406 protein-coding genes, 3 tRNA genes, 2 other RNA genes and 6 pseudogenes (1 of these 417 only partly in view) are annotated in these 461,373 nt (G+C 54.1%); 160 read left to right on the plus strand and 257 right to left on the minus strand.

What is annotated here, in order from left to right:
- The first annotated feature begins 73 nt into the window (after nt 1-73).
- The 9 genes from AC4EYZ_RS00005 to AC4EYZ_RS00045 all read left to right on the plus strand — a co-directional run bounded on the left by AC4EYZ_RS00005 (nt 74) and on the right by AC4EYZ_RS00045 (nt 9,428).
- A complete protein-coding gene (locus AC4EYZ_RS00005) occupies nt 74-640 on the plus strand; it encodes a YIP1 family protein (RefSeq protein ID WP_022523549.1) in 567 nt (188 codons plus the stop codon).
- A gap of 69 nt (nt 641-709) precedes the next feature.
- Nucleotides 710-1,060 (plus strand): DUF488 domain-containing protein, encoded by a 351-nt coding sequence (locus AC4EYZ_RS00010; protein ID WP_022523550.1) that lies wholly within the window; start codon nt 710-712, stop codon nt 1,058-1,060.
- A 325-nt stretch (nt 1,061-1,385) separates the two neighbouring features.
- Nucleotides 1,386-1,688 (plus strand): c-type cytochrome, encoded by a 303-nt coding sequence (locus AC4EYZ_RS00015; RefSeq protein ID WP_022523551.1) that lies wholly within the window; start codon nt 1,386-1,388, stop codon nt 1,686-1,688.
- 26 nt (nt 1,689-1,714) lie between these two features.
- On the plus strand, nt 1,715-3,862 hold the full coding sequence (nosR, locus tag AC4EYZ_RS00020; protein ID WP_022523552.1) for a transcriptional regulator NosR: 2,148 nt from the start codon (nt 1,715-1,717) through the stop codon (nt 3,860-3,862).
- 17 nt (nt 3,863-3,879) lie between these two features.
- Complete coding sequence (gene nosZ / locus AC4EYZ_RS00025; protein ID WP_022523553.1) at nt 3,880-5,757, plus strand: TAT-dependent nitrous-oxide reductase; 1,878 nt, start codon at nt 3,880-3,882, stop codon at nt 5,755-5,757.
- Between the two features lie 46 nt (nt 5,758-5,803).
- Nucleotides 5,804-7,102 (plus strand): nitrous oxide reductase family maturation protein NosD, encoded by a 1,299-nt coding sequence (locus AC4EYZ_RS00030; RefSeq protein WP_022523554.1) that lies wholly within the window; start codon nt 5,804-5,806, stop codon nt 7,100-7,102.
- Entirely contained in the window at nt 7,099-8,031 is a 933-nt protein-coding gene (locus AC4EYZ_RS00035; protein WP_022523555.1) for an ABC transporter ATP-binding protein, read from the plus strand. The genes AC4EYZ_RS00030 and AC4EYZ_RS00035 overlap by 4 nt, the downstream gene beginning before the upstream one ends.
- Complete coding sequence (locus AC4EYZ_RS00040; protein ID WP_022523556.1) at nt 8,028-8,852, plus strand: ABC transporter permease; 825 nt, start codon at nt 8,028-8,030, stop codon at nt 8,850-8,852. Before AC4EYZ_RS00035 ends, AC4EYZ_RS00040 begins: the two co-directional genes overlap by 4 nt.
- A 39-nt stretch (nt 8,853-8,891) precedes the next feature.
- Nucleotides 8,892-9,428, plus strand: coding sequence for a nitrous oxide reductase accessory protein NosL (locus AC4EYZ_RS00045; RefSeq protein ID WP_022523557.1), 537 nt, complete (start codon nt 8,892-8,894; stop codon nt 9,426-9,428).
- A 60-nt stretch (nt 9,429-9,488) separates the two neighbouring features.
- Here AC4EYZ_RS00045 and AC4EYZ_RS00050 read toward each other — a convergent pair whose 3' ends face one another.
- From AC4EYZ_RS00050 to AC4EYZ_RS00060, 3 genes are all read right to left on the minus strand, one after another.
- Nucleotides 9,489-9,875, minus strand: coding sequence for a SirB2 family protein (locus AC4EYZ_RS00050; protein ID WP_022523558.1), 387 nt, complete (start codon nt 9,873-9,875; stop codon nt 9,489-9,491).
- An 11-nt stretch (nt 9,876-9,886) separates the two neighbouring features.
- Nucleotides 9,887-10,294, minus strand: coding sequence for a hypothetical protein (locus tag AC4EYZ_RS00055; protein WP_022523559.1), 408 nt, complete (start codon nt 10,292-10,294; stop codon nt 9,887-9,889).
- 82 nt (nt 10,295-10,376) lie between these two features.
- Nucleotides 10,377-10,946 carry a hypothetical protein gene (locus AC4EYZ_RS00060; RefSeq protein ID WP_223827952.1) on the minus strand — a complete coding sequence of 190 codons (570 nt, stop codon included), beginning with the start codon at nt 10,944-10,946 and terminating at the stop codon, nt 10,377-10,379.
- 176 nt (nt 10,947-11,122) lie between these two features.
- Here AC4EYZ_RS00060 and AC4EYZ_RS00065 point away from each other — a divergent pair, with 176 nt between their 5' ends.
- The 5 genes from AC4EYZ_RS00065 (at nt 11,123) to AC4EYZ_RS00085 (ending at nt 17,602) form a co-directional block, all read left to right on the plus strand.
- Nucleotides 11,123-13,021 (plus strand): type IV pili methyl-accepting chemotaxis transducer N-terminal domain-containing protein, encoded by a 1,899-nt coding sequence (locus AC4EYZ_RS00065; protein WP_022523561.1) that lies wholly within the window; start codon nt 11,123-11,125, stop codon nt 13,019-13,021.
- The gene (gene narL / locus AC4EYZ_RS00070; protein WP_022523562.1) at nt 13,021-13,689 is read left to right on the plus strand and encodes a two-component system response regulator NarL; all 669 of its coding nucleotides are present in this window, start codon (nt 13,021-13,023) and stop codon (nt 13,687-13,689) included. Before AC4EYZ_RS00065 ends, narL begins: the two co-directional genes overlap by 1 nt.
- Nucleotides 13,690-13,927: 238 nt before the next feature.
- The gene (locus tag AC4EYZ_RS00075; protein ID WP_022523563.1) at nt 13,928-15,520 is read left to right on the plus strand and encodes an MFS transporter; all 1,593 of its coding nucleotides are present in this window, start codon (nt 13,928-13,930) and stop codon (nt 15,518-15,520) included.
- Nucleotides 15,521-15,592: 72 nt separating this feature from the next.
- The gene (locus tag AC4EYZ_RS00080) at nt 15,593-16,051 is read left to right on the plus strand and encodes a universal stress protein (protein WP_022523564.1); all 459 of its coding nucleotides are present in this window, start codon (nt 15,593-15,595) and stop codon (nt 16,049-16,051) included.
- A gap of 57 nt (nt 16,052-16,108) precedes the next feature.
- Nucleotides 16,109-17,602 carry an MFS transporter gene (locus AC4EYZ_RS00085; RefSeq protein WP_022523565.1) on the plus strand — a complete coding sequence of 498 codons (1,494 nt, stop codon included), beginning with the start codon at nt 16,109-16,111 and terminating at the stop codon, nt 17,600-17,602.
- A gap of 138 nt (nt 17,603-17,740) precedes the next feature.
- Here the strand turns inward: AC4EYZ_RS00085 and AC4EYZ_RS00090 are convergent, their stop codons facing one another.
- On the minus strand, nt 17,741-18,157 hold the full coding sequence (locus AC4EYZ_RS00090; RefSeq protein ID WP_022523566.1) for a MarR family winged helix-turn-helix transcriptional regulator: 417 nt from the start codon (nt 18,155-18,157) through the stop codon (nt 17,741-17,743).
- Between the two features lie 126 nt (nt 18,158-18,283).
- Between AC4EYZ_RS00090 and AC4EYZ_RS00095 the strand changes: the two genes are divergently transcribed.
- Nucleotides 18,284-18,850, plus strand: a complete 567-nt coding sequence (locus AC4EYZ_RS00095; protein ID WP_022523567.1) for a Yip1 family protein — start codon at nt 18,284-18,286, stop codon at nt 18,848-18,850.
- 82 nt (nt 18,851-18,932) lie between these two features.
- Here the strand turns inward: AC4EYZ_RS00095 and AC4EYZ_RS00100 are convergent, their stop codons facing one another.
- The gene (locus AC4EYZ_RS00100; protein WP_238326126.1) at nt 18,933-19,349 is read right to left on the minus strand and encodes a DUF488 domain-containing protein; all 417 of its coding nucleotides are present in this window, start codon (nt 19,347-19,349) and stop codon (nt 18,933-18,935) included.
- Between the two features lie 441 nt (nt 19,350-19,790).
- On the opposite strand from AC4EYZ_RS00100, the gene AC4EYZ_RS00105 reads away from it, so the two are divergent.
- Complete coding sequence (locus tag AC4EYZ_RS00105; RefSeq protein WP_081742520.1) at nt 19,791-20,150, plus strand: Atu4866 domain-containing protein; 360 nt, start codon at nt 19,791-19,793, stop codon at nt 20,148-20,150.
- Nucleotides 20,151-20,198: 48 nt separating this feature from the next.
- Here the strand turns inward: AC4EYZ_RS00105 and AC4EYZ_RS00110 are convergent, their stop codons facing one another.
- The 9 genes from AC4EYZ_RS00110 to AC4EYZ_RS00150 all read right to left on the minus strand — a co-directional run bounded on the left by AC4EYZ_RS00110 (nt 20,199) and on the right by AC4EYZ_RS00150 (nt 29,097).
- Nucleotides 20,199-20,486: an AraC family transcriptional regulator gene (locus tag AC4EYZ_RS00110; protein WP_337589066.1), complete on the minus strand. Its 288-nt coding sequence runs from the start codon at nt 20,484-20,486 to the stop codon at nt 20,199-20,201.
- A gap of 66 nt (nt 20,487-20,552) precedes the next feature.
- The gene (locus tag AC4EYZ_RS00115; protein ID WP_022523570.1) at nt 20,553-21,863 is read right to left on the minus strand and encodes a TRAP transporter large permease; all 1,311 of its coding nucleotides are present in this window, start codon (nt 21,861-21,863) and stop codon (nt 20,553-20,555) included.
- Nucleotides 21,856-22,404 carry a TRAP transporter small permease subunit gene (locus tag AC4EYZ_RS00120; RefSeq protein WP_022523571.1) on the minus strand — a complete coding sequence of 183 codons (549 nt, stop codon included), beginning with the start codon at nt 22,402-22,404 and terminating at the stop codon, nt 21,856-21,858. The genes AC4EYZ_RS00115 and AC4EYZ_RS00120 overlap by 8 nt, the downstream gene beginning before the upstream one ends.
- A gap of 89 nt (nt 22,405-22,493) precedes the next feature.
- Entirely contained in the window at nt 22,494-23,591 is a 1,098-nt protein-coding gene (locus tag AC4EYZ_RS00125) for a C4-dicarboxylate TRAP transporter substrate-binding protein (RefSeq protein ID WP_022523572.1), read from the minus strand.
- Nucleotides 23,592-23,815: 224 nt separating this feature from the next.
- Nucleotides 23,816-24,382 carry a LuxR C-terminal-related transcriptional regulator gene (locus AC4EYZ_RS00130; protein WP_022523573.1) on the minus strand — a complete coding sequence of 189 codons (567 nt, stop codon included), beginning with the start codon at nt 24,380-24,382 and terminating at the stop codon, nt 23,816-23,818.
- A gap of 51 nt (nt 24,383-24,433) precedes the next feature.
- Nucleotides 24,434-25,273, minus strand: coding sequence for a 3-hydroxybutyrate dehydrogenase (locus tag AC4EYZ_RS00135; RefSeq protein WP_022523574.1), 840 nt, complete (start codon nt 25,271-25,273; stop codon nt 24,434-24,436).
- Nucleotides 25,274-25,288: 15 nt separating this feature from the next.
- Nucleotides 25,289-26,455 (minus strand): acetyl-CoA acetyltransferase, encoded by a 1,167-nt coding sequence (locus tag AC4EYZ_RS00140; protein ID WP_022523575.1) that lies wholly within the window; start codon nt 26,453-26,455, stop codon nt 25,289-25,291.
- A gap of 12 nt (nt 26,456-26,467) precedes the next feature.
- The gene (locus tag AC4EYZ_RS00145) at nt 26,468-27,985 is read right to left on the minus strand and encodes a class I adenylate-forming enzyme family protein (protein ID WP_223828143.1); all 1,518 of its coding nucleotides are present in this window, start codon (nt 27,983-27,985) and stop codon (nt 26,468-26,470) included.
- A gap of 653 nt (nt 27,986-28,638) precedes the next feature.
- Entirely contained in the window at nt 28,639-29,097 is a 459-nt protein-coding gene (locus AC4EYZ_RS00150) for a hypothetical protein (RefSeq protein ID WP_051430439.1), read from the minus strand.
- A 32-nt stretch (nt 29,098-29,129) separates the two neighbouring features.
- Here AC4EYZ_RS00150 and AC4EYZ_RS00155 point away from each other — a divergent pair.
- Nucleotides 29,130-29,234, plus strand: a pseudogene (locus AC4EYZ_RS00155) (IS30 family transposase); the annotation flags it as partial.
- Between the two features lie 73 nt (nt 29,235-29,307).
- On the opposite strand, the gene AC4EYZ_RS00160 reads toward AC4EYZ_RS00155, so the two are convergent.
- Together AC4EYZ_RS00160 and AC4EYZ_RS00165 are read right to left on the minus strand one after the other, a co-directional pair.
- The gene (locus tag AC4EYZ_RS00160) at nt 29,308-30,009 is read right to left on the minus strand and encodes a GntR family transcriptional regulator (protein ID WP_022523580.1); all 702 of its coding nucleotides are present in this window, start codon (nt 30,007-30,009) and stop codon (nt 29,308-29,310) included.
- A gap of 59 nt (nt 30,010-30,068) precedes the next feature.
- Nucleotides 30,069-31,856, minus strand: coding sequence for an IlvD/Edd family dehydratase (locus AC4EYZ_RS00165; protein ID WP_022523581.1), 1,788 nt, complete (start codon nt 31,854-31,856; stop codon nt 30,069-30,071).
- Nucleotides 31,857-32,064: 208 nt separating this feature from the next.
- Here AC4EYZ_RS00165 and AC4EYZ_RS00170 point away from each other — a divergent pair, with 208 nt between their 5' ends.
- The 7 genes from AC4EYZ_RS00170 to AC4EYZ_RS00200 all read left to right on the plus strand — a co-directional run bounded on the left by AC4EYZ_RS00170 (nt 32,065) and on the right by AC4EYZ_RS00200 (nt 38,555).
- Nucleotides 32,065-33,036, plus strand: coding sequence for a tripartite tricarboxylate transporter substrate binding protein (locus AC4EYZ_RS00170; protein ID WP_022523582.1), 972 nt, complete (start codon nt 32,065-32,067; stop codon nt 33,034-33,036).
- Nucleotides 33,037-33,084: 48 nt separating this feature from the next.
- Nucleotides 33,085-33,579 (plus strand): tripartite tricarboxylate transporter TctB family protein, encoded by a 495-nt coding sequence (locus AC4EYZ_RS00175; RefSeq protein WP_022523583.1) that lies wholly within the window; start codon nt 33,085-33,087, stop codon nt 33,577-33,579.
- 101 nt (nt 33,580-33,680) lie between these two features.
- Nucleotides 33,681-35,186: a tripartite tricarboxylate transporter permease gene (locus tag AC4EYZ_RS00180; RefSeq protein WP_022523584.1), complete on the plus strand. Its 1,506-nt coding sequence runs from the start codon at nt 33,681-33,683 to the stop codon at nt 35,184-35,186.
- A gap of 26 nt (nt 35,187-35,212) precedes the next feature.
- Nucleotides 35,213-36,334 (plus strand): mandelate racemase/muconate lactonizing enzyme family protein, encoded by a 1,122-nt coding sequence (locus AC4EYZ_RS00185; protein WP_022523585.1) that lies wholly within the window; start codon nt 35,213-35,215, stop codon nt 36,332-36,334.
- A 27-nt stretch (nt 36,335-36,361) separates the two neighbouring features.
- Entirely contained in the window at nt 36,362-37,291 is a 930-nt protein-coding gene (locus AC4EYZ_RS00190; RefSeq protein ID WP_022523586.1) for a dihydrodipicolinate synthase family protein, read from the plus strand.
- On the plus strand, nt 37,284-38,297 hold the full coding sequence (locus AC4EYZ_RS00195) for a 2-hydroxyacid dehydrogenase (protein ID WP_022523587.1): 1,014 nt from the start codon (nt 37,284-37,286) through the stop codon (nt 38,295-38,297). The genes AC4EYZ_RS00190 and AC4EYZ_RS00195 overlap by 8 nt, the downstream gene beginning before the upstream one ends.
- Before the next feature lie 180 nt (nt 38,298-38,477).
- Nucleotides 38,478-38,555 carry a hypothetical protein gene (locus AC4EYZ_RS00200; protein WP_231500690.1) on the plus strand — a complete coding sequence of 26 codons (78 nt, stop codon included), beginning with the start codon at nt 38,478-38,480 and terminating at the stop codon, nt 38,553-38,555.
- Between the two features lie 143 nt (nt 38,556-38,698).
- Here the strand turns inward: AC4EYZ_RS00200 and AC4EYZ_RS00205 are convergent.
- The 4 genes from AC4EYZ_RS00205 to AC4EYZ_RS00220 form a co-directional block, all read right to left on the minus strand.
- A tRNA-Pro gene (locus AC4EYZ_RS00205) sits at nt 38,699-38,775 on the minus strand.
- 132 nt (nt 38,776-38,907) lie between these two features.
- Complete coding sequence (locus AC4EYZ_RS00210; RefSeq protein ID WP_022523588.1) at nt 38,908-39,729, minus strand: inositol monophosphatase family protein; 822 nt, start codon at nt 39,727-39,729, stop codon at nt 38,908-38,910.
- 94 nt (nt 39,730-39,823) lie between these two features.
- Nucleotides 39,824-40,258: an anti-virulence regulator CigR family protein gene (locus AC4EYZ_RS00215; RefSeq protein ID WP_022523589.1), complete on the minus strand. Its 435-nt coding sequence runs from the start codon at nt 40,256-40,258 to the stop codon at nt 39,824-39,826.
- 108 nt (nt 40,259-40,366) lie between these two features.
- A complete protein-coding gene (locus AC4EYZ_RS00220) occupies nt 40,367-40,882 on the minus strand; it encodes a pilin (RefSeq protein WP_022523590.1) in 516 nt (171 codons plus the stop codon).
- A 241-nt stretch (nt 40,883-41,123) separates the two neighbouring features.
- Between AC4EYZ_RS00220 and pilB the strand changes: the two genes are divergently transcribed.
- The 6 genes from pilB (at nt 41,124) to AC4EYZ_RS00250 (ending at nt 47,013) form a co-directional block, all read left to right on the plus strand.
- A complete protein-coding gene (gene pilB, locus AC4EYZ_RS00225) occupies nt 41,124-42,872 on the plus strand; it encodes a type IV-A pilus assembly ATPase PilB (protein ID WP_089690942.1) in 1,749 nt (582 codons plus the stop codon).
- A 3-nt stretch (nt 42,873-42,875) separates the two neighbouring features.
- On the plus strand, nt 42,876-44,108 hold the full coding sequence (locus AC4EYZ_RS00230) for a type II secretion system F family protein (RefSeq protein ID WP_022523592.1): 1,233 nt from the start codon (nt 42,876-42,878) through the stop codon (nt 44,106-44,108).
- Nucleotides 44,109-44,300: 192 nt separating this feature from the next.
- Nucleotides 44,301-45,146: a prepilin peptidase gene (locus AC4EYZ_RS00235; RefSeq protein ID WP_022523593.1), complete on the plus strand. Its 846-nt coding sequence runs from the start codon at nt 44,301-44,303 to the stop codon at nt 45,144-45,146.
- A gap of 68 nt (nt 45,147-45,214) precedes the next feature.
- Nucleotides 45,215-45,817, plus strand: a complete 603-nt coding sequence (gene coaE, locus AC4EYZ_RS00240) for a dephospho-CoA kinase (protein ID WP_022523594.1) — start codon at nt 45,215-45,217, stop codon at nt 45,815-45,817.
- 35 nt (nt 45,818-45,852) lie between these two features.
- On the plus strand, nt 45,853-46,086 hold the full coding sequence (gene yacG / locus AC4EYZ_RS00245; protein ID WP_022523595.1) for a DNA gyrase inhibitor YacG: 234 nt from the start codon (nt 45,853-45,855) through the stop codon (nt 46,084-46,086).
- 39 nt (nt 46,087-46,125) lie between these two features.
- Nucleotides 46,126-47,013, plus strand: coding sequence for a hypothetical protein (locus tag AC4EYZ_RS00250; protein ID WP_022523596.1), 888 nt, complete (start codon nt 46,126-46,128; stop codon nt 47,011-47,013).
- Nucleotides 47,014-47,036: 23 nt separating this feature from the next.
- Here the strand turns inward: AC4EYZ_RS00250 and AC4EYZ_RS00255 are convergent, their stop codons facing one another.
- Nucleotides 47,037-47,396 carry a hypothetical protein gene (locus AC4EYZ_RS00255; RefSeq protein ID WP_035537408.1) on the minus strand — a complete coding sequence of 120 codons (360 nt, stop codon included), beginning with the start codon at nt 47,394-47,396 and terminating at the stop codon, nt 47,037-47,039.
- Between the two features lie 386 nt (nt 47,397-47,782).
- Between AC4EYZ_RS00255 and AC4EYZ_RS00260 the strand changes: the two genes are divergently transcribed.
- The gene (locus tag AC4EYZ_RS00260) at nt 47,783-48,601 is read left to right on the plus strand and encodes a helix-turn-helix transcriptional regulator (RefSeq protein WP_258955958.1); all 819 of its coding nucleotides are present in this window, start codon (nt 47,783-47,785) and stop codon (nt 48,599-48,601) included.
- Nucleotides 48,602-48,689: 88 nt separating this feature from the next.
- On the opposite strand, the gene AC4EYZ_RS00265 is transcribed toward AC4EYZ_RS00260, so the two are convergent.
- The 8 genes from AC4EYZ_RS00265 to AC4EYZ_RS00300 form a co-directional block, all read right to left on the minus strand.
- Complete coding sequence (locus AC4EYZ_RS00265) at nt 48,690-49,064, minus strand: histone-like nucleoid-structuring protein, MvaT/MvaU family (RefSeq protein WP_022523599.1); 375 nt, start codon at nt 49,062-49,064, stop codon at nt 48,690-48,692.
- Nucleotides 49,065-49,390: 326 nt separating this feature from the next.
- Entirely contained in the window at nt 49,391-51,070 is a 1,680-nt protein-coding gene (gene rpsA, locus AC4EYZ_RS00270) for a 30S ribosomal protein S1 (RefSeq protein ID WP_008957327.1), read from the minus strand.
- Nucleotides 51,071-51,253: 183 nt separating this feature from the next.
- Nucleotides 51,254-51,952 carry a (d)CMP kinase gene (gene cmk / locus AC4EYZ_RS00275; protein WP_022523601.1) on the minus strand — a complete coding sequence of 233 codons (699 nt, stop codon included), beginning with the start codon at nt 51,950-51,952 and terminating at the stop codon, nt 51,254-51,256.
- Nucleotides 51,945-54,224, minus strand: coding sequence for a bifunctional prephenate dehydrogenase/3-phosphoshikimate 1-carboxyvinyltransferase (locus AC4EYZ_RS00280; RefSeq protein WP_022523602.1), 2,280 nt, complete (start codon nt 54,222-54,224; stop codon nt 51,945-51,947). Before AC4EYZ_RS00280 ends, cmk begins: the two co-directional genes overlap by 8 nt.
- 5 nt (nt 54,225-54,229) lie before the next feature.
- On the minus strand, nt 54,230-55,321 hold the full coding sequence (gene pheA, locus AC4EYZ_RS00285) for a prephenate dehydratase (RefSeq protein ID WP_022523603.1): 1,092 nt from the start codon (nt 55,319-55,321) through the stop codon (nt 54,230-54,232).
- Between the two features lie 6 nt (nt 55,322-55,327).
- Nucleotides 55,328-56,431, minus strand: a complete 1,104-nt coding sequence (gene serC, locus AC4EYZ_RS00290) for a 3-phosphoserine/phosphohydroxythreonine transaminase (RefSeq protein WP_022523604.1) — start codon at nt 56,429-56,431, stop codon at nt 55,328-55,330.
- Nucleotides 56,415-59,159, minus strand: a complete 2,745-nt coding sequence (gene gyrA / locus AC4EYZ_RS00295) for a DNA gyrase subunit A (protein ID WP_089690940.1) — start codon at nt 59,157-59,159, stop codon at nt 56,415-56,417. The genes serC and gyrA overlap by 17 nt, the downstream gene beginning before the upstream one ends.
- A gap of 152 nt (nt 59,160-59,311) precedes the next feature.
- Nucleotides 59,312-59,761, minus strand: a complete 450-nt coding sequence (locus tag AC4EYZ_RS00300; protein ID WP_022523637.1) for an acyl-CoA thioesterase — start codon at nt 59,759-59,761, stop codon at nt 59,312-59,314.
- Between the two features lie 141 nt (nt 59,762-59,902).
- Here AC4EYZ_RS00300 and AC4EYZ_RS00305 point away from each other — a divergent pair, with 141 nt between their 5' ends.
- The 11 genes from AC4EYZ_RS00305 to nth all read left to right on the plus strand — a co-directional run bounded on the left by AC4EYZ_RS00305 (nt 59,903) and on the right by nth (nt 70,782).
- The gene (locus AC4EYZ_RS00305) at nt 59,903-60,832 is read left to right on the plus strand and encodes a recombination-associated protein RdgC (RefSeq protein ID WP_022523638.1); all 930 of its coding nucleotides are present in this window, start codon (nt 59,903-59,905) and stop codon (nt 60,830-60,832) included.
- A gap of 93 nt (nt 60,833-60,925) precedes the next feature.
- On the plus strand, nt 60,926-62,107 hold the full coding sequence (locus AC4EYZ_RS00310; RefSeq protein ID WP_009286584.1) for a 1-acyl-sn-glycerol-3-phosphate acyltransferase: 1,182 nt from the start codon (nt 60,926-60,928) through the stop codon (nt 62,105-62,107).
- A gap of 127 nt (nt 62,108-62,234) precedes the next feature.
- Nucleotides 62,235-62,516 (plus strand): hypothetical protein, encoded by a 282-nt coding sequence (locus AC4EYZ_RS00315; protein ID WP_022523639.1) that lies wholly within the window; start codon nt 62,235-62,237, stop codon nt 62,514-62,516.
- Nucleotides 62,517-62,620: 104 nt separating this feature from the next.
- On the plus strand, nt 62,621-64,657 hold the full coding sequence (metG, locus tag AC4EYZ_RS00320; protein ID WP_022523640.1) for a methionine--tRNA ligase: 2,037 nt from the start codon (nt 62,621-62,623) through the stop codon (nt 64,655-64,657).
- Between the two features lie 176 nt (nt 64,658-64,833).
- Entirely contained in the window at nt 64,834-65,415 is a 582-nt protein-coding gene (gene rsxA, locus AC4EYZ_RS00325) for an electron transport complex subunit RsxA (RefSeq protein ID WP_022523641.1), read from the plus strand.
- Between the two features lie 12 nt (nt 65,416-65,427).
- A complete protein-coding gene (gene rsxB / locus AC4EYZ_RS00330; protein ID WP_022523642.1) occupies nt 65,428-66,015 on the plus strand; it encodes an electron transport complex subunit RsxB in 588 nt (195 codons plus the stop codon).
- Complete coding sequence (rsxC, locus tag AC4EYZ_RS00335; RefSeq protein ID WP_053857062.1) at nt 66,015-67,670, plus strand: electron transport complex subunit RsxC; 1,656 nt, start codon at nt 66,015-66,017, stop codon at nt 67,668-67,670. The genes rsxB and rsxC overlap by 1 nt, the downstream gene beginning before the upstream one ends.
- Nucleotides 67,667-68,716: an RnfABCDGE type electron transport complex subunit D gene (locus tag AC4EYZ_RS00340; RefSeq protein WP_009286581.1), complete on the plus strand. Its 1,050-nt coding sequence runs from the start codon at nt 67,667-67,669 to the stop codon at nt 68,714-68,716. Before rsxC ends, AC4EYZ_RS00340 begins: the two co-directional genes overlap by 4 nt.
- Nucleotides 68,713-69,372 (plus strand): electron transport complex subunit RsxG, encoded by a 660-nt coding sequence (gene rsxG, locus AC4EYZ_RS00345; RefSeq protein ID WP_009286580.1) that lies wholly within the window; start codon nt 68,713-68,715, stop codon nt 69,370-69,372. The genes AC4EYZ_RS00340 and rsxG overlap by 4 nt, the downstream gene beginning before the upstream one ends.
- Nucleotides 69,369-70,070 carry an electron transport complex subunit E gene (locus AC4EYZ_RS00350; protein ID WP_009286579.1) on the plus strand — a complete coding sequence of 234 codons (702 nt, stop codon included), beginning with the start codon at nt 69,369-69,371 and terminating at the stop codon, nt 70,068-70,070. Before rsxG ends, AC4EYZ_RS00350 begins: the two co-directional genes overlap by 4 nt.
- A gap of 73 nt (nt 70,071-70,143) precedes the next feature.
- Entirely contained in the window at nt 70,144-70,782 is a 639-nt protein-coding gene (gene nth, locus AC4EYZ_RS00355) for an endonuclease III (protein ID WP_009286578.1), read from the plus strand.
- 175 nt (nt 70,783-70,957) lie between these two features.
- Here nth and AC4EYZ_RS00360 read toward each other — a convergent pair whose 3' ends face one another.
- Nucleotides 70,958-72,106 (minus strand): tRNA-queuosine alpha-mannosyltransferase domain-containing protein, encoded by a 1,149-nt coding sequence (locus tag AC4EYZ_RS00360; RefSeq protein WP_022523644.1) that lies wholly within the window; start codon nt 72,104-72,106, stop codon nt 70,958-70,960.
- A gap of 384 nt (nt 72,107-72,490) precedes the next feature.
- On the opposite strand from AC4EYZ_RS00360, the gene AC4EYZ_RS00365 reads away from it, so the two are divergent.
- From AC4EYZ_RS00365 to AC4EYZ_RS00385, 5 genes are all read left to right on the plus strand, one after another.
- The gene (locus AC4EYZ_RS00365) at nt 72,491-72,865 is read left to right on the plus strand and encodes a response regulator transcription factor (protein WP_022523646.1); all 375 of its coding nucleotides are present in this window, start codon (nt 72,491-72,493) and stop codon (nt 72,863-72,865) included.
- Complete coding sequence (locus AC4EYZ_RS00370) at nt 72,862-74,922, plus strand: 3'-5' exonuclease (RefSeq protein ID WP_022523647.1); 2,061 nt, start codon at nt 72,862-72,864, stop codon at nt 74,920-74,922. The genes AC4EYZ_RS00365 and AC4EYZ_RS00370 overlap by 4 nt, the downstream gene beginning before the upstream one ends.
- A complete protein-coding gene (locus tag AC4EYZ_RS00375) occupies nt 74,922-75,131 on the plus strand; it encodes a hypothetical protein (protein WP_022523648.1) in 210 nt (69 codons plus the stop codon). The genes AC4EYZ_RS00370 and AC4EYZ_RS00375 overlap by 1 nt, the downstream gene beginning before the upstream one ends.
- A 2-nt stretch (nt 75,132-75,133) precedes the next feature.
- On the plus strand, nt 75,134-77,878 hold the full coding sequence (locus tag AC4EYZ_RS00380; protein ID WP_022523649.1) for an ATP-binding protein: 2,745 nt from the start codon (nt 75,134-75,136) through the stop codon (nt 77,876-77,878).
- Nucleotides 77,879-77,975: 97 nt separating this feature from the next.
- Nucleotides 77,976-79,202 (plus strand): EAL and HDOD domain-containing protein, encoded by a 1,227-nt coding sequence (locus AC4EYZ_RS00385; RefSeq protein ID WP_238326100.1) that lies wholly within the window; start codon nt 77,976-77,978, stop codon nt 79,200-79,202.
- 6 nt (nt 79,203-79,208) lie between these two features.
- Here the strand turns inward: AC4EYZ_RS00385 and AC4EYZ_RS00390 are convergent, their stop codons facing one another.
- The 3 genes from AC4EYZ_RS00390 to AC4EYZ_RS00400 all read right to left on the minus strand — a co-directional run bounded on the left by AC4EYZ_RS00390 (nt 79,209) and on the right by AC4EYZ_RS00400 (nt 82,016).
- Nucleotides 79,209-80,351: a DUF294 nucleotidyltransferase-like domain-containing protein gene (locus tag AC4EYZ_RS00390; protein ID WP_022523651.1), complete on the minus strand. Its 1,143-nt coding sequence runs from the start codon at nt 80,349-80,351 to the stop codon at nt 79,209-79,211.
- Nucleotides 80,352-80,390: 39 nt separating this feature from the next.
- A complete protein-coding gene (locus AC4EYZ_RS00395; RefSeq protein WP_022523652.1) occupies nt 80,391-80,720 on the minus strand; it encodes an HlyU family transcriptional regulator in 330 nt (109 codons plus the stop codon).
- Nucleotides 80,721-80,795: 75 nt separating this feature from the next.
- Nucleotides 80,796-82,016: an argininosuccinate synthase gene (locus AC4EYZ_RS00400; RefSeq protein WP_022523653.1), complete on the minus strand. Its 1,221-nt coding sequence runs from the start codon at nt 82,014-82,016 to the stop codon at nt 80,796-80,798.
- A 271-nt stretch (nt 82,017-82,287) separates the two neighbouring features.
- Here AC4EYZ_RS00400 and rnt point away from each other — a divergent pair, with 271 nt between their 5' ends.
- Nucleotides 82,288-82,956 carry a ribonuclease T gene (gene rnt / locus AC4EYZ_RS00405; protein WP_009286574.1) on the plus strand — a complete coding sequence of 223 codons (669 nt, stop codon included), beginning with the start codon at nt 82,288-82,290 and terminating at the stop codon, nt 82,954-82,956.
- A gap of 184 nt (nt 82,957-83,140) precedes the next feature.
- Entirely contained in the window at nt 83,141-84,400 is a 1,260-nt protein-coding gene (locus tag AC4EYZ_RS00410; protein ID WP_022523654.1) for a 6-phosphofructokinase, read from the plus strand.
- A 186-nt stretch (nt 84,401-84,586) separates the two neighbouring features.
- Here AC4EYZ_RS00410 and AC4EYZ_RS00415 read toward each other — a convergent pair whose 3' ends face one another.
- Nucleotides 84,587-86,302 (minus strand): bifunctional protein-serine/threonine kinase/phosphatase, encoded by a 1,716-nt coding sequence (locus AC4EYZ_RS00415; protein WP_009286572.1) that lies wholly within the window; start codon nt 86,300-86,302, stop codon nt 84,587-84,589.
- A gap of 283 nt (nt 86,303-86,585) precedes the next feature.
- On the opposite strand from AC4EYZ_RS00415, the gene ppa reads away from it, so the two are divergent.
- The 8 genes from ppa to purH all read left to right on the plus strand — a co-directional run bounded on the left by ppa (nt 86,586) and on the right by purH (nt 95,589).
- A complete protein-coding gene (gene ppa, locus AC4EYZ_RS00420) occupies nt 86,586-87,116 on the plus strand; it encodes an inorganic diphosphatase (RefSeq protein ID WP_022523655.1) in 531 nt (176 codons plus the stop codon).
- Between the two features lie 189 nt (nt 87,117-87,305).
- Nucleotides 87,306-89,180 (plus strand): protein-disulfide reductase DsbD, encoded by a 1,875-nt coding sequence (dsbD, locus tag AC4EYZ_RS00425; protein WP_022523656.1) that lies wholly within the window; start codon nt 87,306-87,308, stop codon nt 89,178-89,180.
- Nucleotides 89,181-89,514: 334 nt separating this feature from the next.
- Nucleotides 89,515-89,991, plus strand: coding sequence for an acetyl-CoA carboxylase biotin carboxyl carrier protein (accB, locus tag AC4EYZ_RS00430; RefSeq protein WP_022523657.1), 477 nt, complete (start codon nt 89,515-89,517; stop codon nt 89,989-89,991).
- A 31-nt stretch (nt 89,992-90,022) separates the two neighbouring features.
- The gene (gene accC / locus AC4EYZ_RS00435) at nt 90,023-91,363 is read left to right on the plus strand and encodes an acetyl-CoA carboxylase biotin carboxylase subunit (protein WP_022523658.1); all 1,341 of its coding nucleotides are present in this window, start codon (nt 90,023-90,025) and stop codon (nt 91,361-91,363) included.
- A 128-nt stretch (nt 91,364-91,491) separates the two neighbouring features.
- Nucleotides 91,492-92,406: a 50S ribosomal protein L11 methyltransferase gene (gene prmA / locus AC4EYZ_RS00440; RefSeq protein WP_022523659.1), complete on the plus strand. Its 915-nt coding sequence runs from the start codon at nt 91,492-91,494 to the stop codon at nt 92,404-92,406.
- 113 nt (nt 92,407-92,519) lie between these two features.
- The gene (dusB, locus tag AC4EYZ_RS00445) at nt 92,520-93,557 is read left to right on the plus strand and encodes a tRNA dihydrouridine synthase DusB (RefSeq protein ID WP_022523660.1); all 1,038 of its coding nucleotides are present in this window, start codon (nt 92,520-92,522) and stop codon (nt 93,555-93,557) included.
- Nucleotides 93,554-93,922, plus strand: coding sequence for a DNA-binding transcriptional regulator Fis (gene fis / locus AC4EYZ_RS00450; RefSeq protein ID WP_022523661.1), 369 nt, complete (start codon nt 93,554-93,556; stop codon nt 93,920-93,922). Before dusB ends, fis begins: the two co-directional genes overlap by 4 nt.
- 50 nt (nt 93,923-93,972) lie before the next feature.
- Nucleotides 93,973-95,589, plus strand: coding sequence for a bifunctional phosphoribosylaminoimidazolecarboxamide formyltransferase/IMP cyclohydrolase (purH, locus tag AC4EYZ_RS00455; protein WP_022523662.1), 1,617 nt, complete (start codon nt 93,973-93,975; stop codon nt 95,587-95,589).
- Nucleotides 95,590-95,741: 152 nt separating this feature from the next.
- On the opposite strand, the gene AC4EYZ_RS00460 is transcribed toward purH, so the two are convergent.
- Nucleotides 95,742-97,199 (minus strand): NAD-dependent succinate-semialdehyde dehydrogenase, encoded by a 1,458-nt coding sequence (locus AC4EYZ_RS00460; RefSeq protein WP_022523663.1) that lies wholly within the window; start codon nt 97,197-97,199, stop codon nt 95,742-95,744.
- Nucleotides 97,200-97,319: 120 nt separating this feature from the next.
- The gene (folE, locus tag AC4EYZ_RS00465) at nt 97,320-97,871 is read right to left on the minus strand and encodes a GTP cyclohydrolase I FolE (protein ID WP_022523664.1); all 552 of its coding nucleotides are present in this window, start codon (nt 97,869-97,871) and stop codon (nt 97,320-97,322) included.
- A 392-nt stretch (nt 97,872-98,263) separates the two neighbouring features.
- Between folE and AC4EYZ_RS00470 the strand changes: the two genes are divergently transcribed.
- Nucleotides 98,264-98,824 carry a hypothetical protein gene (locus tag AC4EYZ_RS00470; RefSeq protein ID WP_009286567.1) on the plus strand — a complete coding sequence of 187 codons (561 nt, stop codon included), beginning with the start codon at nt 98,264-98,266 and terminating at the stop codon, nt 98,822-98,824.
- Between the two features lie 49 nt (nt 98,825-98,873).
- Here the strand turns inward: AC4EYZ_RS00470 and AC4EYZ_RS00475 are convergent, their stop codons facing one another.
- Together AC4EYZ_RS00475 and AC4EYZ_RS00480 are read right to left on the minus strand one after the other, a co-directional pair.
- On the minus strand, nt 98,874-99,848 hold the full coding sequence (locus tag AC4EYZ_RS00475) for a serine/threonine protein kinase (RefSeq protein WP_009286566.1): 975 nt from the start codon (nt 99,846-99,848) through the stop codon (nt 98,874-98,876).
- 54 nt (nt 99,849-99,902) lie between these two features.
- Entirely contained in the window at nt 99,903-100,607 is a 705-nt protein-coding gene (locus AC4EYZ_RS00480; protein ID WP_022523665.1) for a ComFC family protein, read from the minus strand.
- A gap of 83 nt (nt 100,608-100,690) precedes the next feature.
- Between AC4EYZ_RS00480 and AC4EYZ_RS00485 the strand changes: the two genes are divergently transcribed.
- The 3 genes from AC4EYZ_RS00485 (at nt 100,691) to AC4EYZ_RS00495 (ending at nt 102,781) form a co-directional block, all read left to right on the plus strand.
- Nucleotides 100,691-100,775, plus strand: a tRNA-Leu gene (locus AC4EYZ_RS00485).
- Between the two features lie 310 nt (nt 100,776-101,085).
- A complete protein-coding gene (locus AC4EYZ_RS00490) occupies nt 101,086-101,745 on the plus strand; it encodes a hypothetical protein (RefSeq protein WP_022523667.1) in 660 nt (219 codons plus the stop codon).
- Nucleotides 101,746-101,794: 49 nt separating this feature from the next.
- Nucleotides 101,795-102,781 carry a hypothetical protein gene (locus AC4EYZ_RS00495; protein ID WP_022523668.1) on the plus strand — a complete coding sequence of 329 codons (987 nt, stop codon included), beginning with the start codon at nt 101,795-101,797 and terminating at the stop codon, nt 102,779-102,781.
- A gap of 112 nt (nt 102,782-102,893) precedes the next feature.
- Here AC4EYZ_RS00495 and ltrA (AC4EYZ_RS00500) read toward each other — a convergent pair whose 3' ends face one another.
- Both ltrA (AC4EYZ_RS00500) and AC4EYZ_RS00505 read right to left on the minus strand, forming a co-directional pair.
- Nucleotides 102,894-104,282, minus strand: a complete 1,389-nt coding sequence (gene ltrA / locus AC4EYZ_RS00500) for a group II intron reverse transcriptase/maturase (RefSeq protein ID WP_022521957.1) — start codon at nt 104,280-104,282, stop codon at nt 102,894-102,896.
- Between the two features lie 535 nt (nt 104,283-104,817).
- On the minus strand, nt 104,818-105,579 hold the full coding sequence (locus AC4EYZ_RS00505) for an SDR family oxidoreductase (protein WP_022523669.1): 762 nt from the start codon (nt 105,577-105,579) through the stop codon (nt 104,818-104,820).
- 182 nt (nt 105,580-105,761) lie between these two features.
- Here AC4EYZ_RS00505 and AC4EYZ_RS00510 point away from each other — a divergent pair, with 182 nt between their 5' ends.
- From AC4EYZ_RS00510 to AC4EYZ_RS00525, 4 genes are all read left to right on the plus strand, one after another.
- On the plus strand, nt 105,762-106,247 hold the full coding sequence (locus AC4EYZ_RS00510) for an FxsA family protein (RefSeq protein ID WP_022523670.1): 486 nt from the start codon (nt 105,762-105,764) through the stop codon (nt 106,245-106,247).
- Between the two features lie 235 nt (nt 106,248-106,482).
- On the plus strand, nt 106,483-106,776 hold the full coding sequence (locus tag AC4EYZ_RS00515; protein WP_022523671.1) for a co-chaperone GroES: 294 nt from the start codon (nt 106,483-106,485) through the stop codon (nt 106,774-106,776).
- 85 nt (nt 106,777-106,861) lie between these two features.
- The gene (groL, locus tag AC4EYZ_RS00520) at nt 106,862-108,505 is read left to right on the plus strand and encodes a chaperonin GroEL (RefSeq protein ID WP_022523672.1); all 1,644 of its coding nucleotides are present in this window, start codon (nt 106,862-106,864) and stop codon (nt 108,503-108,505) included.
- Between the two features lie 200 nt (nt 108,506-108,705).
- Nucleotides 108,706-109,437, plus strand: a complete 732-nt coding sequence (locus tag AC4EYZ_RS00525; RefSeq protein ID WP_022523673.1) for an RNA methyltransferase — start codon at nt 108,706-108,708, stop codon at nt 109,435-109,437.
- Between the two features lie 66 nt (nt 109,438-109,503).
- Here AC4EYZ_RS00525 and AC4EYZ_RS00530 read toward each other — a convergent pair whose 3' ends face one another.
- The gene (locus AC4EYZ_RS00530) at nt 109,504-110,853 is read right to left on the minus strand and encodes a Na+/H+ antiporter family protein (RefSeq protein WP_022523674.1); all 1,350 of its coding nucleotides are present in this window, start codon (nt 110,851-110,853) and stop codon (nt 109,504-109,506) included.
- Between the two features lie 166 nt (nt 110,854-111,019).
- Here AC4EYZ_RS00530 and AC4EYZ_RS00535 point away from each other — a divergent pair, with 166 nt between their 5' ends.
- From AC4EYZ_RS00535 to AC4EYZ_RS00555, 5 genes and pseudogenes are all read left to right on the plus strand, one after another.
- Nucleotides 111,020-112,228: an MFS transporter gene (locus AC4EYZ_RS00535; RefSeq protein WP_022523675.1), complete on the plus strand. Its 1,209-nt coding sequence runs from the start codon at nt 111,020-111,022 to the stop codon at nt 112,226-112,228.
- Nucleotides 112,225-112,350, plus strand: a complete 126-nt coding sequence (locus tag AC4EYZ_RS00540) for a hypothetical protein (protein WP_258955957.1) — start codon at nt 112,225-112,227, stop codon at nt 112,348-112,350. Before AC4EYZ_RS00535 ends, AC4EYZ_RS00540 begins: the two co-directional genes overlap by 4 nt.
- Nucleotides 112,351-112,376: 26 nt before the next feature.
- A complete protein-coding gene (locus AC4EYZ_RS00545; protein ID WP_022523676.1) occupies nt 112,377-112,826 on the plus strand; it encodes a potassium channel family protein in 450 nt (149 codons plus the stop codon).
- Nucleotides 112,827-112,857: 31 nt separating this feature from the next.
- Nucleotides 112,858-113,865, plus strand: a pseudogene (locus AC4EYZ_RS00550) (cation:proton antiporter domain-containing protein); the annotation flags it as partial.
- A gap of 138 nt (nt 113,866-114,003) precedes the next feature.
- A complete protein-coding gene (locus AC4EYZ_RS00555) occupies nt 114,004-114,399 on the plus strand; it encodes an NAD-binding protein (RefSeq protein WP_370657682.1) in 396 nt (131 codons plus the stop codon).
- 174 nt (nt 114,400-114,573) lie between these two features.
- Here the strand turns inward: AC4EYZ_RS00555 and AC4EYZ_RS00560 are convergent, their stop codons facing one another.
- Nucleotides 114,574-114,780 (minus strand): metal ABC transporter permease, encoded by a 207-nt coding sequence (locus tag AC4EYZ_RS00560; protein ID WP_022523678.1) that lies wholly within the window; start codon nt 114,778-114,780, stop codon nt 114,574-114,576.
- A gap of 201 nt (nt 114,781-114,981) precedes the next feature.
- On the opposite strand from AC4EYZ_RS00560, the gene mntR reads away from it, so the two are divergent.
- Nucleotides 114,982-115,461: a manganese-binding transcriptional regulator MntR gene (mntR, locus tag AC4EYZ_RS00565; protein ID WP_022523680.1), complete on the plus strand. Its 480-nt coding sequence runs from the start codon at nt 114,982-114,984 to the stop codon at nt 115,459-115,461.
- Between the two features lie 180 nt (nt 115,462-115,641).
- Here mntR and AC4EYZ_RS00570 read toward each other — a convergent pair whose 3' ends face one another.
- The 25 genes from AC4EYZ_RS00570 to AC4EYZ_RS00690 form a co-directional block, all read right to left on the minus strand.
- Entirely contained in the window at nt 115,642-116,400 is a 759-nt protein-coding gene (locus AC4EYZ_RS00570; RefSeq protein WP_022523682.1) for a DUF3750 domain-containing protein, read from the minus strand.
- A gap of 227 nt (nt 116,401-116,627) precedes the next feature.
- The gene (gene ltrA, locus AC4EYZ_RS00575; protein WP_490204069.1) at nt 116,628-117,872 is read right to left on the minus strand and encodes a group II intron reverse transcriptase/maturase; all 1,245 of its coding nucleotides are present in this window, start codon (nt 117,870-117,872) and stop codon (nt 116,628-116,630) included.
- A gap of 10 nt (nt 117,873-117,882) precedes the next feature.
- Nucleotides 117,883-119,453, minus strand: a protein-coding gene (locus AC4EYZ_RS00580) for an IS3 family transposase (RefSeq protein WP_238326102.1) whose coding sequence is annotated in 2 segments (ribosomal slippage) — nt 117,883-119,000 and nt 119,000-119,453 — 1,572 coding nt in all. Because the reading frame shifts where the segments join, the coding sequence is not laid out codon by codon here.
- 42 nt (nt 119,454-119,495) lie between these two features.
- The gene (locus AC4EYZ_RS00585) at nt 119,496-119,702 is read right to left on the minus strand and encodes a hypothetical protein (protein ID WP_490204070.1); all 207 of its coding nucleotides are present in this window, start codon (nt 119,700-119,702) and stop codon (nt 119,496-119,498) included.
- Nucleotides 119,703-120,247: 545 nt separating this feature from the next.
- Nucleotides 120,248-121,195 carry a glycosyltransferase family 2 protein gene (locus AC4EYZ_RS00590; protein ID WP_022523683.1) on the minus strand — a complete coding sequence of 316 codons (948 nt, stop codon included), beginning with the start codon at nt 121,193-121,195 and terminating at the stop codon, nt 120,248-120,250.
- A 22-nt stretch (nt 121,196-121,217) separates the two neighbouring features.
- Complete coding sequence (locus AC4EYZ_RS00595) at nt 121,218-123,245, minus strand: acyltransferase family protein (protein WP_022523684.1); 2,028 nt, start codon at nt 123,243-123,245, stop codon at nt 121,218-121,220.
- 636 nt (nt 123,246-123,881) lie between these two features.
- Nucleotides 123,882-124,196, minus strand: coding sequence for a hypothetical protein (locus AC4EYZ_RS00600; protein ID WP_022523686.1), 315 nt, complete (start codon nt 124,194-124,196; stop codon nt 123,882-123,884).
- A 192-nt stretch (nt 124,197-124,388) separates the two neighbouring features.
- Nucleotides 124,389-125,315 carry a glycosyltransferase family A protein gene (locus AC4EYZ_RS00605; RefSeq protein ID WP_022523687.1) on the minus strand — a complete coding sequence of 309 codons (927 nt, stop codon included), beginning with the start codon at nt 125,313-125,315 and terminating at the stop codon, nt 124,389-124,391.
- 44 nt (nt 125,316-125,359) lie between these two features.
- A complete protein-coding gene (locus AC4EYZ_RS00610) occupies nt 125,360-126,319 on the minus strand; it encodes a glycosyltransferase family 2 protein (RefSeq protein ID WP_022523688.1) in 960 nt (319 codons plus the stop codon).
- A 262-nt stretch (nt 126,320-126,581) separates the two neighbouring features.
- Complete coding sequence (locus AC4EYZ_RS00615) at nt 126,582-127,400, minus strand: glycosyltransferase family 2 protein (RefSeq protein ID WP_022523689.1); 819 nt, start codon at nt 127,398-127,400, stop codon at nt 126,582-126,584.
- 147 nt (nt 127,401-127,547) lie between these two features.
- A complete protein-coding gene (locus tag AC4EYZ_RS00620) occupies nt 127,548-128,450 on the minus strand; it encodes a phosphoribosyltransferase (protein ID WP_009286553.1) in 903 nt (300 codons plus the stop codon).
- Nucleotides 128,451-128,667: 217 nt separating this feature from the next.
- Nucleotides 128,668-129,876: a glycosyltransferase family 4 protein gene (locus AC4EYZ_RS00625; RefSeq protein WP_490204071.1), complete on the minus strand. Its 1,209-nt coding sequence runs from the start codon at nt 129,874-129,876 to the stop codon at nt 128,668-128,670.
- Between the two features lie 157 nt (nt 129,877-130,033).
- On the minus strand, nt 130,034-131,392 hold the full coding sequence (locus AC4EYZ_RS00630) for a UDP-glucose dehydrogenase family protein (RefSeq protein ID WP_022523690.1): 1,359 nt from the start codon (nt 131,390-131,392) through the stop codon (nt 130,034-130,036).
- A gap of 50 nt (nt 131,393-131,442) precedes the next feature.
- A complete protein-coding gene (locus AC4EYZ_RS00635; protein WP_022523691.1) occupies nt 131,443-132,510 on the minus strand; it encodes an NAD-dependent epimerase in 1,068 nt (355 codons plus the stop codon).
- A 68-nt stretch (nt 132,511-132,578) separates the two neighbouring features.
- Nucleotides 132,579-133,763, minus strand: coding sequence for a hypothetical protein (locus AC4EYZ_RS00640; protein ID WP_022523692.1), 1,185 nt, complete (start codon nt 133,761-133,763; stop codon nt 132,579-132,581).
- A gap of 216 nt (nt 133,764-133,979) precedes the next feature.
- Nucleotides 133,980-135,980 (minus strand): polysaccharide biosynthesis protein, encoded by a 2,001-nt coding sequence (locus AC4EYZ_RS00645; protein WP_022523693.1) that lies wholly within the window; start codon nt 135,978-135,980, stop codon nt 133,980-133,982.
- Between the two features lie 53 nt (nt 135,981-136,033).
- Nucleotides 136,034-137,179, minus strand: a complete 1,146-nt coding sequence (locus AC4EYZ_RS00650; protein ID WP_022523694.1) for a hypothetical protein — start codon at nt 137,177-137,179, stop codon at nt 136,034-136,036.
- A gap of 24 nt (nt 137,180-137,203) precedes the next feature.
- Entirely contained in the window at nt 137,204-139,018 is a 1,815-nt protein-coding gene (locus AC4EYZ_RS00655) for an ABC transporter ATP-binding protein (protein WP_009286549.1), read from the minus strand.
- 6 nt (nt 139,019-139,024) lie between these two features.
- Entirely contained in the window at nt 139,025-141,280 is a 2,256-nt protein-coding gene (locus AC4EYZ_RS00660; protein WP_022523695.1) for a polysaccharide biosynthesis tyrosine autokinase, read from the minus strand.
- A 28-nt stretch (nt 141,281-141,308) separates the two neighbouring features.
- A complete protein-coding gene (locus tag AC4EYZ_RS00665) occupies nt 141,309-142,463 on the minus strand; it encodes a polysaccharide export protein (protein WP_009286547.1) in 1,155 nt (384 codons plus the stop codon).
- A gap of 474 nt (nt 142,464-142,937) precedes the next feature.
- On the minus strand, nt 142,938-143,930 hold the full coding sequence (locus tag AC4EYZ_RS00670; protein ID WP_009286546.1) for a phosphoribosyltransferase: 993 nt from the start codon (nt 143,928-143,930) through the stop codon (nt 142,938-142,940).
- A gap of 661 nt (nt 143,931-144,591) precedes the next feature.
- Nucleotides 144,592-145,029, minus strand: coding sequence for a low molecular weight protein-tyrosine-phosphatase (locus AC4EYZ_RS00675; RefSeq protein ID WP_009286545.1), 438 nt, complete (start codon nt 145,027-145,029; stop codon nt 144,592-144,594).
- Nucleotides 145,030-145,080: 51 nt separating this feature from the next.
- On the minus strand, nt 145,081-145,707 hold the full coding sequence (locus AC4EYZ_RS00680) for an ElyC/SanA/YdcF family protein (protein WP_230805089.1): 627 nt from the start codon (nt 145,705-145,707) through the stop codon (nt 145,081-145,083).
- 43 nt (nt 145,708-145,750) lie between these two features.
- Nucleotides 145,751-147,058, minus strand: a complete 1,308-nt coding sequence (locus tag AC4EYZ_RS00685; RefSeq protein ID WP_022523700.1) for an O-antigen ligase family protein — start codon at nt 147,056-147,058, stop codon at nt 145,751-145,753.
- 38 nt (nt 147,059-147,096) lie between these two features.
- Nucleotides 147,097-147,657 carry a sugar transferase gene (locus tag AC4EYZ_RS00690; RefSeq protein WP_022523701.1) on the minus strand — a complete coding sequence of 187 codons (561 nt, stop codon included), beginning with the start codon at nt 147,655-147,657 and terminating at the stop codon, nt 147,097-147,099.
- A 1,025-nt stretch (nt 147,658-148,682) separates the two neighbouring features.
- Between AC4EYZ_RS00690 and AC4EYZ_RS00695 the strand changes: the two genes are divergently transcribed.
- Nucleotides 148,683-149,153: an Xre family toxin-antitoxin system antitoxin gene (locus AC4EYZ_RS00695; protein ID WP_041158412.1), complete on the plus strand. Its 471-nt coding sequence runs from the start codon at nt 148,683-148,685 to the stop codon at nt 149,151-149,153.
- Nucleotides 149,154-149,594: 441 nt separating this feature from the next.
- On the opposite strand, the gene cas6f is transcribed toward AC4EYZ_RS00695, so the two are convergent.
- From cas6f to AC4EYZ_RS00730, 7 genes and pseudogenes are all read right to left on the minus strand, one after another.
- Nucleotides 149,595-150,203 (minus strand): type I-F CRISPR-associated endoribonuclease Cas6/Csy4, encoded by a 609-nt coding sequence (gene cas6f, locus AC4EYZ_RS00700; RefSeq protein ID WP_041158411.1) that lies wholly within the window; start codon nt 150,201-150,203, stop codon nt 149,595-149,597.
- Nucleotides 150,200-151,249 (minus strand): type I-F CRISPR-associated protein Csy3, encoded by a 1,050-nt coding sequence (gene csy3 / locus AC4EYZ_RS00705; RefSeq protein ID WP_041158410.1) that lies wholly within the window; start codon nt 151,247-151,249, stop codon nt 150,200-150,202. Before csy3 ends, cas6f begins: the two co-directional genes overlap by 4 nt.
- Nucleotides 151,250-151,259: 10 nt before the next feature.
- Entirely contained in the window at nt 151,260-153,317 is a 2,058-nt protein-coding gene (locus tag AC4EYZ_RS00710; protein WP_041158409.1) for a hypothetical protein, read from the minus strand.
- A gap of 4 nt (nt 153,318-153,321) precedes the next feature.
- The gene (locus AC4EYZ_RS00715; RefSeq protein WP_052475616.1) at nt 153,322-154,560 is read right to left on the minus strand and encodes a TniQ family protein; all 1,239 of its coding nucleotides are present in this window, start codon (nt 154,558-154,560) and stop codon (nt 153,322-153,324) included.
- Nucleotides 154,561-154,781: 221 nt separating this feature from the next.
- Nucleotides 154,782-155,996 (minus strand): DUF4236 domain-containing protein, encoded by a 1,215-nt coding sequence (locus AC4EYZ_RS00720; protein WP_041158408.1) that lies wholly within the window; start codon nt 155,994-155,996, stop codon nt 154,782-154,784.
- A gap of 28 nt (nt 155,997-156,024) precedes the next feature.
- Nucleotides 156,025-156,483, minus strand: a complete 459-nt coding sequence (locus tag AC4EYZ_RS00725; RefSeq protein ID WP_235270500.1) for a hypothetical protein — start codon at nt 156,481-156,483, stop codon at nt 156,025-156,027.
- A 226-nt stretch (nt 156,484-156,709) separates the two neighbouring features.
- Nucleotides 156,710-157,593, minus strand: a pseudogene (locus AC4EYZ_RS00730) (DMT family transporter).
- A gap of 217 nt (nt 157,594-157,810) precedes the next feature.
- Between AC4EYZ_RS00730 and dsbD (AC4EYZ_RS00735) the strand changes: the two are divergent.
- Genes dsbD (AC4EYZ_RS00735) through dsbG form a run of 3 tightly spaced genes read left to right on the plus strand, consistent with a single transcriptional unit; the run spans nt 157,811 to nt 161,348 of the window.
- Nucleotides 157,811-159,718 (plus strand): protein-disulfide reductase DsbD, encoded by a 1,908-nt coding sequence (gene dsbD / locus AC4EYZ_RS00735; RefSeq protein WP_235270499.1) that lies wholly within the window; start codon nt 157,811-157,813, stop codon nt 159,716-159,718.
- Nucleotides 159,715-160,539 (plus strand): TlpA disulfide reductase family protein, encoded by an 825-nt coding sequence (locus AC4EYZ_RS00740; protein WP_041158406.1) that lies wholly within the window; start codon nt 159,715-159,717, stop codon nt 160,537-160,539. The genes dsbD (AC4EYZ_RS00735) and AC4EYZ_RS00740 overlap by 4 nt, the downstream gene beginning before the upstream one ends.
- 26 nt (nt 160,540-160,565) lie before the next feature.
- Complete coding sequence (gene dsbG, locus AC4EYZ_RS00745; RefSeq protein ID WP_052475614.1) at nt 160,566-161,348, plus strand: thiol:disulfide interchange protein DsbG; 783 nt, start codon at nt 160,566-160,568, stop codon at nt 161,346-161,348.
- Nucleotides 161,349-161,359: 11 nt separating this feature from the next.
- Here the strand turns inward: dsbG and AC4EYZ_RS00750 are convergent, their stop codons facing one another.
- Together AC4EYZ_RS00750 and AC4EYZ_RS00755 are read right to left on the minus strand one after the other, a co-directional pair.
- Entirely contained in the window at nt 161,360-162,667 is a 1,308-nt protein-coding gene (locus tag AC4EYZ_RS00750; RefSeq protein ID WP_041158405.1) for an ATP-binding protein, read from the minus strand.
- The gene (locus tag AC4EYZ_RS00755) at nt 162,664-163,341 is read right to left on the minus strand and encodes a response regulator (RefSeq protein ID WP_041158404.1); all 678 of its coding nucleotides are present in this window, start codon (nt 163,339-163,341) and stop codon (nt 162,664-162,666) included. Before AC4EYZ_RS00755 ends, AC4EYZ_RS00750 begins: the two co-directional genes overlap by 4 nt.
- Before the next feature lie 289 nt (nt 163,342-163,630).
- Here AC4EYZ_RS00755 and AC4EYZ_RS00760 point away from each other — a divergent pair, with 289 nt between their 5' ends.
- Nucleotides 163,631-164,536: a L,D-transpeptidase family protein gene (locus tag AC4EYZ_RS00760; protein ID WP_041158489.1), complete on the plus strand. Its 906-nt coding sequence runs from the start codon at nt 163,631-163,633 to the stop codon at nt 164,534-164,536.
- An 883-nt stretch (nt 164,537-165,419) separates the two neighbouring features.
- On the opposite strand, the gene AC4EYZ_RS00765 is transcribed toward AC4EYZ_RS00760, so the two are convergent.
- The 5 genes and pseudogenes from AC4EYZ_RS00765 to AC4EYZ_RS00785 form a co-directional block, all read right to left on the minus strand.
- A complete protein-coding gene (locus tag AC4EYZ_RS00765; protein WP_039857575.1) occupies nt 165,420-168,515 on the minus strand; it encodes a molybdopterin dinucleotide binding domain-containing protein in 3,096 nt (1,031 codons plus the stop codon).
- Nucleotides 168,508-169,737 (minus strand): NrfD/PsrC family molybdoenzyme membrane anchor subunit, encoded by a 1,230-nt coding sequence (nrfD, locus tag AC4EYZ_RS00770; RefSeq protein WP_041158403.1) that lies wholly within the window; start codon nt 169,735-169,737, stop codon nt 168,508-168,510. The genes AC4EYZ_RS00765 and nrfD overlap by 8 nt, the downstream gene beginning before the upstream one ends.
- Nucleotides 169,721-170,497 carry a sulfate reduction electron transfer complex DsrMKJOP subunit DsrO gene (dsrO, locus tag AC4EYZ_RS00775; RefSeq protein WP_039857572.1) on the minus strand — a complete coding sequence of 259 codons (777 nt, stop codon included), beginning with the start codon at nt 170,495-170,497 and terminating at the stop codon, nt 169,721-169,723. Before dsrO ends, nrfD begins: the two co-directional genes overlap by 17 nt.
- 292 nt (nt 170,498-170,789) lie before the next feature.
- Nucleotides 170,790-171,541, minus strand: a pseudogene (locus AC4EYZ_RS00780) (IS5 family transposase).
- 101 nt (nt 171,542-171,642) lie between these two features.
- Entirely contained in the window at nt 171,643-171,717 is a 75-nt protein-coding gene (locus AC4EYZ_RS00785; RefSeq protein ID WP_083868688.1) for a YgaP family membrane protein, read from the minus strand.
- A gap of 208 nt (nt 171,718-171,925) precedes the next feature.
- Between AC4EYZ_RS00785 and AC4EYZ_RS00790 the strand changes: the two genes are divergently transcribed.
- The 6 genes from AC4EYZ_RS00790 to AC4EYZ_RS00815 all read left to right on the plus strand — a co-directional run bounded on the left by AC4EYZ_RS00790 (nt 171,926) and on the right by AC4EYZ_RS00815 (nt 176,557).
- On the plus strand, nt 171,926-172,840 hold the full coding sequence (locus AC4EYZ_RS00790; RefSeq protein ID WP_039857571.1) for an MBL fold metallo-hydrolase: 915 nt from the start codon (nt 171,926-171,928) through the stop codon (nt 172,838-172,840).
- Between the two features lie 20 nt (nt 172,841-172,860).
- Nucleotides 172,861-173,307: a protein tyrosine phosphatase family protein gene (locus AC4EYZ_RS00795; RefSeq protein WP_041158402.1), complete on the plus strand. Its 447-nt coding sequence runs from the start codon at nt 172,861-172,863 to the stop codon at nt 173,305-173,307.
- Between the two features lie 7 nt (nt 173,308-173,314).
- Entirely contained in the window at nt 173,315-175,081 is a 1,767-nt protein-coding gene (locus AC4EYZ_RS00800; RefSeq protein WP_041158401.1) for a SulP family inorganic anion transporter, read from the plus strand.
- 5 nt (nt 175,082-175,086) lie between these two features.
- Nucleotides 175,087-175,548, plus strand: coding sequence for a YeeE/YedE family protein (locus AC4EYZ_RS00805; RefSeq protein ID WP_041158400.1), 462 nt, complete (start codon nt 175,087-175,089; stop codon nt 175,546-175,548).
- On the plus strand, nt 175,545-175,958 hold the full coding sequence (locus AC4EYZ_RS00810; protein WP_041158399.1) for a DUF6691 family protein: 414 nt from the start codon (nt 175,545-175,547) through the stop codon (nt 175,956-175,958). The genes AC4EYZ_RS00805 and AC4EYZ_RS00810 overlap by 4 nt, the downstream gene beginning before the upstream one ends.
- A gap of 137 nt (nt 175,959-176,095) precedes the next feature.
- Nucleotides 176,096-176,557, plus strand: a complete 462-nt coding sequence (locus AC4EYZ_RS00815) for a DUF2892 domain-containing protein (protein WP_041158398.1) — start codon at nt 176,096-176,098, stop codon at nt 176,555-176,557.
- A gap of 840 nt (nt 176,558-177,397) precedes the next feature.
- On the opposite strand, the gene AC4EYZ_RS00820 is transcribed toward AC4EYZ_RS00815, so the two are convergent.
- The 22 genes from AC4EYZ_RS00820 to AC4EYZ_RS00925 all read right to left on the minus strand — a co-directional run bounded on the left by AC4EYZ_RS00820 (nt 177,398) and on the right by AC4EYZ_RS00925 (nt 207,155).
- Nucleotides 177,398-177,721, minus strand: coding sequence for a hypothetical protein (locus tag AC4EYZ_RS00820; protein ID WP_041158397.1), 324 nt, complete (start codon nt 177,719-177,721; stop codon nt 177,398-177,400).
- A 58-nt stretch (nt 177,722-177,779) separates the two neighbouring features.
- Nucleotides 177,780-177,962 (minus strand): hypothetical protein, encoded by a 183-nt coding sequence (locus AC4EYZ_RS00825; protein ID WP_041158396.1) that lies wholly within the window; start codon nt 177,960-177,962, stop codon nt 177,780-177,782.
- 62 nt (nt 177,963-178,024) lie between these two features.
- Entirely contained in the window at nt 178,025-180,097 is a 2,073-nt protein-coding gene (gene brxL / locus AC4EYZ_RS00830; RefSeq protein WP_052475612.1) for a protease Lon-related BREX system protein BrxL, read from the minus strand.
- A gap of 72 nt (nt 180,098-180,169) precedes the next feature.
- Nucleotides 180,170-182,800, minus strand: a complete 2,631-nt coding sequence (gene pglZ / locus AC4EYZ_RS00835; RefSeq protein ID WP_041158395.1) for a BREX-1 system phosphatase PglZ type A — start codon at nt 182,798-182,800, stop codon at nt 180,170-180,172.
- Nucleotides 182,801-183,049: 249 nt separating this feature from the next.
- Nucleotides 183,050-183,754, minus strand: coding sequence for a hypothetical protein (locus tag AC4EYZ_RS00840; protein WP_141224402.1), 705 nt, complete (start codon nt 183,752-183,754; stop codon nt 183,050-183,052).
- A 17-nt stretch (nt 183,755-183,771) separates the two neighbouring features.
- A complete protein-coding gene (locus AC4EYZ_RS00845) occupies nt 183,772-184,890 on the minus strand; it encodes an AAA family ATPase (protein WP_041158394.1) in 1,119 nt (372 codons plus the stop codon).
- A gap of 107 nt (nt 184,891-184,997) precedes the next feature.
- Nucleotides 184,998-186,788, minus strand: a complete 1,791-nt coding sequence (locus AC4EYZ_RS00850; protein WP_041158393.1) for a GmrSD restriction endonuclease domain-containing protein — start codon at nt 186,786-186,788, stop codon at nt 184,998-185,000.
- Between the two features lie 119 nt (nt 186,789-186,907).
- On the minus strand, nt 186,908-188,311 hold the full coding sequence (locus AC4EYZ_RS00855) for a tetratricopeptide repeat protein (protein WP_041158392.1): 1,404 nt from the start codon (nt 188,309-188,311) through the stop codon (nt 186,908-186,910).
- Nucleotides 188,308-191,070: an NERD domain-containing protein gene (locus AC4EYZ_RS00860; protein ID WP_235270496.1), complete on the minus strand. Its 2,763-nt coding sequence runs from the start codon at nt 191,068-191,070 to the stop codon at nt 188,308-188,310. Before AC4EYZ_RS00860 ends, AC4EYZ_RS00855 begins: the two co-directional genes overlap by 4 nt.
- Before the next feature lie 34 nt (nt 191,071-191,104).
- Nucleotides 191,105-192,859 (minus strand): BREX-1 system adenine-specific DNA-methyltransferase PglX, encoded by a 1,755-nt coding sequence (pglX, locus tag AC4EYZ_RS00865; RefSeq protein ID WP_141224404.1) that lies wholly within the window; start codon nt 192,857-192,859, stop codon nt 191,105-191,107.
- Nucleotides 192,860-192,921: 62 nt separating this feature from the next.
- Nucleotides 192,922-194,859 (minus strand): BREX-1 system adenine-specific DNA-methyltransferase PglX, encoded by a 1,938-nt coding sequence (gene pglX / locus AC4EYZ_RS00870; protein WP_052475610.1) that lies wholly within the window; start codon nt 194,857-194,859, stop codon nt 192,922-192,924.
- Nucleotides 194,856-196,337: an AlbA family DNA-binding domain-containing protein gene (locus tag AC4EYZ_RS00875; RefSeq protein ID WP_041158391.1), complete on the minus strand. Its 1,482-nt coding sequence runs from the start codon at nt 196,335-196,337 to the stop codon at nt 194,856-194,858. Before AC4EYZ_RS00875 ends, pglX (AC4EYZ_RS00870) begins: the two co-directional genes overlap by 4 nt.
- Before the next feature lie 111 nt (nt 196,338-196,448).
- Entirely contained in the window at nt 196,449-200,132 is a 3,684-nt protein-coding gene (gene brxC / locus AC4EYZ_RS00880) for a BREX system P-loop protein BrxC (protein WP_041158482.1), read from the minus strand.
- Nucleotides 200,133-200,324: 192 nt separating this feature from the next.
- Nucleotides 200,325-200,948: a DUF1788 domain-containing protein gene (locus AC4EYZ_RS00885; protein WP_197915459.1), complete on the minus strand. Its 624-nt coding sequence runs from the start codon at nt 200,946-200,948 to the stop codon at nt 200,325-200,327.
- Between the two features lie 171 nt (nt 200,949-201,119).
- Entirely contained in the window at nt 201,120-201,719 is a 600-nt protein-coding gene (locus AC4EYZ_RS00890; RefSeq protein WP_041158390.1) for a DUF1819 family protein, read from the minus strand.
- A 57-nt stretch (nt 201,720-201,776) separates the two neighbouring features.
- Nucleotides 201,777-202,094 (minus strand): helix-turn-helix domain-containing protein, encoded by a 318-nt coding sequence (locus AC4EYZ_RS00895; protein WP_009095642.1) that lies wholly within the window; start codon nt 202,092-202,094, stop codon nt 201,777-201,779.
- Between the two features lie 146 nt (nt 202,095-202,240).
- Nucleotides 202,241-203,260 carry a TniB family NTP-binding protein gene (locus AC4EYZ_RS00900; RefSeq protein ID WP_041158389.1) on the minus strand — a complete coding sequence of 340 codons (1,020 nt, stop codon included), beginning with the start codon at nt 203,258-203,260 and terminating at the stop codon, nt 202,241-202,243.
- Nucleotides 203,257-205,140, minus strand: a complete 1,884-nt coding sequence (locus tag AC4EYZ_RS00905) for a TnsB C-terminal domain-containing protein (RefSeq protein ID WP_052475609.1) — start codon at nt 205,138-205,140, stop codon at nt 203,257-203,259. Before AC4EYZ_RS00905 ends, AC4EYZ_RS00900 begins: the two co-directional genes overlap by 4 nt.
- Nucleotides 205,137-205,766: a TnsA endonuclease N-terminal domain-containing protein gene (locus AC4EYZ_RS00910; protein WP_041158388.1), complete on the minus strand. Its 630-nt coding sequence runs from the start codon at nt 205,764-205,766 to the stop codon at nt 205,137-205,139. Before AC4EYZ_RS00910 ends, AC4EYZ_RS00905 begins: the two co-directional genes overlap by 4 nt.
- A 124-nt stretch (nt 205,767-205,890) precedes the next feature.
- Nucleotides 205,891-205,987: signal recognition particle sRNA small type (ffs, locus tag AC4EYZ_RS00915), an RNA gene on the minus strand.
- A 52-nt stretch (nt 205,988-206,039) separates the two neighbouring features.
- Nucleotides 206,040-206,116: transfer RNA gene (locus AC4EYZ_RS00920), tRNA-Met, on the minus strand.
- Between the two features lie 100 nt (nt 206,117-206,216).
- On the minus strand, nt 206,217-207,155 hold the full coding sequence (locus tag AC4EYZ_RS00925) for a choline ABC transporter substrate-binding protein (protein WP_022523702.1): 939 nt from the start codon (nt 207,153-207,155) through the stop codon (nt 206,217-206,219).
- 229 nt (nt 207,156-207,384) lie between these two features.
- Between AC4EYZ_RS00925 and betI the strand changes: the two genes are divergently transcribed.
- The 11 genes from betI (at nt 207,385) to AC4EYZ_RS00980 (ending at nt 222,149) form a co-directional block, all read left to right on the plus strand.
- On the plus strand, nt 207,385-208,005 hold the full coding sequence (gene betI / locus AC4EYZ_RS00930) for a transcriptional regulator BetI (protein WP_009286516.1): 621 nt from the start codon (nt 207,385-207,387) through the stop codon (nt 208,003-208,005).
- 23 nt (nt 208,006-208,028) lie between these two features.
- A complete protein-coding gene (gene betB / locus AC4EYZ_RS00935; protein ID WP_022523703.1) occupies nt 208,029-209,498 on the plus strand; it encodes a betaine-aldehyde dehydrogenase in 1,470 nt (489 codons plus the stop codon).
- A gap of 170 nt (nt 209,499-209,668) precedes the next feature.
- Nucleotides 209,669-211,342 (plus strand): choline dehydrogenase, encoded by a 1,674-nt coding sequence (gene betA / locus AC4EYZ_RS00940; RefSeq protein ID WP_022523704.1) that lies wholly within the window; start codon nt 209,669-209,671, stop codon nt 211,340-211,342.
- A gap of 230 nt (nt 211,343-211,572) precedes the next feature.
- Nucleotides 211,573-214,059, plus strand: a complete 2,487-nt coding sequence (locus tag AC4EYZ_RS00945) for an acyl-CoA dehydrogenase (RefSeq protein WP_022523705.1) — start codon at nt 211,573-211,575, stop codon at nt 214,057-214,059.
- 202 nt (nt 214,060-214,261) lie between these two features.
- Entirely contained in the window at nt 214,262-215,359 is a 1,098-nt protein-coding gene (locus AC4EYZ_RS00950) for an ABC transporter ATP-binding protein (RefSeq protein WP_022523706.1), read from the plus strand.
- Nucleotides 215,352-216,476: an ABC transporter ATP-binding protein gene (locus AC4EYZ_RS00955; RefSeq protein WP_022523707.1), complete on the plus strand. Its 1,125-nt coding sequence runs from the start codon at nt 215,352-215,354 to the stop codon at nt 216,474-216,476. Before AC4EYZ_RS00950 ends, AC4EYZ_RS00955 begins: the two co-directional genes overlap by 8 nt.
- Nucleotides 216,469-217,356, plus strand: coding sequence for a carbohydrate ABC transporter permease (locus AC4EYZ_RS00960; protein WP_022523708.1), 888 nt, complete (start codon nt 216,469-216,471; stop codon nt 217,354-217,356). Before AC4EYZ_RS00955 ends, AC4EYZ_RS00960 begins: the two co-directional genes overlap by 8 nt.
- A 1-nt stretch (nt 217,357) precedes the next feature.
- Nucleotides 217,358-218,254: a carbohydrate ABC transporter permease gene (locus tag AC4EYZ_RS00965; protein WP_008956663.1), complete on the plus strand. Its 897-nt coding sequence runs from the start codon at nt 217,358-217,360 to the stop codon at nt 218,252-218,254.
- 12 nt (nt 218,255-218,266) lie between these two features.
- On the plus strand, nt 218,267-218,539 hold the full coding sequence (locus AC4EYZ_RS00970; RefSeq protein ID WP_022523709.1) for a DUF2160 domain-containing protein: 273 nt from the start codon (nt 218,267-218,269) through the stop codon (nt 218,537-218,539).
- Between the two features lie 83 nt (nt 218,540-218,622).
- Nucleotides 218,623-220,389 (plus strand): ABC transporter substrate-binding protein, encoded by a 1,767-nt coding sequence (locus tag AC4EYZ_RS00975; protein ID WP_022523710.1) that lies wholly within the window; start codon nt 218,623-218,625, stop codon nt 220,387-220,389.
- A 119-nt stretch (nt 220,390-220,508) separates the two neighbouring features.
- Nucleotides 220,509-222,149: a glycerol-3-phosphate dehydrogenase/oxidase gene (locus AC4EYZ_RS00980; RefSeq protein ID WP_022523711.1), complete on the plus strand. Its 1,641-nt coding sequence runs from the start codon at nt 220,509-220,511 to the stop codon at nt 222,147-222,149.
- A 60-nt stretch (nt 222,150-222,209) separates the two neighbouring features.
- Here AC4EYZ_RS00980 and AC4EYZ_RS00985 read toward each other — a convergent pair whose 3' ends face one another.
- The 5 genes from AC4EYZ_RS00985 to AC4EYZ_RS01005 form a co-directional block, all read right to left on the minus strand.
- Nucleotides 222,210-222,434 carry a hypothetical protein gene (locus tag AC4EYZ_RS00985; RefSeq protein ID WP_022523712.1) on the minus strand — a complete coding sequence of 75 codons (225 nt, stop codon included), beginning with the start codon at nt 222,432-222,434 and terminating at the stop codon, nt 222,210-222,212.
- A gap of 482 nt (nt 222,435-222,916) precedes the next feature.
- A complete protein-coding gene (gene glpK, locus AC4EYZ_RS00990; protein WP_022523713.1) occupies nt 222,917-224,404 on the minus strand; it encodes a glycerol kinase GlpK in 1,488 nt (495 codons plus the stop codon).
- A gap of 254 nt (nt 224,405-224,658) precedes the next feature.
- Nucleotides 224,659-225,417, minus strand: coding sequence for a DeoR/GlpR family transcriptional regulator (locus tag AC4EYZ_RS00995; protein ID WP_022523714.1), 759 nt, complete (start codon nt 225,415-225,417; stop codon nt 224,659-224,661).
- Between the two features lie 125 nt (nt 225,418-225,542).
- Nucleotides 225,543-227,483 (minus strand): SLC13 family permease, encoded by a 1,941-nt coding sequence (locus tag AC4EYZ_RS01000; protein WP_022523715.1) that lies wholly within the window; start codon nt 227,481-227,483, stop codon nt 225,543-225,545.
- Nucleotides 227,484-227,863: 380 nt separating this feature from the next.
- Nucleotides 227,864-228,841, minus strand: a complete 978-nt coding sequence (locus tag AC4EYZ_RS01005; protein WP_022523716.1) for an NADPH:quinone reductase — start codon at nt 228,839-228,841, stop codon at nt 227,864-227,866.
- A 227-nt stretch (nt 228,842-229,068) separates the two neighbouring features.
- Here AC4EYZ_RS01005 and AC4EYZ_RS01010 point away from each other — a divergent pair, with 227 nt between their 5' ends.
- The 4 genes from AC4EYZ_RS01010 to AC4EYZ_RS01025 all read left to right on the plus strand — a co-directional run bounded on the left by AC4EYZ_RS01010 (nt 229,069) and on the right by AC4EYZ_RS01025 (nt 232,238).
- Nucleotides 229,069-229,824 (plus strand): glycerophosphodiester phosphodiesterase family protein, encoded by a 756-nt coding sequence (locus AC4EYZ_RS01010; RefSeq protein WP_022523717.1) that lies wholly within the window; start codon nt 229,069-229,071, stop codon nt 229,822-229,824.
- Nucleotides 229,825-229,870: 46 nt separating this feature from the next.
- Nucleotides 229,871-230,713, plus strand: coding sequence for a deoxyribonuclease IV (gene nfo, locus AC4EYZ_RS01015; protein WP_009286506.1), 843 nt, complete (start codon nt 229,871-229,873; stop codon nt 230,711-230,713).
- Between the two features lie 109 nt (nt 230,714-230,822).
- Entirely contained in the window at nt 230,823-231,671 is an 849-nt protein-coding gene (locus tag AC4EYZ_RS01020) for an amidase family protein (RefSeq protein WP_022523718.1), read from the plus strand.
- 24 nt (nt 231,672-231,695) lie between these two features.
- Nucleotides 231,696-232,238, plus strand: a complete 543-nt coding sequence (locus AC4EYZ_RS01025) for an amidase family protein (RefSeq protein ID WP_022523719.1) — start codon at nt 231,696-231,698, stop codon at nt 232,236-232,238.
- Nucleotides 232,239-232,322: 84 nt separating this feature from the next.
- On the opposite strand, the gene AC4EYZ_RS01030 is transcribed toward AC4EYZ_RS01025, so the two are convergent.
- Nucleotides 232,323-232,757, minus strand: a complete 435-nt coding sequence (locus AC4EYZ_RS01030; protein ID WP_022523720.1) for a hypothetical protein — start codon at nt 232,755-232,757, stop codon at nt 232,323-232,325.
- 255 nt (nt 232,758-233,012) lie between these two features.
- On the opposite strand from AC4EYZ_RS01030, the gene AC4EYZ_RS01035 reads away from it, so the two are divergent.
- The 5 genes from AC4EYZ_RS01035 to AC4EYZ_RS01055 all read left to right on the plus strand — a co-directional run bounded on the left by AC4EYZ_RS01035 (nt 233,013) and on the right by AC4EYZ_RS01055 (nt 239,484).
- Nucleotides 233,013-234,734 carry a proline--tRNA ligase gene (locus AC4EYZ_RS01035; RefSeq protein ID WP_022523721.1) on the plus strand — a complete coding sequence of 574 codons (1,722 nt, stop codon included), beginning with the start codon at nt 233,013-233,015 and terminating at the stop codon, nt 234,732-234,734.
- Nucleotides 234,735-235,021: 287 nt separating this feature from the next.
- Complete coding sequence (locus AC4EYZ_RS01040; protein WP_022523722.1) at nt 235,022-235,711, plus strand: cupredoxin domain-containing protein; 690 nt, start codon at nt 235,022-235,024, stop codon at nt 235,709-235,711.
- A 50-nt stretch (nt 235,712-235,761) separates the two neighbouring features.
- Nucleotides 235,762-238,131 carry a bifunctional diguanylate cyclase/phosphodiesterase gene (locus AC4EYZ_RS01045; RefSeq protein ID WP_022523723.1) on the plus strand — a complete coding sequence of 790 codons (2,370 nt, stop codon included), beginning with the start codon at nt 235,762-235,764 and terminating at the stop codon, nt 238,129-238,131.
- A 131-nt stretch (nt 238,132-238,262) separates the two neighbouring features.
- Entirely contained in the window at nt 238,263-239,006 is a 744-nt protein-coding gene (locus AC4EYZ_RS01050; protein WP_238326103.1) for a DUF3034 family protein, read from the plus strand.
- A gap of 10 nt (nt 239,007-239,016) precedes the next feature.
- Nucleotides 239,017-239,484 (plus strand): group I truncated hemoglobin, encoded by a 468-nt coding sequence (locus tag AC4EYZ_RS01055; RefSeq protein ID WP_022523725.1) that lies wholly within the window; start codon nt 239,017-239,019, stop codon nt 239,482-239,484.
- Here the strand turns inward: AC4EYZ_RS01055 and AC4EYZ_RS01060 are convergent.
- From AC4EYZ_RS01060 to AC4EYZ_RS01075, 4 genes are all read right to left on the minus strand, one after another.
- The gene (locus AC4EYZ_RS01060) at nt 239,468-240,520 is read right to left on the minus strand and encodes a GGDEF domain-containing protein (RefSeq protein WP_053857069.1); all 1,053 of its coding nucleotides are present in this window, start codon (nt 240,518-240,520) and stop codon (nt 239,468-239,470) included. The genes AC4EYZ_RS01055 and AC4EYZ_RS01060 overlap by 17 nt on opposite strands.
- 92 nt (nt 240,521-240,612) lie before the next feature.
- Nucleotides 240,613-241,128, minus strand: coding sequence for a hypothetical protein (locus tag AC4EYZ_RS01065; RefSeq protein ID WP_022523727.1), 516 nt, complete (start codon nt 241,126-241,128; stop codon nt 240,613-240,615).
- A 202-nt stretch (nt 241,129-241,330) separates the two neighbouring features.
- On the minus strand, nt 241,331-241,486 hold the full coding sequence (gene ccoM, locus AC4EYZ_RS01070) for a cytochrome c oxidase subunit CcoM (RefSeq protein WP_022523728.1): 156 nt from the start codon (nt 241,484-241,486) through the stop codon (nt 241,331-241,333).
- Between the two features lie 109 nt (nt 241,487-241,595).
- On the minus strand, nt 241,596-242,114 hold the full coding sequence (locus tag AC4EYZ_RS01075; RefSeq protein ID WP_022523729.1) for an FKBP-type peptidyl-prolyl cis-trans isomerase: 519 nt from the start codon (nt 242,112-242,114) through the stop codon (nt 241,596-241,598).
- Between the two features lie 140 nt (nt 242,115-242,254).
- Between AC4EYZ_RS01075 and AC4EYZ_RS01080 the strand changes: the two genes are divergently transcribed.
- A complete protein-coding gene (locus tag AC4EYZ_RS01080; protein ID WP_022523730.1) occupies nt 242,255-243,616 on the plus strand; it encodes an AmpG family muropeptide MFS transporter in 1,362 nt (453 codons plus the stop codon).
- A gap of 19 nt (nt 243,617-243,635) precedes the next feature.
- On the opposite strand, the gene AC4EYZ_RS01085 is transcribed toward AC4EYZ_RS01080, so the two are convergent.
- Nucleotides 243,636-245,453 (minus strand): SEC-C domain-containing protein, encoded by a 1,818-nt coding sequence (locus AC4EYZ_RS01085; protein WP_022523731.1) that lies wholly within the window; start codon nt 245,451-245,453, stop codon nt 243,636-243,638.
- Nucleotides 245,454-245,590: 137 nt separating this feature from the next.
- Entirely contained in the window at nt 245,591-246,832 is a 1,242-nt protein-coding gene (locus AC4EYZ_RS01090) for an ABC1 kinase family protein (protein ID WP_022523732.1), read from the minus strand.
- A gap of 213 nt (nt 246,833-247,045) precedes the next feature.
- Here AC4EYZ_RS01090 and AC4EYZ_RS01095 point away from each other — a divergent pair, with 213 nt between their 5' ends.
- Nucleotides 247,046-248,968, plus strand: coding sequence for a DNA topoisomerase III (locus AC4EYZ_RS01095; RefSeq protein ID WP_022523733.1), 1,923 nt, complete (start codon nt 247,046-247,048; stop codon nt 248,966-248,968).
- Nucleotides 248,969-249,076: 108 nt separating this feature from the next.
- Here AC4EYZ_RS01095 and AC4EYZ_RS01100 read toward each other — a convergent pair whose 3' ends face one another.
- Nucleotides 249,077-249,592, minus strand: a complete 516-nt coding sequence (locus AC4EYZ_RS01100) for an MgtC/SapB family protein (protein ID WP_022523734.1) — start codon at nt 249,590-249,592, stop codon at nt 249,077-249,079.
- A 232-nt stretch (nt 249,593-249,824) separates the two neighbouring features.
- Entirely contained in the window at nt 249,825-250,730 is a 906-nt protein-coding gene (locus AC4EYZ_RS01105; protein WP_022523735.1) for a LysR substrate-binding domain-containing protein, read from the minus strand.
- A 119-nt stretch (nt 250,731-250,849) separates the two neighbouring features.
- Here AC4EYZ_RS01105 and AC4EYZ_RS01110 point away from each other — a divergent pair, with 119 nt between their 5' ends.
- A complete protein-coding gene (locus AC4EYZ_RS01110; protein ID WP_022523736.1) occupies nt 250,850-251,551 on the plus strand; it encodes an FMN-dependent NADH-azoreductase in 702 nt (233 codons plus the stop codon).
- Between the two features lie 56 nt (nt 251,552-251,607).
- Here the strand turns inward: AC4EYZ_RS01110 and AC4EYZ_RS01115 are convergent, their stop codons facing one another.
- From AC4EYZ_RS01115 to AC4EYZ_RS01140, 6 genes are all read right to left on the minus strand, one after another.
- Nucleotides 251,608-251,928 carry a DUF1330 domain-containing protein gene (locus AC4EYZ_RS01115; RefSeq protein ID WP_022523737.1) on the minus strand — a complete coding sequence of 107 codons (321 nt, stop codon included), beginning with the start codon at nt 251,926-251,928 and terminating at the stop codon, nt 251,608-251,610.
- A gap of 74 nt (nt 251,929-252,002) precedes the next feature.
- Nucleotides 252,003-252,638: a LysE family translocator gene (locus AC4EYZ_RS01120; protein ID WP_089690935.1), complete on the minus strand. Its 636-nt coding sequence runs from the start codon at nt 252,636-252,638 to the stop codon at nt 252,003-252,005.
- Nucleotides 252,639-252,688: 50 nt separating this feature from the next.
- Complete coding sequence (locus tag AC4EYZ_RS01125) at nt 252,689-253,096, minus strand: VOC family protein (protein WP_022523739.1); 408 nt, start codon at nt 253,094-253,096, stop codon at nt 252,689-252,691.
- Between the two features lie 80 nt (nt 253,097-253,176).
- The gene (locus tag AC4EYZ_RS01130) at nt 253,177-253,716 is read right to left on the minus strand and encodes a GrpB family protein (RefSeq protein ID WP_022523740.1); all 540 of its coding nucleotides are present in this window, start codon (nt 253,714-253,716) and stop codon (nt 253,177-253,179) included.
- Nucleotides 253,717-253,748: 32 nt separating this feature from the next.
- Nucleotides 253,749-255,710, minus strand: coding sequence for a M48 family metallopeptidase (locus AC4EYZ_RS01135; RefSeq protein ID WP_022523741.1), 1,962 nt, complete (start codon nt 255,708-255,710; stop codon nt 253,749-253,751).
- A gap of 18 nt (nt 255,711-255,728) precedes the next feature.
- Entirely contained in the window at nt 255,729-256,325 is a 597-nt protein-coding gene (locus AC4EYZ_RS01140; protein WP_170834116.1) for a LemA family protein, read from the minus strand.
- A 337-nt stretch (nt 256,326-256,662) separates the two neighbouring features.
- On the opposite strand from AC4EYZ_RS01140, the gene kynA reads away from it, so the two are divergent.
- The 3 genes from kynA to AC4EYZ_RS01155 all read left to right on the plus strand — a co-directional run bounded on the left by kynA (nt 256,663) and on the right by AC4EYZ_RS01155 (nt 259,589).
- Entirely contained in the window at nt 256,663-257,499 is an 837-nt protein-coding gene (kynA, locus tag AC4EYZ_RS01145) for a tryptophan 2,3-dioxygenase (RefSeq protein WP_022523743.1), read from the plus strand.
- A gap of 83 nt (nt 257,500-257,582) precedes the next feature.
- Nucleotides 257,583-258,812 (plus strand): kynureninase, encoded by a 1,230-nt coding sequence (kynU, locus tag AC4EYZ_RS01150; RefSeq protein ID WP_022523744.1) that lies wholly within the window; start codon nt 257,583-257,585, stop codon nt 258,810-258,812.
- A 12-nt stretch (nt 258,813-258,824) separates the two neighbouring features.
- Nucleotides 258,825-259,589, plus strand: a complete 765-nt coding sequence (locus AC4EYZ_RS01155) for an alpha/beta hydrolase (RefSeq protein WP_022523745.1) — start codon at nt 258,825-258,827, stop codon at nt 259,587-259,589.
- Between the two features lie 88 nt (nt 259,590-259,677).
- Here the strand turns inward: AC4EYZ_RS01155 and AC4EYZ_RS01160 are convergent, their stop codons facing one another.
- From AC4EYZ_RS01160 to AC4EYZ_RS01240, 17 genes are all read right to left on the minus strand, one after another.
- Nucleotides 259,678-260,163, minus strand: a complete 486-nt coding sequence (locus AC4EYZ_RS01160; RefSeq protein ID WP_022523746.1) for a VOC family protein — start codon at nt 260,161-260,163, stop codon at nt 259,678-259,680.
- Between the two features lie 56 nt (nt 260,164-260,219).
- Entirely contained in the window at nt 260,220-260,459 is a 240-nt protein-coding gene (locus tag AC4EYZ_RS01165; RefSeq protein ID WP_022523747.1) for a hypothetical protein, read from the minus strand.
- A 69-nt stretch (nt 260,460-260,528) separates the two neighbouring features.
- Entirely contained in the window at nt 260,529-261,842 is a 1,314-nt protein-coding gene (locus AC4EYZ_RS01170; protein WP_022523748.1) for a S8 family serine peptidase, read from the minus strand.
- A gap of 197 nt (nt 261,843-262,039) precedes the next feature.
- Nucleotides 262,040-262,831, minus strand: a complete 792-nt coding sequence (gene map, locus AC4EYZ_RS01175) for a type I methionyl aminopeptidase (protein ID WP_022523749.1) — start codon at nt 262,829-262,831, stop codon at nt 262,040-262,042.
- Nucleotides 262,824-263,030, minus strand: coding sequence for a ParD-like family protein (locus AC4EYZ_RS01180; RefSeq protein WP_022523750.1), 207 nt, complete (start codon nt 263,028-263,030; stop codon nt 262,824-262,826). Before AC4EYZ_RS01180 ends, map begins: the two co-directional genes overlap by 8 nt.
- Nucleotides 263,031-263,118: 88 nt before the next feature.
- Nucleotides 263,119-264,507 (minus strand): CHAD domain-containing protein, encoded by a 1,389-nt coding sequence (locus AC4EYZ_RS01185; RefSeq protein WP_022523751.1) that lies wholly within the window; start codon nt 264,505-264,507, stop codon nt 263,119-263,121.
- Nucleotides 264,508-264,560: 53 nt separating this feature from the next.
- Nucleotides 264,561-264,962, minus strand: a complete 402-nt coding sequence (locus tag AC4EYZ_RS01190; RefSeq protein ID WP_022523752.1) for a DUF2784 domain-containing protein — start codon at nt 264,960-264,962, stop codon at nt 264,561-264,563.
- Between the two features lie 9 nt (nt 264,963-264,971).
- A complete protein-coding gene (locus AC4EYZ_RS01195) occupies nt 264,972-266,198 on the minus strand; it encodes a GGDEF domain-containing protein (protein WP_022523753.1) in 1,227 nt (408 codons plus the stop codon).
- Nucleotides 266,199-266,264: 66 nt separating this feature from the next.
- Nucleotides 266,265-267,062: a M48 family metallopeptidase gene (locus tag AC4EYZ_RS01200; RefSeq protein ID WP_022523754.1), complete on the minus strand. Its 798-nt coding sequence runs from the start codon at nt 267,060-267,062 to the stop codon at nt 266,265-266,267.
- 18 nt (nt 267,063-267,080) lie between these two features.
- Nucleotides 267,081-267,233 (minus strand): hypothetical protein, encoded by a 153-nt coding sequence (locus tag AC4EYZ_RS01205; RefSeq protein WP_022523755.1) that lies wholly within the window; start codon nt 267,231-267,233, stop codon nt 267,081-267,083.
- A gap of 104 nt (nt 267,234-267,337) precedes the next feature.
- Nucleotides 267,338-268,138, minus strand: coding sequence for a coiled-coil domain-containing protein (locus AC4EYZ_RS01210; protein ID WP_022523756.1), 801 nt, complete (start codon nt 268,136-268,138; stop codon nt 267,338-267,340).
- 217 nt (nt 268,139-268,355) lie between these two features.
- Nucleotides 268,356-269,576: a winged helix-turn-helix domain-containing protein gene (locus tag AC4EYZ_RS01215; protein ID WP_238326104.1), complete on the minus strand. Its 1,221-nt coding sequence runs from the start codon at nt 269,574-269,576 to the stop codon at nt 268,356-268,358.
- 52 nt (nt 269,577-269,628) lie between these two features.
- Nucleotides 269,629-270,033, minus strand: coding sequence for a DUF1801 domain-containing protein (locus AC4EYZ_RS01220; RefSeq protein WP_022523758.1), 405 nt, complete (start codon nt 270,031-270,033; stop codon nt 269,629-269,631).
- 167 nt (nt 270,034-270,200) lie between these two features.
- Nucleotides 270,201-270,704: an arsinothricin resistance N-acetyltransferase ArsN1 family B gene (locus AC4EYZ_RS01225; RefSeq protein ID WP_238326105.1), complete on the minus strand. Its 504-nt coding sequence runs from the start codon at nt 270,702-270,704 to the stop codon at nt 270,201-270,203.
- 107 nt (nt 270,705-270,811) lie between these two features.
- The gene (locus AC4EYZ_RS01230) at nt 270,812-271,402 is read right to left on the minus strand and encodes an O-methyltransferase (protein ID WP_022523760.1); all 591 of its coding nucleotides are present in this window, start codon (nt 271,400-271,402) and stop codon (nt 270,812-270,814) included.
- 43 nt (nt 271,403-271,445) lie between these two features.
- Nucleotides 271,446-272,072 (minus strand): LysE family translocator, encoded by a 627-nt coding sequence (locus AC4EYZ_RS01235; RefSeq protein ID WP_022523761.1) that lies wholly within the window; start codon nt 272,070-272,072, stop codon nt 271,446-271,448.
- Nucleotides 272,073-272,181: 109 nt separating this feature from the next.
- A complete protein-coding gene (locus tag AC4EYZ_RS01240) occupies nt 272,182-272,388 on the minus strand; it encodes a DUF2306 domain-containing protein (protein ID WP_081742528.1) in 207 nt (68 codons plus the stop codon).
- 44 nt (nt 272,389-272,432) lie between these two features.
- Between AC4EYZ_RS01240 and AC4EYZ_RS01245 the strand changes: the two genes are divergently transcribed.
- The 6 genes from AC4EYZ_RS01245 (at nt 272,433) to AC4EYZ_RS01270 (ending at nt 278,479) form a co-directional block, all read left to right on the plus strand.
- A complete protein-coding gene (locus tag AC4EYZ_RS01245; protein WP_231500688.1) occupies nt 272,433-272,567 on the plus strand; it encodes a hypothetical protein in 135 nt (44 codons plus the stop codon).
- Nucleotides 272,568-272,973: 406 nt separating this feature from the next.
- Nucleotides 272,974-274,359, plus strand: coding sequence for an FAD-binding oxidoreductase (locus AC4EYZ_RS01250; protein ID WP_022523763.1), 1,386 nt, complete (start codon nt 272,974-272,976; stop codon nt 274,357-274,359).
- Nucleotides 274,360-275,165: 806 nt separating this feature from the next.
- A complete protein-coding gene (locus AC4EYZ_RS01255) occupies nt 275,166-275,360 on the plus strand; it encodes a hypothetical protein (RefSeq protein ID WP_199105108.1) in 195 nt (64 codons plus the stop codon).
- 133 nt (nt 275,361-275,493) lie between these two features.
- Nucleotides 275,494-275,961 (plus strand): helix-turn-helix domain-containing protein, encoded by a 468-nt coding sequence (locus AC4EYZ_RS01260; RefSeq protein ID WP_278371347.1) that lies wholly within the window; start codon nt 275,494-275,496, stop codon nt 275,959-275,961.
- A 76-nt stretch (nt 275,962-276,037) separates the two neighbouring features.
- Complete coding sequence (locus AC4EYZ_RS01265; protein WP_490204072.1) at nt 276,038-276,793, plus strand: phosphatase PAP2 family protein; 756 nt, start codon at nt 276,038-276,040, stop codon at nt 276,791-276,793.
- A 1,146-nt stretch (nt 276,794-277,939) separates the two neighbouring features.
- Nucleotides 277,940-278,479, plus strand: coding sequence for an invasion associated locus B family protein (locus tag AC4EYZ_RS01270; RefSeq protein ID WP_053857070.1), 540 nt, complete (start codon nt 277,940-277,942; stop codon nt 278,477-278,479).
- A gap of 49 nt (nt 278,480-278,528) precedes the next feature.
- On the opposite strand, the gene AC4EYZ_RS01275 is transcribed toward AC4EYZ_RS01270, so the two are convergent.
- The 9 genes from AC4EYZ_RS01275 to AC4EYZ_RS01315 all read right to left on the minus strand — a co-directional run bounded on the left by AC4EYZ_RS01275 (nt 278,529) and on the right by AC4EYZ_RS01315 (nt 286,805).
- Complete coding sequence (locus tag AC4EYZ_RS01275) at nt 278,529-279,602, minus strand: glycerate kinase (protein WP_022523770.1); 1,074 nt, start codon at nt 279,600-279,602, stop codon at nt 278,529-278,531.
- Nucleotides 279,577-280,641: a LacI family DNA-binding transcriptional regulator gene (locus tag AC4EYZ_RS01280; protein ID WP_008957891.1), complete on the minus strand. Its 1,065-nt coding sequence runs from the start codon at nt 280,639-280,641 to the stop codon at nt 279,577-279,579. Before AC4EYZ_RS01280 ends, AC4EYZ_RS01275 begins: the two co-directional genes overlap by 26 nt.
- Before the next feature lie 82 nt (nt 280,642-280,723).
- Nucleotides 280,724-281,242, minus strand: coding sequence for a gamma carbonic anhydrase family protein (locus tag AC4EYZ_RS01285; RefSeq protein ID WP_022523771.1), 519 nt, complete (start codon nt 281,240-281,242; stop codon nt 280,724-280,726).
- Between the two features lie 12 nt (nt 281,243-281,254).
- Nucleotides 281,255-282,187, minus strand: coding sequence for a 3,5-dioxohexanoate:acetyl-CoA acetone transferase (gene kce / locus AC4EYZ_RS01290; protein WP_022523772.1), 933 nt, complete (start codon nt 282,185-282,187; stop codon nt 281,255-281,257).
- A gap of 30 nt (nt 282,188-282,217) precedes the next feature.
- The gene (locus AC4EYZ_RS01295) at nt 282,218-283,153 is read right to left on the minus strand and encodes a 3-hydroxyacyl-CoA dehydrogenase (RefSeq protein WP_022523773.1); all 936 of its coding nucleotides are present in this window, start codon (nt 283,151-283,153) and stop codon (nt 282,218-282,220) included.
- Nucleotides 283,154-283,172: 19 nt separating this feature from the next.
- Entirely contained in the window at nt 283,173-283,946 is a 774-nt protein-coding gene (locus AC4EYZ_RS01300) for an SDR family oxidoreductase (protein WP_022523774.1), read from the minus strand.
- Nucleotides 283,947-283,969: 23 nt separating this feature from the next.
- A complete protein-coding gene (locus tag AC4EYZ_RS01305) occupies nt 283,970-285,241 on the minus strand; it encodes a TRAP transporter large permease (protein ID WP_008957886.1) in 1,272 nt (423 codons plus the stop codon).
- A gap of 2 nt (nt 285,242-285,243) precedes the next feature.
- The gene (locus AC4EYZ_RS01310) at nt 285,244-285,756 is read right to left on the minus strand and encodes a TRAP transporter small permease (RefSeq protein WP_022523775.1); all 513 of its coding nucleotides are present in this window, start codon (nt 285,754-285,756) and stop codon (nt 285,244-285,246) included.
- A gap of 62 nt (nt 285,757-285,818) precedes the next feature.
- Nucleotides 285,819-286,805 (minus strand): TRAP transporter substrate-binding protein, encoded by a 987-nt coding sequence (locus tag AC4EYZ_RS01315; RefSeq protein ID WP_022523776.1) that lies wholly within the window; start codon nt 286,803-286,805, stop codon nt 285,819-285,821.
- A gap of 673 nt (nt 286,806-287,478) precedes the next feature.
- On the opposite strand from AC4EYZ_RS01315, the pseudogene AC4EYZ_RS01320 reads away from it, so the two are divergent.
- The 3 genes and pseudogenes from AC4EYZ_RS01320 to AC4EYZ_RS01330 all read left to right on the plus strand — a co-directional run.
- Nucleotides 287,479-287,718 (plus strand): annotated as a pseudogene (locus AC4EYZ_RS01320) (IS1380 family transposase); the annotation flags it as partial.
- Nucleotides 287,719-287,839: 121 nt separating this feature from the next.
- Nucleotides 287,840-288,040, plus strand: a complete 201-nt coding sequence (locus AC4EYZ_RS01325) for a hypothetical protein (RefSeq protein WP_053857072.1) — start codon at nt 287,840-287,842, stop codon at nt 288,038-288,040.
- 45 nt (nt 288,041-288,085) lie between these two features.
- On the plus strand, nt 288,086-289,966 hold the full coding sequence (locus AC4EYZ_RS01330; protein ID WP_022523779.1) for a monovalent cation:proton antiporter-2 (CPA2) family protein: 1,881 nt from the start codon (nt 288,086-288,088) through the stop codon (nt 289,964-289,966).
- A gap of 68 nt (nt 289,967-290,034) precedes the next feature.
- Here the strand turns inward: AC4EYZ_RS01330 and AC4EYZ_RS01335 are convergent, their stop codons facing one another.
- From AC4EYZ_RS01335 to AC4EYZ_RS01365, 7 genes are all read right to left on the minus strand, one after another.
- Nucleotides 290,035-291,252: a hypothetical protein gene (locus AC4EYZ_RS01335; RefSeq protein ID WP_022523780.1), complete on the minus strand. Its 1,218-nt coding sequence runs from the start codon at nt 291,250-291,252 to the stop codon at nt 290,035-290,037.
- Nucleotides 291,253-291,525: 273 nt separating this feature from the next.
- Nucleotides 291,526-292,842, minus strand: coding sequence for a DUF3422 family protein (locus tag AC4EYZ_RS01340; protein ID WP_022523782.1), 1,317 nt, complete (start codon nt 292,840-292,842; stop codon nt 291,526-291,528).
- Nucleotides 292,843-292,943: 101 nt separating this feature from the next.
- Nucleotides 292,944-293,912: an LLM class oxidoreductase gene (locus AC4EYZ_RS01345; protein WP_022523783.1), complete on the minus strand. Its 969-nt coding sequence runs from the start codon at nt 293,910-293,912 to the stop codon at nt 292,944-292,946.
- A gap of 124 nt (nt 293,913-294,036) precedes the next feature.
- A complete protein-coding gene (locus tag AC4EYZ_RS01350) occupies nt 294,037-296,775 on the minus strand; it encodes an ATP-dependent Clp protease ATP-binding subunit (protein ID WP_022523784.1) in 2,739 nt (912 codons plus the stop codon).
- Between the two features lie 269 nt (nt 296,776-297,044).
- On the minus strand, nt 297,045-297,428 hold the full coding sequence (locus AC4EYZ_RS01355) for an EAL domain-containing protein (RefSeq protein ID WP_272946855.1): 384 nt from the start codon (nt 297,426-297,428) through the stop codon (nt 297,045-297,047).
- Nucleotides 297,429-297,442: 14 nt separating this feature from the next.
- The gene (locus AC4EYZ_RS01360) at nt 297,443-297,784 is read right to left on the minus strand and encodes a hypothetical protein (protein WP_022523786.1); all 342 of its coding nucleotides are present in this window, start codon (nt 297,782-297,784) and stop codon (nt 297,443-297,445) included.
- Nucleotides 297,785-298,539: 755 nt separating this feature from the next.
- Entirely contained in the window at nt 298,540-298,962 is a 423-nt protein-coding gene (locus AC4EYZ_RS01365) for a hotdog fold thioesterase (protein ID WP_022523788.1), read from the minus strand.
- A gap of 604 nt (nt 298,963-299,566) precedes the next feature.
- On the opposite strand from AC4EYZ_RS01365, the gene AC4EYZ_RS01370 reads away from it, so the two are divergent.
- Together AC4EYZ_RS01370 and AC4EYZ_RS01375 are read left to right on the plus strand one after the other, a co-directional pair.
- Nucleotides 299,567-299,800 carry an MbcA/ParS/Xre antitoxin family protein gene (locus AC4EYZ_RS01370; RefSeq protein ID WP_053857075.1) on the plus strand — a complete coding sequence of 78 codons (234 nt, stop codon included), beginning with the start codon at nt 299,567-299,569 and terminating at the stop codon, nt 299,798-299,800.
- A gap of 90 nt (nt 299,801-299,890) precedes the next feature.
- Nucleotides 299,891-300,094 (plus strand): RES domain-containing protein, encoded by a 204-nt coding sequence (locus AC4EYZ_RS01375; protein ID WP_141224406.1) that lies wholly within the window; start codon nt 299,891-299,893, stop codon nt 300,092-300,094.
- A 191-nt stretch (nt 300,095-300,285) separates the two neighbouring features.
- On the opposite strand, the gene AC4EYZ_RS01380 is transcribed toward AC4EYZ_RS01375, so the two are convergent.
- Entirely contained in the window at nt 300,286-300,432 is a 147-nt protein-coding gene (locus AC4EYZ_RS01380; RefSeq protein ID WP_490204278.1) for a hypothetical protein, read from the minus strand.
- A gap of 217 nt (nt 300,433-300,649) precedes the next feature.
- On the opposite strand from AC4EYZ_RS01380, the gene AC4EYZ_RS01385 reads away from it, so the two are divergent.
- From AC4EYZ_RS01385 to AC4EYZ_RS01420, 8 genes are all read left to right on the plus strand, one after another.
- Complete coding sequence (locus AC4EYZ_RS01385; protein ID WP_022523791.1) at nt 300,650-303,625, plus strand: xanthine dehydrogenase family protein molybdopterin-binding subunit; 2,976 nt, start codon at nt 300,650-300,652, stop codon at nt 303,623-303,625.
- The gene (locus AC4EYZ_RS01390) at nt 303,622-304,449 is read left to right on the plus strand and encodes an FAD binding domain-containing protein (protein ID WP_022523792.1); all 828 of its coding nucleotides are present in this window, start codon (nt 303,622-303,624) and stop codon (nt 304,447-304,449) included. The genes AC4EYZ_RS01385 and AC4EYZ_RS01390 overlap by 4 nt, the downstream gene beginning before the upstream one ends.
- Nucleotides 304,433-304,948, plus strand: a complete 516-nt coding sequence (locus AC4EYZ_RS01395) for a (2Fe-2S)-binding protein (RefSeq protein ID WP_022523793.1) — start codon at nt 304,433-304,435, stop codon at nt 304,946-304,948. Before AC4EYZ_RS01390 ends, AC4EYZ_RS01395 begins: the two co-directional genes overlap by 17 nt.
- On the plus strand, nt 304,941-306,470 hold the full coding sequence (locus AC4EYZ_RS01400) for an AMP-binding protein (RefSeq protein WP_022523794.1): 1,530 nt from the start codon (nt 304,941-304,943) through the stop codon (nt 306,468-306,470). The genes AC4EYZ_RS01395 and AC4EYZ_RS01400 overlap by 8 nt, the downstream gene beginning before the upstream one ends.
- A gap of 31 nt (nt 306,471-306,501) precedes the next feature.
- A complete protein-coding gene (locus AC4EYZ_RS01405; protein WP_022523795.1) occupies nt 306,502-307,305 on the plus strand; it encodes an enoyl-CoA hydratase/isomerase family protein in 804 nt (267 codons plus the stop codon).
- 145 nt (nt 307,306-307,450) lie between these two features.
- On the plus strand, nt 307,451-308,680 hold the full coding sequence (locus AC4EYZ_RS01410; protein ID WP_089690937.1) for a benzoate/H(+) symporter BenE family transporter: 1,230 nt from the start codon (nt 307,451-307,453) through the stop codon (nt 308,678-308,680).
- Between the two features lie 698 nt (nt 308,681-309,378).
- Nucleotides 309,379-310,347 (plus strand): XdhC family protein, encoded by a 969-nt coding sequence (locus AC4EYZ_RS01415; protein WP_022523797.1) that lies wholly within the window; start codon nt 309,379-309,381, stop codon nt 310,345-310,347.
- Between the two features lie 114 nt (nt 310,348-310,461).
- Nucleotides 310,462-311,322 carry a helix-turn-helix transcriptional regulator gene (locus tag AC4EYZ_RS01420; RefSeq protein ID WP_022523798.1) on the plus strand — a complete coding sequence of 287 codons (861 nt, stop codon included), beginning with the start codon at nt 310,462-310,464 and terminating at the stop codon, nt 311,320-311,322.
- A 635-nt stretch (nt 311,323-311,957) separates the two neighbouring features.
- On the opposite strand, the gene AC4EYZ_RS01425 is transcribed toward AC4EYZ_RS01420, so the two are convergent.
- The gene (locus AC4EYZ_RS01425; protein WP_022519788.1) at nt 311,958-313,394 is read right to left on the minus strand and encodes an IS1182 family transposase; all 1,437 of its coding nucleotides are present in this window, start codon (nt 313,392-313,394) and stop codon (nt 311,958-311,960) included.
- A gap of 285 nt (nt 313,395-313,679) precedes the next feature.
- Between AC4EYZ_RS01425 and AC4EYZ_RS01430 the strand changes: the two genes are divergently transcribed.
- Nucleotides 313,680-314,600 carry a ketopantoate reductase family protein gene (locus AC4EYZ_RS01430; RefSeq protein ID WP_022523799.1) on the plus strand — a complete coding sequence of 307 codons (921 nt, stop codon included), beginning with the start codon at nt 313,680-313,682 and terminating at the stop codon, nt 314,598-314,600.
- Nucleotides 314,601-314,639: 39 nt separating this feature from the next.
- On the opposite strand, the gene AC4EYZ_RS01435 is transcribed toward AC4EYZ_RS01430, so the two are convergent.
- Entirely contained in the window at nt 314,640-315,233 is a 594-nt protein-coding gene (locus tag AC4EYZ_RS01435) for a LysE family translocator (RefSeq protein ID WP_022523800.1), read from the minus strand.
- Nucleotides 315,234-315,339: 106 nt separating this feature from the next.
- Here AC4EYZ_RS01435 and AC4EYZ_RS01440 point away from each other — a divergent pair, with 106 nt between their 5' ends.
- Nucleotides 315,340-315,789: an Lrp/AsnC family transcriptional regulator gene (locus AC4EYZ_RS01440; protein WP_053857078.1), complete on the plus strand. Its 450-nt coding sequence runs from the start codon at nt 315,340-315,342 to the stop codon at nt 315,787-315,789.
- Between the two features lie 28 nt (nt 315,790-315,817).
- Here AC4EYZ_RS01440 and AC4EYZ_RS01445 read toward each other — a convergent pair whose 3' ends face one another.
- The 10 genes from AC4EYZ_RS01445 to AC4EYZ_RS01490 form a co-directional block, all read right to left on the minus strand.
- The gene (locus AC4EYZ_RS01445) at nt 315,818-316,444 is read right to left on the minus strand and encodes a glutathione S-transferase family protein (RefSeq protein ID WP_022523802.1); all 627 of its coding nucleotides are present in this window, start codon (nt 316,442-316,444) and stop codon (nt 315,818-315,820) included.
- A 197-nt stretch (nt 316,445-316,641) separates the two neighbouring features.
- Nucleotides 316,642-317,535, minus strand: a complete 894-nt coding sequence (gene mmsB / locus AC4EYZ_RS01450; RefSeq protein ID WP_009286467.1) for a 3-hydroxyisobutyrate dehydrogenase — start codon at nt 317,533-317,535, stop codon at nt 316,642-316,644.
- Nucleotides 317,536-317,572: 37 nt separating this feature from the next.
- A complete protein-coding gene (locus AC4EYZ_RS01455; protein ID WP_022523803.1) occupies nt 317,573-318,688 on the minus strand; it encodes an enoyl-CoA hydratase/isomerase family protein in 1,116 nt (371 codons plus the stop codon).
- Nucleotides 318,689-318,741: 53 nt separating this feature from the next.
- Nucleotides 318,742-319,896, minus strand: coding sequence for an acyl-CoA dehydrogenase family protein (locus AC4EYZ_RS01460; RefSeq protein WP_022523804.1), 1,155 nt, complete (start codon nt 319,894-319,896; stop codon nt 318,742-318,744).
- A 224-nt stretch (nt 319,897-320,120) separates the two neighbouring features.
- Nucleotides 320,121-321,482: a group II intron reverse transcriptase/maturase gene (gene ltrA / locus AC4EYZ_RS01465; RefSeq protein ID WP_085942804.1), complete on the minus strand. Its 1,362-nt coding sequence runs from the start codon at nt 321,480-321,482 to the stop codon at nt 320,121-320,123.
- 456 nt (nt 321,483-321,938) lie between these two features.
- Nucleotides 321,939-322,931, minus strand: a complete 993-nt coding sequence (locus AC4EYZ_RS01470; RefSeq protein ID WP_035578664.1) for a branched-chain amino acid ABC transporter permease — start codon at nt 322,929-322,931, stop codon at nt 321,939-321,941.
- 2 nt (nt 322,932-322,933) lie between these two features.
- Entirely contained in the window at nt 322,934-323,821 is an 888-nt protein-coding gene (locus AC4EYZ_RS01475; protein WP_022523807.1) for a branched-chain amino acid ABC transporter permease, read from the minus strand.
- 101 nt (nt 323,822-323,922) lie between these two features.
- On the minus strand, nt 323,923-325,146 hold the full coding sequence (locus AC4EYZ_RS01480; protein ID WP_022523808.1) for an ABC transporter substrate-binding protein: 1,224 nt from the start codon (nt 325,144-325,146) through the stop codon (nt 323,923-323,925).
- A 145-nt stretch (nt 325,147-325,291) separates the two neighbouring features.
- Nucleotides 325,292-326,035: an ABC transporter ATP-binding protein gene (locus tag AC4EYZ_RS01485; protein ID WP_022523810.1), complete on the minus strand. Its 744-nt coding sequence runs from the start codon at nt 326,033-326,035 to the stop codon at nt 325,292-325,294.
- Nucleotides 326,032-326,838 (minus strand): ABC transporter ATP-binding protein, encoded by an 807-nt coding sequence (locus AC4EYZ_RS01490; RefSeq protein ID WP_022523811.1) that lies wholly within the window; start codon nt 326,836-326,838, stop codon nt 326,032-326,034. Before AC4EYZ_RS01490 ends, AC4EYZ_RS01485 begins: the two co-directional genes overlap by 4 nt.
- Before the next feature lie 326 nt (nt 326,839-327,164).
- On the opposite strand from AC4EYZ_RS01490, the gene AC4EYZ_RS01495 reads away from it, so the two are divergent.
- The 13 genes and pseudogenes from AC4EYZ_RS01495 (at nt 327,165) to AC4EYZ_RS01555 (ending at nt 344,617) form a co-directional block, all read left to right on the plus strand.
- Nucleotides 327,165-327,632, plus strand: a complete 468-nt coding sequence (locus AC4EYZ_RS01495) for a MerR family transcriptional regulator (RefSeq protein WP_022523812.1) — start codon at nt 327,165-327,167, stop codon at nt 327,630-327,632.
- Between the two features lie 94 nt (nt 327,633-327,726).
- Nucleotides 327,727-328,896 (plus strand): isovaleryl-CoA dehydrogenase, encoded by a 1,170-nt coding sequence (locus AC4EYZ_RS01500; protein ID WP_022523813.1) that lies wholly within the window; start codon nt 327,727-327,729, stop codon nt 328,894-328,896.
- Between the two features lie 10 nt (nt 328,897-328,906).
- Complete coding sequence (locus AC4EYZ_RS01505) at nt 328,907-330,514, plus strand: carboxyl transferase domain-containing protein (protein ID WP_022523814.1); 1,608 nt, start codon at nt 328,907-328,909, stop codon at nt 330,512-330,514.
- 12 nt (nt 330,515-330,526) lie between these two features.
- Nucleotides 330,527-331,351: an enoyl-CoA hydratase/isomerase family protein gene (locus AC4EYZ_RS01510; RefSeq protein ID WP_022523815.1), complete on the plus strand. Its 825-nt coding sequence runs from the start codon at nt 330,527-330,529 to the stop codon at nt 331,349-331,351.
- The gene (locus tag AC4EYZ_RS01515; RefSeq protein WP_022523816.1) at nt 331,348-333,429 is read left to right on the plus strand and encodes an acetyl/propionyl/methylcrotonyl-CoA carboxylase subunit alpha; all 2,082 of its coding nucleotides are present in this window, start codon (nt 331,348-331,350) and stop codon (nt 333,427-333,429) included. The genes AC4EYZ_RS01510 and AC4EYZ_RS01515 overlap by 4 nt, the downstream gene beginning before the upstream one ends.
- A 9-nt stretch (nt 333,430-333,438) precedes the next feature.
- The gene (locus AC4EYZ_RS01520) at nt 333,439-334,344 is read left to right on the plus strand and encodes a hydroxymethylglutaryl-CoA lyase (RefSeq protein WP_022523817.1); all 906 of its coding nucleotides are present in this window, start codon (nt 333,439-333,441) and stop codon (nt 334,342-334,344) included.
- Between the two features lie 87 nt (nt 334,345-334,431).
- On the plus strand, nt 334,432-336,135 hold the full coding sequence (locus AC4EYZ_RS01525; protein ID WP_022523818.1) for an AMP-binding protein: 1,704 nt from the start codon (nt 334,432-334,434) through the stop codon (nt 336,133-336,135).
- Between the two features lie 3 nt (nt 336,136-336,138).
- A complete protein-coding gene (locus tag AC4EYZ_RS01530) occupies nt 336,139-336,963 on the plus strand; it encodes a class I SAM-dependent methyltransferase (RefSeq protein WP_022523819.1) in 825 nt (274 codons plus the stop codon).
- Between the two features lie 78 nt (nt 336,964-337,041).
- On the plus strand, nt 337,042-337,605 hold the full coding sequence (locus tag AC4EYZ_RS01535; RefSeq protein WP_009286455.1) for a porin family protein: 564 nt from the start codon (nt 337,042-337,044) through the stop codon (nt 337,603-337,605).
- Between the two features lie 198 nt (nt 337,606-337,803).
- Nucleotides 337,804-339,798 (plus strand): annotated as a pseudogene (locus AC4EYZ_RS01540) (type VI secretion system Vgr family protein); the annotation flags it as partial.
- Between the two features lie 135 nt (nt 339,799-339,933).
- Nucleotides 339,934-343,650: an RHS repeat-associated core domain-containing protein gene (locus AC4EYZ_RS01545; RefSeq protein WP_342211991.1), complete on the plus strand. Its 3,717-nt coding sequence runs from the start codon at nt 339,934-339,936 to the stop codon at nt 343,648-343,650.
- 4 nt (nt 343,651-343,654) lie between these two features.
- Nucleotides 343,655-344,047: a DUF5412 family protein gene (locus AC4EYZ_RS01550; protein ID WP_022523821.1), complete on the plus strand. Its 393-nt coding sequence runs from the start codon at nt 343,655-343,657 to the stop codon at nt 344,045-344,047.
- Nucleotides 344,048-344,374: 327 nt separating this feature from the next.
- Nucleotides 344,375-344,617: a hypothetical protein gene (locus AC4EYZ_RS01555; protein WP_022523822.1), complete on the plus strand. Its 243-nt coding sequence runs from the start codon at nt 344,375-344,377 to the stop codon at nt 344,615-344,617.
- Nucleotides 344,618-345,741: 1,124 nt separating this feature from the next.
- Here the strand turns inward: AC4EYZ_RS01555 and AC4EYZ_RS01560 are convergent.
- Nucleotides 345,742-347,637: a monovalent cation:proton antiporter-2 (CPA2) family protein gene (locus tag AC4EYZ_RS01560; RefSeq protein ID WP_022523825.1), complete on the minus strand. Its 1,896-nt coding sequence runs from the start codon at nt 347,635-347,637 to the stop codon at nt 345,742-345,744.
- 96 nt (nt 347,638-347,733) lie between these two features.
- Between AC4EYZ_RS01560 and AC4EYZ_RS01565 the strand changes: the two genes are divergently transcribed.
- From AC4EYZ_RS01565 to AC4EYZ_RS01575, 3 genes are read left to right on the plus strand one after another with little or no spacing between them, the layout of a single operon-like run.
- Nucleotides 347,734-348,012: a Trp family transcriptional regulator gene (locus tag AC4EYZ_RS01565; RefSeq protein WP_022523826.1), complete on the plus strand. Its 279-nt coding sequence runs from the start codon at nt 347,734-347,736 to the stop codon at nt 348,010-348,012.
- Complete coding sequence (locus AC4EYZ_RS01570) at nt 348,009-349,430, plus strand: anthranilate synthase component I family protein (RefSeq protein WP_490204073.1); 1,422 nt, start codon at nt 348,009-348,011, stop codon at nt 349,428-349,430. Before AC4EYZ_RS01565 ends, AC4EYZ_RS01570 begins: the two co-directional genes overlap by 4 nt.
- Nucleotides 349,427-350,107 (plus strand): anthranilate synthase component II, encoded by a 681-nt coding sequence (locus tag AC4EYZ_RS01575; protein ID WP_009286448.1) that lies wholly within the window; start codon nt 349,427-349,429, stop codon nt 350,105-350,107. Before AC4EYZ_RS01570 ends, AC4EYZ_RS01575 begins: the two co-directional genes overlap by 4 nt.
- Nucleotides 350,108-350,137: 30 nt before the next feature.
- Here AC4EYZ_RS01575 and AC4EYZ_RS01580 read toward each other — a convergent pair whose 3' ends face one another.
- From AC4EYZ_RS01580 to cysM, 8 genes are all read right to left on the minus strand, one after another.
- Nucleotides 350,138-350,413, minus strand: coding sequence for a DUF1294 domain-containing protein (locus AC4EYZ_RS01580; RefSeq protein WP_022523829.1), 276 nt, complete (start codon nt 350,411-350,413; stop codon nt 350,138-350,140).
- 26 nt (nt 350,414-350,439) lie between these two features.
- Nucleotides 350,440-351,519: a 23S rRNA pseudouridine(2604) synthase RluF gene (gene rluF / locus AC4EYZ_RS01585; RefSeq protein WP_490204074.1), complete on the minus strand. Its 1,080-nt coding sequence runs from the start codon at nt 351,517-351,519 to the stop codon at nt 350,440-350,442.
- Nucleotides 351,520-351,555: 36 nt separating this feature from the next.
- Nucleotides 351,556-352,101, minus strand: a complete 546-nt coding sequence (locus AC4EYZ_RS01590; protein WP_022523831.1) for a DUF924 family protein — start codon at nt 352,099-352,101, stop codon at nt 351,556-351,558.
- A 67-nt stretch (nt 352,102-352,168) separates the two neighbouring features.
- Nucleotides 352,169-354,817, minus strand: a complete 2,649-nt coding sequence (ppc, locus tag AC4EYZ_RS01595) for a phosphoenolpyruvate carboxylase (RefSeq protein ID WP_089690692.1) — start codon at nt 354,815-354,817, stop codon at nt 352,169-352,171.
- Between the two features lie 38 nt (nt 354,818-354,855).
- Nucleotides 354,856-355,695, minus strand: coding sequence for a nucleoside triphosphate pyrophosphohydrolase (mazG, locus tag AC4EYZ_RS01600; protein ID WP_022523833.1), 840 nt, complete (start codon nt 355,693-355,695; stop codon nt 354,856-354,858).
- Nucleotides 355,695-357,971, minus strand: coding sequence for a GTP diphosphokinase (gene relA / locus AC4EYZ_RS01605; RefSeq protein WP_022523834.1), 2,277 nt, complete (start codon nt 357,969-357,971; stop codon nt 355,695-355,697). Before relA ends, mazG begins: the two co-directional genes overlap by 1 nt.
- Before the next feature lie 73 nt (nt 357,972-358,044).
- Nucleotides 358,045-359,442: a 23S rRNA (uracil(1939)-C(5))-methyltransferase gene (locus AC4EYZ_RS01610; RefSeq protein WP_022523835.1), complete on the minus strand. Its 1,398-nt coding sequence runs from the start codon at nt 359,440-359,442 to the stop codon at nt 358,045-358,047.
- Nucleotides 359,443-359,444: 2 nt separating this feature from the next.
- The gene (gene cysM, locus AC4EYZ_RS01615; protein ID WP_009286444.1) at nt 359,445-360,353 is read right to left on the minus strand and encodes a cysteine synthase CysM; all 909 of its coding nucleotides are present in this window, start codon (nt 360,351-360,353) and stop codon (nt 359,445-359,447) included.
- 91 nt (nt 360,354-360,444) lie between these two features.
- On the opposite strand from cysM, the gene AC4EYZ_RS01620 reads away from it, so the two are divergent.
- On the plus strand, nt 360,445-363,177 hold the full coding sequence (locus AC4EYZ_RS01620; protein ID WP_022523836.1) for a response regulator: 2,733 nt from the start codon (nt 360,445-360,447) through the stop codon (nt 363,175-363,177).
- Between the two features lie 83 nt (nt 363,178-363,260).
- Here AC4EYZ_RS01620 and acpS read toward each other — a convergent pair whose 3' ends face one another.
- The 12 genes from acpS to rpoE all read right to left on the minus strand — a co-directional run bounded on the left by acpS (nt 363,261) and on the right by rpoE (nt 374,434).
- On the minus strand, nt 363,261-363,638 hold the full coding sequence (gene acpS / locus AC4EYZ_RS01625; RefSeq protein ID WP_022523837.1) for a holo-ACP synthase: 378 nt from the start codon (nt 363,636-363,638) through the stop codon (nt 363,261-363,263).
- Nucleotides 363,639-363,671: 33 nt separating this feature from the next.
- A complete protein-coding gene (gene pdxJ / locus AC4EYZ_RS01630) occupies nt 363,672-364,496 on the minus strand; it encodes a pyridoxine 5'-phosphate synthase (protein WP_022523838.1) in 825 nt (274 codons plus the stop codon).
- Nucleotides 364,497-364,552: 56 nt separating this feature from the next.
- On the minus strand, nt 364,553-365,248 hold the full coding sequence (gene recO, locus AC4EYZ_RS01635; protein ID WP_022523839.1) for a DNA repair protein RecO: 696 nt from the start codon (nt 365,246-365,248) through the stop codon (nt 364,553-364,555).
- Nucleotides 365,249-365,256: 8 nt separating this feature from the next.
- Nucleotides 365,257-366,156: a GTPase Era gene (era, locus tag AC4EYZ_RS01640; protein WP_009286442.1), complete on the minus strand. Its 900-nt coding sequence runs from the start codon at nt 366,154-366,156 to the stop codon at nt 365,257-365,259.
- Nucleotides 366,153-366,845 carry a ribonuclease III gene (gene rnc, locus AC4EYZ_RS01645; RefSeq protein ID WP_009286441.1) on the minus strand — a complete coding sequence of 231 codons (693 nt, stop codon included), beginning with the start codon at nt 366,843-366,845 and terminating at the stop codon, nt 366,153-366,155. Before rnc ends, era begins: the two co-directional genes overlap by 4 nt.
- A gap of 67 nt (nt 366,846-366,912) precedes the next feature.
- Nucleotides 366,913-367,716, minus strand: coding sequence for a signal peptidase I (gene lepB, locus AC4EYZ_RS01650; protein ID WP_009286440.1), 804 nt, complete (start codon nt 367,714-367,716; stop codon nt 366,913-366,915).
- A 15-nt stretch (nt 367,717-367,731) separates the two neighbouring features.
- Nucleotides 367,732-369,549 (minus strand): translation elongation factor 4, encoded by a 1,818-nt coding sequence (gene lepA / locus AC4EYZ_RS01655; RefSeq protein WP_022523840.1) that lies wholly within the window; start codon nt 369,547-369,549, stop codon nt 367,732-367,734.
- Between the two features lie 195 nt (nt 369,550-369,744).
- Nucleotides 369,745-371,157, minus strand: a complete 1,413-nt coding sequence (locus AC4EYZ_RS01660; RefSeq protein ID WP_022523841.1) for a DegQ family serine endoprotease — start codon at nt 371,155-371,157, stop codon at nt 369,745-369,747.
- 81 nt (nt 371,158-371,238) lie between these two features.
- Entirely contained in the window at nt 371,239-371,706 is a 468-nt protein-coding gene (locus AC4EYZ_RS01665) for a SoxR reducing system RseC family protein (protein WP_022523842.1), read from the minus strand.
- Between the two features lies 1 nt (nt 371,707).
- Nucleotides 371,708-372,751, minus strand: coding sequence for a MucB/RseB C-terminal domain-containing protein (locus AC4EYZ_RS01670; RefSeq protein WP_022523843.1), 1,044 nt, complete (start codon nt 372,749-372,751; stop codon nt 371,708-371,710).
- A 54-nt stretch (nt 372,752-372,805) separates the two neighbouring features.
- Entirely contained in the window at nt 372,806-373,525 is a 720-nt protein-coding gene (locus AC4EYZ_RS01675; RefSeq protein ID WP_022523844.1) for a sigma-E factor negative regulatory protein, read from the minus strand.
- A 309-nt stretch (nt 373,526-373,834) separates the two neighbouring features.
- Nucleotides 373,835-374,434: an RNA polymerase sigma factor RpoE gene (rpoE, locus tag AC4EYZ_RS01680; protein ID WP_009286436.1), complete on the minus strand. Its 600-nt coding sequence runs from the start codon at nt 374,432-374,434 to the stop codon at nt 373,835-373,837.
- A gap of 379 nt (nt 374,435-374,813) precedes the next feature.
- Between rpoE and AC4EYZ_RS01685 the strand changes: the two genes are divergently transcribed.
- The gene (locus AC4EYZ_RS01685; RefSeq protein ID WP_022523845.1) at nt 374,814-375,890 is read left to right on the plus strand and encodes a 3-deoxy-7-phosphoheptulonate synthase; all 1,077 of its coding nucleotides are present in this window, start codon (nt 374,814-374,816) and stop codon (nt 375,888-375,890) included.
- Nucleotides 375,891-375,928: 38 nt separating this feature from the next.
- Here AC4EYZ_RS01685 and dinG read toward each other — a convergent pair whose 3' ends face one another.
- Together dinG and rhlB are read right to left on the minus strand one after the other, a co-directional pair.
- Nucleotides 375,929-378,058: an ATP-dependent DNA helicase DinG gene (gene dinG, locus AC4EYZ_RS01690; protein ID WP_022523846.1), complete on the minus strand. Its 2,130-nt coding sequence runs from the start codon at nt 378,056-378,058 to the stop codon at nt 375,929-375,931.
- 5 nt (nt 378,059-378,063) lie between these two features.
- The gene (gene rhlB / locus AC4EYZ_RS01695; RefSeq protein WP_022523847.1) at nt 378,064-379,338 is read right to left on the minus strand and encodes an ATP-dependent RNA helicase RhlB; all 1,275 of its coding nucleotides are present in this window, start codon (nt 379,336-379,338) and stop codon (nt 378,064-378,066) included.
- Nucleotides 379,339-379,482: 144 nt separating this feature from the next.
- Here rhlB and AC4EYZ_RS01700 point away from each other — a divergent pair, with 144 nt between their 5' ends.
- Both AC4EYZ_RS01700 and xthA read left to right on the plus strand, forming a co-directional pair.
- Nucleotides 379,483-379,740 carry a hypothetical protein gene (locus tag AC4EYZ_RS01700; RefSeq protein WP_022523848.1) on the plus strand — a complete coding sequence of 86 codons (258 nt, stop codon included), beginning with the start codon at nt 379,483-379,485 and terminating at the stop codon, nt 379,738-379,740.
- Nucleotides 379,740-380,567: an exodeoxyribonuclease III gene (gene xthA, locus AC4EYZ_RS01705; RefSeq protein ID WP_022523849.1), complete on the plus strand. Its 828-nt coding sequence runs from the start codon at nt 379,740-379,742 to the stop codon at nt 380,565-380,567. The genes AC4EYZ_RS01700 and xthA overlap by 1 nt, the downstream gene beginning before the upstream one ends.
- An 18-nt stretch (nt 380,568-380,585) precedes the next feature.
- Here the strand turns inward: xthA and AC4EYZ_RS01710 are convergent, their stop codons facing one another.
- The 14 genes from AC4EYZ_RS01710 to AC4EYZ_RS01775 form a co-directional block, all read right to left on the minus strand.
- The gene (locus AC4EYZ_RS01710) at nt 380,586-381,650 is read right to left on the minus strand and encodes a tetratricopeptide repeat protein (protein ID WP_022523850.1); all 1,065 of its coding nucleotides are present in this window, start codon (nt 381,648-381,650) and stop codon (nt 380,586-380,588) included.
- 4 nt (nt 381,651-381,654) lie between these two features.
- On the minus strand, nt 381,655-382,425 hold the full coding sequence (locus tag AC4EYZ_RS01715) for an energy transducer TonB (RefSeq protein WP_022523851.1): 771 nt from the start codon (nt 382,423-382,425) through the stop codon (nt 381,655-381,657).
- Nucleotides 382,422-382,829 carry an ExbD/TolR family protein gene (locus tag AC4EYZ_RS01720; protein WP_022523852.1) on the minus strand — a complete coding sequence of 136 codons (408 nt, stop codon included), beginning with the start codon at nt 382,827-382,829 and terminating at the stop codon, nt 382,422-382,424. The genes AC4EYZ_RS01715 and AC4EYZ_RS01720 overlap by 4 nt, the downstream gene beginning before the upstream one ends.
- Nucleotides 382,822-383,364 (minus strand): MotA/TolQ/ExbB proton channel family protein, encoded by a 543-nt coding sequence (locus AC4EYZ_RS01725; protein WP_022523853.1) that lies wholly within the window; start codon nt 383,362-383,364, stop codon nt 382,822-382,824. Before AC4EYZ_RS01725 ends, AC4EYZ_RS01720 begins: the two co-directional genes overlap by 8 nt.
- Before the next feature lies 1 nt (nt 383,365).
- The gene (locus tag AC4EYZ_RS01730; protein WP_022523854.1) at nt 383,366-384,712 is read right to left on the minus strand and encodes a MotA/TolQ/ExbB proton channel family protein; all 1,347 of its coding nucleotides are present in this window, start codon (nt 384,710-384,712) and stop codon (nt 383,366-383,368) included.
- A complete protein-coding gene (locus tag AC4EYZ_RS01735) occupies nt 384,709-385,491 on the minus strand; it encodes a DUF3450 domain-containing protein (protein ID WP_022523855.1) in 783 nt (260 codons plus the stop codon). Before AC4EYZ_RS01735 ends, AC4EYZ_RS01730 begins: the two co-directional genes overlap by 4 nt.
- Nucleotides 385,492-385,703: 212 nt before the next feature.
- On the minus strand, nt 385,704-386,105 hold the full coding sequence (locus tag AC4EYZ_RS01740; RefSeq protein WP_022523857.1) for an NUDIX hydrolase: 402 nt from the start codon (nt 386,103-386,105) through the stop codon (nt 385,704-385,706).
- A 62-nt stretch (nt 386,106-386,167) separates the two neighbouring features.
- Nucleotides 386,168-387,139, minus strand: coding sequence for a class 1b ribonucleoside-diphosphate reductase subunit beta (gene nrdF / locus AC4EYZ_RS01745; RefSeq protein ID WP_009286429.1), 972 nt, complete (start codon nt 387,137-387,139; stop codon nt 386,168-386,170).
- Between the two features lie 132 nt (nt 387,140-387,271).
- Complete coding sequence (nrdE, locus tag AC4EYZ_RS01750; protein WP_022523858.1) at nt 387,272-389,494, minus strand: class 1b ribonucleoside-diphosphate reductase subunit alpha; 2,223 nt, start codon at nt 389,492-389,494, stop codon at nt 387,272-387,274.
- On the minus strand, nt 389,476-389,910 hold the full coding sequence (nrdI, locus tag AC4EYZ_RS01755) for a class Ib ribonucleoside-diphosphate reductase assembly flavoprotein NrdI (RefSeq protein WP_009286427.1): 435 nt from the start codon (nt 389,908-389,910) through the stop codon (nt 389,476-389,478). Before nrdI ends, nrdE begins: the two co-directional genes overlap by 19 nt.
- Nucleotides 389,911-389,919: 9 nt before the next feature.
- Nucleotides 389,920-390,141 (minus strand): glutaredoxin-like protein NrdH, encoded by a 222-nt coding sequence (gene nrdH / locus AC4EYZ_RS01760; protein ID WP_008956787.1) that lies wholly within the window; start codon nt 390,139-390,141, stop codon nt 389,920-389,922.
- Nucleotides 390,142-390,404: 263 nt separating this feature from the next.
- Nucleotides 390,405-391,016: a superoxide dismutase gene (locus tag AC4EYZ_RS01765; protein WP_022523859.1), complete on the minus strand. Its 612-nt coding sequence runs from the start codon at nt 391,014-391,016 to the stop codon at nt 390,405-390,407.
- 202 nt (nt 391,017-391,218) lie between these two features.
- Complete coding sequence (locus tag AC4EYZ_RS01770; RefSeq protein WP_089690688.1) at nt 391,219-392,145, minus strand: electron transfer flavoprotein subunit alpha/FixB family protein; 927 nt, start codon at nt 392,143-392,145, stop codon at nt 391,219-391,221.
- 70 nt (nt 392,146-392,215) lie between these two features.
- A complete protein-coding gene (locus tag AC4EYZ_RS01775) occupies nt 392,216-392,965 on the minus strand; it encodes an electron transfer flavoprotein subunit beta/FixA family protein (RefSeq protein WP_089690685.1) in 750 nt (249 codons plus the stop codon).
- 509 nt (nt 392,966-393,474) lie between these two features.
- Here AC4EYZ_RS01775 and AC4EYZ_RS01780 point away from each other — a divergent pair.
- Nucleotides 393,475-395,139, plus strand: a complete 1,665-nt coding sequence (locus tag AC4EYZ_RS01780; RefSeq protein WP_022523863.1) for an electron transfer flavoprotein-ubiquinone oxidoreductase — start codon at nt 393,475-393,477, stop codon at nt 395,137-395,139.
- 71 nt (nt 395,140-395,210) lie between these two features.
- On the opposite strand, the gene AC4EYZ_RS01785 is transcribed toward AC4EYZ_RS01780, so the two are convergent.
- The 18 genes from AC4EYZ_RS01785 to AC4EYZ_RS01870 all read right to left on the minus strand — a co-directional run bounded on the left by AC4EYZ_RS01785 (nt 395,211) and on the right by AC4EYZ_RS01870 (nt 412,489).
- A complete protein-coding gene (locus tag AC4EYZ_RS01785; protein ID WP_022523864.1) occupies nt 395,211-397,397 on the minus strand; it encodes a putative bifunctional diguanylate cyclase/phosphodiesterase in 2,187 nt (728 codons plus the stop codon).
- Nucleotides 397,398-397,506: 109 nt separating this feature from the next.
- Nucleotides 397,507-397,944 carry a hypothetical protein gene (locus tag AC4EYZ_RS01790; RefSeq protein WP_022523865.1) on the minus strand — a complete coding sequence of 146 codons (438 nt, stop codon included), beginning with the start codon at nt 397,942-397,944 and terminating at the stop codon, nt 397,507-397,509.
- 11 nt (nt 397,945-397,955) lie between these two features.
- Nucleotides 397,956-399,185, minus strand: coding sequence for a hypothetical protein (locus tag AC4EYZ_RS01795; protein ID WP_022523866.1), 1,230 nt, complete (start codon nt 399,183-399,185; stop codon nt 397,956-397,958).
- Nucleotides 399,186-399,345: 160 nt separating this feature from the next.
- Entirely contained in the window at nt 399,346-401,556 is a 2,211-nt protein-coding gene (locus AC4EYZ_RS01800; protein ID WP_022523867.1) for an ATP-dependent helicase, read from the minus strand.
- A complete protein-coding gene (locus AC4EYZ_RS01805) occupies nt 401,553-402,125 on the minus strand; it encodes a DUF1285 domain-containing protein (protein ID WP_022523868.1) in 573 nt (190 codons plus the stop codon). The genes AC4EYZ_RS01800 and AC4EYZ_RS01805 overlap by 4 nt, the downstream gene beginning before the upstream one ends.
- A gap of 39 nt (nt 402,126-402,164) precedes the next feature.
- Entirely contained in the window at nt 402,165-402,995 is an 831-nt protein-coding gene (locus tag AC4EYZ_RS01810; RefSeq protein WP_009286419.1) for a TatD family hydrolase, read from the minus strand.
- Between the two features lie 62 nt (nt 402,996-403,057).
- Entirely contained in the window at nt 403,058-403,393 is a 336-nt protein-coding gene (locus AC4EYZ_RS01815) for a PilZ domain-containing protein (protein WP_022523869.1), read from the minus strand.
- A gap of 52 nt (nt 403,394-403,445) precedes the next feature.
- The gene (locus AC4EYZ_RS01820; RefSeq protein ID WP_022523870.1) at nt 403,446-404,432 is read right to left on the minus strand and encodes a DNA polymerase III subunit delta'; all 987 of its coding nucleotides are present in this window, start codon (nt 404,430-404,432) and stop codon (nt 403,446-403,448) included.
- Nucleotides 404,423-405,076: a dTMP kinase gene (gene tmk / locus AC4EYZ_RS01825; protein ID WP_022523871.1), complete on the minus strand. Its 654-nt coding sequence runs from the start codon at nt 405,074-405,076 to the stop codon at nt 404,423-404,425. The genes AC4EYZ_RS01820 and tmk overlap by 10 nt, the downstream gene beginning before the upstream one ends.
- Before the next feature lie 48 nt (nt 405,077-405,124).
- Nucleotides 405,125-406,132 carry an endolytic transglycosylase MltG gene (mltG, locus tag AC4EYZ_RS01830; protein WP_022523872.1) on the minus strand — a complete coding sequence of 336 codons (1,008 nt, stop codon included), beginning with the start codon at nt 406,130-406,132 and terminating at the stop codon, nt 405,125-405,127.
- A 43-nt stretch (nt 406,133-406,175) separates the two neighbouring features.
- A complete protein-coding gene (gene pabC, locus AC4EYZ_RS01835) occupies nt 406,176-406,988 on the minus strand; it encodes an aminodeoxychorismate lyase (RefSeq protein WP_022523873.1) in 813 nt (270 codons plus the stop codon).
- Between the two features lie 6 nt (nt 406,989-406,994).
- Complete coding sequence (gene fabF / locus AC4EYZ_RS01840; protein WP_022523874.1) at nt 406,995-408,233, minus strand: beta-ketoacyl-ACP synthase II; 1,239 nt, start codon at nt 408,231-408,233, stop codon at nt 406,995-406,997.
- 192 nt (nt 408,234-408,425) lie between these two features.
- The gene (gene acpP, locus AC4EYZ_RS01845) at nt 408,426-408,659 is read right to left on the minus strand and encodes an acyl carrier protein (RefSeq protein WP_008956801.1); all 234 of its coding nucleotides are present in this window, start codon (nt 408,657-408,659) and stop codon (nt 408,426-408,428) included.
- Nucleotides 408,660-408,783: 124 nt separating this feature from the next.
- Nucleotides 408,784-409,527 carry a 3-oxoacyl-ACP reductase FabG gene (gene fabG / locus AC4EYZ_RS01850; RefSeq protein ID WP_022523875.1) on the minus strand — a complete coding sequence of 248 codons (744 nt, stop codon included), beginning with the start codon at nt 409,525-409,527 and terminating at the stop codon, nt 408,784-408,786.
- 58 nt (nt 409,528-409,585) lie between these two features.
- Nucleotides 409,586-410,545 (minus strand): ACP S-malonyltransferase, encoded by a 960-nt coding sequence (gene fabD, locus AC4EYZ_RS01855; protein WP_022523876.1) that lies wholly within the window; start codon nt 410,543-410,545, stop codon nt 409,586-409,588.
- Between the two features lie 113 nt (nt 410,546-410,658).
- Nucleotides 410,659-411,708 carry a phosphate acyltransferase PlsX gene (plsX, locus tag AC4EYZ_RS01860; RefSeq protein WP_022523877.1) on the minus strand — a complete coding sequence of 350 codons (1,050 nt, stop codon included), beginning with the start codon at nt 411,706-411,708 and terminating at the stop codon, nt 410,659-410,661.
- 43 nt (nt 411,709-411,751) lie between these two features.
- Nucleotides 411,752-411,922: a 50S ribosomal protein L32 gene (gene rpmF, locus AC4EYZ_RS01865; protein ID WP_007114757.1), complete on the minus strand. Its 171-nt coding sequence runs from the start codon at nt 411,920-411,922 to the stop codon at nt 411,752-411,754.
- A gap of 36 nt (nt 411,923-411,958) precedes the next feature.
- The gene (locus tag AC4EYZ_RS01870; RefSeq protein WP_041158158.1) at nt 411,959-412,489 is read right to left on the minus strand and encodes a YceD family protein; all 531 of its coding nucleotides are present in this window, start codon (nt 412,487-412,489) and stop codon (nt 411,959-411,961) included.
- A gap of 201 nt (nt 412,490-412,690) precedes the next feature.
- Between AC4EYZ_RS01870 and AC4EYZ_RS01875 the strand changes: the two genes are divergently transcribed.
- Nucleotides 412,691-413,323, plus strand: coding sequence for a Maf family protein (locus AC4EYZ_RS01875; protein WP_053857254.1), 633 nt, complete (start codon nt 412,691-412,693; stop codon nt 413,321-413,323).
- A gap of 22 nt (nt 413,324-413,345) precedes the next feature.
- Here AC4EYZ_RS01875 and sppA read toward each other — a convergent pair whose 3' ends face one another.
- The 3 genes from sppA to AC4EYZ_RS01890 are packed head-to-tail and all read right to left on the minus strand — an operon-like array spanning nt 413,346 to nt 416,102.
- Nucleotides 413,346-414,467 (minus strand): signal peptide peptidase SppA, encoded by a 1,122-nt coding sequence (gene sppA / locus AC4EYZ_RS01880; protein WP_022523880.1) that lies wholly within the window; start codon nt 414,465-414,467, stop codon nt 413,346-413,348.
- A 9-nt stretch (nt 414,468-414,476) separates the two neighbouring features.
- A complete protein-coding gene (locus AC4EYZ_RS01885; protein ID WP_022523881.1) occupies nt 414,477-415,121 on the minus strand; it encodes an HAD family hydrolase in 645 nt (214 codons plus the stop codon).
- Between the two features lie 39 nt (nt 415,122-415,160).
- Nucleotides 415,161-416,102, minus strand: a complete 942-nt coding sequence (locus AC4EYZ_RS01890) for an RluA family pseudouridine synthase (protein WP_009286408.1) — start codon at nt 416,100-416,102, stop codon at nt 415,161-415,163.
- A 708-nt stretch (nt 416,103-416,810) separates the two neighbouring features.
- Between AC4EYZ_RS01890 and rne the strand changes: the two genes are divergently transcribed.
- Nucleotides 416,811-420,251: a ribonuclease E gene (gene rne, locus AC4EYZ_RS01895; protein WP_490204075.1), complete on the plus strand. Its 3,441-nt coding sequence runs from the start codon at nt 416,811-416,813 to the stop codon at nt 420,249-420,251.
- A 118-nt stretch (nt 420,252-420,369) separates the two neighbouring features.
- Here rne and murB read toward each other — a convergent pair whose 3' ends face one another.
- From murB to AC4EYZ_RS01930, 7 genes are all read right to left on the minus strand, one after another.
- Nucleotides 420,370-421,380, minus strand: a complete 1,011-nt coding sequence (gene murB / locus AC4EYZ_RS01900; RefSeq protein WP_022523883.1) for a UDP-N-acetylmuramate dehydrogenase — start codon at nt 421,378-421,380, stop codon at nt 420,370-420,372.
- A 25-nt stretch (nt 421,381-421,405) separates the two neighbouring features.
- Complete coding sequence (locus AC4EYZ_RS01905; protein ID WP_022523884.1) at nt 421,406-421,870, minus strand: low molecular weight protein-tyrosine-phosphatase; 465 nt, start codon at nt 421,868-421,870, stop codon at nt 421,406-421,408.
- Nucleotides 421,871-421,944: 74 nt separating this feature from the next.
- Entirely contained in the window at nt 421,945-422,733 is a 789-nt protein-coding gene (kdsB, locus tag AC4EYZ_RS01910) for a 3-deoxy-manno-octulosonate cytidylyltransferase (protein ID WP_022523885.1), read from the minus strand.
- The gene (locus AC4EYZ_RS01915; protein ID WP_022523886.1) at nt 422,733-422,966 is read right to left on the minus strand and encodes a Trm112 family protein; all 234 of its coding nucleotides are present in this window, start codon (nt 422,964-422,966) and stop codon (nt 422,733-422,735) included. Before AC4EYZ_RS01915 ends, kdsB begins: the two co-directional genes overlap by 1 nt.
- 13 nt (nt 422,967-422,979) lie before the next feature.
- Nucleotides 422,980-424,008 carry a tetraacyldisaccharide 4'-kinase gene (gene lpxK, locus AC4EYZ_RS01920; protein ID WP_022523887.1) on the minus strand — a complete coding sequence of 343 codons (1,029 nt, stop codon included), beginning with the start codon at nt 424,006-424,008 and terminating at the stop codon, nt 422,980-422,982.
- 38 nt (nt 424,009-424,046) lie between these two features.
- Nucleotides 424,047-425,783, minus strand: a complete 1,737-nt coding sequence (gene msbA, locus AC4EYZ_RS01925; RefSeq protein ID WP_022523888.1) for a lipid A export permease/ATP-binding protein MsbA — start codon at nt 425,781-425,783, stop codon at nt 424,047-424,049.
- Between the two features lie 55 nt (nt 425,784-425,838).
- Entirely contained in the window at nt 425,839-428,118 is a 2,280-nt protein-coding gene (locus tag AC4EYZ_RS01930) for a DNA internalization-related competence protein ComEC/Rec2 (RefSeq protein WP_022523889.1), read from the minus strand.
- A 95-nt stretch (nt 428,119-428,213) separates the two neighbouring features.
- Between AC4EYZ_RS01930 and AC4EYZ_RS01935 the strand changes: the two genes are divergently transcribed.
- Nucleotides 428,214-428,771, plus strand: a complete 558-nt coding sequence (locus AC4EYZ_RS01935; protein ID WP_009286403.1) for a DUF2062 domain-containing protein — start codon at nt 428,214-428,216, stop codon at nt 428,769-428,771.
- Between the two features lie 16 nt (nt 428,772-428,787).
- Here AC4EYZ_RS01935 and AC4EYZ_RS01940 read toward each other — a convergent pair whose 3' ends face one another.
- Entirely contained in the window at nt 428,788-429,501 is a 714-nt protein-coding gene (locus AC4EYZ_RS01940) for an ABC transporter ATP-binding protein (RefSeq protein ID WP_022523890.1), read from the minus strand.
- Nucleotides 429,502-429,526: 25 nt separating this feature from the next.
- Nucleotides 429,527-430,768, minus strand: coding sequence for a lipoprotein-releasing ABC transporter permease subunit (locus AC4EYZ_RS01945; RefSeq protein ID WP_022523891.1), 1,242 nt, complete (start codon nt 430,766-430,768; stop codon nt 429,527-429,529).
- 179 nt (nt 430,769-430,947) lie between these two features.
- Here AC4EYZ_RS01945 and AC4EYZ_RS01950 point away from each other — a divergent pair, with 179 nt between their 5' ends.
- Nucleotides 430,948-432,015 carry an agmatine deiminase family protein gene (locus AC4EYZ_RS01950; protein ID WP_022523892.1) on the plus strand — a complete coding sequence of 356 codons (1,068 nt, stop codon included), beginning with the start codon at nt 430,948-430,950 and terminating at the stop codon, nt 432,013-432,015.
- Nucleotides 432,016-432,025: 10 nt separating this feature from the next.
- Nucleotides 432,026-432,928 carry a carbon-nitrogen hydrolase gene (locus AC4EYZ_RS01955; RefSeq protein WP_022523893.1) on the plus strand — a complete coding sequence of 301 codons (903 nt, stop codon included), beginning with the start codon at nt 432,026-432,028 and terminating at the stop codon, nt 432,926-432,928.
- 114 nt (nt 432,929-433,042) lie between these two features.
- On the opposite strand, the gene AC4EYZ_RS01960 is transcribed toward AC4EYZ_RS01955, so the two are convergent.
- From AC4EYZ_RS01960 to AC4EYZ_RS01975, 4 genes are all read right to left on the minus strand, one after another.
- Nucleotides 433,043-433,999: a Nudix family hydrolase gene (locus AC4EYZ_RS01960; RefSeq protein ID WP_022523894.1), complete on the minus strand. Its 957-nt coding sequence runs from the start codon at nt 433,997-433,999 to the stop codon at nt 433,043-433,045.
- Nucleotides 434,000-434,120: 121 nt separating this feature from the next.
- A complete protein-coding gene (gene argJ, locus AC4EYZ_RS01965; protein ID WP_022523895.1) occupies nt 434,121-435,350 on the minus strand; it encodes a bifunctional glutamate N-acetyltransferase/amino-acid acetyltransferase ArgJ in 1,230 nt (409 codons plus the stop codon).
- A gap of 67 nt (nt 435,351-435,417) precedes the next feature.
- The gene (gene secA / locus AC4EYZ_RS01970) at nt 435,418-438,150 is read right to left on the minus strand and encodes a preprotein translocase subunit SecA (protein WP_022523896.1); all 2,733 of its coding nucleotides are present in this window, start codon (nt 438,148-438,150) and stop codon (nt 435,418-435,420) included.
- Nucleotides 438,151-438,251: 101 nt separating this feature from the next.
- Nucleotides 438,252-438,602: a hypothetical protein gene (locus AC4EYZ_RS01975; protein ID WP_022523897.1), complete on the minus strand. Its 351-nt coding sequence runs from the start codon at nt 438,600-438,602 to the stop codon at nt 438,252-438,254.
- Nucleotides 438,603-438,712: 110 nt separating this feature from the next.
- On the opposite strand from AC4EYZ_RS01975, the gene AC4EYZ_RS01980 reads away from it, so the two are divergent.
- Nucleotides 438,713-439,174: a DUF721 domain-containing protein gene (locus AC4EYZ_RS01980; protein ID WP_009286397.1), complete on the plus strand. Its 462-nt coding sequence runs from the start codon at nt 438,713-438,715 to the stop codon at nt 439,172-439,174.
- Between the two features lie 137 nt (nt 439,175-439,311).
- Here AC4EYZ_RS01980 and lpxC read toward each other — a convergent pair whose 3' ends face one another.
- The 17 genes from lpxC to rsmI all read right to left on the minus strand — a co-directional run bounded on the left by lpxC (nt 439,312) and on the right by rsmI (nt 458,375).
- The gene (gene lpxC, locus AC4EYZ_RS01985; protein WP_009286396.1) at nt 439,312-440,223 is read right to left on the minus strand and encodes a UDP-3-O-acyl-N-acetylglucosamine deacetylase; all 912 of its coding nucleotides are present in this window, start codon (nt 440,221-440,223) and stop codon (nt 439,312-439,314) included.
- A 134-nt stretch (nt 440,224-440,357) separates the two neighbouring features.
- Nucleotides 440,358-441,533, minus strand: a complete 1,176-nt coding sequence (gene ftsZ / locus AC4EYZ_RS01990; RefSeq protein WP_022523898.1) for a cell division protein FtsZ — start codon at nt 441,531-441,533, stop codon at nt 440,358-440,360.
- Nucleotides 441,534-441,567: 34 nt separating this feature from the next.
- A complete protein-coding gene (ftsA, locus tag AC4EYZ_RS01995; protein ID WP_022523899.1) occupies nt 441,568-442,857 on the minus strand; it encodes a cell division protein FtsA in 1,290 nt (429 codons plus the stop codon).
- 313 nt (nt 442,858-443,170) lie between these two features.
- Complete coding sequence (locus AC4EYZ_RS02000; RefSeq protein WP_009286395.1) at nt 443,171-443,884, minus strand: cell division protein FtsQ/DivIB; 714 nt, start codon at nt 443,882-443,884, stop codon at nt 443,171-443,173.
- A gap of 40 nt (nt 443,885-443,924) precedes the next feature.
- Nucleotides 443,925-444,866, minus strand: a complete 942-nt coding sequence (locus AC4EYZ_RS02005; protein WP_022523900.1) for a D-alanine--D-alanine ligase — start codon at nt 444,864-444,866, stop codon at nt 443,925-443,927.
- Nucleotides 444,863-446,308 (minus strand): UDP-N-acetylmuramate--L-alanine ligase, encoded by a 1,446-nt coding sequence (murC, locus tag AC4EYZ_RS02010; protein ID WP_027959097.1) that lies wholly within the window; start codon nt 446,306-446,308, stop codon nt 444,863-444,865. The genes AC4EYZ_RS02005 and murC overlap by 4 nt, the downstream gene beginning before the upstream one ends.
- 17 nt (nt 446,309-446,325) lie before the next feature.
- Entirely contained in the window at nt 446,326-447,423 is a 1,098-nt protein-coding gene (gene murG, locus AC4EYZ_RS02015) for an undecaprenyldiphospho-muramoylpentapeptide beta-N-acetylglucosaminyltransferase (protein WP_022523902.1), read from the minus strand.
- Between the two features lie 33 nt (nt 447,424-447,456).
- Complete coding sequence (gene ftsW, locus AC4EYZ_RS02020) at nt 447,457-448,638, minus strand: putative lipid II flippase FtsW (RefSeq protein ID WP_022523903.1); 1,182 nt, start codon at nt 448,636-448,638, stop codon at nt 447,457-447,459.
- Nucleotides 448,635-450,023, minus strand: coding sequence for a UDP-N-acetylmuramoyl-L-alanine--D-glutamate ligase (gene murD, locus AC4EYZ_RS02025; RefSeq protein ID WP_022523904.1), 1,389 nt, complete (start codon nt 450,021-450,023; stop codon nt 448,635-448,637). Before murD ends, ftsW begins: the two co-directional genes overlap by 4 nt.
- A gap of 72 nt (nt 450,024-450,095) precedes the next feature.
- Nucleotides 450,096-451,178: a phospho-N-acetylmuramoyl-pentapeptide-transferase gene (mraY, locus tag AC4EYZ_RS02030; protein WP_022523905.1), complete on the minus strand. Its 1,083-nt coding sequence runs from the start codon at nt 451,176-451,178 to the stop codon at nt 450,096-450,098.
- Between the two features lie 14 nt (nt 451,179-451,192).
- A complete protein-coding gene (locus tag AC4EYZ_RS02035) occupies nt 451,193-452,545 on the minus strand; it encodes a UDP-N-acetylmuramoyl-tripeptide--D-alanyl-D-alanine ligase (RefSeq protein WP_022523906.1) in 1,353 nt (450 codons plus the stop codon).
- Nucleotides 452,545-454,038 carry a UDP-N-acetylmuramoyl-L-alanyl-D-glutamate--2,6-diaminopimelate ligase gene (locus AC4EYZ_RS02040; protein ID WP_009286389.1) on the minus strand — a complete coding sequence of 498 codons (1,494 nt, stop codon included), beginning with the start codon at nt 454,036-454,038 and terminating at the stop codon, nt 452,545-452,547. The genes AC4EYZ_RS02035 and AC4EYZ_RS02040 overlap by 1 nt, the downstream gene beginning before the upstream one ends.
- Nucleotides 454,039-454,055: 17 nt before the next feature.
- On the minus strand, nt 454,056-455,762 hold the full coding sequence (locus tag AC4EYZ_RS02045) for a peptidoglycan D,D-transpeptidase FtsI family protein (protein WP_027959095.1): 1,707 nt from the start codon (nt 455,760-455,762) through the stop codon (nt 454,056-454,058).
- Nucleotides 455,759-456,094: a cell division protein FtsL gene (ftsL, locus tag AC4EYZ_RS02050; protein ID WP_022523909.1), complete on the minus strand. Its 336-nt coding sequence runs from the start codon at nt 456,092-456,094 to the stop codon at nt 455,759-455,761. The genes AC4EYZ_RS02045 and ftsL overlap by 4 nt, the downstream gene beginning before the upstream one ends.
- 8 nt (nt 456,095-456,102) lie before the next feature.
- A complete protein-coding gene (gene rsmH, locus AC4EYZ_RS02055) occupies nt 456,103-457,059 on the minus strand; it encodes a 16S rRNA (cytosine(1402)-N(4))-methyltransferase RsmH (RefSeq protein ID WP_141441277.1) in 957 nt (318 codons plus the stop codon).
- Nucleotides 457,060-457,126: 67 nt separating this feature from the next.
- Nucleotides 457,127-457,485, minus strand: an RNA gene (gene rnpB, locus AC4EYZ_RS02060) — RNase P RNA component class A.
- Nucleotides 457,486-457,517: 32 nt separating this feature from the next.
- Nucleotides 457,518-458,375 carry a 16S rRNA (cytidine(1402)-2'-O)-methyltransferase gene (rsmI, locus tag AC4EYZ_RS02065; protein ID WP_041158054.1) on the minus strand — a complete coding sequence of 286 codons (858 nt, stop codon included), beginning with the start codon at nt 458,373-458,375 and terminating at the stop codon, nt 457,518-457,520.
- A 114-nt stretch (nt 458,376-458,489) separates the two neighbouring features.
- Between rsmI and AC4EYZ_RS02070 the strand changes: the two genes are divergently transcribed.
- The 4 genes from AC4EYZ_RS02070 to AC4EYZ_RS02085 form a co-directional block, all read left to right on the plus strand.
- Nucleotides 458,490-459,998: a penicillin-binding protein activator gene (locus tag AC4EYZ_RS02070; protein ID WP_141441279.1), complete on the plus strand. Its 1,509-nt coding sequence runs from the start codon at nt 458,490-458,492 to the stop codon at nt 459,996-459,998.
- Entirely contained in the window at nt 459,988-460,359 is a 372-nt protein-coding gene (locus AC4EYZ_RS02075; protein ID WP_022523915.1) for a YraN family protein, read from the plus strand. The genes AC4EYZ_RS02070 and AC4EYZ_RS02075 overlap by 11 nt, the downstream gene beginning before the upstream one ends.
- 86 nt (nt 460,360-460,445) lie before the next feature.
- Nucleotides 460,446-461,036 (plus strand): phosphoheptose isomerase, encoded by a 591-nt coding sequence (locus AC4EYZ_RS02080; protein ID WP_007114714.1) that lies wholly within the window; start codon nt 460,446-460,448, stop codon nt 461,034-461,036.
- 64 nt (nt 461,037-461,100) lie between these two features.
- Nucleotides 461,101-461,373, plus strand: the 5' end (the start) of a protein-coding gene (locus AC4EYZ_RS02085; RefSeq protein WP_022523916.1) for a BON domain-containing protein. Its footprint extends 300 nt past the window's final position; only the first 273 of its 573 coding nucleotides appear in the window; the start codon lies at nt 461,101-461,103; its stop codon lies off the right edge, out of view.

A 461,373-nucleotide genomic window follows, 5' to 3' on the forward strand; every position in this document is an offset into this window, starting at 1 on the left:
TTAATTCTGAATATAATATCACGACATGATATTTTAAGCTCACAACGATCACAACTGACTGCGAGGCTAGACAATGAACCCTCTAACCATTATTCAACTGCCCTTTACCCATTTAGCGGGATGGAAAGACCTCCAGCAACGCCATCCTTCAATCGCCACTCTGGCTTGGTGCATCGTGCTGCCCATGTCATTGTTGCCACCCGTGATGCTCTATTATGCCGGTACACACTACGGAGATATCTTCGCTCCAGGCTTCGCCGATCGGCAGTGGCGCTTCATCACGACCATTCTATTCCTGGCCGAGCTGCTCACCTTCTTTGTAATGGGCTGGCTAATTCACGCGGTGGTCAATAGCGATCGTGATCTCTCAATTAGCTACCACGACGCTTATCTGTTGGCAGCCCTGGCACCTTTGCCACTTTGGTCCGCAGCGATCGCTTTGCTGATCCCCAGCCTGTTGTTCAATGCGCTGGTAGTACTGGTGGCACTGGGCATCTCTTGCAGTTTGGTCTACCACGGGCTGCAGGCTCTGTGTAAACGCTCAGCGAATGACGTAACAACGATGTCTGCTACTTACACCGTTATGGCCGCCGGGGTGCTGACATGGGGTTTACTGATGGCTATTGTCTGGGCTTACTAGGATTCAAGTAGAGTGGAACCGACTCACTAGCTAGGCTTAAAAGGAAACTCATTTACTTGCGAGATAGCGATGGATATTGAATTAAAGCGAGCCTATGACTCACCTCAAAGCAAAGATGGTTATCGTGTCCTCGTCGACGGTATCTGGCCGCGCGGGGTGTCCAAGGAGGAAGCCAAAATCGATGAATGGCGCAAGGAGGTCGCCCCAAGCAGCGAACTTCGCAAAGCGTTTCATAATGGCTCACTCGACTGGAGCGGCTTCCGCCGTCGCTATCTCAAAGAGTTAACCTCTTATCGCGAGTCTCTTCGTGATCTTGCACAACGTGCCAGGAAAGAGCGAGTTACTCTGGTATTTGCCTCTAAGGAAGAGCGCCGTAACAATGCCGAAGTGCTGCGCCAGTACTTGAACATGTTGAAATAATCCGCGCTGTAAAAAACATTTCTACATCGCCACGCCCCTAGCGCCGTGGTGCATAGCCAAGCGTCTGAATTTCGAGTTGAAATCACAATAACGACTGACGTCATCGCCTACCCACTAAGGGGTAATAAGCTAATGCTCTGTAGGGGTACGCGAGACTAAAAATGATCCAGATCAACATTAGTCCCCCTTATTTCTTTAAAGTGAACTTCATACCTTTTCTCGTACTGAGAAATCAGTACCCAGCAACTCGTATACCTCTATAAACCACCTTGCCACGTTGCCGAATTGGTACTTTCAACTCAAAAGATGCATAAGGAATACTTCAATGAAAACCCTCGCGTCCATATTGCTGCTAGGCGTTGTTGCTTCTATTTCGGTTACCGCTCATGCAGATGGCGAAGCCACCTATAACCAAGCCTGCATGGCTTGCCACATGACGGGCGCCGCAGGTGCTCCCATTCGCGGCAATGCCGAACACTGGGAGCCACGCTTAGAAAAAGACATGGACACCCTGTACGACCACGCGATTAACGGTTTTCAGGCAATGCCGCCGAAAGGAGGCCAATTGGGCTTGAGCGATGACGAAGTGAAAGCTGCCGTCGACCACTTGCTAGAACCGGTTCTATAACGCTCTTGACCCAAAAGGAAACCACGATGTCCCCTGTGGCTTGCCCGCGCCGTCTAACCGGCATCTGGATTAGCTTACTGTTACTCCTAGCGATAACACTGCCCGCCCAAGCTATCGAACTGGAGCAGGTACGCGAGGGGTTTCCCACGGCAGAGCGTCTTGAAGCCGCGGATTCACAGTGGCCGGTAAGCCGTGTACTCGCCAGCGACGATAAGTTGCTCGGCTACGCTTTTGAGAGTGTGGATGTCGCTCCGATCCCCGCCTACTCAGGCAAACCGGTCAATGTACTGGTGGGCATCGGTCTGGATGGGCAAATTGTACAGGCCGACATCCTCAGTCATTCCGAACCGATCATGCTGGTGGGCATTCCCGAGTCGAAGCTAAATAGCTTCGCCGACGAGCATGAATCGGCCCACGTCAATGACAGGCTCAGGGTCGGCGACAATCTTGACGCGATCTCTGGTGCGACGGTGACCGTCATTGTCGTCAGCGACACCATCATGCGCAGCGCCAGGCAAGTGGCCGCTGAACAGCAGCTTATTGCCGCCCCCTCCCAGACACCACCGGCACGCGTTCGAGAAGACGTTTTCGCCCCTGCCAACTGGGATGAACTTACCGGCGACGGCACCATTCGCCGTTTGCAACTGACCCATGGCGAGGTCGATGAGAGCTTTGTAGGTACGCCCGCCGAAGATTACCTGCGCTCGCCACAGCCCGCCGATAAAACCTTTATCGAGCTGTTTTACACCTACCTCAACCCACCAACCGCTGGCCGCAACCTGCTCGGCGATACTGGCTATGACCAACTAATGGTCGAGCTGAAGGATGGCGAGCACGCTATTGCCGTCATGGGGCTTGGTGACTACTCATTCAAGGGCTCAGGGTATGTGCGCGGCGGCATCTTCGATCGCATAGAGCTTTCACAGGGCAGCACCCGGGTCAGCTTTCATGATCGCGATCACATCCGCCTGGGTGATCTGGCCCTCGAAGGCGCGCCCTCACTGGCCGAGCGAGACATCTTCATCGTCCGCGAAGAGGCGGGCTTCGATCCCGGACAACCGTGGCAGCTGGAATTACTGGTTCGCCGCGCTTCTGGCCCCTTGGATACCGAGTTCAGCCGCTTTAGCGCCGACTACAGTGTTCCCGAGACCTATATAGAGCGGCCTGAGGCACTGGTGGAAGAGCCTATCTGGGTACAGGTTTGGCGCGACAAGGCTTTCCAGATCGCTGTGCTATCCGCCGGATTATTGGTGCTCACTGGCATCATGCTGTTCCAGGATGTGCTGGCGCGCCACCCGCGTGTACTGAACCCACTGCGTCTGGGTTTCAAGATATACACCTTAGTATTTATCGGCTGGTACTCGCTGGCCCAGCTATCAGTCGTCAATATCCTTACCTTCACCAACTCGCTGATAAGCGGTTTTAGCTGGTCCTCATTCTTGATCGACCCAATGCTATTTATTCTCTGGTCGTTCGTGGCGGTGAGCCTGCTGCTGTGGGGCCGCGGAGTTTTCTGCGGCTGGCTGTGCCCCTTCGGCGCTTTACAAGACCTGGTCAACCAGGTCGCTCGCAAACTAAACGTTAAGCAGATCGAGGTGCCCTTCGGGCTCCACGAGCGCCTATGGGCGATTAAATACATCATTCTGCTGGCCTTGTTCGCAGTCTCGCTACATTCGCTTGGCACCGCGGAACGCTACGCCGAAGTGGAGCCGTTCAAGACCGCAATCACCCTGCGTTTCCAACGTGACTGGGCCTTCGTTATTTATGCTCTTGGACTGGTGGCGATTTCTGCCTTCAACCACAAGTTCTACTGCCGCTATCTGTGCCCTTTAGGTGCCGGGTTGGCTATTCCTTCGCGTTTACGCCTGTTCGACTGGCTCAAGCGCCACCGCGGTAGCTGCGGTACCCCGTGCCAAATCTGTGCCAATGAATGCGAAGTGGCCGCTATACACCCGGACGGCCGCATCAATGCCAATGAGTGCCACTACTGTCTCGACTGCCAAGTGACCTACCACGACGACCAGCGTTGCCCGCCCATGGTCAAGCGCCGCAAGCGCTATGAAAAGGCGGCCAATATGTCATCGCGCGGTAATAGCGTTGAGACCCAACGGGATACCGACGCCAGCGGCAAACAGGCCGCATGGCAACGCATCCCTCTTCACCAGCAAGACTGATCTCAGGGGAATCAAGCATGAGCGATAAAAAAGACCATATTCAGGATATCGGCCGTCGCCATTTCTTGCGCAATACCGCCGTCACCGGCGTTGCCGGGGCGGGCCTGGCCAGTGGTTTTGGCGCAGGTGCGTTACTCAATAGCCGTCAAGTTCAGGCCGCCGGCGCCAACGGTATCGACGTTGCGCCCGGCGAGCTCGACGATTACTACGGCTTCTGGAGCGGTGGCCACTCGGGCGAGGTTCGGGTGCTCGGTGTACCTTCAATGCGCGAACTGATGCGGATTCCAGTGTTCAACGTGGATAGCGCCTCTGGCTGGGGGATCAGCAACGAGTCGAAGCGGATACTCGGCGAGTCAAGCCGCTTCCTTAACGGCGACTGCCACCATCCCCATATTTCCATGACCGACGGCAGCTACGACGGCAAGTACTTATTTATCAACGACAAGGCCAACACCCGCGTTGCGCGTATCCGCCTTGACGTCATGAAGACGGACAAGATCACCACCATCCCCAATGTCCAGGCGATTCACGGTTTGCGTTTGCAGAAGGTGCCTTATACCAAGTATGTCTTCGCCAATGCCGAACTGCCGATCCCTCAGATTAACGACGGCCGCGACCTTGAGAACCCCGATAACTACTTCACTATGTTCAACGCTATCGATGCCGAAAGCATGGACGTGGCCTGGCAGGTGATCGTCGATGGCAACCTCGATAACACCGATGCCGACTACACCGGTCGTTTCGTCGCCTCTACCTGCTACAACTCAGAAAAAGGCATGACCCTGACCGAGACCATGCGAAACGAACGCGACTGGGTCGTGGTATTCGACGTTGAAGCGATTGAAGCCGCCGTGGCGGCCGGGAACTACAAGACACTGGGTGAATCAAGCGTGCCGGTACTGGATGGGCGCAAGGGCTCGCAACTGACACGTTACATCCCGATCCCCAAGAACCCCCACGGTGTGAATACCTCACCGGATGGCAAATATTTCATCGCCAACGGCAAGCTATCCCCCACTTGCTCAATCATCGCCATCGACAAGTTGCCTGAGCTGTTCGACGACAGTATCGAACCGCGCGATACCATCGTGGGTGAACCTGAACTGGGCCTGGGCCCGCTTCACACCACCTACGATGGCCGGGGCAATGCCTATACCACGCTGTTCATCGATAGCCAGGTAGCCAAGTGGAATATTGAGGATGCCATTCGCCACTACAATGGCGAAGACGTCAACTACCTGCGTCAGAAGCTCGATGTCCACTACCAGCCTGGGCATAACCACGCCAGTCTCACCGAATCCCGCGATGCCGACGGCAAGTGGCTGGTAGTGCTGTCGAAGTTTTCCAAAGACCGTTTCCTGCCGGTAGGCCCTCTGCATCCCGAAAACGATCAGTTGATCGACATCTCCGGGGAAGAAATGAAACTGGTGCATGACGGCCCCACTTATGCCGAGCCCCACGACTGTATTCTGGTACGCGCCGACCAGATCAACCCAAGCCGAGTATGGACACGAGACGACCCCTTCTTCGCCGAGACCGTGGCCATGGCCGAGGCAGACGGCGTCAACCTGGAGGGCGAAAGCAAGGTAATCCGCGAGGGCAATAAAGTACGCGTGTACATGACCTCCATCGCACCGCAATTTGGCCTGACCGAATTCAAGGTCAAACAGGGTGATGAGGTGACCGTGGTCATCACCAACCTTGACCAGGTCGAGGATCTGACCCACGGCTTCTGCATGGTCAACCACGGCGTGCAGATGGAGATCAGCCCCCAGCAGACCGCTAGTGTCACCTTCACCGCCGACAAAGCCGGGGTGCACTGGTACTACTGCAACTGGTTCTGCCACGCGATGCATATGGAAATGACTGGTCGCATGCTAGTCGAACCCGCCTGACGACAACACGCGGGCCGATTCCTTCGGCCCGCTGCGGGAGAACACCATGAAACGACACCCTGGCTATTTAGGTTGCCTACTGGCGCTGCTATGGCTTTTTTGGCTGCCTAGCGGGGTTTATGCCGCCGACTGGCTCGCCACGCCTGGTGAGCCGTTACAGCCGTTGATCGAACAGGCGACCGACGGCGATCAATTGCTGCTGCCTGCAGGACGCTACCCCGGGCGTGTGGTTATTGACCGCACGCTGCATATTAGGGGCGAGTTGCAAGCCATCCTCGATGCAGGAGGCCACGGCCATGCGGTGGTGCTGGCAGCTCCCGACATTATATTTGAAGGTGTCCGCATTGAAGACTGGGGAGATAACCTGACAGCACTGGAGGCCGCTATTTTTGTCGAGCCCGCCGCTCACGGCAGCAGCATCCGCAATAACCAGCTAAGCGGGCCTGGCTTCGGCATCTGGCTCGATGCTGTCAATAACGTCAGTGTGATAGGCAATACCATTCGTGGCGATACCCGACTGCGCTCTCAGGATCGCGGCAACGGCATTCACCTCTATAACGTTAGTGACTCAATTATTGAATCCAACGATGTTGCGCAGACTCGCGACGGCATCTATCTCGACAGCAGCCGCCACAACGTGCTGCGCGACAACACCCTGCATGACCTGCGCTATGGCGTGCACTACATGTACTCCTTCGACAATCGTCTTGAAGGCAACCTGACCCAACGAACCCGAACCGGCTACGCCCTGATGCAATCCAAACGCCTGGAAGTCGTTGATAACCGTTCGGAAGCAGACGACAACTACGGCATTTTGATGAACAACATCACCGACTCCCTATTGAGCGGCAACCGTGTCGAAGGCGTCACCCAGCCCCTGGGGGCAGATGGCGAGGGGCGTCTAGCGGGCGGCGACGGCAAGGCACTGTTCGTTTACAACTCGCAGTTCAATCGTATCGAGAATAATCGTTTCGCAGCCAGCGACATTGGCATCCATCTCACCGCCGGTTCAGAGGATAACCAAATGGCGGGCAACGCCTTCATCGCTAATAAGCAGCAAGTCATGTATGTCGCCACCCGTGAGCAGGATTGGTCGGGCAATTACTGGAGCGACTACCTGGGTTGGGATCTTGACGATAACGGTGTCGGCGACACCGCTCATGAGCCCAATGACGCCATGGATCATCTTCTCTGGCGCCACCCCTCCGCGCGCCTGTTGATGCAAAGCCCTGCGGTGTTGGCACTGCGCTGGGTGCAACGTCAGTTCCCGGTGTTTCGTCCCCCGGGGGTCAGAGACAGCGCGCCCTTGATGAGCGAGCCCGGCCGAGAAGGAAATGCTCCATGAACCCAGTAATAGAACTACAGCGAGTTACCAAGCGTCACGGGGCGCTGGTGCGACTAGCTGAAATGGATCTCACCATCAAAGAAGGCGAGATGCTCGCCCTGCTGGGACATAATGGCGCGGGCAAGACGACCATCATGAAACTCATACTGGGCTTAATTGCGCCCAGCTCGGGCCACGTTGACGTCCTCGGTGGCGCTCCTGACGGGCCACATGCCGAACGCCTACGGCGTCAGTTGGGCTATCTACCTGAAAACGTCACCTTCTACGAACAGCTCACCGGGCGTGAAGTGCTCACCTATTTCGCTCGTTTAAAGCGCGCTGACCGCCATCAGGTAACGGTTCTGCTTGAGCGTGTGGGCCTGGTCGAAGCCGCCGACCGTCGCGTTAAAACTTACTCCAAGGGCATGCGCCAGCGCCTTGGCCTGGCCCAGGCTTTACTAGGGTCTCCCCGGCTATTGTTGCTGGATGAACCCACCACCGGCCTTGACCCCGCGGCCACCCGCGATTTTTATCAGGCCGTAAAAGCCCTACGCGACAACGGCTGTACCGTGCTGCTCTCTTCCCATGTACTGCCGGGCATCGAACCCTATATCGACCGCGCCTTGATCCTGGGCAAAGGGCGACGCCTGGCCCTGGGCAGCCTTGAACAACTGCGCGAAGAAGCACAGCTACCGCTGACGTTTCGTATCCACGGCACATTGCTGGCCATGCAGTCTCAGCTCTGGAAAGCCATGTCCCTTGAGCCTATCCCAATCAATGAGCGCTGTGTGGAGGTCAACGTGCCCGCGGAAAATAAAATGCAGGTACTACGTCAATTAACCACCATGCCGAATATCGACGACATCGAGTTATCACCACCCACCCTTGAGCATCTCTACACGCATTTTTCTACTCGCCCCGCCTCACTGACGCTAGGAGCCAGCGCATGAAGGCCATGTTCATCGTCGCCGCCAAAGAGTTCCAGGATGGCCTGCGTAATCGCTGGGTACTGGCGATCACCGTGATCCTTGCCGTTCTGGCAATGGGTATTGCCTACTTTGGTGCCGCTGCGAGCGGCGGTCTTGGTTTTACTTCACTGGCCACCACCCTGGTCAGTTTATCAACTCTGGCCGTTTTTCTGATCCCCTTAATCGCGCTGATGCTAGCCTACGACGCCGTTGTCGGTGAGCAGGAGGCCGGCACGCTACTACTGCTACTCACCTACCCTATAAGTCGTTCGGCGTTGCTGTTTGGTAAGTTCTTCGGCCATGGGATGATTCTGGCTGTCGCCACGCTACTCGGTTTTGGTATCGCGGGTATGGTTATTGCGTTGGGCGCTGAAGGCGTACCGCTTATCCAACTAACCGTCGGCCTAGCACGATTGATCGCCAGCAGTGTGCTTTTGGGCTGGGTGTTTTTGGCCTTTGCCTACCTGATCAGCGTAACGGTCACCGAAAAGGCACGGGCCGCCGGGTTGGCACTGGGAGTGTGGTTTCTGTTCGTGCTGGTATTCGATCTAGTACTGCTGGCCCTACTGGTTGGCGTCAAGCAGGGGGGCGACTGGCTCCCCTACCTGATGCTGCTCAATCCCACCGACAGTTTTCGCTTGATCAACCTATCGGGGTTCGACAGCACACAGCTAGAAAGCGGTATCGCGGCTATCGCGCAGCAAGGCGCGTTCCATTCTGCCTGGCCGCCCTTGGCAATGCTGGTTTGGGTCGTGGTGCCCCTGCTATTGGCCGCCCGTCGCTTCCACCGTCATACCGCTTAACATCATCTCTTAACATCATTTTATTAACGAGGATTGACCATGCCCGCCCTGCTGCCCATTCTGGCCCTTATTATTTTGCTCATGGCCGGTTGCAACAATGCCACTGACAGCGCCGAAAGGATGCCGCCTCAGCCTATTAGCGGCGATGACATCTGCCATGTATGCGGTATGTTTATCACCGAATTCGAAGGCCCCAAAGGTCAGGCATTTATGCAAAGCCACAGTGACGCGCGTAAGTTCTGCTCCACGCTGGAGATGTTCGTTTTCCTCCAGCAGCCCGAAAATCAGACCCAGCTGCGCCACGCCTATGTACATGATGTCGGCGTGACACCCTGGGAAGCACCTAAAGACGATGCCTTTATCCCTGCAGCAGACGCTTGGTATGTGGTCGGCCATAATCGGCGCGGCAGCATGGGCCACACCCTTGCGCCGTTCTCCAGCCATGAGCGTGCCGAGCAGTTCGCAGCGGTTCATGGTGGCGAGATAATCACCTATGACGATATCGACCTGGAATTGCTCGCCCGGCTCGGGCGCCACGAAGGGAGCGGCCATGCCGCCCACTCAATGGCGCAATAAAAGTGAGGAGTGAGGAGTGAGGAGTGAGGAGTGAGGAGTGAGGCAGAAAGTAGCTGCAATTCAGGCTAGCCAGGAAAGCGGGCTGTGATGAACAGCGGCCCCCACCATATAGGCGAAGATAGCCACCGCCACTACCGCGGCTAGGGCTCGCACCGTTGGCGTGGCCCCGCGCTTAATCGCAATGGTGCCAATACCGATATAGGCCAGCAGCGCCAGTAACTTGGCGCCAAGCCAAGGAAGCTGCCAGGGCCATACGGAAAGCAATACCATCAAAGTCACCCCCAGCCCCAACAGAGCCGTATCAATAAGATGAGGCAATACCTTGACCCAACGGGCGTTGAGTCGCGGGCTTTCCTGCACCGACCACCAGGCGCGCACTACGAAGAGCGTGATGCTCAGCGCAGCGGCCGTCATGTGCAGGTGCTTGATGAGGAAATAGTGCTCCATGGTAACCGTCCCTAGCCGACGTTAACCGCATTGCCGTGATGGTCGAAGGCAAGATAGGCGGTGATATTACCCATTTGCAGCGACTCCATCATACGCTGGAGCTGCCGTTCAACCTCAGCGTCATCTTTTGGGTCGTCCATGGCAGCTGTGAAAACTAGATCCCATTCGATCTCGGTACGGCGTGACTCCTCGACCAACGCCGCCATGCTGGTCAATTCCTCCGTCGACTTATCTACGCATACCACAGGCACCAACACTCCCCCTTCACCCTGTTCGAAGCGACGACGCTGGTCAGCATCAGGGAAATCGGGCAGCTCTGCGCGAACGAACACAAACAGCAGGCGCTGGGGCTTAGGTTGTTTACGCGCTTCCAGCAGTAAATCGGCAAACGTGGCTATGGTCATAAAAACTGTGGTCATAAAATGGGCCTTATCGCTAGTGGTTTAGAATCAGAAGGAGAGAGAGTAGGTAAGAATGAACAGGTGAGACTCATAGGCGGCGTTACTCGGGTGACTCTACGAAAAGCCACAGCAGCAGCATTACCATAAACAGAGGGATCAACAGGCTAAGTGGCGCCGCACGCCAACCATAGGCTTGGACTACCAGAGGCGCCATCCGCAAGGAAAACCCTACCCCCGCCGCTAAAGCCAGAAAAAGGGCGACACAAAGACTCACCCAACGACCAGGCATCCAGCCTTTGGCGTGGGCGATGCCCGTCGTAATCACCGCACCTCCCAGTCCAAGCCCAGCCCCCACTAACAAAAACTCCCACGGTCGGCTAGCCATCCCAAACCCGCCCAGCGCCAACGCTAGCCCCAGTAATAGCCATTGCATCAAGCGGCAGGTGTCTCCCCGCCTGGCGATATACCAAGCCGGCCAAGCCAACAGCACACCACTACTCAACGGTACCAGCACATAGAGGGGTTGTTTTGCGAGCAGGGCATAAAGTGTCCAGCCAGCCACCGCTAAAGCGCTTGCCAGCGGCATCAGCAGCATGGCTACCAGCAACTGATAACCATTTACTGGCTGTTTTGATGTCTCCAACGTGGGAGGCGGCACAGATGATGGCATGGCGTTTCCCAGCGAGGGTATAAAGACATCGGAAGACATGTAAGAATTGTCTGTAAATACTGGGCGTAGGTCAAAAGGCATCGGAGGTAGACCGGCTAACCCCAAAGGAATAGCCCTCGTATCGAAATGCAGACAGTGCCACACTCCCTTACCTCTTCCGCGCTATCGGAAATGCCATGAAATTACTTCAGCGCTCCCTGGTTGCTCGCATCATTGCGTCCTTACTTGCCATTAGCGGGATGGCACTCATCAGCATCACCCTGACCATGGCAATGTCTAACAGCAGCCGTGGCGATGCTGCCGCGATTAATGTCGCTGGCTCACTACGCATGAATGCCTATCAAATCATGGGGGCACTGCAACGCCTGGAGTATGCTCCAGAGGAGACTAGCGCAGAACAGCTCGAAGGACTGATTTCGAGCTTCGATCAACGTTTGTATGGCACAACGCTTCAACAAACGATCCCCATCGATGATCGTCACGAGCGCCGCCGTCAACTGGAAAAACTTCAGATCTACTGGCAGCACACGCTTCGTCCGGCACTAGAGGCACCGTCCCCAGCCACTGCGCTTGACCTCGATACGCTAGAAATGATGATCGTGGCGATGGTCAATGACATTGAAGTGCTGGTGACCTATTTGGAAGAGAGCACCGAGGCCAAGGTGCGGCTGCTGGGGATGATGCAAGTGCTCTTTCTTGTACTGATCGCTATAGTGGTCTCGATTGCCCTCTACGATGTTCGCTTCAATCTGGTAGTACCTTTGCGTCAACTGATGGTTCTGGCCCGCGAGGCGGCACAGCGTAACTTCAAGCCACGCTCCCAGCTCCGCGGCAGCGACGAGTTGGCTTTGTTGGGCCATACCTTTAACAAGATGTCTGCCGAACTGGCAACAAGCTACGCCGCATTGGAAGACAAGGTGTCGCGCAAGCAGCAGGAGCTTGAGCGCAGCAATCAGGCGCTGCAGGTAATGCACGATGCCAGCCGCTCGCTGTATGGAGGCGGTAACGACCTCTGTTCTAGCGCAGCGCCCATGTTACGCGAACTGGAAAAGCTGCTGGATATCGGGCCAATACGGCTTTCCCTAAACGATCCTTTCGACCAACGGGAAATGCCGGTTTTAGAAACCCACTCGCGTACCCGACCAGAGTATTGCCGTGACCAGGATTGCCACGCCTGCCTGATCGATCCTCGCCCCTTGGAGATGGTGGCCAATAACCAGTCACAGTGCTTGCTACTGCCTATTAGCGTAGGCGATACGCTGCTAGGCACCCTGGAGGTGTGGTATCCCCAGGAGCGGCTCAACGATAGCACCCGTCGGCTGCTCACCATGTTAGCCGACCAGCTCGCCACGGCGGTGTATCTGCAGCGGCGTATCGAGGAGCAGCAACACGTTACGCTGATCAACGAGCGAACCATCATTGCGCGGGAACTTCACGACTCTCTAGCCCAATCGCTCTCTTATCTCAAGATGCAGGTCGCCCGACTCGAACGCATGCAGCAGAAAGAAGCTACCCGAGAAGTACAGTCTGCGGTATTCGACGAGCTGCGTACCGGCTTAAACAGCGCCTATCGTCAACTGCGTGAGCTACTCACCACCTTCCGACTCAAACTAGAGGGGCCAGGGCTGCAATTTGCCTTACGCCAGACCGTCGATGAGTTTAGCCAGCGCATGGGGGTAACGGTCGAGCTTGACTACGATGTGCCGCCTTACCTACTTAACCCCAATGAAGAAATTCACGTGCTGCAGATCATTCGCGAGGCATTGGCCAATACCCACAAGCATGCCCAAGCCCACTGGGCTGGGGTCACTGTGCGTTTCGCCGATGCTCGCCTGCTAGTGCGTATTGAGGATGACGGCATAGGCCTGGAAGACGATAGCTCGCCACCTATGCACTACGGTTTGGTGATCATTCGCGACCGTGCCACTACCCTGAACGGGGAGCTAAGCATCGCCAATCGCCCCGCAGGAGGTACTGGTATTGAGATACTCTTCACTCCGTTGACCGCTCGCTTAATTCAGCAGCAACCTGTTACGGCTACCCCCGACTCTCATTTAGGTACAGGGACTTCTTAATGACGCTGACCACTGCCAACGATACACCCGCCAGCCTGATGATTATTGACGACCACCCGCTACTACGGCGTGGCGTGATACAGCTGCTTGAATTAGAAGACGACCTTGAATTGGTTGGCGAGACGGGCAACCCGGAAGAAGGTATTGCACTGGCCCTCAAACTTGAGCCTGACCTGGTTTTACTTGATTTAAACATGCCGGGCGTCAATGGCTTAGAAGCCTTGCGCCGCCTACGGGAAGCCAACTATAGCGGCCGTGTGGTGATGTTCACTGTTTCCGACCATGAGGATGATGTTGTCGCCGCACTGCGCAACGGTGCTGACGGTTACCTGTTAAAGGATATGGAGCCTGAAGACATGGTTCGCCAACTGCGTCAGGCTGCTTTGGGGCGCATGGTCATCAGCGAAAGCCTGACCGCCCTACTCGCTGAAGCCCTGCGTAATCAGCGCAATGCCCCCACCACCCCGGATATTCATAGCCTAACGCAGCGTGAACGCGAAATTCTGCAACAGCTTGCTGGCGGACTCTCCAACAAGCTTATCGCACGCAAGCTGGATATTACCGAAGGCACGGTCAAGGTTCACGTCAAGCATCTGCTCAAAAAGCTCAACTTACGCTCACGTGTCGAAGCTGCCGTCTGGGCAGTCCAGGAAGGTATCGATCACTAATCGATTCTGTGTGGTTACCTCTAAAGACTCCCAGAATACTTTTGCTCTGATCCGCCTTTACCTCCTCTCGATTTTTTCTGTTAAAAATCAATGAATCCAGGCTTTTCAGCGACTACCTCTCAAGAGGTATGTCGCTGTTTTTCATGCTATTTCCACCTATTCCCCAATTTCTTCCTCCAGCGTATCTTGCTTTCTAACTGCTAGATGCAGATAGGTTTGATGCCAAGGGGAAATCGCCATGAGCAAGAGAAATGCCGACATTGAGAAATGGAATGTCGAAGACGCCCAATTCTGGGAACAGGAAGGCAAGCACATTGCCAACCGCAATCTATGGATATCCATTCCCAGTCTGCTGATGGGATTCGCTGTCTGGATGATGTGGGGAATGATTACCACCCAGATGCAGAACCTGGGTTTTTCGTTCACGGTTAACCAGCTATTTTCACTGACGGCGCTTGCCGGTCTAGCAGGTGCCACCCTGCGCATCCCAGCATCGTTCATGATCCGCATCGCTGGCGGGAGGAACACCATCTTCCTGACCACCGCGCTATTGATGATCCCCGCAGCCGGCACTGGTATCGCCTTGATGAACCCAGGCACGCCGTTCTGGGTATTCCAGGCTTTGGCGCTACTTTCCGGTATCGGAGGGGGTAACTTCGCTTGTTCAATGAGCAACATTTCCACTTTTTATCCCAGCAAGCAGCAAGGTTACGCCCTGGGAATGAATGCAGGCCTTGGTAATTTCGGCGTCACGACCATGCAAATTGTCATCCCGCTGGTAATGACCGTCGGCATTTTCGGCGCTATAGCCGGTTCGCCGATGGAATTGCAAAGCGCTAGCGGTACGTTGATCGGCAGGATCGAAGCAGGTACCGATACCTGGATCCAGAATGCTGGCTTTATCTGGCTTGTATTCCTGGTTCCATTAGCGTTCGCCGGTTGGTTCGGTATGAACAATCTTCGCACTATTACGCCCAACCCTGGTTCGCCGCTGGCGGCTTTCAGCAAAATATTGGGCCTCTACGGCGTCGGCATGGTAACTGCCATCGTCGGCATGCTGGCTCTCAGCTGGCTTAATATGTGGGTTGCCCTACCGCTAACCATTGTTCTGACTCTGTTGTTGTTGCGCCTGATTCCTGGCGACATCAAGCCCAATATCCAGAAGCAGTTCGCAATATTTTCCAATAAGCACACTTGGTCAATGACCATCCTCTACATTCTGACCTTCGGTTCTTTTATCGGCTTCTCTGCAGCCCTGCCGCTCTCCATCAACGTCATCTTCGGCAACATGATGGAAGCCACTGCCGATGGCACGCTGATTCGCGTGGCCAACCCAGAGGCGCCCAGCGCTCTAACCTGGGCCTGGATAGGCCCCTTCGTGGGCGCCCTGATCCGTCCGCTGGGCGGATGGATCTCCGACAAAGTGGGTGGCTCCATCGTCACCCAAATAATCTCTGCAATCATGGTGGTCGCCTCTATCGCCACCGGCTACGTGATGATGCAGGCCTATAACGCCACCGACCCTAATCAATTCTTCTGGCTATTCCTGCTGCTATTCATTGTGTTATTCGCCGCCAGTGGTATCGGCAACGGCTCTACCTTCCGCAGCATCGGGGTTATTTTCGACCAGCAGCAGAAAGGCCCGGTACTTGGCTGGACCTCAGCCGTCGCTGCCTATGGCGCCTTCATCGCCCCGCGGGTAATGGGCGAGCAAATCCAGGCCGGCACACCGGAACTTGCCATGTACGGCTTTGCGGTCTTCTACGCCATCTGCCTGGTCATCAACTGGTGGTTCTACCTACGCAAAGGTGCCTACGTTAAGAACCCCTAAACAGGGCTTGCTTGTTTACGCCCGGAGCCAAGCTCCGGGTCTTCACCCCCTACCCCAATGCGGGAGGACACCATGAAAATCATGATCGCCTATGACGGTTCGCGAAACGCCAAGTTGGCTCTCGCTCAGGTCGTCAACATGTTCCGCTGCAACCAACCTCTGCTGGTACTGGTCGGCGTGGTGGAGAATCCACTCGACGCTACCGATAACAACGAGGCGCTTTTTCAGCAGGAGCACGATGAGGTTAAACGGCACCTTCAAGAGGGTGTGGCATTCGCCATCGGCGAGGGCTTCCAAGCCGAGCAGCTTCTAGCCGAAGGGGATGCGCGCAAGATGTTGCTGCAGGCCACTCGCAAACTCTCGCCAGACCTACTGGTCATTGCCCGCCATAGCCATCAGCCGGACGGCGGCATCATCGCCAAATCGTTGACTTATTTTGTTGATGAACTCGACTACATGACTTTCGGCAGCGTCAGCTCGTTCCTGGCCCGGCGCGCCGAGTGTCCCTTGTTGATCCTACCCAGCCCTTGAGCAGCCTCTACACCTCCTTTGGTACAGCCCACCTTTGGGACACAGGACGATACGACCATGAAAGTTTCCGCTGTATTCAAGTTTCGCAGCCCCGAAATTCGGGCCTTGCACCTGACCTGGATTGCCTTCTTTATTACCTTTTACGTGTGGTTCAACATGGCGCCGCTCGCGTCGAGCATGCTCAAGAGCGTCGACTGGCTGACCACGGATGATCTCAAGCTGTTCGCCATCTGCAACGTCGCCTTGACCATTCCCGCCCGCATCATCGTCGGCATGGCGCTGGATCGATTCGGCCCGCGACGGGTGTTCTCGGTGCTCATGGTCACTATGGCGCTACCGGCGTTGGCGTTTGCTTTCGGTAACAGCATGACGCAGCTGCTGGTAGCGCGCCTGGTGCTGAGTTCGATTGGTGCCAGCTTCGTGGTGGGTATCCACATGACAGCGCTGTGGTTCAAGCCGAAAGACATCGGCTTCGCTGAAGGCTTCTACGCCGGCTGGGGTAACTTCGGCTCCGCCGTAGCGGCCATGTCGCTGCCTACCATCGCCTTGAGCATGTACGGCGGCCCCGATGGCTGGCGCTGGGCTATCGCCCAGAGCGCTATTGTTATGGCCGCTTACGGTGTTTACTACTGGTTCGCGATTACCGATGGCCCGGATGCCCAGGCTCACCGTAAGCCACGCAAATCCGCTGCCATGGAAGTGAGCTCCTGGGGCGATATGATCAAGCTGATCATCTGGACCATCCCACTGGTCGGCGTACTCGCCATTCTGGTCTGGCGTATCCAGTATATGGGCTATTTATCAGTTACTGGTGCGACCATCGCTTATCTAGCCATTATCACGATCGTCATCTATCAAATTGTCCAGATCCTGCGAGTCAATCTACCGATCCTGCGTAAGGGTGTACCGGAGGATGATAAGTACTCGTTCAACAGCGTGGCGGCGCTTAACAGCACCTATTTTGCCAACTTCGGCGCTGAACTAGCAGTGGTATCGATGCTGCCCATGTTCTTTGAGGAGACCTGGGGCCTGAATGCCGCTACGGCCGGCCTGATCGCTGCATCATTCGCGTTCGTCAATCTGGTGGCCCGCCCCATGGGCGGCATGGTTTCCGACCGCATGGGTAACCGGCGCTTTGTGATGCTGTGCTACATGTTTGGCATTAGCGTTGGGTTCTTGCTGATGGCCATGCTCAATTCGAGTTGGCCACTGATCCTGGCCATTGCGGTGACCATCGGCACCTCGATTTTCGTACAAGGGGCCGAGGGGGCAACCTTCGGTATCATTCCCTCCATCAAGCGCCGCATCACTGGGCAAATCTCGGGCATGGCCGGCGCCTACGGTAATGTTGGCGCGGTGGTTTACCTAACCATCTTTACGTTTGTCACACCGTCGCAGTTCTTCTACATCATCGCGACCGGCGCCTTCATCAGTTGGGTTATCTGCCTAGTGTGGCTCAAAGAGCCAGAAGGCGCTTTTGATGACGAGTACTACGTCTCTTCAGTCGATAGAGACATCGAAGAACAGGCACTGCAGAGTGCTAAGCGCTAATCGTTAGAGTTCTCGGAAGTTCTAGGCACTGTCCAAGATCCAGACAGTGCCTTTAAAAGCCAAAATAGTGACCTTCAGAGCGCACTTAATTAGGAGTCGTGATGTATATTGGTTATATCCAACTTCTTAAGCTCAGCATTAAGTGGGCTTATTCCAACCAGGAAATGGCGTCTCTTCCTGCAAATGACGCAACTCAGGTTGATGAGCTTCAGCGATTTGCGTTACCCGATTCACGCCCTCTTCCAATAAATGCACTTCTATTTGACGGCGATCCTCACGCCCTTGCCGCCGCTCAACCAACGATAGCTGCTCACAGCGGTCAACTAGCGCCACCACCCCATGATGTTTTGATTGAAGCCGTTCCGCTAGCTCCCCCACCGTCGCCCAGTCTCTTCCATGGAAACCACGAAGATGTAGCAATAGTTGATACTGCAAGGGCGTTAGCCCATAGCGGCGACAGATATCTTCACTATGGCGAAGAAAGCAACGCAACCGGTAACGAAATTGCGACAGCCGCTCAAAGTCGCTTTTATCAAGTGTCTGAGGGTTATTCATTTTTCCGTTTCTCTTAGCTACATACTTAACTATCACTTATTGGCCAATTTATAGCGCCTTTAAAAATACAATATCATACCATGATACAAGCAGCCATTGAGATTATTCCCCCAGGAGGGATCTGCAATGAGAGCACTCACTTTTCTCAAATTACCATTCAACCATCGTGAAGGCTGGAAAGAGCTACAGGCTTCCTCCCCCTCCATTCCTTTACTAGCGTGGCTGGTGGTGTTACCCATGTCCCTCTTGCCGCCAGTAATGCTCTATTATGCGGGCACCCATTACGGCGATGCATTTATGGCGGGCTTTGCTGACCGAGAGTGGCGTTTTATCACGACAATTATTTTCCTAGCAGAGATATTGAGTTTTTTCGTTATTGGCTGGGTAATCTACGCTGTAGTCAATGGAACTGAAGAGCTATCTATCAGCTATCAAGATGCCTATTTACTTGCCACACTTGCACCAATACCGTTATTCGTCGCTTCATTGGCACTATTGGTACCCAGCTTACTTTTCAACGTAGTGGTTATACTTAGCGGGCTGGGCGTCTCTTGCAGCTTGATTTACCACGGCTTACAAGCACTCTGTACCCATCAAGAATTTGATGTTGCTACGATCTCAGCCACTTACACAATCATGGCTGCCAGTGCTCTGGGTTGGGGTATTTTGTTTGCTGTTATCTGGGCTTATTAAGCCATGAATATTAGGCGCACTGGCCTACCGGGGCACCAATCCAGTCATCGTCAGCCAAATGATGACGCGTTAAGCAAACGGTCTAACGTTGAGAAGTGGGTAATGTGTGCGCCAGGCAGGGAGATGAGCAAAATTCACGATCACTGGCGTCTTCCCCTTCTAGCGCTGATAGCGCCAGCTCTTTGATTACTGGAAGGTGGGAATCTTCAATTTCACGAGCGGCGGTTAGTAGGGTAACTCGCCCCGCTCGTGCGAATCTCATTAAAGGCAGTAGCTTATCAGGACATGCCTTCAGCTCACGCCTGTATCGCTCAAGAAAGAGTGATTGACTGATTTTTTGCTGTCGATACTGACGGCATAATTGAGACGCAGGCGCTATCTCCGGGTACCACTCATTCAGTGCCAGGAAACTGGGAGACAGCCCGCTAGGACATAATCGATCAACCAACACCCGAGTGCCGTCGTGATCCTCTATCGGCGCATATATACGCTTTAGCATGACTTCATACGACATCGTTTTATGTACCTCCGCCAGCGCGCGCATGGCTTCAGCGAGTAAAGCTATATAGGTATTAACATAGTAGCAAACTTAGACAGGTTAATAGCCATAGGGATTTGCACCATTCATAACCGGGCGTTGGTCATCACCACGGTGGAACGCCCTCGCTCACCCTTATTTTAATAATAGGATTAGGCAAGGATGCAGTAGAATTGTCTCTATGAGCGATTGCTCCCGCTAGTTAAACTTCTCCAGGTATTTTTCATTGTGCGGATTAACACATGACAATTTCAACTAACCTCGTATCAAAAGTTGTTTTATTAACCGGACGACGTTGATACCAGCGACATAGTGGTACGACCTACGGCGAGCCTGTAACTCCGTATGAATATGTGTCCGAGCTATTCAAGCAAATGTGGCATTTAAAGCGAGTGACCTTACATGCAAGACACCAAGCTTCCTATCTACTGGCAACGTGCGATAGTCGTTGCTGGCATTATCACTATTTTCCCCGCCACCACTACGGCTCAAACAGCCCCGAACATAGGAGATAACGCTATGGCAGAACACCCGTATGTTGGCATGTGGGTAACTAAAGATGGCCAAATACGCCACGAACTTTTACCCAACAATCGTTACGATGAAGCCCGTGGTGAGCGTGAAAGCGCCTATCAGGGCCGCTATCAGGTGACAGGTAACTATATCGAATACTGGGACGACACCGGTTTTACCGCTGATGGCGAGTTTATTGATGGCGTGCTCTATCACGGTGGTATGGTGCTATACCGTAACAAAGAGTAGCGCTAAAAAACGAATCACCCGAGCCGGACTTCGCCGCTCAGATGCAGCTCACCTTCGACAACCTGCAGAGTATTCTGGAAGCAGTGGGCGCATATGAGCGGCGAGCTCAAGCAAAATCACCATATCCAGTTTGACCGCGATCGTTAGATAGGGCTCGCTGGATCTCGCCTGCACAATCCGGCCAACCACTGGCATATCAACACTCACGATCGCCGACTGCCCGACGGACAAAACCTTCTGCTGATTTCCCACGATAATGTATTTAGCGCCCTGCAGAACCAGACACACCAGTGACTTATAGACCGAATGCAACTCGCCTGCTGGCGCCTTCAACACGCATCATGCGTAGACCCGGCACGGACGCCAAGCCATCGCTATTGGTGTGGCGTCTAGCATAAAGCCCTACATTGTATTGGGCAGATAAGTGGCAATAAACGGGAAACAGAAAATAAATACAATGGTCACGACTTCCATCAGGATGAACCAGGAAGCGCCGGAAAAGACATCCGTGAGCGAGGTATCCTTATCCAGTCCGGCAATGACGTACACGTTCAACCCTATCGGCGGAGTGATCAACCCGATTTCACACATCTTGATCGCCAATATACCGAACCAGATGGGATCGAAGCCCAGGCTCGTCACGACAGGAAAGAGAATCGGCAAGGTGATGACCAACATGGAAAAGGCATCCAGGAACATGCCCATGGGGACATATAGCAGCAGAATCAGCGCGATAATCACGATAGCGGGAAGTGGTAAGTCGATCACCCAGCCCGAGATCAACTGCGGAATCTGGATCAAACTCAAGAAGAAACTGTAGACCCCTGCGCCCAGCATGGTCATCATGATCATGACCGTCGTGTTGACCGCATCACGCGAAGAGGTACCAATCGACTGTAACTTGGCCGATCTATCCTGCCGAGAAGCCAGCAGAAACAGGATGGAAGCGACCGCCCCAAGCGAGGCTGCCTCGGTAGGCGTCGCCCAACCCGTATAGATGCTACCCAGCACCACAATGATTAATACCAGTAACTGCCAAGAGCGGCGCAACGAGGTAAAGCGCTTTTTCCAACCAACCCGTTCTCCCTTCGGGCACATATCGGGTTTCAGAACAGAGATGATGAAAACCCCGGCCACGAACACGGCGACTGACAGTATGCCTGGCAGAATACCGGCCACCAGCATCTTGCCAGCAGACACTTCCGTCAATGCCGCGTAGAAGACCAACAATACACTCGGGGGGATCAACACGCCCAGCACACCACCGGCCGCGACACAGCCCGCCGAAAGGCGCTTATCGTAGCCGGCCGCCTTCATTTCGGGTAACGAAATGGAGCCTACCGTTGCAGCAGTGGCCACGCTGGAGCCGGATGTCGCGGAGAAACCAGCGCACGTTAGAATCGTAGAAATCGCCAAACCACCGGGTAAATGCCCGCACCACCGCTTCGCCACGTGAAAGAGCGACTTTCCAACCCCCGCATGAAGGGCAAAGTTACCCATGATGATAAATAACGGGATGACGGTTAACAGGTACGCAGCCGTTTCATCAAAGGCAAAATTCTGCAGGACATTATAGACATAGCTCAGATCCTGAACCATGACGATACCGACAATACCCGCCAGACCCAAGGCTGCGAACACAGGGACACCCAACCCCATGAGCACAAAAATAAGCCCCACGGAAATCAAGCCAAGCAAGCCAGGATTATTCATCAGCAGCCCCAAAGGAAGAATAGATAGCAAGAATGAAATGTAACGTCATTTGTATGAAGGCCAGCAGAAGACCACAAGCAACGATAATTTTTACCCACCAGATAGGCATCTGAACGATTCCCCAGCGGAACTCCTTATCTAGAAACGAGCTATAAGCCCCCTCTATGGTGGGCACGGTAATAGCTAACAGGAAAATAGCCGCAAACAACCAACCAATCCCTTCCCACACCTGCTTGACCGGAAAAGATCTGTTTTCACTTATCAACGACACACGGATATGTTTTTTGTCGTGCTGAGCCCATAACAGGCCCAGGTAAACAATGATTGCCATTGAAACTTCGGAAAACTCGTAAACACCCGGTAGTGGAAAATTGAACAAGCTGCGAGACGTTGCATCGAGTGCAGTAGACAACATCATGAACAGCAGCGCTGCCGCAGCAATGACGCCTGTTACACTCGCCAAGCGCGACTCTATCTTCCGTAATGCAGCTAATTTTTTCACTTCAGCCTGTTTTGGGTCTGTTTTTTCTAATACACCCATCGTGCGTTACTCCAACGGCATGACAAAGCAGTGGGCTGCTATTCAGCAGCCCTGGTGGAATGCAGCTATTTGTGAAGTAGCGCCAGGAATCAGGATATATCCTGATAAATCTCGTAGGGTGTCTTCAGCTCCCCGGTACCATCATGGCGTTCAATGGCTTCATTGATGATTCCCTGCATTTCCTCGCCATCGATACCGGCACCACTTGCCACGTTATTCACCCAGTTATTGACCTGCTCGGGTTGTACCAGGTGACGCGCCCTATCGATTTGCTCATCGTCCCACTTCGAGAATTGAGCGCCCTCAGCCATTGCCTTGCGTACACGGTCTTCCGCGATGCCCGAATAGATTTCCCGGTACTTGCCCTGGTAAATTTCATCGGCCAATTCCTGCATGACTTGCTTTACGTCATCAGGCAATTGATTCCAGACATCGATACCGATCACCGTGGCCGAAGGGCCGTGAGGACCGGCGCCGATTTCGGTGATATACGGCGCGGCTTCATGCAGGGCGTAACTGATTGCGGTAATGAAATCAAAGCCGTAGGCGCCATCCAGCACGCCGCGCTCCAGGGCTGAATAGACCTCCGGTGCCGCCATGGGAATGGCACGCCCTCCCAGGCTTTCCACCACATCCGTGCCCACCCCATAACCTCGAATCCGCTTACCCTTCAGGTCTTCGATCGAGTGGATGGGATCGCGTGTTATCAGCGGGCAGTAATACCAGTTCGTCCAATACAGCACCTTGGATTTATGGCGTGTTTCCCACTCCTCCCGCAACGGCTCATAGCGCTGGTACACATCGCGGCACACCTTCAGTAGGGCATCCGCACGATCCATCTTGTAGTACCACTCGAGGCCACGGGTAACCGGCAAGTCGCTCTGGTAATAACCGGGGGAGATCAACGAAATTTCCGAAATACCATGCTTGATGGCATCAAGGTGGGCACCCGCCTTGTTGAGCGATTGCGCCCAGTAATAATCGATTTCAACGGCACCGTTGGTTCGCTTTTCCAGCTCCTCCAGGAACCACCGATCCAACACCGAAGGAGAAGCGTGTTCGGTCACATAAGAATCATACTTAAGCCGCGTGCTTGTTTGAGCAAACAACGTACTAGGCATCGTTGTCAGCGTCAGCGTGCCACCAATGGAAACAGCACTGATCTTCAAGAAGTCTCTTCTTTTCATGATTAACTCCTGACATCTTTTTGCTTTATTAGCATTATTATAAAACCCGAGTTTTTCTCGGCAGGAATAGATACTTAGTGTTATTGATTCATTATTGGCAAAGCATCATATAACTCATCCTAGCCGCTCCAGGTACGCTACGGTATACGTAGTACTACGTATCCAAGTAGGGAGTTTTACAGCCCCCTCTGAACTGGGTTGAAACACGCCAGGCCACCCCATGCTCAATCTTCCAACTGTATGATTTTTGATACTAATTCTGCGGTATTGCGACACCCCAGCTTCTTCATTATCTTGGCTCGGTGCGCTTCTACCGTCCGATGCGATATATGCAGCATCCTACCGATTTCCTTGCAAGTATGACCATTCGCTATATAGCTGGACACTTCGAGTTCGCGCATGGTCAAGTCATTAGATTTATCCCGGCCCACATTGATTTTCATGAATGACCAAACAGCTAGTTCAAAGGGAGCGTCGGGGGTTAACGTATTACCTATCGTTTTAGTCCAGAAAACTTCTCCGCGGCTATTACGCATGAAACGTTCATCAATACACTTCTTGTTCTGCAAAAGATCCTTATAACGAAGATCACCGATTGACTTGAAATCCGCATAAGAAGGATAAAGTTTCAACATCAACTGGCCGATCAACTTCTGTTTTTCATAACCAAAGAGATCACAAAAAGCATGGTTGCACTCCAGCACACGACGGTTCCTGGTGACGACAATGGCACAAGGCGCATGTTCAAACGCCACCTGAAGAAGATCTCTGCCTAGCACCGTTGCATTCATCGCTGATCACCGCCGCTGTTATCTGGGCATGCCATTATTGGCATACCACGCTCATTGACAGGTCCACCCCCCATCGATAGGCAGCGTGGTGCCGGTCATATGCGCCGCCTGGTCACCCGCCAGGTAATAGACTAACGCCGCCACATGCTCGGGAGGAACCAACTGGCCTGTAGGCTGTTTCTCCGTCACCAGATTGTGTACTGCCTCATCCCGTGAGCTTCCCAACAGGGCCATTCGCTGCTGGATCTGGGGCCACAGAATAGGCGTATCCGTCCAGCCGGGAGAAATGGCATTGACCGTAATATTCTGGGTCGCCGTCTCCAGTGCCAGTACCTTGGTAAGCCCCACCACACCATGTTTGGCAGCCACATAAGCAGCTTTATTGGCGGAACCCACCAACCCATGTACCGAAGAAAGGTTGATGATACGCCCCCATCCTGAATGGCGCATGTCCTCAACCGCGTGCTGAATGCACCGGTAAACCGCCGTTAGATTGATCGCTAGAATGTCCAACCAAGTGGCCGCATCAAACTCCTGTATGGGAGCCGTTTTCTGAATACCGGCGTTATTGACCAGAATATCGACCCGCAGCCCTTCTTCACGGAGATCCGCAAATAGCGCGTCAATGGCCGAAATTTGCTTCAAGTCCGCTTGAAAGTAATGGACAACAGGCGCACCGGCTTGGCGCAGTTCCTCGACGAACCGGGTAACAACCGTATCGCTTTCAGCGCGGATGTCATGAACGATCACCGAGTCCCCCTGGCCTGCGAATTGGTGGCATATCGCACGCCCGATACCGCCCAATGCCCCGGTGACCAGCAGGGTTCTAGACGCGTGAGGCGTTGTTACCGTTGAGCTTGTTGCTGTATTTGTCATCGCCGACATTGTCATTGTCCGCTCCCGGCCTTAATCGACACGTTGCAAGAGGCTGGCGTAATTGGCCACCGCCAGACCGCCCATATTGAAGACAGCCCCCGTATGCGCATCCGCAATCTGGCACCCGCCCGCTTCACCCAGCAATTGGCGTGCCGCCATGACATGCATGGAAACCCCGGTGGCACCGACCGGATGCCCTTTGGCCTTCAAGCCACCGGAAGGGTTGACCGGCAATCGGCCATCTTTCATCACCCACCCTTCCTTGATGGCGCGTGCGCCTTCGCCATAAGGCGTCAAGCCCATGCTTTCATAAATCATCAGCTCCGCGATGGTGAAGCAATCATGCACCTCCGCAAACGAGAGCGAATCGAGCGTCATGTCGGCCTCGCGCAGCACGTTCTGCCACGCTCTGGTCACACCATCGAAGACTAACGGATTACGCTGCTGCATGGGCATGAAATCCGTGACCTGGGTGCGCGCAAGGAAACGCACCTTTTGTGCGGCGGCATCCGCCACATCCTTGGACGAGACCACCACCGCCGCCGCCCCATCGGAAACGGGAGAACAATCGGTACGCTTCAGCGGTGCCGCCACCACCGGGTTCTTTTCCGATACAGCCTCACAGAACGCCACGCCCACGTCTTTCTGTAGCTGCGCATAAGGGTTATGCACCCCGTTGGCATGGTTTTTCGCGGCAATACGTGCCAGTGCTTCCGTCTGGTCGCCGTAGGCCTCGAAATAGCGGGCCGCCACATCGGCAAACACCCCCGCAAACCCCGAACGTTGATGCCGGGTTTCCGGCTGGTAACTCGCCCCCAATAGCCCTTTACCGATCCGGGAAGCATCGGCATCGGTCATTTTTTCGGCACCGATCACCAGCACATTGCGGGCCAGGCCCCCCTCGATCAGATTGATCGCCTGATGCAACGCCGCCGAGCCACTGGCGCAAGCATTCTCTACCCGGGTAGTCGGCTTGAAACGCATGTCCGGCAGCGCGTTCAGCACCAGCGATGCCGGAAACTCCTGATCACACATGCCGCTATTAAAATTCCCGATGTAGACAGCATCGATATCCTTTGCCTCCATCTGTGCCGATGCCAATGCCTCGACCGCGGCCTCGCCTATCAGCTGTTCGAGCGACTGCTCGAGTTTACCGAAGCGTGTGTGCCCACCGGTGCCAATGATATAAGTACGCATGGAACGAACTCCCTAGCTGGTGACGCCATCGAGCCGCTTGCGCAGCTCGGTTTTAAGGATCTTGCCGTAGGCATTCTTGGGCAAGTCAGTGAGGAAATGGTACGACTTGGGGCGTTTGAAACGCGCCATCCTGTTAAGGCAGAACTGATCGAGCGCCGTGGTATCGAGCGAGACCGAGCAGGCGATGAACGCCATCACCACCTCGCCCCACTCGGCATCACGCTGCCCCACCACGGACACTTCTTTGACCCCGGGAAATTGCAACAACACCTCTTCCACTTCACGTGGATAGATGTTCGTGCCACCGCTGATAATCACGTCCTTCAGGCGATCCGTCAGGTAGAGAAAACCCTGCGGGTCGAGATGGCCTATATCCCCTGTCCGCAGCCACCCATCACGCAGCGTTTCTTGTGTCGCGGCAGGGTTATTCCAGTAGCCCGCCATCACCATATCGCCACGCACACAGACTTCCCCCTCTTGGCCGCAGGGCAGGCAGCTACCCTCCTGATCCTGGATAGTGACTTCGAGCTGAGGATGCGACTGGCCCACTGGCAACAAGGGCGAGCCCTCGGCATCCCCGCTCAAGCACTGCGGCGTCAGTTGATGGTGCTGCCCCTTGCCCAGGAAGGTAATGGTCATGGGGCTTTCCCCCTGTCCATAGATCTGCACCAGCCGGTGCCCGAATACCCTTAACGCCTCCTCGAGATCCTTGGCGTACATGGGGCCGCCGCCATAGGTGATGGTAGCGATATGTGCGGCACTATACTCAGGCTGGTGCGCCGCCAGGTAGTCCAGCACGCGACGGATCATCGTGGGGGCCAGGAACATGGAAACGTGGTCATGGCCCGCCAGGGTAGACACGAAACTCTCACCCGAGAACTTCAAGGAACCGGGAATGACATTGGCGCCGCCTGCCATCAGGTAAGGCACGATATACAGCCCTGAACCGTGGGACATGGGGGCAAAATGCACCAGCCTGCTTTGCGCCGTCACCGGTTCGATGTTGGCCGCATAGCACGCCGACATGGCCGCCAGATTGAGATGGGTCAGCGTCGCGCCCTTCGGCTTGCCCGTGGTACCGCTGGTATAGAATATCCATGCCGGTGCGTCAGGGGCACGGAAAACCGGTCGATCGAAGCTCTCTTCATGAACAAGACCTTCCGGCAGCATGGGGGGCAAAACGAGTGTGTCGGTGAGGGCCTGGGCTACATCATCACGTTCGCAGAACACGATGCAGCTGCCGCTATCATCCGCAATGTAACCGACTTCCGCCACGCTCAGCTTGGCATTGACCGGCACCACCACCAGGCCCGCGTACCAGGCGCCGCATAGCAGTTCGATATAGACAGGGCTGTTGGGCAGAAAGAGGGCGACTCGCTCCCCCGGCGCTAAGCCTTGCCGGGCAAAAAACGTTGCCCAGCGCCGGGCTTGGCAAGCCAGCTCAGCGTAACTGAGCGCCGGCACATCCCCCTGGTAAGTCGCGATACGATGAGGAAACCTAACGGCATTGACGGCTAGGTAATTGGCCACATTCAAGGAGCATTCTCCTGCTTTAGTTATTATTGCTCCTTTAGGCTAGGGGTTGTGGCTACCTAGTGATATACGTAGTAATACGAAGCCCGCTAGACTAATAGTCTAGTGTCGGTGCTGGCATCACCCCTGATCTCATGATGGGAAGGCCGACCCACTCACTACAATCTCAAGCGCTGAAGCGCCGTCCACCTTAAACCAAACCCGGAAGTCAAATGTTTAGCCGTCCTGAGCGGTAATCACCAACACATCGCCTTTTAGCATCATGGGGGCAATAACAGCGCCACCTTTACTATCAGGGCTCATGCCAACACGGACCGCCTGGCGCGTCAGGGTGTCGATAAAGCAGACGCGGGCTTTGGGGGCGTATTTTTTGATGTTGGCGGTGTTTTCAGGCCGCTTGTGTGGCTTTGAGATGTTCTGGTTTATCTATATACAGCTGTTCTAGGCTTAGGAAAAAGCCGCTGGACTGACTCTGGCCGCACTCTAGCCGTGACTGAGTCAGTAACCGTGAGCTTTCAATGGAAACCGGTGCTGCCAGCAGGATAAAAACGAATAAGATGTGGCAGTCATTCTTGTGCGCGTAGCCCACCCTGCCCCGAGTGCCTGGGCGACTTGGCGAAGCATCGCGCGCTGATCCTCAAACAGGATCATTATTGGCTCCTTGCACCAGTCATCAGATGTTGCGAGAGCTGTTCAGCGGCCACTTTGCTTTCACGGGGATGGCCCAAACGTATGGCATCTACCAACGCTAACATCGCATAAAGTTCTTTATCACGCCGTACAGCGTAAGTTGCCGTTTTGAACAACGGCTCTACCGCCGGACCTTTACTATTGCCTCGCGGGTCAGGCCAAACCAATAGCAACTCACCCGCACTGTAAATTTGGCCTTTTAACACCGGTGCTGCAAAAGTGGTGGCAATTCCACGCGTAATTTCACCAGGCCTAGCTGGGAATACGTAGCGCAGACCATGCACAATAAAATCAAATAGGGCTCTGACATTCGCACGCGGCACGCCGGTTTTGCGATCTTTTCGCACGAGGCCAACCTCGATGCAGCGTTTCAGCGATAGGCTGATTTGGCTTTTGCTTATCCCTGTTTCAGCTGCCAAGGCCCTTACGCTGTAACACTCTTTAAGTCGCAAACGATGAGCCAAGAAAGCGGCTGGGATACCGAGCCCCAGCCCAGGTGTTCTTAGGTGAATACTCAGGAGCACTAGAAACCACAGGTGCTGCACTTATTAGCTGAATTCAGAACCGAACCCACTCACAACCTATTCAAGTGACACAAAAGCTTCTACGGTTTGGAAAATCTGTGAAACTTAATCTTTAATGCCAGCATAAAGCGCCAAGTAGCGGTTTTTGGAAGGTAGTAGATGCTGGCGACACAGGTCAGACAAGCGTTCGCGGTCTTCGTCGCGAATGGCGTCAATCATCAATTGGTGTTCATTTCTGGCTTGAGCCAGAGCATCGCGATCCGTAATCGCGATAAAGCGGATGCCATGAGCCTTCTGGGCGAACTCATTAATAGTAGCGTACAAATATTCATTCCCGCAGGCTCTGAATAAGGTGCGGTGAAAAGCGATGTTCATATGGAATACTTGCCTTAGGTCGTGAGCATTCACGGCTGAGCTGTGCTGCTGATGAACATCTTCAAGCTCTGAAAGCCATTCCTGCGGAGCTGGCAGGGGCAGTCTACTCACTGCAGCTAATTCGAGAATCTCGCGCATAGCGTAGATGTCCTCGACCTCTTCCGGCGGATAACTCCGGACGAAAGCACCTCTGTTTTTGATGCGCTCAGTTAAACCGATGTTATCGAGTTGGAAGAGAGCCTGGCGAACAACGTGTCGCTTGCAGTCGAAGCGCTCCATCATGGCCTCTTCGACCAGCCGCTCACGCGGGTGCAGTCGGCCGAGCACAATGTCCTCTTCTACAGCGGCCACGATGTCATCGACACCGTTTGCAGGTGTAGAGGGTTGAGTCTCGGCGCCACTTACAGTGGGCGGCTGGGCAGTTCGGTTCATGATCGCTTTCTCAGCATTCTTTGCGGTGCATAAGGAAAATAAGTGTATCAAACTCGCTTTCAGGCTTCATTCTGTCTTGGTATCCGGCACGTAGGTTCAGGCCGACAGGCACGGAAATCGCACCCTTGTTCGGCTTGAAGGATTTGCTCCATAAACAGACGCCGATAGCCCAGCAGTGGCGCTCCGCCCTCCTCCCCCTTGAGGGATTGGCGTCTAGCATCGAGCACCTTGTTATCCACTTCTAGGTTCAACTGATTGTTAGCAACATCAAGCGATATGAAATCGCCATCGCGTACCAACCCAAGCGGGCCACCCTCAGCGGATTCTGGAGAGACGTGGAGCACAATAGTACCTGCTGCGGTGCCACTCATGCGCCCGTCAGATATGCGAACCATATCTTTAACGCCTTGAGCGGCGAGTTTCTTGGGAATCGGAATGTAACCCGCTTCTGGCATACCCGGTGCCCCTTTGGGCCCTATGTTCTGTAGTACTAGCACGTCGTCAGCTTGCACATCCAGACCCAGGTCATCAATACGGTTAGCCAAGTCTTCTAGACCTGTGAACACGACAGCACGACCGCGGTGAGTCATAAGATCGGCCGAGGCAGCTGACTGCTTAATAATGGCGCCAGACGGTGCCAAGTTACCACGCAAGACTGCTATACCACCCTGGGCGTAGACCGGGCTTTGCATTGACCGCACGACCTTTTGATCGATGAGATGGACGGCGGCATCGATGTTCTCGCCCAAGGTATGGCCATTGATGGTCATGGCGCTCAAGTGTAACAACGGTTTTAACTCACGTAGCAAGGTGGGCAGGCCGCCTGCCCGATGCAAATCTTCCATGTACCCTTCTCCTGATGGTTTGAGATCCATCAGTACAGGGGTTTCCTGGCTCATTCGGTCAAATGCCTCAAGATCGATATCGATGCCCAAGCGCCCTGCGATAGCGGTCAGATGAATCAAGGCATTAGTGGAGCCGCCTAAGGAGAGCAGTACGCGCAAAGCATTTTCGAAAGCTTCAGGAGTAAGAATTTGATCTGGCGTAACGCCTGCGTGTGCAAGTGCAACGGCCTGCGCACCTGACTGTTCGGCAATGCGTTGCCGATCAGCGTAGACAGCCGGCGCAGTGGCGCTATTGGGTAGCATTATTCCCAGTGTCTCGGCTAGGCAGGCCATGGTGCTTGCGGTGCCCATTACCGAGCAAGTACCCACGGTAGGGACCAGCTTGTCGTTGACTTCGTTAATTTCTGCTTCGTCGATGTCATTACCACGGTAGGAGGCCCAGTAACGGCGACAGTCGGTGCAGGCTCCGACGCGAGTACCACGGTGTGAGCCTGCAAGCATGGGTCCGGTGACGACTTGGACTGTTGGAACACCAGCGCTAGCGGCGGCCATCAACTGTGCGGGTACGGTCTTATCGCAACCGCCGATCAGCACCACGGCATCCATCGGCTGGGCACGAATCATCTCCTCCGTATCCAATGCCATAAGGTTACGCAGGTACATGCTGGTGGGGTTAGCGAAAGATTCATGAAGAGTAATGGTGGGAAAGTCTACTGGTAAGCCGCCAGCGAGCATGACGCCACGTTTAACGCTCTCGACCAATCCAGGCACATTGCCATGACAGGCATTGTAGCCACTGTAGGTATTGGCAATCCCAATGACCGGACGCGAGAGCGCATCATCCGTATAACCCATGCCCTTAATGAAGGCCTTGCGCAGAAAGAGCGAAAAGTCTGCATCGCCATAGTTGGTTAGTCGGTTGGACATGCCCAAGGTGGGGGCTTCAGATGTCGATTCATGACGCTCATTGCCGTTGCTATTGTTTTTAAAGTTCTGGCTCATTGCGGTTTCCTCTACTTTATTCGCGGCTTCTCGGAGGTGTCTGTAAATACGGCTCTCGATCCTCAGGCTAGGCGGTATAAATCTAGCTGGCAAGATTATTAATAATATTATTGACAATATTATTGATGTGCAACTACGTTGGATAGTGCAAGCACGCCTTGCTCAACCATGTGCATCACAACGACAAACAGCACTTGAGGTAATAACAATGAAAATCCGTAGCATTTACACAGCGTCCCTACTATCCGCCCTGATACTTTCAGGCGCCGCTCAGGCGGAGTATTCAGCAGCCGATGAGATTAAGGTGCTTCAAGGATTTAAGGCAGGTGGAGGCAGCGATACCTTGGCCCAGTTGACCCAACCATTTTTGCGAGAATCCCTGGGCGTGGAATTTATTAATGAATACATTCCCGGCGCCACAGGCGCGATTGCATGGACGCGGCTAACCCAACAGTCGGCAAATGATGGCAGCGTCATCAGCATCACCAATACCCCGATGCTGATGACGAACTACATCATGAATGACGCTATTAATTACTCAATCGACGAGCTAACGCCCATCGCCAACGTGGTAACCGACCCAGGCGTTATCGTGGTGCCGGAAGACAGCCCCTATCAAACAGTGGAAGATTTTCTCGCTGCTGCCGAGGAACGCCCCGGTCAGATTACAGTGGCAAATTCAGGCGTCGGCGGTGATGACTTCTTTTCAACCATCATGATTGAGAAGGCAACGGGGCTTTCCTTCCAAAAAGTCCCTTTCCAGGGCGATGGCCCCTCTGCGACAGCAGCCCTGGGAAGCAAGGTCGACGCCAGTTTCAATAACCTTGGTAATGTCTATGGCCACATCCAGTCGGGCAGCCTTCGCCCCCTCGCCGTCTTCACTAAAGAGCGTCTGGACATTCTGCCTGATGTGCCCACCATGATTGAGAAAGATATAGATGTCGTGGCCGGCTCTTCACGCGGTTACAGCGCACCAGCAGGCATTCCAGATGAAGCACGCGATGAGCTTATTGCTGCCTTTGAAGCCCTAAAAGATAACGAGGAATTCCAGCAGACGGCTCAGGAACGTGCCATGAATCTCGACATCCAGACCGGTGACGACTACGGCCAGATGATGCAAGACATGGAAGGCCAATTCGAGGAAATCTGGGCAGATGTCAAAGATGAGGTCAACCAGTAAGTCGCTTAACCGGCAGAGGGAAATGGCGAATCGACAAAGGGGTATGAAATGAACATAAGTCGTCTAGTCTTAGGATTTTTTGCCATTGGCATAGCAGCGACCTTTTATATCACTGCGATGGGCTATCCGGCTAAGGCGGCGAACATGCCCCTTATCTATTCGGTTGCCGTCGCATTGTTGGGAGCGGCGATGGTGGGCCAGGAAGTATTCAGTATCCTGCGTCAGCTCTCGGCCGAGGGAGCAGCAACCTCCAATACTGCCGCACCAGAGGAGGAGAGCGTCAGCGGCCAAGCTAGGCACCGCAAGCCATGGAAGGCAATGCTGATTTTCTTATTGGCCGCCTTCTACCTCTACACCATTTCGATAACAGGATACCTGATTGCCACTGTTGGTTTCATGGTAGTGGCGTTAGCGATGATCGGGCATGTTTCATGGCGCTTCGCCGCCATAGGCATTGTGGTGTTGGTCGCGGTGGTGTGTGCGGTTTTCATCGGCTTTCTAGGCCTGCCTGTCCCGCTACTGCCGCCTCTGTTTTCCTCATAACGACAATTAGAGCACCCCTTATTCCCGGCTCGCATGGCTTAGAAAGACATTGCAGCGCGCTGGGAGGGGGTGCCTGACGCAGGCTTCTGGAGTCTAGTCATATGGATAATCTTGTTTTGGTGGGCCTGACCAACGTCATCACGTTCACCAATATCTCCCTAATACTTGGCGGCACCCTGCTGGGGCTGTTTGTAGGCGCCATGCCGGGACTCTCGGCGACCATGGCGTTGGCGCTGCTGTTACCTCTAACCTTTGGCATGAATCCGGCCTCGGGTCTCAGCATGCTGGCTTCGCTCTATGTGGGGGCCTCCTACGGTGGCTCTATCGCCGCCATTCTATTGAAGACGCCAGGCACCCCTTCGGCCGCGGCGACAGTACTTGATGGATTTCCGCTATCGCAACAAGGCCAGGCCGGAAGGGCATTAGGAGTGTCGCTCTTCGCTTCTTTTATCGGGGGGCTGCTGAGCGGCATCGCCCTACTCACTGCAGCGCCGTTGCTTGGCGTACTGGTACTCAAGTTCGGCCCTATCGAGCTGTTCGCGATTGCTGTATTGGGTATCACCATCATTGGCTCTTTATCACAAGGCTCAGTCGTCAGTGGCCTGCTTTCTGGCACCCTGGGATTACTGTTGAGCACAGTAGGTATGGATCTCATCACCGGCACGCCACGAATGACCTACGGGGTCATTAACCTGTTTTCGGGTATCGAATTCACCGTCGCACTGATCGGTCTGTTCTCGATCCCGCAAGCGCTGATATTGATCGAGAATGCCCATGGTGCTCAGAAGGTGGCAAGCAAAATCACCGATAGGTTGATTCCGCCTCTCGCTGAGATTCGCCGCTTGTTACCCAATATCTTCCGTTCCAGTGGCATCGGCATCATCACTGGCCTAATTCCCGGTACCGGCGGCGATACTGCCAGTTGGTTCGCTTACAACGAAGCCAAGCGCTTTGCCAAAGATAAGAGTCGCTTTGGCAAGGGAGACATTGCGGGTGTCGCTGCACCTGAAGCGGCCAACAATGCGGTGGTGGGTGGTGCCTTGATACCCACCATTGCTCTGGGTATTCCTGGCAGTTCCTCTACTGCCATTCTGCTAGGTGCGCTAATGGTTCAGGGCATCCTGCCCGGCCCTAACCTGCTGACTGACTATGGCGATGTCACTTACACCCTCATCTGGGCGGTGATTTTCGCCAACATAGGCCTACTGCTGGTGGGGCTACTGTTCACTCGGCTCTGTGTAAGCGTAACGCGGGTACCTGACAGCTTCGTGGCCTGCTCCATCATCACGCTGTGTGTGATTGGTGCCTTTGCTATCAACAATAGCTTGTTTGAAGTTGGGCTGATGCTGGGCTTTGGGCTGTTTGGTTACTGGATGAACAAAGCCGGTGTCTCACCAGCGCCAATGGTGATCGGGCTGATTCTGGGGCCGGTCATGGAGACCAGTTACCAACAGTCAATGCTGATCGGGCAAGGCAACCTGAGCATCTTTTTGACCAGCCCCATTGCCGTGGTGCTGTTATGCATCGCCGCTTTCTCGATCCTGCAACCGACCCCCCTCTTTCGCTGGCTGCGGGTTGCACTGCGCCAGCGTACTCAGCCTGAGTGACCTTACTCTCAATTCGAGGATTCATCATGACAACGATAACCGAAGTACGTACTCGAACGGTCAATGTACCGCTAGACAACCCCACCAGCTTTTCTAATCGACAGGTACTTAAGCGAGATTATGTACTAGTGGAAGTGGTGGGTGATGATGGCCATATAGGCATTGGGTTTTGCTATGGCGGCAATAATGCTGGCTCACTAGTGGCAAATGCGGTACGGGAACTGCTGAAGCCGGTGCTGTTGGGAGCGGACGCTCATTCGACCGAAGCACTGTGGCAAGCGATGTATCAGGAATCGCTTCTTCATGGCCGCAGCGGTTCGGTGATGCGTGCCATCAGTATTTTGGATACCGCGCTGTGGGACCGTAACGCTCGGGCAGCGAAACTCCCGCTCTATAAATTTCTGGGCGCCAGCGACACCCTCAGCGTGCCGGCTTATGCCAGCGGAGGCTACTACCTAGACGGCAAAACGCCCGCGATGCTTGGCGAAGAGATGGCAGGCTACGTGTCAAAAGGTTTCACCGCGGTAAAGATGAAAGTGGGACGAGAAGACCTAGCGGGAGAGGAAGCTCGCTTGGCGGCGGTTCGCGAGGCGGTGGGCCCAGATGTACAAGTAATGATGGATGCCAACAATGCCTGGCGGGATCTGCCGTCGGCGTTAGCCTTCATGCGCATGGCAGAACCTTATAATCCGTTCTGGATCGAGGAGCCCTTTAGTCCCGATGACATTGACAATCATCGCCGCTTAGCGGAGCGCACGCCAGTTCCGGTAGCCACCGGTGAAATCGAAGCGGGACGCTGGCGCTTCAAGGAGCTGCTGGACAAAGAAGCAGCCATGATTTTGCAGACTGATGCGGCGGTTTGTGGAGGCATCACCGAGTTTCGGCGTATCGCCGCCACGGCTGCCAGCTATGGGGTGGATATTTATCCGCACTGGTTCCACGACTTGCATATCCATCTGGTGGCATCGGCGCCAAACGTGAAGATGGTTGAGTTCTTTGCCGACGATCAGGTGCTTAACTTCAGGCGCCTTGTGGATACCCAGTTGGAGTTTGCCGACGGACAATTGCTACTGCCCACCGCACCCGGACTTGGTTTTGGCTTTGATCAGGCTGCGCTTGAGCGCTATGCCATCGAGCCCTGGCAATAACGACCTTACAACAACAAGGAGAATATCATGTCCCAAGCGAGTGGAGACGTCTGGTCACCGGTGATTACCCCCTTCGGCGCCGACTTGGCGCCGGATACGCAACGTTTTGTGGCGCACTGCCAATGGCTGGCCTCAAATGGTGTCGGCTTGGCCGTGTTCGGCACAAATTCTGAAGCCAACTCAATGACGGTGGGCGAGAAACAGGAGCTTTTAAAAGCGCTAGTGCATGGCGGTGTCGATCCCTCCAGGATTATGCCCGGCACCGGGAGCTGTACAATTGATGATTGCGTGGCGCTGACACGCGAGGCAGTGGACAGTGGCTGTGCCGGTGTGCTGATGCTACCGCCCTTCTACTATAAGGGTGTTAGCGATGAAGGCTTGTTCCGCTATTACAGTGAGGTGATCAATCGCATCGCAAATTCGCGCCTACGGATCTACCTCTACCATATCCCGCCGGTCACTCATGTCCCGCTCTCGTTTGAACTGATCGAGCGTTTACGTGACGCCTTCCCGGGCATTATTGCTGGCATCAAGGACAGCGGCGGAGACTGGGAGCACACCAAAGGGTTAACCGAGCGCTTTGCTGGGCAAGACTTTGCTGTGTATGCCGGCAGCGAGCGGTTCTTGCTGGATACCCTACGAGCAGGCGGTGCTGGCTGCATTAGCGCCACTGCCAACGTCAATCCGGCCGCCATCGTTGAGTTGGCCCGGCATTGGCAGGCGGACGATGCCGACGTTCATCAGCAGAACCTCAATGTTATACGCGACCTATTTGAAAAGTACCCACTGATCCCTGCCATGAAGGCGGCAACAGCTTACTTCTCAGGAAAAGACGCTTGGCGGCGTGTGCGCCCGCCTTTAGTAGAGCTGGAGGAGCAGCGTGTATCTGAACTCGTGTCTTCGCTTAAAGCGATAGGATTCCAGATGGAAGGCATAGGTGAGGCGAGCCATGGATGAGCAAACGAAATCGTGGCGTATTGTCGCTGTACGACGGCTCAGTGAAGCCCAGCTTGAGGCACTTTCCGAAGTTGCCGAGGTCGACTATTTCGAGGACGTGGACGAATCAAACCGTGCTGATTTCATGGCAGCGCTTTCCAGAGCTCATGGCCTAATCGGCGGTAAGCTAGAACTCAATGAGGCAATGCTAGCCGAGGCGCCTGCGCTTCAAGTGGTATCCACCATTTCAGTGGGCTATGACCACCTGCCCCTTAAGGCACTGAATCAACGCCGCATTCTACTCTGCAATACGCCAGATGTGCTTACCGAAACCACTGCCGACACAGCATTTATGCTAATCATGGCGACCCAGCGGCGGCTAGTCGAACTGTCCAACCTTGTCCGCGATGGCGGCTGGCGAACACATATCGGTCCCGAATACTTCGGTATTGATGTACACGGCAAAACCCTAGGCATCGTGGGTGCTGGTCGCATTGGTGCGGCGATTGCACGACGGGGAGCGTTGGGTTTTGGTATGCCCATTCTCTATACCGCCGCCTCATCCAAGCCTGCGCTTGAGCAGCAGTTAGGGGCGAAAAGGCGTGAGCTGAATGACCTGTTAGCTGAAGCAGATATCGTCTGCCTCAGCGTGCCCTATAACAGCGATACACATCACTTAATTGACGCAGATGCTCTAGCACGGATGAAAACGACGGCTGCCCTAATCAATATAGCGAGAGGTAAAGTGGTCGACGAGCCAGCACTGATCGAGGCACTCCACTCCGGCGGAATCCGTGCAGCTGGGCTTGACGTGTTCGTAGAGGAACCGCTTCCACCCGATTCGCCACTGGCGGCCATGGACAATGTAGTGACGACTCCACACATTGGCTCGGCGACCCATGAAACACGTGAGGCCATGGCACAGTTGGCAGTCGATAATCTGCTGGGCACGCTGATCGGCAGCGGCCCGCTTACCGCGGTTAATGAGCATGTCTGGCGACGGGCTGATGCTATTGAGGAAACATAATGCCTCGCCGCCTACAACACATCTTGTGTCTTGATGATTTCGAGCGGGCCACTCAGCGGCATTTAGTCCCGGCCGGTTTGTCGCGGTGGGGAGCGTCCATGAACTGCCCGAGAACGCCCACCATTGTGACGATGACAGCACACCGCGCTGAAGGTCATCGGTGAAGCGGTCAGCGAGGAGCTGCATGTGGTGCCCGCCCGGATCGAGGTGATCCGTCATGTGCGGCGTCAAGATCGCCCCAGCGCCCGCCAAGCATGAGGTTGCTGTGACATCTCCAAATACGATGATGGCGTGACATCACAGAAACTCCGGACAAGTGTCACCTATATGCCACTTATAAAACGCTAACAAACAAAAACGGCCACTGTAGCAATTAGCTAAGTGACCGTTTTATATGTTCTTGGTCGGAGCGACAGGATTCGAACCTGCGACCTTTGCAACCCCATTGCAACGCGCTACCAAGCTGCGCCACGCTCCGCTGTCTTTATTGGCCGCTACATCTTTGCCTCAAGACGGTGCGTATACTAGCGGTTTCTTGCATAAATGAAAAGCCCTTATAGCGCTTTCTTTTCAAGTATTTGTCACACACCGCTATAAATCTCATCACCCTTTATGGCTTACGTTGATCGGCTTCAAGCAGCAGATAAGCCATTGCGTCATATACACCGGGGGCCGTTACGATTAAATGATCCGGGTAGATATCTTCCGGCACCGCTGAAGGTACTGGGTATAGATGCCCTACTCGCGCGCCGGCTTCCCGTGCAATAACCCAGCCTGCAACGAAATCCCAGGGCGAGACACTCTCGTAATATGCATCCAGACGACCACAGGCTACATCGCATAAATCGAGCGCTGCTGCGCCATTACGACGTACGTCTTGGCACTCAAACAGCACAGCTTCCAAGCGCTTCAAAAGTTGCTTACGCTCCTCTTTACGGTAGGGAAATCCTGTCCCTACCAGGGTGTGCGCCAGTGATTCCGCACTGCTTGGCTGTATGGTTTGACCGTTGCAAAAAGCCCCAGAGCCTTCTGCAGCACTAAAGGTCTCACCTAAAAACGGTGCATGAACAACGCCCACCTTGGCAACGCCCTCTTCCATCCAGCCAATGGAAACCGCTACGTGGCGAAGCCCTTGAGCAAAATTAACCGTGCCATCAATAGGATCCACCACCCACAGCTTAGGTGCTGTTTCATGCAAAGCGCTTTCTGGAGCAAGCTCTTCACTCAGCCGCGCTTCCCCCGGAAAGTGCTCCTCCAGGCGTTGACTAATGAGCTCATCCACGGCCACATCCACGTCGGTGACCAACTCATTATCCTTTTTTAAGCGCTGGGCAAAGCCTTGCTGCTCCCGCGCCTTGATAATCATCTGCCCAGCTTCTTCGGCAATAGCGATAGTAATTTCAAGACGTGCGGCTAGTGTGTGGTCGCTCATTGAATCTCCCTTTAGGACGCGATGATACTGTGAGCTTCTACCATAAGCCGCCGGGATGTAATTTTCGAGTCATACCGACTTGCGCTTGCAATGGTTAACGCAATACGTCTACCAATACATCCACCACGATGCGCGTGGCAGCTTCAATTAGCACCACATCGGCACCAACACGCTCCCACTCATAGCCTGGGTAGCGCGGCAATTGAGATGCTAACTGGCCGTCAAAACGCTTGGCGATACCTGGGGGCAAAGGTTTGCCACGCTCAAGGTTGCGCTGAATACCTGGCGGCAACGATTCGGCTCGCGGTGCGTCATGCCGGCGCAGCAGCTGGCGCAGCTCACGTTCGTTAATGCGTGGTAAATCAACTCGCTCATCGCGGAAGTGACCAGGTCGGTTAGATGCATGTTGCTGGTGCTGGCCCTTATCGCGGGCACCGTGGGCCGGGGCATGGTCAGGCTGAGCAAAGGCTGCGCTATTAACTAGCAATGCGCCAAGTGCGCTTATGGCAATCAGTTTGATGGGCTTCACTGTAAGCTCCTCGCTTAAGGTCAGAGTTTATAGTGTAAAGAACAAATGAGTAGGAAGTATGGAAGTAATAAAGGGCACGTGGGCCCTTTGGAATTAATAAGTAAAGAGCTAGGGACGACAAGCTGAGGGAAGAAAGGTATCGTCGATAGTAGTGCTGCTACAACGCCAACCAGTAATTTGCCCACCGCTAGTGCTAGCAGTTGCTACAGCATCATTCGTTGTTTCATTGCTGATAAGTGGTTGAATCACCATTGAAGAGCCGCTATGAACGCCATTATCAAATGCGACGGTGAACCCACCGCTCGCTTGTCCATTGAGTGTCACACCACTGATGTACTGACCACCTATTTGATTTGCGGTATTGGAGATGTAAGAAGGGGTGCTGTTTATTGTTTTATAGCCTACAAAGTTTCCATTCTCAGAAAAGTATAAACCGATGTCAGTTCTCAAACCTGCTGTAGCAGTAAAAGCCTCTGCAGCTTGCGCGCGACCCACGTAATTTTGATACTGCGGCACAGCAATAGATGCCAATACACCAATAATCGCAACGACGATCATCAGCTCAATCAGCGTGAAACCGCCTTGGATGGTGTTACGAGAAATTGGCTGTGCAGCATTCTGCATGAAGGCATCTCCTGTGAGGTGAAGGAAAAGCCTTTTTAAGGATCGTGAACCCTTAAAAAGAATTAGAAATCGTTGAAATTAAACTAACTTAAATGGTCTACTTTTACAACGAACCTTATTAATATGATCAGCTTAGCCGACTACCGCTTTAACTACATGAAAGGATTAGTAATTTCATCCCTGTAAACGCTAGTTTATGGTACAAGTAACACGCTTATATCGATGTAAAACAGGTTTTTTGATGAGCCAGCCTTCCTTAGAGTCGACTTTAAGCCACGCCTCCGCACATGGCGACCTGCGCGGCATTGCCCAGCGCTTGGTCAAGCACGGCTTGCTGACCAACGCCCAGGCCGCAACAGCGGAAACAACCGCGTCGGACTTGGAAATATCGTTACTTCAGCATGTGATCGAAAGCGGCCTGGTCGACCCTAACAAAGCCACACTGGCGGCTGGCTGGGAGTATGGGCTTCCAGTCATTAACCTGGAGGCGGTGCGGCTTACCTCACTGCCCCCCGCTGCAGACTATCCTGTCAAAGTACTGCAGAGCCTTAACGTTTTGCCATTAGCGCGCCACGGTCATCGCCTCACGGTGGCGGTGCCCTACCCCGCTACATTGACGCGACTGGATGAATTGCAGTTTGCAACAGGCCTGAGCATTGAAGGTATCCTCGCGCCCGTTGATCAAATCACTGTCGTTCTCAATAGCTACCTTGCTCACAACGAGCGCGGCATGCTGGATGAGTTGGACGATGTGGTCAGCTCGCTGAGCATTATGCAGAACAACGGCGGTAACGATGTACCGCTGGAAGAGGCTTCCCAAAATAGCGAAGATGCACCCATCGTTAAATTTGTGAACAAAATTCTGCTAGATGCTATCCGCCGAGGCGCCTCCGATATCCATTTCGAACCTTACGAAGCGCTTTACCGAGTACGCTTTCGGGTTGATGGAATGCTCATAGAAGTGGCACGGCCACCATTCGCCATGCGCAATCGTATCGCGGCCCGGCTAAAAATCATGGCCCGCCTTGATATTTCCGAGCGCCGCCTGCCTCAGGATGGCTCGATAAAACTCAAGCTTTCGCGCACCCGCTCCCTCGATTTCCGGGTTAATTCGCTACCTACTGTCTATGGTGAAAAGTTGGTGCTGCGAATATTAGACCCTACCGCAATGCAGCTGGGTATTGAGCAACTTGGATTTACCGACGAACAACGGCGCCATTATGAATACGCCTTAAAACAACCCCAAGGCATGATTCTAGTAACCGGCCCTACCGGTAGTGGTAAAACCGTTTCGCTGTATACCGGCATTAATATTCTTAATAAAGTGGAACGCAATATTTGCACCGCCGAAGACCCGGTTGAAATCAAAGTCGCGGGTATCAATCAGGTGAACGTATTGCCTAAGATCGGCCTCGATTTTGCCAGTGCGTTAAGGGCGTTTCTGCGCCAAGACCCTGATGTGGTCATGGTGGGCGAGATTCGTGACCTGGAAACCGCCGAAATTGCCGTTAAAGCTGCACAGACAGGCCACTTGGTACTCTCCACGGTGCATACCAACTCGGCAGCTGAGACACTGACTCGACTGGCTAATATGGGAGTCTCTTCGTTTAATATCGCCAGCGCCGTTAGCTTGATTGTTGCCCAACGGCTGGCTCGTAAACTATGCACACACTGCAAAGAGCCCATTGACATTCCCCACGAGGCGCTGCGCAAAGAAGGCTTTAGTAGCGAAGAAATCCATCAGGCAACGATCTACAAACCGTTAGGTTGCAAGCACTGTACTCACGGTTATAAAGGTCGAATTGGCATTTATGAGGTAGTGCCGATCACCGAAGCGATGCGTCAACTAATTATGCGTGATGCCAACGCCTTAGATATTGATCAACAAGTGCGCAAGGAGGGCTATCCAAGCCTTCACCGCAGTGGGTTACTGAAAGTCATGCAGGGTATTACCAGCCTGGAAGAGGTTAACCGAGTGAGCAAGGAGTAAGGCATGGCTAAAACGGCACGTCGACGCCAAACGCCCGCCATCAAGCTAGCGCGCTGGAAATGGATCGGTAAAGGCCCCCAGGATAGAGCGCTAAGCGGTGAGATGATTGGCCGCAGTAAAGCCGAAGTAGCCGCTAAACTCACCAAGCAAAATATCGTTATCCGCCGGATTAGTAAAAAAGGCAACCTAGGTGGCAACGGCCGAGTTAACCCCAACGACGTTATGGTCTTTGCGCGCCAGATGGCCACAATGGTTCGCGCCGGTATCCCCTTGCTACAGGCGCTTCAAGTGGTGGCAGAGAGCCTCAAAAAACCTGCTATGGTTGCCCTAATGCAACAGATGATAAGCGATGTATCATCGGGCTCCAGCTTCTCTGATGCATTGAACCGCCACCCCAAACACTTTGATCGCCTGTTTGTTAACCTAGTCAGCGCCGGCGAGCAGTCAGGTGCGCTGGATCAAATGCTTGATCGTCTTGCGACCTATAAGGAGAAGGTTGAGTCGCTGAAAGCGCGAGTAAAAAAAGCGCTTTGGTACCCCACCACCGTTATGACGATTGGCATTGCTGTGACCATGTTGCTGTTGATTAAAGTGGTGCCTGAATTTGAAAGCATGTTCCAGAGCTTTGGTGCAGAGCTTCCCGCACTGACCCAGTTGACCGTGAATTTATCCGGGCTTGCCCAGCGTTATTGGCTAGCGGCGCTCGGCGCGGTGATTGCTGCCGTCCTACTACTCAGAATAAGCATTCAGCGCTCGCCTAATGTCGCTTACCGCATGCACGCTTTGCTGCTTCGGTTACCGGTCATTGGCGATATCATGCATAAATCCGCCATCGCCCGCTTTTCGCGTACCTTAGCGACTACCTTTGCCTCCGGTGTACCGCTCGTAGAAGGCTTAGATACCGCCGCCGGTGCCACCGGCAATAAAGTGTACGAACGCGCGGTGGCACAAACGCGCCAGGACGTAGCCACCGGACAACAGCTACACTTCGCCATGCGGATGACCAACCGCTTTCCCCCCTTGGCAATCCAAATGGTCAGTATCGGTGAAGAAGCGGGGTCGCTGGATGTCATGCTTAATCGTGTTGCCGATTACTACGAAGAAGAAGTCGACAATAAGGTCGATGCTCTTACCTCGCTCATGGAGCCGGTTATTATTGTAGTACTGGGCGTGCTCGTTGGCGGTGTGGTTGTCTCTATGTACTTACCCATTTTCGACTTGGGCGCAGCCCTCTAAGCACCAAATGCTTAGGCTCTGTCAGAAAACTGGCTGCGCTCGACCATACGGCGTTAAAAATCGGCTCAAAGTACTCATTTACACCATGTAAACTCCGTCTTTTCGCCGATTTTTGCCTTGTCTGGCCTTCGCTCGCCGACTTTTCAGACAGAGCCTAAAAAAACGCTAATTTCTAGAAACCTAAGGAGCTCCATGCATCACCCTCCGTTTATCCTGTGGTTAATCGTTTTATTGATTGGGCTATGCCTGGGCAGTTTTCTAAATGTGGTGATTACGCGCCTGCCGGTGATGCTGATGCGTGGCTGGCGTAACGAAGCCCGCGAAGCACTTGAGCTTAGCGCGGAACACTCACCACGCTTTAATTTGGCCACACCAGGCTCTATGTGTCCACGCTGTGAAGCCCCCATTGCATGGCACGACAACCTGCCACTGATTGGCTGGATAAAGCGCCGCGGCCGCTGCGCTGAGTGCCAAACGCCGATTAGCGTTCAATATCCTCTGGTAGAAGTAGCCGGTGGCTTACTGGCCATGGCGGTGCTAGCGCTCCACGGGCTTACGGCAGAATCAGTCTTCGTTTACGGGGCCTGTCTGATGCTGTTAGTGCTCGCCGTGATCGACTTTCGCACCCAGCTTCTCCCTGACATCATCACCCTCCCCTTGCTTTGGGCAGGGTTACTGTTTCAGCTCCTCTTCCAGCCACTGATGCTGCCAAGTGCCGTTATCGGCGCAATGGTAGGCTATCTTTCACTGTGGAGCTTTTATTGGCTATTCAAACTGGCCACCGGCAAAGAGGGTATGGGCTATGGCGACTTTAAGCTGCTGGCAGCACTAGGCGCCTGGTTGGGTTGGAGTTTTTTACCGCTAATATTGATACTTTCCGCAGGGCTTGGGGCCATTGTTGGGCTAGTTGCCCAGGCCTACTCACCTAACCTACGCGGCACACCGCTTCCCTTCGGCCCTTTTCTCGCCCTCGCCGGCTGGGTGGCGTTGTTAGTCGGTGATGAAATAATGGCAATGTATCTCAACCTGCTTATGTAAAATTGAGCCATGTGAACTTTGGCCATGTGAAACGTGGCCCTATAAACTTTAGCTATATGAGGCAGCAGATGATTATCGGATTAACGGGTGGCATCGGGTCAGGTAAATCGACCGTCGCTCGCGCTTTTGAAGCACTCGGCGCTGCCTGGGTCGATGCCGATGATGTCGCCAGGGAAATAGTCTTACCTGAAGAACCGGCGCTGCTAGCTATTAAAAACCGCTTCGGTGATCAGGTCATGCACCAGGATGGCACGCTTAATCGCGCCGCCCTGCGCGAGATTATTTTTAACGATCCAAAACAACGCCAGTGGCTAGAATCCATCACACATCCCAAAATAAGGGAGCGGCTATTGCAGCATTTAAAGCGGCTCAAAGTCCAGGGAGCGCCTTACGCGCTGCTTGTATCACCGTTACTGTTTGAGTCGGGTCAAAACACACTAGTAAACCGCGCGGTGGTTGTCGATGTGCCCCAAGCGCTACAATTATCGAGAACCCAACAGCGTGATGGGGTGAGTGAAAGCCAGGTGCGTGCTATTCTCGCCGCCCAACTTTCCCGCGAACAACGGCTAGCAAAAGCAGATGACGTGATCGATAACAGCGGTGACCACGCCAGCATGATGGAACAAGTGGCACGGCTTGATGAACGCTACCGTCGACAGCTTAACTACTGAGATATCGCACTTGTTAACGCAATTGGAGTTTTTTTATGGCTCGCCCTGCAAACGATTCCCCGCTAGAAGTTAATTGTCCGCAGTGCGCTAAGCGCGTGCCCTGGTTACCGGAAAGCACTTACCGCCCTTTCTGCAGTAAGCGTTGCCAACTATTGGATTTAGGTGCCTGGGCCGATGAGTCACACCGCATATCGGGCGAATCCGCCATGGATGAAGCCGATATAGAAACCTTACTGGCGCAAGCCGACAAGGATGCACCACTGACCTAGTTTTTACGAAAACTGACTTAACGAGCACTGACACTGACTATGGCCGAGATAAACGCTAACCCATCATCGCCTTCGGCCTATCATCTGCTGCTTCAACTGGAGCAGCAGTTTGATCATCTACTTGCAACCATTGAAGCCGCTGTTTCACTATACGAACAGCAACTACCAGCAACATGGCTCTTTCATCAAACGACGCCGTCTAGCGATTGGTTGCGTAAAGCCCTGTTCGATATGTGGCATGAGCAGGATCAAGATGGCCGTGAGACGCGCAACTATATTGCCGTAGTAGCCGCTAATGACGAGCTACTAATGACAATAGACGCTGTAAATCAAGCCAAGGTCAGTTTTAGTGACCAATTACAACATATCAAACAGGCATTTCCCCAAACACTTAGCGATGCAAAAAGTCGCCTACCGCAACGCCACCCTCACGTTGATGAAGTGTTACGCCGCAATGGACTTGCCCGTTTACATCTTAAACAGAGCTGGCGGCAGCTACCTATCGCACAAGCGCCTGTCTCACGCATTCGCTTTGCTTGGTACAGTAGTGGTCGCTCTATTAAACGCCTGTCAGTTCAAGAAGCTGAACATAAGCTATTGCAGCTTGATACTGATGCACCGCATATTCGTATTCAGCTACGCAAGCTAGCCGGTATTCCAAGCGGCGAAGTGCTTGCCCAGGTGCAAACTCAGGCCCCGCTGATGCGGGCAAACCTGTTTTTTACCGAACCACTCGACGATGGGCATACACGACGGGCACTGAATGCCGCTATGCCTATTTTTGTGCCTGACAATAACCAGCGGCTGCCCCACATTAACCTGCCTACGCCAGAACCTCCCACTGCCCGCACACGGGCAAGACGACGCGATGAGAAACTAGAGCAGGATGTATTTCTACCGAGCTTGAGGATTTATCGCTACCGTTAGCATAAAGGCACCTGCAAAGACTTCTACGGTGTTTTGGATGTGCTAGCTGCAGGCACTACATCCTGCTGCCATACCCCATAGCCAAGCAGCGCTTCGATCAGCTCGGCCAGGTCGTAATGATCCACACCATACTCGCTCAACAAAGCTTCAAAGCGCTGTTTAAAAATACGCTCCCGCTCTTGTTGCTGTTCCTCCTGCTGGCTTTCTAAATCTTCTTGCTCCAATGCCGCAAGCGAGCGTACCGGCGGGCCTGTCGGTATATCGAAACCGCTCTCTGGGTCATCTAATTGGCGTAAAGCCTGCGCAAAAGCATCGTCTAACTCACGAAACTTACGCAGCTTCTCGCGCTCATCTATCGGCTTTTGAACCTTTTGATATTTCATCGATGTTTCATTTACACCTTGCTTGAAATGGTCGATATGACTGCCAATGTCGCTTTTTTTGGCAAAAACTGTGCACAAACGCGTAAAGCTAACGAGCAAACTTGCCTTTGCCACCCAATTACCAGCATAAAGGCATCATTATTAGGTATATGAGGGTAACCCACACATTTATCAAACACGTCACAGTCAGCGACAACGCATTAATTGATGCCTCGCATCAACATTACCCACAAGTAGCCTGAATAGAGATTCCACTCTCATCAGTAAGCTGAACTTTTTCCTTTCAGCCAGGTTACCAACACTAACGCACTGGGAGAGTGCATTACAGGCAAGATAAGCACGACCTGTATGATTCACGTATTAGAGGCCAGATAATGTTCAACGCGATGACACGAGCTGAGATCTGGCTGCAGGACACACTTGATAAGCCACTCGGTATTGAAGACCTTGCGAATCACATAGGGTATTCATCTTCCCAAGTTCGGCGCCAATTTCGCCAAAGCTTTGACATCTCACCTAGCGCCTACCGTGAAATAAGGCGATTGGAGCGCGCAGCGGTGTTGCTAGGGCTTACTCCTCTCAATATAGCGCAAATTGCGATACGTTGCGGGTACCATAACCACTCGTCGTTTTCCCGGGCATTTCAACGTCGCTATCAGCTGAGTCCGCGCCATTTTCGACAAACCCTGAAAACCACGCTCATTCAGCCAAAACCGCATCCTGTTTTTAACACGCGCATCGAAAAAAGCAATGACCGCCAAATGATCCTAATGCGCCTCTACAAAGCTCCCACGCATATTAAGGGGCTAGGGGATGCCAGCTATCAGAATAAGCAGCTAGCGTGCTTACAGGCGCGCCTTAGACTATCAACGACCGTCATTGCACTGCCCGACATACTCGCAGATAAGGTTAATGCACTTAATAGTGAATTTTTTCATTCATTCCGTACCGACTTTGGTCTTTACCTATCGGATACGGACAATGCACAAGACATTGCGTTACCAGTGCACTACCGGCGGGTCGACATTCCCACCCACCACTACGCGAGCACGTGCTTTGACGACTTAGCTGATCTAAATAGCGCGTTGATGCATACCATCATGTATCTACTTCACAAGAAAAATGTCTGTCACGTTAGCGGCCACCCTCCGCAGGTATTATGGAAAGCGAACCATTTAGAACTTCGTATTCCCTTAATAGCCTAGCAGTGATGGCCACGTCTTAGCGATATAGCTGAACACAGGGCAATAAAAAACCGGCATTCCTGTACAGAAATGCCGGTTGTTAACTAACTTAGTCTTCCATGCGCTCCAGCCAAGACTCGACGGTTTCATCGCCATACTGATCTTTCCAGCTACGCAGGCCCTTATGGTTGCCGCCACGAGTCTCAATGACTTCCCCCGTTTTGGGGTTTTTGTAAATTTTAAGACGACGCTTACGACGTGCATTGCCACTGGCTGTGGTTTTAGCCGTACGCTGGTCAGCAGCCGGATCCAATAAGGCAATGACATCGCCTGGGCGCTTGCCAAACTCAGTCATTAGCGCTTCAAGTTTGGCCTTAAATTCCAACTCACTTTTTAGACGCTGGTCGCCTTCTAAGCGCTGCAAATCTTCCTGAAGCTGCTTTAGCTGCTGCTCTTTTTGGATATATTCGTTAAGTAATGACATCGAGGTTCCTTTAATAGCTTATCCAACTGAATGGGGCTCAGCTGAATGGGATCTAACTGAGGTGCAGATTGACAACCTTGACACCCACTAGTTCAGAATGCAGGGACATTATTCCTGTAAAAAGAGTAACTGACAACAGTCTAGTTGATTTTCACTCAATTACTAATCGTTTTTTTAAAACTCAATTGCTGCTTAAAGAGTTTAACCCTAATAGAACATGGCGACTATACACACCTACCGTAGAGCTATTACAAGCACTCAACCACTACAAACAAAAGCGCCGCCCATAAGGGCGGCGCTTTTACAAACCAATAACTAATCGATAATTAGTCTTGGCCCATCTGCTGCTTGATCAAATCACCGATGGTGGTCGGGCCACCTGCAGTTTCCGGCTCTTGCTCACGCATCTTCTTCAGGTTCTGACGCGTATCGTCTTGGTCTTTCGCTTTTACCGACAGATTGATCTGACGACTCTTACGATCAACACTTACGATACGGGCTTCTACGCTGTCGCCTTCATTCAGCACATTGCGCGCGTCTTCTACGCGGTCAGCACTGATTTCAGAGGCTTTCAGCACAGCAATAACGTCAGTCGCCAATTCAACTTGAGCTTCTTTAGCATCAACTTCAATGACGCGACCCGTTACGATGCTGCCCTTGTCGTTGACTGACAGGTACTCAGCAACGGGATCAGAATCCATCTGCTTGATACCCAGCGAGATGCGCTCACGCTCTGGATCAATAGACAGGATAACGGCTTCAGCTTCATCGCCTTTCTTAAAGCTGCGTACGGCTTCTTCGCCAGTATCAGTCCAAGAAATATCAGACAAGTGAACCAGACCGTCAATACCGCCTTCTAGGCCGATAAAGATACCGAAGTCAGTAATTGACTTGATGGTACCGGAAACACGGTCACCCTTGTTGTAGTCAGTGTTGAAGGTTTCCCACGGGTTAGCAGTGCACTGCTTGATACCCAGAGAAATACGACGACGCTCTTCGTCGATATCCAACACCATAACGTCAACATCATCGCCCACTTGAACGACTTTAGACGGATGGATGTTTTTGTTAGTCCAGTCCATTTCAGAAACGTGAACCAGACCTTCAACACCCTCTTCCAGCTCGGCAAAGCAGCCGTAGTCAGTCAGGTTAGTGACGACCGCGTGTACTTTCATGCCTTCCGGATAACGCTCTTTAATGTTGACCCACGGATCTTCGCCCAACTGCTTCAGACCCAGTGAAACGCGATTACGCTCACGGTCAAACTTCAGAACTTTGACGTTGATCTCATCGCCAACGGCAACGATTTCGGACGGATGCTTAATACGCTTCCACGCCATGTCTGTAATGTGCAGCAGGCCGTCAACACCACCCAGGTCTACGAAAGCGCCGTAGTCTGTCAGGTTCTTAACGATACCCTTGATCTGCTGACCTTCTTGCAGAGTTGCCAGCAGCGCTTCGCGCTCGGCACTGTTCTCTGCTTCCAGAACCGCACGACGTGATACCACAACGTTGTTGCGCTTCGGATCGAGCTTGATGACTTTAAAGTCCAGCTCTTTGTTTTCCAGGTGCGCAGTGTCGCGAACTGGACGAACGTCAACCAACGAGCCCGGCAAGAAGGCACGGATAGAGTCAACTTCAACAGTGAAGCCGCCTTTAACCTTACCGTTAATAACGCCCTTAATGATTTCGTCTTTCTCGAAGGCTGCTTCAAGAATCTTCCAAGCTTCTGCACGCTTGGCTTTTTCACGAGACAGACGCGTTTCACCGAAACCATCTTCTACGGCTTCAAGTGCAACGTGCACGTCGTCACCGATAGCGATGTTCAGATTACCGTGCTCATCGCGGAATTGTGACGCAGGGATCTGACCTTCAGATTTCAGACCAGCGTTGACAGTAACCCAGTCACCGTCAATGTCGACAACCTGAGCCGCGACAATAGCGCCTGGCTCCATGTTGATGTCGTTAAGAGACTGTTCAAACAGCTCAGCAAAGCTTTCGCTCATGGTGTTCCTACGTAATTACGTTGTTGAGGCATAAATGCCTTCTCCGCACCACCAGCAAGTGCGGGCCTAATGTCACTCAGCCTTTGGGGGTGTTAACGCTGGTTAGACCTGACCGGGCTCACCGATGTGAGTTTAGTGCCCTGCCACGTCGTGACACCTATCCAAAAGCGCCGCAAGGGAGAATCAGACGCCGCTTACCAGCCCTTTTTGGGCGAGCAGTTCGGTCAGTCGATCAACCACTTCCGGTATGCTCAGGCGCGTGGTATCAAGCGTAATGGCATCATCTGCCGGCTTGAGAGGAGCCACACTGCGCTGCGTGTCGCGTGCATCGCGTGCCTGAATCTCCTTTAAAAGACTCGAAAGACTAGCATCCACCCCGGCTTCCTGCAACTGCAGATAGCGTCGACGCGCCCGTTCATCGGCGCTGGCGGTTAAAAAAATCTTCAGCGCCGCGTCAGGAAACACCACGGTACCCATGTCACGACCATCCGCCACCAAGCCCGGCGCTTGGCAAAAATCGCGCTGGCGCTGTAGCAGGGCTTGGCGCACCGCGGGCAGTGCCGCCACTTGAGAAGCTCGCTCGCCGGCCTGTTCGGTGCGAATGACCTGGCCAACATCTTCACCCTCAAGCAGTGTACGTGGCTGTCCCTCTTCAACAGGAAACGCCACATCTAACTGCTCTGCCAAGCGTGCCAGGCCCAACTCGTCGTCAACGGCTACGTTGTGCTTAACTGCTGCTTGAGCCGTCAGTCGATAAAGTGCGCCACTATCGAGAAGATGCCAGCCTAGGCGCTCTGCCACCAAGCCACTGATCGTACCTTTACCTGCGCCGCCAGGCCCATCAATGGTGACAACGGGAGCAGCAGCAACACGATCATTCATGCGCGCCCTCCACGCTAACGCCCATGCCAATACGCGTGGCTAATTCGACAAAGTCAGGGAATGAGGTCGCCACATTGGCGCAGTCTTCAATCACAATTTCTGCACTTGCACGTAGTGATGAAATCGCAAACGCCATGGCAATACGGTGATCGCCCAGACTATCAACACGCCCACCGCCGTAGCTCGCTTTTTGCGCATCGCCATTGCCGACAATATCGATGCCGTCGTCTACAACGGTGTGCTGCACACCTAACACAGCCAAGCCATCGGCCATGGCCTGAATGCGATCAGACTCTTTGACCCGTAGCTCTTCAGCACCTCTAAGACGGGTCACACCCTCGGCATTAGCGGCGGCAATAAACAGCGCGGGGAATTCATCAATGGCTAACGGCACTTGCTCTTCGGGAATATCAATGCCTTTCAGCGGCGCATAGCGAATACGAATATCGGCCACCGGCTCCCCCCCCACTTCGCGCTCATTCTCTAACGCCAAATTCGCCCCCATCAGGGTAAGAATATTGATTACGCCAATCCGGGTGGGATTAATGCCGACGTGTTCAAGGGTGATATCTGAGCCTGGGGTAATGGCAGCTGCCACTAAGAAGAAGGTTGCAGATGAAATATCCGAAGGCACATCAATGGGGCCTGCGGTGAGCTTACCGCCCCCTTTGAGCCAGCAGGTATCGCCTTCACGGGAAACCGCATAGCCAAAACCATTGAGCATACGCTCGGTGTGATCGCGGGTCGGTGCAGGTTCGCGTACCCGAGTTTCGCCTTCGGCGTACAGCCCCGCCAGCAACAGGCAAGATTTTACCTGGGCACTGGCCATGGGCATATCGTAATCGATGCCTTTAAGCTTGGCGCCACCATGAATCTTCAACGGCGGACGCCCGCCCTCAGCGGTATCAATGGTTGCGCCCATCAAGCGCAGCGGGTCAGCCACGCGCCCCATAGGCCGTTTGGTTAGTGACTCATCGCCGGTCAGCTCGCTATCAAACGCTTGGCCTGCCAGCAGTCCTGAAAAAAGCCGCATGGCGGTGCCCGAGTTACCTACATAGAGCGGGCCTGCGGGGGCTTTTAAGCCATGCATACCCACACCGTGAATCGTCACGCGGCCCTGGTGCGGCCCTTCGATCGCCACACCCATTTCCCGAAACGCCTGCAGGGTCGCCAGGCTATCCTCACCTTCCAGAAAGCCTTTTACTTCAGTGACACCCTCAGCCAACGCGCCCAACATAATAGAGCGGTGCGACATGGATTTATCGCCAGGTACGCGCAAACGCCCCTGGGCTTGACCGCCCGGCTGCACACGGTAGGTGACCTTACCTTGTGGTTGCATATGATATTCCGCCTGATAACTGGTTTTGTTCAATAAAGAGTCGAAATAGTGCCGGGCGTGGCTAGCCCGATCAAAGGTGGCAATCAGCGCATCGCTGTCACCGGCTTCTACCGCATGACGCAATCGAGAAAGCCCCGCTTCAAAATCATCCAGCGATGCTAAAACCGCCTGCTTGTTGGCAATAAAAATATCTCGCCACATCACCGGGTCGCTTCCCGCGATACGGGTAAAGTCGCGAAAGCCGCCCGCTGCGTAACGAAAAATATCTAGCCGCTCATCCTGACGGGCCAGCGTATCCACCAGCGAAAATGCCAGCAAGTGCGGCAAATGGCTGGTACGCGCCAACACTTGGTCATGGCGCTCTACGTCCATTTCCAGCACATCGGCACCACAGGCTTCCCATAAGCAGCGCACGCGCTGCAAAGCCTCACGGTCGACGTTCAGTTCAGGTGTCAAAATAACCTTGTGGTCTACATACAAACGCGGATTCGCCGCTGCCACACCGCTTTTTTCTGAACCGGCAATAGGGTGCCCCAGCACCATATTAGTGGGTACCTGGCCAAATACACGCTGAGCGCAGGCGCGGATAGTCGCCTTGGTACTACCAACATCGGTAATCACAACGTCAGCCGACGCGTTAGGTAGCGCTTCGGCCAAGCTTGCCATCACGCTCTCCATGGCGAGCACCGGCACTGCCAGCACTACCATGGTGGCGTCATTGACTTGCTCATCAAGGTGGGTACTGCCTGAGTCGATCAGCCCCATCTCAATACCGCGTGCAATCTCAGCTTCGTCAGGGTCACAGACAACAATTTGACCCTGAAACCCTACCGCGCGCAGCGCTGCCGCTAGCGAACCACCAATCAATCCCAGACCAACAATCAATAGACGCGACTCATGACAGCCTGATGTTTTTACACCGTCTTCGACCATTAACGTCACAGCACGCCTATGGGGTAAGAGCCCAGCACGCGTAGTTCTGCCGCTCGTAGCTGCACCTCTTCAAGCACTGCCGCGACCTCAGGCTCATCACGATGGCCTTTAAAGTCGATAAAAAAGACGTAGTTCCACACACCGGTACGCGAAGGACGCGTTTCAAGGCGCGTTAAATCAATTTGGTGGCGATGAAAAGGCTCCAGCAGCGCATGCAGCGTCCCCGGCTGGTTGCGCATGGCAACCACAATAGAGGTTTTATCCTCTCCTGCCATGGGCACATCCTGGTTGCCAATAATCAAAAACCGCGTGGAGTTATCCGGGCTGTCTTCAATTTTTTCGGCAATGTGCTCAAGCCCATAAAGCTTGGCCGCCATATCACCTGCAATCGCCGCACTATGCCACTCGGTTTTGACTAACTTGGCCGCTTCCGCATTAGAGGAAACCGGCACGCGCTCCGCATGGGGATAGTGAGCATCCAGCCATTTACGGCACTGGGCAAACGACTGCGGGTGCGAGTAAATACGCGAGACCTTATCGCGGCGCGTCGTTTCACTGACCAGCAAATGGTGGTGAATACGCAGTACTACTTCGCCACAAATTTTAATCGAGGAATCCATAAAGGTGTCCAGGGTGTGATTAACCACCCCTTCGGTGGAGTTTTCCACCGGCACGACGCCGTAGTGTGCGGCCCCCGCCTCTACTTCACGAAATACCTCGTCGATGGCTGCCATGGGCAGGCTAACAGCGCTTTCACCAAAGTGCTTGAGCGCCGCCTGTTGCGTAAAGGTACCTTCAGGGCCTAAGTAAGCAACTTTTACCGGCTGCTCAAGTGCCAAACACGCCGACATGATTTCGCGAAACAGCCGCGCCATCTCTTCTGAATCGAGTGGCCCCTTATTCAACGCCATAATGCGCCGAAGCACCTGCGCCTCTCGCTCAGGGCGATAAAACACCGCATCTTTATCTTCAGCTAGCTTGACATGGGCCACCTGCTGGGCACAGCTGGCGCGTTCACTGATCAGGTTCAGAATATCGCTATCGAGCTGATCGATACGCTGGCGCAACTCATCCAGATTGATCGACGTGTCGGACATGGTGATTTAGCCCCTTGTTTTTTCAAAATCGGCCATAAATGCAATTAGGGCATCTACCGCAGACTCAGGCACCGCGTTGTAAAGGCTGGCACGCATACCGCCCACGCTGCGATGACCTTTCAAATTAAGCAGTCCCGCCGCATCGGCCTGCTGTAAAAACGCTTTATCCAGTGCCGAATCGGCCAGTACAAAGGGCACGTTCATGCGCGAACGGTTGGCTTTAGCAATTGGATTGCTATAAAGCTCGCTGGCATCAATCGCTGCGTAAAGTTTATCTGCCTTACGCTGATTGATAGCGTCCATCGCCGCCAATCCGCCAATATCGTCCTTCAGCCACTGAAACACCAGCCCGGCTAAATACCAAGCGTAAGTGGGGGGCGTATTGACCATCGAACCAGCGTCCGCCAGCATTTGATAATCAAATAGCGAAGGTATATTGGCCCTAGCTTTACCTAGCAGGTCGTCACGCACCACCACCAGCGTTAACCCGGCGGGGCCAATATTTTTCTGTGCCCCAGCGTAGATAACGCCAAATTCGCTAACGTCGATGGGCCCAGACAGAATGTTCGACGACATATCGCAGACCAGCGGCACGTGAGCACCATCGGCACGCTGAATATGCGGCGTATAATCAAATTCCAAGCCACCAATTGTCTCGTTAGAGGTGTAGTGCAAATAGGCAGCATCTGCGCTCACCCGCAGTTCGTCTTGTGCGGGTACCGCCGTATGACCGTTGGACTCACTGCTGGCAACCACATGGCAATCAAAACCAAGGTGCTTGGCCTCATTGAGCGCCTTCTTGCCCCAGATGCCGGTCTGAATAAAATTGCCTCTACCGCCTTGACCCAACAGGTTCATCGGCAGCATGGCAAACTGCAAGCTGGCCCCGCCCTGTAGAAACAGCACGCGGTAGTTATCCGGCACGCCCAACAGATGACGAAAGTCGGCTTCGGCACGCTCGGCAATGGCAATAAATTCATCGCTGCGGTGGCTCATTTCCATTACTGAAAGGCCGCGCCCCTGGTAGTCCAGCAACTCTTCCCGGGCGCGCTCCAGCACGGCCACTGGCAGGGCCGCTGGCCCTGCGCAGAAATTATAGTGACGTGTCATCAGTCCCCGTTTCCTGTGCATCATCGGATGTTTTATTCGCCTGTGCGTCTTCAAGGCTGCTTTCTTCAGGGTCACCCGCTCCTTCAAGAGCGCTTAGCTCGTCGCTCTCTTCCGGTTCATCAACGCGCACCGTCTTGACCAGCTTCTCCTCTTTGCCAAGACGAATCAGCATCACGCCCTGGGTATTCCGTGATGTGGTCGAGACCTCTTCCACACGGGTACGCACTAGCGTGCCGCGGTCGGTGATCAGCATCATTTCATCGCTGTCATAGACCTGCATCGCCGCCACGAGCGAACCGTTACGCTCGCTGATTTGCATGGCGATGACACCCTGGCCACCACGACCACGCAGCGGGAATTCTTCCAGGCGCGTGCGCTTGCCGTAACCATTCTCACTGGCGGTCATAATGTAGATCTGACCAACGGCGGTCTCGGCTACAGTGCTCTCTTGGGCACCGTCTTGCGTTTCCCCTTCGGCATCCGCCTCGGCGTCGATCTGCTGGCTTTTAGGAATAATCAGGCTAATGACTTCCGCGTCGCCGGCTAGGCGCATACCACGCACCCCGCGGGCAGTACGCCCCATGGCGCGGGCTTTGCCCTCTTCAAAGCGAATCGCCTTGCCGTTAGACGACAGCAGCATGGCATGGTCATTACCCGTGGTAATCGCCGCACCAACTAAGCGGTCACCCTCTTCCAGGTCAATGGCAATCAGGCCAACGCTGCGTGGGCGCGAGAACTGCTCAAGGCTAGTCCGCTTAACGGTGCCTTTGGCTGTAGCAAAGAAGATGTAGTTATCAGGGTTGTAGTCGCGCACCGGCAAGATGGCGTTGACCGCTTCACCTTCTTCAAGCGGCAGCATATTCACCAGCGGTTTACCCCGCGATCCACGGCTGGCGTTGGGCATTTCGTACACCTTCAGCCAGTACACTTTGCCGCGATTTGAGAACAGCAGCACGGTGTCATGAGTAGAGGCCACCAGCAGATGTTCAATCACGTCTTCGTCTTTCATGGCCGTTGCGGACTTACCGCGGCCACCACGGCGCTGAGCCTGATAATCCGACAGCGGCTGCGTCTTGGCATAGCCTGAACGCGACACGGTTACCACCATGTCCTCTTCGGCGATTAAGTCCTCCATCGACAAATCGAGGTGACTAGCCTGAATTTCAGTACGACGGTCATCGCCAAACTGATCACGCACCGCCCGCAGCTCTTCGCGAATCACTTCCATCAAGCGGTCAGCAGAGGCCAGGATCTCGGTTAGCTCGGCAATTTTCTCAAGAATGCTGAGGTATTCATCAAGCAGCTTCTCAGTCTCAAGTCCCGTCAAGCGATGCAGGCGTAGCTCAAGAATCGCCTGCGCCTGGGCAGGAGAAAGCCGATAAGAGGTGGCCGCGGTATTTAAACCAAAACCCTCTTCCAGCTCTTCTGGCTTGCAAGAAGTAGCCCCGGCCCGCTCTAACATGGCGGTCACCTGACCGGGCTGCCAAGTCTTGGCGAGCAGCTTTTCACGCGCTTCAGCCGCGTTGGGTGAGGCTTTGATCAGCTCAATCACTTCATCGATATTCGAGATAGCGACGGCCAAGCCTTCCAACAGATGCCCACGCTCACGGGCTTTTTTCAGCTCATACAGTGTGCGCCGGGTAACCACTTCGCGCCGGTGACGAATAAAGGCTTCCAGCATCTCTTTAAGATTGAGCGTGCGTGGCTGGCCATTTTCCAGCGCCACCATGTTAATCCCGAACACGTTTTGCAGCTGCGTTTGAGCAAACAGGTTATTGACCACTACTTCGCCGGACTCACCACGCTTGATTTCAATCACCACGCGCAGACCATCTTTATCCGACTCATCGCGCAGTTCGGCGATGCCTTCAATCTTCTTCTCTTTCACCAGCTCGGCGATCTTCTCGATCAACCGCGCCTTATTCACCTGATAAGGCAGTTCGGTGATGATGATGTGATCGCGACCGGTTTTGTCGTGGTGCTCAATGGTGTGGCAAGCGCGCACATAAATACGTCCACGGCCTGTACGATACGCCGACAAAATGCCCGCGCGGCCATTGATAATGGCACCGGTGGGGAAGTCAGGCCCGGGGATATACTCCATCAAGTCATCTACCGACAGCGTGTAGTCGTCGATGAGGGCCAAACAGCCGTCAATCACTTCACGCATATTGTGCGGTGGAATATTGGTCGCCATACCTACCGCGATACCCGACGAGCCGTTAATGAGCAGGTTGGGTACCTTGGTGGGTAATACGGCGGGGATACGCTCGGTACCGTCGTAGTTATCCACCCAATCGACGGTATCTTTCTCAAGGTCAGCAAGCAGTTCGTGGGCAAGGCGCGACATACGCACCTCGGTATAACGCATGGCGGCCGCGTTATCCCCATCAATAGAACCGAAGTTGCCCTGACCGTCGACCAGGACATGGCGCATCGAGAAGTGCTGCGCCATACGTACGATAGTGTCGTATACCGCGCTATCACCGTGCGGATGGTATTTACCGATGACATCGCCGACGACACGCGCCGACTTCTTGTACGGTTTATTCCAATCATTACCCAGTTCATGCATGGCAAACAGCACACGCCGGTGAACCGGTTTAAGGCCATCCCGCACATCTGGAAGCGCGCGGCCGATAATGACGCTCATCGCATAGTCGAGATACGACTGTTTAAGCTCGTCTTCAATATTGACGGGCAAGATTTCTCTGGCGATGTCACCCATGAAAGTCAGATCCTTTGCACTGCATTGGCACTGCGAGAGTTGAAAGCGCTGGTAAACACCGCTCTGAAATTACCATAGAGCGGCGCGCAAATACTGCGACATCATACCACCGCAAAAGCAGCAAGGGCAGCCAGGGAGCTCACCAAAGCCGTTTAGACGCTAAATGCCTCTTTCCCCAAGGTTAATGCAGCCAACGCTTCACGCACCTCGCCCTCGATTGCAGCGGCCTTATTGGCGCGCATATCGAGTAGCACGAAGGTTAAATCCGCACGGGCGATGACGGTGCCATCCTTACGCCCACCGTTTTTACGAACAATACGATGGTGGCAAAGCCCGCTGCGCTCACCAACGTCGATGATCCCGGTCATCACTTCCAAATCATCCCCTTGGCGGGCAGCGGCCAGATAATCAATGTTCAAATTGACGACGACGAATGCCCGCCCGGCCTGATGGAGCTCTTTGATCATCTCTGGGTGTTGATCAAAGAAGTCCCAGCGCCCTTCTTCCATAAACTCAAGATAGCGAGCGTTATTGACATGCCCATAGCCATCCAGATGATAGCCTCTAACGCGTAAATGAACTCGCGACAGCGATGCACTCATATCGACTCCTCTATAGTGATTGGCAACGATTCAATCAAACACAAGTTTGAAACACGTGCAACAGAGACGATTGGTGACAGCCGCTGGTAGGAATGCCCCGCTTTCGCCATAATGTGCCACCTTTTAAACAGGATTGGCTCCATGTGGTTTAAGCACTTGCATTTATACCGCCTGCACGACGCGCCCGAATTATCCAGCGATGAGCTCGCTAGCGCTTTACAAGAGCATGCCGCCAAACCACTCGGCAACGCCGACGCACGCCGCCTGGGCTGGACTGCACCTGCTGGACGTTTGGGCGCAGGGCAGCTTGTTCACGAAATTCAATCACATCGGCTGCTTTCAGCGCTGCGTCAAGAGCGCCTACTGCCCGCCTCTGTTGTAAAAGAGGAAGTCGATGAGCAGGTGGCGGATATTGAGGCCAGCGAAGGCCGCAAAGTGACCCGCAAAGAGAAGACCGCGTTAAAAGAGCAGGTAACCGAGAATTTATTGCCCCGCGCTTTTGTGCGTAGTCAGAAAATTGATCTTTGGTGGGACATTCGCGGCCAGATGATAGGCATCAATGCCAGTTCACGCACCCGCGCCGAAGATATTCTGGATTTGCTTCGCGAAACCCTGGGCAGCCTAAAAGTCACCCCACTGAGTTCACAGACGCTGCCTATTCGCGCCATGACCACTTGGCTAGGTGACGCGGCCAGTCGCCCGGCCGATCTTCAGCTTGGTGACCAGGTTGAACTCAAAGCTAAAGGTGATGACGGTGTACTGCGCGCTCGTCAGGTCGATTTAGACAGCGATGAAATTCAGCAACTGCTTGAGACCGGCCGCCAAGCCAGTAAACTCGCGATTAGCCTGGAAGGACGGCTAAGTTGTGTGTTACACGATGATTTGGCGCTGAAATCGTTGCGCTTTGGCGATGCCTTGATTGAAGAAGCCGATCACGCTGACGACGGAGACGACGCGCTTGCCCGTCTGGAAACAGACTTTATTCTAATGGCGCAGGCGCTATCTACCGATATTCCACGCTTGATAGAGTGGCTTGGCGGCGAGACACAGCGGGAACCCGCGACGCAGTAAGGGCTCTATAGTCATTCAAGACTGTTATCCGAAGTCGTCTTTTCGCCTCGATGTTATTAATCGATATTTACTATTTATCATCCAACGGTTCGCATGACTCATCACAACAACGCTACCAACGCCTCTACCGAGACAGACCCGTGGGCCGATATTCGGCCCTTTATGGATCATGAAGTGGCCGATGTGCTGGCCAGACTCTCACGGGACAACGAGCTGCTGGATGCACTGACCCGCTTTCGGCTGCCGCGCATGGCGCGCTGGGCACCATCCCTGGCGCGTGTTTTTGCCAGCCGTGCCGTACGTCGTGAAGTCAAAGACGTAACGACGGTTTATGAGTTTCAAATGCGTATTGCCCATTACATGGAGCGCATGATTCGCACCACCACGGATGCCTTTGAAGTTACCGGCCTCGACAAACTCGACGCCAACGGCGCTTACCTGTTCATAGGTAACCACCGCGATATCTCGCTGGATCCCGCGTTCGTCAACTATGCGCTGTATCAAGCAAACCGCGACACCGTGCGTATCGCGATCGGTGACAATCTGCTTAAAAAGCCCTATGTCACAGATCTAATGCGGCTTAATAAAAGCTTTATCGTGCCACGCAGCGCCCGAGGTAAGCGGGCTATGCTGGCAGCATACCAGCAACTTTCCGCTTATATTCGCCATACCATTACCGAAGACCAGCACTCAATCTGGATGGCACAGCGGGAAGGGCGGGCCAAGAACGGCATCGATCACACTGAGCCCGCCATTATCAAAATGTTGATCATGGCCAGGCGAGCCGCAGAACGAGACATGGTATTTGGCGAGGCAATTGCTGAGTTAAAGCTGGTGCCGGTATCGATTAGCTATGAATACGACCCCTGCGATGTCCAAAAAGCCCAGGAGCTGCACGATATCGACACACTGGGTAGCTACGCTAAAAGTGAGTTTGAAGATATTCGCTCCATTGTAGCCGGCATTACCGGCTCCAAAGGGCGTGTACGGCTGCACTTTGGCACACCGGTAGGTTCTGATATGGCCACGCCCGACGAAGTCGCTGCTGAGATTGACCGCCAGGTGATTGGTGGCTATCGACTGTTCCCCAGTCACTATTTGGCTTTAGAGGCGCTGGGCGAAGCACCGGAGCTGGTGGCACGCAAAGCCATCACTCGACAAGACCGTGAACGCTTTAATGCCCGGCTTGCCGAAGTGCCGGAGCCTCTGCGCCCCTACTGGCTTGCCCAGTACGCGAACCCTGTTAAACACAAGGCAGGGCGACTGACGCTCTAAATCAGCGTTTTAAGCTGCCATTTTAATAACGGGCAATTCATGCCCGTTGGCGGAAAAAATGCTATGGTCGATGCATTGATTGGTTTCGCATGGCGCTGTCGTCAATTGCGATCCTAAGGAGACCCCCATGTCCGGTTCAGAAATTCAGAAAACACGTATCATCAACGAGCTACGTGGCTTTATTCGTAAGCTGCTGCAAGACCCAAAGATCCTTGAGCAATCACTGGCGATTGCCAGAGAACAACTGACCGAAGGCAATAGCCCTGCGGTGATGGCGCGGATTGCCAACGAAATTTCCGATACCACCAGCGTGCATATACCGGAAGATCCGGCTGAACACTCTGAGGCTGATAAGCTCTTTTTAGAACTGCTGCGTGAAGTCGTTCAAGAAGAGCAAGCGCTTTATTAATCGTTGCTAGGACGTAACGGTATCGGCGAAGCGTTTAGCGACTTCGCCGTCTTTTTTACCATCGCCTGACCGGCACCCTTATTCACTCGGAATTAACCTTCACCATGTCTACTACCGCCACGCGCAACATTTTGGTGACTAGCGCGCTCCCTTACGCCAACGGAGCCATTCACCTCGGTCACTTACTTGAGTATATCCAGACTGATATCTGGGTACGTTTCCAGAAAAGCCGTGGCCAGCAGTGCTACTACGTATGTGCCGATGACGCCCATGGCACCGCCATTATGCTGCGTGCCGAGCAGGAAGGTATTACCTCTGAAGCCCTGATTGAGCGGGTTTCCAACGATCACCAAACAGACTTTGCCCGTTTTGGCGTTGGGTTCGACAATTACCACTCGACCCACTCCGCTGAAAACCGCCACTTCAGCGAAATGATTTATAAGCGCTTACGGGATAAAGGCCATATTGCCACCCGTGATATCGAGCAGATGTTTGACCCCCAGAAAGGCCTGTTTCTGGCTGACCGTTTTATTAAAGGCACCTGCCCTAAATGTGGCGCTGAAGACCAGTATGGCGATAACTGCGAAAAGTGCGGCGCTACCTATACTCCCGCCGACTTGATCAACCCCGTTTCAGCCATTTCAGGCGCAACGCCCGAAGTACGTACATCGACCCACTACTTCTTTAAACTGCCTGACTTTGCCGACTTCCTGCAGGGCTGGATTGACGACGGCCATGTGCAGCCGCAAATCCGCAATAAGCTGATGGAGTGGTTTGAGTCTGGCTTTAACGAGTGGGATATTTCCCGGGATGCGCCCTACTTCGGCTTCGAAATTCCCGATGCCCCGGGCAAATACTTTTATGTCTGGCTGGATGCGCCAATTGGCTATTTGGCCAGCTTCAAGAACTTGTGTGACCGCGAAGGTATCGACTTCGACAGCTACTGGAACAAAGGCTCTGATGCCGAGGTATATCACTTTATCGGCAAAGATATCGTCTACTTCCACGCGCTCTTCTGGCCCGCCATGCTGCATGGCGCGGATCTGCGCACCCCCACCGCCGTCAACTGCCACGGTTTCCTGACGGTAGACGGCGCCAAGATGTCGAAATCCCGCGGCACCTTTATTAAAGCCGCCACCTACGCCGACCATCTCAACCCGGAATACCTGCGCTACTACTTTGCCGCCAAGCTTACTTCCAAAGTTGATGACCTGGATCTGAATTTGGACGATTTTGCCGCGCGGGTAAATTCAGATTTAGTCGGCAAGGTGGTCAACATTGCCAGCCGCTGCGCCGGTTTTGTTAAAAAGCTCGGCAGTGGCAGCCTCTCAAGCCACTGCGCTGAGCCACAGATGGTCGCCCGCTTTATTGCCGCCGGTGATGATATTGCCGAAGACTTTGAAGCCCGGGAATTTAGCCGGGCAATGCGCAAAATTATGGAACTGGCGGATGAAGCCAACACCTATATTGCTGATAAAGAACCCTGGGCGCTGGCCAAGCAGGATGGCCGTGACACAGAGGTGCTTGAGATATGCTCGGTAGGCATTAATCTGTTCCGCCAGTTGATGGTTTATTTGGCTCCTGTGGTACCCGCCATGGCTGAAGAGGCCCGTGTTTTTCTTAACGTTGAGTCGCTGGACTGGCACACTCGTCAAAGCGTACTCACTGATCACCCAATCAATAAATTCAAACCGCTGATGACACGCGTTGAACGCGATAAAATCGATGCCATGATTGAAGCGTCGAAGGAAGATCTCGTGGAAGAGCAAAAATTGAAAGAAGCGCCCAAAGGCCCGCTGGCGGAAGAGCCTATCGCCGAGGAAATCGACTTTGCCGCCTTTGCTAAAGTCGACCTGCGCATTGCGCGTATTGCCAAAGCCGAATACGTAGAAGGCGCCGACAAACTGCTGCAATTGACCCTCGACCTGGGTGGCGAAACCCGCAACGTCTTCTCCGGCATTCGCTCCGCCTACGCCCCGGAAGCCCTGGAAGGCCGCTTAACGGTCATGGTCGCCAACCTGGCTCCGCGCAAAATGCGCTTCGGCGTATCGGAAGGCATGGTGCTGGCCTCTGCTAACGAAGATGGCATCTACCTGCTCTCTCCCGATGCAGGTGCCGAGCCGGGTCAGCGGGTAACCTAACCCGTCGCATAAGCGGTAAGCAGGTTAAAGGGCAGAGACTCAAAAGCGCTCTGCCCTTTGCATTTTTATTATAGCGGCAATTTTATTCAAACTTCCTCCTGCATAGGTTTTTCACACATCAAACTTCCTTGCCTCCCACTAGCCAGCGCCGCCTTTTCTTCGCACAATACGCTGTCATGAGTGAGTTATTTATCATTTTGATCAGCACTGCCCTGGTCAACAACTTCGTACTGGTTCAGTTCTTGGGCCTATGCCCGTTTATGGGCGTCTCCAATAAACTGGAGTCGGCCATGGGCATGTCCCTGGCCACTACCTTTGTGCTGACTCTGGCATCGGCCGCTAGCTTCGTGGTTTATCACGGCCTGCTTGTGCCGCTGGATGTAACCTACCTGCGTACCATTAGTTTTATCGTGGTGATCGCCGCCGTGGTGCAGTTTACCGAAATCATGGTGCGCCAACTGAGTCCGCTGCTGCACCAGGTGCTGGGCATTTTCCTGCCGCTGATCACCACCAACTGCGCGGTATTGGGTGTAGCCCTGCTGTCGTTAAACCGTGAATTAAGCTTTTTCCACACCATCCTTTATGGATTGGGCGCAGCACTGGGCTTCTCGCTTATTTTGGTGCTGTTTGCCGCGATGCGCGAACGTTTAGCGGGGGCGGATATTCCCAAACCCTTCCAAGGCGCCGCGATTGCTATGGTCACCGCCAGCCTTATGTCGTTAGCATTTTTAGGGTTTTCAGGGTTGGTGCAGGGATGAAGGCAGCGCGCAATGAATAGCATCATTGGAATCCTCAGCGCCGTCGCGGTATTAACCGGCTTGGGTATCGGTTTTGGCGCCCTGCTGGGCTTGGTGAGCGAGCGCTTTAAGCGCGAAGATAACCCGCTAGTTGAGCAAATTGATGCGCTACTGCCGCAAACCCAGTGCGGCCAGTGCGGCTACCCAGGCTGCCGCCCTTACGCTGAAGCCATTAACCAGGGTGATGCGCTGAATAAATGCCCTCCGGGTGGCGAAGCGACGATTCACGCCCTTGCCGATCTTCTCGGGCGCGACCCCGAGCCCCTGGATGGCGAAGCGCAAAGCGAAGCCAAGGTGGCATTTATTCGCGAAGCGGAGTGCATTGGCTGCACCAAGTGCATCCAGGCCTGCCCGGTCGATGCGATTATCGGCGCGGCTAAATTAATGCATACCGTGATTGAAGACGAGTGCACCGGCTGCGATCTCTGCCTTGACCCCTGCCCCGTGGACTGTATCGATATGCTGCCACGCTCAGCCCCGCTCACCCAGTGGCAGCCGGTAGTGGCGCACTCATCAAACATGATTGCCAGCGACCGCCAACCCGCTTCAGGGGTGTCTTGATGTCGAACGCCTTTGACTTCCCGGGAGGGATTTACCCCCCCGAACGCAAACAGCGTTCAAACCAATCCGCGCTGATTGAAGCGCCACTGCCCCGCCGGGTCACTCTCCCCCTTCAGCAGCACAGCGGTCAGCCAGCGAAGCCCTGTGTGGCGCAAGGAAATGCGGTAAAAGTGGGCAGCGTGATTGCCAAACGTGAAGGTATGGTCTCTAGTGCCCTGCACGCCAGTATTAGCGGTACGGTGAGCGAGGTTAGCACTACCCAAATCAGCATTGAGGGTGACGGGCAAGATGAGTGGCTTAGACTGCCACCATTGGTGTGGCAAAATGTCGAACCCCACGCGCTGCTTGAGCGTTTAAACGAGAGCGGCATCGTCGGCTTAGGTGGCGCCGGGTTTCCCACCCATATTAAAGCGCGGGTGGTCGAACAACATACGATTCACACCCTGGTGATTAACGCCGCCGAGTGCGAGCCCTATATCACCGCCGATGATCTTACCCTGCGCCACTACGCTAACGAGGTGCTTGAAGGCGCACAGATAATCGCCAAACTGTGTGGCGCGCAGCATATCGTTATTGGCATCGAGGATAACAAACCCGAGGCCATTGACGCGCTGAAGCAAGCCCTAACCAATAGTCAGCCAGTCCCCGTCGAGCTGGCCGTGATCGCCACCCGCTACCCCAGCGGCGGCGAACGACAACTGATTAAAAAACTGCTAGACCTCAACGTACCCAGTGGCGGGCTGCCTGCTGATGTTGGCGTGCTGTGCCACAACCCAGGCACGCTACTGGCGATACTACACGCAGTGCGCGATGGTCAGCCGCTGGTTTCCAGGGTGGTCACGCTGACTGGAGAGGCCATCACCCAGCCCGGCAATCGCTGGGTGCGTCTGGGCACATCGGTTAGAGAGCTGCTGGAGCAGGCAGGGTTAAATACCCCAGAGTTACACCAAGTGATTCAAGGTGGCCCCATGATGGGCGCGCCACTGCTAACGCTCGATACGCCGGTCACTAAGCTTACCAACTGCTTAATCGCGGCCACGCTTGAAGAGTTACCGCCGCCCCCAGCAGAATCGCCCTGCATTCGCTGCGGTGAGTGTGAAAGCGTTTGCCCGGTAGCACTGCTGCCCCAACAGCTGCACTGGTACGCCCGCGCTCAGGATGATGCCAAGCTTGAGCGCTACCACCTATTTGATTGCATTGAGTGCGGTGCCTGCAGCTACGTCTGCCCCAGCCATATTCCGCTCGTGGTGGATTACCGGGAAGCTAAAAGCCGGTTACGCCTGCAGCGAATTGAGACAGCAAAAGCGGAGCACGCCAAGCACCGTTTTGAGTTTCGCCAAGCGCGGCTTGCTCGGGAGGAGGCTGAGAAACAGGCACGCAAGCAAGCCCGCCAGGCGCAGCAGCGGCGCCCTTCTAACACTGCCGCAACCAACAGCGAAAAGGTCGACTTACGCGGTCTGCGCATCGCCCATGCCGCCGCCAAAGCATCGGTCAAAAAGGCTGAAAAAACCCTGGCGCGCGTCGCTCAGGAAGATCCTAAACAATCCCTGGATGACTTAGAAATGCAGCTTGCCACCGCCCAGGAGAACTTGAAAGCAGCCGAGTTGCAGCTTGCCCAGGCGCGCGAACAGCAGTCTAGCGAGGAGTCGCCATGAGCATGATGCACGCCTCAGGCGTTAAAGATGCCATGACGGCAACCGCGGTGCCACCAACGGCAAGCTTAATGCGCTGGGTAATTGCAGCAACCCTGCCAGGCATCGCCACCATGAGCTACTTCTTTGGCCTTGGAGTTATCAGCAATGTACTGTTAGCCGCCGCTTTTGGTATTGCGCTTGAAGCCGCCGTGCTACGGCTACGCAAGCGCCCCATTCGTGTGACGCTGAATGACTCAAGTGCCCTGCTTACCGGCGTTTTGCTGGGCACGTCACTGCCACCCGCTAGCCCCTGGTGGCTTGTCGGCGTGGGTATGATCGCGGCAATTGTAGTCGCCAAGCAGCTATACGGCGGCTTGGGGCATAACCCGTTTAACCCCGCCATGGTGGGCTATGCGCTGCTATTGGTGTCGTTTCCTACCTACATGACGCTATGGGCACCGCCCCAGGAAATGCTACCTAATGATTTATGGGCGCAAATCACCGGAACTCTACCGACCGCCCAACTAGATAGTTTGAGCGGCGCAACACCGCTAGATGCTTTTAAGCACAAAGGGGACGCCGTGCTTGCCAGCGAGTTTTGGGCGGCTAACCCACTGCCGAATGGAACCCTAACTGCCTGGCGATGGGTAGCACTTGCTTGGCTAGTAGGTGGTGTGGTGTTGTTAGCGAAGCGGATTATTAGTTGGCATATTCCGATCGCGATGCTTGGCAGCCTAGTACTACTGGACACGCTGTTTTATCTCAGCGACCCCAGCCACTTTGCTTCACCGCTGTTTCACCTGCTCACCGGGGCAACGCTATTCGGGGCGTTCTTTATTGCCACCGACCCGGTCTCCGCTGCCACCAGCCAACGCGGCAAACTTATTTATGGCGCGGGGATCGGTGCGCTGGTTATCATTATTCGCACCTTTGGCGGCTACCCCGATGCTGTGGCGTTTGCGGTCTTACTGATGAACCTGTGCGTACCATTACTGGATATATATAGCGTGCCGCGGCCCACTGGCCAGCAAAAAGCTTCACCGGGTAAGCCAGGAGAACAGCCATGACGCTGCTCCAGGCCATGCGGCGTGGCGCCTTCGCGCTGGGCACCTTTGCACTGATTACCGCCGGCAGTGTCGCGCTTACCCGCGCGCTAACCGCCGAACGTATAGAGACACATCAGTTGGCTTACCAACACCGCCAGTTGCAGGAAGTACTGCCCCAAGCGCTGGCGAATACCCCCGTCACCCAGGTACTGGAGAGCACCTTTACCCTTCCCAACCCACAAGCGCTAGGGCTGGCGAGTGATAGCCAAGGCTGGTGGGTAAGTGGCAGCGAGAACAATAACCCGAGCCGAAACGGAAGCAGCGCAGTGATCTTGCCGGTGGTAACCCGCCAGGGATATAACGGCAAAATCCACCTACTGATTGGCATTGATGAGCACCAGCGTATCAGCGGCGTGCGCGTTACCCAGCACCAGGAAACGCCTGGGCTAGGCGATGACATTGAGCGCAGCCGCAGCGACTGGATCACCCGGTTTAATGGTTTAAGGTTAGATAGCTTGCCACCAGAAGGCTGGGCGGTAGCTAAAGATGGCGGTCACTTTGATGCGTTCACCGGTGCAACGATTACGCCCCGAGCCGTGGTCAACGCTGTCCATAAAGCGCTTCAGTACGCCGCCGATACACCGCTACCGATGTCATTTGAGGAGCCCACCTTATGAGCCAGTGGCGCGAACTAGCCCAAAGCGGCCTTTGGTCGAATAACCCCGCGCTGGTGCAACTGCTGGGACTTTGCCCGCTGCTAGCCGTGAGTGGAAATGTCGTCAATGCGCTGGGGCTGGCGCTGGCTACGCTACTGGTAATGGTAGGCGCCAGCACGGCGATTTCGCTGATTCGTCACCAGGTGCCCAGCGCGGTGCGCTTGCCCGCTTTCGTAATGGTAATTGCAGCTTTTGTTACCTGCGCTGAACTGCTCATGGCCGCCTACGCCTACCCGCTCTATCAGGTATTGGGGATTTTTATTCCGCTGATCGTGACCAACTGCGCCATTCTTGGCCGAGCCGATGCATTTGCTTCCCGCCAGCCGGTGCTTCCAGCGGCCATTGATGGCTTTATGATGGGGTTGGGTTTTGCTGCGGTACTGGTGTTACTTGGCGCTCTGCGCGAGTTGCTGGGCCAAGGCACGCTGTTTAGCGATATGGCGCTACTGTTTGGGCCGCAAGCGGCCAGTTGGCAGCTGACGATTGCCGACGACTACCAGTTCCTGTTTTTCGTGCTGCCGCCCGGCGCGTTCTTTGTGGCGGGCCTGTTAATCGCGCTGAAAAACGTTATCGATCAACGCAATGCTGCCCGTGCCAAGCCAGTCGCGGCAGCACCCCGAACTGAGCGCCGCGTACGGGTTACCGGCACGATTAAATAGTTGGCAAGATGCCGAAAGTACACATGTAAGCAACTGCTTGTATTTATAACGCGTATTTATTAAGAGACCCGCCATGAATGCCCAAAAGCGTCATGAAATCTTTGCTCGCCTTCAGGCAGAGAACCCGCACCCCACCACCGAGCTTAATTGGAACACGCCCTTTGAGCTGCTGGCTGCCGTACTGCTTTCTGCTCAAGCCACCGATGTAGGCGTCAACAAAGCCACGGCGCGGCTCTACCCGGTCGCTAACACACCCCAAGCGATCATTGATTTAGGTATCGATGAGCTTAAAGCGCATATCAAAACCATCGGCCTGTACAACACCAAAGCCGAAAACCTGATGAAAACCTGCCATATCCTCGTTAATCAGCACGGTGGCGAAGTGCCCGACACCCGCCAAGCGTTGGAAGCCTTACCCGGCGTAGGCCGTAAAACTGCCAATGTGATTCTCAACACGGCATTTGGTCAGCCCACCATGGCGGTGGATACGCATATTTTCCGGGTATCCAATCGCACCGGCATCGCTAAAGGCAAAGATGTCGTTGAGGTGGAGCAAAAACTGCTGCGCCATGTGCCAAAAGGGTTTCTGCACGATGCTCACCACTGGCTAATTCTGCACGGCCGCTACACCTGTATCGCGCGCAAACCCCGCTGTGGTAGCTGCATTATCGAGGATCTGTGCGACTATAAAGACAAAACCGAACTTGCTTAACGGCTAGCAGCCTGTCGGGCTTGACCGATCGTCGCGAGAAGCACGGATTTTGAGCCAAATTTATCGATCGATTGAGGCGAATAGCGCGCTATTTAACGAAATCGATCGAATAAAGTTGGCCAAAATACCGGGATTCGCAGTAGATCAGTGTTAAGTCCGACAGGCTGCTAGGCCATCAAGTCGAACTCATCAGCAACTGGCGGTAAGCCTCACGCCAAGCGGGCCACTCCCAAGCGGTAGTATCAAGTAGTTCAGGGCGAGTCGCTGGATCGTTAAGCCAAGCACTGAGCCGGTCGTAAAGCCCTTCCCGGGTACCGTCATAGCGATAGGCAGGCGGATAAAGCGCCGGGAAGCAGAGCCGATCAGGCACCAGCGGCAACGCCCCGCGCTGGGCCGCCTCCATGATCGCCAACCCCTGAAATTCATGCCAAGTGGTCGAAACCACAATATCCGCGCTATCCAACAACTCACGGTAGGCCTCCTCCGGCTGTGGCTCCCAAGCCACAATATGCTTGGCTAAGCGCTGCTCGGCCTCGGCAAAAATAGCGGGGACTTGGCGGAAACGCTGACCAAGCACCGCCAGTTCAAACGCTACACCGGCTTCGCTTAACGCAAACAACACGGTGAAGAAGTCGTCGGGATTTTTGTCATACTCCCAGCGGTGATTCCAGATAATTCGCTGTGGCACCATTTTTTGAAAAGCCGTTTGCTGGCAAGGTGCTAAGTTTTTAGATGCTAAGTTTTCAAGCTCTACGTTTTCAGGTGCTAAGTTTTCAGGGGCTAAGTTTTCAGGGGCTGTGCTATCAGGAATGGGCACCGGCAATACCATAGCCCGCTCGCGTATCGCTTCTAATGGCTTAGCTGCCGGAAGGTTTTCCGGCATTTTTTTCAAAAAAGCTCGCGCGCCATCAATAAAGGAGTCACGGTTATAGGCGCTGTTAAACACCACGCTATCCGCCGCCAGCGCCGTATAGAGATTGACCATTTTGGCCTCTACTTGTGGCATTTGATCGCTCGACTCAGGATAGGCGAACTGGTTTTCATGAAAGTAGACAACCTTTTTTGCTCGACCCAGATGCGGGAACAGCCCTACCAGCGTTGCCAGATCAACCATCGAAGTGGCTAGCACTACATCAAACGACTGGCTGAGAGTATCGTGCTCTTTGAGCATCCAGCTCAGCGGATTGCCACGAATACGCCAAGCAAAATGTCGTGGCGGCAGGCTCAACTGCGTCCACGACACCTCCTCAAGCTGCGCCATTAAACTTTGTGCCCAGTAGCGATGGCTCACCGCCTCGTAGGCAGATAACAGGAGAACGCGCATTTACAGCCCTAACAGCCAGATCAGTGGAACGCCATAACATGTTAAGCAATGGCACAGAGGTGTGCAGTGTAACAAAGCGCGCTTACTAGGCTTTGTACGAAAACTGCCTGCGCTCGACAATACTGCGTTAAAAATCGCCTCGTGCGCGAGTCCGATCGAAATGCTCATTTACACCCCGTAAACTCCGCTTTCTCGTTGATTTTTGCCTTGTCTAGTCTTCGCTCGCCGACTTTTCGTGCAAACCCTAGCTCTTTTGCAATAGCACCCTGAACTTGCATGCATTCGGCCAAGGTCGTCTTGGCTGACCGGCTAGATATATCTAGACTGCAGCCATACCGCTTTAAAACAGATAAACGTTAAAACAAATAAAAGCAGGAGAGCTCAATGGCCAAAGTGCTCGTCGTCGATGACGAACCCAACATTGTTTTATCGCTAGAGTTCTTGATGGAGCAAGCAGGGTTTGAGGTCGTCACTGCCGAAGATGGTGAACAGGCCCTGGCAAGAGTGAATGATAGCCAGCCTGATCTACTGCTACTTGATATTAGCCTGCCGGGGATTAGCGGTTTTGACGTTTTAGAGCGACTGCGGAGCGAAGCGGCTACCGCCCAGCTCCCCATTATTATGTTGACCGCTCACGGGCGTGACGTTGAGCGGGAAAAAGGCATGGCGCTGGGCGCCGATGATTACATCACCAAGCCCTTCTCTACTCAGTCGCTGGTCGAAAAAGTCAAAGCGCTACTGATTGAGGAGCAGCCATGACCCGAGGCGGGCTGCCCAAGCGTCAGCGCCTGATTGGCCTCTGGTTGCTACTTAGCGGCATCAGCCTGCTGGGTGGAGCCATTTTCGCCGCTTGGCTGGATGCCAAGCTTGCTCCCACAGGCGTAACGCGCATCGCTCTCTGGCTAGGCAGTTTCTCCGGTGGCGCGACGATTTTTTTAGTCGGTTTACTGCTTGAGCGCATGCTGTTTACCCCGCTGCGCCATTTACAGGTGCAGCTGGCACGCCTGGTCGCCAACCCGGACGCCCGAGACGAGCACCCACCCGAAGGTTGGCTAAAAGGGCTGGGGCCCGACCTACGTCGAGTACGCGAAAGTTGGCGATCAGATCGCAGTCGCCTTGCCACCGCTCACGCTGACGGCGCCCGCAGCGCTGCACGTATTCGTCAGGAGCTGGAAACGCTGCTGCAAGTGCTCGAAACACCGCTGCTACTGTGTGATCACCACCGCCGGCTCATGCTGTTCAATCAGGCAGCCGAGGACTTCTTTGAGGGTAATACCGGGTTAGGGCTGGGTAAACGCCTGGAGGCGCTGCTGCCAGTAGCAAGCTTACAACAAATGCTCGGTCAACTGCCTAATGACGGCTCCCCGCGCGAGTTACTCGCTCCCTGTGATGACCGCTGGCTCAAAGTCATTTTACGCCGCGTACCGGGTAGCGATGGCGAAACACTGCTGACTTTTAGTGACGCCACCGCCTCTTGGTCGAGCGAAATGGGCGTTAGAGCGGAACTGGCGGCCATGCTGACCCCGCTTCGCCAGCATACCGCCAGCCTGACCAGCGCTGCTGATGCGCTGATACAGCTGCGCGATCAAAATGACGCCAGTACATCCTCTTTACGCCAGCGTTTTGAGCGGGTAATCCACGAGGAAGGCGTTACGCTTGGCGACAACGTGGCTAAAATCGGCCAGCTACTCGACGACATGCAACACCAGGGCGAGCGCTTGACGCCCATGTGGTCAAACGATTTCTGGCAAGCGTTGGATGAGCGTCTTGATCCGGAGCACCGCCTAATCACCCCGGTGGGCATGCCAGCCTGGTTTAAAGGCGACGCTCCGGCACTCATTGCGCTGTTCGACTCTTTAGTCAAATACCTCAATACCCATCTGCCTGACAGTGGCTTTGAGGGTGAGATGTGCCTGGGCAATAAGCGCGTCTATCTCGACCTTATTTGGCGCGGCAAAGCAATCCCTGAACACGAACTGGCGGAGTGGCGCCAGCAGCCGCTAAACTCCCTGCCATTGACGCCAAGCGTCGCGGATGTGCTGCGCCAACACGCCAGCGACATCTGGAGCCTTGCCGACGATGACGGCGTTCATTCACGTCTGCGACTCCCCCTGCCCGCCATGGAGCGCGTCGGCGCCCCACGAGAAACCGCCCCGCCGCGCCCTGAATTCCATGACTTTGGCATTGCCGACCTGCCTCCACCAGATGAAGCGCTGGCCAGCCGAACACTGCGCAGCCTGGAAATAGTCGCCTTTGATACGGAAACCACCGGGCTTGAGCTACGCCGAGGCGACACCGTCATCAGTCTTGGCGCCTGCCGCGTGGTCAACGCCCGTTTATTGGCAAGCGAGGTCTTCGATCAAAAAGTTGATCCGCAGCGGCCGATCCCGCCGGCTAGCACCGCGATTCACGGCCTTACCGATGCCGATGTGATCGGTGCGCCACCGCTGGATATTGTGCTTACCCGCTTTCGTGATTATGTCGGCGAAGCCGTCTTGCTGGCCCATAATGCCGCCTTTGATCTGCTTGCCATTAGCCACAAAGGGGTCGTTTTTGATATCCCTGTGATCGATACCCTACTGATTTCACGGGCACTGGACGAAGCACTCGATGGGCATGATCTGGATAGCCTTGCCCAGCGCTATGATCTGGCTTTTCCGCCGGGCACCCGCCACACTGCATTAGGCGATGCTCGTGTTACCGCCGAGCTATGGCTAGCTTTGCTGCCACGCCTAGAAGCCCGCGGCGTCGATACCCTTGAGCAGTTGTTAGCGCTGCAAGCCAACGCCTTCGACCGACAGGATGCCAGTGCCTAATGAAACCGTTCGGTGTTAAATCACGCCAAACAGAGCGCCTAATGGCTCTGGTGGCGATTGCCCTGCTACTGTTCTGCCCGCCGCTGATTATCGTGGTGGATCGCCTTCCCGCGTTTAGCGTGGGCTGGCTACCGCTCTATCTATTTATCGCCTGGGCTGGGGTGATCGGCTTAACCGCCTGGCTGATGGAACAGCGTGCAGGCCGCTAACCATGCGTAGTGAGGCGATTATCCTCGGCACCGCTTTTGGCTACTTGGCGCTGCTGTTTGTGGTCGCCGCCTGGGGCGACCGGCGGGCAGAGCAGGGTCGTTCCATCATTGGCTCGCCAACGGTATATGCCCTTTCTATTGCTGTTTACTGCACGGCCTGGACGTTCTACGGCAGCGTAGGGCGCGCCACTGAGTATGGCCCCAGTTTTATGCTCATCTATCTGGGGCCGACGCTGGCGATGCTGTTGGCCCCTTTTGTTATACGCAAGATGGTGCGCATTGCAGCGCGGCAACGGATCACCTCAATTGCCGACTTTATCAGTGCCCGCTACGGCAAAAGCACCAGTTTAGGCGCACTGGTTGCCCTAATGGCGCTGATTAGCATCACCCCCTATATTGCCCTGCAGTTAAAAGCCATCACTGTTAGCCATGCGGTACTGATCAATTATCCCCGCGCGGCCGACACTACGTTGGTGGATGAACACTTCTGGATGGATAAGTCCCTCTGGGTCGCCCTGGTGTTGGCGGTGTTTATTATTCTGTTTGGCACACGCCACCTGGATGCCAGCGAGCGCCATGAAGGCATGGTGGCAGCGATCGCCGTGGAATCTATCGTTAAGCTGGTAGCCTTTATGGCCGTTGGCGTGTTCGTGGTGTTTGTGATGTTTGAAGGCCCCGCCGCGCTGTTTGCCCAGGTAGCGGCCACGCCGGCCCTTGTCGATAGCATGCGGTTGAATAGTGTTCCTGGTGGGGTCACCGGCTGGGTGGGCATGCTGGTGCTGGCCTTTTTGGCCTTCTTAACCTTGCCTCGCCAATTCCAGGTATTGGTGGTGGAGAATGTCGATGAGCAGCACTTAGCCAGAGCAAGCTGGCTATTCCCCCTCTACATGCTGCTGATTAATCTGTTCGTTATTCCCATTGCGCTGGCTGGCCTGCTGTTAGGCGTAAGCGCAGGTGATCCAGACAGCTTCGTACTCACGCTGCCGCTCTCAGCTGGTTTAGAAGGGCTGCCGCTACTGGTCTTTATTGGTGGCCTCTCTGCGGCGACAGGCATGGTGATTGTGGAGACAATCGCGCTTTCCACTATGGTTAGCAATCAGTTGGTGATGCCACTGCTGCTTCGCTCACGGCGCCTGCACCTGAGTACCAAAGGGGAGCTTGCCGGCTGGCTGTTGGGTATTCGGCGCATCGCTATCGTGCTGATTCTACTGCTTGGCTATCTCTATCATGCTCTGATTGGTGACTCCTATAGCCTTGTCACTATTGGCTTGGTCTCCTTCGCTGGGGCCGCGCAGTTTGCTCCAGCGCTTTTGATTGGACTCTATTGGCGTGGCGCTACTCGCCAAGGCGCCACCGTTGGTTTAATCGCCGGGTTCTTAATCTGGTGCTATACCCTGCTGCTACCCGGGTTTGCTCAATCCGGTTGGTTGGATACAGCACTGCTCACCAAGGGGCCATGGGGTATCGGTTGGCTAGTGCCCTACAGCTTATTCGGGCTCGAAAATTGGGATATTTATACCCATTCGCTGCTCTGGAGCATGTTGGCCAACGTGGGGCTATTGGTGGGGGTATCGCTGTTTACCCGCCCTACACCCCTTGAGCAAACTCAGGCGGCACTGTTCACCGAAGCGATGCACCCCAATTTGCAAACCACCTCACTGTCTACATCACTATGGCGCGGGCAAACTACCCAGGGTGCACTCAAAGAACTACTCGTTCGCTATCTTGGCACCCCGACCACCCGCCGCGTATTCAGCCATAGCGGAACCAAAAGCGCTTATGCAGCGGACGAGCCAGCCACCGCGGAGCTGATTACTCGCGCCGAACAGGCACTGGCGGGGGCGTTGGGTAGCTCCTCAGCGCGAGTATTGATCAACTCGGTGGTACGCGGCGAAGCACTGGATATTGAGTCGATTCTGAGCATTCTGGACACGACCTCACAAACTCTGGAGTACAACCGCCGTTTGGAGCAGAAGTCTCAGGAGCTGGTGCAAATTGGCGAAGAACTGCGTAGTGCCAATGAGCGCCTGCGTGAGCTGGATCGCTTGAAAGATGAGTTTGTCGCCATGGTCAGCCACGAGCTACGCACGCCGCTCACCTCGATTCGCGCCTTTGCCGAAATATTGCGCGATAGCAGCCAACTGCCTGATGAAAAACGTCAGCATTTTCTTGGCGTGATCGTCCACGAGAGCCAGCGCCTGTCACGTTTAATTGAAGAAATTCTGGATCTTGCCCGTCTGGAGAGCGGCCGTTTAACGCTTAACCCCGTTCCTCTTGATCTTGCCGCCCTGACTCGGCATAGCATTGATGCTATTGCGCATCTGCATGAGGAGCGCGGCATAGTGCTAGACGTTAGCTTAGAAGCTGACCCTGCGATGGTGGTTGGCGATCATGACCGTTTAGAACAGGTGATTATTAACCTGCTTGATAACGCGGGTAAGTTTGCCGATCGGGAGCAGCCAAAAGTGCGCCTCACGCTTTATCGTCATCGCCGTCATTTCCGTCTGAGCGTAGAGGATAACGGTGCGGGTATTAGCGAAGATGAGCGTGAGCGGGTATTTGAAAAATTCCATCAAATTCAGCAAGGCGATGATATTCCCCGTGGTCGGCCAAGGGGCAGCGGCTTAGGACTACCGATTAGCCGGGGCATTATCGCCCACCTGGGGGGACGGCTTTGGGTCGAGGATGCTAAAACCTTAGGCGGTGCCTGCTTAACGCTAGAACTCCCCGCTGCGCCTCCAACATAAAGCGTTGATTCCTTATTGGTGACAACGGCTAGCCTTGCTCACTAAAACTAAGTTATTCTTTACTCCAGAGTTCTACTTTCGCCTGAAGAAGCATGTCGTGGATGAGCCGATGAAAAATGAGTGTCACCTTCCTCAAAAAGCGAATACAAATGAGTACACTATTGCGATCCAGCCAATAGTGGATGCTCAGCTACGTCATGTCGCCGATGAACTTCTTTATCGGGCTAATGAAACGAATCAGACTGCTAACGTTTTTGATAATGTCCAAGCCACCGCCAGAGCATGTGCTATTGCTGTCTATGAAATTGGCCTGGATAAACTTTGCGGCACACGCCAGCTGTTTATTAATGCTTCTGCAGACTGGCTCACCAATCCAGACCTGACTGGGCTACCTAGTCAACAAATAGTCATTGAGGTTCTCGAGGATACTTCACCTACTAAAGAAGTTATTGATGCCTTGCACTACATTAAAAGCCAAGGGTATAAATTAGCGTTAGATGATTTTATCCTAGATGAACATAACCATGCATTTCTGCCCTTCTGCGACATCGTCAAATTTGACATATCCAACGACTTACCTAAAAAACTAATAAAAAAGCTACACAAAGAAGGGATTACACTTCTGGCTGAACGAGTTGAGACACAGGAAGAGTTCAAGCAGTGTAAAGCGCTAGGTTTTACTCTTTTCCAGGGCTATTTTTATGAGCGCCCCAAAACCCAACTAACTCAAACAGCTCGTCTCTCAACGTCACGCGCCAATCAAATGCAGCTACTCTCCGCACTGTATAGTGACAATGTGCGTCTCTCTGAAATCAGTACGTTAGTGGCTAGGGATCCTTACTTACTGAGCGCAATATTCAAGCGCGCAAACTCCGCGGAGAAGGGCTCACGTCGTCCCACGACGAAACTGATTGATTGTTTACATATTATAGGGCTGAGGGAGCTACGTACCCTAGTTACTATTGTTATGCTCGCTGACAACAGCCCTGTGAGCAAACTTAACCTTATCAAAGGGTTAACCCGGGCATTTGCATGTAAAATGATGGCCGACCAACGTAGACTCGATGAACAGGAAAGCTTTATCGCGGGTTTATTCTCGCTAATGCCTACCATCCTGGGGATTAGTGCCGAACTCATGAAGAATGAAATCAGGCTTGGGCGCTTTATTGAAGATGCTATCAATCAGCGTATAGGCTCATTAGGTAAGTTACTTAATGATGTGGAGGCCGCAGAGAGTCAATTTTCTCCTCTAGATTTTCCATCCGACGTCATGCTCCAAGCGGCTTCTAAAGCGCGCTCGCTTGTTTATACCGACGCTAGCTGATTTATTTTATACGCTGCTTTGAGCGCTAGCACTCAAACGTTTAATCTGCTGTAGATCAAACTTCAGCAGTAATCGCTCGTCTTCGCGCAGGCGCCGCAGGTCAACCCAGCCATCTGCAGCCTGACCGCGAGCTTTGTTATACCGCTGCTGATCCAATAGGCGCTGCTGCAGTCGCTCAAAAGCGGCTACAAGCAACGCCGATTCAGCCGACGTTAGCGCATCCGTTGCATGGCTTAGCGCGATCAATCGCTCGCGGGTGGGTATATCGCGCAGCCCGTACCGCAAGCAGAGTAAGCGTGCAGCGCTAATCAACGGCAACAAGCCTTGATGCTTAAGATTAAGGGCTTGTTCGTGAGGGGCATCCAGGCCCGGGCTTGAGGCAAACCGCCCAAAGCGATCCAGCGCCACCGGCAGCTCATCCAGTAGCGCCGCCATTTCATCCATAAACAGTGGCGCTTTGGGAAGTGTCGAAGCGATGCTCTCACCCAACTGCTTAGCAAGCGCCGGATTACCAGCGACCGGGGCAAAATCGAGTAAGATATTAGTCTGTTGTACGCGCTTTACCCGGCGGTCAGCGCTCCAAATGTCTAGCTGCGCGTGCCACTCACTCAGCCGTTTGCGCCACATCGGCCATCGCGCCATGACATGGCCATTGCAGAGCGGAATACCGGCCTCATCCAGGCGCTGGGTAAACCGCTCGCCCAGCGCTTGAAAGTAGCCGTCGATCTCTACGTGGCGATGGTCAGGATAATCGTCAATAATCAGCGCATTATCCTGGTCGGGGCCTAGCAGGCTCTCAAAACGCGCCGCGGAACCTAGTAGCAGTATGCAGTAGTCGACTGGCGGAGCGCCCCACCCCTGCGCCTGCATTTCGTCCAGGGATTGCGCAATAGCCTGACGATAAAGTAAAGCATTGTGGTCGCTGATGATTTGGCTAATACGCCAGGCGGGTAAATCATAATGCACCAACGTTTCGACCAGCGGCAGTTGCCACGCATAGACGTCAGCTAATGAGGTTTGCGGCGAGGGGAATGTAGAGAAGAGTTTCGAGAAGAGATGATCTAACGGCGCATTAAGCGCCGAGGTATTAAGCGTTCCATCCTCATGGAACAGAGAGCGCCAGGGTGAGGCTTGGTGTACTAAACGCATACGCCTCTCCTTTACTAGAATGATATGATGGCGTTGTTGCTACTCGCCCTCGCCTGCCCTGCGCGGGTCTGGCTCGAACATCGCTTCACCTACTTCATCAATATAGCGCTGCGCTTTGGTGATCATCATGGCATCACAGGCCTCTCGCCCTGGGAGCATATCGGAACGCTCAAAGCGGTGCTCAAGAGTTTCACCACTGGCGTCGGCCTTGCGAATCCAGCCACTGACGCGGTACTGACCGCTCTGATTGTCTGGCTGAGAGACAATCTCGTAACCTTTGTATTCCACCGGCTCAGCAGCTTTGGTGGTAGCACCTGGCTCAGCCTGACGATCACTACCGAAGAGACCGGAAAATAATTTCTTAAGCATAATGGCTCCTTTGCTTGCAGGGCGGCAAGGAGATGGCCACCCTGCAAGATATAAGCTGCTTTTATCAGCGCTTCATTAGCTCTGCTTACGACCCTTGCCTGCGGCAATGCGCAAACGCAGCGCGTTTAACTTAATAAAGCCTTCGGCATCTTTCTGATTGTAAGCGCCAGCATCATCTTCAAAGGTAGCGATTGATTCATCAAACAGCGACTCATCGGATTTGCGTCCCACTACGGTAGCGCTGCCTTTGTAGAGCTTCATACGCACGACACCCGCTACATTCTTTTGGGTCTCGTCAATGGCCGCCTGCAGCATGCGACGCTCAGGGCTCCACCAGTAACCGTTGTAGATCACTTCTGCGTACTTCGGCATCAACTGATCTTTTAGGTGGGCTTCTTCGCGGTCTAGGGTGAGCGACTCAATGGCACGGTGAGCACGCAACATAATGGTGCCCCCTGGCGTTTCATAGCAGCCACGAGATTTCATGCCCACGTAGCGGTTTTCAACAATATCCAAACGACCGATACCGTTGTCGCCACCCAGCTTGTTGAGTTTTTCGAGCACTTCATGGGCTTTCAACAGCTCGCCGTCGATGGCCACGATATCGCCCTTTTCAAACGTCAGTTCAACATAGGTGGGCTGGTCGGGCGCGGCTTCAGGAGAGACACTCCAGCGCCACATATCGTCTTCAGCTTCGGCCCAGGGATCTTCCAAAATGCCGCCCTCATAGGAGATGTGCAGCAGGTTGGCATCCATTGAGTAGGGCGATTTTTTCTTTTTATTAGAAAAATCGACCGGAATTTTATGCTCTTCGCAATACGCCATTAGCTTTTCGCGGGAAGTTAAATCCCACTCCCGCCAAGGGGCGATCACTTTTACGCCGGGCTTCAGGGCATAGCCGCCAAGTTCGAAACGCACCTGGTCGTTGCCTTTACCCGTAGCACCATGGGAAATAGCGTCAGCACCCGTTTCATTGGCAATTTCGATCAACCGCTTGGCAATCAGCGGACGAGCGATAGAGGTACCCAGCAGGTACTCGCCCTCATAGATAGTATTGGCGCGGAACATCGGGTAGACGTAGTCACGCACGAACTCTTCACGCAAGTCTTCGATGTAAATCTCTTTCACGCCAAGCGCTTGCGCTTTAGTTCGCGCCGGTTCGACTTCTTCACCCTGACCGATGTCGGCAGTAAAGGTCACTACCTCGCAGTTGTAGGTTTCTTGCAACCACTTAACGATAACGGATGTGTCCAGGCCGCCTGAATATGCCAGCACAACCTTTTTGACATCGGACATTCTTTGCTCCTCGTTGACCATAAGATGTTCATTCGTAAAAACTACACTTGCCACTAGTGCCTGGCGAATGTGATAGCTCGTATTTGATAGCTCGTTGGAGTAAACCGTTGAGACTAACGTTGAGTATAGCGTTCTCAATGCCCAGCGAATACCGTCAACGACGCCTGGGGGCTAAAGCTGCTAGAATCTCCCCATTCAAAGCGGTGGTTTGCCGCTGATGTTGACTGATGACTCGCTTTACTATTACTCGCTTTAAACCAAGGAGAGCTGCATGAGCGAGGCTATTGCCCGCGAATTAATGGCCCAACGTTTTCGCAGTTACCTGCCTGTGGTCGTTGATTTAGAAACCGGGGGATTTAATGCCCAAGGCGACGCTGTACTCGAGATAGCCGCCGTCACGCTGACCATGGATCCGGAGGGCAACCTGCTTCCTGATGCTACCTATGCCTACCACATTCAGCCCTTTGAAGGGGCGAATGTAGAGCAGTCTGCGCTCGATTTTACCGGTATCAACCTGGACGACCCCCTGCGTCGCCAGGTGGCGCTGAGCGAGTCTGAAGCGCTGGGCGAAATTTTCCGTCCGATTCGTAAATCGATCAAAGCCCACGACTGCACGCGCGCTATTTTAGTCGGCCATAATGCGGCGTTCGACCAGGGCTTCTTGAACGCGGCGGTCAATCGCTGCGGCATTAAGCGCAATCCTTTTCACCCGTTCTCAAGCTTTGATACCGCCACCCTTGCAGGCCTGGTCTATGGTCAAACGGTACTTGCCCGGGCCTGTCGTGCCGCAGGCATTGAGTTTGACAACAAAGCCGCTCACTCCGCTCGTTATGACACCGAGCGCACTGCCGAACTGTTTTGCGCGATGGTTAATCGCTATAAAGACCTGGGTGGCTGGCAACTTGCCCAGCGCGAGCAAGAGATGGATGGTGCGGATTAACACCTCGCCGTCAACAACGTAGCCGCTGATGCAGAGAGCCATTGATGCAGAGAACTGGGCTTTACGCTAAACTTCGCCCCATTACAGCAATCTGGTTTAGCACCGACAATGCCGGGTAGCGGGTATTTGGCGGTGATAAATATATCGATTAAAACTATCCGTTTTTAGGAGATGAGACGTTTCCATGGCCCAGCATAATGCCTTTTACGCCCAATCAGGTGGCGTCACCGCCGTGATCAACGCCAGCGCCTGCGGCGTTATCGAAGCCTGCCGTCAAGCCCCCGATCAAATTGGCAAGGTTTACGCCGGTCATAACGGCATTATCGGTGCCTTAACGGAAGACCTTATCGACGTTACCCAGGAGAGCGATGAGGCAATTGCAGCGCTGCGCCATACGCCGGGCGGCGCTTTTGGCTCCTGCCGCTATAAGCTCAAAGATATTGACACCCACCGTGCCCAGTACGAGCGCTTGATCGAAGTCTTCAAAGCCCACGATATTCGCTATTTTTTCTATAACGGCGGCGGCGATAGCGCCGACACCTGCTTAAAGGTCTCTCAACTTTCCGAGAAGCTGGGCTATCCGCTGACCGCTATCCACGTGCCTAAAACCGTCGATAACGACCTGCCGATTACCGATAACAGCCCGGGCTTTGGCAGCGTGGCCAAGTATATTGCCACCTCAACGCTGGAAGCATCGCTGGATATCGCCTCCATGTGCGCTACCTCCACCAAGGTATTTGTGCTCGAAGTGATGGGCCGCCACGCGGGCTGGATTGCCGCTGCAGGTGGTTTAGCCGGCGAAGCCGAAGGCGAGCCGCCGCATATGATTATCTTCCCGGAAATCCCCTTTAACCGTAAAGCGGCCATGGCACGGGTTGAAGAAAGCGTTAAACAGTATGGCTACTGCGTTATTGTGGTTTCTGAAGGCGCTCGCTACGAAGATGGCACTTTCCTGGCCGATGCAGGTAACACCGATGCGTTCGGCCACCGCCAGCTTGGCGGCGTGGCACCAACACTTGCCGGTATGATCAAGCAGGATTTGGGCTACAAGTATCACTGGGCAGTGGCCGACTATCTGCAGCGCGCGGCGCGTCATCTGGCATCTAAAACCGACGTTGAACAAGCCTATGCGGTGGGTCGCGAAGCAGTAACCTTGGCGCTGGCGGGTAAAAACGCCATGATGCCCGCCATTCGTCGCATCTCTCAGGCGCCCTACCAGTGGGATGTGATCTCTGCCCCGCTCTCCCAGGTGGCCAACCAAGAGAAGTTTATGCCCCGTGACTTTATTAGCGAAAACGGTTTTGCCATTACCCAGGCCTGCCGGGACTACCTCTCACCGCTGATTCAGGGCGAAGACTTCCCACCGTTCGAGAATGGCCTACCCAAAGTCGCCAAACTGAAACTGGCCAAAGCAGAACGCAAGTTGCCCATTTTTACGCTGTAAACGGATCACCGGTCATTGCGAACTGAGATTGCTTCGTCGCTTCACTCCTCGCAATGACCTACCCTTATGTCATTGCGAACGCAGTGAAGCAATCTCGGGGTTGGCTGCCACAATACACTTAGATTCCCGCGTCGCTTCGCTCCTCGCAATGACATAATCTTATTTATCCACCTTTACTACTTGGAGTTAGCGTAGCAACCAGGAAAGCACTAGCAGCAATAACAGAATTCCCGCTACACCCTGCCAGAAACGCCGCGGCTCCTGGCGGCTCTCTTCCCGATTGGGCAGCCGCCCGAGCGGCACCCTAAGCGCATGCAAAAACTCGGACATACGCCTAAACCGCAACGCCCTTTGTGGATCCAAGGCGCGGCGTAGTGCATCGTCTAATTCCTGAGAGATTTCAGGATTGGTGGTTCGCGCGCTGCGATAGGTCAACTCTTCGAGGTCGGTATGGCTGCGCAGCCTGTTGGGAGTCAGTGTATAAGGTAACGCACCGGTCAATAGCCAGTAAGTAGTGGAGGCTAGCGAGTACTGATCACTACGCCGACCGATGCTGTCGCCCAAGGCATACTCAGGTGCGCTGTGTTCGTTAAAGCCAATCTGCCTGAGCAACTCACCTGAGTGGCGATGCCCTTCCCCATCACGCATATGGCAGGCACTAAAATCGGTGAGCACGAGCTTGCCGTGAGGGTCGATCAAAATATTATCGGGATTGATCTGCTGATGAATAATGTCCCGATGATGCAGCGCTTGCACCGCTTTACCCAACTGATTGGCAATGTCCAGGCGCTGGGTCAGGCTGGCTTGAGGATGGCGCTCTGCCCACTGCCGCAGCGTCTCGCCTTCAATATGCTGCATCAGATAATAGAGGTAGCGTCGTGGCCGAGATGGTTCCATCACCTTAACCACAAAGGGGGAGTTAACCCGCTCCACTACCCACTGCTGGAGCAGAAAGTGCTCAAGATAGGCATTGCGCAACGAGAGCTCGGGGCTGGGCGCTTTCATGACCATTTCCCGTTCGCTATGCACATCACGGACACGGTACACCCGCGACTGCGCCGTTCGCGATAGCACGGCGAGAACCTCCAGGCCATCTAAACGCTCACCCGGCGCCAGCTCAGGGGGAATGGGTAGATCACCGTAGAGCTGCCCCGGGTGCTCGGCGACCTCATCGGGTAATTCATCGATACGTACCAGCTGAAAGCAGAACTGATCACCGCCATAGCCACGCTCCTGGGCGCGCTGCTTCGCCTCATCAGCTAGCCGCTCGCAGGCGGCATCCAGATCACTGGCATCCTGGCGAATCAAGCGCACATAGTCGGAAGGTAGCAGCGTGCCGCGCACGCCCTGGGTAGTGAACAGAAACAGATCGCCCTGCTTAAGCGCAATGTGGGTGTAATCGATATCGACGCTGCCATCCAGACCCAGTGCCCGTGAAGGATAACGATAGCCACCTAAATCAGTCACATGGTCGCGGCTTAGCTGTTCAAACTCGGCACCCCGTAAGCGAAAGACCAGCGTATCGCCCATATGGAACAGGTGGGCTTCACGGCCACGAAACACCATCGCCGACATGGATGAAACAAAACTACCCTCTTTCACATGCTGGCTTTGGCTGTAGCACCAGCTATTAAGCGCGCGCAGTACGCGGGTGGCAGAGGTTTTTACGTCCCAGTGATCGGGGGTGGAGAAGTAGTCGGCCAGGAAGCCGCGTACGCTGATATCACCGGCCTGTTTGGCCATGGTATTGCGTGAAATGGAGTCGCTGATCACCGCACAGCCGCCTTTGGCGCGAAGCAGCGGTGCTTCAGGAAAGCGAACTGACATTGAACTGCGATGCAGGCGCCGATCGGGCGCGACAAACGCTTGACCATAACTAATGAGCAACTGGGCGTGCGACAAGTCATCCTCCTAGGCTGCCGACTCGATCGAGGGACATCACTGCCAACCAACACTATTGATAAACTCTGGCTATGATACACGCAGCGGAACAGAAACGATGCCCACCAAACGTCTCTATCGTATTCGTCCAAATGGCAGGACATATGAATGATCACCCACGAGCAACCTATGTCGCATTGGTAATCGTGCAGTCATGTTCGTATAATTCTCCGCCATAAACGACTCTGACACGTTTGCCTAACCACGGCACGACTCTAGCCACAGCACTACCAAGGAATCAACGATGAACTTCGATAATATCCCTGCTGGAAAGGATCTCCCCAACGACGTTTACGTGGTGATCGAAATTCCAGCCAACCACGACCCGATCAAATATGAAATTGATAAGGACATGGGCGCGCTACTCGTTGACCGCTTTATGGCCACTCCCATGTTCTACCCCGCCAATTACGGCTTTATCCCGCATACCCTCGCCGACGATGGCGATGCGCTGGACGCCTTGGTGGTTACCCCGCACCCGGTTCAACCTGGCAGCATTATTCGCGCGCGCCCGGTAGGCATTCTGAACATGACCGACGAAGCCGGTGAAGATGCGAAGTTGATCTGCGTACCCCATGCCAAGCTAAGCTCGCTCTACGACGATGTCCACGAAGTTACCGACCTGCCTGAGCTACTGCGCCAGCAAATTGCTCACTTCTTTGAGAACTACAAAGATCTCGAGAAAGGCAAATGGGTAAAGGTTGAGTCATGGGAAGGTGCTGACGCTGCGCGTAAGGCGATTGAAAAGTCCGTAACCGCCTATCAAAAAGCGTAACAATCTCCTTGCGGTGTATTTTTCTGCCGCCAATGGGATAAAAGGCCGCCTTCAGGCGGTCTTTTTATATGCGTAGGATTAAGGCACTGTTAGGGGCCGCGTCACGTCACCGCAGCGTATACGCCAGGGACTTAAGGTTGCGGTATGCTGTTCGCCTTTCATTGCGATGCCATTGATTAAGGACGCACCGTGTTATCTCTTAAACGCCTGAGCCTGTTTACATTATTGATTTTCTTTCTTGGCTTGCTACCGCTAAGTGCAAACGCCCAATGGTTTTCATCGTCTAGCAACCAAGATGAATTTTTGCCGGTTATGGAAGCCTTTCAGCCGACTGCTTGGCATGATGGCGATACGCTCTATATCGGCATGGATATCGCAGATGAGTACTACCTATATCGCCACCAGTTCGCGGTAGTCAGCCAAACGGAGGATGTCAGTCTCGGCGACCCCATTATCCCCCAAGGCATCTTTACCAACGATGAGTTTATGGGCGATGTGTATGTGTTCCGCGATCAGGTAGTGTTTGAAGTACCGCTGAAAGCACCCTACTCAGGCCCGCTCAATATTGCCCTGACCTTTCAAGGCTGCGCAGATGCCGGGCTCTGCTACCCTCCAGAGCAAACAACCCTAGAGGCCAGCGAAACCCAACCCCCCAGCCAGTTTTCCGATTGGCAAGCCGATAGTACGGCATCCAGTCCAGCAGCCAACACTTCAGCCGCTAACACCTCTGAACAGAATGGTTTCGCCGCCCCCAAAAGCGAAGATAGCCGCTTTAGCGCTTTGATTAGCGATGCTAGCCTACCACTGGCGCTGGGGCTGTTTTTTATTGCTGGCCTGGGGCTTACCTTTACCCCCTGCGTGTTGCCGATGATTCCAATTTTGTCATCGATCGTGGTTGGCCAGAATCCCACACGCCCCCGCGCCTTTGCCCTTTCGTTAAGCTATGTGCTCGGCATGGCGCTGACCTACGCCCTGGTCGGGGTGTTAATGGGACTGTTTGGCGCCGGGCTTAATCTTCAGGCGCGACTGCAGTCAGCACCGGTATTGATCATCTTTGCAGTGCTCTTCACGCTATTTGCCCTGGCCATGTTTGGGGCATTTAACCTCAATCTATCGCCTCGTTTAGCCAACCGTGTTGACGCTTGGCAGGCACGCGCTCAGCGCAGTGGCCCGGGCGGCCTAGCGCTGGCTGGTGCCCTCTCGGTCTTGGTGGTATCGCCCTGTGTAACGGCGCCTTTGGCCGGTACGCTGGTGTTTATCTCTTCAACAGGGGATGCCGCGATGGGCGGCGCGGTGCTGTTTGCGCTGGGCATGGGCATGGGCGTGCCACTGCTTTTGGTCGGTACCTTTGGCGCCACGCTGCTGCCCCGTTCCGGCGCCTGGATGAACGGCGTAAAAATTGCCTTTGGCCTTTTGCTGCTGGGCGTAGCGATTTGGATGATCGAGCGTTTAGTGTCCGCGCCTATTGCGCTGCTGCTATGGGCAGCCCTTGCTATCGGCACGGCACTGGCACTTGGGGCGCTGAATTTCAATCAGCCGCAGGGGTGGCCGCGGGCACGCCAAACGCTGGGGCTTATGCTGCTAGCTTGGGGGATAGTGTTGGTGATTGGCGCCGCTCAGGGGGGCAGTAACCCCTTGCGCCCCCTGGCGGCAACCTCCAGCATTTCCGGCGAACCTCAGGCAGAAGCACTCGACTTCATCGAGGTCAACAGCTTAACTGAGCTTGAAGCGGCTATTGCACAAGCTGAAGACGCCAACCAGCCCGTCTTTGTCCACTTTACCGCCGACTGGTGTATTTCATGCAAGCTGCTGGAGCGGGATGTTTACCCCGACCCGCAGGTCGTCGCAGCGCTTAATGATTACACCTTGATCGCCGCCGACGTCACCCGCACGGACTCTCAAAGCCGTGAGTTGCTCAACCAATATAATCTTTTCGGCCCACCCAGCCTGCTCTTTTTCAGCCAGGGTGAGGAGATTCGCGACGCACGCATTCAAGGCGAAGTGACCGCCGATCAGTTGCGCGAACATCTGGAGTCAGTAAGCCAGTGGCTAGCAAATAGCTAAGCTCAAACCCTATGCTGGCTACTCATTGAGGCACTAAAGCCGCTTTCTGACGCGAACATCGTCAAACAGTTGTTTAATTCTTAACTACATGATGGCTTGGACGTTGGCGTAGGCAGTTGCTGGACATCCTGGCACTTTTTCGGCAAACTCCGCTCCCATATTAGCTAAAAACTTGCTTTTTTAACGGTGAGAACGGGGTAACGTTCGCTAACATGCAGCGTTCTCTTCATTTTTAAATTTGGTTTACTGCGCAACGTACGCGCCATAAAGAGCTTCCTGCACTTATGCTCGCGCGCTTTGTGACTACCTTTTATGACATTGATGGGGCTATGCCATGGATATCCGCAAAGTTAAGAAACTGATTGAGCTACTCGAAGAATCCAATATTAGCGAGATTGAAATTCAGGAAGGCGAAGAGTCAGTCCGCATCAGTCGTCACCCTAATGGCGCTTCGTGGCAGCCACAGCCGATGCCGCAGTATGCGCAGCAACCTGGCTATGCGCCGGCTCCCCCCGCAGCGGGCGCTCCAGCATCAGCACCGGCTGCTGAAGCAGAGCCTCAGGGCGCAAGCTACCGTGGCGAGGCAGTCAACTCTCCCATGGTAGGCACCTTCTACCGCAGCCCAGCGCCGGGCGCCAAATCGTTTGTGGAAGTCGGCGATAGCGTCAAACAAGGTGACACTGTATGCATCATTGAAGCCATGAAAATGATGAACCAGATTGAAGCTGACCGTGACGGTGTAGTGGAAGCCATCCTGGTGGAAGATGGCGAGCCTGTAGAATTCGATCAACCCATGATCGTTATCGCTTAATCTTTCATTTTCAACACGGGTGGACTCTCCCATGCTGGACAAGGTACTTATCGCCAACCGCGGCGAGATTGCCCTCCGTATCCTACGGGCCTGTAAAGAACTCGGCATCAAAACCGTAGCGGTACACTCCAAAGCTGATCGTGAACTGATGCACGTTCGCCTGGCGGATGAAGCCGTGTGTATTGGCCCGGCATCGTCAGCGCAGTCTTACTTAAACATTCCGGCCCTAATCAGTGCAGCCGAAGTCACCGACTCGACCGCCATTCACCCCGGCTATGGCTTTTTGTCTGAAAACGCCAACTTTGCTGAACAGGTTGAGCGCTCAGGCTTTACCTTTATTGGCCCCCGCGCCGAGACGATTCGTCTGATGGGCGACAAAGTCAGCGCCATCCAGTCGATGAAGGAAGCGGGCGTTCCCACGGTGCCAGGCTCAGACGGTCCCTTGGGTGATGATGACGCAACGAATCTCGCCACGGCACGTCGCATTGGCTACCCGGTGATCATTAAGGCTGCCTCTGGCGGTGGCGGTCGTGGTATGCGCGTGGTGCACACTGAAGGCCATCTGCTTTCAGCGATTACCGTTACTCGCACTGAAGCCCACGCCGCCTTCGGTGACGGCACGGTCTACATGGAAAAATTCCTTGAGAAGCCGCGCCACGTGGAAGTACAAGTATTAGCCGACGGCCAGGGTAACGCGATCCATCTTTATGACCGCGACTGCTCGCTGCAACGTCGTCACCAGAAAGTGCTTGAAGAAGCCCCGGCACCAGGCCTTGACCCAGACGCCCGTGCTCAGGTGCTTGAAGCGTGCCGCCAGGCATGTATCAAGATCAACTACCGTGGTGCGGGCACCTTTGAATTCTTGTATGAAGATGGCGAATACTTCTTCATCGAGATGAATACCCGCGTTCAGGTCGAGCACCCGGTCACCGAAATGGTCACTGGCGTGGATATCGTCAAAGAGCAGTTGCGTATTGCCTCAGGCCTGCCGCTGTCGATTCGCCAGGAAGATGTGCAACTCAACGGCCACTCCTTCGAGTGCCGTATTAACGCCGAAGACTCGCGTACCTTTATGCCGTCTCCCGGCAAGGTAACGCTGTTTCACGCACCGGGTGGCCTCGGCGTGCGGATGGATTCCCATCTCTATACCGGCTACACCGTGCCGCCGCACTATGACTCTCTGATCGGCAAACTGATCACCTGGGGCGCGGATCGTGAAATAGCCCTGACACGGATGCGTAACGCCCTCGACGAGCTACTGGTGGAAGGCATTAAAACCAATATCGACTTGCAAAAGGATTTGGTTCGCGACAGCTACTTCCGTCAAGGCGGTGTCAACATTCACTACCTGGAAAAGAAACTCGGCAGCTAATGCAGCAGCCAAGCGCTTTCCAGCGCACTGTGTGATACCCAGCGGGGTGGCCATGTCCACCCCGTCCTTGTCTTTACTCCATGTGTCTGTACTGTATTTATCTTTAATTCGCCTTGCGGAGAACCTCCATGCCCTGGCTTCAACTCAAAGCCCACGTCGCCCCCGAACAGGCAGAGTTCCTAGAAGAACTACTGCTTGACGAAGGCGCAACGGCTATTGGTCTTCAGGATGCCCACGATGATCCGGTATTTGAGCCAGAGCGTGGCACCACACCGCTGTGGGAAGATACCATCCTTACCGGCTTATACGATGACCTGGAGGGGGTCGAGAGCATGCTGGAGCGTATCGAGGCCGCCTGGTCAGAGCAGATGCCTGGTGAGCCCTGCCCGACCATCGAGTATGAGCTGCTAGCTGATCGAGATTGGGAGCGCGAGTGGATGGATGACTTCACGCCGCTGCGCATGGGTCAACGCCTGTGGATTGTACCCAGCTGGCACGAACCACCCGAGGCCGACGCCGTTAACCTGATACTCGACCCGGGCCTCGCCTTTGGTACCGGTACGCACCCCACCACAGCGCTGTGCCTGGAGTGGCTGGACGAGCTCGCCGTGGCTGGCCACTTGGCCCAGCAAACCGTACTGGATGTGGGTTGCGGTTCTGGCATTCTCGCTATCGCCGCGCTCAAACTGGGCGCTAGCCACGCCGACGCCACCGACATTGATCCCCAGGCGCTGCAGGCCAGCCGAGACAACGCCGAACGGAATGGTATTGCCGAGCCGGACCTAAACCTCTACTACCCTGAGCAGTTAAGCGACGGCGGTGACTATCCTATCGTAACCGCCAATATTTTAGCGGGGCCGCTGGTCGAACTAGCGCCAATGATTGCCGGGCACGTGGCGCCAGGTGGGCGCATTGCGCTATCGGGGGTGTTGGCAAACCAGGCCAATGAGGTTTACGAGGCCTATGCAGCGCAAGGCATTGCTATGGATGAACCGGTGATTCGCGAAGGCTGGGTGCGGCTTAGTGGCTTGCGTCCACGTTAAAGCGGCAATTGGCCTTCACCCCACCACCGAGTAGGCGTATCATACGCCTCCTTGAAACGCCTACTCGCCGTTAGCACTGCACCCATAGCTTAAAACCAACAAAGTCTGACGCCATGACGTTAACCACACTACCTGCCAGCATTGGCCCGTTTGCATTACCTAATCGAGTAATGCTTGCGCCCATGGCTGGCGTCACTGACCGACCTTTTCGCCAGCTATGCCGGCGGCTTGGGGCTGGCTGGGTAGTGGGCGAAATGGTCACTTCAGACCCTAGTTTGTGGCATACTCGTAAATCGCAGCTGCGCATGGATCACCGCGGTGAACCTGACCCGCGAGTGGTGCAAATTGCCGGAGGCGACGCTGAAATGCTCGCCCAGGCGGCGCGCTTGAATGCCGAGCTGGGCGCCCAGATTATCGATATCAATATGGGCTGCCCGGCTAAAAAAGTATGTAACAAGGCGGCAGGGTCGGCGCTCCTTCGAGATGAAGCCTTGGTGGCCGAAATTCTCGATGAAGTAGTGGCAGCAGTTGATATACCCGTGACGCTAAAAATACGCACGGGCTGGTGTGCCGAATCCAACAACGCCCTGCGCATTGCCCGGCTCGCCGAGTCAGCCGGCATTCAATCGTTAGCGATACATGGCCGTCATCGCCAGCAGCGCTATACTGGAAAAGCAGAGTACGACACAATTGCCGAGATTAAGTCTCACCTATCGATCCCGGTGATTGCCAACGGCGACATAACAAGTCCGGAAAAAGCCGCCGAGGTACTCGCTTATACCGGCGCTGATGCCGTGATGGTAGGCCGCGCTGCGCAGGGCAACCCATGGATATTTCAACAGATCAGCCACTACCTCCAGCATGGAGAGCGGATGGCACTGCCAAGTCTTTCGGAGCGTCACCAAGTGCTCCACGGGCACGTTGAAGCGCTGCATGAGTTTTATGGCACCACCATGGGTGTACGTATCGCGCGCAAGCATGTCGGCTGGTACCTCAGCGATGACCAACGCTTTACGCCGCCCCAACAGCGCGCGCTTAAGCAGCAGTTCAATGCGTTAGCGTCACCTGAAACGCAATTTGATTGGATCAACGACGCGATGGCCCCCGGCGCCGCCTCGCGTTTGCTAGCCAAAGGAAACCATGCTGCATGACCGAACGCGATCTTCTCTCTAGCGACACCTATTCAAGCGATAGCTATTCCAATGATGTCGGCTCCAGCGATAGTTACTCCCATTTAGCAGGCACGCTAGCGGATCCTGCAGCCAACTCACCGCCGCAGCCGCTTCGGGAGGCAGTGGAAACGGCCATGCGACGCTACTTTGAACATTTAGATGGCAGCCAGGCGACCGATCTATACGCCATGGTGATGGCCGAAGTTGAGGCGCCTTTACTTGCCTGCGTCTTGGAGCACACCGACGGCAATCAGACCCGTGCCGCCGATGCGCTAGGGCTAAACCGTGGCACCCTGCGCAAAAAACTCAAGCTATACGGACTTATCGAAGGTGACGCCCCATAACCAGGGGCGTTGTTGTTTTTAATTCTCGACTCTGCACACGAGCACTCTAAATGGCTGATACCCCTCTCATGGCTGATAATCCTTCCCTGACTGACAGCAACGCCACTCCCGTCCGCCGCGCCCTGCTGAGCGTTTCTGATAAAACCGGCATTGTGGAATTTGCTCGGGGCCTCACTGAGCACGGTGTTGAACTCCTCTCCACTGGTGGCACCTTCCGTCTACTGCAAGAAAATGCTATTGCCGTGAAAGAAGTGTCTGAGCACACAGGCTTCCCCGAAATCATGGATGGCCGCGTTAAAACGCTGCACCCGAAAATTCACGGCGGCATCTTGGCTCGTCGCGGCCAGGATGATGCGGTCATGGCTGAGAACGATATTACGCCGATCGACATGGTGGTGGTCAATCTCTACCCCTTTGCCGCCACGGTAGCCAAGCCCGACTGCACACTTGAAGATGCTATCGAGAATATCGATATCGGCGGCCCCACCATGGTTCGCGCCTGCGCCAAAAATCACGCCTACACCACTATCGTCGTCAATAGCAGTGACTACGCGCGAGTGCTGGGCGAGCTGGCCGCCCAAGATGGTCAGGTCAGTAGCGCTACGCGCTTTGACTTAGCGGTTAAAGCCTTTGAGCACACCGCCGGTTATGACGGCGCGATTGCTGACTACCTAGGCCGTAAGGTCAATGCCGCTGATGAAGCGTTCCCACGCACCTTTAACCTGCAGCTCGAGAAAAAGCAGGATATGCGGTACGGCGAAAACCCGCACCAAAAGGCAGCTTTCTACGTTGACCCCCAGGCAAGCGAACCCAGCGTTGCCACAGCAAAAATGCTTCAGGGCAAACCCCTCTCGTATAACAACGTCGCCGATACCGACGCTGCATTTGAATGCGTAAAAGCGTTTAGCGAGACGGCCTGCGTGATTGTTAAGCATGCCAACCCTTGCGGCGTCGCCATTGGTGCAACCGCCTTAACAGCTTACGACAAAGCCTTTGCCACCGACCCTACCAGCGCGTTTGGCGGCATTATCGCCTTCAATACGCCGCTGGAAGCCGAAACCGCCCAGGCGATTATTGACCGCCAGTTTGTTGAGGTGATTATTGCCCCGGGCGTCAGCGATGAAGCTGCCGCAATCGTGGCTAATAAGCAAAACGTACGCTTACTGGACGTCAGCGCTCACTGGCCCGGCGAGCAACAGCCTGCACTAGACTTTAAGCGCGTCAACGGCGGCTTGCTGGTGCAAGAACGTGACGACGGAATGGTCACCCGCGACGAATTGACCGTGGTCAGTCAGCGCGCTCCCAGCGAGCAGGAACTGCGTGACCTTGCTTTTGCTTGGCGGGTAGCTAAATTCGTTAAGTCCAACGCCATTGTGTATGCCAAAGAGGGCCAAACGGTGGGCGTTGGCGCGGGTCAAATGAGCCGTGTTTATTCGGCTAAAATTGCAGGCATCAAGGCCGCAGACGAAGGCCTTTCGGTTCCCGGCTCGGTGATGGCGTCTGATGCTTTCTTCCCTTTCCGTGACGGCATCGATGCTGCCGCAGCGGCAGGTATTACCGCGGTTATTCAGCCCGGTGGTTCCATGCGTGATCAGGAAGTGATCGACGCCGCCAACGAAGCAGGCATTGCCATGGTATTTACCGGTATGCGCCACTTCCGCCACTAAGTCCGCTAAATAACCCAGATTAGAAACACAAAGCCCCTTAGGCGCTCTTTTGATAGGAGCATGCCTAAGGGGCTTTCTTACTATCATCAATAAACGCTAATCAATCACTGCCTATCGACTCAATATCGAGTTTCTAGCCAATATTGAGCCTTTCAGCCCAGATCAATACACAGATACTTGGTTTCCAGATACTCTTCCAAGCCCTGATGACCACCTTCGCGGCCTAGGCCCGAGGCTTTTACCCCCCCAAAGGGCGCAGCAGCGTTAGAAATGGCGCCAGTATTAATACCCACCATACCGTACTCCAGCGCCTCGGCGACACGCCATACGCGCGCAAGATCACGGGAGTAGAAATAAGACGCCAGGCCATACTGGGTATCGTTGGCCATCTCAATAGCGGTCTCTTCATCATCAAACGGGAAGACAGCAGCTAGCGGGCCAAAGGTCTCTTCGTGGGCCACCTTCATCTTGTCAGTGGCAAAACTGATCAGCGTAGGCGTGAAGAAATTACCGCCCAGCGGGTGCGGATGCCCACCTAACAGCAGCTCAGCGCCATTATCAATGGCGTCCTGCACATGCTCACTGACTTTCTTAACAGCATTTTCATCGATAAGCGGCCCAATATTAATATTGGGCTTGGTGCCATCACCCACATGCAGCTCGCTGTTCATGGCAACAGCCAGCTTTTCACAAAAGGCGTTAATTACACTGGACTGAACCAGGAAGCGATTAGTGCAGACACAGGTTTGCCCGGCGTTACGGAATTTAGCGGCCATGGCGCCTTCCACAGCGGCGTCTAAATCGGCATCCTCAAACACGATAAAGGGCGCATTGCCGCCTAGCTCTAGCGATATTTTTTGGATATGTTCCGCCGCTTGAGCCATCAGCTTGCGCCCCACTTCAGTCGAACCCGTAAAGGTGATCTTGCGCACTTTGGGAGATTGGGTCATCGCTTGGGCAATATCGCTAGCGCTACCTGGCACCACATTAAAGACGCCGCGTGGGATGCCTGCCCGCTCAGCCAACAGCGCCAAGGCTGTTGCGGAAAACGGCGTTTGGCTAGCGGGCTTCACCACTATCGTGCAGCCAGCAGCCAATGCAGCCCCGGCTTTACGGGTAATCATCGCCGCAGGGAAATTCCAGGGCGTGATCGCACCAACAACACCGACTGGCTGCTTGGCAACCACAATGCGTTGATTGGCGTTAGCCGCGGGAATCGTTTCGCCATAAACGCGCCGCGCCTCCTCGGCAAACCAGCGTAAGAAGCTGGCTGCATAGGCAATTTCGCCCGCGGCTTCTTTAAGTGGCTTGCCCTGCTCAAATGTCATCAGCATGGCTAAATCCTGCTGATGCTCCAACATCAGGTCGTGCCACTTCATCAGCAAGTCAGCGCGTTCTTGAGCAGTCAACGCCCGCCAAGCCGGTAGCGCAGCGTCCGCCGCATCAATGGCCCGCTCGGTTTCGGCTTTACCCAAGCGAGGTATATCGCCAATCGCTTCACCGGTGGCCGGATTCAATACCGTGATCTGCTCACCGCTATCTGCCGCGACCCAACTGCCGTCAATATAGGCAAAGGGGCAATATAGCTGTGTTTCTTTAAGCGCTTCCATGACAGGCTCCTGACCAAAAATGATGGCCTTGTAGGCTCATTAACGTCTTCATGCTAAGACGAAACACCCCTTTAAACCAAATTTACGGCGTGCATAATCGGTCAATGACAACCGTACACGTTAGCTAATGAGCATTAAAAATTCTTGCCGGGTTGCTTGGTTTTGACGAAATCCACCCAGCATGACAGACGATGTCATGCTGGAGTTTTGCTTCTCCACGCCACGCATCATCATGCAGAGGTGCCGCGCTTCAATAACCACAGCAACACCCTTTGCCTCGGTCACTTCCTGCACCGCCTCTGCAATCTCGCGGGTTAGGTTCTCCTGAATCTGCATACGGCGAGCATACATATCGACGATTCTGGCAAATTTAGATAGCCCCAACACTTTGCCGTTAGGCAAATAGGCGATATGGCATTTGCCTATGAACGGTAACAGGTGGTGCTCGCACATTGAGTAGAGCTCAATGTCTTTTACCAACACCATCTCATCCGTTTGCGACTCAAACACCGCCCCATTGATAATGTCGTCCAATGACTGAGTGTAGCCCGCATTGAGAAACTGCATGGCCTTGGCCGCACGTTTAGGCGTATCTCGCAGACCTTCCCGGGCGGGGTCTTCGCCAAGTGCTGAGATTATCTGGCGGTAGTGCTCGGCGATATCATCGGACATATTTAGCCTCATCAATAGCTATCTCAAAAACGATGCGCAATCGCTTCCAGGTGGTCACCAAGGTCATCCCCTTTTGCGCATGAAAAAGTAACATCATTATTAGGAGGACATTAATCAGCGTCATCCACCACCTTCATTGTACAAAAGGTATACTTTAAAAAAGCACTGCACAACGAGTATTAAGCAAAGAGTGTATTTTACCGCATCTAGGCTGCCTGTGGCTCCCCAGGCTTTGTACGAAAACTGCTGGCCCTCACTCAGGGGCTTTTTTGCGCAGCCTTGAACTGCGTCAGAGCGCCGCGCCACGCAATTTGTCCCCCCAATGCCTGTGATATAATAAAGCGTTTTTATTTAACTGCCTTTATTGCAGGCGCCAACATTGAGAGCTCGCCATGTCATTCAAGCCAACGCCTTTGTGGTTAACCGCCCTTGCAGCCCCCTTTCTTGCTACACCGCTCTTGGCTACCGCTGCAGACGCTACGCTTTCGCTGCCCAATGAAGCAACCGTCGGCGTAGAGGTTGTGGAAGAGCTTGCGTTTGAATCAAACCAAACGCGCCTTAACGATATTTTGCTACACCCTACTCAGGCTGCTAGCGCCTCACACTCTTTACCGGAATACTGCGTTATCGTAGGCAGGGCGCAACGGGTTGATGAGCGCATTCGCGTTACCACCCAAGAGGCGACCTGTATTGAAACACACGACGCTGACAGCGATATTTTCACTGGCGAATTTAGCGCCAGCGCTTATGGCGAAGATGGCCAATATGGTATCGCCTGCGAAGGTTCACAGTGCGCACTCTCCCCTGGTCAGACATTCCTTCTCACACTGGATCAACCCGTAGAGATTGAAGAACTGGACAATCCGTCTGCAGAGCTTAACGAACAGCGTCGCCAAGCAGACGGAGAAGGTATCGCCAACCCTGTGCCGCGCGACGAAGCCGTGCCTGATTGACCTTGTTCTAATATCGCCATAACAAAGTCAGTGGTGAGCTGAAAGCTCATTACGCCAGCCAGCGTGGGTTCTCTAACTGCAGGCACTGCTGCTCTAATTGGCGGATATGCTGATCCCAGTAGCCACTATCCGCCAGCCAGGGGAACGCCCGAGGAAAAGCGGGATCCTCCCAACGTGATACCAGCCACGCTGAGTGCCTGATCAGCCGATAACTCCTAAGCGGCTCGATAAGCGCCATCTGCTCGCTAGGAAACGGGCACGTCTCTTCATACCCTTCGGTAATTTCACTTAACTGCGATCGCCATCCCTGCGGGTCATCGGTGGGCAGTAGCATCCAAATATCCTGCATGGCGGGCGCCATGGTGCAGTCGTCAAAATCGACCAGGGTAAACTGCTCGTCACGCCCCAGCACATTCCCCAAATGGCAGTCGCCATGGCAGCGAATCATGCTGCTGGCGGGCACATTATGTTTTAGGAGCTGCTGGTGAACCTTTTCGATCACACGGTCATAGGCCCGGCGCTGATGACGGCTCATCCAATTGCTGGCCAGCACGCGCTGCTGAGCATCAAGAATACCGCTCGCCATTTCTAAACGCGGGCGATGCTGAAAGGTTTTTTTAGCTGACACTTGGTGCAACCGCCCCAGCAACTCCCCCATGGCAAATAGGTGCGATGGATTATCAAGCTCTGGCGCCTGGCCGGGGCAATGGGGGAACAGCGTAAACCGAAAGCCCTTAAAATAGTGTAAAGACGCCCCCGCCTTATCACGCCAAGGGGCAACGACCGACACCTGTTGATCTACCAGCTCCTGCAGAAAATCATGCTCTTCCTGAATCGCACTGTCTGACCAACGATCAGGCCGATAAAACTTAACAATCCAGTTCTTGCCATCGTCATCGCGAAATAGCAGTACACGGTTTTCATAGCTATTTAGCGCAAAAGGCTCGCCTGCAGGCCAAATATCCAGCGACTCCACTGCAGACATCACTAAATCAGGCGAAAGAGAGCTAAACGGGTGTGACATAGGCCACTCCTGGGTTGGCGAAAGAGCTAATGAATAAGCGAAAAGACTATTCTATCAATCCTTACCTAACGGTGTCCGTGCGGCCGCCCAAATATCAACACGTTTGGCACCTGCCTCCAGCGCAGCGCGCCCTAATGCGTTGCCTGTGGATCCGGTGGTGACCACATCATCGATTATTAACAAATGCGCCGGGGGCGGTGATTCAAAGACAAAGGCACCCGCCAGGTTGGCAGCCCGTTGGCGGCGGTTCAACGTGCGCTGGGAGGGGGAATCCTTTATCCGTTTGGCCGACACCATGGGAATTCCAAGCTGGCGGCTGAGATGTTCGGCCAACCAGTGCGACTGGTTAAATCCTCGGGTGCACGCATGCGTGGTAGTCATAGGCACTGATAGAAGTGCGTTTCCCAGGTCTATCGGCGGGGTTAAGAGCATCAATTCAGCCAATAGTGTGCCCGCCCGCGGAGAAGCATGAAATTTAAAATCATGCACCAACTGTTTGATCAACCCTTGATACAACAGCCCCGCTTGGGTGGTCGAAAATGCCGGTGGGTCAACTAAGCAGTGCCCACACAAGCTCGTACCATGAGCAACGGGGTCACCGCATTGGCGGCAGGCATGTAGGTTCCACGGCAGCTCGTACAAACAGGTCGCGCACCACCCTTGCCCTGCGGATGCCGGCGCCAAACAAAATGCGCAGTAGCCGGGCATGGCCTGCTTTACCCAATTACTACCCCACTGTAGCCACCTCTTTAATGCCATGCCCTCTCCTGACTGCCATATGCATTAATATCAAATCATTGATTGACTTCCATCACAAAGTTGATAATATACGCCTCGTCTTAGCGGATGTGGTGGAATTGGTAGACACGCTAGATTTAGGTTCTAGTGCCGTAAGGTGTGGGAGTTCGAGTCTCCCCATCCGCACCAATTACTTGTTAGTTTTCAAGAAGTTAGCACAACCCCCTTGTATTTTGAATAGCTTCCAAACAGCTTTTTGGTCAGTATTCTTCGCAAAATACCTTCTCTTCGTTTGAAAAATACCAATGGCTTAATGCCATTTTTTTGGTGTCTGTTATTTGCTCAATACTACCTCTATCAAAGGCCGGTTTGGCTGACTTACCCCCACTTTTCCGCTAGTCTCTATTCCTAAATAATGCTACCCAACCTCCCTCAATGGCTATCATCAAAAGCCCGCGTCAGGGATTAACACCAATAACAATGAGAAGGATCTCATATAATGGAATGGCTCAACGATAATGCTCAGGCAATCTCGGCTGTAGCGAGCATTTGCACACTCTTTGTATGGGTATTTTACGCCCAGCTACTTTATAACGGCTATGTGCGACAGCGTCGCCCCCGCGTGATCATTAATCGCGGCAAGGGTATCGGCGCGGACTCCATCTGCTTAATCAGCAATATGAGCAGCGAAGCGATCTATGTTCAACACCTGGTAGCGGTACTGCATACCCAAAAGGGCAGTTACTCCCTTGACGTAGTGGAGTACCAGCAGCACGGTGGTGAACAGCAAACGGGTAGCCAACAGAAAGGTGAGCAACAAGAACCCAGCTACCGCACTCATCAAGGCCCGCTAGCTTCCGGGGATTATCTGAACATTCAATCGTTTGGTGATATTGTGAATCAGGTTAAAGATTATTGGGAAATCGATGATAATCTACTGCAAGAGCAGAATATTCAGCTTGAAATTCGCGTTATCGCTATTTATGGCTCCGAGGATATGCCGACAGGCGCGTCACGAACCTTTAACCTCGACCTTAACGCGCCACCCAATCACCAGCTTATCCCGGCGAGCGTCGATACGGATCGACTCAATAGCCGCGGCCAACGCAAGCGTGTGCTGGAGTGGGCAAAAGAGATTGAGACCCATAAAGCACGCTAAATAAACGCTATTGTTAAGCGGCGACGCCCCATTACCGAGACTATCGACGATGCATAAACTGTTAACCCTCTGCTGGCTTGGCCTACTCACTACGGTCTCGACGAATGTGTATGCCGAAGAGGAAGATAGTGACTTACCCGAGTGGGCGGAAGAGCGCATTGAGCCGTTTCGTGAAAGCGTAGGCAACTGGGTTGATAACACGTCGCGCCGCATCGATGGATTCTTTGGCACTGACGACCATATGCAGGTCAACAACGAGTCCTATCTGCGTTTCGGCCAAGAGATTGATTGGATGGAGGGAGATGGCACCCGCGGCGACACCACCCTTCGTTACCGTATTGACCTACCTACCTCAGAAGATCGCCTGCGACTGGTCATCGAGAGTGACCCGGAAGAGTCGCAAGGCACCCTAGAAGAGCAGGGCTCTGGACGCCTTGCCAATGACCAGCGTGACCGTCGCAGCTCTACGCTCGGCCTGGATTGGCTAGAAAGCCGCGATAAACGCGAAAACTGGAGCAATCGAGTAGGTGCCGGTGTTCGCCTACGCCTCCCTCTTGACCCCTACGTGCGTTTTACCAGCGAGCGCCTGTGGCAACTGGGTGAAGGGCCGTGGCAGCTTGAGTCAAATAACCGCGTTTCATGGTTCAACAATGAAGGCTACTCAGCACGCACACGCTGGGATGTCGGCCGACCGTTGAGCAAACGCCGCCATTTACGTTTTATCTCTACCGTCCAGTGGCGTGAGGAAGAAGACAAACTCGAGTACAGTGAGGTTGCCGAAATCAATCACCGCATCAACCGCCGCAGTGCACTGCGCTACTCGGCTATCGCCATCGGTGAAAGTGTGTCCAATCCTCGCATGACCAATTACTATCTTCAGACGCGCTACCGCCGCGATCTTCATAAAGGTATTTTATTCGCCGATGTGATTCCGGAGCTACACTTCCAGCGCGATGCCAGCTACGACCCACGCTGGGCGATGACCCTGCGCCTTGAGATGTACTTTCAGCGCAAAATTAACCGCGACTACTTTTAAGCGTTATGTACAGATGAGTGAGTTCACGCGCTCATCTACAATCGAGTAGGAAGGGGAGTCGCCTCCCCTGTCCTCTCACACCACCGGGCATACGGTTCCGTACCACGGCGGTTCATGCAGAACGTTTAAGCCATCTTACCGTATCCAGTACCGAGATCAGTCCCTGGTCATAAAACCATTTCCTCGGCAGGGCCTGATTCATGTGCGAAGCCCCGGCATTCCACCAGGGGCCTCGACCGTTCCCCGCCGATTTCCAGGCGCGGTGCCCGTCTAGGCCTAGCCCTCGCAGCTTCCGACGCCGAGTCGATGGGCGTTTCCATTGTCGCCAGATCAGGCCGCGTAAGCGCCGCCGTATCCATTGATCCAGTGCTTCCAAGGGGCGTTTCACATCAACAAGATTGAAGTAGTTAGCCCATCCTCGTAGGACTGGCCTCAACCCTTCGATTACCCGTTGGATGTTACGCCCCCTGCCACGTTTCAGGATCTCACGGACACGCTGCATCATGCGTGTCAGGCTTGTCTTGGCGAGCGTCAGTTTCGACTGCTTGTGCCGAGTGAGGCTGTAGCCCAGATATCCGCGTAGCCATGGCCGATCCACCGCACTTTTACGGCGATTGACCGTCAGCCGAAGTGAGCTCTCGAGATACTCACTCAAGCTGCCCATGACCCGCTCGCCTGCTCGTCGGCTCCGTACATAGATTTGTACATCGTCGGCGTAGCGGCAGAAGCGGTGGCCTCGGCGTTCCAACGCCTTGTCCATGTCGTCCAGCAGGATGTTCGCCAGTAGCGGGCTGAGGGGCCCGCCTTGGGGTGTCCCCCGCCGCCTCGGCGTGGGCAAGCCATGCTGGAACATACCCGCCTCCAGATAGCGACGGATCAGACGCAGTACACGCTTGTCGTCAACGCGCCGCGCGACCCGTGCCATCAGCAGGTCGTGATTCACTCGGTCGAAGAAGGCTTCCAGGTCAAGATCGACCACCCAGCGGTGACCGGCGGTGACGTGGGCCTTCATGGCCGAGACGGCCTGCTTGGCGCTCCGCTTGGGGCGGTAGCCGTAACTCGACTCGGAGAAGCCCGGGTCGAAGATCGGCATCAGTACCTGGGACAGCGCTTGCTGGATTAGGCGGTCGGTAACCGTGGGAATACCGAGCTGCCGCGTCCCACCCTTGGGCTTAGGGATCGTGGTTGCTCGGATCGGGCTGGGGTGGTACTGATCGGCCAACAGCCGCTCGCGCAGCGTTGGCCAGTACTGCTTCAGGTGGTCAGCCAGTTGATGCACCGTCATGCCATCGACACCCGGTGCGCCTTTGTTGGCCACCACCCGACGGTAAGCTCGCTCCATGTTTTCCGGGTCAACGACCCGTTCCATGAGCGAGGTTGGCTCCGCTTTCGTCCACGATAACGACGCCGGGCTGGTCTCGACGCTCACCGGCTGGGACTCGGGGTACTGCCCCTGCCCCTCTGGGTGAGTGACGGTATTAGCGTCATGGTCTGTCTTCATGATCGATCCTCGAGACGTTATCGCCTACTCGCGGTTCTTCATGTTCGGCCCTTGGTGCCGTGGTGAACCGGCACTTACTATGGCCTCGGCTGACGTCTGGTGATCCCTCCCGTCGCCTCTCGACGACGGTAGCACCGTGGCAGACCACCAGACCTCCCAGGGTAAGACGCGCGACCTTCCCGCTTATGCCTGTCGGATTTACATCATGGCGTTCCGTGCAAGTATCGGGCTTTGGTGAGTGTAGCCACCTTACCCCGCCATGACGCCTCGTATCCGCTTCCTGTTCGTCAGGCCAGCGTTTTGCCTCGGGCTGCCTTCAGATTCCCCCTCGCGAGGGACACCCTTGCCGTCGGCTAGCACTTCCCCTTGCAGGGCGTGCAGGGGACTTTCACCCCCAAGTCATCCTGAAGCACCACCCCCAGGAACAGCGCCGGTCAAGGCGCTGCGCGCCATGCCTGGCGCACCACACAACGCGGGCGGCCTTTTAGAGCCGCCCATCTATGCAACACGCCTTTGTCTTACCACGGCCAAGAAACTACAGCCGTAAACCGCCGTCACACTCAATGATGCGCCCAGTGAAGTAGTCGTTCTCCATAATAAAGGCAACGCTTTGGGCAATATTATCGGGCTCACCCAAACGCTTTAACGGCACGCTTGACGAGATACGCTCCAACATATCAGGACGCATCGCAGCGGTCATTTCGGTAGCCACAAACCCAGGCGCTACGGTGCCGGTACGAATACCATAGCGTGCCAACTCCTGGCTCCAAGTGACGGTCAACGCATGTACGCCCGCTTTTGCGGCAGCGTAATTGCTTTGCCCCATATTGCCTGCCCGGGAAATACTGGAGATATTGACGATCACGCCTTCATGTCCGGCTTCAATCATCTGAGTGGCGGCTTCGCGACCACATAGGAAAACGCCAGTTAAATTGACATTAATAACGTTTTGCCAAGCCTCTAAGGACATGCGCTTTTCCACTTGCCCCTCTTTGGCTTTTACCAGCAGCGCATCCTGGGTAATGCCCGCATTATTGACACAACCGCTGACAGGCTCCATGCGTTGCGCAATATCGGCAAACGTCTGAGTCACGGAGGCTTCTTCGGCGACATTCACCACAAACGCCTGGGCATCGATACCTTCCGCGGCAAGTTGCGATACTGCCTGATCAAGCGCTTCAGCGCTCATATCCAATAGCGCCATGCGTGCACCTTGCCTGCCCAAGCGCAGCGCCATGGCATAACCCAACCCTCGCGCCCCACCCGTGACTGCAATGACTTTATCGGTAAGTACCATTCGAGACTCCTTACAAAAGATTAAACCAGCTTCATTGTGCATCGCAGCATAGAAGAATTATGGACATAAATCGAGCTACATCATCGCTGGAATACGCCATGTCAGCTGCTTGCTATTTATATTTATGTCACCATATTACGCAATTACGACGGTTTTCGAGTCGCTTTTGCTAGGAGTTAGCCATGCCAATCCTTATTTTCATATCACTCTTCACTCTACTTGATTTTGTGGTTCTGTTTTCGATTGGCAGCCAGATTGGCCTGCTCACGACGCTACTTTTGGTGCTCGGCACCGGCTTTGTCGGGCTACACCTGATTCGTAAAGAGGGTGTATCCACCTTTGCGCGGGCACGCCAGCGCATGGAGGCTGGTGAGCTCCCCTCCAGCGAGCTATTAACTGGCGCTGCACTTATCTTCGGCGGTGCCTTATTAATGGCCCCAGGCTTTTTGTCTGATGCAGTAGGCTTGGCATGCTTAATTCCCAGCGCACGCCAGTTGATGTTCAAGGCCCTAACTTGGCTGGGGCTTAAAAAAGTTGCTGGGCAACAGCAAGGCCCAAGTGATTCATCGGCCCAGACTAATCAAAATCAAAATCGCCAATCGTCACAACAGGATGGCCCCATTGAGGGAGATTTTATCAGTCGCGATGAGCCCCGACGCCGTCGTTAAGGTTTCCCTCGGTAGAAAATCAACGAAAAAGCAATTTTTTTATTACCCGCCCCCTTGAAAGGTCATCCGCAGCCCCCATTTTTCATTCAGCACACAAATTCGGCGGCGATCTATACGGTAGCTGCCATTAACAAAGAAGACCGTGAGGTCTTCACTTCTCGCGGGTTACTCCCTCGAGAACACTTTTAGGCTAACCGCCCTCACCAGGGCTTCAACCATACTCAGGAGAACGTGAATGAATATCCGTCCTTTGCACGATCGTGTCATCGTCCGTCGCGTTGAAGAAGAGCAGAAAACTGCAGGCGGCATCGTGCTTCCGGGCAATGCACAAGAAAAACCGACACGCGGTGAAATCCTCGCCGTCGGTAACGGTCGCATTCTGGAAAATGGTGATGTCCGCCCGTTAGACGTCAAGGTTGGCGATAACGTGATCTTTAAAGATGGCTACGGCGTCGAGAAGCAAAAAATCGACGGCGAAGAAGTCTTGATCATGAGCGAAGCCGATATTCTTGCCGTTGTTGAAGGCTAAGCATCGTTGCAGCTGGTACTTATTTAACCAGTGCTTCGACTATTTACTTTCACGTTTTTGCATTCAATATTAGGAAGTAGCAGATATGTCAGCTAAACAAGTTAAGTTCTCCGATGATGCTCGTAAACGCATGGCCCGTGGTGTCGACGTTCTCGCCAACGCGGTAAAAGTTACCCTCGGCCCGAAAGGCCGTAACGTAGTACTGGAAAAATCTTTCGGCTCCCCCACCGTTACTAAAGACGGTGTTTCTGTTGCCAAAGAGATCGAACTGAAAGACAAGTTCGAAAACATGGGCGCGCAAATGGTGAAAGAAGTCGCTTCACAGACTTCTGACGCTGCAGGCGATGGCACGACTACCGCTACTGTTCTGGCCCAGGCCATTATCGCTGAAGGCCTGAAAGGCGTGACGGCGGGCATGAACCCGATGGATCTTAAGCGCGGCATCGACCAAGCGGTCAACGCAGCGGTGAAAGAAATCAAAGCAATGTCTGTCCCCTGCACCGACACCAAGTCAATTGCCCAGGTTGGCACCATCTCTGCAAACGGCGACAAGCGCATCGGTGAAATCATCGCCGAAGCGATGGAAAAAGTCGGCAAAGAAGGCGTCATCACTGTTGATGAAGGCCGTGGCTTTGAAGACGAGCTGGAAGTCGTTGAAGGTATGCAGTTTGACCGCGGCTACCTCTCGCCCTACTTCGTTACCAACCAGGACACCATGACGGTTGAACTGGAAGATCCCTACATCCTGCTAGTGGATAAAAAGATCTCCAACATCCGTGAGCTGCTGCCAGTGCTAGAAGCCGTTGCCAAGCAAGGCAAGCCACTGGCCATCATCGCTGAAGATATCGAAGGCGAAGCCCTGGCAACGTTGGTTGTGAACAACATGCGCGGTATCGTTAAAGTAGCCGCTGCTAAAGCACCGGGCTTCGGCGACCGTCGTAAGTCCATGCTGCAGGATATCGCTATTCTGACTAACGGCACGGTCATTTCTGAAGAAGTCGGCCTGACGCTTGAGCAAGCCAACCTGGATCACCTGGGTACTGCTAAGCGCATGACGATGTCTAAAGAAAACACCACTATCATTGATGGTGCTGGTGCAGAAGGCGATATCGAAGCACGCGTTAGCCAGATCCGCGCGCAAATCGAAGACACCTCTTCTGACTACGACAAAGAGAAACTGCAAGAGCGCGTTGCCAAACTGGCAGGCGGTGTTGCCGTTATCCGCGTCGGTGCTGCCACCGAAGTGGAAATGAAAGAGAAGAAAGCCCGTGTTGAAGACGCTCTGCACTCTACTCGTGCAGCAGTTGAAGAAGGCGTGGTGCCTGGTGGTGGTACAGCACTGGTTCGCGTAATGGCCAAAGTACAGGGCCTTACTGGCGATAACGAAGACCAGAATCACGGTATCAACATGGCGCTACGCGCTATGCAGTCACCGCTGCGTCAAATCGTTTCCAACGCTGGTGAAGAGCCTGCCGTTGTGATTAACCGTGTGAAAGATGGCGAAGGAAACTTCGGCTACAACGCACAAACCGGCGAGTACGGCGATCTGTTCGAAATGGGCGTCCTGGATCCAGCGAAAGTAACCCGTACTGCACTGCAGTCCGCTGGTTCTGTTGCTGGCCTGATGATCACCACTGAGTGCATGATCGCAGAAGATCCGGAAGAGAAAGACTCTGCACCTGATATGGGTGGCATGGGCGGAATGGGTGGCATGGGCGGCATGATGTAATGCAACCCTGAGCCCTTCGCTCTATCGACGGCTAGCATTTAGCTGTCAACAAGAACCCCGCCTTGTGCGGGGTTCTTGCGTTTTGAGGCGCCTACAGGCGTGAGGTTGTCGATAGCGTTTTGTCAGCCATTTCCAGGGCCGAACGTGCTACTATCTGGGCGATTTTTTTAAGCTACATTTTCACTACTGGGCACCAGCGCATGTTGCAGCATATCCGTATCGTACTCGTTCAGACCTTCCACCCCGGCAATATCGGCGCGGCGGCACGGGCCATGAAAACCATGGGTTTAACCGAGCTGGTGCTGGTTAATCCACGTCTGTTTCCCGATGAAGAAGCAACTCGACTAGCGGCAGGTGCCACTGATGTCCTGGAGAGTGCGCGGGTGGTTAGCTCGCTGGAAGAAGCCGTTAACGACTGCGTGCAGGTCGTGGGTGCCAGTGCACGCTTGCGCAGCCTGCCCCTTCCCCACTTTGACGAACCGGATGAGATGGCAACAGACGTCATCCAGAACGCTCAAACGGCGCCGGTGGCACTCGTATTTGGGCGTGAACGTTCGGGGCTGACTAACGATGAGATTCGCTGCTGCACGCATCAGGTCAGCATTCCTGCCAACCCTGATTACGGTATTCTGAATCTATCCCAGGCAGTACAGATACTCGCTTATGAAGTACATCGCGCCTGGCGTAAAGGTGATGGGAGCGGTTTTACTTATCAGCGCCCGCTGGAGGCAACGCCACCCAGCCGCGAACAGTTCTTACACTTTCAAGCGCATCTGGGCCGCTTAATGCAGGAAAGTGGCTTTTTAACCCAGCCCCACGCCCGCACTGAAGAGCAACTTCAGGCGCTCTTCGCCCGTGCTCAACCCAGCCGCAAAGAGCTTTCGCTTCTGCGGGGGCTATTAAGCGCGTTTGAAAGCCATCTGCCTAAATAGTGATAGAGTTAAAGCGACTAAAAAGGGACAACCAAGTTGTCCCTTTTTAGTTTGAAGATAAGGCTTTTAGAACATCATTGCCGCTAGCCAGCCAAAGCCGACTAACGGAATGTTGTAGTGCAGAAACGTTGGCACCACGCTGTCCCACATATGATCGTGCTGACGGTCAACGTTAAGGCCTGAAGTGGGGCCCAGGGTAGAGTCAGAGGCAGGCGAGCCTGCATCACCCAACGCCGCTGCCGTACCCACCAGCACCACCGTGGCCATGGGAGAGAAGCCAAACTGTACCGCCAAGGGCACAAAGATGGCAGCAATAATGGGAATGGTTGAGAACGACGAGCCGATACCCAGGGTAATGAATAGCCCTACCAGCAGCATCACCAGTGCCGCTAAGCCGCGGTTATCGCCAAAGAGTGAAAAAGCACCCGACACCAGCGCATCAATCTCTCCCGTGGTTTTCATGACCTCGGCAAAGCCCGCTGCGGAGATCATGATAAAACCGATCAGCGCCATCATGCGCATACCACTGGTAAATAGATCGTCTGCTTCGCGCCACTTAAAGATGCCCCCCATTGAAAGCAGGCCAATCCCTACCAAGCCACCCAGTATCATTGAGCCACTGTAAAGCTGGAGGCCGAGCGCTGCGACGATTGCCACCCCCGACATCACAAGCCCCAACCTATGAGGTTTGGCGGGCGTATGGCCTTCGGCAACGTTGGCGTTAGCGATATCTTCGGCCTGATATTCACGCGGGCGGCGGTAACTCCAAAATAGCGCAACGATTAGCCCCAGCGCCATCCCCCCTACCGGTACTGCCATGGCCAGCGGCACCATGCCACGGGTGATCTCTAAACCCAGCGGTTCCCCAGCGCTATTTAAGTTGGCCAAAAGAATATCGTTTAGAAAGATCGCCCCAAACCCTACCGGCAGCAGCATATAAGGGGCCGTTAAACCAAAGGTAAGCGCACAGGCCACCGCGCGTCGATCCAACTTTAAGCGGTTCATCACGGTTAATAGCGGCGGAATCAGCACCGGTATAAAGGCAATATGTACCGGGATAGCGTTCTGAGAAGAAATAGCCACCAACAACACAGCCGTTAGCAACAGCATTTTGACCCGCGTCTGCTGCGCAACGGTTGCCTCTTTTTTACCCAGCAGCGTAATCAAACGATTAGCCAGCATATCCGGTAGCCCAGAGCGAGAGATCGCCACAGCGAAGGCCCCCAAAGTGGCGTAGGCCAGCGCCACCTGGGCCCCGCCGCCCACGCCTGTATTAAAGGCTTCCAGAGTTTGTTCTAGTGACAACCCGCCCACTAACCCGCCGACTAAAGCGCCCACCACTAACGCAAATACCACTGAGACACGCGCCAGCGATAGCGCCACCATCACCAGCACCGCAAGAATTACTGCATTCATGAAAATCCTTAGAGCTATTGAGAGGTCATTAACGGCGAAGGGGGCGGATTTTAGCAGATTAATAGCATAAAACTAATACTGCCTTACTTACCTATTCCTAGCTTCTAAAAGCGCACAACGCATGCGATAGTGAGCTAACTGTTAGCCTGCCAACAAAGAGAACATCATGGCCTTCGTTCTTCGCCACTCGCTGCTGCTGATTATATTGGGAAGCTTGGTTATTTCCACGGCCATGGGCTTACGCCATGGTTTCGGACTCTTTATGGAGCCCCTCAGCAGCGAGCTCGGCTGGGGGCGTGGCGTATTTGCTTTTGCATTAGCCTTACAAAACCTGGTTTGGGGCTTATCACAACCCTTTACCGGGGCGCTCGCGGACCGCTTCGGTGCGGCCAGGATTATCGTTGTTGGCGGCTTGCTGTATGCCTTGGGGCTGCTGTTTATGAGCCTCTCTACGTCAGAACTAGGCATGACGGTCAGCGCTGGGCTGTTGATTGGCCTTGGCCTCTCCGGTACCACATTCTCGGTTATTTTAGGTGCTGTGGGGCGCGCAGTGGCGCCTGAAAAACGCAGTATGGCCATGGGGATCGTTAGCGCAGCGGGCTCGTTTGGGCAATTTGCCATGCTGCCTGGCACTCTGGGTTTGCTCGAGTGGCTCGGCTGGGCCGCAGCGCTGATGGCGATGGCAGCTATCGCGACCATCATTATTCCCCTGGGGGCAATGCTGCGCGACAAGCCCTCCGCCAAAACGGCATCCGATTTAAGCCTCAAAGATGCGCTCAACGAAGCAGCAGGCCAAAAAGGCTTCTGGCTACTCTGTTTAGGCTTTTTTGTCTGTGGCTTTCAGGTGGTGTTCATTGCCGTGCACCTCCCCGGCTACTTATTCGATAACGGCCTGGCGGTAAAGGTGGGCACGACGGTACTGGCCTTAGTGGGACTGTTTAATATTGTTGGCACTTATACCGCGGGTTGGATGGGCGGCATCTGGTCAAAACCCAAGCTGCTAACCTGGCTCTATTTGATTCGCGGCGTGGTGATTACGGCGTTTGTTTATTTGCCGTTAAGCCCAGTTAGCGCCTATCTATTTGGTATCGTCATGGGGCTTCTATGGCTCTCTACCGTGCCGTTAACCAACGGCATTGTGGCTTCCGTGTTTGGTGTTCACCACCTCTCCATGCTGGGCGGCATCGTATTTCTGTTTCACCAGTTAGGCTCTTTTATGGGCGTATGGCTGGGTGGCTATTTTTATGACCTTACTGGCAACTATAATACGGTCTGGCAAATTGCTATTGTGCTCTCGGTCGTCGCTGCTGCACTGCATTGGTTTATCAATGAAAAGCCGCTCGAGCGCTCGCAGTCAACAACGGTGATCCCATGACACGCAATAATTTACTCAAGGCCATGGTGGCAACTCTGCTGTTTAGCTGTTTAATGCTTGCATGGTGGGGCTGGCAGCATATGGATGCTGCCTTGCTACTGATGGGAACCCGGTTATGCTAACGAGCAAAGGTTGACTACTTGCTAAGATGACTATTCCTTACCCTGAGCATGTCACCGTGGTGGTAACCACTTTTATTACCGTGGTCATTGCGGTGCTGCTTCACTATGAAGCCCTGTGGCTTATCTCGCACCAAATAGAAAAATCTCGAAGACCACATCGGCAACGCATCCTGGCGATGGCGTTTGGGGTATTGATGACCCACGTTGTCGAAATTTGGCTATTTGGCATCACTGGCTGGTGGCTTACCGAGCAATTAAGCATTGGTGCTTTACATGGGTATGACAACTTCAACATCCTTGATTATATCTTCTTCACTGCGGTGACCTATACCACCGTGGGCTATGGCGATATATATGCCATTGGGCCGGTACGTTTTCTGTACGGCACGCTGGCTTTAACAGGCTTTGTATTGATCACTTGGTCAGCATCATTCACTTTTATAGAAATGCAAAAGCACTGGCGAGTTGGAAGATAATCAGCTTCGTTACGCGCTCTAGGGATCCGGCATGTTTGAAGTGGTTATTCTATCGGTAGCGTTTATCTTTGGTATCGCAGCACGACAGCTAAGTTTACCGCCACTCGTGGGGTTCTTATCAGCAGGGTTTGCACTCAATGCCTTTGGGCCCAGTATTGGCCTCCCAAGTGATGCGGGCCCAATGCTTGAACACCTTGCCCATCTAGGGGTTCTGCTACTGCTGTTCACCATTGGTCTTAAACTCAATATCCGCAGCCTGGCAGAACCCGTTGTGCTAGGAAGTTCCTTTATACACTTGGCAATTACCTGCCTGTTGTTTACATCTGGTTTTGTCATTTTTCTATCGCTGCCCCTGGACAAAGCAATTCTGCTGGCCACTGCGCTGTCTTTTTCAAGCACGGTATTAGCGGCCAAAGTCCTTGAAAGCAAACGCGAATTACGCGCCCTACATGGCCGAATTGCGATTGGCATTCTGATTATTCAAGACCTTGTGGCTTTAGCCGTTCTCAGCATCTACAGCGGCAACTCCCCTAGCCCCTGGGCCGTGCTGGTTTTTTTGGTGCCGCTATTAAGGCCAGTACTTTATTGGCTTATGAACGCGGCGCAGCACGATGAATTACTGGTGCTACTAGGCGCCGTATTAGCCATTGCCGTTGGCGGCATGGGCTTTGAAGCAGTGGGTTTAAGCTCAGAAGTAGGAGCCCTGGTCATGGGCCTACTGCTGGCCAAACACCCCCGTGCGCAAGAATTATCCAAGGCGCTCTGGGGGCTGAAAGAAGTGTTGTTAATCAGCTTCTTTCTGCAAATAGGCATGGCTGGCTTACCTGATCAAGACGCACTGCTATTTGCGGTTATCCTAGCAGTTCTGCTTCCGCTTAAAGGGATCCTGTTTTTTGCACTACTCATTGCCTTCCGAATCAGGGCACGCAACGCCTTTTTGGGAGGCTTAAGCTTGACGGCTTACAGTGAGTTTGGCCTGATCGTCGCTGCGAGCATTTTGCAAGAGTGGCTTGTTCCTTTGGCAATTACCGTTGCCTTGTCGTTTGTCATCGCCGCACCGCTGAATCGCATTGCCCATCAGCTTTTTGATCGCTGGGAGAAACACCTGCTCTGTTTTGAGCGGTACGCCCGACATCCTGACGAACAGCCTGTGGATTTAGGCAACGCCACCATCTTAGTGCTAGGCATGGGGCGAACCGGTAACGCCGCCTACGACTTTTTTACCGATAAAGGTTTGTCTGCCGTGGGCATCGATTCAGATCCCAATAAAATAAATACCCAACGGCATGTTTTTTATGGTGATATTGAAGATGTGGGATTTTGGCATCACCTGCATATTACGCAAATAACCGCAGTAACGCTGGCCACCCCAGAACTTGAGAGCAAGCTTATTGCCACCCGCGAACTGCGTAAAGCGGGCTTCACTGGCCACATTATTGCGGGCATCCACTTCCAAGATGAAGCCGAACCGCTGCATACCGCTGGAGTAGATCAAACGTATTTGCTGATGACCGGTGCTGGCATCGGTATTGCCGAGAAAACCTGGGAATGCCTGCAGTCGCCGCCGTTGTAAACGCTTAAGTAAATGGTGCTAACCAATTTGACGATGGCGCCAAAAACGCATCAGCCCCCCTGCTTGGGTGAGAAAAGCAGCGCCATAAAGAACCAGCAGGTAGCAACGAGCACGATCGCAACGCACGAGGCAATGCCCAACACCACCGAAAGCCATAGCCCGATGATCGTCGAGCTACCCTACACCCACGGAAATCAGCATCATGGTTTTAAAACGGTCGGTGAGCAGGTGTGCCGTTGCTCCTGGGGTGATCAGCATCGCCATCACTAAAATGATCCCCACCGTTTCCAAACTCGCCACGATGGTAGGGAAGGAGAAGTCGCATTCTCTTGCGCTTTGGCACTGGGCGCTTCGGTACAGGCTAGTGCAGCACTCAGCCATAGCGGTAGGCTCAAGGCCATACCCAGATTGCGCTTACTCATTGTCTCTCCTTTTTTGTACATGACCGATAAGTAGACTGCAGCTCAACAAGAAAGCATTGTGCAAATAGTTTAGCCTTGGCTAACAATATTGCACAAAAATACGTTACTATCCCAGCGACTATCCAATGATTGTTCCCACTGCTTCCGATATAATTTACCAATGACTGATTCTAATCCGAACGCCTCATTGACTGCCCCAAGCATCCCTGGAGATGCCCTGCCCCCTGTGGAGCAGCATGCCCAGCAGTATGCAACGGTGCGAAATGCCCACGAAACCGAACTGATTGAAGACTATGTTGAGCTAATTGGCGACCTGCTGGCACACCGCGGCGAAGCGCGCGCGGCGGACATTGCCAGCCGTATGGCGGTCAGCCAGGCGACGGTTTCAAAAATGATTCGGCGTTTAAATGAGCTGGAGTTGGTTACTAGCAAGCCTTATCGCTCGCTGTTTCTAACCGAAGCGGGTCAAAAAATGGCGGAAACGTCACGCGCCCGCCACGATATCGTGCTGCACTTTTTACGCGCCCTTGGGGTGAGAGATGCGACTGCGCGTATTGACGCTGAAGGCATGGAGCACCATGTGAGCGACGAAACCCTCGCTATCATGCAGCGCTTTACCGAACAGCAGCAAAACAGCTAACCCCACTACTCCTCATCAGTGGGAAAACGCAATTGATTCGCCTGGGTAATGGCGCCGTTCCAAATCATTTCCAAATAAGTGGTTTGGATAATGTCAGCAACGCAGCTTGGTGTCATCAGCGCCCAGTAGTTACTAGTTTAATAAAAAGTATCTGCAAACACAGTTTTTTACTCTTATTGATCAACCTTCTGTTACCTTGACGGGCATCCCCAACCGCCCGATGCCCGGCAATTTCAAAGCGGGTCGCATGACATCGATACCAAAGCTCAAGCCCAGGAGGTTAAGTTCAATGCCCTCCTCAAGCGCCAACATAATGCCAACCACCCCACCCAAAGACAGCTGGTAACCGCTGCCGCTGGGCGCAGCAGCAAAAACGCCATTGAAAATATAATCCTTACCAATAGCAGTTACCGGGAGCGTCACCTCAAAGCCTGGCACTTCGCGTATAACCCAGGCAATAAAGCTATTGCTGTTCGGGCCAGGCCATACTCGATAAAGCTCAGCTTGTGGGTAGTCAGCGGCGGCGGCCTCTATCTGCGGTATTATCTGTGCAGCCACCTCGCCGCGATAGTCAGCCAACAGTGTAGGAGGACTGCCAAACCAGGCTCGATCAGGCGTGTCGATTGAAGACACCACCGTGGGACGCCGCCAGCTCAACACCTGATGCAGTCGGTAACTATCGGCGTTTTCAGTCTTGGTCGCAATCCAGATATGCTCGCCAAACGCTCCGCGCCAGTTATAAGCCCGGGCTGAATATACCTGAACGACGGCTTCAGCGTTCACCGCTGGATCAGGCGCTATGCCAGCAGATGACCGATCCAGCGACGACCAATGCCCATCGGTCGCCACCTGATTACTCGCCAATAGCCAAACAGGCCCCGCTAACAGCAACGCTAACAGCGCCACTAGACTATGAAGCCAACGCAGTAGCATTTTCATCGCATTATCCGTAATTGGAGATTATCTGTTTATTACCGCGATAGCTCAATGGGTGCAAGTATAGATTCCAACGACGCCATGCGCTCTATAGAGTATGATCAATAGTACAGTAAGCTACTTTTCAAGCACCACTTGAAAAATTAAAGAAAAATTTAATCGAGTAGGAAGGGGAGTCGCCTCCCCTGTCCTCTCACACCACCGGGCATACGGTTCCGTACCACGGCGGTTCATGCAGAACGTTTAAGCCATCTTACCGTATCCAGTACCGAGATCAGTCCCTGGTCATAAAACCATTTCCTCGGCAGGGCCTGATTCATGTGCGAAGCCCCGGCATTCCACCAGGGGCCTCGACCGTTCCCCGCCGATTTCCAGGCGCGGTGCCCGTCTAGGCCTAGCCCTCGCAGCTTCCGACGCCGAGTCGATGGGCGTTTCCATTGTCGCCAGATCAGGCCGCGTAAGCGCCGCCGTATCCATTGATCCAGTGCTTCCAAGGGGCGTTTCACATCAACAAGATTGAAGTAGTTAGCCCATCCTCGTAGGACTGGCCTCAACCCTTCGATTACCCGTTGGATGTTACGCCCCCTGCCACGTTTCAGGATCTCACGGACACGCTGCATCATGCGTGTCAGGCTTGTCTTGGCGAGCGTCAGTTTCGACTGCTTGTGCCGAGTGAGGCTGTAGCCCAGATATCCGCGTAGCCATGGCCGATCCACCGCACTTTTACGGCGATTGACCGTCAGCCGAAGTGAGCTCTCGAGATACTCACTCAAGCTGCCCATGACCCGCTCGCCTGCTCGTCGGCTCCGTACATAGATTTGTACATCGTCGGCGTAGCGGCAGAAGCGGTGGCCTCGGCGTTCCAACGCCTTGTCCATGTCGTCCAGCAGGATGTTCGCCAGTAGCGGGCTGAGGGGCCCGCCTTGGGGTGTCCCCCGCCGCCTCGGCGTGGGCAAGCCATGCTGGAACATACCCGCCTCCAGATAGCGACGGATCAGACGCAGTACACGCTTGTCGTCAACGCGCCGCGCGACCCGTGCCATCAGCAGGTCGTGATTCACTCGGTCGAAGAAGGCTTCCAGGTCAAGATCGACCACCCAGCGGTGACCGGCGGTGACGTGGGCCTTCATGGCCGAGACGGCCTGCTTGGCGCTCCGCTTGGGGCGGTAGCCGTAACTCGACTCGGAGAAGCCCGGGTCGAAGATCGGCATCAGTACCTGGGACAGCGCTTGCTGGATTAGGCGGTCGGTAACCGTGGGAATACCGAGCTGCCGCGTCCCACCCTTGGGCTTAGGGATCGTGGTTGCTCGGATCGGGCTGGGGTGGTACTGATCGGCCAACAGCCGCTCGCGCAGCGTTGGCCAGTACTGCTTCAGGTGGTCAGCCAGTTGATGCACCGTCATGCCATCGACACCCGGTGCGCCTTTGTTGGCCACCACCCGACGGTAACGGTGATTTTCAACCCAGTTGTCCAAATGGCTGCACTTAAGCAGCCTGTTTATTACGCTCGATTTCCTGCACTTTCCCTGGGTTAAGCGACACTGAACCAGTGACCTCCCAGTTTCGGGTGCTGCCCGACCAGCGTTTCGGATATCGGCGCTTAGCGCTTTCATAAACCGCTTTACGGCGTTCAAGCCGTTTTCGATCAACACCACGATGCCGGTCAGCTGGCGTGACATATTGGATGCCACTGTGAAGGTGCTGTTCGTTGTAAGCCCGCTCGAACACCAACATCCATTCTCGTACCGCGCTCAGCGATGTAAAGCCCTTGGTGGGCCACGCTGGGCAATATTTGACGGTACGGAACAGTGATTCCGAGTAAGGGTTGTCGTTGCTTACTCTCGGTCGACTGTAAGACATCAACATCCCTAGCTCGGTTAACCTCGCTTTGAGTGTATAGGACGTCATTGGCGCCCCATTATCCGAGTGCAACACCGGTGGCTGATGCCAGCATTTCTCACGCAATAAGGCACGCTCCATCAGCTGTTTAGCCAAATCGCCCGCTTCCGTCTCATGAACTTCCCAGGCAATGATTTTGCGGCTGTAGATATCCATGATCAGGTAGAGATACCAGTGCTGGCCTCGTACAACGGAGGCGCAATAGCTAATATCCCAGCTCCAAATCTGGTTCGGCCCTGTCGCCGTAAAACTGGTCGGCGCGGGGACTGTGCGGCGTGCTTTCGTACGGCCACGATGGTGCTGCTGGTGATGCTTTTTCAAGACCCGATAAAACGACGATTCGGAGGCCAGATAGACGCCGTTGTCTGCCAGTAAGGGCACGATTTGAGACGGCGGCAAGCTCTGATACTCGGGACGATGACAAGTGTTCAAAATGGTCTGCTCTTCCTCATGCGTCAGCTGATGCGGCTGCCTGCCTTGTGCCGCCTGTGGACGCTGATCCTCAACAACAGTGCCACACTCAGATCGCCAACGCTTTAGTGTGCGCTCGCTTACATCGATAATACCGGCTGCTTGATAGCGGGAAGCACCACCCACAACCGCTTCGTCAAATAGCGCGATGAGCCTTGCACGTTCGTCGAGCGGCGTTAGTCGTCCTCGCCGCTGTCGGGATCTTCGCTGTACAAGGCGTCGAGCTTTTTTGAGAGCACCAGTAACGACGTCGTCTCTGCCACTACCTTGTCTTTGCGACGTACTTCCGCTTTGAGCTGCTTGATGGTCTTACGGTCTTCTTTACGCTGCTTGTGCGCCGCTTTTTCCTGATCTTCTTGCCGACCAGCGCCTTCGAGGCAAGCCGCTTTCCACTGTTGAATTTGCTCGGGATAAAGGCCTTTTTCGCGGCAGTAAGTGCCAAGCTCCGCCTCTGACAGGGTGGCGGTTTCGATGACCACGGCTAGCTTGGCGTCGGGCGACCATTCGCTGTCGCCTTGGGTGTAACCCGGCACAGGCACTCCTTTTACTCGACACTGTTTTAACCAACTATACAGCGTCGCGTCAGAGATGCCTTCCTCTGTCGCTACCGATGCCACACTGTGATTATGGGGTGGTAACAACTTCTTCAGGACGGCTGCTTTACGCTCTGCAGAATAACGTGGCACAAGGACTCCATGCCGCTCCCTCTGGATTAGATTCAGGCGATATCACCAACCGGACAACAAGGCTGACAGAGGGGGGTAAGCTCGCTCCATGTTTTCCGGGTCAACGACCCGTTCCATGAGCGAGGTTGGCTCCGCTTTCGTCCACGATAACGACGCCGGGCTGGTCTCGACGCTCACCGGCTGGGACTCGGGGTACTGCCCCTGCCCCTCTGGGTGAGTGACGGTATTAGCGTCATGGTCTGTCTTCATGATCGATCCTCGAGACGTTATCGCCTACTCGCGGTTCTTCATGTTCGGCCCTTGGTGCCGTGGTGAACCGGCACTTACTATGGCCTCGGCTGACGTCTGGTGATCCCTCCCGTCGCCTCTCGACGACGGTAGCACCGTGGCAGACCACCAGACCTCCCAGGGTAAGACGCGCGACCTTCCCGCTTATGCCTGTCGGATTTACATCATGGCGTTCCGTGCAAGTATCGGGCTTTGGTGAGTGTAGCCACCTTACCCCGCCATGACGCCTCGTATCCGCTTCCTGTTCGTCAGGCCAGCGTTTTGCCTCGGGCTGCCTTCAGATTCCCCCTCGCGAGGGACACCCTTGCCGTCGGCTAGCACTTCCCCTTGCAGGGCGTGCAGGGGACTTTCACCCCCAAGTCATCCTGAAGCACCACCCCCAGGAACAGCGCCGGTCAAGGCGCTGCGCGCCATGCCTGGCGCACTACCAAAAAACCCTCCAAGATTTATGGAGGGTTTATATTTTATTAACCTTATACAGAGTTAACAACATTTCATTTTATTGATCAAGATCTCTCGGGCTTTGCAATACCTATTAGCAAGGCTAACTTATAAGTAGTTGAGTAAATCTTAAAGTAATAACACAACAAATATGCCAAAAACTTTCTAGAAAATGAGAGTCCTTTTCTACCAAAAATATTTAACTGTCTTCGTGGAGGAAAATAGCCTTTAAGAAGAATTAAGAAAAAGGTATTTTTAGAAGCATTATTTTTATTGCATACTTCCCCACCGATCACCCTTTTGCGTTTTTTAAGCATAGCTTTCATATCGGCACGAGCAGGATGATTTACAATAACGTCTGGAGCATACTCAATAGATATACCTTTATCTTTTGCTCGCCAGCCCCACTCATTATCGCCTCCTGACATTAATGTATCGTTAAAAAGCCCAACCGTATCAAAGTGTTTCGCCAATGTAATCATATTGGCAGTTGCTGCTCCTCCAGTCTGAGCATATTTTTCCTGATCAAAGGCAAAAGCCTTCTCATAAATTTCGACTAGGGTAAGCTTATCAGACTTAAAAAAAAGCTCTATTTTTCCTGCTATTCGCTCTACGCCTTTATCAAAATGGTTAATAGCAGCTTCCAACCAGTAAGGATCCGGAATACAATCCGAATCAGTAAAAGCAATAATTTCACCTTTCGCCAATTTTAAAGCTGCATTTCTTGCAGCATATGATCCCGGCTTTCCCTCTTTAATGATACAGAAATTGTGAGGCAAAGAGAAATCAACAGGTGGTGTATCCTCTGGTGCATTATTTACAATAATAACTTCAAAATCATCCTGGGGAAATGTTTGGTTTTTCAAAGCATTAACACACAGCTTCAATCGAGCCCAATCATGATAAGTAGGCACAATTACTGAAGCTCTTGGGCTGCTAACCTTCGTAACCCCACCTGCATCCTCTATCGCACTTTTACATTTCACCGCTTTTTCAAATTCATAAAAAGACATTTAGTTGCTCTCCCCGTAATTATTAAAAACCTGAAATAATTGACGTCTGATGCTCAAGCGAAGTTTTCAGGCTTGGGGTGATATATTCCAGATAATTTCGTGTCAGGTGGTGGGTATCAGACCACATCAATCTTTCATCAAAATATGCCGGACATAATCCCTCAACACAAATTAATTCGGTAAAGTCTATGGAGATAAACAGAGGTATTTCACCTACATACGCATCTGCAGGATTAACAGATAGCAACACTTCTTCAATGGGTCGAGCGCATAGGCTTGCCTCATGACGGTTCTTCCAAACGCAATAGCTTGGATCACTTTCAAACCAAGGATTATCTCTTATACCCATTACTGGAATACCTAAAGCAGATATTTCCTTCCATTTTTCCACATGTCCAGCAGGAACAAACTCAACAGGATTCCCTACTACTAATCTATTATCACGGGGACGATTCGACCTCGTCGAATTTGTTATAACAAGATCAGGGGACAGGTCACTTAAATAATCAACAATATTTTCATTCCATAACTTACAAGTATCATTACCTTCCACAATTTCATAGCCAAGGGAACAAGAATTCTTTATGATACTTATCACTTTAAATCCATATTCATTCCCTAGAATTGAGAAAAAAGGCTCCCACTGACCTATATGTGACCCGCCTACGAGTGCGACTACATTTTCTGAAGAGGTATCTCCAAAATAACAAGATGAAATTTTGGACTCTGTAATGACCGTAGCACAACCATTATCTCTGTCCATGGTCTCGCCTAAGTCATTAGAAATGGCAGTAACATACCCATAGTTCAAATTGGAAGCATCGTCTTGTATAGAAATCTTACCGCCCTCGAATGCAGATTTTTTAAAATCAACTTTTACATCATGCAGATTTTCAATATAGTATTTAGCACCCAATCCAAGTGTAACCGAAGGAATGAAAAATGAAAAACCTGCAATATAGGAGATACAAACCCTAGACTTAGGTATTTTCCTAAAAGGCTTTTCAATCAACCAGGTCGTAATACTAGCCAGCAAAACTCCTAATACAACAATGGTCATACCTTTTACAACGCCTAAATTTGTTGTTTCATAATAGTGCTGAAAAAAAACCAATATCGGCCAGTGCCAAAGGTAAATGGTAAAAGACATGGCACCCAGCATGACAAGATATCTATTTGACAACAACCTATTCACCAGTGTACGTTTTTCAGGTTCGTTTCCTGAAATAATGATAAAAGCAGCTGAAACAACAGGAAATAGCGCGACATATCCAGGGAAATTCCAGTCGCTAGGAAATGCTATACCGATGCTAAAGAGAATAAAAACACCTAGAAAAGAGATGATTGATGCCGTTTTTTTATTCAACTTAATATAAGGAATAAATATAGCAACCAAGACACCGACTAGAAACTCCCAGACTCTTCCCAAAGGATTAAAATAGGCTGTGTTAGGAGTAAAATGCGTAGAGACCAACGAGTAAACAAAAGAAATAAAAAAAACTATAGAAACTCCCAACATTAAAGGTATCAATGATTTCATTTTGTTTGAAATATACAATAGTGGCCCAATAAGCAAAGGGAGAAAGGCATAGAATTGCACTTGAATTGATAGCGCCCAATACTGTTGAAAAGGGCTTGCTGGGTCTCCAATTTGTAAGTAATCAACCTCTCTTCTTATTAGCAATAAGTTTTCTAAATGCCCTGCGCTAAAAATAAATTCATGTATTGTAGCCACCCAGTAAACAGGTGGTACAAAAAAATAACTGAGAATGAAAGTCGTTAAGAGTACAACATAAGCGGATGGAGCCACCCGTTTAATAATTCCTCCCCAAAAATGAAAGGGCTTTATATTACCATCCCTTGCATACTGACGAAGCAACATTCCGGTCATTAGAAAACCAGATACAACGAAAAATACATCGACACCTCCAGATACCTTCTGAAACCAGATATGGAAAACAAGCACCAGCATCGCGCCGATGGCACGAACTCCTTGTATATCCTTACGATACTTGTTATCTAGAGTATAAACATCAAACGTTTTGTTCACTTCTATCCTCCTTAATAAATAGCAAAAACATTCAACACATCTACCCACAGATGCCCTTGAGGGCCTCCAGAGGAGAGTTTAAAGTCTGCGTAAAGGAGTTTTCGGCAAAAATAGATAATTTTCTTACTCATCAACGGGTATTTTCTAGAAAAACCAACCTCGAGTTAAATCAATTAGCTCCTAAGTAATCATTCATTAGTATTTTGATAAAATCATCTATGTATTTCGTATTCACTTGCTCACCATCTTCAGCATTAACCGTTAACACTGGTAGTCCTCTTTTCTCAAATTCCCCCGATCACTTTTTTTCTTTTTTTTGAGCTTTTCTACAATATTCAGCAATTTCATATTCATGTTTATTTTTATAATATGGCAACAGGTTAGGTTACCAGTCTTCCTATAACACATAAGAATGCGCTCCGCTATAATTTCTGGCCGAGCGGTCATATACACAATAAACCTTTTTTCCATCAGCTTACTAAATAAAGCCTTATCCTTTCCCCAATTATCACTAATTTCATATCTGAAGTGGTGAAAAAGACCTTCGTCTATTACCAACACAGTCGGAATTTTTTTATCTTCAACATATTTATCTCTTGCTCTTGGAGTAATAACGTACTGGGAATACTTAAACCTTTATTTTTCATTCTCCAAACTTATTAACTTGTAATCTAAAATTCTTTTATAAGCACTATCGATGTTCGTATTACGTTGTAGTCTGGCAATCCACAGTTTTGCAAGAATCAAACCTTTAATTAACCTCTTTTCTTCCATATAATCTATCAGAGTACTCTTTCCCACCCCTGGACACCCTACAACTTCTATAAAAAGTGATTTATTTGCGTTCTCTATCTGATAATCAAAGACACCTTTCACAAAAAAATGCGCCTTATACTTAAAAGTACGCAGTTGACCTAACCAGTTTTTTGCGATGAATTCTAATTGTGTCATGGCCAATCACCTAATAAGGAAAATGTTGCATAGATTTATTATTATTCGCTGAGATATGCTGACGTCAGACAGGATAGTTAGTGTTAGCGATACAACAGTTACCGCGAATCCTCTGAGAATTGCGCCGTTATTTAGACAGTTTACTTCACCACTTTAATTTCGAAAAAACCTCTGCAATAAAAAAGAAAATTTTTAACCACTTAGCACACGCTCCCGTAATCTACAGTAATATGACTGAGGTATTACTAGAGTCGCCAAGGTCATCCACTGGCGGGGCCGCATGCTAAATAGTATTAATGAGCATATATCTTTCTTAACCGACTTTCCAACTATCTTTTTTTCAACCGCCCATGACAATATTTTACGATTAATGGCGGCATTTAGATAATGTTTTTCAAGCCACGTCAGGCCAACTTCACATTCACTCTTTAAGTCTAAGCAAGGATGAATTTGAATCATATTATTTTTGTCGCTTACCACGCCACTATTATGAAGCAACCACATGCTCGTAACGGTGGGATCATAGTGAACCATTTTAAGACTGCATATAACTTTTAACCAAAAATAAACATCCCCAGCACGTCGGTATCGATCAACAGGAAAACCACCAAGGGCCATGAATGTATTTTTATGTATGCAAGCGCCGTTCATGTGAATGAAATCAGAACGTGAGAACGCTGCTAAAGCTTCCTGTCGACTCATGACTCCATTTTTTAGAGGTTCACTTCTCGGAATTACTATATTTCCTTCCATCTTCCGAAATGCATTTACAAAAAGATTAACAGATGGGTTTTCGGAAATAGCATTAGCAAACCTTGAAAGGTGGTCATACACAAGCAGGTCGTCTGCATCAAAAAAAACCAACCATTCAGCTGTTGCCTGCTGTGCTCCATAATTGCGTGCTGCGTAGCCACCTGGGCCTGGCTTATCTCGCTGGAACAATCGCAGCTTACCCTTGCGTTCCTCTTGCAATAAAATCTGGAGAGACCCATCTGTAGAGGCATCATCAACGACAATAATTTCAAAATTCTTAAAGGTCTGATTATAAAGACACGAGAGAGAGTCCAACAAAGTTGAAGCCTTGTTATGAACAGGCACTATGACAGAAAACTTATACATAAACTCACCTCGTCTTAAGCTATTAGCCAACTTTAGCCAAAAAACTATAAACTTTCACATTTATAAATTCTCAATGGAAGACATTGACTTTTAACCGGTGAGTCAATGTATTCAATTTCAGGTGAAAACAAAAAACCTTCAACCAACCCAGCTGTTACAATACCAGCTTTTTTTAACTGTCTTCTTCGTAATAATTTTAATATCATATATAAATCTAAACACATAATTTTTACTACGACATGAGCTGGACGATATTTTTTTGTGACAAATATTCTATTTCTTATTAAGTACTTATAATACTGAAGGCGTACCTCACTATTTTCAGAAATAATATTTAGCACTCCTTTCTCTTGCCGTAAATGCATCACTTTGCTGGCACCCACAACAAACCCGGGAACATCTTCCGTTATTCTTAATGTATATTCAGTATCCTCGCCCCATATGAACATATCGGAAATAGGCAAACCATACCTGTCAATGGTACCGCGGGGAACAAGAATAGATACAAAAGTTGCTCGATCAATGGAGACAACACCATATTGAGCAAATTTTGGCCAATCTTTATATCCAATATGATTAATTTTTTTGTTGATAGAAGGTGAATTAGTTACATAACCATTTTCAGTAAAAGCAGTAGAGATCAGGTAGGCTCTGTCAATACCATTTTCATCCAAGGTATTATCTGCTTCAATCAATCTTTGCAAGGCAAACGGCTCCGGAATGACATCATCGTCCATCATCCAGATATAATCAGCTCCTTCCTTATATGCGAGACGAAACCCAGCATTGAATCCACCTGCAGCACCTACATTCTGCGACAGCAAATACACTTTTAGATTCGGATAGTCCAATTCACTTAGCATTTCTTGTGTATTATCATCGCTAGCATTATCGACCACAATCACCTGGTCACAAATGCATGTTTGTGAATAAATGGCAGCTAAACATAGCTGTAGCAAATCCTGCCGATTGTAGGTGAGTATCACCGCGATCACCTTGCTCATAGTGTCCCCTGCATAATCATGCCCTTGAAAACTCAATACAGCGTTTAATTATTGACTAACATATACATGCGATTAATACGGCAGCACCTGACCTTAGTTACCATTTTAATATAATAAACATTTTTGTTTGATATAAAGAGAAGCCTGGAATTTCGTGCATTCGTAAAATGCAAATGGAGAACATACACACTTTATGTCGCTAATTATTTAGGATTATGCTATTCCAGGTGCGATCCCTAAAGCATATCAAAGATGAGCATCATTATAATTTCCAAAGGCTCACCCTTTTCAAGCGACGCCGGATGCTTCTTGGAATGTTATTATAAAAAAATTTAACAAAAGCAATTGGAAAATAGTAAAAAGGAGCTTTAAGCTGTCGTAATTTTTTTATACTAATTTTCAATGAATTAAATGTATAACTCAATCGATTTCCGACTTCAAAGCTCTGTCCTTCATGAAGTCGTTTAACTGTTAGCGGTAAATCCACTTGGTAAAATATAAAACCTTTTCTCAGAGCGCGTACCCACAGGTCTATATCGACCTGTCTAAACAATGCTTCATCGTACCCTCCAACCTCATCAAAAAATCGTCGAGAGAACAATATAGAGCTATGATTTATTGGATTGTTAACATAAAAACTATCACACCCCATTGGTGTGACGGAGAATCCTCTACTAATAACTAACTCCCCTTCCCCTTCTCCATAAACGATCTGGCTAGCTGTTACGACAAGCTCCACATTTGGAAATAGGCTTATAGTAGCGACCTGCTGCGCCAATTTTTCGGGTAGCCATTGGTCGTCTGCGTCGATATTGGCCAGCCACGGATAACGAGTATGATTGACAGCAAGGTTAAGCGCCCGCGCACGACCAACACCTTGCGTATCCACTAACTGAACCTGGACAGGGGCCATGTGACGTAACTTCTTGAGCACTTCCCAGGTATCATCGTCTGACCCATCGTTGACCACAACAACTTCTTTAGGTAGATAGGTTTGAGAAAAAACGGAAGAAAGACTTGATTCCAGGTATTTGGATCCATTTTTCACAGTCATAATGACAGAAATATCAATCTGATTCATTAGGCCACCTCCATGGCATCAGACAAGCTGATGATGAGAACCTTTTCTATTAATAATAATTATCATTAACAGACAGTAAAAACTCACTAGCATATTAACTACAGAACTAACAATTTATTTAGCCAGAAAATAATTTATATCTCTTTTCTATCGGCGAAATTTCATATTGACTACTTTCCATATCAATAATTTTATTTTATTCTTGGCAAAACGAGCCCCAAGCTGATCTTCAGGATTATATATACGGCTATCACTAAAACAGAAAACAGGCTTACCTGCTTCTCGACAAATTAGTTTTGCTTGATAAGAATTAAACTCGACAAACAAGTCCGCCGTGGATGCAACAAAAGTCTCAACCTTGAATTTCACCTGCGAATCAATAGTCATGACATTCTTATTATTTTTCTTCATAACGAGATTACGATACGAAACCCCGTTATCCATCAGTAAAGCTTCTACCTTATGTCGGTTTGACTCACTCTGAGACGTAACGATTGTATCGATATCTCTTGAAGGAAGGTAACGAAAGCGTGTAGTACCTGTATCATCGCAAAGTTCGTTTTCTGACATCATCCCCTCAAGACAAATACAAGACCTACTCATTACATTATGATGAAATATATTCCATTCAAAAGCTCTTGGATGGGGAAGAAATTCAAGAATAATATCTACATCACTTCTGATTGGCTTGCCTGAGTAAATAGCCAGTGTCGATGCACGTGCTGCTAACCAATCGGGGAGCGCGTTAATTTCGTTTCTTATTGAACCTCCGGTCATTATACTGTCGTCTACAATAAGAACTTTTTGTGCCTCCCAGGGAGAGTTCAAATCTTTTCTCACGCATCGCGTAAGCCCTTTTTTCAATGGATAATTATTAACCCAGGATGAAATATCCGTACAATTTATATTTAGTGCAAGTGCAATCATGTAGGCGGGAACCATACCACTTCTTGGTACCCCGACGACTAAGTCCCAGTCACCAGAAAATTTTTCAAAATTCTTTGTAATATCCCTGCCGAGATCACCATATGACTTGAACTGAATCTGCATTAAGTTTTCTCCGACAACTCGCTCAATATTTTCAGCAACAGCTATCTACCACCCATTTAGCTGATACAGATAGATATATGGTGACCACCAATCGAAATACCTATTGCATCAGTGATGCCGCAGCTATTAAATTAGATAAAATCAGGAAATTAGTATCGAGGCTGTTAGTACTTTTGCAGGGTATAATGTAGATAACACGCAGCACTACGCTACAATTTTATTTAGCAGTAATAGTATCAAATGGTTTTTGCACCCTATTACGAAGCTCTGGTTTTCCTATACCCATTGCTTCAAGCATAACGGCATTGACTTTATGCACATCGTATTTATCTTTAGCAATCTCGTGGGAGCGCTGTCCCATGGTTTTAACTAAAGCTGGTCTGTCAATAAAGTGTTGCATGGCTTTAACAAGCGCATCGACATTTTTTACAGGTATCAAGTAGCCGTTATCGCCATTAGTGACGGTTTCTCGACATCCAGGTGCATCGGTAGTGATGACCGCTCGCCCCATAGACATGGCTTCCAGAATTGAGCGCGGCGTGCCTTCTCGGTAATAACTAGGCAGTACAAAAACGCTACTCTCGGCAAGTGCCAGGCGCACATCATTCAGCCAACCCAAGTGTTCAAGCGATCCCTCTCCCACCCAAGTATCCAGCTCTTGTTGCGAAATCGTATCGGGGTTGCTGTCGATATCACCAGCCAGTTGAAATACTACCTCAGGGTGCTGCTGCTTGATTCGCCTAGCTGCCTCAGCGTACTGGCGGACACCTTTGTCTGCCAACAAGCGAGCAACCAATAAAAAACGTGGCGGCCCATCAGGTAAAGGGGCTGTAGCAAAATGCGCCATATCGACCCCTGACCCATTGAGCACTTGGGAAGGTACGCGATCGCGTAGTATTCCCAAATCACGAAATAAGCTTTCATCATCGGGGTTCTGGAAAAACACCTTATCCACCTTATTCAAAGCTGCCGAATAAAGTCTACGCACCAGATGGAAAACCAGAGCGCGCTTACCGCGTGCCTCTCCGGCAAAGGCATATCCCAGGCCAGTGATCAATGCATAACGTTGAGGAACCTTCGCCAGCCAAGCCGCCAACATCCCATACACCACCGGCTTGATGGTATATGCCAGAACGACATCGGGTCGTATATTACGCATCAACAAGTAAAGTGCTTTTAGCGTCAAAAAATCATACCACGGGTTAAGGCCTGTTCGTTGCATGGGGATATCGTGAACAAATACTCCCCAAGCCTCTAACTGGCGGCATGTCCTTGGATCATCATGTAACCCTGGTGATGCCGCATGTACTTCTAATCCTGCACTAATCAGGCTTTGTAAGAGCGGCCCCCGAAAATTGACTAAGGAATAGCTTGAGCCCGACACTAGCAGAAAGCGACGTTTTGGTTTATTAAGCTTAGAGTTCATGCTGCCTCCTCAACGAACACCAGATAGTAAAAAATTACCAGCTAAAAACATATAAATTCGAAAATATAAACGCCTACTTATAATAAAGACCCATGCATAACATAAATGCATCCTTAAAGTAGTGAATATAAACAAAACCATGTGATACATGGAATATTTAATTAGAAGCTAGATATGAAGATTCTAATGGGCTGGGCCTACCTACTGAATAATAAGTAAATCCTTTCGCCCTCATTCGGCGCGGCTCATAAATATTACGCCCATCAAAGATAGTGGGTTCAGTTAATTTCTCTTTAATAAGATCAAAATCAGGTGCACGGAAGTTCTGCCACTCCGTGACGATAATCAAGGCGTCAGTATTCTTTAAAGCTGCTTCTTTGGTTCCACAAAGGATTAAGTGATCATGACTCCCGTAGAGACGCTGAGCTTCTTCCATGGCTTCCGGATCATAAGCCTGCACCTTGGCACCAGCTGCCCAAAGTGCCTCCATTAGTACCCTGCTGGGGGCATCGCGCATATCATCAGTGTTGGGCTTGAATGAAAGCCCCCAAATGGCGAAGGTCTTACCCTTTAATTCAGCATGGAAGTGCTGGCTTATCTTATTGAATAGCGTGTTTTTTTGCTCTTTATTACGCGACTCCACTGCTTTGAGTAATTTGGCGTCAAAATCAATGGTATTCGAGACGTGGATAAGAGCCTGCAGATCTTTAGGAAAGCACGAACCGCCATAGCCCACACCGGGATAAATGAAGTCGTAACCAATGCGTGGATCCGAGCCTATTCCTTTACGCACCGCCTCAATATCGGCACCCAGACGCTCAGCCAGGTTTGCCATTTCGTTCATAAAACTGATTTTGGTAGCCAACATACAATTAGCTGCATACTTGGTCAGTTCGGCACTTTTTACATCCATCACGATGATCTTGTCGTGATTACGATTGAAGGGGGCGTATAGCTCGCGCATGACTTCAATCGTGGCATCGCACTCTGTGCCGATAATAATACGATCAGGCTTTTGGCAGTCTACGACCGCACTACCTTCTTTTAAAAACTCAGGATTAGACACCACGTCAAACGCGATATCATTGCGTCCGCGCCTTTCCAGCACTTTTTCCACCTCGTCACGCACTTTGTCAGCACTACCTACAGGTACGGTGGATTTGTTAATGATAATTTGGTTCTGCTCCATATGTTCGGCAATGGTGGCAGCCACAGTGAGAACGTACTTGAGATCAGCACTACCGTCTTCGTCCGGTGGAGTTCCCACAGCAATAAACTGCACTTGGCCATGGTTGACTCCCGCGGCCGCATCGGTAGAAAACTCAAGGCGCCCAGCGGCGTAGTTCTCTTTTACTAAAGATTCTAGACCAGGTTCATAAATAGGGATGTTGCCCTGCCTAAGTTGTTCGACCTTATGATCATCTAGATCGATGCAAACAACATGATGGCCAACTTCAGCCAGAATAGTTCCTTGAACCAGGCCTACGTAACCCGTGCCGAAAACTGTAACGTTCATTGGATTTCCTAACTGGAGAGTAAAGTGGTGAGAAAAATTAGAGAGAAGTTTTATTTAGGCAAGCTATGAATTTCACTTATGGTGCTGCTCGCCTTATTTGGCGAATAGTAACTTCGATACCATTCGACAAACTTGGCAACGCCATGAAAAACTGATGTGGCGGGCCTATAACCAACCTTTTTTTCTAATTCACTTGAATCCGCATAAGTGTCTGGAACATCGCCAGGCTGCAAAGGCAGTAGATCCTTGATGGCCTTTCTACCTAATGCTTTTTCAATGGCTTCGATATAGATGTTGACCGTCACAGGATCATTATTGCCAATGTTGAAGATACGAAATGGCGCATTGCTGGTAGCAGGGTCAGGGTTATCGCTATTCCACTCAAAAGCAGGAGTGGCTATATCATCACTGGCGCGAATAACGCCCTCAACAATATCATCCACATAGGTGAAGTCGCGGGTATGGCAGCCATAATTGAAAACCTGGATGGGCTCATTGGCCAAAATATTTTTGGTGAATTTAAAAAGCGCCATATCTGGGCGCCCCCAGGGGCCATAGACGGTGAAAAACCTTAGCCCGGTGGTCGGTAATCCAAACAAATGACTATAACTGTGGGCCATCATTTCATTGGCTTTTTTGGTGGCAGCATAAAATTGCAGTGGATGGTTGGCTCCTTCATGCTCGGAAAACGGCATTAAAGTATTAGCGCCATAAACACTACTGGTACTGGCGTACGTCAGGTGCGCAATGCTGGAGTAACGACACGCCTCCAAAACATTAGTAAACCCAATCAAGTTACTTTCCACATAACTAAGTGGGTTTTCCAGCGAATAACGAACCCCTGCTTGGGCAGCTAGATGAATAACTCGGTCAAAGTGGTGTTCATTAAAACACTCGGCCACCGCCTGTTGATCAGCTAGATTAGCGCGAATAGAAAGGTAGTCGTTTCTTGTCTCTTTCGCCGTCTGCTCAAGAATTTTTAGGCGCGCCTCCTTAATGGCAGGGTCATAATAGTCATTGACGCTATCAAAGCCGACGACACTATCACCGCGCTCCAGTAGCCGCTTGGCAGTGTGAAAGCCGATGAATCCGGCATGGCCGGTAACAAGAATCTTCATTTAATAACTCCATGACGTGGGAGGAATAGAGGGCATTGGCAGGAGTAGGGCAAATAACAGCGCTAATCTCAGCTGCGTACAAAGCGCTGAATATGGCGCCAGCTCACTCGCCTCAAGCCATCCAACGTCAAGGGCACCAGAGCCACTGAACGCACCATGGCAAGTAACGGACGCGGAAGCTCACTCAGACATAAGGTTCGCGGCAGGCCGGTATAGGGAAACCAACATTGTCGATAGGAGCTCTGCCGGGCTGAAGGAGGTAAATCGCCGGTAAAAATCGAAGGTACGGCGTACCAGGCATAGTTGCCTTTCAGCGTCTTTATTTCGTCAGAACCGGGCTGTAGAAACTCGAAATCGATAATCTTTAGCCCTTGGCAAGGGTCATAGATAAGGTCATGCGGATTAAGATCGATGCATTCATAGCCAAGACTGCGATAGTGCAAAATAACGGCTCTCACGCGCTCGATGGCCCAGATAGGCAGCAAACCATGATTAGAAAAAGGCGCACGAGGCGATAAAATGCGTTCCATGCAATTGGCATAGCGCTCAAACACTAGATAATGAGTACCGACTTCTAGCAGACGGGATACTTCTGGCAGAGAGGCACCGAGTTCACGCGCCTTTACTTCACGCTCTAGGTAGCGCTCACGCCCAGGCCGAAATGTCTTGCAAATCGCCTCAGTGCCATGAAAATCCACCAGCTCTACTTTGGCTCGGCAAACCTCTTTACTTAGGTCAGCTAATACCGGGTAAGGTGTGCGAAATGCTGCATCGTTGCTTAGGGCTGCTTCACGTATCTTACCGATCTGCTCGGGCACCAAGGTTTTGAGATACTTAAACGCCTGATCCGCATCGCGGGAGCAATGTATCGGACTCTGTTGTTCTGCTTTGCTCTCCTCTGGAGAGAGCGTGGCACTGAAGGTTGCCCTGATGGTAGGTAGTCTTAAATTGGGAGAGTCACTCGACATCCGCTTCACCGGTACTGGATGGACATCCTGTACCACAAGCAGAAAAACTGGCGGCGACCCACTGCTGGCAAAATTTCCTTGCTCTTGTCCATCATCAAGAACCCACTGAGCGAGCGCCTGTTGCTGCCCACTTTCGATTGGCACGCTACACAACACATTAAATCCATAGTGATCAAGCAACTTAAGAAGGGTGTCCAAATACGCCAACTCACACTCTCTAATCAGAAAAACAGTAATCCCGGATAGCCACTCTTGTTGCTCGTCATCAGATTGTTTGTTCGTCATGACTTGCCTCCTTGTGCTAAAGAGAGCACTTATTTTTAAATAAGCATTGATGACATGCTCAATAATGCTTTTCGCATCACTCAAGCATGAAAAGTGGTGATCAGAGCGAGGGGGAAACGGCTCAGTCGCTATGGCGTAGGCGCCGGAAGTAAACGGGTTGCAGCAAAGTTGGTAAGATTCCGTCGTCTTGTGATAGCCAGCGATTCAATAAGATTCTCAACCTTCTTTGGGTACGGAGCGTAATACAGGGCCTAGTCTGGCGACCGACCTTAAGGCTGTGTTCGTTGCATCAACATGTTGGCGTTGCGTATCTGAGGTCATGGTCTGACGCGCTTTCCATACCAGGTCGGCTATTTCGTCCAAAGGGTTGTAGTCCAGTGGAGCCGACTGCAACAACTGGCGGATACGCAGGTGATCAGTAGCGATAAATGCCTGCTCCAGCTGCTTTAAAAAGGCTTCGAGCCTCGGCCATTCCCAGAAGCGCTCTTTTGAAGTCATGATACGATCATGGCGCGTCTTGCTGACGTCATGACCTATCAACAATTCCTCGTAAAGCTTTTCACCAGGCCGCAAGCCGGAATAGATGATTTCGATATCCCCTTCAGGATGCGCAGCGTCTCTTACCTCCAATCCCGAAAGGCGAATCATATTCATGGCCAGATCATGAATGCGTACCGGTTCGCCCATATCGAGCACGAAAACCTCCCCACCTTCCCCCATGGCGCCAGCCTGGATAACCAGCTGAGCAGCTTCGGGAATTGTCATGAAATAGCGGGTGATATCCGGGTGAGTCACCTTCACGGGGCCGCCCTGCTCAATCTGCTGACGAAACACTGGGACAACGGAGCCACTTGAACCCAGAACATTGCCAAAGCGCACCATGCAGAATCGAGTGTTGGACTGAGAATGTGCGAAGGCCTGACAGATAAGCTCAGTCAAACGCTTGGATGCACCCATGGCATTGGAGGGGCGAACCGCTTTATCGGTGGATACCACCACAAAGGTTTCAACATTGGCCGACATTGCCGCCTTGGCCAGATTCAATGTGCCAAAGACGTTATTACTCACTCCTTGCACGAGATTAAATTCCACCATCGGCACATGCTTGTAAGCAGCAGCGTGGTAGACAGTATGCACCTCGAAACATTCGAACACTGCCTTAAGACTGCCCGAATGCTGCACTGAGATAAGCAATGGTTTTAGCTCGCACCGTGACGCGGTGCTTTCGATATGTTGCTTCAACTCTTGCTCAATGGCGTATAGCGCAAATTCGCAGTTATCGATCAAAAGCAGGCGGACAGGATTCTGATCAAGAATCTGACGACACAGTTCACTGCCTATCGAGCCTCCTGCCCCCGTCACCATGACCGATTTATCGCGGATATTGGCCTCCATCAGTTCGGGGAAGGCAGGCACAGACTCCCTACCCAATAAGTCCTCCAGCGCCACATCGCGAAGTTCACTGATTTTGGCTCTACCGGCAATTACATCGGCGCTACCAGGAATTGTCTTAAGAGGCACGGAAAGGCCCGAAAGCCAGTGCAGTATCTCGCGGCGACGCCAACGTGGGGCGCTGGGGATAGCTAACAAGACCATTGTGGCGCGGTGTTCTTGAACCAGAGCAGCTAATGCTACCGGCTGATGTACCCGCAGCCCTTCTACCATGGCGCCTTCCAATCCCCGCCAGTCATCAACGAAGGCCACCGGCTGGTATTCCTCTCCATTGCGCAGAGCAGCCACCAGCTCGCAACCCGCGGCCCCTGCCCCATAAATCACCACTGGCTTGCGCTGTCGAAGCTGACTGTGGCGATACAACTCTCGCAATAGAAAACGCAGGCTACCGATACCCAACAATAAGAGCAGCGCATAAATGATGATAATAGATAGTCCAATGGGCGAGTTAACCATGTAACTGGCCGGCGCTACTAACAAAGTCGATGCCAGCACAACAACAGCGATAGTGGATACAGTGGCATGGCTCATGTAGCGAATGACGGCGCGATAAAGCCCTAACCAGCGGAAAAGCAAAAGGCTTATCGGAACTAACACGCTGATGGTCATCCACAAGGAAATGCTGCTGAGTGGTTGTAGGCTTTCCAGGTGAATCATTGTGGCAAGTTGCAGGCTACCCACCACAATCAAACCATCAAATACAACAAGTACCCGGCGCTTTATGGAGCGCGGCGCCATTGATAACGACTTTATTAAACTAGCCATAGTTATCTCTATCCGTCCTTGCGGGTTGCCAAGTTACGGCGCTGGCAGCCGCATTATTGAAGTGGGCGATCAAAAACGAGATTTTGACGGGAAGCCGCTATCGAGCCTTCTCGATAGAGATGCCAACAGATCACTAGTAGTACCCAGAATAACGTCGCGCGCAGCCCGTTATGAGTAGTGGAATAAATCAATGGCCCTGCTACTCCAGCCCAGATGTAAAGGGGAGCTCGGCGCAATACGGTGGCTATTATCGATAGGAAAAGCACTAGGCCTGGCAAGCCATAAGCAAACAACATGTTAATAAAGGAGGAGTGGATTTCGGCCCCATCATATGGTGCAAAACGCTGCCGTTCGGCTTCTCCTGCCCCCAATATTGCGTAGGCGGGAAAGTTAGTCAGTCGGTCAAACTTGCGTTCTTCATACACACTATCAATTTTGCTTGGTGCTCGATCCATACGCGCTTCCAGGTTGCGCAACACCTGCCCCTCAGTACTAATATTGGCGAGCACAACACCTCCCAATAATAGTGGCACCAGCAGCAACAGGCGCGCAAAGTACTTGACCTGCTTAGCATTTGCTATGGCCCAGCCGATCCCCACCATAGCCCCACCTCCCATAGCGGCCAACGACGACGCCGATAAGATCCCCAACACGCCGCTAGCTAGCCCGGCCAATGCCAAAGGCCTCATTTTAGGGTGAAAATCATCGAGCATTAACAACACCACTACGCCACATAGCGAAAAGTAGGCCAGCTGATTGGGATTATTAAAGCTGCCAGTGGTGCGGTTGATCCCCAAGGCTAATTGCACTAACACATGGCCACCGGCGATCACTAGCGCAATAGAGATGCTATTTCGAATAAGCCCTATGGCACGTTCACCGTAAACGCTTAGGAAACGCAGCAGCCCCATACCGATTAAAAAATTGAACAGGAAAAACTGGGCTGGTCTAAAAAATTCAGTGGTTTCCATCACTAACGTCCAGCTAAGGCATACCATTACTACCCACAACACCATTAATCCCCAGCACATAGCGAAGGGTGAAACTTTCAGGTGTTTGTCTCCTAATGACATCAAAAGCATCACGCCGGCAAAACCGATCAGCACAAAATCAGCCAGCTGTGGCCCACCGCTGGGAAACAAATAAAGGCTGCTTAGCGAAAGCCCCACAAACAGCAATAGCGCACCGATCAGATTCATGGCGATACCTTTTTTCTACTGTGGCTAGAGGTTAGCCATCATCTGGAAGGTATGATTGCGACTGGCCAGGTCATCATAAGTACCTGCATCACTTACTTGCCCGTCCTCAAGCATATAAATTATGTCGCACTCTTTGACCGTGGCCAGGCGGTGGGCAATAAGCACCACCGTCATTTGGCCTGCGAAGCGCTGGATATCTTCCATCACACGACGTTCGGTGATCCCATCCAGAGCACTGGTGGCTTCATCAAAAACTAATACACTGGCTTGCTGATAAAGAGCACGGGCGATACCCAAACGCTGACGCTGTCCCCCTGATATCTGCACTCCGCGCTCCCCGATTCTAGTTTCGAGCCCTTCGGGAAATCGCATGATCAGTTCATCGAGTTGCGCCATGTGTAGGGCTTCTTTGACTCTCTCAACATCAATATTTTCGCGTTCAATGGCAAAGGCGACGTTTTCGAGGATCGTGGCATCGGACAGAAATATCTGTTGCGGCACAAACCCCACACTGGCATGCCAATTCCGCAAGTTCTCCTGCGTTAAAGCCACACCATCAATGAGTATTTGCCCTTGCTGAGGCTCGATCAGACCCAGCAATAGATCCACAGCAGTACTTTTACCACTGCCAGAAGCACCGACTAAGCCGACCATCTTGTTGACCGGAATTGTCAGAGTCAGGCCATTCAGCGCCCGTGCTCGCGCTCCTGGGTAGTCGAAGGCGACCTCATGAATTTTGATTTCTCGCTGAGGAACCCACGGCATTGACTGAGCAGCAGGCTTAGATTCACTGCCTGTTTTCAGTTTTATGGTTTCCTCACTGCTGGCGATCAAATCTTCACGGATTGCATCATAAGCCGCCAGGTTGCCGCGTATTTTAGTAATGGAGGTATAGATTTTCTGAAAGCCAGGCAGCATCTTGAAACCGGCTAGGGCATAAATTGAAAGCGCCGGCAAAATGGCGCCCAGATTGCCTTGGTAGAGGTTAAGCAGGTAAAGAACCAGCAGGATTACCGAACCAAAGGCCACTAGCTCGATAGCATAACGGGGTGCCTCACTCAGTCCTTGTGTTACACCTTGGCCTCGCGCTATGCGGTTGCTGGCCTTTTCAAACCGCGTGGTAAAACTCGCCTGACGATGCAATAAAAGAAGATCTTTGATGCCTCCAAACCCTTCAGTCATCAGCTTGAAGCGTTTCGATTGAGCCTCAGATATACGCCTTCCATTAATGCTGAGAAAGCGCCGCACCGTCTGATAAAGCAGTAGATAAGTGGCGAGGAATATCACTAAGCCGGATATTGCTACAACAGGGTTATAGATAAAGATAGCCAAGCTCATCAAGGTCACCATGACCGCCTTGGCGTTGAGCTCCATCGCTGGATTTATCACCTTTGTCGTAACGCGCTGGACTTCAACGGAGACCTTGCTGATCAGGACACTGGTATTCTGGCTCGAATGAAATAACCAAGGTTGATACAGATAATAACGATAGAGGCGGCTAGAGAGTTCCGCTCCCACTTGCTCACTGTAGAGCGACAGCCGCCAGGTGGTATACATGGAAATTAGCGCTGCCATTAACAACACTCCAAGTACCATACCGCCCAATAGACTCAAGAAGGACTTGTGGCTTTGCATTCCGCTATAGGTATAAGCCCAGGCTAACCAACCATTGCCCTGGAGTTTGCTCATATCTCCGACCACCGCCATAAAAGGCCCAATGGCGATGACACTGGCAATTTGAGCTAGCGCCATCACAATGATCAGTGCCTGAAGCCCTAACAATCGGCGGCGCTGTTGTTGCGTTAGTAAAGAATAAAATTCGCGCAATTGATTAAGCATATTGGCTCACCGGTAAGCATAGAGGTAGCTGCCATAGTATCCGTGACGGCTGCTGGTCGGCTTCTTAACACCATTTAGAATTCCACCTTTGAGCCTCACACCAGCACTCTCAAGACGACGCTTAGCGGCTTTGATTTCGCCAGGAGGGTTCGTGTCGAACCGCACCACCATTAGACTGGTACCAACCAACTTGCCGACTACCGAGGCATCGGTTACCGCCAGAATCGGGGGCGTATCCACGATTACCAGGTCATAGTGCTGGCTTATCGTGTCTAGAAAGTCGTGAAAACTCTGCTGCATCAAAAGCTCTGATGGATTAGGCGGTACGCTTCCTCTTGCCACATAATCAAGTCCATCAAGCTCACTATGGCGAATGGCCTCCTCCACACTGATACGCCGTGCCAACAACTCTGAAAGTCCCTTTATTCCCTTACCGTGAAAGGCATGGTGCAAATGGCCGCGGCGCATATCAGCATCGATTAACAACACTTTTTGGCCAGCCTGGGCACATACCGCCGCTAAGTTCGCGGCTATGAAGCTCTTACCTACCCCCGGACTAGCACCAGTAATCATCAACCGATTGTTATCGGATTCGAGCATGGCGAAGTAGAGGCTGGTACGAAGCCCACGCAATGCCTCAACGGCAATTTCAGCGGGTTTCTTGACGGCCAGCAAGCCACGAAAAACTTCTTGGGCTTTCTTGGCACGACGCGGACGAATACGCTCGGTAAGCCCTGCCTGTTCACCGGAATTCGGTAAGGTGGCATAGACAGGCAGACCCAATTCTTCAAGCTGCTCGGGGGTTTTGATAGACCGACTAAGCAACATACGAACGATCACTAATAACATTGCCAACAAGGCGCCAAACAGGCCGCTAACAGCGGTTATTAAAGGGATACGTGGAGCAATGGTACCGGGGGACAGCATGGCCGCATCCAAGATACGCACATTGCCTACTGTGCCAGCCTTCACCAAACGCATCTCTTGAAGCTGGTTGAGTAGCTGGACATACACTTGCTGATTGACCTGAGTATCCCGAGTAAGACGCAGCACTTCCTGTTGGGTTTCGGGTAATTCACTCACCAGAGCGTTAAGTCGGTCACGCTCGGCTTCTAGCTGGCCGCGTTGTCTCAGTAACGTTTGGTAGTTAGGGTGTGAAGGACGGTACCTCTCAGCCAGATCCGCTTCCCGCATAGCCAACTCACCAAGCTGGTTTTCCACATCGACTACCCGAGTAAGCAGGTTCTGTGTCTCGAACGTCAGGTCGACAGAGTCACGCTGAGCTCGGTAATCGTTGAGCATGCCTTCGGCATCTGACAATTGGTTGCTAACCTGAGGAATTTGCTCGTTGAGAAAGGCGATCTGTTTTTCTGCTTCTTCTGAATGACGCTGCACGTTTTGAGTCAAAAAAACGCTGGTCAGCGTATCTAGTGTTGGCTGAATCTGGTTTTGATCCGCCCCGTTCAACGTCAGTTCATAGACGCCCGACTCTAACCCACGCGGAATGATTTCAAAGCGATTCTTCAGCTCACTTATTGCACTAAGAGCAGACGTTCTTACTAATGTGAATTCTGCGCCGGGGTGGGCCTCTGCCTGGCTGACAAAAAGACGATACCCCAATTCATCATTCTGTACCGTTTCCCCAACGCTACCAGTAAGCAGCGTTTCTTCTTCCAGCAGCAGCTCGAATTCACCGCCGTCGAGAAGCCGCAACACATGCTCCCCCCCCACGTTCTCCTCGGGAACATCGAAACGAGCGACTCGCAGTGATTCCCCAGCCCACACATAGGGGTTACTCCAAGCATCATCCACAGAGTCTGCTAACCACTGGCGAATGAATTCAGGCGTGAGGCTCTCGAACCACTGCTGATTAACTCCATGATGAACCAGAAAGTCCCCCACCACCGGCAACCTACGCGGCTCAACCTGAATGGCAAGGTCAAGACGGTCAGCGGTTTCACCCAACACCATACGTGACTGCAGAATTTCGAGCTCAGCAGAGGTAGGGTTGCCTTGTTGCGGCTCTCCCAATGACTCCATAAACGCCAAGTTCGATCCTCGGGTCTCTATCTGAACTAAGGCATCGGCCTGATAAATTCTCGGCTGAGAGCTGGCATTAAAGTAGCCCGCCAGCAGAAAAAATCCCGTCACCGACACAATAAACCAGCGATGATCGGACAGCGTGTCTACCAACTTACGCAGATTAAGCTCATCGCTCTCTCGAGGTGCTGGCGACGGCGCTGGTGAAGGGAAATTAGTCATGGAGATGCCTCATCACTCAGAAAATATATTAAAGCTCACCGGCATCAATAGCAGACGTTGCAAAGTCGCCTGGCAAACTAACTGATGGCAACAGCAGGGAGATCACAGAGTTCCAGCGAGCCAGCGGTGCTGACGTCACGTACACCACATCCTGCGGCTCAAGAGGAAAGCGTGTTCCTAGCAATAAGCGAGTGGCATCCTGAATATCCAACTGATAGACGGTGGCAATTTTCTCGCTACCCGGCGGGTTTCCCCTTACTACGAAAATACCCGACGGCTGGGCGCGATTTTCATTCACACCACCTGCCCTTCCCAATGCATCCGTCAACGTGATGCGTTCATTGCCCAGGGCAATGGCACCTGGACGGCTAACCTGTCCCAGAACGACCACGTTTTGATTTTCCATGGTGGGCACGTGAAGTAGATCGCCATCACGCAGTAACCGGTTTTGTGTCATATCCCCTTGACGCATCATGGCGTAAAGCGATATCACCTCTTCACCACCATTGCGGCTTAGGGTGACATTACGCCAATCCGCATTATCACGTGCCCCGCCTACTTCACTAATGGCATCAAGTACCGTCATCGGCACAATACTCAGAGGCAGAGTGCCGGGGTTTTCCACTGCACCACTGATGTACACTTTTTGGGAGTTAAACGCCGCAATGCCTACCTCTACCTGCGGCTCATTGATTACTGCGGACAATCGCCGTGCGATTAACTCGCGCACCTCGTCAAGCGTCATGCCCTCGACTCTCACACGCCCTACGTAGGGATAGAACATCGTGCCATTGGGCCGTATACGGTTCCCGGTTTCCGCAGCGGAGCGCTCGGCACCGGCAGGAATCGTTAATTCTGGATGGTCATAGACGATCACGCTTAAAATGTCCCCAGGCCCTACCCGATATTCGTAGTCTTGCACTTCTTGATTCAATGCTTGAGACGTGGCTTGCGTGGTAGGCTCTTCTGGGACATACAACCTATCTACAAACTCTGGTGTAATGGGTTGTACGTCCACTCGGCCATCAAGCGATTGGTCGAGCTCGCTTTCATCAATATGCCCGCCTGGGGCCATGGCACAGCCACTTAATATCCCCAGCAGCATGATGAACATTAGATAGCGAACCAGCCGCAATGGGTTTTTTCTGGTTTCTACACCTTCTATTTCTTTGAAATTATTCATTTTTTGTTCCCTTTGCTTTGTGTCTTACCACGCTACCGCCCGGGGATTTTAAATGGCATTTCCCAGAGCCTATTTGGAAACTCGCCTTGGCAGTGCAACCTTCGAGCCGCCATAAGACATGAATGCCATTACGGCAGACAAATATAATGTTACATAAAAAAACAAAAAACATACTTTGATTTACTTCATTGCTGAGGATGAGATAGCTAACGCTATTTAGGCGTTTAGAAATGAGGTTTGGCGTCATGGGTGAGAGGAGAGGAGATCATGCCTAGCGGTATTAAACATTTAATGATAATAAAAAATTTATATTTAAAATTAATAAGTTGTAAAAAGTTACAAAAGAAGAAATTTCAAGTTACAATCGCGGAACAATTGTAATATCGCCTTAATTGAGGGGTTTCTTAGTGACAGTGGTCACATAGAAAAAAGCCACCCTTGGAGGGGCGGCCATAAGTTGGTCTTTGAATCCGCTCACGCCTTTTTGGGTTTCCACCGCTCCCTCAGTGCCGTCTTGAGGGGGCTTGGAAAGCTAGATAAAATCTTTCTTTTGCTGGCGCTGAGAAGGCGTTTCGTATAGCTATGCGATCCCTTTTTGGCGGAGATTTTATCAGACGCTGTATAGACTCTATTATCTTCACAGCAATAAACGGCTTTCCCCGATATTTTTGCAATACTTGCAGCCTGCCTGGTAGCACTCTCAATGAAGAAAGTGTAATCCGAGTTCTTATAGAACAGGCCCTTGTGCGTAGAGTGAATCCCCTGGCGTTGGCGCTCCTCTTTCGAAGGCAGATCCAGCATGACCAAGCGCTCATAGTCAATTCCCTGTTGCTTCAGCCACTGCTCTGTCTGGCTACGGTACTTCTCAAGACGGTTGGTTACCAAGCAGCCGATTCGGCCAGCAGGTAGGAAAAGAAGCTCCGCGTTATTCAAAAACGCAATGTACTGCTCTCCATCATCGTTCTGAAGGTCGGTAGGATCGACGCACAGTACACCATCGATATCGACACATGACTGGGAAAGTATGGCAGGAGTGAAAAGGTTCCACTGGAAAGCACAAGGCGATTCTAGCGTGTAAAAATGAAAATCAACATGTTGCTTACCGTCGGGATCAGCATAGATCGCCAAGGTATCTATTATACAAGGACAGTTTTCGGGGATAGCACTCCGTGCTTCCTGCACAGTCTTCCCTGTAATGACGCTATCATCGACGAAAAGAACTTTTTTCGCGTCCCAGGCGGCTCCCGGCGGCTTTTCTTCCTTTCTACGCAAGCGAGTTTTCAGCGGTTGGTTGTCAATAAAGTCTGGGAGCCCCATCATATCGAGATGCAAACCCAACGCAACCATGCTGGCAGGGATGATGCCGCTACGGGGAATACCGACCACCAGGTCGTAATCCTTCCCGTGAACTTTGAACAAGGACGCAGCGATGTCCTCACTTAAATCACCATAGGATTTGTAATTCATTGTCTATCCCTCCTTATTTATCAGGCTTGACCGCCAAATTAATGGATGGTTAGGTAGAATCGCCTTTCTTGTAAAACCCAGCGGTGATGGCCCTAAACACAAAGACATACTCTCGGTACGTCACGCCTCTACCCAAGATGGAGCATCACGCCAGAGAGTTAAAAAGGCTTTTCCGATAGTTTCTGCAATGAACAAAATCGCTTAGTTACGACTTATAGTGGAACGGTAACTTTATCGAATGACAAAATCGTGTCACTTAAATGATAGGTTATATGATATCTCCAGAAAAAATTATTAAAACTACAATAAAAAAAATACAAGCATTTGTTTCTGTTAAATTTATTCACCTTCATAGTCTAAAGACAGAAACCTCAATCTTCTACTTTATTGGCATTTAAATCAGGCATTTTTAACAATTTTACTCCTTCAAAATAAATGAGAAAAACAATACATAAATCCCATCATAAATACAAAGATCAACATCTTAAAAACAAGAAATACATAATTAAAAAATAGCAAAAAAACAGCAAAAAAATCATTACTTAATGATTAGTCAACTAAAAATTTTAAAACGAAAAATGGATCTAATACTGACATGCACATTGGCCATACCGCAGACAGATCAAGCAGTAAAAAAGAAAAAGAAGCGATGGCGATGCCTCTAGAGCCTCTCTGCCCACGTAAAGGCAGCGTCCTTTAGCAACATATGGATATGCTCGAAAACTTCCCTGGATTTTCGGTAAGGATCGGGGATATTGCGCCCTTTGCCACTATCTAGCCAACGACCTAGCAATAGCGTCTTACCTAAGGCTTGGGGTACGTGTTGTCCTACGGCACGGCGCTGGCCCTCAGACATCACCAGAATGAGATCGGCTTCCTGTATCATTATCACCGTTAATTGCCGTGCCTGGTGGCTGGTCACATCCAAACCATCGGCCTCGGCCAATTGACGTGCAAACGGGGATACAGGCTCGCCTTCCAAGGCGCCCAAGCCTGCAGAACTGATATGACGCTCGGGTAGCCGCTGTTTAAGAAATGCCTCAGCGACAGGACTACGACAAATATTACCTGTACACACCACTAAAATACGCTCGAACATGTCTTACTTATCTCCTGGGTGAGCAGAGGTAGACGTTTTCAAATGACACCTTCAATGCTCCCACTGAATAGCAAGCAACCCAAGGGTTTCGTAGATTGCCCTCTCAGTCTTGCGTAGCTCACGGGCAGAGGGCAGCCAATAAGCTAGCGCTAATCCCTCCGTTCGATCGGCCAAATAATGGGTAGGTGCAGCAACTGGAGCTAGGCCTGCCGCCTCGAAATGACGCATAGCGCGCGGCATATGCGACGCTGATGTCACAATCAATACTTGCGCACCTTCACCGAGCAGCGCCCGAACTGACTTGGCCTCTTCAGCAGTATCGTTGGGCGACACCAGCGTCACGATACTCTCTGGCGGAACCCCCAATGCTTCGGCAGCTTCGGCGTAACCATGAGCCATGGTCATTTTTGGATCTTGCCCTCCCCCTGACACTACCAGTAGCAAGTCTGGACGCTCATGCCATAGCCGCAGGCCTTCCATCAGACGCAAACCCGAACTTTCGCTGAGCCTGCCGGTTATCGACCAAGGGCGATCCGGCTGCCAACCACCCCCGAGGACTACCACTGCTTCGATGTTCTGCTCTTCAGGCCATTTCTCCCAAGCGACATATTGAGACTCCAACGGCCCTAGCAAATTATCTGCCACTGGTGCCCAGGCCGCCAGCAATAGCAAGAGCATTGCTAACGTCATTATGCTGTGACCCAGGCGGTACCACCCAAGCTTACGAATCAACCATCCGATAGTAAAAGTGAGGGCCATCAGAGACATTGGCATCAGCAATATCGCCGTCAGGCTTTTCATTAGTGTATACATGGCAACCATCTTGCAGAACTTGCTCGGAAACGAGAACCCAAAGGAAAATCAGCCAGCTAGCATACACCGCTACCCCTGCTGGATAAGCAAAAAAAGAATAGCTTAAGCCAAAGCCCATAAAAGTGATTGGCAGCAATATACCAGCCACGGCATAGGAGCGCTGAGTGGCGCTTTCAGCGCGTAAACCTGGGAAAAAAAGCCACAGGGGAATGAGATAGAGGCTCACGACTATAACAAGACCTGGCAGCCCTTTTCGTACCCAGGCATCCAGAAGGTCGTTATGCGCATGCCAGTAATTGCCTAACTCGGGGCTTAGCACGCCTTGAGTCTCTAGTCTTTGCATGGCGGGTAGATAGCCCTGATGCCCGTAGCCCACGAGGGGACGTTCATAAATCAGCCAGAATGCGCCGCGATACATTTCCAAGCGAGCCCCTACGGAGCCATAGTCAGCGCCTTCCATGTAGCGATGCACCTCGGCCACCGCCTTATCCACCCTTTTTTCTACGCCGCTATGGGGCGTCGTATACACCCCTATCATCACAGCTATTGCAGCAGTCAGTGCCAACCATCGCCACAGCGCTCGCCAGCGACGCGCATAACCGTAATAAAATACCCATATCACTAGCGGCAGTGCCAACCACCCGCCCCGGGTGCCAGAAAGAGCCGAGGCTAGTCCGCCCCCCATTGCGCCGCTCAGCAAAAGCGCTACCCAAAAAAAACGTGTTGATCGCTGTTGCCAGGCCCACCCCAATCCGGCCAAACATAACAGCGACATCAATAGCGCAAGATTGCCGAAAAAGATTGAATGTAACGGTGGGTGGCCTGTAGCACGGGTTAAACCGACTATCCATTTTTGCCACGCCGCCCAACCCCCTGCACCCAATCCACTTAGCGCTAAACCCACCCACCATGCTGAAGGACGTGGTGGAACGGCGCGCACTAACATAAACGCCAATGCCGCGAGCCAAGCTGCACCAGCTAATGGCAAGGCCCGCTCCAAGCTAGAATGCCAAGCGCCAGCCACTACTTCGACAATACCGACTCCTAGTAGCAACGCCAAAAGAAGGCCATCACCACGCCCCATTGGTTTTCTAAAAAAGCTACGCCTTTGTCGCTCATGCCTAGCAAGAAACGACCATATAATAGTGATCGCCAATCCTAGCCAATAGCCCAAGGGGGCCAATAGCGGTAACACGGTGATTGCTAAAGCCTGCATGCAGTATTTACCTTGTAGGCTACAGGAGTGCGCATGCTTTATTGTCTCACCCGGTCTCCGCTTCCTCTACCCATCACAGTGAGGAACAGGTAGCGAAAATACGTCGGCATCGCCATTGTCGCCAACATTTTTTGATCCGTTTCTGCCAGTAATTGAGGCGTAGACATATCAATATCGTTAAGTTGCGCCAGCCCGGTAATTCCTGGGCGAGCATTGTATACACCACGCTCAGTACGCTCTTTGATCAACTCATCTTGCGTGTATAAGCAAGGACGAGGCCCCACAAGGCTCATATCCCCTTTCAATACATTCCATAGCTGCGGTAACTCATCCAATTTGGTACGCCGTAAGAAATGACCGAATTTGGTAATTGAAGAAGAATCCGCAAGATGCGAAGCAACCCAAGCGGTATCAGGCCTCATAGTACGAAATTTAATCAATACAAACGGCTGGCCACGGTATCCCACACGCTTTTGCAAAAATAGAGGAGACCCCGTGTCCCAGTAACCGATTAAGGTTAATATAAGCAATAATGGCAGACCAATGAGTAGGCCCGTGGCAGCAAACAGGATATCAAAAAATCGTAATATTTTAGTCATGATGTCAATACCCGCATGGTTAAGTCACTATTATTACCATATAAAAATTAGATCTTGGCAACTTCCACTTCAACAAGAATACGCTTTATCACCCAAACAAAGGCAACCAAAGAGTAACGATCTCGAAGAGAAGTATATAAACAAGCTGTTTATATAGCTATAACTATTAACCTCACAATTTAGGCATATTTTCTCATTCTATTTTACTAGACTCACCAATTAGAAATTAAGCAAAAAAAGGCTAAAACAATTCCTGTTAACGCATATTATTTAATAAGAAATATAACGAATGCAGTTTTGTTAACAGAGGTCAGCCGTAATTTTCATGACATCACAACGATTAACTCTGCAGAAAAAGCCAGTCCAGATAATGATCTAAAACTGAGCGACATTTCTTTGGCGCGCAATGTCTCTGAGGTGCTGATTAAAAACCAGTGACAATGCCTCGAAAGGTAATTTTTTCAGTAGGTCTGAGGGTTACTCTAGGTTTAGGGCACTACAGGTTTAGGAGGGGAGTACAAGCTAAAGCGGGCAGGATATCAGAAATGTCGTTTCCACTTCAATCTGACATAACCAGAACCAGAAAACAGCCACTTACATCAGGAATTCCACCGCAAAATGACATAACTTTTCCACTTTTAAATGACATAAAGTAAAACGATCGTTTGCTCCGGTAGCAAAATAACGTCATAAAAAAACATCCTGATAAACAGCTCTTGGCCGCAGCACATGATCAAAACTGCTGAGCATCCCACTAAAATGGACACCTTACGGCTTACGTTGAATTCAGCTATAAACGCTCAAAAGAAGAACTGGTTATATGGCTGATCTGGCCACGATGCCATGTCTATATTCTCTGCAAATTTCGACATAGCCCCATCCAGTGCCGATGCCAAAAAACATAGTTCACGTGCATAACCAACCATGAGATACAGACTACACTTCAAACAGAAACAGTCGCTCCGTGCTGTTATCCATCTCCGCTTCATGTGAAGTTTCATAACCATCACTTGACGAGGCGACTTATGCCAGAACTACCAATCTCGCCTCATAAAGCTAGGAATAATAAGCGTGAAATACGGACAGCAGAGTTCTGGCGGTTCATCACAGCCCAAGCGATGCGTAAAGAGTCTGAGCGTTTACAAAGTATCCAGGAAGGCCTCTCACCAACGTTATTGCTAACAGTGCAAGAGACCTTTCAGCTACAGGATAAGCAGGTTAAGGCATTGTTCAATGTGTCCCTCTCGGCGGTTCACCGCCGCAGACGTGAAGGAAAAAATCTGAGCTCAGTGACATCAGAACGTCTTGATAGGGTTGCGACCTTAAATCACCTCGCGATGGTAGTATTCGAGGACAAACTGGCCACGATCAACTGGATGTCTAGTTCGAACGAAGCGCTGGGAGGACAGGCACCTGTCATGCTATGCGGCACTGATATCGAAGCAAAACGGGTTCGGCGTCTACTCCTCGCTATGGAGTGTGGCGGTGTGGCGTGAAGGTGGGTATTCATTATTACCCAGGCTGGTGCTCTAAGAGCAAACCAACTCATCTTCAGAAATAGCCTTCACCTAGCACCACAAAAAACCCTCCAAGAAATCTTGGAGGGTTGAAAACCAATACTGCCTTGCGGCGGTGTGTATCATTACCGTTGCTGGCTTCCAGTCCTAATATCAGCTGCCTATTCGGCGGTTCACAGCGGCTCACCGGCTAGATCACAGCAGTACATTTTTTCAGCTGCCTATTCGGCGGTTCATTTGCTGTTGCTTCCCTGCACGGTTTTCTTGTTTTTTTCAGCTGCCTATTCGGCGGTTCACTAGACCTAGCTAGCAGTTTAAATATAGACATCAACGAGATAAGTACAAAATGCTAAAAATACCCTTTTTGGCGTAATTCAGGCAGGCCATTGATAAGTATCATAATATATTTTCTAACAATATTTAGGTAATCTGCTTAAGGCTTGGCACAGAACCAGGGTATGTATGTTGTGTAGCAAGCCCGTAACTATTGTAGCTATCAAACTTGCTTTCTTCGCCAAGTGCTTCAAGCTGCACATACAGCGGGAAGCGTTGGCCTGACGATCGGCTATCAATAGGAATTACGTGGCAGTGATCAACGAAGCGATCTGATACGGCACTACTAGGCATGAACGTCTCGCCACGTTTTTCCGCCCGCTTTTTGCTGCGGATCAGCCTTCTCTTAATTTCGCCTGGGAAAGATTTAGCAACATGCTGGTTTCTAATAAACCTAACTTCTTCTGATATGGCAGGAACCATTTTGATATCACTAACTTCAATAAACTCTTCGTCCACCATATTCTTAAAATACCGCACTGATGATAAGTAAGACAAAGCATTAATATCTTTACTCACAAAAGCGATTGAGTCCCCTACTGAGTCCGTAGCCCATGATGGAAACGAAACACCAATGCCCGAACTTGTTATCTTAGAGCCGCTCATAAGACCATGTAAGCAAGCAATACATCTACCTGCTAAAAATGCGTGATTAGCTGACGGCATTAGATATTTTATGTAAAAAAAGTATCTCATTTTTCACCTTTCTTTATTCCTTTTTGAAACATACCGCCCTTCACTAGCACTGACATCAAGTAGTGTGCATTAGGGCTGGCCTGCCTGGTTTCAATCATTTTCTCTGTGATACTTATAATTTCGTTTAACAGCGAGTAAAAATCTTTTTTCGTAACCGGCTCACGCATAGCTAAAACCCGACTACGATCTGCACCGTATTCACTCACCCTTAAAGGGTATTCAGCACCTTCATCTAGCCACCAGTCATCAATTTTTTGAATTGCTGCTCCAACTTTATAAGCACCAAAGCTAACTGCTTGACGACCATCACTCATTGTACTTTTCATAAACTGCCTCGCTGCACTTCCGTTGCCTCTATCATCTTTCTCAACAAATAATTGACTGGGGAATATTTCTTGGCAAAATTCTGTTTTAATTTTGGCAGTTACATCAGCAAAAAGAAATTTTTGTGGGCAAGAAAGTGCTTCTTCAAGCTCGGCTGCTAGTCCTTCTAATGATTTAAGGTCACCTCCTTCCCAAGAAGAACCCCATTCTTTGTACTGTACGTCTTTAACACAGTAGTTTTTTAAACTTGAGGTAGAAACTTCAACAGCTATTCCTCTTGCAAATTTATTTCTCCAAAGCCACTCAGCTGAAAGAATATTTTTAGCATATCGGGTTGCTAACTCATGATATCCACCCAAGCTTCTATAAGTATCAGAAAATTCTCTCAATGCTTTTGTTGCTTCTGCATTATCACAGATATTTGGTTCTAAACTGTTTGAAATGATGCGTAAAGAAAAACGACAATACACCGTATCGACTAAAGGTGGTACATAACACGTTTCGAGCATAATAGGATTAGAAAAGCCTAAATCACTTGTTTCTTTTGCGCGTGCAGTTCCAGATGCCATATAACCATCGCTAAACGTTGACTTGGGGCCACGAAACCGTGTCACTTCAGCTTGCAACGGCTCAAATTCGCTCGAATCTGTCCGGTAATAAAAAACCGCCTTACCTGGGTTGAGAGAGCGCTCATAGCTAAGATGCCTGAAAGAGTTCATCATACTGACCTGCCTATGCTTTTTTCATCAGCATAGTCAGGTTCTGGCTTTTCAACCTCCAGAATGCGTTTTTAAGAAAGTCAGCTTTACCATTGAGCCTCACGCTTGCCGGTGACAGCGTCTCTGTTAGACCTACCACAGACTCAGCATAAGCATGGCACTCCCTGTGTGAACCAGACCGATAGCAAGGTTCTTCAAGCAACTGATAGCCACTCGTAGCAGGTAAATGATTGGGGTACTTGGACAACCATGCCACCAAGCTTTCAATGCGTTGCACCTGTTTTTCTGAGTCGACAACCCAGCGACCTTCATCCGGCAGAAGCGATATGGCTGCCAATAAACTGTGCGCATCTGCGTATGCTTGGCACCACTGCAACTCTTCATGAAGTGGCGGGGGCTGCATAGTCCCCCCAGCGAACCTTCCGGGGAAAGCAGACTGCAACATAGGTAATTCGTCATTTCCCAGCGGAGTATCATCTCCATCCTCTACACGATAGCGAATAACTAAATCCATGCGTAAATCGCAAAAGCGCATATCAATCAGGCCTGCGCGTTTAGGAGCCTCGCCTGGCTTCGTTGGTGGTAGGTAAGGGGCAGATATCTTGGCACCCGAAGAAAGCTCATACTGCCGCAAAAACCAGGCAACTCCTTCAAAGACAATGTTCCGTTTAAGGAGTTTTCGTAAACGTAGCTGGTAGTTATAGACGGTTCCCCATACTGCTAGCAGTGAAGGCAAGCCCACTAGATAGGGACAAGATAGCGCCTGTGCATCGAATACATGTAGGTTTTTAAAGTGAAGGTAATGATATGGCTCTTCAGCCATGGGTTCATCTTCTTTGATTTTCATCCCAATCAACAAGGACTTAAGCTGAGCCTTGAAAGGAATTAATAGCTCTGGATGATAAGCAAAACTTTGTGTCTGGGGATACCTTACCAAAATACTATGCAATTCTTTATTAACCTCAGGTAAGACTTCAAGTAAATCCTCGTCAAGAGCAGAAATCAAAAGAAATGCAGTGCTGTTTTCCCGGTCTGAAGGTACCTCCCCTCCTACATTTCGCCAATAGCTAACTGGGGATAGCCATTCAGATAAAGACTGCCTCAGCAACTTAATAGCAGAACGCCTATGATCTCGCCTTTCCTTAGCTACCAACAAGCTTTTACTTTCAACAATTTCATTACATGCCAGGATAAACGATTGACTTCTTAAAGAACTGTGATGAAAGTCTACACACACGCTTTCAGAAAATTTCCCATTTTTATAGCAACTATTAGATAGCAAGCGAGGTGAATAATTAAGAGCGGAGATATTGCCTCCAAGTGATGATGCTAAATCTCCAACACTTGAGGGGTGCCAATGTTTTATTGTTGAAAAACTCCCAGCTTTATTGCGGCGAGAAATTTGAATATCGGCCAACAATGAATGTGAAGTGACCGGTGTAATGCTTACATCTTTTCCTTGGTAGATAAATGTCACTTGTACAGAATATCTATCCACATAAGAGGGTAATAGATTTTCAGTAAAATATTTCACGAAAAGCGACTGAAGGTAAATCCACTGACCATCAGATATACCAAGCTTCTTGAATTCTTCCTTCCACCTTTCTTCATTATCTATAATGACTGTAGCTAAACAGTGTGTCACACCATTAAATATAAATTGAGCTCCAAAAAGCTTTGCTTTATTAACAGCTGCTGAGTTGTGTGACCAGCCCAAACGACTCACGCTATTAAATGAAGAAATGACACTACTAGGGGGCTTCTCAGACTTTACTAAAATTCTTTGATGTGCGACACGTGTATCAGGATACTTTAGGTTATGTGAGTGCAGCCACTGTACTTCCTGCGCACAGCTTTCTATATGCTGCCAATCTTTGAGTGTTTCAATTGCTCTTTTTTTATTCAACAAATCGGGAGCGTACTGACGCTTATGCGATAAGTTAAGCAGCACCAGAATAGCAGCGTTAACATCTTCAGAAACCTCTAGCAGCGGCGTGTAGGGAGCAAAGGCTTTACGAATTGCTTCTGAGCGGCTTGGCTCATCAAGTTCCAACAGTGTATTTAAAGACATGACGTTACCACGCGGGTAAATAGTTATTGTAAGCGCCTGTCTCAATCGGCATTCGTGATTGACGCAGCTCCATTACTTCTCTTAAATAAAACACTCCAATACCATTCACTAGCTTTTCATGTGATTTCAATCTAACCGCGCATTTAAGATACCCTTCTTCATAAAGCCGGTACGCTTGCTCATATGACGTACCAAGCAAGATCGCGGCTTCCGGCATACTAATAAGTAGGTCCGCGACGTTTGGCACACGTGTTTGCGGATTCTGATCAACCAATCGTGCTAAAAAATTCTCTAATGGCGTCAAGACAAAATCGTTTTCTGGATAAGCCTTCAAGAGAAGACGCGAGATACCGACAATATTGCCAAAAACATCGCGAAATGAGGTTTTATTATAATCACATATCAACTTATCGCCTGAGAGTGAAACTTGCTCCTCTAGTTCCTTTGTAAACACTTCAGGCCAATGCGTGAAATACTCTATAGCTTGTTCAATCGTACGAGTGGAAACCTGATCGCAGGCATCTAGCGTTTTATGTACATATAGCTGGTACCACAGCAGACACGCTAGGCGCAAACTGACTGAGCGGATGTCTAGCAGAGGATGCCTTGAAGGCGAATGCTCACCCACTACTAGGCGGCTGGCGATAAGCTGCCATTCGTCTGCTGGCTCAGAGTCAGCGTTACGAAGATCGAATCCACAGCGACAAGTATGCAAGCATTCAGAGTCGGTATAATTTAATTTCTCTTCGCATTTTGGGCACTCATGCAGCATCTGTTTGCCATGATTAATACAGGCTTCATAGGGCATCCAATGCCATTCTTGCCGAATGTAGTTAGCTTCACTGAGGCAATCAGGGCAAACAGGTATACTCTTTTGCCGAACTAACGCCCTGGGCACGTGTGTACCACCATAAAATACACTCGTGTAGCGCGAACAAAATTTCTCGCTGGAATGTATTACTGCCAAGTGTAGTAGCGGAAGTTTTTCATTATCTGTTAGCGACTCCACTAGCTTGAGCGCTCTGATGCGTCGACTACTACTCTGAGCCGCGTGATAGACATTTAAACGGCTCAACTCCTCTGGAAACGCCCCTGCTGCTTCATGGTCATGCAGCTGCAGCCAGTCTTTTATCGCTCGACTAAGCTGCTGATAGTATTCGAAGAAATTCTCTTGCGATAGACGGAGCATGTAGCTCTCAAGTGACTCGTTAATGAACGGACTTGGGCGGACAAGCAATTTCATGGCAATCACCTGCTAAGATATCCTTATCAAACATATAGCAGTTATCCACCATAAAGCATAAATTTTACTAGAAAATATTGACTTGTGGAGCTCATCCCCCCTCCCACGATTAACGGTTGAGCTGTCATGTCAGCGCCGCTCACGCCTGCCCGTTGTCACTACCACTGAATAGGAATCTCTGGTCAAACACAAAAGCCTTGGAATTATGCCTCAGCCAGGGTTTAGACGAGCTTAAACGGATCAATGTCCCGAAAAATGCCTGTTTTGGTCATGTCACGGCGGAGTGTAAACGCTTCTACCGCCGCCACCGGGTCGACCTTTTCAAGCTGATCAAAGTGGATACGGTTCCACTGTGCCCGGGTGACCTTGATACTGTAAAGGTACTGATCGCGGGTACCGCCCGTGGTGGGATCAACCACTTGGCGATATCCGGATACCCGCGCTTCTTGAACAGAGGGCAAACGCACAAACACGGCGCCAAGCACACGAAAGGCAATGCCGTGGACATGGTCACGGTACAGTTTCCGCTGTCGTGTGGCACTCAGGGATTTTGGGGTGAGCTTGAGCGCTTTGGCGGGCATCGTCCATTCTCGATCCGGCATGTCATCGTCAGAGGGCAGGTCAATATCCAGCGCCATCGTGGTGTCATGGCTTCCCAAATCAAAATCGATCACGGTCTCGCGAGGCCAGTCGATCTCTTCTAGGCGTTCTTGAAGCGTGAGCGTCATGTCATCACGTTGTCTTGGCACGCCCTGCTCTTCTCGCTGTTGTCGGGCAAACTCGGCGGCATCAAAATCGGCTTTGCGGTGCTCCCAGGTACGATAGTCATCATTAAACCGCTTCTGGCGACGTGTGTTATCGACCTCATATTGACGGCGTGCCGGTGGCCATAGCACTTTCCACCATGGAAGAGGCACCGGCGTGGGCGGAGTGGGTGCCGGCTCAGCAAAATGGCGTGGGGTGTAGCCACTGCATTGAGGAGATGGGGTATCGTGGTGCAGCTGCCCTAAGCGCACGATGTCCGCGTTTAATTCATCGCAGAGTGTCTTGAGCTGTGCACGAATAGCATCACGTGCATGACGGCGCAGCCAACGTACGTCCTGGTCGCTGAGTGGAGTGCCATCTTCAAATAGGTAGCGCACGTTGCCGTCTTTTTTAACCGACAGCTGAAGCCCCAGCGACTCCCCTTGCCCAATGCGCGTTTCTAGGGCTGAGGGGGCACTTGCTTGCTCCTTTGAAGAAGCGCGCCGAGATGACGACAGCTGGGTGCGATAGGCCAGTCCTGTTCCAGGAAGTCCGGCATGCGCATGGATACCTCGTGGCCCCATGCTGACACTGGCACCTCGCGGGCCGACAGAAAGGCCCACACCACGCTTGCTGATATTCAGGCGCACGCCGGGCGCAAGCGAAATACGACGTTGAAAACGAAAAGCCATCGGCACTCCTTGAAGCGGGAACCTTACGTCATTGGTTCACGCGCCGTTGATCGCGCTTACCCACGACACAGTACCAGCGCGCCTCTTCCTCTTGCCGCCGCTTAATCGCTGCCTGCATGGCTTCTTCTGAGGTCGCATAGCGGGTGCGTGACGTACCGAAACTGAACTGCGCGCTGCGTTTTTTGCGTGAACCACCGGGCATCAACGCATACCAAGCCGCTACCCAGAGTGTTGTCCCAGTGGGACGCTCGTAATGGTAAACGCCCGTTATCGGGCCAGCAGGCCGTTCACGATGACGCGCGACGGAGCGTGCCTCTACTCTCAACAACTCCTTCCAGCGGCGTGTTCCCCAGATCTCTCTGCCACGTTGGTCTCGATGCGCAAGGCATCGCTCAAAAGTATCGTATTCATTAGCTAAGCGCGGGATCGACTTGGTTTCGGGTTTTCCTGATGGGCGTGGCACGCGCACCATGGGGTGTTCGTGCATTCCGATTTCGGCCAATAGCGGAAATTTAGTAAGTTTTGATATAATGGGTAGTTTGAGCGGTTTGGCTACTCCGCGCCTTCTGTAATATTTAGTTAGGCAAATATCAAATAAGCCAAGAAAAAACTCGTTACCTTTCTCTGTTCACCCTTCGCAAGTCGTCAATACCTACAGATAGCTGTAATCACAGCGTTGGATCCTAGATCAGAACGATAACCAGCTAGTGATTCTATCCGGAGGGTGGCCGTCCAGAGCTTGAAAAGACGCTCAGCGCGGTCACTGTGACTAATATCAGTCCCATACCCAGAATTTGCGGCCCTACCAGGGTTTCGCTTAACACCACGACGCCGAACAGCGTCGCGGTGACCGGTTCGACCATTGCGACAACGGAGGCCACGGCCGGGGCAGTATGTTTCAAACCAATGATATAAAGAACAAAAGACAAACCTGCGCCGAGTACACCGAGTACTGCGAATAGCGGCCAATCCGGCGTGCTCAGGACAGCAACCGTCTGGCCAACATCACTCGGCCAGATAAGAATACTGGCAAGTACCATAAGCGCGATAGAGAGAATAGCCTGCGGGCTACCGTGTGGCGCCGCATACTTGAAGCCGAAAATGAATATTGCGTAGGACAGTCCGGCAAGCAGACCAGCACCTACACCCATCGCCGTAACGCCACTCGCACCGACGTCATAAATCAGTGTAAGCAATACGACACCAAGAATCACTACTGCGATCGCGGCCCACTTCAGCGGCGTGGGACTTTCGAGCCTTAGAGCGAAGGATACGAGATATACGAAGACTGGGGCGCTGTACATCAATGTAGCCGCAACAGCAACGCTACCGTGCGCAATGCTTAAGAAATAGAACGAGAAGTTACCCCCTACGCCGACACCGGCGATGACTGACCAGAACCATAACCGGCGTTTTGTCAGGCCACTACTGTGTGGACGCAGTATTAGCCAGATGAGGACGCACAGTAGTCCGATCGCACCCGGTAGAAGGAAACCACGAACGCGTCCCAACCGTCGGCTATAAGGATTCCGCCGATCCCGCCAGATAACCCCCAGAAAAGCGCCGCCAGCACCACAAAAATTGTACTCGCACCCATCCTGTAACCTCGCTTCTCGTGTTGAACTAACATCGTTGACGGCGGGGAAGGGCGTCATGGGACCCTGCTCCGGGCCGCTGAAAGCAGTGCGTCGGTCACTGCCCGAGTATCAGGTAGGGCCGTCTGTACGCCAGCCAAGCCACTAGGCAGGAAAACCTTCATTTTCAGTTAATCCCCATAAGCCATCCTATCCAGCATCGAATCAGGAGTGCTGGAAATGCGAGCTATGAACAGGCCGATACAAGAGGCCATGTGCTTTAGGCTGGTGCAGTGGGTACTATTACTGGGGTTGCTAAGCGTTACCACAGTAGCCACTGCACAATCTTTTTTTGGCCAGCAGGAGAGCGTTCTTCCTCCAGAGCAAGTCTTCAAGCCAACACTTAGCCATGATGGCGAATCTCTGGAGATTGATTGGCAAATCGAGCCCGACTACTACCTTTACCGCCACCGTTTTTCTGCTGAAGCCGATGGGCGTGAGCTATCGCTGAATATCCCTGACGGGGAAACCATTGAGGACGAGTATTTTGGACGCTCTGAGGTTTATCGTCATTCGTTGAGTATGATCACCCAGCCTGGCAATGCTGAAACAATTACTCTTCGCTGGCAGGGCTGCGCCGATGCGGGCCTTTGCTATCCACCTCAGGAACAGACCTTTGACTTAGCGTCTGCTGGCCAGGACATATCCAAAACCGATGAACCATCGGATGCCACGAACGAATCCTCATTTGAAGAAAACCCTACTTCTGACCCAGAAATTACGATGGCAGAAGACCAGCAACTGGCGGCGCAACTGGCCGGAGGTAATTGGTTCTGGACGCTGGCGGCATTCTTCGGCATGGGGCTGTTACTGACGTTCACGCCTTGTGTGTTGCCGATGATACCGATCCTTTCGAGCTTGATCGCGGGGCGACGAGAGGTGGGCGAGAGCCACCGAGCGGCAGGCTTAGTGATGTCTACTGCCTTCGTCCTTCCCATGGCGGCCACCTATGCGTTACTCGGCGTGGCCGCTGCCATGGCAGGCGCCAATCTACAGATGCTGTTTCAGAACGTCTGGTTTATCGGCCTGTTCTCGCTACTGTTTATCGTTCTCGCCTTGGCCATGTTCGGCTTATTCGAATTAGAGCTGCCGAGAGCGCTTCGCCAGCGGCTTGATTCAGGCATGTCGCGTCAACGTGGTGGTCGCTTGAAAGGGGTTGCCATCATGGGCGTACTCTCTGCACTGCTGGTGGGTCCCTGCATGACCGCGCCGTTAGCGGGAGCGCTACTGTTCATTGCTGATAGTGGCAACCCCTGGTTGGGCGGCGCAGCCCTGTTATCGCTTGGACTCGGAATGGGCCTACCACTCATCCTGATCGGCACCGTGGGTAGCCAGCTTCTACCTAAGCCGGGTGCCTGGATGATTCGCATCAGAGCGCTTTTCGGCTTTGTATTACTGGGGATGGCGATTTGGTTTGTGGCTCGCGTAATACCTGATGCCATCGTTCTCGGCCTTTGGGGCGCTCTAACACTTAGCTTTGCGATAGCCCTCATGTCGCTTGCTCGGAACGAAGGCCTTAGTGGCATCACGTCTCAAGTCTTGACGGCCAGTGCAGCAAGCATAGCCATATGGAGCGCGCTAATGTTAATCGGCGCTGCCGGCGGTGCCTCTGATCCTTGGCGTCCGCTAGCGATTTTTACATCAACTAATGGAGGCTCAAACACAGCAGATTCGATGTCAAACAATGAGCAACCGCTTACCTTTGATGAGGTTGAAGATCTAGCCACGCTTGATGCCCGTATTGACCAAACCGGGGTTAGCGGCCAGATGACGCTCGTCGAATTTACGGCCGACTGGTGCATCTCTTGTAAGGTGATCGAACAGGAAGTTTTCGCTGACCCCACTGTTCAAGCCGAACTGGAGAATGTGCAACGGTTGAGCATCGACGTAACTAACTACGACGCATCTGACAAGGAGATCATGGAGCACTTCGGCATCGTTGGGCCGCCAACGCTAATGTGGTTCGGCTCTGACGGGCACGAGCGGCGCAGTGCGCGCATTATCGGCGAACTAGACGCTGACACATTTCTGAAGCGCTTCGATCAGGCCAAACAAACCGGCAGCAGTACCACTGGAGGTGGTTCATGAGTCCCCTGGATCGCAGCCTCGTTATCGGCCCGTTAGCTCTGAGCGTAGGGCAGCTTTTGCTGATGCTTTCGATAGTTATCGCACTGATCATCGGAGGCTGGCTAGGCCGCCGTCGAAAGGTCAACGTTGGCGATAGCATCTTCAATGCCATGCTCTTGGGTGTGATCGGGGCGCGACTTGTTTTCATCGTTCAATATGGCGAAAGCTACGATACGTTCTGGTCGTGGTTTGACATACGCGATCGCGGCTTCGAGCCGCTAGCGGGCCTTGTCGTCGCCTTGGTTTACCTTGCTTGGCGGCTATGGCGCCAACCTCACGAGCGCGGCCCTCTCGGGACAGCCGTAATATCAGGGGCTCTGACCTGGTCGCTGACGGCGGGGGCACTGACACTGATGGTATCTCAAGGTGCTAGCATTCCTTCGACGGCGTTAACCACGCTTAAGCATGACGAAGTGACTCTTCCCACTATGCTAAGCGAAGCTGATCGCCCCATGGTGGTCAATCTTTGGGCCAGTTGGTGCCCGCCGTGTCGACGCGAAATGCCTGTATTTGAGCAGGCTCAACAAGAGCGAGACGACGTGACGTTCGTGTTCGTCAATCAGGGCGAGAGCCTCAGCACCGTTAGTGCCTTTTTACAGCAAGAGTCACTCACCCTCGATAATGTCTACCTCGACCGGAACAATGCGCTCGGCCATGACGTGGGTGCCATGGCCATGCCCACCACGCTTTATTACAACGCCGATGGCACGCTTATCGACACCCACTTTGGAGAGCTGTCTCGCGCCACGCTCGATCGCAGTCTAGCGCGTTTCAACCTCTAACTCACCTCACTTTGGAGACAACACACATGGCCGCTTTCAACGCCTGTATGACACCACTACGCCTCACACTAACGCTTGGGACTAGCATTGCGCTGGCAACAAGTCTGCCTGCAACTGCCGCTGAGTGGCCCGCCCCTATTCAAGAGCTCGAACAGCAAGGTCTCACGATTCATGGAGAATTCGATGCGCCGGACGGGCTGACTGGATATGCAGGTAGTGCTCGTGGCCAGACGATTGCGGCATACCTTACCTCGGGAGGCGAGCATGCGCTAGTTGGTACACTGATCAATGCCGAGGGCCAGGACGTTTCAGCTGAGCGGCTAGAGCAACTCGTCAACGGTCAAAGAAACGCCGAGTTATGGCAAGAAATGGATAGCCAACACTGGGTGCGCGATGGCGATAAAGAGGCACCCCGTATCGTATATACCTTTAGTGACCCCAACTGTCCTTACTGCCGCCAACTGTGGGAAGACGCCCAACCCTGGGTTGAAAGTGGCGACGTTCAGGTTCGTCATTTGATAGTAGGTATTCTCAAAGCAGACAGCCCTGAAAAGGCAGCCGCGATACTCGATGCGGATAATCCTGGCGAAGCGCTGGCTGAGCATTACCGCAACGATGCCATGCCCGAAAATCAAGGGGATGACCAAAGCGAGCAGTGGGTTAGCGAAAACACCCAGCTAATGCGCGATGGCCAACTCTTTGCAACGCCAGCGACCTTTTATCAGGATGACAACGGTGACGTGCACAGTGTGATGGGTGCTCCCTCGCCCGATAAGCTTCGAGCCATTATGGGGAGTGATTCACCTTAATCTAAACGGGTTCAACCCGAAGGCAATTGAAGCGTCACTCGTAGCCCAACACCATTGCCAGATGCGAACATCACTCGGCCTCCTGCCCGGGTGACAATCGCCTCGACGATCGAAAGACCCAAGCCACTACCTTTAGGATGATCTCCCCGATGAAAGCGCTTCGTCAGTCGGGAGAGGTGTTCGGCAGCAATGGTTTCACCTTGACTAGTGATATCGATGACTGTCATTCCCTTTGATTCCTGTACGGAAATCTCTATCGGCGCACCGAGTGCGCCGTGACGCATCGCATTTTCGAGCAGGTTGCGTAGAACCGTCACGAGAAGCGGCTCAGATAGGGCGACATGTACTTGGTTAACGCCCTGGGGATAATGACAATGATCACGGCTACCGGTTTCTGTCATCGCAGCCACCAGTGCCCCCCCAAGAGGAGTAGGATCAGAACGACGGGCACGTGTGATGTCCTCACTTTCCATTCGCGCCAATAGCAAAAGCTGACCAAGCGTTTTCGTTAGTCGATCTACTCCAGCTTCAGCTTGCTGCATCGCTTCGTACTGCTGGTGACCGTCAACACGCCTCGCGATTTGCAGATGTGTGCGAACGGCAGTTAACGGTGTACGAAGTTCGTGGGCAGCATCGTCGGTAAAGCGCTGCTCCAATTCAAGCATACGTCGCGTTCGTGCCAGTAGCGTATTGAAACTATCGATCAGCGGGCGAATTTCACCAGGCAATCCATGAAGAGGTAGTGCCGAAAGGTCATTGTGTTCGCGCAGAATAAGTCGTTGTTGTAACTTGGCAAGCGGCGCAAGTCCTCGTGTTACCCCCCACCATAGCGCAACAAGACTGCCCACCAGCGCCAGTAGAAATGGGTAAAGCGCGGCCCGGCGAACCTGCAGCAGCAGTGCTTCTCTCTCTTTCAGACGATCAGCCACCGTAATACGCTTGTCGTTATCAACTAACGTGTAAACTCGCCAGCGCTGCCCGTTGTGCTCGCGATACCGATACCCCTCAGCCTCAACGGCAAGCACGTCGTTCATTTCCGGATGCGTACCCGCCACCACTTGACCACGAAGCGATGATACTCGACAAGCGATACCATCCAGCGAAGGAATCGTTGGCGTTTCATCTTCTGTACCGTTCCAAGACGTTGCTGGCACGCGATCCAACAAACCAGCCACCATTCGCGCCGATTGAGCCAGACGCTGATCCAGAGACTCTTCCAACTGCGCCGACAGGTCACGCATTGACCATATGGCAGTGATACTCCATAGCAGCACGAGAGTAATTCCAAGTGTAGCAACCAGACGTAAGCGCAGATTCATGAGGTCGCATCACTGTTGTATTTGCCAAGTCGATAACCCAAACCTCTCACGGTTTCGATCACGTTGCGTCCCAGCTTGCGACGCAGTTGGTAGATGTGCACATTAAGCGCATTACTTTCGATCTCATCATCAATACCGTAAAGGCAGTCCTTCAATTGATCGGCGCTCAGAATTCGCCCGCGAGCTCGAATTAATGCTTCCAGCAGCATTAACTCGCGTCGCAACAGGACGACGGGTTCTCCATCCAACGTGACGCTACGTGTGACGGGGTCTAATGCCAGGCTGCCGTGACGAATGGCGTGATCCACTTGCCCTGCCGTACGGCGTAATAACGATTGGAGCCGGGCTGTTAACTCGTCAAGATCAAACGGCTTGATCAAATAGTCGTCTGCGCCTCCCTGAAGGCCCTCGACGCGGCTCGCTACCGCATCTCGAGCCGTTAGCATCAGCACTGGCGTCGCCACGCTCGCATGACGCCAATGCTTCAATAACGTCAAACCATCTCCATCGGGCAATCGACGGTCGAGAATAACAGCATCGTAGTTAATGGTGGCTAGCGCGCCTTTCGCAGTATCCAAGGTGGTGACGGTATCAACCACAAAGCCGCTCAGTGCCAATCCTGCTTCGACGCCAGCCGCTACCGGGGCATCATCCTCGACCAGTAATACCCGCATACTTACTCCTCAAGGTCATAGAAAATGGTTTCTATCAGCAGTATGCCATTAGGGGATGAAGTTAATATGAGGCAGCCCCATTTTGCAGCCGATAGATCGAAACCATCCAAACCAACAACTAAACAGCATTATGTAATGCCAAAAGCCGCCATTATCCACATCCACGCTTCATTTACAGTTAATGTTCATCATGCCTAATGAGCTTTTGGTCGTATAGTGAGTAACGTTTCTTATGAACTCTTGCTTTGTAAAACCTGCAGTCAGTGGTCGACTGCTTCGCTGCGTATTCATGGTGGCATTGTGGCTTGTTTCATTTTCGGCTTTTGGCGAGACCTCACGGCCACTAGGACATTATCTATTGCCTGAAACCGGCAATATCGTGGGTGAGGCCTATACCGTTCAAGTAGAGAACGAAGAGGATACCTTGCTCGATATTGCTCACGCACACGGTGTCGGATATGAGGAAATTCGACGGGCCAATCCCGACACTAGTCTTTGGGTTCCTGGGAAAGGAACGCAGGTTCAGATTCCGGGGCAACACATACTGCCGGATGTAGAGCGTAAAGGAGTGGTTATCAATATCGCGGAGCTGCGGCTTTACTACTATCCCGAGGTGCAAGATGGAGAAACACCTCGCGTCGAAACCTACCCCATTGGCATCGGCCGCGATGGATTCGATACACCATTGGGGATTACCAAAACCACCATGCGCCTTGAGGACCCCGCTTGGTATCCTCCCGAATCCGTTCGTCAGGAAGCGGCTGAACGCGGCGACCCACCGCCTGACGTTGTTCCGCCAGGGCCCGACAATCCCCTCGGTCAGCACGCCATCTTATTGGATATTCCTGGTTATTTAATTCATGGCACGAACCAACCAGATGGCATTGGCATGCGCGCCAGTCGAGGTTGTATCCGTATGCACCCCGACGATATTAAAGCCGTATTTGAGCAAATACCCAACGGTACCCAGGTCAATATTATCGATGAGCCGATCAAGCTTGGCTGGGACGCCGACCACTTGCTGTACTTGCAGGCATTTACTTCGCGTAATGAACAAGAAACGAGCATAAGCGACTTGCTGAATATCGTTAACAAAGCTGACGAACTGCCGGAACAAAAGCGCTCAAACATTGATTATGAAGTGATGCAGAAAGCGCTTAAAAGAGGTAGTGGACGTATAGAGCCGCTAATTTAACCCACTTTTTAGTAAATTTTAGCGGTTGTTATGGGTTCAATGTGGCCAAGTGCTTTCATAAGTGATGCCGTCACGTCCGTCGCAGGGTTTACTGTATCCTGGGATTCCCCTGCCATCCATACAAGGCATCATTTACAGCGTTCTTCAGGAATAAATGGGGCATTCAAAGGGAATAAAGTATGGTGGTAAGCAGCGAGAAACTCTTTGCAGAGTGTTAGTTAAAATTAGGCTTTAAGACAGATCATCGCGTGTAATTTCAACTTTGCTAAATGCATTAAGCACGGAGGCCTCACAAGGTACACTCTCATTGTTTGATTTAGGATGTTTGAAAGGATCGGCAAGCTCTAGGCTATGGCTAGTCAATTTTTGAACGACACCTTGGACGAGCCGAACGCTCCAAAGTCCTAGAGAAGTCACAGTACCAGCCCAGCACTGTAACCAGCTCGCTGACTATTCGTGCTGGCTGCTTATGGGAGTCTGGGCTGGATGAGCCGTGTACTTAAAGATGGTTCCCTATCTAGGGCATTTAGGCTCCACCACTTTTGGACCTTTGAACCTCGTCATCTGATGACACAAGATCATGCCTGTGGCTACGGCCTAATAGGCCAACAATTCCTCCGAGCACCCACTCATGAATGAATATAACGACCATATCGCCAGCAATTAGCAGATAAGTGACAGTTAAAATGTTGCGTTTCTAGTCAAGTTGATAAGTGTCCGAACCAGGCAGAGAAAAAATACTGAGTTAACTATAAACCGTTGGCCAGTTTTAATTGACCACTACAGCCTTAGCGGACACCCTTAGAAGCTCATGAGGGCGTCCTTGTTTTTTTCATTCCAAATTTGCAAAGCTAGCTGTATATATTCTATTGCTCTGCATTGGTTAGACTCGTCTAACTTTTACTGGTAAGCCTTGGCGCACGCTGGCCCCACTGATTGGCTCTAGCCAAGTGCCATCTACTTTCCGTGTGGGGTCTTGAAAGCCTAGGTCATTAATATTGATACCTGCACGCATCCAGGGCATATCCGGCTGGGATACCCCGTCGATGACATGTGGCGTGGCACCTAAATCCTTGTGGCCATAGCCGTGCTCAATGCCCAGGGCGCCAGGTATTACGCTTTCACTGACTAGTGCCAATCCCACAACGCTTCCGCCAGGGCTTTCTATGCGAATGGTATCACCGTGCTGGATACCAAAGCGCTCGGCGTCTTGGCGGTGCATTTGTATCGGGTTATAAGGCTTGATCATACGTAGCCGCTCACTCCCAATGGCGTAAGAGTTCATCAGATTGGATTTGAACGAGAAGGCTAGCAGCGGCCACTCCTGCTCAGAAAATATCTCGCGCATAGGTTGCTTGTTCGCCATCTGAGGCAGCTTATGGCAGGGGACGCCGCTATTGGGCAGGCCATTAGTGGTATCAATACTGGTGCCTACCGATTCGTTGTAAACACACAGCGTTTGCTTCCACTGGTATTTCAATTTTTCACCGATGAAGTGCTCGCTGGCATCTTCAAAGCGTCCACCCCGGGCATAGAGATAGGCAACTCTAGCGCGTTCATCAGATTTTAGCGTTCTTGCGATTTTAGGCAGCAGTGGGGCAATGCCTCCATGAGCAATATCAGCGTCATCTGCTTCTGGCAGTGGCTCTTCTTGAAAAGCGATATTGGCCGCGGCTCGCAGGTAGTAATCCTCAGCGCGATTGAGCGGGTGCAGATTTCCTTGGGCATCGGGAATTGCGTTGTCGCCAAAGCCGGGCAGACCCAGGCGCTTGGCCACGGCAATAAAGAAGCTGTCCATTGACACCGGTTCTCCCTCGGCGGTTTTTTGCTGGCGTGGCTCAACTACGGGCCAGCAGGCGGTGGTTAGTTTGCCGAGGGTGCCTTTCCACGCGCCAGTAAACCCCCACACCTCGTACATCACGGAATCAGGCACGATGTAGTCGGCGTAGCGGTTGGTTTCATTGATAAAGCCATCCACGGCGACAAAGAGCCCTAGACGCTTAGGGTCCTTCAGCTTGTCGACAATGACGCTTTTCAGACCGGCCTGACCATAAATCGGGTTGGCCATACAGCCAATCACCGCTTTGATGGGGTAAGGATAGCTATCTAGTGCAGAGGGTAGGTGCTCTGTGAGTGTCGGCGGTGCCAACGAGCGCCACGGCGCTCTAGCCGGGTAAGGATTTTCGCCTGCGGCGACTTTGCGCTGATACTCGGAAGACTTTTCGTAGGGGAAGCGCGAGCGGGATAGAAACACCCCCTGAGGTGCGCGCTTACCAGGAAAGTTGGCTAAGTCGTAGCGTGGGCCCTCGCCGGTACCGCTGTAAGTGCCGCCGCCCACGGCGCTGCCACCCTTCATGTTGTAGTTGCCCGCCAGTAAGTTCAGCATTTGCACGCTGAACGCGGCGTAGAAACCGTTACCCGACATCATGCCGCCGTGACAGTTAACAGCGGCTTTTCTGCCATGGCTGGCATAGCGGCTGGCCAATTCAATAATCGTCGCCTTGGGAATGCCACAATGCTCGGCATAGGTGTCTAGGTCGTACTCGTGGGCAGATTCGCTTAGCAACGTCAGGCTGCTTTTGACGGTCACGGTGGTGCCATCGGCAAGCTCAACCGGACGTTCGGCAAAGAGCTCGGCGGTCATCACCTCTTCGCTTAGCGCGAGTTCGCCATTGGCGACTACCATCGGCGAGTCAGCATCGTTATCCGCTTCCGCTAGGCCCAGGTCGCTGGCGCGAAGAAAATAACCTCTGCGGGGGTGTTCATAGGTGTCAATCACCAAATGAGTGGCGTTGGAGTGGGTGGTTTCGCCCGCTGCATTGGCGGCGGCTTGGCCGGGCAGAGCTAGGAAGTCACTAGCATAGCCTTGGTTGTCGAGTAGCCACTGGATGATTGCCATGGCAAAAGCGCTGTCTGTCCCAGGACGAATAGGCACCCAGCGGTTGTTGTCGGCTGCGTGGGAGGTGGCGGCATTGAGCGCTGGGTCGACCACCACGTACTCCAACGTACCGGCTGCACGGGCTTGGGCAATCAAGCGGCCTTGGCGTTTAAACGGGTTGCCCGCTTGGCTGGGCGCACAGCCGATATACATGATGAAGCGTGCGTTTTGGATATCTGGCTTAACGTGGGCGTTGGTGACAATATTGTTCATCACCGCGCCAGATCCCATGCGGAAAGCCAAACCACAGTAAGCGCCATGGTGACCATAATTGCGGGTAGCAAAGGCATTGAGGGTAAAGCGCTTGAGTAGGTCTGAACGCCCGTAGTCAGTGGCTTCCATCACCATTAATTGGTTGGCCTTGGGGCCATATTCAGGGTTGTCAGGGTCAATCAGGGTGTCGTGATCGCGAATATCGCGCAGTCCATCAACGTGGCCTTCGTTAAACAGGTCGCCGCCTTCGCAGATTTCTTCAATTAGCTGCTCAAAGGAGATTTTCTGCCATTGACGGCTACCACGTTCACCTACTCGTTTCAGGCAGTTGTCGACTCGGAAAGGGTTGGTAATTTGGCTCATCATGGCGTTGCCACGGGCGCAGGCGGTGGAGCGGTTTATCTGACCCTGTTCACCATAGGCGCTAACACTACGCAGTGCATCCGCCACCGGTGTACGCATAGGTAAATGGTCGTCGGCGGACAGCGGGTGGTAGGGATTGCCTGATACCCGCAGTACTTCGCCAAGGGTGTCATCGACCCTCACTCTCACGCCGCATCGGGTAGTACAGCCGTAACAAATAGTGAAGGCGACTCGCTGGCCGGGGGTTAAGGTGAGTTCGCCAGTGTCTAAATCGACGCGGTATTCTGGGGTCAGCGAGTTGCCATGAATATTGTGCCTGGGTTTTTCACCCGCGCTACCGGTAATGCCCTTGGCCATTTTTGCCAGTGGGTCGGCATAGCCCACGGCAAAGGTGGCTGCACCACCAGCGGCGGCAGCGCCTTTTAGAAAACGGCGGCGTGACGGGTCTTGAGCAGACTTAGACATGACTAGACGCTCCTTTTTTAGCGGTGAGAGGATGAGTAGAAGCATCTTGGGCAGCGTGGGTTGGCATTGCTATAAGGCCGCCTTGTTGGGCCTGTCGCCAGGGAATAAACAGTTCAATCAGGAGAATAACGGCGAGCCAGAGACCGAAGGTGCCAACAATGCCTAAAATGCCGGAAGAGCCGGCGGGAATACCATAGTGGTGAAATCCGGCACTATTGCGCGCCACATGCTGAACATCCATCAGTACCACCCAGCGAAACATCCAGCCCATGTGTATGGCGACGAGGCCTAGCAACCATGCCCAGGCAAACAGTGCTGGCTGGCTAGAGGTTGGAGCGCCGCTCGGCCCGGGCTGGCGCAGGGTAGGGCGAGTCAATAAAAACAACACGGCGGCAAACAGCGCGATGCCGGTAATGCCTCCCCAGAGGGCAGTGTTGCGCCACGAGGCGCTATGGCGCACGGATTCCAGCGCGGTGGCGACTGAGCCTACGTGGGCATTTACGCCATCTAAAAACCAGCTAAGCGCGATCAATCCTGCTAGCGCACAGGCCACTAGCAGCACATACAGCATCTGTCGTATAGCGGTTTGCGAACAAAGCCCACTAACCCTGTTCAGCACTAACACCAGACCGGAGGCGGCGATAAATCCGGTGGTCGCCAGCATGGGCGGTAGCCACACGGTGTTCCAAAGCGGACGGGCCTTTACGATTGCTAGTTCCGCACCGGTGTAAAGCATAATGCCGCTGGAAAGTCCCAGCGCAGCCAGACCTACCACCGCGACCATTGCTCGTGGCGTTGTGCCTCTGCCCAGTGAAAGCCAGGTGGCTAGCATGCCACCGAGTCCTGGAGTGCCGCACTGTGCCTGCAGCGCGGGCCGCCATGCCAACCAAGCAAGGCCAAGCACGCTAACCAAATAAAGCGGCAGAACAACGCTGCCAATCGACATCCACGAGTGGCTATTGGCGTAAGCGTAGAAGTGCCAGAACCGCAGTGGCTGGTGCAAATCCGCGAGTAACGCAACGGGCGCCACTAGCGTAGTGCTAACGCAAGCGATTAGCGCCAGACGTGCGGTAGGCAGCCAGGTTTTTTTACCGAATACCAGTGCTGGGGCGGCTAGCCATAGGCTGGCGTAGGAAACCGCAATCATAAAAAAGTACTGAACCGCCCACGGGTACCAGGCGATGTCATAGCGCGGTGCCAGTAGCTCAATGGTGGAATTCATAGCCCATCTCCTGACCGTGGGGGTCGAGTACTTCGAGCGCAACGGGCTCGGCCTTAGGACGCGTGGTGAAGCGCTCATCCATGCCTAGGTAGAACACCTGAGGAAGGGTGTTTTTTTCTGGTTGTAGCACCATCAATGCATCGCGATGTTCATGAATCATGCGGCTGATTTGGCTTTGAGGATCGCGCATATCTCCAATCACGCGGGCACCGCCTACGCAGCTCTCAACGCAAGCGGGCAATAGTCCGGCTTCTAGACGATGGGCACAGAAGGTGCACTTGTCGGCGGTTTGAGTGCGTTGGTTAATAAAGCGAGCATCGTAGGGGCAAGCATTGACGCAATAGGCACACCCTACGCAGCGGTCGCTATCGACCACCACAATGCCATCCTGCTGCTGGTAAGTGGCTTCTACAGGGCAGACCGGGACGCAGGGTGGGTTTTCACAGTGGTTACACAGCCGGGGCAGCATAAAGGTGGCTAATTCGCCGCTTTCCTGATGCTGTACTTCATACTGGGAGACCGTGGTGCGAAACTGTCCCAGCGGTGCAGCGTTTTCGATATGACACGACACCGTACAGGCTTGGCAGCCGATGCACTGGCGTAAGTCGATAAGCATACCGTAGCGTTTAGTTGGGTCGCCTTCGCGGCGGGCAGGTTGCTGATTAATGCCAGCTTGGGCAAGGCTTGAAAACGGCATCAGCGCAGCGCCTGCACTTAAGCGTGCCATTTGACCCAAGAGCGAGCGACGTATTGCGTCCATAGCGCCTCCTTGGCGAATTAAACGGCATTCGCAGGGCGAATGTCGGAATACCCTTAGATTACGCCTTTGCTCAAGGTAGAAAGTTGATACGTGTCAATGTGTTATGATATATCGCTTAATGCTCTCTTAATGTTAAATGACTAAGTAGCTGTTCTGTATATGGAATTTCATCTAGCATTAAGTAATTAGCTTGTTACATGGGAATTTTTTAGCGCGCATATGTAAAAAAGCGCTTGCCCCAATAAACATGGCAAGCGCTTTTTCTATGGTTTTGTTTGCTTAGGGCGTGTCCTCATTTCATTTTCAACCAAATGAAGGTGCACGCCAGGTAAACCATGGATTTGAAATTTCGTGCCAGTTTCTCAAAGCGAGTGGCAATGCTGCGAAAGTGTTTCAGCCGAGCAAAGAGGTTTTCTACCAAATGGCGATGCCTGTAGAGAAAGGCGTCAAACTCCGGATTTGGCGTCTTGTTGTTTGATCTTTTGGGGATGATCGGGTTGATGCCCCCTGCCCTGGCATGGTCACGGATGCCCTCTGAATCATAGCCCTTGTCAGCAATGAAGTGGTCGGCTTGATCGACCTTCTTTATGAGGTGCTCTGCAACCGTGGCGTCGTGGACGTTACCCCCAGTGACTTCAAAATCGACCGGATTTCCATGCGCATCGGCGAGCATATGAAGTTTGGTGGTAGCTCCTCCTCGTGATTTTCCAATGGCCCGCTCTTCTCCATGCCGAGCTCCACTCGCATGCTGGTGAGCGCGGAGGTAACTTCCGTCGGCGAATACCCACTCCGCATCAATTTCGCCTCGTAGCTCAAAAAAAATTGCTCCCACAGTCCTTTGGTGGCCCAGCGGTTGAAGCGATTATAGGCCGTTTTCCAGGGGCAAAACTCACTTGGAACATCGCGCTAGGGAGCGCCGGTTCGGAGTTTCCAGAGTATTGCTTCCATCACATTTCGATCATTGGGCCAGCGGTGGCAACCCTTTGCTTTCATGGTGACTTGAAGCTGTTCCCAAATGTCATCGGTCAAAACATATCGTGTCATGGCTGTACTCCCCTTCTGTTAAGAAGAGTCGCATAACCCCACAGAAAATCAATGAGGGACAGCCTTTCTTTCAAAATGAGGACACGCCCTAATAGGCACTATTAAATTTTACATGTATTAATGCCTATTAATTTATAAGCTGGGCAGAAGTTAAATAGCCCGGTGGCTAGCGGCAATCATCTCCAGTAGCGACTCAGTGAAAAGCTTCTTTAATCTTGTCTTCGCGACTTCGAGTTCGTTGAGTCGCTTGGAATCTGGCTAGCTCAACCCAATCAGAGGGGGAGATGTCACTTTTACTTGATGTTTGTATAAACATGTTTCATTGTTTTCTTGTTATTCCAATATGGTCTAGGCTTGTAACTAAAATGGAGAATGAGGAAGAATATGCGTAATTTCCGACACTCACCAGGCAGGCCGGACGTGGCCGGCTTTTACGATCAAAGAACCTCAAGCGTTCAATATATTATCAGTGACCCTGCGACACGGCGCTGTGCCATCCTTGACCCTGTCCTGGACTTTGATGAGAAGTCAGGGACCACTGCAACCCACCATGCTGATGAGTTACTAGATTACGTCGCACGGGAGGGGCTCATCGTTGACTGGATACTCGATACGCATCCACACGCCGACCATTTTTCGGCAGCACAGTATCTTAAGGAAAAGACAGGGGCACCAACGGCTATAGGAGCTTACGTTACGCAAGTGCAAGCGCTATGGAAGGATATATACAACTGGCCCGACTTTCCGGATGACGGCCGACAGTGGGACCACCTTTTTGTAGAGGGCGATACTTTCCACGTGGGCGAGATAGAAGGCCGGATTATGTTCTCGCCCGGCCATACCAAGGCGTCGATCACCTACGTCATCGGCGATGCGGCGTTCGTGCACGACACGCTGTTTCAGCCGGATGGTGGTACGGCCCGTGCCGATTTCCCTGGGGGCAATGCTCACAAACTGTGGGATTCCATTCAGGCCATCCTGGCACTGCCGGACGACACTCGGCTCTTTACCGGTCACGACTACATGCCCGGCGATCGCGAGCCAGAGTGGGAAAGCACGGTGAGTGTCCAGCGCGAAACCAATATTCATCTCCAAGACAGCCCGACAGCGGAAAGCTTCATCGCTTTGCGTAACGAACGTGACGCCAAGCTGCCCATGCCGAAACTGATCCTGCACGCTTTGCAAGTCAATATCCGGGGCGGCGACCTGCCAGAGCCAGAGGATAATGGTCGTCGTTACCTGAAGATTCCCCTCGATGCTCTACCGGGGGCCGCCTGGGATGATGAGGCGCGTTCCTAAAGCGACCAAGGAGGTAACCTATGGATATCAAACCACTCGATGATCGCCTTTACGTGGCAGCACAACCTCGCCTCGACGAACTTGAACAGCTTGCCGAACAAGGGTTCCGCACCATTATCTCCAATCGCCCGCGCGGGGAAAGTGATGACCAGCCGGATCCCGATGCCCTCAAGGCTAAGGCCAAATCACTGGGCATGGCCTGGCATGAAGTTCCCGTAAAGCCTGGGGAATACGCAAAGGCGGACATCGATGCCTATTCAGATGTGCTGCATTCTGCAAAGGCCCCCGTGCTCGGCTTCTGCCGAACGGGAAAACGCGTGGCCCATTTGTGGGCATTATCACTCGCCCCGCAGCGTCCGGTATCCGAGCTGATCGAATCAGCCAATGCGGCTGGCTATGACTTGGAGCCCTTGCGCGACAGGCTTGAACAACAAGCCCATCAGGCAAAGGGTGATTCTGGGTCGTGAGCGTGCTATGGCCAGCCTGAAGCATTATCTACCTATACTCCAGTGGCTGCCCGGCTATGGACGCGATACGTTGGCCAGCGACCTGTTGGCAGCGGTAATCGTGACCGTCATGCTGATCCCGCAGTCGCTGGCATACGCCATGCTGGCGGGCCTTCCCCCCGAGGTGGGGCTTTATGCAAGCATCGCTCCGCTGTTCGTTTATGCGATTTTCGGGACCAGCCGCACCCTTGCGGTAGGGCCAGTGGCAGTGGTCTCGCTGATGACAGCGGTGGCCATCGGTCGCGTCGCCCCGCAAGGGTCGCCGGAATACTTGGGCGCTGCACTGGTACTGGCACTGATGTCTGGTTTGCTTCTCATCCTCATGGGGGTGGCGCGACTGGGCTTCTTGGCCAATTTCCTCAGTCATCCCGTGATCTCCGGATTCATCACCGCCTCGGGGCTGCTCATCGCGATCGGTCAGGCCCGACACCTGCTGGGGGTGGAAGCCTCGGGTCACAACATGATCGAATTACTGGGCGACCTGTGGGTAAACGTGGGCAGCCTCCATGGGATTACTCTTGCCATCGGTTTAGGTGTGCTGGTCTTTCTTTATGCTGCCCGGCGTTGGTTGAAGCCAGGGCTCCTGTCGCTAGGCCTGCCGTCACGCTCAGCGGATATGCTGTCCAAGGCAGCACCGATTCTTGCCGTGGCGCTGACCACCCTAGCGAGCTGGGCCTGGCAGCTCGACCAGCACGGCGTAGCCGTCGTGGGAGAAGTACCGGCCGGCCTACCTCCGCTTACCTTACCAGGTTTGGACCTTGGGCTATGGCGTGAACTGTTAGTAGCTGCCTTGCTGATAAGCGTGGTCGGTTTCGTAGAGTCAGTATCGGTAGGTCAGTCCTTGGCCGCCAAGCGTCGGCAACGCATCGAGCCAAACCAGGAACTGATCGGTCTTGGCACTTCGAATATCGCGGCTTCCTTCTCTGGCGGCATGCCGGTGACGGGTGGCTTTGCCCGTTCGGTGGTCAATTTCGATGCCGGCGCTCAGACTCCGGCGGCAGGTGCGTTCACGGCCATAGGCATCACACTGGCCGCGTTGCTGCTGACACCGTTGATCGCCTATCTCCCCATCGTCACGCTCGCCGCAACCATTATCGTCGCCGTCCTGTCATTGGTGGATTTGGGCGCGGTGCAAAAAAACTGGGTCTACTCCCGCAGTGATGGCGTAGCCATGTTGGTAACCATCATCGCCACCCTGGGCCATGGGGTGGAAAGCGGCATCCTGGCCGGCGTAGGGCTATCGCTCGCCTTGCATCTCTACCGTACCAGCCGTCCCCATAGCGCCGTGGTCGGCCGAGTGCCGGGCAGCGAGCATTTCCGAAATGTCCTGCGTCACGACGTTGAGACCGATAAGCGTCTGGTCATACTCCGCATCGACGAAAGCCTTTATTTCGCCAATGCCCGTTACCTTGAGGATACCGTGATGGCCTTGATTTCCCGTGACTTCGAATTGCAGCATATCGTGCTGGCGTGTCAGGCAGTTAATACCATCGACGCCTCGGCCTTGGAGAGCCTAGAGGAGATCAACGCTCGGTTGAAGGATGCCGACATGGCGCTGCATCTGGCCGAGGTCAAGGGGCCGGTTATGGACAAGCTTCGTGGCTCCGATTTCATGAAAGCGCTCGGCGGCGAGGTCTTCCTCAGTACCTACGATGCTTGGCGCAGCCTGCATCAAGAGAAAACGTCGTTGGCTCAGGCAACCAACACCCAACAGGTTCACCAAACTAAGGAGTAAACGAAGTGGATTGGACTTCAAATCTGCAAGGATTGGCCGGCGGTATACTCATCGGCATTTCCGCTACCTGGTTGATGGCCACGCTAGGACGTATCACCGGTATCAGCGGCATCGCCGGCACGCTGGTGACGACGCCTCCAAAGGGCCACAGCGCTTGGCGGGCCGCGTTCTTGGTTGGCCTGGTCACCGGGCCTGTTGTGCTCGTTCTGGCGGGAGGTGGTCTGGGAAACGTGGTGGGACAGCCCAATGAGGTTATTGGTGATCCCGCCGGTGGCGTGATGCTGATGTTGATTGCGGGGCTGTTGGTGGGTGTCGGGACAGGGCTCGGCAGCGGCTGTACCAGTGGTCATGGGGTATGTGGCCTGTCACGTCTATCGCCGCGTTCGATGGCGGCTACCGTCACGTTTTTGCTGAGTGCCATGGCAACCGTCTATATCACCCGACATGTGATAGGAGGTGGGGCATGAGAACCTTAATGGCTTACGCCGCAGGGCTCTTGTTCGGACTCGGCCTCGCCATTTCAGGCATGACCGATCCGGCGCGTGTTCTCAGCTTTCTGGATATCGCCGACGAATGGGATCCTACCTTGGCCTTTGTACTGGGCGGGGCCGTCATCACTACCTTCATCGGCTACCGGTTGGTGTTGCGTCGGAGCAGCCCTTTTTTTGGTGATAAATTTCAACTACCAACCAAGCGTGAACTCGATAGCCGTTTGCTCGGTGGGGCGGCGCTCTTTGGCATTGGTTGGGGGCTTTCGGGCTACTGTCCAGGTCCTGCCATCGCCTCGGTCGTCGGACTGAGCACGCCTCTCGTCGCGATGCTTGTGGCAATGATTGGCGGGTGGTGGTTAGCAAAGCGGTTCTCAGGCAGCCGCTGACCAGCGCTTGAGCTTAAACCACCGCTTGCTAAGAGTGAATTATAGAACTAAAAGTGTAGATCTAGATTAGCGTTAAGATTGCTAGCTCTTGGTTAAAGATATCTTTGGACATATTAACTTAAGGATAAGGAGGTCACATGCTGCCTTCAACGACTTCACGCGTTGAGCAGAATACTGCCGAAAGCATCAACCAGCATATCCGGCGGCGCACCGAAGACAACATTGCGTACTTCGCCCAATATCCTCATGAAATTGAGCACCGTCTGCATGAGCTCGACCATGAGTGGGATATTGAACGCACTCTGGAAGCGAACGCGGCTACCCTGAGCTTGGCTGGAGTGGCCCTTGGGGCGTTAGTCGATAAGCGATGGTTCCTGTTGCCTGCGGCGGTAACCGGCTTTCTGCTGCAACACGCATTGCAAGGATGGTGTCCACCCATTGTTATCTTCCGTAAACGTGACGTACGCACTTCAAAAGAAATTGACCAAGAACGCTATGCGCTTAAAGCCTTACGTGGAGATTTTTCCCAATTAGAAAGCGTTTCGCCGGCAAGCCCGCATGACCGCATGCATGAAGTGCTGGACAGAGTAGAACGTTAAGAGCGCTCCCGCTTATCCAAGCGAATGCTCGTCAGGCCAAGCAAGTCCGACCCTTAGCGGCAGGACCAAAATGTACATGCCAAATCACCGCTCTGCTCTCCTTTATTAAGAGAGCAGAGCTTATTTCTGCACGCTACACCTCCCCCCAGTGTCTTTCAGTCCGCTGAGTAATGTACTTACCCTGCTCAAGGTTTATGTTTACGTGCTAAAACAGCTGTTCCTGGCACAACTAGAAAGTGGAATACTGCGCAATCATGCCAAACAACGTAGCGCTGTTTGGGCAGAGTTGTATGAGTGGTAATATCCACGAACAATTATTCCACAGTGTTTGAGACTGTCTCGAAACGTTGCTTGGTTGCTTGGATTGCTTCGTTTGAAATACCTAGAACACTAAAATTCTGATAGCCAAGTTTGAGAAGATCATCGGCTAACGCAAATTAACCGCCGCCCACGTCGATAAATAGCCGCACTGTGATCTGGTGCAGCTTGTTGAACGAAATGCAATGACTGTGCAAGGTGTGAACAATGCCAGCTGACTTTTCAACGCCCTCTCAAGATTCATAGTGTCGTATGCTTAACAGGTATAAGACTGCCAACTCATTTATTGAGTTGACCCGCTGGCACGTTCATTTGGGTTATACCGCATTTCATTCACGATCTATACCCTTGAAATCACGTGAAACTAAATACAGCTCGGCAGCAAAGCATCAATATCGTACCGGCTGCATAACACTGTCGAACCAACATGCCTAATTGGCCGCAACTTCCGCTTTGGGTCGAAATCTGCCTTAAGCAGCTCTCTATACCAGTCCAAAAGCGTGGCGAAACTGCATAGCACGCTTAGGCGTCTCTATCACCAAAATAATCATCCGTCGCCACGAGCCCCAGGCGGTCATCTGTATTGAAGGCTTGATCTCTGTCACTATCTTCGCTGAACAAATTTTGTACGCGGCGTTCTTGTTTGAAGTAAGCCAACGTGCTGAAAAAACAGCTTTCGCAAAGGTGAACTTCATAGCGCTCGCCGTCGTGTTGAGAGCCATAGCCCCAATGTGCCTTGAGGGTGGCGTACTCAAGATTTTCCTCTACTACACGTGTTGTGGTTAGGCAGACATCGCACACCACATCAGTGACGGCCTCGACTTCTACTTTTTCAGTCACTTTCATTGCTATGCTCCTCCCCTACCGACCATGTACTCACTAACATGGCATGTGCAATGCGTGCCTATCTCGGCGGATGCTCATCACCTGATTGGGTGGCTGGAACAGGCTCTTCCACCTGCATGGCTTCCCAGTCGTCAGCGCCTACAGGCTCAAACGGCAGCTCATATTTGCCGACCGAGCCCTTAAGCCGCTGCAGAGGGCCACCGTCTGCTTTTATATCACTGGACTCATTAGATTTTTGCATCTAAGTGCCTTCTGCAGTGCGTGCGAAACCATGAATGCAGTATCACGGTAGACTCATTAACCTTAATCCACCCCAAGCGCTTTGACCACTGCATCAATCGGTTCGGCATAGAAGCTGGTTTGGAACTTGGTGAACAGCTCTCCGGGGATGGTAGGAATATCCATGGCGCTGCTCATGGGCAGAGTGACGCGCTTGCCACCGGCATCAAAGGCAACCTGCAGGCATTCCGCTAGACTTTCGACGGGTTTCAAGCTGCCCCCTAGACTCATGTCGCCCAGCACGACCATTTGGCTCTGAGTAGGTTTACCTACCAGGCCAGAGGAAAAAGCGACTAAGCTTGCTAGCGAGAGATCACGCAGCACGCCGCTATTTTGCAGATCGACCACATGAAGGTGGAAATCATGCTCCAACACCTTGCGGGCTCCACTGATACGGCTGGCGTTGGCCTTGAAGTAATCGAACGCCATTTTGACCTGCTCTTTGGCGGCCGTTGAGTTCCAAAGCCCTGACATCGCCAGCTTGCCGCTGCCTGCGGTTACCTGCATTTCGATGCGATAAACCCCCGGCATGCCTTTATCGCTGAGGCCAATGGTATGCACCACCCCTGGCTTGCCCTGGCCTTCTGGAATTAGGCCGCCACCGCCCTGCTCTTTCACCGACACAAAGTGCTCTTCCAAGGTCTCTTTGTCGATGTAGCTGAAATGGACATCGTAGAACTCCATGCCGCCAATCTTTTTCAGCTGCTCCTTGACGCGGCGGCGTACCTGCATGGCGTATTCCAGGCAGTCCCGTACATCGTCTTTCATGTATTCCCCATGGGGAAACATCAGCTTCAGCAAGCCCGATACCGTTTTACGTACCGCGATCACGTCACGCTGGTTGAGGTTGTCGCCCAGAGAGAAGTAGCGATCAATCGCATCAGCGAAGCTGCGCTTGCGCATCTCACGGAAAAATTCGGCTAGGTAATCGACGATAAACCCATAGCGCTGAGTGAAGAATGAGGGCCGCATCTTGGGGATTTCCCAGCCGGGAATATAGGCATGGAAGCGGTCAAAGAAGGCAGCATCAATCATGGCATCGGGGAATGGCGTCAATAGGTGACTGGTTTTCACCAGCGACTCCACGCTTTGATTGATGTTGCCGACGAACACCATCGAGGCTGAGGCTTCCATCTGTTCGCGCCCACGGGCAAAGGAGCCAGAGGCCATGTAATCCTTCATGATCTGCACCCCGTCCTTATCCTTGAACGAGATACCGGCCACTTCATCGAACGCCACCAAATCCCACATACCCACCAGGCCAATGCGCCGCGAGCTCATGTTGTAGAACAGGTTAGCCACCGTGGTTTGCCCGCCGGAGACCAAAATGCTGTTGGGTGAGCACTCTTTGTAGATATGGCTTTTGCCGGTGCCCCGTGGCCCTAGCTCGCAGACGTTATAGTTGTTCTCGACAAATGGAATCATCCTGGCCAGCAGGTGCCATTGCACGTTCTCATCCAGCTCGGCAGGTTCCATACCAATCGAGCGAATCAGCACTTCACGCCATTGAACATTGGTAAACCCACGCCGCCCTTCAAACAGCTCGTCCATATTCATGTGGGGCATCTGAATAGGCTTGAGCAGGCTAACGCCAAACGGCGAGCTTGTTTGCCCCTCTTCGTGAAAGTAGCTGAGCGTGGCGATCACCCAAATACCGCCTACCAGCAGCTTCTCGTGCTCTTTAACAATACCTGCAGAGATTTCGGCATCCTTGATGCCCAGGTTACTGAACGCCGCTTCATAGCGATCTTTCTTCTCATTCAGACGCACCGTGACACGATCAATCACCTTGAAGCTGCCGCGCTCACGCACAATGGATTTTACTTTCTCCGCTTCATCCGGCCGAACGTAGTTATCGGTCAGAATCGCTTTGACGTTTTCCAACCCCTTGGCAATCACCTCGGTATCGTCAGAGGCGCAGTACATACCTAACAGGTACTCCAGTACGTAAACAGGCACGTTTGCGCCCTCTTTCACGCGCTGGGTGAGATCCTTACGTACCACGCGGCCCGCAAAGTGCGTGTTGAGCATCGTATCCAGATCGGCGTCTTGGAGGGCGCCGGTCACGTGCGTGGCGGAAGATGAGTCAAAATCCATGTGGGCGGTCACTCCTAAACGACGAAAAAAGCACAATGCACAAACATAAAAGCTTCCCAGCTGATGACGGGCCTAGAAAAAATCATCCGTAAACGCGAGATCAATCACCACCCGGTAGCGCTCCCGCTCGGTGCCCAGGTCTTTATCGCGCAGCACTAGGAAGTAGTCATTCTTGCGGTCGAATGACGTGCCTGATAGCGAGAGGCGCACCGACTTCATGCGCTCGTTCATATTGTCGCTTGCGCTATCGAAGGTCACGATCTCTTCACTGGAGACCACCTCGCTGCCCGCGTAAATCGACACCGACAGCGTGACCGGGCGGAGGCGCTCGCTCACCGCTTCGGTTTGCAGCAGGTCGAAGCGCTGAATGTTATTGACCATCTTCAGCGATGCCTTGGGTGAGATCACTTCCACCTTGCGGCTAGTGCGCTTTTCTACCTTCTCGCCCCGTAGCTGCTGAACGGTGAGCACGGGCACCACAATTTCCTGGGGCATAATGCCCCCGTGTACAAAGCGCGCCCCGCCGACAAAGTGAAAACGGTGTGCGCCTTTGGGTATCCAGAACTGGGTGTCGCAGGCGGTGCCTGCCGTATCGCGGGTATGGCCGTGCCACACGCTGGGGTTGTCGGGCAGCGACTCGCCCAGCACATAGCGCTTTTTGCTTTTGAAGGCCGACGTTGGCTTTTCTGACAGCGCCGTGCGGTCGGTAGCATCCAACGCGCTGCGCTGGAACAGGAAACCATGGTCGGCGGTGACCAACACGGTGCTGGTGTTCAAGTGCATGAGAATTTTACGGGTCAGCTGATCCAGTTCATCAATGGCATCCTCCACCGCTGCGAACGTCTCGCTTTCGGTGTTAGCGGCATCCCCACGGGCATCTACCACGTTGTGGTACACGTACATCAACTGCACGCCTTTGATCTTTTCGCGCCCCTCTTCACGGCTCCAACCCTTTACCTCATCGGCGGTGACGGCTAACGCCTCCCCGCCTAGCGCGGCTTTAAGTAACTTGCTGCGGTTCGCCGTGCCTTGGGTGGATTGGCCATTCACCAGCACCGTATCGCTGCCCGGCTGATAGCTGAGCTCTCGGTGCGGTAACAGCGAGGCCATCCCCAGCGTGGTGTAGCTAGGCACCACACCTAACTGGCTTTTTAACGTCGCTTCACTGTAGCGCTTAGCATTAATGCGCTCACGCAGCTCTTCCGCCGCCTCATAGCGGAAAGCATCACTAATCACCACCACCACACGCTTTTGGCGGCTAGCGGCTAGCTGGGGCTGCACCCAGTCACGGTAGAAATGCTGCTGGCTGGGGATATTGGGTAGCTTCCAGTGGGTGAGCCGCTGCTCGGCTTCTACCCGCTCGCTCCAGTTACGGGTGAGCTGGCCCAGGAACCACTCGTCATAACAGCGCTCAACGGCGGCATCCAGGTTTTTTAGCAGCTCAACGCCAGTGGCATCAGACGCCACGGCATAATGGCGATAGGCGGTATCAAAACGGTAGAGGTCTGTTTGGTACGCGTGATAAAGCGCTTCAACGCTCTCGTAATGAAAGCCTTTGGCATGCTGATGACGCAGGCTAAACAGCGCAATCGCCGCCGTCAGTGCGGCGTACAGCTGACGATAGCGCTCGCGGCGGGCATCGTTTTTATGCCGAGATGCCCAGTAGCCGTCCAGGCGCGCCACAATGATGCTGTCGAACAGCTTCAGGTCGCGGGCATCCGCCGAGGGAATCGCCTGGCAGAGATCGACAATGATCTGCTTCTCCACGACCTCAAACGTCGCCACATGGCTTAGCTGCTCTAGCGGCACACCCTGCAGCTTGTCATCAATGCGCTGGGCATCCGCCACCCAACCGGAGATCACATCGAACGCGGGGTAAAAGCGCGAGCTATCCCGCCAGCGAGTGAGCAGCGCCCGCGAAGATGCACGCGCATTAACAGAGGGAATGGCCACCTGACGCGCCCAGTCAGGAATATCAGAAATGCTCTCGCAGTAGCCGGTAATCAATAACCGCAGCATTAGCTGGCCGAAGTTAAGCGGCGCTTCGCCGCTAAGCTCTGCTTGACTGGCGGGGTAACCCACTTCGGCTTGCAGGGCGTGCACCAGCGCAGGCACCAAGGCGTACTTTTCCGCTTCAATCAACGCCGCTGGGTTCGTCTCTAACCCCAGCTCATTGGCCACCGCTTCTTCAGCCAGATGAAACAGCAGCGTGGCAACATCGAGGGACGTTGCCCCGACCACCACGGCCAGCATCGCCAGATCCAGCTCATCTTCACTGAGGGAAGGCGTAACCAAACGCTTCAGGGCCTCAATACGTTTGCGGCTGGCTAAAAACGCCTGCCGCTGCGCCAAGTGCTCGCGCAGCACATGGCGTGTTAGGCCCAGCTCGTTGAAAATCATCGAAACGCGGTCGGCGTAGAAGCGGCCAGAGTACAGCTTGATATCCAACAGCCAGTCATCTTCTGGGGCTGGCTCGGCGTAGGGAAAGTAGAGCAACGTGGGCATTTCCGGCTCCTCCAGCTCCAGGCGTAGCTTCACGCCAAGGGTAGACTCCCCCGCCATATTGATCACCTGAACGCCTTCCAGCCCAAGCTCGCTAAGCGAATCCGCAAAGTGGCCAGGGGCGTCGTACCAGAACACAATCCGGTGGCGGTCGGTGAAGAAGGCGTGTTGTAAGCCCTGCTGGAGTTGGTCGAGCTGCATCTAGCCTCCTTGCCGGTTCATGATCAAACATGACGGCTCGCCTGAACCGGCAAGCACAATATAAAATGAAGGAAATACTAACATGCCCTGTCTAATACAGCCGGACTCTCCCGCTAAATCCCGGCTTCATCATTTTCTCTCCTTCACAAAGCCTGATAATACTCGCGTATCCTCTACGCCATCAGCTTGCAGCAGGCGGCGATCTTGTACGGATCAGTTCTTCGCTAAAGCGACAAAAAGTCGCAGATTTTAAAGCTCGTAAACCTTTTGACCAAAATAATCCGCCAAGAAGATTGGGAAGGCACTCAACACAGCCACTTCCCCATTTGGCAAGTAATTATTTATCTGAGTACTAGCAATAGAAGGTTGACTGACTCGGGTGGTAATACCGTATTTACCGCTAACTATACCATTGGCTTTCCTCATATTAACGTCTACCAAACCTTGCCAGAGAAGCTTATCTATTTTCTTTGCATCTCGATACTTTGGATTTCCGCGCTGAGACGACAGTCCTTTATAAATCTTCCCTTTACAGCGCGAAACATCAACTGTAAGAGCTAGATAATCTTCATGTTTATCTATATCTCTCAACGCTTCAACCATAGGGTAACTGATAAAAAGCTTGCCGTTCTCTGTTTCGTTATCAAATAACTCAAGCATCTTACATAGCTTCTCATCGCTATAAAGATTGTCACAGGGCTCCATATCAAAGAAAAGGTAGATTTGAGATATCTGATCACGCCTTAAGCCAGCTAAACTCTCTTGTTTTTTTGCAACAGAGTTTAACTCTTTAATAATCTCAAAAGGATCTAAATCCTCATCTTTTACTATCGCCTTGTAAAGCTCGTAAATATCATTCTGAAAGCAGACCAAAATATTACTTTCTTCACCACTGAAGAAAACTTTTGCAAGGCTATTAAAATAATTCGGCTCAACCTTTTCTCCTTCAAACACAAACAACGTCCGTTCCATTAGCTAGACATGCCTTTGTAAATTTTTTCTAGATTATGTGCCTTTCGTAGCTCTTTATTCGTAAGTGCGGTAATGGGCTTAATATCTTTATCCAATACGAAATAGCAATCTGGCCTGAGCAGGTCGTTACTCATGACACCTGTATTATGAGTGGTCATAATAGTTTGACAATCCGAATCAGCAACTTTTCCGACAATAACGGATGCCAATGCGTGATGATAGAAGGCATCAAACTCATCCATATAGGCAAAGGTGACTTCTTGACTTTGAAAGCGCAACCACCAGAAATAAAAAATACCCAGAGCTAAGGTGCCTGTAGAAGCCACGGAGGCAAACTCTAGCTTTCTTCCTCCAAAATTAAAATATATGCTTTTATCGCCATCATCCTTAACATCAACATCAAGTGAACATTCAATGCCAGAATCATTCAAAAAATGTTCAAAGTCCTCAAGAGAGCCTGAGCTAATAATCCTTTCCGAAAGCCGCGCCTCGCTTAGCTTCTTACCAATATATTCACCCGTGCGCGCCGAACTAAGTGACCGGAAAAATACCATCCCCTCAATAAAATCAAACAACGCATCAAACGCCTTATCCGTGGCGGATTCTTCAGAAAGCGTATTGCTATGAACATACTTTAATAAAGATATCTGAGAGTCGCCAACGTCCTTTTTTAGATTGCTTGCTCGTTGAAGGCAGATGCTAGCGTGCTTTGATACACGCCGATCAATGGCAATAACTTCTTCGCCGTCAATGAGTAAATTTTCATAAACCAACTCTCTTAGTGACTTTTTACCATAACGATACTCAACATTAACTCCTTCAAAACGAAACTCAAAAACAAATTCAGCTAGCTCAACGCCTATTCCACCATTTAAGTAGTTATTTTCAAGGTTGAGATTTTGGTGGTTGTGGGAAGAGTCGATCAAGTGAAGCACCGGATCAACCATGGCCAAGCCAAGATTGGATTTACCACCTCCATTAGGCCCATAAATCATGCCATGCTCGACAATACCATCCTTCACTGCATTGTCGTTAAACGCATACTGCTGGCTGGTCATGTCAAACGTAAGCCAATCCGCAAAGTTTCGGAAATTTTTCACAGCAAATTTATGCAGCATGGTGCCCCCTCAAGATAGTAATCTGATCATCATAGCAAGCTCTGATGCATCCGTAAAAAAACTACGGCTACTGGCACCAGTTCTGCCCTTGACGTTCAGCCCATACCTCATAAAGCCTGGTAATACTCGCGGATCATTTCGGCCATCAGTTTGCGACGCGCCGCGAGAAAATCTCGGTAGTTGTCAGAAGTGACGGTGTCCAGAAAGTCCGGAATAGCGTTCTCTCTCAGGTTAGCTTGAAGGTCTACCAGATGAGTGATTTCACCTAACGTTAGCTCACCGGTGTCACATTGTGACTTTACCTTGGCCATATAGGTTTGCGGGGGATAGTCTTTAATAGCGATATTGATGGGTGTTTCCGTCAGCGCAAAGTTGGCTACTTGGTTGTAGTCACCCTGTTTTGGGAAGCCATTCTTAATCAAATAATTTTTAGGAACAATATGATGCATATCACCATGCCCTTCGATCATCTGAGCAACATTTATCGACTTCGACAAAAACCCACGGACACCCTTGCTAACTAGCGCTGCTAAGTAAATTTGGAACGCTGGACTACGCTTGCTAGGTGATACCAGTTCCTGCAACAAGGCCACTTTCCAGAAGCCATCGCCAAGCTCTGATTCTTCCAGAATGCGCAGGTAGCTATCAGCGCCGTGTTCGCTAATCCGACGCAGGTCGGTTTCCCAGGTTGATTCAAAACTACCCACTGCACGGCCGGTGAGTAGTGTCATCACGAACCAACGTTTGACGATACGCGCCCGCTCGCCCTCGCTCATCTGGTCGTCGTTGCGCAGCCGCAAATACAGCGCATAGGCGAAGTTCAGCGCGTTCTTCGAGCCAATCATGCTAGCGTCGATAAAGCCCGCCGACTTGATCATCATCACAAAGCGTTCAAGGTGAGTTTTGCGCACCAATTGATCCAGCGCGTCCGAAAACCGCGCATAAGCAGCGGGGATGCGGCTTTCATCAATCTTGCGGGTTTCTGGATCGAGACCGGAAAGCTCGCTGACAATCGCTCCGGCCTTGCCACGGCTGAAGCCCACCAGCCCCGCAATGCGGATCACATCGGTGTATTCTGGTTGAAACAACTCATCTGACTGGCTTTTGAGCCACTGGATCTTGTCCAAGTGTGGCGAGGCGGCAAATTCTTCATCGTTAGCGCGGATGTCGTCGAAGGCGTGACCGGACACAGTGAGATGGCAAAAATAATCGATCAGCTTGCGCAGGTTACGCCCTTCATCGCCATAGGTGGCGATCTTGCTCATGACGAAGTCGGCGCTGGAAAGTGGAACGCCCTTGGCGTTGATACGCACAAATATCTCAGCGACCGTTTCCACATCCAAATCATCGTTCAGAGATATCACACCGACCTGGGCGTGTTCAATACCTGCGAGCTTCGCTACCGCAGCCTCGACCTGCCCCTCATCGACACCGGGGTTCTTGTCAAAATAGTGGCGTAGAAAGGTCAGCTGGCTAGTGCCCGAGAAAAACTCGCTAATATCGTGAATCCACTGGCTGCTATTACTGATTGCCGGGGTGCGTGTAGCAAACTCCTCGGTCAACGGGTTGAACGCGATGGCAATGCGCTTTTTCTGGTAGCGCTTGCCCACCACCGGCTGCCCAGCCACCGCTGCACGCAGTGCTGTTACCCGCTGCTGGCCGTCAATCAAAATCTGTTGATGAGCCGCCACGTCTCCGCCTTTCAGCTTGGCGCCTACTGACTGCCAAGTGATCAGGTAGCCCACCGGATAGCCGTTGTATAAAGAATCCATCAGGTCACGCACCTGGGATGTTTTCCACACAAATGGCCGTTGCAGCTCCGGGATGGCAATCTTGTCGCTGCGCACATCCGCCAGCACTTGGCTTACTGCGGTCTGTTTTACTTCATATTTGGCCATGCCTGATCCTTGTTGCGCTTGTATTGTTACCGGATAGCTTTATTCATGTCACCTAGCGCGAATAAAGCTTTCAAAAACGATTTGATCTTAGATGCGTGTGATTTTTCCGGCTCGTGACGCTAGCCATCTTTAGAGTGGAGACTGATAGCTCTCCAGCCATACTTATTTTTCGCTTTATCAAAAGCGGCTACTGCAACGCCCTTCGTTTGGCAGTTATCTGGTTGTGTAGATGCCAGCGATGCATAAACAAATATATCGCCATTTACAAAGCCAAACCCTCTATCGGTAACGCTTAGTGTGCCGTCAAATAAACGAATATCAGGGGATTCAAAATGGTCGCTAACCTTCACTGACACTACCTCGGGTTTATCTGAGGATAAATCGCAGAGCACCTCAAGGGGAGTGCCTGGCTCAGGAAAATTACGCTTGGGAAAAACGCCTTTTCTCGCAGAAAGTGTTAGATCACGGGATACGTAAATATTAGCGCCTTTTAAAGAGGCATGGACATTTTGCAGAATGCCGGCATAACGCTGTGGCTTGGCAATGGTGTATTGCTCCGCACCTGCCGATAAGCTCCGAGTGATTGCATCTAAGTCACTGTAATCAACTGAGGCATCGAACCAGGGGGATGAGGTCAACGCCAAGATATTATCCCGGGGCGTCCATCCATTCTGGCTGTATATCTCCAACAGCTTACTCAGTGCCTTAGATGCGTTCTCGTTCTCTCCGATCTCATGGAATCGTTCGGCGATCTGAAACAGGCCTTGGGTGCTGAACTTTGGGTCATGGGCAGAAGATAATCCATTTGCCAGAAGCTTGATTGCAACGTAAGGCTCATCTTCATAAGTCTTCGCTAGGCCAAACCAGGCCCATGACTCATTGCGCTTACGTTGAAGAACTGTCAGATATGCGTCTCTCGCCTTTTGCAGTTCATCAGCCTGCAAATAGATTTTGGCCTTGTCGTATGCCAACCAGACCTTTCCTGCAGGTGAATCTTCCGCTACTTCTTCAGCATATTTGAGAAACGCTACGATCCGAGGCGCTGACAATGTGCTTCCTTCGCCTTTAAGCAGGTAGCATGCAGCAACCATTCTGGCCAGCTTCTGAACGGTGCTGGGTGATTCGCCTTTGTCAGTAACAAAGGGCTTATGGTCGTCAGCATGAAATAGCTTGCTCCCAGACATCAATATAAAGGAGCAAATAGGTTCACAAAATTTTCCGATCTTGTTAAAAAGGTTCCATAACCTGAAATCAAAGTTATCGCTCGGCAGGGTCAGCTCCAAATCAAATATGCGTGAAGCCCACAGATCGATCGCCTGTTGTTCAGATGGTCGCGGAGTATTATCTTTACGTGATTTGATAGGTTCCGCTATCAATTTCAGTGCTGCATAGATCACCCAGAATAGCGAGCTTTTCAAGAATTCATTGTGCTTATCTTGCTGTAACACCTGATAGCCGGCCTGCCAGGCTCCCTCTAAATTATTGTTTGATTTGAGCTCCCTGATATCGTCAATGATACTCATGCTAGGGCCTCCATAGCATTAGTAAAGCGAGTGATCGCTTTTTCTGAAGTTGCTCGGCAAATTCGGATGGAACTAACCATACCGCGTTTATCTGCATTGATATGTACATCTACAGCGTCTTCGCCTCCTACAAATACCAGTTGAAGGAGATAAGCACTTTCGCTGGCATGAGCAAGGCTGAAACCATGAGGCGTCAGTTTTTCTAAAACTGCATCAAAGGCGTCTTGCAGAGCAGGACTTTGGGCTTTAAATGGCTCAACAATTAGCTTATCAATGATTGCTTGATCTTCTGGATTACCACTGATGAAGACCTTTGTGGTGATGATTTTCTTCTTGTTGTAGTGAAGGCGTACGGCGACATCAGTTTGCTGATCTCGCTCAATGAATTTTACTACCACCTGAAATGGATACTCGTTCCACTCTCCAATGCCCCATGCTGATTTCTCAAGACGCTCGCGCAAAGCCAGCAGCAGTGGCAATAACTCGGGATCGCTAAACCCTGGGGGTGGAACTATAGACGCTTCTTGCTCTTTCGGCTGCCGATCAGAGTCGTAGAATAGTCCTGCATTGACGGCAAACGGCCCTACTCGGAGATCATGGGCTCGGCTAACTGTGGCGTAAATCAAGGGTGTGAGGGCAGGCATCTGTCGAACGACCAGCTGTTCTTCAGCGATCGTAGAGGCAGTGTATAGCCAACGAAAATAGTCGGCATTGTCAGGTTTCCCACCCGAAGAGCTGCGGGATGCGTTCACCCACACGCAGCGCCAATGTCGCCCCTGAGCTCTATGTAGCGTCATTACATGCGCAGGACGAATCAGAGCAGCAGTAGCATAACCCTGGGCTTGTAGAATCTTGTATTCGTAACGGTCATAGCTTGCACGGGCTTCCGCGTAGGCCTGATCCTTCTTATCTGGCAGCCTTGCCTTCTGTTCAGCTAGCGATGGTTTGGCAAGCTGACGGGCCAATACCTGTAATGCAAGCACTTGGTCTGTGGTCAGCTCAGGACGCTCTGCTTCGTAGAAATCTATAAGATAACGGAACGTTACCTCACCGACACCGGGTAAACGACAGTGAGCAAGCTGGAAGTGCAGGTAGGTAGGCTTGCTTCTTCCGCGTAACTCCACACTATGTGTTTCAATACCCTCGTCGACACCGTCAATAAGCGCTATTTCGCCAGCACTTATCCAGCGCAGTTCAGAGCTCGCCCAAGTTTCAGAATCAGCAGTAATGATCGGTGTACGGTTGTAGAAATCGACCCTATCCCTGATACCCAGTCGTAATGGACTTGTGTGGCCCAGAATTCTGGTTTTAACAGCAGCGTTGATTTTGCGGTTTTGTTCATGAGTAGCACAAAGCAGAGTAGATTCCGCGCACACATTACTGACATCTGGCTCCCAGTTAGTCTTGTTTCCCTCATGCTGTATCTGCAATCGTTTTCCGACAACACGGGGCAAAGAGTTGAACCGAGTGTTGATCACCCGGCTGACTAGGTGGGATTGAAACTGACTTAACGCATCTTGCGGATCAGGCACAACCTGCTCGGACAATAGCTCCCCCACTACAGACAGCTGCCGATGTTCCAACAAGCTATCGGTCATCAGGCTACGCTGCTGCGAGCCACGCGGAGTCTGGTATGGGTCGCCGATAACCACAAATGGGGCTTTATACGACTCTATTACTGACAGAAAATCCTGAATCAAGTGACCAGAACCATAGCGCCTGTCGGTTGTGTTGAATTCTTCGTCACTCAGCAGGTGTGCATCAACAAGAACAGGAATCTGTCGTGGCGACAACAAGCCTTGTTTTATTTTGTGAACACCGATTTTGCGGTCATTTATGACCTCAAAATTGTCTGGTTCACGGCTATATAACCAAGTGTATATTGATGTGGGCTGTGCCTGCGAATGATGATAAGTGCCGGATAACCGCGCACTCGGATTAAGAAGCAGCACTTCGTATCCAGCAGCGCCAATTTCCTCTACTACGTGGGGAAATAGAAAGCGCTTCCCCGTTGAAGCCATACCAGCTAAACGGAATAAGCCGGTCGCATTCTGTAACCAGTGACGTAACTGCTGTAGGAGCACGCTTTGATGATGTGTGAAGGCAACGTTTATGCTCGTATCTTCCAGCCTTTCACCCAGTAGTCTCACGTCGGGTACGCCAGCTGGTTCATAGTGCTCAATACCCAGCTGCTTGATCATTCGCTCGATACCTGTCGGGGGTAGCGAAATCTCCTTGCTCACTATGGCGTCCAGATCCCTAACAAGCTGACGTTCATCAGTGATATGAAACCAAGGCTTGATGCCACCGGGCAGGTGGCCTGCATCAAACTCTACCGCTCCCTCAAAAACGACCAATGCTGCAGTATGCCGCCAGTTACAAGCGGTATTGAGATCAGTCATATTGCGACTAAGAAAGTCGATCAGGGCATGTTTATTGATCGTAAGCTGGCGTAGTGGGTTAACGCTGGCACCGCCTTTAACTTCCACACTATGGCCGGACTCATCAGTCATCACCCATGGTCCACTTTCAGAAAACGCCAGGGTTCCACTGTACGCCTTGAAATCAATAATGATCAGCGCGTTGGGCTTTATGAGCAGCGCATCCAGTTCCCGGCCACCAACGTAAAAATTGGCTAACAAGTGCCAGTCTTGATCGGTAGACAGACAATGCATGCAGAGAGCATCGTACAGTCGATCGAACGCCTTGTTTTCATGCGTGTGATCAAACTGCCTGCCGCGATATGCCTTCAATGCCATCCTTGCAATTCCTTAATTTGAGGCAAAGGTATGATTAGCCTGCCTTTTCGCCCGTCACAGCCTTCACTTCCGCCAATAAATCCCCGAACTTCCCGTAGTTCACCTTCACCCCGTCATCCAGATCCAGCGAGATACGCTGGTCGGCGTAGTGGCGGAGTTTTTCGTCGAATTCGGCCAGTTCAACCTGCTGCTTGTGCAGAGTGGCGATTTCTTTTTCCAGGCGCTTGGTTTCAGCGGCTGAGGTGCTGGCTTCTTTGTCTTGTTCCAGCTTTTCAGCGTAGGCGTTGAGCTTGGCGCTGAGCGGGATGACGTACTCCGTGCGCATCCGTGCCAGTGTGCCTTCGTTGTAACGGTGCAGGTAGACCAAACATTCAAAGGCTTTGTATTTACCGGAACTGAACAGCCAGTAGATGGGGCGTTTTTTGTACGTCCGCAGGTGGTCCTCGAAAAACTGGGTGCTCAGGTAGCGGCGGATGGTATCGAGGTCAGATTCACCACGCTTGTATTTGATGGCGTGCAGACAGAGGCCTTCTGCTACGAAGTTCAGGTTTTCCTGTAAATGCTCGTCACCCCAGACCACGCGGACAAACTCGCGGAAGCGGTTGGTGGCGTCATCGGCGAACCATTCCTGATCGGTGAGTGGCAAGATAGCATCTTCGTCCGGGACAAAACTCGGTGAAGGGATCTGATGGAGATAGTCCTGAAGATTGTCGCCTTGGCTGGCGAGGATTATACCAGGCTTGTCCAGTGAGTAACGGCCCATCATGCAACCAATTGTGTAGGAAACAAGCTCCCGTAAAGTATCGCACCGCATCAGAGCTTCAAGCTCTTCTTTGCTGCGTTTACCTCCGTAACGGTAGTGTGCATTAGAAGTGAGAGTGATATCCTCAAGCATCACTGCAGGTTCAAGCTCACACTGTAAGCCATATGCATTTATGCATAGTTGGTTGTTCTCTTGCTCTAAGGTTTTAAGATCCAATGAGACTGATCGCCAGTGTTCTGATTGAGTCAACCAAGCCGCCTCAATTGTGTCAAATGACTGACTTTTATGAACTAGCGGGTTAACAAGAAACCCCCACGACGTCTCGTATGAATCCCAATCCAGCTTTGCTATATCAACCATTTTTTTTATGATTTCTGTGCTTTCCACCCGAATATAGGGTATGCCTTCAACATCTTGTTTCTGAAAATTAAAGGTGGGGTTAATTACTTGAAGGAACTTTTCTCCGAGTTTGGAGTTAAGGATCGACATTACGTTTAAGCAACAATCTTCTGCAAATATTCCGGGGCCCGCGTCGGAGAATAGAACACCTTTATCAAAGTATCGGAAAGATAGTTCGCCACCGCCTACTCGCGACCAAGAAACAAATGATTTGAAATACCATTTCTTTTCCCTGAGACGAAAATCGGGGCTCCTATTTTTAATATTCTCGCCATCGTTTAGAAAATCGATAACGTGCTCTGCATTACCATACCATTTTCGAAAGCTTCCCCCTTTATGAAGTGGCAGCCACTTTATTGAGGGGTTAACTTCTTCGGAGTTTTTCAAACCAAACTGGATACAGGTCTTTGACACTTCAAACCACAGACGAAGAAAAAGCTCATCTCGTCCTGTCCGTATTCCAGGACAAACCGGAAAATAATCAGATATAGGCTTATTTTCACTAAAAGTCCTACTCATATTAGGACTATTCCAATATGCAATGACTTTCCCGGGAAGTGGAATGAAGTCCGAGGTAGACGCTCGATAAAAATTCTTCGTCCTCTTTTCTCTTACTTGCTGGCCCATGCCTCGCCCTCATAACAAATTCGGTGATGACCACACTGTGTGGATAGGGGTATATATGAGCGTCACTCAATAGCCTCAAGCAACAGCTTTCGCTTCTCCGCCTCAGACTTGGCATCCACCAAACGAATGAATGCGCCCGAGTAATTGGGAGAGGCTGCGTTTTCGATCACGAAAGCCGTTGTGGAGACCACTTCGCCGCTGATGCTATCGAATGCCCGGCTCCCCATGTGCGCCATGGTGATGATGGTGGCATTGTGAAGTAGCCATTCCCGGAGCTTTTCGTAGCTGGATAGAAACATCCACGACTGCATGTTGATCTGCGCGTTGTATCCGTTGGGTCTGAGCAGTGAAAAAGCTCGCTCCATAAAGATCGCGAAGAGATCTGACTTGCTGTTTGGGTAGGCGTTTTTGGCGTAGTCCTTCAGCGCCTTATTCATGCCTTTACTGCCCATATACGGCGGATTCGCCACCACAGCGTCATAGCGCTGCGCCAGTAACCAGGCTTGCTGCACTAACGGTACTAACCGCTGGGCGGCGCCCTTTTGCATCATATCGCCGCTGTTGGTGAGTTCGCTCAGTTCCTCTAGCAGTGCTTTCAGCGGCACTTCCCATTCGTTGGGCACTTCAATCAGCGAGCCGAAGGTTTTGGCATCTTGGAAGCGCTCAATCAAGTCGGCCATCAGCTTGTAAGTGGCGTCGTTGCTGGAAAGGTCTTGCTGTTCACTATCAAACAGGCTCTGGGACTGCCCCTGGTGCCAGTCACCGGTGAGGTTCAGGTCACGCCATAGGGTATTGGCATCCAGGTATTGGCTGCTTTGCATGGCCAACACGTTTAGGCGCACGTTGCGGGTTAAAATGCGGCGATCGTCTTCACGGGCTTTCATCAACAGGGCAAAGCCCGCCAGCTGGGCGGCGCGGTCGTCGATATCCAGGCCGAACAGGTTGTTTTCCAGAATCAGCTTAGGGATATCGCGGGTGCGGTAGCCACGCTCTTCGTAGATCGCCTTCAACACGTTGTAGGCTTCCACCAGAATGTGGCCGGAGCCGCAGGCGGGGTCGAGTACCTTGATGGTTTCAGGGTCGAGGCTGGCCGGGGTGATGGCGTCCAGCTGGGCCTGTACCTCGGGCTCCTGCTCGGCGGGCTCGATGTAGTACGGCATCTCGGCCTTGAGCGTTGATGTGGGGTAGGTTTGCAGCCACTGGCGGCCTACCGAGTTCTGCACCAGGTATTGAACGATCCAGTTGGGGGTAAACAGCTGGGTGGCGGCGGGGATGTCTTCGCTTTTCACCACCTTGCCGATTACTTCGTCCTTCTTCTCGCTGATGTAGAACTGGTAGAGCCAGCCAATCACCTCAACGTCCTGCCAATCCTCTTCGGGAATGGCTTCTACCAGCTCGCGGATCAGCGAATCTGTTTTGGTCAGGTTGTTGGGCAGCAGTAGCTCGCTGGCGTCGTCCAGCGGCTCGAACAGAAACGGCATGGCCTCATGCAGGGCGTGGCATTGGGCCAGCAGCAGCTCGCGGTAGAGGGTTTCATCCTGGGTGCCGTCGAGCTTGAGTTCGCGCACGCGGGCGATATCCAACCCTGGCAGGTCTACTTCTAAACACTCATCCAGAATCTGGAACTGCCCGGCTTCGCCCCCTGCCCCACTTAGCACGCGGCGGCCGTGGTCTAGGTAGCCGTGAATTTCCATATAGCGAATGGCGCACAGGCGGTTGAACCAGCTATAGGCGGCCTGCTCTATCGCTTGGCTAAAGCCATCGCTCTGCACCCACGCAGCCAGCGCTTCCCGTGCGCCTTTCAGGTGGGCGGGCACGGTATGGGTTTGGCCATCCTGGGCAGTCATCACCAACACATCGCCCTTTTGCTCTAGGGGGGCAATCACCACACCGCCTTTGCCATCCGGGCTAATGCCCATCCGGGCCGCTTGACGCGTCATGGTGTCGATAAAGCGGGCGCGGGCTTGGGGGGCGTATTTTTTGATGTTGGCGGTGTTCATGTTAAATCCTTGAAAGTGTCTTGCAAAAAGCGCTGGCCTTTAGGCGTTAAGCGGTATTGTTGAAGGCGGCTATTGGGCTTTTCGGGCAGCGTCATTTCAATAAGCTGCTGCTGGCGTAAATTGCCTACTTGTTTATTGAGTTCACCGGAAACGCCCTTATGGCCCAGTTCACGCGCCATGGCTGCTTTCCCCAGCGGCTCCTGCCGCAGTATCAGCAGCACTCTGGCTGCCAGCGCTGACTCTAGCCGTGACTCTAGCCGTGACTCTAGCCGTGACTCTGGCTGAACTGACTCAGTCTGGGACCCTGGGGCTGGCTGCTGGATCGAAACCGGCGCGGCCAGCCGAATACTCAAACGCACGCGATTGGCAATTTCTTCAATATGCGGTTCTGGTAGCCCTTGGGCGTGAGCTTCCGCGAAAATACGCTTTACACCGCTGCCCCACTGCTCTATCAGCCCTAACTCTCGAAATACGCGGGCAATCACTGGGTTACGGATCATGGAAACGCCGCGTTTCATGTCTTCAATGGTCATGCCGGGCATCAGTAGCCCTGGGCTTTCAATCTCGATACGGTCGTCAAAAAACGCAATGCGTATGGGGCTGCCGCGTTGTGAGTAGTCACTGTGTACCAAGGCGTTAATAATCGCTTCACGCAGGATGGTCAGCGGGATACTCCACACATCGCGGCGACGCATGGCGCCAAACTCTGCCTGCTTGAAGGCATGTTTTTTGAGAAACAGCTCGATGTCATCAACTGCTTGGGGTAGCGACGCGTGAATGTCGGCTTGATCAAAAATCTCGACCTTGTCGGTGCCGCGAAAACGCCCGCACTGAATCCAGGCATCTTCAAAGTGCCACTGGCGCTCGCGGCCAAACAGCAAAATGCCTCCCACGCTGGGTACCAGGCGGCCTTGGTACGGCACCAGTAGCCGTAACGTGCATAGCTTATTGTCATCAAGTGGTTGTTCGCTGCGAAAGGCTTGCTGTATGGCGTTATGATCAAGATCATCACGGCTCAGCTCGGGCATGGGCTGAACATCAAACGTAGTGCCGCTCGCTTGGCGCTGCATTTCTTGGATGAGCGCCAACCCCGCCTGCCGATTGCTGGAACCGAGCCGCACCAGCACACCGTTTTCTTCGCCAAGCGCTTTGAAAAAGTGTGGGCGTGCGCTACTCAAAAACACCTCAATACACACCAAGGTATGTTCGCCTACGCTCACCAGTTCAATATTAGGCAGTAGCCGGGGGTGAATGGCATCCGCGATCATGCTGGTAAGGCGCTCTTCCATATCCAGCGGATCATCCACGCCTAGCACGGTGCCATCATCGTCAACGCCAATGATCAACTGGCCACCAGCCGTATTGGCAAAGGCAACCAGGGTTTTCATTAGCGGCTTGGGCGATGATAGGTCGCGCTTGAACTCAAGCTGCTTGCCTTCTGGCTCGCTTAGGCGCTGTTCAATGGTCGCGGTGGTCATAGGTGTCTCGTTGACTTTTCATGTTTCTTTCCGCTTCGCTGTCCCGCGTCCTAGGACACGGGACGGCAGTAAACAGGCACATTGCCCGTGTCAACAAAAATCGTTCGAACACTAACGCACCTGTACCCGTTTGCCCGCTGAAAGTGACCCTTCCAGCTCTTTTCTCAGCTCGTCCATAAACGCATCGACTTCCGCTTGGCTTTCCAGGTACACGCCACTATGCACGCGGCTGAGTACGTCGCTTACACGCACTCTTGCCACGGGTTTGGGGGCATTCACCGCCGCCGGTGCTGTTTCGGTATGCGGGTCGTACTTTTTATCACCTGGTGCCGTTTGTGGGGCTGGCTTGGGGTTTTCTGATGTGGGAGCCGGTGTTGTGGTGTTTCCCGCAGGCGCGGGCGGCTGCCGCTTAGCAGCGTCGGCCTGGGCGTTGTGAAGCGCATCCAAACTTTCTTCTTCTAATTCAACGGCAGTTTCGGTTTGCAGCTGGTAGATCTGCGCGACGCTGACCGATTGATTGACCGAGGCTTTGAGCTGCTGTAGCGGGTGCAGCAAGCGGTTGCTAAGCTCGGCGGTGCCAATGCCGCTTTTGGCTATTTCTGCGCTTACTTTGGCGATGCGCGTATCGATACGGGCAATGGCGTGCTGGCGTTTTTCCTCTACCAGGCGGTTGTTCACCTCATCCAGCGTGCGTACCAGGCCATCCACCTGGTTCAGCATGGCGTAAGGCGCTTCGGCGCGGTAAATACGCTCACACTCGGCCAGCGCTTGCTGGGCCTGGGTGTTTTTCTCAAGCTCTAGGCGGTTCACCGCAAACCGGTTGAGCGCTTGCTCCAGCTGCTGCCAGGTGGTGAGCTGCTTGGTAAAGAAATCGTTGAGATCACGGTAGTCCTCTTCAACATCGAGCAGCGTGTCCTGCTGGCTAGCGACGGTTTTGAAGAAATCAAAGCTATCGTCAAGGCGCAGTAGGCGCTCCACTTCCCGCAGGGAGTTTTCAATGGCATTGCGACCGGGGAAGTTGCCCACGTCGGTTTTGCTTTTGTACGCCTCAAGCTCACGTCGCCAGTGAGATAAGCGGTCTACGTAATAGGTAAACAGCTCTTTTTCACTGGTGGGGCCTAGCTGGCCAAACAGCTCTTTGGTGAGGTTACGGGCTTTGTTGAGCACCGCATCTTCGGTTTGGCGCTTCTTCTGGAGGCGCACTTCACTGCGGCGGCGGGCGTTGTTGAGTAGCTCAAAGGCTTCTTTACCGCTGAGCGCGGGGCCAGCGGTGTGGAAGGTTAAGCGCCCAGCGGCATGCAGGCGGCCCAGAATCAGCAGCGTTTCGCCTTCCGGCCAGCCGAAAGGTCGGTTGCTAAAACGCTCAATCAGCGGGTTCAAGGGCACCGGCTCGCCGCCATGTAGCGAGATATACTGCTCTACCTCTTTCACCGCTTGGGCGTTGCCCTCTTCACCGTCTAGATTGAGGTTCTGGGTGCCCAGGTCATCGGCGGTTAATACGGCCTGCAGCTCGCGCATCGGCTCGGGGCTAAGTACCGTGAGCTGGCTCAGCTTGTTGTAGGTATTTTCTAGCAGGTAGCGACAGGCTTCATCCAAACGGGTGTTGAGCTGGCCTCGACTGAGATCGAGCTTCTGGCCAAGCGCGTAAACGTCCGCATCCAGCAGCATCTCTTCCAAACGCACCCGCAGGCGCTTTTTGCGCTCCTGGTTTTCCCGGCCACGGTCGGCCAGAATGCGCTCTACGCTGTGGTCGTTGGCCGATAGGTTCAGGCGAATAAACTTATCGGTTTTCAGCAGGGTACGCAGTTCATCGGTAAAGCGCTTATCGTCGGGCAGCTTAATCAGCACCTGCCCACCGTTATCGCCGCTTTTGTGAATGCAGCCTGCTTCGCTTAGCTGTACGTACTCCACGTCCAGCGGTGAGACCACCTCCACCCTTAGCTGGCTCTGGTAGCGGCCATCCAGGGTGTGGCCATCCAGGTAGCGGCCAATGCTGTAGTCGGTTTTGTTGACCGGGTAGCGGTATTTGGTTCGATCGCGCAGCAGGTCTTTGAAGATCAGGCTGGAGAGCTCTTTGTTTTCGTCGCTGCTGGTAACTTCGGTTTGTTTGATCTTGCGGGTAATGTCGCGCTCTTCATTGGTGAGAAACTGGTATTCATCGCCGTTACGGGTAATCAGGCTCTCTTTTTCCAGCCGTGCCAGGGTCGCTTCCAGCTGCTCACGAATGGCTATGCGGTCATCGTCGATTTGAGTCAGTGAGAGCGTTACCAGGTTATTGACCGTGCCCTTCACCAAGTCCACATAGCGGATCATAAACAGCGTGCGTAGGGTTTCGACATCAAACGCTTCTAATACGGGGTTCTCGCTGGCCTGATCGATGGTGCGCTTCACCGCCGTATCGAGGAACCCTTCTATCGCCGTGTAGAAGCAGTGCATCGGTACCAGCGCGCCAATCGTCTTCTCTTGCACGGCTTTGGCAGCCATGTGAAACGCATCGAGCATGGAGCGCTCGCCATAGGCCAGGTGGGCACCCGTGGCTCCTACCTTGCGGATCTCTTCAAAGACTTTTTGCACCAACTGGAAGTGGTACGGCACAAAGGGGTAGTTGGCGATAAAGCTCTCGACGCCTTCGATATTTTTCAGCGTGGGGCCGGAGCGGTCAAAGGTCAGCTGGTTACGCAGAATGGAGCCTTTGGCCTCAAACACACCTTCCAGCTCCGCACATGCCGGGTCGGTTTTCACCAGCAGGCGCTTGCGGATCACTTCGTCAGAGTTGGAGCTTGAGAGCGATAAGCGGGTTTTGAAGCGTCCGGCGATTTTGGAAAAATCGTTGGCTTTTGAGGCGGTCATTTCGCCTAGCACGGCGTCCATATCCGCTTGTGAAGTGACCACGATCCAGGCACGCCCACCGCAAATCGTGCCAAGGTTTTCGGTGAGCGTTTGCAGAGTCAGCATCAAACGCGTGTCGCTGCCAATGAACTGACCCACTTCATCGACCATGAACACCATGCGCTGGGTAGCTGATTGCGACTCCAAAAACTCTTTTACCCAGTGGCAGAAGTTCTCTACCGAGACGCTGAAGCTGGTTTCAGATTCCTCAAACCATTTATGCGCCGCTTCAGGAGAGAGATCGAGCGCCGACCCAATCGCTTGCTCGATATCGTCCTGGTAGAACTGATAGCCGTCTCGCTCGTCTTCCCACACCACGCCACTGGCCTCGTTAAAGGCCTGCTTAAAGCGCTCATACACACCGCGTTTTTCTAGGTGGCGCTCCATATGAGCAATGTGCGGGTAATCAGAGCTAAAGCCTTGGTACTCGTTAAACACGCGCAGGAAGACGTTCAGGATGGGGTTGCCATCGTCATTGGAGCTGGCCTTGCTATCGATGTTGAACAGCACCACATGGGCCGGTTCACGGACAGCCTTGGCGATGTCAGCCCGGATAGAGCTGTCCACCAGCTTTTGCTCATCAAAAAAATCAGCGGCCTTCTTAGACTGGCCGTTGGCATCAAACGCTTCCGTGTTGGCGAGTAGGTAAGAAAGCGTTTTCAAAAAGTGCGATTTACCCGACCCAAAGAAGCCACTCACCCAAACACCCACGCGATTGGCGATGGAGGGGTCATCTAAAGGGGTGGTGTAAGATTCAAAAAAAGCGCGAAAGTGCTTTTCTAACTCGTTGGTGACGACATACTCATCCAGCTCTTGGTAGATGGTTTCCTGGTCACGCTGGTCGGCTTTGACCACGCCGTTGATTGACCGGCTAAGCGGTTTGAGGAAGAGCTCTCGAATGTGCATATCTGTCCTGTAAATGTTTAAACCCTGATTTTTGAAAGCACTGCTTAACAACAACCGACTTTTGACAGCGGCCCACACTGTCATCCGGCCTCATCTATGGGGCTTCATCACTGTAGAAGGCACTGCGATAACGTTAACAGTCACGGCTCACAACCGGGGCGAACGTAACACACCATAAAGCAATACGCCGCGCTAAGGCACGAGCGCAAACGCACGGTAGTAGTTGTTGCTTTTGATCTGCTTAAACAGCGACATCGTTTGCCCGTCGTAACGGCCTGGGTAGAAGAGTACCAATGGTTTATGGCCAAGCGGCCCGTGTAGGGCATTTAGCAAGCTGTGCGCACGCACCATGGGCCACAGGCTGCCAACACCGGTGAGCAATACGATATCAGGCTCGTGCGACAGTGAGTGTCGGATGAGGTACGGGGCGAACTTGTCCATGTGCAGCGGCCCACGCAGCGCCTTCAGCAGGGCTGCATCGCCTTTGCTTTTTTGCATGGCAATGGCTTTATCAAGGAAGCCGCGCTCAGTCAGGTAATCCTTTAGCACTTCAAGCAGATTGACCTGCGCCATTTTGATGTCAGGGTGCTGGCGTGCCATTAATGAGGGGAGGAAATTCAGGTAGGCACGCACCTGTAGTTCATGTTCAGGAGCGTAATCGAAAATCCAGAAGCCCAGCTCATTACCCAACCCTTGCCCCGCTAGGAAATCAGGCCGAGTGATTTTCTCAGCGACTTGGTTCAAACGCGCCCGAAGCTGGTCATCCTCGTGGTGGCTAAAACCGCTGGGGGGTGGGTACTGATCACTCTGTGACATGCGGATGCGTCCCTGTGTCTAGCATGTTTGATGCAAAGCTTTTTCTAATACAGAAAGCTGATTGGGTAAGACTATGCCGCTAGACACCTGCGTTGCAAGGTCTACTTAGTCGTGTTTTGACGTGAGCACGGTTTTAAAGAAAAGAACGAGGTTAAGAAGGCAACATGAATATTACCGCAGCCGGCGACAACATGTTTGTAGTCGTTCGTGCTGGTAGGTTTCAAGCAAGCTTTTTACTTCTGGCCGCAGCAGCAAGGGCTGTAACTTGCGCGAGCGACTGGACGCCAATATGCTGACTTCCGCCAACATACGATACACCACCTGCCCCATTTTACGCTTCGAGCTATCAGCCCACCCTGCTATTGCTTCATCGCGGTGTGCACGCTCGGCTAAAAACTCATCCCACTGGTAGGCCTGAAGCGACTCTGCGTGGGTTAAGAACGCATCGGCAACGACACTTTCAAGAAACTCCACCAATAGCAGATTACGCGCCATGGCCGCGCAAAAAGACACCTGCGTGGCGAGCTGGTCGTCGCCATCACGCAGCGCTTGCCAAAACGGTGGCTCCAGCTTCTCTAAGCGCTTACGAATAGCTTGCCCAGCACGTTTAGCAGTAGCGGGACGGTTCTTCTGGAGGCGGTTATCAATGATGATTGCCTGGTGCCACTGCCCTTCATCTGCATTAGAGAGCAGCAACTCAGCTACGGCACGGCTCTCGCGCACCATCAGTCCACCGCCGATCAGATCAGAGTTGTAGCTGAAAGAAGTCAAAAGGCGCTCATAAAGATCAATTACGTTGAAGTTGCAGGCGGCTGATCAGTAACGAGATCAGCTTTCGCTAGGCGCACTGCCCTTTTTAAGCTGTTCCAACAAGCGTTGGCGTTCTGCAGGGTCGAGTTTATCTAACTCAAGGATCAATTCTGCCACGGTATCGTCTTCGCAGAAAAAATAGGGAATGGGCACCTCTAGTGCCTCTGAAAGCCTCTTCAGCAACTGGAAATTGGGCGCATGCTGCCCCTTTTCATACTGCGTCATACGCGCACTCGCCAGATTCGGCTCCATGCCGAGGTATTCACCCAACTGCCTTTGTGTCATACCCGCTGCTTGCCTGGCGGCTCTCAAGCGATCTGGAAGCGGACTGTCCATGAAAACACCATCGCTACTTGGAAAGCCGCTAGGCTAGCGCAAGATGACACAAAAATATGCTAAGAGATTCTTAGCAAGAATGCAATAATATTGTTCTAGAAGTGCCCATATTGTTATTTACCGAAATGAGACATCTGAATAATTGCTTAATTTTTTGAAAATAATTCACGCGTTGAAATTTTACGAGTGAACTGTGTCGCAACAAATGTTTCAGATTCCACAGTTGAATAACGGTTATATGAAGAGTATTTCGAAACTTCACTAATCGGAACATCTTCTAACTCAAGCTCAAAAGGGTTATCCGCGCCTAAAAAAAACTTATCGCATGCCTCTAAAAAGTGTTGCCTACGAACAGTGCTATCATTTTTTGACAATGCCACACAAAGCGCGGCCTCTAACACTCTTTTCACTTGCCTTGTTTCGCCTCGTGTAACAGAAAACAAAGGGAACAAAATTTCATCAACATGAATACTAGGGGCTTTTTTAAAACCCATTTTAGACGCTAAGCCTTTAATAAAACGTGTAAACTCAATTCTGTCTTCTAAATTGAAAAACTTAAAATAAGGCAATTCTATTGTGCACATCAAGCGTGAAGCCCACTGAGGCTCATTTAATATTTCAGCAGCCCAAGGCATACCGACAAGGACTATAGGAATACCTGCTTTTTCATTTACCAACTTTAATATATTAGCTATTCTTTGTTTTTCTTCAACGGACTTGAACTCTATTAACTCCTGAAATTCGTTGATTATTATCATCTCAGATTTGCATTTTTTCAACATCTTAACTAACGCTTCAGCAAGACCCGCCTCACGCCTCCTCTCTCGCCTAGTATCAGCCCCGAATTGCCCTAAATCCATCATGAGCTGTATCAACATGCTTTCAACATCTGGTTTACTTGGAATTCTTGAAACAAGCACAGGCTTAATAACGGTGTCATTTTCAACATACTCTGGATATTGAGATTGGAACTCTTGAACCAGCCTACTCTTTCCTGAACCAGGGTCCCCTATTATTAACATACACTGTTGCTCACCCCCTAAAGCATGATTAGCTTTCAGAATTTCTAAAGAACTTATGGCTCTTGCAACAGACGAATGCTTGACATAGCAATTCTTGAAATAAATTTGCTGCTCTAATTTTTCGTTACTCATTAACATATTCATGAGTAGGGCTCCAAATCATCAGAAATTCTTTTCCATTCTTCGTCATTTGGATTTACACCACTGTGTGATTTATTTTCTTTCTCGATATCACTTATTTCCCTACTAGTAAAGCCATCTACGATAGAGCTAGGGTTTTCACTTGATATTCCAAAATAAGCCGCCGCCTTTTTAGTTCCTTTAATTTTTTTCTTTGAAGCGGACACTTCCTCTGCAATTTCACTAACTCTATCGTCAATCAATTTTTCAGCTTCCGCAATACCTACATAATCAGTTTTCGAGTTTATAAAATTACGACGTAATTTACGTCTTACTTTTAGCTGAAAAACACTCAGCCCATCATATAAGCGATCTGGGTCAACAGCAGGAACCCTGATATATTCTTTTCTTTCTACCAAATAAACATATATGTAAGAGACATCCTCTGGATCTCTCTTAACAACAACCTTCACTACTTTGCTACCAGGTGGTGGTGGGGTAATCTTACGATACTCCACCAATTCCTCATTAGTATAATCGATCCTATCAATGCTTATTCCTCCTCTTCGCAGAGTACACAACTCAGTAGGGAAGGCTTCAATTTTAAAAATTTTTTCTTCAAAACCACTATACAAAGGAGGAGGATACTTTTTACAACCAATTTCCCAAGATAATGCAGGTATTCTTGTCATCCTGCTATCTGGCGACTGGTTATAAATATCAATTATCCAAATATGCATTAGCTCAATAAAATAGGAAAAAGGAAGGATTGCATCTTTCTCAGGTTTATAACCAGCTAACTGTTGGGCATTAGAAAAAGTAGTGCCAGGTATTTCTTTCACAAACCTAGAATTATAAATTGAAAACAACCTTTCAACTAAAGGTTTTTTCCAAGGTTTACCCACAGGATTAAACTCAATGTTTATACCGACTGAAGCGCAGAAGAATTCTAAATTTTTTGACCAGAACTCAGCTCCATTATCGACAACTAGCGTTTCAATTTTACCTTGACACGGCCAATTTTTTTTAATCATTGGATATTTTTTAGCAACATCTTCTTTACTTAAACACGCGTTCATTATTGCGCTTCTTACTGAGTTATAACTTGGCTCCTGAAAGCTAAGATAAAAACCAATTATACACCTACTATGGCAATCTATTAAAATTGTTAAATACGGCCTTCCAATAGGAATTAGCAATGTATCGTCTAATAAAATCAAGTCGAGGGGTGTATGATCAATCTCAACGCGCTCCATAACACGTTCTGCCGCAGAAAACTTATTCACAACACGGTAATCTTTATCGGCCTCAGCTTTACCAAAACGTCCCACCTCTACTTCGTAGGGAGAAATTTTCTTTACGCGTTTGTAAAATGCAGATTTTGTTATAGGCTCAATGGCATTATCAGGGTGCGCCCTGTTATATAATAGTATATTGTTAAAATAGTGATAATAAGCGGTAGATACATGCGGCCTCTCTCTTTTGAGAAACTTTTCTTCCACAGCTCTTTTATAAAAATCTGCATCATCTCTTTTGGAATTTCCAGGGTTTTTCACTAACCCTTTCGCAGAAACCAATGATTTTGGCCCAATGACTTGATCGTAGTTTTTATGCCATCTTGCAACACTTCTCCATGATGGCTTTTTTTCAATATGGCCTTGCTCAAATAACGAGTCTAAAATTGGATCAATATTCTTTTTCGTCCATCCACCCTGGAGATGCTCCTTAACTAGAACGATAACTTTATACTTATAATATGCTTCCTCTTGTACGCTTTTGCTTAAGGAATCAAATGAAATATAAGAAAGGCGCTCAGGCACATTTATATATTGCCCATCTACAACTGCGGATGCCTCCCCACTTTGAAAGCCTGGGAATTCATCACTAAAAAATTCGATGCTCATTGCCCACCTCCAACCCAAATTAGAGATTCACATCCAAACGTTTCGTCAATATTTATGAGAACTTTTCCCGAAGCAACTAACCACATAACATCAACTAAGACTTCAGCTGAGTCAGCACCACACAGTTCAGAAATATCAGCAATACTTAAACCATGAGATTTTTTTATCAATTCGTAAATTTTTTTACGAGATACCACCTCAGTATAAAGCCCTGCATATCGGTTAATCAGTTTCAGATTTTTCAGTTTTGGCATTGAACTGATTTGATGATCAGTGACTAGAATTAGCTCTTTGCCAAGCATTTCAACCGCCTTTTTTTTAGCGGTAAAACGCTGGATAAAATCATGTTTCAAAGCTTCTGGAGGTGGCTTTATTTCAACAAACACCTTCTTGCCTGAGTGACAGAAAAGCTCAAAGTCGGGTGTGTAAGAGCAAGTCCTGTCTTCAAATTGATAATAAAAGCCTTCTGGCTGCGCAACGAAGGACCTTACCTCGTTGGCATATTCAAAATGAAAGCAGGCATTAAATTCGAGGGAGGACTCAACAGTCTGGACGTTGCCATTCTTGTGACTGGCAAATTTATAGATGTGCTTGACGGGAGAAGGACGCAAGGTACGGGTATACATGGCAGTACACCTATTTTTGTTTTATTACTACAAAAGTAGGTTATGCCACGAGAAAAGGCAAAAAATGACAGCAGCGGGACAATTTGTGCCACTTTGAAGGAGAAACGACAAGAAATGGAGGCGGCCCCAAAAGCCACATCCCGGCACACGCAGCCACCACTACCGTTGCTCCCTTCCGGGCCTGGCGGGGTTCGCAGTTTAGCGTTGCGGGAGGACCTAAGGGACCACCATAACGGCACACTCTGTTATAGAATAAGTGTGCTGAGGCTGATGTGGTGGCTACGCCCTGATTTGAACAGGGGACCCCATCATTATGAGTGATGTGCTCTAACCAGCTGAGCTACGTAGCCTTTCCCTCATCAACGGGTGCAGATTATGCCTACCTTAATGACGAAAGGCAAGCCGGATTCCGGCTTGCCCTGCTAGTCAACAAAGCGTATCGAAATCGACTTACTGAATAGCGGCGCGCACGGCCTCTGCACCTGGCTCGCCGTCTCGTGTTGTAACGCCGTCTAACCACTCGTCCAGTAGGCTATCATTGGCCTTCAAATAGTCACGCGCCGCATCACGGGGATCTTCGCCATCATCCATGATCGCGCTCATGAGCTGATTTTCCATTTCCAGCGTGAAGGTCATATTGCGCAGCAAGGTACCCACATTCGGGCACTCATCCACGAATCCCGCTCGGGTATTCGTGTGCACAGTCGCGCCGCCTAAATTTGGGCCAAAATAGTCATCAGCATCAGCAAGATAAGCCATATCGAAGTTGGAGTTCATGGGGTGCGGTTCCCAACCTAAAAACACCATCCACTGCTCATTAGGCACCCGAGCGCGCAGTTCTGCCAGCATGCCGGCTTCACTGGAATCGATCACCTGCCAATCGCCTAACCCATACGCATCGTCATCGATCATCTGCTCAATGAGCTCGTTGCCGTCGTTACCCGCTTCGATGCCATGCACACTACGCTCAAACTGCTCCGCATGTTCCGCTAAATCGTTAACCGAGGTTACCCCCGCATCGTAAACGTATTGGGGTACTGCCAGAGTGTACTTTGCCCCTTCCAGGTTGGTTGCCAAGCGCTCAACTTCACCGCGCTCGATATAGGGATCACTAATAGAGGCCATCGAGGGCATCCAGTTACCCAGGAAGACATCGAAATCATTGTTGCGCATACCGGCGTAGGCAATCGGAACGGAAACGGTGTCGACGCTTGGCTCATAGCCAAGCCCTTCGAGGACTTCACTAGCGAGCGCCGTGGTGGCGGTAATATCCGTCCAGCCCACTTCGGCAAAGCGTACACTGCTGCACTCATTTGCATAGGCTGCCATGGGCAGACCCGCTGCCAGCAATAAAGCACCTGCATAGCGTGAAGAAGTTCTGCTCATCATCGTAGTCCCCTTTTATAAGCTTATTGCCAATACGTATTGCCAAAACATATTGGCAAAACATGGATACGAACACTCAGTTGCTGCCGTGGTCGCAGTGCGTAGAAATCATCGGCGCCTTTTTATTGATTGAACGTTCAATAAAAAAATGCCATCATTGTTAGGTAATCATGTCTACGCCTGGGTTTCAAGCAACGACCCTGTTAGGCATTCAACGAATTAGGAGAACGTCGTGCCAAAGGTGGGAATGGAACCGATACGCCGCCAGCAGTTAATCAACGCGACTATGGCAGCCATTGATGAAGTCGGCTTAGCCGAAACTACCGTGATGCGAATTGCCCGCCATGCGGGCGTGTCAGCGGGCATTATCAGCCACTACTTTGGCGGTAAAGATGGCTTGCTGGAAGCGACGATGCGGCAAATCCTGACCGACCTGTCCGGAGCCGTTGCGGTGCGTCGCCATGCGCTGGAAGACGACTCTCCCCGCGCCCATATCGGTGCCATTATTGAGGGTAACTTTGACCGCACTCAGGTCACCGGCCCCGCCGCCAAGACATGGTTAGCATTCTGGGCCAGCAGCATGCATAAGCCTATGCTGCAGCGTCTGCAAAACGTCAATGATCGCCGTCTTTACAGCAATTTATGTCACCAGTTCCGACGTGTTATGCCCCGCGTAGAAGCCCGCAACGCAGCACGCGGCTTAGCCGCCATGATTGATGGGCTATGGCTGCGTGGCGCGCTAACGCCAGAAGGCCTTGACGCCGAAGAGGCCCGCTACCTTGCCCACACCTATCTCGACCAGCTTTTTGCTCATCATGGATGCACCAACAAAGCATCCAATATTTACCTTTAATTTTCTGATTCTTGGAGATCGACATGGCCGCTCAAGACGTACAGCCACTTTATATTGATGGTCGCCAGGTAAACGCCACTTCAGGCGATACTTTTACCGTTACCAACCCTTTCGATGGCAGCCTGCTGGCCACTATCGGCCAAGCCAGCCAAGCGGATGTTGACACCGCGGTCACCGCAGCCCAGCGCGGCCAGCGCGAGTGGGCCGCGATGAGCGGCATGGAGCGCTCACGCATCCTGCTGCGCGCCGTCGCGCTGCTGAGGGAGCGCAATGACGAGCTAGCTGAGCTTGAAACCCGCAATACCGGCAAGCCGATCAGCGAAACGGCCAGTGTCGATATCGTTACCGGCGCAGATGCGCTGGAGTACTACGCGGGCCTGGCGCCGGCTATTGAAGGCAGCCAGATCCCCCTTCGCGACAGCTCTTTTGTGTACACTCGCCGCGAGCCCTTGGGTGTCATTGGTGCCATTGGCGCCTGGAACTACCCGATCCAAATCGCCTGCTGGAAAGCCGCCCCGGCGCTGGCGGCAGGCAACGCAGTGGTATTCAAGCCCAGCGAAGTGACCCCGCTGACCGTGATGAAACTAGCGGAAATCTTTACCGAGGCAGGCCTGCCCAATGGCGTCTTTAACGTGGTTCAGGGCGACGGCCGCGTGGGCGCCATGCTCACCGAGCACCCAGGCATCGCCAAAGTCTCGTTCACCGGCGAAGCAGGCACCGGCAAGAAAGTGATGGCCGCCGCTGCTAGCTCAACGCTGAAAGACGTCACCATGGAACTGGGCGGCAAATCGCCGCTGCTGGTGTTTGCAGATGCCGATCTTGATCGCGCTGCAGACGCCGCCATGATGGCCAACTTCTACTCCAGCGGCCAAATCTGTACCAACGGCACGCGGGTATTTGTTGAACGTAGCGTTAAAGACGCCTTTGAAGCCAAGCTGGTGGAGCGCGTTAAGCGCATCAAAGCAGGCGATCCCATGGATCCCAGCGTCAACTTTGGCCCCCTGGTCAGCTTCGAGCATCAGGAGAAAGTGCTCTCCTATATTGCCCTGGGCAAAGAGCAAGGCGCTCGCCTGCTCGTGGGTGGCGACGACTGGAACACTGGTAGCTTTGCCAATGGCGCCTGGGCTGCACCCACCGTGTTTACCGACTGCACTGATGAGATGCGTATCGTGCGCGAAGAGATCTTTGGCCCGGTGATGTCGGTACTCGCCTTTGATGATGAGGCGGAAGTCATTCGCCGCGCCAATGACACCACCTACGGCCTGGCCGCCGGTGTCTTCAGCGAAAGCTTGAACCGCGCCCACCGCGTGATCCACCAGTTTGAAGCGGGTATTTGCTGGATTAACACCTGGGGTGAGTCACCCTCGGAGATGCCAGTAGGCGGCTATAAAGAGTCGGGTATTGGTCGCGAAAATGGTGTTGAGACGCTCAATCACTACACCCAGACCAAGTCGGTACAAATCGAGATGGGGCCGTTTGAGTCAGTGTTTTAAATCAAAGCACCACTTTTGGCGCACTAACCGACCAGGGCGCTGGGGGTGGCTTGTAGCGAGGGTCTTTTCCCATGGATGGGAAAAGTAGCGCCCAGGGATGGGTTCACAGCGCCCTCGCGTAAAGCTACCGCCAGGAAGCCCCGCCCCATCTTCAGACTCGGTAATTCACTATGTCTCAACCACGCGAATTTGATTACATCATTATCGGTGCAGGCTCGGCGGGCAATGTGCTCGCTACCCGCCTCACCGAAGACAGCAACGTCAGCGTACTGCTTTTAGAAGCGGGCGGGCCCGACTACCGCTTCGATTTCCGCACCCAAATGCCTGCCGCTTTGGCTTACCCACTACAGGGCAAGCGCTACAACTGGGCGTTTGAAACCGACCCCGAGCCGCATATGGATGGTCGCCGTATGGAGTGTGGTCGTGGCAAAGGGTTGGGCGGCTCCTCACTGATTAACGGCATGTGCTATATCCGCGGTAATGCACTCGATTACGACAACTGGGCCAAACAGCCCGGCCTCGAAGATTGGGACTACCTAAGCTGCCTGCCCTACTTCAAAAAGTGCGAAGCCCGCGACATTGGACCCAACAGCTACCACGGTGGCGACGGCCCGGTCAGCGTGACCACGCCCAAAGCGGATAACAACCCGCTTTATCGCACCTTTATTGAAGCCGGCAAGCAGGCTGGCTACCCGGAAACCGAAGACGTTAACGGCTACCAGCAAGAAGGCTTCGGCCCTATGGATCGCTTCGTCACGCCCAAAGGCCGCCGCGCATCAACGGCCCGATGCTACCTGGATACCGCCAAACAGCGCCACAACCTCACCATCGAAACCCATGCCGTTACCGATATTATTGAATTCGAAGGTAAACGTGCGGTGGGGGTACGTTATGAGCAGAAAGGCGAAAAACAGCAGGCCTACGCCCGCCGTGAAGTACTCCTGTGCGGTGGCGCCATCGCTTCCCCGCAGATTCTGCAGCGCTCAGGCATCGGCAACCCTGAACTGCTGAAGGAACTGGGTATCGAGACGGTTCACGCCCTGCCCGGCGTAGGTGAAAACCTCCAGGATCACCTGGAGATGTACATCCAGTACGAGTGCAAAGAACCCATCTCGCTCTACCCCGCGCTAAAGTGGTACAACCAGCCCAAAATTGGTGCTGAATGGCTGTTCAATGGCACCGGCGTGGGCGCCAGCAACCAGTTTGAATCCTGTGGTTTTATCCGCAGCCGCGATGAAGAGGAGTGGCCCAATCTGCAATACCACTTCCTGCCCATTGCCATTAGCTATAACGGCAAGAGCGCGGTGCAGGCCCATGGCTTCCAGGCCCACGTTGGCTCAATGCGCTCAGAAAGCCGTGGTCGTATTCGACTTACCTCGAAAGATCCACACGCCGCGCCCAGCATCCTGCTCAACTACATGGCCAAAGAGAAAGATTGGGAAGAGTTCCGCGATGCTATTCGCCTGACTCGCGATATCATCGCTCAGCCAGCCTTTGATAAATACCGTGGTCGCGAGATAGCACCAGGGCCCGACGTGCAGTCGGATGCCGAGCTCGATGCCTTCGTCAAACAGCACGCCGAAACCGCCTACCACCCCTGCGGTAGCTGCCGTATGGGCGAGGGTGAAATGGCCGTCACCGACGGCCAGGGTCGTGTCCATGGTATTGAAGGCCTTCGCGTCGTAGATGCCTCACTGTTCCCGGTGATTCCCACCGGCAACCTGAATGCGCCCACCATTATGTTGGCCGAGAAAATCGCCGACCGTATCAAAGGCCATGAGCCGCTTCCCCGTGCCAGCGTTGACTATTACGTCGCCAACGGAGCACCGGCCAAACGCGCCTGAACATTTAGTCTGTTTTTTACTCCAAACGCCATGGCTTGTCGCCATGGCGTTTTTTTTGGCTACGTTAAAGGAACAAGCTACGCCAAACGTGCCTAAAAACTTGCGTGTGATAGCCCCCATCTGCCAATATTCAAACAAGTGTTCGACTCAATATCTCAACAACGATGTTACTCGCGTTTTATTAACAACAGTCGGCCTGCAACAGTGGCCAGCAAAAAGAGAGATAACCTATGCTCACCCTACTTCTGATCGTGCTCGCCATTGTCGGCTTGCTCGTGGTCATGCGTCGCGAAGCAGGCGCTCCCGCGGCGCTAGCTGTGTTTGGCGTATTAGGCCTTGTTGGCCTACTGTTTGACGCGGAAATCATTGGTGGTCTGCTGCTTCTTGGCGCTGCGGCAGTAGCCGTGGCAGGCCTGCCTGCACTGCGTCGCAAGTGGCTCACACCGCGCTTATTCGCCACCTTTAAAAAAGTCGCCCCCAAAGTTTCCGCCACCGAGCGCACAGCTCTGGAAGCGGGCAGCGTTTCCTGGGACGGAGAGCTATTTTCAGGCAAACCCCAGTGGGAAAAACTGCTCGCCTTTAAAGACGATGGCCTACGCGACGATGAGAAAGCCTTCCTAGCCAATCAGTGTGCGAAAGCCGCTGGCATGTGCAACGCCTGGGACATCGCCCAGGAGCGCGCCGACCTGCCCCAGCAGCTTTGGGACTACCTGAAAAAAGAGGGTTTCTTCGGCATGATTATTCCGAAGGAGTACGGTGGTCTTGGCTTTTCGGCTAAGGCTCAGTCCATGGTACTGCAGAAGCTCTCCGTCAATGAAACCCTGATGGTGACCGTGGGCGTACCCAACTCCCTCGGCCCTGGCGAGCTGCTGCTTAAATACGGTACCCAAGAGCAGAAAGATCATTACCTGCCGCGCTTATCCGATGGCCGCGAGATCCCCTGTTTTGGCCTCACCGGCCCCCGCGCAGGTTCTGACGCTACCTCGCTGCCAGACACTGGCGTTGTATGTAAGCAAACCATTAACGGCGAAGAAGTGATCGGCCTGCGCCTTAACTTCGAAAAACGCTGGATCACTCTGGCGCCCATCGCCACAGTCGTTGGTCTTGCCTTCCGTCTGTTTGACCCGGAAAAATTGCTGGGTGACGAAGAAGATCGCGGTATTACCCTGGCGTTGATTCCCCGCGATACCGACGGCATGGAAATCGGCCGCCGTCACCACCCTATCGGCAGCCCGTTTATGAACGGCCCGATTATCGGCAAAGATGTCTTTGTTCCGCTGGACACCATCATTGGCGGCCCAGACATGATCGGCCAGGGGTGGCGGATGCTGGTGGAGTGTCTGTCTATCGGCCGCTGCATCACGCTGCCGTCAGGCGCCACCGGCACCGCGCGTTACGCCCTGGGCTGGAGCGGCGGTTTCACCCGTGTTCGTCGTCAGTTCAACGTGCCGGTTGCCGAAATGGAAGGTGTGCAAGAGCCCCTCGCCCGCATGACGGCGCTGGCCTATATCTCCCAGGCCACCGTGTATCAAACCGCCAATATGATCGACCACGGCGAAAAACCCGCCGTGCCCTCAGCCATCCTGAAGAGCCAGTTGACCGAGTTCCAGCGCGTATTGCTTAGCGATGCGATGGACGTTCACGGCGGCAAGGCAGTCACTCTTGGCCCGCGCAACTACCTCGGTATCGGTTACAGCGCCAACCCGGTGGCGATCACCGTGGAAGGCGCCAACATCATGACCCGCAACCTGATGATCTTTGGTCAGGGTGCTATTCGCTGCCACCCCTACGTACTAGAAGAACTGGCTGCCAAAGACGCCAACGATATGCAGGCGTTCGATAAAGCCTTCTTCGGTCACGCGGGCTTGATCTTTGGTAACGCTGCGCGCGCCTTTACCCTCGGCTTTGGCATTGGTAAAGCCAGCGTACCCTTCGACGGCCCCGCCGCCGCCTATGCCCAGGATATTGCCCGCCTCTCCGCTGGCTTTGGCCTGTGTGCCGATGCTGCCATGGCAAGCCTGGGTTCAGCGCTGAAGAAACGTGAAATGATCTCTGCACGGCTGGGGGATGTGCTGTCTAACCTCTATCTCACCTCAATGGTACTCAAGCAGTGGCAGGCAGGCAGTAAAGTAGAAGGCGAAGAGGCGCTGTTGCACTACAGCTGCCGCTTCCTGCTCCAGCGTGCCGAGCAGGCGTTTGTGGAGATTTTCGATAATCTACCCAACCGTGCGCTAGGTAAAACGCTCAACGCCGTAGTAATGCCCACCGGTCGCCGCTGGAATAAACCCCACGATGACCTGGCCCGGGATATCGCTAAGCGTGTGTCTACACACAGTGCCCTGCGCACCAAGCTGCTGGAAAACACCTGGGATGCAGACGACGGTGAACAGCGCAACCCGCTGGCGCGCTACAACGCTTTGCTGGTCGATTATGACCGCGCCGAGGCGATCTACCGCACGGTGAACAAGGCGTATGCTAAAGGCGAACTCCCGCAAACGGCGCTGCATCCTGAGGCTCGTGTAGAAGCCGGTCTGGAAAAAGGCCTGATCAATGAAGAGGATGCCGACTTTATGCGTACCTTCGAGGCCGAAGTACTGGAAATGCTCACCGTGGACGATTTTGCCTACGATGCCTTTGCCAAGAATAAGTCCACGCTGATCGAGCACAACGGAAAACCTGCGGTAGCGCCTAAGCCGGAGGAAGAAAACGTTAAGTAATACCTCTCTTGTTCAAAGCGTTACCTGTAAAAAAAGCCGACTTCTGCATGCCAGGAGTCGGCTTTTTTGTGTTCACTTTCTACACCTAAATGCGTAGACCGAGGAACCAAAAACGCGTTGCAAGTTCGCAAACGATCAACTAGCCTTTCGTAAACGAAAACGATCTACCTTATCCAACAACAATGACGCTAGCGAGATCGGCATGTCCTTACATTTGCAAAATATCGATCACATCGTTAACGGTGTGCCCCATATCAGTGGGATAGACTTAGCCCTAGAGCCAGGATCCTTTAATGTGCTGCTTGGGCGAACACTTGCTGGCAAAACCACTTTAATGCGCCTAATGGCGGGGCTTGAACCACCCACCCGCGGCAAAATTATTATGGATGGCAAAGACGTCACGAACGTCTCAGTGCGTAAACGCAATGTCTCCATGGTGTACCAGCAGTTTATCAACTACCCCAGCCTCACCGTTTATGACAACATTGCGTCGCCGCTTAAACTGGCCAAACACCCAAAAAGCGAAATTGATAAGCGGGTTGGCGAAATTGCTGAAATGCTGCATATCGAGCACCTGCTTAACCGCTACCCGCAGGAACTCTCTGGTGGCCAACAGCAGCGTACCGCCATGGGGCGGGCCTTGATCAAAGATGCCGACTTAATTCTGTTTGATGAACCGCTGGTCAATCTGGATTATAAGCTCCGCGAAGAGCTACGCGATGAGTTGCGTGATCTGTTTAAAGCGCGTAACTGCATTGCGGTATATGCCACCACCGAGCCCAATGAAGCGTTAGCGCTGGGCGGTAACACGGCGGTACTGCACGAAGGCAGGCTTCTCCAATACGGCCCTACCGAGCAGGTCTATCGCGAGCCCAATGGCCGCTTTAGCGCAGAAATGTTCTCCGAACCCCCAATCAATATCGTTCCCGGTCAGCTGACCGACAGCGAGATCACCTTCGACCAAACGCTTCACTTTCCCTGCGATGACGAGCTAAAGCGTCTTGAACCGGGTGATTACGACTTTGGCGTGCGAGCTTCGCATCTCACTCTACAACCCCAACAGGCCGATGACCTGGCCCTGGATGTCCATGTGGATGTAGCGGAAATTAGTGGCTCTGAAACCTTCCTGCATGTTCGCCACGAACGCTTCCCCTTAGTGCTGCACTTAGCGGGTATTCACCAGTTTAGTGTTAATGAACCTCTGAAAGTTTACTTCCCCACCCATCAACTTTACGCCTTCGACAAGCAGGGTCACACGGTACATATTCCTGCACGTCAGGGAGGAGCTGCCCATGGCTGAGATCACACTAAAAGGCTTAGCGCACTCCTACGAAAAAACACCCAAGGGTGCGGCAGATTACGCCATCCGACAGATGGATCATGTATGGCATCAGGGCGGTGCCTATGCCCTATTGGGCCCTTCAGGGTGCGGTAAATCGACCCTTCTGAACATTATTTCGGGCCTGCTTGAACCCTCGGAGGGTGACGTACTTTTCGACGGTCAGCGGGTCAATGAGTTGCCCCCAGAAGAGCGCAATATTGCCCAGGTGTTCCAGTTTCCGGTGATCTACGACACCATGACGGTGTTCGATAATCTTGCCTTTCCCCTGCGCAATATGAATACCCCCGAGTACCGGGTGAAACCCAAGGTACTCGAAGTCGCCGATATTCTTGAGCTGACCCCTTTGCTGGATCGTAAGGCCAAAAACCTGACCGCCGACGAGAAGCAGAAGGTCTCCATGGGCCGTGGGCTGGTACGTGACGACGTAACGGCGATTCTGTTTGATGAGCCGCTCACCGTTATCGACCCGCAGCTAAAGTGGAAGCTGCGTCGCAAGCTCAAAGAGATTCACGAGCGCTTCAATATCACCATGATCTACGTGACCCACGATCAGCTCGAGGCCTCTACTTTCGCGGATAAAATTGCCGTGATGTATGAGGGCCAGGTGGTGCAATTCGGCACCCCACGTGAGCTGTTCGAGCGCCCTGCGCATACCTTTGTGGGTTACTTTATTGGCAGCCCGGGCATGAATTTTATGGCCGTGGAATATCGCGACGATCAGGTAATGTTCGGCACACAGCCACTGCCGGTTAGCGAGCAGATGAAGCACGCTGTCGCCAGCGCTGCCAATGCCAGCGCTAACAATATTAGCCATAACAATATAAAACTAGGCATCCGCCCCGAGTTTATCGCCATTTCCTCAAGTGAAGTGGCCAATAGCGTGCCGATTCAGGTGACCAGCGTGCAAGACCTGGGCACCTACTCCCTGCTGACCTTCAAACTCAACGAGCAAACGTTTAAGGCACGCCTGCCCGAAGGCCATCCGCCGGTCAGTGAAGCGGCGTTTGCGCACTTCGATGCTGCTCACGTAGCGCTGTATATCGATGAATACCTAGTGGAGGCTGGTCATGAATAACAAGGTACCCAATAACAGAGCCTGGCTACTGGTGCTTCCCATGCTGGTTTTGGTGGCCTTTTCCGCCATCATTCCGCTCATGACCGTGGTCAACTACTCGGTGCAGGACGTGCTCGGGCCGAACGCACGCTTTTTTACCGGCACTGAGTGGTTTCAAAGCATGCTCAACGACGACGCGCTGCAGGCAGCGTTTCTGCGCCAAATTTCGTTCTCGCTGATTATTCTGGCTATTCAGATTCCGCTAGGGATTGGCATCGCGCTCATTATGCCCAAACGCGGTTGGCAAGCCTCGGCGGTGCTGATCCTGATTACCCTGCCGTTGCTGATTCCCTGGAACGTAGTGGGCAGTATCTGGCAAATCTTTACCCGTGGCGATATCGGCTTAATGGGCTGGGGCCTGCGCGAACTGGGCATTGAATACAACATTACCCGTAATGCCGGCGACGCCTGGGTAACCATCATTTTAATGGACGTGTGGCACTGGACGCCGCTGGTGGCCATGCTGTGCTATAGCGGTCTCCGCTCGATTCCCGAAGCCTACTATCAAGCAGCACGTATCGACCGTGCCTCAAAATGGGCGGTGTTCCGCTACATTCAGCTCCCCAAGCTAACCAACGTGCTGGTCATTGCCGTGCTGCTGCGCTTTATGCACTCTTTTATGATCTACGCCGAACCCTTTGTACTGACGGGCGGCGGGCCGGGCAGTGCCACCACTTTCTTAAGTCAATCACTAACCACTATGGCTGTCGGCCAACAGGATTTAGGCCCTTCTGCAGCTTTCTCGCTGATCTACTTCCTGGTCATTCTGCTGGTGAGCTGGGTGTTCTACACCACCATTATGAATATGCAGAAAGACAAACCGCCGCACGGAGGTGCCTAACATGAGCTATCAACTCGAAAACACCCAGCGCGGTGAAAAGTACAACACCATTTTTAGCAAAGTTTCACCGGCCAAGCGGCGTAACCGTACTGCCCGTGCACACTGGCGCTCACGTATCCTGCTTGGCCTTTATCTGGCGCTGATGATTCTGCCCATTTACTGGCTGATCAATATGTCGCTCCAGACCAATAGCGAAATTCTGGGCTCCATGACGCTGTGGCCCCAGAACCTTACTTTTGATAACTACATCGGCATCTTCACCAACTCAAGCTGGTACATGGGCTACGTCAACTCGATGCTCTATGTAGCGATGAATATGCTGATTACCATCTGCGTCGCGCTACCCGCCGCTTACGCCTTCAGCCGCTACACCTTTATTGGCGACAAGCATCTGTTTTTCTGGCTGCTGACCAACCTAATGGCGCCACCTGCAGTATTTCTGCTGCCCTACTTCCAGCTCTACTACTCGGTAGGCCTGTTCGATACTCACATCGCCGTCGCGCTGGCTCACTGCCTGTTCAATATCCCCCTCGCTATCTGGATTTTAGAAGGCTTTATGAGCAGCGTGCCCAAGGAGATCGACGAAACCGCCTATATCGACGGCTATAGCTTTCCGCGCTTTTTCGTCAAGATTTTTATCCCCATGATCCGCTCAGGCATTGGCGTCACGCTGTTCTTCCTGTTCATGTTCTCCTGGGTGGAGCTGTTGCTGGCCCGCACGTTGACAGCCACTGACGCCCAGCCCATTGGCATGATCATGACGCGCACATCGACTGCTTCTGGGATTGACTGGGGCACTTTGGCCGCCGCCGGTGTACTCACCATCATTCCCGGCATTCTGGTGGTCTACTTCGTTCGTAACCATATCGCCAAGGGCTTTGCCCTGGGCCGTACCTGAGGAGATCTCACTATGTCTTGGATGGTATGGACAGTGCCCACCGCCATATTCTTTTCATCCATTGCGGCCATGCTGGCAGGCATGACGGTATGGGAGATCATGTCGCCCACTGTTGAACGCAAAGGTTTTTTACCCATTGCCACCACTCGCGGGGATCGGCTGTTTATCGGCCTGCTCTCCGCAGCCTTTATCCATTTGGGCGTGATCGGCTTTACGTCACTCTCCATTTGGATAGCACTAGCGGTATCAGCCGTATGGCTGCTGGTTTTAATGCGCTGGGGATAGCCCTTGGGGAAATGCCATCAGCGTTTAATCGGTATCAAGGACGGCCAAGCCATCAAGGAAGAACACAACAAAACGAGGTCAACATGCAAAAGCACGACAATAAATCCAAACTGACTAAATTCAAACTGACAACCCTCGCCGCCAGCTTGTTGCTGGCGTCGGGAACGCTGTCAGCGCAAGAGCAGGATACCCGTGCCATCGCTGAACGCTTGGTCGACGAGCACTTCCAGAACTCAACCCTGAGCCGCGAAGAGCAGATCGAAGAGCTGATGTGGTTTGCCAACGCTGCCGAGCCTTTCCGCGGCATGGATATTCAAACCGTGGCTGAAGGCCTCACGACTCACGTTTATGAAAGTGAAGTGCTTGCAGAAGCCTTTAGTGAGCTGACCGGCATTAACCTGACCCACAACATCATCGGTGAAGGTGATGTGGTGGACACCATGCAGAATCAGATGCAGTCGGGTAACAGCATCTACGATGGCTTCGTCAATGACACCGACTCCATCGGCACGCATATTCGTTATGGCACCACCATCAACCTGTCTGAAGCGATGGAGAACGAGTGGGCCGACTATACGTTGCCCACCCTGGATTTAGACGACTTTATTGGACTGCAGTACGGCACCGGGCCAGATGGCAGCCTCTTTCAACTGCCCACCCAACAGTTCGCTAACCTCTACTGGTTCCGCTATGACTGGTTTACCGACCCTGAGCTGATGGCACAGTTCGAAGAGGTCTACGGCTACCCTCTTGGCGTTCCCACTAACTGGACGGCCTATCAAGATATCGCCGAGTTCTTTACCGAGCATGTCGGCGAAATAGATGGCACCAAGGTGTATGGCCATATGGATTACGGCCGCCGCGATCCGTCACTGGGCTGGCGCTTCCACGACTCCTGGCTCTCCATGGCAGGTATGGGCAGCCCCGGCGTCCCTTCCGGCAACCCGGTGGATGACTGGGGTATCCGCGTCAACGAAGATAGCCAGCCAGTAGGCGCAAGCGTAAGCCGCGGCGGCGCTACTAACTCACCGGCCTCGGTATTTGCCATGCAAAAAGCCGTCGATTGGCTGCGTGACTATGCCCCTCCTGAAGCACAGGGCATGACCTTTGGTGAGGCTGGCCCGGTACCTGCGCAGGGACACATTGCCCAGCAGATTTTCTGGTACACCGCCTTTACTGCCGACATGACCGACCCTGCAGTCGCAGTGACCGATGACGAAGGCAACCCGCTATGGCGCATGGCTCCATCCCCCACCGGCCCTTACTGGGAAGAGGGTATGAAGGTCGGCTACCAAGATGTAGGCGCCTGGACGTTCTTCGATTCAACGCCGGAAGATCGTCGCACCGCGGCGTGGCTGTTCGGCCAGTTCACCGTGTCTAAAACGGTGTCTTTGGAAAAACTGATGCACGGTCTAACGCCGATTCGTGAATCTGACATCTTCTCTGAGCAGATGACCGAGATGGCCCCCAAATTAGGCGGCCTGGTGGAGTTCTACCGCAGCCCCAACGAGTCGAACTGGACGCCTACCGGCACCAATGTGCCTGACTACCCACGCATGGCCCCACTGTGGTGGCAAAACCTGGCGCCTGTCATGAGTGGTGAAGTCACGCCTCAGGAAGGCTTGGACAAACTGGCGTCGGATATGGACAGCACCATGCATCGCCTAGCCAGGGCCAACGTCTTCGACAGCTATGCGCCCGTGCTCAATGAAGAGCAGGATCCGCAATACTGGCTGGATCAGGAAGGCGCACCCAAAGCCAAGCTGGACAATGAAATGCCCCAAGGCACCACCGTTCCTTATGACGAAATGATGGAAGCCTGGATGGCAGCCGGTACGCGCCAAGAGTAATCACGCGTAACGCTTGCAGGGTGGGCAACCGCCCTGCAAGGGTTTCATTGGCGGCAGGCCATAGCACAAGAGAAAACACCCAGGGCACCAGGGCTATTTATTTGTTAATTGGATCCGCTATGAAACTGCGAAATCGAAATATAGAAAAATTACCTACCGAGACCTTTGATGCCCTGATTATAGGGGGCGGTATCAATGGCGCGGCCACTGCGGCGGCGCTGGCTGGAAAAGGCGCTAAAGTCGCACTGATTGATCGCGGCGACTTCGCTGGCAGCACCAGCATGCACTCCTCCAACTTAGTTTGGGGAGGCATTAAATACATGGAAAGCAAGGATTTTGCACTGGTTCGAAAATTGTGCAAAAGCCGCAATCACTTGATAAAGAGTTACCCCTCTACCGTGCAGGAGATTCGTTTCCTGACCACTATTTCGAAAGGTTTCCGCCACTCACCACGCTACCTATGGGCGGGCACCTGGCTTTACTGGCTGATGGGCAACGGCTTCACTAAACTGCCACGCCTGCTTTCGCCTAACAAGATTAAGCAGCAAGAACCCATTATCGATATTGAGGACGCCGTTGGCGGCTTCGAGTACTCCGACGCCTACCTCCACGATAATGACGCACGCTTTGTGTTCAACTTTGTGCGCCACGCGCTTAACTATGGAGCAATTGCCGCCAACTACGTCGAGTCACTCGGCGCCGAACGGGTCGGCGACCTATGGGTGACCAAAGCGCACAACGTGATGGATGGCAGCACCTTCGATATTCATGCCAAGGTATTAATCAACGCTGCTGGCCCCTGGGTAGATCAGCATAACGAGCTGACCGGCCAAAAGACTACCCATCATCACCTCTACTCCAAGGGCATTCACCTCATCGTTCCACAGCTAACCGATTCACAGCGGGTGTTGGCATTTTTTGCCGACGATGGAAGGCTGTTCTTCGTCATTCCCATGGGCAATCGCACCTGTATCGGCACTACCGATACCCATATGGAGCATCCAGAGGTAGACGTTACTGCTGACGATATCGCCTTTGTGCTGGAAAATATCAATAAACGCCTAACGCTAGATCAACCGCTCACACAAGACGACATTATCTCGACACGCTGTGGCGTAAGGCCTTTAGCCATCAAAGATGATCAGGGCAGTGACCGAGACTTTTTACAGCTTTCTCGCAAGCATGTGGTCGATACCAACATTGAGAGTGCGCATATCAGCATCTTTGGTGGAAAACTTACCGACTGTTTGAACGTAGGGGATGAGATTGCCGAAGATATAAGCCGCCTGGGCGTTTCACTTTCAGACCCCAACTTTCGGTGGTACGGGGAACCTGCCAAGCCCGTGAAACAGCAGTTTATGGATCAAGCCAAGCGTATGAACCTAGATGCCATGACCGCCTCTACGTCATCGGAGCTGCTCTCCTCTCGGCTGTGGCGGCGCTATGCCGATCAAGCCATACCGATGCTGGAGAAAATTCGTCAGGATCCCGCTCAGGGCGAAATCCTCATTGAAGGCACTGAGTACATCCGTTGTGAAATTGAGCATGCCCGCGACCACGAGATGATCACCCAGCTTGAGGACTTCCTGCGCCGCCGCGCCAAAGTTTCTCTGGTGGTACCTCATGAGCAGTTACGCCATTCCACAGGTTTAAAGGAAGCGTGTCGGGTACTGTTTGGTGACGACGCTGAAAATCGATTTAGCCAGTACTTCGAACAAAATCGCGATACTGCACTTCCGCCGACATCGACAGCGGTTTAGCATAAAAAAGCCCCCTCACCGAAGTGAGGGGGCTCAAACAATCAATAAGCGCGTCTTGCCCTACTCTTCGTCTTCAATTCGCATTTGAGAGTCCCCTGAGAGCACTTCATCCCAAGCTTCTTCCAGTGTGCAGCCTGAGCGGCTATCCACTGTGTCGATGACCTCAACGGCATGCTGCAGTGATTCACGGTTGCCCTTCAGTGCCACAACAAGTCTAGCGAGATCTTGTTTGCTGAAAGTGCTGGCGATGCTGTCGGCTTGTTGGCTCAGTTCGATGCAGTTCATTAGTAATACCTCATGGTATGGTCATCCGCTGCTTAACCGACTATCGGTTAAAAAAAGCAGCCATCTTAGTTAACGACGTATGGTGACGTTGCTACTCATGCTGGGCCGGATAAGTGCCCAGTTCGGCAACTGCGAAACGGTCACAAGCTTTGCAAGACCTTCGCCTTTAGCGCTCGGGTAATACTGAAGCGCTATGGTTCTGTAGCAGAGATCAGGGCAGTGACTCGGGATAACGAAGCACCCTCCTGATCCATGGCTTCACTATGGTTCACTGCAACAAAACCCACAATGCATCATTGGCAGCAGGGGGGGTTGTAACTCGACTACATAAACACTCATTAAGTGTTAAGTGTGTTAAAGACTTTCATGAGGGGCGCTAAAAGCGAAGAAAGGCGGCCAATGGTTTAATTGGCCGCCGCATTATAAAGAATCGAAAGAGTTAATAGATAGTGTGCTTAAGTAGGGGGCTAAATCGTTATTACCTAAGGCGTAGAGCGCACGCGCGAAACCGCATCCAACCAGCCTTGATAGAGCTGCTCGCGAGTGGTCTCCTCCATAGCAGGCATAAAGCTCTTCTCACAGCGCCACAGCTGCTCAATCTCTTCGAGGGTTTGATACCAACCTAAACGCAACCCGGCTAAGTAAGCAGCCCCCAGCGCGGTGGTTTCCAAAATCGTAGGGCGATCCACCTGGACACCCAGCATATCGGCAAGAAACTGCATCACCCAGCTGTTCTTCACCATGCCACCGTCGACGCGCAAAGTGCCTGGTGCGGCCTCCATGTCGTCGTTCATACAGTGCTGGAGGTCTCGGGTTTGATAGCACACCGCTTGCAGGCCAGCGGCGACTATTTCAGCGATACCGGTATCGCGAGTTAACCCAAAAATAGCGCCGCGGGCTTTGGGATCCCAGTGTGGAGCGCCCAAGCCGGTAAAGGCGGGCACCAGATAAACGCTGTGGCCACTGCGGGTCTCCTGGGCCAAGGCCTCCGTCTCTGACGCATCGGCAAACAGGTTCAAGCCGTCACGTAACCACTGCACCGTCGCCCCCGCCACGAAAATACTGCCCTCCATGGCATAGGTCGGCTTTCCATTAAGCCGGTAGCCAATGGTGGTCAACAGGCGATTGCGCGACAGCGAGGGCGTTTCGCCGGTATTCACAATCATAAAACAGCCTGTGCCATAGGTGCTTTTACCCATCCCCGGTTGAAAGCACGCCTGCCCCACTAAAGCAGCCTGCTGATCCCCCGCTACCCCAGCAATGGGGAGCGCGGCACCCAGCCAGTACGCTTCGGTGGTGCCAAAATCATCGCTGGAGTCTTTCACTTCGGGCAATAAATTGGCGGGAATATTAAACAGCGCCAGCAGCTCTTCATCCCACTCCTGAGTATGGATATTAAACAACGCTGTACGCGAAGCATTGGTGGCATCGGTCACGTGCTGCTGACCGCCTGTCAGCCGCCAGATTAAAAAGCTATCTACCGTTCCAAATGCCAACTCGCCCTGCTCGGCGCGCTCCCGAGCACCCTCAACGTTGTCCAGTACCCAACCAAGCTTGGTGGCTGAAAAGTAGGGATCAATCAATAGGCCCGTTTTAGCTTGAACGGTATCGGTATAGCCTTGATCGCGCAGTGACTGGCATAAATCTGAGGTGCGGCGATCCTGCCAAACGATGGCGTTATAGAGTGGCTTACCCGTTTTCCGATCCCACAGAATAGTGGTTTCCCGCTGGTTGGTAATGCCGATCCCGGCTATTTGGTCGGCGGAAACTTCAGCGTTACGCATCACATCTCGGCAAGTCGCCACCACGGTTTCCCAAATGTCTTCGGGGTTGTGCTCAATCCATCCGTCGTGGGGGAAGTGCTGAGTGAATTCTTGCTGGGCAACAGCGGCCACCTGGCCTTGGCGGTCAAACAGAATGGCGCGAGAACTGGTGGTACCTTGATCAATGGCGAGTATAAAAGAGGACATATCGAGTTCGCTTTGTTGTATTATCTTTCGATTTTGTATGATTGAAAACCTCTGATTAACGCGATGAGCGCAGGCCAGACAAGGCAAAAATCAACGAAAAAGCGGAGTTTACGGGGTGTAAATGAGCATTTTGAGGCGATTTTTAACGCTGTATGGCCAAGCGCAATAGTTAATCAGAGGTTTCCACGTTTTCGCTTTATTATCATCCAAGGCTACTCTAGCCGCCCAAAATGCTCAAGGCTGAAACTACCTCATTAAGCAATGTAGAGCGCCACATCGTGTTGCGTCAGCAAGCGCTGAATCGCGTCTGGGGGTTTGCGGTCGGTAAATAGCGCATCCAGCTGTTCCAGGTTACCTTGCCGAACAACCGGGTTACGGTGAAATTTAGAGTAGTCCGCCGCCAGATAGATGCGCCTGGAATTGGCGATAATCGCCTGAGCAACGCGCACTTCCTGGTAATCAAACTCCAGCAGTGAGCCATCCTCATCGATACCGCTGATGCCGATAATGCCGTAGTCCACTTTGAACTGATTGATAAAGTCGATCGTTGCTTCACCGATAATGCCGCCGTCCCGGGAGCGCACCTGACCGCCGGCGATAATCACGGTGAAATCCTCTTTATGTTGCAGGATAGCGGCAACATTTAAATTATTGGTAATGATCTCAAGGCCCTGGTGCTCTAACAGCGCTTGAGCAATCACTTCATTGCTGGTGCCGATATTAATAAACAGAGAGGAGTGATTCGGGATGTGCTGTGCTAAACAGCGGGCAATGCGCTCCTTTTCTTCCAGATGCAGTGTCTTGCGCGTGCTGTAGGCGGTATTGACTGTACTCGACTCGATTCCTACTCCGCCATGCACCCGCCTCACCCGGCCCTCATTGGCCAGGGTATTTAAGTCGCGACGGATGGTTTGTGGTGTCACGGCAAAATGATCGGTGAGCTGCTCAATACTCATATAGCCGTGCTGACGAACCAGCTCGACAATGGCATCCTGACGAAATTGTTGATTCATAAGCCCGGCCTGTTCGATTTTTATTGATATCTGAACATAATCTAGCAAAATTTTCGAAACCTAATAGCACTATTCATACAATTCCGCAGGTGCCAAACCGACAGACCAAGCGGCGACCTCGCCTATTAAAGCGGCCACACCCATAGGATCATTGGGATAGCAACCACCAGCACCACCAGTGATAGCGGCAAGCCCAGTTTCCAATAATCACCAAAGCGGTAGCCGCCAGGCCCAAGCACCAGCGTATTGGATTGGTGCCCAATAGGGGTTAAAAACGCACAGGAAGCGCTAACAGCTACGACCATCAAAAACGGATCCAGTGAGACGTCAAAGCCATTGGCTAAGCTCACCGCAATCGGTGCCATCAGTAGCGCAGCCGCCGCATTGTTAACCACATTGGAGAGCAGCATAGAGAGTAAAAACAGCCCTATCATGGTCACCACCACCGGCCAATCGCTGCCAAAACTGAGCAGCGCGTTAGCAATCAAATCTGCACCTCCACTGGTTTCTAATGCTTCGCCCACGGGAATCATCGCCGCGAGCAGCACTATGACGGGGCCATCAATGGCCTGATACCCTTCCCGGAGTGGTAACACGCCAATCAGGAGCGAAATCAGTGCCGCACTACTCATGGCCACCGCTGCGGGGAGTAGATCAAACAGCATGGCGACGATTGCCAAGGCAAAAATAGCAATCGACATAGCAAGTTTGCGTGGCTGCCCCAGATGCAGTTCACGGCTAGCCAGGGGTAGACACCCAAGCGAGGCCAGGCTATCTGACATCTCGTTTTCACTGCCCTGGAGGAGCAAAACATCACCGTTTTTAAAACGAATATCCCGCAACCGCTGCTTCAAGCGCCCGCCATCCCGTGCGACAGCCACCAAGTGCAGGCCAAACTGATGGTTTAAGCGTAGCTGGCGTACGCTGCGGTTAATCATCATTGAGTCGTTACGCACCACGGCCTCGATCAGTTGCAGGCCCTCGGTATCCACGGGCTGTCGATCCTGCGCAGAATCTTTCTTATTCACAGGATCCTTATCACTCTCCGTAGGCTCAGCATCCTCCGCCTCAGGGTCTTCCTCCAACTCTGCAATCGCGCTTAGCCCTACTTTGTCTTCCAGCATTTGAAGCTCATCAGGCCCTGCTTCTAATAGCAGAATATCGCCCTCTTCCAGTGCGCCGTGGAAGTTATAGCCTGCACGGCGGTTGTCATCACGCACCACCGCTAACACGGGAATGGTTTCGTCCAGTTCGTCGCGCAACTGTTGTAGCGTTAAGCCTTTGGCTTTCGACTCTTCACCCACTTTCAATTCGACTAAATAGTTGGCGGTATCGAACATTTCATCCGTAGAGGCCTGGCCGCTACGCTTGGGCGTCAAGCGCCAGCCCACCAGAACAATAAAGGCCAGCCCCGCCAGCGCAACTACGATGCCAACAGGCGAGAAGCTAAACATACTAAATGCTTCATCTGTCACATCACGGCGATAACTGGAAATAATGATATTGGGTGGGGTACCAATCATCGTGGTCAGGCCGCCGAGCAGAGAGCCAAACGCCAGGGGCATAAGCAGTAAGGAAGGCGAGGTGTTGTGTTCGCGGGCAAGCCGCATAGCTACCGGTAGCAGCAGTGCCAGGGCGCCCACATTATTCATAATACCTGACAGCACAACAATGGTACCCACCAGCACCAGGAGTTGGAGCAGCAGGTTTTCCCCCACTTTAAGCACTTGGTTGGCAATAATATCGACCACGCCCGAGCGCTCAAACCCTCGGCTAAGCACCAGTACAGCGGCCACGGTAATCACCGCCGGATGGCCGAAACCGGCGAAAGCGCTTTCGGCCGGCACAAGCCCCAGCATGACCGAACCCAACAACGCTGCCAGCGCCACTAAGTCATAACGAAAGCGTCCCCATATAAACGCGGCGAGCGTTAGCCCAAGTACGATAAACACCAGTGTGCTAGGTGTAAGCGTTAACCCGCCAAGATCCAATGCTTCAATACTTACGTTTTCAATACCGGAGCCCTCAGCGCTTGAGCCCTCAACACTTATGTCCTCAGCCGACATCCTTTTCCCACTCCCTTGCTGGCGTTTGAAAGTTCACCATGCGATTGATGCAAAACACGCTTTAACATGACTATTTCTTCTGCACATTAGACGTTTACTATACAGAGGTATAGACCCTGCATACGCAAAGCCTATAAACACATAGCCAAAAGGGACAAAAGCTCGGCAAAGCCGAGCTTCATATCGGTAGTGTAATGAAGGGTAAAGCGGGCTAATAAAAGCGCTTACTTTTGGCGCTCAACAATAATGTGAGCATCAACAATCTTATAGCGATGCGTGCAGCCTTTGAGATATAGGAAACTTCACGGGGCCCTGGCCAACCGCTTCAGGCTGCCCCTGCTGCTGCTCTCAAAGCTCTATCGTCGGATAAAACGAATTCGCTACGGCAAAAGAATAGTTGAGCCCGTGGTCTTGCGGCTTTGCAGGGCGTCTTGGGCTTTGCCAGCTTCTGCAAGTGGGTAGCGGTTGGCGATATCAATGTTGACCTTACCGCTTTCAATCATGGCGAAAAACTCTTCGCACATCATCTCCAAACGCTCGCGGGTGTCGGCGTAGCCATTCAGGCTGGGGCGGGTCACGTAAAGTGCGCCCTTCTGATTCAGAATGCCGATATTAACGCCCTCCACCGGGCCAGACGCGTTGCCAAAGCTGACCATCAGACCACGGGGCTTCAGGCAGTCCAGTGACATTTCCCAGGTGTCTTTACCCACCGAGTCATACACCACATCGCACATATCGCCGTTGGTAAGCTCGCGTACGCGCTCTACCACGTTCTCTTCGCTGTAATTAATTGTCGCCCAGGCACCGTTGGCCATGGCTAGATTCGCTTTTTCCTGTGAACTGACTGTGCCGATCAGCTTAACGCCTAACGACTTCGCCCACTGGCAGGCAATCGAACCTACCCCGCCCGCTGCGGCGTGAAATAGAATGGTTTCGCCACCTTTTAGTTCATAGGTTTGGCGAAGCAGATACTGCACGGTAAGGCCCTTGAGCATACTCGCCGCTGCGGTGTCGAAATCAACGAAGTCGGGTAGCTTGACCACTTTAGCCGCTGGCAGCGTATGCAGTTCAGCATAGGCGCCCAACGGGCCTTGGGCATAGGCCACGCGATCGCCAACCTGAAGGTGTGTGACTCCTTCGCCAACCGCATCGACCACGCCTGCACCTTCGGTGCCTAGACCAGAAGGCATGGAAGGGGTTGGATAGAGCCCGGTACGAAAATAGATGTCGATAAAATTAAGGCCAACGGCTTTATTAGCAATACGTACTTCACCCTGGCCAGGTTCAGCAGGGGTAACGTCGACCAGTTCAAGTACCTCAGAACCGCCGGTGCGGGCAAATTGAATACGCTGAGACATTAGGACTCCTTATTGTGTAATTCGGCTATTATTCGAGTTGATACGCCATCTCTGAATAATGCTAAGCATGGCAACAGGTGCTGCTATACAAGCGCGTCATGGCATTTAAATCAAGCTAGCACGCTAGCGTATTTTTACCCACTAGAACGCGAGGCAATGCAATCCTGCTGTCATGCGCCCATGCTAGTATTAGCGCTTCTTTATCGTCTAAGGCTTAGAGATTTGTCATGACGCATCCCGCTATTCAACTCCCCGCGCTGATTGCCCACCGCGGCTACTCCGCCGCTGCCCCTGAAAACACCCTCGCCGCGGTGCGCGCCGCCTATGAAGCGGGAGCCACATGGGTAGAGCTGGATGTGCAGCTACTGGGTGATGGCACCCCGGTGATTTGGCACGACGGCGATGTAGCACGCTGCTCAAACGGACGGGGCGGACTCGCCTCCATGAGCTGGGCGAAGGCGCAAACCCTGGATGCCGGGGCTTGGTTTGACGATCGTTTTGCGGGTGAGAAGATGCCTAGTCTCAGCGAGATGTTGGCACTGCTTAACGAGCTGGAAATGGGCGCCAATATGGAAATCAAGGTCAACAAAGGCCGCGACCCCATCGCGCTGGTGGAACGCGCGCTGCCGGAAATGCTCGACACTCTCCCCCCCGAGCGCTTGATTATCTCCTCCTTCAATGCCGCGGCTCTTGGCCACTGCCGTCAATTTGCCAGCAAAGAACGGCTGGCCCTGGGTGTGCTGTTCGGTAGCGTGCCCAAAAGTTGGCATGAGCAGTGCGAGGCCATTGAGGCTTTTAGCGTGCACCCCCACTGGCCGCGTTTGAAGCGCGCCCAAGCCGACGCTATGCAGCGCGATGGCTATCAAATATTGTGCTATACCGCCAATGACCCCAGTGCCTTTCATAGCCGCTGGGAGTGGGGCATCGGCAGTGTCATCACCGATGAACCCGCCGCGTTCAAGCGCTTTTTAGACAGCCATTGATAAACTCTAACAACTTATAAGTTCACACACTGACAAGGAGTCCACCGTGAAGTACCTAGGAGCCCATGTGAGCGCCGCTGGCGGCGCAGACCAAGCCGTGCAGCGAGCAGTGGAAATCGGTGCGGATGCGTTTGCGCTATTCACCAAAAATCAGCGTCAATGGAAAGGTAAACCGCTCACCGATGAGGCGATTCAAGCCTTTCGCGATGCCTGTGCCGAGCACAACTTTTCTGCAGAGCAGATTTTGCCCCACGACAGCTATCTGATTAATCTGGGTCACCCCGAGCAGGAAGGGCTGCGCAAATCCCGCGATGCGTTTCTGGATGAGATGCAGCGCTGCGAGCAGTTGGGGCTGACGCTGCTTAATTTTCACCCTGGCAGCCATTTGAACAAAATCAGCGAAAGCGACTGCTTAAAGCGTATTGCAGAATCCGTTAACGAAGCGCTAACGCATACCCAAGGCGTTACCGCAGTCATTGAAAATACCGCTGGCCAAGGCACTAACCTGGGTTGGCGCTTCGAGCATTTGGCCGAGATCATTGCCCACGTGGACGATAAAACTCGCGTGGGGGTGTGTATTGACACCTGCCACGCCTTTGCGGCGGGCTATGATCTACGCACGACAGAGGCCACCCAAGCAACGCTTGATGAGCTAGACAGCGTGGTCGGCTTTGAGTATCTGCGCGGCATGCATTTAAACGATGCCAAAAGCAACCTTGCCAGCCGCGTGGATCGCCACCATAGCCTGGGTAAAGGCAATATTGGCCTACCTGCCTTTACCACCATCATGCAGGAACCACGGATTAACGGCATTCCAATGATACTGGAGACCATCGAACCCGAGATATGGGCCGATGAAATAGCTTGGCTACGCGCTCAAGCCTCCTGAAGTGGATACAAAGAGTCAGCCTACGATTCAGCGGTTTTTGCACGCCCGGTAATGCTTGCCTACGCTTAAACTCCTTTACCCAAGCCCCAGCCTACGTAAGGAGTGTGTAATGAGCGATACCGATCTTGGCAGTTTAGATGCCCAGACCCTAGCTCACTTGTTTGCAAGCCGAGAGGCCTCCCCGCTAGAAGCGACTCGTGCCGCTCTTGATCGAACCGAGCGCTTCAACCCAGACGTTAACGCCTATGTGTATGTAGATGCTGAAGGTGCGGAATCGGCGGCCAAAGCCTCGGCGCGGCGCTGGGGGCAAGGCAAGCCGCTAAGCCCCATCGACGGGGTGCCGGTATCGCTTAAAGACCTGACCCAAGTGGCAGGCATGCCCTGCCGAGAAGGCTCGTTAACCTCTTCTGAAGCGCTATGTGACACCGATGCGCCACCCGCACGCATGCTGCGTGAAGCAGGCGCCGTCATTTTAGGTAAAACCAACACGCCCGAATTTGGCTGGAAAGCCGTGACCGATAACCGTGTCTTCGGTGCCACGGCTAACCCCTGGGATACTCGGTTAACCCCCGGCGGTTCTTCCGGCGGGGCCGCCGCTGCTGCGGCACTCAATATGGGGGTACTGCACCAGGGCGGCGACTCCGGCGGATCCATACGTATCCCCGCGGCGTTCACCGGTGTTTTTGGCTTCAAACCCACATTTGGCTGGACGCCCCAATGGCCTCCAGCTAAAGAACCCAGCCTATCGCACCTGGGGCCGTTAACGCACACCGTGCGGGATGCGGTTAGCATGCTCAATGTGATGGGCCGTTACGACTACCGTGACCCTTACGCCACCCGCGGGCAGCCCGAGTGCTGGGGGATGGATTTGGATAAAGGTTTAACCGGACTACGGATTGGCTACTCGGCTGATCTTGGCTACGCCAAGGTAGATCCACAGGTTGCCGAACGCGTGTGAGAAGCAGCCGGCAGACTGGAGGCGTTGGGCGCTGAAATCGTCGAAGTGCATCCCGGCTTTTCGTCACCGCTGGATACCTTCCGTAAGCTGTGGTTTACCGCCTCTTTAGAGCAGTGGTCACAAATGGATGATCACCAGCGTACGCTGCTGGATCCCGGCATGGTGGCCAATGCCCGTGAGGCCGAACCCTGGAAAGCCGTTGAACTGTTTCGTGCCTTGGCAGATCGTGCGGAGTTAACCCAGCTCCTGGAGCACTTTAACCAAGAGTATCATCTACTGATGACCCCCTCGGTGGCGATACCGCCGTTTGAAATTAACCAGGAAGTTCCCCTCAGCAGCGATATGCGGGACTGGGAAGAGTGGGCGCCCTTTAGCTATCCTTTTAACCTTAGCCAGCAGCCCGCCGCGTCAGTGCCCTGTGGTTTTACCGATAACGGTTTACCGGTGGGTTTTCAGCTTGCGGGTGGCAAGTATGATGATGTGCGGGTACTGCGTGCCTGCCACGCCTACATGGAAGCGCACCCGCCGCGCTTTCCCAGCGTACCCAACCCCGCCCAGTATGCTTGACAGCTGGGCTGCATAAACTGAGCCGCATGAAAAAGCTCAGCCAAGCATAACGCTCGGCTGGGCTTTAGCGGTCAATTAGGAGCATTACATCGCCGAGAGTTTCTCTTGGTCTAACACGCCAGACATACGCACCATAGCCAGCGCTTCGTCCAAGCTGCCCATCTCTTCGATCATCACTAACTCGCTCTCCAAACTCACCGGCTGACCGGCTGTTTCAGAGAGCAGTTTTTCAAGAGAGGCTATATCCATAGCGTCGTCTAATTGGTGAACATCTACTGAGGCGCTGTTGCGGCCCGGCAAATAGATGGTGCCATTAGAGAAATCCACGGCGTAGGCAATTACTCCGGGTACAATAAAAAACAGCAAGCCGACACCATTGGCGACAGCAATAACCGGATCAATATCACCGCTCAATTGCCCTTTACGCTCAGGGTGAAAAAGCGTACCACAACCACTCAATGACACGATGGAAACGCCAACCACGGCGCCGGTCAACCAGCGACGAACTGCTTGATGCATGAAGGTTCCCTCAAACAAAATAGTAACGATAGTCGAAATAGCATATTGAGCTTTCGTTTTTTGCCGACTATCGCGCCATAAAACTTGCTCAGTCTAGCACAACCATCCAAAAGCATAGATCAATTGAACATAAGCACTATTTTGCCGCTTTAACCGCTAGGCCGTACAATGGCCCCATTCAACGCCTCCAAGCACTTTTTCAAGAATTCAGTTTCAAAAACCAGTCTTAAAAAAACTTAAGGAATGCTCACGCCCATGCGCGCCAGCCAATTACTGATTGCCACACTCAAAGAAACTCCGGCTGACGCCGAAGTCATTAGCCACCAGCTAATGCTCCGTGCCGGGATGATTCGCCGTTTAACCTCAGGGCTATACACTTGGCTGCCCCTTGGCCTGCGCACACTGCGCAAGGTGGAAGCCATTGTGCGCGAAGAGATGAACCGTGCCGGTGCTCAAGAGGTACTGATGCCCGCCGTGCAGCCCGCTGAGCTTTGGCAGGAGTCTGGCCGTTGGGAGCAGTATGGCCCCGAGCTGTTACGCCTGAAAGATCGCCACGACCGCGACTACTGCGTCGGCCCGACCCACGAAGAAGTGATCACCGACCTGGTGCGCAAAGAGATTGCCAGCTATAAACAGCTGCCGGTCAATTTCTATCAGATTCAGACCAAGTTCCGTGACGAGATTCGCCCACGCTTTGGGGTAATGCGCTCCCGCGAGTTCATCATGAAGGATGCTTACTCCTTCCACCTGGATGAAGCCTCGCTGAAGCAGACCTACCAGGATATGTACGACGCCTACACACGCATTTTCACGCGGCTGGGCCTCGACTTTCGCCCGGTAATTGCCGACAACGGCTCTATCGGCGGCACCGGCTCCCATGAATTCCACGTACTGGCCGACTCGGGCGAAGACGATATCGTATTCTCCAACGCCTCCGAGTACGCCGCAAACATGGAAAAGGCCGAAGCCTTGCCTGCCCCAGTGGGCAGCGATATACAGCGCGAAGCACCTACCCAAGAGATGCATCTGGTAGATACACCTAATGCCAAGACCATTGCCGCCCTGGTTGAGCAGTTTGATCTGCCGATCGAGAAAACGGTCAAGACCCTCATCGTACGTGCCGCTGAAGGTGGCCTGATTGCCCTATTGGTGCGCGGTGATCATGAGCTGAACGAGGTAAAAGCAGAGAACCTTCCCCAAGTGGCGGCCCCGCTGACCATGGGCAGCGAAGAAGAAATTCGCGCAGCAGTTGGTGCAGGCTTTGGCTCGCTTGGCCCGGTGAACCTTGATATGCCCATTATTGCCGACCGCAGCGTTGCCCTGATGAGCGACTTTGGCGCGGGTGCCAATATTGAAGGCAAACACTATTTCGGCATTAACTGGGAGCGTGATGTTGCCCTTCCCGAGGTGGCCGACCTACGCAATGTGGTGGAAGGCGACCCTTCTCCCGACGGTCAAGGCACGCTCTCTATCAAGCGCGGCATCGAGGTTGGCCACGTCTTCCAGCTTGGCCAAAAGTACTCCCAGGCCATGAACGCCAACGTACTGGGCGACAACGGCAAAACCAGCCATCCTTGGATGGGTTGCTACGGCATCGGCGTGACCCGTGTGGTCGCCGCGGCCATTGAGCAGAACCACGATGAATCCGGCATTATCTGGCCTAACGCTATTGCGCCCTTCCAGGTGGCACTGGTGCCGATGAATGCACACAAATCCCAGCGTGTTCGCGAAGAGTCTGAACGTCTTTACCAAGCACTCACCGCCGCTGGCTTAGACGTCTTGCTGGATGACCGAGACACCCGGCCCGGCGTTAAATTTGCCGACTTGGAGCTGATGGGCGTTCCTCACCGCCTGGTAATCGGCGACCGCGGCCTGGACAACAGCGAACTGGAATATAAAGGACGTCGGGATAGCGAAGCCACCATGGTGCCTGCAGATCACATCATCGATTTTTTGCGTGAGAAAGCGAGTAGCTAAGACCGCAACGCTTTGCGGAGTCTTGCCGAGCGGCGCTGGACTTGTCACCACAAGCCCAGTGGCCGCTCAGCCGTTGCCGCAACGACTGCGATGGCAGTTTGGGCGAAACGTGGTACCCGGAGCGGGTATTGCAAGCATAGCGGAGTACCTGGCGTCAGGCAGCATTGCGTTAAGTGTTGGCCTACCGTTAAGCCAAACACATGACTTTCTTGCATAATCCATCCACTATTAAGTTTAATACTGCACGGGCTAACTAAGAGCCAGCTTAATACGGGATGCCGACCTCAATGCCAAAGCCAACACGACTGCGTCACCCTTTTATGGGTTTTGTCAGTGTATACCCACTCCCGCTATTGGCACTGGCGGTTATCAGCCTACTTATCCCCACCGCTAATGCCGCTCAGATAACCGTCAGCAGTAGTGATGGCCAACCCCTTGCGGATGCAGTTGTTGAGGTTTACTACGATTCGGCGGCGGCCAATCCTCCTCAGGAAGAGAGCATCTATCAGCGGGGTGCTGCCTTTCACCCCAAGGTACTCGCCGTACCGACCGGCAGCTATGTGGCATTTCCCAACCAAGACACCACCCGCCACCACGTCTACTCTTTTTCACCGGCCAAAACCTTTGATTTAAACCTCTACTTGCAAGAAACACCGCCACCGGTTCACTTCGACCAAGCAGGGGTTGTCGTCTTAGGGTGTAATATTCACGACCATATGCAGGCGTTTATTGTAGTCAGCGATGCCCCCTACTCGGCGATAACGGGCGCCGAAGGCATGCTTTCCCTGCCCATGCTGCCAGCTGGTGAGCATCGTGTGCGCGTGTGGCACCCGCAACTTGATGACAGCCAGCAAGTTTGGTGGGAAGGTATCATTACCGACAGCGACCAGTTGGAAGTCAATTTAGAACTCAACGCACTGCCACCTCCAGCGCCAACCCTCTCTCCCCTTCAGCAGCGATTTAAAGATGCTACTTAAGACCCTAGCAGGGTTCAGAAGGTGGAACTCAACCACTTAGTGAGGTTGCTATGCGCTTTAGAACGCGCCTAATGCTCGTACTATTGACAGTGGTTATTGTCTCGCAACTCGCTACCGGGGTGGCGTTTCTTCGTGCGACCCAAAACGACGTCATTGCAAAAGGCTCCCAACGTTTAGAAGTGGGTGCCAATGTATTGGAACAACTGCTGGACGCACGCGGTGAGCAGTTAGCTAATAACGTCGCCATTCTTGCCGATGACTTCGGTTTTAAAAGCGCCGTTTCCACCCAGGACACCGATACGCTCTACTCCGTATTGGCCAACCATGGTGATCGAGCCAAGGCGGATATCGTGTTACTCAGCGGCCTGGATGGGCGTATTTTGGCAAGCAGCCATCACGCGCAAAATAGCCCAATGCCTTTCCCGCAGTTGTTCGATCGAGCCAGCCAAGAAGGCGAAGCTGTTAGCGTCGTCATCGCCGAAGGGCAGCCGTACGAGTTTGCCCTGCTGCCAGTGCGTGCCCCCAACCTGATTGGCTGGGTGGGTATGGGCTTTTTAATCAATGAAGCGGTCACGGAAGAGATTAATGTATTAACCGGGTTGGACATCAGCGTAGTCAACTATCGCGACAACGGCGAGATCAGCTACCTTGCCAGTTCTCATCCCGAGCAGCTGGCCCTGGAATTAATGAGCGGGCGTGACGATGAGCTAATCGAAGGTGAATATGCCTTACACAGCCAGATGACGCCGGATGCCGAGTACCTGACCTACGCGTCTCAGCTCTATTCCGATGACGTCAACCAGACCTATGCGTTGTTACAACTCTCACGCAACGAGCTGCTTGGCGCTTACCGCTCGCTGCAGTGGCAACTGCTGGGAATCATTGCTTTGATCCTGCTGTTTACCGTGCTGATTGCTATGTGGAGCGCCCGGAGTATGAGCAAACCGTTAATGGAGTTGGCGAAGGCGGCACAGCGCATTGGGCGCGGAGAGCGTTTCACTGAGTTACCGATCGGTACTGAGCGCAGCGAAACCGGGCTTTTAGCGTCGACGCTACTGGCCATGCAGGAGGGTATCGCTCAGCGTGAGTCCACTCTTCATCATCAGTCCCGTCACGACTTACTTACCGACCTGCCCAATCGCATCAGCGCCCAGGAAGATATCAGCCTTTTGATCAAACGCGGCGAGCCGTTTACCCTTCTGCGCCTGGCGATTAACAACTTTCGCGACATTAATGACACCTTCGGCTACGCGCTGGGGGATCACGTGCTGGTCACCCTGGCCAAACGCTTGCAGCACTTTGATGGCTCGGAGAGCACAGCCTACCGGATTGATGGTGATGAGCTGCTACTACTCGTCAAGCAGTCAAGAAGCGACTTTGCCTGGCGTACCCGACTGTTCACTACGCTGCATCACCCTATCGATCTTGATAAATCACCCATCACACCCTCACTTTCAGCAGGGGAAACCAACTACCCCGACCATGGCGACAGCCCACAATTGTTGCTGCGGCGATCCGATATAGCGCTGGATATGGCACGCCGTCACCGGCACCACCACCAACGCTACCTGGAGGGTCAGGATGAGCACCATTTGCGCCAGCTCACCCTGATTCGCGATCTACAGGATGCGGTGGGCAACGGTGAACTGTGGATGGCCTACCAGCCCAAAGTAGACACCCGTAACGGCCGTGTCGATCAGTGCGAAGCGTTGATGCGCTGGCGTCACCCGTCGTTAGGTTTTGTGCCACCCGATGAGTTTATTAGCTTGGCCGAGCGTTCGGGAAGCATCAGCATGCTTAGCCACTGGATGTTAGCCAATGTCTGCGCTCAACTGCATGCTTGGCAGCAGCATGGTTACCACTTATCGGTAGCAGTTAATCTCTCCGCCAGTGATGTGGTGGATCGCCAATTAGCTGCTTATTTGGCTAGCCTGCTTGAGCGCTATCGTCTTGCCCCTGCCCGCCTGAGTATCGAAGTCACTGAAAGTGCCGTTATGCAGGACGTTGATGCCGCCATGGCCACGTTGATGGAGCTCAACCAACTAGGGCTGCGTATCGCGATTGACGATTACGGCACCGGCTACTCTTCCCTAGCGCAAATCAAACGCTTGCCCGTGGATGAACTCAAGATCGATAAATCGTTCGTGTTGGCCATTGATTCCCAAAAAGATGACTTGACGATTGTCAGCTCGACCATCGAAATGGGCCACAGCTTAGGACTGCGCTTAGTGGCCGAAGGCGTCGAGAATCGCGCCAGCGCCGAGCTGTTAAGCAAGCTTGGCTGTGACTTTTTACAGGGCTATTGGATTGCTAAACCAATGCCAGCTGATGAACTCCCCGCCTGGTTGGATAATTTTACGCCGCTCTCCTTGCCCCACCCGATGTCTTCCTTACTAAAGGCGTTCCAGAGAAAGCCATGATGTTATTTCAATCTATATTTTCACCATCCAGTTCACCCTTTCGGCACTTTTTTTTCAGCTGCCTTGCGGTCTGTTTAGCGCTTGCGGCCATGCCCTCCTATGCCGGTAGCCGTATTGTAAGTACGGGCGGAGTGAGTGCTATTGAAGGGGCCGCGGGGGGTGGCTTATCGCCTTGGGCAGTGCTGGCCAGCACCGCCAGCGAACAGGAAATCGGCGTCACTGCCGCCGCTACCCGTGCCTGGGTGGACGATTATCGGCTAACAGTGACCGGCGCAAGCCTGAATGTTTATGACCGTATTGAAGTCTCAGTGGCGCGTCAAACGCTTGATCTAGACACCCTGGGTGGCGAGCTAGGCCAGGATATTTACGGTGCTAAGGTGCGCTTGCTCGGTGATGTGCTCTATCACCCTTGGGGCATTTGGAGTGTTGGGATGCAACATAAACGACTGGTTGATGGCACCATTCCCACCGCCCTCGGTGCCGATAAAACAAGCGGTACCGATATGTATCTTAGCGCCAGCAAGTTGCTGTTTAGCGCTGTTGCCGGGCGCAATATGCTATTCAACGCCACCCTGCGCAATACCAATGCCAACCAGGGCGGTCTGCTTGGCTTTGGCGGCGATCAGAGTAGCCGCTCGTGGATGGCCGAGGGGAGCGTGGGCGTTTTTATTACCCCGCAATGGGTTGTCGGTGCAGAGTATCGCCAGAAACCCGATAACCTAAGCGTAGTTAAAGAGGATGATTGGCAAAGTCTCTACAGTGCCTACTTCTTCAATAAGCACTTATCACTCACGGGCGCGTGGTTGAACTTAGGCGACATTGCCGGCCTACCTTCCCAACGCGGCGGCTATCTTTCACTTCAGGCAGCTTTCTAAGCGGGGCGCTATGAGCTTTCCACACAAATACAAGCGGACACACCGTGGTTTAATAACGGTTATTTTTGCAACAATCGCAATTACGCTCGCAGGCTGCACTCATCAGTCAGCCACTCAATCAACAACGCTTTACGAACGGCTTGGCGGTCAGGGCACTATCGACACGGTGGTCGAGAATCTCTTATACCGAATTGCGGATGATCCCGAAGTAGTGGTGTTTTTTGCTAACACCAATATCGATTTATTTGCTGAATCCCTGGCCAGCCAGCTATGCGATGTAAGCGATGGCCCCTGCCACTATGAAGGCCCGCCGATGGATCGTGCTCATCAACATATGGGGCTAACAGATGCACATTTTAATCGCTTGGTGGAACATCTCGATGCGGCTATGCAGGCGGAGGGTATTGCCCTTGGCGCACGTAATGAACTGCTGGGCAGACTCGCCCCTATGTACACAGACGTTATGCGTCTTCAGTAACCTGCCAACCGTCACGGCCCATCGCTTTTACCCGGTAGAGTGCTTTGTCGGCGGCTTCGTAAGCGTAGGGAAACGTTGCTTCATCGGCTACAAAACAGCTCCCGCCAACGCTTAACGTCACGCCTTTTTTATCCGGATGGGCAGAGTGGGCAAAACCAGCTTCCCGCAGCCCTTCAATTAGCTGACGGCAGTAACGCTTCAGCGTGTCGGTGTTCGGGCAGTGAAGTAGTGCCGCGAACTCATCGCCTCCCAAGCGGTAGAGCTGCGCTTCATCATTCAGCGTTTCACCAATCAATGTGGCCAATTGGCGCAAAAGGGTATCGCCTTGCGGATGCCCGTAGGCATCGTTGTACTGTTTAAAAAAGTCTATATCGACCAGAATCAGCCCCAGCGACTGGTGCTGCTGCACCAACACATCCTGATGCAAAGCGCTGCGATTACCGATCCCGGTGAGCGGGTCGCGCATGGCGCGTTTCATCCACTCGAAGGTCTCTTGAGTGGCACGATCAGTGCGTCTTAGCTGGCGCTCATGGAGCCACCAAAACGCCAATCCCATCACAAAGATCAATAAACTGGAGTAGGTCAGCACCTGACTATGCTGACGGGTGCTTTCGGAAAAATCGTTAATCGCTGCGCCCCGACGATCAAGCTGATCCATCTCAATATGGGTTAAGCATTGAATCGGTGCGAACAACGCCATCGCCGCAGCGATACGGTCAATGCCCCGCGCCGCGAGCAGCGCCACCAGCCGATCCAACTCCTTCAAACTAGGCTCAACGCAGGTATATTCACGCCGATAAATGTGCACATCGGCTAAGCCGTAGGCCAGGTCAATATCCAAGGCTGCGGCATCCCGCGCATCTTGCTCTGCCTGGTCACTCAATAGCTCGGATTGGGCATTTTGTAGGTAGACCCGTGCCCGAGTAGAAAGCTGCTGACCTGTAAGGCTCCCCGTCTGGCTGAAATAAGCCTGTATTTCGGGGTATACCCAGCGCGATTCATAAACAATCAACACCATAAGTGCCAAAAAGCTCATCAAGCTCAATGATAACCACGTAAAATAGCGGTGCTGGCGAGCTAAAGGCCGGGGACGAACTGTGGGCTGCGCGACGGGCCTAGTTTTGGATGTCACCACTTCGCCTCTATGCTACGAATCATCCAGATCCAGTCATTGAACTCACGCAGGTTTTCTACGTCGCGATCACCCTTGCCCTGATTATTGTAGTCACGCTCTACCAGCCGCACAGGGCCTCGCGTACGGATGGTGAGCGGATCGCCATCCTCAGAGCTAATCAGGTACCAGTTAGGGTCGTCCCACCCTTCTAAGGTAACCTCGTAGTCGTCCCAAGCGGTAAAGTGAAGCGCCGGGGGCACTTCGCCAAACTGTTCAATCAGAAAGGTGCGAAACTCGACGCCCTGCATCTCCACATCGCGCCCTTGATAGGGGTCATAGAGTGTAAACGTCGTATCAGACATGTCGTGCAAGTCACTTAAAGCGACCTTTTGAGTGACATCGCCGTTGATCATATTTACTGCCTGGGCAAAGGCAGTCGCGGGAAGTATTATGCCCACGACAATTAACGCGCACGCTAACCGATCACGTACACGACCCCACGGGCTGTGGTGTAAGGCAACTGCGTTCATGACAAAGCATCCTAGTGTAGTCATTGCTTCAATGGACTTTACCAGAGCACGCCTTGCATTGCTCATTAACGCACGCTATGCGATTGCAACTTTTCAGCACATTTCAGGCAAAAAAAAAGCCAGCCCATGGTGGGCTGGCAACAGGAGGTTTACTGCGATAGCAAACCCCCTCCCCTGACAAGGTTTACATGAGGTGGGAAAGCTACTTTTTACGCTCATCTTTACGTAGATGATCACGAATCACGAAGCCCACCCACCCCAGCATAAAAACGATCACTAACGCGACGGTCACTAAGCCGAAAATAACTGTGTCATCCCAATACATGGTGAATCCCCCCGCCGTGATGTATGCGTTCATACTAGCCACTCAACGGCAGAAGAATGCTGACCTAGATCAAGTTACGGACGGCGGGCGTAAGCGGTTAAACAGGAAATTGATACTGATCAATTTTTGGGCGTGATTAGCACTACAGCACCTTGCGGTCTTCGACTTTACTGTGTTCGGTACCTGGTGGTAACGGATGGCCTTTGGCTAATTCTGCACGGGTAGCTTCGCGTACGTCTAAAATGGTGACTTTATAGTTCAGCGTGCGCCCGGCCAGGGGGTGATTGGTATCGACGGTGACGCGGTCGCCATCGACTTTGAGTACCGTAACAATTTGCGGCCCGGCTTCGCCCTCAGTTTGAAAGCGGCTGCCCGGTTCCAACTCAGCGTTACCAAAAGAGCCACGGCTGACTTCTTGCACCAAATCTTCGTTACGCACACCGTAGGCATCCGCGGGCATTAGTTGAACGCTGAGCTCGGCACCAACGGTTTGACCTGCTAGTGCACTCTCCAACCCTGGCACGATATTGTCGTGGCCATGCAAATACTCTAGCGGCTTATTGCGCGCCTGGGAGTCATCCAATACCTGCTTGCTGCCATCGTTGAGCACGTCGCTGAGGACATAGTGCAAGGTAACTACCTGATGCGCCGTAATCGACATGGAAAACTCCTCTCCGGTAAGCTGTCGGTTTTGTGATAGAACTTCGCGATAGAACTTTGTGATAGCACTTTGCGATAAATACACTGCCTCAGTTTATCACTTGGCCGTTGCCAGCGTCTTTCCACCAGGAGTAGCGTTTAATGTTAAACCCCACCCCCCAGCGCACTTGGCTTGCTGCGCTGGCTATTTATTGTCGTGCCCCCGTTATTACCATGCTGTTTTTGGGTTTTTCTGCAGGCCTACCCTTTTTATTAGTGTTTTCAACACTCTCCGCCTGGCTGCGTAGCGACGGCGTGGAGGTAGCGGCAATTGGCTTTTTTGCCTGGATTGGCATGCTCTACTCGATCAAGTTTTTCTGGGCGCCGGTAGTAGACCGGTTAGCGCTCCCGATTTTGACCCGCGCCTTCGGCCAGCGCCGCGGTTGGATGCTGTTAGCCCAGGGGTTGATCGTTGCAGGGTTAGTGGGGCTGGCCGGTTTGAGCCCAGTGGGTAATCTCGGCTGGGTGGCCCTCTTTGCCCTGCTGGTGGCGTTTGGTTCAGCGACGCAAGATATCGCTATCGATGCCTATCGCATTGAGTCCGCCGATGACGATGTTCAGGCCGCCATGGCCTCGACCTATATTATTGGCTATCGCGGTGGCTTACTTGCCGCCGGTGCCGGCGCGCTGTATATCGCGGCCTCTGCCTCTTGGGATGCGGCCTACCTGAGCATGGCGGCGCTAATGGGCATTGGCGTTCTCACCGTGCTGCTGCGCCCTGAACCGAAGCGCGCTTCGCTTTCTATTCAACTTATCCATGAGCCTAAGGTACGGGCGTTTATTCGCGCCAGCCGCGGTAAGCCCAAACTGTTACGCCGCCTGGGTGCCTGGAGCATTGGTGCGCTGGTCTGTCCGTTTACCGACTTTTTTCGCCGCTATGGAGTGAAAGCGCTGTGGATTTTGGTGTTTATTGCCGTATTTAGAATCAGCGATTTGGCCATGGCCTCCATGGCCAACCCGCTGTATATCGACCTGGGCTTTTCGCTGGCAGAGATTGCTAACGTGACCAATATATTCGGCATTGCGATGAGCATTACCGGTGGAATTCTAGGCGGGCTATGCGTGGCGCGCTACGGCATTGGCCCGCTGCTGATCTTCGGCGCGGGGTTGGTGATGGTAACTAACCTGCTGTTTGCCGTGCTTGCCGTGGTGGGTAATCAGTTGCCCATGCTGGTGGTGACGATTATCGGCGATAACCTTGCCAATGGCTTAGCCAGTGCGGTGTTTATCGCCTTTCTTTCCAGTCTCACATCACGCGCCTATACTGCAACGCAGTACGCGCTGTTCTCATCACTAATGACGCTGCCAGGAAAGTTTTTGAGCGGTTTTGGTGGGCTGGTCGTAACCTCTCAGGGCTACCCAAGCTTCTTTGTCATCGCAACGTTATTGGGCCTTCCCGCCATTATCTTGGCAATTTGGATCAGCCGAGACAAGCAGTTAGTACCTACCCCCAAGCCTGCTTAAGCAGGCTTGAAGGTTTAGGCTAGCGGTGTGCTTCGAGCCAGTCCAAGGCCCCTGGCGTAGTCCGCCACTGATCGCGCATCAAGGTGCGGTACTGCCACGCTTCCGCCCGGGAGCCGGGGTCAACTTGACCATCGGGGTGAGGCATGGAAGGCCGCGGGCTCTCTGCACAAATTAGCTCTAACGCGTAACGGTTATGGCCAAGCACATCGCCTAGCGCCGCTTCTGCCGCCTCACGCTGCTCTAACCGATAGAGTGCCAGGGCTTTACCCATCAAAAGCCCCAGTACCAGCGAGCCGTCGTCGTCACTCTCTTCCGCAAGTGCCAACGCTTCCTCGTTGCGATCATCGCGCAGCAGCTGGTCAAGTACCAGCTCGCGCAGGCCCAAGCTATCCTCCTGGTCGATCAGCAGTAGCTCCTCGGCGAGCTCCCTGGAGTGCTGTCGCGCCCCGCGCTCCATGCCAACCACCAACGCTAACCCCGTGCGTAGCAGCATGGCGTTGTTGGCATCGTCCCAGCAAAGGTTGCCGTCGCCTTCGGCGCGGGCTTGTTCCAACCACCTTGAGAGGCGCAGCGCCAATGGTTCCAGCAGGCTTGGGGCCATCCACGGCAGGCTGCCAAAGCGGCTGGTGAGCGCCAACGTTAAGTCTTGCACTACCTGTGGGGCGTCCAGCCACTCGGGATGTGCACAGAGTGCCGACATCCACTCAATGGCGTTGCCCCAGGGGTCATCTCGGAAGCCCAACGCTACGTCTTCATCCACCAACACCTGAAACTGCTCATGCCAAGCGGCAAACAGAGTCTCTTCACGAGCACTGGTGTTATATAGCAATCGCCCACTTTCAGGGTCGGCGCTTACATCGATTTTGGGGGCAGTGGGCAGCGCGGCCAGCAATGCCTGAAGCGCTACCAGCGGCGTTGCCAGATCCTCTTCCGCACTCAGCAACTGATCGGCAAGCGTCGCGCCGGGGTTATCCGCCAACGCGGCTAAAAAATCCAACTGATCTTCATCCAGATCACCCTGGCGAACCAGGCGACGATACCAGAAATTGGCGCGCTCTTTGGCTTCCTGTTCGTGCCCTTCATGCAGCAACAGCATGGCTTCGATGTAGGCCAAGGTAGGCGAATCGGGCAGCGCCTGCTGAGCCTTCACAAAGGCACCGCGGGCACTATCCAGGTCATCGTTATCCAAGTGCATCAGGCATAAACGCTCAAGAGCCACGCCGCGCAAAAACAGCGGCCCCCGCTCCATCACATCATCAAGTAGGTCAGCACGTTTACGGCTAAAACCGCGCTCTTGATAAATATCCAGCAGGATTTCAAAGGCAGGCTCGGCCTGCTCAGGCAGCCGTGACCAGTCACTACCATCGAAGAGTGATTCAAGGATTTGCATAGCGCGGCCCGTCTGACCGCTTTCAGCAGCAATCAACCCGGCTTCCAGTAGCGCTTGAGCCGGAGCCTGTCGGCTATCCAACGCGGCTTTCAGGGTCGCGCCCTTCCATTCGCGCAGCGAGAGCATCCACATCATCTGATCGGGGATCTCAGTGGGAAACTCGATCTGATAGCAACACTGCTTGAATTTGCGCCCTGAGTCACACCAGCACGGTTCATTACGCCCCGGCGTGGCGAGGGGCTCACAGGCAAAGTCGAGCCGCTCTAGCGGTGTTTGCGACCACAGCACTGGTGCCAGCGCTTGGGCCATGGACACATCGCCTTCAAATGAATCCGCGCCTTTGGCACGCACCCAGGTCATAAAATCCGGATAGTGTTCTTGTTGCCTGATTGCCGAGAGTGCCCCGGAGGCGAATCCCAGCAGCTGATCGACCCATACCGCCAGCATTGCCGTCTCCATGTTGTGACAGGATAGCTTGTTAAACGATGTCGTGTTCAACGATATCGAATTAAACAATGACCTGTTTAAAAGCGGCATAGTTTAGCATGAAGGCCGACATGGTCGCAGTGGCAATCGGTTGATCATTAATAGGCTCGATGTAATAGCGGAAGCGTGCGCTCGTGCATATTCAGTCGCGCGCCCAAACGCACTAAATTCCAATAGTGACCGTTCAGCGCCCGGGAAAGCAGCAGCGTTTCTGCGGGAGGCTGTAGGCGATCCATCGCCGCCCACACTTTAGGAGTTAGCTCGCGCAGGCGACGGTGCACCCGCACATCGCTGAAATCCTGCTCGCCCGGCTCAAACAGTGGCGCGATACATTCAGCGGATTCACGATAGAGCGCCAGCGGCGCGCCCTGCCCCTGGCGGCCACCCATTTGCATCAAGGCTTCGTCCATCCCCATGGGGTCATGCTTCAAGGTGGCATCCAACAGTTGCATCATCGCCTTTATGCGCGCATCGGGGACCGCAATTACCGCGCCCAAATCGTAAATCACCAGCCGCCCTTGGGCATCGGCTGCGAAATTACCCGCATGGGGGTCGGCATGTAGTTCGCCGTAGGTAAACAGCTCTTGGGTAATCCAGTCTGCTAATGTCTCGGCAATGCCCTGGCGCGTCTCGCCATCTGCCTCGGCTAATTCGCGCAATGGCGCTCCTTCCACGTAGCGCATCGCCAGCACATGAGGGCCGGAGAGCGCTGGCAAAGGCTCGGGAATCACTAGCCGTGGATCATCCTTATAGCGCTCACGGTAACGGGCCAACGCAGCAGCTTCGGCGTGATAATCCAGTTCCCCACGCAGGCTTTCAGCAAGCTCTTCAAATAGGGCATCCAAACGCGCCTGGGGTACTTTGAACCAGCGGCCTAAACGCATAATGCGTCGCACCTGGATTAAATCGCTCTCCAAAACATCAGCAAGGCCGGGGTACTGCACCTTAAGCACGACCGTTTCGCCCTCATGAGTGGTCGCGCGGTGAACCTGCCCCATGGAGGCGCTGGCAAAGGGGCGCTCCTCGACTTCGCTGAAATAGTGGTCAATGTCGCCGTACTGCTGAACCAGCGCTTCATGAATACGTGGCCAGGGCATCGGTTCGGCCTGGCGCTGCAGGCGGGCAAGCTCCTCGGCAAGATCGGGCGGTAGCAGATCGTCCCACTGGGACATAATTTGGGCAAGCTTCATGGCCGGGCCTTTAAGCTCTGAAAGCCCCTCAAACAGCGCTTCGCCCAGGGCTCGCCAATCCGCTTGGCCACCTAAACGGGTTTTCAGCAGCGCTCCACCAGTGCGTGCACCCAACCCCATTAAACGTCGTGTTCTACCTCGATCACGCATTGATGATGCCCCTTAAATACCAGCCCTGACCATCAAATAGATTGCTATCAAACAGATTGCTAGCCAACAAAACTATTTGTACATAATTTATACAACTTAACAGTATCAGCAATTTATCGCATCACTACATTGACCTGCCCCCTCTGGCGCCAATGCTGGCCAGCGTCTGCTACCATAGGCGCCATCAAAGGATACGATGAAGGCTTCGCTGCTATGCGCCTGATAATTGCCGAAAAACCCAGCCTCGCCCAAGCCATTGCCGAGGCGTTACCGGGCACTAGCAAACGCCAGGAGGGCGCGGTGCTATGTGGCGACACCACGGTCACTTGGTGCCTAGGGCACTTATTAGAGCAAGCGCCACCGGAAGCCTATGACCCCGCTGACAAGCAGTGGCGGCTGGATCGGCTCCCTATCGTGCCGCAGCAGTGGAAGCTGATGCCACGCCCCAAGGCGCGTGGGCAGCTCGCGGTGATTCGCAAGCTGATCAAACAAGCCACCGATGTGGTTCACGCGGGTGACCCTGACCGCGAAGGTCAGCTGCTGGTGCAGGAAGTGATCGAGTACATGAAGTACCGTGGCCCGGTACAACGGCTGCTGATCAGCGACCTTAATAAACCTGCAGTGAGCCGGGCGCTTGCCAAGCTACGCTCCAACGCCGATTACCAGCCGCTGTTTCAGGCAGCCCAGGCCCGCTCTCGCGCCGACTGGCTGTATGGCATTAACCTAACCCGTGCCTGGACACTCACCGGCCGACAAGCGGGGCACGACGGTGTGCTTTCTGTCGGCCGTGTGCAAACCCCGGTACTGGGATTAATCGTGCGCCGCGATAACGCCATCCGTGATTTTGTGCCTCATCCGTTTTATCCACTATGGGTGGATCTCAAGGTTGCCCAAGGTCAACTGCGCGCCTGGTGGGCGCCCAAAGAGCACCAACCCCTTGACGATCAAGGCCGTTTGATTGACCGCAGGCCCGCCGATGCCCTGGCGGCTCAGTTACCCGGCGCATCAGGGCAACTCACCAAGCTCGACCAGCAGGAGAAACGCCAGGCACCGCCACTGCCCTACTCGCTCTCTGCTCTTCAGGTAGACGCCGCCCGCCGCCACGGGCTCTCTGCGCAGATGGTGCTGGATATTTGCCAGCGGCTCTACGAGCGCCACAAGTTGATCACCTACCCCCGTTCAGACTGCCGCTACCTACCCGAGGAGCATCTTCAGCTTGCTCAGCGCAGCCTCACCAGTGCCTGCCAGAACGATGAAGCGCTTCAGCAGTGGCTGAATGGAGCAGACTTTACCCTGCGCTCCAAGGCGTGGAACGATAAGCAGGTCGGTGCCCACCACGCAATCGCACCGACCGGAAAACCCGCTGATTTCAGCCAGCTCTCCGCTACCGAAGGCCATGTGTTTCGGTTGATCGTGCGCAACGTGATGGCGCAGTTCTACCGTCCTCTGCGCACCTTCGAAGTCAAAGCCGAATTTACGCTGCTTAATGAAGCCTTCCGCGCCCGCGGGCAAAGCATTCTCGACCCCGGCTGGAAACCGCTATTCACTACTCGGGATGAAACACCACCGCTGCCGCCGCTGACCCAAGGCGAGCCCTGCCAGGCGCTGGGAGCAGGCGTAGAGGAGAAGGAAACCCGCCCACCGGAACCATTCACTGATGCCAGCCTGATCAAGGCCATGATGAACATTGGCCGCTACGTGGACGACCCGGAAGTGCGCCGTACGCTTCGCGACACCGATGGCCTGGGCACCGAAGCCACCCGGGCGGGCATTATCGAAACCCTGGTACAGCGCGGCTACCTGGTACGCCAGCAAAAAGCCCTGCGTGCCACCAAACTGGGTAGCGCCCTAATCGCCGCCCTGCCCAGCGCGGTAAGCACGCCGGAGCGCACCGCATTATGGGAGCAGCGCCTGCGCGCAATTTCCGAACAGCAGGACGACCCTGGCGCGTTTCAGCAAGCGCTGTTGGATGATTTACGCGGCCTGCTCACCCACAGTGACGCTGCCAAGCTCAGGCAGAGCCTGCAAACCGCCCAGGGTGAGGCCGGTGGCCCGCCGAAACGCACGGGTAAGCCGAGAAAGAGCTATGCAAGAAGGAAAAGCCCCAGTGGGAGAAAGAAGGCTTCCAACAAATAACAATTATACCGTCTGGATGTAGTTCCCTGATTATAAAAAGGCGAGGCCTTACCAGAGGATTTAACTCTCTGTTCATTCACGCCCTCTAGTTTTTGCATTCGGCTCCCATCAAATATCGGTATTGTCTTCGTCATCGCCCAAGGACGAAGACTTTTTGTTGCTGATTGAACCGGAAAAGAAAGGCACTACGTAGAGGACTACCCAGGCCAGCAGCGTACACAGAACCGCCGTCTGCTCGCGTCCCAGGCCGACGGCTATGCCAATTGCCGCCGTTAACCAAACCCCTGCCGCCGTGGTAAGCCCGGACGTACCTTTTTCATCTTTACGGGTGATAATGGTGCCGGCACACAGAAAACCGATGCCTGCAATCACGCCTTGGATGACCCGGCTCATTTCCGCATCAGAGATACCCGTTTGCTGAGGTATAAATATAAACAAAGCCGCCCCCATACAGACCAGCATATGGGTGCGTATTCCAGCGGCCTTGCCTCTCTGCTCTCGCTCGAGCCCCAATAGACCGCCTAGTACAGCCGCCAATAGCAAGCGAATCACAACAATGATGAATTCACTCAGGTCATTAAAATCTGAAAACTCGGATATTATAGTATTAATAATTACTTCCATCGTTTCGTTCCTTGATTGCCAGAGCGACGGCTCTTAAATACTATGAGTTGAATTCAGGGGAACAGCATTTCTCACCTGCAGTAGGACGAGCATCAGCTCGGAGATACACTTTAGAAGCTCCTTGAACAACAGCGAAGCTTCGAAGGTCATCCAGCAGCGTGGCCTGTTAACCAAGTCAGTAAGGTGGATGGGTAGCTTGCCTATAAGATAACGGTATAAAAGTCCTCCACTATCAATTCATCAACGTACACAACCCACCCGGCACCGCCAAAACCCAATCACTGATCGCTTGAATGGTTGGGTCATGCCGTCGGCTTTCTGGGTAGACCAGAAAGAACGGCTTACCTTCAAATTCGGGGCCGAAAGGTTGCACCAAACGCCCCTCTTCCAACTCATCCTGAATCAACTGGCGGCTCATCAGCGCTACACCCTGCTCCCCAACGGCAGCCGAGATAGCGTGGGTCTCATCAGAAAAGACCAGCCCGGCACTCACGTCCAGCCCAGGTACCCTTGCTTCTTTCTGCCACGTCGCCCAATCCAGTGGTGATGATATGGCCCCCTGACTGCTGAAGTGAATCAATGGGTGCAAAGGTAGCTGTTCTACCTCGTGTAGACCAAGGCGTGGGCTACAGGTCGGGATAAAGGTGTTATCAAACAGCTTCTCGGCGACCAACCCTGGCCAACGGCCATCGCCATAGCGAATGGCAATGTCTGCCGTTACCCCATCCAGAGGAACCGACTCATGCGAAGCATGAATACGCAGATCTATATCTGGATGGGAGTCACGCAGCATACACACCCAGGGCAGCAACCAGCGCACCGCAACCGCTGGCGTTGTAGAGAGCGTAACGGTTTGGCGAACAGGTACAGCACTCAACCGCTCGACAACATGACTAATGCTATCAAACGCAGTCTCCAGAACCTGCAGTAGCTCACGGCCCTGAGGTGTCAGCGCCAACTGTCGGGGTTTACGTAAAAATAGGGTAACGCCTAGCGCCTCTTCAAGACCCCGAACCTGATGGCTAATGGCAGTGGCAGTAACGGATAATTCCTGCGCCGCCTGCTTGGCACTTTCATGGCGGGCAGCGGCTTCGAAAGCTCGTAGTGCTGAAAGCGAGGGTAATCGGCGATGGTTCATGAATGAGTTTCACTCATCTATAGCTGCAAGAAAAGATCGTTTGTTCAGGCTGAAAGGCAAAGCCTAAGCTAAGCCTGTTGTTAATCATAGATGAGTTCAACTCAGATTAGGAGGCCACCATGACACACATCCTGCATATAGACGCTAGCGCCCGCCCCGGTATTGCTGGCACAGATAACCACGGCTCGCATAGTCGCCATTTAACCTATCAGTTTGTCAGCCAGTGGCAATCAAGCCGACCGCAAGACACGGTTACCTATCGCGATATTGGTCAAAACCCACCGTCGATTATCAGCCACGACTGGATTGCGTCTGCCTTCGCCCCCGAAGAGCACCGAGAAAGCTGGATGAAGGACGCACTGACAGAGAGCGACCATCTGATTGATGAGTTAATTGCTGCTGATATTGTGGTAATCGGAACGCCGCTATACAACTTCGGTATGCCTGCCGCCCTCAAGGCGTGGGTCGACCAAGTAGTACGGCCCGGTCGAACGGTAGAGTTCGATGACACCAACCCGATAGACCCTTACATACCCAAGCTCACAGACCGAAAAAGGCATGCCGTTGTGCTCACCGCTAGAGGCGGCGTAAATATGGCGCCAGGTGAAGAAATGGCCCATATGAACCACCTTGAGCCACACTTGGCCACAGCACTGGCATTTATCGGCATCACTCGCGTTCACTACATCGCGATCGAAGGACAGGAAGTGGGCGGCGAGGTATTGGCCAAATCGGTTGCTGCCGCGATACAGAAAGTTGAAACGCTTGTTGAAGAGTTGCAGGTAGCGTTGGAAAGCACGCCATCACCTCAACCGGCCTAAATTATAGTTAATGGTCTTTCATCGTAAATACGCTGAAGTATAAGGAGCGGCTATCGCTACCCAAGGATGTCCGCTCCTTTATGCCCTTCTGGTACACCTTGAACTAATAGCACATCGCCCTCTGTATTCCGGGTACGCAATGGGCGGATCGCTTTATAAGCAGCCGAGTCATACCAACCTTGCGCATGCTCCATGGAAGGAAATTCAATCACCACCATATCCCCTGTCCACCCTCCCTCAAGCGGAATGTATGGCCCACCATGCACGAGGTATTTGCCCGAGAACGGCGCGAGGGTTGCATCAATGCCTTCTAAATATTGTTTAATTTCAGGATCGAATCGGGTTTCGCGGATAAGAGCAACGGCGTAAGCAGACATTATCACCATCCTTCATTTAAACGAAAAGAGACCTCCTCCCCAGCACTTCAAAAACAAAAATAGCATTACGTAGCCTACCTTGCACTCGCAGCCAACCGTGCACCCAACGCGACGAAAAGTGCTCCAAGGGATCTATCCATCCATAAACCAACGTGTGGTTTTCTCTTTAAGTAAGCACCCAACTTAGCACCAGCCAAAACCAAAGGGGGCTCTATTACGGCAGCAACTGCAATAATAAGGCTGCCATGCAATAAAAGCTGTGCCTCGGCTGGGCCAGCGCCTTCCCCGATAAATTGCGGCAGGAAAGCCAGAAAGAAGATAGCGACTTTGGGGTTTAGCGCAGATACCAGCATGCCCTGCCAATAAACAGTGGAGAGGTTCTTGTTACCCGGCTTTTCTGCAGCGACAAACTGATCCCCTTGAGACAGCAACATTTTAATACCGAGCCATATCAGGTAGGCGGCCCCTACCCATTTAACAATCGAAAACGCCAATGCAGAGGTGGCTAAAATAGCCGAAAGACCAACTGCAGCCATTACTACATGGAGCGCCGCTCCTGTCCAAATCCCAAACATAGCGGCAAACCCTTGTCGTCGCCCGCTACGTAATGTTTGCCCCAGTATGTAGGCAATATCTGGCCCCGGCGATAGGTTCAAAAGCACGGCCGCTGATAAAAAAGTCATCCAGTGCAGCAATGTATACTCAAACATAAGCGCTCTCTTGTATTTTTCCTTTGCCAAGCTAAAAGAATGTTAACGTGCTAGTTGGAAAGGTTCAGCTGCCAGGAAACGCCGTATTTATCATTCAACCATCCGAATTTTTCACTAAAGCCGTAATTATCTAGAGGCATCAAAACCTTACCTCCATCGCTCAATGCTTTAAATACGTCTTCTATTTCTTTCTCTGAGCCGCACTCAACGTGTAATGACATTGTTGGCGTAAAACTGAACTGATGGTCGTAATAGCTATCCATTGCCAGGAAGAGAGTGCCGTTTATCGAGAAGCGGGCGAGCTTAACTGCCCCTTCGGGATCATGCCCCCCAGCTTCGACACGCTCGATATCGATGATTTTCGAGTTCTCAAATAGCGAAGTGTAAAACTTGATAGCTTCTTCGGCTTTACCGGCCTGATCCCCCACAAACATTAAAGATGTTTTGATAGTCTTCACTTTAACCTCCCATTTCATTTGACGCGCTAAGCGTTACTGTAGAAAGGTCTGCAAAACAGACGCGACATTGACTGCTGTGGTTAAGAGGCATTCTTGAGCTCCTGTTTAATGAAATCCCCTTTCGCCGCCGTATAGGCTTCTCGGTCTGACGTAAATTCCGCCGCCCACAGACGCTTCTTTTTCTCATAACGTTGCGCCAGTTCAGTATCAGCGCGCAGTCTATTGCGAAAAGCCAATCGCCGATGCCACTCTTCACCGCCATACACCATAAGATGCAGATGATGCGTCCTACGCCCCTCGGCCCATCGCATTAACCAACGCCGCCCGACCAAGGAAGCGTTGTACGCTAATGATGTCGCATATTTGGCACGGCACAACGGCTCCAGCAAGTCATCAGCCTGGTGCATTGACTCTACGCCTGCCAGGATATCGATGATTGGCTTGGCCGAGAGACCATGAACAGCGGTACTTCCGATGTGCTCAATGGCTAGAAATTCATCTGGAAATAAATCCAGCAGCCTGTCTCGCTCCTTCTCGAATAGAGCTGGCCAAGCCATATCATATGGAAATAGCGCGACCTCCTCATGGATGGCTCGATTTAAAGATTCCGTTTCATCCATGGCTGAGGCTCCCCTGTATCGAAAATTGTTGCCTATGCTTCATCTGATAACAGTGGCGGCATGGGGCAATCGAGAATATCGGCCATGGCACGGAACAGTTCGGCTTCGGCAGGCAGAATACGTCCACTGTGCTCAATACAGCGCGCCATCGCTTGCAACAGCGCAGGCTTATGCAGAGGCTTTAAGCGCCGCAAACGCTCAACGGCCAGGCTAAGCGCATGCATATCACTTATATCGTCAGTGGCCCTCAATGAGAACGGCAGCTCACTCTCAGCGGCATCGAGCGCGGCGCTTATCTCAGCCGGGTCATCTTGACCGGCGGTGGCAAGCACCGTCAGTAGCATCTGACACTCCCGCTGCAGGTCGTTTATCTTGAGGTTTGCAAGCCCACTGCCTTGCTTGCTGATGTTATTCAACACCAACTGATATAGCGTCCACTCCAACAGACTGACCTGACCATCCGCCTCAATCAACCGTTCCATACAGAGGCGAAAGTGCTGGGCCTGCTCCATCGAGAGCGACCGTAACGCTGGCAGCGTCAGTTCTATTAGAGGCAAGCGTAACTGTACATCCAGCCTCAACATTTCCGGGCCATAATCCATCAGCGCTCGGTAAACATCTGGCAGTGCAACTTGATGCAACGCCTTAAGCTGATGCCTACGCATTGTCTTATCCTGGCTAAGCAGCAGTGAATGGATCAGAGCACGAGCGGTATGGGGCTCATGGGCGGCGATTTTAATCCGCTCAGGTAGCGCATCTAGTGTCGCTCTAGCCTGGTTAAGATGGCGCTGGTCAGGCTGGCCCATGGTGTTAATGGCGGTTTGAGCAGAGGCACCGGTTAACACAGCGGCCATTGCCCCCGTTCCCGTGGCTGTTCCCGAGCCGAATCTGGGCTCCGCTTCAGACCGCTCACCGTTGCCTTCTGGTTCTGTTGCGTCATTCTCGGCTTGCTGGATGGGCCAAGTGACTTCGAAGCGGCCATTCCAGTCTGGCATGACCCGCTTGATACGATCTTTAATCGGCGGATGGGTGGCCATCATTTGGCTAAAGCCCTGCCGTACGCCTTGACCGAAGAACAGGTGGCTGAATTCCGCCGCCTGTGTCGCTTGCAGGTGAGAACCCTGGCTGTGCGAGCCGATTTTAACCAGCGCATTACCAATCCCCTTAGGGTTACGGGTAAACTGCACCGCAGAGGCATCCGCCAGATATTCACGCTGCCGACTAACCGCCGACTTGATCAAGTTACCAAAGAAGGTACCTGCATAACCGATCAGCATTAGCGCCGCCCCGAGCGCTAAAACGACTGCTCCTGAGTTGTCGCGTTTTCCACCGCCGACCCGCCGAAAGCGCATACTACGCAGCACTGTTCCGCCCAATAAGCCAATGATTAGGATGCCATGCAGTATGCTGATCAGGCGCATATTCAACCGCATGTCACCATGCAGAATATGGCTAAACTCATGAGCTACGACGCCCTGCAGCTCATCCCGCGTCAGGTTACGGATCGTGCCACGAGTAATCCCGATCACTGCATCATTGGTTTGATAACCGGCGGCGAAGGCATTGATGCTCTCCTCCTCCAGCACATACACGGAGGGCACTGGCGTACCAGAGGCAATCGCCATCTCTTCGACCACATTGAGAATACGCCGCTCATCAGCATCACGGGTATTAAGATTGATCTCGCGTCCACCAAGGGCTTCTGCCACTACCCGGCCACCACGCCTTAGCTGACTGCGTTTGAATAGCCCGCCCAGCACCACGACGGCCAACACTGCAATAGCAACGCCAGTGACCAGTTCAATCGAGAGTGCCGACCACATTCCCTGAGCAGAAAGATTGGTTTGTGTAGCGGATTGCTCCCCCATTAAATGCAGCGCGATGGTAATTGCCAGCGTGGTAACAGCAATCAGGGCAAGTACTGCCAGTACCATCAAAACGACCAGACGCCCGGTTTTACGACGAGCGTTATCCTGCGCGGTAAAAAAATCCATGTCGCGTTTTCCCTGAGCTTAGAACGACACCGTCGGCGCCGCTTGAATCTGGGCGCTGTCTTCAAACTCTAACAACGAGGCATCCTGCCCATGGCCGAACATGCCCGCCACTGCTACCGGCGGGAAGCTCTGCCGATAGGTGTTGTAGTGCATCACCGCATCATTAAATGACTGCCGCGCAAAGGCCACTTTGTTTTCAGTGCTGGTTAGCTCTTCTGACAATTGCTGCATATTTTCTGAGGCTTTTAGATCCGGGTAGGCTTCCATGACCACATTGAGCCGCCCCATCGCCTGTGTCAGCACGCCCTCTGCACCGCCCAGGTCTGCCATGGCTTTGGCACTGCCTGGGTTTGCCGCGGCCGCTTTTAGCCCAGCGGCGGCTGTATTACGAGCCTCGATGACCGACTGCAGCGTCTCCCGTTCATGGCTGAGGTAACCTTTTGCGGTCTCTACCAGATTAGGAATCAGGTCATGCCGACGCTTAAGTTGCACTTCAATTTGCGCAAAGGCGTTCTCAAAGCGATTTTTCAAAGACACAAGTCGGTTGTAGATACCGATGACGTAAAACGCGATAACGGCGATGATCGCCACAGTGATGATGATAGTGAGCACTATGGTTCTTCCTTATAGTAGGCATTCGTCAGTAAAAGCCGGTCTATGAAAAGCTAGACAATGAATGCCTAGCTAGTGAAAAAAGTAGCCACCAAGTTCAATATCCGACGTTCACACATCACTTTGCAAGCTTAGGGAGAAAGGGAATGTCGACATAGCATTGCTCAAGATCACCTTTCTCATAAAACACTGTGATCGTATCGGTACCTGCTCGAAACGATTATCGAGCAGGGCCTGAAGCTCGCCGCCGGTATACTCTGGGACTTAGGTGAACCTAAAGAACAGGCTTGCAAACAAACGACAACAACCACACATTGCACAGCAACCAAGGCAGAATAAAATGACGACTCCTGAAGAAAACAGCGTCGATAATGAAGCCATTCATTGGGATCAGGATATTAGCTACGGCCAGTACCTGGATCTGGAACCCTTGCTTGCTTGCCAAAATCCCGCTTCTGATGAACACGATGAATTACTCTTTATCGTTATCCATCAAGTATCGGAGCTATGGATCAAACTGTGCCTTCACGAAGCTCATGGTGCCGCAGCGCATATTCAAGAAGATAACCTGCGCCCTGCTTTCAAGATGCTAGCGCGGGTTTCCAGAATTCAAGAACAGCTTATCAAGGCCTGGGAAGTGTTGGTCACCATGACCCCCGCCGACTATGCCAGCTTCCGAGACAGCCTTGGCCAAAGCTCTGGGTTTCAGTCCTATCAATATCGGGAAATGGAATTCCTGTTGGGTAACAAGAACGCCAAGCTAATCGAAGCCCACCGATCAAAACCCAAACACTACCAAAAACTTCAGGAATCCCTCCACTCACCCAGTCTGTACGATATCGTGCTGCAGCTGCTTGCCAAACGCGGCTTCAGCATTCCGGAAAGCAAAACCCAACGCGATTGGAGTATTCCCTACACCGCCAGTAGCGAGGTGGAAGCGGTCTGGACGGAAATCTACCGCAACAGCGAACAACACTGGGATCTATACGAGCTTGCTGAAAAACTGGTGGATGTCGAATTCAACTTTCAGCGCTGGCGATTCAGCCACATGAAAACAGTCGAACGTATCATTGGTTATAGACGCGGCACAGGGGGAACGGCTGGGGTGAACTATCTGGTCAAAGCGCTGGATCTTCAATTCTTCCCGGAACTGTGGAGTGTTCGGACGACGATATAAGCACTTGGCGCACTACTGCGCACCCAGTTTAACTACCGTCATGATATTCAAAACAGCGACATACAATTTTTCGGAGCAGCCATATGCCTGTAAGCCTGGATAGTGTTCGTGAGCGTGACCGCCAAGACCCATTGGCAGACTTTAAAAGCCATTTCGCTCTGCCCGAAGGCGTGCTTTATCTTGATGGGAACTCACTGGGCGCTCAACCTAAGGCCGCCAAACAGGCGGTCGATGAGACTCTGGATCAGTGGCGCGACCAACTGATCAAAGGCTGGAACCAGGGCTGGTTCGATGCCCCGGAACGCCTGGGCAATCTACTAGCCCCGGTGATTGGTGCGCAACGCGGTGAGGTGAGCGTTACTGACAATATCACGCTAAATATCTTCAAGCTGCTGGGGTATATCCTCGGCCAAGGCAAGGAGGGTCGCCAGGCGGTTCTTAGCGAAGGCGGCAACTTCCCGACTGATGGCTACATCGCCCAAGGCTATTGCCGCGTGAGTGGCGCCGAGCACCGCTTCCTGCCCGAAGGAGGCAACTTGGCCGAACACCTCGACGGTGTAGCCGTGGTGGTACTGAGCCAAGTTAATTACCGTACTGGCAAATTACGCGATATAGCCACCACCACGAAACTGGTGCACGACCACGGCGCGGAAGTCATCTGGGATTTGGCCCATTCCGCAGGCGCACTGCCCATTGATCTAAACGGTTGCGGTGCTCGCTACGCCGTAGGCTGTACGTACAAGTACCTTAACGGCGGCCCTGGCGCGCCAGCTTTTTTATACGTGCATAGCGATCACCAAGACAAAGGTTGGCAGCCGCTTTCCGGCTGGCACGGCCATGCATCGCCCTTCGCTTTTGAAGCGGATTACACCCCAGCGGGGGATATTTCCCGCTTTCGCACTGGCACCCATTCGGCACTGGCCTACGCCGCTCTGGAAGCCTCACTCGCCCTATGGAGCGAGGTGGACATGCAGGCGCTGAGAGAAAAAAGTCTGGCCATGAGCGACCTGTTTCGAGAGTGTTTAAGCGATATTTTTACCACTCATAATATTGACGATATAACCCCGTCAGCCAGTGAGCGCGGCAGCCAGGTATCACTGATGGATAGTCAAAACGGTTACGCTATCGTTCAAGCCTTGATTGCCCGCGGTGTGATCGGCGACTACCGGGAACCCGGCTTAATGCGTTTTGGTTTTACTCCGCTCTATCTCAGTTTTAAAGATGTTTGGCAGGCCGCCCAGCACTTCCGCGAGGTAATGGAAAGCGGTGAGTACCAGGATCCGCAGTTTCATGTACGTGGTGCCGTTACCTAATAGAGGTACGTGATGACTGAGATACCCCTGAACCTCGCCTACTCGCCGAGCCATTTCGCTCGGGATTTCGAAGCCACTTTAACGCGTCAGGCAGCTTTAGGTAGTGACCTAGTGGCACGCCACCAGCCGATTACCCTGCGCTACGGTGAAGATCCGGCGGCCCGCCTCAACCTGTTTGTTCCGGAAAGTACCGCGGGCCCCTGGCCGCTGATGCTATTTATTCACGGCGGCTACTGGCAGGCGCTGGATAACACCGCGACGGACTTTCTGGCTGAACGCTACCTGGCCCGTGGCATGGCTTTCGCCTCCCTGGGTTACGGCTTAGCACCGGAAACCTCCATTAACACCATGGTGAACCAGTGCCTTGAAGGGATTCCGGCGGCATACAACGCCCTCGCGGATAACGGTGGCGTGTGGTCGATTGTATTAGGCGGTCATAGTGCCGGTGCTCAGTTGGCTTACTGGGTAGCCGCCAGTGGTGATATACCCATTGATAAGTTGATGCTGGTTAGCGGCGTTTATGACCTAACGCCATTGGTGGATACCTACGTTAACGAAGCGATGGAGCTCAGCCCAACCCAAGCGCTTGCGTTAAGCCCTATATTTGCCGATTCGAGCAAACTACCCTCATGCCAAGTGGTGATCGCCGAAAATGATCCGCCCTCTTTCCGCCAACAAGCACACGATTTTGTAGCAGCGTTAAAGACTAGCCATATCCAAGTCGAGCTCGTGGATATAGCTAATTGCGATCACTTTGATGTGTTAGATGCTCTATGAGTTTGAACATACAATCGGCAGGAGCAAGTACAACAATGGCCAAAATAAGCGGCCGAATAACGTTTAAAGCAGTATTACCCACCCTATCTCAACCGTGAAGCGCCGCCTCAATGTCCGCGATGTTGATTTTTCTCATCTGCATCATCGCGTCGAATGCGCGCTTAGCGACGGCAGGATCGGGATTGGTAACGGCCTTAATCAGCACAGCAGGCGTTATCTGCCACGATAGTCCCCATTTATCCTTGCACCAGCCACAGGCGCTTTCCTTGCCACCATTGCTAACAATGGCATTCCAATAGCGATCCGTTTCGGCTTGGTCATGCGTTGAGACCTGAAAAGAGAACGACTCATTGTGCGTAACCCCAGGCCCGCCGTTGAGCCCAAGGCACGGAATGCCCATCACGGTAAACTCGACGGTCAATACATCCCCCTGCTTACCCGATGGAAAGTCTCCCGGTGCGTGATGAACCGCCCTGACAAACGAATCAGGAAAGGTATCAGCGTAAAAGCGCGCTGCCTCTTCTGCGCCACCATCGTACCAAAGGCAAACAGTGTTCTTTGCGGGGGTTGCCATATCACATCTCCACTAAAACCATCGCGTCATCAAGCTCAGTGAAATATTTACCGCGCTTACCAAGTCTCCTCAGAGCCCGGTGGCCCCATATCGATCTGCATATCAGGCGCTATATCCACTACGCCTTTGATCTTTTTCAGCCGTTCCGCCGTGGCATCGTCAGCCGAGCCGGTAATGCAACCGATCTCCTCCAGCACCTCCTGGATATTTAATCCTTCAGCGCTGAGACGTGTGGCCATTTCATTTATCGGTTGATCGCTGGAAATAGTGATCAACCATAGCGCTACCGCTGACATCTGGCGTACCTCCCTAGTAAGTGCACTGGCCGGCCTGAAAGGAGCGCCTGCCCAGTGCGTCGCCCAACATCAAGGCGCTTGTACCAACCCAGCTCCCACGCGGGATTCAGGCGATGGCAGCTCTTGCACCGAAGCCACTAGCTGTTGCCACAGTTTCCTTCCCCGTAATGAGGCATCAGACTGTGCCCACAGTGCCGCGCAGCCTGCCACGTGTGGTGCCGCCATGCTGGTGCCACTGATCGTCTTATGGCGAGTGGGCCGGGGCCATGAGGAGAAGATATCGCGCCCAGGCGCGGCAATTTCGATCTTGCCATGATTGGAAAAGCTGGAAGGCTTCAGGTTCGGATCGAGAGACGCCACCGACATCACGGTAGGCGAGTTGGCAGGCGCCCCTGTATTGGTTGCAGAATTTCCCGCTGCAGCGATAACGAGGCACCCATTACGCAGCGCCGCTTCACCAGCATGGGTGTAGGCGGCCTGCACCGGGCTCTGGCTGCCAAGCGACATCGAGATCACTTCACACCGGTTGGCTATGGCCCAGTTTAGGCCAGCGAGAACGCCCGCCCCGGTACTGCTGCCCGAGTTGGTCAGCACCTTGCCGACGAAGACCTGCGCCTCATACGCGATCCCGTAACGCTGAGTGTTTTCACCGGGCGCCTGGGGGCCACAGGCCGTGCCGATACAGTGAGTACCGTGCCCGTTAATATCCTGCACCGGCTCCCCGACGAATGAGCGGGTAACGAACTCCCTACCCTCGAAATCCGGGTGGCCAAGATCCATCCCGGTATCCAGAACGGCGACTTTTATACCCGCGCCACTCCAGCTACTTTGCGGCACCTTACAGCGTTTTAGCCCCCAAGTTGGCCGAAGGGCGTCCTCTTCAAGGTTCTCTTCGCCTTCTTCCAAATCCAGCTCGACGCCAAGATCACGAGCGATGGTGCTGGCTGCCCGCAAAAAACCCCGTAGATATTCAGAATTTTCAGAAAAGGCGAAATACTCTGGCTCAATAATTTCGATGGGACTATCCGCGGCTACTTTACCCAGCGCACTCATGCCATGCTGCTGTAGGGCATCGCCGCCTACCAGCGCTACTCCAATCTCTGGAAATACCATTGCCTCAGCATCTCCGGCATCTTCCAGGCTAATGGCTTGATCGGTGAAATCCCGCGCATCAGCGATGCGAAATTTCTGGGCTTTTAGCGACTTAATGCCCTCTTCTACCCGCCCCTCACGATAGCTAATAAGAAAGCGCCCGGTTTCAAGGCAACTGCCGCCCCGCTCTAAGGCTGCCAATAGCAATTTTTCGGTGCCGCATGAAACAGTGGCGAGTAACTCACCCGCTGGCGTACTGCCTTTTCCGTTACCTGTCGGTTTTTTCGCCATCGTAGACATCCTTTTCATTTAGCTGGTAAGCGATATGGAATAGGTGAATCATAGACACCATGCAAGGGAAAGCATGCCTAGCTATGCCACATCCACCATTTCAGCTTAACGCACCTGATATGCTTCGCCAGATCGATTTCAGGCTACGGCCCTTAAACATACAGGGCGCTTAAACGAAGGAGGATAGATCATGGCCGTTATGGGTTAATCTCAGTAGGGAGGCACTCGTCATCGCGGAGTGTTAGCACTTCGAAACCAGAGGATGTGACCGCTACCGTATGCTCCCACTGAGCAGACAATTTCTTGTCACTGGTCACCACCGTCCAGCCATCCCGCTTGGTTTTTATCTTGGCCCTGCCCTGATTAATCATGGGCTCGATGGTAAACACCATCCCTTCTTTCAACGCCAGGCCTCTGCCTCTCTTCCCGTAATGCAGCACTTGCGGCTCTTCATGCATTTCGCGACCTATTCCATGGCCGCAATACTCACGAACGACAGAGTATCCGTGTTTTTCGGCATATTGCTGAATTGCGTAGCCTACATCACCCAATGTGGCACCTGGCTTGACCGCGTGTATTCCTTGCCACATGGCCTCGTAGGTTTTATCGACCAGTCGCTTGGCATAGGGAGTCACATCGCCAATCAGATACATCTTGCTGGAGTCAGCAATAAAGCCGTCTTTCTCCAGGGTAATGTCGACATTGACGATATCGCCTGTTTTGAGCATTTGCTTCTCGGATGGAATGCCATGGCACACCACGTGGTTGACTGAGGCATTCAATACGTACTGGTAATCGTATTGCCCCTTACTGGCCGGGCGAGCCTGCAATTGATCGACGATATAGCGCTCGGCCCAATCGTTAATAGCCATGGTGGATACGCCGGGCGCTATCCGTTGGTCGAGATGGCTGAACACCAATCCGAGTAGCCGTCCGGCTTCCCGCATCAAACGCAACTCCTCCTCGCTTTTCAGCGTCAGCTCACTCACCGACCACCTTCCTTACTTCAACGTCGGCTTGTTTCATTTGCTCACGCATGATGTCAGAGAAGGTCATTCCCGGATTGGCCTCAGCCAGCATGCCCACCTTTATCCAGTACTCTGCCTGGGCATTGATTGAGCGCACCATGACAGTGCTTGCCTTGCGAATATCCTCATGCAACTGGTCATTGATCTTAACGATACCCATCACACCACCCAATATATGAAACGAATATGGAATATATACGAATCATATATTGCGTAACGATTGGCGGCAAGGCTACCTGATTACGTTGTTACGGGGACACGTTGGCCAGAGGTTCCAACGCCAATACTTCTTTGCGCAGCACAAGCTTCGGCTTCTCTAACGAATCGCGCCACTGAACACACTCCTGCTGTTGCTGCGAGTCGTTATCGGGGTTTGCGACGAAGGCATCCAGCCAGGCCTGGCGGGAACACAGGTCTTGATACTCCCCGAGCAGGCGCTGGCGGTACTTCAGTTGGGACAGAAACGGCTCAGGGGTCTCTGGATTCAGATCAGCCAGGTAGCGAATCCGCTTCACGCCCTTACGCAGTTCATGGAACCCGGTGTCATGGGTATCCAACGAGAGTGCCGCCAGGTCTTCATCGTGGCGTGCGATACGCTCATTCAGTACCGTACGGATACGCTTTGGCGTCAGTTTCGAAAGTGCCTTACCAACGTCATCGGAAGCGATAAAGTGCTGCCATGCCTCCATCTCCTCAGCATACGCCGGTGCACTTAACTGCTGGCACAGCGCCTGGTGGCGTTCCCGCTGGCAATCCTGCAGCCACTGCATCAATCCCTGGCGACTACCAGAAGTGAGCGGCGGGGGCGTCTTGGCCATATCCTCCAGAAACACATCAATATCACGCAGGTCACTGGTAGCCTGGGCACGTTGCTTGAGCCGCTTAAGCATCTTTTTCAGGCCAGGCACTCGGGTAATGGCGCGCACGGATTCACCCACTGCCCGGCTACGACGCAGATTAACCCGGTACTGGTGCAGGAACTCAGGATCAATGCCTGCGATGACACCGGCTTCCAAGGCACGGATCATCTGATACTGGTGCTCCATCATGTCACGCATGCGGCTGGCGGTGTCGTTATTGCGTTTAGGTGGTTGGGGGGCAAGGCGCTGAAAAAGAGGATAGCTGGCCGCTTCCGGGGTCAGGAACCCTGCCAGTTTGGCTCCGTTATGCCCCGCGCTTTTCCAAGAAGAGCCGGACAGCGTGAAATGCAGCACGCTCCCGGTGGGCAGTGAATGCGGCGCAGCCTTGTCGAGCCAACGAGCCAGATCATGCAGCGCAGGGTTATGCCCAATCACCAGGACTCTTTCGGCTTCGTTTGGCAACGATTCGAGCCAAGCCTGCAGCCCGCCACCATCGAACGTATAAAGGTCTTCATCGAAGTGAACCTGGTTGACCAGGGTATAATCAGGCAGTTGGCCTGCGATCTCATCGAAGGTTTCCCGCGTGCGAGCCGCTGTACTGACGTAAATCCCCCCTTCTAACGCTTGCCAGTGCTGAAGCACATGCGCCATCGCCGCTGCCTGACGTTTACCACGCTTTCGCAACGGCCGTTGGTGGTCGGTCATGTCGCCACTGGGCTGTTTAGCTTTGGCGTGCCGCATTAGGTATAGGTGCCGCATTAGGTATAGGTGCCGCATGGGTTCGCTCCCAAGCACAGTATGATACGCAAAGTTTAGTACACGCCCATCTTCTAGGGAGAGTGCTGTCGAGGCTTCACCACAAACCAACTGGCCAACACCAGGCTACCGAATAGCGTGTACACCACCACAAACACCCACTCCGGCAAAGTGAAATAGAGCAGGCTGTGCAGCCAGTACTGAATAAACGAGCCCGAATAGGTGACGGCGCCTGCCTCTGCCCTCAGCGCCATTTCCCAGGTGGTTAACGGGCAAACCACGCCAAGCCAAGCCTGAACCACCACATAACCTATGGCGCATAGATGCATGATACGAAAGGTTCTATTGCGAACCCACCGCCAGCTGAAGAAGTAGCCTGCGTAAATGGCGACCAGGCCTAACACCACGAAGGCCACAAACAGCACGTGGAGAATTAAAAGGGTGTCGGCGAGCATTAGCAGCAGTGATGGGGGCATAGGAAAGCGCTACTTGCTGCCAACGGGTGAATCTGGTGCTTCGACGACATCGCTGCAGACGACGACTTGGTTCCTCCCAGCGCGTTTGCCAACATAAAGCATCTCATCCGCTCGTTTAATTAAAGACTCCAGATCGGCTTCCTCTGAATCGGTAGCCGCCACGCCAACGGTGACGCTTGGGCGCAGTTTGCCCATCTCTTCTGTTAACGAAAGTTCAGCCACCTTCTTTTTCAAACGCTCTGCTACCATTTGCGCATCGCTCGAGCTGGTGTCTGGGAGTGCGACAACAAACTCTTCACCACCAAAACGTCCTATCACATCCGTTGGGCGCAGCGATTCTGCACAGACTTCGGCAATTTTGGTTAGCACCCAATCCCCATGGCTATGCCCCCAGGTGTCGTTAATGTGTTTGAAGTGATCCACATCGATCATAAACAGGCTGAATGGCACCTTGTGGGTTTGCGAGTGCTGCAACAGATCTTTAGCCAGTTTTATAAAATGGCCGCGATTATTCAGGCTGGTCAGCGCGTCCTGCTCAGCGACTACCCTCAGCTGTTCTTCCAGTGATTTTCGGTGCGCGATCTCTTTGTGTAACTGGTGGTTATTCTCTCGCTCTTCTTGAAGCAGTGTATATTGCTTACGCTGCAGGCATTCCAAGCGCAGCAGGGCGAAAAACCCTACAACGCTGCCCATAATCAGCAACAGTGCGACCAGTAGCGTCGCTATCGGGGCAAGACTTGCGAACAGCACCGCAGCCACTAAAAAGCCAATATTTAAATAGAGGCTGGCCGCTGTCACGACTGTTAGCGGATTGGGAATCAGAAGATAAAACGCCATGGTAGCCACCACCACCGCGGTGATTTGAGTGGGGAGGCTTTCGGGTCGTAGGGGGACAATCAATATAATGCCCGTGGCAAATACCCACAGCGGTAAGGCGTGCAACCAAGCACGGTAATCATTGCCACCCCAGCGCCGCACAACGAGTGCCACCAACAGGCAAATGCTCACCACCACTATTCGCATGGTAAGCAGCAGATAGAACTCCCTGGTAAGGCCCAGCAGGTAGTAATCCGCAATCGCGAACATGCCAAAGACACATGCCGCAACGCTCACAGCAAAGCTAAACTCAAGCCGCACGCTTTCCTGGATAGAGCGGCGATACATCAACTCACGGCTGGCATCGCAAAACTGCCCGGTTAACCCATGCACCTGATACTGTTGTTTCTGTAATGGCACAGCCCCACACTCCCGACGTCACGTGGCAATTTTTCTTATTTTATCAATAACGCGATGCCACTCACCTCAACATTCAGCAGGCGTAACCGTACGATAGCTGGCCGTGGCCTTTTCCAGCCCTTGCTGTAATGCCCGAATGCGCGATTCATGGGCAGGATGCGTAGAAAGAAATTCAGGGGGCTGACCACCACCGCTAGCAGCCATGTTGCGCCACAGGGTCACGCTCTGCTGCGGGTCAAACCCCGCACGGGCCATAATTTCCAAGCCCATCAAATCGGCCTCCTCCTCATGGGTGCGGCTGAAAGGCAGGCTAATGCCCAACTGGGCACCGATACCCAAGGCCTGCATCAATTGCTGGTTGCCAAATTCCTCTTCCCCTAATAACCCCACCACCAATAACATGGCTTTAATGCCAAGCTGCTGGGTAAGCCGCTCATTGCCATGATCCGCCAACACATGCCCCACCTCGTGCCCAATCACCGCCGCTAGCTGGGCTGGCGTCTCGGCCACTCGCAGTAGCCCGCTATGCACCCCGATGCGTCCACCCGGCAGAGCAAACGCATTGGGGGAAGCATCCTCAAATACCACCACTTCCCAGCGTTCAGGGAAAGCGAGCCCTGGGTAGCTCGCCTTAGCGCCAGCCACCACTTTTTCGGCCACGCACTGCACTAATTGATTAGCCTGCGTATCGCGATTGATCGGCTGGCTATTGCGCAGCTGATTAAAGGCATCTTCTCCCATGTCAGCCATTAACGCGTTCGGTACTAACGCCAATTGGGAGCGCCCGGTGGGCGTTTCCCCACAGCCAGCCAAAGAGGCCAGCAACCCCAAAAGAAAAAGAGGTAACAGAAATCGCCGATGCATCGGATAGTATCGCCTGGATTAAGAAATGTGCAGTAGAGTGTAAGGCGCTTCGCAGGCGTGGCGCTCGTCGCGTTCATCAACGCTACCCAGCCCAAGGTGCCGGTCGTTATCGTAGGCCACAAACAGGCGGACATAATCCAACTCAGTATGAAGCTCTAGCGAACCTACCACTCCTTGTCGGAGCAGTAGATATCTTCGAGAACCTCCCCGTTAAAGTAACGGGGAGACACGCCTAGAGTTCTTCGCTGCGAGGTATTATTCGTTAAGGCTGTAAATCACTCAGGCGTTTGCGCTTCGTCGCGCATCACTTCGAGCGAAGTGATTTCAACGGTGAGCGCATCACGCGTTGTTTCTAACTCACTTACCCGATCACCGACCGCTGAAAGTTGGTTATTGGCCTCTTCTATCTGAGTATTTAGCGCTTCAAGGTCAGCTTCAACCTGACTGCGGGCATCTTCTGCCTCTTGACGAGCCTGTTGCGCGGTATCGCTGGCGGCTTCGGCCTCTTCAATCTCTGTGTTGAGCGCTTCAAGGTCTGCTTCAGCCTCGCTGCGAGCGTCTTCTGCGTCTTGACGAGACTGTTGAGCGGCATCGCGGGCGGCTTCGGCCTCTTCTTTCTCTTTTTCTACCTCGGCGTAGTTCTCATTCAGCTCTTCAAGGCTGCTCTGCCGTTCGTCGACCTGCTCATTGAGGGTCTCCACTTCTTCTTCGCGGGTTTCACGCTCGCCCCGTAAAGCCTTCAAATCTTCTTCAGCGTGGGAAATATCTGCTCGCGTCGAAGCTAGCTCGGCTTCAGCATCAGCTTGCTCAACCTCAAGGGCGCTCATTCTCTGCTGCAGTGTTGCTAAATCAAGCTCCGCGGCTTCAACCTCAGACATCTCCGCCTGAATCTGTTGATGCTCCCGCTCAGTTTCAGCCAGACGCGCTTCGAGCGCATCCATACTGTCTCCCCGCGACCCAGCAATGGTGTGCGCCACCACGGCCCAGACCACCGCAATAATCGCGATGACCAAGAGCACCTTTACCCGGTTATCGCTCAACAATGCTATCGTTGATGGTTTATTTGTCCCTGTCATTGGTGCAATCCTCTCGCTTAAGCGTTATCGCTAATATAGCAGCTAACGTATCTACGTCAGCAGGCCGTCATCTGCCCCGTTGTTAATATGGAGGAAAGTTTTTGATTCGGCTAGAAACGATCATTCAACACATTCATGTACCTGAAGCCATGGCTCCGAGGAAAATTTTTCCAATAGCAACGCCTAGCTTAGATACCCCACCCCTGCCTAGATCCTTTCACCCCAGGGGTTTTAACGCGCTGCGCAACCGCTGAGTCAGGTGTTCAGGTTGGACTGCATTCAAAGAGACGGAGTCAGATTTTTGAAAATGACAAAACTGAACGATGGCTTCCACAAAAGCAGTAACGACTCTATGTTCATCAAAAGGGTGTGGCTCGAAATATAAGTTCTTGATCTCTAAGTGACTGGTTTTGCGATGGACTTTACAATCCATCCGGCCAACAAATGCATCGCGATAAAGTAGCGGCAGGCAAAAGTAACCATACTGACGCTTGGCTTCGGGCACATAACATTCCAGCTGATAGTCGTATTGAAACAGCGCCCTGAGCCGCTCCCGCTGAATGACACTGTTGTCGAAGGGGGAAAGAATCAACATTCGCTCTTTCAAACGAGGAAGAGGGCGTTCGAGCGCTCCCCTTTCCAATATAAATACATCGCCACTGCTCACTTTCACTCTCTCTAAATCACCCTGCGCTAACCTTTCATTTACCAGGGCATTCACAGCTTTGCGTAACTCTGTATTTCGGCGCAGATAGGTCAGCCCTTTGAGTGAAGCAAACCCATGACAGCTCAATTGTTGGTCTACAAGGTGCGCCGCATACTCCTCCATGGAGGGCATCTGTAAATTTACGTGAGATGGCAATACCCGCTCGGTTAGATCATATGTCTTTTGAAAACCGTCGCGGTCGCTGACCATCAGATCGCCTTGCATATACAGCTGTTCAAGTGCCTTTTTGGCGGGCTTCCAGTCCCACCAGCCTGCACGTTTGATGCTGCTAGCCCCTACATCTCGAGACCGCAGCGGGCCATCTGAACGTATGCGAGCCAACAACTCTCCCATGAGCTTTTTATCAGGTGATCTAAACCAATGCGTTTGCCCACTTTTGATAGCGTTTTTGTAGGGCAAGGAAAAGCGAAAATCGGTAATGGGTAAAAATGCAGCCGCGTGCGACCAATACTCAAAAATGTCTTTATTGATCAACAGCTGGTTCAGCATGTGTGGCTCAAACCCTGGTACTCGGGAGTGAATAACATGATGATGGGCTCGTTCCACCACAGATATGGTGTCTATCTGAACATAACCCAGGTGGTTAATCGCTTTACGGGCACCGGCTAAGCCACGTCCATAAGGCTTATTCTGCAGCAAACCTTGCGCAGCCAGAGCAAGGCGACGTAAGCGCGACAGCTCTTGTGGGCGTTTAATTTCAGTGATTGTCATACTTGCCTCGAAGCTCGTCATTAACAGTACAAGTTTGCACTTTACCCAATGGCTACACGCCTAGAAGCGGCAAGCGCTTAAGCTTGTGGTACTTCAGAGCCAACTCGATGCAATGCCTTAACGGAACCTGTTCGATATTCACACTCAGAGGGAGCACAATAGCTCTCTTACCCTCATACTCAAATTCATCAGGATATATTTCTTTGAACGTTTCAATCAAACATGTTTGGCAGTGAAAAAATACCTTAATGACGTCTGGATCTTTAGGTTTCCAGTCGATTCGAATGGTAGTGCCCCCTTTGACAAGATAACTAGCTTCTCCCCATTTAAGCGCTTCTTCGACATCGCCAAGCTCATCTTCAGCAGCTACTGCCAGAATGAGTTGTCGCACGCTCTCAAGCTGCAACCGTGCGCCTTTCGGGTAGCTTTCAAACTTAGCCTGAACATCTGGATTCACGTTAAACTTACTCCAGGGTTAGCAGCGAGAGGCATAAAATTCATCTATCACACCAAACCGAAAGGCCATCGTTCCACGATAGTCTCAACATGCCGGCTCCCACCATTCTGAGTTACGTCCATAGTGTCTAATTACATCAACCTTGCTTTCAGCATGTTGAGTTACTATCAGTTAGTCAGATTTAGCTGCCAATAGCCAACGTCGTGCCATTGATCGAACTTAAACCCTACCTTTTCAAAATGGGCCACTTTTTTCATGCCCATTTTTTCGTGCAGTGCAACGCTGGCCGGGTTGGGAAGCGTGATACCGCCCATCACCGCATGAATACCGCACTCTGTGAGCGTGGAAAAGAGCGTTTCGTACAGCTTTGCGCCCAAGCCCCTACCGTGCGCCTGATTGGAAAGGTAGACGCTGACTTCAACTGAAAATCGATAGGCGCTTCTCTCTTTCCATTTGGTAGCGTAGGCATAGCCCACCACATCACCCTCTTCTACTGCCACCAACCAAGGCAAACCTGCCCCCTGAACGTTTTCAATCCGGCCTTGGATGTCTGAACCCAATACTGGCTTTTCTTCAAATGAAATAGCGGTATTTTCGATGTAGTGGTTATAAATGTGCGCTATGGTTTCCGAATCACCCTTTACGGCATCTCTGATCATGTTTTTTTCCATTTATATTCTGACGGTTTACGTTCACTGATTAACATAATTCAACTTCCGCTTTCGTGATCAGCTAGAGTGCCGTTTAAGCCAAGCTAAGCCGCAATAAGAGCCGCCCTCTAACCACCGCACCGCGTTGCCAGAAACTCGCCATTGCCAACAGGTACAGTGCACGTGGTGAAATCAGGATCTGCCGATACCAGCGCCATAAAATCAGCCATTTCATCTGCATGGGAAGTGGCGTTATCCACCACAAGCAGTCCGCCCTTGCGTAAAACTCGCTGGATATTCGGCCACCAATTCACATAATCAGAGCGCTTTGAGTCTAAAAAGAGCAGATCGAAACAGGCATCGTCCAGGCTTTCAAGAAGCCCACCCACCTCCCCTCGCTGCTGAGTGATGACATCAGAGAGGCCTGAGCGCTCAAAATTTCTCGCGGCCATCTCAAGCTTGTATTCGGAAAGCTCAACAGTGGTAACGTGCCCACCAACCCTCTGCACTGCCTGAGCCAGCCATAAGGTGGAGTACCCATTCGAGGTGCCAATTTCCAGCACTCGTTGAGCATTGGTTGCTTGAACTAGTACCGATAGGAACTCCCCCGTATCACGGGTGATATTGAGCATTCGTCTTGGGCGCTCAGAAATAGCAGCATCGTTTTGTTGGCCAAATTGCTCAAGTTCCGTTAGCAGTTCTTGAAGGGTTTCACTCATAGTTGTCTCCCGATACGAACACATCCAATTTACCGTCTTTTGCTTATACAGGTCGCTTAGCAAGCAGTGCCCAGACACCCGCCGAAGAGAGTAACGTTCCGCCAACCAAGTTGAAGCGACGCTGGGCGCGACGCGATGCCAGCATCTTGCGCACCGATGCTGCGAATACGGCGTAGAGAGTGGCATTAAGCGTTGCCAACGCCACAAACGTGATCGCAAGTATCCACAGTTGTTGCCCAGCATCGGCGTTCGGGCTGACGAATTGCGGCAAAAAGGCGACGAAGAAGATAATGCCCTTCGGGTTGAGCGCAGTAACGAGATAGGTATTGGTGAAAAGCTTCCAGCGCGAACCTGATACCGCCGGTGTTACCGGCTGCACAGAGGATATACCGGCACGCAATAGTTTGATGCCCATATAGAGAAGGTATAAACCGCCGATCCACTTGATCACAGTGAACCAGAATGCCGAGGTGGCTAACACCGCTCCCAAGCCAAGCAGTGAAAAGAGCAGCGCCGTTGAATCACCCAATGCCACCGCAGCAACAAGCGGAATATTGGCGCGCCTACCTTGGGCGATAGAGTAGCTGACCACGGTCAGAATCGTTGGCCCAGGGATGGCGAGCAATGCCACCGACGCCAGGGCAAAGGCGAACCAGATTTCAATAGACATGGAAAGCTACCTCACAGGTTGTTAATGCTAAGTTAGCATAAGCTCAACAATGATTGGAGTGCTCTGCTAGAAGCTAAGCGGCTCTAGCTATCATTCTTGCTTTTAACCATCAGCACATACCCAGCTGAGCGGCGATCCAGCGTCCCAGCGCCAGGGAACCAACAAAAGCACCGACTAGCCCCAGATAGGCGCCAACCATCCAACTGCGATGCTGCTCTATCCTGCCCTTGAGGATAGCCACCACTGCAACGGCAAGAGCTACTAACACCCACAACGAAAGCAGATGAATCGGTCTAAAGTGACCTATCAGCGGCAGAACGCCACCACCAGCTCAAGGAACGCCTAACGACCTACGCTGCCATAGAACGAGAGTGGTTTAGCAACCCAGAGACGTTCACGCCCGTCCAGCGCGCTCCCTGGCACACGCTGAGGCTTGGCCAACGCCTTACCGAGACGTGGGTGGAATGGGTCGAGGAAGTGATGGAAGAGGATTAGCTATTGGTGAAACCAGCTTCTCGTGGAAGCTTGGGGCTTTGGAGGGAGGGATTGTTATCGGCCAGGAGCTAACTTCAAGAAAGCCTTGACGTTTCAATAACAAGAGCAAGTTGGTGGGTCGAAATTAACCAAAATTTTGCAGGCAAGGTCTGCATCTATCAAAAAACACCATAACCACTTATCAATAATCAACCGTGGTCAGGCCATGATGATTAATGGATCGTTCGAAGAAAAAAGAGAAACTCTTGACAGACCTCCCTATACTGTATCTATCCACTGACGAAATACCAATCAAAGGGTCGCTGTGAAGATTGGGGATAATCGCCAGCTTGGTAGTTTTCCTCACTTACCCGCCCGGCGGCCCCTCGTATGAACCTTGCCCTGGGCATACCTCAAGGTGTTCGTCATGAACCAACTTTCACAAACCGCAATAGAGGAGTTCAAAACCAATTTTTCAGGAAGCGTGATTCTTCCAGAAGATAAACAATACGAGGAAGCGCGTCAGATATGGAATGCCATGATTGATCGCAGACCCTCCATGATTGCCTGTTGCACTTCACCTGACGATGTTGTTCAGTCCTTAAACTTCGTACGCCGGCACGATCTCCCTTTCTCCGTGCGCGGCGGTGGTCACAACATTGCAGGCACCTCTGCCTGCGACGATGGCGTTATGATCGACCTCTCGCAAATGAAGAGAGTAGACATTGATCCAGAACTTCACCTTGGATACGTCGAGCCAGGTTGCAACCTGGCGGACTTCGATGCCTCTGCCCAAGCGTATGGTCTTGCTACCCCACTGGGCATCAACTCCACCACGGGTGTGGCCGGTCTGACCTTGGGAGGAGGATTCGGTTGGCTAAGCCGAAAGTACGGCATGACCATCGACAACCTGCTTGGCATGGACGTCATTACCGCCGATGGCCAACAGTTGCATGCCAGTGAATCGGAAAACGACGACCTTTTCTGGGGGCTTCGCGGTGGAGGCGGTAACTTCGGTATCGTTACCCGTTTCGAGTACCAATTGCATCCGGTAGGCCCGAATGTTCTATGCGGTCTTATCGTCTTTCCCTTCGACGAAGCAAAATCGATCATCACACAGTTCGCCCGCTTCACGCAGACGATGCCAGACGAACTCAACGTGTGGATGGTGACGCGCAAGGCGCCCCCCTTGCCTTTCCTGGCCGGGGCAGTACACGGGAAAGAGATTGTCGCTCTTGCCATTTGCTACGCAGGCGACCCCTTAGAAGGCGAGAAACACATCGAACCGCTTAGAAGGTTTGGTAACGCATACGGCGAGCATATCGGTGTGCAGCCATATATCGACTGGCAAAAAGCGTTCGACCCACTGTTAACGCCAGGGGCACGCAACTACTGGAAGTCTCATAATTTCTCGACGCTGGCAGAAGAGCCGATCGATGCTATCATCGAATACGCTGGTGCCCTACCGTCTTCACAGTGCGAGATTTTTATTGCCACGATAGGCGGTCAAACAGGCCGAGTGCAACCCGAAGCGATGGCGTACTCGAACCGTGATGCTAATTATGTGATGAACGTGCATGCTCGTTGGGAGACGGCCGTAGAGGATGAACGCTGCATTGCCTGGGCGCGTGAATTCTTCAACCGGTCACAGCCTTATGCCAGTGGAGGTGCCTACGTCAACTTTCTGACCGGAGATGAAGCTGACCGCACTGCCTTCGCCTATGGAGCGAGCTATGAGCGGCTGGTGGCGCTCAAGAAGAAGTTCGATCCGACAAACCTCTTCCGTATCAACCAGAATATCCTCCCGACCTGAATGCATTTCGCGTCATAGCGCTATAAGCTTTAGAGTTCAAACTGTGCAACCCCCTGAAAGCGTCGCGGTTGTTCACCTGCGCTGGCACTCTGCTCCTTCGAAGTCGTCCAGCGCTTGCCAATGATGAGAAAGCTTCTCTGAGACAAGAACATGGCCCTTGATTCTCCAGGCTTTCCACGTTTCACCGATCTTCTTCATGACGTTTTCATTAGGACGTCCTGAACCGAGGATCCCAGAAATGAAAAGGCGCTCCATGGTATGGCCCCAAGCGGATGGTGGTAAGGGGTGGGAAAGTTTAGTGACACAGATTAGTCAGGACAAGTCCAACACGAGACTCCTAAGATGATTAGTCCAGCCTGGCTGTCGATGATGAAGAGTCATGTCCCCACCATTCCAATGCATAGAAAAGTTTACGGAAATTCTTTACGCATAACCTTCTTCATAGGGCGTTAGGGAGGGCAAGGCGCCGCATATAAAGAAACGACCGAATTGTATTCCTTCAGATATCGTCCAGAAGCAGTCTTTGAGTTAACTCCGTTCACAAGTGAGTTTTTAGAATACCACCTTAGCGTCAGCTCTGGCGCTAAGATCAAAAACTGCGAGAGCACCCATTCTGCTCAGTTCCTGCACGTCGATTCGAGCGGGAATCCTACATGGATGACCCGGCTCCCAAACACCGCCCTCCATCCGTGGTGCATTGAAGGCGGCAATGAGGTGGCCACATCTCGCAGGGCTATTCCAAGCACCCTTTGTTCGACCTCTCCATCGTAGCAATGCCGGGAGAGCCGCCAGAAAGCGAGCAAGTAGTGACGGTAAGACCCGACGGCGGTCTGGAGCTGCTCGATAGTGTGGATATTGCGGTGGTGCCTGGCTGGCATGACCTGAACGAAGCCCCGCCACCCGAGTTGGTTGCGGCGCTCGTCCGCTGTCATGACCGGGGCGCCCATGTGGTGGGGCTCTGTTACGGCACCTATGCCCTAAGCCTATGCCGGGCGGCTTGATGGCAGGCGGGCATCAACGCACTGGATTGCTGAGCAGGACTTCAGAGCCCGATTCCCAAAGGTCAAGCTGGTCACCAATGCACTCTACGTGGAGGAGGATCAACTGGTGACCTCGGCGGGCACGGCCGCTGGCATGGATTGCTGCTTGTGCCTGGTGCGCGAGTATTACGGCGCGCAGATCGCCAACAAGATTGCCCGCGTCATGGTGGTTCCGCCGCATCGGGAAGGTGGGCAGGCACAGTTCATTGAACAACCGGTTGCCGTCTCCACCCAGGATGCCCATATCAATCGCCTGCTCGACTACCTGCGCGAACATCTGGCCTCCTCGCACACTATCGACGAACTCGCCGCCCGAACGGCCATGAGTCGGCGAACCTTTACGCGCCATTTTCATAAAGCCACCGGAATGACGGTCGTAGAGTGGCTGGTCAACGAGCGTTTACGGCGCGGGCGCGAGCTGTTGGAAACCACCTCCTTGTCGGTAGAAGCCATTGCGGAAAAAAGCGGCTTTCACACGGCAACTTCGTTTTGGCAACATTTCAGGCAGCGCCATCAGGTTAGCCCCCGGGACTGGCGCAAGACCTTCGGCGACAATGCCTGACTATCCTGCCAAACTCCTCCAGACAAAACGTCAGAATTGGCGCTGCGTACCCCTTCTCAAAGCAAAGGAGTTGCAAATGAAGCACCATGAAAAACTGGGACAAGTTGGGCGCAAAAGCTTTTCCCTACTGGCTCGGCTCGGCCGCTACGAACTGGCGATGCTGCTATGCGTCGCGGTACTTTCCGGTGGGATTTGGGGGTTCGTCGCGCTGGCCGAAGAAGTTATCGAGGGGGACACCCATAGCATTGATGAGAGCCTGCTGCTCGCCCTTCGCAACCCCGCAGATCTTAGCGACCCAATCGGGCCGGGCTGGGTTGAGGAAATGGGCCGGGACTTCACCGCACTGGGCGGTGTCGGCGTGCTGGTACTCATCACATTGGGCGCCCTGGGCTACCTCTTACTTGCCAGACACTATCGCGCGGCTCTATTTGCCTCAATCGCGGTGCCCGGTGGCATACTTCTCAGCACCGTGATGAAGCTGGGCTTTGACCGCCCTCGCCCCGATCTCGTGCCTCATGAAGCAATGGTCTACACCGCGAGCTTTCCCAGCGGTCACTCGATGATGTCAGCCGTGACCTACCTCACCCTGGCAGCGCTACTCATTCGCGTACAGCCCGCGCTGAGGCTAAAGGCTTACCTCCTGATACTGGCGATATTGTTGACCCTGCTGGTGGGCATAAGCCGCGTTTACCTTGGGGTTCATTGGCCGACCGATGTGCTTGCCGGCTGGACGGCCGGGGCGAGCTGGGCAGCACTGTGTTGGATTGTGATGCGATGGATGCAACGGCATGGGCAGTTAGAACCGGAAGAGAGCAGTTCCAGCATCGAATAACGTGGCTCAAACAGCGCTGGGTAACACAGAGGGTGTTGCCCAGCCACCTGGAAGAACGAATATTTAGCTTGAAGCCGATTAAAAGGGGCTGATGACATCCAGACCAGCCAGCCACGCCAGTGCACTACTTGCAAAATCAGCGCTTTTTGGGCGTTCTGGGAGGAAAATAGCCGCTTAAAAGCCAGCGTAGAATATTGCTCGGTTCAATTATCGGACAAAAAAATAACTTTAGTCACAGCTAACAAATAAGCTTAACCCTATAGAAACAAAGAATTAGCTTGTAGTGGAGCAAGGTACAGTCTGTCTACTTCCTGAAGATTTCATATGGCCAGGGTGAGGCCAGCTTTTACGTTTTAGCAGAGTATTAACTATATACAATGCGCGTCGACACTTTATGCGCTAACATCAGCTCACGGAAGCTGGTTTCATACAGCTTAACGGGTCAACTAATGGATTAATAGAGGCAAATAGCATGAGCAAAGGAAAAGACAGTAAAAAAGACACTAAAAAGAAACCCCTTCTAACAGCCAAAGAAAAGAAAGCTGCTAAATCATCAAAGAAAAGCGAAACCAACGTACTAGGTAACTAAGCGAGCCTAACTCAGCACTACCGCTCACTGCTAAGACTAATAGCAAAATGCAGTAGTGTTAGGAGTTACTTTTGATAGAACGAAACTTTGTTACCTTACATAATTTCAAACAGCCCCTTCACGCTCTTGCCTTTCACTTTTAATTGACCACTGCATAAACCACGCCAATAAAAACTGCAAAGGTAAGCGGGCATATAAATACAGCCTAGGTATATAAAAATATTGCTCAGAGTATAATGCCAGATTTATATCGGCAGATATCTGACGGTGCTTTTCAGCTTAGGGAGACCCATGAGCAGTTGCACCGCTACACGCAGCAACACGCCTGCCTAGCGTCCTGTGTAAGCCTTAATCGCCACTCCGGAACTCGCCTATATAGCGAATGGTTTCACAAATAAAGTCTATATTTACCTTAAATAAAAAAACGCTCAGGAAAACGAGGTGGAGAGGAAGGTAAACCGCCCAACCACGCTCTCGTAAATCAAGGGCTCGACCTCAAGCGAACAAGCAGGCATGGTGAGTATTATTATCCACCATCAGCGAACCAACAGGAGGTTATGCCAATGCCGAACTCTCTTACTCAAAACCTATGCAGGATGGGGCTATTATCGCTCTTGGTGCTGTCTCCCAATGCCTTCAGCCAACAACAACCGGGGGCAGCCTCCGGTAATGATGTCACTACCGAGTCGTTCCAGGATTGGGAAGTCCGTTGCCAGCGTAGTGCCGAGGGCCCGAGCCCTTGTGCGATGTCGCAATTGATCACTCAACCTGACAGCGACCAACCCTTGATGCAGGTAATTCTTGACTACCCGCCTCAGATCGATGACCCGGTGATGAGCTTCTTCGTGCCGCTAGGGGTACGTCTGGCCCCGGGCTTGCAATTCAGTGTGGATAACGCTGAGCCAGTCCAATTCCCCTATCAGGTATGCCAAGAGCAAGGGTGCCGTGCTGACGTGCCCATTGAGTCGTCGATGTTGCAGCAACTCCGCAGTGGCAATACAGCAACCCTCAGCATGATTAGTCCACGCGGTGAACGCATGGACATAGATATTTCGCTGATCGGCTTTACCGATGCTAGTACCCGCATCGCTCCCTGATCTTAGGGGCCTTGCCCGACAAAGCCGGCTAAAAGGGCCGGCAAGCCTACTAAGCCGTTGCCAGCAGGCGTATGTTTACGCCTGCTGCCGTGGTGGCAATTACAGAGGTTACGCCTTCATCATAAGCCAACTGCCATCCCTCACCGAGGCTACCCGCTAACACAACTACTGGAACACCCATTTCCCGTGCGCAGCGGGCAATGCCAATTGGGGTCTTCCCTGCCATACTTTGACCGTCTAGCCTTCCCTCGCCGGTAATGACCAAATCGACAAGCTCAAGTCGTTGTCGAAACCCGACCTGGGTCATCACCAATTCAATACCTGGACACAGCTCCGCCCCGAGAAAGGTGCGTGCCGCGAACCCCATCCCTCCAGCAGCCCCTGAACCGGGTAATTCACGGAAGTCATTTCCCAGAGTCTCAGCCACCTTGCTGGCGAAATGTGCTAGTGCAGCATCCAATATGACGACATCTTTTTCGCTAGCGCCTTTTTGAGGGCCGAATACAACACTGGCACCGCGCTCACCGACCAGCGGATTATCTACATCCACGGCGGTCTCAACGATCACCTCAGACAGACGCGAATCAAGTCCATCAAGCTCCACTTGAGCAAGATTGATCAGAGCCGCCCCACCGGGCGACAGAGGTCGTCCTTGGTCATCAAGCAATCTTGCCTCTAAAGCCTGCAGCATGCCTGCACCCGCGTCGTTGGTCGCACTCCCCCCTAGCATGAGTATTATGCGCTTAGCACCCGCGTTCAGAGCGGCGATAATCAGCTCACCTACCCCATGGGTGGAGCTATGCAGTGCCGTGCGCTCCAGAAGAGTCAGGTGCTGCAGACCACACGCTTCAGCCAGTTCAATATATGCTGTGAAATTAATGGGATGCCAGCCCCACGCTGCCTGACGAAGTTCTCCCAAAGGTCCCTGCACCGTCTGGTAATGCCGCTCCGCTCCTGTAGCGTCAATCAAAGCATCCAAAGTACCTTCCCCACCATCGCCCATCGGGCAAGCATCATACTGTGCAGATGGTAAAGCTCTACAAATACCGTCAGTGATCGCGCTGACGGCCTCGCTAGCCGAGAGAGCATCTTTAAAGCTATCTGGCGCTAGGATGATGTGCATCGCTCACCTCCTCTAGGTTCTCCTTAGGATGGCGTGCCGAGCGGCGGGTGCTGTTTCGCAGCATTGGCGTTACCGGGAGCATGATGTGCTCCGTATTAATGTCGATCTGATTGATTTGTGCCATCAGTAGCTCAGTAGCCTTCAAGACCATTAATTCCACCGGCTGTTTCAGGGTTGTCAGGGAATGACTCGGCCAATCCGCCATCGGTATATCGTCGAAACCAATGACCGATACGTCATCAGGCACTGCAAGCCCGAATTCATGCCGCAAGGTATCAATAGCAGCGATTGCCATCAGATCGTTAGCACAAAACAGCGCATCCGGTGGTGTTGAATTAGCAAACAGGCGCCTCGTTGCATGGCAGGCATCTGCGTACCGGTAGTTACCGACCTCCATCGCATAGCAATCCACACCCACATCGGCAAGTCCTTTCAGAAAGCCGGCTTGCCGCTGGAGGTCGGTGGAAGAGTCTGGCAACCCTGCCAGATAGGCAATACGGCGATGACCAAGGGAGGAAAGGTAGTGACCTGCCCAATACCCCCCGCTGTAGTTATCACTGCCGACTTGGCTTATACCATCAAAATTGACAGTACGATTGATGACAACGAAAGGAATACCAAAATTCGCCACCTCCTCTGCCTGGGCGCTATCCATGGTTATCGCCAGCATCAGCACCCCCTCGACTTGGCTTCTAATTATGTCGTCAATTACCGTAGCGAAACCGTTATCTGACGGAGCAAAGAAAAGCTGAAGATGGTAGCCCTGTTGCTGAAAGTAGCGTGACGCCTTTTCCAGCATGACACTGTAGAAAGGATTTTCGAGGCTGTAAGCCACTACAGCAATGGTACGACTCGATCTGGTAATCAGCGAGCGCGCAATGGAGTTGGGGCGATATCCTAGCTCCCGGGCTGCCTCCAGCACCCTTTTGCGCGTTTTCTCCGCCACCTTGGCATCAGCTGAAAAGCTGCGACTCACTGCTGACTGAGACACACCAGCTAACTTCGCCACATCGCGGGAGGTTACGGATTTTCTTTTCATGCATCACGCTCCCAGAGGGCCGTTTAGATCATATACAGCCCGATTCATCAGAACCAAAGGCAGTGACTTACCGTACTCACTCTCAAACCTTTTCAAGAGACCGATACTGGTCGATCTTTTTCACGTAAACTTTGCTGTTATCTAATGCTCCTTGCACTTCATCATCGGTTAGCTCTCTGACCACCTTAGCGGGCACACCCATAATTAACGAGCGTGGAGGGAATCGTTTGCCCGAGGTGACCAAAGCGCCGGCACCTATGATGCAATGATCACCAATTTCTGCGCCATTGAGTAAAGTTGCGTTCATGCCCACCAGTACGCCATCGCCGATTTTACAACCATGTAACATGGCTAGGTGCCCTACGGTCACCTGACAGCCGATGTCGACCGGGTAACCAGGGTCGGTATGTATCACACAGCCATCTTGCAGATTGCTGCCTTCCCCGACGGTGATAGGTTCATTATCCCCTCGTAGCACTGCGCCAGGCCAGACAGAGACTTCGTGAGCAAGATGAATACGCCCGATAAGCGTAGCTTCTTCCATCACCATGGCATCTGGCGCTATCTCGGGAACGTTACCTTCGAGTCGATATACTGGCATTAAGTACTCTCCCTAGAAGCCGACTTGGTCGCCACCTTTAAGTTGAAGTATCTCGCGTGCTTCGTCGGGCGTTGCTATTTCAAAGGAAAGGCCTTCGAGAATTTCGCGTACTTTGGCTACTTGTGCTGCGTTGCTTTCGGCTAACTTGCCCGGAGAAAGCCATAGTGAGTCTTCAAGGCCGACGCGAACATGGCCTCCAATGGCTGCCGCCTGAGCAGCAATCCGCATCTGGTTGCCTCCGGCACCCAGCACTGACCACTCGTAGTCATCACCGAATAAGCGGTTGGCGGTTCGGCGCATATGCATAACATCCTCGGGGTGGGGGCCGATACCGCCCAGGATGCCGAACACACTCTGCACGAAGACTTTTCCACTAATAATGCCGCGATCCATCAAATTGCGTAAATTGTAAAGATGGCCAATATCGTAGCATTCACATTCAAAGCGAGTGCCGTTCTCTGCACCAAGTGTCATGGCCTTTTCGATATCAGCGAAAGTGTTCTTGAACACTAAGTCGCGACTATTCTCAAGATGGGCGCGCTCCCAATCGTGCTTGAGATCCTCATATCGGTTAAGCATGGGAAAAAGCCCAAAGTTCATCGACCCCATGTTCATAGAGGCAAGCTCAGGCTTAAACTCCATGGCTGGCCGCATACGTTCCTCAACGGTCATGTGAGGGCTGCCACCAGTGGTAAGGTTGATGACCGCGTCGGTAGCTTTCTTGATACGCGGTAGAAACCGCTCGAAGACAGCTGGATCTTGTGTGGGCTTACCGTTATCGAGATCGCGGGCATGAAGGTGAAGTATGGAAGCGCCTGCATCAGCGGCAGCGATACCAGCCTCGGCAATCTCTTCAGGTGTTACCGGTAGGTGTGGCGACATGGAGGGCGTATGGATGGCACCGGTTACTGCACAGGTGATTATGACTTTACGTTTATTAGCCATCAGAAGTTTCTCCTAGTTAAAGTGAAAAAGTTATTTGGTATCGATATGGCGCTGATGAGCCATCAGCGCCATTAGGCGTCGGTCGCGCCAAGCTTGTCGCTCAGCTAGACCTTCGGAAGGTAGCTGTGACCGGCGTTCTTGGCCCAAGGCAGCCAGGGTTGCGGTATCCCAGGGGTCATCATCGCTGCGCTGACGGTCGACATCGCGGTAAAGTGGCCCATAGCGCTGGCCGTAATCGACGACTCCATTAGGCGCATTGAGGTCGATGGTCTCGAAAGGCCCCATAAACGACCAACGCAGGCCAAGTCCGTGTTTAACTGTCTTATCCAGATCCTCAGCGGAAACATAGCCATCGCGAAACAGGCGTAGCGCTTCGTTCAACAATGCGCCTTGCAAACGATTGAGAATGAAGCCTTGGACTTCCTTCCGAACCAGTATCGGGGTTTGCTGAGCCTGTTCCATCAGTTGCATGGTGCGGTTCACCGCTGCTTCCGAAGTGTCTGGTGATGGGGCTACTTCGACGAGTGGAATCAAGTAAGGCGGATTGACGGGATGTGCTACTAAGCAGCGCTCAGGGTGTTTCAGATGGTTTGTGAACCGAGACGCGGCGATGCCGGAGGTAGAGCTAGCCAACACGGTATCTATGGCCACCACCGACTCAAGTTCTGAATAGATACGTCGTTTGGCATCAATGTCTTCTGGCCCACATTCCTGAACGTACTCAACATCCCTCATAGCATGCGCCAGATTGTTTTCTGTCTGGATGAGAGATAGCGGAACCTCAATATCTTCAATTAGGCCAGCCTGAAATAAGTCTTGAAGAGACTGCCGAATGCCGTCTCGGACTTGGCTGAGAGCGCTAGCATCAACATCATAGAGACATACAGACATCCCGCTTCGTGCAAAGACAATGGCCCAAGCCCGGCCAATCAAGCCTGCGCCGATAATTCCTATACGTGCTGTCATGAGGCTGCTCCTATATCAGTCACAAAGACTCAACGTTGGCGCAGACACTCAGCGCCTGGCCTGAAACATTGGAACCACCAGGTGCCGACAGGAACAGGGCCATAGACGCTATGTCGGAGGGTTCAACCATGCGTCGCATAGATATCTTAGAAAGATTTTCCTGCTCCATTTCGGCATAGCTAAGCCCACGCTTGACCGCACGATCTTCAATGACCTTTTCGATACGCGGTCCACGCACGATGCCAGGTAGAATTGCGTTGACTCTCACCCCTTCTGGGCCGAGCTCAATTGCCAAGCTCTTAGTCAGTCCGACGACAGCCCATTTGCTGGCGGCATAAGGAGTGCGGTATGCAAAGCCCAGGCGACCTGCGACTGATGCCAAGTTGATCAACAGCCCCTGGCTTTCCTTCAGTAACGGCGTCGCGCGGTGAGCAACCCGGTACTGACCATTGAGATTGATGTCGATAGTACGGGTCCAGGCGTCATTATCGATCTCATCGATCCCCGCAGTGGGCCCTGCGATGCCAGCATTATTAACGACGACGTCAAGCCCACCCAGAGAGACGACATCTTGGAACAGCCGGTCGACGTCTTCCTCTTTGCTGACATCCGCCACAGTGTGTGAGATGCCCTCCGGCAGCGAGGCCAAGGCCTGGGTGTCGATATCACAAACGTGCACTCGTGCGCCCGCCTCCTGGAAGGCCTTAGCGATTGCTAAGCCGATACCATTGGCACCAGCGGTAATCAGCACTCTGAGGCCATGGCGTGGCGTTAAACTTTCTACAACGGTCATAAGGTTTCTCTCCTTGGAGGGGTTTACAGCGAAGGCAGCCAAGTAGACAGGAAAGGCAGCAGGCTGATAATCAGAAGATTGATGAGTACGATTCCTACGAAGGGCAGTACGGACCAGGTGAGTCGAGCGATACTAATATTAGCTATCTGTGATGCCACGAAGAGGTTGAGGCCGACCGGTGGGGTGAACATTCCCATGGCCAGGTTGACCACCATTATGATCCCGAAGTGGACAGGGTCGAATCCGAAGCTGATCGCAATGGGTAACAGGATAGGCACGAAGATCAGGATCGCCGCTGCTGCCTCAATAAACATTCCTGCAAACAACAGCAGGAGATTGGCCAGGATAATGAACAGTAGTGGGCTGTCGATGGCCGATATTGCGAATTGGGACACCATATCAGGCACCCTTAGCCGCTGAAGCATACGACCATAGAGTCCTGCAGCGCCGATGATGCTTAGCACAATAGCGCTGGTAACAGCCGATTGTTTGAGGATATCAACCAGGCTGCTCAGTTTGATTTCCTTATAGATGACAAACCCGATCAGGAAAGAGTAAGCCACCGCGATGACTGCGGCTTCAGTCGGCGTGAATATGCCACTGTAGATACCGCCCAAGATGATGACTGGCATAAGGATTGCCAGGATCGCCTTGCGCCCCGCCCGCAGGACGTCCATCCAAGAACTCTTTTCGATACTCCCAGCCAAACCATTCGCCTTGGCGAAGAAGTAGGCAAAGATCAGCAGAGTCAGCGTTACTAGGATGCCGGGCAGAATGCCTGCGATGAACATGTCCCCCACGGACACATTGGCAGCTATCCCGTAAAGAATCAGCGGGATGCTGGGCGGGATAATGACGCCGAGGGCGCCGGAGGCAGCTTGGTTGGCGGCGGTATAGCCTCCAGGGTAACCCTTGGCCAGCATGGCCGGTATCAAGATGGAGCCGATGGCAGCGGTTGTGGCTGCGCCAGATCCTGAGATGGCCGCGAAGAAAAGTGAAGTGACGATGGCCACCATCGCCAAGCCGCCCGTCATACTGCCGACCAGGGTGTTGGAGAAGTCGACCAGACGCCGGGATATTCCACCGCTCTGCATCAAGGAACCCGCGAGGATGAAGAAGGGTATCGCCATCAACGGGAAGGAGTTCACCGAAGCGATGAGCTGTTGGGGAACGATCAACATGGGTGATAAATCCCCATGCCAAATAGTTATCGCAGAAGCTAGCCCGAGAGAGAGAGCAATGGGTACGCCGATGATGAACAGCGAAATCAGCAGTAGGAACAAGAGCAGTGCCATGGTCAGTTCACCTCCTGCTTGGGCTGATTGTGAATATTGAGTGCCTCATCAAGCAACAGCCCCAGGCTATTGATCATGATAACCACGCCTCCAACGGGAATGGCCATGTAAGGCCACATCATAGAAATTCTAGTACTGGGTGCTGTCTGGCTGGCGACCCGATCCATCAGGTCGTAACCGTGTTTCATCAAGATAAAGGCGAAGAGAGCGGAACACAGGATGATGGCAATTCGCAGCAGGCGCGCCAGTGTTCTTCCAGCGTGTTCCAGTAAGATGTCCACGGAGATTAGTGTGCCCTTACGATAGGCATATCCAGCTCCGAGAAAGGTCAACCAGAGCATGGAGAAGCGGGCTATTTCATCTGAGAAGAACAGCGGGCTGCCTACGACAAAACGGGCAAATACCTGCCAGAAGATAAGTACCGTCATCACTAACAACAATCCGGCCAATATCCAGCCGATCAGACGGTTAAACTCATCAATGGCTCTGTGGGCCAGTAGTAGATAAGACTTCATGGCTGCCTCATGCGTCGGAAAAGCGCCCGCAGGACGTCGTGTTACCTGCGGACGTTGTGGGCTCAGTATTCGTAATTGACGGCAGCGTCGACCAGATCCTCACCGATGGTGGGGGCCCACTCTTCAAGGACAGGTTTGACCGCTTCGCGAAACGGGGCAAGGTCGGGATGGGTTACGGTCATGCCCAATTCTTCGAGTTGCCCGAGGTAACGCTGTTCTAACTCCTGACTGGCCTCACGCTGTACCGGCAAGGCAATCTGGGCCGCCTCCATGATGATCGCCTGGTCTTCTTCGCTGAAAGAATTGAACAGATCCAGGCCCATCATCAGTGGCGCTGGCGAATAGACGTGTTGTGTCATGTTCAGGTAGTCCTGAACTTCGTAGAAGTTAACGTCATAGATGGTGGCCAAGGGGTTTTCCTGGCTATCCATAACACCTTGCTGGAGGGCGGTGTAAACCTCGGTCCATGCCATGGGTGTCGCGTTAGCACCCAGTGCTTCCCAGGTATCGACCTGGACGCGACTTTCCTGTGTGCGGTGGTTAATGCCTTCCAGATCGCTGGGTTTCTCGATTGGACGTACCGAGTTGGTGTTGTGGCGGAAGCCGTTCTCCATCCACGCCAGAAACTTCACGTTCATGCCTTCCTCGGCCAGCCGTGCGAGCTCCTCGCCATGCTCGCTGTCTAGAAAGGCATAGGCATGCTCGTGGTTCTCGAAGACGTAGGGTAAGTCAAAGAGCATGAATTCATCGACGAAGCCTCCCATCGGACCGGTGGAGGAAATGCCCGCATCGATGATGCCAAAGCCCATGCCTTCAACGACTTCGCGTTCAGCACCCAATGCGTTGTCGTAGTGGGGCTCAATGGTCAGTCGGCCTTCTGAGAGGCGCTCAAGCTCGTCACCAAACTTAAGAACCCCAATACCCTGCTGTGAGTCAGGGCCGAGCGGTAGACTCACATTGATAACACGTTCTGCTTGTGCAACAGCTTGGGTTGAAGCGACCAAAGCGATGGCAGCGGCCAAAGATGTGAGCGGAAGAAAAAGCTTCATACAGCACTCCTAGTTGTAATCCAGCAATAACGCTGTGCGTATTGTCGTTGTAGTCTGTCAGTTGCTTCATACGGGCCTCAGCCATGATTCTGCAATGCTGCTCAAGCCCAATTGAAGTTATAGAAGAGAATGCATACGTATGCAAAAATATTGGAGATATGCCTTTAAAATCTAGTTGTATCTAACTGATTAAAAAGGAATATACTTTAGTATTATCCATGAATACGTAGTCATATATGTTTAACAAATACGGGGGTCATTATTAATATAAGCTGAGTGAAGTAATACGCAAGCTTCCCTGGATTATTTTTTTAAAGGTAATCAAGAGCTTATAAGCAAAACGTTGAATGAAGGCAGAGACTCTGCCCCCAATACAATACAATACACCCCACTGTCCGAGACAAAATCTGTCAGGTCTGACTAATGAACAGAAACTCATTTCACTGGGATGCATAGTGCGGTGCTCTTAGATTGCTCTGAGTTGTTGCGTCAGCAGTTTATGGGGTTTCGGTAACAACGAGTTAGAATGTCAGCTTTGAACGGTAGCACCCATACAGGAATTTCCTGTTTCGGCCAGAAGCCGCCATTGAGACTTTCCTGATGTAACGCCAACATTCAGCAGCGGCCTTTACGTAGCGAAGCGGAGAAAAGGCCATCCGGTGGAGGGCCGAAGGCCCAGAACGAACTAGAACTAATGGTTAGATTAAAACAATATCCGCACGGCCTGAGCTGCCTGATGGGGAATCAAAACCGTAAGAGGTGGAGCCTAATGAGGTTTCGCGAGCAGGTGCTGAAAGTCGCCGCCACGCTCACCATGCATGCATTGCGGGTGACCTTGCACCTGGGAGCCGCCGCCGACAATTGGTGGCCAACCCTAATGCGAGGAGGGCCAAGATTGGCCGCATTGTCCTAACCGCCACCACGACCGCCTTTCTTAAGGCATCGTCCAGTGGTCGAGGGGGCCGTGAGCAAGCGCCCCGCCCTCTTTACTTGATATTATAAGCGACAAGTATTTAGAGAATAAATGAGCATATGTGGCGGTGCTGCCATGTCGTTGGCAGAAGAATAAGAACCGGAAGCGTGCGATCAGCCACTTTAACAAGACCGTGATGAATCACACGGGTTACCAGTTGACGGTTATGACCACGCTGATCATTGGGGTGAAGAAAACAGGTCTGTCCCCATTTTTGTCCCCCATTTTCGATACCGGAAGCGAAATGCAGCCGTTGGTCTAATGTTAGAAGAATGGGTATGTGATTTTCGACCTACGGACATGACTGATGACTGACTACTTTGTTCAGGCGTTTATCTACCTGGTGGCAGCGGTAATCGCGGTGCCACTGGCCAGACAGTTCGGGCTGGGGTCGGTACTCGGTTATCTGGTGGCCGGTGTGGTCATAGGACCGGTGACAGGACTGGTGGGTCAGGAGGCCCTTACTCTTCAGCATTTTGCCGAGTTCGGCGTGGTAATGATGCTGTTCCTGGTGGGGATGGAGCTTGACCCAAAATCCCTCTGGGCCATGCGGGTCAGGCTGCTCGGTCTTGGCGGCCTGCAGGTCACACTGACTGCAGCCGCCGCCACCTATTTTGCTTGGTCCCAGGGGATGGCCTGGCAAACAGCCGTGGCAGTAGGGTTTCTCTTCTCCCTCTCTTCAACAGCGATTGTCTTGCAAACACTTACCGAAAGGGGGCTAGTCAAAACCGAAGGTGGCCAGAGTGCCTTCTCAGTGCTGCTTTTCCAGGACATTGCAGTGATTCCCATGCTGGCCGTTATCCCGCTGCTGGCCGTGTCCGAAATGTCCGGTAGTGGCAGCGAGGGCGGGCATAGCAGCCTCAGCCTGGTTGAGAACCTGCCGGGCTGGGCGCATGGGCTGGCCGTTGTCGGCGCGATCGTGATCGTGATTATCTGTGGCCATTACCTGAGTAGGCCGCTGTTCCGCTACGTGGTGCAATCCGGCATGCGGGAAGTATTCACCGCCGCGTCCCTGATGCTGATTATCGGCATCGCGGCGCTCATGAGCCTAGTGAACCTCTCACCTGCGCTCGGCGCATTCCTGGCCGGTGTGGTCCTCGCCAACAGCGAATTCCGGCACGAGTTGGAAGCCAATATCGAACCTTTCAAGGGGCTACTGCTGGGGCTTTTCTTCATGACCGTAGGCGCGGGAATCAATTTCGGCGTTCTGGCGGCTTCATGGGATACGATCTTTCTTCTCGCCCTGGCGGTTATCATTGGCAAGACGCTGATTCTGTTTGGCTTGGCTTTCGCATTCGGCATCCGCGGCAGTGAAGGCTGGTTGTTCAGCCTCGGGCTGGCCCAGGCCGGTGAGTTCGGGTTTGTGCTGCTGACCTACAGTACCCAGAACCAAGTTATCCCTGCAGACACCGCTCAGGTGCTGTCACTGGTGGTGGCCCTGTCCATGTTCCTGACACCGCTGTTGTTCATTGTCTATGACCGGGTGGTGCTGCCACGCTATCAGAAGGCTTCCAATGAAGAAGCAGAGCCGGACGAGATAGAAGAGCAGGCCCCGGTGATCGTGGCAGGGGTCGGCCGCTTCGGACAGATCGTGTGTCGTTTGCTTCGCGCCAACAACATTCCCAGCGTAGCCCTGGACCATGCTCTGGATCAGATCGAAAATCTGCGCCTGATCCAACTGAAAAGTTACTTTGGCGACGCCACCCGCATCCAGCTACTGGAAACCGCCGGCATTGCCGAGGCACGCCTGCTCGTCGTCGCCATCGATGACCGCGACCGGGCCGTGAGCCTGGTGCGTCACGTCAAACAGCTTTACCCAGAGGTCTGGATACTCGCCCGCGCCTTCGACCGCGGCCATGGTTACGAGCTGCGTGAAGCCGGCGCCGACGACGTGGTGAGCGAGACCTACTACTCCGCCCTGGAACTCGGCGGCGAGGCCCTCACGGCCATGGGCGTCCACCCACAACGCGCGCGCCGGATGACCCGCTCCTTTATCGCCAGCGAAAAAGCCCACGAAGATCAACTGTTCGACACATGGCGCAATATAGAAGAAGGCATCCACTTCAGCCCGCGCTACGGGGAGTTGTTCATGAAGCTCGAAGAGGCATTGGATCATGCCATGCGGGAGGACGTACGGCTAACCGAGGACGAAACACTGGCATGGACACCACCAAAGAACAATGGTTGATCGCGAAAACAAAGAGATACTAGAAGGCCGTCCCACGTTTGGTTGCGTCTTTTAATTGTCGACGCGCATCAGCGCTTATCCGCTTCTTGGTTGCGGCGTCGCTGCCGGTAGCCATAAGTAGCGTTTCTGACGGTTTCTTCATCTTCTAATCCGGCCCCCAGGGCACCAGCGATGGTGGCAACCGAAGTCGCGAGCCAAGCAAGGGCAGTATAATCTAGAAGGCTGGCCGCTTGGCCGAGTTGCTCTTCCAGCATGTTGGCCGGAATGAAAACGAGGACCGTGAAACAGAACAGACCCAGTAGGATCGTATAATAGAATATAACCCCAGTACTTAGCGTCAGTACAGTGACCGTATTGTAGAGGCGAACCAAGTGTGGCAGTGGGGAGTTTCTTATCGACTCCCAAAGAGAATGCGCAAGTATGATCCAGGCGATCATCGCCACCATGGAGACTCCCATCAGAAGAACAAGGCGAGGCCAACCATAATTGGCGCTGAGATTCCAAAGGGTGGGAAACACTAGGCCATAGGCACCGGTCGCGAACGCTACGGCGATGACGCCTTTGAAAGCAGGAAAGATGGTCCAGGGGCGGTTGGCGCGAACCATGCCGGCCAGGATGCGAAGATTGCCGTTAATCCATGAATCAGCAATGAAGCGTACGTCGAAGGACTCTCCCTCGCCCGATCGCGTGACCCGCCGTATCGGGAACAACTTCTCGTAGAGGCGTCTGCCCAGTAGTTGCCAGGCACCTTTGCCACGCAGGCTCTCGTGAACTTTATAGGATTGCTCAGTACGCTGCTCTTGGCGAGCACGGTCCTCTTCCGAGCTGCCATGATGCAATTCGTTGACCAGTTGCAGAATCGCTTCGCTAAGGCGACGGCGTACCGCGGTAATGCCGAAAGCGGGTAATGAGATTATTGCAACGCCATGCACCATGCTGGTTTCAGCTATCACGAAGCGTCCAGACTTGTGGATCGGCAAATCGGTAATGCAAATCGCGTAGTCCCACTGCTGATGCCGCTTGTATTCGAGAATACTCCCGATGATATAGGTGGAAACCTCTGCAGCGCCGATCAACGGATCAACGATGAGTTGAACCTCCCAGCTCAACCGGTCATCTACGTAGTTGGCCAGAAGTTCGGGTAACTGGTCGATTACCTTTTCGGCCATCTCAGCGGACATCTCCGGAGCAGGTACTAGGCCCACCACTTTTCGGCATGGGTTAACCGTCTGGATCCCTTCTGCTGCGGGCTGCTTGGTGTAGACCTCGTTTTGAGCTTTGGTCATAAGCGCTCCTTGACGACGTAGCTAGCGGACTTAGGAGTGGGACCCTGTAAAGCCCGCCTAGTATATCCAAGCTTAGATGAAGATCAGCATAGCGCGACTCTCGCTATAGTCATTGGAGAAATTGAAACCGGGCCCCATCAGCCGGCCATGCTCGCTGCCCTATCTCTACCCCAAGAGATTAGATGACTGGGTCCATTAAATGCTGGCATCCCTACCGGACGCTCCACGATTACCCCATTCCGCGTTTCAAGCCGGTAGATAGTATTAAGACTTTTACAACGCCGTGGAATCGTCGTGGGCATGTCTGATCCGACGAACCCTCCACCAGATCAACAGCATCACGACGGGTACCAGTACCGACATCACCGGTGTGACAACATCGTAAATGAATGGAATTCCCTTCAGGAAATAGCCTGAAAGACTCACGACGTAATATGAAATTGCTGCCACAGACAAGCCTTCAACCGTTTGCTGAAGACGCAATTGCAGCTTGACTCGGTTATTCATCGACGCCAGCAAGTCCCGATTCTGGCGTTCCAGTTCGACATCGACCCAGGAGCGCAGTAGTGAGATGTTTCGGGTCAGTTCGTCGGAGAGCTTGGCCTGGCGCTCTTTAACCGAAAGGCAGGTTCGCATCGCAGGCGCAATACGGCGCTGAAGGAAATCCCGCCAGGTGAAGTATCCGGATACGCCCTCCTCCACTAGCGCTGCCAACCTCTCTTCAACAATCTCGTAGTAAGCCCGGCTGGCGCCAAATCGATAGAGATTTGCAGCAACGCAGGCCTCCAGTTTTGCCGCCAGACTGGTCAATTCTGACAGAAGGAGGTGGTTGTCACGCCGCGCTTCCGAGTTCGTCGACATCTCATCAGTCATCATGGCCAGTTGTGACTCCATGCTTCGCAGCTCCTTCGTCATTGACCTGGTCAATGGCAACGACAATAAGGCCAAAGTCCGATAGGTCTCAATCTCCAGAAGACGTTGCGCCAGCGCCCCCGCTCGCGCGGGTTTCAAATCACGCGCAAGGATCAGGATGTGCGTCAGGCCGTCTTCATCCTGTCGGAAATCGGTCAGGATGGCAGCGTTCCCACTTTCTACCAGCGAGTAACAAAGGCTGGAAGGATCGAAGCGATCTACCTCCTTCTCAGTATCTGAATTCCATGGAAGAAAGGTCAGGCGCACGCCCGATACCACCGGGCCGGGAGGGATGAATCCATGCTTGAACGGATTCTCGCCGCATGGTTCTCCGGTTTCGGGATCAAGCTCGGCACACCACAGATACGTCGAATACTCCGAGTGCTTTTCACAATGCAGGTCTCCGTCTTCCCAGGCCAAGCCATGAAATGACGTAGATTGGTCAGGCTCAGCCACGCGGAGACGACCAGACAACTCATTCATTGCCAACTTATCCTTGGTCAGATCTCCTCCCCTCATGAAAGCGAACTGCAACATCTCCCTCGGGGCCTGAATCATGAGGAGTGGGCGTGCATGCACTTCGTTCACGGCCGCAGCCCTGTCGGCATAAGCCGGCATTCCATACACCGTATCGCTTGAGGCCGGCTGATCGTTCGGATTGTGGATCGACTCGGCCATAATGACCTCGGTTGACGGGTAAAGGAAATACAGAGCGGGACTCTAGTAACACTATAGCTCACTACGCGAAGCCCTATGTGCATACCGAAGCCCTGACCGGCTTATACCGACATGGCGAAGTCAGGTAAAACGAATTGACCGATTTCCTCAACGACCTCGCCGGCAGGTCGTTGGCCGTATTTCAAATTGATAATCACATGGTTTACGCCGATCTCCTGCAAACTGTGGAGCAGCGCAATAAGGTGATGCCGTCCCAGTTGATACCCCAAGTGGATCGGCCGTGGGGGTGTCTGCGGGTTATCTGTCAGGTCGAGGTAAAGTGACTGGCTGAAGGGTTTGAACAGCTCGCCACATTCATCACGAACCGCCGTGCGCCAGCTCTCGACAACCACTTGCTGGGACTTCGGGGGGCGCGGATAACTGATCCACCCATGACTGTAGCGGGCGATCCACTCCAGCGTCTGGCGGCTATGGCCGGTCACGAAGAATGGAATTTCCGCTGTGGTTGGCTTGGGAATCAGATCGGCTCCCTGAAGCGTCCCGCCCGACCAGGTCAAAGGCACGAAACTGCTGAGCTGAACCTCGCGAAATACCTTGAGGTATTCGCGGAACAGGCTGCCGCGTTGCTCCGGGTCGACACCGAACGCCGGGAACTCTACCGGACGGTCACCGGAAGCTACGCCGAGTAACAGACGGCCACCACTGAGTTGATCGACACTCGTTGCGGCCTTGGCAGTGTGCAGGGGATTACGGATTGGCAGGATGACCGACGCGGTACCCAGCGCAATCGAGCGAGTATGTGCGGCCATAAAACCCAGGTAGACCCAGGGATCGAACACCTGGCCCGAATCCCCGAAGCTGGGGTCGCGTAACGGCACGTCCCGAAACCAGAGAGCAGAGAAACCCAGTTGCTCGGCACGTTGGGCCAAGCTCACCTGGTTGGCCATAGTCGGCATATCGCCGGTAAAGGCTTCGAGAGGGAAGAAAAGGCCCAGGCTCAGGCGGCCCTGGCGGTAGGTGCGCTGAAAGCCAGGTTGTTGCTGATAGGGAATGGAATTCGGAGTAAACATGCTCTTTCCTCCACTTATTCCCGCTGCAAGGCGGCGAGACACTGCGAGACGGTCGAGTACACCGGGTCTATCCCATTAGTCCCCATTAGTCGCTTCTCCCCTGGCCGCAGCTTCCGTGGCTTCGTTACTCCGGTTCGGAGGCAGGCACCCTTGTTTCCTTCTCCCAGCGGACCTCACTTCGCCCCTTGTCGTAGACGAAGCGCAGGCTATCGCCTTCCTCTATTTCGCCGCGCAATACGGCACTCGCAAGGCGCGTCTCGATCAGGGAACGGATCTGGCGACGAAGTTCGCGCGCACCGAACTCTGGCCGGTAGCCGATATCCGCCAAATGGTCGATGAGCGAGTCGTCAAACTCCACGGTCAAGCCCTGCCCGTGCGCGATACGCTTCACGCGTTCGAGCTGCAGACCTACGATGTCACGGATCTGTTTGCGGTCGAGCGCGTGGAACACGATGATCTCATCGATGCGGTTGATGAACTCTGGGCGGAGATAGCGACGAAGCACGTTCAACAGTTCCGACTTCAATTCCGCGGCGTCCTTGCGCTCGTCCTCCGGGGCCTCGAGGTTTTCCCGGATAACATCGGAACCGATGTTGCTCGTGGCGATTATGATGGTATTGGTGAAGTCTACGACACGCCCTTTCCCATCAGTGAGCCGCCCATCATCGAAGACCTGCAGCAGCACGTTCTGGACATCCATGTGTGCTTTCTCGAACTCGTCCAGTAGAACGACACTGTACGGTTTTCTGCGCACCTTTTCGGTAAGCTGCCCCCCTTCCTCGAACCCGACGTATCCGGGAGGCGCCCCGATGAGGCGCGCAACCGTATGCCGCTCCATGTACTCGCTCATGTCAATGCGGATCATCGCCTCTTCATCACCAAAGACCGTTTCCGCAAGGGCTTTGGTCAATTCCGTCTTTCCCACTCCCGTGGGTCCGAGGAAGAAGAAGGTTGCGATGGGACGGCGGCGGTCGCCCAGCCCGGCGCGAGACAAGCGCACGGCATCGGATACGGCTCTTACCGCCTCGCCCTGACCGACGACCCGCTGATGTAGACGCTGTTCCATCTCCATCAGCCTGGTGCGCTCCTCCGTGGTGAGCTCTGCCACCGGAACGCCGGTCAGGCGCGACACGATCTGTGCCACATCCTCGACGCCCACCTGGTTAGCGCTAGTACTCCGGGTCGTGTTCCATTCCTCCAGGCCTTGGTCATAGTCGCCCTGGTGTTCTTCAATACGAGCTTCCAGCGCGCTCGCGCGCTCGAAATTCTTGCGGTTGGATGCGTAGTCACGCTCACGCCGCAGCTGGTCGATCTGTGCACCGAGCTCGTGAAGCTCCGGCGGCCGCGAAGTGCCACCGATTCGTACCCGGGCAGCCGCCTGATCTATCAGATCAATGGCCTTATCCGGCAGGAACCGGTTGGTGACGTAGCGGTCGGCCATCTCCACTGCGGCGACAATCGCCTCATCGGTGATCGTCACCTTGTGGTGAGCCTCCAGTCGATCCCTGAGCCCTCTTAGTATATTGATGGTCTGCTCAATCGTTGGTTCGGCGACGAACACCGGTTGCAGCCGCCGCTCCAGCGCAGCGTCTTTTTCGATGTGCTTCTGGTATTCGCCCAGCGTGGTCGCCCCGACCAAATGCAATTCACCACGCGCCAGTTGGGGCTTGAGGGTATTCGCGACGTCCAGCCCGCTTTCGCCCCCGGTCGATCCGGCGCCGACAATGGTGTGCAGCTCGTCGATGAACAGCACAATCTCGTTTTGGTGGGAAGTAATCTCGTCGAGGACCTGTTTGATCCGCTCCTCGAATTGACCACGATACTGGGAGCCCGCCACCAGCGAGTTGATGTTTAGCTCAACCACCCGTTTGTTCTGCAACAGGTCCGGCACTTCGTTGTGAACAATTCGCTGCGCCAGCCCTTCGACGATGGCGGTCTTGCCGACCCCCGGCTCACCGATAAGAACGGGGTTGTTCTTGCGGCGCCGGGAAAGAACCTCGATCAGGGTCTCGACCTCGGCCGCTCGCCCGATCACCGGGTCGAGCTTGTCCTCGTTAGCCAATGCCGTAAGATCCCGACTGTACTTGTCCAGGGTTGGCGTGTCGCTTTGCTCCGGCAGTCGCCCCTCCTGTGCCCCCTTTCCAACCACCTGCACAGCCTTCTGCCGAAGACCGTGTGCAGAGAGGCCATAACGGTTCAGCAAGTCGCTGGCCAGCCCCTCCTCCTCGGCTAGACCGATCAGAAGGTGTTCGGGACCAATATAGCCATGCCCGAGGTCTCTCGACGCCTGGAAAGCGCGCTGTAGCGCGGCTTTCACCCGTGGGGAGACGCCGATCTTTGTAGGCCCGTCCGTTTCAGGTTCGCTCGCAGCTTTGGGTGTCAATTGCTCAATCTGGGCCTTGAGTTCCTTGGCCGATAGCTGGTATCGCTTGAGGAGCGCCTGCACCACATCGTTATCGGCCAGCGCGTAAAGCAGGTGGCTGGTATCGATGAGCTGCGAACCCCACTCCGTCGCGGTAGCCGCGGCTTGCTGCAGAATCTGCTCGCTTTGCTCGCTAAGCAGGTCACCGAGGGCGACCGATTCGCTATCCTGCGGCCGGCCGTTCTCTCGACTGGCGACACTGCCAAAGCCGAAATTCTCGTCTCGCGCCAGCCGCTCGAAGAAATCGTCGGCGAGTAGCCCGCTTCCAAAAAGGGATTCAAACGGAGAGGCACTTCGTGCTCTCAGGCGCAAATAATCCGTTTGGCATACGTTGAGGGTGCGTCTTCGACCGGCTTGTGAAACGGTGACCTGCAGAGCCGCAGGGCGTTGCCGGCAGATATCGCATGATACTTGGGGTGATTGTTCCGCGCTCTTGCCCATGATGCCTCCGTTGTACCGTTGTGTGGCTTACAACAGTCGTATAGGAACGGCTAAGCCTTGGAGAAGGGGCGGAGCCCAGTGAAACCTGGGAGGGGGCAGAGCCCGGGAGAAGATTAAATAAGTATAGCCCGAGGTAGACTGAAAGCAAGGCGGCACGAAGCAGCAGGGCCCCGCCATCCCGGGCGAATGAACCGCCAGCACCAACTCCATACCCTGGTTCTGTTTTACTGCTGGCCGTGTTCGAACAAGCCGCATCAACACAAACCGCGTCAGAGGTGCCTGCCGACGTGCCCCACACGCAACAGTTTAGTTAGATCCTCTGTCGGCACCGGCCTTGCGAACAGGTAACCCTGCATATACCGACATCCGCTTTCACGCAGCAATCGGCACTGCTCCGGTGTCTCCACGCCCTCGGCGATAACATCCAGATTCAGGCGCTGAGCCATGGCGATGATGGCGTCGGCGATCGCGGCACTGGCCGGATCGCTGGTGATTTCGCGGACGAACGACTGGTCGATCTTAAGCGTATCGATCGGGAAACGCTTCAGGTAGCTCAGGCCGGAATACCCGGTGCCGAAGTCATCCACCGCGATGCTCACGCCGTAATCCTTGAGGCACGTCATCGTTGCGACCGCCGTATCGACATCCTCCATGAGCATGCTTTCGGTCAGCTCGAGTTCCAGGTGTTGCGGGTCAAGTCCGGTCTCCGGAATAACCGGGGCGGTTCACCAACAGCAAATGGAGCCGCCCAGCGCTTGACATATTCCCCTATCAACACGCCGTGCACAGCAGGCATGTCTAGAGCTTGGGGTAGGTTGACCGAAGTAAGCCGTGCATGGGCATGCGGTGAGCGCAACACTGCAGCATGCAAGGTACCCGGAGGTGTAGCGAGATCACCACCATAGCGTCCAAGCCCCCTCAGCAGGGCTTCGTCTTCGACGCGAGCTTGGCTCTTGCCAATAAAGTTGCTGTGCTTACTATTAAGTCCGGTTGGCTCAAGCGCGGTCATGCTCTCCTCCTTGGTGGCGTCATGAAGGCCGACCACCTGTAAGGGAGTCTAAGGAGCACACGTGGGGAAGCCTTGCCTCACAAAATGAGAACTTCCCGAATTGTACTGAGATTTTCCCGAGAGTCTGATCCGTGCAATAGCCCCCAGACACAACGCGCCGCGACAGGGTGGTTCAACACATTAATAGAAGGCAATTGACCTTCCCTGCGCTCGGCGAGCACTGCCGTCTGGCAGGCGTGCGAATCGAAGAAGGCTGTCGAGGGTTGCTAAGATAGTTTTGGAAACTGTTTCACACCTAGGGTGCGAACCGCTGAAAAATATGACATTTCCAGATGAAAGCTAAGCATATCGTCTTCGCTTGCATCGATGCCTGATTCTTACTGAGTCGGGTTAACAATGCTTTTCAAAACCTGCCTCGAAGCTTGTTCAGACAGAACAGCGAGCATCCCAGCAGCGTAAGGCATAATGAATATCGACACAACGCTGATGGAGTATCGCCATCGTCTCACTCAACCTAGCCAGACAAAGGTTCTCTCGACAAGCCAGTGATGGCGTCCGAGTCGTTGATCACCCTCTATGCCCCGGCGAGCGATGCGAGGCTGGATGCCGCGAGCCTGATATGACCGGCGGCAGCGAGAACGCTCTGGTCGGCCCCTTGAAACTGCTGAACACTATCGAGCATCGAGCAGAGCCATCAAAAGCAAACTGTCATGCATGTTGACCCTCGACAGTAGGATGGACAACGGAACATGCGTTTACCATTTATTGATAACGGCCATGGTCAACCTAGAAACGCAAACCAACCTTTCATCGTTATTTTTGATATGTATTTCCCATATCTGAGTAGATCCGCCGATATGTAGCGGCCTCGCTGTTCCATAGACCCAGCCAGACTGCATTGGCCTCACATGGTTCGCATTAATCTCCTGGCCAACGGCGATCTTGCTGCAGTCTTTCAGACAGAAGTTAGCAGCTATACTACCTAGGGTTTCAGCAAGTACTACCGATGCACCACCATGCAGTATGCCGGCAGGCTGAATGGTTCTTGCATCTACTGGCATCCTTCCACTAAGAGAATCATCCCCAATTTTAGTGAATTCAATTCCGAGATGACTTATTAGGGTCTCCTTTGCACTCAAGCCAAGCTCATCAAGAGTTATCTGTTTTTGCCAAATCATAATTCATACCCTGTTATGATAACCAATCACACGATTAATAAAAAACCGCAGATACAAGCGTTGCTATACTATTAGAAAGAATCTACGTATTTCCTGAACCGTTGAACAACAGCTCCTCCCTAGCCGGCAGCTCCGCGTCGGCACTTTCTTTGCCACTCCCCAGCCGGCTATCAGCCCATACATGCTCAAGCCCCATTAACTTAAGCCAGTTCGGCTTATTAGTGAAGTCGAGCAGCCCTCTTATTAAGCGGCATGCTTGCGAGGATGTAGAGCCGAAGGAGCAATATTCAGGCGCTTTCGCTATCGAAACCTTCTTATTAGTGAGGAGCACCCAAAGGTATAGCGATTCCTCACGGGAGCGGTGCCGCCGGACTGGTATCGCCAAAGCGTCGTCGAACCAAGTCCTTCCCATGCGGTCAACATGGACTTCACCTCGCAACTGTACGAGCGCCTATTCAGACCCGGCGGATTATTCATACGGAGCCTAACCGGAAGGCTGGAAGTGCCAAATGACCTTTTCAGTAAGCCTCTATTAATATCCGTAACCATGTTTGCATTACCCTCTCTATGGTCGAGTCCTGTCAAAAAAGGAAACCTGCATCGCTTGTACAAGCGTAAGGCCCTGGGCCGTGCTCAGAGCGAGGAAGTGCTGGATACACTGAAGCTATATGTCGAAGCCGGAAAGGTCTTAGGTGATCGTGATAGCGCCCAGGAGTGGCTGCACAGCGAGGTTCGAGCGCTGAATGGGTCTCAGCCCATCGATATTTTCGATACCTTCGCTGGCCGCGAAATGGTGAGGGATGTACTAGGCAAGATTGAGTTCGGGGAGTTCAGCTAATAATATTTTGGATGCGGGGAGGCAATCATCTCGCAAAGCCACATAAATGCCCTTAGCACTTACCAACACTAAGGGTACCCGAGTCAAGTTATATCGAATCACCTAAGTACGCTATTTGACCACCCTTTCTGGCCAGGGGGCGGAAGCTGCCGAGACGGTGGGCGCTGGAACAAAACCGGCCATTCTTTACTGTATTTCGGCCTGTTAGCTGCGACCGTCATGCTCGAAATGGGGAACTACACCTCGAATCCCCGGCGGCGTTGCCAAAATCATGCACATCACCGCGCCAAGTAGTGACTTCTTCAGGCTACCGCCCTCGGTGAACACCACGAATAAAGCCCATCGTGAACGTAAGCATGGCCACCAAAGTGATGGGCAAAAAAATCCAGCAGCCCATGCCAGAAGTTGGGGTCTCTGCCATTCATAGGGCGTTTCTCTTTTCGTCTTGGGTTCATAGCGCACCTCTCTCGGGCGGGCCTCGTCAGTTAGGCGATGGAAATACCGCCAGCCGCTTCATAAACACTCAGCAGATCATCTGTCGCCAGCTCCCGCTGGCCATAGCCAGCATCTGGGACGCTTGCCCAGATGCACCGACACGCATGAATCGCTTCTTTGATGCGGCCATAATGGATTAGGGAAAATGCCTTGCATTAGCGTATTGGATAGCTCCTAGACTCAGTATTGAGACTGACTATTGCTGAGGAAGGCTAGTACGCTCACCGTACTATAAGACTCCAGGGCAAATAACCAGACTCTAAGGCATGAATGCATATTTCCAGGCAAAGCGTCGCGCCGGGTAATTGGCGAGAATTAGCTTTAAATTTTCGTGCATAAAAACAAGAGCTCGCCATGAATATGCAAAAAAGTATTGCCGAAGCCACCATCGGTCACATCGGAAGTCGTCAGGCTCGAGTCGAGGACGCAGCTCTGCTTCAAGGCCAAGGTCGCTACGCTGACGACATGGCGACACCACCAGGGACCCTGCAAGCCGCTGTTGTCCGTTCTCCCCATGCCCACGCCCGTATCCGTTCGGTGGATGCCTCACGCGCTCTGACTATGAAAGGCGTACATGGTGTGCTCACTGGCGATGACGTCAAGCGCTGGTCTAACCCGTTTCCAGTGGGCGTCAGAGCACCTATGGAGCATTGGCCTCTGGCTGTCGACAAGGTGCGCTACGTTGGCGAACCGGTCTGCGTAGTGATTGCCGACGACCGCTACCTAGCCGAGGATGCTCTGGATGCCGTTCAGGTCGAATACGAGCCGCTGACACCAATCATCGACCCCGAAGCGGCCACCCTAAATGATGCGCCGATTCTGCACGAAGCCGTAGGCAGCAACGTGGTAAACGAACGCAGCTTCCGCTACGGCGACCCGGAGCGGGCTTTCGCCGAAGCGCCACACCGCATCACACTGAAGGTTCAGTACCCGCGAAACTCCTGCACGCCGATTGAATGCTACGTGGTACTGGCGCAGTACCTGCCAGCCTCGGAAACCTATGATGTAATGGCCAATTTCCAGGGCCCCTACGCGCTGCACTCGGTAATGTGCCGGGCACTCAACGTGCCGGCCAACCGCCTGCGCCTGCGTACCCCGCCGGATTCCGGTGGCAGCTTCGGCATCAAGCAGGGGGTGTTCCCCTATGTGGTGCTGATGGGCTTGGCCTCGCGCAAGGTCGGTGCTCCGGTGAAGTGGGTGGAGGATCGCCTCGAGCATCTACAGGCCTCTTCCAGCGCCACCAACCGCGTCTGCGAAATTGAGGCCGCAGTGGAAGCCAATGGCCGCGTCACAGCCCTGCGCTACGACCAGATTGATGATTGTGGCGCTTACCTACGGGCCCCTGAACCAGCCACCTTCTACCGCATGCACGGTAATCTCAGTGGCGCTTACACCATCCGAAACCTGGCGGTGCGCAACCGGGTGGTGCTCACCAACAAAATGCCTACCGGACTGAACCGCGGATTCGGGGGCGGTCAGGTCTATTTCGCCCTTGAGCGGCTGATGCAACACGTCGCTGCAGAACTCGGCCTCGACCCGCTCGAGGTCATCCAGCGCAACCTGGTTCCCGCTGGCGTGTTCCCCTACCGCGCAGCAGCGGGCGCACTGCTCGATTCCGGCGACTATCCTGCTGCTGTGGAACTGGCGCGCCGTAAAGGCAATCTCGACGAGCTCCTACAGCGCCGTGACCAGGCCCGTGCCGAGGGACGTTTGTATGGCATAGGCTATGCCGCTGTGGTGGAACCCTCAATCTCCAACATGGGCTACATCACCGTCGCCATGACGCCCGAAGAGCGTCAGAAGGCTGGACCGAAGAATGGAGCAGTGAGCACTGCCACAGTCAGTGTCGACCCGCTCGGCAGCGTGACCGCTCACGTGTCCTCGACACCGCAAGGTCAGGGCCATCAAACAGTGGTCGCGCAGATCATTAGCGAGTTACTAGGTGTGAAGCTGGAAAGCATCAGCGTGAATGTCGAGTTGGACACCGGCAAGGACGCCTGGTCGATAGCCTCCGGCAACTACTCGAGCCGCTTCTCGGGCGCCGTCGCCGGGTCGGTGTATAACGCCACCTTGAAGATCCGTGAACGCATGGCCGCCATCGCCGCGGACATGTGGCAGGTATCCTCCACTGACGTCCGATTCGCCGACGGCAAGATCTTCGTAGAGAACGGCCCTAGCCAGCCCTTTCATCGTGTGGCTGGTACCACCCACTGGTCACCGGGCCTGCTGCCGGAAGGCGCAACGGGCGGTCTGCGGGAAACTGCCTTCTGGACGCCTCCCCAACTCGAGGCGCCGAACGACCAGGACTGCATTAACAGCTCTCTGTGTTACGGCTTCATCCTCGATTTCTGCGGAGTAGAGATCGATCGTGTCACCGGTCAGGTACGCATCGACAAGTACGTCACTACCCATGACGCCGGGCGCATTCTCAATCCAATGCTGGTCGAGGGACAAATCCTCGGTGCCTATTCCCAGGCGCTGGGCGTGGCGCTAATGGAAGAGTTTGCCTACGGCGAGGACGGCAGCTTCCTTTCTGGCACCCTGGCCGACTACCTGATCCCGACCGCACCGGAGGTAGTCGACCCGGTGATCCTGCACATGGAAACTCCCTCGCCCTTCACCCCGCTGGGGGCTAAGGGTGTCGGTGAAGGCAACAACATGAGCACTCCGGTGTGCATCGCCAATGCCGTAGCCGATGCGCTAGGCCGCTCTGACATCAAGCTTCCTCTGACGCCGTCGCGGGTTCGCTCGATGATCGGCATCGACGAGCCGGCGGCGCCAGAAGGTCTTGTTATGGATGCACCGAAGGTAGCCGGTGGTTCGGCCCTGCAGGCTAACGACTTGGTTGAGATTCCCGCGTCACCGCAGCAGGTATTCGACGCCATTCTCGACCCCGAGACGCTGAAGGCCATCATCCCGGGTTGCCACGCCTTGGAACTGGAAAGCGAAAACCATTACCGGGCCGACGTCACCGTCGGCGTGGGCATGATCCGCGCGCGCTTCGCCGCACGGGTCGCCCTGACCGACCTCGATCCACCGCACTCGCTACGTCTGTCCGGCTCCGGCAACAGCCCTATGGGCTCGGCTACCGGCAGCGCAAAGATCAACCTGGTGGCGCTGGAGAACGGGAATACACGGTTGGAGTACGCCTATGAGGCCGCAGTGACCGGTAAGGTCGCCGCCGTCGGCGGGCGCATGTTGCAGAGCGCCTCGCGCGTAATCATTGGCCAAATATTCACCCGTCTGGCCCAGCGGCTTTCCGGCAAGCCTATCGACACCAGCCTGTGGCAGCGCCTGCGCGCCCTGCTCGGCATGGGAGGTACGAAATGAAACCCGCCGTATTCGACTACGTCCGCGCGGCCAACAAGCGCGAGGTCCTGCAGCAGCTTACAGAGCACGGTGAACAGGCCCGGATCATTGCCGGCGGCCAGTCGCTGATGGCCGTTCTGAACATGCGCCTGGCCCAGCCGAAGGTGCTGATCGACATCAGTCAGGCCAGCGATCTGCATTATCTGAAGGTGGAAAACAACTGCCTTAAGGTCGGTGCGGCGGTGCGTCAGGTCGAACTGCTCGACCGTACAAGCTTAGTCGATGAAGTCCCCCTGCTGGCCCAGGCGATGCCTTGGATCGGCCACTTCCAGACGCGCAATCGCGGCACCGTGTGCGGCTCGGTCGCGCATGCCGACCCGAGCGCCGAAATTCCGCTGTGTCTGGTCACTTTGGGCGGCACTGTAGTGCTCGAATCGCTCAAGGGCAAGCGCCGCGAGGTTCCCGCCGCCGAGTTCTTCCAAGGCGTGCTAACCACTGAGAAGCGGCCGGACGAGATGGTCGTGGAAGTCCAATTTCCACTGCGTGAGGCCGACGTGATCTACCGCTTCTACGAGGTCGCCATGCGCCACGGTGACTTCGCCCTGGTGGCGCTCGCCGCCTGTATCCGTCAAGGCGAGGTGGACCTGGGTGTCGGCGGCGTCGCCGACCGGCCAACGTTGCGCCGCCTGCCCTTGGGGGCAGAACTGAAGGATTCACTCAATACCCTGGCCTGGTCGCTTGGCGCCCAAGACGACGTGCACGCCAGCGCACCCTACCGCCGCCAGCTGGTGCGGGAACTGGGCCAACAACTGATCGAGGACAACGACCATGCACGTGCGAGCTGATCAGCGCTTCCCCATACAGATAGAACTCAACGGCCGTCAACGTGAAGGGCTCGCCGAGCCACGCATGCAGCTGTGTGATTTCCTGCGACACGAATTGGGCACCACCGGCGTTCATGTCGGTTGCGAACACGGCGTCTGCGGCGCCTGCACCGTGCTGGTCGATGGCGTTGCCTCACGCTCCTGCCTAATGCTCGCCGTGCAGGCCCACGAGCGCCGGGTCGACACGGTGGAGTCGCTGTCACGCGACAACATCATGAACGACCTGCAGCAGGCCTTCAGCCGCCATCACGCTCTGCAGTGCGGCTTCTGCACCGCGGGCATCCTAATGTCCTGCGTGGAATTCCTCGAGCGCGTCCCGAGCCCGGACGAAACCCAAGTTCGCGACATGCTCTCCGGGCATCTGTGCCGCTGCACCGGCTACACCGGCATGGTCCGGGCGGTGCTAGAAGTGGCGCAGCAACGACAAGTAACACTTGTGGAGAACAACAACGATGTTTGACCTTGGACGCAGCTTTCTCGCCGCGGTCGAGCGGCGCCCTAATGCCATAGCGATCAGCGACGGCGACCTGAAGAAGAGCTACGAGGCTTGGTTCAGCGACATCCAGCGTGCCGCGCACGGGCTCGAAAGGCTCGGCCTGAAAAAAGGTGACCACCTCGTGGCGGTAATGCAGAACCGCTGGCAGATGGCGACCCTGCACTGGGCCTGCCAGTTCAGCGGTATCATAATGACCCCGCTCAACTGGCGCTCCTCCGCCGACGAACTCGCTTGGTGCACCAATGACGCCGAAGCGCGTGTGGTTATCCATGACGATTCAGCCCAAGAAGCCGTTGCCGGTTGCGGCAGGAGCACCTGGCAGTGCGTCAGTGTTGGCCAGCCGGGCAACGATAACGCGATCAGCTTCGAAGAACTGTGCGCCGAAACGCCGAGCGAAATCATCCTGCGCGCCGACCCCGAGGACTGGTCGTTGATGCTCTACACCTCCGGCACCACCAGCCGGCCCAAGGGCGTGCCGCGCCGCCACCGCGCCGAACGCGCCGCCGCGGTCGCCCACTTAGCGCAGAACATGTATAGCCAAGAGGAATGCACCCTCGGCGTGATGCCGCTCTACCACACCATGGGCGTGCGTTCGCTACTGTCGATGGCATTGCTAGACGGGCATTTCGTCTGCGTGCCAAAGTTCGATGTGGAAGCCACGCTGGACGCCATCGAGCGCGAGAAGATCACCAACCTGTACTTGGTGCCGACGCTCTACCACATGCTGATTGAACATTCGGCCTTCAGCCCCGAGCGGGTAGCCAGCGTCACCAAGTTAGGTTTCGCCGGCGCGTCCATGAGCGATGGGCTGCTGCAACGTGTCGAGGCCGCGTTCAAGCCGGAGCTGTTCGTCAACCACTATGGCAGCTCGGAAATCTACACCTTCACCATCGACCAGAAGGCCAGCGCCAAGCCTGGCTCGTCTGGTCGCAGCGCGCTGAACCAACGCATTCGCGTGGTGGCGCTGGGCAGCGAGTCGCCGGACGACCTCTGCAAGCACAACGAGGAAGGCCAGATCATCGCCGACCTGTCCAGCGACGAGGCCTTCGAAGGCTACTGGAAGCGGCCCGACGCCGATGCCAAGTCGATCCATGAGGGTTGGTACTTCACCAGCGATACTGGCTTCTTCGACGAGGACGGCGACCTGTTTGTGACTGGTCGTGTCGACGATCTGATCATTACCGGTGGCGAGAACGTCAGCCCGGCGGAGATCGAGAACGCCCTATCGCTGCACCCTGCGGTCGAGGAAGTCGCCGTGGTCGGCCTACCCGACGAACAATGGGGCAAGCTGGTCGTCGCCTTCATCAAGCTGCGTCATCCGATTACTGAGGAAGAGCTGGACGCCCACTGCGTATCCTCGGGTCTGGCGCGCTTCAAGCGCCCGCGCCGCTACGAATTCATCGACCAGATCCCCAAGTCCCCGGTCGGCAAGATCTTGCGCCGCGTACTGGTGACCGATTACGGCCACCCCACTTCCGCCAACTAACACTATTGCTTTACACGAGGAAAGAACTTACATGAATACTCAGCAGATCGAACAATTCCTGAGCACTGAGTTCGACGGCTTCACCGTGGAACTGAACCTCGAGCACGAGCGCGGGGACATCATCCTCGGCCGCCCGCCGTTCAACGTCATCGCCATGAGCCAGCGTGACATCCTGCGCCAGGTCTTTGAAGCGTTTGATGCCCATTCCGGGATCCGGGTGATCGTGTTACGTGCCCAAGGCGAACACTTCTCGAGCGGCGGCGATATCAAAGGCTTTTTGGAGGCCTCGCCGGAGCACGTTTCTAAGCTGGCCTGGAACGTCGCCGCGCCGGAGCGGTGCACTAAGCCGGTGATCGTGGCCAACCGCGGCTACACCTTCGGCGTCGGCTTCGAGCTGTCGCTGGCCTGCGATTTTCGCATTGCGTCGGAAACCACCCGCTATGCTCTGCCCGAGCAAAACCTCGGCCAGATTCCTGGCTCTGGCGGCTCGGCTCGGCTACAAAAGATGATCGGCATCACACGCACCAAGCACATCGTTATGCGCGCCAAGCGCATCTCCGGCCAGCAAGGTTATGACTGGGGCTTCGTCACAGAGTGCGTGCCCGACGCAGATCTAGAAAGCACCGTCGATGCGATGGTCGATGAACTGCGCCGATTCTCGCCGCTCGCCCAGCGTACGGCGAAGAAACTGATCAACGACAACGAGGACGCATCACTAAAGGTCGCCATTGAGATGGAAGGCCACTGCTACAGCCGCCTGCGTAGCTCGGCGGACTTCAAGGAGGGCGTCGAGGCGTTCCACAGCAAGCGTCCGGCCGTATTCCGCGGCGAGTAATACCTATGTGACTGCGACGGTTGCACGTCTGGGCAACCGTCGACCTAGCACCTGATGGCCTGTATGGGCTAAGCGCTAAGCGCCCCGCCACCGTATGCCAAACCGCCCTGACTCTTATAAAACAATTAACTAGCGGAGCACACCCATGTCTAGCCCCGTCGCACCCGATGCAAACGCTTCCCATGCCGAACCAGTTACGAAGACCCCCTTGCGCCATGCATTCAACTCGAAGTCCATCAGTGCAGGTGTTGTCGCCGCGCTGTTCGGTTGCACTGGCCCTGCGCTGGTCATTATCAATGCCGCCGAAGCAGGGGGCCTGACCAATGGCCAGACGGTCGCCTGGCTGTTCGCCGTGTACGTGCTGGGCGGCCTGATCAGCCTTTTCATGGCGCTGCGTTATCGTCAGCCGATCTGCGGTGCCTACACCATTCCCGGCGCAGCGATCCTGGTCGGTTCGCTCAGTGTCATTCCCTTCAGCGAGGCTATCGGGGCCTTCATCATGAGCGGCCTGCTAGTGCTGATCCTCGGTGTCACCGGGTTGATCGGCCGGTTAATGCGCTGGCTACCGATGCCGATCGTGATGGCGATGATCGCAGGTGCGCTGATCCGCTTCGCCACCGGTGCGGTGGACTCGGTTGTCACCGCGCCCATCATCGCAGGAGCCGCGGCGCTGAGCTTCTTCCTCGTTACTCGGTTCGCCAAATCGGTACCACCGGTGCTGGTGGCTGGCGTTGTTGGGCTGGTCCTGGCCTTCGCCATGGGCCAACTGCAGCCGGCTGACGTGAATATCGGTTTCGTCATGCCGGCTTTCACCCTCCCTAGTTTCTCTCTGGACGCTTTCCTGGCTATCACCATCCCGCTGACGGCACTGGTGATTGGTGCAGAAAACGCTCAGGCGACCGGTGTGCTGATTACAGAGGGCTACCGCCCTCCGGTCAATGCAATGACGGTAATCAGTGGCATCGGAGGCATGCTCGCCGGGCTACTCGGCGGTCACAACGCTAACATTGCCGGCCCGATGACCGCCATATGCTCCTCTGAGCAGGCCGGTGAGGACCGCAACCTGCGTTATGGTGCAGCCTTGGTGAACGGTGCGCTGTTCGCGCTGTTCGGCTTATTCGCCGGGCTTGCCGTACCATTCATCCTGGCTTTCCCCAAGGCGCTGATCGTCGTGATCGCTGGCCTGGCCATGCTGGGCGTACTGCTCGGCGCACTGCAGCAGGCCTTCCAAAAGGGCGGTTACTGCCAGATCGGCGCCTTTATTGCGCTAGCCGTGGCGATGAGTCAGTTCTCCTTCATGGGCATCAGCTCGCCATTCTGGGCACTGTTGTTTGGAGTGTTGGTATCCGGGCTACTGGGCGAAATCAAGCGCTGATCGGATGCGACTACCGTACCAGGCGCACGGTAGTCGCCTTTAGTGGACTGTGATTACGCGCACCAAAATTCATTAATAAACAGTGCTTTACCTATATTCCTAACTTTTCCTCAAGCCGGTCAGGACGACGACCACGCCCTGCAGCGGCATTTGTGGTGTCGTCGCAATACGGTCGGTTCCGTACAGGCGATGTCGATTCATATAAACACAACTATAACTAACAGATATTCGAGCTTGGCTATGGGGTTCTCAATGAATTGTCGGCGCGTGACCAAATTCGGTTCCAGCTATCAGTGCCTCGAAGGTTAACTGACTGGAACACTCCTCTCCAGAGCTGCACAGGCTATAGTGCAGACATAAAGAATAAGATGAAAAACGACCTCATCACTCCCGAGGTCAAGGGCTAAACCTAGATAAAGGAGGCGCAGCGCAACATAAAAAAACTGATTCAGGGCAAGCCCTGTTGATCCCTGAGAGCAGCATGAGTCTGAGCTGCGGTGAAAAAAGGGGCCTTGGGCTAAGCCAGAGCCATTATCAAACGCCGCTAGAGCCGGTGCTACAACGAAGAACGGCCACATCGGTCTCTTAGCTATAAAATCCGGGCATACTCTTCAGTAGCAACGTGGATGTGCAGAACCGTAGACATTACAGACTTACGCGGCGCCTCATGCGACCGCGCCCATAACGAGGATGCTGTTATGCGTCAACTCGACCTTCAGGTCGTTCACACCGCTTTGCAGTGGGCTCGCAAGGGTCACTCCTTTTGGCTGTGCACGGTGCTTTCAACCTACGGCTCGGCACCCCGTACACCCGGCGCGATGCTGGCCGTGCGGGCGGACGGCCAACTCACCGGCTCCCTTTCGGGCGGCTGCGTCGAGGAAGCCTTTCTCGAAAGTCTCGCTGACGGCGAGCTGCGTGCACCGACCCAGATCGTCCTGTATGGGGAGAGCGATGAAGAGCGTCAGCGGCTGCAACTGCCGTGCGGCGGTGTTCTTAAGGTACTAGTCGAGCATCGCGCACCGGACAAAACCTGGGTCGACCATCTGCAGGGCATGTACAACGCACTGCTCGGCCAACATCGGTTGGTGCGTGAACTCGACCTGTCCTCCGGTGCCTTCGTGCTCATGGCGGACGATCATGGCGGCGAGATTGCGCAGCTCCTGAACGAACGCGTGCGAATACGCATCGGCCCTGTGCTTAGGCTGATTCTTGCCGGGTTGTCGCCGGTGGCCGAATACTGCGCCAGCTTCGCTCGTACCATCGGCTGTGAGGTGATTGCCTGTGATCCGCGCGAAGAGATGCTGCGACGCCCACCCGAGGGAGTTCAAGTACATCCAGTGCTGCCTTCCGAATTCATCGCCGCTGGCCATTGCCACGAAGCTACCGCTGTGGTCGCACTGACCCACGACCCACGCATCGACGACCTGGCGCTGATGGAAGCAGTGCGCTCTCCGGCCTTTTACATCGGCGCTATGGGCTCGCGGCAAACCTCCATCCGGCGTGCTGAACGGCTGAGCCGGGTCGGCGGACTGTCTTCACAGCAGATCGCGCGTATCCACATGCCTATCGGGCTTGACCTCGGCAGCAAAACGCCTGCCGAGATCGCCTTGTCAGTGGTCGCCGACGTACTGCGCGTTTATCACGGGAAAGGTCGCGATGCGCTCTGAAACGAAAGTAGTAGACTTGTCGCTGGTCGACCTACACCTGCCGCGGCAGGTTGGGTGATAAACTTATAGAGCACACCATCCTGCCACTACACCCGCGACCATAAGGAGCTAGCGATGTCCACCGCGCAACGCGTCTTCCACGGCAAGTTCGGGAGAGTCGCCCTCCTCGATATGGACCGACCACTTGTAACCCATTCGCACCACGAATGCCATGTGCTGGTGAAAGTGTCAGGCTCCGACACATTTTTCAACGTCAATGGCTATCAGGTACCTCTTACCGACCGCAATGCGGTACTGATCAACGCTTGGCAGCCGCATTTCTTTGATTACCAGCCCAGCGCCGAGCAGACACAGATTCTCGCACTCTATATCGAACCGGCCTGGCTGGCTGAAGCCCAGCATACGTTAGCCCTTAGCTCGCATCCGGGATTTTTTGCCCAGCCTAGTATTGAGCTTAACAGCAAGAAACGGGCGATGGCCGACCGGTTAATAGCCGAGGCCTATAGTGCCGGGCTAATTCCCCGAGAGCACATTGAATTTTTACTATTCGACTTTCTAATCGAGCTTATCGAGGATTTCTCGCAATGGAAGCACCTGTGCCGCCTCGGCACTCAGATGCGCCAAGGATTCAATGATGCACGCATCCGCCGTGCTTGCGCCTACCTGCAAACCCATCTTGACGACCCTGATTGCGTAGCCAACGCTGCAAAGGCCGCCGGGTTATCCCGTGCGCACTTCTTTACCTTATTTCGCAAAGACACTGGCATGACACCAAGGCTCATGCTCAATGATGCGAGAATGCGGCGGGCCTTCATTTGGCTTGAGCGAGAGCGCAGCGGTACTCTAGGCCAACTCGCTGAGAACCTTGGCTTTACCGAGCAGGGTCACTTTACTCGATTCTTCCGCCAACACATTGGCGCATCTCCAAGCCAGTATCGATGTGTAGTGGACAGTTATTGGACAGGAGATACGTGACCACGATAGCGTGGCCCACGAGGTCTTCGCGAGCCTAGCTCAACGAACATAAAGATAAAAGAACTTGCTCTTTGTGCGTTTAATATGAGCTTGTACAAAAACACCAGCAAAAACTGAGACTAAAATCGACACTCACCGCAATAAGCCTACTTATCTAGGTTGGTAAATATCTTAAGGAAACGTTGAACAATTCGTCTCGGAGCAACAGAAGCATTCAACGTGGACTTTATTATTGTCTCAGTCATAGATATTTAACCACCTCAAGTAGCCTGCTTACCTGGCAGCCGTGTTATCCGGCTGGCAATACTGAATCGCCCCGGGTTTTTTAGACACTACCTGGTCTTATACTTGGGGTTTGAGAGGGTAGCCTGAATGGTCGATTTGAGTTCGTGGATAGATTATGTGGTGTTACATTAGCTTTAATTAATTGACCGCTTTGGGTCCTGGCCGTGTGAAAACAAAATAAAACTAGTCTGACTCAAGAGTCTTCCCCTTCAGCTGCCCGTTGGCCCCTTCTGAGCCATGGCTACGATAATCGCCGACCGCTGCTGTTGTGAGATGTGACAATTATAGAATCATCAGAAACCAACTACATTCGTGATCACGGCCCTAGAAGGCAGAGAAAAAAAGGGCTGTTACGCCCTCGCAGCCCTCATCAACACACTGACTCCCAAGATCTTTATGACGCGCTTCAGGTTGTACGCCAATACATGAAGACTCATTTCTGTGCTCACATTTCTAAACCGCTTTGTCGTGAAGTGTGTCGCCCCCATCCAAGCCTTGAGAGTGCCAAACGGATGCTCCACGGTTTGTCGCCTTAGGCGCATCATCTCTGGATTCCAATCGAGACGTGACTGTGCAGCTTCAAGCACATCTTCATGTTCCCAACGCTTGATCCGTCGTTGCTTGCCTGTCGTGCATTTTTCTTTCATGGCGCAGCTTGCACATGCTGAGCTCCAGTAAGCATGGAGTTTCATTCCTTTTTCTATCGTTTCATATCGCCATATGAGCCGCTGACCAGCAGGACAGGAATATTCATTGCTTTCAGGGAAGTATTGAAATGCGCCTCTTGGAAAAAAGCCCTTTGCCTGGTTGGGCGATGTCATCGGCTTGGGGAGATAGGTAGTTATCCCTTCCTTATGGCAGTCGAGAATTTCCTCACCTTTAAAGTAGCCTCTGTCAGCCACGACCTTCAGCTCATTGATGCCAGTGGCTTCACGAGCTTGCTTCGCCATATTGAAGAGCTGCCCCCGATCATGCCCGACGTTGGTCACCTCATGGGCCACAATCAGATGGTGCTGGCTATCAACAGCTGTCTGCACGTTGTAGCCTACTGTCCCGGTGCCTCTGCCACTGGTGGCCATCGCCCTGGCATCTGGATCCGTCAAAGATACTTGCTGATCGGGAGATTGTAGCCGCTGTTCCTCAACTGATTGTAATCGTGTCGTTTCTTCCCTTAGCTTTATAATTTTCTCCTTTAGATGTTTCGTCTTAGCCTCGGCCAGGGCGGGCTCCGAGCGATCGGCTGCATCTAGCTGACCGAGGTACCGGTTGAAGCTTTCTTCGATCTGCTCAAGGCGACGCTTCATCTTGGTCGCTGTGAAATTGCGATTACGGTTGTTGACGGCTTTGAACTTGCTGCCATCGATGGCCACGATGGCTTGAGAGAACAGTTCCAGTCGCCGACAAAGCACGATGAACTCTCGACACACACAGCGGATGGCATCGCCATTGTCCTTTCTGAAGTCTGCAATCGTCTTGAAATCCGGTGTCAGACGCTCTGTCAGCCACATCAGCTCGACATTGCGCTGCGTCTCGCGCTCTAGGCGGCGACTCGACTGGATGCGATTGAGGTAGCCGTAGATATAGAGCTTCAGGAGTACAGCGGGATGATAGGCGGGCCTACCTGTTGCATGCGGATCGACGCCCTTGAAACCAAGTCCTCTAAGATCGAGACCTTCTATGAACGCCTCTATGGCACGGACAGGGTTATCGTCTGCGATGAAATCGTCTAAAAGCGCAGGGAATAACGTACTTTGATTTCGGGCCTCGCCTACCACGAATCGCTTCATCACTATTTCCTCAGCGAACCTCGTCAAAGTATAGCGACCATCACGTTTTCACACAGCCTCGGTCGCTAGCAAACTTTCCTCAACGCTTTTTTAAAAGAAACACACCTAGCACGACTTCCCAACCAACAACCCATCCTCAAAATCTTCTTAGCTTTACGCTAGCAGACTATGCTTACCGGCGTCACTATCAAATAGTCCCGTTCCTAGTGCTTTTTTCTACCTTCGCCTCCTTACATTGAACGCGGTAAGCTTGTCGGCATTCCCGCTGATGATGATGTTTAGACAATGACGACCCACTGGATTCTTGGTCCTGGCGCGATTGGCCGATTATTGGCGCATTCGCTGGCACCATTTGCAGAAGTGGCGCTGATCGGCCGCCGTGACTTGCCCGCGCAGCAGAGGTTAATGACGCCGGAGGGCGAAGCGCGTACCCAGCGCTTATCCTCGCTTACCGCTGGGCAGTTGGCGGTTGATGCGCCTGAGCCGCCTGCGCTTGTGCATATCACTACCAAAGCTATGAGCGCTGAGGCGGCGCTGGAAAGCGTTGCTGACTCCCTATCCCCCATTACGCCGCTGGTGCTGTGGCAAAACGGTTTTTTGGCCCAGCCTCGTATTACCCAGACGTGGCCAGGGCCGGTGCTGTGTGCGACCACCACGGAAGGGGCTTACTTAACCGGTGATGATGGCGTGGTGCATGCGGGGCGTGGGCATACCTTTTTGGGCGATTTAAATAACCACCACGGCGCTCTAGCGGAAGAACTGGCGCAAGCATTAACCCAGGCAGGGCTTGCCGCCACAAAGGTGAGTGATATTCGCCAACGCTTGTGGCAGAAGCTGGCGGTGAACGCGGCGATTAACCCACTGGTGGCATTGAATAGCGTACGTAACGGCGAGTTGCGCGGTGAAGCTTATGCGGGCCGGATGGTGGCGGTGGTAAAGGAAGTCGCGACGATTATGCTGGCCGAGGGCATTGCGCCGCCCAATGATGGCAATGGTGAAGATGAGTGGTTGGCGTTGGTGTGGCAGGTGGTGGAGAACACGGCAAACAATAAGGCTTCGATGTTGCAGGACGTGGAGGCCAAACGCCCCACCGAGCGCGGGGCTATATTGGGGCCGTTGATTGAGAGTGCCCAGCGCCATGGGTTAGCGTGCGAGGTTTTGCAGGCGCTGGATAATGAGTTGGCGGAGGTTGAGGCGAGCTTTTAGGCATTACCACGCGTTACCCCATTCCTACATTGTACAGGCTTAATGGCTTAGCACCGGGTATAGCGACGCGATTAACAGCAAAGCCATGGTGATATTGAATATGCGATAACGACGGTGGCTGGTCAGCCATTGGCGCACCATGATGCCCAACCAAGCCCATACCGAGATAGCGGGAAAGCTGATAATGACAAACACACTGGTCACCATCAGCACCGAGAAGATCGATTTGTTGGGGGCGTAGAGCGTAATGGCGGAAAGGCCCATGGCCCAGGCTTTGGGGTTTACCCACTGAAACGCTGCGGCTTGTAATAGCGTCATCGGACTACCTTTATGATTGCTCTCGTTGAGAGGTGTGGCTGTTGCGATTTTCCAAGCTAACCACAACAAATAGCCCGTCGAGAGGATGCTTAGCCATGTGTTGAGTACCGGATAGGCTTCAAATAGCGCCATTAAACCACCGCCCACCACCAGCGTTAGCCCACTCAACCCCACCACTATGCCGAACATATGGGGCAGCGTTTTTTTAAAGCCGAAGTTGGCGCCAGAGGCCAGCAGCATCAAGTTGTTAGGGCCTGGGGTTACCGTCGTGACAAATGCAAACGCTGCCAGCGCTGCTAAAACCGACGAGGTCATTGCGCCTCTCCTTGCGTTTATGAGTAGTTAGAGAGGAATTTTACGAGCTTCAAGGCGCAACTTTTGATTTAATCACACCCTCTTTTCACTATTTATGCAACAAAACATGAAGATTGACGCGATTGATCGCAGAATATTGCAAGTACTAAAACAGGACGGAAGAATCAGCAACGTGCAACTAGCTCAGCGCGTTGATCTCTCTCCTTCTGCCTGTTTGCGGCGAGTTCAAGAGCTTGAAAAAAATGGTGTAATCAAGGGTTACCGTGTCGTAACCTCACCTGAGCACATGGGCAGAGGTTTTGTGGCCTATGTCACAGTGGGCTTATCGTCACACACCAAAGCTGCCCAGGAGGGGTTTGAGCGAGCCATGTTGGTGGCCCAGGAAGTAGCTGAGTGCCATAACATTGCAGGCTCTTTTGAATATCTGCTGCGAGTGGAAACCAAAGACCTCAGCAGCTATAAGCGTTTTCATACCGATGTACTTGGCACCCAAGCCCATGTGAGTGCCATCTCTACCCATATTGTGATGAATTCTTCAAAGGATGAGCGAGGCTAACCCCCACTCTTCCATCAAAGCCTGCTATTTACGTAACAGGAATCACCACCACTTTTTGGTAGGCGGGACGTTCAGCGATTTGTTGGTACCAGCGTTCTAAATGGGGGCGCGGCTGCCAGGTTAAGCCGATATGCCATAAGTTGTAGATAAAGGGTGCAACGGCAATATCACCCAGGCCAAACTCATTGCCCGAGAAGAACGCTTGTTTAGCCAGCACGTTATCCATCAACTCAAACAGCTCTTCACACGCCTGCATGCCCGCTTCAATGGCAGCATTATCGCGTTTTCCGGGTGGGGTTCTGACATAGCCCATCAGGATCGTGCGGTGCCTGGGTGACAGGGTGCTGTTTGACCAATCCATCCACTTTTCTGCCTGCGCCCGTTCGGCGGGGGCTTCGATCCATAGCTTGCTTTGCCCGTACTGCGCGGCAAGGTAGCGAATAATCGTATTGGATTCCCACAGCACGCTGTTGGTGGCGTCATCTTTGAGTAGCGGCACTAGCCCGGTGGGGTTCATGGCCAGGTATTCCGGAGTGTTGTTGACCCCGTGCTCCAAGCCAGCCTGGATCTGCTCAAACGGCAAATCCAGCTCTTCTAGCACCCAGCGCACTTTTTTGACGTTGGTGGAGTTATTGCGGCCCCAAAGCGTGATCATGGCAGTCCTTGTATATGAGCAGTTTCTTTAAGTTTGCCCGCCCTTGAGATCGGAGACAAGCTGTGGCTTTGGTGGGATAGCTGGGGCGGCTTCGCCGCCCTCTCGCGGGTGCCTCGTTTCTCGCTGCGCTCGCTACTCGTTACCACGCGCTACAAAACCTATTCACCACTCACCATTTACCATTCACACCTCACACCTCACTCTTTATCCTGATAAAACTGCATCAGGCTTGAGAAGTCGAGTTTACCATTGCCTTTGGCTTTATGCAGGGTGAACAGTGAGCGGGCGGCGGAGCCCATGGGGACTGCGGAGGCGCTTTGCTGACTGACATCCATGGCGAGGCCTAAGTCTTTGATCATTAGATCGACCTGGAAGCCACCCTGGTAGTTTTTGGAGGCCGGTGCGTTTTCCATGACGCCTGGGTAGGGATTGTAAACATTGAGCGCCCAGTTACCGCCGGAGCTCTGCTTCATGATTTCCGAAAGCACCGCGGGATCCAGGCCGTTTTTGACGCCCATATTGATCGCTTCGCAGGTGCCCGCCATCAAGATAGAGAGCAGCATGTTGTTGCAGGCTTTGGCCACCTGCCCTGCGCCGTGATCTCCGGCGTGGAAGATGTTTTTGCCCATGGCTTCCAGCACCGGCTTGGCCAGCCTGAACTCGACCTCGCTGCCGCCCACAATAAAGGTCAAGGTGCCCGCTTGAGCGCCGCCCACGCCACCGGAAACCGGCGCATCGATAAAGCCGATACCCAGCTTCTCGCCCTCTTCAGCAACACCTCGGGCAGTGGCACCGTCAATGGTAGAGCAGTCGATGACCAGCGCTCCACGTTTGATCACTTCAAACAGCGGCGCATCGTCTTCAATATATAGCCCGCGTACATGCTTTCCGGCGGGCAGCATTGAAATAATAAAATCGGCGTCGGTGGCAGCTTCCTGGGCCGAGAAAGCCACTTCACAACCATTCGCTTTGGCGGTCTCTTGCGCCTCTTGAGAAAGATCAAAGGCGCGCACGTCAAAGCCCGCTTTTACTAGATTGGCAGCCATGGGGCCGCCCATATTGCCCAGGCCGATAAATGCGATGGTGTTCATTTTATTATCCTTATTAGCCGGTAATGGGAAGATTATATTAGCGTAGATCCGCCAGCGGATTTTGCGACCATGCGGAAGATAGTAGCTCGTTGATAAAGCTCTCCTCTACCGAGGCCACATCGGGATACGTCCAGTTCGGTTGCCCGTCTTTATCGACCAGCAGTGCGCGCACACCCTCAGGGAACTCACGGTGTCGGCAGCACTGTACCGAGAGCGACATTTCGGATTGGAACACTTCTGCCAGCGACATATGTTTAGCCCGCTTTAGCTGCTCATCAATCAATTTCACTGACACCGGGCTACCGTGGGCCAGCGTTTTCTGTGCCTTACCAAACCACTGATTATCGCTTTTTACCGCCGTAATAGCGGCGACAATTTGCTCCACGCTGTCGTGATCCATCAACTCGCGAATCAGCGGCGAGTGCTGGTAAACGGGCGCTTCCAACTCGGCAAATACAGGCTGCGATGTTTGCTCAAGCTCACGCATGATGCGGTTAACCACCCCGTTAGCATCGGTATTCTCACCGGCTCCCCACTGTGCGTCGGTCAGTTGCTGCAGCATGGCATCACGGTGGTGGCTGGCGATACAGCGGTCAGCCAAACCTAGATGAACGGCATCTGGCGCATTGATCTGGCAGCCGGTCATGGCTAGAAAGCGCCCTGCGCCGTTGGGAAGCCGGTTTAAAAACCAGCTGGCGCCGACATCGGGGTAAAGCCCGATGGTGACTTCCGGCATTGCCAAACGCGAGGTCTCGGTCACGACACGGTGGCTGCTGGCGCTTAACAGCCCCATGCCGCCGCCCATCACAATACCATTGCCCCAGCAAATCACCGGCTTGGGGTAGGTATGGAGTAGAAAATCGAGCCGATACTCGGTCTCGAAAAAGCGCTCCGGAAAGCTGGGGTCGCCTTCGCCGGTAATCGTTTTATACAGATTCACCACGTCGCCACCGGCACAAAACGCTTTTTCGCCTGCGCTATCCAGCAGCACCGCTACCACCCGCTCGTCGGTGGCCCAGTCGCGAAGGCGCGGCAGCATCTCTTCACACATCTCAAGCGTTAAAGCGTTCAGCGAGCGCTCGGCATTGAGCTTAACCTCAGCAATTACGTGGCCGTCTTGGGTGGCGTGTTCGGTAAACAGTACGCTGCTCATTGGCATTCCTTATCCGTCGCTATCGTATCCACCGTAATCTTATTCATCGTCATTTACAGCTCGGTGGCGCCGTCTGCCAGCACCCGGCGGGAGATGATCATCCGCATGATTTCGTTGGTGCCTTCAAGAATCCGGTGTACCCGGGTATCGCGCACGTAGCGCTCCATCGGGTACTCCTTGATATAGCCATTGCCGCCGTAAAGTTGAAGCGCTTCGTCGCACACCTTGAAGCCCACATCGGTAGCAAAGCGTTTAGCCATGGCACAGTAGGTCGGTGCATCGGCGTGGCCTGCGTCCAGCTTGGTAGCGGCCATGCGCACCAGCTGCCGTGCAGCGACCAGCTCAGTGACCATATCGGCTAAGCGGAACTGCAGCGCCTGGAACTCGGCTAAGCGCTTACCGAACTGTTTGCGCTCCAGCATATACTCCCGCGCTTTGTTGATCGCCTGCTGGGCGGTGCCGATAGAGCAGGTAGCAATATTGATACGCCCGCCGTCGAGGCCCTTCATGGCGATTTTAAAACCGTCGCCTTCATTGCCGAGCAGATGATTGGCGGGTACCCGCACCTCTTCAAAGGTAATCATGCGGGTGGGCTGGCTGTTCCAGCCCATTTTCTCTTCCTTGCGCCCATAGCTAATGCCGTCACTCTTGGCATCGACCGCAAACGCCGAGACGCCGCTGGCGCCCTCACCGCCGGTGCGCGCCATCACCACGAGAAAATCGGTGCTACCGGCGCCGGAAATAAACATCTTGCTGCCGGTCAACACGTAATGGTCGCCGTCGCGCTTGGCAGTAGTCTTCAGCGAGGCGGCGTCGGAACCTGAGTTGGGCTCGGTTAAACAGTAAGAGCCAAGCAGCTCACCCGTGGCCAGTTTTGCGCCCCACTGCTCTACCGCTTCCGGCGTGCCGAAATCCGCCAGCATCCAGGTGACCATATTGTGAATGGTTAGGTAAGCCGTGGTAGAGGTGCAGCCCATGGAGAGCTGTTCGAAAATGATGCTGGCATCCAACCGCGAGAGGCCTAGCCCACCCACTCTTTCCGGTGCATAAAGAGAGCAGAAGCCCAGCTCGCCTGCTTTACGAATCACATCGACGGGGAAGAAGGAGGTTTGGTCCCATTCGGCGGCGTGGGGCTCTAGCTCGTTTTGGGCAAAGGCCCGTGCCATATCGGCAAAGGCGACCTGGTCTTCGTTGAGTTCAAAATTCATGGCGTATCTCCGCAAATGCGCGTGCGCACTGCTGTTGTCGTTATAATTGACGTTAACGTTAACTTATCCATTTACCCGGCTACAAGCAACCTGCCAACGCTTGCGACCTTAGGCGTAGGCCTTATAAAAGAATCATCGGCATAGGGGCGGTCAGCATGGCTGACCGGTCCCCTGCCACACCACCCGGCATGCGGGTCCGCACCGGGCGGTTCGAGAAGTTGAGGTTATGAGAGACGGGGCACGCCCAGCCGATCAAAGTAGGCCACCGTTAATACATGATGGACTCCCGACAGACTGTTGTGCCACCAGCGACGACTCAACGCCGCCACCGATTGTGCTACCCTCGGCGTAGCGCCAAGACGCATCAGCTCACGATAAATCGTCTTACCCCGACGCCATTGCTTAAGGTGCAAAGCTCTTAACCGTCGTCGTATCCACCCGTCCAGCGACCGCCAGATACGAGGTGTTTGCGACAGCTTAAAGTAGCCTTGCCAGCCTAAAAGGTAGCGTCGTAGATAGGCGACGACCTGTGAGATACTGCGTCCGCCATTTCGGCGTGTCAGTTGCCTAATCCGCTGTTTAAATGCCCCCAACGCTTTTGCTGATATACCACGTCGGACATCTCCACCCTTAGCTTCCCATAGGGCGTAGCCCAGGAACTTGCGACCAAACACGCTGGTGACCGCACTTTTGGACTCATTGATCGTCAAGCGCAGCTTACTGTAACAGCGACGTAGCAAAGCCATGACTCGCTCCCCTGCTTTCTGACTACGCACGTAAACGTTGCAGTCGTCGGCATAGCGAGCAAAGTGGTGGCCGCGACGTTCCAGTGTGCGATCCACCTCATCCAGCAGGATATTGGCCAGTAGCGGCGATAATGGGCCACCCTGCGGTGTCCCCTCATGCCGATAAATGACCACCCCTCCCTCCATTATTCCCGCATTCAAATACGCACGAACCAGATGGATAACACGATTATCCTGGATGCGTTTCCTCAGGCGGTCTATCAGGATGTCATGATTGACTCGGTCAAAGAATCGAGACAAGTCAACATCGACAACGGTGTGGTAACCCTGTTGGGCGAAGCTCTGAGCAGCTAGTACGGCATCATGGGCACGGCGGCCCGGACGGAAGCCGTAGCTGTGCTCGCTAAAAGTGGGATCGATCAGCGGTTGTAGAACTTGCAGCAGTGCCTGTTGGATAAGACGGTCAGTCACGGTGGGTATCCCCAGTTCTCGTTCGCTTCCATCTGGCTTCGGAATAGCCACTCGGCGGACAGGCTGAGGATAATATCGACTTGCAAGAAGCTGCTGTCGAATATCGGGCCAGGCCCACCTTAGGTGCTCGGCGGTCTGAGCAATATCCAGACCATCGATGCCTGCTGCTCCCTTGTTGGCACGCACGCGCTTCCATGCACGTAGCATGTTCTCTCTTGCGAAGGCCCGCTCAAGCAGACCTTGCCCTGCGTCCTCCGGCACTTGTCGCGGGAGGCCAGTTTCATCGCTGGAGCAGGACGACAAGGCTTCACCTTGGCATGCCTTCTCCCGCCCCGCAGTCGCGGGCATCTGATGCGTTACTGATCTCATCGACAAGACGTTTGACGCTCCTTCTCGTTCGGCCCTTTGCTCCAAAAAAAAAAAAACGAGGAGCTACTACGGCCTCTGCTGACTTCTCGCTCCGTGGGGTCACGTTGCCCTTTCAGGCATAAGGCGAGATCTCCCCGGGTAAGAACACACTCCTTCACCGCACAACCGCCGGATATACGCTACGTCGCCTTGGCCACAAGAGCTTCGCGGCTTCTTGCCCGCTCGCCCTGCTTGGCAGCGCCTCCTATCCGGTTCTTGTTCATCGGCTCGCGGTTTACGCTCCACGCTTCCTTCCCACGGTTGGTCACCCTTCCGCAGTTGCGCTTCGCTTCGTTCGCTGTGGCCAGCTTACGGGAGGACTTGCACCTCCAGGAGTGCGCCCGTGCCGGGCGCACAAAAAAAGGGCGCCAAGCGGCGCCCAACATCGGACAGAGAGAGTGCTATTTTAAAAAACGCTTACTTAAAGTTTTTGCGATACATCTTGTCCAGTTCACCGATTATTCCGCTACGGAAACTGAGTACACAAACCACAAAGATGATGCCGAGAATAACGCTAACCCAATTCCCCAGCGGCGACTGCGCCAGGATATGCTGCAAGCTGACCACAATACCTGCGCCCATTAACGGCCCCAGCAAGGTGCCCACACCGCCCAGCAGGGTCATCAAAATCACCTCACCGGACATATGCCAGTGCGCATCGGTCAGCGAAGCCAGCTGGAAAACCACGGTTTTGGTCGAACCCGCCAAGCCCGCTAAACCTGCAGAGATCACGAACGCCACTAGCTTATAGGCATCGGCGTTGTAGCCCAGCGACACCGCGCGGGGCTCGTTTTCACGAATCGCTTTTAGCACCTGGCCAAACGGCGAGTGCACCGTGCGTTGAATCAGCGCGAAGCCGAAGATAAAAATCGCGAACACAAAGTAGTACATCGCCAGGTTACTGCTCAGGCTGATAAACCCAAACAGTTCGCCACGGGGCACGCCATGCAAGCCATCCTCACCGCCGGTAAACGGCGCCTGCACAAACATGAAGTAGACCAGCTGGGCGATCGCTAAAGTCACCATGGCAAAATAGATACCCTGACGCCTGATGGAGAGCACCCCAAACACCACTCCAAGCAGCGTGGCTAGAACAGTCCCGGCGATAATACCCAGCTCAGGCGTCAGCCCTGGGTAGCTTGCCAACAGGTAGCCGGTTACGTAACCACCAGTGGCCAAGAAAGCCGCATGGCCGAAAGACAACAGACCCGCATAGCCAAGCAACAGGTTGAACGCACAGGCAAACAGCGCAAAACAGAGCACTTTCATCAAAAACACGGGGTAGGCCAAAAACGGCGCGACCAGACCCACCACGATTAGCGCCAGATAGAACATATTGCGGCGAAACTTGGCCCGCTTTTGACGTTCCAGTACCGCGGATGGCGCCGCCATTGATTGAGATTCTGCCATGTTCATGCCTCCTTACCGAACAGCCCAACGGGGCGCAACATGAGCACGAGGATCATGACAAGAAAGATCACCGTATTAGAGGCTTCGGGGTAGTACACCTTGGTCAGCCCTTCGATGATGCCCATGGAAAGCCCGGTAATAATGGCACCTAGAATCGAGCCCATCCCGCCGATGACCACCACCGCAAACACCACGATTAACAAACTCGACCCCATGGTCGGCGATACCGGATAGAGCGGCGCTGCCAACACGCCGGCAAACGCAGCAAGACCAACCCCAAACCCATAGGTGAGCGTGATCAGCAGCGGTACATTAACGCCAAACGCCTGCATCAACTGCGAGTTCTCAGTACCTGCGCGAAGGTAAGCACCCAACCGCGTACGCTCGATCATAAACCAGGTAAACAGGCACATCGCCAGCGCTGCCACCAGTACCCAGGCGCGATATGTCGGTAGGAACATAAAGCCCAGGTTCAAGCCGCCCTGGAGGATCTCCGGTGTAGCGTAACGCGCCCCGGAAACACCGAAGAAGTTGACCAGCGTGCCCTCAAAAATCAACGCCAAACCAAAGGTCAGCAGCAGCCCATAGAGGTGATCCAGATGGGCGATCCTGCGCAGCAAAAAGCGCTCTAGCAGCACACCGAAAGCGCCGACCACTAACGGCACCAATATGAGCGCCAGCCAGTAATTAATGCCCAAATAGCGAAAGCCCAACAGTGCGGCGAAGGCCCCCAGCATGTATTGCGCCCCATGGGCAAAGTTGACGATCTTCAACAGGCCGAAGATGACCGCCAGGCCCAGGCTAAGCAGTGCGTAAAAGGCGCCATTCACAAGACCCAGCGTTAGCTGGCCCATGAAGACGGCCATTGGCACGCCGAATATCATCGTCATAACGCGACTCTCCTCGCCCTCAAACAGTTGGCGGCAACTTGCCGCCAACCGGTTCTACACATCACTTGCGATGGCTATCTGGCTCAAGCTCAGCCGGGAAATTAGTTTTGCACCAATTTGCACTGGCTTTCAGATAGCGGGCGGTAGGCTTCTTCGGCGGGAATGGTGCTGAGGATTTCGTAAAGATCCCACTCACCGGTGGACTCATCCGGCGTTTTAACCTGGGCCAGGTACATGTCGTGGATCATGCGGCCATCTTCACGAATGCTGCCGTTGCGGGCAAAGAAGTCCTCAATAGGCATCTCGGCCATTTGTGCACGTACGGTTTCAGGGTCGTCGGTGCCAGCGGCTTCAACGGCTTTCAGGTAGTGCATGGTGCTGGAGTAGATACCCGCTTGAACCATGGTCGGCATGCGGCCTACTTCATCGAAATAGCGCTGTGCCCATTCGCGGGACTGCTCATCCATATCCCAGTACCAGCCTGTAGTTAGCAGCAGGTTCTGAGTGGCTTCCAGGCCAAGGGCGTGAACGTCATTCAAGAAAATCAACAGGCCTGCTAGCTGCTGCCCAGATTGAGTCAAGCCAAACTGGCTGGCCGTAGTGATCGCGTTAACGGTATCGGCACCGGCGTTGGCCAAGCCAATAATTTTCGCGCCAGAGCCCTGAGCCTGAAGAATGTACGAAGAGAAGTCGTTAGTCGGGAAGGGATGACGAACGCCGCCCACAATTTCACCGCCGCTCTCTTCCACTACTTTGGTTACATCGGACTCAAGTGCATGACCGAAGGCGTAGTCTGCGGTCAGCATAAACCAGCTGTCGCCGCCCTGCTCTACGACGGCTTTGGCGGTACCGTTAGCGAGCGGATAGGTGTCGTACACCCAGTGGATGTGGTTAGGAGTACAGTGTTCGTTGGTAATGCTAGAAGCCGCCGAGCCGGACACGATACCCAGACCATTGTTCTCTTCCAGCACTTTGGTCACCGCAATGGACACAGAAGACGCTACTAAACCGCCCACCATATCGACGTTATCCTGATCGATCCAACCACGCACGGTATTAGCACCGACGTCAGCGCTGTTGCGATCATCTGCACTGGAAATAACGATGGACGCGCCATTTACACTGCCGCCAAAATCGGCCACTGCCATCTCCATGGCGGTTAAGCCGCCGGGGCCTGCGAGGTCTCGATAAGTGCCTGACATATCGGCAAGGTAACCAATACGGACTTCACCATCGCTCATATCAGCCTGGGCGGTAGACATAGCGAGGCTTGAAGCGGCCGCGACGGCGATACTGGCGGCCAGCGTTTTTTTCATAAAGGTCATATTCGTCTCCTGGCCCGGAGGCCTTTGTTGTTGTGTAGTCTTTGAGCTGTCGTGAAAGTGCGTACTGCAAATTACTGATTAATATTGTTGTTTTGTGAGCAGCGAAACTGTTGACGGAATGAACATTTAAGTGTCTAGCCGTGTGTTATACCCCTAGCATTGAGTTGAGATGTTCCCGACGCGATGGCAGCTGCGCGGCGCTGATTTCTTCGACAATCTGACCGTGTTCCATCACGAAATGGCGATCCGCAAGCGGTGCTGCAAAGCGAAAGTTCTGCTCCACAAGCACAATGGTCATCCCACGCTCTTTAAGCTGAACCAACACTTCGGCAAGTTTCTGCACTATCACCGGGGCCAACCCCTCGGTAATTTCATCGAGCAGCAGCATGCGTGCCCCTGTACGCAGAATGCGCGCCATGGCTAACATCTGCTGTTCACCCCCGGAAAGCCGCGTCCCCTGGCTTCTACGCCGTTCATACAGGTTCGGAAACATGGCGTAGATTTCGTCCAGGCTCATACCGCCGGAACGCACAGTGGGTGGAAGCAATAGGTTCTCGTGCACATCCAAGCTTGCAAAAATACCGCGCTCTTCCGGGCAGTAACCCACCCCGAGACGCGGAATATGGTGCGGCTTCATATGCAGCGTTTCATTACCGTTAATCACAATAGAGCCCGTTCTGCGCCCCACCATGTTCATGATCGATTTCAACGTGGTACTTCGCCCGGCGCCGTTACGACCCAGCAGCGTTACCAGCTCGCCACGCTTCACATCAAAATTGACGCCGTGCAGGATGTGCGACTCGCCATAAAAGGTGTGTAGATCCTGCACCCGCAGCATTTCCAGGCTTTGCGTGTTTTCAACCGGCGCTTCGGCCTCAGCGATATTCATACGGCAGCTCCCTCTTTTTCAGAACCATCCTCTTCCGCGGCATCGCTGCCCATATAGGCTTCGCGTACCAATGGATTCCGAGAGACAGCGTCGTAATCGCCCTCAGCCAAAACAGCGCCTCGCGCCAACACGGTGATGCGGTCACACAGGCGGCTAACAACGCTCAGGTTGTGCTCCACCATTAATACAGTGCGCCCTTGGGACACCCGCTTAATCAGTGCCACGATGCGGTCAACGTCTTCTGCGCCCATACCTTGAGTAGGTTCATCAAGCAGCATCATGGTGGGGTCGAGCGCAAGCGTAGTGGCCAGCTCAAGTGCTCGTTTACGACCGTATGGCATTTCTACCGTTAGCGTATCGGCATATTCCCGCAGCCCCACTTCCTCCAGTAGCTCAAGCGCACGCTCATTAAGATGATCCAGGGATTTCTCAGATTTCCAAAAGTGAAACGAGGTACCCAGTTTGCGCTGCAGGGCCACTCGCACATTCTCCAACGCGGTCATGTGGGCGAATACCGCAGAAATCTGAAACGAACGCACCAACCCTAACTGAGCTATTTCGTTGGATTTTTTACTGGTGATTGAGTTGCCGCGATACAAAATATCGCCGCGGGTAGGCGGCAGAAATTTGGTCAATAAGTTAAATACGGTGGTTTTACCAGCACCATTGGGGCCGATCAGTGCGTGAATATGCCCTTCCTGTACCTGAAGATTGACATCGTCCACGGCGGTGAAGCCGCGAAACTCTTTGGTCAGCCCTCGAGTTTCGAGGACAGGTCCCTGAAGGACATCGTTTGCACTCATAGAGTGGCAAGCCTCTTATTGTTGTTGTGCTAAATCTTTACAGGCATGGCAAAAGCGGCTGCTACTGCCTTACCTGAACGTAAGGTGTATGTGCAAACTAGCAACTGTCGCTATAGCAATACAATTACAACTTTGGTCTATCGACGACATTTTTCTGAATTAACAACTGTCTTCAAAACATAAATATCAACAACTTACCTGATTTCAACGCTTTTCAACTGCTAGCAACAATTGCTTTACGTTAACGTAAACTTGTTTTAGCCTCAGTGGCAGTGTTCCATAGGAGTCATATATTGGGAACAACGCCTTATTGAGAGAACGTCACCATGAGCAAAACTTACTCGATCAGTGAACTAGCCAACGAGTTTGATTTAACCACCCGTAGCATTCGCTTCTATGAAGATCAGGAGCTGCTCCACCCTACGCGCCGCGGGCAAACCAGGGTTTACAGCAGCAAAGACCGTGTACGGCTGAAGCTCACCATTCGCGGTAAGCGGCTAGGGTTTTCATTGGCAGAGATACGCGAACTGTTCGAGCTTTGGGACGAAACCCGCAGCGGCAGTAAAAAGCAGCTGCATCTAATGCTTAGCAAAATAGGCGAGCGCCGTGCGGCGCTGGATCAACAAATGAAAGACATCACCATGGTGCAGCTAGAGCTTGAAAGCGCTGAGATCCGCTGCCGCCAAGCGCTCGAAGAACTACTCGAAAAAGAGCCTCAAGAAACACAAAACGAAGAAGAGCACGCGAGTTCGGCCGATAAAGCCTCAGCCCCCTCTTCCGCCACTATGCACTGACGCGTCCGCCAGCTCGATTAGCCGACAAAGCTACGCCAGCCCAGATGGCTAATTACAGATAGCAAACACAAATAATCAGCACAGGTGATTGACCATGTTTTCACACTACTCAGAACTCAATTTTGGCCTCGAAGACGAACTGAACATGTTACGCGAGCAGGTCAACGCCTTTGCTGCCAGCGAGATTGCCCCCCGTGCGGCCGAAATCGACCGCAACAACGAGTTCCCTAACGACCTGTGGAAGAAGTTTGGCGATATGGGGCTATTGGGGATTACCGTCTCGGAAGAGGATGGCGGCAGCGGCATGGGCTATCTGGCCCACTGTATCGCCATGGAAGAGATTTCCCGGGCCAGCGCATCGGTAGCGCTCTCTTACGGGGCCCACTCCAACCTGTGCGTTAACCAGATCAAGATCAACGCCTCCCCCGAGCAGAAAGCCAAGTACCTCCCCAAACTGATCAGCGGCGACCACGTGGGCGCTTTGGCCATGTCGGAACCCGGCGCAGGCTCGGATGTGGTCTCGATGCAGCTGCGTGCCAAGCAGAATGGCGATCACTACATCCTTAACGGCAATAAAATGTGGATCACCAACGGTCCGGATGCGGACGTACTGGTGGTGTACGCCAAAACAGATCCAGACGCCGGTTCCAAAGGCATCACCGCGTTTATTATCGAAAAAGGCATGCCCGGTTTCTCTACCGCCCAGAAGCTCGACAAGCTGGGTATGCGCGGCTCCAACACCTGCGAATTGGTATTCCAGGATTGCGCCGTACCCGCTGAGAATATACTTGGGGCTGAAGGCAAAGGCGTTCGCGTATTGATGAGCGGGCTGGATTACGAGCGCACAGTGCTTGCAGCTGGCCCGATCGGCATTATGCAGGCCGCCATGGATGTGGTGATGCCCTATATCCACGAGCGCAAGCAGTTCAACCAGTCAATCGGTGAGTTCCAGCTGGTGCAGGGCAAAGTGGCGGATATGTACACCACCCTGAACGCCTGCCGCGCCTATTTATACGCCGTAGCCGGTGCCTGTGACCATGGCCAAACGTCCCGCAAAGACGCTGCCGGGGTGATTCTCTACTGCGCCGAAAAAGCCACTCAGGTCGCGCTGGATTCCATTCAGCTACTCGGCGGCAACGGCTATATCAACGAATACCCCACCGGGCGCCTGCTGCGAGACGCCAAGCTGTATGAGATCGGTGCAGGCACCAGCGAGATTCGGCGGATGCTAATTGGTCGCGAACTCTTCACCGAAAGTAAGTAAGGGTCCTGTCATGAGCTCCATTTCCACTCAGATCAACCCGCGCAGCGATGTGTTTCAAGCCAACGAAGCCTCAATGCTCGGTGAAGTGAACAAACTGCGTGAACTGACCGCTGCCGTCGCCCAGGGTGGCGGTGCCAAAGCCCGCGAGCGTCACGAAAGCCGCGGCAAGCTGTTTGTACGCGACCGCATCGATCACTTGATCGATGAAGGTTCGCCATTTCTAGAGTTTTCCGCCCTTGCGGCGCACAACATATACGATAGCGAGATCCCTGCCGCTGGTGTGGTCACCGGTATTGGCCGTATTTCCGGCGTGGAGTGCGTGATCGTCGCTAACGACGCCACGGTAAAAGGCGGCACCTACTTCCCGCTAACCGTTAAAAAGCACATCCGCGCCCAGGAGATTGCCCGCAAGCATCGCCTGCCGTGTATCTATTTAGTCGACTCCGGCGGTGCCTTTCTGCCCCGTCAAGACGAAGTCTTCCCCGACCGCGATCACTTCGGGCGCATCTTCTATAACCAGGCGACCATGTCGGCCGAAGGCATTCCGCAAATCGCCGTGGTGATGGGCTCCTGCACCGCGGGCGGCGCTTACGTACCTGCCATGGCGGATGAGTCGATTATCGTTAAAGAGCAGGGCACAATTTTCCTGGGTGGCCCGCCCTTGGTAAAAGCCGCCACCGGTGAAAGCATCAGCGCTGAAGACCTGGGCGGTGCCGATGTTCACGCCAAGGTCAGCGGCGTTGCCGACCACTACGCGGAAAACGATGCCCATGCGCTGCAGCTTGCCCGCGCCTGTGTGTCGCGGTTGAACTGGCAAAAGCGCGGCAAGCTGGCCATGCAGGCGCCCAAGCCACCCAAGCTTGACCCTGCTGAACTGTATGGGATTGTCGGCACCGACCTGAAAAAGCCCTATGACGTGCGCGAAGTGATTGGCCGCATCGTCGATGACTCCGATTTCGACGAGTTCAAACGCTACTACGGCGAAACCCTGGTCACCGGCTTTGCCCATATTCACGGCTACCCGGTGGGCATCGTGGCCAACAACGGCGTGCTGTTTTCCGAAAGTGCAGTAAAAGGCGCGCACTTTATCGAGCTATGCGCTCAGCGCAAAATCCCGCTAATTTTCCTGCAGAACATTACCGGCTTTATGGTGGGTTCTAAGTATGAGCACGAAGGTATTGCCAAGCACGGCGCCAAGTTGGTCACCGCCGTGGCCTGTGCCAAGGTACCCAAATACACCGTCCTGATTGGCGGCAGCTTCGGCGCCGGTAACTACGGTATGTGTGGCCGCGCTTACGACCCCAACCTGCTGTTTATGTGGCCCAACGCGCGCATTTCAGTGATGGGCGGCGAGCAGGCGGCGGGCGTATTGGCCCAGGTTAAGCGCGAGCAGCATGAGCGCGAAGGCCGCGAGTGGAGTAAAGCGGACGAAGAAGCCTTTAAGCAGCCCACCCGCGACCAGTACGAGCATCAGGGCCACCCCTACTACGCCAGCGCCCGCTTATGGGACGACGGCGTGATTGATCCGCTGCAAACCCGCGATGTGTTAGGGCTTTCTTTAGCTGCCGCGATGAACGCAGAAATTGAAGAGACACGCTTCGGCGTGTTCCGGATGTAAGGGGGTCTTACCATGGCTTACTCAACACTGAATATAGAAGAGGGTGTGGCGCGCCTGACCTTAAACCGCCCCGAGGTGCATAACGCTTTTGACGACAGCCTGATCGCTGAGCTAAACGCGCACCTTGACCAATTGCATACGTTGGCCGATTCAGGCGATGTGCGCGCGGTAGTGCTGGGTTCAGAAGGCAAAAGCTTCTCCGCGGGTGCCGATCTGAACTGGATGAAGCGCATGGTCGATTACGACCTGGAAGATAACCTCGCCGATTCCCGCAAGCTCGCCGCACTCATGCACGGCCTGGATACGCTGCCCTGCCCTACCGTCTGCCGTGTGCAAGGCGCCGCCTTTGGCGGCGCGGTGGGTTTGGCCGCTTGCTGCGATGTGGTGATCGCCTCAGGCAAAGCCAAATTCTGCCTTTCGGAAGTCAAAATTGGCCTATCGCCCGCGGTCATCAGCCCTTACGTGCAGCGGGCTCTGGGCGAGCGACAGATGCGCCGCTATGCGTTAACCGCAGAAGTCATGGACGCCGAAATAGCGCTCGCGCTGGGTTTAGTCCATCTAGTGGTGGAGCACGATAAGCTAGACGACGAAGTGGACGCCATGCTGGCCACTCTGTTAGCCGGCTCGCCCCAAGCCCAGCGCGCCACCAAGGCGCTGATGGCCTCGGTCGCTCAAGCACCTGACAGTGACGCCACTCGGGAACATACCTGTCAGGTGATCGCCAAACTGCGGGTAAGCCAAGAAGGGCAAGAGGGTTTATCCAGTTTCTTTGAAAAGCGCCGCCCCGCCTGGGCCGATTCTAATAACACACCCCACGCTTCGGAGCGTCGCTCATGAGTCATTCACCCCCTATTGAAAAAAACGAAAGAGCCGAAAAAGCCGCTCGCACGACGCCTTTTGACACGCTTCTAGTCGCCAACCGCGGTGAAATCGCCTGCCGCGTGATGCGCACTGCGCGCCGTATGGGCCTGAAAACCGTCGCGGTTTACTCTGACGCCGATGCCAGCGCACGCCACGTGCGTGAAGCCGACGAGGCCGTTCGTCTGGGGCCTGCCGCCGCCCGGGAAAGCTATCTCAATATTGATGCGGTGATCGAAGCTGCCAAGCGCACCGGCACCGGCGCGATTCACCCCGGTTACGGCTTTCTTTCCGAAAACGGTACCTTCGTCAAAGCCCTTGAAGAAGCGGACATTACCTTCGTTGGCCCGCCCGCCTCGGCGATTGCCGCCATGGGCGATAAATCCGCTGCCAAGGCGCGCATGGCCAATGCGGGCGTGCCGCTGGTGCCGGGCTACCACGGTGACGACCAGGACGACGCCCTGCTGCGCAGCGAAGCCGACAAAATTGGCTACCCGGTGATGCTCAAAGCCAGCGCCGGTGGCGGTGGTAAAGGCATGCGCGTGGTTGAATCTGGCGATAGCTTCCAGGCCGCGTTAGACGGCTGCCGCCGTGAATCCAAAGCCGCTTTTAGTGATGACAGGATGCTGATCGAGAAGTATCTGGTGCAGCCCCGCCATGTGGAAGTGCAGGTATTCTGCGACCGCCATGGTAACGGCGTTTACCTGTTCGAGCGGGATTGCAGCGTTCAGCGCCGCCATCAAAAAGTCATTGAAGAAGCCCCCGCCCCCGGTATGACGGCGGAGCTGCGTAGCGCTATGGGCGATGCCGCCGTCCGCGCCGCCCAGGAGATCGGCTACGTGGGCGCGGGCACCGTCGAGTTTCTTTTAGACATTGACGGTTCGTTCTACTTTATGGAGATGAACACTCGCCTCCAGGTCGAGCACCCGGTCACCGAAATGATCACTGGCCAGGATCTGGTCGAGTGGCAGTTGCGCGTCGCCATGGGCGAGCCGCTCCCTTGCAGCCAGGATGAGCTGACGATCACCGGCCATAGCTTTGAAGCGCGTATCTACGCCGAAGACCCGGATCAGGATTTCCTGCCCGCTACCGGCCTGCTCACTCGCTTTGCACTGGATTTAGAAGGCGCTGGTCTAAGCGGCGACCAGGTACGTTTAGATAGCGGTGTAGAGAGCGGCGATGCGGTGTCGATGCACTACGACCCCATGCTCGCCAAGCTGATCGTTCACGGTGCCGACCGAGATGCGGCGTTGGCCACGCTTAACCGCGCACTAGCAGCGCTGGACGTTCAAGGGGTTGTCACTAATCGCGCCTTCTTGATGCGCCTGGCAACGCATCCGGGCTTTAAGAACATAGAGCTGGATACCCGCTTTATCGAGCGCAACGAAGCGACGCTGTTTGCAGCCCGTACTTACAGCATGGAGGCCTACGCGAGTGCCGCGCTGATCGGCCTGAATCAACTTACCCAGGAGTGCGAAAGCGACTCGCCCTGGGATCGCCACGACGGCTTCCGCCTCAACGCACCGCACACCATTCGCATTGCCCTGTGTGACCCGGCAAGTGCGCAAGCGCCGGATAGCGATGAAGCGGTAGTGATCGTCGAAGGTAAACGCAGCCCTGGCGAGTCGCTGTGGAATCTCACTATTGGCGACGAAACCCTTACCGCGAGTTTGCAGCCGCTCACCGGCGATGCGGTAGCGGTTACCTTGAATGGCCACCGCCGCCGCCTGCAGGCCCGCCGCGACGGTCACGTGGTGGTTATGGCCGACCCAAGCGGTGAAACCCGCCTGTTCTGGCGGCGCATCGATGCCATTGATCACGGTCACCACGAGGCAGAATCCACGCTGACCGCACCCATGAACGGCACGGTCGTTGCATTGCTGGTAGAGCCCGGCGTTAATGTCGAAAAAGGCATGCCGCTAATGGTGATGGAAGCGATGAAAATGGAGCACACCATGACCGCCCCCGCCGATGGCAGCGTGGAGACGTTCCACTTCCAAGCCGGGGACACCGTGAGCCAAGGCGCCGTGCTGCTCGACTTTGCGGTCAACGAATAGGAGTCACTGATGCCATTGCCTACCTCTGTAAAGCTGTTTGAAATGTCGCCCCGTGACGGCCTGCAAAATGAGCCGGGGGCCATTGTGCCCACCGGGACTAAGATTGCTCTGATCGAGCGGCTTGCTAAAGCGGGTATCACGCATATCGAAGCCGCCAGCTTTGTATCACCCAAATGGGTGCCACAAATGGGCGACGCCGTTGAGGTCATGGCCGGCATCAAACGCCAGCCAGGCGTGGTGTACTCCGCGCTGACGCCTAATCTAAAAGGGCTCGAAAACGCGCTAACCGTGGGTGTTGAGGAGGTCGCGGTATTTGGTGCGGCGTCTGAAGCCTTCTCGCAAAAGAACATTAACTGCTCCATTGCTGAATCACTGACCCGCTTTGAGCCGGTGTTAGAGCGCGCCCGAGAGGCTGGCGTGCGCGTGCGCGGCTACGTCTCCTGCGTATTGGGCTGCCCCTACGAAGGCGAGATAGCCTCCGCCAAAGTGGCTGAAGTGGCCAAGGCGCTTTATGAGATGGGCTGCTACGAGGTGTCCCTGGGCGACACCATTGGCGTCGGCACGCCGCTGGCTGCTAAACGCATGATTGAGGCGACGCGCCAACAGGTGCCCATTGAGTTTCTGGCCGCTCACTTCCACGACACCTACGGCATGGCGCTGGCCAATCTTTATGCCGTCCTAGAAGAAGGCGTTAGCGTTATTGATGCCGCTACCGCGGGACTTGGCGGTTGCCCCTATGCCAAGGGCGCTTCCGGCAACGTAGCCACTGAAGACGTGCTCTATCTGCTGGAAGGGCTGGGGATCGAAACGGGCATCGACCTACAGGCCGTGATTGAAACCGGCTACTGGATCACCCACGAGCTAGGCCGCAAGCCCAGTTCAAAGGTGGCCTTGGCAAAAGGCCTTAGCCGTTGAAATAAAACATGAATAATAAAAATTAAAAGCAGCGAGTTATCCCCTGCCTTCCCGTTCGGACAAGAAAAAATATCGGAGAGATACACCATGGCATCACCTGCGCTTACCCAACCCAGCTACTCCAGCAGCATGGCTGACAAGCCGCTTCTTGGCATGACGATCGGCGATAAATTTGACCAAATCGCGACACAACATGCTGATAATGACGCGCTGATTGTACTGCATCAGAACATTCACTGGAGCTATCGCCAGCTCCAGGAAGAGGTCAACCGCTGTGCCCGTGCGCTGCTCTCCATCGGCGTCAAGAAAGGCGACCGTGTGGCCATTTGGGCACCCAACTGCAGCGAATGGACATTGACTCAGTTCGCCACTGCCAAAATCGGTGCCATTCTGGTCAACATTAATCCCTCTTACCGTACCCATGAGCTGGAATACGCACTGAACCAGTCTGGTGCGCGCTTTCTGGTCACTGCCAACAGCTTTAAAAGCTCTGACTACAGCGCCATGCTGTATGAGCTGGCACCCGAGTTAAAAACCAGTAACGATGGCGAGCTGAAGTCGCAAAAGCTGCCCGACCTTGAGTGCATTATTAATTTAAGCAGCGAAAAGCTGAGCGGCATGTGGCGCTGGTCTGACCTGATGAAAGAAGCCAATAAGGTTAGCCAAACCGATGTTGACGATCTGCAGGCGACGCTGCAGTTTGATGATGCGATCAATATTCAGTACACCTCGGGCACCACTGGCTTTCCTAAGGGCGCGACGCTTTCCCACCACAATATTCTCAATAACGGCTTCTTCGTAGCGGAGAGCATGGGCTTTACCAGTGAAGACCGCCTGGTGATTCCGGTGCCGCTTTACCACTGCTTTGGCATGGTGATGGGCAACCTGGGCTGTATGACCCACGGCGCCACCATGATCTACCCGGATGAGGGCTTCGATCCCGGCAAGGTGCTCAAGGCAGTGCACGATCAAAAAGCCACCGCGCTCTACGGCGTGCCCACCATGTTTATCGCCGAGCTTGAACACGAGGGTTTTGCTAGCACTGACTTCTCCACACTGCGCACCGGGATTATGGCGGGCTCGATCTGCCCTGCGGAAATCATGAAGCAGGTCATCAACAAGATGAATATGAAGGGCGTGCAGATCGCCTACGGCATGACGGAAACCAGCCCGGTCTCCACTCAAACGGGTGCCAACGACAGCATTGAGAAACGCGTTTCCACCGTGGGCCGTACCCAGCCTCACTTAGAGAACAAAATTGTCGACCCTGGCAACGGCGGCATTCTGCCTCGGGGCGAAATCGGCGAGCTGTGTACCCGCGGCTACAGCGTAATGCTGAAGTACTGGAACAACGATAAAGCCACCGCCGAGGCCATCGACGAAGCGGGCTGGATGCACACCGGCGATCTGGCCACCATGGATGAAGAGGGCTACATCCAGATCGTCGGCCGCATCAAAGATATGGTCATTCGCGGCGGCGAGAACGTCTATCCCAAAGAGATCGAAGAATTTCTCTACGCCCACCCGGCGATCTCAGAAGTACAGGTCACCGGCGTGCCCGACAAGAAGTATGGTGAAGAGCTGATTGCCTGGGTGAAACTCAACAGCACCGCGGGTGACGTCACCGGTGAAGAGCTACGCGAGTACTGCAAAGGCAAGATCACCCACTTCAAAATTCCGCGCTACTTTAAGTTCGTTGACGAGTTCCCGATGACCGTCACCGGCAAGATTCAGAAATTTAAAATGCGTGAAATTTCCATTCAAGAGTTGGGCTTGGATCAAGAATCGTAAGCGATGACCCCTTCCAACCCTTTAGCCAACCACTATCAGCGCGCCCTGCGCGCTGATGAGATATTGGCGCAGATCAATGCTCACTACCCTGCTGGCCCTACGCTGCACCAATTGGCGCCTTTGGATCAGCTGCATATTGGCGGTGTGGCAGCCTCTACTCGGCTGCTGGAACGACTCACCCCTGACGACCACGGAAAAGTTTTAGATATTGGCGCGGGGCTGGGCGGGCTAATGCGCCAAGGTGCTTCACTCGGTTTTCAAATGACGGGGCTGGATATTACCCACGGCTTCAGTGCGCTCAATAAATCGCTGAGCTTACGGGTAAATCAGCCAGACGCCCCACCGCTTGCCTGGGTAACGGGCGATGCTAGCGCTCTGCCCTTTGCGGATAACAGCTTTGATGCCGTGCTGTTTCAGCACAGCCTGCTCAATATGCCCAATGTCTCCAAGGTAATCACAGAAAGTCGACGAATTCTGCGCCCCGGTGGGCAGTTAGTGATGCACGAGGTCGTCAGTGGCCCCAACGTGGCGCAACTTCGCTACCCAGTGCCTTGGGCAGCCTCCTCCAAGCACTCCCATCTACTTACCTTGGTTGAACTAACTCGACTGCTTGAAGTGGGCGGCTTTCAACTTGAACACGTGGACGACTGGAGCGAAATGGCTTTGGCGTGGCGCCAGCGGCAACGTCAAAAAGAGCAGACACCCCGGCAAGCGGTGCTGTCCCCCCAGTGGGTATTTGGTGAGCGCTTTATCACTATGGGTAAAAATTTAGTCGATAACCTAGCCCAGGGCGCAATTAAAGTGGTGGAAATCCAAGCCAGTTGCTAATCTGAATAGAATTGCTTTTTCCTCTCTACCCATGGCTATACGACAACACTTGGGTATGTACCGATAGGTGTAAGAGAAATGCCAATCAAACGCTTGGCAAGCACCCTGCTCTGCTGCTCCGTTCCCTGGTTTAGCAGCTACGCCGACGACACTCCGCCGGTGATGGCCTATACCGCCCCTAATAGCGAACTCATGCAGCTGGATAACGGCGTTATCTTAGAAGGCAGTGACCTTCAAAGCCTTGATAACTATACCAGCGGTTTTCGGGTCACCGCAGGCTACAGCCCCTGGCGACTCCCCCAACTCGATATTGGCGCTGAAATTGCCTACCGGGAAAGCGACGAAATCTCCACTTCCTCCGGTGTTAACCCCCTCATTATGGATACACTCAGTTTGGGTGGCGCCATTGTTGCCGGAGTTCGCATGGGCGCCTTTAGCGTCTATGCGAAGTCCGGCATCACAGAATGGCGTGGTGAAAGCGACCTGGAAGGCGCCGATGAAAGCGGTACTGCATTGCTGCAAGGTTTCGGCGCCACGGTGACGATCAACCGACTCGTCAGTCGCCTAGAGTATGAACGCATCGACGCTCCAACCCTCAGCCACCTCAATATGCTAAGTGCCTCATTGCATCTTCCGTTCTAACGCCCAACCTAAATTAATTTAAATTCGCTTTTCTCTGATTACCCATCGATTTGTAAGATATGGCTTAAAATTTTGTAAGCCATTTCTTACAAGCGTGTAAGCCATTAACGCTTCGTGCCCTCAAGGGGTTGCGCTTCAACTCTGCCTCGCTATTCTGACCGCTTCTCATTAGCAGTTAATGATCCAAGGAGCGGAGCGATGGCGGACAAAACGGGCCTGCAATTTACCCTGACCCTACCCGGGGCCGATGACACCGCCGTGGTGCGCTTTACCCATCGCGAGGCGCTGTCGGAGCCGTTTGCGCTCTCGGTTGAGTTTGCCAGCCGTACCCACAACCTATCGCCCAGCGACTGTTTGGATCAAAACGCCACCCTGACCATTTGGCAGGACGGCGAGCCGCTACGTCGTATCCATGGCATGATTTCAGAGCTGCACCGCGGCGATAGGGGGCACCGCCGCAGCTTTTATCGGGTGGAGATTCGTCCCGCGCTGTGGCGATTATCGCTACGCCATAATTCGCGTATCTTTCAGGATACGTCCCCCTATGATGCCATCACGACGCTCGCTAATGAGCGCAGTCTCACCGATATCGGCTTTGCTACCACCCGCACGCCCCTCGACCGGGAGTTTCTGGTTCAGTACCGCGAGACCGACCTGGCCTTTATCGAGCGTTTAGCCGCCGAAGAGGGTTGCTTCTATTTTCATGAGTTTGAGAACGCCGAGGGCGGCAAACACCAGCTGGTGTTTGCCGATGCCACCGTGGTGCTGCCCAGCGTGGGTGAGCGCACCTACCACGGCCGCGCTGGGGGCACACCGCCCCGACGCCATGTGCGTAAATTGCGTCAGGCCAACCGGGTGCGCCCCGCCTCGGCGATGCTCAAGGACTACACCTTTAAAAACCCGCCCTATGCGCAGATCCATGAGCACCTCGCTCCCAACTTGGGCGAACACGCCCAGCGGGAGGATTACGAACACTTTGACTACCCCGGCCGCTATAAGAAGGACGCTTCCGGTAAGCCCTTTACCCGCCACCGCTTAGAATCCCTGCGCGCCGACGCCACCACCGCCGAAGCCGAGAGTGACCTGCCCGAGCTCGCCCCCGGCATCTGCTTTACCCTCACCGACCACGATATCGATAGCCTTAACCAAGCGTGGCAGGTGGTCTCAGTGATCCACCACGGCGAACAGCCCCAAGCGCTGGAAGAGGACGGCATGGCCCGGGGTGGTAATGGCAGTAATAACGGGAACAGTGCCCAATCAGGCGAGCTGATGACCCGCTACCACAACGACGTGGTGATCATGCCTCGGGACCAGACTTTCCGCCCGGTGCCCAATCCCAAGCCGCGGGTCGATGGCCCCCAGGTGGCCTTTGTGGTCGGCCCCGAAGGCGAAGAGATCTACTGCGACGAACATGGCCGGGTCAAGGTGCAGTTCCCCTGGGATCGTTACGCCGAGCCTGATGAGACCGCCAGCTGTTGGGTGCGGGTCGCCCAGGGCTGGGCAGGCGGTGGCTACGGCAGTATGGCGATCCCCCGGATCGGCCATGAGGTCATTGTCTCGTTTTTAGAGGGCGACCCTGATCAACCGCTGGTCACCGGCCGCACTTACCACGCGGTGAATACCCCGCCTTACCCGCTGCCGGAGCACAAGACCCGCACGGTGATCCGCACCCAGAGTCATAAATCGGAAGGCTTTAACGAACTGCGCTTCGAGGACGCCACTGGCGAAGAGCAGATCTGGCTCCACGCTCAGAAAGATCTGGAGCTGCTCACCCTTAACGACCGCACCGAGGAGATCCGCAGAGACAGCCACCTCAAGCTGCACCGCAACCGCTTGAGCGAAATCCGTAACGACGATCACCTCACCGTACACGGCAAGCGCTACACCCAGATCAAGGGCGATGACCACCTTCAGGTCGATCAAACCCGCCATGAGGTCTACGGTGAAGCCCAGCTGGTGGAGACCGGCCGCGAGCTGCACCACAAAGCGGGCAGCCAAATCGTGTTGGAAGCGGGTAGCGAGATCACCCTTAAAGCCGGGGGCAGCTTTATCAAGCTCGACCCCGGCGGCGTGACCATTGTCGGCCCCCAGGTCAAGATCAACTCCGGCGGTAGCCCCGGCCGCGGCCAGGGCCAGGCGATTGTACTGCCCCGCTTACCCGGGGAAGCCGAGCCTGAGGAGAGCGAGGACGTTACCCTTGAGCCGCACCAGACCCCACTGCTCAGCAGCGACATCACCGCCGCCACGCCGTTGGCGTTAGACGATATCGACATCACCGATGGCCTGGCCGACGACTGCAGTGCCTGCCAACCGGCGGTGGGTAGCCCGGTGAACCCGCTGCTGGGCGCCAAGCTGCTGCCCGCCGAGACCGATTTTGCACTCCCCGCGCCACGGCCGTTTGTGTTTAGCCGTGGCTACCTCTCCAGCAACGGAGCGGTAGGCGCCCTGGGTCAGGGTTGGTCGCTCCCCGGCGAGTCTCTGGCCATTACCCTCAATGACGACGCCTGTATTGTCCAAGATGCCCAGGGCCGTGCGATTACCTTTGGTTCACTGGCCCCCGGCCAGGCACGCTTCTCGCCCACCGAACAGCTATGGATACGCCGCGGGGGTGCCTCAACCGCTGAAGATAGCAACGCGCCCCGCTGGCAAGCCCTGGACGAGACGTTGCGCAATGATCCTGAGCGTATCGTGTTAAGCGATGCCAGCGGGCTTTACTATGTGTTTGCTAACCCAACAGACGTGGCAACCATTGGCGCGAGTTCAGGCGATAACGTAGGAAATAATAGCGCCCGCTGGCCCTTAATCGAAGAGCGCGACCGCAACGGCTACACCACCCAGTACCGCTGGGAGGGTGATCTGTTGGTGCGGGTGATCGACAGCGCCCAGCGCCACTACCAGCTGGTCTACGATGCCCTGTTACCCGCGATGCAAGGCGACACCGGGCAGCGCTTGACCGGCGTCAAGCTGGTGCAGGCCCACGACGGTGAGTCGGCGGACGAGTGGTTAGTGCGCTACTCCTATAGCCCGGTGGGGGATTTGATTGCGGTGCGTCACCGCCACGGTGAAGTGGTGCGCGAGTTCGAGTGGCAAGCGCATATGCTTACCGCCCACCGGGTACCCGGCGGCATGGAAGCCCACTACACCTGGGATCGCCACGCCCCGGATGGCCGCGTGGTCGGCCAGCAGGAAGCCGGTGGCTTGGCGCGGACGTACAGCTACCAAGTGGATCATACGCTGGTCACCGACAGCCTGGGCCGGGAGGAGCGCTACCACTTTGTGGGCAGCGGCCCCGGCCGCCGCTGGACGGCCCATACCCGCGCCGATGGCTCGCGGATCGAGTTTCGCTATGACCGTGCCGGTCTCAAAGTAGCCACGGTGGATCCGCTGGGCCACGAGATGCTAATCGAGCGCGATGACCATGGTCAGGTGATCGCCCAGGTAGCCCCGGATGGCACCCGCTGGGCCATTGAACGGGATGCCCTGGGGCAACCGGTTAACATCGAAGGCCCTGGCGATCAGCGCTGGCAGATCCCACGTAACGACCTCGGCCATCCGTTGGAAGTCATCGGGCCGGAAGGCACCACCGCCTTCGCCTACGACAATACCGACCTGCCCGACCGCCCTACCACTGTCACCGATGCGGGGGGTGCTACCCACCAACGCGAGTGGAACGCCCTGGGCCAGATCACCGCCCAGATCGACTGCTCCCAGCAGCGCACCGAGTACGCCTACGACCGCCACGGCTATCTGGCCAGTGTCACCAACGCCTTGGGCGAGACCACCCGCACCCAGCACGACGAGATGGGTCGACGACTCGCCACGCAACTGCCGGACGGCACCCACTGGCACCACCATGTGGATGCGCTTGGGCGGCTGGTGGAGCTGGAAGGCCCGCAAGGGTTTAGGCAACAATTCTTCTTTAATGACCACGGCCGCCAGGTGCAACGCATCGAGGCCGACGGCAGCCAGCAGTTCACCGCTTACGATGACATTGGCCGCCTCAGCGAGCTGACCCTGGGCAACGGCGCGGTCTACCGCTTTGCTTATGACGAGATGGATCGCTTAGCCAGCGAGACCGGCCCCGATGGCCGGGAGCAGCAGTACCGCTACGATGACGCCGGGCGACTGATCGAACGCATTGAGGCCAATCGCCCCGGCCCTGATGGTCAGCCGCTGGTCACTAAGTACGACTATGACGAAGCTGGTCGCCTCACCGCCCGGCACCTGCCCGCCACGGAACACGCCCCGGCCAGCACGGAGCAGTACCAGTGGGGCACCAATGGCCAGCTACTCAGCGTCACCAACGACCACGGCGAGGTCAGTTTTAACTACGACCACGCCCAACGCTTAATCGGCGAACAGCAGCAACATGCAGGAGAGAGTGGTTGGAGCTGGCAACACCAGCATAGCCTGACGGCTACCGGCGCGCCCCAGGCTAGTCAGTTCGGTGAACTACCGGCGCTCAACTGGCACACCTACGGCAGCGGCCACCTGCACGGCCTAAGTGCCCCAGGCCTGGATCTGGAAATCGCCCTGGAACCCGATGCGCTGCACCGGGAGACCCAGCGCCGCCTCAGCACCGGCGCCAAGGCGCACAACCAGCCGCTGGTGTTGGAGCGCGGGTACACGAACCTGGGCCAACTGGATCACCTCACCCTGCGCAGCCCGGACACCGCCAGCCAGCAGAGCTATCGATACGACGCCCTGGGCCGGATGAGCTTCCGCAGCCTGCAAGGTGATCCAGCAGAAAAAGTCATCGCCTACAGCTACGACGCCGCCGGGCGCTTGATCGGCAGCCAGCACGGCGACCACGCCCACCGCTACTCAGTGGACGCGGCGGGCAATCGGTTAGAAGGCCAACAGGCCCTTTCTGATAATCGACTGGGGCAGTTAAACGGTACCCGCTTCCGCTACGACGGTGCCGGTAACCTGATCGAACGCCAACAGCCCAACGGCGAACGCCTAACCCTGGGCTACGACGGCGCGAATCGCCTAGTGCACCTGATCCACGCCAGCGAGCTGGGGGCGACCCGCGAAGCCACCTACCGCTACGACGGCCTGGGAAGACGCATCAGCAAAACCGTACGTCACACCAATGGCACCACCGCCACCACCCACTACGGCTGGGATGGTGACCGCATTGTAAGGGAAGAAACGGATAGCCAGCGCACTACCGTGGTCTATGAGCCTGGGAGTTTTGTGCCCATGCTGCGCATTGATGACACTCAACAAGGCCAGGTACTCAGCGCCTACATCACCGACGCCCTGGGTACACCGATGCAACTGGTCACCCCCAACGGCCAACCCCGCTGGCTCGCCGAACCCGACGACTGGGCAGCCGTCAAAAACCAACGCGCCGTGCGCAACGTCACCCAACCAATCCGGTTCCAGGGCCAATGGCACGACGAAGAGAGTGGCCTCTACTACAACCGCCACCGCTACTACGACCCGCAGCAAGGCAGGTATATCAGCCAGGATCCGATTGGTCTTAACGGTGGCACTAACTTGTATGGGTATGTGACCAACCCGACAGGGATGGTGGATCCGCTGGGGCTGAGTGGTTTTTTAGGTGCTGACTTTAGCGATCTTATGGGCTCTACCACATCCTGCCCCCAAGAGGGTGAACTTGGTAACTGCAAAAAATGGCCTCCACTCGCGCCCTCAGGCGCTGACATCGACAGTAATATAGCAAATGCAAGTGATAAATGGAGTCCGTGGTGGTTTAGGAATCAAGTGAAAAATGGAGGGCCCTGGGATTACAAGCAGCAAGGTAGTGATTATGAAGACTTCGGCAATTTTAACTATGGCGCTACTGGGGCAGCTTTTGGCTTTCCTGATACAATCCTCTTGAATGAAGCAGGTCGAGCGCAGCAAGCTGCGGGAACTTCTTTACCCTCCTGGGGTAGCCCAGGGCCTAGCTTATTCCCCTTTCTCGGCACAGCTCCTTTTGGCGATGATCCGCAAGATCAGTACTGGATTAAGGAAGGAATAGATTTTTATCGTAATAGAGAACAGTGGAACACTCCTATTCAACTCGGACCATGATGAGATGAAAGTTTTGAAGATAATAATCATTGGTAGTAGTTTTGTTTTACTCGCTCTTTTAGGTATTGTGGTGTGGTTTTTTTTCAGTGGAGGTATTTTTTCAGATTGTGAAACACATGAAATTTCCCGCAGTAAATCTCCGAGCGGTAAATATGAAGCCATGGTTTATATCAAAGGCTGTGGAGCAACGACACCATCTGCGACGATAGTAGCACTTAGACAAGATGAAAAGGTTAGCGCCTTCGAAGATATTTTCATTATAGAGGCTGCTGTATCTATAGATTTTGAATGGACAGGCCCCGACCAATTAAAGATTTTCTCACCCAAAATTATAACTAATGCAGATATATTTAGAAAAGAAATGAATTGGCAAACAGTGTCTATTGAATATCAATAGAAGTGGGCAGCCAATTGGCTTTCTTTAGGCAGGGAAGAGCAGTACCATGACGATACCCTGAGTCGGATGAGCTTCCGTGCACTGTAAGGCGATCAAGCATCAAAAGTCATCGCCTGCAGCTACGACGCCGCCGGGCGTCTAATCGGCAGCCAGCATGGTGACCACGCCCACCGCTACAGTGTGGCGCGGCCGGTAATCGGTTAGAAGGCCAACAGGCCCTTTCTGATAATAGCCTGGGACAGCTAAACGGTACCCGCTACCGCTACGACGGGGCCGGTAACCTGATCGAACGCCAACAGCCCAACGGCGAACGTTTAACCCTGGGCTATGACGGCGCGCATCGCCTACCACGCCAGCGAACTGGGGGCTACCCGCGAAGCCACCTACCGCTACGACGGCCTGGGAAGACGCATCAGCAAAACCGTGCGCCACACCAACGGCACCACCCACTACGGTTGGGACGGTGATCGCATCGTGCGCGAAGATACGGACAATCAGCGCACCACCGTGGTCTACGAGCCGGGCAGTTTTGTGCCCATGCTGCGTATTGATGTCACCCAGCAAGGCTAGGTACTCAGCGCCTACGTCACCGACGCCCTGGGTACGCCGATGCAGTCAGCCACCCCCAACGCCAACCCCGATGGCTCGCCGAACCCGACGACTGGGCCGCGGTCAAAAACCAACGCGCCGTGCGCAACGTCACCCAACCGATCCGCCTCCAGGGCCAGTGGCGCGACGAAGAAAGCGGTATCTACTACGACCCACAGTAAGGCAGATGCATCAGCCAGGATCCGATCAGCCTCAACGGCGGCACGAACTTGTGTGGTTATGTAAATAATCCGACGGGGATGGTGGATCCGCAGGGGTTAGTGGCCCAAGTATGCGCGGTACCAGGCCCCACGATGGCAGCTTGTGTTTCAGCTGGACAATGGCTTTTAGGTGCATTGGGAATAGGGGCCACTGCGACTGCAGTATCTACCATCTCTAGCCCTACAAATGATACGTTTCAAACACGCCCTGGCGCATATACTGGCACTCATTCAAGTACAGAAGAAATAATGCACCGCGGAAGAATTCAGGCACAAGGTGGTGGCCTAGAGGCGTCAGTTGCTTGGTCACAAATGAGCTCTCCCAGTTCAGCAGAAGAGCTATTGATGCTTGATGAGAGGCAAACACAGTTGACAAAAATGTAAATACGAAAGCGAGCTAGAGATTTTAATCAGGCAGAACGCTTTATCAATAACGCAGGAAATGCTGGCGGTGTTATGGCCCCCGTTTCTAGAAGTTTCCCTCGGGGTAATGCTATTCGTGTTGATATAGAAGTCATTACGGGTGAAGCATTTGTTCCATAAAAGATTACTGAGGCTAAATATGATGATTTTCGAAGTTTGGGAAGATGAGGACGGCACGACGCTGTCTACTGTAAATAATATAGCCGAATAAAAAAAGAAAGTGCTGCTTTCTCAGAATGCGAAGCTACTATATAGAATAGAGGCTGATAGTTATGAAGAAGCAATGATTAAATACCATCATAAAATGGGTTGGGAACGATACAAACCTATGAAAGAAGAATAATATTGGCAGCAGTTCATCGCGTTTGATCACCACTTAATCTATGTAATGATGCGGTTTACGGTGGAGGGGAGCTAATAAATCAGCGCACCACAGCAAACCGCCATTATTTACGTCATTACCTATGCATTGTGCTCCTGATCAACTTCAGGCGGTGTCCAAATAGGCACATCTTGCCGCTGGGGTTCGGGCCAATCCTGCTTCATTGCGCTGTTCAACGACTCTTCCAGCTTCATAAATAGCTCGCCGTAGCGGGGGCTGAAGCTGATGCCCTCTTCGATCTCTTTCCAGGCTTCAAACAGTTCATCTTCGTGGGCATCTTCGTTCTGTACAAAGGCCCAAGTCATCTGCTTAGCTCGCATAGGGTGCACGCCCATGGCAGTCAGTGCGTGCCCACCCAACTCCAGCGCTGAATGATAGGTTTCACTGATAACGTCGTCGGCCCCTGCATCACGTAGTTGATAGCCATGACCACGGTCGAACGCACGGGCCAGCACCCACACTTGGGGGTAAGCATGCTTCACATGCTTAACCATCTGCACGGCACGCTCACGATCGTCTAACGCGATAACTAGTAACCTAGCGTGCTCAATCCCTGCGGTCTCAAGCAAGTCGGAGCGGCTGGCGTCACCAAAGTAGCTTTTGATATTAATTTTGCGCAGATTCTCGATCTGCTCAATCTCCAGATCCAGCGCCACGATGGGGATATTATTGGCGCGCAGCAAGCGGCAGATTATTTGTCCAAACCGCCCTACCCCCGCAACGATAACCGGTGCCTGCTCCTCAATAGCATCGGCTTCGCGATCATCGTTTTTAGCGATAAGGTAGCGCGGCAGCACCAGCCGGTCATAGGCAATAAATAGCAACGGCGTTAAGAACATCGATAGCGCCACGACTAACGAAAGCACCTGGGAGATATCGGTAGGAATCACGCTGTTTTGAACGCTGTAGGTCAGCAGCACAAAGCCAAACTCACCGGCTTGGGCAAGGCTTAAAGTAAACAGCCAGCCGTTGCTACCAGGCACTCGAAATAGCAGCGCCAAACCCAACAGAATCACACCTTTAACAACGATAACCGCCACGCCTAGCGATAGCACCGTGCCCCACTCCGCTGCTAACACCGAGAAGTTGATGCCCGCCCCTACGGTAATAAAGAACAGCCCCAGTAGTAGTCCTTTGAAGGGCTCAATATTGGCTTCCAGCTCGTGCTTAAATTCACTGTTGGCGAGCACCACCCCCGCCAGGAAGGCACCCAGCGCGGGGGATAAATTGACCACACTCATCAGTGCGGCGATGCCAATCACCAACATCAACGCTGTAGCGGTAAACACTTCACGCAGGCCAGAGCCAATCACATAGCGAAACAGCAGCGGCATTAAGTAGTAGCCGCCGGCGATGACACTCACGATGGCACCCACGACCACTAAGGCGTGCGCCCAGCCGGGCAAGTGGGCTACCAGGCTTAAGCTGGCGTGACCGTCATCACCGCCCGCCCCCATCAACTCAGGCAGCGCCAGCAGCGGGATCAGCGCCAACATGGGGATTACCGCAATATCCTGAAACAGCAGCACCGAAAAAGCGCTGCGCCCACCCTCGGTTTTGGCCAGCCCCTTTTCATTCAGTGTTTGCAGCACAATCGCCGTAGAAGAGAGCGCGAAAATCAGTCCCACCGCCAGGGCGGTTTGCCACACGAGTCCCAGCCACCAGGCAATAGCGGTGCCAGCTGCGGCGGTTAGCAAGACCTGAAGTCCGCCCAGGCCGATCAGACGAACCCGCATGGCCCACAGCCCTTTGGGGTCTAGCTCCATGCCCACCAAAAACAGCATCATCACCACGCCGAACTCGGCAAAGTGCTGAATGGTGGTGGTCTCCTGCCCCACCAGCCCCAGAATCGGGCCAATCACGACCCCAGCAACCAGATACCCCAGCACAGACCCCAGACCAAAACGCTTGGCTAGCGGTACCGCGATCACCGCGGCGACAAGGTAAATAAAGGCTTGAATAAAATAGCCGGTCATCGTGACTCCTCAAAATTGAACGCTCTGCTTGACTTCCCTGAGCAATCAGGTAGCGTACTAGTACGCTAGTACATTACAGGTTACCTGGTGGCACACATGACAACAGACGAACACTACCAGGCTGAGCTCATTCGCCATTTGCTCGCTATTGATTCACCTGAAGCAATGGACGCAGCGCTGGCGAGCCTGCTAACGCCTGCAGAGTACCAAGAAATCAGTAAACGCCTACAAATTTTTAAGCTGCTGCGTGAAGGCGTGCCCCACCGCAAAATTGCCGAAACCCTGGGCGTGGGCATCGCTACGGTTTCACGGGGTTCCCGCGCGCTGACCACGTTACCCTCTTCAAGCCCTTCTTCACGGAATGATGCATCATGACCACTGCCAATACACATGCCTCATCAGGCCCGCAGCCTTTTACGCTGCCGCGCAAACCTCACTATGTGACCTTGGCGGCGGACTGCGACTTCTTTGCCCTGTTTCAGAAAATCGAGCGTCGGTTTGATACCTGCTACATGCTTGAGTCTCTGGGTGAAGATAGCCATATGGCGCGCCACTCGATTATCGGCTTCGACCCCGAGTACACGCTCTACGCCAACGGCAACACACTGACCATTGAAGAACGTGGCGGCAATGCCAACCACTACACTAGCGACAACCCCTACGAACTGCTGCGCAGCCTGATCCCGCAGAATATTATTTCCCGCAAGTACGCCGGAGGGTTAAGCGGTTACCTTGGTTACGATGCCATGCAGTATTTCGAGCCATCGCTTACGTTAAAAGCCAGCGATGATTTCGACACCTTCCGTTTCGGGCTTTACAAAGATGGCCTGATCCTCGACAAGATGACCGGAGAAGTCACCTACTTCTATTACGACAACAGCCGCTACGAATTTCTACAGACGTTAATTGATGCAGACGATGAGCCGGCAGGCCCGCTGAAAATCACCGCCTTAGGCGACACCATGAGCCAGGCAGAACACGCCGAGGCGGTGGCCAAGGTGAAACAGGATATTATCGACGGCAAAGTGTTCCAGTGCGAAGTTGGCTTTAAAAAACGCTTCAGTATTAAAGGCGACGCCCTGGCGCTGTATGACCAGCTACGCACCATCAACCCGTCGCCGCAAATGTACTACGTCAAATTTGGCGAACAAAAGCTAATTGGCGCAAGCCCAGAGCTTTTATTTCGGCTGCGCCAGGGCGAGATGGAGACCTTTCCGCTGGCGGGTACCACCACCCGGGGTCAGACGCCCCAAGAAGATACCCAGCTCGCCCGCGCGCTGCTTAACGATCCCAAAGAGATCGCCGAGCACAATATGATCGTGGATCTACACCGCAACGATATTGGCCGGGTAGCGCAGTTTGGCACGGTGAAAGTGCGCAGTTTGATGGATATCAAACGCTTTAGCCACGTGCAGCATATCTCCAGCGAGATCGTCGGCATCATCGCCGAAGGCGAAGATATGTTTACCGCGCTGGCCAGCAACTTCCCCGCGGGCACCCTCACCGGCGCACCCAAAATCGAGGCGATGAAAATCATCGACGATCTGGAAACCGACGGGCGCGGCCCCTACGGAGGCGCAGTGGGCCAGTTCTCGTTCAACGGGGACTGTACCTTTGCGATTCCGATTCGTACCGTGTTTGTGAATGGTGAGCGTGCCTACGTGCAAACCTGCGGTGGCAATGTGTTTGATAGCAATGCCGCCGATGAGTATGAGGAGATCCGCCGCAAGTTTGCCGGTACTCGCAAAGCCCTTACCCCCTTTATGGAGACGGACATGGAGAGCCCAGCATGAAGGTACTTATCATCGATAATTACGACTCCTTCACCTATAACCTCTACCAGTTTATTGGTGAGATTCTAACCACAGAGAAGAATCGCGGCGGGCTGGCCAATTTTGAGATTATCGTTAAGCGCAATAATCAGATCGATTACGGCGCCATCGAAGCCATGGCCCCGGAGCGTATTATCATCTCCCCCGGCCCCGGCTCGCCGGATGACCCGCGCTACTTTGGTGTATGCGCTGAAGTGATCGAGAAACTGGGTAAGACCACCCCGCTGCTGGGAGTATGCCTGGGTATGCAAGGCATTGTGCACGTATTTGGCGGCAAGGTAGTGAAGGCGCCGCTACCGATGCATGGCAAGATCAGCCCGATCAACCACAATAACGCATCGGTGTTTAACGGCGTGCCCGACCAGCTTGAAGTGATGCGCTACCACTCGCTAATTGCCGATGCGATCACCCTGCCCGAGTGCCTGGAAGTGACCGCCACAGTAGGCGCACTTGCAGCCGATAGCTTTGAGCAGCGCAGCCGTTGGCTGGCACTGGGTGAATTCGAACTGATGGGGGTTAAACATCGGGAGTACCCGATTCACGGCATCCAGTTTCACCCAGAATCGTTTGCCACCGAAGGCGGCAAAGAGCTGATCGCTAATTTTCTTTTCGCGCACGGCAATCACGCCAGAGCGTAGGCACCAAGTATAGGGTGGCTAAACGGGTGGCTAAATGAGACTCAATGAAACCGTTAGCCACCCTAGACAGGCCAGATTTACGACAACCGTCAGCCAGAACGTAACTTGAAAGGCGGTTTTCTGGGTTTTATGCCTCAGCTGCTGTTGGGCCAGTAGCGCACCCGGCCAGCCACCCACTACCCCAAGCAGATGTAGCGACTTTTCACTCACCCGACGGCGGTTTTTAATAGCCGCCTTTTTGTCGATAGCGTAAGTGATATAAGCGATAACGCTCACTACAGCGTAAAAGGCGACGATTGGGATCACAGTGAAGACTCTTGAATGATGGGGAGTTACTTGCGCCGCTGGGAAGGCTTTCCGACCGCCGCTGGCTTACCGCGGCCTTTACCAACGGGCTTACCTTTAGCTCCAGGCTTGCTTTTAGCACCAAGCTTGCCGGGGGCTTTGCTGCCCTTGGAGTGCGGCTTGCCTAACGTACTGCCTTTCGGGCCGGTACCTGTTTTTCCACTGACTTTTCCGCTGGCGGCTTTTTTACCCTTGACGGGTGGTTTAGCCCCGGCGGCTTTGGCACCAGCCGCCTTCGCGCCTGCTTTGGCCGGGCGCCCTTTTGCGGAAGGCGGTTTTGCCTTTCCTGCGCCTGAGCTGTAGTTGGGCCTTTCCGGTTTAGCTTTACTTTTCTTTTCTGGTGCCGCCTCTGAGCGTTCGGTCAGCGCGATAATGGTATCGATCTCTTTGGCAGTGAGATCGCGCCAGTCGCCCAGGGCTAAGCCTTTTAGCGGCACATTCATAATGCGCGTGCGAATAAGCTGGGTAACTTCATAGCCGAAGTATTCGCACATACGGCGAATTTGCCGATTGAGCCCCTGCACCAGAGTGATGGTGAACACAAAGGTGGACTCTTTTTGCACCTTGCAGCGCTTAGTCACCTTGCCAAGAATCGGCACACCACTCTGCATGCCCTCGATAAACTCGTCGGTGATCGGCTTGTTCACCGTCACCTGGTACTCTTTTTCGTGGTTGTTATTGGCGCGCAGAATCTTATTAACCAGATCGCCGTTATTGGTTAAAAAAATCAGCCCCTGAGAGTCTTTATCGAGCCGCCCAATGGGAAAAATACGCACGCCATGCTTCACAAACTCAACGATATTGTCCTTTTCGCTGGACTCAGTGGTACTGACAATGCCCACCGGTTTGTTCAGCGCGATCAGTACCAGATCCTCCTCTTCCTGAGGCTCGATCTCCTGACCGTTTACTTTAACCAAGTCACCCGCCACCACTTGATCACCGGTAGTCGCACGGCGACCGTTTATCCATACGTTGCCCTGCTCCACAAAACGGTCGGCTTCACGGCGAGAGCACATCCCGCTCTCGCTAATATATTTATTGATACGGGTAGTTTTTCGAAACGACATAAAACGCCATGTGGCTATAAGAGGATAAGCAAACAGTTAAAAAGAGGAGCCGGGCTCCTTTAAGAAGGCCAACTCCTCGTCGGTAGAGCCCCGCCCCAACAGTGCGTTGCGGTGCGGGTAGCGCCCAAAACGATCAATAATCGCCTTGTGGCGCACTTCAAAGTCGTAGTTATTCTCTAACCCCGGCTGGTCAAACAGCTGCATCGCCAGCTCATGAATGGCCGCGGATTCGCTATGCATATAGGGCATATACAAAAACGCACGCTGCTCGCTGGTTAGTTCTGCGTCTGCCCCAGCGGCTACCGCCTCTTGAGCTAGCGCCAGCGCTAAGGGATCAGTGGCAAAGGCGCGAGCGTCATCGCGATAGATATTGCGCGAGAACTGATCCAGCACAATGATCTCCGCAAGCCGCCCTTGCGGCGTTTGACGCCATGCGTAACATTCACACCGCGCGGTTTGGGCATGCAGCGCGCCAAACCGCTGCGAGATTGTACGATCCAACTCAGCGTCTTTTTTAAACCACTGAGCAGGCGTCAACTCCTCAAACCAAAAGTCGAGTACCGCTTGAGCATCTGAGGACATTGACGCCTCCCTGTTGTAGTAGAACGTTGTAGTAAAACGTTACGGTAAAAAATCGTGTTAAAACAGCCTAGCCGGTGTTGCGCAGACCTGCCGCTATGCCCGCCATAGTGACCATTAACGCCCGAGAAAGATCGGCGCTGATCGCCCCGTCGGCGTCGCGATTACGCTGCAGCAACTCCGCCTGCAAACCGTGCAGCGGATCGATGTAGGGGTTGCGAACATCGATCGCCTGGCGAATCAGCGGCGTGTTTTCCAATAGCTTCTCTTGCTGAAGAATATCCAGCACTGCTTCTTCCAACGACGCGAAGCGCTGGCGTAACTTTTTACCCAACGCCTTCAGTGAGGGCTCGTCGACCAAGCGGTGCTCGTAGTAAGCGGCAATGGCGACATCGGCTTTGGCCAGCAGCATCTCCAGCATGTCCAGATAGGTGCCAAAGAAAGGCCACTCGTTGCGCATCTCCTGTAGCACATCGCGTCCACCGGGCTGCTCCAAGCGCCGCGCAAAGGCTTCGCCGCTGCCCAGCCACGCGGGTAGCATCAGGCGAATCTGCGTCCAGGCGAAAATCCATGGAATGGCGCGCAGGGTTTCCACCCCGCCATCCTGGCGCCGCTTGGTGGGGCGTGAACCCAACGGCAGCCTACCCAAGGCGCCTTCCGGTGTGACCGCGCGGAAATAGGGTACGAAGTCTGGGTCTTCACGCACCACGCCCACATAGGCACCATGCGCTACCTTGGCGAGCTGATCCATCTCTTCACGCCAGTGCGGTTCCGGTGCACGCGGTGGCAACAGCGTGGCTTCCAGCACTGCACAGGCATAGATCTCCATGGAGCGCAGGGCAATATCGGGTTGGCCAAACTTGAAGCGAATCATCTCGCCCTGCTCAGTCACCCGCAGACTGCCGTTTACCGAGCCTGGAGGCTGGGAGAGTATCGCCGCATGGGCCGGACCGCCACCGCGGCCGACGGTGCCGCCGCGGCCGTGGAACAGGGTTAAATCGACACCGTGTCGGTTACACACATTGACCAGCGACTCTTGAGCACGGTACTGCGCCCAGGCAGCGGCCAGCTGGCCGGCATCTTTTGCCGAGTCGGAGTAGCCGATCATGACCTCCTGACGGTCATCGATCAGCGAACGGTAGCCCGGTATCGCCAGCAGCTGATCCACCACATCGCCTGCGTGATCCAGGTCGTTAAGGGTTTCAAACAGCGGTGCAATAGGTAGCGTTACCTGCCCCCCGACCTCTTTCATCAGCAGTGCTACGGTGAGCACGTCCGAGGGTTCAGCGGCCATGGAAATGATGTAAGTTCCCAGCGCTTCGGAGTGCTCCTGGGCGATAACTTTGAAGGTATCCAGCACTTCGCGGGACTCGGCGGAACACTCCCAGCGGCGCGGAATCAGCGGGCGACGTGAGGCCAGCTCCTCAAGCAGAAATTCCTGACGTTTGGCTTCGTCCCACTCCTGGTAGTGACCCAGGCCAAGGGAGCTTGTTAGCTCTTCAATGACCTGGGCATGGCGACTGGCTTCCTGACGTAGGTCAAGCTTGGTCAGCGTAACGCCAAACACCGCTACTCGGCGCAGCGTATCCAGCAGCGCGCCGTTAGCGATGGTGTCGAGGCCCACATCACACAACGAACGGTAGCAGGCGAGCAGCGGTGAGTAGAGCTGATCGCGGGTTTCAATAATCGGCCCGCCGTCGTAGTTGCGCCCTTCCAGTTCGGCCTTGGCCCAATCCCGGGTCGACTCCACCTTAGCCAGTAGACGTTTCAACACTTCGCGGTACGGCTCGGCTACATCACCCGCCTCAGCTTTGAGCGCGCTATTGGCCTTCCACATGGAGAGTTCGGTTTTGAGCTGTTCAAGATCGCGCAAATAGAGGTCGGCGGCCATCCAGCGGCCAAGCAGCAACACTTCACGGGTCACTCGGGCGGTCACGTTGGGATTGCCGTCGCGGTCGCCGCCCATCCAGGAGGCGTAGCGTATCGGCGCGGCGTCCAGGGGCAGGCGCTCACCGGCGGTATCCAGCAGCAGGTTATCCAAATCTCTATGGAAATCTGGCACTGCCTGCCACAGGGAGTTTTCAATTACCGCAAAGCCCCACTTGGCTTCATCCACCGGGGTGGGCCGCTCGTGGCGAATCTCGTCGGTGTGCCACGCCTGGCTAATCAGCTCCTCCAGGCGGCCCTGGGCACGGGTTCCACGCTCTGGGTAATCTTCGGAGCTCTCAATGGCGGTTAAGCACTCATCGATGGCATCATATTTTTGAATCAAGGTTCGGCGGATAACTTCGGTGGGGTGCGCGGTGAGTACCAGCTCAACGCGCATATTGGCGAGGGTCTCGACCAGTTTACGCGGTGAGTTGCCCGCCTGCTCGGCACGCGCAAGCAGTTCCCCGAGCACCGGCTGGGAGCCGGGCTTGTAGTCCTCTACCCGGCGAAAGCGCGCCCGATAGTGCTGTTCGGCAATGTTCGCGAGGTTTAAGAACTGGTTAAACGCCCGGGTGACCGGCAGCAGATCCTGCTCGGGAAGCTCACGCAGGTACTCGATCAGTTCGCGCTGCTGCAGTGAATCGCCCTGGCGCCCGCGCTTGGCGTGGGCGCGAATGGTTTCAATTTTATCGACAAATGCTTGGCCCAAATCGTCGGCAATGGTTCGCCCCAGGCTGTCGCCCAGAATACGCACATTATCGCGCAGAGATTCGTGTAGGTCGTGACTCATTGGCATGGCCTCCTTGCAGGGGTCGCGTCATTATTAGATCAGGAATGGGTAGATTGTTTTTCTTCTGCTTTGGCTGCCTGCCAGTGGGCTTCCATCTCGTCTAGGGAAGCCTCTATTAATGGCCGCTGGGCAGCGCTAAGCTCGCGCTCGACAAAACGAAAGCGGCGCTCGAACTTGGCATTGGTAGCGCGCAGGCACTGCTCTGGATCGGCATTCAGCGTGCGGGCAAGATTGGTCACTGCAAACAGCAAATCGCCGACTTCTTCCTGGGCGTGCTGTTGATCACCGGCGGCGAGCGCCTCTTCTACTTCCGCCAGCTCTTCACGAATTTTAGCCACCACGCCGCGCGCATCGGGCCAATCGAAGCCTACTCGCGCGGCGCGCTTGGACAGCTTGGCAGCGCGGCTAAGGGCGGGCAGCGTGCGCGGCACATCGTCTAGCACAGAGGGCCGCTCAACGGCTCTCTCGGCACGCTCCTCGGCCTTCAATAACTCCCAGCGGCTGTTGACCTGCTGAGTTTGCACCTCTTCGGCACTCACTCCTGGCGGGCGGCGGGAGGCCAGCGTGCCCTCCGGAAACACGTGCGGATGGCGGCGCAGCATTTTGGCGGTCAGCGTATCGACGATATCGGCAAAGTCGAAGCGCTGCTCTTCCGCGCCAAATTGAGCGTAGTAGACCACTTGAAAGAGCAGATCGCCCAGCTCGCCGGGCAGTTCGTCAAAAGCGCGTCGCTCGATGGCATCGGCGACCTCGTAGGCCTCTTCCAGGGTATGGGGCACAATGCTGTCCCAATCCTGCTGGAGATCCCAGGGGCAGCCCTGTTCCCGGTCGCGCAGCACCTGCATTAGGGTCAGCAGATCATCGATACCATGGCGCATTATGCCCCTCCCTTGCGAATTTGTTGTTCCGGGTCGGCGTTGCGCAAACGGCGCACTTCGGTAACGTTGGGTAACTGCTGAATGCGCGAGAACAACCGCCCCAGGGATTCAAGGCCATCGACTTCCAGGGTAATACGCAGCCGGGCAATGCCTTCATCGGTGTCCGTTAGCGTGTTCACGGCAAGCACGTTGACTTTTTCATTACCGAGCAGGCCCGTGACATCGCGCAGCAGCCCGGAGCGATCCCAGGCCTGAATCTCGATGGTCACCGGGTAGCGGGTCTGGGCGCGTTCGCCCCACTCCACTTCGATAATGCGCTGGGGTTCGTCCAGCCGCAATTGCAGAATATTACTGCAGTCCTGGCGGTGAACGGTGACGCCGCGCCCCTGGGTAATAAAGCCGATAATCGGTTCGCCAGGCACCGGACGGCAGCAGTTGGCCATACTGGTTTTAAGGTTGCCGACGCCGAGCACCGTGATATCGCTTTTGGTGGCTTTGCTGGATTGGCGCTTAGGTTTGGCGAGCAGGCGATCGAGCTGCTCTTGGTCGTCGGTTTCACCAAACAGTTGCTGAGCCTGGTGCAGCACCTGACCGATACGCAGGTCACCAGCGCCGATGGCCGCGTACATGTCCTCGGCGTTTTGGTAGTTGACCGTCTTGGCCAGCTTGGGCAAATCGAGACCTTCCACATCCAGGCGGCGCATTTCACGGTCAAACAGCACGCGCCCCTCGTCCAGGTTTTGATCCCGTGCCTGATGTTTGAACCACGCCTGAATTTTGGCCCGCGCCCGGGAAGTGCGCACATAGCCCAGACTGGGGTTTAGCCAGTCGCGACTTGGGCCACCTTTGGTAGCGGTTAGAATTTCAATTTGCTGGCCGGTTTTTAATTTATAGGTGAGCGGCACAATGCGCCCATTAATCTTGGCGCCTCGGCAGCGGTGGCCAATTTCGGTATGCACCCGGTAGGCAAAATCGATCGGTGTGGCAATCCGCGGCAGATCAATCACATGACCGTCGGGAGTGAAGACGTAAATGCGGTCAGGGGCCACATCGCTGGAGAGCCCTTCGCGCAAATCGCCAAAGCCACCCACCTCGTCCTGCCACTCCAGTACCTGACGCAGCCAGGCAATTTTCTCTTCGTAGCTACGGCTTTTGGCGTTGGTATCGTGGCCTTTGTAACGCCAGTGGGCGCAAACGCCCAGCTCCGCTTCGTCGTGCATGGCGAAGGTGCGAATCTGGATTTCGAGCACCTTGTTTTCCGGCCCCATCACGGCGGTATGCAGCGACTGATAGCCGTTCTTTTTGGGGTTGGCGATATAGTCGTCAAACTCGTTGGGCACGTGGTGCCAGCGCGAGTGAATAATCCCCAGCACGGTGTAGCAGTCCGCCACTTCCGGCACCAGAATACGCACTGCGCGCACGTCATGAACTTGTGAAAAATCGATCCGTTTGCGCTTCATTTTGCGCCAGATCGAATAGATATGCTTGGCTCGCCCATCCACGTCGTAGCGGTGGATGTGCTGAGCTTCCATCAAGCCTTTGATGGTTTCGACCACATCGTGAATATAGCGGTCGCGGTCAAGGCGTTTCTCCGCCAACAGCTTGGCAATCGCCTTGTACTCATCTTCGTGCAGGTAGCGAAACGATAGATCTTCCAGTTCCCACTTAAGCTGACCGATGCCCAGGCGGTGGGCCAGCGGCGCATAAATATCGGCGACTTCACGAGCCACCAGTAAACTTTTTTCCCGGGGAGCGTCTTTTACCTGGCGTAGTGCGCAGGTGCGTTCGGCAATCTTAATGAGTGCCACGCGCACATCACCGACCATATTGACCAGCATCTTACGCAGGTTTTCCTGCTGATTGTGTTGGCCCATGCCATGGTCAGGCGCCAACGGGTAGCTAATAGCGGCCATTTGCAGCACGCCATCAATCAGACTGGCCACTTCTTCGCCAAAGCGTTTTGTCACGGACTCAAGGCTCAGCAGCCCTTCCCGCACTGCACGGTAGAGAACGGCGGCCTCAAGCGTGGCTTGGTCTAGCTTTAACTCACCAAGGATATCGGCCATTTCCAGGCCCATGCGAAAACTAGAGCCTGGCGATAGCCATACGCGATGGGTGCGCGGGGCTTCAAGCTCCAGTTGTTCGGCGAGTTCACAGGCGCCGACTAGACGCTCAGGCTCAGGTAGGCGCACATCCTCCTGCAGGCGCGTTAACCACTGCTGTATATCCACCTTTCCGCCCGCGGTTAGCGGCTGGTCTTCACGCACTTTCACCATGACAATTACTCATCCTTTCAGGGAGACGGTCTCTGCACGACCGCCACCGTGGCTTGATGCGATGGGGAAACGTCTAGTCCCCGTATTCGAACAGCATCAGCGTTTCCATATGCGCAGTGTGAAGGAACATATCCGCCACTGCTACTTGCTTGACCCGGTAACCCGCATGCACAAGATGTGCCGCATCCCGAGCAAGCGTCGCCGGATCACAGGAAATATAGACCACCCTGGGCACCGGGTGATGCGCCAGCGCCTGACAAATAACTTCGGCGCCGCTTCGCGGCGGATCGAGCACAAGCGCATCGCTACCGCCATGAACGGTCAACAGCTCCTTAACGCTGGCAGCGCTGTTTAAATCAGCCTGCTGACCGCTGACCATCAGTTGGTTGCGCTTAGCGTTAATCGCAATGCGCGCCACCATGGCAGGGTTACCTTCCACTGCATAAACCTCAGCACCCGCTGCCGCTATGGGTAGGCTGAAATTACCGATACCAGCAAACAAGTCGAGTAATTTTTGCCCCGGCTTAGGCGCTAACCACTGGATGACCTGGGCGACCATTTGCTGGTTAACCGGGGCGTTGACCTGTAAAAAATCTCCCGGTGCAAAACTTAGGCTAAGCGGTGGTTGGCCGGTAACGGTTAGCGACTCTTCAAGCGCCGGCGCTGCGCCATGCCAGTGCAGTGTGGGTGTTTCTCGCCCCAACCAAGTGCCCAGCGCCACTCCCTGCTGCTGCGCAAAGGCTTGCCAGCGTTCGGCGTCCCCGGTGTGCTCTTTTAACTGACGAACCAACACGACCTGCGCGGTCGCCGTTGCCAATAATTCGATGTGCCCTACCTGGCGCGGCGCCTCTAACGTACCCAGCAGCTCACGCAGAGGTGTTAATAGGCGCTGTAAGGGATCGACCAACACCGGGCAGCGTTCAATATCCACCAGGCGATGGCTATGGGCGGCACGAAAGCCCAGGCGCGTAGTGCCTTGGCTGTCGACTTTGACCCCCAGCCGTGCGCGGCGCCGATAGCCCTGATCGCTGCCTTGAATCGAGCCGATCTCGCTTAGCGTTATACCCTGGCGAGAAAACAGATCGCGCACTACTTCTCGTTTATGGTCGCGCTGGGCATCGACACTTAGGTGCTGCAGATCACAACCGCCACAGTGCCCAAAATGCGGACAAGGCGGCTTGACGCGCAGCTCGGAGGTGGTCAGCAGCGATTTGATATGCGCTTCATCAAAGCGTTTGCGAGTGAGATGAATGGCCACTTCGACCTGCTCACCGGGCAACGCCTTATCAACAAAGACCGTTTTACCGTTGGCTGAGTGGGCAACGCCACGGCCATCGTGCGCTAAGCGCTCAATCACCATAGGAGATGTGTCACCCGTAGCCGCATGACGCGTTTTGCCACCAGGCGTGCCCGCTAGCCCAGAGTGGCCTGACGCGGGCCTGGGCGGCCGCCGTTTTCCCAACATGGCCATGGTTATACTCCTGGGGCAAATAGGCCAGTGGAGAGATAACGATCACCACGGTCGCAGACGATAAACACAATCACCGCATTTTCGGTTTGCTCCGCGATACGTAGCGCGCCCGCGAGACTGCCACCCGATGAGACCCCGGCCAGAATGCCCTCTTCACGGGCCAGACGGCGCATATGCTCTTCGGCCTCTTGTTGGCCAATATCAAGGGTGACATCCACCCGCGGCGCTTCAAAAATAGCCGGCAGGTACGCTTGTGGCCAGCGACGAATGCCGGGAATACTGGCGCCATCGGCGGGCTGCAAACCGACAATCTGAATAGCCGGGTTTTGCTCTTTCAAATAGCGCGACACCCCCATAATGGTGCCCGTGGTGCCCATCGAGCTGACGAAATGCGTCACCTCGCCCCCGGTTTGCTCCCATACTTCGGGACCGGTGGTACGATAGTGGGCCAGCGGGTTATCAGTGTTGGCGAACTGGTTTAGCGGCTTGCCTTCGCCCCTGGCGATCATGCCATCCGCAATATCCCGAGCCTCTTCCATACCGCCCGCTTTGCTGGCGGAAATTAATTTAGCGCCATAGGCCGCCATTGCCTGCTTACGCTCTTCCGAGGCGTTTTCCGGCATAACCAGCACCATCTGGTAGCCCTTAATCGCGGCCGCCATGGCTAGCGCAATACCGGTATTACCTGAGGTCGCCTCAATCAGCGTATCACCGGGGGCTATATCACCTCGGGCTTCTGCTTCATTGATCATTGAGAGCGCGGGGCGGTCTTTAACCGACCCAGCGGGATTATTGCCTTCAAGCTTGGCCAACAGGGTATTGTTACGCCCCGCGCTAATGCGCTTAAGGCGTACCAGGGGCGTGTTGCCAACCACATCTTCTATTGTGGGATAGCCCTTAAGATCGTTCATGAATGTTCCTTATCGTCACCGTTATGCTGCATTATATCGGTGCTGCCTTAGGCTGGACAGGCAACCTCATTGAATCAGCGAGCTTCTTTTCATGTCTTTGAATACCCGACTGCTGTTTGCGTTACTCGGTTTCCCGCTCCTGGTGTACGCCATGATGGCCGTACTGCTGGTTATACAGAGTGATACGCAAGCTCGCGAGGCACACCAAACGCGGTTAGAAAGCGTCGGCGAGCTGCTCGCCCCGAACCTTGCTGCTGCGGTCGCAACGGGTGATGAGCAACGTCTGGAAGCCCTGTCGCGTCAACTCCTTGCTATGAAAGGACTGCGAGCGGTTGCGCTATTTGATGCCCAGGGCGACCGTCTATTATTACTCGGGCAATCCAACCTACCACCGCTAAACGCCCCAGATGATCAGCAATTGATTAAGCAGCAGGATGCATGGCGACTGCGCTTGCCACTGAACCCTCCTCAAACAAGTGTCAGCCAAGCTGGGGACAGCCGCGTTGGCTGGCTAGATATCGAGATGGATACCCGTACGCTAACCCTTGGTCGCTATAAGTTGATTGCCAGCCTTAGCTTGGGTGGCATGCTGCTTGGCCTGCTGCTGTTTTTAGTCGCTTTTGCGATCAGTCGCTATACCACCCGCCCGCTGGAAGAAGCCAACCAAGCCCTTTATCGGCTATCCCGCGGCGACTATCGGCTACATCTGGCGCCCTCTAATGCCACAGAACTCCATCACCTGAGTAGCTATATTAACGCCCTGGCCGAGCACTTTCAGCAAGCCCAGCGGGATATGCAAACGCAAATCGAGCAGGCCACCAGCGAGCTGCAAGAGTCCATGGAAACCATTGAAGAGCAGAATATCAAGCTCGACTTGGCCCACCGCAGCGCGCTGCGGGCTAATGCCGTGAAGTCTGAATTTCTGGCCAATATGAGCCATGAGATCCGCACACCACTAAACGGGATTATCGGTTTTTGCCGGTTACTGGGACGCTCATCACTGGATACGCGCCAGCGGGAGTGGCTGCAGCACGTACACCGCGCTTGCGACAATCTGCTGATGCTGGTTAACGACGTGCTCGACTTTTCCAAACTTGAGGCTAATCGCCTCACCCTGGAAGAGACAGACATCGACATTGTCGCACTGGTCGACGAAGTGGTCGGGCTACACGCCCCTGAAGCCCAGCGCAAGCAACTGCACTTGGTGGCCATGGTATATGACGATGTGCCTACCCCGCTAACCGGTGATCCGCTGCGTATTCATCAGGTATTGAATAACTTGATTGGCAATGCGCTTAAATTCACCCAGCAAGGCGAGGTGATCGTGCGTGTCATGTTGGATAATTTAGAAGGCCAGCATGTGGTGCTTAATCTGAGCGTCAGTGACACCGGCATTGGCCTCAGCGACGCCCACCAGGAGGCTCTCTTCAGCGCCTTTTCCCAAGCAGAACCAAGCCACTCACGGCAATTTGGTGGCAGCGGCCTTGGGCTTACTATCTGCCGCCAATTGATTGAACGCATGGGCGGCGAGATTGGCGTGGAAAGCTCGCTGGGCAAAGGAACCACTTTCTTCTTTACGCTGCCCATGCTGGCTCATAAAGCGGCCGAGCGACCTCCAGAAATTAGCTTGGCCAATCCGACCATTCGCCTATATGAAACTCATGCTCCAACCCGCCATGTACTGGAGCACTTGCTAGAGCGCTGGGAAGCACAACCCATCGCCTTTGATGTCTCCGAGCCAGCGAAATTGCTGATATTGGGGCTTGAGCACAGCGACTTTAGCCCCGAATGGCACGCTCACTGGCAAGCGGTGATTGATCAAACACCCTGCCCCACATTGATTTTAGCCAATGGCAATAGTTTTGACCTGCCGCCACTGCACTTAACCCATGGCGGCGAGACACTCTACAAACCTTTTTCCCGCGCGCAGTTGGTAACGACGCTCAAGCAGCTACTGCTATCTACGCACGTGCCGAATAAGAGCGAACAGGAGCTCCCCGCGTTACCAGCGGCGTCTCAGCCACTCAAACTGCTGATTGTCGATGACAATGCACCCAATCGTGAGCTGCTCAAAAACCTACTTGAAGACCCTGCCCTCCATGTCTCTACGGCGGAAAGCGGCCACCAAGCGTTAGATTTCGCCCGTACCAGTAACGTCGACATGGTGTTAATGGATATTCGTATGCCGGGGATGGATGGCGTACAAACCACCCAAGCATTGCGCCGGTTGAGTAGCACCTGGGCCCGCTGCCCCATTATTGCCGTTACCGCCCACGTGCTCAGCAGTGAACGCCAGCAGTGGCTCGCGGAAGGTCTTGATGACGTGCTGGTAAAACCCATTGACGAAACACAGCTAGCACAGTTGCTCAACCGCTTTTTGGGGGTGACTCATCGGCTGACCGCCAGCACTGCAGAGCCGCCCTATCCACAGCACGACATTAACGCCACCCAGAGGCCACGGGTTAGCCATGCGGCACCGGCCACGCTACCCATTATTGATCTGGAGATTGGCGCACGTTTAGCGGGGGGTAAGGAGCACCTGGCACGAGAGCAGCTAAAACGTCTGATCGACAGCTTGGATGAGAGTGAACAGCATATGCGCGCCGCTTTTGGTCAACAGCATTTGCCCACGCTGCTCGATTGGGTACATGGTCTCAATGGCGCTAGCCGCTACTGCGGTGCGCCCGAGTTGGCCTTACTGGTAGAGACCCTGGAAACTCGCCTACGCACCAGCGGCTTAGACCATGTTGAGGGGCTATTGGAAGACCTTTACCGAGCAATGGCCCGGCTGCGAGCACTGCGCCCGCAACTGGTTAGGCATTGATTGAACAGGCTTCAAGGCGTTGCCCATTAGATGCTTGGAATAAATGACATGAACCCAGCATTGGCTGATCTGGCGGCGAGCTGTTAACGCTCTAACACTACAAAAGCCACCGCATACTCGGCTTCATCGCTCAGGGTAACGTGGCTAGCGGTGACACCCGCCGCTAGCAATAGCCGCTCGGCTTCGCCATTAAGCAGGAAATAGGGCTTACCCAAGGCATCGTTCAACACCTGAATGTCCCCCCACTGCAGTCCTTGGCGCAGGCCTAAACCCAACGCTTTTACAAATGCCTCTTTGGCAGCAAAGCGTTTGGCCAGAAACGCCGCGGGTTGGGCTTTGTGTAGCCAAATCGCCTGCTCATCGGGGCCTAAAATTCGCTCAGCAAAGCGTGGCCCGTGCCGTTTCATGGCCCGCGTAAAACGCTCCACACGGGCAATATCCGAGCCAATTCCCACAATCATCGCCTTAAAAACCTCTGAATAGACAACCTCTGATCAGTACCCGCAACAGCCATTATGAACATGCACAGAGTGGTTTTCATGCTCATGGTCGTGAGCATCGAGAGCCGCCATTAAGCCCGCCTCTTGGCCAGCGATGATCAAGCGTTTCATCTCCTGAACGGCCTCTTTGAGGCCCACAAACAGCGCACGGGCAATAATGGCATGGCCGATATTGAGCTCGTTAACGCCCGGCAGCGCCGCAATCGCTTCAACGTTATGGTAATGCAAACCGTGACCGGCATTGACCACTAAACCCAGCGAGATAGCGTGAGTCGCTGCAGTCGTTAAGCGATGATACTCTGCATTCGCTGCATCGCTACCGGGACGCGCTTCTGCGTAAGCGCCCGTGTGCAGCTCAATCGTCGGTGCACCGGCGCGCTGGGCAGCATCAATCTGCTCCACGTCAGGGTCGATAAACAGGGATACATCGCAACCCGCCGCACTTAGCCGTTGGCAAGCACTGGCAATGGCGTCAAAGCCGCCGACAACGTCAAGACCGCCTTCGGTGGTCAGCTCTTCGCGTTTCTCAGGTACTAAACAGACATGGGCGGGGCGCACTTCTTCAGCCAGTGCCAACATCTCTTCAGTGACAGCCATTTCCAGGTTCATGCGCGTATTAAGCATTTCGGCCAGAATGCGTACATCGCGGGGCTGAATATGACGCCGGTCTTCACGCAAATGCACCGTAATGCCATCGGCACCCGCCTCTTCCGCAACTAATGCCGCCTGCACGGGGTCAGGGTAGCGAGTACCTCGGGCTTGGCGAAGTGTCGCAATATGATCGATATTGACGCCTAACAGTATCCGAGGGGGGTGCATAGTGCCTCCAGCGCAGCGATAAAATAAGAGTTTGTGAACACAAAATTTAAAACAAATCAGGGCCGATGACGACGCCGCGCTAAATCAAGCATCAGTTCCCGTGAACGTAAAACGGTAGTCCCCAGATGGGGCGCAAGCGCCGCGCGCATTACCGCTTTGAGCGCATTGGCAAGCCCTTCATGCTGCCAGTCACCCTGTTCAATGTAACGTAGCGTTCTGCCGTCGAGGCCACGCTCAGCAGGTATGAATGCCCGGCTGGCGGTGTCAAAACGGTAGCGGAGCTGGGGATCCAAAACACTACCCTCTGGTGTCGCAAACTGCGGCGTGGCCTCGAGCGCCTCTAGCAGCGCCCACTCATAGCGGCGCAGCGCCAATGCGCGCTCCGCTGGTGCTGGCAGTGCTTCCAGTAGCGCGGTATAAAACGCGAAAACGTCAGGCGCCGGCAGTTCTAACGGCAGCAGCCGGGTGGCGATCTCATTGGCGTAAAGCCCGCACAGCAACCCCTCCCCGGCCAACAGCGCCGTCTGGCCGCGAGACTCCATCAACGTTAGCCGCTTTAAATCGCGACTGCCCTGCCAGGTCACGAACAGTGGCGTAAACGGCTGCAGGCGTTGGCGCGATTTAGAACCGGGCCTTTGCCCACCATGGGCCACAGCACGCACTCTGCCGTGATCAAGCGTTAATAGATCCACCAGCGCACTGGTTTCACGATAAGGCCGACGGTGGAGTAAAAAAGCCGGCTCTGGCGACATCGCTACCTTCAATCGAGGTCGTAACCCAAGCTTTTCAAGGCGCGCTCGTCATCCGACCAGCCGCGTTTTACTTTCACCCATAAATTGAGCATCACTTTGGTACCCAGGGCGCGCTCCATATCCAGGCGCGCTTCACGACCAATGCTCTTGAGACGATCGCCGTTTTCACCAATTAAAATGACTTTTTGGCCTTGGCGCTCAACGAGAATAAGCGCGCTGATATGCGTTACACGCTCTGTCTCGCGGAACTCTTCAATTTCAACGGTCATCTGGTAAGGCAGCTCATCGCCCAGCTGGCGCATCACTTTTTCACGCACCAGCTCAGCGGCCATAAAGCGCAGGCTTTTATCGGTAATCTGGTCTTCAGGGAAGAAGTGGACACTTTCAGGCAGGTGTTTGGCCACTTCCTCTTCCAGAGTATCGACCTGAGTGCCATGCTTGGCTGAAATCGGCACGATAGCGGCGAAGTCGCGGCGAGCACCGACATCCGCCAGCCAAGGCAGCAAATCGCCCTTTTCGCCCAGACGGTCGACTTTATTAACCGCCAAAATCACCGGCGCTTTTACATGCTCCAGGCGCTTCAACACCGCTTGATCTTCTTCCGTCCAGCGGGTGCGGTCGATAATAAATACTACGCAGTCCACATCACGCAGGGCCTGGGTAGCCGCCTGGTTCATAAAGCGGTTGATCGCTTTATTACGATCCTTGGACATGATGTGCATGCCCGGCGTATCAACATAGATGAACTGCGTCTCATCAACCGTTTTAATACCCATGACCTGGTGGCGCGTGGTTTGTGGTCGCCGTGAGGTAATCGATATTTTCTGCCCCAGAATACGGTTCATGAGGGTCGATTTGCCCACGTTGGGTCGGCCGACGATGGCAACGAATCCGCAGGTTTGGCTCATGATTTATCTCCAGGGCTTTTTTCGAGGTACGACAGCGCTTCTTCTGCCGCCTGCTGTTCAGCATGACGGCGGCTTGGGCCTTTACCAGTGGTATGCTCAGCCAACAGGTCAATGTAGCACTCCACGGTAAAGGTCTGGGCATGCGCCTCGCCCTTTACGCAGACAACTTCATAGCGCGGCAACGCGGCTTGACGCGACTGCAAAAACTCCTGCAACCGTGTTTTGGGATCTTTTTGGGTATCTTGTAAAGAGATATTACCCAGCCTTTCCGCGTACCAGTCCAACACCCGGTTGCGCACCACATCCATCCCAGCATCCAGATAGATAGCGCCAATAATGGCTTCGACCGCATCCGCCAAGATCGATTCACGACGATGCCCGCCACTTTTCATCTCGCCGGAACCTAGCCGCAAGCATTCACCGAACTCCATTTCACGGGCCAGTTCCGCTAGGGTTTGTCCTTTCACCAGTCGCGCGCGCAGGCGCGAAAGCTGTCCTTCACGGGCCTGAGGAAAGCGCTGAAACAGCGCCTCGGCGATGACAAAGTTGACGATGGAGTCACCTAGAAACTCCAGGCGCTCATTGTTACGACCACCGAAGCTGCGGTGGGTCAAGGCCAACTCCAGTAGCGTATCGTCGCCAAAGGTATGACCGATTCGTCGGCAAAAAGCGTTCAAGGAATTACTCACAGCTCTCCTACGTCATTGACGTTAACTAAAGTGACATAACTGACTAAATTCAGCACACGCAGCGTCTTCATTCAATGCGCCGCACGCTGGTAAAACTTGGCAACCCGCCATCCCAGTGCATCCACACCGCAAAGGCGCGGCCCACAATGTTCTCTTCCGGCACGAAGCCCCAATAGCGGCTGTCGTTGGAGTGGTCACGGTTGTCCCCCATCATGAAATAGTGCCCTTCAGGAACCTCCACTTCACGCATTTGCGGGCCAGGGTCTCGCGGGTTGTTATAAATAAAGTGCTCGGTGTCGCCAAGGCGCTCTTCTAACAATAGCTGCTGGGGCGAACCATCGGGCCCATCCTCGATCAGCTCTTTGGCCACCGGTTCGCCGTTAACGTAAAGCTGCTTTCCCTCATAGCGGATATGATCCCCTGGCATACCGACCACCCGCTTGATGAAGTTCACCGAAGGCTCGTCGGGGAAACGAAACACCATCACATCGCCACGCTCAGGATCATCGACTTCGAGAAAGCGGGTGTTGACTACCGGTAAGCGTAAGCCGTAGGCAAATTTGTTGACCAGAATAAAGTCACCCACTTCAAGCGTAGGCCGCATTGAGCCAGAGGGGATCTGAAAAGGCTCAATGATAAAACTACGCACCACCAGCACCACCAGCAGCACCGGGAAAAATGAACGGGCGTAGTCAACCGGCCACGGCTCTTTAAGTAGCTTTTCGCTGGTAACTGGATCCAGCCCTTCCTGGGTATTGGCCTCTGCGGCGGCGAAGCGTTGGCGGCGCTTGGGCTTTAATAGCCACACGTCCAACAGGTAAATAACGCCCGAAAGCGCAACGGCAAGTACCAGCAGTAATGAAAAATCCATGAGTGGTGTTCTTTCCTAGTCGTTAACCTTGAGCACAGCAAGGAAGGCATCCTGGGGAATTTCCACACGCCCCACCTGTTTCATGCGTTTCTTACCCGCTTTCTGTTTCTCGAGCAGTTTCTTCTTACGGCTGACATCGCCGCCGTAACACTTGGCCGTCACGTTTTTGCGCAGCGCTTTCACGGTGGAACGTGCCACCACTTGACCACCAATAGCCGCCTGAATCGCCACATCAAACATCTGCCGTGGAATCAGCTCTTTCATTTTTTCCACTAACAAACGACCACGATGGTGGGCGTGATCACGGTGGATAATCACCGCTAGAGCGTCAACTTTGTCGCCATTAATAAGTACGTCAAGACGCACCAACTTGGCCATTTCAAAACGCTCGAAGTTGTACTCTAGCGAAGCGTACCCCTTGGAGATCGACTTCAGGCGGTCAAAGAAGTCCATAACCACTTCGGACATGGGCAATTCATAGGCCAACTGGATTTGGTTACCCAGAAACTGCATATCCAGTTGCGTGCCTCGGCGCTGCTCACACTCGGTGATCACGTTACCCACATACTCCTGGGGAACCAGAATGCTGGCGCGCACCACTGGCTCACGCATTTCATCCACGTCAGCCATATCGGGAAGCTTTGAGGGGTTGGAGACGTAGGTGACGTCGCCATTTTTCATCGCTAGTTCATAGACAACCGTGGGAGCGGTAGTGAGCAGATCGATATTATACTCACGCTCCAGACGCTCCTGGACGATCTCCATGTGCAGCGTGCCCAGAAACCCCACCCGGAAGCCAAAGCCAAGGGCATCAGAATTTTCCGGTTCATAGGCAAGCGAGGCATCGTTAAGCGCCAGCTTCTCTAGCGCATCACGAAAGTCTTCATAATCATCCGCACTGACCGGGAACATACCGGCATACACCTGCGGTTTTACTTTTTGGAAGCCAGGCAGACGCGCGACATCTGGCGTCTTGGTGTGGGTAATGGTATCGCCCACCGGTGCGCCGTGGATTTCTTTGATACCCGCGACAATAAAGCCGACTTCCCCGGCACGCAGAATCCCGGTCTGCTTACGCTGCGGGGTGAAAATCCCCACCTCAGTGGTGCCCCAATCGCGGCCCGTCGATTTAATACGGATCTTATCGCCTTTGCGCAGCGTGCCATCAAACAGACGAACCAACGAAACTACACCAAGGTAGTTATCAAACCAAGAGTCGATAATGAGCGCTTGCAGCGGCGCTTCCGGGTCGCCCTTGGGCGGCGGAATATCGCGCACCAAGCGCTCTAGCAAGGCATCAATGCCCAAGCCACTTTTGGCCGAGACCTGGCAGGCGTCGGTGGCATCCAGGCCGATAATCTCTTCAATCTCCTGGGAAACCTTGTCGCAATCCGCCTGAGGCAAATCGATTTTGTTGAGTACCGGCAGAACTTCTAGTCCCTGTTCGATAGCGGTATAACAGTTGGCCACCGATTGCGCCTCTACCCCTTGTGCGGCATCGACAACCAGCAACGCCCCTTCACAAGCGTAGAGCGAACGCGACACTTCATAAGAGAAGTCAACATGCCCAGGCGTATCGATAAAGTTCAGCTGGTAAACCTGGCCATCGGCGGCGGTGTAATCCAGCGTAACCGACTGCGCCTTAATCGTGATGCCTCTCTCGCGCTCGATATCCATGGAGTCGAGCACTTGCTCTTTTAGCTCACGCTCGGTTAATCCTTCGCAGGTCTGAATCAAACGATCAGAGAGCGTCGATTTACCGTGGTCGATGTGGGCGATAATAGAGAAATTGCGTATGTGCTTAAGCTTTCCGTTGGGAACGTCTTGGGACATCGAGTCTGTTCTGCCTTAGTGGTACGCAAGCGGCCGCATAAACAGGCCGCTTCGAGAGTTCAAAGCTCGAAAACAGCTGCCGTTTAAAAATAAGGGCCATTTCCGACAAAAAGATATCCGCTATTGTAGCGATATGCGCAGGCTAGGAACAGCGGTCCGGCGAGAACCGCCGGACCAGGAGTGAAAATAGGCGGGTTATTCCAGACGCAGCGCTACAAACAGGGAACGTCCGTCGCGGAACAGACGAACTGGAATAGCGCGATCAGTCGGCAACGCCTCGACAATCTCTACCAGCTCAGCTGAGGAGGAAACGCTGCGGTGATCAATACTCACTAACACATCGCCTGGGCGAATGCCGGCCTCAGCAGCCACGCTGCCAGACTCAACCTGACGAACGATCACACCGCCGGGAACATTCAGTTGCTCGCGCATGGTGTCATCAATTTCAGCGACCATTACGCCAAGACGCGCTTGGTTATTGCTGCCTGCCTGTGCCGACTGCTGCTCAGTGTCTGGCCAACTACCTAACTCGACAGACTCGGTCAGTTCTTCACCGTCACGCATCAAGGTGAGCTCCACCTCGGTGCCTGGCGCGCCTTTACCGATCAGTCGCGGCAGCGAGCTTGAGCGCTCAACCTCTTCACCATTGACCTCAAGAATGACATCGCCCGCCTGGAGTCCACCCTGGGCCGCTGGGCCTTCTGGATCAAGATCGGCAATCAAGGCGCCAATCGCATTCTCCATACCGAACGACTCGGCCAGATCATCAGACACAGGCTGAATCATGACGCCCAACCAACCACGGTCTACCCGACCGCCTTCACGCAGTTGCTCGGCCACATCCATGGCAACGTTAATGGGAATGGCAAACGAGACGCCCATAAAGCCGCCGCTACGGGTAAATATTTGCGAGTTGATTCCCACAACTTCGCCGTCTAAGTTGAACAGCGGGCCACCGGAGTTGCCGGGATTGATTGCCACATCGGTTTGAATAAAGGGCACATATGCATCCCGCGGCAAGGTGCGATTAATCGCACTGACGATACCCGCAGTGACCGAGTGGTCGAAACCGAAAGGAGAGCCAATCGCGGCAACCCACTCACCTACTTTTAGCTCGTCAGAGTCACCTAGATTGAGCGTAGGCAGATCATTGGCATCAATTTTGAGTACTGCCACGTCGGTTTGTGGGTCGCTACCAACCACTTCTGCTCTCAATTCGCGGCGATCATTGAGCCGCACAAGGATCTCATCGGCATCTTGCACCACGTGCGCGTTGGTCATTACATAACCATCTTCACTGATGACGAACCCCGAGCCTAGAGACTGTCGCTCTTCTGTGCGTCCCTGACCATTACTGGGGGGCGCTGGAAAGCTATCCCCAAAGAAATGGCGGAAAATCTCGGGGATTTCCTGACCACCGAACCCGCCAAAACCGGGCGCGCTGCTGCGCTGAACCGTTCGACTGGTTGAGATGTTCACCACCCCAGGGGCAGCGTCTTCAACTAATGCGGTGAAATCAGGCAAATTCTGAGCGCTGGCGGCTTGGCCAAACGTCAGCAATGCCACCACACAAACCCAAAGCGTGGAAGGGAGAATCAAGCGCTTCATGCAAGAGCTCCTACTTAATGTGATAGTAAGCGAAGGTATATAAACAACTCACGGCGAGACACCGGAGAACTCATTAACAAACTAATTGACCAAGCGTGGGCGAAAGCGTTCCCCACGCCCGCGCATTAGACATTTAATACTTAGCGCACCGGCCATCAAAGCAATAAAAAAGCCCAGGGGCGCCAGCCAAATCGTAGTACTAACGAGCGCGACCAGCCCGGATAGCAACAGCGCAAGCAGTAGCGGCAGCCCATAAACACAAAAAGCCAGCAACGTGACAGAGGCACGCGGCAGGCTGATAATGACTTGGCTTCCTAACGGATAGTTGCGCTCGGCGTTATCTGTTTTGGAGGGAACCGCTACGGCAATGCGTTGGCTGCGCTGGCGCGCCAGCAATCCGACCCCGCACCCTCTCCCTTGAGCACACTGCTCGCAGTTCTGCTGGGCGGCAATTTCAACGATTACTCCCTGGGAGGTGTAATCGACAACCGTGCCAGTACGAAGCAGAGAAGTGCCAAGTAAAGAGCCACAGGGCGCGGAGGTCGTCATTTTATCTACTCACCTCATCGACGCTTTCTTGAGATTGGTCTTCTAGCAGGTCGAAAGTGATTGAGCGAACAATACGCTGCAGCGTTGCTACGGGCAGCTCACCAATGGCCACCAACTGCCAGCGCCCTTCAGCGGTGATGGTGTGCTCAATGGCGACGGCCGAGACACCCAACTGCTGCACACCTTCCTGCAAGGCAATGGTTGCTTCAGATGCAAGAGGCTCTACAAAGATACTCACGGTGGCCAAACCATCACTGTAAACACGCTGATGCACATCGTCGCCGGCAAAAGTAACCGGTTGCGCAACAAAGCCGTCGGGTAACCAAGTGGTATGCCAAGGCGTGTTGAGGATAACGGTGGGCGAGCCCACTCGTACGCGGCCGGTATATTTTTGGGGCGATTGGAGCTGGGTAATTTGGAAGGTTTCAATGATCCTGCCTTGCTGATCACTGAGTACATGCTTAAGGAGTAGGCCGGTATCTCGATCTAACCACCACTGATGGGAAAAACGCCATTGATCCCGAGGCTCGAAAATAAGTTTAACGGCATCGCGACCGGCTACCCGAGCATCATCCTCAAGCTCAATAGCGTAATATTTCTCAAGATGAGCCGCCCACCCTGCAGGAGTAGGCATCTCCCCATTACTATGCTCTTCAGTCCAAGCCAGTCGACCCACCGGCGAGCGCCGCTCAATACTCACGGAAGGACCGTCTAGGTACTGAACCACCTGCTGCCGAATGCCATTCTGGATGCGATGCGACAGCGCCAGCGTGCGAACATCAATAGCATCAATCGCCACCGCCCTGGCTTGGAAGGCATAACAGTGGCTAGCCCACAAACCACGCTCAAGCCACTGCGTGGCATTACTGGGCTGCTCTTCGGATTCCGCCGCGCACTCGTAGCCAGCATGACGAACCGGTTGGCTAACGTCGGACGAGCTATTGGCGTTTTCTGCATGCACTTGAAAAGAGAGCGTACCAACTACTGCTGCCAGTACCCAGGCACGCTTTAATCGCCAGGGCACGATCATGTTGCGCACTCCCATCCCGCGCACTCCCTACTCACTTAACAGGCTTCGTCAAAAAGAACGTCATTCAGCTTAGCGCTGACCTAATGGTTCAGTCACTGCAGATGAACGCATTAATGGCATCCAACTATCACCACTGCCGTAAGCAGCGCTCTGAGTATGCTGCTCTAAATAAGATTGCAGCAAGCCAATCTGATCTACATCAATATTGGTTCCCTGGGAAGCAGTCACTCCCTGAGGCGTCTGCGCTGAAAACCCAGTTTCACTAATATTCATCAGACCGCCCTGACCCGACTGACCGCTAAGCCGAAACGGCGTAGGCTCAAACATGGGCATATCAGCACGTGAGGCTACTGCCGACTGAGAGGCCAAATTGACGGGCTGTACCTGATTAGCGCCAGGTGCGGTCGTTGCCATGTCACCACTGCCCTGGCCAACGGGTGAGTCGTTGCCAAAGAACTGAACGCCGGTGATCACCATCAGTGACACTGCAGCAGCAACGCCAGCGCCGCGGGCGAACGAAATACCACCCGTACGGTGAGCTACAGGCTCGGCACCTTGTGTCATTGGAGCAGGCTCTTCGCGCAGTCTGGCCATAATGCCAGCGGAGAGATCAACGCTTACATCAACGCCCTGCTCCCGCTGCATCATGCTGCGGGCAAGGTGATATCGGCGCCATGTATCTGCGGCATCGTCATCATTAGGCAGTGCCTTCAACACTCGGCGAAGCTCAAGCTCATCACTCTCGCCATCCATTAACACCGAAAGTGATTCCCGTGTGTTTTGACTCATACTTCACACCCTCACACTGTTTAAAAGAAGTACTGGGGTGATGGCTTGCGTTATACGCACCACCACTCCGACGACTTCCAAGGCCAAGACTCAGTTCAGGCTAATTAAATGAGCAAAACTCATTAGCCTGCGACGCTAAGCTCATGACACTTTGCACATTGATATATCAGCGATTGACACACCAGCGTGCTCATCAAGATAGTCAGGCTTTATGACGCCTTACATGCCAGACAGTTCACAAAAAATAAAACCTTTATTTTTAAGGCTGACATCCTATAACGCTCATATCGCCTCCCCCCACTACGACCACTACCCTTCGCGACTGTTCCGCGCGGTCGATACTAATGGGCGGATATGTTCATCAACCGCCTCGCGGGCGCGGAAAATTCGTGAACGCACGGTTCCCACAGGGCACTGCATGACCTGAGCAATATCTTCATAAGCAAGACCATCCAGTTCACGCAGGGTGATCGCCGTGCGCAGATCATCCGGCAAATTTTCGATTGCCTGATAAACCGCGGCTTCGAGCTGATCTCTGGCAATCGCCGCTTCCGGTGACTCGGAATCTGCCAGTCGACCGCTTTGATCAATGATTTCAGCGTCGACAATATCCATATCACTTCCCGGCGGGCGCCTTCCCCGCGAGACCAGATAGTTTTTCGCCGTGTTAATCGCGATGCGATACATCCAGGTGTAAAACGCACTTTCTGAGCGAAATTTACCCAAGGCGCGATACGCCTTAATAAATGCCTCCTGGGCTACATCCTGAACTTCAGAGTGATCATGAACATAACGACCAATCAGGCCGATAATTTTGTGCTGGTACTTCTTCACCAGCAGATCGAAAGCGCGCGTATCACCTTTTTGGGCACGTTCAACAAGCTGTTGGTCTGTTTCCCGAGTGCCCATTCACACGCTCCTCCAGCTCGTACGGCATGCGCCGAGCCCAATTCCTATTAGCCCTGACAAATGGGCGTTCACAGCAAGCAGCATAGCGTCCCTTGGGCATTGATTAATAATAGAGTGAATAAAAGAGCGAATACGTCGCCCGAGTAAATTGCTGCATTATTATAACGGTACTAAATTTTAACGACAGGGCTCCCAGTGTTGCGCGTTCCGCGCAACGCATCAAGCGCTTACCGCCTTTCGCAAAAACCGTGCGGCTGACACTTTTAATGCCGCTATAGTTCCGCAGCAATTGATTTTTACCTGCCCGGCGAGCGATAGTATGTGCCACTTTTATCGCCCCCTTACTTTTTCAGTCATTACGCAAAGCACAGGTAGCAAGATGCCAGAACAGCAGGTTAATAACCTTAACGTCCTCGCTCAAGACGTTCTCACCACGCCAGAAGCGCTCAAGAATGCCGTGCCGTTAACGGAGGCGGCAGAGCGCACCGTGATCGAAGGTCGCCAAACCATTCAGAACATCCTGGATGGCAATGACCCGCGACTGTTGGTAGTGGTCGGTCCATGCTCAATCCACGATGTGGAAGCCGCCCTCGACTATGCCCGCCGCCTTCGTGAGCTGGCTGACCAGGTCAGCGATAGCCTGTATATCGTGATGCGTGTCTATTTTGAAAAACCGCGCACAACGGTCGGCTGGAAAGGCCTGATCAACGACCCGCACCTCAACGACTCCTTTGAGATCGATGAGGGTCTGCATATCGCCCGTAAATTGCTGGTCGATCTGGCCGAAATGGGCTTACCGCTAGCCACAGAAGCACTGGATCCCATTTCTCCCCAATACCTGCAGGACTGCATCAGCTGGTCAGCGATTGGCGCCCGTACCACCGAGTCCCAGACCCACCGGGAAATGGCTTCCGGCCTTTCCTGCCCGGTCGGCTTTAAAAACGGTACCGACGGCAGCCTGGACGTGGCGATTAACGCGCTTCAGTCCGTGGCCAGCCCGCACAATTTCCTGGGCATTAACCAAGCGGGCCAGGTAGCCATTATTCGCACCCGCGGCAACGCCTACGGCCACGTCGTTCTACGCGGTGGCAACGGCAAGCCCAACTACGACAGTGTAAGCGTTGCCCTGGCGGAGAAAGAGCTCGAAAAAGCCAAGCTCTCACCCAACATAATGATCGACTGCTCCCACGCCAACTCCAACAAAGACGCTGCGCTACAGCCATTGGTGCTGGAAAACGTCACCAACCAGATTTTGGAAGGCAACACTTCCATTATCGGCCTGATGGTTGAATCCAACATTGGCTGGGGTAATCAAAAACTTACCCAAGACCTTAGCCAACTGCAGTATGGTGTCTCCATTACCGATGCCTGCATCGACTGGGATACCACGGTGGAGACCTTCAGCCGCATGAACGATAAACTTGCCGCCACACTGGCCAAGCGCATCGTCAAGTAAGTCAACAACCCCGCTACGGCGGGGTTTTTCATGACGTTCTAGCGACTAATCTCACGCCGAAATGGCGGCAGTGCATCCAGCAGTGCTTGTCCGTAGCGGCGGGTAATCACCCGCTTATCCAGCAAGGTGATCGTCCCACGATCGCTCTCTTTGCGAATCAAGCGCCCACAGGCTTGCACCAGCTTAATAGACGCATCGGGCACGCTAATGCGCATAAACGCATTACCGCCCTGGCTTTCTATCCACTCCGCTAACGTAGCACCCACTGGGTCGTCGGGTACCGCAAAGGGTAACCGCGTAATCACCACGTGCGTCAAATAGTCGCCGGGAAGATCGATACCCTCAGCAAAGCTCGCCAAGCCAAAGATGATACTGCCCTCGCCCCTATCCACCGCTGCCCGATGGCGCTCGATAAGCTCTCGCTTAGGCAGCGCATCCTGAGCGAGCACGCGCTCCTTCACACTCGCTGGCAACGCTTTATCCACCGCACGCAGCTGGGCGCGGGAAGAGAACAGCACCAGCGCCGCCTCTTGGTCGGCCAACTGCGAGACAAACGTCACAATCGCCCGTTCATGGGCCTCCCTGTCGCCAGGGTCAGTGGCCTCTTTAGGCACGCGCAGCACGGCATTGGCGTAATCAAAGGGGCTCGGCAGCGCCTGATAGCGGTAGCGATTCGCCAAGCCTGCACGCTCTTGCAGGCGTTCAAAGCGCCCCAGCGCAGTCAACGTTGCCGAGGTGACCACCGCCCCATGGCAACGCCCCCATAAATGCTTGGCCAGGGTATGTGCGGCTGAAACGGGGCTAGCCGAAAACTCAACTTCCGGCTCCCCCGCTACACGGCTTAGGGTAATCCAGCGAGCGCTGGGCGCCTCATTAGCAACATCCTGCTCACTGAATGCCTGCCACAATGCATGCGCCTCTAACGCCCGCCCATGAAGCAACGCAACGAGCGGCAGCCAGGTTTCTGCCTGCTCACGATCGAGGCCGGTCTGTTTATCGGGATCAAGGCTTTCGCGCAGAATATCGCTGATACTCTCGAGGCAGCGCGACAGTGAAGCAAACATCACCAATAGCTGCTGCGCCTGTTCCCGCAGGGCATCGGGCACTTGGCCCTTCTCAAAACGCGATTGATGGGTGGCCTCTTCGTCAGCCAAACCGTTTGGCCGCTCCGCCAACTGATGCCCCATACTAAACACGTCGCCCAGTGCGGGCTCCAGGTTATGAATCAGCTCTGGCAAGCTAACCAAAAGCCGCGACACCGTTGGCTGAATAGCCAACGCCTGGTGAAGGTCGGTCAAACTGCTTCTCAGCGTTTTCAGCCAACGCAAGCAGCCGTGTACCGCAAAGCGGTGGGCAAAGTGGGAAAGCGCCTTCTCGGGCAGGTGGTGGCCTTCGTCGAAGACAAAGATGCAGTCCGCTGGGTCGGGCAGAATAGCGCCGCCGCCCAAGGCCAAGTCAGCCAGCACAAGGTCGTGGTTGGCGACGATAACGTCAGCATTCTCAAGCTCTCGGCGGGAACGGAAAAACGCGCAGGCACCGAAGTGCCCACAGCGCCTCCCCGTGCACTGGCGATGGTCAACCGTCAGCCGCCGCCAGTGGGCATCCTCAATCGCCTCAGGCCAATTATCACGATCCCCTTCCCATTCGCCCTGACCGTAAGCTTGCGCCATATCACTGGCAATCACGGTGAAGTCGCTACTTTGTGTTTGCAGCGACTGCTCAAACAGCGATAGCGTCGGGTTGGGTTCAGTACCTTCGAGCGCCTGATCCAGACGTGCCACGCACACATAGCGGCCACGCCCTTTGGCTAATGCGTAGCGAAACGCAATGCCGCTATGACTGGCCAGCGAGGGTAGATCCTGATTCAGCACCTGCTCCTGAAGAGCAACCGTGGCCGTGGAAATAATCAGCCGCTTGCCCCGCGCTTTCGCGATCGGCAAGGCGGCGATCAGATAGGCCAGTGTTTTGCCGGTACCAGTACCCGCTTCAAGCACACAGACATGGGTATCGCTGGTGCGCTTACCCTCGTCGTCGCTCTCTATATTACCCAGCGTCCGGGCGATTTCGGCGATCATCATGCGCTGACCGTAGCGTGGGGTCAGCTCAAGGGTGTCCACCACGCGACGGTAAGCGTCTTGAATCTCACTTTTGAGGGCTGTATCGAGCATGCGGCTTAGAGCATACCTTCCGGCGGATGCACGCAGGGCAGCTTGTCGTTGATATAGCGTTCGATCTCCGGCAGCGAGAAGGCATCCTCTTCGCCGACGAAGCTAATCGACACACCCTTAGCACCAGCGCGACCGGTACGACCGATACGGTGTACGTAGTCTTCCGGATCTTCCGGCAGGGTGTAGTTGATGACGTGACTAACGTCTTCAATGTGGATCCCACGGCCAGCCACGTCGGTGGCGACCAATACCTGAATCTCGCCTTCGCGGAAGCTTTCCAGGGTTTTAATACGCTGATTCTGAGGCACATCGCCCGACAGCATCGCCGCACTGACACCGGCTTTTTTGAGCAGATCGTCAAGCTTGCGAACTAAATCGCGACGGTTACCAAAGACCATCACACGCTCAAAGCTCTCTTGCTGAAGCAAATTAACCAGCAAGCGCTGCTTGTCGTCATCAGACACCAGATACACACGCTGATCTATATCCGCCTGATTCTCAACGGTGACTTCGATCTCAACGTGGGCAGGATCAAGCGTCCATTGACTGGCGAGATTCAAGATGTCGTCGGTAAAGGTGGCCGAGAAGAGGAAGGTCTGGCGCTCCTCTTTTTTCGGCGTGTAGCGAATAATCCGCTTCACATCGGGGATAAAGCCCATCGACAACATGCGGTCGGCTTCATCTAACACCAAAACTTCGACTTCATTGAGGTCGATATCGCGCTTCTGATGGAAATCCAACAGACGCCCAGGTGTTGCCACCAGGATATCGATCTTGCTGCCCAGGCTGTCACGCTGTTTTTGGTAGTCCATACCACCGACCACACTCGCCACATTGAGCTGCGTGAAACGCGCTAACGCTTTAGCATCTTTTTCGATCTGCAGCGCCAGCTCGCGGGTGGGCGCAATAATTAAGGCACGCGGAGCCCCCGGCTTTTGACCATTGGGTGTTGGCTCTTCCAGGAAGTAGGCCATCACAGAGATCAAAAAGGCTGCGGTTTTACCGGTTCCCGTTTGCGCTTTGCCGACAATGTCGCCACCTAATAGCGTCTGGCGCAGGGCCTCCGCTTGAATAGGTGTGCAGTACTCAAACCCCTGGGCATGAATAGCGCGCATTAAGGGCAGCGGCAGATCAAAGTCATGAAAGCGCCACTTACCGGCCACGGCGGGCACCTGAAACTGACGAAGATCCCAGTTCGACTGGCGACGACGCGGTTTACGGCGGCGACGTTTTGGCTTGCGATTCTGGGCCGGGGCTGTGGTCTGTTCCGACTCGCTCATAGGCTGTCTATCTGTCCATTGCTGTGGAAGTTGGCTTCTTGACGTGCGCATTGTACCAGGGCTTGGCGATAAGAGCGCGTCCTGCTGTCGAAGGAGTCCCAAGGCCTGTTAGAATAGCCGTCAAATCGACGTAAGGAGCGCGACATGACGCGTAAGAAAAAAACTCGTTCACTGGCCGATAAGGTGACAATCCGTACCGGCCGGCGGAAAGATTATAAAAAATGGCGCCACGACAATCCCGACCAAGTGGCCCCTTCGCGCCGTTTTGTAGCGAAAAAGCAGCAGCAGCGCAAACTGCAGGCGGTGAGAAAACTCGCTCGCCAGCAGAGCGGGCAGGATATTGCTATACACCCTGACAAATCGAGCAGCGACGCTAGCAAACCTAAGGGGGACGACTCGTAATGCGCTTGGTCTCGTTCAACATTAATGGCATTCGAGCACGACTTCACCAGTTACAGGCGTTGATCGACACTCAGCAGCCGGACGTAATTGGGCTGCAGGAAACCAAGGTACAGGACAGCGAGTTCCCGCTTGCCGACGTAGAAGCCATGGGCTACCACGTTTTTTATCACGGCCAAAAAGGCCATTACGGCGTAGCTTTAATGTGCCGTCAGGCGCCCGAAGAGATTTTTTACGGCTTCCCCGATGATGAGGAAGACGCTCAGCGCCGCATGATCGGCGTTCGTCTGATCGCAGAGAACGGAGAAGCCGTGACGGTATGGAACGGCTATTTTCCTCAGGGCGAAAACGTTACTCACCCGACCAAATTCCCCCATAAAGAGCGCTTTTATGGCCAACTAGCGCGATTGCTCAACGAACAGCACCGTCCCGACGAGCGGCTGGCGATCATGGGCGACTTTAATATCTCGCCGGAAGATCAGGACATTGGCATTGGCGACGCTAACCGCAAGCGCTGGCTGCGTGAAGGCAAAACCAGCTTTCAACCCATTGAGCGCGAATGGCTCGAAGGCATTAAAGCCTGGGGGCTTACCGACAGCTATCGCCTCTGCTACCCGCAAAGCGATGACCGTTTTAGCTGGTTTGACTACCGCTCAAAAGGGTTTAATCAGGAGCCCAAGCGCGGCCTGCGTATCGACTATATTCTAGTCACCAAGGCGCTAGCCGATCAGATTACTGCCGCTGGCATCGACTATGACCTGCGTGGTATGGAACGCCCCTCTGATCACGCGCCTACCTGGAGCGACTTCGCTCTCACGCTTAAGGCGTAGTTTTCTACGCAGTCTTTTCTAGTCAAAGCTGGCCAGCCATTGCTCCGCCTCATCGTCACCTAGCGACGAGGCGCGGGCAAAAGCTTGTTTCGCTTGCCCATCCTCACCCCAGGCGTAAGCGAGTTGACCATAGGCTCGCCAGTCGGCGGCAGCTTGCGTATGCAGCGCTAAGGTGTGCCAGGCATTCAGGGCCTTCTCAACGTCTTTAGCCTGCCGCCAAGCGTTGGCAAGCAAACGCAGATGGGACTCATCGCGAACGATATCGCCCTCATTCAGCGCCCGCTCTAGGTGTTCTGCCGCTCTAGCGGGGGTTCCGCCGGCGAGATGGAGTTGAATCAACAGCCAGAAATCTTCCTGCTCGGTCAACTTACCTAATTGCCACCCGGCCTCCCACAAACCAGCGGCAACCCCTGACTGCCCAGCCTGCTGGGCAAGCCCGGCGGCTTGGCGCCAATCTGCGGGGTCGCTTTGCGCATTCAAGTCATCTAGCAGCCAGCCCAATGCCTGATCGCCTTGCCCGGCATTGCGATACACAGCAAGCGCCAGAGCCTGCTGTACTTCGTTGGGCTCTGGCGTCTCATTAAGTGCTTGCTCAAGCCAGCCAGCGGCTTCTTCCCAACGCTCCTGTTGCGCCAGCAGGCGGGTTAGCTGCCAGGTAGTATCACTATCTTGCTGATTGGCTAACCACTCACTGAGTAGCTCAATGGCCTGATCACGCTGGCCAGCAGCACGGCGCAGTGAGGCCTCCTCACGTAGCCAACGGGCTGCTTGGACACTATCCACACCGTTTAAGCCACGGGCAATCGCCAGCCGATCCGCTGCCGCAGCGTGCTGATCCTGACGCGCCAAGGCACCTGCCGCTAACTGTTGATAGAGCGCACTGGCCCACTGATCCGATTGGTTGCCGGATGCCAACCGCTCAGCCTGGGCCGTTGCCCGCTCAACGACCTGAGGCAACGCGCCCTCTTTTAACTGGCTTTGCAGCGCATTGAGGTCAGCAATCACATCACCTTGTAGCGCAGGGCTGGCCTGTGACGAAAGAGGCCAAACGCTGAGTAATAGAATGCATAAAAGACGCTTCATACGGCTACCTCAACTCAAACTCGATCCGCTGGGTGGCATTGCGTAACCGATCGCTGGGTTCAAATTGCCACTTGGCAATCGCCTCCCGCGCGGCATCATCAAACACCCGACGCGGCTGCGCGCTGGTAACCCGTATAGAAGAGCTGTCGACACTGCCATCACGCCGAATCGTAAAGGCCACCTCTACAAAGCCTTCCATACCTCGGCGCTGGGCACGGGGCGGGTACTTTGGACCAACTTGGTTCGTCGGTGTCACTTGGCCCACATTCACCGGCTCATTAGAGGGCGCTGGCTGAGCTTCCGGGGCAGCTTCGCGCACGGCGGGTGCAGAATCCACTGACGCAGGGGCTGCTCTAGGAGCTGCCTCGACAGGTTGCTGTTGCGGGGTCGGCTCTGGTCTCGGCTCAGGAGTAGGTTCGGGCCGGGGTTCCGGTTTAACTTCCGTTAGCTCCGGGAGTTCGCTGTCCATTTCAACCGGCTCGACGGGCTCATCTGGCAGTTCCACTTCCGGCAGACTAATAGTGCTTTCCGCTACCGGAGGCGGCTCGGGTGCAGGCATGGGCGGCGGCGTTTGCTGGGGTGCCGCTTCAACAGGCTGAGGCGTGGGCGCCTCCTGCTTAGGGGCCACCTCCGGCGCTTCAATCATGGTCATCGCCATGCTCATGGTCAGCTCTTCGGGCTCCCGCTCTGGGGGAGCCACTAGCTGGGCAAGTAGCCAGAACAAGCCCACCGCCAGCACGACGCCTCCCAATAATGACAGCAGGTGGCGCATCATGACCCACTCCGACTCGCCGCCACCGCCACTTGGTCAACGCCCGCCTCACGTAGGCGATCCATCACCTCGATCAGCAAGCCCGTGGTGGATTCGCGATCCGCCTGAATAACCACCGAGCCATCATCACTTAGCATATCGGCTACCTGCTGGCCGACCCGATGGGCATCCACGGGACTGCCATCTACCCAGACTGCACCCTCGGGGGAAATCGCCACGAGCACCTGGGCATCCGGGCGCGGGGTGGCGGCGCTGGATTCCGGCCGCTCAATCTCGACACCGCTCTCTTTGACAAAGCTGGTAGTCACAATAAAGAAAATCAGCATGATAAATACCACGTCGAGCATGGGGGTAAGATTCACCTCATTGCTCTCAGCAGTCGCATCTATGGAACGACGTCTACGCATCACTCTCCTCCAGTGCCCGCGCCAGGCGATCATGCAGCCGCTGGTCTTCGCGACGGATGACGTGCTCTAAACGACTAATAAATAGCAGCCCTACTACGGCAATGGCCATGCCGGTCAAGGTCGGCAGCGTCGCCCGGGCAACCCCATCTGCCATAGCGCGGGCTTGATGGGTCTCGCTCAGCGAAAGGCTATCGAACACGCTAATCATGCCCGTCACGGTGCCTAACAGGCCTAGTAACGGACATAGCGCGACTAACAGTTTTAACCATGGCAAGGGTTTGCGCAGCCTGGCGACCAGCGCCTCGGCCCACACCTGACGCAGTGTCCGGGCACTCCAACTGGAGTGGTCACTACGTGCCGCCCAGCGGCGTAACAGTTGACGGCGTGCTATACGCCAAGTAATCCGGTAGTACCACCAGCGCTCCATAGCCATGGCAAACACCAGTACGGCCACGACGGCCAAAACCACCAGTACCGCGCCACCCGCCTCTACTAAGCGCTCAACGGGTTCGAGCCAGAGAGGAAGAGTGGACATGTTAATTCACCACGGGCGTGTGAGATTCCAGATGATCTGCCAGTGTCGCGCTCGCCTGCCCTTCAATCACGTGGGTCAAGTAACGGCTGCGGCCTGCCAAAGCGGTCTGTACAAACAACAGCGGTACGGCGGTAATTAGACCTAGTACGGTGGTCACTAGTGCCTGACTGATGCCGCCCGCCATAAGTTGCGGGTCGCCGGTGCCAAACACGGTAATCGCCTGGAAAGTCACGATCATGCCGGTTACCGTGCCCAGCAGGCCGAGCAACGGTGCTATCGCGGCAAGCAGCTTCACCATCGGCTGGCTGCGTTCCAACCTGGGCAACTCGGCCAACACCGCTTCATCCAACCGCGCTTCCAGCGCCTCCGGAGTTTGATGTTTATCCATGCCTTCAAAGCGCAGTAGCACCCGCCCCAACGGGTTATTGTCCCGCAACTGATCGAGGGATTGCCGCTGACGCTTTACGCGCAGGCTAACCAGCACTAGATAGAGATACTGCCCCAGACCGATGATCATACCCAGAATACCCAGCGCCACGACAACGTAGCCGACATAGCCGCCCTGCTGGAAACGCTCCCATAGACTGGGTTGCTGGGCCAAGGCCTCCAGCACGCTGCCCTGGGTAGGATCAATGGCAAAGACGCTGCTCTCGCCTTGGTAGTAATCCGCCAGTACCCCGCCAATGGCATCGGGGGTACGCGGCAGAACCACTAGGTTGCCGTCATTTTCACCGCGCTCTAAAAGCTCGTTCTCGGTAAAGGCCGCAAAATCGCCCAACCGCACCAACTCGCGGGCGGCCACCTCGCCGTTAGCATCGGCTACTGGCATTGAAAGCCGTTCGGCACGGCCGGTGCGCGCGGTTAGCGTTGCCAAGCGATCCACCACGTTTTCCAGCTGATGGCGCTCAAGCACTTCCACTTCATCCAACCGCGGCGGCAGCGAGCCCTCCTCAAGGGTTAGCAGACTCTGTTCGCCAAGCGTGTTGCGAATCTCTGAGCTATGTCGGGCAAGATTGGCCAGCAGACCCGAGAGCGCTTCGCCCTGCTCTGCCTGGCGCTCGCTCAGCTCGCTGGCTTGATCTGTTTGCTCTGCCTGCTGCGCCTGTAGTGCTTCATGCTGCTGCTGGACATCTTCGTGCTCTGCGCGCGCCTGCTCCAGCGCGGACTCTAGCGCCTGCTGGTCATCCAGAAAGCTCATTAGCCGCTGCTGGTCTCGCGCTTCAGCAGCCTCACGGGCTTCACGCAGAGAAGTAGCGCTTTCGGTTTGCGCCATTGATATACCACTTACCGCTACCAGTCCCAATACAACACAGACATAGCCAAGTTGACGGAGTGTTAGTCGACTCATGGTTGCTCTCCCTGCAGGTCATTGGCACTGATCGAGAGCGGCAAGGTTAATAGATCAGGGGCGCGCTGATCTTCCGCCATACGCAGCCCACTGCGCACTTCACGCAGGTACTCGTCATCCAGCGGCTGCCATGCGCCGTTCTCAGCACTCCAAACACCCCCCTCACGGCCATCGGGGGTTAGGTAATAAAAGCCGATACGCCCGATGCGCAAGAAATCCACTTCGCGTTCGCGACCATCCTGACTTAAACGCCCCCGCCAGCTGTCCATCTCCTGACCATAATCGAGCTCAACGCGCCAGGCCTCTAACAGTCCATTAATACGCTCGATAGTGTTTTGACCTTGCTCGTCTGGCTGACGCTCAACCCGCGCCAACCGCTCTTCACGTAGAAACGGCAGGTCACGCTCAATCCAGCCGCTCAGTTGCTCGGCCATATTCTGTTCGATCACGGGCAGCGCTGCGCGGGTCTCTTCCAGCGTATCCAGCGCCGTCGCCAAACGCTGCTGACGCTCGGCCTCTTCCGCCAAGCGCCCGGACAGAGAGGCGTTATCAGCCTTCAACTGGCGGGTTTCGCGCTCCAAACGGCGCAACTCCTCCAACTGCTCCCGGGTCTGTTCATCGGCAGCATCAATCTGCTCCTGAAGCGCTGCCTGGGTTTGCTGGGCTTCGACACTTTCGGCCGCTTGAGCCACTGCTTGTTCACTTGCCATCAGCGTGCCACTGGCCAGCACTCCCGCTAGCCACCATCCACGCAAGGCAAAGAAAGGCCTGTTCAGCACGTCGACTCTCCGTCACTGAGTAGCGGGCGGCGAGCACCGCGCCACTAAAAACTAATTGGGTATTAGAACGATTTGCGTTTATCTTTTCCGGGACATAGCCTACCACTAATAGAATAAATGACAATATTTATCATTAACGATCATTTGATTTCGCTTACCTAACACGCATAAAAAAAGGCGCCCATCAGCGCCCGTTATCACAATATCTAAGCTTAATAGTTAACCACTACGTACTCTTTTGTCAGCGGCGCCAGCGGGAGTTGCCAAGCCTCTTCACGGGTTACCCATCTTGCTTCGGCTATTTCAGCCGCCGCCTCCACAGGCTCGTCGATAACCAGGCTAAACAGGTGCGCTTCAAGCATAATGTCCGGTTCATTGGCAGCGGGAGCGCTGTGCACGCCTAGCGGAATCAGTTGATCTTCATTAACCTGCAAGCCCAACTCCTCTTTCAGCTCACGGCACAGCGCCTCTGGGGCGGTTTCACCCGCATCGATCTTGCCGCCGGGCTGCATAAAGAAGGACGTATTGTGCTTACGCACTAATAGCAAACGACCATCGGGATCGCTCACCATTGCTGCAGCAATTTTTAATACGTTAGCGGGACTGTCTGGCATACCTCCTCCTCTATGCACATTTATTTATACCATCAACTCATCTCCTCCCACTCATACGGCTATTAAAACGCCCAGTCGTCGTCTTCGGTGGCGACGGCTTTGCCGATGACGTAAGAAGAACCGGAGCCGGAGAAGAAGTCGTGATTCTCGTCGGCGTTAGGTGACAGAGCCGCCATGATGGTCGGGTCCACATCGGTGACGCTGCTGGGGAATAGGGGCTCAAAGCCAAGATTCATCAGCGCTTTATTGGCGTTGTAGTGAAGGAATTTTTTCACATCTTCGCTTAGACCTACCTCGTCATACAGTGACTCGGTGTAGCGCACTTCGTTGTCGTAGAGCTCCAGCAGCAGCTCGTAGGCGTAATCTTTGACTTCCTGCTGACGCGCTGGCGTCGCTTCCGCCATTGCCTGCTGGAATTTATAGCCGATGTAGTAGCCGTGTACCGCTTCGTCGCGAATGATTAGACGAATAAGGTCGGCGGTGTTGGTCAACTTGGCATGGCTTGACCAGTACATCGGCAGGTAGAAGCCGGAGTAGAACAGAAATGACTCCAGGAACACGCTGGCGACTTTGCGCATCAGCGGATCATCCGAGCGGTAGCGCTCTAAAATCAGCTCAGATTTCGCCTGCAGCGTGGGATTCTCTTCACTCCAGCGAAAGGCATCGTCCACATCACGAGTGGTGCAGAGCGTCGAGAAAATCGAGCTGTAGGAGCGCGCATGCACTGATTCCATAAAGGCGATGTTGGTGTAAACCGCCTCTTCATGGGGAGTGCGAGCATCTTCCATTAATACCGGCGCACCCACGCTGCTTTGGATGGTGTCCAGCAGTGTCAGGCCCGTGAAAACGCGGATCGTCAGCTGCTTTTCTTTCTCGGTCAGCGTATTCCACGACTGAATATCGTTCGACAGTGGCACCTTCTCGGGCAGCCAAAAATTACTGGTCAAGCGGTTCCACACTTCCAGGTCTTTATCGTCTTGAAGCCGGTTCCAGTTAATCGCATCAACCCGCGATAAACGTTGCATGGTATTCATATCACTCTCTCGAAGCCCGGCTGTGACAGCCGGGCTAGCAAAGCTTATTTATAAAAATTGGTTATAAAAAGCTTGTTTTAAAAACGAATGCTCAATAACAGATACAAGGCGTATCGACAGAAATCAGTACCATTACAGCGTGCAGGAAACGCAGCCTTCTACCTCGGTACCTTCTAACGCACTCTGGCGCAGGCGAATGTAGTAAAGCGTTTTGATGCCTTTGCGCCAGGCGTAAATCTGCGCCTTATTGATATCGCGCGTGCTTGCGGTGTCCGGGAAGAACAGCGTTAGCGATAAGCCCTGATCGACGTGCTGCGAGGCTTCCGCATAGGTATCGATGATCTTTTCCGGGCCGATTTCGTAGGCGTCCTGGAAGTAGTCAAAATTAGCTTCATCCAGGAAAGGCGCCGGGTAATAAACACGCCCCAACTTGCCCTCTTTACGAATCTCGATTCTCGCCGCCACCGGGTGAATACTGGAGGTGGAGTTATTGATATAGGAGATCGACCCCGTCGGCGGTACCGCCTGCAGGTTACGGTTATACAAACCGTGGGCCATGACCGAGGCTTTCAGCTCCTGCCAATCGTCTTGGGTCGGCAGCGCGATACCGCTGCGCTCAAAAAGCCCGCGTACTTTATCGGTGCGCGGCAGCCACGCCTGGTCGGTGTACTTATCGAAGAAAGTACCCGAGGCGTAGGTAGAGTCTGCAAAGCCCGCAAACGACTCTTTGTGCTCAATCGCCAAACGGTTCGACGCCCGGATCGCATGGAAGGCAACGCAGTAGAAGTAGAGGTTGGTAAAATCCAAACCTTCGTCAGAGCCGTAGTAAATGTGCTCCCGCGCCAGATAGCCGTGCAGGTTCATCTGGCCCAAGCCAATCGCCCGCGACTTGGCATTACCTTCGGCAATAGAGGGCACGCTGCGCAGGTTACTCATCTCTGATACGGCGGTGAGACCACGAATGGCGATTTCCACACTGGTACCGATATCGCCTGCGTCCATCACCTTGGCAATGTTCATGGAGCCCAGGTTACAGGAGATGTCCTGACCGATTTGGCGATAACCCAGGTCATCGTCATACTCGGTAGGCGTATTGACCTGAAGAATTTCCGAGCAAAGGTTGCTCATGTTGATACGGCCAGCAATCGGGTTGGCGCGATTAACCGTGTCTTCGAACATGATGTACGGGTAGCCCGACTCGAACTGCAGCTCGGCTAGAGTTTGGAAGAAGGCCCGTGCATTGATCTTATGCTTACGAATGCGCGCATCCGCAACCATCTCTTGGTACTTCTCGGTAACGCTGATGTCGCCAAAGGGCACGCCGTAAACACGCTCTACATCGTAGGGCGAGAACAGGTACATGTCGTCGTTGCGCTTGGCAAGTTCAAAGGTAATATCCGGAATCGTCACGCCCAGGGAGAGCGTTTTGATACGAATTTTCTCGTCGGCATTTTCCCGCTTGGTATCCAAAAAGCGCAGGATATCCGGGTGGTGAGCGTTAAGATACACCGCCCCTGCCCCCTGACGAGCCCCCAGCTGGTTAGCATAGGAGAAGGCGTCTTCCAGCAGTTTCATAATCGGGATGATGCCCGATGACTGGTTTTCAATACGCTTGATGGGCGCACCCGACTCACGAATATTACTGAGCAGAAACGCCACGCCGCCGCCGCGTTTGGAGAGCTGGAGGGCCGAGTTAATCGAACGGCCAATCGACTCCATATTGTCTTCGATACGCAGTAGGAAGCATGACACCAGCTCGCCGCGCTGCTGCTTGCCACAGTTCAAAAAGGTGGGGGTCGCCGGCTGAAAGCGGCCGCTAATGATTTCATCCACCAGCGACTTCGCCAGCGTTTCGTCGCCCCGCGCCAGGGTTAGCGCGACCATGCAGACGCGGTCTTCGTAACGCTCTAGATAGCGCTTGCCGTCGAACGTCTTCAGCGTGTAGCTGGTGTAGTACTTAAAGGCGCCCAAAAAGCTAGGGAAGCGAAACTTATATGCATAGGCCTGCTCGAACAGCGCCTTGATAAAGGCGAAGCTGTACTGGGCCAGCATCTCGGCTTCGTAATACTGCTCTTCGACCAGGTAATCGAGTTTCTCCTCTAACGAGTGGAAAAACACCGTGTTCTGGTTAACGTGCTGCAAAAAGTACTGGCGTGCCGCTTCGCGATCTTTATCCAACTGCAGCTCGCCATTGGCACCGTACAGGTTGAGCATGGCGTTAAGAGCGTGATAGTCCAGCGTGCGAGCTTCTGTCTTCGCCGCTGGCCGCTTGGCCTCACCGTTTTTAGTGGATACGTCGTTCGAGACTGAGTCTTTCGGCGCTGAGTCTTTCAGGGCTAGGTTTGTCGTTTCCAAAACTCTTCTACTCCTTGACGGACATTGGCCACGTCATCGTCGGTGCCAAATAATTCGAATCGATACAGCAGCGGCACTTGGCATTTTTTCGCAATAATGCGGCCAGCAAGGCCATACGCTTCGCCAAAATTTGTATTTCCCGCTGCAATCACCCCCCGCAGGAGGCTTCGATTATGTGTGTCGTTAAGAAAATGGATCACCTGCTTGGGCACCGCACCCTGCTCGCTTCCCCCACCATAAGTGGGGGTAATTAAAATATACGGCTGGGTGACTCGTGGAACAGGCTCATCTCGATTCAACGGCAGTCGCTTTGCGGCAAAACCAAGTTTTTCTACAAATCGATGGGTATTGCCTGATTTTGTAGAGAAGTAAACCAAACTGCCGGCGATAGGTGAAGGTGAGCAACTTGCCAGCATTGGGATGACTTAAGCCAGCGCTTGAATGCGGTCTGGGCGGAAACCCGACCAGTGATCCTCGCCGACGACTACGACAGGAAGCTGGCGATAGCCGAGAGCTTCGACTTCTTCTTGGGCACCGGATTCGGCGGTAATATCGATAACAGTGTAATCAAGCCCCTGCTTGTCGAGCGCGCGGTAAGTCGCGGTGCATTGAACACAAGCGGGCTTGCTATAAATTTGGATTTCCATGGCTATTTTCCTTTTCATAGCGGCATTTTTCGGGTAGGGCACATCTAGTGCCTCCCCTCTCTAAAAGATACGACGCATACTATATATAGACCAATGAAAAATCAATTCAAGCATATGTGGTATTTTTCATCCACAGGATATTGACAGCTAATGCCCAACCCTGCCCCTAAAACACTGTCCCAGGCAATAAAAAACCGCCCACTAAAAAGTGGACGGTTTTTAACAGCGCCGTGAACCGGCGCAGTTAGCGGCTCATAGCAATATTAGCTAATCGCAGCTTGATAACGACGCTCAACGTCTTCCCAGTTAACTACGTTAAAGAACGCAGCAATGTAGTCAGGACGCTTGTTTTGATACTTCAGGTAGTAGGCATGCTCCCAAACATCCAGACCGAGCAGCGGCGTGTTGCCGTGCATCAACGGGCTGTCTTGGTTCAGGGTATTCTCTACCACCAATTTCTTTTCAGGAGTAATGGAGAGCCAAGCCCAACCACTGCCGAAACGGCCAAGGGCGGCTTTTTTGAATTCTTCTTTAAAGGCTTCCAGGCCACCCAGCTCAGCGTCAATCGCTTTTGCGACATCACCCTGGGGATTACCACCGCCGTTAGGCGACATCATTTGCCAAAACATGGAGTGGTTGGCATGACCGCCACCGTTATTGATAACGGCTTGACGCTTGGCTTCTGGAACGCGATCCAGATTAGCGACCAGCTCTTCGACAGGTACATCTTCGAGACCTGTGCCTTCCAGCGTGGCGTTCAGGTTGTTGATGTAGGTTTGATGGTGACGAGAATGGTGAATTTCCATCGTCATCGCATCGATGTTTGGTTCGAGAGCGTCATATGCGTACGGCAATTCGGGTAGTGTATGTGCCATATCATCATCTCCTTGAGTGGCTTTCGTTGCTTTCACTTATCTATGTGCGGTCAGCCCGCAGCTTTTTCAACCACCGGGGTGGTTTTTCTTACCTTTTGCCCCAGTACTTTAGTCAACTATTGCCAGTTTACCTAATACACCCGCCAAAAAAAAAGCCGACTTCTGGCGAAGTCGGCCCACCGCTATTGAATCACGGTATTGCTTACAGCTTGCTCTCAAGTTCCGGCAGGATCTCAAATAGATCCCCCACCAGGCCGTAATCCGCCACCTGGAAAATCGGTGCTTCGTCGTCTTTGTTGATCGCGACGATCACTTTGGAGTCTTTCATGCCCGCCAGGTGCTGGATGGCACCGGAAATGCCCACGGCGATATACAGATCCGGGGCAACGATCTTGCCGGTCTGGCCAACCTGCATATCGTTGGGCACAAAGCCTGCGTCGACGGCGGCCCGGGAAGCACCAATGGCAGCGCCCAGCTTGTCGGCGATGCCGTCGAGCAGTTTGAAGTTCTCGCCATTGCCCATACCACGGCCACCGGAAATCACCACCTTGGCACCGCCCAGTTCAGGACGATCCGACTGCGCCAGTTCCTCCTTCACAAAGCTGGACTGGCTGTTGTCCACCACTACGTCGACGGTTTCAATCGTCGCGCTGCCGCTGGTGCCGACCGCATCAAAGCCGGTGGAACGCACGGTGATGACCTTGAGCACATCGTCGCTTTTCACCGTCGCAATGGCGTTACCGGCGTAGATAGGACGCTTGAAGGTATCGGCACTGTCCACGGCGATAACGTCCGACAGCTGGCTAACATCTTTTAGCGCCGCTAAACGCGGCAGTACGTTTTTGCCGGTGGTGGAGGCGCTGGCCAGTACGTGGGTGTAGCCATCGGCCAGTTCGACCAGCAGCGCGCCCATTGGCTCGGCCAGCTGGTGGGCGTAAACGGCGTTATCCGCGACGCGTACTTTGCTTACGCCGTCGAGTTTGGCGGCAGCTTCCGCGGCGGCCTGAACCCCTTCACCGGCCACCAGCACGTCAATATCGCCACCGATGGCTTGGGCGGCCGCTACGACGTGGGCAGTGGCGCCGGCCAGTTGGCCTTCGTGTAGATCCGCAAGTACCAGAATGCTCATGGCATCAACTCCTTTCAAAGCTCTTTTCTTAAAGTACGGTTTTCAAAGCACTTATCTTAAAGAGCTTATCTCAAAGAACTTTGGCTTCGTTTTTCAGTTTGTCGATCAGCTCGTCTACCGAGGCGACTTTGACGCCGCCTTTGCGCTCGGCGGGCGACTCTACTTTGAGCAGACTGACCTTGGAGGCGACCTCGATGCCGTAGTCGGCGGGGGTTTTCACATCCAGCGGCTTCTTCTTGGCCTTCATGATGTCGGGCAGCTTGGCGTAGCGAGGCTCGTTGAGGCGCAGGTCGGTGGTGACGATCGCCGGTAGCGTCAGTGCGATGGTTTGCAGGCCGCCGTCGATTTCACGGGTCACATGCACCTTGTCACCGTCCACTGCAACTTCCGAGGCAAAGGTGCCTTGGGGCAGACCGGTCAGCGCGGCGAGCATTTGGCCGGTCTGGTTGTTGTCGGTGTCGATGGCCTGCTTGCCCAGCACCACCAACCCCGGCTGCTCCTCTTCGACCACTTTGGCCAGCAGCTTGGCCACGGCCAGGGATTCGGCGCGCTCGTCAGTTTCGATATGAATGGCGCGGTCGGCGCCCAGCGCCAGCGCCGTACGCAGCTGCTCTTGGGCGGCTTTGGGCCCTACCGTGACGGCGACGACTTCTGTCGCCACGCCCTTCTCTTTCAGGCGTACCGCCTCTTCCACGGCAATTTCGCAGAAGGGGTTCATGGCCATTTTGACGTTGGTAAGATCGACGTCCGAATGATCCGCCTTAACGCGGATTTTGACGTTATAGTCGATGACGCGTTTCACCGCGACGAGTACTTTCATAGGTTCCTCGCTTGGCTTGTCGTAAAGCCGTTACCCTGAGACGGCACCCGCCCAGCGGATACCCCTTTTTAAGATGTGTGGTGTATTGAAGACTTACCGGCAATCGCTCAACAGCGATTCGCCTGCCCCAATACAGGCGCTGCCAACAAAAAATGGCGGCGCTTTTAAATTCAATGCATAAAATTCAATCGAGCGTTTGATAGGTGCGCAATTGAAAAACCCTCCCAATTTGCCATAGCCTGCCACAAAGCGACAATACCTAATGCTTAATCATCCACTACGGCCTTAGTCGTAGCACTGAACGAGGGTTAACAAAGCATACCGTCAATAAATGCTCCTTTCACCATCGTAGGCGTGACCTGACACAGGTATTATGCCTATCATGGGGCATAACCAGAAGCAAACGACCGTTTTAAATTAAGGCCGACTTTTTATAAGCTAGTTCCCTGGAGTTAACCTTAGATTAGCTTTGTAAACGCTGGCACTTAAAGAGAATAAGGAGAAACCGGGTGGAAACTGTAGAACGCGATGTAATGGACTTTGATGTCGTCATTGTCGGTGCGGGCCCATCTGGGCTTTCCGCCGCATGCCGACTAATGCAGCAAGCCAACGAGGCTGAGCAAGAGCTCACGGTTTGCGTCGTTGAGAAAGGCTCAGAAGTTGGCGCACATATTTTATCGGGCGCGGTCTTTGAACCTCGCGCACTGGCGGAACTGTTTCCAGATTGGGAAGAGCGCGGCGCACCGCTCAATACCCCGGCGATTCGCGATGACGTTTTCTTGCTCAAAGACGCCGAAAAAGCGCAGAAAGTGCCCAACGCCTTGGTACCTAAAAGCATGCATAACACCGGCGGCGAGCTTACCCGCTATGTAATCAGTGCAGGCAATCTGTGCCGCTGGCTGGCGGAACAGGCAGAGGGCCTCGGCGTAGAAATTTTCCCAGGCTTCGCCGCTCAAGAGGTCATTATTGAGGACGGCGCCGTGCGCGGCATTCTGATTGGCGACATGGGTGTCGCCGCAGATGGCACCCCCAAAGATGGTCATATGCCGGGCATGGAACTGCGCGCCAAATACACACTGTTTGCCGAAGGCGCGCGGGGGCATTTGGGCAAGCGTTTAATCAAAGACTTCTCACTGGATGCAGGTCGCGACCCACAACACTACGGTATCGGCCTTAAAGAGCTGTGGGATGTGCCTGCCGACAAGCATGAGCCTGGGCTTGTGTTGCATGGCTCTGGCTGGCCATTAGATAAAAACGCCCACGGTGGCTGGTTTCTTTACCATGCGGAAAACCAGCAGGTGGTGGTGGGTTTGATTATGGATCTGGGCTACCAAAACCCATGGCTCTCGCCCTTCGACGAATTTCAGCGTATGAAGCACCATCCGGTACTTAGTCAGTATCTGGAGGGTGGCAAGCGCGTGGCTTATGGTGCCCGGGCAATTACCAAAGGGGGCTTTAACAGCCTGCCCAAAATGACCTTCCCCGGCGGGCTATTGATTGGCTGCAATGCGGGCACCCTCAACTTCTCCAAGATTAAAGGCCTGCATACCGCCATGAAGTCTGGCTTGGTTGCCGCGGAGAGCGTATTTGAGGCGATCAAAGGTGGCGATGAAGGTGCCCAGGAACTAACGAGCTTTACCCAGAAATGGGAAGCCAGCTGGGCCTACCAAGAGCTTAAAGAGAGCGCCAGCTTCGGCCCCGCGATCCATAAATATGGCACTGTGGGCGGCGGAGCGTATAATTTTGCTCACCAGTTGCTGGGCAACAAGCTGCCTAACGTTCACGACACCACTACCGACTATGGCGCCCTCAAGCCTGCGGATGAGTTTGAAAAGATTAACTATCCCAAGCCGGACGGCAAGCTCTCCTTCGACAAGCTTACCTCGGTGTTTCTGTCGAACACCAACCATGAAGAGGATCAACCGTGTCATTTGCGCCTGGACGATCCTGAACTACCGATCCGTGAAAACCTGCCCAAATACGCCGAGCCGGCGCAGCGCTACTGCCCGGCTGGTGTTTACGAAGTGGTGGAAGATAGCGCAGGGCAGCCACGCTTTCAGATCAATTTCCAAAACTGTGTGCACTGCAAAACTTGTGATATCAAAGACCCTGCTCAGAACATTACCTGGGTAGCTCCCGAAGGTGGCGGCGGGCCCAACTATCCTAATATGTAAAGTAGTCGGCTAAAACCTGTGCACTGCTTGCCCTACATTGGCTGTAAAAGGGTAAGCGGTGTCTGTCTGGGCTATTTCTCCCTTTGACAGCTCTCCTCTGCTGACAACGGTCTATTACTATAAAAGCCGTGAAAAGGGAGACTGGAGTGGCTGCCTATGAAATGGGACTGCTCATGAGAAGCGACCCCTTTCGCGAACACCTGCATCCCTAGACGCTTACCCAACTCAATGACCGATGACGATAACTGCTGGTCGCGACGAGTGCCTGATAAGCGCTTAACTAAAGAAGAACTTACTTTTAATGTATCGACAGGCAAAGCGTTTAAGTCAGATAAAGAAGAATACCCTGTACCAAAATCGTCAATGACTATCTTAACCCCGAGTTTTTTAATCTCGGCAAAGATACTCGCCGTACGCTGAACATCCTGCAGCAGCATGCTCTCTGTCATTTCCAACTCAAGTAGCCAGGGATCCATTCCAGTAGTGGCTAATGCCTCCTTGATACTCTCCACAAAGCTGTTGTCGTAGAATTGGCGTGCAGAAATCTTGACCGCCATCGTTAATGCGGGAAACCCTTCTTGTTGCCACAGCATGTTTTGCCTACAGGCATTTTCGAGCACCCATTGAGCGATAGGCATGGCCAAACCGCTCTCTTCAGCCAGGGGCATGAATTGGGCGGGTTCCAGCAATCCAAGCGTTGGATGCTGCCAACGAAGCAATGCCTCCATGCCAAGCGTGCTACCTACTTCGACGTCATGCTTTGACTGGAAGAACAACCTAAACTCATGACTCGCAAGCGCACGATGCAGGCCAGACTCCAAGGTTAAACGCACATCCATTTCCGCACTTAATGCATCGGTATAGAACTGGACAGTGTTTTTGCCCAGCAGCTTCGCCTGATACATCGCCATATCAGCGCTTTTCATTAATGTTTGCTCGTCAAGCCCGTCACACGGATACAGCGAGACACCAATACTTACCGAGACATGGCACTCCTGGCCCGCTAGCATAAAGGGCTCTCTGATGGCTGAAAGAATTTTTTGGGCGATGGGCTCAATCTGGTCTCGTCGACTAACCTTACTCAAAAGGATGACAAATTCATCGCCCCCTAACCGAGCGACGACATCACTTTCACGCACCGAAGTGGTCAGTCGACTTGCTGCTTCTTGCAGGAGATGGTCTCCGGCATCATGACCCAAGGTGTCATTGATTAGCTTAAAGCGGTCAAGATCCAAGAAAAGCAGCGCGAAGGATTCACTATGGCGACCGCCAAGCTTCACGGCCTGAGTAATCAAGTGGCTCAAAAAGGCTCGATTAGGCAAATCGGTTAGCGTGTCATGGAAAGCTAAGTGTTCGACCTGCTGAGCATGTGATACACGCTCTTCCATTACCCGCCGCCGCGCCCACTGAAGTTGCCAGCTCAAACGACCGAGTATAGCCAGAATGATGAGTAGCAGGCCGCTAGTCCAACCGGCCCGCTGCCAATAGTTTCGCGCAAGCTGGTGAGCTGCGGCCAACTGCTCCTGGGCAGAGAGCCCTACCACGATCGAGAGTGGAAAATCATACAGCTCGCGCACCAGTGTGTAACGCTCAACCCCTTGCCAGTGGGTCATAAAGGGCGCACTAACAGCATCCAGTGTGCTACTTTTCCAGGCTCCTATATCCATTAACTCGCCTGAATGGATCACATCTCCAGAACGCCTGACCCGTACGATGCCATCCGCACCGACGAGTGCCAGCATGCCCTGCTGGCCCAAAGACCGAACTTCATAACTGCTCACAAAGTAATTGGCATCAATAGCGATGATGACCCAGCCTGAGCCTCCCCCTTGCGCAGATTCTTGCTCAGGCCTTAATGGCCGAGTAAAGGTAATCTGGTTAGCATCCTTTTCTCCCACGGCTAAGTAATCATCGTCCAGCATTGCTTGCGCAGGAGGCGTTAGGCGCTGCCCAAGCAGCCCAGGATCAGTGGTCTCAACAACCATGCCCTGCGAATCAACAATACTGATGGTAAAAAGCAGTGCGGGAGGCAGCAGCCGCTGCTCATTTAACACACTGAGCACGCTCGAGTGATTGCTGCTATTGGCGGTAAAACGTACTAACTTCAGTGTCGTGTCAATTTCCCTGAGGGCCCTTACAACCCTTGCTTCGTAGGTGTCGGTGATTTCACCTACGGACAGCTCTGCCTGGCGCTCAATGGACATACGCTCTTTATTGACTAAAAAATAAGTACTTCCCCATATAACCAGTAACATCATAAAAGCCACGATGCTAAAGAGTACCAGTGGCTCTACAAGATGATGCGACCATCGATGAATAAAGGCTCTGGATGAGCTGACCCGGCTCGGGCCTCTTGGATCATTGAGACTACTCAATTGTCACCACTCTCAAACGCTCATCAAGAAAGGAAGGGTCTATATAGCCCAGTGCTTTTGCATCACTGACTAATCGCTCTACCACTGCGCGACTATTAGCCAGCGCTTGGGGCGGCTGCCCTCGCCCGGTAAATATCTGCCTGGCCCAGTGTGCCTTGATCTGCGCAGGGGTTTGCCCCGTGTAGCGGGTGTAGAACTCACTTCTCGCTGCCGTACCTTCAGTCAGATCCAAGGGCACCACCTGTGCTCCGTTAACTATTAGCGTGCGGCGCCCTAAATAAACATCCCTTAAATCGCTGCTGGTAAGGCGAGTAAAAGGCGCCTCGGCTGATACCACCACCAATACTTCGGCTGAAGCAGGATGATAAGTCATGCTCAACATCGCCCCCAATAAGAGGCTGATTCCGGATCCAGTTAGACGTTTAAGCATGGCCACTCTCCTTAAAACACAAAGTCGAGCGAAAGGCTGAACAGGTTAATACGTCCACCTGGGGTAAACTCGGGCTGTTGATTAATCAGCCCCCCTGATGTCCCTGAGCGCATATCGATGTGATCATATTGGGCCGTAAGAGCCATACCCGGTCTGAAATCCCAGCGTGCACCAACCGTTATGCTTTCTTGCTGTATTCCGCTGGATAGTAGCTCATTCAACATCCCGTTAAGGAGCTGGGCACCTTCTGCAAAGGGCGATGGATACAGGGCAGCATTCAGCCCAGGCTCTGACGTATTGCTGGTGACTTTTGCTCGCGCCACACCTACATACGGTGTCCACTCGGCGACACGGTAACCTAACGTCATGTAGGCTCCTTCGCTCTCCCCTAACAGAGAAGGCGACGAAGAGCGTGCCCACTCGCCCATAACAAACCATGACCCGGGGTCATAACCTAACCCTAAGCTCAGCAGGCTCGTACGCTTACCATCAACTTCGTAGCGGCTAGCAAGCTGTTCACCGGGTAGACCAAAGAGGCGGTAAACATCGAAGAATTGTGAGAGTTCATCTGCGCTTACTTTCAGTTCGCCGTAGCTGGCAAACAGGGTGGCATCCCCCCAATGAGTACGGTGAGAAACGCCCCAGGAATCGCTGGCGTCGATACTACCCGTTGAGTAATCAACGCTGCCACCACCAAAATTCAACTGCAATTCATTGGTAGTCTCCCCTACTGGGTATCGATAGCGCATATCAACACCGTCAAAATTAGCCACCGGAATTAGACGATAAACTTCTTGCGGAGGCCGCACCCATGGAGTGGCGTAATTAACTTTACGATGTTCAGAAGCCATGAATGAGCTCTGCACCATACGCCCAACGCGGAAACTAAGATTAGGGGTAATGTCGTATTGAACATTCGCCCATTCAATCTCAGGTGCGTAAGAGCCGTCATACCGCTTCTCGCTGACTACTTGAACAACCGAGGAAAGTTTAGGCGTGAGATGCAGCGTAGCTTGAAGCCCTAAGCGGCTATCAACTTCTGCGCTCCAATCATGGCTGTATCCAGCACCTTGTGAAGCAAAAGGGTCATTAACGAAGTCAGCATTTTGCTCGTCAGAGTGAACGACCCCCAGCGTGCCAAAACCATTGAATTCAAGATTAGGTAGGGAGTTATCAGCAAGCAAGGCGCCGCTTTGGGTAACGATCAAAATGGCGCAAAGCCAAGTGACTTGCCTTACCATGCTCGTTCCCTATTTCATTAGTTATATACTATGAGCTGCTGAGTATTAACTCGGTAGAAGTGTGGGTATTAAATCGGCAGGGCGATGCTAAGTCAAACAGCTCTAAAGCTTAATTTGAGTTCAAATGTGAAAGAGTGTGTACTATTAGAAAATCAATGACTTACCCAGCAAGCGTTGAGCCATTTTCGAGTAGCTCAATGGGTGCGCGGCGGGCAATGAGCCGCCTTCGCCCTGCCTGATCAAAACGCACATCAATGACCGGGTCGCTGGCGCTTCCCTCCACCGCCGCCACTTCGCCTACGCCAAATACCGCGTGATGAAGCCGTTGACCAGGGTAGAAATTTGCCTCTGCTGAATAACCCGCTTTGGACTCATCAACCTGTGCCGGCGCAAGCGCAATGTCGTCTCGCCCCAGCCGCACCAGATAGCGTTCAACCAGGCCCACCGATGTCACTTGCAGGGTCGCCGCGGGCGCACTGGTACTGGCCAAGCAGGAGGCAACCCGCATGCTATCCTGCCAGGCGCTTTCGGCAATAAAGCGACTCGGCCGGTGCACGCCCCCATCATGAAGCACTAATAGCTGCTCCTGGGCGCGGGTAATTGCCACGTAGAAGAGCCGCCGCTCCTCCTCAAGCCGCTCATCGCTGAGCGGGTTATCGCGGCTATAGTGAGGAAAGTCTTCTTCGTTAACACCGGCTACCGCTACCAGTGGCCACTCCAGCCCTTTGGCCCCGTGCACAGTGCTAATCAGCACACCACCCGCCTGATTTTCTACCGGGCGCTCAAGAAGTTCGATAAAGGCATCCGGGTCTTGCACGCTTTGCGCTTGTTCGATCAGCACGTCGAGTAAGCGTACATCCTCTTCGCCTTTATCCCGCCGCGCTGCCGCACGCTTAAGCGTTTTTTCAGCATCAATGCTTTCCACCACATGGCGTAGCAACTTAGCGGGTGGCCATGCACTCAGCTGTGGTAGCTCACAAAGCAGCAGCCAGCGCTTTTTCAGCGTGCGCCGCTGGATTGGCTTTAACGCCGTAAGCATGGGGTCATGCCGCTCGGGCCACTGCTGAGTAGTCGCCAGTTGGTGTGCCAAACGCTGAAGCCGCTCACGGGCAACGAAGGGTGTTGGTTGAGAAAGCAGCAGTAACAGCTGCTGCGGATCGCGCAGAAGATCAGGGCGACGCGACAGCTTTAAATACCCCGCCAAGGCCTGCACCAACGGCAGACGAAAAACAAAGCGATCCTCGCGCTGAAGCCGAAATGGAATCCCTGCTTGTAGCAGCGCCAGTTGAAACGGCACCGAAAGCGCCCAACTGCGTACCAGCAAACTAGCTTCGTTAAACGCTCGCCCCTGAGCCTGCCAGTCCATCAACGCATCAAGTAGCAAACGGCTCCCCTGCCCGACTGAGACGCGGGTCTCCGGGTTATTAGCCGCTGCAAGGCATAGCTGATTAGGACGCCGCTGGTTAGCGGCAATGGCATGGTTAGCAGCCAGCGCCAACGCATGACCGTGCCGGAAGGTGGTTGATAGTGGGTAATCGGTCGCTTCGCCAAAGGTGGCGGCGAAATTTTCCAGCATGGTGTCGGGCTTGGCACCGCGCCACTCGTAAATACACTGGTTGGCATCGCCAACTGCCATTACCTCGGCACGAGTGCCCACCAACACGGATAAAAGTCGCTGCTGTGCGGCGTTAATATCCTGATACTCATCAATAATGACATGGTCGAGGAACCCTTCGACGCGACCACGTAAAGCACTATCTGCTTCTAGCGCCAACAGCGGACGATAAAGCAGATCGGCATAAGTCATCACGCCTTCCGCTTCCAATAGCCTCTCTGCTTCGGCAAACGCCGCTGGGAAATAGTCGGTGTCTGGATCAAAATTCAGCCGCTCATAGAGCGCCTCTGGGGTGATCATTTCTGCTTTAACCAAGCCGCAAAAGTGGGCTAAGGTTTCTAGCCGATCCCCTTCCAGAGCAGCATCTCGGCGCTCAACGGCATCACGCAGTACATTAATACTTGCCTGACGAAGCAGCCTCTCTAATTGCCAATCGGCGGATAATAGCTGGCGCGGCGCTAGCGCCCCCCAGCGGCAGAAGCTTTGAGTCAAGCGGTGCCCCAGGGAGTGGAAGGTGCGGACATCGGGCAATGCCTGCCCGGCAGGTGCCATTGCGGCTAAACGACGCTGAAAATCATCCTTTGCTGAGCGGTTAAACATCAGCACTAAAATACGTTTTGGCGGTACACCGCTGGCCAATAGATGCAGCACCCTAGCGGCCATGGTGGTGGTTTTGCCTGCCCCGGCCACCGCTGCCACGCGCGCATGCCCGGCCTGATGATTAACAACAGCTTGCTGTTCAGCAGTTAACTTCACGGCGCCTCGCCACGTAATTCATCATCCACCTGACCCAGCGCAAACCACTGACCGGCACTCGTTAGCCCCAGTTCACTCTTGCCACCGGCCACATCACGGCTTTCAGCCGCCTCAACCAACTGGTAATAGACATTACGGTGCAAGCGGGCAGCTAGCCCAAAACGCACCGGCAGCTGTGGCACCGCCTCGCCTTGGGGGGTTGAGGTGACGGTGAGCGGATGCTCGGCATCTAAGCGAACAACGTCGTCAAACTGGGTGGTAAACCACCAGGCACCGTTACGGAAGTCAGCCTCTACCACCACCAACGGCAGGTCTTCGACCTTTATTCGCCAGCGCTCTACCGGCGTAACTAGGCAGTAACCCTCGTCATCCAGGCGCAGCAGCGTTGCCAATAGGCGTGTCACCTTGGGGCGGGCAAACGGCTGGCCTTCGTGCGACCAACTACCATCGGCGTGAATGATGATGTTCATATCGCCAGAGAGCGCAGGCTGCCACTCATCGAGTGGAGGAATAGCGCCAGTGCGCCCTTCATCTCCATTACCTTGCTGCAGCAATCGATCAATATTCATCTCACCCACCTCGCTTGAGCGTATTCAAGGCACTTCAGGCTATAGAAGCCCTGAGTGGGCCAACGCCTCTTTAACGTGTTCCGGGGCATCGGGAGCGGCGGCACGAAAAAGCTGATAAAAGTTAGCGGTCGTCTGCATGGCCACTTCATCGACACTGATACCTCGCTCCTTGGCGATGCACTCAGCTACTTGCACCACCCAGGCAGGCTCATTGGGCTTGCCGCGATGAGGAACGGGTGCTAGATAAGGGCTATCGGTCTCAATCAGCAGGCGATCCAGCGGCAGCTGACGGGCAAGTTCACGCAGCGGAGCGGCGTTTCGAAAAGTAATAATGCCCGACAGCGAGATATAAAAACCCAGCCGCACCGCCTCACGGGCCATCGCCAAGTCTTCAGTAAAACAGTGTAATACACCGCCCACCCGCGGGTCGCTATATTCACGTAGCAAGGCCAAGGTTTCCTCTTTGGCTTCGCGGGTATGAATAATCACCGGCAGTTCTAACTCACGCGCGGCGATTAAGTGACGCTTGAAGCGCTCGTGCTGAATCTCGATAGGTACGCTGTCGCGATAGTGGTAATCCAGGCCAGTTTCGCCGATTGCCACCGCACCATACTGCTCAGCGGTGTCTTTTATATCGGCAACGCTGGGTTCATTCTCACTATGGTGCAGGGGGTGCAAACCAGCGGAAATCGCCACATCGTGATGTTCGCGTGAAATGGCCGCAAGCTGCGGCATGTCTTCTAGGGTAACCGCTACAGCAAGAAATTGGCTGACATGGGCAGCGCGGGCGGCGGCCAAAGTGGCGGCAATATCGCCCCCATGGGTCTGGTCGGATAAACGATCTAAGTGACAGTGTGAATCAACAAACATACGGTTCTCAACAAATAGGTCAAAACAGATAGGCCATAACGACTGGATCAGAAAAATGGCATTCAGAGCGTGAACGATGGAGCTGCTTTATCTAATTGACCGGCAAGCAGCGCCTCAATGCGGTCACGCACGGGATAGTCCTGCTGGCTGAAGTGAAGGCCAATGCCTGGCATACGGCGGCCACTCACCCCCTCTGGAGATACCCACACCACCTGGCCGGTAATTGAAAGGCGCTCGCTTTCACCCGGCAGCGTAAGCAGCAAAAACACTTGCTGGCCAAGTGCGTAAGGGGTTTGAGTAGGTACAAAAATCCCCCCGCGATCCAGAAAAGGCATATACGCGGAAAGCAGTGTCGGAACATCCGGAACGGTAAGAGAGAGCGCTTTCTGAGCTGCCATGACGACCTCGCTGCACTGTTTTGAACAGCCGTGGGGGATTGAATAAACACCACTATGAACGCAGCAGCGCCGCCCAGCGCACCAGCCATGCTTCAAGCACTAGCTGAGGATTGGGGTTTGCCCCCACCGCCAACAACCGTCGCTGCTCGCGGGCATAATCGAGCAGGCGAAACCAATCCTGAACACGACCATTTTTCACCGCTTGGCGGTAGAGCGGTTCTAAATCAGGGTTATGCAACACCGCCGCCTCCCCAGACAAACCTAGACGAATCAGGTCTTCCAGCCAGGCGATACCGTACCACAAGATGGCATCAATCGCCTGGCGATCCAGACGGGCCGCCTCTGAAACGGGCTCGGCCCCGCGCACCAGCTGTTCGAAACTGTCGTGAATTTGATGGCGTAAAGCGCGCTCTTCGGGCGCTGCCAGCTCCACGGCGAGCAGTGGTAGCCCACCCGCTACCTGCCACCAGAAGTAGGCTTCGTCAGTGCTGCCCAATTGCTCAATCAACCAACCACGACACGCCTCAAAGGCAACGCTGGGTAGTGACCACTGCTGACAGCGCGAACGGATCGTCGCCAGCATCCGCGACGGCACGTCGGAAAGCAGAATAAACAGGGTTTTGTCACCGGGCTCTTCAAGGCTTTTGAGCAGCGCATTGGCGGCGGCAACGTTCATTGCCTCGGCGGGGGAAACCACAATCACTCGATAACCGCCCTGCTGAGCCGTTTGCGACACAAAGCGATTAACCTCGCGGATAGGGTCAATGCGGATTTGGCGCTTTCCCTCTTCTGGTGAAACCCGCAGCAGATCCGGGTGATAGCCCGATTCCAGCATCGAGCAGCTATGGCAATGGCCACAGGCTTGATCAGCGGGCGAGGCGCATAGCGTTCGGGCAATTAACGCCTCCGCTAACTGCTGCTTACCCACGCCGTGGGCGCCGTGAATTAACAACGCGTGGGGCATCCGTCCACCATCAGCCAAGCGGGTCAAATGCTGCCAGGTGGCTTGGTGCCACGGCATTACGCCGGTTAACGCCATGCCGCGACCTTTGTTAATAGGACTTGTCGGATTTGGCTTTGTACCTTATCCAGTGTGTATTGTGCATCGATCACCGCAAAGCGCTCGGGCGCTTCTTCCGCTCGTGCCAAATAGCCATCCCGCACAGCCTGGAAAAAGTCAGCCTGCTCCTGTTCAAAACGATCAAGCTGCTCATGGCGATCACGCAGGCGCGACTCTAAGCGTTGTCTTGCAGCCTCTTTGGGCATATCGAGCAGTAGGGTTAAATCGGGCGAAAGCCCCTGCTGAACAAAATTCTCCAGCACGGCGATACGCTCCTTGGGAATGCCCCGCCCCCCGCCCTGATAGGCAAAGGTGGCATCGGTAAAGCGATCACACACTACCCACGCCCCTCTTGCCAAGGCGGGGAGTATTTTTTCCGCCAAGTGCTGCGCTCGCGCGGCGAACATTAGCAGCAGCTCAGCGTCGACATGTAGCGGCTCTTGGGGTACAGGATCCAGTAACAGTGCGCGAATAGCTTCACCACGAACGGTGCCGCCCGGCTCGCGGGTACGCACCACTTCCAACCCCTGGGCCTCCAAACACTCGGCCACAAAGCCCACATTGGTGGATTTACCCACACCTTCGCCGCCTTCCAGCGTAATGAAGCGTCCACGCTTACTCATCATGCTCCCTTACAGTGGTCATCAATCATGGGTGATGTGTCATGGCGATTAGCGATTGCGGATATAGCGATTAACGGCATTGTTATGCTCCCGCAGCGTACGCGAGAAATGGTGCGTGCCATCGCCACGGGAAACGAAATAGAGCGTTTCGCCAGGCAGTGGATTCACCGCTGCCTCCAAGGAGGCACGCCCAGGCATGGCAATCGGCGTGGGCGGTATGCCGTCAATGACGTAAGTGTTATAGGGCGTGGCCTCGCGAATATCGGCGCGGGTAATTCGCCCTTCATAACGCTCCCCCATACCGTAAATAATCGTCGGGTCGGTTTGCAGGCGCATGCCCTGCTCCATGCGGCGCTTGAACACACCGGCAATTTCGCGCCGCTCCTCGGGCGCACCGGTTTCCCGCTCGATCAAGGAGGCCATAATCAGCGCTTCGTAGGGGGAGTCAATGGTTAGGTCGTCCGCGCGCTCCTCCCACACCTCTTCCAAAATGCGCTCCATCCGCTCCAATGACTGGCGCAGGATATCGACATCGCTCATACCCAGATGATAGCGATAGGTATCGGGAAAGAACCAGCCCTCGGGAAAGGTGCCTTCTCGATCGAGTAACGTCATCACCTCTGCATCGCTCAACTCCGCCGTGCGGTGGTCGAGTTTCGGCGCCGCATTGAGTAATTCGCGCATCTGCCGAAAAGACCACCCCTCAGGAATGGTCAGCGAGTAGGTAACCACCTTATTGCTACCCAGCAGTGCCATCATTTCCAGACCACTCATATTCGGCAATAGCTGATACTCGCCGGTACGCAGTTGTGGCACGCGTTCCGGCTCGACCCGCGCTAGCAAGCGAAACGCCCAAGCATCCTCCAGCACGCCCTGCTCTTCCAATTGCGCCACGACCTGATTAAAGCCCGCACCAGAGGGCACTTGGTAAAGCATTGGCTCATCGAGCGCTAGCGGTGCCTCTAATCGGCTCTGCCAATAGAAATAACCGCCTGCTGCACTTGCAGCCCCAACCACTACTAACACCAATAAAGCGGTTAATAACCGTTTCACCATGACACCTCTAAAAAATTGCAGAGCGATATCTAAACACTGGCGTTTAAACAACGCCCAATAGCTGATGTGCCAAACGCTGGAACGGGTCAGGCTGACTCAGAGGCCAGCGCTGCAGCAGTGAACCATCCGCGGCAAGCAAGGTGGTAACAGGCCATACACCCTGAACAGAGTTGGCCACCCATAGCCGCTCGACATCAACAAGTTGATGAAGCGTCAGCGACGCCTGAGCGGCGGCACCTTGGTCAAGCAATGCAGCACGCAACGTGCCAGCCACGCCGCACTGGTCAAGCAGAGGCGTTAACACTTCCCCCGCCTGTTGCCAAAAAACATTCATACTGGTGGCTTCTACCACAAGGCCTTCACTGTCGGCGAGCAATCCTTCGGCAATAGTGGCATCGACCCACTCTTGGCGGGCCAGTACGTTTTCCAGTCGATTTAGGTGCTTGATACCTGCCAACCGAGGCTGACGGGCCAGCCGCAAATCGCAAAGCCGCACTGTCACGCCTTCCTGCCAGCGCTTAACCGACGGTTGAAACGGCGTTCGACGACTGAGCAGCCGCGGCGTGATCTGATCGGGCTGGGCATAGCCACGCCCGCCGCTGCCTCGGGTCAGTATCAGCTTAAGCACTTCGAACTCAGCAGTGGGATCGCCTTGCCAGGTGGCGTCAAGGGCCTCCTGGCAGGGTAGCGGTAGCCCAAGCCGATGACAGCCTTGTGCCAGGCGCTCCTTATGATAGCGCCACAGCATAGGCTTTCCCGCCCGCAATAGCACCGTTTCAAACAGACCATCACCATACGCCAGCCCACGATCATCAAACTGCACAGATTGATCATCACATAACGTAGGCGGCAGCATCGCTAACTACACCTTCTTAAATAGCAGCGAGCCGTTGGTACCACCAAAACCGAAGGAATTTGAAAGCGCCATATCAATGCGCATATCCCTCGCAGTATGCGGCACATAGTCCAGATTGCAGCCTTCCTGCGGGTTATCCAGATTAATCGTGGGCGGCGCGACCTGATCACGAATAGCCAGAATACTAAACACCGCCTCTACCGCACCGGCGGCGCCCAACAGGTGGCCAATCATCGATTTGGTGGAGCTCACTGCCACGCTGCTTGCAGCGCCACCCAAGACGTTCTCAATGGCACGACTTTCGGCCAGATCGCCTGCCGCAGTGGAGGTACCATGGGCGTTGATGTAGTGAACCGAAGAAACGTCAACCTGGGCATCTTTAATCGCATTGCGCATGGAGAGCGCTGCGCCACGTCCATCTTCCGGCGGTGAAGTCATGTGATAAGCATCATCGCTCATACCAAAGCCCACCAGCTCGGCGTAGATATTGGCACCCCGCGCCTTGGCGTGCTCATACTCCTCAAGCACCAGCACACCGGCACCATCGGATAACACGAAACCATCACGGTCGGTATCCCAAGGGCGGCTTGCCGCTTGTGGATCGTCATTACGCGTAGAGAGCGCGCGAGCCGCAGAAAAACCACCCAGGCCCAGCGGCGTGGTGGCCATTTCAGCCCCACCACAGATCATCACGTCCGCATCGCCATAGGCGATGGTGCGTGCGCTATAACCAATATTATGAGTACCGGTGGTGCAGGCAGTCGTAATGGCAATGTTCGGGCCTCTGAAGCCGTGCTGAATCGCCATATTGCCCGAAATCATATTGATGATAGAGCCCGGCACGAAGAATGGCGATATCTTGCGAGCGCCACCTTTGTTGAGTGCGTTGTGGTTATGCTCAATCATGGGTAGGCCACCAATGCCTGAGCCGATAGCCACACCGATGCGATCGGCATTCTCTTCGGTGCACTCAATCCCCGAATCTTCTACCGCTTGGGCGCCCGCCGCCATGCCGTACTGAATAAACAGATCCATCTTGCGGGCATCTTTAGGATTCAGATACGGGCTAATATCAAAGTTTTTGATCGATCCACCAAAACGAGTGTTAAAACCGCTGGTGTCGAAATGCTCAATAGGCGTAATACCGCTTTTACCGGCCACAATGTTGGCCCACGACTCATCAACGCTATTACCCACTGGGGTCACCAGGCCTAACCCAGTTACCACTACCCTTTTCCGTGCCATCAGCTTTCCTCCAGGCATCCATGGTGACGCGACCCACTTGGGTCATTTGCTGCTTAAATTTGGTCAACAGTATAACGGAGATTGAACGTTATAAGCATTGTGGCAGCAAAGCAAAAAAGCCGTCCTGGAAAAGGACGGCTTTTAAGGCGGGTGGCTAGCACCCCACCCTGGTTCGATGCATCGACGCAGCCCTTACTGGTGGGCGTTCACGTAATCGATGGCTTCTTGAACCGTGGTGATCTTCTCAGCTTCTTCATCGGGAATTTCAGTATCGAATTCCTCTTCCAAAGCCATGACCAGCTCAACGGTGTCGAGCGAATCAGCACCCAAGTCTTCTGTAAAAGAAGAGCTGTTTTGGATGTCTTCTTCTTTAACGTTCAGGCGCTCTGCTACAACTTTCTTAACGCGCTCTTCAATAGTACTCATTAACGTACTCCAGTCGTTCACATTAGCCGTTTTTGATAACCAGCTATTTGGAAACCGCAAGCCAAAAGCTGCGGGGTAGTTTATAGACGCCCTTGGGTAGACGCAACCGCCAAGCCCAAGGCCATCAACGCATATTCATGCCGCCATTCACGTGAAGCGTCTCGCCAGTGATGTAACCGGCTGCATCACTGGTCAAAAAACCCACTGCTGCGGCGATCTCTTCCGGCGCCCCTAAACGGGCCAGCGGAATTTGCTTAAGCAGCATTTCGTGCTGTGCTTCAGGTAGCGCTTCGGTCATATCAGTCGCAATAAAGCCCGGTGCCACTGCGTTAACCGTAATCGCACGAGAGGAGACCTCACGCGCTAGCGCGCGGCTAAAACCTTCCATACCGGCCTTAGCTGCAGCATAGTTAGTTTGGCCCAGGTTGCCCATGGTTGCCACTACAGAACTAATCGACACAATACGCCCAAACCGCGCCTTGGTCATACCCCGTAAACACGCCTTGCTAACACGATAGACAGATTTCAGATTGGTATCCATGACGGAATCCCACTCATCTTCTTTCATGCGCATCAGCAGATTATCACGCGTGATACCCGCGTTGTTGACCAAAATAGTCGGCGCACCAAAGCGCTCAGTAATCGTTTTCAATACGCTATCGATACTGGTCTGGTCGGTCACGTTAAGACATAGACCTGCCCCTTCAATGCCGTGCTCTTTCAAATCGGCATCAATTTTTTCAGCGCCAGACTCACTGGTCGCGGTGCCAATGACGATACGGCCCTGGCGACCTAGCTCGCGAGCAATGGCCTGACCAATACCACGACTCGCCCCTGTTACCAGGGCAACTCTACTCTCTTGTGTCATAACGTTCTGCCTCTAACCGTGTAATCAAGCAAGGATAGTGGATTGCAATCTCTCTTGGTCACGCCTTATCAGCCAAGGTTTCACGCGCCAGCTCAAGCGCGGCTTCCAGACTGTCAGGATCATTCACCGCCAATCCCTTGCTACCCTTCACGATACGCTTATTGAGGCCAGTCAACACCTTTCCTGGCCCGCACTCAATGAACACCTCCACGCCTTGATCCGCCATGGCTTCAACACAGGCGCTCCAACGCACCGGCTGATAGAGCTGCTCGACTAGCCGCGTGCTCAATGTCGCGGTATCGGCATGGGCCTGGGCATCGACGTTTTGGATGACACTGTAGCGCGGCGCCCGCAGCTCGATAGTTTGTATCGCCTCTGCCAGGCGCTCGGCCGCAGGGCGCATCAATGCACAGTGCGACGGCACGGAAACCGGCAATGCCATGGCACGCCTGGCACCGGCCTCCTGGCAAGCAACAATAGCTCGCTCAACGGCCACTTTAGAGCCCGCTATCACCACTTGCCCAGGGGAATTGTAGTTGACCGCTGAAACAACGTCGCCCTGGGCAGCCTTTTCACAGGCGGCTTCAACCGCATCGTCTGCCAAGCCCAGGATCGCCGCCATACCGCCTTCGCCAGCAGGCACCGCCGCCTGCATGGCTTCTCCGCGCAGACGTACCAAGTTGACGCCTTCGGCAAAGCTCATGACGCCTGCGCACACCATAGCGCTGTATTCGCCCAGGCTATGGCCCGCCATAACCGTCGGCCGCGGCCCTTCCAGCTCTTGCCACACACGCCAAATGGCGACGCTGGCAGAAAGCAGCGCAGGCTGGGTACAAGCGGTTGCATTAAGCGACTCTTCGGGGCCTTCTTGGACGACTTTCCACAAATCGTAGCCCAAAGCATCCGACGCTTCCTCAAATGTCGTTCCCACCACACTATAGCGCTCGGCAAGCTCTCGCAGCATTCCAAGCTGCTGAGAGCCTTGCCCGGGAAAAATGAGGGCAAGGGGTTGAGACATGTCGTTCACCTTTGCTCTTGTAGGCATTTGCTCATATGAGCGATAGGCGAGGTTATTGGCACATCCTGATGCCACCTATAAACCCGCAAAAAAGTTAAATCGTTATTATCTGATCATGGCTGGCCTGTGCCATCGTTTTCACTTGATGGCGCTTGCCAGCGGCCTGCGATCCGCGCAGGTAAGTTATGTTCTACTTCCTGCAGGGCGCGATGAATAGCGTAGTAAAACCCATCGGCATGAGTACTGCCGTGACTTTTCACTACGATACCGCGCAACCCCAATAAACTGGCCCCGTTGTAGCGCACGGGGTCAAGCTCTTGCTTTAAGCGCTTTAACACAGGCTTGGCCAGTAGGCTTGCCAAACGACCACTTAGGCGCGACTCAAACGCCATCTGCACGCGTTCAACCAACATACTCGTCAAACCTTCGCTCGCCTTGAGGACAGCGTTGCCCACAAAGCCATCACACACCACCACATCAAGCTGGCCTTTAAACAGGTCGCCACCCTCAGCATAGCCTTGATAGTCGAAACCACTACCACTGGCATACTCACGCAGCAGACGATCAGCCTCACGTACGCTCACACTCCCCTTGGTGGCTTCAGCGCCAACGTTGAGTAGCGCCACGCGCGGCACCGCAGTGCCATCGATACACTGCGACATCGCCGCCCCCATCAGTGCAAAATCGACCAGTCGATGGGCAGGGGAATCCACGTTGGCGCCTAAGTCCAGCAAATAGCAGCGGCGCCCTTGGCGGGCTGGGATCGCGGTACTGATTGCCGGACGAGAAATCCCCTCGACCATCCCCAGTTCGCGCCTTGCCAAGGCAACAAGCGCTGCCGTATTGCCTGCGCTTACACCAGCCACAGCTTCACCCTGAGCGACGCACTGCAGCATGCGCGCCATGCTCGTTGCCTCGCCTCTGCGCAACGCCCAGGCCGCTGTTGCCCCCGGCATTACGCTATCGGGCGAATCACGCGCCACCAAACGTGACGTTGCCGCAGCCAGAGGCTGCGGCAAGCGCGAAAGCTCAGCAATAATCTGCTGACGCGGGCCAAACAGAACCAGCTCAAGACCGGGGTGTTCTAACACCGCCCTTGCGGAGCCTGCGATAATCGCATGAGGGCCTTGGTCACCCCCCATCACATCAATCGCTAAGCGCATACCGCACTGAGTCCGTTTAACCGCTTAGTAATGCAGTTGAGGCTTATACCTCAACCACTTTACGACCACGGTAGAAACCGTCTGGAGAAACGTGGTGACGCAGGTGAGTCGTACCGGTTTCTTTGTCCTGAGACAGCGTCGGAGCGGTCAGCGCATCGTGGCTGCGACGCATGCCGCGCTTGGAACGAGTTTTACGGTTCTGTTGAACTGCCATGGGGGTTTACTCCAAGGTATTTAAGGTAAAGGGTGCTTATTTTTTGCCTTTCAAGACATTCAGCACCGCGAAAGGGTTCGTCGCTGGCGCTGTATCTGACGCCGCGCCTTCTGTTTTGCTGACCAGCTGCTCCGCCGAGACATGACATTCGGCTTCATCGTGATAGACCACCTGGGGCAGGCTGAGAATCAATTCATCCTCAACTACCGTCAGAAGATCCAGCTGTTCCTTTTCCACCAGCACCGGTTCATGACTAGCAGGCAACTCGGCCGCCAAGGCTTCATCAGTGACCATTCCAAGCAGAAAGTCACTACTCACCTCTTGAGGCAGCGGCACTAGGCAGCGTCGGCAGGCAAGCGCCAACGTCGCTTGCAAGTGGCCACGAATTTCACGACGGCCTTGAGCATCGACACCAAACTCAAGCACGACATGACAGTCGCCGGTTTGGTCACCCGCTTCTTCGGCAAGACGTGGCAGCTTATCCAGCGCTACCAGGCCTTCGATTCGTTCGTGGCGGGCTGCGAGCTTATAAGGCTCCACCCGACTGGGGAGTTGTGAGGTCAACATAGGCGCGCAATGATAGGCACTCCCCCTGCTGGTGTCAAAGCTGTCGGTGTATTTCTTCATCGCTTCCTCAATAAATAACCAACATAGGCCTCGGTAAACAGCCGACATGGGCACAATTCGCAGCTTTCGCTACACTCTACTGCTTTGCCGTCCCACTAGCGCAACCACATTAGCCAGGAGTTTTCTGTGACCTCACCCGCCATGACCGAGCCCTCAAGCACCCAGTCATCAACTGCTCAGTCCTTAAATACAGAGCTGGTGCTTGCCTCAAGCTCACGCTGGCGGCGTGAGCTGCTGGATCGCCTACAACTCCCCTACCAGTGCCATTCACCGGATATTGATGAAACGCCGCATGATGGCGAAACACCACACGCACTGGTACATCGCCTAGCACTTAGCAAAGCCAACGCCGTGTCGGCTCACTTCCCCCACCACTGCATTATAGGCTCCGACCAGGTGGCGGTATTTGAAGGCGACATTCTTGGCAAACCACATACCACAGAAAAGGCCTGCGCTAACCTTACCCGCTTTTCTGGCCAGCGCGTCACCTTCCTGACCGGTTTAGCGCTACTGGATACTCGCCACCAGCGCCATCAAGTCCATGTCGAGCCCTTCGAGGTCGTGTTTCGCACTCTTAGCACGCAAGAGATCGAAAACTATGTCACCAAAGAGCAGCCGTTAGATAGCGCTGGCAGCTTTCGGATGGAAGGCCTGGGCATTGCGCTGTTTGAAAAACTGGAAGGCCGCGACCCCAACGCGCTGATCGGGCTACCGCTGATCGCGCTCTGCGACATGTTGCGCCAAGCGGGCTTGGATCCGCTTGGCGCGCCCTAGGGCCCAGGACGTGAATTGGCGATCAGAAACGAAGCGGGGTGTTAGGCGCCCTAATACCTAGCACTTCAGCGGCAACCTCGGTAAAACGCCGAGTAAAGCGCTCAAATGGATCAAGACTCGGCGTATAGTCCACCCAGTCGATGTTACCTACTTGATCGCGAGACAGCTGTTCGAGGCTACCCAACTGATCGACCAACCCTAGCTCGATGCCCTGCTCGCCACTCCAGATCAGGCCTGAGAAAATATCCGAGCTATCACTGAGCCGTTCGCCGCGACCCGCGCGGACGTCATCGATAAATTGGCGATGGGTTTGGCTCAGCACACCTTGCCAAAACGTCTCTGCATCATCGTCCAGCGGCTGGAATGGATCTAAGAAGGCCTTATTCTCTCCTGCCGTAAGCACGCGGCGCTCAACGCCAAGGCGCTCTATCGCCTCCTCAAAGCCAAAACCAGCGTAAATCACACCAATCGAGCCCACTAAGCTCACCGGCGAGGCAATAATCTCATCTGCCGCTGCAGCAATGTAATAAGCGCCGCTGGCACCGATATCCTCAATCACCGCGATAATCGGCTTATCACCCTGCTCGCGCAGGCGCATGATTTCCGCATAGATACGCTGAGACTGAACGGGGCTACCACCGGGACTATTAATGTGCAGCACCACAGCAGCAGCGCTTTCGGCATCCCAGGCTCGGTTTAACCCTTGGATGATGCGCTCCGCATTGGCTGGCGAATCGCTGGCGATTACGCCATTAACCTCAACAATGCCCAAGTGGCGTTGGGTGGGCGTTGCGACACTCGGCGAATCCCAGAACAGGCTATAAAGTGCGGCAGACAGCGCCACCAGCACAACAGCGAGAAACATCAGCCGGAAAAACAGCTTCCAGCGGCGGGTACGCCGTTGCTCGGTCAAGACACCGCCTATCCAGTGATCCATCATTTCCAGCTGCGCTAATCGCTGGCGTTCGCGCAGGGTTTCGGCATCATCACCTGGCGCTCCTGAGGTCTGCTTAGCCCCCTTACCAGGCGGAACCTCGGGCCCTTCAGTCCAGGGATCCTCCTTGAACTCGTTGGTCTGGTCACTATTAACCGGGCCATCATGACCCTCTTGCGTACCCTCTTGGCGGGTTGGATCGTCACTCATAAAATGTCCTTATAACCGATCAAAAAGCTCGTCTACGCTATGGGCAATCCACTTGGGTTCGCTCATTGCCAGGCGCTCAGGCGCATGCACCCCATAGCTTACCCCCACCCGATCCATGCCCATCGCCCTAGCCATTTCCATATCATACTCAGTATCGCCGACCATCACCGCCCGCTCGACCGGCACCGCAAGCTCAGCCAGTAACTCTGAAAGCATCTGCGGGTGCGGTTTAGAGCGGGTTTCATCCGCGGTACGGCTGGCATGAAACCACGCGCCGCTACCGGTCTCAGTAAAAATACGGTCAAGCCCGCGACGGCTTTTACCTGTTGCTACTGCTAAACGCTGTTGCTCATGCCCACGCAAACGGGCGATATGCGCTTCGACACCGCTAAAAAACGCCATTGGCGTGGTATCAGCCTGCACAAAATGGTGCGCGTAACGCTCGCGAAGCCGCTCGGCCTGAGCAGGCAATATACCTGGGCAGAGCTTGGCAATTGCCTCGGGCAGCCCCAGGCCAATAATATCTTCCACCTCAGCCGCTGTAAGCGCCCCCCACTCAGCCTCTAAAGCAGCCGCCTGCATACATGACACAATCCGCGGCACTGAGTCCATCAAGGTGCCGTCCCAATCAAATATAATTAGCTCGTACTGCATGGCAGCTCCCTGTAAAAGGCAACGCGGTGAAGAAAGAAGTTATTGACGGGCGCGCTTGAGCGCTTCTTCCAGGGCTTCTGGCAGCGGCGCTTTGACGGTAACCGGGCGGCCGTTAGTGGGCTCAGGAAAGGTCAGCGCTCGCGCATGAAGGAACAAACGCCCCAGACCTAACTGCTTGGTGAGCAGACCACTTTCACGGGTAGCGTACTTATCGTCACCTAATAACGCATGGCCTGCGTGGGCGGCATGTACGCGAATCTGGTGGGTACGGCCCGTGACCGGCTCAGCCTCTATAAGGGTTACTTTTTCGAAGGTTTCGACCACCGAAAAATGGGTGCGCGACACTTTTCCGTTGGGATCTACCCTTACCCTCCGCTCGCCGTTACCGGCATCAAAGCGGTCTAACCGAGCACTCTCATAGGTTTTCCGCGCTGGCCAGCGCCCACTGACCAAGGCCAGATAACGCTTATCCATACCGTGCTTTTTCAACGACTCGTTCAGCGTCACCAGCGCATCGCGTGACTTGGCCAGCAGCAAACAGCCCGACGTATCGCGATCCAAGCGGTGAACCAGTTCCAGAAAGCTCAGATCATCGCGCACTTGACGCAGCGCTTCTATTAAACCAATTTTAACCCCACTGCCGCCATGCACTGCCAAACCAGAAGGTTTATTAAGCACCATCCAATCGGGGCCTTCCATAATAACGCTGCCTACCAGGAGGTCGCGCAAATTATCACTGACTTCCTTCACCGCTTCGCGAGGCGCCAAACGCAGCGGCGGAACGCGTACTAAATCCCCCGCTTGCAAACGGTAATCCACCTTCACGCGTTTTTTATTAACGCGCACCTCGCCTTTACGTACGATGCGATAAATAAGCGCGCGAGGCGCCCCTTTAAGCCGCGTCATGAGAAAATTATCAATTCGCTGCCCTGCTTGCTCCGGGGCGATATCCACCCACTGCACTTCACGCCCTTCGGACATTACTACTTACTCCTGCTTAAAAACGGCATTCTAGCGTAGACCCAAGGGCATTGCGTCAATTGCTGGTCGTAGTCTTTACTGTTATATTCGAAATCGTTCACCAGCTAAGCGCAGAAAGCTGTCTTGTCTAGCGCTAGTGACTAGCTGTTCGATAGCTAATTGATTAAATTTGTTAGCAGAGAGCATCACCGCTGAGCTTGGTTAATGCGCCTGCCCGACTAACACGCAGGCCTGAACGCAAAAACGGCACCAGTGTACGCATTGCCCGTTTTCCAGTATTAAAAGATGATCTTAAAAATGCAGTAACTCTGCCGCCCGTTTTTTATGCCGGCAGAGGAAAATAAGCCTTGCCCTCAACGGCAGGCAGCAACTAAACAACGCCACGTCCTGAGCAGCTCCGCCTTATTCGTCACAAGGCGATGACTGATTCCGGGCGAAAAGTTCAACGCTGTGCCGGTGGCCGGCGTTGGTGAATCGATGAATGCCAGGTGTTGGCGGTGTCAGCAGGGCCGGATGGACGTGACAGCCACCGGAACACGTCCTGCCTCCGCCACGTACTCAACGCCCTATCGGCCGGGTTGGCGATGATGCCTTCCCGGCTTGACGCGTCAGCATTGCAATGCGCCGAGCACAAGCACGCAGCACCCAGCGATTCGCCTACGTCACCCAATAGGCAGTTCGCCGGCACGCAACGCTATGCGAGACACTATGAAACGGATGCTTATCAATGCGACCCAGCCCGAAGAGCTGCGTGTCGCTTTAGTTGATGGACAACGCCTATACGATTTAGATATCGAATCCGGCGCAAGAGAACAGAAAAAAGCCAATATCTATCGCGGTAAAATCACCCGCGTAGAGCCCTCCCTGGAAGCTGCCTTCGTTGACTACGGCGCCGACCGTCACGGCTTTTTGCCCCTCAAGGAGATCTCTCGCGAGTACTTTGTCAAAGACGTTTCCGGACGTCCGAGCATTAAAGAAGTGCTTAAAGAGGGTCAAGAGGTCATCGTCCAGGTCGATAAAGAGGAGCGTGGCAATAAAGGTGCCGCGCTAACCACCTTTGTCAGCCTGGCTGGTCGCTTTTTGGTATTGATGCCCAATAACCCGCGTGCAGGTGGCATTTCTCGCCGTATCGAAGGCGACGAGCGCAGTCAGCTCAAAGACGCCATGGGTCAGTTGACCGTGCCGGATAAAATGGGCCTGATCGTGCGCACTGCAGGCATTGGTCGCAATCCGGAAGAGCTCCAGTGGGACTTGGACTACTTGGTTCAGGTGTGGGAATCGATCACCACTGAAGCTGCCAAGCGCCCTGCCCCGTTCCTGATCTACCGTGAATCCAACGTCATCATTCGCGCCATGCGCGACTACCTACGCCAGGACATCGGCGAAGTATTGATCGACAGCCCCGAGATTCACGCCGAAGCGCTGAGCTTTATTCGCCAGGTAATGCCCTCGTATCAACAGAAGATCAAGCTCTACGCAGACGAAGTACCGCTATTCTCGCGCTTCCAGATCGAATCACAAATCGAAACCGCCTATCAGCGCGAAGTGAAGCTGCCTTCTGGCGGCTCGATTGTGATCGATCACACCGAAGCGCTAGTCTCCATCGATATCAACTCCGCCCGCGCCACCCGCGGCAGCGATATCGAAGAGACCGCCCTACAGACCAACTCTGAAGCCGCCGATGAAATCGCCCGCCAGCTGCGCCTGCGTGATATCGGCGGTTTGGTGGTTATTGACTTTATCGACATGGGGCCTGCACGCAACCAGCGTGAAGTTGAAAACCGCATGCGCGATGCCCTCAAGCTGGATCGCGCACGGGTACAGATTGGGCGTATTTCACGCTTTGGCCTGATGGAAATGTCCCGCCAGCGCCTGCGTCCCTCGCTGGGAGAAACCAGTGGCGTGGTCTGCCCGCGCTGTAATGGCCAGGGCACCATTCGCGATGTTCGCTCGCTCTCCCTCTCTATCATGCGCCTGATTGAAGAAGAGGCGATGAAAGAGAATAGCGCACAGATTCGCGCCATTCTACCGGTACCCGTGGCGACTTACCTGCTCAACGAAAAACGCAGCGTGCTGGCAGATCTAGAGTCTCGCCAGAATGTTCGCGTAGTACTGCTGCCCAATCCTGATATGGATACGCCCCACTACGACGTGCAACGCCTGCGTGATGATCACCTGGACGAGGATGACACTCAAAGCCTATCGAGCTTTGAGCTCTCCACCGACACCGAAGTAGGCAAAGAGCCGACACCGAGCTTCGTGCCGCCCGCTCAACGCGCCGAAGCCGCCGTCAAGAGTGTCACCCACAACGCTCCCGCCCCGGCATCGCTGCAAACGGAAGAGAAAGCGCCCGCTGCAGCCCCAGCGGCCAAAGCAGCACCTGTAGCCAGCGAGCAACCCAGCGTTATTGGGCGCTTTATCCGCGGCTTCGCCAAACTGCTCGGTAGCGACGAAAGCGGCGCCGAAGCCACACCAGAGCCCAAGGTTGAAACACCCGCGCCGCGCAAATCAGGCGAGCGCAAAACCAATCAGCGCAGCAGCGAGTCGCGGCAAAAATCGTCGCGTGGCGACAACGCAAGCCGTAACGAGTCGCGCAGCGATAATAGCGCCCGCCCTGAGCCAAAAGCTGAACAAAAAGCCGAGCAGCGCAGCAGCACACCGCGTCCTGCCAGTGACGACAATAGCGATAAGCGGAGCGGCCCCAGCCGTACCCGCAACCGCCGTCGCCACCCTCAGCAGGACGATGCTAACGGTCAAGAGTCAGCCAAAGCGCCTCGTAAAGAGAACCAGGCTGATAGCTCTTCCAAAGACAGCCCTAGCAAAGACAGCTCCACGAAAGAGGGCTCTAAAGAGAGCACCAGCGGCAAAAGTGCAGCGCAGAAAGAGTCGCGTCGTGATGGTGGTGACAAAAACCGCGACAGCCAGCGCGATGCAACGGCCAAGAGCCCAGAGTCCAAGAACTTAGAGACCAAGCAGGATGACGGCAAGCCGAAGCGTACGCGTAACAACCCGCGTAACCGCACGCGCACCCAGGCAATCAACCCTCAGGCAGAAGCTGAGCAGTTAAAACTGCAGGCCGAGGCTCAGAATGAAGCGTCAGCAGTAACACCAGAGCCGGCCGAAGACCCTGCGGCAGAAGAACAGGTGGGTAAAGCAGCGACAAATGACACAACGATTGCATTAGGATCGGACGCGGGGAATACCGCTGAGCCAGAAGCGGCAGCAGCCGATGCGCCTGAATCCAACGCCGAGCAAGCGGACGACGCGACGACCGCCAACCGGCCCGTGGCAGAAAACGCTAAAGCGCGCAAGTCGACGCACCAGCGCCGCCAGCCTAAAGCGACTTCACCGGCGGAGCAAACGTCAACTGCCAGCACCGTTGAGCAGGATGAGGCCGCCGCCAAGCCAAGCGAACCGGAGGCCACAGCCAGCGAAGAGCCGTCAGCGCCATCTGAGGTGACCTCAGCAACGGCCAAAGCCAACGCCGAACCAGCTGAAAGTAAGAAAACCGCCGATAGTCAGCAGCCCAGTGCTAACGAACAGGCAGCGCCTGAAGCCGTCGAACCGCCTGCGACCAACGCCGTTGATCCAGCCGCAACTATTGAAGAGGCGGCCTCCCCGGCACCTTTCAATAGTGCGGGTACGGATCAAAGCAGCGACGAGCATCAGCCCGAAGCGCCAGCTAGCACCCAAACTCGCCAGGAAGCGGCAAACCCAGATGTTGCTGAGAGTACTTCTGAGAACGCTTCTGAGAGTGTCGCCGCAGCCCCTTCAACTGAAGAGCCTGCCAACAGCGAGCCAAAGCAAGACAGCGCAGAAAAAGGTGATGAGCCTAAGAGCGTTAAAGACACAAACGCTGAAGACCGAGTCGCTGAAGAAAGGAGCATTGAAGAGAGTAGCGCTGAACCGAATAGTTCTGAAGACAGTCCTGAAAAGAGCAGCGACGAACTAGCAGCGACTGAAACGCCTGTGACTGCTCCCCCTGCAACTGAAGCAGACGCTCAGCCCACTCAACCGGTCACCAGTGAAGCACCCGCTGAAGCCGCAGTAACTGAAGAAGCGCCTAAACCCCGCCGCCGTCGCACACGGGCCCACAATGACCCGCGTGAGAAGCGCAAACAGGCGCAGCAAGACACACGCTCCGAATAGATCGTTCGCGCGTATTGCAGTAACAAAAATCCCCGCTTCGGCGGGGATTTTTGCGTTATGTGCACCTTAGAGGCAGGGCCTAGAGATTAACTAATAGAAATTAACTAATAGAGATTAACTAACAGGGATTAATTAACCGCGGCTCGGGCTCTAAACGCACCCCAAAGCGTGCCTCGACCTGGTCAGCGATATAGCTAGCTGTTTTCATTAGCCCTTGACGATCACCGCCGCCAAAGTGCACCAGCACCAACGCTTGATGCTGGTGTACTCCGAAGGCACCATCACGCATCCCTTTCAAGCCACACTGGTCGATTAACCACCCCGCCGCCAGCTTTGTTTGCCCTCCTTCCTGGGGGAAATGGGGCATAGCAGGATACTGCTGCAACAACTGCGCTGCCAGCACATCAGCTACCAGCGGATTTTTGAAGAAGCTCCCCGCGTTGGCCAGCACCTGTGGGTCGGGCAGCTTCTCGCGTCGAATACCACATACCGCTTCGGCTACCGCGAGCGGTGTGGGAGGGCTTGCTAAACGTGCGGCGAGATCGCCATACCCTAGCCGGGGTGCTGGCGTGCGTGACAAACGCAAGACTAACTGAGTGATCACAATGCTACCTGCCAACTCGCCTTTAAAAATACTCTCACGGTAACCAAAGGCGCACTCTTGCGCGCTTAGCCAATTTACCCGCCCGGTGGCAAGCTCCATTACCTGCACCGCTTGCAGCGTGTCGGCAAGCTCAACGCCGTAGGCGCCAATGTTCTGCACCGGCGCTGCACCACAACTGCCAGGGATCAGCGCCAGGTTTTCAATGCCCCACAGGCCGTGTGCAGCAGTCGCCATCACCAGCGTATGCCAATTAACTCCCGCCCCTACATGGGCAAGCACATGCCCTTGACGCTGACTGAGCCAGTGCTGTTGCAAATCAGGCCGCACCACCAAACCTGGTAGTGCCTCGGGAAGCAGAACATTGCTGCCGCCACCGAGCAGCGTGACGGGCCAGCCTTCATGGCGTGCCTCGGCTAACGTTTGGCGTAGAGCTGTTAATGTCTTTGGTGACGCGAAGCGCTCTGCTTGGCAGGGGAGCCTAAGTGTATTAGCGGCGGACAAATCCACATTGCTGAGAATATTCATCTGTGCAGCCACACCATTAGCCCCATTACAGCTCTCGCTTAAGGTGTCGAATCAGCCCTTCTGATGCAGCTTCAATCATATCCAGAGCCTTCTCAAATCCTTCATCCCCGCCAAAATAGGGGTCTGGGACTTCAGCACCGGGGGTACCAGCAAAATCTAAAAACAGCCCAACATGCGCCTGGCTATTGGCAGGCTTCAGCTCGCGCATGGCGCGTAAATTGTCCTGATCCATGCCTAGCACGTAGTCGAATTGGGTAAAATCGTGTTCGCTTAGCTGGCGGGCATGCAGGTCGCTTATATCGATACCGCGCAGTAGTGCTGCCTGCTGCGCGCGGGCGTCTGGCGCTTTGCCCAAATGCCAACTGCCGACGCCGCAGGAGTCTATCTCGACCTCATCGGCCAACCCTGCTCGCTCAAGAGCACGACGAAAAACACCTTCGGCGGTCGGTGAACGGCAAATATTTCCTAAACATACAAATAATACTTTCACGATAGCTCCTTAAAAACTGAGCTGCCCAAGCAAGCGCCCGCCCCTGCGCTAAACCGGCAACACCCGAACCCGCGCTAGGCCAGCAGCGCCCGAATCCGCGCTAGATCCTCGGCCGTATCAACACCGGCAGGGTTTGCTTCGCAGGCCAATGCCACTTGAATAGCGTGACCATTCTGCAGCGCACGCAACTGTTCTAGCTGTTCAAGCTGTTCGAGGCTTGAGGCAGGCCAGTCCCGATAGGCGGCTAGAAAGCCAGCACGATACGCATACAACCCGATATGGCGCAGCCAGGCATCGGTTGCCAGCATGGACGGTGGCGTTTTGAACTGCTCACGATCCCAGGGGATAGGGGCCCGTGAGAAATACAGCGCGCGGCCTTGCAGTGTGCGCACCACCTTGACCACGTTGGGATTAAACAGCGTGTCCACGTCATTGATAGGCTCCGCCAGCGTGGCTATCGACGCTCCGGGATCGTCGGCTAGGCGCAGAGCCACCTGGTCGATCAGCGCGGGAGGAATCAGCGGCTCATCGCCCTGCACATTCACCAGCAGCGCATCATCCGTCAATGCCAATATACCAGCCGCCTCGGCTAATCGGTCGGTGCCCGAGGGGTGATCGTCGCGGGTCATGATCACTTCGGCGCCGTAGGGCAGCATGGCATCACGAATACGGCTATCGTCTGTTGCCACGACCACTCGGCTGGCGTGGCTTTGGCAAGCACGGCGCCATACGTGAGCGACCATCGGTTCCCCGGCAATATCAAGCAGTGGCTTGCCGGGCAGCCGGGTAGAGCCGTAGCGAGCAGGTACGACGACGGTAAAATCAGGCACCTTGAAATCAACCATGTCATCAAAGACAGCCATTAAGCGTCTCCTAAACGCTCTTGGGAACGTCCTGGAGAGCGTCCTGGAGAAGTAGGCAGCTTTTCATCAGCATCCATCACGCGAGCCTCTTCCGGCAACATCACCGGAATCCCCTCTTTGATCGGATAGGCAAGGCCATCGTAGTGGCAGCGCAGCTCTTGAGCATCGCGATCATACTTCAGCTTACCGTTACACAACGGGCAGACCAGCATTGCCAGCAGTTCCTTATCCATGCGCTTATCTCCTTTAGGAAAGTGCCGACAGCCGCGCTGCCAGCCAGTGCTCAAATTCGGGTGGAAGGGATGCCTCCACATCTAATACCCAACTGTTAGGCGGGGCCAGGGCGTAACACTTAACGGCGTCTTTAGCGGTCATAATCACTGGGCGGGTATCTGCAAAGCTTAGCGCGCCCGCACTAAAGTGCTGGTGGTCGGCCAACGGGTGCCACTCGCCCTCAACACCCAACGCGGAGAGTGTACGAAAAAAGCGCTCGGGATGCCCGATACCTGCCACCGCGTGCACCGGCAGCGTAAACGGCAGCGGCGCAAGCGGAAAACGTGCGCCGTCATCAAGGCGGCGCCAGCGCAGCGGCGCCAGCTGCATAGTAGTGGCTGCCTGCATAATAGACGGAGTAAGCGACAAAGAGGGCGGTGAGTCGCCGTTAATGATCACCGCGTCAACACGCTGCAACCGGCTGGGCGACTCGCGCAGCGGCCCGGCGGGCAGGCAGCGCCCGTTGCCCAATCCACGGTCACCATCCACAACCACCAACTCAATATCTCGATCCAGTGCCAAGTGCTGTAAACCGTCGTCGCTCAAGATAATATCGCAGCCCTTCTCGATCAGTGCCTGAACACCGCGCACGCGATTGGGGTCTGCGGCCACTGGCAGTCCCGTCTGCTGTGCCAGCATCAGCGGCTCATCACCGCTTTCGACAACGTTCGTGTCGGCGGTGACCAGCAGCGGGTAACTGGGCGCTTTTCCGCCATAGCCGCGGCTAACGATACCTGGCGACCAGCCTTGGGCCACCAGCCAGCCAGCTAGCCACGCCACCAGCGGCGATTTACCCGTCCCCCCCAAGGTGATATTGCCTACCACGATAACCGGCACCGGCGCCTTCCAAGTAGCTTTTTGGCCGCTAGAGTATTCCCGCTCCCGCCGCGCCATGGCCCACTGATAAAGCGCCCCTAAAGGCCTCAGCGGCGATAGCCAGCGGCTGCCCTGGTAAGCGCCTTGCAGCCAGCGCTCCGCCAGCGTTCTCTTGGCAAAGCTCATAACGATAGGCTCATATCAAAAGGCTCATATCGATAGCCTCATGGCGCTTCTTGAAACTGCAGCTGATGCAGCGCTGCGTAGGCGCCATCGGCATCCAGAAGCGACTGATGCGACCCCTCTTCGATAATGCGCCCCTGATCCATCACCACAATCCGGTCAGCCCGCTCTATGGTAGAGAGGCGGTGGGCGATGACCAGCGTGGTGCGCCCTTCACAGACTCGCTCAAGGGCTTTTTGAATATAGCGCTCGGACTCTGTATCCAACGCGGAAGTAGCCTCATCCAGCACCAGTAGCGGCGCATCCTTGAAGATCGCCCGGGCAATCGCCAGCCGCTGGCGTTGGCCGCCCGAGAGCATCACGCCATTTTCACCCACGGTGGTGGCATAACCATTGGGAAGCTTATCGATAAACTCATGGGCATAGGCGGCTTCAGCTGCAGCCTGAACAGCCTGGGGATCAGGATTGGCCACCCCGTAAGCAATATTATCGGCAATCGAGGCGTTAAATAGCGTCACCTGCTGCGACACCAGAGCAATCTGCTGGCGCAGTGGGCCAAGCGCGTATTCATCAACATTAATGCCATCGATAGTAATACGGCCTTGAGTGGGGCAGTAAAAACGCGGCAGCAAGCTGACCAGAGTGGACTTGCCGCTCCCCGAACGCCCGACTATCGCCACCAGTTCGCCCGGTGCTATGCGTAGATTAATATCGTGCAGGACTTCGGGCTGGTCGTCGGCATAGCGGAAGCTAACATGATCGATCACGACATCGCCGTTTAAACGGCTGGCAATATGTTTGCCACTATCCTCTTCAGGGGTCATATCCAGCAATCCGAAAAGCTCTGACGCGGCCGCCAGGCCTTTCTGAATTTCACCGTTAATCTCGGTCAGTTGACGTACCGGCTTGATCATCAGGGCAGCCGCGGTAATAAAGGCCACAAACTCACCAGGCGTCATGTTCTCCATCAGCGAGGGTGCCATGGCCAGCCAGACCAGTAGCGCCATGGAGATGGCCACCAACATCAGAATCACAGGGGAACTGACCGCACGGGTCATGGCTTCTTTCATACTTTGGCGGCGATTCTCTTCACTGACCCGCTCAAAGCGCTGCTTTTCATACGGCTCTGCGCCGTGGGTGCGCACTACCCGATAGCCCGACAGCGCTTCCGAGGCAATATGGGTGACATCGCCCATGGAGTGCTGAATGCGTTTTGAAATGCGTCTAAAGCGCTTGCTGACGTAGCTTACCACCACGGCAATGATCGGCGTCACGCCCAGAAACAGCAGTGTTAGCATCCAGTTAGTCCAGAGTAGATAGAGCACCAAGCCGACGACGAACAGGCCTTCCCGAAGAATAATCGTCACCGCTTTGGTGGCCGCCCCCGCGACTTGCTCAACGTGGTAGGTCACCCGTGATACCAGTTGACCGCTGGAGTGATGGTCAAAAAACCAGCCCGGCAGATGGAGTAGATGGGCAAACACGTCGCAACGCAGGGTATGAATCACGTAGCGGCCCACATAGGCCATGAAGTAGGTGCTTAAAAAAGTACCTAACCCCCGGGCGGAAAACATAATAATTACAAACAGCGGTAGAAAGAACCGAAACGCCGCATCTGGGTTTTGAATGCCATCAATTAATCGCTTCATCATTTCCGCCAGCGCGGTACTCGACGCGGCGTAAACCACAAAGCCCACTATCGCTAGCGCAAAAGCTCGCCAATGCGGCTTCACATAGCCCAACAACCGCTTATAAATACCCCAACCTGAATCAGTCACACGCGCTCCTGGCCATAGTGTGCAATCGGAGAATTCTACCTGATGGCGACGCGCTTCAACACTGGTTGCGTCGCCCTGGCAATGGTCGCGTTGTTTCAACCTGGATGGGCTGGGCCGCTTTTAGCCAAAAACGCAGTGCGCCGTCATGCGCCGTGTTCCATAGACAGCTGCCCTGCTGGCGAAAACGGCGCACGACAGAATCTACCGGATGTTGAAACGCATTACTCCGCCCGGCGCTAAATATCACATGCTCAGGAGCGATGGAACGTACGAACTGGATACCCGAGCTGGTGCCGCTGCCATGGTGCCCTGCCACCAATACACTAACAGGCGGCTCCACCTCTCGCAGAAAGCGACGCTCTACCTCAGTGCTCACATCCCCCGTAATCAGCAGTCTCTGCTCACCAGCGCTCACCTCAAGTACGCAGGAGCGATCGTTGGCAGATAAATCGTTATCACCCGCGGGCGGCCAGAGAATACGGTAACTCACCCCATCACGCTGCCATGTTTGACCACGCTGACAATCAATACCGGAAATTGGCAGCGCCTCACCTGCAGGAGCCATCCACTGTTTGACCCGATGATCGGCTAACAATGCGCTGATACCGCCCGCATGGTCATTATCAGCGTGGCTGACTAACACTTGATCAAACAACTGCCCCGGTGACCAAAGCGCCTCCAGAGGCATAAAACCACTACGAAAGCGAGGGCCGGTGTCGTAGAGCAGGCGATAATGCGCGCTGCGCAGTTCTATCAACTGCCCCTGCCCCACATCATGGACGCTGACTCTGAGCGCATTGGGGGGAATCGATGACGGAAGCGACCACCAGGGCAGCGCAACGATCAGCGCGGTAGCTGCCAGCCGTAAGCTTGGCAGCACGGCAGGTAGGCCCCAGCATAACGACAGTAGTAACAGTGCGAGGGCGAGCGGATACGCTAACGACCGATCAGGTTCCCATAGTGGCCAGTGCTGCACCACAAGCGTCAGCAACAGGTGGAAAACGCTTAGCGCCTGCTCAAACAGCCACCATACCGTCTCTCCCACCATGGGAATAGGTGACAGCAGCCACCCCAGCAGTGCGGTCGGCACCATCACCGAGCTTACCCAGGGTACGGCGACTAAATTGATCAATGGAGCAGCGGGTGCCACTCGCCCAAAGGCCACCAATACGGCGGCGGCCATTAGCGGGGCTAGCAGCAGTTGCGATCTCACCAGCGCCCAGCACCAGCCCTTTATCCCTTGAGGGCGCCGCCGCCCCTGCCAAATAATAATCAGCCACGCCACTGCCACAAACGATAGCCACATCCCTGGGCGCCATAGCGCTAGCGGATCGACAATAAGTACCAGCGCGAGAGCCAGCCACCAGCCCTGCCAAGCCCCCGGCGCATGCCGACCACTCAGCACCCACAGCCCGATCAATGTCATCACCATCGCCCGCATAGCCGGTGGCGCCATCCCGGCAAGGGTGGCGTAACTGACACAAGCTAGCGCTGCTAACCACCACGGCCAGGTGCGCATACGCCAGTTGGTGGGCGTTGCAAACCGAGCGACTGACTTGGCTAGCAGCAGTACAAATGAGGCCACCAGCCCGACATGCAAGCCTGAAATCACCACCAGATGCGTGGTTCCGGTGGCATTCAGCAGCGACCAGTCGTCTTGGGTAAGCTGTTCGCTATCGCCTAACGTCAATGCGGCCAGCCAGCGTTTGGTTCGATCGTCGAGCGGCTGACGGGCTAAAAAATCCAGCGCTAGCTGGCGCAACGAGGGATCAGCAGAAGAGAGCCGAACCGGCGCTGGCTCCTGGCGCAAGTAGCCGGTGGCGTGAATTCCCTCACGCCACAGCCACTGCTCATAATTGAAGGTATCAGGATTGGCAAAGCCACTTGGGGGACGCAAACGAAGCGTCATTTGCCACTGCTCGCCGGGCCTAAAGCGAACATCGCTATAAGCGGTAATGCGCACCTTGGTGAGCGCGGAACAGCTGGGCCGTTGCGCCAGGCTAGTCGAAGAGCTTTGACACTGATCAACGCTTAACAGCAGGCGCGTGGCGTTACCCACCGGCTGGGCGGCCAACACGGTTGCCTCAACGGCAAGGTCTTCTCCGCTTAGCCCCGCCGGTAAGCGACTCCCCCACTCTTCTTGTACGCCAGTGAAGACCCAGGCGCCGATCAGCAGCCATATACTAAATCGCGGGCACCGCCCCACTACCAGCAACGCGGCTACCAACACCCAGCCAAACGCGTTTGGAGCCCCCCCTGCGGTGTGGAAATACCAGGCAAAAACACCTCCTGCAAGTGCAGCAAGCGCCGCTGGCATGGCAACACCTAACCGCATAGAGCCCTCCAGCGAATGTTCATTAATGGCCTAGCATAGCCGAAGAGTGGCTCTATATGGATAATGAGCCACATCGATAGGCAAGAGTATCCGCCATGCCGCGCAGATTCCTGCAGCGCTACATGCCCAAACCCGACACTATAAGGAAACAGCGCTCGCTACGCTTTATTGCACCGCTGATTGCAGACCCGGGGTTGTGGCTTCTAACTCGCCGAAGCGTTGCCAATGCGTTTAGCGTGGGCGTGTTTTGCGCGATGCTGCCCATCCCCTTTCAGATGGTCGTTGCCGCGCTAGGCGCGCGCCTAACACGCTGCAATTTAGCCCTCTCGGTAGGCTTGGTATGGATTACTAATCCATTAACGATGCCGCTGATTTTTTACGGCAACTACTGGATTGGCACCTTTATCCTCGGCGCGCCCGTGCGGGAGGCCCCTTCGCGTATTTCAACGCACTGGATCGCCGAACAGATGCACGACATTATGCCGCCACTGATCGTCGGCTCGTTGGTAACAGCGATCATATTAGCCATCGTGGTCAATATTGGCATTCGCTTGATCTGGCGCTGGCACGTCTCCCATAACTGGAAACGCCGCCGCCAGATACGTCGGCAGCGGCGTGCGCAGATAGAAGCAGAATTTGACGATAAGGTTTAATGATTGAACCCGACGGTTAAAGCGCCGGCGCCTGCTCGACCAACTTACCCGCATCCAGTTTAAGCACGCGGTCTTGATGGGCCGCCAGGCTAACGTCGTGGGTCACAATCACGAATGCACAGGCGCTCTCTTTGGCCAGTTCATCCATTAGCGCCAAAATGGTCGCCGCTGTGGTTTGATCCAGATTGCCCGTGGGCTCATCCATCAGCACCAAACTAGGATCGGTGACCAACGCACGGGCAATCGCCACGCGCTGGCGCTCCCCGCCGGAAAGCTCACCCGGCTTATGATCCGCCCGCGGCTGCATGCCTACCCGCTCAAGTATCTGCATGGCACGCTTCTCGGCCGCCTTTTTCGACTGACCGCGAATAATCAGCGGTAACGCCGCATTTTCGAGTGCAGTGAATTCCGCCAATAGATGGTGGAATTGATACACAAACCCGATGTAACGGTTACGAAAGCTGCCAAGCGCTGCTTCATTCAGCCCTGATAGCGGCTCACCGGCGATAACGACGCTGCCTTCACTAGGGCGGTCAAGACCGCCCAGCAGGTTTAACAGCGTTGTCTTACCTGACCCCGAGCTGCCGACGATGGCCACCCGTTCCCCGGCGCGCACCTGCAAATTGAGCTTATCCAGTACCGTCAGATCCTGGGGGCCTTCGCTGTAGGTTCGTGTCAGCGTCTGGCAATCGAGCATGACGGCAGCTTCTTGCCCTGTATTTATCGACATCGTGTCATCCTTATTCCTGAAGCCATTATTCATAGCGCAATACATCCGCCGGCTGAACTTTTGCCGCCCGCCAAGCGGGATAAAGTGTCGACAGGAACGTCAGACCAAAGGCGGCCAATACGATACGACTGACATCATTCCACTGCAGGCGTGAAGGCAGGTCGCTAATGAAATAGACCCCAGCATCCAGGAACTGAATCCCCAGCGTTCCTTCCACCCAGCCAATCAGATCCGCAATGGTCAGCGCCAGCAGCACACCCACGGCCACCCCAACAGCGATACCAATCAGCCCGATGGCCATGCCCTGAACAATAAAAATCCCCATAATAGAGCTCGGTTTAGCACCGATAGTCCGCAGAATGGCGATATCCGCGCGTTTATCGGTGACGACCATGACCAGCGTCGAGACGATATTAAACGCCGCCACGGCGATAATCACAGTTAACAGTAGCGCGATCATGCGCTTTTCCATCTGTATCGCCTGGAAAAGATTGCCTTGAGAGAAAGTCCAATCGCTGCCCCGATACTCCGGGCCAAGCTCATTGAGAATCGCCTGGGTCTCGCTACTGGCAGCAAACAGATCATCCAGCTGGAGGCGAAGCCCGCCAACCGCATCACCCAGGCGCGCAAGAGTCTGCATATCTTCAATATTGGCGTAGGCCAAATTAGCGTCTAGTTCGGCACCGACGCTAAAAATACCGCTAACGGTAAAGCGTTTTAAGCGTGGAAAGACCCCGGCGGGGGTAATTGATGCTTCGGGTACCAGCAGCGTTACTCGATCCCCCACGCCAACGCCCAAGTTGCGCGCCAGCATTGAGCCCAGCACCACATGCCACTCTCCGGGAACCAGATCGGTCAATTCACCTTGGCGCATGTGCTCACCAATAATTGACACTCGGTCTTCCCATTCCGGGTTGATGCCATTGACCATGGCTCCCTGATTACGCCCGCCCACGGAGAACATACCTTGTTGCTCAACGTAGGGCGCCGCACCAATGACCCGCTCCCTTTGCATAAGCTCTTCAGCCAGAGCCTGCCATTCAACCATGCCCTCCCGGGACTCAATTTTAGCGTGGGGCACCATGCCTAAAATACGTGTGCGCAGCTCATGGTCGAAGCCATTCATCACCGACAGCACCAAAATAAGTACGGCGACCCCCAGCATTAGCCCCAACATCGAGGTGAGCGAAATAAACGAAATAAAGTGGTTCCGGCGTTTAGCGCGCACGTAGCGCAGCCCCACCAGAAAAGGCAAACGATCAAGCATGGCGTCATTCCTTATCAATAAGCGCTCATGGTACGGTTTTTTTAGTCTCTCTGCATGTTCAAACGGCCATTAGAGCGGCCTTCGCCGTGAGCGTTCAGAATAAAAACGTTACGCTTGCAACTTGCCCCGCCACACCCTACATTGCGCCGATTTACTGCTGACAGTGGGGCTGCGCTTTTATGACGTATCGTTTGCTACCCGAATGGTATCCCCAAGATGGGATACAACTGACCTGGCCACGCCCAGACGGCGATTGGGCGCCTCTGCTTGCGCGCATCGAAGCCACCCTCGAGCGTATCGTGATGGCCACCGCGCGCTATCAGCGTGTGCTTATTTGCGTACCAGACGAACTAACCAAGCAGCGCTTGGCCGATACTTTTCACGCCTACGCTGTGCCCGCTGAACGCCTGCAGCTTATTGTCGCACCCACCGACGATACCTGGGCGCGGGATCATGGCCCGATCAGCGTGGTCGATGAAGATGGCCAATGTGTCTTGCTCGACTACACGTTCACCGGCTGGGGTGGAAAATTTCCCGCCGAACGCGATAACTTGCTCACCCAGTGGCTTGCCGATGCGGGGGCCTGGGCCTGCCCGGTGGCCTCGCGGAATCTGGTACTGGAAGGCGGCGGTATAGAAACTGACGGCGAAGGCACCCTGCTCACCACCGAAGCATGCCTGCTTAACCCCAACCGTAACCCCACGCTATCCCGAGCAGAGGTAGAAGCGCAGCTTGGCGAAGACTTCGGCGTTGACCGTGTGCTGTGGCTGGCCAACGGCCATTTAGAGGGCGATGATACCGACAGCCATATTGATACCCTGGCACGCTTCTGCAACCCAACCACCATCGCCTATGTGCGTTGTGACGACCCTCACGACCCGCACTACGCGGCCTTGGCGGCGATGGAGCAAGAACTGCAGTCTTTCCGGCAACGCAATGGTGAACCCTACCGGCTTGTTCCACTGCCCTGGCCCCAAGCCTGCTTTGACCCGGAAGATGGCCACCGCCTGCCCGCCACCTACGCAAATTTCCTGATCATCAATCAGGCCGTACTGGTGCCTACCTACGGCGACCCGGCGGATGTCACTGCACTGAACGCGCTAGCGGTTGCTTTTCCTGAGCACACGCTAATTCCGATTGAGTGCGTAAGCGTTATTCGCCAACATGGCAGCCTGCACTGTTTAACCATGCAGCTTCCACAAGGCACGCTTGCCCGGGGCACGCCTGCCACGACCGCTATTTGCTAAAGGAGTCACCATGTCGACAACGCTAACCGTCGCTGTTGTGCAGCAACCCGCGTGGCCGGACAAAGCCCAAAGCCTGTCAGCAAGCGAAGAAGGTATCCGTAGCGCCGCTAAACAAGGCGCGCAGTTGGTACTGCTACAAGAACTGCACGCCACCCACTACTTCTGCCAATTTGAAGACCCTGCCCTGTTTGATCTAGCGGAACCGCTGGATGGCCCTACCGGCCAGCGCCTGGCGGCGCTCGCTAAAGAGTTGAATATTGTGCTGGTTGGGTCGCTATTTGAACGCCGCGCTCCAGGGCTATACCACAATACTGCGGTGGTCTATGACCGCGCCAAGGGCCGGGTAGGTCAGTATCGTAAGATGCACATTCCCGATGATCCCGGGTTTTATGAGAAGTTTTACTTCACGCCGGGTGATCATGACAGCACCCGCGGAGAAGGCTTTACTCCGATCGAAACATCCGTGGGCCGTCTCGGCGTCTTGGTCTGCTGGGATCAGTGGTACCCCGAAGCCGCCCGTCTTATGGCGCTAGCCGGTGCCGATTTACTGCTCTACCCCACGGCGATCGGCTGGGATCCCAATGACGACGGGGAAGAAAAGAGCCGCCAAAAAGATGCCTGGACAGTGATTCAGCGCGCCCACGGTGTCGCCAACGGCTTGCCGGTTCTAGTCGCCAACCGGGTTGGCTTTGAGGCGGATCATTCTGGGGTGGGAGACGGCATTCAGTTCTGGGGCGGCAGCTTCGTCTGCGGACCACAAGGTGAACTATTGGCCCATGCGGGGGAAGAGACTGAACAGTTAGTCGTTCAGCTAGATATGGCGCGCAGTGAAAATACCCGCCGCATCTGGCCCTATCTGCGCGATCGTCGTGTGGACGCTTATGGGGATCTGACTCGCCGCTACCGCGACTAGTAGGCTTGGCCTTAGTCTTAAAGATGAAAACGTAAAAACGCCTGCCTTGGCTAAATACCGAGGCAGGCGTTTTTCATTATATAACGCTCTTTTTATGCGTTCTGGCTTGGCGTGTTATTTCCAGAAATCGCGGATCGATGCGATTCCTTGAGCGCCCACGGCACGGGCATGATTGGCATCAAAGCGCGTCATGCCACCCAGTGCGAATACCGGCATGCCTGCGCGCTCTACCAACTGCTGGAAATCATGCCAGCCGAGCGGGAATACTTCCGGGTGTGACGGTGTGGTGCGCAGCGGCGATAAGCTAACAAAGTCGCAGCCTAACACCGCCGCCTGGGTAAGCTGCGTTTGGTTGTGTGTTGATGCGGACAGCCACTTGCTTTCGGCAATCGGACGACGTTCGAGCTGCATCAAACGCTCGCTGGTCAAATGAATGCCATCGGCGTCAATGTGATCAAGCAGCGTCGGCTCACCATTGAGCAGCAGTCGCGCGCCGTACTCACGACACAGGCTCAAGGCACGCTGGGCACGAGCCAGATAAGCCGCTTCATCCAACTGCTTGGCGCGCAGTTGTACCAGGCGAATTTTGTCTTCACGCAGCGCGCGTTCCAAAAACGCATCGAAACGCGCCTCATCCAACTCTTCCCCGGTAATTAAATACTCGGTAGGCAACCTTACCGCTCGCAGAATCGGCAAATTAGCCGCCGGGAAGGGGTAGTTGGAGAGCTCGCTCATGGGCACCCAGCGCACCGCCTGCCCTTCACGACCAAAGGGCTCGCCAGCAAACTCATGCACTTGCCATACATCGAGCAAGATATGCTTGTCGGGGTACTCATGGTGGACGCGAATCAACGGCTGGGCACAAACAATCTCAACGCCTAGCTCTTCGTGCAGTTCACGCTTTAACCCTTCAAGACCTGTTTCATAAGGGGCCAGTTTGCCGCCTGGAAACTCCCAAAGCCCGCCATGATCTACGTTTGATGGCCGACGAGCGATCAGTACTTGCTGTTGATCGGCGCTGATAATCGCTGCCGCCGCGACGTGAACCCGTCGTTTTACCTTTATGCTCATAGACTCATATACTCGTTACGTCTTTATCCACTGCGTGCACCAATGCTAAAGGCATCGGTGCTATATCGCTGCGTGTGCCCACTACCCCTGCCAACCAACGCCCCACACAGGGGGAGACTGATTAGCTGCGGTAATCCGCGTTAATAGACACATAGTCATGGGAGAGGTCGGAGGTCCATACCGTGGCACTTTCCTCGCCGCGCCCCAAGTTAATGCGAATGGTAATTTCTGACTCGGCCATGACGGCGCTTCCTGCCGCTTCGGTATAGCCTGCAGCACGCCCGCCATTTTCAACTAGACGTACATCGCCTAAATCAATCACCACACGGTTGACATCAAAGTCGCTTACAGGCGCTCGTCCTACCGCGGCCAAAATACGCCCCCAATTAGCATCTGAAGCGTAAAGCGCTGTTTTGACTAGCGGTGAGTGCGCAACAGTAAAGGCCACATCGAGCGCCTCTTGACGACTTTTCGCTTCGTCGACCTGAAGGGTAACGAATTTGGTTGCGCCCTCGGCGTCGCGAATAATCGCCTGCGCCAGCTCGGTCATTACCCGCTGCAAGGCGTTGCTGAAAACGGCAATCTGCTCATCGTCGGCAATGCGGGAGCCTGTGCCGGTCGCTGCCAACATACAAGCGTCATTGGTAGAGGTATCGCTATCCACCGTGATGCAGTTAAACGAGCGATCGACGGTTTCACGCAGTAGCCGATCCAGCAGCGGTGCTTCGATAGTTGCATCGGTCACCACAAAGCCCAGCATGGTCGCCATATTGGGCTTAATCATGCCAGACCCTTTCGTGATGCCGTTAATCGTTACCTGCTGATTGCCTATTTCAACCGTGACACTGGCGCCTTTGGCACGAGTATCGGTGGTTAAAATACCTTGGCCTGCGTGTTCCCAGGCAACACTGTCGCTGGCCATGCTTTCAAGTGCCGGTGCCAATCCCGCTAGCAGACGCTCCATCGGCAGCGGCTCGCCAATTACGCCGGTTGAAAACGGCAGCACGTCCTGCGACGACACACCGGCTTGTTTAGCCAGTTCTGCACAGCTAGCCCTGGCATCCCGCAAACCTGCTTCACCCGTACCTGCGTTAGCATTGCCAGTGTTGATCAGCCAAAAGCGTGGCGAACGGTGTTCTGCCCGGCACTGCTCGAGGTGTTGCTTGGCCACCAAAACGGGCGCTGCGCAGAACGCATTACGGGTAAAGACCCCAGACACCGTCACGGTCTCGGGCAGTTCAATCACCACTACATCACGACGATCCGGCTTTTTGATACCCGCCATTGCAACCCCCAGGCGCACCCCTTTTAGGGGTGGCAACTCTGGAAAGGGAGTGTTTCCAACCGCCATGATTTTCTCCTTTAGACAAAGACCGTTTCACAGACCGTCTCAAAAAACGGTCTCAAAACGGGCGCCGTTAGCTTAGTTTTCCACAGCACTGCTTGTACTTTTTACCCGAGCCACAAAAACACGGGTCGTTGCGGCCCACTTTCGGGCCTTCGCGACGCACAGGGCGGCCATCAACACCAGGCGCTTCCTGCTCAGTTTCGGGCTGCTCCTGGGTCGGGGTGTCATGACGGCTTGCCGCCGTGGCGGTTTCCCGCGCCAGCGCTTCGCGGCGCTGTTGCTCAAGGGCGTCTACTTCCTCGGGCTGACGAACCTGTACGTGGCTCAGAATACGCGTCACATCGGCTTTAATGTGCTCTAACAGCTGCTGGAAGAGTTCAAAGGATTCACGCTTGTACTCTTGCTTGGGGTTTTTCTGAGCATAGCCACGTAGGTGGATACCGCGACGCAAATGATCCATCGACTGAAGGTGTTCTTTCCAACGCGTGTCCAGCACTTGCAGCATGACCTGCTTCTCAAAGCGACGAATCAGCTTCTCGCCAGCCGCCTCGATTTTGGCTGCATAGGCCTCGCGGTGCATCGTCTGCAGCCGTTCACGCAACTGCTCTTCACTAAAGCGATCATCTTCGGCGGCCCATTTAACCACCGGTGCGTCAAGGTTGAACTCCGTCTTCAAGTGCGCTTCCAAGCCGGGCAGATCCCACTGCTCGGGCAGGCTTTGGGGCGGCACGTAGTCGCTGATGGCCGTCTCCATCACCTCTTCGCGGATACCAATAACGGCATCAGCCACATCGTCCGCGGCCAGAATCTCATTGCGCTGGTCGTAGATCACTCGACGCTGATCGTTGGCAACATCGTCGTACTCAAGTAGCTGCTTACGAATATCGAAGTTACGCCCTTCAACTTTCTTCTGGGCACGCTCAACGGCGTTAGAGACCATTTTATGCTCAATGGCTTCGCCATGCTCAAGCCCCAATGCCTGCATCAAGCGTTTGACGCGGTCAGAGCCGAACAGGCGCATCAGACTATCTTCAAGCGACAAGAAGAAGCGCGTTGAGCCGGGGTCACCCTGGCGTCCGGCACGGCCACGCAGCTGGTTATCGATACGCCGGGACTCGTGGCGTTCAGAGCCCACCACATGCAGGCCGCCAGCGGCGAGCACACCATCGTGGCGCGCTTGCCACTCGACTTTTAACGCCTCAACCTGTTCTTGGATAGGGTTTTGCAGCTTGGCGACTTCAGCCTCCCAGTTACCGCCTAGAACGATATCGGTGCCACGACCGGCCATGTTAGTGGCGATCGTAATCGCCCCTGGGCGGCCTGCCTGAGCAATGATCTCCGCTTCACTCTGGTGCTGCTTGGCGTTAAGCACATTGAACGTAAGGCCCGCCTCGCGCATCAGCTTGGCAAGGTACTCGGATGTCTCAATAGAAGCCGTACCCACCAGCACTGGACGCCCGGCTTCGGTCTCGGTTTTGACATCTTTGATGATCGCTTCGTACTTCTCTTCCGCGCTCAAATAAACCAGATCGTTGAGGTCTTTACGGGCCAGTGGCCGATTGGTGGGAATCACCACCACGTCGAGGCCGTAAATTTGCCGAAACTCAAAGGCTTCAGTATCCGCCGTACCGGTCATCCCGGCGAGTTTTTCATACAGACGGAAGTAGTTCTGGAACGTCGTTGAGGCTAGCGTTTGGCTTTCGCGCTGCACCGTGACGCCCTCTTTGGCCTCGACGGCTTGGTGCAACCCTTCCGACCAGCGGCGCCCGGGCATAGAGCGGCCGGTGTGCTCGTCGACGATCACCACCTGACCTTCAGAGATGATGTAGTCGACATCACGGTTATAGAGATGGCGGGCGCGCAGCGCCGAGTGCATATGCTGAAGCAAGTTAAGGTTTTGCGCGGCATACAGCGACTCGTCATCGCCCAATAAACCTTCAGCGCGCATCAGCTCTTCAACTTTATTATGCCCCTGCTCGGTTAACTCTACTTGCTTCTGCTTCTCGTCGACCAAGAAGTCACCAACAACCGTGGCTTCCTCATCTTCAATCTCTTCGCCTTTTTCAAGCTGCTGGGCAAGTTGATTGACGACTTTATAGAGGTCGGTATTCTCATCGACCGCACCGGAAATAATCAGCGGCGTACGCGCTTCATCGATAAGAATCGAGTCAACTTCATCGACAATCGCATAGTGCAGGCCACGCTGAACTTTATCTTCTAACGAGAACGCCATGTTATCGCGTAGATAATCGAAGCCGAACTCGTTGTTGGTGCCATAGGTAATATCACACTGGTACGCATGACGCTTCTCTTCGCCTGTCTGGCCGGAGAAAATGACGCCAATGGTAAGGCCCAGAAATTCATACAGCGGACGCATCCACTCAGCATCACGGCGAGCCAGGTAGTCGTTCACCGTGACCACGTGCACCCCTTTACCCGGCAATGCATTCAGGTACACCGCCAGCGTCGCCACCAGCGTTTTACCCTCACCGGTTTTCATTTCAGCGATGCGGCCACGGTGCAGGGTCATGCCGCCTACCATCTGCACATCGAAGTGACGCATGCCCATAACGCGCTTACTGGCTTCTCGCACGATCGCAAAGGCGGGCGCTAACAGCGAATCAAGCGATTCACCGGCTTCTAAGCGCTGGCGCAGCTCGGCGGTTTTACCTTGCAGTTCAGCATCGCTAATCGCCTCAAGCTCTGCTTCTAATGCGTTAATCTGCGGCACCTTCTTGTGCATGCGTTTGACATCGCGGTCGTTTTTAGAGCCCACGACTTTTCGTAATAAATTATTAAGCATGAAATATCCAAGTATTCACGAGCGTCCCAGCGGACATTGCCCTTTCAATGCATGCTGTTTATCTCTAGAGCATGCACAAAGTAGATGTATTATCGACAGACTTAGCGGGAAGGCGGGCCGCGCTGGGTCAAGACATCCCGGGCGGCGACCAGCATAGCCATCGGGGCTAGCCAGAGACATAGACGCCGAACAGGCGCAAAGCGCTGGGGGCTTTGAGCAAAACGTTGCAGCGCGCGCCGACGCCTGGCCACCCAGTGGGACTGGGCGCGTAAAATCGCGGGCACCCAGAAACAGATCGTGACGCTACGCTCACCGCCGCGGAATGCATCTGCAGGGCCTAAACTGGCGGGTAAAAGACAACTCACCAACAGACCGGCCAGCCACCAACGCGCTAAACCGTAACGGCGATGGCGCCGCGGCAAAGCTGATTGAACATCAAGCGTAGGTGACATGCTGTAGACCGGCTCCTGAGCGTGGTAGAGTTTACTAATCAGCCATCGGCGAAGGTGGCCGACGTCATTAGTAGCGGTGCCTAAACAGCAGCACCCTAGGAATTAAGCGTATGAGTATAAAGGTTAAGCGTTCTCGCGCACAGCCCATCGCCCGTCTGCTCTCCAAGTCGGGTGATATTAATCAGTTAATGCGCCTATCTCGTCTCATCGATCAGGCCCAGCGACACTTGCGCGCCCACTTGCCCGAAGAGATGCGCGAACATATTTTTGTGGGTGGCTTTAGCGAAGGTCGTTTAACCCTGATTAGCGGTCAGGCGAGCTGGCTGACGTGGTTACGCTTCGAACAGCGGCGCTTATTGGAACTGCTCCATCAACTGCCTGGCTTTGAAGGAGTCAGCGGCTTTACCTTTAAGGTACGCCCTGTACGCCCTATTGTGGCACCAAAGCGTAACACGCGTAGTCTGTCGGCCGACGCGGGCAAAACCCTTTCCGAGTGCGCTGAAGATACTACCAATCCAGCGCTAAAACGTGCCTTGGAACGGCTTGCATCTCATGCTCGGCCAGCCAAGTAACGCTCACACCATTTTCTCTTCCCATCAGGCTTAGTGCCTTATCGCCACACTCTTAAAAGCATAAAGCACCGCCTAAGCGATGCTTTATGAATCAAAAAGTAAAAAAGCGCTAATATAAAAAGCGAAGCCTAGCTACATCACGCCATTGCAGGTGCGGCATAAGAGATCGGCGCAACCGCCTTTTCCTCTTCAAAGGTGACAATTTCATAGGCATCGGGCTGCGCCATCAATTCGCGGCAGAGCTGATTATTGAGTGCGTGGCCAGATTTCACCCCACGGAACTCGCCGATCAGGCTATAACCCAGCTGGTACAAGTCACCGATAGCATCCAATACTTTGTGCTTAACAAACTCATCTTCGTAGCGCAGGCCGCCTTCATTAACGATGCGGTAATCATCCACCACAATGGCGTTGTCTAGACTTCCGCCTAGCGCCAGATTGTTAGAGCGTAAGAACTCTAGGTCACGCATAAATCCAAAAGTACGTGCACGGGAAACTTCTTTAACGAAGGACGTGGTCGAGAAATCGATCAACGCGGTCTGTTTCTGCTGCTCAAAAACAGGATGATCAAAGTCGATTGCAAAGGAGACTTTGAACCCTTGATGGGGTAAGAACACCGCTTCTTTATCGCCATCGGTCACCGCTACACGGTGCTTGATGCGAATGAATTTCTTCGCAGCATCCTGCTCTAAAATTCCCGCTGATTGGATTAAAAACACAAATGGACTCGCACTGCCGTCCATAATAGGCACTTCAGGTTCACTAACATCCACATAGGCGTTATCGATACCCAACCCAGCAAAGGCCGACATCAGGTGCTCAACGGTAGCTACCTTGACCCCGTTAAACACAAGAGCAGTACATAGCTTGGTATCTTCAACCAATTCTGCCCGTGCGGGAACGTGCGCAACGGGATCCAGATCGGTTCTAACAAACACAATCCCAGTATTGGCCGGCGCCGGACGCAGAGCTAAGTGGACTTTTTTGCCAGAATGCAGGCCCACTCCGGTGGCGCGAATGACGTTTTGTAGGGTGCGTTGTCTGATCATGGATAGTAGCCGAGCTCTAATGACGGTAATAACCGCAGGGGAAAAGTTATCAAACAGTGTTCACTTTAACAGCAAACGAGCGTTTTAGCCAATAAAACGCTCGCTCGCTGTTGCAATGAGCCTGATAGCGAGAATCAATCCGCCTGGCGGCGTAGAAACGCGGGGATGTCCAGATAGTCATCGGCTTCGGAAGCGCGACGCTTTTCAGGACGCGGTTTTGCGGCCGCTTCGGGTGCTTCAGCGCGTGCTGTTGCCTGCTGACGCATTACCGTTGGCTGTTGCAACTTGCGGTAATCCGAGGACTCTGCAGCTGACCGACGGGCAGGCTCGCGCGCGGCCGCCTTAGGCTTTTGCCCGTCCAAGCCGGCGGCAACAACAGTGACACGCAGCTCGTCGGACATTTCCATATCAATGGAGGTGCCGACGACAATGGTGGCATCTGGAGACGCAAACTCCTGGACGGTAGCGCCTACATCGTTGAACTCGCCGATCGACAAATCGGGGCCTGCAGTAATGTTGACCAAGATACCGCGTGCGCCGTGAAGGTCGATATCTTCCAGCAGCGGGCTGCGGATCGCTTTCTCGGCGGCTTCGCGAGCACGATTTTCACCCGTGGCACCACCGGTACCCATCATCGCCATGCCCATTTCAGACATAACGGTGCGCACATCAGCAAAATCGACGTTGATGATGCCCGGGCTGGTGATCAGTTCTGCGATACCTTGAACAGCCCCCAGCAGCACATCGTTCGCCGCACTAAAGGCCGTCAGTAGCGTGGCACTCTTGCCCAGCACAGAAAGCAATTTTTCATTAGGAATAGTGATCAGCGAATCCACGTGCTCAGAGAGCTCTTTCATGCCCTCTTCAGCAGCGCGCATACGCTTTGGCCCTTCAAAGGGGAAGGGGCGCGTCACTACCGCAACGGTGAGAATCCCCAGTTCCTTGGCGACCTGGGCAACCACCGGCGCACCTCCTGTGCCCGTACCACCGCCCATACCAGCAGTGATGAAGACCATATCGGCACCGACCAGCAATTCCGCAATGCGTTCGCGGTCTTCCATTGCGGCTTGGCGGCCCACGTCGGGATTGGCACCTGCGCCTAATCCTTTAGTGATTTCGCTACCCAATTGCAACACCGTCTTCGCTGCACAGCGTTTCAGCGCCTGGGCGTCCGTGTTGGCGCAGATAAACTCAACGCCTTCAATATTGCTTTCGACCATGTGGTTAACAGCATTGCCGCCACCGCCGCCAACGCCAACCACTTTGATGACCGCACTGCTCGAGGGTGCGTTATCTACCAATTCGAACATAAGCCCCGTCTCCTGAACCGCGCTTGCGGCCCTGTCAGAAATTTCCTTTGAACCAGCCTTTAATTCTTGCCAGCGCCGAATGGTCTTCCTTGATATCACGCCGGGCAAGCTCGTTACGGCCCTTATGGGCTGCAACCACTCCCCCGTGGCTTCTTAGACCTTGCCCATGACGCGTTTCCTGCAAGGCATAATGCAGCAGACCAACGCCCGTCGCATAAATGGGATTACAAACGACGTCAGCCAAACCTCTTACATTCTGCGGACATGCGATACGAACGGGCATATGGAAAATCTCTTCTGCCAATTCGCTAACCCCTTCCATGCGCGAGGTACCGCCGGTAAGCACTATCCCAGCAGCCACCATGTCTTCATAGCCACTACGGCGCAATTCGTCTCTCACTAGCGTAAATAGCTCTTCGTAGCGTGGTTCTACCACTTCAGCAAGCGCTTGGCGCGATAGATCACGCGCTGGACGATCACCTACGCTAGGTACTTTAATCATTTCATCGCTGGCGGCTAAATGGGTTAGCGCGCAAGCGTATTTAACTTTGATCTCTTCAGCGTGCTGCGTGGGTGTTCGCAACGCCATGGCGATATCGTTAGTGACTTGATCCCCGGCGATAGGAATCACCGCCGTATGGCGTATGGCGCCTTCGCTGAAAATAGCCATGTCGGTGGTTCCACCACCAATGTCGACCATACAGACGCCCAGTTCACGCTCATCTTCAGTCAGCACGGCCATACTAGAGGCGAGCTGCTCTAAGATAATAGCATCAACTTCAAGACCGCAGCGGCGCACACACTTCTCAATATTCTGCACCGCGTTTAATGCGGCTGTCACTAAGTGCACCTGTGCTTCCAAGCGCACACCGGACATGCCAAGCGGCTCACGAATGCCCCCCTGGGCATCAATCGAGAACTCTTGGGGCAGCACATGCAGCACTCGCTGGCCTTCAGAGATGGCACGCGCCCGCGCGGAGTCAATCACACGTTCAATATCGGAGGGCGTTACCTCACGCTCTTTAATAGCGACAACGCCATCCGAGTTCATTGAACTGATATGGCTGCCTGCCACGCCAACGTATACCGAGTGAATATCACAACCAGCCATTAATTCTGCTTCTTCAACGGCGCGCTGGATAGACTGCACAGTCGATTCAATATTGATCACTACGCCACGCTTCATGCCACGCGAAGGATGCGAACCAATACCTGCAATTTCAATTCCGCCGTCGTCGGTAGGTTGACCGACTATCGCGACGACCTTGGACGTTCCAATGTCCAGCCCGACCACCATATTGGATGCGTTGGGTGAGCCTGCCATGAGTCGGGAAATCTCCTTGCGTCATTGTTAAAAATAAATATAAATAGGGTGGCGCTTAATCTAACGCTTAACATTGAAAGCGTGCTACCCAAAATAATCAGTGCTGCTTTTCAGACAATCGCTAAGTACCAATAGTCGAAATTAAAAACTATTTAACCCGCCTCTGGCCCATAGTATAGAAACAATAGTCGCAATACGACTAGTACAAATCCACAATAATAGGCTTGGGTAGCAATTTAAAGCCGATTACTGGCTTTTTCAACGATGGCAACCACTCACTTTTACACCTTATTTGCATCAAGTAATAGAAGAGCTACTCATCTTGCACCGTAAATTCACTTTCTCCATGCCAAGCAACAGCAACACCGTTAGGGTAGCGCAGGTCAATATAACGAATCTGATCGCCCAGAGACGACAACTCACGCTGCCATGAAGCCGACAATCGTGCTAAGCGCACTTCATGCTGACGCCGACCTAACATCACCCAAGCGCCATCGTTTAATTGTAGCCGCCAGGCACCGCGCGGCTCTAAACGAAGTTGAGTAAGATTCAACGATAACTGTTCAAAGTGAAGTTTTAACCGGTGGTAATAATCCAGCACTTCTTCACTGCTTCCAGCAGGGCCAGCGAGATCGGGTAAACCTGCAGGTGGTGATAATGGCGCAAAAGCGAAAGGCTCACCTTCAGGGTTAAGCAAGAAGTCATCATTCCAGCGTGCGACAGGCTGCTGTTCAACCAGCTCAAACACCAGTGCATTCGGCCACTCACGGGAAATGCGCACTTCGTTTAACCAACCCACTTGCAGTGCACGGTCGCGTAATTCACCCAAATCAGCTGATAACCAGGTGGCATCAACCACCAGGGGCGCCAACTGAGTACGCAGGTAGTCAGCGCTGACGTACTCCCATTCACCGCGAATAGACACACGTTCAATCGGACGATCCAGCCACAGCCAAAGCGCCCGCCCGCCAGCTCCCATAAGTAGCGCCAGCAGGAGAATTCCCAACCAAGCGTTACGCTTTTTCATAAGGCACTTTTTAAAAAGGCGCTTTTAAACAGGTCATTACTCATGCTGCGAACTGCTCGCCTGCGGTATTGAGTATTCGTAACACTAGATCATCAAAGCTAATGCCCGCATGAGCCGCCGCTTGAGGTACCAAACTATGATCGGTCATACCTGGCACCGTATTGACTTCCAACAGCCAAAAACGCCCTTCACTATCACGCATGACATCAACCCGGCCCCAGCCGACTCCACCGATAGCGGCAAACGCCTGCTGGCAAAGCAATGCAAGCTCAGCCTCATGTTGCGCCGACAAACCGCAGGGCAAGTGATACTGGGTGGTATTAGCGATATATTTGGCCTCGTAGTCGTAGAAACCACCCGGTACTTCAACACGAATCGCCGGCAGCACCTGATCACCTAGCAGCGCAACGGTATACTCTTCACCCACCACAAAACGCTCTGCCATCACGCGGGCGTCGAACTGGGCCGCCTCGTGATAAGCCGCTTCAAGCGCTGCCTGGCTTTTTACAATGCTAATACCCAGCGTCGACCCCTCATGCACAGGCTTCACAATCAACGGCAAGCCAAGTTGCTCGACCACGGCGGACCACTCCGCCGTTGCCTCCAACATAATACTTTCCGGAGTGGGTAGCCCAACTGCGCTCCATACCTGCTTGGTGCGCTGCTTATCCATCCCCAGGGCCGAAGCAAGCACCCCGCTGCCGGTATAAGGAATGTCGAGCAGTTCTAGCGCGCCCTGTAGGGTGCCGTCTTCCCCGCCGCGGCCATGCAGAGCCACAAAGACAAGCGAAGGAGCCAGTTGTTCCAAGCCCACTAGGCCGTTGTCGCGGGGATCATAGCCGCAGGCGTTGACACCTTTACGCTGCAGCGCCGCAAGCACCGCCGACCCGCTTTTCAGCGACACCTCGCGTTCAGCAGAGGTGCCACCGTAAACGACAACGACTTTTTCAAGAGACTGGGGGGTTGCTACGTCAACACTCACAGATCCACCTCGTTCATCGCTAGCTGTGCCTGGGCCAGGCGCAGGGAGATCCCACCCACATCACCGGCACCCTGGGTTATTAAAATATCGCCTGGGCGCAATACGTTGGTTAACAGCGCAGGCAGTTCGTGTTTATGCTCAACAAATAGCGGGTCGACGTCACCACGCTGACGAATGGAGCCCGCCAAGGTTTTTCCTTCGGCACCAGGAATAACCGCTTCACCGGCACTGTAAACATCAAGCAGCACAAGCGTATCGACTTGAGAAAGCACCCTGACAAAATCTTCGTATAAATCGCGGGTACGGCTATAGCGATGGGGCTGATAAAGCATGACTAGGCGACGATCTGGCCAGCCTGCACGAATCGCCTGAATGACCATATCAACTTCACGAGGATGGTGGCCATAGTCATCCACCAGCATGATATCGCCGCCCCCTTGGGGTGCAGGGAAATGGCCATGCACCTGAAAACGGCGACCAACACCGGCAAAACCTGCCAGACCGCTCAAAATAGCGCTATCGCTCACACCGGCATCGGTGGCTACCACAATTGCCGCCATGGCGTTTAGAGCATTGTGGCGCCCCGGCATAGCCAAACGGACATTTAACGGCGCAGCGCCACCAGGGCGTAGCGCCGTGAACGTCACTTCACCGCCACGCTGGGCAAAATCAACAATCCGGTAATCGGCATCGCTATCAAACCCATAGGTCACGAACTGCCGCTTCACCTGTTCACACAGCACGCGCACATGGGGGTCATCGATACACAGCACAGCCAAGCCATAAAACGGCAAGTTGTGTAGGAATTCGATAAAGGTACTTTTGAGCCGTTCAAAGTCGCCGCCATAGGTCGCCATATGGTCAGCATCGATATTGGTGACAACCGACACCATCGGCTGTAGATGCAAAAAGGAGGCGTCGGACTCATCGGCTTCGGCAACTAAATAGTCGCCCTCACCTAAGCGGGCATTGGCACCGGCACTGGTCAGCTTGCCACCAATCACAAAGGTGGGATCGAGCCCCCCTTCAGCCAGCAGTGTTGCCGTCAAGCTGGTCGTGGTGGTTTTACCATGAGTACCCGCCACGGCAATACCGTGACGAAAACGCATTAGTTCAGCGAGCATTTCAGCCCGGCGCACCACCGGCACGCGGTGCTCATGGGCCCAGCGTATTTCTGGATTGGTTTCATCAATGGCGCTCGACACCACCACCACATCAGCGCCCTCGACATTGGCCTCGGCATGCCCGATCGCTACACCAACACCGCATTGCCGCAGCCGCTCCACGACCGAAGAGGTTTTCGCATCACTACCGCTCACGGTGTAACCTTGATTCGCTAACACCTCGGCAATACCGCACATCCCTGCACCACCAATGCCGACAAAATGGAGTCGCCGAATTCGGCGCATGCCGGGGCCAGCGGCAGAACGTGAGGGTGTCATGGTTTTGTCTGAATCGATCACGCAGAGTCTCCTAACGGCACCATCGCCAAACACCCTTCAGCCAAGCGCTTTGTGGCGTCTAAATGGGCGGCCTGACGTGCATTCGCCGCCATCGCAGCCAGGGTATTTGGGACGAGCAATTGATTTAAAAATTCACTTAACCGCTCAACGGTGAGCTCAGACTGAACCACGCACTTGGCCGCCCCCGCCTTGACGAGTACCTGGGCGTTGATCCGCTGATGGTCATCAACGGCAAAAGGAAACGGCACTAGCAGCGCTGGCTTGGCCGCGGCAGCCAACTCCGCGACAGTCAAGGCGCCTGAGCGACACACCACTAAGTCGGCCCACTCATAGGCAGCGGCCATATCGTCAATAAAGGGGCTAACCTCGGCGCTCACGCCGTGCTGCTGATAATTTTCAGCAGTGGTCTTTTCACGGTTTTTACCCGCCTGATGGCGCACCTGGGGGCGACGCTCAATGGGCAGAGCTGCCAGCGCGGGGGCCAAGCGCTCGTTAAGGGCGACGGCACCGAGCGAGCCTCCCACCACCAGCAACCGCAGAGGCCTTGCAGAGAGGCTCTCCGCATCTCTTGGGGTGTTCCCTAAGGCGGCGATATCGTCACGCACTGGATTGCCAATGACATCGGCACGCGCCCCAAAGGCCTCGGGGAAAGCGGCATAGGTACGCTTGGCGAGTCGCGACAGCACGCGATTGGTCAGGCCTGCCACGGCATTCTGCTCATGGATCACTAAAGGAACGCGCGTCAGCCAAGCAGCTAACCCGCCAGGACCACTGGCAAAGCCACCCAAGCCGACCACCACATGAGGCTTGAAGTCGCGAATAACCGCACGCGCCTGCAGTACCGCACGGCTAAGGTTTAGCGGTGCTTTTAGCCAGCCCGTCAAGCCATTGCCGCGCAGCCCGCTAACCGCAATGGTATGTAATGTAATGCCCGCTTCGGGCACCAGGCGGTTTTCAATCCCTCTAGGACTGCCCAACCACTCAACGTCGACCTGCTGCGCCTGCAAAGCGTTGGCGAGTGACAAGGCTGGGAACACGTGGCCGCCGGTGCCCCCCGCCATAATCAGTACTCGTCGGCTAACGTTAGTCGTCACATCAAACTCCTGATAGCACCAAGCGACATAGCGTTACGATAAACGCGGTTCATGGCGCGATTTATAGGGGGTGGACGCGCGTCGGGGGCGATGACGTGTTTCAGCATCCGTGCGTAGCAGTAGTCCAACCATTACGCCTGTTACTAGCAGGCTAGAGCCGCCATAGCTCATCAGCGGCAGCGTTAGCCCTTTAGTCGGCAACAGCCCGGAACTTACCGCCATGTTAATAAACGCCTGAGCGGCTACGACAAAGCCGATGCCGTAGCTTACATAAGCGCCAAATAGGTGCCCTGCCAGCTCAGCTTTGCGCCCTATCCACATAGCGCGGGCAATAAACAGCGTGAACAACAGCACGACGATAATCGCGCCGATCATGCCCAACTCTTCAGCGATGACGGCAAAGATAAAGTCGGTATGCGCTTCGGGCAGGTAATGCAGTTTTTGCACACTGTTACCCAAGCCAGTACCGGTGACGTGCCCCCGTCCGAAGGCGATTAACGCTTGAGTTAACTGGTAGCCGGTCGCAAACTGATCGGCCCAGGGGTCTAAAAAACTGGTCCACCGGGCCAGCCGGTAGGGCTCGATCAACACCATTACAACCGCCCCGGAGCCGAGCAGCAGCCCGCTGCCAACCAGCAGCACCAGCGAGGCACCGCACATCATCAGCATGCCAATCACGCAGACGGTAAAGACCACCATCCCGCCGAAATCAGGTGCTAAAAATAGCAGCCCAACCGGTACGGCCAGCACGGCCAGAGGGCGCCACATGCTGAACGCTCGACGACGCAAATCGTAGGTAAAACGCGACATAAACGCCGCCATATAGAAAATCAGCCCGACTTTGGCAAATTCAGAGACCTGCAAACTCGGCAAGGGCCCCGGCAACGCTATCCAGCGCTTACTACCATTGATCTCCTGACCAACAATCAGCACCAAAACCAATAGAAAAATAGTGGCGAGCAGAATTAGCGCTGCGTTTTGGCGCCACACTTCAAGCGGCACACAGAGCATAAATACGCAGGCGATGATGGCAAGCACCAGGAAAACGCCGTGCTGACGTGAGTAGTGATAGGTATCTTCCAGCAAGCCAATCGACGCCGAGCTGACCATGACCCAACCCAACCCCGCCAAGGCCACCGCCGCTACAATGAGCCACACGTCGCAGGGTAGATCCCGAGTGGTAAGCACCGCGCGCAGACGCTGAATTCGACTCATGGCGCTTCCTCGGCTGTAGTCGATGCTTTATCCAGCACCCAGCGACGAAACGCCTCGCCGCGCGCTGGGTAATTGGCAAATTGATCCAGGCTTGCACAGGCGGGTGAGAGCAGCACACAGTCACCCGGCTGGGCGAGTTCAAACGCTGCCTGCATGGCCTGGGTTAAATCGTCAACTTGCTGGGTCGTTACGTGCCCATGCAGCGCCTCGGCCAGTAGCGGAGCGTCTCTGCCAAACAACAGCACGTGACGCGCGCAGGCTGTTAAGGGTTTGGCCAACGGGGTAAAATCTGCGCCTTTGCCAATCCCGCCCGCGAGTAAAATCAAACGGCCTTCCAGCGTTGCGCCAATGCCGTTAATCGCCGCCAGCGTGGCCCCAACATTGGTGCCTTTGGTGTCGTTAACCCAGGTGACGCCGTTAATTTCTGCAATCACTTCGCTGCGGTGTACCAAGCCTTTAAATTCCCGCAGCGCGCTGCACATGGGCTCAGCCGCAAAGCCCAGCACCTGCCCCATGGCCAGTGCCGCCAAAGCATTGAGATAGTTGTGCTGGCCGGCCATTTTTAACTCATCAATAGCCAACCAAGGGGTGAAGCCCTGCATTAACGTCAGCTTCTCGTGGTGAAGCGCCAGCCCCCACTCGCTCCCCTTTGAGGCTGCTTGCGTAAAGTAAGTCACTTGGTCAACGGGATATTCAGGCCACGTGTTAGGATCATCGGCATTCACCACGGCGTGCTTGGCACCCATAAAAATACGCTGTTTGGCGGTACGATAGCCGTGCATATCCCCATGGCGATCCAGGTGGTCTTCGGATAAGTTCAGAAAGGCAGCACAACTGGCATTCAGGTGGGGCGTCATTTCAAGCTGAAAGCTTGAAAGTTCTAAGATATAGAGCGCGGCATCGGGATGGCTGGCCAACAGATCCAGCGCGGGGGTACCAAGATTTCCCCCTACCGCCGCATTAACACCGGCAGCAGCGGCCATTTCTCCCAGCAGCGAAGTGACTGTTGACTTGGCATTGGATCCGGTAATAGCGGCGATGGGGGCGTTAGCGGCGCGTACAAAGAGGGCTATCTCGCCCACCACCATCGGTTCACCTGTGTGCGGGTTTAGTTGATCCGCCAGCTCTATCAAACCCGGCATTCTCGGATCAAGACCAGGGCTAACCACTACCTCTTCAACATCACGCAGATCCAGCGACGTTAACGGGCCACAGTGAACTTCAACATCCGGATGAGCGGCTTTAAAGTCATCCAACCCCGGAGGTTCGGCACGTGTATCCGCTACCATGTAGGGCACTTTCAAGCGGCTTAAATGGCGGCATATCGCTCGACCCGACAGCCCCAGCCCCACCACTAGCGTTAATCCTTTAGCAACTCGAACCATCACCGGCTTCCTCTCGCCTCATGCTCTCGACCCGTCGATCCACTCTTGGCCATTTGCATCAACGAACTTTCATTAACGAACCTTGAGCGTTGCGAGGCCGAGCAGCACCAGCACCACGGTAATGATCCAAAAACGCACGATTACCCGCGGCTCAGGCCAACCTTTCAATTCATAGTGGTGATGCAGTGGCGCCATGCGAAAGATGCGCCGCCCGGTAAGCTTATAGGACCCCACCTGAAGAATGACCGACACCGTCTCCATGACAAAAATACCGCCCATAATAAACAGCACGATCTCCTGACGCACGATCACTGCCACCACGCCCAACGCAGCCCCTAACGCCAAGGCACCTACGTCGCCCATAAAGACCTGGGCGGGGTAAGTGTTGAACCATAAAAAGCCAAGCCCGGCACCGGCAATGGTGGCACAAAAAACCGCCAGCTCACCGGTACCGGCAATAAACGGAATATGTAAATACTCGGCAAACACCGTATTGCCGCTGGCATAAGCAAACACTGACAAGCCCATGGCCACCAGTACCGTAGGCATAATTGCCAAGCCATCCAGACCATCGGTCAAATTAACCGCATTGGAACTGCCCACAATCACTAGGTAGGTGAGCACGATATAGAATAGGCCCAGCGGCAGTGCGACCTCTTTGAACATTGGCACTAACAAGCTGGTTTCGACCGGCGTTGAGGCAGTCAAATAGAGCAGCACTGCCGCCCCAATCCCCACCACCGACTGCCAGAAATACTTCCAGCGGGCGGGTAAGCCACGCGGATTTTTCTCCACTACTTTGCGGTAATCATCGACCCAGCCGATGGCACCAAAACCTAGAGTGACGCCTAACACCACCCAAATATAAAGATTGGTTAGGTCACCCCATAGCAAGGTACTCATGGCAATGGCCAACAGAATCATCGCCCCACCCATGGTCGGGGTACCCGCCTTGGAAAGATGGGACTGAGGGCCATCGTCACGCACGGATTGACCGATTTGCCCCTCGACCAGTTTGCGGATCATCCATGGCCCCAGCCATAAGCAGAGCATTAATGAGGTGAGAGCGCCTAAAATCACGCGCAGGGTTAAATAATTGACTACCTGAAAATCAGATTGGTACTGCGACAGAAAATTCGCCAAGTGAAGTAACATGAACGGCGTTTACCTTATTTATCCGAACGCAGTGCATTGATGACATGTTCCATGCCCGCACTGCGCGACCCTTTCACCAGCAAGGTGGTGTCCGGCGGCAAAGTATTAGTGACATGACGCGTTAGCGCCTCGTGATCGTTAAAATGCAGCCCACGACCAAAGGCCTCGCTGGCAGCGCGTGCCGCGTCGCCCAGCGTCAACAGCTGATCAATGCCAAGCTCTGCAGCGTAACGGCCAATGTCCGCATGCAGCGCTGCCGACTCGTCTCCCAGCTCGCCCATTACGCCCAACGCACACCAGCGTGGAGCCGGGAAACTTGCCAGCGTATCCAGAGCGGCTTTGACCGCCCCGGGGTTGGCATTGTAAGTATCATCCAGTAGCTTGCCCCCCCGCAAACCGGGCACTACGGTTAGTCTACCCGCTAGCGCTTGCAATGCACCCAAGCGCGTAATGATCTGCTCTGGCGGCACGCCCAGCGCTAATGCCGCGGCAGCCGCAGCTAAGGCATTGCTGACATTATGCTTGCCAAGTAGCGGTAAACGCACTTGGCCCAGCGCCTGACCATGCTGCAGTAGCGTGAAAGCATACCGCCCTTGAGGATCACAGGAAAGCGCTGAGGCGCTGACATCTGCCTGGGGATGAAAGCCAAAGCTAACCACTCGCCTTGGGGCCGCACGCGAAGCCCAAAAGGAGTAGTAGCGATCATCGCGGTTCAATATGGCCGTACCCTGCTCGCTTAGCCCGGCGAGCAGTTCACTTTTCGCCTGGGCGATCTGCCCCATGCCGCCAAACTCACCCACATGGGCGCCGGTGACATTGGTGATAATCGCAATATCGGGCTGTGACAGCGGCGCCGTCCAGGCGATTTCACCCAGATGATTAGCGCCTAACTCTATCACGGCGACTTTGTGCTGTTGGCGCAATCGTAATAAGGTCAGCGGCGCACCGAAATCGTTGTTCAGATTCCCCTCAGTCGCTAACACCTCGCCCAAAGGCGTCAGCAGTGCCGCACACATCTCCTTAACCGTGGTTTTACCACTATTGCCGGTGACCGCTACCAAGGGCCCATGCCATGCACGTCGATGTGCACCGGCTAGCAATCCCAGGGCTAAGCGCGTATCGGGACACACCAACTGGGGTAAGTCGCTGGCAACAGGTGCGTCGACCAACGCCGCTGCCGCGCCAAGCGCATGGGCACGCTCGACAAAATCGTGGCCATCAAAATTGACGCCTTTTAACGCGACAAACAGGCAGCCAGGCTCAATTTTACGGCTATCGGTAACAACCGAGTGAATGATTAACTGTGCACTGCCTGATGGCGCTTCGATGCCGAGCGCGGCGGCCACTTGACCAAGAGCCCAATGCATTACTGCGCTCTCCGCTGAGCAAAAGCGCGTTGAATCTCTTCGCTATCGGCGTAAGGATGGCGCACCCCCTGTATCTCCTGATACGCCTCATGCCCTTTCCCGGCGATCAGCACCACATCCTGGGCGCCAGCTTGTTGAATAGCCGCTACTACGGCCTCGCGACGCTCAGCAATTTCAATCGGCTGCACAGCGGTTGAGAACCCGGTCAGAATCTGCTCACGGATTTGCGCGGCGGATTCATTCCGCGGATTATCGTCAGTGACAACGATGCGATCTGCCAACTGCTCGGCGACCCGGGCCATCTCGGCTCGCTTACCCGTATCACGCTCCCCGCCGCAGCCAAACACACACCACAATTTACCCGCGTCCCCCAAGTGAGCACGTAGCGCCTGAAGGGCACTCTGTAGGGCATCCGGTGTGTGGGCATAGTCCACGACCACACTGGGGGCGTCCACATCGCCATAGCGCTCCATACGCCCCGGCACCGGAGAAAGTGTTGTCGCTGCATCAAACAGCGCATCGAGGGATTCACCTAACCCATACAGCACAGCCATCGCTAGCAGGACGTTATCTAAATTAAAGCGCCCCATTAACGTTAAGCGCAGCATTTTCTCGCCATCGGGGGTCGCAATCATCGCCTGCTGCCCCTGCTCGAACGCCTGCCAGTCCAGCACCCGCAGCGTAACGGCCTCGTCTTGCCCAGTGGCCAGCACACGTACGCGGCTACTAGAACCAGCCAGCATTAAGCGCGCCAAAGGGTCATCACCATTCACCACCGCCAAGCTAAGCTCAGAACGGCGAAACAGCTTGGCTTTCGAGGCCGCATAGGCCGCCATGCTGCCGTGATAATCTAAATGGTCGCGGGTCAGATTGGTAAACACCCCTACACTAACGTTGACCGCTTCCAACCGGTACTGATCCAGAGCGTGGGAAGAGGCTTCGAGGGCAACGCGCTTCACCCCCTGTTGGGCCAACTCACCCAGCGTCGCCTGCAGCGCCAAGGGGCCAGGCGTGGTTAAGCCACTATCGCTCAGTTCACCAGGACGCCCCACGCCTAAGGTGCCGACAAGACCCGCAGGTGTTCCCAACGCTTCGCTGAGGGCAGCAATATAGTGAGTAACAGAGCTTTTACCATTGGTACCGGTCACCGCAATGACTTCCAGATCACTAGGCACCTGGTACAGTGCCCTACCTAGCTCGCCTAAGCGCGACGACAAATGCGGTAGCTTCAACACCCGCCCCTCAAGCTGTACATCGCCGTGAGACCCCTGCGCTAAAACAAGCGAAGCCCCAGCCTCAAGGGCTTGCTCGATGAAATCGCGCCCGTCACGCTGGCTACCAGGCACGGCCACAAAAATGTCGCCCTTGGCAAGCTTGCGCGAATTCATTTCAATGCGCACCTGATCCGGCAGCTTGGGCAGGTCAGCGGGCAGTGGTGACTTGGGCCATACTTTCGCGAGCGCCGTTAATATTTCGCCTGGACTCAGCGTCATGCCATCTCCTTAAAAAACTACTCCGCCTCGTGATCCGGCGGGACGTCCAGCAAGCGTAAAGCATTCCCCGTCACGCTGGAAAAAACCGGTGCGGCAACAGCGCCGCCATAAAATTCGCCTGCTTTGGGGTGATCAATCATTACCACTGTGACAATACGCGGGTCGGAAATAGGCGCAATACCGGCAAAAACGCTGCGGTAGGCATCGGTGGTATAGCCCTGCTGGCCTATTTTGCGCACCGTGCCCGTTTTTCCGCCAACACGATAACCCTCGACACGAGCTCGCCGCCCGCCGGTATAGGCCGCAACGGAAGTTTCCAGTATTCGCAACAGGTCATTGGCAACCGTGGGCTCTATCGCGGGGATGCCTTGGGGCGGCTCAGAAAGGCGTAACAGCGAAGGCGGCAAACGCACGCCATCATTGGCTAGCGCCGTGTAAGCACTCGCCAACTGCACCGCTGACACGGATAGGCCGTAACCGTAGGAGAGCGTCGCCCGCTCGCTGCGCGACCAGCGAACCGGCGCCGGTAAGCTGCCAGTGGACTCGCCAGGAAAACCGGTTCCGGGTGCCTGCCCCAGCCCTAACTGGTTATACTTTTCCCAAATCGCCGTATCGCTCAACCGCAGCGCTAGTCGGGACATCCCCACATTCGAAGAGTGTTCCAGAATGCCAGCCAAATCCAGTTCGCCATAATTACGGAAATCGCGAATGGTGAACTGATCCAATCGCATCCAACCGGGCGAGGTATCGACCACAGCGTCGCGGTCCACCACGCCACTCTCTAACACGGCAGCCATGGCCAGCGGCTTCATCACCGAACCGGGCTCAAATACATCGACCAACGCCTGGTTACGTAACCCACGCGGATCAAGCCCCGCTCGGTTGTTAGGGTTGTAGGAGGGCAAGTTAGCCATAGCCAACACCTCTCCCGTACGGGCATCCATCATCACCAGCACGCCGCCATCGGCCTCATTCTCAACCACCGCGGCGCGCAGCTCCCGGTAAGCCATATATTGAATGCGTTGATCAATAGAGAGGGTCAGTTCGCCCCCCGGCTGGGCTTCGTCAATAACGCCCAGCTCACGCACCAGGCGCCCGCGGCGATCTTTAATGACCCGCCGCTGACCAGGTCGCCCCGCCAGGTAAGGCTGATAAGCAAGCTCCAGGCCTTCCTGACCGACATCGTCAACGTTGGTTACCCCCAGCAGTTGGGCGGCGACCTCGCCAGCGGGATAGTAGCGTTTATATTCACGCTGCGGGTAAACGCCGGGCGTGCGCAGGTTTAGAATCTGCTGGGCCGCCGCGGGGGTCATCTGACGACGTAAATACATGAACTCATGCTCGCTGAAGCGCGCTACCCGCGCCTCAAAGTCACCCAGCGTCATACCCAGCGCCTGGGCCAGCATTACACGCTGTATAGCATCGTCGGGCAGTTCTTGCGGATTGGCCCAGAGGGTGACCACTGGAGTGGAAATCGCCAACGGTTCGCCATTGCGGTCTGTAATCATGCCGCGGTGGGCGGGGATAGTTTCGTGACGAAGAGTACGCGCGTCGCCCTGGCTTTGCAGAAAGGGACGGTCAATGACCTGCAGCAAGGTAATCCGACCAATCAAAATAGCCGATGCCAAGCCAATCGCAAGCAGAATAAACATGAACCGCCCGCTGCCGAGCGGAGGGGCAATCGGCGCCTGACGCGAGGTACCGCCTCGACGTTCGCTTCTCATGGTCGAATCACCTCAACATCATGGACATCGGGGATTCGCATACCCAGGCGATCAGTGGCAATTTGTTCAATACGGGCAGGTGTCGACCATGCGCCCTCCTCGAGCAGCAGTTGTCCCCACTCCGTTTGCAGCTGGTTCTCTTCTTGCTCCAGCTGTTGCAGCTGAGCAAATTGAACCCGCGTCATATGGGTAGTGACAACCACGCCCAGCCCGGAGGCCATGCAGAGTAGAAAGAGTAGCGTAATAGCTACCGGCCAGGCGCGTAAACGCAGCCTGAAAGGCCATTCGGTGCGTAGCGTGGTTGCCCACTGCTCAATCCGATCCATGCTCATGATGACATTTACATCCGTTTGCGTGCAGCCCGCATGACGGCACTACGTGCGCGGGGATTGGCATCCACTTCCTCCTCGCTTGGCCGCACACCTTTGCCTAGCGCTTCAAGACGCCGATTCATTTGATCATCGCGAATCGGCACCCCTCGCGGCAAGTCGGTATCGCCGCGGACATGGTGGCGAATAAAGCGCTTCACGCGGCGATCTTCCAACGAGTGAAAGCTGATAACCACTAAGTGACCACCAGGTGCCAGCGCCTCTAGCGCGGCGTCTAAAGCACTGTCTAACTGCTCCAGCTCGCCGTTGACGAAAATACGCAGCCCTTGAAACGCTTTGGTGGCAGGATGGCGTCCCTTTTCCCAGGCGGGGTGGGCTACTTTTAATACCTCGGCCAAATCCACCGTGTGGGTAAACGGCTTCTCGACCCGGCGAGTGACCACAGCGCGGGCCAAACGTTTGGCATAGCGCTCTTCGCCGTAGGTTTTAAACACGTAGGCAATGTCTGCTTCACTGGCCCGGGCCAGGAAATCAGCCACACTTTGCCCTTGGGTAGGATCCATACGCATATCTAGCGGGCCATCGCGCATAAAGCTGAAGCCGCGCTCGGGGTCATCTAGTTGAGGCGACGACACGCCAACATCGAGTAACACACCGGAAAGCTTGCCAAATACGCCCTGTTCACGGGCAAACTCGGCGAGCTGAGCAAATTCTCGCTGGGCAATCTGAAAGCGTGGATCGTCTATGTCAGCGGCCGCGGCAATCGCTTGGGGATCGCGATCCATCGCAAGCAGCTGGCCCTGAGCATCCAGACGATCAAGGATCAAGCGTGAGTGACCGCCCCTCCCAAAGGTGCCATCTAAATAGCCGCCTCGCGCATCGTGCACCAGAGTATCGACAGCACCTTCCAGTAGTACGCTGGTATGGCGAAAGCAGTTAGCAACCTGTTCAGCGTCAGGAGAAGGCATGTTTTTCTCACACAAAATGATAGTGACAGCGTAATAAAGAGCGTGCGGACACGCTCTGGTACGTAAGTGGGGGAGTCGGCCGATAAGCCGGGTTCTGTCGTGGACAGCCATTCCTCTAGGCGCTGCGTTACCACAGCGCTCAAGCAACCTACCCGGATCCAGCGCGGGCCACGCCATTGGATCCCTATTTGGTCTTGCTCCGAGTGGGGTTTACCATGCCACGCACTGTTACCAGGCGCGCGGTGCGCTCTTACCGCACCCTTTCACCCTTACCGGCCCCGAAAGGCTTAGGCGGTCTACTCTCTGCTGCACTTTCCGTCGGCTCACGCCGCCCAGGCGTTACCTGGCACTCTGCCCTATGGAGCCCGGACTTTCCTCCCCCAACACCTTTTAAGGGGTATTAGCGGCGACTGTCTGGCCAACTCCGGCGGCAAGCATACCAGCGCCCTCGACTTGCCTCAATGCTCACCTTTGATTGCTTGCAAACGCGCGTACCAGACTTGCTTACGACCACCAAGCATTCGCGCGGCAATTGCAGCGCCCTGTTTCACGCCAACCCCCTCTGCCAGCAGTGCCTCCAGCAAGGCGTCCGCTGATATATCCTGATGTTCACTCTGCTCAACCGGCGGAGCCCCGGCAACAATCACCACGAATTCGCCGCGGGCTTGATTAGGGTCGACAGTCAATTGCTCCAGTAACGATGCAGGCGTACCGTGCAAAAACGTTTCGAAGGTTTTAGTGAGCTCACGCGCCAATACCACATCGCGATCCGCCATTTGCGCCTGTAACGCTTCAAGGGTATGCACGATACGGTGGGGAGATTCATAAAACACCAGCGTCTCTTCGCGGGTTTTCCAACTCTCCAATGCTTGGCGTCGTGCGCCTGGCTTGGCAGGCAGAAAACCGGCAAACACAAAGCGGTCTGTTGGCAGGCCTGCCCCTGACAGCGCAGTAATCAGCGCACAGGGGCCGGGGATAGGCACAATATGGCGATTGCGCGCCCTCAGTTCACGTACCAGCACAAAGCCGGGATCGCTAATCAACGGTGTGCCGGCGTCACTGATCAGGGCGATATCTTCACCTGCGGCGAGATAACTATCCAAAGCCTCTACCCGGCGCACCTCGTTGTGCTCATGTAAAGAGAGCATGGGCTTGTTTAGCCCCAAATGCGCCAACAGGCGGCCACTATGGCGAGTATCTTCAGCGGCAATTCGTGTCACTTGGCCCAGCACCCGAGCGGCACGCGCGGTTAAGTCATCCAAATTCCCAATTGGCGTGGCAACCACGTACAATGTGCCCGGATTATCGTCTGTCATTGTTGACTCTCAATTCGTTGATGGCTTGCCCTGCTGGTGCGCTATGCTTGTGCAGTGGCTTGGTCAATCGCTGACAAGCAGCGACAGCGCAAATGGAAACCTAAGGAAGGATACATGAAACAGTCATTACGTGGCTTACTCGCCGTTGCCCTTGTGGCATTTCTCGTTGCTGGCTGTGCGATGCAATCGCCTAGCGTGGTAGATCGAGTGCCCGATGAAAACCCTGGCCAGCTACTCAGCCAAGCGGAACAGCAAGCGCCAGAGCAAGCCGCAAAAACACGCCTGGAAGCGGCTAATATTCTGGCCCGTCAAGGTGAGCGCGACAGAGCCTTCGAAACCGCCGATGGGATTGATGAAAGCTTGCTCTCAGAACCCGACCGGGTACGCTGGGCACTGCTATTTTCCGAGCTTGCCCGCGCGTTGAATGAACCCCGTGCCGTGCTGCGCGCCACTCAGGTACTCGGCGACGAGCTGCCGATGCAGGCTAACCAGCAGGAGCGGCTTGAAGAACGCCAGCGCTGGGCCCGTGAGGCGCTTGATCAGCCCAGCGGCGCAGTGAGCGTTGCGCTGCCAGAGCTTGAGGGTCAGGAAATACGCCGCATCGTGGTAGCACTGCCCGAATCAGGCCCGCTTAGCAGCGTCGCCAATACTATCGCTTCGGCTATGCGGCAGCACCATGACGCCAAGGGCAGCAACGTCGAGCTAAGCTTCCTGGACACCTCGCGCTACTCGATGGATGAGCTCTATGACCGCGCCCAACAAATGAATGCGCAGTTAATTATTGGCCCGCTGGATAAGGATCGAGTTACCCAGCTAGAACAGCGCAATAGCGTGCCGCTCCCTACACTGGCACTCAACTATGGTAGCGGTGATAACAATCAAGCCCAGCGACTCTTCCAGTACGGCCTTTCAGCTGAAGACGAAGCACGCCAAGTTGCCCGCCGCGCCTGGCAGGACGGGCACCGCCAAATGTCCATGATGGTTCCGGATAACGGCTGGGGCCGACGCGTAGGCGAAGCCTTCTGGAATGAGTGGCATAGCCAGGGTGGCGAAATCACCAACGCCGTGCGCTATAACCCGGATAGCTCGGTCTCCAATGCCGTACAAACCGCGCTCAGTGTTAGCGGTGATCGCGCGCGCCTAGGCAATATTGACGCCCTATTCCTGCTCGCACTGCCCGAGTATGCGCGCCAGGTACCGCCGACTATGGATTACTACTACGCTCCCAATCTGCCAATCTATGCCACCTCACACTTGCATGAAGGACGCTTGCAGACTCGCCTCGATCAAGATCTAAACGATGTCATGTTCGTTGATATCCCCTGGCAAATCCCCGACGCCGCCGTTGGTGGCGAAGAGGCTCTGCCCTTTGCATCTACCTACCAAAGCCTGCGGGATGAATCAGACGCTTCCATGTTCCGCCTGATGGCAATGGGCGTTGATGCTTACGAGCTGGCTATCCGCTTTTCCAATCTTGGCGAGCTGAACGGCCTTCATGGCAGCACCGGCACTCTCTACTTAAGCGACGATGGCCGCATCTACCGCGAGCTGCCCTGGGCTAAATTCCAGAATGGCGTCCCATCACCTATTTTAATTCCTAACCTGATCGAAAGTGACGACTAACGCCCATACTGCCCGTGCCCGCGGCGCAGCCATTGAGCAGCTTGCCGCTCAATGGCTGCGCCAACAGGGGCTCACCCTTGTCACGCAGAATCATTACGTGAAAGGGGGTGAGCTTGACTTGGTAATGCGCGATGGCGATATTCTCGTCTTTGTTGAGGTCAAACACCGCACCACGACGCGCTACGGTCACCCGCTGGAAACCGTCACTTATCAGAAACAACAGCGCCTGGTGCGTGCAGCACGGCTTTATATCGCCCGCGGCGGGCTTTCTTCACCCTGCCGCTTTGATATCCTGGCCATAACGGGTAAGCCGCCCAACCTTGAGTTTCACTGGGTAAAAGCTGCCTTTGATGCCTTTTGACTGTTTTTTAAAGCTGTTTTTATAAACCGGCTTTAAAAACGGTCTTTAAAAAACACTCTTTATCACTATTCAACCAGGAAGCCCTGATGGACTTTCAATCTCGGATACTCGGCCACTTCAACGCTAGCATCGACACCAAGACGTACGCCAGCGAAGTACTTCCGCCGTTCATTGAAGTGGCTAGCCAAATGATGGTGCAGTGCCTTGTCAGCGAAGGAAAAATTCTTGCCTGCGGCAATGGCGGCAGCGCTGGTGACAGCCAACACTTCTCCTCTGAACTGCTCAACCGCTTTGAGCGAGAACGCCCTAGCCTACCCGCACTGGCACTCACCACTGATACGTCCACGCTCACTTCAATCGCAAACGACTATAGCTACAACGAGGTGTTTTCAAAGCAGATTCGCGCCCTCGGGCAGCCCGGTGATGTACTCTTGGCCATCTCCACCAGTGGCAATTCGGGCAATATTGTGCAGGCCATTCAAGCCGCCCATGATCGCGATATGACCGTAGTTGCCCTTACCGGCCGCGACGGTGGCGATATGGCGTCACTGTTAGGCCAGGATGACTGCGAGATTCGCGTCCCGGCGACATCAACGGCCCGCATCCAGGAAGTTCACCTGCTGGTGATTCACTGTTTATGCGATCTTATCGATGAACAGTTGTTTGGCAGCGCTTAGTCGCCATTTGTACTGTGTTAACAACCACGATGTCTTTAACTGCTAGCATCAAAGGAGTCATACGATGACCCAACGCCTCTCCCCCCGCGGCTTCATGGCCGTTGCGCTTTGCGCGGCACTCTTCATTACCGGCTGCGCTAACAACTCAGCCTCCAATCAGTCCAACTATGCTCAGCGTAGCGACGATGTTGAAGCCATCGACACCACCATTGAGCGTGAAGTTGATGACGCGTTAAAGCGTGCTGACGCCCGGCTAGGCGATGCCCGCATTCGTGCCCACAGTTATAACGGCGTTGTGCTCCTGGTGGGCCAAGTACCCAGTGAAGAGCTTCGCGAT

Source organism: Vreelandella sp. 162(4c), assembly GCF_058152265.1.

Coding starts and splice junctions, on each gene's coding strand:
- AC4EYZ_RS00005 (WP_022523549.1), top strand. CDS start 74: ATGAACCCTCTAACCATTATTCAACTGCCCTTTACCCATTTAGCGGGA.
- AC4EYZ_RS00010 (WP_022523550.1), top strand. CDS start 710: ATGGATATTGAATTAAAGCGAGCCTATGACTCACCTCAAAGCAAAGAT.
- AC4EYZ_RS00015 (WP_022523551.1), top strand. CDS start 1,386: ATGAAAACCCTCGCGTCCATATTGCTGCTAGGCGTTGTTGCTTCTATT.
- nosR (WP_022523552.1), top strand. CDS start 1,715: ATGTCCCCTGTGGCTTGCCCGCGCCGTCTAACCGGCATCTGGATTAGC.
- nosZ (WP_022523553.1), top strand. CDS start 3,880: ATGAGCGATAAAAAAGACCATATTCAGGATATCGGCCGTCGCCATTTC.
- AC4EYZ_RS00030 (WP_022523554.1), top strand. CDS start 5,804: ATGAAACGACACCCTGGCTATTTAGGTTGCCTACTGGCGCTGCTATGG.
- AC4EYZ_RS00035 (WP_022523555.1), top strand. CDS start 7,099: ATGAACCCAGTAATAGAACTACAGCGAGTTACCAAGCGTCACGGGGCG.
- AC4EYZ_RS00040 (WP_022523556.1), top strand. CDS start 8,028: ATGAAGGCCATGTTCATCGTCGCCGCCAAAGAGTTCCAGGATGGCCTG.
- AC4EYZ_RS00045 (WP_022523557.1), top strand. CDS start 8,892: ATGCCCGCCCTGCTGCCCATTCTGGCCCTTATTATTTTGCTCATGGCC.
- AC4EYZ_RS00050 (WP_022523558.1), bottom strand. CDS start 9,875: ATGGAGCACTATTTCCTCATCAAGCACCTGCACATGACGGCCGCTGCG.
- AC4EYZ_RS00055 (WP_022523559.1), bottom strand. CDS start 10,294: ATGACCACAGTTTTTATGACCATAGCCACGTTTGCCGATTTACTGCTG.
- AC4EYZ_RS00060 (WP_223827952.1), bottom strand. CDS start 10,946: ATGCCATCATCTGTGCCGCCTCCCACGTTGGAGACATCAAAACAGCCA.
- AC4EYZ_RS00065 (WP_022523561.1), top strand. CDS start 11,123: ATGAAATTACTTCAGCGCTCCCTGGTTGCTCGCATCATTGCGTCCTTA.
- narL (WP_022523562.1), top strand. CDS start 13,021: ATGACGCTGACCACTGCCAACGATACACCCGCCAGCCTGATGATTATT.
- AC4EYZ_RS00075 (WP_022523563.1), top strand. CDS start 13,928: ATGAGCAAGAGAAATGCCGACATTGAGAAATGGAATGTCGAAGACGCC.
- AC4EYZ_RS00080 (WP_022523564.1), top strand. CDS start 15,593: ATGAAAATCATGATCGCCTATGACGGTTCGCGAAACGCCAAGTTGGCT.
- AC4EYZ_RS00085 (WP_022523565.1), top strand. CDS start 16,109: ATGAAAGTTTCCGCTGTATTCAAGTTTCGCAGCCCCGAAATTCGGGCC.
- AC4EYZ_RS00090 (WP_022523566.1), bottom strand. CDS start 18,157: ATGAATAACCCTCAGACACTTGATAAAAGCGACTTTGAGCGGCTGTCG.
- AC4EYZ_RS00095 (WP_022523567.1), top strand. CDS start 18,284: ATGAGAGCACTCACTTTTCTCAAATTACCATTCAACCATCGTGAAGGC.
- AC4EYZ_RS00100 (WP_238326126.1), bottom strand. CDS start 19,349: ATGCTAAAGCGTATATATGCGCCGATAGAGGATCACGACGGCACTCGG.
- AC4EYZ_RS00105 (WP_081742520.1), top strand. CDS start 19,791: ATGCAAGACACCAAGCTTCCTATCTACTGGCAACGTGCGATAGTCGTT.
- AC4EYZ_RS00115 (WP_022523570.1), bottom strand. CDS start 21,863: ATGAATAATCCTGGCTTGCTTGGCTTGATTTCCGTGGGGCTTATTTTT.
- AC4EYZ_RS00120 (WP_022523571.1), bottom strand. CDS start 22,404: ATGGGTGTATTAGAAAAAACAGACCCAAAACAGGCTGAAGTGAAAAAA.
- AC4EYZ_RS00125 (WP_022523572.1), bottom strand. CDS start 23,591: ATGAAAAGAAGAGACTTCTTGAAGATCAGTGCTGTTTCCATTGGTGGC.
- AC4EYZ_RS00130 (WP_022523573.1), bottom strand. CDS start 24,382: ATGAATGCAACGGTGCTAGGCAGAGATCTTCTTCAGGTGGCGTTTGAA.
- AC4EYZ_RS00135 (WP_022523574.1), bottom strand. CDS start 25,273: ATGACAATGTCGGCGATGACAAATACAGCAACAAGCTCAACGGTAACA.
- AC4EYZ_RS00140 (WP_022523575.1), bottom strand. CDS start 26,455: ATGCGTACTTATATCATTGGCACCGGTGGGCACACACGCTTCGGTAAA.
- AC4EYZ_RS00160 (WP_022523580.1), bottom strand. CDS start 30,009: ATGAACCGAACTGCCCAGCCGCCCACTGTAAGTGGCGCCGAGACTCAA.
- AC4EYZ_RS00165 (WP_022523581.1), bottom strand. CDS start 31,856: ATGAGCCAGAACTTTAAAAACAATAGCAACGGCAATGAGCGTCATGAA.
- AC4EYZ_RS00170 (WP_022523582.1), top strand. CDS start 32,065: ATGAAAATCCGTAGCATTTACACAGCGTCCCTACTATCCGCCCTGATA.
- AC4EYZ_RS00175 (WP_022523583.1), top strand. CDS start 33,085: ATGAACATAAGTCGTCTAGTCTTAGGATTTTTTGCCATTGGCATAGCA.
- AC4EYZ_RS00180 (WP_022523584.1), top strand. CDS start 33,681: ATGGATAATCTTGTTTTGGTGGGCCTGACCAACGTCATCACGTTCACC.
- AC4EYZ_RS00185 (WP_022523585.1), top strand. CDS start 35,213: ATGACAACGATAACCGAAGTACGTACTCGAACGGTCAATGTACCGCTA.
- AC4EYZ_RS00190 (WP_022523586.1), top strand. CDS start 36,362: ATGTCCCAAGCGAGTGGAGACGTCTGGTCACCGGTGATTACCCCCTTC.
- AC4EYZ_RS00195 (WP_022523587.1), top strand. CDS start 37,284: ATGGATGAGCAAACGAAATCGTGGCGTATTGTCGCTGTACGACGGCTC.
- AC4EYZ_RS00210 (WP_022523588.1), bottom strand. CDS start 39,729: ATGAGCGACCACACACTAGCCGCACGTCTTGAAATTACTATCGCTATT.
- AC4EYZ_RS00220 (WP_022523590.1), bottom strand. CDS start 40,882: ATGCAGAATGCTGCACAGCCAATTTCTCGTAACACCATCCAAGGCGGT.
- pilB (WP_089690942.1), top strand. CDS start 41,124: ATGAGCCAGCCTTCCTTAGAGTCGACTTTAAGCCACGCCTCCGCACAT.
- AC4EYZ_RS00230 (WP_022523592.1), top strand. CDS start 42,876: ATGGCTAAAACGGCACGTCGACGCCAAACGCCCGCCATCAAGCTAGCG.
- AC4EYZ_RS00235 (WP_022523593.1), top strand. CDS start 44,301: ATGCATCACCCTCCGTTTATCCTGTGGTTAATCGTTTTATTGATTGGG.
- coaE (WP_022523594.1), top strand. CDS start 45,215: ATGATTATCGGATTAACGGGTGGCATCGGGTCAGGTAAATCGACCGTC.
- yacG (WP_022523595.1), top strand. CDS start 45,853: ATGGCTCGCCCTGCAAACGATTCCCCGCTAGAAGTTAATTGTCCGCAG.
- AC4EYZ_RS00250 (WP_022523596.1), top strand. CDS start 46,126: ATGGCCGAGATAAACGCTAACCCATCATCGCCTTCGGCCTATCATCTG.
- AC4EYZ_RS00255 (WP_035537408.1), bottom strand. CDS start 47,396: ATGAAATATCAAAAGGTTCAAAAGCCGATAGATGAGCGCGAGAAGCTG.
- AC4EYZ_RS00260 (WP_258955958.1), top strand. CDS start 47,783: ATGACACGAGCTGAGATCTGGCTGCAGGACACACTTGATAAGCCACTC.
- AC4EYZ_RS00265 (WP_022523599.1), bottom strand. CDS start 49,064: ATGTCATTACTTAACGAATATATCCAAAAAGAGCAGCAGCTAAAGCAG.
- rpsA (WP_008957327.1), bottom strand. CDS start 51,070: ATGAGCGAAAGCTTTGCTGAGCTGTTTGAACAGTCTCTTAACGACATC.
- cmk (WP_022523601.1), bottom strand. CDS start 51,952: ATGAATGATCGTGTTGCTGCTGCTCCCGTTGTCACCATTGATGGGCCT.
- AC4EYZ_RS00280 (WP_022523602.1), bottom strand. CDS start 54,224: ATGGTCGAAGACGGTGTAAAAACATCAGGCTGTCATGAGTCGCGTCTA.
- pheA (WP_022523603.1), bottom strand. CDS start 55,321: ATGTCCGACACGTCGATCAATCTGGATGAGTTGCGCCAGCGTATCGAT.
- serC (WP_022523604.1), bottom strand. CDS start 56,431: ATGACACGTCACTATAATTTCTGCGCAGGGCCAGCGGCCCTGCCAGTG.
- gyrA (WP_089690940.1), bottom strand. CDS start 59,159: ATGGGTGACATCGCCAGAGAAATCTTGCCCGTCAATATTGAAGACGAG.
- AC4EYZ_RS00300 (WP_022523637.1), bottom strand. CDS start 59,761: ATGAGTGCATCGCTGTCGCGAGTTCATTTACGCGTTAGAGGCTATCAT.
- AC4EYZ_RS00305 (WP_022523638.1), top strand. CDS start 59,903: ATGTGGTTTAAGCACTTGCATTTATACCGCCTGCACGACGCGCCCGAA.
- AC4EYZ_RS00310 (WP_009286584.1), top strand. CDS start 60,926: ATGACTCATCACAACAACGCTACCAACGCCTCTACCGAGACAGACCCG.
- AC4EYZ_RS00315 (WP_022523639.1), top strand. CDS start 62,235: ATGTCCGGTTCAGAAATTCAGAAAACACGTATCATCAACGAGCTACGT.
- metG (WP_022523640.1), top strand. CDS start 62,621: ATGTCTACTACCGCCACGCGCAACATTTTGGTGACTAGCGCGCTCCCT.
- rsxA (WP_022523641.1), top strand. CDS start 64,834: ATGAGTGAGTTATTTATCATTTTGATCAGCACTGCCCTGGTCAACAAC.
- rsxB (WP_022523642.1), top strand. CDS start 65,428: ATGAATAGCATCATTGGAATCCTCAGCGCCGTCGCGGTATTAACCGGC.
- rsxC (WP_053857062.1), top strand. CDS start 66,015: ATGTCGAACGCCTTTGACTTCCCGGGAGGGATTTACCCCCCCGAACGC.
- AC4EYZ_RS00340 (WP_009286581.1), top strand. CDS start 67,667: ATGAGCATGATGCACGCCTCAGGCGTTAAAGATGCCATGACGGCAACC.
- rsxG (WP_009286580.1), top strand. CDS start 68,713: ATGACGCTGCTCCAGGCCATGCGGCGTGGCGCCTTCGCGCTGGGCACC.
- AC4EYZ_RS00350 (WP_009286579.1), top strand. CDS start 69,369: ATGAGCCAGTGGCGCGAACTAGCCCAAAGCGGCCTTTGGTCGAATAAC.
- nth (WP_009286578.1), top strand. CDS start 70,144: ATGAATGCCCAAAAGCGTCATGAAATCTTTGCTCGCCTTCAGGCAGAG.
- AC4EYZ_RS00360 (WP_022523644.1), bottom strand. CDS start 72,106: ATGCGCGTTCTCCTGTTATCTGCCTACGAGGCGGTGAGCCATCGCTAC.
- AC4EYZ_RS00365 (WP_022523646.1), top strand. CDS start 72,491: ATGGCCAAAGTGCTCGTCGTCGATGACGAACCCAACATTGTTTTATCG.
- AC4EYZ_RS00370 (WP_022523647.1), top strand. CDS start 72,862: ATGACCCGAGGCGGGCTGCCCAAGCGTCAGCGCCTGATTGGCCTCTGG.
- AC4EYZ_RS00375 (WP_022523648.1), top strand. CDS start 74,922: ATGAAACCGTTCGGTGTTAAATCACGCCAAACAGAGCGCCTAATGGCT.
- AC4EYZ_RS00380 (WP_022523649.1), top strand. CDS start 75,134: ATGCGTAGTGAGGCGATTATCCTCGGCACCGCTTTTGGCTACTTGGCG.
- AC4EYZ_RS00390 (WP_022523651.1), bottom strand. CDS start 80,351: ATGCGTTTAGTACACCAAGCCTCACCCTGGCGCTCTCTGTTCCATGAG.
- AC4EYZ_RS00395 (WP_022523652.1), bottom strand. CDS start 80,720: ATGCTTAAGAAATTATTTTCCGGTCTCTTCGGTAGTGATCGTCAGGCT.
- AC4EYZ_RS00400 (WP_022523653.1), bottom strand. CDS start 82,016: ATGTCCGATGTCAAAAAGGTTGTGCTGGCATATTCAGGCGGCCTGGAC.
- rnt (WP_009286574.1), top strand. CDS start 82,288: ATGAGCGAGGCTATTGCCCGCGAATTAATGGCCCAACGTTTTCGCAGT.
- AC4EYZ_RS00410 (WP_022523654.1), top strand. CDS start 83,141: ATGGCCCAGCATAATGCCTTTTACGCCCAATCAGGTGGCGTCACCGCC.
- ppa (WP_022523655.1), top strand. CDS start 86,586: ATGAACTTCGATAATATCCCTGCTGGAAAGGATCTCCCCAACGACGTT.
- accB (WP_022523657.1), top strand. CDS start 89,515: ATGGATATCCGCAAAGTTAAGAAACTGATTGAGCTACTCGAAGAATCC.
- accC (WP_022523658.1), top strand. CDS start 90,023: ATGCTGGACAAGGTACTTATCGCCAACCGCGGCGAGATTGCCCTCCGT.
- prmA (WP_022523659.1), top strand. CDS start 91,492: ATGCCCTGGCTTCAACTCAAAGCCCACGTCGCCCCCGAACAGGCAGAG.
- dusB (WP_022523660.1), top strand. CDS start 92,520: ATGACGTTAACCACACTACCTGCCAGCATTGGCCCGTTTGCATTACCT.
- fis (WP_022523661.1), top strand. CDS start 93,554: ATGACCGAACGCGATCTTCTCTCTAGCGACACCTATTCAAGCGATAGC.
- purH (WP_022523662.1), top strand. CDS start 93,973: ATGGCTGATACCCCTCTCATGGCTGATAATCCTTCCCTGACTGACAGC.
- AC4EYZ_RS00460 (WP_022523663.1), bottom strand. CDS start 97,199: ATGGAAGCGCTTAAAGAAACACAGCTATATTGCCCCTTTGCCTATATT.
- folE (WP_022523664.1), bottom strand. CDS start 97,871: ATGTCCGATGATATCGCCGAGCACTACCGCCAGATAATCTCAGCACTT.
- AC4EYZ_RS00470 (WP_009286567.1), top strand. CDS start 98,264: ATGTCATTCAAGCCAACGCCTTTGTGGTTAACCGCCCTTGCAGCCCCC.
- AC4EYZ_RS00475 (WP_009286566.1), bottom strand. CDS start 99,848: ATGTCACACCCGTTTAGCTCTCTTTCGCCTGATTTAGTGATGTCTGCA.
- AC4EYZ_RS00480 (WP_022523665.1), bottom strand. CDS start 100,607: ATGGCATTAAAGAGGTGGCTACAGTGGGGTAGTAATTGGGTAAAGCAG.
- AC4EYZ_RS00490 (WP_022523667.1), top strand. CDS start 101,086: ATGGAATGGCTCAACGATAATGCTCAGGCAATCTCGGCTGTAGCGAGC.
- AC4EYZ_RS00495 (WP_022523668.1), top strand. CDS start 101,795: ATGCATAAACTGTTAACCCTCTGCTGGCTTGGCCTACTCACTACGGTC.
- ltrA (WP_022521957.1), bottom strand. CDS start 104,282: ATGAAGACAGACCATGACGCTAATACCGTCACTCACCCAGAGGGGCAG.
- AC4EYZ_RS00505 (WP_022523669.1), bottom strand. CDS start 105,579: ATGGTACTTACCGATAAAGTCATTGCAGTCACGGGTGGGGCGCGAGGG.
- AC4EYZ_RS00510 (WP_022523670.1), top strand. CDS start 105,762: ATGCCAATCCTTATTTTCATATCACTCTTCACTCTACTTGATTTTGTG.
- AC4EYZ_RS00515 (WP_022523671.1), top strand. CDS start 106,483: ATGAATATCCGTCCTTTGCACGATCGTGTCATCGTCCGTCGCGTTGAA.
- groL (WP_022523672.1), top strand. CDS start 106,862: ATGTCAGCTAAACAAGTTAAGTTCTCCGATGATGCTCGTAAACGCATG.
- AC4EYZ_RS00525 (WP_022523673.1), top strand. CDS start 108,706: ATGTTGCAGCATATCCGTATCGTACTCGTTCAGACCTTCCACCCCGGC.
- AC4EYZ_RS00530 (WP_022523674.1), bottom strand. CDS start 110,853: ATGAATGCAGTAATTCTTGCGGTGCTGGTGATGGTGGCGCTATCGCTG.
- AC4EYZ_RS00535 (WP_022523675.1), top strand. CDS start 111,020: ATGGCCTTCGTTCTTCGCCACTCGCTGCTGCTGATTATATTGGGAAGC.
- AC4EYZ_RS00540 (WP_258955957.1), top strand. CDS start 112,225: ATGACACGCAATAATTTACTCAAGGCCATGGTGGCAACTCTGCTGTTT.
- AC4EYZ_RS00545 (WP_022523676.1), top strand. CDS start 112,377: ATGACTATTCCTTACCCTGAGCATGTCACCGTGGTGGTAACCACTTTT.
- AC4EYZ_RS00560 (WP_022523678.1), bottom strand. CDS start 114,780: ATGGCTGAGTGCTGCACTAGCCTGTACCGAAGCGCCCAGTGCCAAAGC.
- mntR (WP_022523680.1), top strand. CDS start 114,982: ATGACTGATTCTAATCCGAACGCCTCATTGACTGCCCCAAGCATCCCT.
- AC4EYZ_RS00570 (WP_022523682.1), bottom strand. CDS start 116,400: ATGAAAATGCTACTGCGTTGGCTTCATAGTCTAGTGGCGCTGTTAGCG.
- AC4EYZ_RS00585 (WP_490204070.1), bottom strand. CDS start 119,702: ATGAAGACAGACCATGACGCTAATACCGTCACTCACCCAGAGGGGCAG.
- AC4EYZ_RS00590 (WP_022523683.1), bottom strand. CDS start 121,195: ATGTCTTTTTATGAATTTGAAAAAGCGGTGAAATGTAAAAGTGCGATA.
- AC4EYZ_RS00600 (WP_022523686.1), bottom strand. CDS start 124,196: ATGACACAATTAGAATTCATCGCAAAAAACTGGTTAGGTCAACTGCGT.
- AC4EYZ_RS00605 (WP_022523687.1), bottom strand. CDS start 125,315: ATGTATAAGTTTTCTGTCATAGTGCCTGTTCATAACAAGGCTTCAACT.
- AC4EYZ_RS00610 (WP_022523688.1), bottom strand. CDS start 126,319: ATGAGCAAGGTGATCGCGGTGATACTCACCTACAATCGGCAGGATTTG.
- AC4EYZ_RS00615 (WP_022523689.1), bottom strand. CDS start 127,400: ATGAATCAGATTGATATTTCTGTCATTATGACTGTGAAAAATGGATCC.
- AC4EYZ_RS00620 (WP_009286553.1), bottom strand. CDS start 128,450: ATGCAGATTCAGTTCAAGTCATATGGTGATCTCGGCAGGGATATTACA.
- AC4EYZ_RS00625 (WP_490204071.1), bottom strand. CDS start 129,876: ATGAACTCTAAGCTTAATAAACCAAAACGTCGCTTTCTGCTAGTGTCG.
- AC4EYZ_RS00630 (WP_022523690.1), bottom strand. CDS start 131,392: ATGAACGTTACAGTTTTCGGCACGGGTTACGTAGGCCTGGTTCAAGGA.
- AC4EYZ_RS00635 (WP_022523691.1), bottom strand. CDS start 132,510: ATGAAGATTCTTGTTACCGGCCATGCCGGATTCATCGGCTTTCACACT.
- AC4EYZ_RS00640 (WP_022523692.1), bottom strand. CDS start 133,763: ATGACGAACAAACAATCTGATGACGAGCAACAAGAGTGGCTATCCGGG.
- AC4EYZ_RS00645 (WP_022523693.1), bottom strand. CDS start 135,980: ATGGCTAGTTTAATAAAGTCGTTATCAATGGCGCCGCGCTCCATAAAG.
- AC4EYZ_RS00650 (WP_022523694.1), bottom strand. CDS start 137,179: ATGAATCTGATCGGTGCGCTATTGCTGTTTGTGGGGCTTTCGCTAAGC.
- AC4EYZ_RS00655 (WP_009286549.1), bottom strand. CDS start 139,018: ATGCTTAATCAATTGCGCGAATTTTATTCTTTACTAACGCAACAACAG.
- AC4EYZ_RS00660 (WP_022523695.1), bottom strand. CDS start 141,280: ATGACTAATTTCCCTTCACCAGCGCCGTCGCCAGCACCTCGAGAGAGC.
- AC4EYZ_RS00665 (WP_009286547.1), bottom strand. CDS start 142,463: ATGAATAATTTCAAAGAAATAGAAGGTGTAGAAACCAGAAAAAACCCA.
- AC4EYZ_RS00670 (WP_009286546.1), bottom strand. CDS start 143,930: ATGAATTACAAATCCTATGGTGATTTAAGTGAGGACATCGCTGCGTCC.
- AC4EYZ_RS00675 (WP_009286545.1), bottom strand. CDS start 145,029: ATGTTCGAGCGTATTTTAGTGGTGTGTACAGGTAATATTTGTCGTAGT.
- AC4EYZ_RS00680 (WP_230805089.1), bottom strand. CDS start 145,707: ATGCTCTTGCTATTGCTGGCGGCCTGGGCACCAGTGGCAGATAATTTG.
- AC4EYZ_RS00685 (WP_022523700.1), bottom strand. CDS start 147,058: ATGCAGGCTTTAGCAATCACCGTGTTACCGCTATTGGCCCCCTTGGGC.
- AC4EYZ_RS00690 (WP_022523701.1), bottom strand. CDS start 147,657: ATGACTAAAATATTACGATTTTTTGATATCCTGTTTGCTGCCACGGGC.
- AC4EYZ_RS00695 (WP_041158412.1), top strand. CDS start 148,683: ATGCCAGAACTACCAATCTCGCCTCATAAAGCTAGGAATAATAAGCGT.
- cas6f (WP_041158411.1), bottom strand. CDS start 150,203: ATGAGATACTTTTTTTACATAAAATATCTAATGCCGTCAGCTAATCAC.
- csy3 (WP_041158410.1), bottom strand. CDS start 151,249: ATGATGAACTCTTTCAGGCATCTTAGCTATGAGCGCTCTCTCAACCCA.
- AC4EYZ_RS00710 (WP_041158409.1), bottom strand. CDS start 153,317: ATGTCTTTAAATACACTGTTGGAACTTGATGAGCCAAGCCGCTCAGAA.
- AC4EYZ_RS00715 (WP_052475616.1), bottom strand. CDS start 154,560: ATGAAATTGCTTGTCCGCCCAAGTCCGTTCATTAACGAGTCACTTGAG.
- AC4EYZ_RS00720 (WP_041158408.1), bottom strand. CDS start 155,996: ATGGCTTTTCGTTTTCAACGTCGTATTTCGCTTGCGCCCGGCGTGCGC.
- AC4EYZ_RS00725 (WP_235270500.1), bottom strand. CDS start 156,483: ATGCACGAACACCCCATGGTGCGCGTGCCACGCCCATCAGGAAAACCC.
- dsbD (WP_235270499.1), top strand. CDS start 157,811: ATGCGAGCTATGAACAGGCCGATACAAGAGGCCATGTGCTTTAGGCTG.
- AC4EYZ_RS00740 (WP_041158406.1), top strand. CDS start 159,715: ATGAGTCCCCTGGATCGCAGCCTCGTTATCGGCCCGTTAGCTCTGAGC.
- dsbG (WP_052475614.1), top strand. CDS start 160,566: ATGGCCGCTTTCAACGCCTGTATGACACCACTACGCCTCACACTAACG.
- AC4EYZ_RS00750 (WP_041158405.1), bottom strand. CDS start 162,667: ATGAATCTGCGCTTACGTCTGGTTGCTACACTTGGAATTACTCTCGTG.
- AC4EYZ_RS00755 (WP_041158404.1), bottom strand. CDS start 163,341: ATGCGGGTATTACTGGTCGAGGATGATGCCCCGGTAGCGGCTGGCGTC.
- AC4EYZ_RS00760 (WP_041158489.1), top strand. CDS start 163,631: ATGGTGGCATTGTGGCTTGTTTCATTTTCGGCTTTTGGCGAGACCTCA.
- AC4EYZ_RS00765 (WP_039857575.1), bottom strand. CDS start 168,515: ATGTCTAAGTCTGCTCAAGACCCGTCACGCCGCCGTTTTCTAAAAGGC.
- nrfD (WP_041158403.1), bottom strand. CDS start 169,737: ATGAATTCCACCATTGAGCTACTGGCACCGCGCTATGACATCGCCTGG.
- dsrO (WP_039857572.1), bottom strand. CDS start 170,497: ATGGACGCAATACGTCGCTCGCTCTTGGGTCAAATGGCACGCTTAAGT.
- AC4EYZ_RS00790 (WP_039857571.1), top strand. CDS start 171,926: ATGCGTAATTTCCGACACTCACCAGGCAGGCCGGACGTGGCCGGCTTT.
- AC4EYZ_RS00795 (WP_041158402.1), top strand. CDS start 172,861: ATGGATATCAAACCACTCGATGATCGCCTTTACGTGGCAGCACAACCT.
- AC4EYZ_RS00800 (WP_041158401.1), top strand. CDS start 173,315: ATGGCCAGCCTGAAGCATTATCTACCTATACTCCAGTGGCTGCCCGGC.
- AC4EYZ_RS00810 (WP_041158399.1), top strand. CDS start 175,545: ATGAGAACCTTAATGGCTTACGCCGCAGGGCTCTTGTTCGGACTCGGC.
- AC4EYZ_RS00815 (WP_041158398.1), top strand. CDS start 176,096: ATGCTGCCTTCAACGACTTCACGCGTTGAGCAGAATACTGCCGAAAGC.
- AC4EYZ_RS00820 (WP_041158397.1), bottom strand. CDS start 177,721: ATGAAAGTGACTGAAAAAGTAGAAGTCGAGGCCGTCACTGATGTGGTG.
- AC4EYZ_RS00825 (WP_041158396.1), bottom strand. CDS start 177,962: ATGCAAAAATCTAATGAGTCCAGTGATATAAAAGCAGACGGTGGCCCT.
- brxL (WP_052475612.1), bottom strand. CDS start 180,097: ATGGATTTTGACTCATCTTCCGCCACGCACGTGACCGGCGCCCTCCAA.
- pglZ (WP_041158395.1), bottom strand. CDS start 182,800: ATGCAGCTCGACCAACTCCAGCAGGGCTTACAACACGCCTTCTTCACC.
- AC4EYZ_RS00845 (WP_041158394.1), bottom strand. CDS start 184,890: ATGCTGCATAAATTTGCTGTGAAAAATTTCCGAAACTTTGCGGATTGG.
- AC4EYZ_RS00850 (WP_041158393.1), bottom strand. CDS start 186,788: ATGGCCAAATATGAAGTAAAACAGACCGCAGTAAGCCAAGTGCTGGCG.
- AC4EYZ_RS00855 (WP_041158392.1), bottom strand. CDS start 188,311: ATGAGTATCATTGACGATATCAGGGAGCTCAAATCAAACAATAATTTA.
- AC4EYZ_RS00860 (WP_235270496.1), bottom strand. CDS start 191,070: ATGGCATTGAAGGCATATCGCGGCAGGCAGTTTGATCACACGCATGAA.
- pglX (WP_141224404.1), bottom strand. CDS start 192,859: ATGGGCCAGCAAGTAAGAGAAAAGAGGACGAAGAATTTTTATCGAGCG.
- pglX (WP_052475610.1), bottom strand. CDS start 194,859: ATGAACACCGCCAACATCAAAAAATACGCCCCCCAAGCCCGCGCCCGC.
- AC4EYZ_RS00875 (WP_041158391.1), bottom strand. CDS start 196,337: ATGACCACCGCGACCATTGAACAGCGCCTAAGCGAGCCAGAAGGCAAG.
- brxC (WP_041158482.1), bottom strand. CDS start 200,132: ATGCACATTCGAGAGCTCTTCCTCAAACCGCTTAGCCGGTCAATCAAC.
- AC4EYZ_RS00885 (WP_197915459.1), bottom strand. CDS start 200,948: ATGTCACAGAGTGATCAGTACCCACCCCCCAGCGGTTTTAGCCACCAC.
- AC4EYZ_RS00895 (WP_009095642.1), bottom strand. CDS start 202,094: ATGGACAGTCCGCTTCCAGATCGCTTGAGAGCCGCCAGGCAAGCAGCG.
- AC4EYZ_RS00900 (WP_041158389.1), bottom strand. CDS start 203,260: ATGAATATGTTAATGAGTAACGAAAAATTAGAGCAGCAAATTTATTTC.
- AC4EYZ_RS00905 (WP_052475609.1), bottom strand. CDS start 205,140: ATGAGCATCGAATTTTTTAGTGATGAATTCCCAGGCTTTCAAAGTGGG.
- AC4EYZ_RS00910 (WP_041158388.1), bottom strand. CDS start 205,766: ATGTATACCCGTACCTTGCGTCCTTCTCCCGTCAAGCACATCTATAAA.
- AC4EYZ_RS00925 (WP_022523702.1), bottom strand. CDS start 207,155: ATGATGAGCAGAACTTCTTCACGCTATGCAGGTGCTTTATTGCTGGCA.
- betB (WP_022523703.1), top strand. CDS start 208,029: ATGGCCGCTCAAGACGTACAGCCACTTTATATTGATGGTCGCCAGGTA.
- betA (WP_022523704.1), top strand. CDS start 209,669: ATGTCTCAACCACGCGAATTTGATTACATCATTATCGGTGCAGGCTCG.
- AC4EYZ_RS00945 (WP_022523705.1), top strand. CDS start 211,573: ATGCTCACCCTACTTCTGATCGTGCTCGCCATTGTCGGCTTGCTCGTG.
- AC4EYZ_RS00950 (WP_022523706.1), top strand. CDS start 214,262: ATGTCCTTACATTTGCAAAATATCGATCACATCGTTAACGGTGTGCCC.
- AC4EYZ_RS00955 (WP_022523707.1), top strand. CDS start 215,352: ATGGCTGAGATCACACTAAAAGGCTTAGCGCACTCCTACGAAAAAACA.
- AC4EYZ_RS00960 (WP_022523708.1), top strand. CDS start 216,469: ATGAATAACAAGGTACCCAATAACAGAGCCTGGCTACTGGTGCTTCCC.
- AC4EYZ_RS00965 (WP_008956663.1), top strand. CDS start 217,358: ATGAGCTATCAACTCGAAAACACCCAGCGCGGTGAAAAGTACAACACC.
- AC4EYZ_RS00970 (WP_022523709.1), top strand. CDS start 218,267: ATGTCTTGGATGGTATGGACAGTGCCCACCGCCATATTCTTTTCATCC.
- AC4EYZ_RS00975 (WP_022523710.1), top strand. CDS start 218,623: ATGCAAAAGCACGACAATAAATCCAAACTGACTAAATTCAAACTGACA.
- AC4EYZ_RS00980 (WP_022523711.1), top strand. CDS start 220,509: ATGAAACTGCGAAATCGAAATATAGAAAAATTACCTACCGAGACCTTT.
- AC4EYZ_RS00985 (WP_022523712.1), bottom strand. CDS start 222,434: ATGAACTGCATCGAACTGAGCCAACAAGCCGACAGCATCGCCAGCACT.
- glpK (WP_022523713.1), bottom strand. CDS start 224,404: ATGTCCTCTTTTATACTCGCCATTGATCAAGGTACCACCAGTTCTCGC.
- AC4EYZ_RS00995 (WP_022523714.1), bottom strand. CDS start 225,417: ATGAATCAACAATTTCGTCAGGATGCCATTGTCGAGCTGGTTCGTCAG.
- AC4EYZ_RS01000 (WP_022523715.1), bottom strand. CDS start 227,483: ATGTCGGCTGAGGACATAAGTGTTGAGGGCTCAAGCGCTGAGGGCTCC.
- AC4EYZ_RS01005 (WP_022523716.1), bottom strand. CDS start 228,841: ATGTCTCAGCGTATTCAATTTGCCCGCACCGGCGGTTCTGAGGTACTT.
- AC4EYZ_RS01010 (WP_022523717.1), top strand. CDS start 229,069: ATGACGCATCCCGCTATTCAACTCCCCGCGCTGATTGCCCACCGCGGC.
- AC4EYZ_RS01020 (WP_022523718.1), top strand. CDS start 230,823: ATGAGCGATACCGATCTTGGCAGTTTAGATGCCCAGACCCTAGCTCAC.
- AC4EYZ_RS01030 (WP_022523720.1), bottom strand. CDS start 232,757: ATGCATCAAGCAGTTCGTCGCTGGTTGACCGGCGCCGTGGTTGGCGTT.
- AC4EYZ_RS01035 (WP_022523721.1), top strand. CDS start 233,013: ATGCGCGCCAGCCAATTACTGATTGCCACACTCAAAGAAACTCCGGCT.
- AC4EYZ_RS01040 (WP_022523722.1), top strand. CDS start 235,022: ATGCCAAAGCCAACACGACTGCGTCACCCTTTTATGGGTTTTGTCAGT.
- AC4EYZ_RS01045 (WP_022523723.1), top strand. CDS start 235,762: ATGCGCTTTAGAACGCGCCTAATGCTCGTACTATTGACAGTGGTTATT.
- AC4EYZ_RS01055 (WP_022523725.1), top strand. CDS start 239,017: ATGAGCTTTCCACACAAATACAAGCGGACACACCGTGGTTTAATAACG.
- AC4EYZ_RS01060 (WP_053857069.1), bottom strand. CDS start 240,520: ATGAGCTTTTTGGCACTTATGGTGTTGATTGTTTATGAATCGCGCTGG.
- AC4EYZ_RS01065 (WP_022523727.1), bottom strand. CDS start 241,128: ATGAACGCAGTTGCCTTACACCACAGCCCGTGGGGTCGTGTACGTGAT.
- ccoM (WP_022523728.1), bottom strand. CDS start 241,486: ATGAACGCATACATCACGGCGGGGGGATTCACCATGTATTGGGATGAC.
- AC4EYZ_RS01075 (WP_022523729.1), bottom strand. CDS start 242,114: ATGTCGATTACGGCGCATCAGGTAGTTACCTTGCACTATGTCCTCAGC.
- AC4EYZ_RS01080 (WP_022523730.1), top strand. CDS start 242,255: ATGTTAAACCCCACCCCCCAGCGCACTTGGCTTGCTGCGCTGGCTATT.
- AC4EYZ_RS01085 (WP_022523731.1), bottom strand. CDS start 245,453: ATGCTGGCGGTATGGGTCGATCAGCTGCTGGGATTCGCCTCCGGGGCA.
- AC4EYZ_RS01090 (WP_022523732.1), bottom strand. CDS start 246,832: ATGCGTGATCGAGGTAGAACACGACGTTTAATGGGGTTGGGTGCACGC.
- AC4EYZ_RS01095 (WP_022523733.1), top strand. CDS start 247,046: ATGCGCCTGATAATTGCCGAAAAACCCAGCCTCGCCCAAGCCATTGCC.
- AC4EYZ_RS01100 (WP_022523734.1), bottom strand. CDS start 249,592: ATGGAAGTAATTATTAATACTATAATATCCGAGTTTTCAGATTTTAAT.
- AC4EYZ_RS01105 (WP_022523735.1), bottom strand. CDS start 250,730: ATGAACCATCGCCGATTACCCTCGCTTTCAGCACTACGAGCTTTCGAA.
- AC4EYZ_RS01110 (WP_022523736.1), top strand. CDS start 250,850: ATGACACACATCCTGCATATAGACGCTAGCGCCCGCCCCGGTATTGCT.
- AC4EYZ_RS01115 (WP_022523737.1), bottom strand. CDS start 251,928: ATGTCTGCTTACGCCGTTGCTCTTATCCGCGAAACCCGATTCGATCCT.
- AC4EYZ_RS01120 (WP_089690935.1), bottom strand. CDS start 252,638: ATGTTTGAGTATACATTGCTGCACTGGATGACTTTTTTATCAGCGGCC.
- AC4EYZ_RS01130 (WP_022523740.1), bottom strand. CDS start 253,716: ATGGATGAAACGGAATCTTTAAATCGAGCCATCCATGAGGAGGTCGCG.
- AC4EYZ_RS01135 (WP_022523741.1), bottom strand. CDS start 255,710: ATGGATTTTTTTACCGCGCAGGATAACGCTCGTCGTAAAACCGGGCGT.
- kynA (WP_022523743.1), top strand. CDS start 256,663: ATGACGACTCCTGAAGAAAACAGCGTCGATAATGAAGCCATTCATTGG.
- kynU (WP_022523744.1), top strand. CDS start 257,583: ATGCCTGTAAGCCTGGATAGTGTTCGTGAGCGTGACCGCCAAGACCCA.
- AC4EYZ_RS01155 (WP_022523745.1), top strand. CDS start 258,825: ATGACTGAGATACCCCTGAACCTCGCCTACTCGCCGAGCCATTTCGCT.
- AC4EYZ_RS01160 (WP_022523746.1), bottom strand. CDS start 260,163: ATGGCAACCCCCGCAAAGAACACTGTTTGCCTTTGGTACGATGGTGGC.
- AC4EYZ_RS01165 (WP_022523747.1), bottom strand. CDS start 260,459: ATGTCAGCGGTAGCGCTATGGTTGATCACTATTTCCAGCGATCAACCG.
- AC4EYZ_RS01170 (WP_022523748.1), bottom strand. CDS start 261,842: ATGGCGAAAAAACCGACAGGTAACGGAAAAGGCAGTACGCCAGCGGGT.
- AC4EYZ_RS01180 (WP_022523750.1), bottom strand. CDS start 263,030: ATGGGTATCGTTAAGATCAATGACCAGTTGCATGAGGATATTCGCAAG.
- AC4EYZ_RS01185 (WP_022523751.1), bottom strand. CDS start 264,507: ATGCGGCACCTATACCTAATGCGGCACCTATACCTAATGCGGCACGCC.
- AC4EYZ_RS01190 (WP_022523752.1), bottom strand. CDS start 264,962: ATGCCCCCATCACTGCTGCTAATGCTCGCCGACACCCTTTTAATTCTC.
- AC4EYZ_RS01200 (WP_022523754.1), bottom strand. CDS start 267,062: ATGCATCGGCGATTTCTGTTACCTCTTTTTCTTTTGGGGTTGCTGGCC.
- AC4EYZ_RS01210 (WP_022523756.1), bottom strand. CDS start 268,138: ATGACAGGGACAAATAAACCATCAACGATAGCATTGTTGAGCGATAAC.
- AC4EYZ_RS01215 (WP_238326104.1), bottom strand. CDS start 269,576: ATGACAATCACTGAAATTAAACGCCCACAAGAGCTGTCGCGCTTACGT.
- AC4EYZ_RS01225 (WP_238326105.1), bottom strand. CDS start 270,704: ATGGAAAAAAACATGATCAGAGATGCCGTAAAGGGTGATTCGGAAACC.
- AC4EYZ_RS01230 (WP_022523760.1), bottom strand. CDS start 271,402: ATGAGTGAAACCCTTCAAGAACTGCTAACGGAACTTGAGCAATTTGGC.
- AC4EYZ_RS01235 (WP_022523761.1), bottom strand. CDS start 272,072: ATGTCTATTGAAATCTGGTTCGCCTTTGCCCTGGCGTCGGTGGCATTG.
- AC4EYZ_RS01250 (WP_022523763.1), top strand. CDS start 272,974: ATGAACCAACTTTCACAAACCGCAATAGAGGAGTTCAAAACCAATTTT.
- AC4EYZ_RS01260 (WP_278371347.1), top strand. CDS start 275,494: ATGGATTGCTGCTTGTGCCTGGTGCGCGAGTATTACGGCGCGCAGATC.
- AC4EYZ_RS01265 (WP_490204072.1), top strand. CDS start 276,038: ATGAAGCACCATGAAAAACTGGGACAAGTTGGGCGCAAAAGCTTTTCC.
- AC4EYZ_RS01270 (WP_053857070.1), top strand. CDS start 277,940: ATGCCAATGCCGAACTCTCTTACTCAAAACCTATGCAGGATGGGGCTA.
- AC4EYZ_RS01275 (WP_022523770.1), bottom strand. CDS start 279,602: ATGCACATCATCCTAGCGCCAGATAGCTTTAAAGATGCTCTCTCGGCT.
- AC4EYZ_RS01280 (WP_008957891.1), bottom strand. CDS start 280,641: ATGAAAAGAAAATCCGTAACCTCCCGCGATGTGGCGAAGTTAGCTGGT.
- AC4EYZ_RS01285 (WP_022523771.1), bottom strand. CDS start 281,242: ATGCCAGTATATCGACTCGAAGGTAACGTTCCCGAGATAGCGCCAGAT.
- kce (WP_022523772.1), bottom strand. CDS start 282,187: ATGGCTAATAAACGTAAAGTCATAATCACCTGTGCAGTAACCGGTGCC.
- AC4EYZ_RS01295 (WP_022523773.1), bottom strand. CDS start 283,153: ATGACAGCACGTATAGGAATTATCGGCGCAGGCTTGATTGGCCGGGCT.
- AC4EYZ_RS01300 (WP_022523774.1), bottom strand. CDS start 283,946: ATGACCGTTGTAGAAAGTTTAACGCCACGCCATGGCCTCAGAGTGCTG.
- AC4EYZ_RS01305 (WP_008957886.1), bottom strand. CDS start 285,241: ATGGCACTGCTCTTGTTCCTACTGCTGATTTCGCTGTTCATCATCGGC.
- AC4EYZ_RS01310 (WP_022523775.1), bottom strand. CDS start 285,756: ATGAAGTCTTATCTACTACTGGCCCACAGAGCCATTGATGAGTTTAAC.
- AC4EYZ_RS01315 (WP_022523776.1), bottom strand. CDS start 286,805: ATGAAGCTTTTTCTTCCGCTCACATCTTTGGCCGCTGCCATCGCTTTG.
- AC4EYZ_RS01330 (WP_022523779.1), top strand. CDS start 288,086: ATGACTGACTACTTTGTTCAGGCGTTTATCTACCTGGTGGCAGCGGTA.
- AC4EYZ_RS01335 (WP_022523780.1), bottom strand. CDS start 291,252: ATGACCAAAGCTCAAAACGAGGTCTACACCAAGCAGCCCGCAGCAGAA.
- AC4EYZ_RS01340 (WP_022523782.1), bottom strand. CDS start 292,842: ATGGCCGAGTCGATCCACAATCCGAACGATCAGCCGGCCTCAAGCGAT.
- AC4EYZ_RS01345 (WP_022523783.1), bottom strand. CDS start 293,912: ATGTTTACTCCGAATTCCATTCCCTATCAGCAACAACCTGGCTTTCAG.
- AC4EYZ_RS01350 (WP_022523784.1), bottom strand. CDS start 296,775: ATGGGCAAGAGCGCGGAACAATCACCCCAAGTATCATGCGATATCTGC.
- AC4EYZ_RS01355 (WP_272946855.1), bottom strand. CDS start 297,428: ATGGAGGATGTCGATACGGCGGTCGCAACGATGACGTGCCTCAAGGAT.
- AC4EYZ_RS01360 (WP_022523786.1), bottom strand. CDS start 297,784: ATGACCGCGCTTGAGCCAACCGGACTTAATAGTAAGCACAGCAACTTT.
- AC4EYZ_RS01365 (WP_022523788.1), bottom strand. CDS start 298,962: ATGATTTGGCAAAAACAGATAACTCTTGATGAGCTTGGCTTGAGTGCA.
- AC4EYZ_RS01385 (WP_022523791.1), top strand. CDS start 300,650: ATGAATATGCAAAAAAGTATTGCCGAAGCCACCATCGGTCACATCGGA.
- AC4EYZ_RS01390 (WP_022523792.1), top strand. CDS start 303,622: ATGAAACCCGCCGTATTCGACTACGTCCGCGCGGCCAACAAGCGCGAG.
- AC4EYZ_RS01395 (WP_022523793.1), top strand. CDS start 304,433: ATGCACGTGCGAGCTGATCAGCGCTTCCCCATACAGATAGAACTCAAC.
- AC4EYZ_RS01400 (WP_022523794.1), top strand. CDS start 304,941: ATGTTTGACCTTGGACGCAGCTTTCTCGCCGCGGTCGAGCGGCGCCCT.
- AC4EYZ_RS01405 (WP_022523795.1), top strand. CDS start 306,502: ATGAATACTCAGCAGATCGAACAATTCCTGAGCACTGAGTTCGACGGC.
- AC4EYZ_RS01410 (WP_089690937.1), top strand. CDS start 307,451: ATGTCTAGCCCCGTCGCACCCGATGCAAACGCTTCCCATGCCGAACCA.
- AC4EYZ_RS01415 (WP_022523797.1), top strand. CDS start 309,379: ATGCGTCAACTCGACCTTCAGGTCGTTCACACCGCTTTGCAGTGGGCT.
- AC4EYZ_RS01420 (WP_022523798.1), top strand. CDS start 310,462: ATGTCCACCGCGCAACGCGTCTTCCACGGCAAGTTCGGGAGAGTCGCC.
- AC4EYZ_RS01425 (WP_022519788.1), bottom strand. CDS start 313,394: ATGAAGCGATTCGTGGTAGGCGAGGCCCGAAATCAAAGTACGTTATTC.
- AC4EYZ_RS01430 (WP_022523799.1), top strand. CDS start 313,680: ATGACGACCCACTGGATTCTTGGTCCTGGCGCGATTGGCCGATTATTG.
- AC4EYZ_RS01435 (WP_022523800.1), bottom strand. CDS start 315,233: ATGACCTCGTCGGTTTTAGCAGCGCTGGCAGCGTTTGCATTTGTCACG.
- AC4EYZ_RS01440 (WP_053857078.1), top strand. CDS start 315,340: ATGAAGATTGACGCGATTGATCGCAGAATATTGCAAGTACTAAAACAG.
- AC4EYZ_RS01445 (WP_022523802.1), bottom strand. CDS start 316,444: ATGATCACGCTTTGGGGCCGCAATAACTCCACCAACGTCAAAAAAGTG.
- mmsB (WP_009286467.1), bottom strand. CDS start 317,535: ATGAACACCATCGCATTTATCGGCCTGGGCAATATGGGCGGCCCCATG.
- AC4EYZ_RS01455 (WP_022523803.1), bottom strand. CDS start 318,688: ATGAGCAGCGTACTGTTTACCGAACACGCCACCCAAGACGGCCACGTA.
- AC4EYZ_RS01460 (WP_022523804.1), bottom strand. CDS start 319,896: ATGAATTTTGAACTCAACGAAGACCAGGTCGCCTTTGCCGATATGGCA.
- ltrA (WP_085942804.1), bottom strand. CDS start 321,482: ATGAGATCAGTAACGCATCAGATGCCCGCGACTGCGGGGCGGGAGAAG.
- AC4EYZ_RS01470 (WP_035578664.1), bottom strand. CDS start 322,931: ATGGCAGAATCTCAATCAATGGCGGCGCCATCCGCGGTACTGGAACGT.
- AC4EYZ_RS01475 (WP_022523807.1), bottom strand. CDS start 323,821: ATGACGATGATATTCGGCGTGCCAATGGCCGTCTTCATGGGCCAGCTA.
- AC4EYZ_RS01480 (WP_022523808.1), bottom strand. CDS start 325,146: ATGACCTTTATGAAAAAAACGCTGGCCGCCAGTATCGCCGTCGCGGCC.
- AC4EYZ_RS01485 (WP_022523810.1), bottom strand. CDS start 326,035: ATGAATATCGCTGAGGCCGAAGCGCCGGTTGAAAACACGCAAAGCCTG.
- AC4EYZ_RS01490 (WP_022523811.1), bottom strand. CDS start 326,838: ATGAGTGCAAACGATGTCCTTCAGGGACCTGTCCTCGAAACTCGAGGG.
- AC4EYZ_RS01495 (WP_022523812.1), top strand. CDS start 327,165: ATGAGCAAAACTTACTCGATCAGTGAACTAGCCAACGAGTTTGATTTA.
- AC4EYZ_RS01500 (WP_022523813.1), top strand. CDS start 327,727: ATGTTTTCACACTACTCAGAACTCAATTTTGGCCTCGAAGACGAACTG.
- AC4EYZ_RS01505 (WP_022523814.1), top strand. CDS start 328,907: ATGAGCTCCATTTCCACTCAGATCAACCCGCGCAGCGATGTGTTTCAA.
- AC4EYZ_RS01510 (WP_022523815.1), top strand. CDS start 330,527: ATGGCTTACTCAACACTGAATATAGAAGAGGGTGTGGCGCGCCTGACC.
- AC4EYZ_RS01515 (WP_022523816.1), top strand. CDS start 331,348: ATGAGTCATTCACCCCCTATTGAAAAAAACGAAAGAGCCGAAAAAGCC.
- AC4EYZ_RS01520 (WP_022523817.1), top strand. CDS start 333,439: ATGCCATTGCCTACCTCTGTAAAGCTGTTTGAAATGTCGCCCCGTGAC.
- AC4EYZ_RS01525 (WP_022523818.1), top strand. CDS start 334,432: ATGGCATCACCTGCGCTTACCCAACCCAGCTACTCCAGCAGCATGGCT.
- AC4EYZ_RS01530 (WP_022523819.1), top strand. CDS start 336,139: ATGACCCCTTCCAACCCTTTAGCCAACCACTATCAGCGCGCCCTGCGC.
- AC4EYZ_RS01535 (WP_009286455.1), top strand. CDS start 337,042: ATGCCAATCAAACGCTTGGCAAGCACCCTGCTCTGCTGCTCCGTTCCC.
- AC4EYZ_RS01550 (WP_022523821.1), top strand. CDS start 343,655: ATGAAAGTTTTGAAGATAATAATCATTGGTAGTAGTTTTGTTTTACTC.
- AC4EYZ_RS01555 (WP_022523822.1), top strand. CDS start 344,375: ATGACGGCGCGCATCGCCTACCACGCCAGCGAACTGGGGGCTACCCGC.
- AC4EYZ_RS01560 (WP_022523825.1), bottom strand. CDS start 347,637: ATGACCGGCTATTTTATTCAAGCCTTTATTTACCTTGTCGCCGCGGTG.
- AC4EYZ_RS01565 (WP_022523826.1), top strand. CDS start 347,734: ATGACAACAGACGAACACTACCAGGCTGAGCTCATTCGCCATTTGCTC.
- AC4EYZ_RS01570 (WP_490204073.1), top strand. CDS start 348,009: ATGACCACTGCCAATACACATGCCTCATCAGGCCCGCAGCCTTTTACG.
- AC4EYZ_RS01575 (WP_009286448.1), top strand. CDS start 349,427: ATGAAGGTACTTATCATCGATAATTACGACTCCTTCACCTATAACCTC.
- rluF (WP_490204074.1), bottom strand. CDS start 351,519: ATGTCGTTTCGAAAAACTACCCGTATCAATAAATATATTAGCGAGAGC.
- AC4EYZ_RS01590 (WP_022523831.1), bottom strand. CDS start 352,101: ATGTCCTCAGATGCTCAAGCGGTACTCGACTTTTGGTTTGAGGAGTTG.
- ppc (WP_089690692.1), bottom strand. CDS start 354,817: ATGAGTCACGACCTACACGAATCTCTGCGCGATAATGTGCGTATTCTG.
- mazG (WP_022523833.1), bottom strand. CDS start 355,695: ATGCGCCATGGTATCGATGATCTGCTGACCCTAATGCAGGTGCTGCGC.
- relA (WP_022523834.1), bottom strand. CDS start 357,971: ATGGTGAAAGTGCGTGAAGACCAGCCGCTAACCGCGGGCGGAAAGGTG.
- AC4EYZ_RS01610 (WP_022523835.1), bottom strand. CDS start 359,442: ATGGCCATGTTGGGAAAACGGCGGCCGCCCAGGCCCGCGTCAGGCCAC.
- cysM (WP_009286444.1), bottom strand. CDS start 360,353: ATGAACGATCTTAAGGGCTATCCCACAATAGAAGATGTGGTTGGCAAC.
- AC4EYZ_RS01620 (WP_022523836.1), top strand. CDS start 360,445: ATGTCTTTGAATACCCGACTGCTGTTTGCGTTACTCGGTTTCCCGCTC.
- acpS (WP_022523837.1), bottom strand. CDS start 363,638: ATGATTGTGGGAATTGGCTCGGATATTGCCCGTGTGGAGCGTTTTACG.
- pdxJ (WP_022523838.1), bottom strand. CDS start 364,496: ATGCACCCCCCTCGGATACTGTTAGGCGTCAATATCGATCATATTGCG.
- recO (WP_022523839.1), bottom strand. CDS start 365,248: ATGTCGCCAGAGCCGGCTTTTTTACTCCACCGTCGGCCTTATCGTGAA.
- era (WP_009286442.1), bottom strand. CDS start 366,156: ATGAGCCAAACCTGCGGATTCGTTGCCATCGTCGGCCGACCCAACGTG.
- lepB (WP_009286440.1), bottom strand. CDS start 367,716: ATGGATTTTTCATTACTGCTGGTACTTGCCGTTGCGCTTTCGGGCGTT.
- lepA (WP_022523840.1), bottom strand. CDS start 369,549: ATGTCCCAAGACGTTCCCAACGGAAAGCTTAAGCACATACGCAATTTC.
- AC4EYZ_RS01660 (WP_022523841.1), bottom strand. CDS start 371,157: ATGAAGCGCTTGATTCTCCCTTCCACGCTTTGGGTTTGTGTGGTGGCA.
- AC4EYZ_RS01665 (WP_022523842.1), bottom strand. CDS start 371,706: ATGACGACCTCCGCGCCCTGTGGCTCTTTACTTGGCACTTCTCTGCTT.
- AC4EYZ_RS01670 (WP_022523843.1), bottom strand. CDS start 372,751: ATGGGAGTGCGCAACATGATCGTGCCCTGGCGATTAAAGCGTGCCTGG.
- AC4EYZ_RS01675 (WP_022523844.1), bottom strand. CDS start 373,525: ATGAGTCAAAACACACGGGAATCACTTTCGGTGTTAATGGATGGCGAG.
- rpoE (WP_009286436.1), bottom strand. CDS start 374,434: ATGGGCACTCGGGAAACAGACCAACAGCTTGTTGAACGTGCCCAAAAA.
- AC4EYZ_RS01685 (WP_022523845.1), top strand. CDS start 374,814: ATGCCAGAACAGCAGGTTAATAACCTTAACGTCCTCGCTCAAGACGTT.
- dinG (WP_022523846.1), bottom strand. CDS start 378,058: ATGCTCGATACAGCCCTCAAAAGTGAGATTCAAGACGCTTACCGTCGC.
- rhlB (WP_022523847.1), bottom strand. CDS start 379,338: ATGAGCGAGTCGGAACAGACCACAGCCCCGGCCCAGAATCGCAAGCCA.
- AC4EYZ_RS01700 (WP_022523848.1), top strand. CDS start 379,483: ATGACGCGTAAGAAAAAAACTCGTTCACTGGCCGATAAGGTGACAATC.
- xthA (WP_022523849.1), top strand. CDS start 379,740: ATGCGCTTGGTCTCGTTCAACATTAATGGCATTCGAGCACGACTTCAC.
- AC4EYZ_RS01710 (WP_022523850.1), bottom strand. CDS start 381,650: ATGAAGCGTCTTTTATGCATTCTATTACTCAGCGTTTGGCCTCTTTCG.
- AC4EYZ_RS01715 (WP_022523851.1), bottom strand. CDS start 382,425: ATGATGCGCCACCTGCTGTCATTATTGGGAGGCGTCGTGCTGGCGGTG.
- AC4EYZ_RS01720 (WP_022523852.1), bottom strand. CDS start 382,829: ATGCGTAGACGTCGTTCCATAGATGCGACTGCTGAGAGCAATGAGGTG.
- AC4EYZ_RS01725 (WP_022523853.1), bottom strand. CDS start 383,364: ATGTCCACTCTTCCTCTCTGGCTCGAACCCGTTGAGCGCTTAGTAGAG.
- AC4EYZ_RS01730 (WP_022523854.1), bottom strand. CDS start 384,712: ATGAGTCGACTAACACTCCGTCAACTTGGCTATGTCTGTGTTGTATTG.
- AC4EYZ_RS01740 (WP_022523857.1), bottom strand. CDS start 386,105: ATGCCAGACAGTCCCGCTAACGTATTAAAAATTGCTGCAGCAATGGTG.
- nrdF (WP_009286429.1), bottom strand. CDS start 387,139: ATGAATACCATGCAACGTTTATCGCGGGTTGATGCGATTAACTGGAAC.
- nrdI (WP_009286427.1), bottom strand. CDS start 389,910: ATGCTGGCAAGTTGCTCACCTTCACCTATCGCCGGCAGTTTGGTTTAC.
- nrdH (WP_008956787.1), bottom strand. CDS start 390,141: ATGGAAATCCAAATTTATAGCAAGCCCGCTTGTGTTCAATGCACCGCG.
- AC4EYZ_RS01765 (WP_022523859.1), bottom strand. CDS start 391,016: ATGGCACATACACTACCCGAATTGCCGTACGCATATGACGCTCTCGAA.
- AC4EYZ_RS01770 (WP_089690688.1), bottom strand. CDS start 392,145: ATGAGCATTCTGGTACTTGCGGATCTACACGAAGGCCAACTGGCCGGC.
- AC4EYZ_RS01775 (WP_089690685.1), bottom strand. CDS start 392,965: ATGAAAGTACTCGTCGCGGTGAAACGCGTCATCGACTATAACGTCAAA.
- AC4EYZ_RS01785 (WP_022523864.1), bottom strand. CDS start 397,397: ATGATGTTACTGGTTATATGGGGAAGTACTTATTTTTTAGTCAATAAA.
- AC4EYZ_RS01790 (WP_022523865.1), bottom strand. CDS start 397,944: ATGCTTAAACGTCTAACTGGATCCGGAATCAGCCTCTTATTGGGGGCG.
- AC4EYZ_RS01795 (WP_022523866.1), bottom strand. CDS start 399,185: ATGGTAAGGCAAGTCACTTGGCTTTGCGCCATTTTGATCGTTACCCAA.
- AC4EYZ_RS01805 (WP_022523868.1), bottom strand. CDS start 402,125: ATGAATATTGATCGATTGCTGCAGCAAGGTAATGGAGATGAAGGGCGC.
- AC4EYZ_RS01810 (WP_009286419.1), bottom strand. CDS start 402,995: ATGTTTGTTGATTCACACTGTCACTTAGATCGTTTATCCGACCAGACC.
- AC4EYZ_RS01815 (WP_022523869.1), bottom strand. CDS start 403,393: ATGGCAGCTCAGAAAGCGCTCTCTCTTACCGTTCCGGATGTTCCGACA.
- AC4EYZ_RS01820 (WP_022523870.1), bottom strand. CDS start 404,432: ATGGCGTTAACCGGCGTAATGCCGTGGCACCAAGCCACCTGGCAGCAT.
- tmk (WP_022523871.1), bottom strand. CDS start 405,076: ATGAGTAAGCGTGGACGCTTCATTACGCTGGAAGGCGGCGAAGGTGTG.
- mltG (WP_022523872.1), bottom strand. CDS start 406,132: ATGGTGAAACGGTTATTAACCGCTTTATTGGTGTTAGTAGTGGTTGGG.
- pabC (WP_022523873.1), bottom strand. CDS start 406,988: ATGCTGCCGCCTACGTTATGTGATGATCAATCTGTGCAGTTTGATGAT.
- fabF (WP_022523874.1), bottom strand. CDS start 408,233: ATGGCACGGAAAAGGGTAGTGGTAACTGGGTTAGGCCTGGTGACCCCA.
- acpP (WP_008956801.1), bottom strand. CDS start 408,659: ATGAGTACTATTGAAGAGCGCGTTAAGAAAGTTGTAGCAGAGCGCCTG.
- fabG (WP_022523875.1), bottom strand. CDS start 409,527: ATGACACAAGAGAGTAGAGTTGCCCTGGTAACAGGGGCGAGTCGTGGT.
- fabD (WP_022523876.1), bottom strand. CDS start 410,545: ATGTCTCAACCCCTTGCCCTCATTTTTCCCGGGCAAGGCTCTCAGCAG.
- plsX (WP_022523877.1), bottom strand. CDS start 411,708: ATGCGCTTAGCGATTGATGTGATGGGGGGTGACCAAGGCCCTCATGCG.
- rpmF (WP_007114757.1), bottom strand. CDS start 411,922: ATGGCAGTTCAACAGAACCGTAAAACTCGTTCCAAGCGCGGCATGCGT.
- AC4EYZ_RS01870 (WP_041158158.1), bottom strand. CDS start 412,489: ATGTTGACCTCACAACTCCCCAGTCGGGTGGAGCCTTATAAGCTCGCA.
- AC4EYZ_RS01875 (WP_053857254.1), top strand. CDS start 412,691: ATGACCGAGCCCTCAAGCACCCAGTCATCAACTGCTCAGTCCTTAAAT.
- sppA (WP_022523880.1), bottom strand. CDS start 414,467: ATGAGTGACGATCCAACCCGCCAAGAGGGTACGCAAGAGGGTCATGAT.
- AC4EYZ_RS01885 (WP_022523881.1), bottom strand. CDS start 415,121: ATGCAGTACGAGCTAATTATATTTGATTGGGACGGCACCTTGATGGAC.
- AC4EYZ_RS01890 (WP_009286408.1), bottom strand. CDS start 416,102: ATGTCCGAAGGGCGTGAAGTGCAGTGGGTGGATATCGCCCCGGAGCAA.
- rne (WP_490204075.1), top strand. CDS start 416,811: ATGAAACGGATGCTTATCAATGCGACCCAGCCCGAAGAGCTGCGTGTC.
- murB (WP_022523883.1), bottom strand. CDS start 421,380: ATGAATATTCTCAGCAATGTGGATTTGTCCGCCGCTAATACACTTAGG.
- kdsB (WP_022523885.1), bottom strand. CDS start 422,733: ATGGCTGTCTTTGATGACATGGTTGATTTCAAGGTGCCTGATTTTACC.
- AC4EYZ_RS01915 (WP_022523886.1), bottom strand. CDS start 422,966: ATGGATAAGGAACTGCTGGCAATGCTGGTCTGCCCGTTGTGTAACGGT.
- lpxK (WP_022523887.1), bottom strand. CDS start 424,008: ATGAGCTTTGCCAAGAGAACGCTGGCGGAGCGCTGGCTGCAAGGCGCT.
- AC4EYZ_RS01930 (WP_022523889.1), bottom strand. CDS start 428,118: ATGCGGTTAGGTGTTGCCATGCCAGCGGCGCTTGCTGCACTTGCAGGA.
- AC4EYZ_RS01935 (WP_009286403.1), top strand. CDS start 428,214: ATGCCGCGCAGATTCCTGCAGCGCTACATGCCCAAACCCGACACTATA.
- AC4EYZ_RS01940 (WP_022523890.1), bottom strand. CDS start 429,501: ATGTCGATAAATACAGGGCAAGAAGCTGCCGTCATGCTCGATTGCCAG.
- AC4EYZ_RS01945 (WP_022523891.1), bottom strand. CDS start 430,768: ATGCTTGATCGTTTGCCTTTTCTGGTGGGGCTGCGCTACGTGCGCGCT.
- AC4EYZ_RS01950 (WP_022523892.1), top strand. CDS start 430,948: ATGACGTATCGTTTGCTACCCGAATGGTATCCCCAAGATGGGATACAA.
- AC4EYZ_RS01955 (WP_022523893.1), top strand. CDS start 432,026: ATGTCGACAACGCTAACCGTCGCTGTTGTGCAGCAACCCGCGTGGCCG.
- AC4EYZ_RS01960 (WP_022523894.1), bottom strand. CDS start 433,999: ATGAGCATAAAGGTAAAACGACGGGTTCACGTCGCGGCGGCAGCGATT.
- argJ (WP_022523895.1), bottom strand. CDS start 435,350: ATGGCGGTTGGAAACACTCCCTTTCCAGAGTTGCCACCCCTAAAAGGG.
- secA (WP_022523896.1), bottom strand. CDS start 438,150: ATGCTTAATAATTTATTACGAAAAGTCGTGGGCTCTAAAAACGACCGC.
- AC4EYZ_RS01975 (WP_022523897.1), bottom strand. CDS start 438,602: ATGTCACCTACGCTTGATGTTCAATCAGCTTTGCCGCGGCGCCATCGC.
- AC4EYZ_RS01980 (WP_009286397.1), top strand. CDS start 438,713: ATGAGTATAAAGGTTAAGCGTTCTCGCGCACAGCCCATCGCCCGTCTG.
- lpxC (WP_009286396.1), bottom strand. CDS start 440,223: ATGATCAGACAACGCACCCTACAAAACGTCATTCGCGCCACCGGAGTG.
- ftsZ (WP_022523898.1), bottom strand. CDS start 441,533: ATGTTCGAATTGGTAGATAACGCACCCTCGAGCAGTGCGGTCATCAAA.
- ftsA (WP_022523899.1), bottom strand. CDS start 442,857: ATGGCAGGCTCACCCAACGCATCCAATATGGTGGTCGGGCTGGACATT.
- AC4EYZ_RS02000 (WP_009286395.1), bottom strand. CDS start 443,884: ATGAAAAAGCGTAACGCTTGGTTGGGAATTCTCCTGCTGGCGCTACTT.
- murC (WP_027959097.1), bottom strand. CDS start 446,308: ATGACACCCTCACGTTCTGCCGCTGGCCCCGGCATGCGCCGAATTCGG.
- ftsW (WP_022523903.1), bottom strand. CDS start 448,638: ATGAGTCGAATTCAGCGTCTGCGCGCGGTGCTTACCACTCGGGATCTA.
- murD (WP_022523904.1), bottom strand. CDS start 450,023: ATGGTTCGAGTTGCTAAAGGATTAACGCTAGTGGTGGGGCTGGGGCTG.
- mraY (WP_022523905.1), bottom strand. CDS start 451,178: ATGTTACTTCACTTGGCGAATTTTCTGTCGCAGTACCAATCTGATTTT.
- AC4EYZ_RS02035 (WP_022523906.1), bottom strand. CDS start 452,545: ATGCATTGGGCTCTTGGTCAAGTGGCCGCCGCGCTCGGCATCGAAGCG.
- AC4EYZ_RS02040 (WP_009286389.1), bottom strand. CDS start 454,038: ATGACGCTGAGTCCAGGCGAAATATTAACGGCGCTCGCGAAAGTATGG.
- AC4EYZ_RS02045 (WP_027959095.1), bottom strand. CDS start 455,762: ATGAGAAGCGAACGTCGAGGCGGTACCTCGCGTCAGGCGCCGATTGCC.
- ftsL (WP_022523909.1), bottom strand. CDS start 456,094: ATGAGCATGGATCGGATTGAGCAGTGGGCAACCACGCTACGCACCGAA.
- rsmH (WP_141441277.1), bottom strand. CDS start 457,059: ATGCCTTCTCCTGACGCTGAACAGGTTGCTAACTGCTTTCGCCATACC.
- rsmI (WP_041158054.1), bottom strand. CDS start 458,375: ATGACAGACGATAATCCGGGCACATTGTACGTGGTTGCCACGCCAATT.
- AC4EYZ_RS02070 (WP_141441279.1), top strand. CDS start 458,490: ATGAAACAGTCATTACGTGGCTTACTCGCCGTTGCCCTTGTGGCATTT.
- AC4EYZ_RS02080 (WP_007114714.1), top strand. CDS start 460,446: ATGGACTTTCAATCTCGGATACTCGGCCACTTCAACGCTAGCATCGAC.